This window comes from Klebsiella quasipneumoniae subsp. quasipneumoniae, from assembly GCF_020525925.1.
GTDB lineage: Bacteria > Pseudomonadota > Gammaproteobacteria > Enterobacterales > Enterobacteriaceae > Klebsiella > Klebsiella quasipneumoniae.
On the sequence record NZ_CP084876.1, the window covers coordinates 2,431,480 to 2,884,546 of the forward strand.

General features: G+C 58.5%; 440 protein-coding genes, 12 pseudogenes and 3 riboswitches (2 of these 455 running past the window's edge). Of the genes and pseudogenes, 225 read left to right on the forward strand and 227 right to left on the reverse strand.

What is annotated here, in order from left to right; translation table 11 throughout:
* The 5 genes from LGM20_RS11825 to adhP all read right to left on the reverse strand — a co-directional run.
* Positions 1 to 168 carry the start of a dipeptide ABC transporter ATP-binding protein gene (locus LGM20_RS11825; RefSeq protein ID WP_044523453.1) on the reverse strand. 1,449 nt of this gene lie to the left of the window's left edge, so the window shows 168 of its 1,617 coding nt (coding positions 1–168); the start codon lies at positions 166 to 168; its stop codon lies beyond the left edge, outside the window.
* Positions 165 to 1,013: an ABC transporter permease gene (locus LGM20_RS11830; RefSeq protein WP_023289837.1), complete on the reverse strand. Its 849-nt coding sequence runs from the start codon at positions 1,011 to 1,013 to the stop codon at positions 165 to 167. Before LGM20_RS11830 ends, LGM20_RS11825 begins: the two co-directional genes overlap by 4 nt.
* Positions 1,010 to 1,954: an ABC transporter permease gene (locus LGM20_RS11835; RefSeq protein ID WP_023289836.1), complete on the reverse strand. Its 945-nt coding sequence runs from the start codon at positions 1,952 to 1,954 to the stop codon at positions 1,010 to 1,012. The genes LGM20_RS11830 and LGM20_RS11835 overlap by 4 nt, the downstream gene beginning before the upstream one ends.
* 10 nt (positions 1,955 to 1,964) lie before the next feature.
* On the reverse strand, positions 1,965 to 3,587 hold the full coding sequence (locus tag LGM20_RS11840) for a TIGR04028 family ABC transporter substrate-binding protein (RefSeq protein ID WP_032452998.1): 1,623 nt from the start codon (positions 3,585 to 3,587) through the stop codon (positions 1,965 to 1,967).
* Between the two features lie 171 nt (positions 3,588 to 3,758).
* Entirely contained in the window at positions 3,759 to 4,769 is a 1,011-nt protein-coding gene (adhP, locus tag LGM20_RS11845; protein WP_002906221.1) for an alcohol dehydrogenase AdhP, read from the reverse strand.
* 253 nt (positions 4,770 to 5,022) lie between these two features.
* Between adhP and LGM20_RS11850 the strand changes: the two genes are divergently transcribed.
* Positions 5,023 to 5,622 (forward strand): inorganic diphosphatase, encoded by a 600-nt coding sequence (locus LGM20_RS11850; RefSeq protein WP_023289834.1) that lies wholly within the window; start codon positions 5,023 to 5,025, stop codon positions 5,620 to 5,622.
* Between the two features lie 396 nt (positions 5,623 to 6,018).
* Here LGM20_RS11850 and LGM20_RS11855 read toward each other — a convergent pair whose 3' ends face one another.
* On the reverse strand, positions 6,019 to 6,849 hold the full coding sequence (locus LGM20_RS11855; protein WP_044523450.1) for a hypothetical protein: 831 nt from the start codon (positions 6,847 to 6,849) through the stop codon (positions 6,019 to 6,021).
* A gap of 556 nt (positions 6,850 to 7,405) precedes the next feature.
* Here LGM20_RS11855 and LGM20_RS11860 point away from each other — a divergent pair.
* Positions 7,406 to 8,359: a bifunctional helix-turn-helix transcriptional regulator/GNAT family N-acetyltransferase gene (locus LGM20_RS11860; protein WP_032452996.1), complete on the forward strand. Its 954-nt coding sequence runs from the start codon at positions 7,406 to 7,408 to the stop codon at positions 8,357 to 8,359.
* A 32-nt stretch (positions 8,360 to 8,391) separates the two neighbouring features.
* Here the strand turns inward: LGM20_RS11860 and LGM20_RS11865 are convergent, their stop codons facing one another.
* Complete coding sequence (locus LGM20_RS11865; protein WP_044523449.1) at positions 8,392 to 10,104, reverse strand: ABC-F family ATP-binding cassette domain-containing protein; 1,713 nt, start codon at positions 10,102 to 10,104, stop codon at positions 8,392 to 8,394.
* A gap of 522 nt (positions 10,105 to 10,626) precedes the next feature.
* Positions 10,627 to 12,324: an NAD-dependent malic enzyme gene (locus LGM20_RS11870; protein ID WP_004202648.1), complete on the reverse strand. Its 1,698-nt coding sequence runs from the start codon at positions 12,322 to 12,324 to the stop codon at positions 10,627 to 10,629.
* A 78-nt stretch (positions 12,325 to 12,402) separates the two neighbouring features.
* Between LGM20_RS11870 and LGM20_RS11875 the strand changes: the two genes are divergently transcribed.
* A complete protein-coding gene (locus LGM20_RS11875; RefSeq protein WP_032425875.1) occupies positions 12,403 to 12,510 on the forward strand; it encodes a hypothetical protein in 108 nt (35 codons plus the stop codon).
* Here the strand turns inward: LGM20_RS11875 and sra are convergent.
* Together sra and LGM20_RS11885 are read right to left on the reverse strand one after the other, a co-directional pair.
* Complete coding sequence (gene sra / locus LGM20_RS11880; RefSeq protein WP_012541615.1) at positions 12,507 to 12,647, reverse strand: stationary-phase-induced ribosome-associated protein; 141 nt, start codon at positions 12,645 to 12,647, stop codon at positions 12,507 to 12,509. The two genes, LGM20_RS11875 and sra, sit on opposite strands and share 4 nt — an antisense overlap.
* Before the next feature lie 177 nt (positions 12,648 to 12,824).
* A complete protein-coding gene (locus LGM20_RS11885; protein ID WP_044523543.1) occupies positions 12,825 to 13,676 on the reverse strand; it encodes a Vmh family MBL fold metallo-hydrolase in 852 nt (283 codons plus the stop codon).
* A 114-nt stretch (positions 13,677 to 13,790) separates the two neighbouring features.
* Between LGM20_RS11885 and LGM20_RS11890 the strand changes: the two genes are divergently transcribed.
* Positions 13,791 to 14,684: a LysR family transcriptional regulator gene (locus LGM20_RS11890; RefSeq protein ID WP_044523447.1), complete on the forward strand. Its 894-nt coding sequence runs from the start codon at positions 13,791 to 13,793 to the stop codon at positions 14,682 to 14,684.
* A gap of 67 nt (positions 14,685 to 14,751) precedes the next feature.
* Here LGM20_RS11890 and LGM20_RS11895 read toward each other — a convergent pair whose 3' ends face one another.
* Positions 14,752 to 14,997, reverse strand: coding sequence for a YmjA family protein (locus tag LGM20_RS11895; protein WP_044523445.1), 246 nt, complete (start codon positions 14,995 to 14,997; stop codon positions 14,752 to 14,754).
* A 189-nt stretch (positions 14,998 to 15,186) separates the two neighbouring features.
* Entirely contained in the window at positions 15,187 to 16,101 is a 915-nt protein-coding gene (locus LGM20_RS11900; RefSeq protein ID WP_023289828.1) for an SDR family oxidoreductase, read from the reverse strand.
* 655 nt (positions 16,102 to 16,756) lie between these two features.
* Between LGM20_RS11900 and LGM20_RS11905 the strand changes: the two genes are divergently transcribed.
* The 5 genes from LGM20_RS11905 to LGM20_RS11925 all read left to right on the forward strand — a co-directional run bounded on the left by LGM20_RS11905 (position 16,757) and on the right by LGM20_RS11925 (position 19,889).
* Entirely contained in the window at positions 16,757 to 16,942 is a 186-nt protein-coding gene (locus tag LGM20_RS11905) for a con-10 family general stress protein (protein ID WP_008804757.1), read from the forward strand.
* A gap of 346 nt (positions 16,943 to 17,288) precedes the next feature.
* Entirely contained in the window at positions 17,289 to 17,504 is a 216-nt protein-coding gene (locus tag LGM20_RS11910) for a hypothetical protein (protein WP_004202641.1), read from the forward strand.
* Positions 17,505 to 17,527: 23 nt separating this feature from the next.
* Positions 17,528 to 18,034 (forward strand): ferritin-like domain-containing protein, encoded by a 507-nt coding sequence (locus tag LGM20_RS11915; RefSeq protein WP_023289827.1) that lies wholly within the window; start codon positions 17,528 to 17,530, stop codon positions 18,032 to 18,034.
* Positions 18,035 to 18,050: 16 nt separating this feature from the next.
* Positions 18,051 to 18,224: a hypothetical protein gene (locus tag LGM20_RS11920; protein ID WP_044523443.1), complete on the forward strand. Its 174-nt coding sequence runs from the start codon at positions 18,051 to 18,053 to the stop codon at positions 18,222 to 18,224.
* A 39-nt stretch (positions 18,225 to 18,263) separates the two neighbouring features.
* Complete coding sequence (locus LGM20_RS11925; protein WP_044523442.1) at positions 18,264 to 19,889, forward strand: alpha-amylase family protein; 1,626 nt, start codon at positions 18,264 to 18,266, stop codon at positions 19,887 to 19,889.
* Here the strand turns inward: LGM20_RS11925 and LGM20_RS11930 are convergent.
* The 3 genes from LGM20_RS11930 to LGM20_RS11940 form a co-directional block, all read right to left on the reverse strand.
* The gene (locus LGM20_RS11930) at positions 19,886 to 20,881 is read right to left on the reverse strand and encodes an SDR family oxidoreductase (protein WP_044523440.1); all 996 of its coding nucleotides are present in this window, start codon (positions 20,879 to 20,881) and stop codon (positions 19,886 to 19,888) included. The genes LGM20_RS11925 and LGM20_RS11930 overlap by 4 nt on opposite strands.
* Before the next feature lie 320 nt (positions 20,882 to 21,201).
* Entirely contained in the window at positions 21,202 to 21,648 is a 447-nt protein-coding gene (locus tag LGM20_RS11935) for a DUF421 domain-containing protein (protein ID WP_023289822.1), read from the reverse strand.
* 8 nt (positions 21,649 to 21,656) lie between these two features.
* Positions 21,657 to 22,160 carry a hypothetical protein gene (locus LGM20_RS11940; protein WP_044523438.1) on the reverse strand — a complete coding sequence of 168 codons (504 nt, stop codon included), beginning with the start codon at positions 22,158 to 22,160 and terminating at the stop codon, positions 21,657 to 21,659.
* Positions 22,161 to 22,305: 145 nt separating this feature from the next.
* Here LGM20_RS11940 and LGM20_RS11945 point away from each other — a divergent pair, with 145 nt between their 5' ends.
* The 4 genes from LGM20_RS11945 to LGM20_RS11960 all read left to right on the forward strand — a co-directional run bounded on the left by LGM20_RS11945 (position 22,306) and on the right by LGM20_RS11960 (position 24,401).
* Positions 22,306 to 22,710 (forward strand): YdeI family stress tolerance OB fold protein, encoded by a 405-nt coding sequence (locus LGM20_RS11945; protein ID WP_032452981.1) that lies wholly within the window; start codon positions 22,306 to 22,308, stop codon positions 22,708 to 22,710.
* Between the two features lie 15 nt (positions 22,711 to 22,725).
* Positions 22,726 to 22,872 carry a hypothetical protein gene (locus LGM20_RS11950; RefSeq protein ID WP_032452980.1) on the forward strand — a complete coding sequence of 49 codons (147 nt, stop codon included), beginning with the start codon at positions 22,726 to 22,728 and terminating at the stop codon, positions 22,870 to 22,872.
* A 114-nt stretch (positions 22,873 to 22,986) separates the two neighbouring features.
* Positions 22,987 to 23,418: an OsmC family protein gene (locus LGM20_RS11955; protein ID WP_044523437.1), complete on the forward strand. Its 432-nt coding sequence runs from the start codon at positions 22,987 to 22,989 to the stop codon at positions 23,416 to 23,418.
* Positions 23,419 to 23,531: 113 nt separating this feature from the next.
* On the forward strand, positions 23,532 to 24,401 hold the full coding sequence (locus LGM20_RS11960; RefSeq protein ID WP_023289819.1) for an oxygenase MpaB family protein: 870 nt from the start codon (positions 23,532 to 23,534) through the stop codon (positions 24,399 to 24,401).
* 1 nt (position 24,402) lies between these two features.
* Here LGM20_RS11960 and LGM20_RS11965 read toward each other — a convergent pair whose 3' ends face one another.
* Positions 24,403 to 25,089, reverse strand: a complete 687-nt coding sequence (locus tag LGM20_RS11965) for an ABC transporter substrate-binding protein (protein ID WP_044523435.1) — start codon at positions 25,087 to 25,089, stop codon at positions 24,403 to 24,405.
* Positions 25,090 to 25,310: 221 nt separating this feature from the next.
* On the opposite strand from LGM20_RS11965, the gene LGM20_RS11970 reads away from it, so the two are divergent.
* The 4 genes from LGM20_RS11970 (at position 25,311) to LGM20_RS11985 (ending at position 31,062) form a co-directional block, all read left to right on the forward strand.
* Positions 25,311 to 26,252, forward strand: a complete 942-nt coding sequence (locus LGM20_RS11970) for a cation diffusion facilitator family transporter (RefSeq protein ID WP_044523433.1) — start codon at positions 25,311 to 25,313, stop codon at positions 26,250 to 26,252.
* Positions 26,253 to 26,495: 243 nt separating this feature from the next.
* A complete protein-coding gene (locus tag LGM20_RS11975) occupies positions 26,496 to 27,413 on the forward strand; it encodes a bestrophin family protein (RefSeq protein ID WP_044523431.1) in 918 nt (305 codons plus the stop codon).
* Between the two features lie 321 nt (positions 27,414 to 27,734).
* Positions 27,735 to 30,035, forward strand: coding sequence for an FdhF/YdeP family oxidoreductase (locus LGM20_RS11980; RefSeq protein ID WP_044523429.1), 2,301 nt, complete (start codon positions 27,735 to 27,737; stop codon positions 30,033 to 30,035).
* Between the two features lie 145 nt (positions 30,036 to 30,180).
* On the forward strand, positions 30,181 to 31,062 hold the full coding sequence (locus tag LGM20_RS11985) for a LysR family transcriptional regulator (protein WP_044523426.1): 882 nt from the start codon (positions 30,181 to 30,183) through the stop codon (positions 31,060 to 31,062).
* An 8-nt stretch (positions 31,063 to 31,070) separates the two neighbouring features.
* Here the strand turns inward: LGM20_RS11985 and LGM20_RS11990 are convergent, their stop codons facing one another.
* Positions 31,071 to 32,477, reverse strand: a complete 1,407-nt coding sequence (locus LGM20_RS11990) for an MFS transporter (protein ID WP_044523425.1) — start codon at positions 32,475 to 32,477, stop codon at positions 31,071 to 31,073.
* A gap of 590 nt (positions 32,478 to 33,067) precedes the next feature.
* On the opposite strand from LGM20_RS11990, the gene LGM20_RS11995 reads away from it, so the two are divergent.
* Together LGM20_RS11995 and zapE are read left to right on the forward strand one after the other, a co-directional pair.
* Entirely contained in the window at positions 33,068 to 33,748 is a 681-nt protein-coding gene (locus LGM20_RS11995) for an MgtC family protein (RefSeq protein WP_032452970.1), read from the forward strand.
* Positions 33,749 to 33,844: 96 nt separating this feature from the next.
* Positions 33,845 to 34,906, forward strand: coding sequence for a cell division protein ZapE (gene zapE / locus LGM20_RS12000; protein WP_044523423.1), 1,062 nt, complete (start codon positions 33,845 to 33,847; stop codon positions 34,904 to 34,906).
* Between the two features lie 33 nt (positions 34,907 to 34,939).
* Here the strand turns inward: zapE and katG are convergent, their stop codons facing one another.
* Entirely contained in the window at positions 34,940 to 37,117 is a 2,178-nt protein-coding gene (katG, locus tag LGM20_RS12005; protein ID WP_044523422.1) for a catalase/peroxidase HPI, read from the reverse strand.
* A 342-nt stretch (positions 37,118 to 37,459) separates the two neighbouring features.
* A riboswitch (ZMP/ZTP riboswitch) is annotated at positions 37,460 to 37,539 on the forward strand.
* 17 nt (positions 37,540 to 37,556) lie between these two features.
* On the opposite strand from katG, the gene LGM20_RS12010 reads away from it, so the two are divergent.
* The 3 genes from LGM20_RS12010 (at position 37,557) to LGM20_RS12020 (ending at position 41,168) form a co-directional block, all read left to right on the forward strand.
* Complete coding sequence (locus tag LGM20_RS12010) at positions 37,557 to 38,189, forward strand: LysE family translocator (RefSeq protein WP_023289802.1); 633 nt, start codon at positions 37,557 to 37,559, stop codon at positions 38,187 to 38,189.
* Between the two features lie 221 nt (positions 38,190 to 38,410).
* On the forward strand, positions 38,411 to 40,321 hold the full coding sequence (mrdA, locus tag LGM20_RS12015; RefSeq protein ID WP_032452966.1) for a penicillin-binding protein 2: 1,911 nt from the start codon (positions 38,411 to 38,413) through the stop codon (positions 40,319 to 40,321).
* A 109-nt stretch (positions 40,322 to 40,430) separates the two neighbouring features.
* On the forward strand, positions 40,431 to 41,168 hold the full coding sequence (locus LGM20_RS12020; RefSeq protein ID WP_044523420.1) for a glutamine amidotransferase: 738 nt from the start codon (positions 40,431 to 40,433) through the stop codon (positions 41,166 to 41,168).
* On the opposite strand, the gene pqqF is transcribed toward LGM20_RS12020, so the two are convergent.
* The 7 genes from pqqF to LGM20_RS12055 form a co-directional block, all read right to left on the reverse strand.
* A complete protein-coding gene (gene pqqF, locus LGM20_RS12025; protein WP_044523418.1) occupies positions 41,165 to 43,450 on the reverse strand; it encodes a pyrroloquinoline quinone biosynthesis protein PqqF in 2,286 nt (761 codons plus the stop codon). The genes LGM20_RS12020 and pqqF overlap by 4 nt on opposite strands.
* On the reverse strand, positions 43,450 to 44,592 hold the full coding sequence (gene pqqE, locus LGM20_RS12030) for a pyrroloquinoline quinone biosynthesis protein PqqE (RefSeq protein ID WP_044523417.1): 1,143 nt from the start codon (positions 44,590 to 44,592) through the stop codon (positions 43,450 to 43,452). The genes pqqF and pqqE overlap by 1 nt, the downstream gene beginning before the upstream one ends.
* Positions 44,579 to 44,857 carry a pyrroloquinoline quinone biosynthesis peptide chaperone PqqD gene (gene pqqD, locus LGM20_RS12035; RefSeq protein ID WP_044523416.1) on the reverse strand — a complete coding sequence of 93 codons (279 nt, stop codon included), beginning with the start codon at positions 44,855 to 44,857 and terminating at the stop codon, positions 44,579 to 44,581. Before pqqD ends, pqqE begins: the two co-directional genes overlap by 14 nt.
* Before the next feature lie 2 nt (positions 44,858 to 44,859).
* Complete coding sequence (gene pqqC / locus LGM20_RS12040) at positions 44,860 to 45,615, reverse strand: pyrroloquinoline-quinone synthase PqqC (protein WP_044523414.1); 756 nt, start codon at positions 45,613 to 45,615, stop codon at positions 44,860 to 44,862.
* Complete coding sequence (gene pqqB / locus LGM20_RS12045) at positions 45,609 to 46,535, reverse strand: pyrroloquinoline quinone biosynthesis protein PqqB (RefSeq protein WP_044523413.1); 927 nt, start codon at positions 46,533 to 46,535, stop codon at positions 45,609 to 45,611. The genes pqqC and pqqB overlap by 7 nt, the downstream gene beginning before the upstream one ends.
* Before the next feature lie 54 nt (positions 46,536 to 46,589).
* Positions 46,590 to 46,661: a pyrroloquinoline quinone precursor peptide PqqA gene (pqqA, locus tag LGM20_RS12050; RefSeq protein ID WP_002905689.1), complete on the reverse strand. Its 72-nt coding sequence runs from the start codon at positions 46,659 to 46,661 to the stop codon at positions 46,590 to 46,592.
* A 136-nt stretch (positions 46,662 to 46,797) separates the two neighbouring features.
* A complete protein-coding gene (locus LGM20_RS12055; protein WP_044523410.1) occupies positions 46,798 to 47,817 on the reverse strand; it encodes a dipeptidase in 1,020 nt (339 codons plus the stop codon).
* Positions 47,818 to 48,059: 242 nt separating this feature from the next.
* On the opposite strand from LGM20_RS12055, the gene LGM20_RS12060 reads away from it, so the two are divergent.
* The 4 genes from LGM20_RS12060 (at position 48,060) to LGM20_RS12075 (ending at position 52,512) form a co-directional block, all read left to right on the forward strand.
* Positions 48,060 to 49,052, forward strand: a complete 993-nt coding sequence (locus LGM20_RS12060; protein ID WP_044523409.1) for an alpha/beta fold hydrolase — start codon at positions 48,060 to 48,062, stop codon at positions 49,050 to 49,052.
* A gap of 86 nt (positions 49,053 to 49,138) precedes the next feature.
* Positions 49,139 to 49,879: a response regulator gene (locus LGM20_RS12065; RefSeq protein WP_017900551.1), complete on the forward strand. Its 741-nt coding sequence runs from the start codon at positions 49,139 to 49,141 to the stop codon at positions 49,877 to 49,879.
* Positions 49,876 to 51,219: a HAMP domain-containing sensor histidine kinase gene (locus tag LGM20_RS12070; RefSeq protein WP_044523408.1), complete on the forward strand. Its 1,344-nt coding sequence runs from the start codon at positions 49,876 to 49,878 to the stop codon at positions 51,217 to 51,219. Before LGM20_RS12065 ends, LGM20_RS12070 begins: the two co-directional genes overlap by 4 nt.
* Positions 51,220 to 51,321: 102 nt before the next feature.
* The gene (locus LGM20_RS12075; protein WP_044523407.1) at positions 51,322 to 52,512 is read left to right on the forward strand and encodes a cytochrome c biogenesis protein DipZ; all 1,191 of its coding nucleotides are present in this window, start codon (positions 51,322 to 51,324) and stop codon (positions 52,510 to 52,512) included.
* 897 nt (positions 52,513 to 53,409) lie between these two features.
* On the opposite strand, the gene LGM20_RS12080 is transcribed toward LGM20_RS12075, so the two are convergent.
* From LGM20_RS12080 to tenA, 7 genes are all read right to left on the reverse strand, one after another.
* Complete coding sequence (locus tag LGM20_RS12080; protein ID WP_032428857.1) at positions 53,410 to 54,303, reverse strand: LysR substrate-binding domain-containing protein; 894 nt, start codon at positions 54,301 to 54,303, stop codon at positions 53,410 to 53,412.
* Positions 54,304 to 54,516: 213 nt separating this feature from the next.
* Complete coding sequence (locus LGM20_RS12085) at positions 54,517 to 55,998, reverse strand: pyridoxal phosphate-dependent decarboxylase family protein (protein ID WP_072413243.1); 1,482 nt, start codon at positions 55,996 to 55,998, stop codon at positions 54,517 to 54,519.
* 9 nt (positions 55,999 to 56,007) lie between these two features.
* The gene (locus LGM20_RS12090) at positions 56,008 to 57,393 is read right to left on the reverse strand and encodes a diaminobutyrate--2-oxoglutarate transaminase (protein WP_072096675.1); all 1,386 of its coding nucleotides are present in this window, start codon (positions 57,391 to 57,393) and stop codon (positions 56,008 to 56,010) included.
* A gap of 306 nt (positions 57,394 to 57,699) precedes the next feature.
* Complete coding sequence (locus LGM20_RS12095; RefSeq protein ID WP_044523396.1) at positions 57,700 to 58,635, reverse strand: ABC transporter substrate-binding protein; 936 nt, start codon at positions 58,633 to 58,635, stop codon at positions 57,700 to 57,702.
* Positions 58,636 to 58,659: 24 nt separating this feature from the next.
* Entirely contained in the window at positions 58,660 to 59,400 is a 741-nt protein-coding gene (locus LGM20_RS12100; RefSeq protein ID WP_032452953.1) for an ABC transporter permease, read from the reverse strand.
* Positions 59,397 to 60,125 carry an ABC transporter ATP-binding protein gene (locus LGM20_RS12105; RefSeq protein WP_044523394.1) on the reverse strand — a complete coding sequence of 243 codons (729 nt, stop codon included), beginning with the start codon at positions 60,123 to 60,125 and terminating at the stop codon, positions 59,397 to 59,399. Before LGM20_RS12105 ends, LGM20_RS12100 begins: the two co-directional genes overlap by 4 nt.
* A complete protein-coding gene (gene tenA, locus LGM20_RS12110; RefSeq protein WP_032452946.1) occupies positions 60,122 to 60,817 on the reverse strand; it encodes a thiaminase II in 696 nt (231 codons plus the stop codon). Before tenA ends, LGM20_RS12105 begins: the two co-directional genes overlap by 4 nt.
* A 68-nt stretch (positions 60,818 to 60,885) precedes the next feature.
* Positions 60,886 to 60,987, reverse strand: a riboswitch (TPP riboswitch).
* Positions 60,988 to 61,207: 220 nt separating this feature from the next.
* Between tenA and LGM20_RS12115 the strand changes: the two genes are divergently transcribed.
* From LGM20_RS12115 to LGM20_RS12125, 3 genes are all read left to right on the forward strand, one after another.
* A complete protein-coding gene (locus tag LGM20_RS12115) occupies positions 61,208 to 62,329 on the forward strand; it encodes a BamA/TamA family outer membrane protein (protein ID WP_052542035.1) in 1,122 nt (373 codons plus the stop codon).
* Between the two features lie 18 nt (positions 62,330 to 62,347).
* Positions 62,348 to 63,292 (forward strand): lipoprotein, encoded by a 945-nt coding sequence (locus LGM20_RS12120; RefSeq protein ID WP_044523392.1) that lies wholly within the window; start codon positions 62,348 to 62,350, stop codon positions 63,290 to 63,292.
* Between the two features lie 65 nt (positions 63,293 to 63,357).
* On the forward strand, positions 63,358 to 64,464 hold the full coding sequence (locus LGM20_RS12125) for a DUF4056 domain-containing protein (protein ID WP_044523391.1): 1,107 nt from the start codon (positions 63,358 to 63,360) through the stop codon (positions 64,462 to 64,464).
* A 36-nt stretch (positions 64,465 to 64,500) separates the two neighbouring features.
* Here the strand turns inward: LGM20_RS12125 and LGM20_RS12130 are convergent, their stop codons facing one another.
* The 3 genes from LGM20_RS12130 to LGM20_RS12140 all read right to left on the reverse strand — a co-directional run bounded on the left by LGM20_RS12130 (position 64,501) and on the right by LGM20_RS12140 (position 67,841).
* The gene (locus LGM20_RS12130) at positions 64,501 to 65,673 is read right to left on the reverse strand and encodes a Gfo/Idh/MocA family protein (RefSeq protein WP_044523389.1); all 1,173 of its coding nucleotides are present in this window, start codon (positions 65,671 to 65,673) and stop codon (positions 64,501 to 64,503) included.
* Between the two features lie 13 nt (positions 65,674 to 65,686).
* On the reverse strand, positions 65,687 to 66,610 hold the full coding sequence (locus LGM20_RS12135) for a TIM barrel protein (protein ID WP_044523388.1): 924 nt from the start codon (positions 66,608 to 66,610) through the stop codon (positions 65,687 to 65,689).
* A 190-nt stretch (positions 66,611 to 66,800) separates the two neighbouring features.
* A complete protein-coding gene (locus LGM20_RS12140; RefSeq protein WP_044523405.1) occupies positions 66,801 to 67,841 on the reverse strand; it encodes a LacI family DNA-binding transcriptional regulator in 1,041 nt (346 codons plus the stop codon).
* 396 nt (positions 67,842 to 68,237) lie between these two features.
* Here LGM20_RS12140 and LGM20_RS12145 point away from each other — a divergent pair, with 396 nt between their 5' ends.
* Positions 68,238 to 69,494, forward strand: a complete 1,257-nt coding sequence (locus tag LGM20_RS12145; RefSeq protein WP_044523386.1) for a sensor domain-containing diguanylate cyclase — start codon at positions 68,238 to 68,240, stop codon at positions 69,492 to 69,494.
* Between the two features lie 89 nt (positions 69,495 to 69,583).
* Positions 69,584 to 70,525, forward strand: coding sequence for a hypothetical protein (locus tag LGM20_RS12150; RefSeq protein WP_032452940.1), 942 nt, complete (start codon positions 69,584 to 69,586; stop codon positions 70,523 to 70,525).
* Positions 70,526 to 70,579: 54 nt separating this feature from the next.
* Here the strand turns inward: LGM20_RS12150 and guaD are convergent, their stop codons facing one another.
* Together guaD and LGM20_RS12160 are read right to left on the reverse strand one after the other, a co-directional pair.
* Positions 70,580 to 71,890 carry a guanine deaminase gene (guaD, locus tag LGM20_RS12155; RefSeq protein WP_023289775.1) on the reverse strand — a complete coding sequence of 437 codons (1,311 nt, stop codon included), beginning with the start codon at positions 71,888 to 71,890 and terminating at the stop codon, positions 70,580 to 70,582.
* A 101-nt stretch (positions 71,891 to 71,991) separates the two neighbouring features.
* A complete protein-coding gene (locus LGM20_RS12160; protein WP_023289774.1) occupies positions 71,992 to 73,488 on the reverse strand; it encodes an NCS1 family nucleobase:cation symporter-1 in 1,497 nt (498 codons plus the stop codon).
* 145 nt (positions 73,489 to 73,633) lie between these two features.
* Between LGM20_RS12160 and LGM20_RS12165 the strand changes: the two genes are divergently transcribed.
* From LGM20_RS12165 to puuE, 3 genes and pseudogenes are all read left to right on the forward strand, one after another.
* Entirely contained in the window at positions 73,634 to 74,350 is a 717-nt protein-coding gene (locus LGM20_RS12165; RefSeq protein ID WP_002905523.1) for a GntR family transcriptional regulator, read from the forward strand.
* Positions 74,350 to 75,215, forward strand: a pseudogene (gene hpxA, locus LGM20_RS12170) (allantoin racemase). Before LGM20_RS12165 ends, hpxA begins: the two are co-directional and overlap by 1 nt.
* Entirely contained in the window at positions 75,139 to 76,038 is a 900-nt protein-coding gene (gene puuE, locus LGM20_RS12175) for an allantoinase PuuE (protein ID WP_224222715.1), read from the forward strand. Before hpxA ends, puuE begins: the two are co-directional and overlap by 77 nt.
* Before the next feature lie 87 nt (positions 76,039 to 76,125).
* Here the strand turns inward: puuE and LGM20_RS12180 are convergent, their stop codons facing one another.
* Positions 76,126 to 76,917, reverse strand: coding sequence for a sulfite exporter TauE/SafE family protein (locus LGM20_RS12180; protein WP_032452938.1), 792 nt, complete (start codon positions 76,915 to 76,917; stop codon positions 76,126 to 76,128).
* A 109-nt stretch (positions 76,918 to 77,026) separates the two neighbouring features.
* Here LGM20_RS12180 and LGM20_RS12185 point away from each other — a divergent pair, with 109 nt between their 5' ends.
* From LGM20_RS12185 to LGM20_RS12200, 4 genes and pseudogenes are all read left to right on the forward strand, one after another.
* Complete coding sequence (locus LGM20_RS12185) at positions 77,027 to 77,794, forward strand: AraC family transcriptional regulator (protein WP_044523382.1); 768 nt, start codon at positions 77,027 to 77,029, stop codon at positions 77,792 to 77,794.
* A gap of 194 nt (positions 77,795 to 77,988) precedes the next feature.
* Positions 77,989 to 78,213: a hypothetical protein gene (locus tag LGM20_RS12190; protein WP_044523404.1), complete on the forward strand. Its 225-nt coding sequence runs from the start codon at positions 77,989 to 77,991 to the stop codon at positions 78,211 to 78,213.
* Between the two features lie 143 nt (positions 78,214 to 78,356).
* Positions 78,357 to 78,986, forward strand: a complete 630-nt coding sequence (locus tag LGM20_RS12195) for a histidine phosphatase family protein (RefSeq protein WP_072013421.1) — start codon at positions 78,357 to 78,359, stop codon at positions 78,984 to 78,986.
* A pseudogene (locus tag LGM20_RS12200) lies at positions 78,977 to 79,256 on the forward strand (LysE family translocator); the annotation flags it as partial. The gene LGM20_RS12195 and the pseudogene LGM20_RS12200, both read left to right, overlap by 10 nt.
* Positions 79,257 to 79,609: 353 nt before the next feature.
* Here LGM20_RS12200 and LGM20_RS12205 read toward each other — a convergent pair.
* Positions 79,610 to 80,335 (reverse strand): type 1 glutamine amidotransferase, encoded by a 726-nt coding sequence (locus LGM20_RS12205; RefSeq protein ID WP_044523381.1) that lies wholly within the window; start codon positions 80,333 to 80,335, stop codon positions 79,610 to 79,612.
* A 92-nt stretch (positions 80,336 to 80,427) separates the two neighbouring features.
* On the opposite strand from LGM20_RS12205, the gene LGM20_RS12210 reads away from it, so the two are divergent.
* Positions 80,428 to 81,228 (forward strand): AraC family transcriptional regulator, encoded by an 801-nt coding sequence (locus LGM20_RS12210; RefSeq protein WP_170833528.1) that lies wholly within the window; start codon positions 80,428 to 80,430, stop codon positions 81,226 to 81,228.
* Between the two features lie 461 nt (positions 81,229 to 81,689).
* Here LGM20_RS12210 and LGM20_RS12215 read toward each other — a convergent pair whose 3' ends face one another.
* From LGM20_RS12215 to LGM20_RS12225, 3 genes are all read right to left on the reverse strand, one after another.
* A complete protein-coding gene (locus LGM20_RS12215) occupies positions 81,690 to 82,589 on the reverse strand; it encodes a hypothetical protein (RefSeq protein WP_072013422.1) in 900 nt (299 codons plus the stop codon).
* Between the two features lie 203 nt (positions 82,590 to 82,792).
* A complete protein-coding gene (locus LGM20_RS12220) occupies positions 82,793 to 83,149 on the reverse strand; it encodes an ASCH domain-containing protein (RefSeq protein WP_072199053.1) in 357 nt (118 codons plus the stop codon).
* Positions 83,150 to 83,400: 251 nt separating this feature from the next.
* On the reverse strand, positions 83,401 to 84,336 hold the full coding sequence (locus LGM20_RS12225; RefSeq protein WP_044523365.1) for a LysR family transcriptional regulator: 936 nt from the start codon (positions 84,334 to 84,336) through the stop codon (positions 83,401 to 83,403).
* 99 nt (positions 84,337 to 84,435) lie between these two features.
* On the opposite strand from LGM20_RS12225, the gene LGM20_RS12230 reads away from it, so the two are divergent.
* Together LGM20_RS12230 and LGM20_RS12235 are read left to right on the forward strand one after the other, a co-directional pair.
* The gene (locus LGM20_RS12230) at positions 84,436 to 84,870 is read left to right on the forward strand and encodes a DMT family transporter (protein WP_023289765.1); all 435 of its coding nucleotides are present in this window, start codon (positions 84,436 to 84,438) and stop codon (positions 84,868 to 84,870) included.
* A 9-nt stretch (positions 84,871 to 84,879) separates the two neighbouring features.
* Positions 84,880 to 85,371, forward strand: a complete 492-nt coding sequence (locus LGM20_RS12235) for a DMT family transporter (protein WP_044523363.1) — start codon at positions 84,880 to 84,882, stop codon at positions 85,369 to 85,371.
* 260 nt (positions 85,372 to 85,631) lie between these two features.
* On the opposite strand, the gene fabF is transcribed toward LGM20_RS12235, so the two are convergent.
* From fabF to LGM20_RS12250, 3 genes and pseudogenes are all read right to left on the reverse strand, one after another.
* A complete protein-coding gene (gene fabF, locus LGM20_RS12240) occupies positions 85,632 to 86,906 on the reverse strand; it encodes a beta-ketoacyl-ACP synthase II (RefSeq protein WP_044523360.1) in 1,275 nt (424 codons plus the stop codon).
* 19 nt (positions 86,907 to 86,925) lie between these two features.
* Positions 86,926 to 87,101 (reverse strand): annotated as a pseudogene (locus tag LGM20_RS12245) (DHA2 family efflux MFS transporter permease subunit); the annotation flags it as partial.
* A gap of 41 nt (positions 87,102 to 87,142) precedes the next feature.
* On the reverse strand, positions 87,143 to 87,700 hold the full coding sequence (locus tag LGM20_RS12250) for a winged helix-turn-helix transcriptional regulator (protein WP_044523355.1): 558 nt from the start codon (positions 87,698 to 87,700) through the stop codon (positions 87,143 to 87,145).
* 323 nt (positions 87,701 to 88,023) lie between these two features.
* Between LGM20_RS12250 and asd the strand changes: the two genes are divergently transcribed.
* Positions 88,024 to 89,142 (forward strand): aspartate-semialdehyde dehydrogenase, encoded by a 1,119-nt coding sequence (gene asd / locus LGM20_RS12255; protein WP_044523352.1) that lies wholly within the window; start codon positions 88,024 to 88,026, stop codon positions 89,140 to 89,142.
* A 171-nt stretch (positions 89,143 to 89,313) separates the two neighbouring features.
* Here the strand turns inward: asd and hpxZ are convergent, their stop codons facing one another.
* The 4 genes from hpxZ to hpxW are packed head-to-tail and all read right to left on the reverse strand — an operon-like array spanning position 89,314 to position 92,873.
* Complete coding sequence (hpxZ, locus tag LGM20_RS12260; RefSeq protein ID WP_044523350.1) at positions 89,314 to 89,700, reverse strand: oxalurate catabolism protein HpxZ; 387 nt, start codon at positions 89,698 to 89,700, stop codon at positions 89,314 to 89,316.
* Positions 89,697 to 91,094, reverse strand: a complete 1,398-nt coding sequence (locus LGM20_RS12265; RefSeq protein ID WP_044523349.1) for an AtzE family amidohydrolase — start codon at positions 91,092 to 91,094, stop codon at positions 89,697 to 89,699. The genes hpxZ and LGM20_RS12265 overlap by 4 nt, the downstream gene beginning before the upstream one ends.
* Positions 91,091 to 91,276, reverse strand: a complete 186-nt coding sequence (gene hpxX / locus LGM20_RS12270) for an oxalurate catabolism protein HpxX (RefSeq protein ID WP_023289758.1) — start codon at positions 91,274 to 91,276, stop codon at positions 91,091 to 91,093. Before hpxX ends, LGM20_RS12265 begins: the two co-directional genes overlap by 4 nt.
* A 10-nt stretch (positions 91,277 to 91,286) precedes the next feature.
* A complete protein-coding gene (hpxW, locus tag LGM20_RS12275) occupies positions 91,287 to 92,873 on the reverse strand; it encodes an oxamate amidohydrolase (protein ID WP_044523345.1) in 1,587 nt (528 codons plus the stop codon).
* Between the two features lie 179 nt (positions 92,874 to 93,052).
* Between hpxW and hpxU the strand changes: the two genes are divergently transcribed.
* The 7 genes from hpxU to hpxK all read left to right on the forward strand — a co-directional run bounded on the left by hpxU (position 93,053) and on the right by hpxK (position 99,454).
* Complete coding sequence (gene hpxU, locus LGM20_RS12280) at positions 93,053 to 93,892, forward strand: MurR/RpiR family transcriptional regulator HpxU (protein ID WP_023289756.1); 840 nt, start codon at positions 93,053 to 93,055, stop codon at positions 93,890 to 93,892.
* A gap of 214 nt (positions 93,893 to 94,106) precedes the next feature.
* Entirely contained in the window at positions 94,107 to 94,892 is a 786-nt protein-coding gene (locus LGM20_RS12285) for a transporter substrate-binding domain-containing protein (protein ID WP_044523343.1), read from the forward strand.
* Between the two features lie 9 nt (positions 94,893 to 94,901).
* Positions 94,902 to 95,567 carry an amino acid ABC transporter permease gene (locus LGM20_RS12290; RefSeq protein WP_044523341.1) on the forward strand — a complete coding sequence of 222 codons (666 nt, stop codon included), beginning with the start codon at positions 94,902 to 94,904 and terminating at the stop codon, positions 95,565 to 95,567.
* Positions 95,567 to 96,223, forward strand: coding sequence for an amino acid ABC transporter permease (locus LGM20_RS12295; protein ID WP_002905295.1), 657 nt, complete (start codon positions 95,567 to 95,569; stop codon positions 96,221 to 96,223). Before LGM20_RS12290 ends, LGM20_RS12295 begins: the two co-directional genes overlap by 1 nt.
* Positions 96,204 to 96,941, forward strand: a complete 738-nt coding sequence (locus LGM20_RS12300) for an amino acid ABC transporter ATP-binding protein (protein WP_002905293.1) — start codon at positions 96,204 to 96,206, stop codon at positions 96,939 to 96,941. Before LGM20_RS12295 ends, LGM20_RS12300 begins: the two co-directional genes overlap by 20 nt.
* Positions 96,942 to 96,956: 15 nt before the next feature.
* Entirely contained in the window at positions 96,957 to 98,198 is a 1,242-nt protein-coding gene (locus LGM20_RS12305; protein WP_044523339.1) for a pyridoxal-phosphate-dependent aminotransferase family protein, read from the forward strand.
* Positions 98,195 to 99,454: an allantoate amidohydrolase gene (hpxK, locus tag LGM20_RS12310; protein ID WP_044523337.1), complete on the forward strand. Its 1,260-nt coding sequence runs from the start codon at positions 98,195 to 98,197 to the stop codon at positions 99,452 to 99,454. The genes LGM20_RS12305 and hpxK overlap by 4 nt, the downstream gene beginning before the upstream one ends.
* Before the next feature lie 32 nt (positions 99,455 to 99,486).
* Here hpxK and LGM20_RS12315 read toward each other — a convergent pair whose 3' ends face one another.
* On the reverse strand, positions 99,487 to 100,464 hold the full coding sequence (locus LGM20_RS12315) for an NAD(P)H-dependent flavin oxidoreductase (protein WP_044523334.1): 978 nt from the start codon (positions 100,462 to 100,464) through the stop codon (positions 99,487 to 99,489).
* A gap of 174 nt (positions 100,465 to 100,638) precedes the next feature.
* Between LGM20_RS12315 and LGM20_RS12320 the strand changes: the two genes are divergently transcribed.
* The gene (locus tag LGM20_RS12320) at positions 100,639 to 101,544 is read left to right on the forward strand and encodes a LysR family transcriptional regulator (RefSeq protein ID WP_162823508.1); all 906 of its coding nucleotides are present in this window, start codon (positions 100,639 to 100,641) and stop codon (positions 101,542 to 101,544) included.
* An 88-nt stretch (positions 101,545 to 101,632) separates the two neighbouring features.
* On the forward strand, positions 101,633 to 102,121 hold the full coding sequence (locus LGM20_RS12325) for a hypothetical protein (RefSeq protein ID WP_032452914.1): 489 nt from the start codon (positions 101,633 to 101,635) through the stop codon (positions 102,119 to 102,121).
* 229 nt (positions 102,122 to 102,350) lie between these two features.
* On the opposite strand, the gene LGM20_RS12330 is transcribed toward LGM20_RS12325, so the two are convergent.
* Complete coding sequence (locus LGM20_RS12330; protein ID WP_023289748.1) at positions 102,351 to 103,451, reverse strand: NADH:flavin oxidoreductase/NADH oxidase; 1,101 nt, start codon at positions 103,449 to 103,451, stop codon at positions 102,351 to 102,353.
* A 107-nt stretch (positions 103,452 to 103,558) separates the two neighbouring features.
* Positions 103,559 to 105,166 carry an FAD-NAD(P)-binding protein gene (locus tag LGM20_RS12335; RefSeq protein WP_044523328.1) on the reverse strand — a complete coding sequence of 536 codons (1,608 nt, stop codon included), beginning with the start codon at positions 105,164 to 105,166 and terminating at the stop codon, positions 103,559 to 103,561.
* A gap of 275 nt (positions 105,167 to 105,441) precedes the next feature.
* On the opposite strand from LGM20_RS12335, the gene LGM20_RS12340 reads away from it, so the two are divergent.
* Positions 105,442 to 106,674 (forward strand): MFS transporter, encoded by a 1,233-nt coding sequence (locus tag LGM20_RS12340; RefSeq protein ID WP_023289746.1) that lies wholly within the window; start codon positions 105,442 to 105,444, stop codon positions 106,672 to 106,674.
* A gap of 39 nt (positions 106,675 to 106,713) precedes the next feature.
* Here LGM20_RS12340 and LGM20_RS12345 read toward each other — a convergent pair whose 3' ends face one another.
* The gene (locus LGM20_RS12345; RefSeq protein ID WP_044523326.1) at positions 106,714 to 107,628 is read right to left on the reverse strand and encodes a DMT family transporter; all 915 of its coding nucleotides are present in this window, start codon (positions 107,626 to 107,628) and stop codon (positions 106,714 to 106,716) included.
* Between the two features lie 202 nt (positions 107,629 to 107,830).
* Between LGM20_RS12345 and LGM20_RS12350 the strand changes: the two are divergent.
* Positions 107,831 to 108,929 (forward strand): annotated as a pseudogene (locus LGM20_RS12350) (iron-containing redox enzyme family protein).
* Here LGM20_RS12350 and LGM20_RS12355 read toward each other — a convergent pair.
* Positions 108,905 to 109,483, reverse strand: coding sequence for a TetR/AcrR family transcriptional regulator (locus LGM20_RS12355; RefSeq protein ID WP_023289743.1), 579 nt, complete (start codon positions 109,481 to 109,483; stop codon positions 108,905 to 108,907). The pseudogene LGM20_RS12350 and the gene LGM20_RS12355 overlap by 25 nt on opposite strands.
* 154 nt (positions 109,484 to 109,637) lie before the next feature.
* Here LGM20_RS12355 and LGM20_RS12360 point away from each other — a divergent pair, with 154 nt between their 5' ends.
* Both LGM20_RS12360 and LGM20_RS12365 read left to right on the forward strand, forming a co-directional pair.
* On the forward strand, positions 109,638 to 110,246 hold the full coding sequence (locus LGM20_RS12360) for an HAD-IB family hydrolase (RefSeq protein WP_044523320.1): 609 nt from the start codon (positions 109,638 to 109,640) through the stop codon (positions 110,244 to 110,246).
* A 24-nt stretch (positions 110,247 to 110,270) separates the two neighbouring features.
* On the forward strand, positions 110,271 to 110,843 hold the full coding sequence (locus LGM20_RS12365) for a GNAT family N-acetyltransferase (RefSeq protein WP_072413220.1): 573 nt from the start codon (positions 110,271 to 110,273) through the stop codon (positions 110,841 to 110,843).
* Positions 110,844 to 110,880: 37 nt separating this feature from the next.
* On the opposite strand, the gene oxlT is transcribed toward LGM20_RS12365, so the two are convergent.
* The gene (gene oxlT / locus LGM20_RS12370) at positions 110,881 to 112,137 is read right to left on the reverse strand and encodes an oxalate/formate MFS antiporter (RefSeq protein ID WP_044523312.1); all 1,257 of its coding nucleotides are present in this window, start codon (positions 112,135 to 112,137) and stop codon (positions 110,881 to 110,883) included.
* A 710-nt stretch (positions 112,138 to 112,847) separates the two neighbouring features.
* Here oxlT and LGM20_RS12375 point away from each other — a divergent pair.
* The gene (locus tag LGM20_RS12375; RefSeq protein WP_044523310.1) at positions 112,848 to 113,279 is read left to right on the forward strand and encodes a DUF4354 family protein; all 432 of its coding nucleotides are present in this window, start codon (positions 112,848 to 112,850) and stop codon (positions 113,277 to 113,279) included.
* Between the two features lie 228 nt (positions 113,280 to 113,507).
* Here LGM20_RS12375 and LGM20_RS12380 read toward each other — a convergent pair whose 3' ends face one another.
* Both LGM20_RS12380 and LGM20_RS12385 read right to left on the reverse strand, forming a co-directional pair.
* The gene (locus tag LGM20_RS12380) at positions 113,508 to 113,732 is read right to left on the reverse strand and encodes a hypothetical protein (RefSeq protein WP_032428852.1); all 225 of its coding nucleotides are present in this window, start codon (positions 113,730 to 113,732) and stop codon (positions 113,508 to 113,510) included.
* Between the two features lie 45 nt (positions 113,733 to 113,777).
* On the reverse strand, positions 113,778 to 114,128 hold the full coding sequence (locus LGM20_RS12385; RefSeq protein WP_044523307.1) for a hypothetical protein: 351 nt from the start codon (positions 114,126 to 114,128) through the stop codon (positions 113,778 to 113,780).
* Between the two features lie 539 nt (positions 114,129 to 114,667).
* Positions 114,668 to 114,766: riboswitch (guanidine-I (ykkC/yxkD leader) on the forward strand.
* Between the two features lie 56 nt (positions 114,767 to 114,822).
* Here LGM20_RS12385 and LGM20_RS12390 point away from each other — a divergent pair.
* From LGM20_RS12390 to atzF, 7 genes are all read left to right on the forward strand, one after another.
* Positions 114,823 to 115,881: a putative urea ABC transporter substrate-binding protein gene (locus LGM20_RS12390; RefSeq protein ID WP_044523304.1), complete on the forward strand. Its 1,059-nt coding sequence runs from the start codon at positions 114,823 to 114,825 to the stop codon at positions 115,879 to 115,881.
* Between the two features lie 24 nt (positions 115,882 to 115,905).
* Positions 115,906 to 116,721, forward strand: a complete 816-nt coding sequence (locus LGM20_RS12395) for an ABC transporter permease (RefSeq protein ID WP_023289736.1) — start codon at positions 115,906 to 115,908, stop codon at positions 116,719 to 116,721.
* Positions 116,718 to 117,494, forward strand: a complete 777-nt coding sequence (locus LGM20_RS12400) for an ABC transporter ATP-binding protein (RefSeq protein WP_044523302.1) — start codon at positions 116,718 to 116,720, stop codon at positions 117,492 to 117,494. The genes LGM20_RS12395 and LGM20_RS12400 overlap by 4 nt, the downstream gene beginning before the upstream one ends.
* 4 nt (positions 117,495 to 117,498) lie before the next feature.
* On the forward strand, positions 117,499 to 118,227 hold the full coding sequence (locus LGM20_RS12405; protein WP_044523301.1) for an urea amidolyase associated protein UAAP1: 729 nt from the start codon (positions 117,499 to 117,501) through the stop codon (positions 118,225 to 118,227).
* Positions 118,228 to 118,237: 10 nt separating this feature from the next.
* Positions 118,238 to 118,873, forward strand: coding sequence for an urea amidolyase associated protein UAAP2 (locus LGM20_RS12410; protein WP_023289733.1), 636 nt, complete (start codon positions 118,238 to 118,240; stop codon positions 118,871 to 118,873).
* Positions 118,874 to 119,039: 166 nt separating this feature from the next.
* Positions 119,040 to 122,645: an urea carboxylase gene (uca, locus tag LGM20_RS12415; protein WP_044523299.1), complete on the forward strand. Its 3,606-nt coding sequence runs from the start codon at positions 119,040 to 119,042 to the stop codon at positions 122,643 to 122,645.
* Positions 122,642 to 124,438 carry an allophanate hydrolase gene (atzF, locus tag LGM20_RS12420; protein ID WP_044523297.1) on the forward strand — a complete coding sequence of 599 codons (1,797 nt, stop codon included), beginning with the start codon at positions 122,642 to 122,644 and terminating at the stop codon, positions 124,436 to 124,438. Before uca ends, atzF begins: the two co-directional genes overlap by 4 nt.
* Positions 124,439 to 124,527: 89 nt before the next feature.
* Here atzF and LGM20_RS12425 read toward each other — a convergent pair whose 3' ends face one another.
* Complete coding sequence (locus LGM20_RS12425) at positions 124,528 to 125,082, reverse strand: SDR family NAD(P)-dependent oxidoreductase (protein WP_232689705.1); 555 nt, start codon at positions 125,080 to 125,082, stop codon at positions 124,528 to 124,530.
* A 93-nt stretch (positions 125,083 to 125,175) separates the two neighbouring features.
* Here LGM20_RS12425 and LGM20_RS12430 point away from each other — a divergent pair, with 93 nt between their 5' ends.
* Positions 125,176 to 125,388, forward strand: coding sequence for a type 2 periplasmic-binding domain-containing protein (locus tag LGM20_RS12430; protein ID WP_238142194.1), 213 nt, complete (start codon positions 125,176 to 125,178; stop codon positions 125,386 to 125,388).
* A 36-nt stretch (positions 125,389 to 125,424) separates the two neighbouring features.
* On the opposite strand, the gene LGM20_RS12435 is transcribed toward LGM20_RS12430, so the two are convergent.
* Positions 125,425 to 126,477 carry a LacI family DNA-binding transcriptional regulator gene (locus LGM20_RS12435; RefSeq protein WP_044523402.1) on the reverse strand — a complete coding sequence of 351 codons (1,053 nt, stop codon included), beginning with the start codon at positions 126,475 to 126,477 and terminating at the stop codon, positions 125,425 to 125,427.
* 217 nt (positions 126,478 to 126,694) lie between these two features.
* Here LGM20_RS12435 and LGM20_RS12440 point away from each other — a divergent pair, with 217 nt between their 5' ends.
* The 8 genes from LGM20_RS12440 (at position 126,695) to LGM20_RS12475 (ending at position 132,328) form a co-directional block, all read left to right on the forward strand.
* Entirely contained in the window at positions 126,695 to 127,132 is a 438-nt protein-coding gene (locus LGM20_RS12440; RefSeq protein ID WP_044523291.1) for a PTS sugar transporter subunit IIA, read from the forward strand.
* An 11-nt stretch (positions 127,133 to 127,143) separates the two neighbouring features.
* Positions 127,144 to 127,410 carry a PTS sugar transporter subunit IIB gene (locus LGM20_RS12445; RefSeq protein WP_044523289.1) on the forward strand — a complete coding sequence of 89 codons (267 nt, stop codon included), beginning with the start codon at positions 127,144 to 127,146 and terminating at the stop codon, positions 127,408 to 127,410.
* A gap of 30 nt (positions 127,411 to 127,440) precedes the next feature.
* Entirely contained in the window at positions 127,441 to 128,703 is a 1,263-nt protein-coding gene (locus LGM20_RS12450) for a PTS ascorbate transporter subunit IIC (RefSeq protein ID WP_044523287.1), read from the forward strand.
* A 23-nt stretch (positions 128,704 to 128,726) separates the two neighbouring features.
* On the forward strand, positions 128,727 to 129,407 hold the full coding sequence (gene alsE, locus LGM20_RS12455) for a D-allulose 6-phosphate 3-epimerase (protein WP_044523283.1): 681 nt from the start codon (positions 128,727 to 128,729) through the stop codon (positions 129,405 to 129,407).
* 126 nt (positions 129,408 to 129,533) lie between these two features.
* Positions 129,534 to 130,004, forward strand: a complete 471-nt coding sequence (locus tag LGM20_RS12460) for a PTS sugar transporter subunit IIA (RefSeq protein WP_044523281.1) — start codon at positions 129,534 to 129,536, stop codon at positions 130,002 to 130,004.
* 55 nt (positions 130,005 to 130,059) lie between these two features.
* Entirely contained in the window at positions 130,060 to 130,371 is a 312-nt protein-coding gene (locus LGM20_RS12465) for a PTS fructose transporter subunit IIB (protein ID WP_004179922.1), read from the forward strand.
* 42 nt (positions 130,372 to 130,413) lie between these two features.
* A complete protein-coding gene (locus tag LGM20_RS12470) occupies positions 130,414 to 131,520 on the forward strand; it encodes a PTS fructose transporter subunit IIC (RefSeq protein WP_044523279.1) in 1,107 nt (368 codons plus the stop codon).
* Between the two features lie 187 nt (positions 131,521 to 131,707).
* Complete coding sequence (locus LGM20_RS12475) at positions 131,708 to 132,328, forward strand: LysE family translocator (RefSeq protein ID WP_044523277.1); 621 nt, start codon at positions 131,708 to 131,710, stop codon at positions 132,326 to 132,328.
* Positions 132,329 to 132,388: 60 nt separating this feature from the next.
* On the opposite strand, the pseudogene LGM20_RS12480 reads toward LGM20_RS12475, so the two are convergent.
* Positions 132,389 to 132,559: pseudogene (locus LGM20_RS12480) on the reverse strand (haloacid dehalogenase-like hydrolase); the annotation flags it as partial.
* 580 nt (positions 132,560 to 133,139) lie between these two features.
* Between LGM20_RS12480 and LGM20_RS12485 the strand changes: the two are divergent.
* Both LGM20_RS12485 and LGM20_RS12490 read left to right on the forward strand, forming a co-directional pair.
* Positions 133,140 to 134,765, forward strand: coding sequence for a mechanosensitive ion channel family protein (locus tag LGM20_RS12485; RefSeq protein WP_044523401.1), 1,626 nt, complete (start codon positions 133,140 to 133,142; stop codon positions 134,763 to 134,765).
* Positions 134,766 to 134,825: 60 nt separating this feature from the next.
* Positions 134,826 to 136,016 (forward strand): OmpP1/FadL family transporter, encoded by a 1,191-nt coding sequence (locus tag LGM20_RS12490; RefSeq protein ID WP_044523275.1) that lies wholly within the window; start codon positions 134,826 to 134,828, stop codon positions 136,014 to 136,016.
* Between the two features lie 252 nt (positions 136,017 to 136,268).
* Here the strand turns inward: LGM20_RS12490 and LGM20_RS12495 are convergent, their stop codons facing one another.
* The 6 genes from LGM20_RS12495 to LGM20_RS12520 form a co-directional block, all read right to left on the reverse strand.
* Positions 136,269 to 136,892: a helix-turn-helix transcriptional regulator gene (locus LGM20_RS12495; RefSeq protein ID WP_044523272.1), complete on the reverse strand. Its 624-nt coding sequence runs from the start codon at positions 136,890 to 136,892 to the stop codon at positions 136,269 to 136,271.
* 131 nt (positions 136,893 to 137,023) lie between these two features.
* A complete protein-coding gene (locus LGM20_RS12500; RefSeq protein ID WP_044523270.1) occupies positions 137,024 to 137,536 on the reverse strand; it encodes a fimbrial protein in 513 nt (170 codons plus the stop codon).
* A gap of 10 nt (positions 137,537 to 137,546) precedes the next feature.
* Positions 137,547 to 138,554 carry a fimbrial protein gene (locus tag LGM20_RS12505; RefSeq protein ID WP_044523267.1) on the reverse strand — a complete coding sequence of 336 codons (1,008 nt, stop codon included), beginning with the start codon at positions 138,552 to 138,554 and terminating at the stop codon, positions 137,547 to 137,549.
* Between the two features lie 34 nt (positions 138,555 to 138,588).
* Complete coding sequence (locus LGM20_RS12510) at positions 138,589 to 141,123, reverse strand: fimbria/pilus outer membrane usher protein (RefSeq protein ID WP_077255372.1); 2,535 nt, start codon at positions 141,121 to 141,123, stop codon at positions 138,589 to 138,591.
* 28 nt (positions 141,124 to 141,151) lie between these two features.
* The gene (locus LGM20_RS12515; protein WP_044523398.1) at positions 141,152 to 141,829 is read right to left on the reverse strand and encodes a fimbrial biogenesis chaperone; all 678 of its coding nucleotides are present in this window, start codon (positions 141,827 to 141,829) and stop codon (positions 141,152 to 141,154) included.
* A 57-nt stretch (positions 141,830 to 141,886) separates the two neighbouring features.
* Positions 141,887 to 142,417, reverse strand: coding sequence for a fimbrial protein (locus tag LGM20_RS12520; RefSeq protein ID WP_023289719.1), 531 nt, complete (start codon positions 142,415 to 142,417; stop codon positions 141,887 to 141,889).
* A gap of 438 nt (positions 142,418 to 142,855) precedes the next feature.
* On the opposite strand from LGM20_RS12520, the gene LGM20_RS12525 reads away from it, so the two are divergent.
* Together LGM20_RS12525 and LGM20_RS12530 are read left to right on the forward strand one after the other, a co-directional pair.
* Entirely contained in the window at positions 142,856 to 143,515 is a 660-nt protein-coding gene (locus LGM20_RS12525; RefSeq protein ID WP_032452874.1) for a winged helix-turn-helix transcriptional regulator, read from the forward strand.
* 66 nt (positions 143,516 to 143,581) lie between these two features.
* Complete coding sequence (locus LGM20_RS12530) at positions 143,582 to 144,211, forward strand: helix-turn-helix domain-containing protein (RefSeq protein WP_044523263.1); 630 nt, start codon at positions 143,582 to 143,584, stop codon at positions 144,209 to 144,211.
* A 100-nt stretch (positions 144,212 to 144,311) separates the two neighbouring features.
* Here LGM20_RS12530 and LGM20_RS12535 read toward each other — a convergent pair whose 3' ends face one another.
* Positions 144,312 to 145,520, reverse strand: coding sequence for an MFS transporter (locus LGM20_RS12535; RefSeq protein WP_044523261.1), 1,209 nt, complete (start codon positions 145,518 to 145,520; stop codon positions 144,312 to 144,314).
* Positions 145,521 to 145,623: 103 nt separating this feature from the next.
* On the opposite strand from LGM20_RS12535, the gene LGM20_RS12540 reads away from it, so the two are divergent.
* Positions 145,624 to 146,529: a LysR family transcriptional regulator gene (locus tag LGM20_RS12540; protein ID WP_023289715.1), complete on the forward strand. Its 906-nt coding sequence runs from the start codon at positions 145,624 to 145,626 to the stop codon at positions 146,527 to 146,529.
* 187 nt (positions 146,530 to 146,716) lie between these two features.
* On the opposite strand, the gene LGM20_RS12545 is transcribed toward LGM20_RS12540, so the two are convergent.
* The 7 genes from LGM20_RS12545 to LGM20_RS12575 all read right to left on the reverse strand — a co-directional run bounded on the left by LGM20_RS12545 (position 146,717) and on the right by LGM20_RS12575 (position 153,422).
* Positions 146,717 to 147,145, reverse strand: a complete 429-nt coding sequence (locus tag LGM20_RS12545) for a cell envelope integrity TolA C-terminal domain-containing protein (protein WP_023289714.1) — start codon at positions 147,143 to 147,145, stop codon at positions 146,717 to 146,719.
* Between the two features lie 142 nt (positions 147,146 to 147,287).
* A complete protein-coding gene (locus LGM20_RS12550) occupies positions 147,288 to 148,400 on the reverse strand; it encodes a M20 family metallopeptidase (RefSeq protein WP_044523257.1) in 1,113 nt (370 codons plus the stop codon).
* Positions 148,400 to 149,155 carry a glutamine amidotransferase gene (locus tag LGM20_RS12555; RefSeq protein ID WP_044523252.1) on the reverse strand — a complete coding sequence of 252 codons (756 nt, stop codon included), beginning with the start codon at positions 149,153 to 149,155 and terminating at the stop codon, positions 148,400 to 148,402. The genes LGM20_RS12550 and LGM20_RS12555 overlap by 1 nt, the downstream gene beginning before the upstream one ends.
* A 14-nt stretch (positions 149,156 to 149,169) precedes the next feature.
* Positions 149,170 to 150,249, reverse strand: a complete 1,080-nt coding sequence (locus LGM20_RS12560) for a phosphotriesterase family protein (RefSeq protein ID WP_044523249.1) — start codon at positions 150,247 to 150,249, stop codon at positions 149,170 to 149,172.
* A gap of 3 nt (positions 150,250 to 150,252) precedes the next feature.
* The gene (locus tag LGM20_RS12565; RefSeq protein ID WP_023289710.1) at positions 150,253 to 151,254 is read right to left on the reverse strand and encodes an ABC transporter permease; all 1,002 of its coding nucleotides are present in this window, start codon (positions 151,252 to 151,254) and stop codon (positions 150,253 to 150,255) included.
* 18 nt (positions 151,255 to 151,272) lie between these two features.
* A complete protein-coding gene (locus LGM20_RS12570) occupies positions 151,273 to 152,019 on the reverse strand; it encodes an ATP-binding cassette domain-containing protein (RefSeq protein WP_162823512.1) in 747 nt (248 codons plus the stop codon).
* A 380-nt stretch (positions 152,020 to 152,399) separates the two neighbouring features.
* The gene (locus LGM20_RS12575) at positions 152,400 to 153,422 is read right to left on the reverse strand and encodes a LacI family DNA-binding transcriptional regulator (RefSeq protein ID WP_032428845.1); all 1,023 of its coding nucleotides are present in this window, start codon (positions 153,420 to 153,422) and stop codon (positions 152,400 to 152,402) included.
* 345 nt (positions 153,423 to 153,767) lie between these two features.
* On the opposite strand from LGM20_RS12575, the gene LGM20_RS12580 reads away from it, so the two are divergent.
* Positions 153,768 to 154,721 carry an ABC transporter substrate-binding protein gene (locus LGM20_RS12580; RefSeq protein ID WP_044523245.1) on the forward strand — a complete coding sequence of 318 codons (954 nt, stop codon included), beginning with the start codon at positions 153,768 to 153,770 and terminating at the stop codon, positions 154,719 to 154,721.
* Position 154,722: 1 nt separating this feature from the next.
* Here the strand turns inward: LGM20_RS12580 and LGM20_RS12585 are convergent, their stop codons facing one another.
* Positions 154,723 to 155,595 (reverse strand): PfkB family carbohydrate kinase, encoded by an 873-nt coding sequence (locus LGM20_RS12585; protein ID WP_044523243.1) that lies wholly within the window; start codon positions 155,593 to 155,595, stop codon positions 154,723 to 154,725.
* A 26-nt stretch (positions 155,596 to 155,621) separates the two neighbouring features.
* Between LGM20_RS12585 and LGM20_RS12590 the strand changes: the two genes are divergently transcribed.
* From LGM20_RS12590 to lysM, 3 genes are all read left to right on the forward strand, one after another.
* On the forward strand, positions 155,622 to 156,467 hold the full coding sequence (locus tag LGM20_RS12590) for a BtpA/SgcQ family protein (RefSeq protein WP_044523239.1): 846 nt from the start codon (positions 155,622 to 155,624) through the stop codon (positions 156,465 to 156,467).
* On the forward strand, positions 156,467 to 157,111 hold the full coding sequence (locus tag LGM20_RS12595) for a TenA family protein (RefSeq protein WP_044523237.1): 645 nt from the start codon (positions 156,467 to 156,469) through the stop codon (positions 157,109 to 157,111). Before LGM20_RS12590 ends, LGM20_RS12595 begins: the two co-directional genes overlap by 1 nt.
* A 356-nt stretch (positions 157,112 to 157,467) precedes the next feature.
* Positions 157,468 to 157,917: a peptidoglycan-binding protein LysM gene (gene lysM / locus LGM20_RS12600; protein ID WP_023289703.1), complete on the forward strand. Its 450-nt coding sequence runs from the start codon at positions 157,468 to 157,470 to the stop codon at positions 157,915 to 157,917.
* Positions 157,918 to 158,060: 143 nt separating this feature from the next.
* Here lysM and pgtP read toward each other — a convergent pair whose 3' ends face one another.
* Positions 158,061 to 159,452 carry a phosphoglycerate transporter PgtP gene (gene pgtP / locus LGM20_RS12605; RefSeq protein ID WP_044523233.1) on the reverse strand — a complete coding sequence of 464 codons (1,392 nt, stop codon included), beginning with the start codon at positions 159,450 to 159,452 and terminating at the stop codon, positions 158,061 to 158,063.
* Positions 159,453 to 159,858: 406 nt separating this feature from the next.
* Between pgtP and pgtC the strand changes: the two genes are divergently transcribed.
* The 4 genes from pgtC to LGM20_RS12625 all read left to right on the forward strand — a co-directional run bounded on the left by pgtC (position 159,859) and on the right by LGM20_RS12625 (position 164,881).
* Positions 159,859 to 161,079, forward strand: coding sequence for a phosphoglycerate transport regulator PgtC (pgtC, locus tag LGM20_RS12610; RefSeq protein ID WP_044523231.1), 1,221 nt, complete (start codon positions 159,859 to 159,861; stop codon positions 161,077 to 161,079).
* Entirely contained in the window at positions 161,076 to 163,085 is a 2,010-nt protein-coding gene (pgtB, locus tag LGM20_RS12615; protein WP_044523229.1) for a two-component system sensor histidine kinase PgtB, read from the forward strand. The genes pgtC and pgtB overlap by 4 nt, the downstream gene beginning before the upstream one ends.
* Positions 163,075 to 164,325: a two-component system response regulator PgtA gene (gene pgtA, locus LGM20_RS12620; RefSeq protein WP_044523226.1), complete on the forward strand. Its 1,251-nt coding sequence runs from the start codon at positions 163,075 to 163,077 to the stop codon at positions 164,323 to 164,325. The genes pgtB and pgtA overlap by 11 nt, the downstream gene beginning before the upstream one ends.
* A 217-nt stretch (positions 164,326 to 164,542) precedes the next feature.
* Positions 164,543 to 164,881 carry a hypothetical protein gene (locus tag LGM20_RS12625; protein WP_044523224.1) on the forward strand — a complete coding sequence of 113 codons (339 nt, stop codon included), beginning with the start codon at positions 164,543 to 164,545 and terminating at the stop codon, positions 164,879 to 164,881.
* Between the two features lie 61 nt (positions 164,882 to 164,942).
* Here the strand turns inward: LGM20_RS12625 and LGM20_RS12630 are convergent.
* From LGM20_RS12630 to LGM20_RS12660, 7 genes and pseudogenes are all read right to left on the reverse strand, one after another.
* A pseudogene (locus tag LGM20_RS12630) lies at positions 164,943 to 165,508 on the reverse strand (transposase family protein); the annotation flags it as partial.
* A gap of 160 nt (positions 165,509 to 165,668) precedes the next feature.
* Complete coding sequence (locus LGM20_RS12635; RefSeq protein WP_004143398.1) at positions 165,669 to 166,064, reverse strand: helix-turn-helix domain-containing protein; 396 nt, start codon at positions 166,062 to 166,064, stop codon at positions 165,669 to 165,671.
* A gap of 48 nt (positions 166,065 to 166,112) precedes the next feature.
* Entirely contained in the window at positions 166,113 to 167,459 is a 1,347-nt protein-coding gene (locus tag LGM20_RS12640; protein WP_077253535.1) for an ISNCY family transposase, read from the reverse strand.
* Between the two features lie 547 nt (positions 167,460 to 168,006).
* Positions 168,007 to 168,468: a carboxymuconolactone decarboxylase family protein gene (locus LGM20_RS12645; protein ID WP_044523150.1), complete on the reverse strand. Its 462-nt coding sequence runs from the start codon at positions 168,466 to 168,468 to the stop codon at positions 168,007 to 168,009.
* A gap of 5 nt (positions 168,469 to 168,473) precedes the next feature.
* Positions 168,474 to 168,905: a cupin domain-containing protein gene (locus LGM20_RS12650; protein WP_044523148.1), complete on the reverse strand. Its 432-nt coding sequence runs from the start codon at positions 168,903 to 168,905 to the stop codon at positions 168,474 to 168,476.
* A gap of 277 nt (positions 168,906 to 169,182) precedes the next feature.
* Positions 169,183 to 169,830, reverse strand: a complete 648-nt coding sequence (locus tag LGM20_RS12655) for a hypothetical protein (RefSeq protein ID WP_044523145.1) — start codon at positions 169,828 to 169,830, stop codon at positions 169,183 to 169,185.
* Positions 169,831 to 169,842: 12 nt separating this feature from the next.
* On the reverse strand, positions 169,843 to 170,298 hold the full coding sequence (locus tag LGM20_RS12660; protein WP_044523143.1) for a carboxymuconolactone decarboxylase family protein: 456 nt from the start codon (positions 170,296 to 170,298) through the stop codon (positions 169,843 to 169,845).
* 296 nt (positions 170,299 to 170,594) lie between these two features.
* Between LGM20_RS12660 and LGM20_RS12665 the strand changes: the two genes are divergently transcribed.
* From LGM20_RS12665 to LGM20_RS12680, 4 genes are all read left to right on the forward strand, one after another.
* Entirely contained in the window at positions 170,595 to 171,914 is a 1,320-nt protein-coding gene (locus LGM20_RS12665) for an aminotransferase-like domain-containing protein (protein ID WP_231791721.1), read from the forward strand.
* 143 nt (positions 171,915 to 172,057) lie between these two features.
* Positions 172,058 to 172,972, forward strand: coding sequence for an NAD-dependent epimerase/dehydratase family protein (locus LGM20_RS12670; protein WP_044523139.1), 915 nt, complete (start codon positions 172,058 to 172,060; stop codon positions 172,970 to 172,972).
* Between the two features lie 60 nt (positions 172,973 to 173,032).
* A complete protein-coding gene (locus LGM20_RS12675) occupies positions 173,033 to 173,425 on the forward strand; it encodes a hypothetical protein (RefSeq protein ID WP_044523137.1) in 393 nt (130 codons plus the stop codon).
* Between the two features lie 154 nt (positions 173,426 to 173,579).
* Positions 173,580 to 174,056 carry a GNAT family N-acetyltransferase gene (locus tag LGM20_RS12680; protein ID WP_369816775.1) on the forward strand — a complete coding sequence of 159 codons (477 nt, stop codon included), beginning with the start codon at positions 173,580 to 173,582 and terminating at the stop codon, positions 174,054 to 174,056.
* A gap of 392 nt (positions 174,057 to 174,448) precedes the next feature.
* Here LGM20_RS12680 and LGM20_RS12685 read toward each other — a convergent pair.
* Positions 174,449 to 174,601: pseudogene (locus tag LGM20_RS12685) on the reverse strand (IS3 family transposase); the annotation flags it as partial.
* A 168-nt stretch (positions 174,602 to 174,769) separates the two neighbouring features.
* Between LGM20_RS12685 and LGM20_RS12690 the strand changes: the two are divergent.
* A complete protein-coding gene (locus tag LGM20_RS12690; RefSeq protein WP_044523135.1) occupies positions 174,770 to 175,663 on the forward strand; it encodes a GntR family transcriptional regulator in 894 nt (297 codons plus the stop codon).
* Between the two features lie 43 nt (positions 175,664 to 175,706).
* Here the strand turns inward: LGM20_RS12690 and LGM20_RS12695 are convergent, their stop codons facing one another.
* Together LGM20_RS12695 and phbB are read right to left on the reverse strand one after the other, a co-directional pair.
* Positions 175,707 to 177,044 carry a CitMHS family transporter gene (locus tag LGM20_RS12695; protein WP_044523133.1) on the reverse strand — a complete coding sequence of 446 codons (1,338 nt, stop codon included), beginning with the start codon at positions 177,042 to 177,044 and terminating at the stop codon, positions 175,707 to 175,709.
* A gap of 73 nt (positions 177,045 to 177,117) precedes the next feature.
* Positions 177,118 to 177,861: an acetoacetyl-CoA reductase gene (gene phbB / locus LGM20_RS12700; protein ID WP_044523130.1), complete on the reverse strand. Its 744-nt coding sequence runs from the start codon at positions 177,859 to 177,861 to the stop codon at positions 177,118 to 177,120.
* 309 nt (positions 177,862 to 178,170) lie between these two features.
* Between phbB and LGM20_RS12705 the strand changes: the two genes are divergently transcribed.
* Positions 178,171 to 179,262, forward strand: coding sequence for a lactonase family protein (locus LGM20_RS12705; protein WP_044523127.1), 1,092 nt, complete (start codon positions 178,171 to 178,173; stop codon positions 179,260 to 179,262).
* Between the two features lie 10 nt (positions 179,263 to 179,272).
* Here the strand turns inward: LGM20_RS12705 and LGM20_RS12710 are convergent, their stop codons facing one another.
* The 7 genes from LGM20_RS12710 to LGM20_RS12740 all read right to left on the reverse strand — a co-directional run bounded on the left by LGM20_RS12710 (position 179,273) and on the right by LGM20_RS12740 (position 187,741).
* Positions 179,273 to 180,196, reverse strand: a complete 924-nt coding sequence (locus LGM20_RS12710) for a LysR substrate-binding domain-containing protein (protein ID WP_044523186.1) — start codon at positions 180,194 to 180,196, stop codon at positions 179,273 to 179,275.
* A 14-nt stretch (positions 180,197 to 180,210) separates the two neighbouring features.
* Entirely contained in the window at positions 180,211 to 182,859 is a 2,649-nt protein-coding gene (gene acnA / locus LGM20_RS12715) for an aconitate hydratase (protein ID WP_044523124.1), read from the reverse strand.
* A gap of 123 nt (positions 182,860 to 182,982) precedes the next feature.
* Positions 182,983 to 183,660 (reverse strand): transporter substrate-binding domain-containing protein, encoded by a 678-nt coding sequence (locus tag LGM20_RS12720; RefSeq protein WP_044523116.1) that lies wholly within the window; start codon positions 183,658 to 183,660, stop codon positions 182,983 to 182,985.
* On the reverse strand, positions 183,647 to 185,026 hold the full coding sequence (locus LGM20_RS12725) for an MFS transporter (RefSeq protein ID WP_044523114.1): 1,380 nt from the start codon (positions 185,024 to 185,026) through the stop codon (positions 183,647 to 183,649). The genes LGM20_RS12720 and LGM20_RS12725 overlap by 14 nt, the downstream gene beginning before the upstream one ends.
* Positions 185,027 to 185,040: 14 nt before the next feature.
* A complete protein-coding gene (locus LGM20_RS12730; RefSeq protein WP_224222689.1) occupies positions 185,041 to 185,865 on the reverse strand; it encodes an amidohydrolase family protein in 825 nt (274 codons plus the stop codon).
* A gap of 100 nt (positions 185,866 to 185,965) precedes the next feature.
* Positions 185,966 to 186,619: a hypothetical protein gene (locus LGM20_RS12735; protein WP_023318255.1), complete on the reverse strand. Its 654-nt coding sequence runs from the start codon at positions 186,617 to 186,619 to the stop codon at positions 185,966 to 185,968.
* Positions 186,620 to 186,670: 51 nt separating this feature from the next.
* Complete coding sequence (locus tag LGM20_RS12740) at positions 186,671 to 187,741, reverse strand: isocitrate/isopropylmalate dehydrogenase family protein (RefSeq protein WP_044523096.1); 1,071 nt, start codon at positions 187,739 to 187,741, stop codon at positions 186,671 to 186,673.
* A gap of 324 nt (positions 187,742 to 188,065) precedes the next feature.
* On the opposite strand from LGM20_RS12740, the gene otnK (LGM20_RS12745) reads away from it, so the two are divergent.
* From otnK (LGM20_RS12745) to LGM20_RS12755, 3 genes are all read left to right on the forward strand, one after another.
* Positions 188,066 to 189,325, forward strand: a complete 1,260-nt coding sequence (gene otnK / locus LGM20_RS12745; protein ID WP_044523094.1) for a 3-oxo-tetronate kinase — start codon at positions 188,066 to 188,068, stop codon at positions 189,323 to 189,325.
* Entirely contained in the window at positions 189,318 to 189,956 is a 639-nt protein-coding gene (gene otnC, locus LGM20_RS12750; protein ID WP_044523092.1) for a 3-oxo-tetronate 4-phosphate decarboxylase, read from the forward strand. The genes otnK (LGM20_RS12745) and otnC (LGM20_RS12750) overlap by 8 nt, the downstream gene beginning before the upstream one ends.
* Before the next feature lie 111 nt (positions 189,957 to 190,067).
* Positions 190,068 to 191,339: an SLC13 family permease gene (locus tag LGM20_RS12755; RefSeq protein WP_240322545.1), complete on the forward strand. Its 1,272-nt coding sequence runs from the start codon at positions 190,068 to 190,070 to the stop codon at positions 191,337 to 191,339.
* 68 nt (positions 191,340 to 191,407) lie between these two features.
* On the opposite strand, the pseudogene LGM20_RS12760 reads toward LGM20_RS12755, so the two are convergent.
* Positions 191,408 to 191,651: pseudogene (locus LGM20_RS12760) on the reverse strand (IS3 family transposase); the annotation flags it as partial.
* A gap of 196 nt (positions 191,652 to 191,847) precedes the next feature.
* Positions 191,848 to 192,723, reverse strand: a complete 876-nt coding sequence (locus tag LGM20_RS12765; protein ID WP_044523087.1) for a LysR family transcriptional regulator — start codon at positions 192,721 to 192,723, stop codon at positions 191,848 to 191,850.
* 217 nt (positions 192,724 to 192,940) lie between these two features.
* On the opposite strand from LGM20_RS12765, the gene LGM20_RS12770 reads away from it, so the two are divergent.
* Together LGM20_RS12770 and LGM20_RS12775 are read left to right on the forward strand one after the other, a co-directional pair.
* On the forward strand, positions 192,941 to 194,143 hold the full coding sequence (locus LGM20_RS12770) for an amidohydrolase (RefSeq protein ID WP_072013419.1): 1,203 nt from the start codon (positions 192,941 to 192,943) through the stop codon (positions 194,141 to 194,143).
* Between the two features lie 101 nt (positions 194,144 to 194,244).
* Positions 194,245 to 195,552, forward strand: coding sequence for an MFS transporter (locus LGM20_RS12775; RefSeq protein ID WP_044523085.1), 1,308 nt, complete (start codon positions 194,245 to 194,247; stop codon positions 195,550 to 195,552).
* Between the two features lie 402 nt (positions 195,553 to 195,954).
* On the opposite strand, the gene LGM20_RS12780 is transcribed toward LGM20_RS12775, so the two are convergent.
* The 12 genes from LGM20_RS12780 to LGM20_RS12835 form a co-directional block, all read right to left on the reverse strand.
* The gene (locus LGM20_RS12780) at positions 195,955 to 196,470 is read right to left on the reverse strand and encodes a methyltransferase family protein (RefSeq protein WP_224222688.1); all 516 of its coding nucleotides are present in this window, start codon (positions 196,468 to 196,470) and stop codon (positions 195,955 to 195,957) included.
* A gap of 285 nt (positions 196,471 to 196,755) precedes the next feature.
* Entirely contained in the window at positions 196,756 to 197,139 is a 384-nt protein-coding gene (locus LGM20_RS12785) for a RidA family protein (RefSeq protein WP_032452850.1), read from the reverse strand.
* Positions 197,140 to 197,202: 63 nt separating this feature from the next.
* Complete coding sequence (locus LGM20_RS12790) at positions 197,203 to 198,123, reverse strand: LysR family transcriptional regulator (protein ID WP_044523082.1); 921 nt, start codon at positions 198,121 to 198,123, stop codon at positions 197,203 to 197,205.
* Between the two features lie 79 nt (positions 198,124 to 198,202).
* The gene (gene metC / locus LGM20_RS12795; protein ID WP_075206815.1) at positions 198,203 to 199,408 is read right to left on the reverse strand and encodes a cystathionine beta-lyase; all 1,206 of its coding nucleotides are present in this window, start codon (positions 199,406 to 199,408) and stop codon (positions 198,203 to 198,205) included.
* Between the two features lie 55 nt (positions 199,409 to 199,463).
* A complete protein-coding gene (locus LGM20_RS12800; RefSeq protein ID WP_044523079.1) occupies positions 199,464 to 200,672 on the reverse strand; it encodes an aminotransferase-like domain-containing protein in 1,209 nt (402 codons plus the stop codon).
* A 189-nt stretch (positions 200,673 to 200,861) separates the two neighbouring features.
* The gene (locus LGM20_RS12805) at positions 200,862 to 202,142 is read right to left on the reverse strand and encodes an amino acid permease (protein ID WP_044523077.1); all 1,281 of its coding nucleotides are present in this window, start codon (positions 202,140 to 202,142) and stop codon (positions 200,862 to 200,864) included.
* 364 nt (positions 202,143 to 202,506) lie between these two features.
* Positions 202,507 to 203,445 carry a LysR family transcriptional regulator gene (locus LGM20_RS12810; protein ID WP_044523072.1) on the reverse strand — a complete coding sequence of 313 codons (939 nt, stop codon included), beginning with the start codon at positions 203,443 to 203,445 and terminating at the stop codon, positions 202,507 to 202,509.
* A 455-nt stretch (positions 203,446 to 203,900) separates the two neighbouring features.
* Entirely contained in the window at positions 203,901 to 204,926 is a 1,026-nt protein-coding gene (locus LGM20_RS12815; RefSeq protein ID WP_044523066.1) for an alcohol dehydrogenase catalytic domain-containing protein, read from the reverse strand.
* A gap of 3 nt (positions 204,927 to 204,929) precedes the next feature.
* Positions 204,930 to 205,997, reverse strand: coding sequence for a flavin monoamine oxidase family protein (locus tag LGM20_RS12820; RefSeq protein ID WP_044523063.1), 1,068 nt, complete (start codon positions 205,995 to 205,997; stop codon positions 204,930 to 204,932).
* The gene (locus LGM20_RS12825) at positions 205,994 to 206,668 is read right to left on the reverse strand and encodes a cupin domain-containing protein (RefSeq protein WP_044523060.1); all 675 of its coding nucleotides are present in this window, start codon (positions 206,666 to 206,668) and stop codon (positions 205,994 to 205,996) included. The genes LGM20_RS12820 and LGM20_RS12825 overlap by 4 nt, the downstream gene beginning before the upstream one ends.
* A gap of 52 nt (positions 206,669 to 206,720) precedes the next feature.
* Entirely contained in the window at positions 206,721 to 207,059 is a 339-nt protein-coding gene (locus LGM20_RS12830; protein WP_101990377.1) for a carboxymuconolactone decarboxylase family protein, read from the reverse strand.
* Between the two features lie 29 nt (positions 207,060 to 207,088).
* A complete protein-coding gene (locus LGM20_RS12835) occupies positions 207,089 to 207,370 on the reverse strand; it encodes a hypothetical protein (RefSeq protein WP_032452841.1) in 282 nt (93 codons plus the stop codon).
* Positions 207,371 to 207,607: 237 nt separating this feature from the next.
* On the opposite strand from LGM20_RS12835, the gene gcvA reads away from it, so the two are divergent.
* Positions 207,608 to 208,570: a transcriptional regulator GcvA gene (gene gcvA / locus LGM20_RS12840; RefSeq protein WP_044523057.1), complete on the forward strand. Its 963-nt coding sequence runs from the start codon at positions 207,608 to 207,610 to the stop codon at positions 208,568 to 208,570.
* A gap of 272 nt (positions 208,571 to 208,842) precedes the next feature.
* Complete coding sequence (locus LGM20_RS12845; protein WP_044523055.1) at positions 208,843 to 210,312, forward strand: alpha/beta hydrolase; 1,470 nt, start codon at positions 208,843 to 208,845, stop codon at positions 210,310 to 210,312.
* Positions 210,313 to 210,364: 52 nt separating this feature from the next.
* Here the strand turns inward: LGM20_RS12845 and LGM20_RS12850 are convergent, their stop codons facing one another.
* Positions 210,365 to 211,240: an NAD(P)-dependent oxidoreductase gene (locus LGM20_RS12850; protein ID WP_044523052.1), complete on the reverse strand. Its 876-nt coding sequence runs from the start codon at positions 211,238 to 211,240 to the stop codon at positions 210,365 to 210,367.
* Positions 211,241 to 211,370: 130 nt separating this feature from the next.
* Complete coding sequence (locus LGM20_RS12855) at positions 211,371 to 212,255, reverse strand: LysR family transcriptional regulator (RefSeq protein WP_044523050.1); 885 nt, start codon at positions 212,253 to 212,255, stop codon at positions 211,371 to 211,373.
* 110 nt (positions 212,256 to 212,365) lie between these two features.
* Between LGM20_RS12855 and LGM20_RS12860 the strand changes: the two genes are divergently transcribed.
* A complete protein-coding gene (locus LGM20_RS12860; protein ID WP_044523184.1) occupies positions 212,366 to 213,118 on the forward strand; it encodes a sulfite exporter TauE/SafE family protein in 753 nt (250 codons plus the stop codon).
* Here the strand turns inward: LGM20_RS12860 and LGM20_RS12865 are convergent.
* Complete coding sequence (locus tag LGM20_RS12865; protein ID WP_044523048.1) at positions 213,115 to 213,813, reverse strand: GntR family transcriptional regulator; 699 nt, start codon at positions 213,811 to 213,813, stop codon at positions 213,115 to 213,117. The genes LGM20_RS12860 and LGM20_RS12865 overlap by 4 nt on opposite strands.
* A 267-nt stretch (positions 213,814 to 214,080) precedes the next feature.
* Here LGM20_RS12865 and LGM20_RS12870 point away from each other — a divergent pair, with 267 nt between their 5' ends.
* The 7 genes from LGM20_RS12870 to LGM20_RS12900 all read left to right on the forward strand — a co-directional run bounded on the left by LGM20_RS12870 (position 214,081) and on the right by LGM20_RS12900 (position 221,517).
* Positions 214,081 to 215,619, forward strand: a complete 1,539-nt coding sequence (locus tag LGM20_RS12870; RefSeq protein ID WP_044523046.1) for a PTS transporter subunit EIIC — start codon at positions 214,081 to 214,083, stop codon at positions 215,617 to 215,619.
* A gap of 11 nt (positions 215,620 to 215,630) precedes the next feature.
* Entirely contained in the window at positions 215,631 to 216,959 is a 1,329-nt protein-coding gene (locus LGM20_RS12875; RefSeq protein ID WP_044523044.1) for a 6-phospho-alpha-glucosidase, read from the forward strand.
* A gap of 723 nt (positions 216,960 to 217,682) precedes the next feature.
* Complete coding sequence (locus tag LGM20_RS12880; RefSeq protein WP_032452833.1) at positions 217,683 to 219,128, forward strand: sugar porter family MFS transporter; 1,446 nt, start codon at positions 217,683 to 217,685, stop codon at positions 219,126 to 219,128.
* Positions 219,118 to 219,561 carry a PTS sugar transporter subunit IIA gene (locus tag LGM20_RS12885; RefSeq protein WP_032452832.1) on the forward strand — a complete coding sequence of 148 codons (444 nt, stop codon included), beginning with the start codon at positions 219,118 to 219,120 and terminating at the stop codon, positions 219,559 to 219,561. The genes LGM20_RS12880 and LGM20_RS12885 overlap by 11 nt, the downstream gene beginning before the upstream one ends.
* Positions 219,562 to 219,988: 427 nt before the next feature.
* Positions 219,989 to 220,240 (forward strand): hypothetical protein, encoded by a 252-nt coding sequence (locus LGM20_RS12890; protein ID WP_023289674.1) that lies wholly within the window; start codon positions 219,989 to 219,991, stop codon positions 220,238 to 220,240.
* Positions 220,241 to 220,252: 12 nt separating this feature from the next.
* Positions 220,253 to 220,393 (forward strand): hypothetical protein, encoded by a 141-nt coding sequence (locus tag LGM20_RS12895; protein ID WP_023289673.1) that lies wholly within the window; start codon positions 220,253 to 220,255, stop codon positions 220,391 to 220,393.
* A gap of 188 nt (positions 220,394 to 220,581) precedes the next feature.
* Positions 220,582 to 221,517 carry an alpha/beta hydrolase gene (locus LGM20_RS12900; protein WP_044523037.1) on the forward strand — a complete coding sequence of 312 codons (936 nt, stop codon included), beginning with the start codon at positions 220,582 to 220,584 and terminating at the stop codon, positions 221,515 to 221,517.
* A 33-nt stretch (positions 221,518 to 221,550) separates the two neighbouring features.
* Here the strand turns inward: LGM20_RS12900 and LGM20_RS12905 are convergent, their stop codons facing one another.
* Positions 221,551 to 223,206, reverse strand: a complete 1,656-nt coding sequence (locus LGM20_RS12905) for a putative bifunctional diguanylate cyclase/phosphodiesterase (protein ID WP_044523035.1) — start codon at positions 223,204 to 223,206, stop codon at positions 221,551 to 221,553.
* 297 nt (positions 223,207 to 223,503) lie between these two features.
* On the opposite strand from LGM20_RS12905, the gene LGM20_RS12910 reads away from it, so the two are divergent.
* The 3 genes from LGM20_RS12910 to map all read left to right on the forward strand — a co-directional run bounded on the left by LGM20_RS12910 (position 223,504) and on the right by map (position 225,025).
* Positions 223,504 to 223,752, forward strand: coding sequence for a hypothetical protein (locus LGM20_RS12910; protein WP_004205912.1), 249 nt, complete (start codon positions 223,504 to 223,506; stop codon positions 223,750 to 223,752).
* Positions 223,753 to 224,043: 291 nt separating this feature from the next.
* A complete protein-coding gene (locus LGM20_RS12915) occupies positions 224,044 to 224,262 on the forward strand; it encodes a ParD-like family protein (protein WP_002904808.1) in 219 nt (72 codons plus the stop codon).
* Positions 224,243 to 225,025, forward strand: a complete 783-nt coding sequence (map, locus tag LGM20_RS12920) for a type I methionyl aminopeptidase (protein ID WP_023289670.1) — start codon at positions 224,243 to 224,245, stop codon at positions 225,023 to 225,025. The genes LGM20_RS12915 and map overlap by 20 nt, the downstream gene beginning before the upstream one ends.
* Positions 225,026 to 225,250: 225 nt before the next feature.
* Here the strand turns inward: map and LGM20_RS12925 are convergent, their stop codons facing one another.
* Positions 225,251 to 225,538: a hypothetical protein gene (locus LGM20_RS12925; RefSeq protein WP_044523033.1), complete on the reverse strand. Its 288-nt coding sequence runs from the start codon at positions 225,536 to 225,538 to the stop codon at positions 225,251 to 225,253.
* Between the two features lie 445 nt (positions 225,539 to 225,983).
* Between LGM20_RS12925 and LGM20_RS12930 the strand changes: the two genes are divergently transcribed.
* The 5 genes from LGM20_RS12930 (at position 225,984) to LGM20_RS12950 (ending at position 232,286) form a co-directional block, all read left to right on the forward strand.
* Positions 225,984 to 226,547: a fimbrial protein gene (locus LGM20_RS12930; protein ID WP_044523030.1), complete on the forward strand. Its 564-nt coding sequence runs from the start codon at positions 225,984 to 225,986 to the stop codon at positions 226,545 to 226,547.
* Positions 226,548 to 226,623: 76 nt separating this feature from the next.
* Positions 226,624 to 227,319: a fimbrial biogenesis chaperone gene (locus LGM20_RS12935; protein ID WP_044523027.1), complete on the forward strand. Its 696-nt coding sequence runs from the start codon at positions 226,624 to 226,626 to the stop codon at positions 227,317 to 227,319.
* Between the two features lie 15 nt (positions 227,320 to 227,334).
* Positions 227,335 to 229,860 (forward strand): fimbria/pilus outer membrane usher protein, encoded by a 2,526-nt coding sequence (locus tag LGM20_RS12940; RefSeq protein WP_044523020.1) that lies wholly within the window; start codon positions 227,335 to 227,337, stop codon positions 229,858 to 229,860.
* Complete coding sequence (locus tag LGM20_RS12945; protein ID WP_044523017.1) at positions 229,848 to 230,852, forward strand: fimbrial protein; 1,005 nt, start codon at positions 229,848 to 229,850, stop codon at positions 230,850 to 230,852. Before LGM20_RS12940 ends, LGM20_RS12945 begins: the two co-directional genes overlap by 13 nt.
* Before the next feature lie 141 nt (positions 230,853 to 230,993).
* The gene (locus LGM20_RS12950) at positions 230,994 to 232,286 is read left to right on the forward strand and encodes a glycoside hydrolase family 10-like protein (protein ID WP_044523014.1); all 1,293 of its coding nucleotides are present in this window, start codon (positions 230,994 to 230,996) and stop codon (positions 232,284 to 232,286) included.
* Between the two features lie 16 nt (positions 232,287 to 232,302).
* Here LGM20_RS12950 and LGM20_RS12955 read toward each other — a convergent pair whose 3' ends face one another.
* From LGM20_RS12955 to LGM20_RS12975, 5 genes are all read right to left on the reverse strand, one after another.
* Positions 232,303 to 233,625, reverse strand: coding sequence for a type II toxin-antitoxin system HipA family toxin (locus tag LGM20_RS12955; protein WP_044523012.1), 1,323 nt, complete (start codon positions 233,623 to 233,625; stop codon positions 232,303 to 232,305).
* Entirely contained in the window at positions 233,625 to 233,891 is a 267-nt protein-coding gene (hipB, locus tag LGM20_RS12960) for a type II toxin-antitoxin system antitoxin HipB (RefSeq protein ID WP_044523009.1), read from the reverse strand. The genes LGM20_RS12955 and hipB overlap by 1 nt, the downstream gene beginning before the upstream one ends.
* A 264-nt stretch (positions 233,892 to 234,155) precedes the next feature.
* A complete protein-coding gene (gene uraH, locus LGM20_RS12965) occupies positions 234,156 to 234,482 on the reverse strand; it encodes a hydroxyisourate hydrolase (RefSeq protein ID WP_044523006.1) in 327 nt (108 codons plus the stop codon).
* Complete coding sequence (gene uraD, locus LGM20_RS12970) at positions 234,479 to 234,979, reverse strand: 2-oxo-4-hydroxy-4-carboxy-5-ureidoimidazoline decarboxylase (RefSeq protein WP_044523003.1); 501 nt, start codon at positions 234,977 to 234,979, stop codon at positions 234,479 to 234,481. Before uraD ends, uraH begins: the two co-directional genes overlap by 4 nt.
* Positions 234,957 to 236,336 carry a nucleobase:cation symporter-2 family protein gene (locus LGM20_RS12975; RefSeq protein WP_044523001.1) on the reverse strand — a complete coding sequence of 460 codons (1,380 nt, stop codon included), beginning with the start codon at positions 236,334 to 236,336 and terminating at the stop codon, positions 234,957 to 234,959. Before LGM20_RS12975 ends, uraD begins: the two co-directional genes overlap by 23 nt.
* A 345-nt stretch (positions 236,337 to 236,681) precedes the next feature.
* Between LGM20_RS12975 and hpxO the strand changes: the two genes are divergently transcribed.
* Entirely contained in the window at positions 236,682 to 237,836 is a 1,155-nt protein-coding gene (gene hpxO / locus LGM20_RS12980; protein ID WP_023289663.1) for an FAD-dependent urate hydroxylase HpxO, read from the forward strand.
* On the opposite strand, the gene hpxR is transcribed toward hpxO, so the two are convergent.
* Positions 237,817 to 238,740 carry a LysR family hpxDE operon transcriptional regulator HpxR gene (gene hpxR / locus LGM20_RS12985; protein WP_044522995.1) on the reverse strand — a complete coding sequence of 308 codons (924 nt, stop codon included), beginning with the start codon at positions 238,738 to 238,740 and terminating at the stop codon, positions 237,817 to 237,819. The two genes, hpxO and hpxR, sit on opposite strands and share 20 nt — an antisense overlap.
* 125 nt (positions 238,741 to 238,865) lie before the next feature.
* Between hpxR and hpxD the strand changes: the two genes are divergently transcribed.
* Complete coding sequence (hpxD, locus tag LGM20_RS12990; RefSeq protein ID WP_044522992.1) at positions 238,866 to 239,903, forward strand: molybdenum cofactor-independent xanthine hydroxylase subunit HpxD; 1,038 nt, start codon at positions 238,866 to 238,868, stop codon at positions 239,901 to 239,903.
* A gap of 11 nt (positions 239,904 to 239,914) precedes the next feature.
* Positions 239,915 to 240,889 (forward strand): molybdenum cofactor-independent xanthine hydroxylase subunit HpxE, encoded by a 975-nt coding sequence (hpxE, locus tag LGM20_RS12995; protein ID WP_044522990.1) that lies wholly within the window; start codon positions 239,915 to 239,917, stop codon positions 240,887 to 240,889.
* On the opposite strand, the gene LGM20_RS13000 is transcribed toward hpxE, so the two are convergent.
* Entirely contained in the window at positions 240,866 to 242,104 is a 1,239-nt protein-coding gene (locus tag LGM20_RS13000) for an MFS transporter (RefSeq protein WP_044523182.1), read from the reverse strand. The genes hpxE and LGM20_RS13000 overlap by 24 nt on opposite strands.
* A 105-nt stretch (positions 242,105 to 242,209) precedes the next feature.
* Between LGM20_RS13000 and LGM20_RS13005 the strand changes: the two genes are divergently transcribed.
* Positions 242,210 to 243,154 (forward strand): AraC family transcriptional regulator, encoded by a 945-nt coding sequence (locus tag LGM20_RS13005; RefSeq protein ID WP_044522989.1) that lies wholly within the window; start codon positions 242,210 to 242,212, stop codon positions 243,152 to 243,154.
* A 9-nt stretch (positions 243,155 to 243,163) separates the two neighbouring features.
* Here LGM20_RS13005 and LGM20_RS13010 read toward each other — a convergent pair whose 3' ends face one another.
* The 3 genes from LGM20_RS13010 to LGM20_RS13020 form a co-directional block, all read right to left on the reverse strand.
* On the reverse strand, positions 243,164 to 243,919 hold the full coding sequence (locus tag LGM20_RS13010) for a VOC family protein (RefSeq protein WP_044522987.1): 756 nt from the start codon (positions 243,917 to 243,919) through the stop codon (positions 243,164 to 243,166).
* A 178-nt stretch (positions 243,920 to 244,097) separates the two neighbouring features.
* The gene (locus LGM20_RS13015) at positions 244,098 to 244,409 is read right to left on the reverse strand and encodes a cupin domain-containing protein (RefSeq protein ID WP_023289656.1); all 312 of its coding nucleotides are present in this window, start codon (positions 244,407 to 244,409) and stop codon (positions 244,098 to 244,100) included.
* Positions 244,410 to 244,430: 21 nt separating this feature from the next.
* Positions 244,431 to 244,694, reverse strand: a complete 264-nt coding sequence (locus tag LGM20_RS13020) for a VF530 family protein (RefSeq protein ID WP_004205937.1) — start codon at positions 244,692 to 244,694, stop codon at positions 244,431 to 244,433.
* A gap of 281 nt (positions 244,695 to 244,975) precedes the next feature.
* On the opposite strand from LGM20_RS13020, the gene LGM20_RS13025 reads away from it, so the two are divergent.
* The 4 genes from LGM20_RS13025 to LGM20_RS13040 are packed head-to-tail and all read left to right on the forward strand — an operon-like array spanning position 244,976 to position 248,278.
* Positions 244,976 to 246,004: an isopenicillin N synthase family dioxygenase gene (locus tag LGM20_RS13025; protein ID WP_044522983.1), complete on the forward strand. Its 1,029-nt coding sequence runs from the start codon at positions 244,976 to 244,978 to the stop codon at positions 246,002 to 246,004.
* A 23-nt stretch (positions 246,005 to 246,027) separates the two neighbouring features.
* Positions 246,028 to 246,834, forward strand: coding sequence for a MetQ/NlpA family ABC transporter substrate-binding protein (locus tag LGM20_RS13030; protein WP_032452814.1), 807 nt, complete (start codon positions 246,028 to 246,030; stop codon positions 246,832 to 246,834).
* Positions 246,831 to 247,622, forward strand: a complete 792-nt coding sequence (locus LGM20_RS13035) for a methionine ABC transporter ATP-binding protein (protein ID WP_023289653.1) — start codon at positions 246,831 to 246,833, stop codon at positions 247,620 to 247,622. Before LGM20_RS13030 ends, LGM20_RS13035 begins: the two co-directional genes overlap by 4 nt.
* Positions 247,619 to 248,278: a methionine ABC transporter permease gene (locus LGM20_RS13040; RefSeq protein ID WP_074186640.1), complete on the forward strand. Its 660-nt coding sequence runs from the start codon at positions 247,619 to 247,621 to the stop codon at positions 248,276 to 248,278. The genes LGM20_RS13035 and LGM20_RS13040 overlap by 4 nt, the downstream gene beginning before the upstream one ends.
* A gap of 10 nt (positions 248,279 to 248,288) precedes the next feature.
* Here the strand turns inward: LGM20_RS13040 and LGM20_RS13045 are convergent.
* Positions 248,289 to 249,346: pseudogene (locus LGM20_RS13045) on the reverse strand (NAD(P)H-dependent flavin oxidoreductase).
* A gap of 89 nt (positions 249,347 to 249,435) precedes the next feature.
* Here LGM20_RS13045 and LGM20_RS13050 point away from each other — a divergent pair.
* Complete coding sequence (locus tag LGM20_RS13050) at positions 249,436 to 250,281, forward strand: LysR substrate-binding domain-containing protein (protein ID WP_044522978.1); 846 nt, start codon at positions 249,436 to 249,438, stop codon at positions 250,279 to 250,281.
* A gap of 581 nt (positions 250,282 to 250,862) precedes the next feature.
* Positions 250,863 to 251,288 (forward strand): VOC family protein, encoded by a 426-nt coding sequence (locus LGM20_RS13055; RefSeq protein WP_032452805.1) that lies wholly within the window; start codon positions 250,863 to 250,865, stop codon positions 251,286 to 251,288.
* 38 nt (positions 251,289 to 251,326) lie between these two features.
* On the opposite strand, the gene LGM20_RS13060 is transcribed toward LGM20_RS13055, so the two are convergent.
* Complete coding sequence (locus tag LGM20_RS13060; RefSeq protein WP_044522975.1) at positions 251,327 to 251,773, reverse strand: VOC family protein; 447 nt, start codon at positions 251,771 to 251,773, stop codon at positions 251,327 to 251,329.
* Between the two features lie 177 nt (positions 251,774 to 251,950).
* On the opposite strand from LGM20_RS13060, the gene LGM20_RS13065 reads away from it, so the two are divergent.
* The 5 genes from LGM20_RS13065 to LGM20_RS13085 all read left to right on the forward strand — a co-directional run bounded on the left by LGM20_RS13065 (position 251,951) and on the right by LGM20_RS13085 (position 255,480).
* A complete protein-coding gene (locus LGM20_RS13065) occupies positions 251,951 to 253,138 on the forward strand; it encodes an MFS transporter (RefSeq protein WP_044522972.1) in 1,188 nt (395 codons plus the stop codon).
* A gap of 229 nt (positions 253,139 to 253,367) precedes the next feature.
* Positions 253,368 to 253,658, forward strand: coding sequence for a hypothetical protein (locus tag LGM20_RS13070; protein ID WP_008804940.1), 291 nt, complete (start codon positions 253,368 to 253,370; stop codon positions 253,656 to 253,658).
* Positions 253,659 to 253,864: 206 nt separating this feature from the next.
* A complete protein-coding gene (gene tam / locus LGM20_RS13075; protein WP_044522962.1) occupies positions 253,865 to 254,626 on the forward strand; it encodes a trans-aconitate 2-methyltransferase in 762 nt (253 codons plus the stop codon).
* Between the two features lie 162 nt (positions 254,627 to 254,788).
* Entirely contained in the window at positions 254,789 to 255,109 is a 321-nt protein-coding gene (locus LGM20_RS13080; RefSeq protein WP_044522959.1) for a carboxymuconolactone decarboxylase family protein, read from the forward strand.
* Complete coding sequence (locus tag LGM20_RS13085; RefSeq protein ID WP_023289643.1) at positions 255,100 to 255,480, forward strand: tautomerase family protein; 381 nt, start codon at positions 255,100 to 255,102, stop codon at positions 255,478 to 255,480. Before LGM20_RS13080 ends, LGM20_RS13085 begins: the two co-directional genes overlap by 10 nt.
* Positions 255,481 to 255,688: 208 nt before the next feature.
* Here LGM20_RS13085 and LGM20_RS13090 read toward each other — a convergent pair whose 3' ends face one another.
* The 7 genes from LGM20_RS13090 to sad all read right to left on the reverse strand — a co-directional run bounded on the left by LGM20_RS13090 (position 255,689) and on the right by sad (position 262,868).
* A complete protein-coding gene (locus LGM20_RS13090; RefSeq protein WP_032452801.1) occupies positions 255,689 to 256,135 on the reverse strand; it encodes a GNAT family N-acetyltransferase in 447 nt (148 codons plus the stop codon).
* 261 nt (positions 256,136 to 256,396) lie between these two features.
* Positions 256,397 to 257,848, reverse strand: a complete 1,452-nt coding sequence (locus tag LGM20_RS13095) for a tagaturonate reductase (RefSeq protein WP_044522956.1) — start codon at positions 257,846 to 257,848, stop codon at positions 256,397 to 256,399.
* Between the two features lie 113 nt (positions 257,849 to 257,961).
* Positions 257,962 to 258,492, reverse strand: coding sequence for a GNAT family N-acetyltransferase (locus LGM20_RS13100; protein WP_044522953.1), 531 nt, complete (start codon positions 258,490 to 258,492; stop codon positions 257,962 to 257,964).
* 76 nt (positions 258,493 to 258,568) lie between these two features.
* Positions 258,569 to 259,993, reverse strand: coding sequence for a GGDEF domain-containing protein (locus tag LGM20_RS13105; RefSeq protein WP_044522938.1), 1,425 nt, complete (start codon positions 259,991 to 259,993; stop codon positions 258,569 to 258,571).
* A gap of 114 nt (positions 259,994 to 260,107) precedes the next feature.
* The gene (locus LGM20_RS13110; RefSeq protein ID WP_044522935.1) at positions 260,108 to 260,476 is read right to left on the reverse strand and encodes a DUF4186 domain-containing protein; all 369 of its coding nucleotides are present in this window, start codon (positions 260,474 to 260,476) and stop codon (positions 260,108 to 260,110) included.
* A complete protein-coding gene (gene glsB, locus LGM20_RS13115) occupies positions 260,476 to 261,378 on the reverse strand; it encodes a glutaminase B (RefSeq protein WP_152842594.1) in 903 nt (300 codons plus the stop codon). Before glsB ends, LGM20_RS13110 begins: the two co-directional genes overlap by 1 nt.
* 104 nt (positions 261,379 to 261,482) lie before the next feature.
* Complete coding sequence (gene sad, locus LGM20_RS13120) at positions 261,483 to 262,868, reverse strand: succinate-semialdehyde dehydrogenase (RefSeq protein WP_044522931.1); 1,386 nt, start codon at positions 262,866 to 262,868, stop codon at positions 261,483 to 261,485.
* A 106-nt stretch (positions 262,869 to 262,974) separates the two neighbouring features.
* Here sad and ptrR point away from each other — a divergent pair, with 106 nt between their 5' ends.
* Positions 262,975 to 263,853: a putrescine utilization regulator PtrR gene (ptrR, locus tag LGM20_RS13125; protein WP_023289635.1), complete on the forward strand. Its 879-nt coding sequence runs from the start codon at positions 262,975 to 262,977 to the stop codon at positions 263,851 to 263,853.
* On the opposite strand, the gene LGM20_RS13130 is transcribed toward ptrR, so the two are convergent.
* Complete coding sequence (locus tag LGM20_RS13130; protein ID WP_044522930.1) at positions 263,807 to 264,289, reverse strand: GNAT family N-acetyltransferase; 483 nt, start codon at positions 264,287 to 264,289, stop codon at positions 263,807 to 263,809. The two genes, ptrR and LGM20_RS13130, sit on opposite strands and share 47 nt — an antisense overlap.
* 145 nt (positions 264,290 to 264,434) lie before the next feature.
* On the opposite strand from LGM20_RS13130, the gene LGM20_RS13135 reads away from it, so the two are divergent.
* Positions 264,435 to 265,379 carry an L-lactate dehydrogenase gene (locus LGM20_RS13135; protein WP_044522927.1) on the forward strand — a complete coding sequence of 315 codons (945 nt, stop codon included), beginning with the start codon at positions 264,435 to 264,437 and terminating at the stop codon, positions 265,377 to 265,379.
* 21 nt (positions 265,380 to 265,400) lie between these two features.
* Here LGM20_RS13135 and LGM20_RS13140 read toward each other — a convergent pair whose 3' ends face one another.
* From LGM20_RS13140 to dtnK, 3 genes are read right to left on the reverse strand one after another with little or no spacing between them, the layout of a single operon-like run.
* Positions 265,401 to 266,162 (reverse strand): DeoR/GlpR family DNA-binding transcription regulator, encoded by a 762-nt coding sequence (locus LGM20_RS13140; RefSeq protein WP_023289632.1) that lies wholly within the window; start codon positions 266,160 to 266,162, stop codon positions 265,401 to 265,403.
* 1 nt (position 266,163) lies between these two features.
* Entirely contained in the window at positions 266,164 to 267,150 is a 987-nt protein-coding gene (locus tag LGM20_RS13145) for a D-threonate 4-phosphate dehydrogenase (protein WP_044522925.1), read from the reverse strand.
* Positions 267,143 to 268,378 carry a D-threonate kinase gene (gene dtnK / locus LGM20_RS13150; protein ID WP_044522923.1) on the reverse strand — a complete coding sequence of 412 codons (1,236 nt, stop codon included), beginning with the start codon at positions 268,376 to 268,378 and terminating at the stop codon, positions 267,143 to 267,145. The genes LGM20_RS13145 and dtnK overlap by 8 nt, the downstream gene beginning before the upstream one ends.
* A gap of 184 nt (positions 268,379 to 268,562) precedes the next feature.
* On the opposite strand from dtnK, the gene LGM20_RS13155 reads away from it, so the two are divergent.
* The 6 genes from LGM20_RS13155 to LGM20_RS13180 all read left to right on the forward strand — a co-directional run bounded on the left by LGM20_RS13155 (position 268,563) and on the right by LGM20_RS13180 (position 274,410).
* Positions 268,563 to 269,711 (forward strand): iron-containing alcohol dehydrogenase, encoded by a 1,149-nt coding sequence (locus LGM20_RS13155; RefSeq protein WP_044522920.1) that lies wholly within the window; start codon positions 268,563 to 268,565, stop codon positions 269,709 to 269,711.
* Between the two features lie 14 nt (positions 269,712 to 269,725).
* Positions 269,726 to 270,610 (forward strand): dihydrodipicolinate synthase family protein, encoded by an 885-nt coding sequence (locus tag LGM20_RS13160; RefSeq protein ID WP_032452779.1) that lies wholly within the window; start codon positions 269,726 to 269,728, stop codon positions 270,608 to 270,610.
* Positions 270,611 to 270,686: 76 nt separating this feature from the next.
* Positions 270,687 to 272,096: a sodium:solute symporter family protein gene (locus LGM20_RS13165; protein WP_032452778.1), complete on the forward strand. Its 1,410-nt coding sequence runs from the start codon at positions 270,687 to 270,689 to the stop codon at positions 272,094 to 272,096.
* Between the two features lie 3 nt (positions 272,097 to 272,099).
* On the forward strand, positions 272,100 to 273,266 hold the full coding sequence (locus tag LGM20_RS13170) for a sialidase family protein (RefSeq protein ID WP_044522918.1): 1,167 nt from the start codon (positions 272,100 to 272,102) through the stop codon (positions 273,264 to 273,266).
* Positions 273,263 to 273,736, forward strand: a complete 474-nt coding sequence (locus LGM20_RS13175) for a NanQ anomerase/TabA/YiaL family protein (protein ID WP_044522915.1) — start codon at positions 273,263 to 273,265, stop codon at positions 273,734 to 273,736. Before LGM20_RS13170 ends, LGM20_RS13175 begins: the two co-directional genes overlap by 4 nt.
* Positions 273,733 to 274,410 carry an SDR family NAD(P)-dependent oxidoreductase gene (locus tag LGM20_RS13180; RefSeq protein ID WP_044522913.1) on the forward strand — a complete coding sequence of 226 codons (678 nt, stop codon included), beginning with the start codon at positions 273,733 to 273,735 and terminating at the stop codon, positions 274,408 to 274,410. Before LGM20_RS13175 ends, LGM20_RS13180 begins: the two co-directional genes overlap by 4 nt.
* Before the next feature lie 50 nt (positions 274,411 to 274,460).
* Here the strand turns inward: LGM20_RS13180 and LGM20_RS13185 are convergent, their stop codons facing one another.
* A complete protein-coding gene (locus LGM20_RS13185; protein WP_023289623.1) occupies positions 274,461 to 275,252 on the reverse strand; it encodes a PhzF family phenazine biosynthesis protein in 792 nt (263 codons plus the stop codon).
* 201 nt (positions 275,253 to 275,453) lie between these two features.
* Between LGM20_RS13185 and LGM20_RS13190 the strand changes: the two genes are divergently transcribed.
* A complete protein-coding gene (locus LGM20_RS13190) occupies positions 275,454 to 276,653 on the forward strand; it encodes a sugar transporter (RefSeq protein ID WP_044522910.1) in 1,200 nt (399 codons plus the stop codon).
* A 67-nt stretch (positions 276,654 to 276,720) separates the two neighbouring features.
* Here LGM20_RS13190 and LGM20_RS13195 read toward each other — a convergent pair whose 3' ends face one another.
* On the reverse strand, positions 276,721 to 277,389 hold the full coding sequence (locus LGM20_RS13195) for a MarC family NAAT transporter (protein ID WP_004205969.1): 669 nt from the start codon (positions 277,387 to 277,389) through the stop codon (positions 276,721 to 276,723).
* A gap of 261 nt (positions 277,390 to 277,650) precedes the next feature.
* Here LGM20_RS13195 and marR point away from each other — a divergent pair, with 261 nt between their 5' ends.
* From marR to marB, 3 genes are read left to right on the forward strand one after another with little or no spacing between them, the layout of a single operon-like run.
* Positions 277,651 to 278,085 (forward strand): multiple antibiotic resistance transcriptional regulator MarR, encoded by a 435-nt coding sequence (marR, locus tag LGM20_RS13200; RefSeq protein ID WP_004143563.1) that lies wholly within the window; start codon positions 277,651 to 277,653, stop codon positions 278,083 to 278,085.
* Between the two features lie 20 nt (positions 278,086 to 278,105).
* Positions 278,106 to 278,486, forward strand: coding sequence for an MDR efflux pump AcrAB transcriptional activator MarA (gene marA / locus LGM20_RS13205; protein ID WP_004205971.1), 381 nt, complete (start codon positions 278,106 to 278,108; stop codon positions 278,484 to 278,486).
* Between the two features lie 34 nt (positions 278,487 to 278,520).
* Positions 278,521 to 278,739, forward strand: coding sequence for a multiple antibiotic resistance protein MarB (marB, locus tag LGM20_RS13210; RefSeq protein ID WP_044522908.1), 219 nt, complete (start codon positions 278,521 to 278,523; stop codon positions 278,737 to 278,739).
* A 49-nt stretch (positions 278,740 to 278,788) separates the two neighbouring features.
* On the opposite strand, the gene eamA is transcribed toward marB, so the two are convergent.
* Complete coding sequence (gene eamA / locus LGM20_RS13215; RefSeq protein WP_044522905.1) at positions 278,789 to 279,688, reverse strand: O-acetylserine/cysteine exporter; 900 nt, start codon at positions 279,686 to 279,688, stop codon at positions 278,789 to 278,791.
* Between the two features lie 195 nt (positions 279,689 to 279,883).
* On the opposite strand from eamA, the gene ydeE reads away from it, so the two are divergent.
* Both ydeE and LGM20_RS13225 read left to right on the forward strand, forming a co-directional pair.
* Positions 279,884 to 281,080 (forward strand): efflux MFS transporter YdeE, encoded by a 1,197-nt coding sequence (gene ydeE, locus LGM20_RS13220; RefSeq protein ID WP_044522894.1) that lies wholly within the window; start codon positions 279,884 to 279,886, stop codon positions 281,078 to 281,080.
* A 129-nt stretch (positions 281,081 to 281,209) separates the two neighbouring features.
* Positions 281,210 to 281,692 carry a helix-turn-helix domain-containing protein gene (locus LGM20_RS13225; RefSeq protein WP_023289618.1) on the forward strand — a complete coding sequence of 161 codons (483 nt, stop codon included), beginning with the start codon at positions 281,210 to 281,212 and terminating at the stop codon, positions 281,690 to 281,692.
* A gap of 33 nt (positions 281,693 to 281,725) precedes the next feature.
* Here the strand turns inward: LGM20_RS13225 and urtE are convergent, their stop codons facing one another.
* The 7 genes from urtE to LGM20_RS13260 all read right to left on the reverse strand — a co-directional run bounded on the left by urtE (position 281,726) and on the right by LGM20_RS13260 (position 289,032).
* Positions 281,726 to 282,424 carry an urea ABC transporter ATP-binding subunit UrtE gene (gene urtE, locus LGM20_RS13230; RefSeq protein ID WP_023289617.1) on the reverse strand — a complete coding sequence of 233 codons (699 nt, stop codon included), beginning with the start codon at positions 282,422 to 282,424 and terminating at the stop codon, positions 281,726 to 281,728.
* 9 nt (positions 282,425 to 282,433) lie between these two features.
* Complete coding sequence (urtD, locus tag LGM20_RS13235; RefSeq protein WP_023289616.1) at positions 282,434 to 283,231, reverse strand: urea ABC transporter ATP-binding protein UrtD; 798 nt, start codon at positions 283,229 to 283,231, stop codon at positions 282,434 to 282,436.
* A complete protein-coding gene (gene urtC / locus LGM20_RS13240) occupies positions 283,231 to 284,304 on the reverse strand; it encodes an urea ABC transporter permease subunit UrtC (protein WP_044522890.1) in 1,074 nt (357 codons plus the stop codon). The genes urtD and urtC overlap by 1 nt, the downstream gene beginning before the upstream one ends.
* On the reverse strand, positions 284,304 to 285,878 hold the full coding sequence (gene urtB / locus LGM20_RS13245; protein WP_044522889.1) for an urea ABC transporter permease subunit UrtB: 1,575 nt from the start codon (positions 285,876 to 285,878) through the stop codon (positions 284,304 to 284,306). The genes urtC and urtB overlap by 1 nt, the downstream gene beginning before the upstream one ends.
* 61 nt (positions 285,879 to 285,939) lie before the next feature.
* A complete protein-coding gene (gene urtA, locus LGM20_RS13250; protein ID WP_004205981.1) occupies positions 285,940 to 287,211 on the reverse strand; it encodes an urea ABC transporter substrate-binding protein in 1,272 nt (423 codons plus the stop codon).
* Positions 287,212 to 287,381: 170 nt separating this feature from the next.
* Complete coding sequence (locus LGM20_RS13255; RefSeq protein ID WP_044522886.1) at positions 287,382 to 288,485, reverse strand: cobalamin-independent methionine synthase II family protein; 1,104 nt, start codon at positions 288,483 to 288,485, stop codon at positions 287,382 to 287,384.
* A 148-nt stretch (positions 288,486 to 288,633) separates the two neighbouring features.
* Positions 288,634 to 289,032: a rhodanese-like domain-containing protein gene (locus LGM20_RS13260; RefSeq protein WP_044522884.1), complete on the reverse strand. Its 399-nt coding sequence runs from the start codon at positions 289,030 to 289,032 to the stop codon at positions 288,634 to 288,636.
* A gap of 67 nt (positions 289,033 to 289,099) precedes the next feature.
* Between LGM20_RS13260 and ftrA the strand changes: the two genes are divergently transcribed.
* Together ftrA and LGM20_RS13270 are read left to right on the forward strand one after the other, a co-directional pair.
* The gene (ftrA, locus tag LGM20_RS13265; RefSeq protein WP_044522882.1) at positions 289,100 to 290,197 is read left to right on the forward strand and encodes a transcriptional regulator FtrA; all 1,098 of its coding nucleotides are present in this window, start codon (positions 289,100 to 289,102) and stop codon (positions 290,195 to 290,197) included.
* A complete protein-coding gene (locus LGM20_RS13270; protein ID WP_004205985.1) occupies positions 290,166 to 290,381 on the forward strand; it encodes a DUF4177 domain-containing protein in 216 nt (71 codons plus the stop codon). Before ftrA ends, LGM20_RS13270 begins: the two co-directional genes overlap by 32 nt.
* A gap of 53 nt (positions 290,382 to 290,434) precedes the next feature.
* Here LGM20_RS13270 and LGM20_RS13275 read toward each other — a convergent pair whose 3' ends face one another.
* Both LGM20_RS13275 and LGM20_RS13280 read right to left on the reverse strand, forming a co-directional pair.
* Positions 290,435 to 290,875: a GNAT family N-acetyltransferase gene (locus LGM20_RS13275; protein ID WP_044522881.1), complete on the reverse strand. Its 441-nt coding sequence runs from the start codon at positions 290,873 to 290,875 to the stop codon at positions 290,435 to 290,437.
* A 264-nt stretch (positions 290,876 to 291,139) separates the two neighbouring features.
* Positions 291,140 to 292,204 carry a LacI family DNA-binding transcriptional regulator gene (locus tag LGM20_RS13280; RefSeq protein ID WP_044522878.1) on the reverse strand — a complete coding sequence of 355 codons (1,065 nt, stop codon included), beginning with the start codon at positions 292,202 to 292,204 and terminating at the stop codon, positions 291,140 to 291,142.
* Between the two features lie 195 nt (positions 292,205 to 292,399).
* Here LGM20_RS13280 and LGM20_RS13285 point away from each other — a divergent pair, with 195 nt between their 5' ends.
* Both LGM20_RS13285 and LGM20_RS13290 read left to right on the forward strand, forming a co-directional pair.
* Positions 292,400 to 295,507: a beta-galactosidase gene (locus LGM20_RS13285; RefSeq protein WP_044522876.1), complete on the forward strand. Its 3,108-nt coding sequence runs from the start codon at positions 292,400 to 292,402 to the stop codon at positions 295,505 to 295,507.
* A 54-nt stretch (positions 295,508 to 295,561) separates the two neighbouring features.
* Entirely contained in the window at positions 295,562 to 296,827 is a 1,266-nt protein-coding gene (locus tag LGM20_RS13290; protein ID WP_044522874.1) for an MFS transporter, read from the forward strand.
* A gap of 29 nt (positions 296,828 to 296,856) precedes the next feature.
* Here LGM20_RS13290 and LGM20_RS13295 read toward each other — a convergent pair whose 3' ends face one another.
* From LGM20_RS13295 to LGM20_RS26475, 3 genes are all read right to left on the reverse strand, one after another.
* Complete coding sequence (locus LGM20_RS13295; RefSeq protein ID WP_044522872.1) at positions 296,857 to 297,945, reverse strand: AAA family ATPase; 1,089 nt, start codon at positions 297,943 to 297,945, stop codon at positions 296,857 to 296,859.
* Between the two features lie 84 nt (positions 297,946 to 298,029).
* Positions 298,030 to 298,290, reverse strand: a complete 261-nt coding sequence (locus tag LGM20_RS13300; protein ID WP_004205993.1) for a hypothetical protein — start codon at positions 298,288 to 298,290, stop codon at positions 298,030 to 298,032.
* Complete coding sequence (locus LGM20_RS26475) at positions 298,274 to 298,405, reverse strand: hypothetical protein (RefSeq protein ID WP_023289606.1); 132 nt, start codon at positions 298,403 to 298,405, stop codon at positions 298,274 to 298,276. Before LGM20_RS26475 ends, LGM20_RS13300 begins: the two co-directional genes overlap by 17 nt.
* 181 nt (positions 298,406 to 298,586) lie before the next feature.
* Here LGM20_RS26475 and LGM20_RS13305 point away from each other — a divergent pair, with 181 nt between their 5' ends.
* Entirely contained in the window at positions 298,587 to 299,447 is an 861-nt protein-coding gene (locus tag LGM20_RS13305; RefSeq protein WP_044522859.1) for a broad-spectrum class A beta-lactamase OKP-A-3, read from the forward strand.
* Between the two features lie 20 nt (positions 299,448 to 299,467).
* Here the strand turns inward: LGM20_RS13305 and LGM20_RS13310 are convergent, their stop codons facing one another.
* Entirely contained in the window at positions 299,468 to 300,229 is a 762-nt protein-coding gene (locus LGM20_RS13310) for a DeoR/GlpR family DNA-binding transcription regulator (RefSeq protein WP_023289604.1), read from the reverse strand.
* 261 nt (positions 300,230 to 300,490) lie between these two features.
* Between LGM20_RS13310 and ltnD the strand changes: the two genes are divergently transcribed.
* Genes ltnD through LGM20_RS13335 form a run of 5 tightly spaced genes read left to right on the forward strand, consistent with a single transcriptional unit; the run spans position 300,491 to position 305,491 of the window.
* On the forward strand, positions 300,491 to 301,393 hold the full coding sequence (ltnD, locus tag LGM20_RS13315; protein WP_023289603.1) for an L-threonate dehydrogenase: 903 nt from the start codon (positions 300,491 to 300,493) through the stop codon (positions 301,391 to 301,393).
* An 11-nt stretch (positions 301,394 to 301,404) separates the two neighbouring features.
* Positions 301,405 to 302,670: a 3-oxo-tetronate kinase gene (otnK, locus tag LGM20_RS13320; RefSeq protein ID WP_044522854.1), complete on the forward strand. Its 1,266-nt coding sequence runs from the start codon at positions 301,405 to 301,407 to the stop codon at positions 302,668 to 302,670.
* Positions 302,663 to 303,283, forward strand: a complete 621-nt coding sequence (gene otnC / locus LGM20_RS13325; RefSeq protein WP_044522852.1) for a 3-oxo-tetronate 4-phosphate decarboxylase — start codon at positions 302,663 to 302,665, stop codon at positions 303,281 to 303,283. The genes otnK (LGM20_RS13320) and otnC (LGM20_RS13325) overlap by 8 nt, the downstream gene beginning before the upstream one ends.
* 4 nt (positions 303,284 to 303,287) lie before the next feature.
* Positions 303,288 to 304,070 (forward strand): HPr family phosphocarrier protein, encoded by a 783-nt coding sequence (locus LGM20_RS13330; protein ID WP_032452753.1) that lies wholly within the window; start codon positions 303,288 to 303,290, stop codon positions 304,068 to 304,070.
* A 56-nt stretch (positions 304,071 to 304,126) separates the two neighbouring features.
* Positions 304,127 to 305,491, forward strand: a complete 1,365-nt coding sequence (locus tag LGM20_RS13335) for a GntP family transporter (RefSeq protein WP_044522851.1) — start codon at positions 304,127 to 304,129, stop codon at positions 305,489 to 305,491.
* Between the two features lie 26 nt (positions 305,492 to 305,517).
* Here the strand turns inward: LGM20_RS13335 and LGM20_RS13340 are convergent, their stop codons facing one another.
* Positions 305,518 to 306,426: a helix-turn-helix domain-containing protein gene (locus tag LGM20_RS13340; RefSeq protein ID WP_044522848.1), complete on the reverse strand. Its 909-nt coding sequence runs from the start codon at positions 306,424 to 306,426 to the stop codon at positions 305,518 to 305,520.
* Between the two features lie 310 nt (positions 306,427 to 306,736).
* Between LGM20_RS13340 and kbvR the strand changes: the two genes are divergently transcribed.
* Positions 306,737 to 307,348, forward strand: coding sequence for a LuxR family transcriptional regulator KbvR (gene kbvR, locus LGM20_RS13345; protein WP_044522846.1), 612 nt, complete (start codon positions 306,737 to 306,739; stop codon positions 307,346 to 307,348).
* A 29-nt stretch (positions 307,349 to 307,377) separates the two neighbouring features.
* On the opposite strand, the gene LGM20_RS26625 is transcribed toward kbvR, so the two are convergent.
* A complete protein-coding gene (locus LGM20_RS26625) occupies positions 307,378 to 307,497 on the reverse strand; it encodes a small membrane protein (protein ID WP_137910593.1) in 120 nt (39 codons plus the stop codon).
* A 398-nt stretch (positions 307,498 to 307,895) separates the two neighbouring features.
* Here LGM20_RS26625 and LGM20_RS13355 point away from each other — a divergent pair, with 398 nt between their 5' ends.
* Positions 307,896 to 309,113: a diguanylate phosphodiesterase gene (locus tag LGM20_RS13355; protein WP_044522842.1), complete on the forward strand. Its 1,218-nt coding sequence runs from the start codon at positions 307,896 to 307,898 to the stop codon at positions 309,111 to 309,113.
* Positions 309,114 to 309,133: 20 nt separating this feature from the next.
* Here LGM20_RS13355 and LGM20_RS13360 read toward each other — a convergent pair whose 3' ends face one another.
* From LGM20_RS13360 to LGM20_RS13370, 3 genes are all read right to left on the reverse strand, one after another.
* Positions 309,134 to 309,646, reverse strand: coding sequence for a 2-oxo-tetronate isomerase (locus tag LGM20_RS13360; RefSeq protein ID WP_023289595.1), 513 nt, complete (start codon positions 309,644 to 309,646; stop codon positions 309,134 to 309,136).
* A 168-nt stretch (positions 309,647 to 309,814) separates the two neighbouring features.
* The gene (locus LGM20_RS13365; protein WP_044522839.1) at positions 309,815 to 310,288 is read right to left on the reverse strand and encodes an Hsp20 family protein; all 474 of its coding nucleotides are present in this window, start codon (positions 310,286 to 310,288) and stop codon (positions 309,815 to 309,817) included.
* Positions 310,289 to 310,722: 434 nt separating this feature from the next.
* Positions 310,723 to 310,824, reverse strand: coding sequence for a hypothetical protein (locus tag LGM20_RS13370; RefSeq protein ID WP_224222711.1), 102 nt, complete (start codon positions 310,822 to 310,824; stop codon positions 310,723 to 310,725).
* Here LGM20_RS13370 and LGM20_RS26550 point away from each other — a divergent pair.
* Both LGM20_RS26550 and LGM20_RS13375 read left to right on the forward strand, forming a co-directional pair.
* Entirely contained in the window at positions 310,784 to 310,879 is a 96-nt protein-coding gene (locus LGM20_RS26550) for a YnaM/YnfT family protein (RefSeq protein WP_272482055.1), read from the forward strand. The genes LGM20_RS13370 and LGM20_RS26550 overlap by 41 nt on opposite strands.
* 411 nt (positions 310,880 to 311,290) lie before the next feature.
* Positions 311,291 to 311,926 (forward strand): helix-turn-helix transcriptional regulator, encoded by a 636-nt coding sequence (locus tag LGM20_RS13375; protein WP_074186108.1) that lies wholly within the window; start codon positions 311,291 to 311,293, stop codon positions 311,924 to 311,926.
* Here LGM20_RS13375 and LGM20_RS26630 read toward each other — a convergent pair.
* Positions 311,923 to 312,045 (reverse strand): small membrane protein, encoded by a 123-nt coding sequence (locus tag LGM20_RS26630; RefSeq protein ID WP_044522836.1) that lies wholly within the window; start codon positions 312,043 to 312,045, stop codon positions 311,923 to 311,925. The two genes, LGM20_RS13375 and LGM20_RS26630, sit on opposite strands and share 4 nt — an antisense overlap.
* A 347-nt stretch (positions 312,046 to 312,392) precedes the next feature.
* Here LGM20_RS26630 and LGM20_RS13385 point away from each other — a divergent pair, with 347 nt between their 5' ends.
* On the forward strand, positions 312,393 to 313,064 hold the full coding sequence (locus LGM20_RS13385; protein WP_044522833.1) for an SOS response-associated peptidase: 672 nt from the start codon (positions 312,393 to 312,395) through the stop codon (positions 313,062 to 313,064).
* 79 nt (positions 313,065 to 313,143) lie between these two features.
* On the opposite strand, the gene LGM20_RS13390 is transcribed toward LGM20_RS13385, so the two are convergent.
* A complete protein-coding gene (locus tag LGM20_RS13390) occupies positions 313,144 to 313,680 on the reverse strand; it encodes a GNAT family N-acetyltransferase (RefSeq protein ID WP_044522830.1) in 537 nt (178 codons plus the stop codon).
* Between the two features lie 206 nt (positions 313,681 to 313,886).
* Between LGM20_RS13390 and LGM20_RS13395 the strand changes: the two genes are divergently transcribed.
* A complete protein-coding gene (locus tag LGM20_RS13395; RefSeq protein ID WP_044522828.1) occupies positions 313,887 to 314,780 on the forward strand; it encodes a LysR family transcriptional regulator in 894 nt (297 codons plus the stop codon).
* On the opposite strand, the gene LGM20_RS13400 is transcribed toward LGM20_RS13395, so the two are convergent.
* Positions 314,775 to 315,377 (reverse strand): LysE family translocator, encoded by a 603-nt coding sequence (locus tag LGM20_RS13400; protein ID WP_044522826.1) that lies wholly within the window; start codon positions 315,375 to 315,377, stop codon positions 314,775 to 314,777. The genes LGM20_RS13395 and LGM20_RS13400 overlap by 6 nt on opposite strands.
* A gap of 30 nt (positions 315,378 to 315,407) precedes the next feature.
* On the opposite strand from LGM20_RS13400, the gene LGM20_RS13405 reads away from it, so the two are divergent.
* Positions 315,408 to 315,572 carry a hypothetical protein gene (locus LGM20_RS13405; RefSeq protein WP_158238024.1) on the forward strand — a complete coding sequence of 55 codons (165 nt, stop codon included), beginning with the start codon at positions 315,408 to 315,410 and terminating at the stop codon, positions 315,570 to 315,572.
* 53 nt (positions 315,573 to 315,625) lie between these two features.
* Here LGM20_RS13405 and dcp read toward each other — a convergent pair whose 3' ends face one another.
* Positions 315,626 to 317,671 carry a peptidyl-dipeptidase Dcp gene (gene dcp, locus LGM20_RS13410; protein WP_044522824.1) on the reverse strand — a complete coding sequence of 682 codons (2,046 nt, stop codon included), beginning with the start codon at positions 317,669 to 317,671 and terminating at the stop codon, positions 315,626 to 315,628.
* A 130-nt stretch (positions 317,672 to 317,801) separates the two neighbouring features.
* Between dcp and ydfG the strand changes: the two genes are divergently transcribed.
* Both ydfG and LGM20_RS13420 read left to right on the forward strand, forming a co-directional pair.
* Positions 317,802 to 318,551 carry a bifunctional NADP-dependent 3-hydroxy acid dehydrogenase/3-hydroxypropionate dehydrogenase YdfG gene (ydfG, locus tag LGM20_RS13415; RefSeq protein WP_023289559.1) on the forward strand — a complete coding sequence of 250 codons (750 nt, stop codon included), beginning with the start codon at positions 317,802 to 317,804 and terminating at the stop codon, positions 318,549 to 318,551.
* Positions 318,552 to 318,642: 91 nt separating this feature from the next.
* Entirely contained in the window at positions 318,643 to 319,329 is a 687-nt protein-coding gene (locus LGM20_RS13420; RefSeq protein WP_004206025.1) for a GntR family transcriptional regulator, read from the forward strand.
* A gap of 51 nt (positions 319,330 to 319,380) precedes the next feature.
* Here the strand turns inward: LGM20_RS13420 and LGM20_RS13425 are convergent, their stop codons facing one another.
* From LGM20_RS13425 to LGM20_RS13440, 4 genes are all read right to left on the reverse strand, one after another.
* Positions 319,381 to 319,812, reverse strand: coding sequence for a universal stress protein (locus LGM20_RS13425; protein WP_044522819.1), 432 nt, complete (start codon positions 319,810 to 319,812; stop codon positions 319,381 to 319,383).
* Between the two features lie 268 nt (positions 319,813 to 320,080).
* Positions 320,081 to 321,544 (reverse strand): mannitol dehydrogenase family protein, encoded by a 1,464-nt coding sequence (locus LGM20_RS13430; protein ID WP_044522812.1) that lies wholly within the window; start codon positions 321,542 to 321,544, stop codon positions 320,081 to 320,083.
* Between the two features lie 269 nt (positions 321,545 to 321,813).
* Complete coding sequence (locus tag LGM20_RS13435) at positions 321,814 to 323,097, reverse strand: MFS transporter (RefSeq protein ID WP_023289556.1); 1,284 nt, start codon at positions 323,095 to 323,097, stop codon at positions 321,814 to 321,816.
* A 114-nt stretch (positions 323,098 to 323,211) separates the two neighbouring features.
* Positions 323,212 to 323,574, reverse strand: a complete 363-nt coding sequence (locus LGM20_RS13440) for a YnfA family protein (protein WP_072140454.1) — start codon at positions 323,572 to 323,574, stop codon at positions 323,212 to 323,214.
* A gap of 108 nt (positions 323,575 to 323,682) precedes the next feature.
* Between LGM20_RS13440 and LGM20_RS13445 the strand changes: the two genes are divergently transcribed.
* Both LGM20_RS13445 and speG read left to right on the forward strand, forming a co-directional pair.
* A complete protein-coding gene (locus LGM20_RS13445) occupies positions 323,683 to 324,024 on the forward strand; it encodes a DUF1283 family protein (RefSeq protein WP_004206035.1) in 342 nt (113 codons plus the stop codon).
* A 66-nt stretch (positions 324,025 to 324,090) separates the two neighbouring features.
* Positions 324,091 to 324,651: a spermidine N1-acetyltransferase gene (speG, locus tag LGM20_RS13450; protein ID WP_004206037.1), complete on the forward strand. Its 561-nt coding sequence runs from the start codon at positions 324,091 to 324,093 to the stop codon at positions 324,649 to 324,651.
* Here the strand turns inward: speG and LGM20_RS13455 are convergent.
* Positions 324,645 to 325,355 (reverse strand): YnfC family lipoprotein, encoded by a 711-nt coding sequence (locus LGM20_RS13455; RefSeq protein WP_044522806.1) that lies wholly within the window; start codon positions 325,353 to 325,355, stop codon positions 324,645 to 324,647. The two genes, speG and LGM20_RS13455, sit on opposite strands and share 7 nt — an antisense overlap.
* Positions 325,356 to 325,456: 101 nt before the next feature.
* On the opposite strand from LGM20_RS13455, the gene LGM20_RS13460 reads away from it, so the two are divergent.
* The 6 genes from LGM20_RS13460 to clcB all read left to right on the forward strand — a co-directional run bounded on the left by LGM20_RS13460 (position 325,457) and on the right by clcB (position 331,875).
* Entirely contained in the window at positions 325,457 to 325,726 is a 270-nt protein-coding gene (locus LGM20_RS13460; RefSeq protein WP_044522803.1) for a DUF1161 domain-containing protein, read from the forward strand.
* A gap of 150 nt (positions 325,727 to 325,876) precedes the next feature.
* Complete coding sequence (gene ynfE / locus LGM20_RS13465) at positions 325,877 to 328,309, forward strand: selenate/tellurate reductase subunit YnfE (protein WP_044522800.1); 2,433 nt, start codon at positions 325,877 to 325,879, stop codon at positions 328,307 to 328,309.
* A gap of 10 nt (positions 328,310 to 328,319) precedes the next feature.
* Complete coding sequence (locus LGM20_RS13470; RefSeq protein WP_023289552.1) at positions 328,320 to 328,937, forward strand: DMSO/selenate family reductase complex B subunit; 618 nt, start codon at positions 328,320 to 328,322, stop codon at positions 328,935 to 328,937.
* 1 nt (position 328,938) lies between these two features.
* Positions 328,939 to 329,796, forward strand: a complete 858-nt coding sequence (locus LGM20_RS13475) for a DmsC/YnfH family molybdoenzyme membrane anchor subunit (RefSeq protein ID WP_044522798.1) — start codon at positions 328,939 to 328,941, stop codon at positions 329,794 to 329,796.
* A 41-nt stretch (positions 329,797 to 329,837) separates the two neighbouring features.
* The gene (gene dmsD / locus LGM20_RS13480) at positions 329,838 to 330,446 is read left to right on the forward strand and encodes a Tat proofreading chaperone DmsD (RefSeq protein WP_023289550.1); all 609 of its coding nucleotides are present in this window, start codon (positions 329,838 to 329,840) and stop codon (positions 330,444 to 330,446) included.
* A gap of 133 nt (positions 330,447 to 330,579) precedes the next feature.
* Positions 330,580 to 331,875, forward strand: a complete 1,296-nt coding sequence (gene clcB, locus LGM20_RS13485) for a voltage-gated ClC-type chloride channel ClcB (protein WP_044522797.1) — start codon at positions 330,580 to 330,582, stop codon at positions 331,873 to 331,875.
* Here the strand turns inward: clcB and bioD are convergent.
* The 3 genes from bioD to LGM20_RS13500 form a co-directional block, all read right to left on the reverse strand.
* Positions 331,828 to 332,523: a dethiobiotin synthase gene (bioD, locus tag LGM20_RS13490; RefSeq protein ID WP_023289548.1), complete on the reverse strand. Its 696-nt coding sequence runs from the start codon at positions 332,521 to 332,523 to the stop codon at positions 331,828 to 331,830. The two genes, clcB and bioD, sit on opposite strands and share 48 nt — an antisense overlap.
* Before the next feature lie 127 nt (positions 332,524 to 332,650).
* Positions 332,651 to 333,871, reverse strand: a complete 1,221-nt coding sequence (gene mlc / locus LGM20_RS13495) for a sugar metabolism global transcriptional regulator Mlc (RefSeq protein WP_032429145.1) — start codon at positions 333,869 to 333,871, stop codon at positions 332,651 to 332,653.
* Positions 333,872 to 333,995: 124 nt separating this feature from the next.
* A complete protein-coding gene (locus LGM20_RS13500; protein ID WP_044522794.1) occupies positions 333,996 to 334,898 on the reverse strand; it encodes a LysR family transcriptional regulator in 903 nt (300 codons plus the stop codon).
* A gap of 130 nt (positions 334,899 to 335,028) precedes the next feature.
* Between LGM20_RS13500 and LGM20_RS13505 the strand changes: the two genes are divergently transcribed.
* On the forward strand, positions 335,029 to 336,279 hold the full coding sequence (locus LGM20_RS13505; protein ID WP_044522792.1) for an MFS transporter: 1,251 nt from the start codon (positions 335,029 to 335,031) through the stop codon (positions 336,277 to 336,279).
* Between the two features lie 30 nt (positions 336,280 to 336,309).
* On the opposite strand, the gene LGM20_RS13510 is transcribed toward LGM20_RS13505, so the two are convergent.
* Entirely contained in the window at positions 336,310 to 336,402 is a 93-nt protein-coding gene (locus LGM20_RS13510) for a KPN_01571 family protein (RefSeq protein ID WP_004206050.1), read from the reverse strand.
* Positions 336,403 to 336,629: 227 nt separating this feature from the next.
* On the opposite strand from LGM20_RS13510, the gene LGM20_RS13515 reads away from it, so the two are divergent.
* From LGM20_RS13515 to LGM20_RS13525, 4 genes are all read left to right on the forward strand, one after another.
* Complete coding sequence (locus tag LGM20_RS13515; RefSeq protein WP_023289544.1) at positions 336,630 to 338,117, forward strand: carboxypeptidase M32; 1,488 nt, start codon at positions 336,630 to 336,632, stop codon at positions 338,115 to 338,117.
* Between the two features lie 165 nt (positions 338,118 to 338,282).
* A complete protein-coding gene (gene asr / locus LGM20_RS13520) occupies positions 338,283 to 338,702 on the forward strand; it encodes an acid resistance repetitive basic protein Asr (protein WP_004206052.1) in 420 nt (139 codons plus the stop codon).
* 69 nt (positions 338,703 to 338,771) lie between these two features.
* Entirely contained in the window at positions 338,772 to 338,855 is an 84-nt protein-coding gene (gene ydgU / locus LGM20_RS26700; RefSeq protein WP_049245797.1) for a small membrane protein YdgU, read from the forward strand.
* 789 nt (positions 338,856 to 339,644) lie between these two features.
* Positions 339,645 to 340,457: a trypsin-like serine peptidase gene (locus LGM20_RS13525; RefSeq protein ID WP_044522790.1), complete on the forward strand. Its 813-nt coding sequence runs from the start codon at positions 339,645 to 339,647 to the stop codon at positions 340,455 to 340,457.
* On the opposite strand, the gene LGM20_RS13530 is transcribed toward LGM20_RS13525, so the two are convergent.
* A complete protein-coding gene (locus tag LGM20_RS13530) occupies positions 340,458 to 342,614 on the reverse strand; it encodes a putative bifunctional diguanylate cyclase/phosphodiesterase (RefSeq protein WP_044522788.1) in 2,157 nt (718 codons plus the stop codon).
* Here LGM20_RS13530 and LGM20_RS26555 point away from each other — a divergent pair.
* Complete coding sequence (locus LGM20_RS26555) at positions 342,574 to 342,663, forward strand: ArsR family transcriptional regulator (protein WP_258315333.1); 90 nt, start codon at positions 342,574 to 342,576, stop codon at positions 342,661 to 342,663. The two genes, LGM20_RS13530 and LGM20_RS26555, sit on opposite strands and share 41 nt — an antisense overlap.
* 55 nt (positions 342,664 to 342,718) lie before the next feature.
* Here LGM20_RS26555 and kpnF read toward each other — a convergent pair whose 3' ends face one another.
* Complete coding sequence (kpnF, locus tag LGM20_RS13535; protein ID WP_044522786.1) at positions 342,719 to 343,048, reverse strand: multidrug efflux SMR transporter subunit KpnF; 330 nt, start codon at positions 343,046 to 343,048, stop codon at positions 342,719 to 342,721.
* Positions 343,035 to 343,397 carry a multidrug efflux SMR transporter subunit KpnE gene (kpnE, locus tag LGM20_RS13540; RefSeq protein WP_044522784.1) on the reverse strand — a complete coding sequence of 121 codons (363 nt, stop codon included), beginning with the start codon at positions 343,395 to 343,397 and terminating at the stop codon, positions 343,035 to 343,037. The genes kpnF and kpnE overlap by 14 nt, the downstream gene beginning before the upstream one ends.
* 442 nt (positions 343,398 to 343,839) lie before the next feature.
* Here kpnE and LGM20_RS13545 point away from each other — a divergent pair, with 442 nt between their 5' ends.
* The 9 genes from LGM20_RS13545 (at position 343,840) to mdcH (ending at position 352,154) form a co-directional block, all read left to right on the forward strand.
* Complete coding sequence (locus LGM20_RS13545) at positions 343,840 to 344,874, forward strand: AI-2E family transporter (RefSeq protein ID WP_023289538.1); 1,035 nt, start codon at positions 343,840 to 343,842, stop codon at positions 344,872 to 344,874.
* Between the two features lie 220 nt (positions 344,875 to 345,094).
* A complete protein-coding gene (gene mdcA / locus LGM20_RS13550; protein ID WP_044522781.1) occupies positions 345,095 to 346,750 on the forward strand; it encodes a malonate decarboxylase subunit alpha in 1,656 nt (551 codons plus the stop codon).
* A complete protein-coding gene (locus tag LGM20_RS13555; RefSeq protein ID WP_044522779.1) occupies positions 346,750 to 347,592 on the forward strand; it encodes a triphosphoribosyl-dephospho-CoA synthase in 843 nt (280 codons plus the stop codon). Before mdcA ends, LGM20_RS13555 begins: the two co-directional genes overlap by 1 nt.
* Before the next feature lie 17 nt (positions 347,593 to 347,609).
* Complete coding sequence (gene mdcC / locus LGM20_RS13560) at positions 347,610 to 347,909, forward strand: malonate decarboxylase acyl carrier protein (RefSeq protein ID WP_023289535.1); 300 nt, start codon at positions 347,610 to 347,612, stop codon at positions 347,907 to 347,909.
* On the forward strand, positions 347,902 to 348,735 hold the full coding sequence (locus tag LGM20_RS13565) for a biotin-independent malonate decarboxylase subunit beta (RefSeq protein WP_032452728.1): 834 nt from the start codon (positions 347,902 to 347,904) through the stop codon (positions 348,733 to 348,735). The genes mdcC and LGM20_RS13565 overlap by 8 nt, the downstream gene beginning before the upstream one ends.
* Entirely contained in the window at positions 348,735 to 349,535 is an 801-nt protein-coding gene (gene mdcE, locus LGM20_RS13570) for a biotin-independent malonate decarboxylase subunit gamma (RefSeq protein WP_044522776.1), read from the forward strand. Before LGM20_RS13565 ends, mdcE begins: the two co-directional genes overlap by 1 nt.
* Positions 349,536 to 349,671: 136 nt before the next feature.
* Positions 349,672 to 350,631 carry an AEC family transporter gene (locus LGM20_RS13575; protein WP_044522774.1) on the forward strand — a complete coding sequence of 320 codons (960 nt, stop codon included), beginning with the start codon at positions 349,672 to 349,674 and terminating at the stop codon, positions 350,629 to 350,631.
* Between the two features lie 3 nt (positions 350,632 to 350,634).
* A complete protein-coding gene (locus tag LGM20_RS13580) occupies positions 350,635 to 351,252 on the forward strand; it encodes a malonate decarboxylase holo-ACP synthase (protein WP_032452725.1) in 618 nt (205 codons plus the stop codon).
* Positions 351,252 to 352,154, forward strand: a complete 903-nt coding sequence (gene mdcH, locus LGM20_RS13585; RefSeq protein WP_044522772.1) for a malonate decarboxylase subunit epsilon — start codon at positions 351,252 to 351,254, stop codon at positions 352,152 to 352,154. The genes LGM20_RS13580 and mdcH overlap by 1 nt, the downstream gene beginning before the upstream one ends.
* On the opposite strand, the gene LGM20_RS13590 is transcribed toward mdcH, so the two are convergent.
* The 4 genes from LGM20_RS13590 to LGM20_RS13605 form a co-directional block, all read right to left on the reverse strand.
* Complete coding sequence (locus LGM20_RS13590; RefSeq protein ID WP_023289529.1) at positions 352,144 to 353,070, reverse strand: LysR family transcriptional regulator; 927 nt, start codon at positions 353,068 to 353,070, stop codon at positions 352,144 to 352,146. The genes mdcH and LGM20_RS13590 overlap by 11 nt on opposite strands.
* Positions 353,071 to 353,227: 157 nt before the next feature.
* The gene (mqo, locus tag LGM20_RS13595; protein WP_135734263.1) at positions 353,228 to 354,838 is read right to left on the reverse strand and encodes a malate dehydrogenase (quinone); all 1,611 of its coding nucleotides are present in this window, start codon (positions 354,836 to 354,838) and stop codon (positions 353,228 to 353,230) included.
* Positions 354,839 to 355,145: 307 nt separating this feature from the next.
* Complete coding sequence (locus LGM20_RS13600; RefSeq protein ID WP_044522765.1) at positions 355,146 to 356,066, reverse strand: N-acetylmuramic acid 6-phosphate etherase; 921 nt, start codon at positions 356,064 to 356,066, stop codon at positions 355,146 to 355,148.
* Between the two features lie 199 nt (positions 356,067 to 356,265).
* The gene (locus tag LGM20_RS13605; protein WP_044522762.1) at positions 356,266 to 356,586 is read right to left on the reverse strand and encodes a hypothetical protein; all 321 of its coding nucleotides are present in this window, start codon (positions 356,584 to 356,586) and stop codon (positions 356,266 to 356,268) included.
* A 155-nt stretch (positions 356,587 to 356,741) separates the two neighbouring features.
* Between LGM20_RS13605 and LGM20_RS13610 the strand changes: the two genes are divergently transcribed.
* The gene (locus LGM20_RS13610) at positions 356,742 to 358,358 is read left to right on the forward strand and encodes a sensor histidine kinase (protein ID WP_044522755.1); all 1,617 of its coding nucleotides are present in this window, start codon (positions 356,742 to 356,744) and stop codon (positions 358,356 to 358,358) included.
* Positions 358,355 to 359,074: a two-component system response regulator DcuR gene (gene dcuR, locus LGM20_RS13615; protein WP_044522752.1), complete on the forward strand. Its 720-nt coding sequence runs from the start codon at positions 358,355 to 358,357 to the stop codon at positions 359,072 to 359,074. Before LGM20_RS13610 ends, dcuR begins: the two co-directional genes overlap by 4 nt.
* Here the strand turns inward: dcuR and LGM20_RS13620 are convergent.
* The gene (locus LGM20_RS13620) at positions 359,055 to 360,005 is read right to left on the reverse strand and encodes an FAD:protein FMN transferase (RefSeq protein ID WP_023289523.1); all 951 of its coding nucleotides are present in this window, start codon (positions 360,003 to 360,005) and stop codon (positions 359,055 to 359,057) included. The genes dcuR and LGM20_RS13620 overlap by 20 nt on opposite strands.
* Before the next feature lie 65 nt (positions 360,006 to 360,070).
* On the reverse strand, positions 360,071 to 362,848 hold the full coding sequence (locus LGM20_RS13625) for a flavocytochrome c (RefSeq protein ID WP_044522748.1): 2,778 nt from the start codon (positions 362,846 to 362,848) through the stop codon (positions 360,071 to 360,073).
* A 642-nt stretch (positions 362,849 to 363,490) separates the two neighbouring features.
* Here LGM20_RS13625 and LGM20_RS13630 point away from each other — a divergent pair.
* Together LGM20_RS13630 and fumA (LGM20_RS13635) are read left to right on the forward strand one after the other, a co-directional pair.
* Positions 363,491 to 365,002 (forward strand): anion permease, encoded by a 1,512-nt coding sequence (locus LGM20_RS13630; RefSeq protein WP_049092623.1) that lies wholly within the window; start codon positions 363,491 to 363,493, stop codon positions 365,000 to 365,002.
* A gap of 53 nt (positions 365,003 to 365,055) precedes the next feature.
* Entirely contained in the window at positions 365,056 to 366,708 is a 1,653-nt protein-coding gene (fumA, locus tag LGM20_RS13635; protein WP_044522743.1) for a class I fumarate hydratase FumA, read from the forward strand.
* Between the two features lie 36 nt (positions 366,709 to 366,744).
* Here the strand turns inward: fumA (LGM20_RS13635) and LGM20_RS13640 are convergent, their stop codons facing one another.
* From LGM20_RS13640 to LGM20_RS13670, 7 genes are all read right to left on the reverse strand, one after another.
* On the reverse strand, positions 366,745 to 366,951 hold the full coding sequence (locus LGM20_RS13640; RefSeq protein WP_044522742.1) for a hypothetical protein: 207 nt from the start codon (positions 366,949 to 366,951) through the stop codon (positions 366,745 to 366,747).
* 70 nt (positions 366,952 to 367,021) lie between these two features.
* Entirely contained in the window at positions 367,022 to 367,411 is a 390-nt protein-coding gene (gene pcaC, locus LGM20_RS13645) for a 4-carboxymuconolactone decarboxylase (RefSeq protein ID WP_023289519.1), read from the reverse strand.
* Positions 367,401 to 368,168, reverse strand: coding sequence for a 3-oxoadipate enol-lactonase (gene pcaD, locus LGM20_RS13650; protein WP_044522740.1), 768 nt, complete (start codon positions 368,166 to 368,168; stop codon positions 367,401 to 367,403). The genes pcaC and pcaD overlap by 11 nt, the downstream gene beginning before the upstream one ends.
* A complete protein-coding gene (locus LGM20_RS13655; protein ID WP_044522738.1) occupies positions 368,158 to 369,510 on the reverse strand; it encodes a 3-carboxy-cis,cis-muconate cycloisomerase in 1,353 nt (450 codons plus the stop codon). The genes pcaD and LGM20_RS13655 overlap by 11 nt, the downstream gene beginning before the upstream one ends.
* Positions 369,511 to 369,519: 9 nt before the next feature.
* Positions 369,520 to 370,722, reverse strand: a complete 1,203-nt coding sequence (gene pcaF / locus LGM20_RS13660; RefSeq protein WP_044522735.1) for a 3-oxoadipyl-CoA thiolase — start codon at positions 370,720 to 370,722, stop codon at positions 369,520 to 369,522.
* A gap of 10 nt (positions 370,723 to 370,732) precedes the next feature.
* Positions 370,733 to 371,389: a 3-oxoacid CoA-transferase subunit B gene (locus LGM20_RS13665; protein ID WP_044522731.1), complete on the reverse strand. Its 657-nt coding sequence runs from the start codon at positions 371,387 to 371,389 to the stop codon at positions 370,733 to 370,735.
* A 10-nt stretch (positions 371,390 to 371,399) separates the two neighbouring features.
* Positions 371,400 to 372,086 carry a 3-oxoacid CoA-transferase subunit A gene (locus LGM20_RS13670; protein WP_023289514.1) on the reverse strand — a complete coding sequence of 229 codons (687 nt, stop codon included), beginning with the start codon at positions 372,084 to 372,086 and terminating at the stop codon, positions 371,400 to 371,402.
* A gap of 169 nt (positions 372,087 to 372,255) precedes the next feature.
* On the opposite strand from LGM20_RS13670, the gene LGM20_RS13675 reads away from it, so the two are divergent.
* A complete protein-coding gene (locus LGM20_RS13675; protein WP_023289513.1) occupies positions 372,256 to 373,062 on the forward strand; it encodes an IclR family transcriptional regulator domain-containing protein in 807 nt (268 codons plus the stop codon).
* Here LGM20_RS13675 and smrA read toward each other — a convergent pair.
* Entirely contained in the window at positions 373,059 to 373,622 is a 564-nt protein-coding gene (smrA, locus tag LGM20_RS13680) for a DNA endonuclease SmrA (RefSeq protein WP_032452707.1), read from the reverse strand. The two genes, LGM20_RS13675 and smrA, sit on opposite strands and share 4 nt — an antisense overlap.
* Positions 373,623 to 373,723: 101 nt before the next feature.
* Entirely contained in the window at positions 373,724 to 374,632 is a 909-nt protein-coding gene (locus LGM20_RS13685) for a LysR family transcriptional regulator (protein ID WP_044522727.1), read from the reverse strand.
* Between the two features lie 166 nt (positions 374,633 to 374,798).
* Here LGM20_RS13685 and LGM20_RS13690 point away from each other — a divergent pair, with 166 nt between their 5' ends.
* From LGM20_RS13690 to abgT, 3 genes are all read left to right on the forward strand, one after another.
* The gene (locus tag LGM20_RS13690) at positions 374,799 to 376,109 is read left to right on the forward strand and encodes a M20 family metallo-hydrolase (RefSeq protein ID WP_044522725.1); all 1,311 of its coding nucleotides are present in this window, start codon (positions 374,799 to 374,801) and stop codon (positions 376,107 to 376,109) included.
* Entirely contained in the window at positions 376,109 to 377,554 is a 1,446-nt protein-coding gene (locus LGM20_RS13695; RefSeq protein WP_044522722.1) for a M20 family metallopeptidase, read from the forward strand. Before LGM20_RS13690 ends, LGM20_RS13695 begins: the two co-directional genes overlap by 1 nt.
* 123 nt (positions 377,555 to 377,677) lie before the next feature.
* Entirely contained in the window at positions 377,678 to 379,204 is a 1,527-nt protein-coding gene (gene abgT / locus LGM20_RS13700; RefSeq protein WP_044522707.1) for a p-aminobenzoyl-glutamate transporter, read from the forward strand.
* Between the two features lie 32 nt (positions 379,205 to 379,236).
* On the opposite strand, the gene LGM20_RS13705 is transcribed toward abgT, so the two are convergent.
* Positions 379,237 to 379,395, reverse strand: coding sequence for a hypothetical protein (locus LGM20_RS13705; RefSeq protein ID WP_023289507.1), 159 nt, complete (start codon positions 379,393 to 379,395; stop codon positions 379,237 to 379,239).
* Positions 379,396 to 379,662: 267 nt separating this feature from the next.
* Between LGM20_RS13705 and ogt the strand changes: the two genes are divergently transcribed.
* The 3 genes from ogt (at position 379,663) to uspE (ending at position 382,213) form a co-directional block, all read left to right on the forward strand.
* Positions 379,663 to 380,178 (forward strand): methylated-DNA--[protein]-cysteine S-methyltransferase, encoded by a 516-nt coding sequence (ogt, locus tag LGM20_RS13710; RefSeq protein WP_023289506.1) that lies wholly within the window; start codon positions 379,663 to 379,665, stop codon positions 380,176 to 380,178.
* Between the two features lie 193 nt (positions 380,179 to 380,371).
* A complete protein-coding gene (gene fnr / locus LGM20_RS13715) occupies positions 380,372 to 381,124 on the forward strand; it encodes a fumarate/nitrate reduction transcriptional regulator Fnr (protein WP_004887031.1) in 753 nt (250 codons plus the stop codon).
* Positions 381,125 to 381,262: 138 nt separating this feature from the next.
* Positions 381,263 to 382,213, forward strand: a complete 951-nt coding sequence (gene uspE / locus LGM20_RS13720; RefSeq protein WP_004887033.1) for a universal stress protein UspE — start codon at positions 381,263 to 381,265, stop codon at positions 382,211 to 382,213.
* Positions 382,214 to 382,332: 119 nt separating this feature from the next.
* Here uspE and LGM20_RS13725 read toward each other — a convergent pair whose 3' ends face one another.
* From LGM20_RS13725 to pntA, 3 genes are all read right to left on the reverse strand, one after another.
* Complete coding sequence (locus LGM20_RS13725) at positions 382,333 to 382,521, reverse strand: YdiH family protein (RefSeq protein ID WP_004887037.1); 189 nt, start codon at positions 382,519 to 382,521, stop codon at positions 382,333 to 382,335.
* A 148-nt stretch (positions 382,522 to 382,669) separates the two neighbouring features.
* Positions 382,670 to 384,058, reverse strand: coding sequence for a Re/Si-specific NAD(P)(+) transhydrogenase subunit beta (pntB, locus tag LGM20_RS13730; protein WP_023289505.1), 1,389 nt, complete (start codon positions 384,056 to 384,058; stop codon positions 382,670 to 382,672).
* Positions 384,059 to 384,068: 10 nt separating this feature from the next.
* Entirely contained in the window at positions 384,069 to 385,598 is a 1,530-nt protein-coding gene (gene pntA / locus LGM20_RS13735) for a Re/Si-specific NAD(P)(+) transhydrogenase subunit alpha (RefSeq protein ID WP_044522703.1), read from the reverse strand.
* Positions 385,599 to 386,119: 521 nt separating this feature from the next.
* On the opposite strand from pntA, the gene ydgH reads away from it, so the two are divergent.
* From ydgH to folM, 3 genes are all read left to right on the forward strand, one after another.
* A complete protein-coding gene (gene ydgH, locus LGM20_RS13745) occupies positions 386,120 to 387,070 on the forward strand; it encodes a DUF1471 family protein YdgH (RefSeq protein WP_004887044.1) in 951 nt (316 codons plus the stop codon).
* Positions 387,071 to 387,247: 177 nt separating this feature from the next.
* Positions 387,248 to 388,630 (forward strand): amino acid permease, encoded by a 1,383-nt coding sequence (locus tag LGM20_RS13750; protein ID WP_044522700.1) that lies wholly within the window; start codon positions 387,248 to 387,250, stop codon positions 388,628 to 388,630.
* A gap of 36 nt (positions 388,631 to 388,666) precedes the next feature.
* The gene (folM, locus tag LGM20_RS13755; protein ID WP_044522697.1) at positions 388,667 to 389,389 is read left to right on the forward strand and encodes a dihydromonapterin reductase; all 723 of its coding nucleotides are present in this window, start codon (positions 388,667 to 388,669) and stop codon (positions 389,387 to 389,389) included.
* On the opposite strand, the gene LGM20_RS13760 is transcribed toward folM, so the two are convergent.
* Positions 389,386 to 389,721: a GlpM family protein gene (locus LGM20_RS13760; RefSeq protein WP_023289501.1), complete on the reverse strand. Its 336-nt coding sequence runs from the start codon at positions 389,719 to 389,721 to the stop codon at positions 389,386 to 389,388. The two genes, folM and LGM20_RS13760, sit on opposite strands and share 4 nt — an antisense overlap.
* A 128-nt stretch (positions 389,722 to 389,849) precedes the next feature.
* Between LGM20_RS13760 and rstA the strand changes: the two genes are divergently transcribed.
* From rstA to tus, 4 genes are all read left to right on the forward strand, one after another.
* Complete coding sequence (rstA, locus tag LGM20_RS13765; protein ID WP_023289500.1) at positions 389,850 to 390,566, forward strand: two-component system response regulator RstA; 717 nt, start codon at positions 389,850 to 389,852, stop codon at positions 390,564 to 390,566.
* Between the two features lie 230 nt (positions 390,567 to 390,796).
* Positions 390,797 to 391,159: a hypothetical protein gene (locus tag LGM20_RS13770; RefSeq protein WP_023289499.1), complete on the forward strand. Its 363-nt coding sequence runs from the start codon at positions 390,797 to 390,799 to the stop codon at positions 391,157 to 391,159.
* Between the two features lie 265 nt (positions 391,160 to 391,424).
* Complete coding sequence (gene rstB / locus LGM20_RS13775; RefSeq protein WP_032452694.1) at positions 391,425 to 392,726, forward strand: two-component system sensor histidine kinase RstB; 1,302 nt, start codon at positions 391,425 to 391,427, stop codon at positions 392,724 to 392,726.
* A 75-nt stretch (positions 392,727 to 392,801) separates the two neighbouring features.
* Complete coding sequence (gene tus / locus LGM20_RS13780; RefSeq protein WP_044522695.1) at positions 392,802 to 393,734, forward strand: DNA replication terminus site-binding protein; 933 nt, start codon at positions 392,802 to 392,804, stop codon at positions 393,732 to 393,734.
* Here the strand turns inward: tus and fumC are convergent.
* Both fumC and fumA (LGM20_RS13790) read right to left on the reverse strand, forming a co-directional pair.
* Positions 393,724 to 395,124, reverse strand: a complete 1,401-nt coding sequence (fumC, locus tag LGM20_RS13785; RefSeq protein WP_044522693.1) for a class II fumarate hydratase — start codon at positions 395,122 to 395,124, stop codon at positions 393,724 to 393,726. The genes tus and fumC overlap by 11 nt on opposite strands.
* A gap of 337 nt (positions 395,125 to 395,461) precedes the next feature.
* Positions 395,462 to 397,108: a class I fumarate hydratase FumA gene (fumA, locus tag LGM20_RS13790; protein ID WP_044522691.1), complete on the reverse strand. Its 1,647-nt coding sequence runs from the start codon at positions 397,106 to 397,108 to the stop codon at positions 395,462 to 395,464.
* Positions 397,109 to 397,309: 201 nt separating this feature from the next.
* On the opposite strand from fumA (LGM20_RS13790), the gene manA reads away from it, so the two are divergent.
* On the forward strand, positions 397,310 to 398,488 hold the full coding sequence (manA, locus tag LGM20_RS13795; RefSeq protein ID WP_023289494.1) for a mannose-6-phosphate isomerase: 1,179 nt from the start codon (positions 397,310 to 397,312) through the stop codon (positions 398,486 to 398,488).
* Between the two features lie 86 nt (positions 398,489 to 398,574).
* Positions 398,575 to 400,134 carry a YdgA family protein gene (locus LGM20_RS13800; protein WP_044522689.1) on the forward strand — a complete coding sequence of 520 codons (1,560 nt, stop codon included), beginning with the start codon at positions 398,575 to 398,577 and terminating at the stop codon, positions 400,132 to 400,134.
* Between the two features lie 39 nt (positions 400,135 to 400,173).
* On the opposite strand, the pseudogene LGM20_RS13805 reads toward LGM20_RS13800, so the two are convergent.
* A pseudogene (locus tag LGM20_RS13805) lies at positions 400,174 to 400,440 on the reverse strand (substrate-binding domain-containing protein); the annotation flags it as partial.
* Here LGM20_RS13805 and LGM20_RS13810 point away from each other — a divergent pair.
* Both LGM20_RS13810 and ydfZ read left to right on the forward strand, forming a co-directional pair.
* Positions 400,430 to 400,582, forward strand: a pseudogene (locus LGM20_RS13810) (transcriptional regulator); the annotation flags it as partial. The pseudogenes LGM20_RS13805 and LGM20_RS13810 overlap by 11 nt on opposite strands.
* Before the next feature lie 244 nt (positions 400,583 to 400,826).
* On the forward strand, positions 400,827 to 401,030 hold the full coding sequence (ydfZ, locus tag LGM20_RS13815; protein ID WP_004151566.1) for a putative selenium delivery protein YdfZ: 204 nt from the start codon (positions 400,827 to 400,829) through the stop codon (positions 401,028 to 401,030).
* A 70-nt stretch (positions 401,031 to 401,100) separates the two neighbouring features.
* On the opposite strand, the gene LGM20_RS13820 is transcribed toward ydfZ, so the two are convergent.
* Complete coding sequence (locus LGM20_RS13820) at positions 401,101 to 401,580, reverse strand: hypothetical protein (protein ID WP_162823501.1); 480 nt, start codon at positions 401,578 to 401,580, stop codon at positions 401,101 to 401,103.
* A gap of 239 nt (positions 401,581 to 401,819) precedes the next feature.
* Here LGM20_RS13820 and LGM20_RS13825 point away from each other — a divergent pair, with 239 nt between their 5' ends.
* The 4 genes from LGM20_RS13825 to LGM20_RS13840 all read left to right on the forward strand — a co-directional run bounded on the left by LGM20_RS13825 (position 401,820) and on the right by LGM20_RS13840 (position 404,363).
* Positions 401,820 to 402,173: a DUF1304 domain-containing protein gene (locus tag LGM20_RS13825; RefSeq protein ID WP_023289490.1), complete on the forward strand. Its 354-nt coding sequence runs from the start codon at positions 401,820 to 401,822 to the stop codon at positions 402,171 to 402,173.
* Positions 402,174 to 402,276: 103 nt separating this feature from the next.
* Positions 402,277 to 403,488: a selenium metabolism membrane protein YedE/FdhT gene (gene yedE, locus LGM20_RS13830; RefSeq protein WP_023289489.1), complete on the forward strand. Its 1,212-nt coding sequence runs from the start codon at positions 402,277 to 402,279 to the stop codon at positions 403,486 to 403,488.
* Positions 403,485 to 403,718 (forward strand): sulfurtransferase-like selenium metabolism protein YedF, encoded by a 234-nt coding sequence (gene yedF / locus LGM20_RS13835; protein ID WP_004204092.1) that lies wholly within the window; start codon positions 403,485 to 403,487, stop codon positions 403,716 to 403,718. The genes yedE and yedF overlap by 4 nt, the downstream gene beginning before the upstream one ends.
* Positions 403,719 to 403,970: 252 nt before the next feature.
* Positions 403,971 to 404,363 (forward strand): DUF1398 domain-containing protein, encoded by a 393-nt coding sequence (locus LGM20_RS13840; RefSeq protein WP_023289488.1) that lies wholly within the window; start codon positions 403,971 to 403,973, stop codon positions 404,361 to 404,363.
* Positions 404,364 to 404,402: 39 nt separating this feature from the next.
* On the opposite strand, the gene LGM20_RS13845 is transcribed toward LGM20_RS13840, so the two are convergent.
* Positions 404,403 to 404,561, reverse strand: a complete 159-nt coding sequence (locus tag LGM20_RS13845; RefSeq protein WP_002903230.1) for a YqaE/Pmp3 family membrane protein — start codon at positions 404,559 to 404,561, stop codon at positions 404,403 to 404,405.
* 281 nt (positions 404,562 to 404,842) lie between these two features.
* Between LGM20_RS13845 and gap the strand changes: the two genes are divergently transcribed.
* Entirely contained in the window at positions 404,843 to 405,841 is a 999-nt protein-coding gene (gene gap, locus LGM20_RS13850) for a type I glyceraldehyde-3-phosphate dehydrogenase (RefSeq protein WP_016160929.1), read from the forward strand.
* 48 nt (positions 405,842 to 405,889) lie between these two features.
* Here gap and aldA read toward each other — a convergent pair whose 3' ends face one another.
* The gene (gene aldA, locus LGM20_RS13855; protein ID WP_023289487.1) at positions 405,890 to 407,329 is read right to left on the reverse strand and encodes an aldehyde dehydrogenase; all 1,440 of its coding nucleotides are present in this window, start codon (positions 407,327 to 407,329) and stop codon (positions 405,890 to 405,892) included.
* Here aldA and LGM20_RS13860 point away from each other — a divergent pair.
* Positions 407,328 to 407,465, forward strand: a complete 138-nt coding sequence (locus LGM20_RS13860) for a hypothetical protein (RefSeq protein WP_044522685.1) — start codon at positions 407,328 to 407,330, stop codon at positions 407,463 to 407,465. The genes aldA and LGM20_RS13860 overlap by 2 nt on opposite strands.
* Before the next feature lie 61 nt (positions 407,466 to 407,526).
* Here the strand turns inward: LGM20_RS13860 and LGM20_RS13865 are convergent, their stop codons facing one another.
* Complete coding sequence (locus LGM20_RS13865) at positions 407,527 to 408,327, reverse strand: YdcF family protein (RefSeq protein WP_044522681.1); 801 nt, start codon at positions 408,325 to 408,327, stop codon at positions 407,527 to 407,529.
* 381 nt (positions 408,328 to 408,708) lie between these two features.
* On the opposite strand from LGM20_RS13865, the gene LGM20_RS13870 reads away from it, so the two are divergent.
* Positions 408,709 to 410,034 carry an MFS transporter gene (locus LGM20_RS13870; RefSeq protein ID WP_023289485.1) on the forward strand — a complete coding sequence of 442 codons (1,326 nt, stop codon included), beginning with the start codon at positions 408,709 to 408,711 and terminating at the stop codon, positions 410,032 to 410,034.
* A 343-nt stretch (positions 410,035 to 410,377) separates the two neighbouring features.
* On the opposite strand, the gene LGM20_RS13875 is transcribed toward LGM20_RS13870, so the two are convergent.
* From LGM20_RS13875 to LGM20_RS13900, 6 genes are read right to left on the reverse strand one after another with little or no spacing between them, the layout of a single operon-like run.
* Positions 410,378 to 411,808, reverse strand: coding sequence for an amino acid permease (locus LGM20_RS13875; protein WP_044522680.1), 1,431 nt, complete (start codon positions 411,806 to 411,808; stop codon positions 410,378 to 410,380).
* 9 nt (positions 411,809 to 411,817) lie between these two features.
* Entirely contained in the window at positions 411,818 to 412,813 is a 996-nt protein-coding gene (gene astE, locus LGM20_RS13880; protein WP_032452676.1) for a succinylglutamate desuccinylase, read from the reverse strand.
* A 10-nt stretch (positions 412,814 to 412,823) separates the two neighbouring features.
* A complete protein-coding gene (gene astB, locus LGM20_RS13885) occupies positions 412,824 to 414,164 on the reverse strand; it encodes an N-succinylarginine dihydrolase (protein ID WP_032452675.1) in 1,341 nt (446 codons plus the stop codon).
* A gap of 21 nt (positions 414,165 to 414,185) precedes the next feature.
* Positions 414,186 to 415,652: a succinylglutamate-semialdehyde dehydrogenase gene (gene astD / locus LGM20_RS13890; RefSeq protein WP_044522677.1), complete on the reverse strand. Its 1,467-nt coding sequence runs from the start codon at positions 415,650 to 415,652 to the stop codon at positions 414,186 to 414,188.
* Positions 415,643 to 416,665, reverse strand: coding sequence for an arginine N-succinyltransferase (gene astA / locus LGM20_RS13895; protein WP_077255371.1), 1,023 nt, complete (start codon positions 416,663 to 416,665; stop codon positions 415,643 to 415,645). The genes astD and astA overlap by 10 nt, the downstream gene beginning before the upstream one ends.
* An 18-nt stretch (positions 416,666 to 416,683) precedes the next feature.
* Positions 416,684 to 417,889, reverse strand: a complete 1,206-nt coding sequence (locus LGM20_RS13900; protein ID WP_023289479.1) for a bifunctional succinylornithine transaminase/acetylornithine transaminase — start codon at positions 417,887 to 417,889, stop codon at positions 416,684 to 416,686.
* A 169-nt stretch (positions 417,890 to 418,058) separates the two neighbouring features.
* Between LGM20_RS13900 and LGM20_RS13905 the strand changes: the two are divergent.
* Positions 418,059 to 418,205, forward strand: a pseudogene (locus LGM20_RS13905) (hypothetical protein).
* Positions 418,206 to 418,417: 212 nt separating this feature from the next.
* Entirely contained in the window at positions 418,418 to 419,692 is a 1,275-nt protein-coding gene (locus LGM20_RS13910) for a Glu/Leu/Phe/Val family dehydrogenase (RefSeq protein WP_023289478.1), read from the forward strand.
* Positions 419,693 to 419,755: 63 nt separating this feature from the next.
* Here LGM20_RS13910 and LGM20_RS13915 read toward each other — a convergent pair whose 3' ends face one another.
* Genes LGM20_RS13915 through LGM20_RS13945 form a run of 7 tightly spaced genes read right to left on the reverse strand, consistent with a single transcriptional unit; the run spans position 419,756 to position 427,238 of the window.
* The gene (locus LGM20_RS13915) at positions 419,756 to 420,409 is read right to left on the reverse strand and encodes an HAD family hydrolase (protein ID WP_044522671.1); all 654 of its coding nucleotides are present in this window, start codon (positions 420,407 to 420,409) and stop codon (positions 419,756 to 419,758) included.
* Positions 420,390 to 421,175: an AfsA-related hotdog domain-containing protein gene (locus LGM20_RS13920; protein WP_023289476.1), complete on the reverse strand. Its 786-nt coding sequence runs from the start codon at positions 421,173 to 421,175 to the stop codon at positions 420,390 to 420,392. Before LGM20_RS13920 ends, LGM20_RS13915 begins: the two co-directional genes overlap by 20 nt.
* Positions 421,176 to 421,188: 13 nt before the next feature.
* Positions 421,189 to 422,394: an acetyl-CoA C-acyltransferase gene (locus LGM20_RS13925; RefSeq protein ID WP_044522668.1), complete on the reverse strand. Its 1,206-nt coding sequence runs from the start codon at positions 422,392 to 422,394 to the stop codon at positions 421,189 to 421,191.
* Between the two features lie 2 nt (positions 422,395 to 422,396).
* A complete protein-coding gene (locus LGM20_RS13930) occupies positions 422,397 to 423,881 on the reverse strand; it encodes an FAD-dependent oxidoreductase (protein WP_044522665.1) in 1,485 nt (494 codons plus the stop codon).
* 60 nt (positions 423,882 to 423,941) lie between these two features.
* Positions 423,942 to 425,006, reverse strand: coding sequence for an aldo/keto reductase (locus LGM20_RS13935; RefSeq protein ID WP_023289473.1), 1,065 nt, complete (start codon positions 425,004 to 425,006; stop codon positions 423,942 to 423,944).
* Positions 425,003 to 426,190, reverse strand: a complete 1,188-nt coding sequence (locus LGM20_RS13940; protein ID WP_044522662.1) for an MFS transporter — start codon at positions 426,188 to 426,190, stop codon at positions 425,003 to 425,005. The genes LGM20_RS13935 and LGM20_RS13940 overlap by 4 nt, the downstream gene beginning before the upstream one ends.
* A 49-nt stretch (positions 426,191 to 426,239) precedes the next feature.
* Positions 426,240 to 427,238: an aldo/keto reductase gene (locus LGM20_RS13945; protein WP_044522659.1), complete on the reverse strand. Its 999-nt coding sequence runs from the start codon at positions 427,236 to 427,238 to the stop codon at positions 426,240 to 426,242.
* Positions 427,239 to 427,338: 100 nt separating this feature from the next.
* Between LGM20_RS13945 and LGM20_RS13950 the strand changes: the two genes are divergently transcribed.
* From LGM20_RS13950 to LGM20_RS13975, 6 genes are all read left to right on the forward strand, one after another.
* The gene (locus tag LGM20_RS13950; RefSeq protein ID WP_023289470.1) at positions 427,339 to 428,253 is read left to right on the forward strand and encodes a LysR family transcriptional regulator; all 915 of its coding nucleotides are present in this window, start codon (positions 427,339 to 427,341) and stop codon (positions 428,251 to 428,253) included.
* Positions 428,254 to 428,387: 134 nt separating this feature from the next.
* The gene (locus LGM20_RS13955) at positions 428,388 to 428,819 is read left to right on the forward strand and encodes a MarR family winged helix-turn-helix transcriptional regulator (RefSeq protein ID WP_023289469.1); all 432 of its coding nucleotides are present in this window, start codon (positions 428,388 to 428,390) and stop codon (positions 428,817 to 428,819) included.
* Entirely contained in the window at positions 428,819 to 430,471 is a 1,653-nt protein-coding gene (locus tag LGM20_RS13960; RefSeq protein WP_032452666.1) for an efflux MFS transporter permease, read from the forward strand. The genes LGM20_RS13955 and LGM20_RS13960 overlap by 1 nt, the downstream gene beginning before the upstream one ends.
* A gap of 28 nt (positions 430,472 to 430,499) precedes the next feature.
* The gene (locus LGM20_RS13965; protein ID WP_044522642.1) at positions 430,500 to 431,585 is read left to right on the forward strand and encodes an HlyD family secretion protein; all 1,086 of its coding nucleotides are present in this window, start codon (positions 430,500 to 430,502) and stop codon (positions 431,583 to 431,585) included.
* Positions 431,582 to 432,961 carry an efflux transporter outer membrane subunit gene (locus LGM20_RS13970; protein ID WP_044522639.1) on the forward strand — a complete coding sequence of 460 codons (1,380 nt, stop codon included), beginning with the start codon at positions 431,582 to 431,584 and terminating at the stop codon, positions 432,959 to 432,961. Before LGM20_RS13965 ends, LGM20_RS13970 begins: the two co-directional genes overlap by 4 nt.
* Positions 432,962 to 433,636: an O-methyltransferase gene (locus tag LGM20_RS13975; protein WP_072413124.1), complete on the forward strand. Its 675-nt coding sequence runs from the start codon at positions 432,962 to 432,964 to the stop codon at positions 433,634 to 433,636.
* 60 nt (positions 433,637 to 433,696) lie between these two features.
* Here the strand turns inward: LGM20_RS13975 and hrpA are convergent, their stop codons facing one another.
* Positions 433,697 to 437,542, reverse strand: a complete 3,846-nt coding sequence (gene hrpA, locus LGM20_RS13980; protein ID WP_240322551.1) for an ATP-dependent RNA helicase HrpA — start codon at positions 437,540 to 437,542, stop codon at positions 433,697 to 433,699.
* Positions 437,543 to 437,802: 260 nt separating this feature from the next.
* Here hrpA and azoR point away from each other — a divergent pair, with 260 nt between their 5' ends.
* Positions 437,803 to 438,408: an FMN-dependent NADH-azoreductase gene (gene azoR / locus LGM20_RS13985; RefSeq protein WP_002902889.1), complete on the forward strand. Its 606-nt coding sequence runs from the start codon at positions 437,803 to 437,805 to the stop codon at positions 438,406 to 438,408.
* Between the two features lie 36 nt (positions 438,409 to 438,444).
* Here the strand turns inward: azoR and LGM20_RS13990 are convergent, their stop codons facing one another.
* From LGM20_RS13990 to paaA, 14 genes are all read right to left on the reverse strand, one after another.
* Positions 438,445 to 438,852, reverse strand: a complete 408-nt coding sequence (locus LGM20_RS13990; protein WP_023289463.1) for a GFA family protein — start codon at positions 438,850 to 438,852, stop codon at positions 438,445 to 438,447.
* 11 nt (positions 438,853 to 438,863) lie between these two features.
* Entirely contained in the window at positions 438,864 to 439,460 is a 597-nt protein-coding gene (paaY, locus tag LGM20_RS13995) for a phenylacetic acid degradation protein PaaY (protein ID WP_023289462.1), read from the reverse strand.
* A 9-nt stretch (positions 439,461 to 439,469) separates the two neighbouring features.
* On the reverse strand, positions 439,470 to 440,396 hold the full coding sequence (paaX, locus tag LGM20_RS14000) for a phenylacetic acid degradation operon negative regulatory protein PaaX (RefSeq protein WP_072199087.1): 927 nt from the start codon (positions 440,394 to 440,396) through the stop codon (positions 439,470 to 439,472).
* A gap of 99 nt (positions 440,397 to 440,495) precedes the next feature.
* Positions 440,496 to 441,812: a phenylacetate--CoA ligase PaaK gene (gene paaK, locus LGM20_RS14005; RefSeq protein ID WP_044522631.1), complete on the reverse strand. Its 1,317-nt coding sequence runs from the start codon at positions 441,810 to 441,812 to the stop codon at positions 440,496 to 440,498.
* 26 nt (positions 441,813 to 441,838) lie between these two features.
* On the reverse strand, positions 441,839 to 443,044 hold the full coding sequence (gene pcaF / locus LGM20_RS14010; RefSeq protein WP_044522629.1) for a 3-oxoadipyl-CoA thiolase: 1,206 nt from the start codon (positions 443,042 to 443,044) through the stop codon (positions 441,839 to 441,841).
* Positions 443,044 to 443,466, reverse strand: coding sequence for a hydroxyphenylacetyl-CoA thioesterase PaaI (gene paaI, locus LGM20_RS14015; RefSeq protein ID WP_023289458.1), 423 nt, complete (start codon positions 443,464 to 443,466; stop codon positions 443,044 to 443,046). The genes pcaF (LGM20_RS14010) and paaI overlap by 1 nt, the downstream gene beginning before the upstream one ends.
* The gene (locus LGM20_RS14020; protein ID WP_162823496.1) at positions 443,456 to 444,880 is read right to left on the reverse strand and encodes a 3-hydroxyacyl-CoA dehydrogenase; all 1,425 of its coding nucleotides are present in this window, start codon (positions 444,878 to 444,880) and stop codon (positions 443,456 to 443,458) included. The genes paaI and LGM20_RS14020 overlap by 11 nt, the downstream gene beginning before the upstream one ends.
* Positions 444,881 to 445,669 carry a 2-(1,2-epoxy-1,2-dihydrophenyl)acetyl-CoA isomerase PaaG gene (paaG, locus tag LGM20_RS14025; protein WP_044522627.1) on the reverse strand — a complete coding sequence of 263 codons (789 nt, stop codon included), beginning with the start codon at positions 445,667 to 445,669 and terminating at the stop codon, positions 444,881 to 444,883. It lies immediately after the preceding gene.
* A 2-nt stretch (positions 445,670 to 445,671) separates the two neighbouring features.
* Positions 445,672 to 446,439: a 2,3-dehydroadipyl-CoA hydratase PaaF gene (paaF, locus tag LGM20_RS14030; protein WP_023289455.1), complete on the reverse strand. Its 768-nt coding sequence runs from the start codon at positions 446,437 to 446,439 to the stop codon at positions 445,672 to 445,674.
* Entirely contained in the window at positions 446,436 to 447,506 is a 1,071-nt protein-coding gene (gene paaE, locus LGM20_RS14035) for a 1,2-phenylacetyl-CoA epoxidase subunit PaaE (protein ID WP_044522626.1), read from the reverse strand. Before paaE ends, paaF begins: the two co-directional genes overlap by 4 nt.
* 7 nt (positions 447,507 to 447,513) lie before the next feature.
* Positions 447,514 to 448,011 carry a 1,2-phenylacetyl-CoA epoxidase subunit PaaD gene (gene paaD, locus LGM20_RS14040; RefSeq protein WP_023289453.1) on the reverse strand — a complete coding sequence of 166 codons (498 nt, stop codon included), beginning with the start codon at positions 448,009 to 448,011 and terminating at the stop codon, positions 447,514 to 447,516.
* An 11-nt stretch (positions 448,012 to 448,022) separates the two neighbouring features.
* The gene (paaC, locus tag LGM20_RS14045; protein ID WP_044522625.1) at positions 448,023 to 448,778 is read right to left on the reverse strand and encodes a 1,2-phenylacetyl-CoA epoxidase subunit PaaC; all 756 of its coding nucleotides are present in this window, start codon (positions 448,776 to 448,778) and stop codon (positions 448,023 to 448,025) included.
* 7 nt (positions 448,779 to 448,785) lie between these two features.
* The gene (gene paaB, locus LGM20_RS14050; RefSeq protein ID WP_023289451.1) at positions 448,786 to 449,073 is read right to left on the reverse strand and encodes a 1,2-phenylacetyl-CoA epoxidase subunit PaaB; all 288 of its coding nucleotides are present in this window, start codon (positions 449,071 to 449,073) and stop codon (positions 448,786 to 448,788) included.
* Between the two features lie 11 nt (positions 449,074 to 449,084).
* Positions 449,085 to 450,014, reverse strand: coding sequence for a 1,2-phenylacetyl-CoA epoxidase subunit PaaA (gene paaA, locus LGM20_RS14055; RefSeq protein WP_032452647.1), 930 nt, complete (start codon positions 450,012 to 450,014; stop codon positions 449,085 to 449,087).
* A gap of 286 nt (positions 450,015 to 450,300) precedes the next feature.
* Here paaA and paaZ point away from each other — a divergent pair, with 286 nt between their 5' ends.
* Positions 450,301 to 452,346: a phenylacetic acid degradation bifunctional protein PaaZ gene (gene paaZ / locus LGM20_RS14060; protein ID WP_044522622.1), complete on the forward strand. Its 2,046-nt coding sequence runs from the start codon at positions 450,301 to 450,303 to the stop codon at positions 452,344 to 452,346.
* Positions 452,347 to 452,697: 351 nt separating this feature from the next.
* Positions 452,698 to 453,067, forward strand: the beginning of a protein-coding gene (gene tynA / locus LGM20_RS14065; RefSeq protein WP_044522621.1) for a primary-amine oxidase. The gene runs 1,898 nt beyond the window's last position; the window shows 370 of its 2,268 coding nt (coding positions 1–370); it begins with the start codon at positions 452,698 to 452,700; its stop codon lies beyond the right edge, outside the window.

The window sequence follows — 453,067 nt, forward strand, 5'->3', positions numbered from 1 at the left end:
CAGGCCGATAATGGCCTGCGCGGTCGTGGTTTTCCCCGAGCCGGATTCACCGACGAAGGCCAGCATTTCGCCGCGCTGAATGGAAAAGCTGACGTTATGCACCACTTCGCGCCATTCGCCCCGCGACCGGTAGCTGATGCGCAGATCTTCAACAGAGAGAACGTTCATGGGCGTACTCCACTCCACTGGCGGCTAAGACGATTGGCGGCCAGGACCACCGCGACCACGGCGAGGCCGGGGAAGGTGGTCAGCCACCAGGCGGTCGACAGGTAATTACGACCTTCGGCGATCAGTAATCCCCACTCCGGGACCGGCGGCGGGGTGCCGTAGCCAAGGAAGCTGAGGGTGGCCAGCGCCAGCATCGCCTGACCAAACTGCAGCGTGGCGAAGGCGAGTACCGCGGTGAGCGAGTTGGGCAGGATATGACGCCAGAAGATGGCGAGAAAGGTGCCGCCGCTGCCCCGGGCCGCCTCGACGTAATCACTGTGGCGCACGCGCACCACCTCCGCCCGCGCCAGGCGCGCGAAGCTGGCGATGGCCGCCACGCCGACCGCCACCGCCGCATTCACCGTGCCAAAACCCAGCAGAATGATCACCGTCAGCTGCAGCAGCAGGGAAGGGATAGCCAGCAGGACATCCACCAGGCGCATGATGGTTGATTCCACGCGGCCGGCCAGCGCCCCGGCGAGGGTGCCAAGGGCGGTGCCCACCACCAGACCGATGGCGACGGCGATCAGCGCCGCCGACAGAGAATGTACCGCGCCGTAAACCACCCGCGTCCACAGGTCGCGGCCCAGCTGGTCGGTACCCAGCCAGTAGTGCGCCTGCGGCGCCAGGCGCTGAGCGCCGGGGATCCCTTCCAGCGGGTTAGCAGAGGTAAACCACTGTGGGGCAAGGGCCATTAACAGGGCGGTGATCATCACCGCCCACGCCAGCCACAGGCCTGGCTGGAGACGCACTTTGCGCCACTCCGGGCGGCGGCGAACCGCGATGGCATAGTCGACCAGGCTCATTTCGCACCTCCGGTCTGTAATTGGAGTCGGGGATCCAGCCGCGGCATGACCAGGTCGACCAGCAGGTTGATCAGGACAAAACCGAGAGCTGAGATCATCACCACCGCCTGCAGCACGGCGATATCCTGGTTATTCACCGCCTGCTGGGTCAGCTGGCCGAGGCCGCTGCGTCCGAAGACGGTCTCGGTGATCAGCGCCCCGGCAATCAGCTCGCCCAGCAGCAGCCCGGCTATATTCAGCGCCGGCAGCAGGGCGTTACCCATCACATGGCGCCAGAGGACGCCGGTCTCGCTCATTCCCTTGGCGCGGGCGACCGCGACGAAGGGCTGAACCGCCACCTGATCCATGCTGCGCATCAGGATCTGCGCCAGCGGGGCGGAGATGGGCAGCGCGACGGCGATAACCGGTAAAATCAGCCCCTCCAGCGGACCGGGGTTGATCACCGGGATCCAGCGCAGCTGAAACGAAAAGAGCTGGATCAGGGCGATACCCAGCCAGAAGGTGGGCAGCGAGATAAACAGCACCGGCAGCGACTGCAGGAGGTTGCTTAGCCAGCGCAGCCCCGGCAGACGTGAGGCGAAAGCGAGGGCAAACGCCAGGATCACGGCCAGCAGGAAGGCCGGCAGGGCGAGGCTTAAGGTATCCGGCAGGTTGCTGGCAATCAGGCTACTGACCGCCAGACCCGCCTGCAGGGAATAGCCAAAGTCGCCGTGCAGCATCGCCAGCAGCGTGTGCAGGTACTGGCGCCACAGCGGGCTGTCGGCGCCGTAGGCCAGCCGCATGTCGGCGATTTGCGCCGGGCTCAGACCGAGGTCCGGGTTCTGAAACTTGATCAGCACCGCATCCCCCGGCAGCACCTGCAGCAGGAAAAAGGTGAGGGTAAACGCCGCCCACAGGACCAGCAGCCCCTGGCCGAACCGTCGCAGAAGATAAGCGCTCATATCCGGCCTCTTAGTGTTTATCCAGCCAGGCGCCGTAGAACGACGGACGCCCGACGGCTTCGAAGCTGACGCCTTTCACCCACGGCGCGCCGGCGAACACCTGCGGCTCTTCGAAAATGGGGATCACATAGGCGTTATCGATCAGATAGCGCTGGGCATCGCCGGTTAACTGCAGGCGCTGCTGCGGCTCCACCGCCGCGGAGATGCCGGTCAGCAGGTCGTTCAGCTTATCATCGCGAAAGTGCTGCACTTTATCGCTGGAGCCGCCTTTCTGCAGCAGCGCGTCACGGTTGTTAGGAAAGAACATGCTTTTTACTACATCCGGGTCGGCGCGGCCCACTTCCGAGACGGTGAGCGGGGTTTTCTGCGGGTCGAGGTTATCGAGCGTCCGGCTGCCGGCGTCCCCGGCTTTGACCGTTAACGCTACCCCCACCTGGCGCCATTGCTGGGCGATCAGCTGCAGCACTTCTTTATTCTGCGGCTGCGGGAGCGACTCATAGACCGTCAGCGCCAGCCGCTGCCCGTCTTTGCTGCGAATGCCGTCGGCGGCGGGTTTCCAGCCGGCCTCATCCAGCAACTGCCGGGCTTTGGCCTGGTCGAAGGTGAGCTTATCGCTCAGATTGACATAGCCGGCGGCGGAGCTGGCCAGCACGGAGGTGGCTTGCGGGTAGTTAGCGGAGAACAGCGTCTCCACCACCTGCCGGGCGTTGGTGGCATGGAGCAGGGCCTGGCGCACCCGCAGGTCGGCGACCAGTGGGTTATCCGGGCGGAAGCTCAGGCTGTCGTTGACCCCGCGGGTAGGCGCGGCGTAGACCGTAAACCCCTGATCGGTCGCCTGCTTTTCATCGTAGGCCTGCACCTGGCGAATAAAGCCCGCCTGGCCCGCCAACAGCGCGCCGATGCGCACGCTGTCTTCCGGGGTGACAATATAGGTGATGCCGTCGAGGTTAGCGGGGCCCTGCTGGGCGATGTTTTTCGGCCCCCACTGATAATCCTTGCGCGCCACCAGCGTCAGCTCGCGGCCCGGTTTTTCATCCTGCACCACGAAGGGACCGGAGCCGATGATGTGCCGGGCATCGCCCAGCTCCTCGAAATTGCGCTGCAGGGTGCTGAGGGAGACCAGGCCGGAGCCGATGGTGGCGGTCCCCTGCAGGAAGCCCGGCGACGGCTTGTTGAAGTAGAATTTCACCGTCAGCGGGTCGATCACTTCGCTGCGCTGGTAGTTATTGATCACCTCCGAGACGGGCAGGCGATGGGCTTTATCCCCCAGCCCATAGGTGTCGAAGTTTTTGGCGACCGCGGCGGCGTCCAGCGGCGTGCCATCCGAGAAGGTGACCCCTTTTCGCAGGTGGAAAGTGTACTCGGTTTTATCGGCATTGCTGGTCCAGCTTTCGGCAATCCACGGCTCAATCTCCAGCGTTTTCGGGTTCTGCCAGGTCAGCTTGTCGGTGATCTGATTGAGTATGCCGCCATTGGGATAAAAGCCGCCGGCGGGTGGATAGAGATTGGTGTGCGGTTGCTGCTCCAGATAAATCAAGGTACCGCCTTTAACCGGCGTGTCGGCGGCCCAGACGGAAAAGGCGCCGGAGAGAAACAGCGCGGCCAGCGCGGGCAGGCGAAAATGACGATGCATGGTGAATTCCTTTGTTATCTATTGTGTTGCCATCATCGGGCGCGGCTAAAAACAAAGGAACCAAGGAATTGCGCTAAGCATTTGCGGAAATTGCATTTACTTTACGCGGCGGGAAGCGAGGGGAAGCGCGAAAGGAGAAGCGCCTCGCCCGGGCGGGAGAGGCGCTGGCGATTAGCTACGCAGATCGATAACCATACGGCCGCGGATCTGACCCTGTTCCATCTCTTTGAAGATGGCATTGATATCTTCCAGCGGACGCAGGGTGACTTTCGGCACCACTTTGCCTTCGGCGGCGAACTGGAACGCTTCCACCAGATCCTGACGGGTGCCGACCAGCGAGCCGACCACCTCGATACCGTCGAGTACCAGACGTGGAATATCGAGGCTCATCGCCTCTGGCGGCAGGCCTACCGCCACCACGCGGCCGCCGGCGCGAACGGCATCCACCGCCGAGTTAAAGGCCGCTTTGGCCACCGCGGTCACCACCGCAGCGTGGGCGCCGCCGGTTTTTTCCTGAATCACTTTCGCCGCATCTTCATTGCGCGAGTTGATGGTCAGGTCAGCGCCCATCGACGCCGCCAGCTCCAGCTGGCCGTCGTTGACGTCGATAGCGATCACTTTGGCGTTAAAGACATTCTTGGCATACTGCAGCGCCAGGTTGCCCAGCCCGCCGAGGCCGTAGATAGCGATCCACTGGCCCGGCTTGATGTGGGAGACCTTAACGGCTTTGTAGGTGGTGACCCCAGCGCAGGTAATGCTGCTGGCGGCGGCGGAGTCGAGGCCGTCCGGGACTTTAACCGCGTAGTTGGCGGTGACGATGCACTCTTCCGCCATGCCGCCGTCGACGGTATAGCCAGCGTTTTTCACCGAGCGGCACAGCGTCTCGTTGCCGCTGTTACAGTAATCGCAGTGGCCGCAGCCTTCGAAGAACCACGCCACGCTGGCGCGATCGCCCGGCTTCAGGGAGGTGACGCCAGGGCCGACTTTTTGTACTACCCCGATCCCTTCATGACCGAGAATAACGCCGGTTTTATCGCCAAAATCGCCGTTTTTCACGTGCAGGTCAGTATGACACACGCCGCAGCATTCCATTTTCAACAGCGCTTCGCCGTATTCCAGCGGGCGCAGCGTTTTTTCCGTAACGTTAACCTGATGGTCGTGAGTAACAACAGCTGCCTTCATGCCTGTCTCCTTGAGAGGGGATTGATTAATTTTATTAATGCAATATTACCCAATAAGGATTAGACGCTATGGAGAAAAAAACAAGGCGCTTTAGTACAGGATGTGGTTTTTTGCTACAGCGGTAGCACAAAATTCAGACAATACCTCTAATTTTGGTAGGTAATAATAGCGTCACGGAATAGTCATGTTTTCTTCATCACCCAACTCTATTGTTTTGCGCATCAATTTCTTATAACAACAGAGTGATACAACAATGCATCTGGTCAAAACGCTCCTCACCGCCGGTCTGCTTTTTTCCGCCGCCGCGCAGGCTCACAATGTGCTGGAATTCCCGCAGCCGGAAAACAATCCGGAAGAGTTTTACGCAGTCACCGAGATCCCGGCAGGCGGGATCATTAAGTATGAAACCGACGCTAAAACGGGGTTTATCGTCGCCGACCGCTTTCAGTCGATGCCGGTGGCTTACCCGGCGAACTACGGTTCATTAACCCAGTCGCTGGCCGGGGATGGCGACCCGCTGGACGTAGTGTTTTACACCCGCGCGCCGATGGCCCCGGGCACGCTGATTAAGCTGCGGCCGATCGGCGTTCTTAAGATGATAGACGGCGGTGAGAAAGACGACAAAATCATCGCCGTCCCGGCCAGTAAAATTGATCCGACCTATGACGACATTCAGACCATCACCGATCTGCCGAAAATCGAGCAGCAGCGGCTGGAGGCCTTCTTCCGGGTCTATAAAGAACTACCAGAGGGGCGGAAAAAGGTCGAGCTGGCCGGTTTTAATGATGCCGCCGCCGCGAAGCAGGAGATCAAATCGGCCTGGGAGGCCTGGAAGGCGAAGAACCCGCAATAATACTCATCGCGGGCGCAGTCCGGCGCCCGCGGCGATCCTGCTTATCATTCCCTGTCTGGCGAAGTCCTGCGGAAACGGGCGCACGGGTATTATGGCGTCCTGATGAGAGGAACCGTTTTTAATGACGAAGGCCTGTAACAAGAACTATCAACCTGATTGTACCAGGCGGGCACTGAACTCAATAAAGCGCTCATAGCAGTAAATGAGCGCAGTCCACGATGAGCGAAAAGCCGAAACTGGAACGGTTCACACCACCGATCGCAACATGACTAAAATTGGGGGAGGTTAGTCTGCAGGGAGGATGTCAATGTACCAAAGAGTTGCGCTAATATCATTTCATTATATAAACATCCCCGGTGAGTACCGGGGAAGATGAGGTGCTACCAGACACCAATGTTAGTCACCAAAACAAAATTCGATTTTCTTATCGGTTTGCTTAGTATTTGTCTCTTCGAGCCAGTCATCAATTGACTTGAACAGAAGTGAACATAGTTTTTTAGCAATATTCTTATTCAGCGCCATACGGTTAAATTTAACCTCTACTCTGCTGACCTGTACTTCTGAACTAAATTCATCTGCCGGAGCATTCTTGCCGCTACTGTGTTTCTTCTCCATTGCAACATTAGATGAATAAAAGGATGTAGTCACTTCATCATTTACACACATTGTGCTTTGAGTAAATAACACTTTCTTTTGCTTTTCATTTACCCGACTCATACAACTTTTCGCCAGTGATGTAAGCCCTGCCTTAACGGAGTTTTTATCTCCATCGCTCATGCCGGAGTAAATGTCGGCTATATTATCAATTAAAGAATCATAATTTCCTTCGGAATAGGTCACTGTGGTCGTGTCAGTTTTGGTTACAATCATTAAAGGGAATTTCATTATCTGATCAATATATTTTTTGAAATTCTCAGCATTGTCTGCACTTTCAGGTTCAAGCGGTTTCCACCCGGAGCGACTTTGCGCTATCCCCATGACTGTGGTGACAAAATTTGCAGGGCTGGAAACCAGTTTTTCCGCAAGTTCATCAATATCAGTAATAAGGCTTAATTCCTTACCAATTTCACGCTCCTGCGTTGCGGCAGAACCAGTAAGCACGGAAGAACCACCCGAAATATGCGTGTTGCCGGTGGTGTTTAGACCATCTAAGCATATACCAATTGAATTAACAGCCTGATTATCCAACCAGCGTTCTACATTACACATAATTTCATTGCTTTCCATATTAAATCTCCTTTTGGTAATTGAATGCTGTAAATCACAATATATATAGTTAACTGTGAAGAATGTGAATTAGATCACTTCATAAATACTTTGCATTAATTTCATAGGGAAAATAATATGTCATATAAATCATGAGTGGCTGCGCATTCACTGAATTAATATATAATGCTTCACGTTGCCTTCTTTATGGAAACATTGCCAATAAAGCAGAGCCGGGCAATGTAAAAAAACGATGAGATGCCTGCAGACCTTGTTATGAGTTCCCGCCATAATCTGCACGGGTGAGCATCCGTAAATTTGCATTATTTAAAAATCAGAGTAAACACGCGGTGACATATCGGTAACTGTCAAAGAGGGTTCAGACGCCAGAGGTTTCAGGGGCCTTAGCGCCGGCAGCTTGCCGCTGACAATCAGGAGGAATGTTTTTCAGTTATTCCAGCGACACCATGGAACTTAACACGGTAGCTGCAAAGATTTCCCCGGGTCAGTGAGCCTTGACGAACGATGCAGATGATGGTTGTATTATACAACTATCTACTTCACTGGACGCCTCACTATGTCTGACACGCCTTTAATCCAACAAATTCGAACGGCCTCGCGGTTAATGGTGCGCGAGCTGGGTTTTATGAACACCACGCTGGCCGCCACCCACTATTCACCCTCGGCGGTGCATACCCTGCTGGAGGTGTCGGTCAGGGGGACGATAACCGCCGCGCAGCTGGTCACATTGCTCGGGCTGGAAAAATCGAGCGTCAGCCGGATGGTCGCCCGTCTGCTGGCCGCCGGAGAGCTGGAGGAGCGCCCCTGCGCGGAGGACGCGCGATCTAAATCGCTGGCGCTGACCGCGAAAGGGCACGACACGGTGGCAACGATTAACGCCTACGGTACCCGCCGGGTGGTGGAGGCGTTAGCGCATCTCGATGAGACGCAGCAGCGGACCGTCGCCAGCGGACTGGCGGCCTATGCTCAGGCGCTGGCGCAGTGTCGGGATGCTGCGCTTGCGGAAACGACGCCGCAAATTTCGCTGGTGACCGGCTATCAGCCGGGGGCGATTGGCCGGATAGCCCAGATGCACGGGGAGTATTACGCCCGGCACCATGATTTCGGCGCTTTTTTTGAAGGCAAGGTTGCCAGCGGCGTCGCGGAATTCGCCACCCGGCTTTCCTCGCCGGTCAACCAGATCTGGCTGGCGATGCGCGAGGGGAAGATTGTCGGTTCGGTGGCGATCGATGGCGAGGATCTCGGCCAGCAGCAGGCGCATCTGCGCTGGTTCATTCTCGATGACAGCTGCCGGGGAACCGGCATTGGCAGGCGGCTGCTCAGTGAGGCGATGGCTTTCTGCGATAGTCGTCAGTTCAGCGCCGTTCAGCTGTGGACGTTTAAAGGTCTGGACGCGGCCCGCAAACTGTATGAGTCCTTTGGCTTCACGTTAACCCGCGAATGGCAGGGGGACCAGTGGGGAAAGATGATGACCGAGCAGCAGTTTACCCGGCCAGGAAACGCCGGCTAAGGGCGTTTCCTGGCCGGCGGAGAGCGCGAAGATTACGCCAGCTGGTTAAGCAGCCGGGCGATCTCCTCTCGCCACTGGGTCTGCAGCGAGGGCTTTTGATGTTTCGGCTTACGGGCCATATCGTCCGCCAACCATTGCTCCAGGGCTATCAGGCGCGTCAGCAGCGCCTCTTCATCATCAGCCGCGAGTGACGGCTCCTGGGATGAGGAGGCCGCCGTCAGGGTGGGGGTCTGCGCCTGCAGACGGGCATAGACCTCCTCCAGACTGTGCCACTCCGTTAACCCGGCGCTGTCGATCAGCCAGAAGCGGTTACAGCTTTCGCTAATAAGCTGGCGGTCATGACTGACCAGCAGCACGCCGCCGGGATAGTCGCGGAGCGTCTGCGCCAGCGCCGCTTTGCCCTCCATATCCAGATGGTTGGTGGGTTCATCCAGCAGCAGCAGGCTGTAGCGCGCCAGCGACATGCCGACGAACAGCAGCCGCGACCGCTCGCCGCCGCTGAGGGTGCAGACCTTCTGTCCATGCCTCGCCCAGCCAAACCCGGCGGCGATCAGCGCCCGTTTACGGGTGTCCGCCGACGGGGCGAACGGCGTCAGGGCGTCGAGCAGGCTGGCCTCGTCCGGCAACTGCGCCAGGGTCTGGTCGTAGTACCCAGGGTGAAGCCGGGGGTGCAGACGCAGCCCCGGAAGCGGCGATGCGTCGTTCATCTGCTGCCACAGCAGGCGCAGCAAGGACGATTTACCGCCGCCGTTGCGGCCCATGATGGCCACGCGATCGCCGCTGCGCAGTCGCGCCACGCCGGTGGTGAACAGGGCCGGTAGTCCCGGCGCGGGAGCCACCGGCAGCCTGTCCATCTCCAGCAGGCGGTCCGCCGGCAGGGCGTCCCCCTGCAACACCAGGCGCCACGGCGGGCCGATGCTGAGCTCGGTCTGCTCGTCTTTCAGGCGGGCGACCTGCTTCTCCATCTGTTTGGCTTTGCGGGCGAGATCTTCGTTGTCATACACCCGCCCCCAGGTGGCCAGCCGCCGGGCGCTGGCGCTGACCCGGTCGATCTCTTTTTGCTCCGCCTTATGACGTAACGCGGCGCTTTCATCCTGCTCCTGCAGTGCCTGACGGGCAGCGCTGCTGGGCAAGGCGAAGCTGTGCAGCGTCTGGTCGCGGAGGATCCAACTGGCATTAGTTACAGCATCCAGTAAAGCGTTGTCGTGTGACACCAGCACGAAGCTCCCCTGCCAGGTCTGCAAGAAGCTTTCCAGCCACAGCAGGGTGGGCAGATCGAGATGGTTGCCGGGCTCATCCAGCAGCAGCAGGTCAGGTTGGCGGATCAGCGCCCGGGCCAGCAGCAGGCGCGTATGCTGTCCGCCGCTCAGGGTGCTGGTTTGCTGCTCCATCACCGCCGGCGTGAAGCCCATCTGCGCCAGCAGGCGTTCGGCCAGCCAGCGCTGTGCTTCCCGCGCGTCGGCGGGTAACAGGTCCAGCACCGCCTGCAGCAGCGACTGCGAACGCAGCGCCTCCGGCAGATGCTGTTCAACGCGGGCCATCAGACACTGACCGGCGAGTGAGACGCTGCCCGAGGTGGGCGCGAGGGTGCCGTCCAGCACCTGCAGCAGGGTGCTTTTGCCGCAACCGTTATGGCCGATGAGACCGATACGGTCGCCTTTCTTCAGGGTGAAGGAGAGGGTATTAAACAGCGGCCCAAAGGCAGTCTCCACGTGGAGCGCATGGGCAGTTAGTAATGTACTCATAGTCAACTTACTCAAGAGTTACAGGCATGCGAATGCCTCGTCAAAACTCGCTGACGATAACCCGGTAAGCCGGAGAGAAGGGATTCTGTGAAGGGTCTTCGCTCAAGCCAAAGTTATCGCAGCACGATACCGATAACGCTTGAGCTGGCGCCATTGCCTAAGGCATGTGAAACAATAAACATTTCACAATACAGCATGGGGGCCTCCTTTTATATTCAGTAAGTGAATGGGTGATGGCAGTGTAGTGGGGAAAGGAAAAGCGCGCCAGTGACAAAACTGGCAGGGTGTGGAGAAGCGTCGGATATCGATTGTCCCGCCCCGCGCGGCTGCAGTTTCTGCCTGCGGAGCGTCTACGAGGAGGGAAGAGGCCATGATTTTGCGTGGCACAGGGCGCGCGGCAAATGCTATCTGGTTTCTATTTTTACGATAAATGAATATGGGCGAAAAAGGCGTTTCAGTGGCAGGGAATATTATCCGGACGCTATTAATAACCGGGCCGATCGTGCGGCCCGGTGAGCGCGATTAAATTGAGGTGCGGCGGTAATTACGATATTCCGGCAGCCAGAAATTATCGCTGATGGACTGCAGCAGCGCTTCCGCGGACGTTTTCACCGCCACGCCCTGCTCCTGAGCCACCTTACCGACCGCGAAGGCGATCGCCCGCGAGACGGTCTGGATATCCTTCAACTCCGGCAGAACCGGGCCTTCGCCGTTGTTCACCAGCGGCGAGTGTTTCGCCAGGGTTTCGCTGGCGGCCATCAGCATCTCGTCGGTGACCCGCGACGCGCCGGAGGCGATCACCCCCAGACCAATGCCCGGGAAGATATAGGAGTTGTTGCACTGGGCGATGGGATACTGTTTGCCTTTCACGGTGACCGGGGCAAACGGACTGCCGGTGGCGACCAGCGCCTCGCCGTCGGTCCAGCTCAGGATATTCTGCGGCGTGGCTTCCACTCGTGACGTTGGGTTGGAGAGCGGCATCACGATCGGCCGCGGGCAATGCTTGTGCATCTCGCGGATAATCTCTTCCGTGAACAGCCCCGGCTGACCCGAAACGCCGATCAGGATGTTCGGTTTCACGTTGCGCACCACGTCCAGCAAGGACAGGACATCGTTAGTGGTATCCCAGCCCTGCAGATGTTCACGCTTCTGCACCAGCTTGTTCTGGAACGGCAGCAGATTAGGCATGCCGTCGGTTAACAGGCCGAAGCGGTCAACCATAAATACGCGCTGGCGGGCCTCTTCTTCACTGAGTCCTTCGCGGACGATCTGGGCGATAATTTGCTCGGCGATGCCGCAGCCGGCGGAGCCCGCCCCGAGGAAGACGATTTTCTGTTCGCTCAGCTGGCTGCCGGCGCCGCGGCTGGCGGCGATCAGCGTCCCGACGGTGACCGCCGCGGTGCCCTGAATATCGTCGTTAAAGGAGCAGATCTCATTGCGGTAGCGGTTGAGCAGCGGCATGGCGTTCTTCTGCGCAAAGTCTTCAAACTGCAGCAGCACGTCCGGCCAGCGGGCTTTAATCGCCTGGATCACGTCGTCAACGAACTGATAGTACTCGTCGTCGGTAATACGCGGATGACGCCAGCCCATATACAGCGGATCGTCCAGCAGCTGCTGGTTGTTTGTCCCGACGTCCAGCACGATGGGCAGGGTGTAAGCCGGGCTGATGCCGCCGCAGGTGGTGTACAGCGACAGTTTACCGATCGGGATCCCCATCCCGCCGATCCCCTGGTCGCCGAGGCCGAGGATACGCTCGCCATCGGTCACCACAATCACTTTGACATTATGGTTCGGGACGTTTTGCAGAATGTCGTCAAGGTTATGGCGATTCTGGTAGGAGATAAAGACGCCGCGGGCGCGACGGTAAATCTCGGAGAAACGTTCGCAGGCGGCGCCCACCGTCGGGGTATAGATAACCGGCATCATCTCTTCGAGATGGTTGCCAATCAGGCGATAGAAAAGGGTCTCGTTGGTGTCCTGGATATTACGCAGGTAAATGTGTTTGTCGATTTCTGTTTTGAATCCCTGATACTGGATCCAGGCGCGTTCCGCTTGCTCTTCGATGGTTTCAACCACTTCCGGCAGCAGGCCAAGCAGGTTGAAACTGCTGCGCTCTTCCATACTGAAGGCGCTGCCCTTGTTGAGCAGAGGGAATTCAAGCAGAACGGGGCCCGCGTAGGGGATGTACAGGGAACGGTTTTTCTTATGGGTAAATTGCATCGCACTAACTCCTTGATCGTGTCCACAGTCCCGGCGCGGCGATAAGCGAAGGGCGGGTGGAAAAGCAGCGGGCAGAGTATAGAGCAGAAGGTCTTCAAGCGGGTAAACAAGCCGTCAATTGCCATAAAAAAACACCATCCTGGCAACAGGACGGTGTTGTTTATCATCACTCAGGCTGAAAATTAACCACCGCGGCGTTTGCGGCCGGTAGCATGGATATGGTTGAGGGTGGTTTCTTCATCGCCTTCCAGCACCACTTTTTTCTGCTGGGAAAGCTTGTAGTTCAGACCGAGAAGATGACGTGCCTGATGGTTCGATTTCATTCTGACTCCTTTATCCTGTTCTGGTTTCAAGGGCAAACCCGGTGATGACCGGATGAAATGTAACCCAAAGTTGGCCGCACGTTTTTTATGCGGCCTCAGGTAGGGTGGTCCATTTTCAGGGCAATAGCAACCTTAGCGCGCCAGATTAAGAACAGTCTCCCTCGCGCAGCGCCGGCATTACCACTTCATCTCGCCGGTGTTAACTTTGGCGCTAAGCTCCAGCGAGCTGGTTTCCGCCAGCCCCGGCCACTGCGTCTCCATGGCCTTGATCACCCCGGCGGAATCCTTATGTGTCTTCAGCGCCTGCTCAAACTGCTGGAGGTAGGTTTTGGTAAAGCGCACCGCGCGGTCACCCTCCGGCGGCGTGCCGAGGTAATGCCCCGGGATCACCTGCTGCGGGTGCAGGGCAATCATCTGGTCCAGCGTAGTGCGCCACTGCTGGCGACTGGCCGGCGTCTGGGTGTCGGCGGTCCAGAGATGCATGCCCCACGCCACGCCGGTGCCGCCGAGGATCGTTTTGTTCGCCCGGATCCAAACGAACGCCGCGTAGTCATGCGGCTGCATAATCGTCACTGTTTCGCCATCGATGGTAAAGCTGTTGGCTTTCAGCGCCTGCGGGACGTATACCTGCGTCGGCGCGCCGTCTTTCATCTGCGGGCCCCAGTACGCCAGCTTTGCCGCTTTGGTGGCTTCAATATGTTTAACCACTTCCGGCGTGGCGACCACTTCCGCCTGCGGGAAGGCTTTCACCAACGGCTCAAGGCCAAAGTAGAAGTCAGGATCGCCGGAGGTGATCACAATCCGCGACAGCGGTTTGCCGTTTTTCTTGATCATGTCCACCAGCTTTTCGCCGTCTTTGACGCTGAACTGGGCGTCAAACAGCACCGCTTCATGCGGGCCGGAAACGAGGGTGGAGTTGACGGCAAAAATACCTTTCTCCTGAGGGTTGTAAGTCTGCAGCGTCAGCGGCGCCGCGAAGACCGCGCCGCTGAACAGGGCGGTGGCAATAGCAAGGGCAGATAATTTCATCATTTATTCTCAGTCACAGGGGAATGCGTAGCATTGTACGGATTTCGCTATTTGATAGAATTCCTGAAATAAGAGATGCTGAGTTTCATAAATCGTGCAGATGAAGGGGGCGTGATGGACAGGGTGATTGCGGCGCAGGTATATCTGCGGATTTGCGAACTGGGAAGCCTCAGCGCCGCGGCGCGCGCGCTGGGGATGTCGCGCCCGATGGTCAGCCGCTATCTGGAACAGATGGAGAGCTGGGCCGGCGCCCGGCTGATCCATCGCTCAACCCGGCGGCTGACGCTGACCCCGGCGGGGGAGAAGGTGTTGCTCAAGACCCGCGGGTTGACGCGGATCGCCGATGAAATCGCCGGCGAGCGCCAGCGGGCCGACCCCAGCGGCACGCTGCGGGTGGCGTGCGCGCATTTTACCGCGATGCAGCTGATCTCCCCGCTGCTGCCGGACTTTCTCGCTCGCTATCCGCTGTTGCGCCTGGAGCTGGATATCAATAACCATCCGGTCAGCCTGATCGGCGAGCGCATCGACGTGGCCATTCGCATTACCGATAATCCGGAGGCCGGGGCTATCGCTCGCCGTCTCGGCGTGTGCCGGTCGCTACTCTGCGCTGCGCCGCGCTGGCTCCGCCAGCATGGTCCGCTGACAACGCTTGACGATCTGCAACAGCATAACTGCCTGTTATACAGCCATTTTGCCGGCCAGCGCTGGCAGTTCAGCGATGCGCAGGGGCAGGAGGCGTCGGTGTCGGTGAACGGTAATCTGAGCGCGGGGATCTCTTCCTTGCTGCTGGAGGCGGCGGTCGCCGGGTGCGGCATCGCGATGCTCCCCGAACTGGAGGCGCGGGGCGCGATTGCCAGCGGCGCGCTGGAGGTGGTGCTGCCTGACTGGACGCCGAAGGCGCTGAGCGTTTACGGCATCTATCTTTCCCGCGACTATCAGCCCGATGGGCTGCCGCTGTTTCTGGATGCGCTGCAGCGACGTCTGGGGGAAACGCTCGCCGATGCCTGAGTAGCGGCGTCGCCTTCAGCGGCAACACCGGCGGGCGGCGGCCCTGCCGGTGAGCTGACGATAAGACTTACTCGTTGCCCCACTGATTGAGGAAGTTAGCGATATCGTCAATACGGCGCTCGTCAACGGCCGCCTCGCGGGCCATCTCCTGCTGCGCTTCTTCGTCGATCTCTTCGTTATTGGTTAACCGTGCAATCAGCAGCTGAAAATAGCGCGCCAGCGCATCGCGTTCCTCATCCTTAACCGGGGCAGCCGCTTCGGTCTCGTATTCGTCCACGATGTCATAAAATTTCAGGGGGATGTCATTACTCATCTGTCGTCCTCAGGATTGGCGTCAGGGCCGGGGTTAGCGCACAGCGGCGGGCGAATATCATAGCATGCGGCCGGTAGGCTGCAGGAGAGGAAAAATCGCCGCGCCGGCGAGGCGAGAGGGCAGATACCAATCCCCGGGGGCGGAGGGTAAAACCGGCGCGCGATGTCGCACGCCGGTCTGCCGGGAGGCTTAGACTACCCCGTCCCCACCGTCAGAGCACCAAACCTGGCCGGAGGTATAAGAGCAGGCATCGGATGCCAGGGTGACGTACAGCGGGGCGATCTCGACCGGCTGTCCCGGACGCCCCATCGGCGTGTCTTTCCCGAACTGTTTCACTTTCTCGTCCGGCTGACCGCCGCTGGACTGCAGTACCGTCCAGTAAGGGCCTGGCGCCACGGCGTTAACGCGAATGCCGCGTTTTGCCACCTGTTTGGCCAGCGATTTAGTGAAGATCGCCAGGCAGGCTTTGGTCTGGGCGTAATCGAGCAGGATCGGACTGGGTTTATAGGCCTGCACCGAGGTGGTGTTGATGATCGCGCTCCCGGCCTGGAGATGGGGCAGCGCGGCGCGGGTGATCCAGAACGGCGCGTAGACATTGGTTTTAAAGGTGGCGTCAAAGTCTTCGGTGGTGAGCTCCTCGAGAGTCTCACAATATTGCTGACGCCCGGCGTTATTGACCAGGATGCTCAGGCCACCCAGCTGTTCCACCGCATCGGCCACCAGCGACTGACAGAAGGACTCGGAGCGAATATCCCCCGGCAGGGCCACCGCGGTGCGGCCTTCGGCTTTAATCAGGGCGATGACTTCATCGGCATCCTCTTGCTCTTCCGGCAGATAGCTTATGGCGACATCGGCCCCTTCGCGGGCAAAGGCGATCGCCACCGCGCGGCCAATGCCGGAGTCACCGCCGGTAATGAGCGCTTTCTTACCGGCCAGCCGCCCGGTGCCGGTGTAGCTGGTTTCCCCATGGTCCGGTGACGGCTCCATTTCCGCATCCAGACCCGGCGGGTTTTGTTCTTGCTCCGGGAACTCCGGACGTGGAGCCGTCTCTTCTGGCAACATGGAGGTGGGTAATTTCTTCATTGGCGGTTTTTCATCTTGCATAGTCATCTCCTTCAGACAGAACGGGCCAGCTGTAAGGATAGGTCAGGTTCCCCCATCGCCAGACCCCGGGCGACTCGCCCAGGGCCAGTGAATGCCCGGGAAAAGAGGTACTGTTATTCCTTAACCGACTGATCCCCGGCGTATTTAAGTGAATAGCGCTGCGTTAATATCGCTGGGGTGAAATTAGGATTATTCCATCAATATTTAACGTGGCTGGGCTATTTTTCTCCCCGGGAAAAATTTTTTAAAGACGGAGAGGAAGACGCGTCGTGAAAAAGGGAATATTAAGTTAACCCGCTACGCATGGCTAATAACGCCATGCCTCTTAGGTGGTATTTTTTGTAAGGGTGGCTGTCCGGGAGTGGAAGAAATATTTATTCATCACTTTATTTTCATTTGTTTACAAACGAGGATCGCTGTCCGCAGAACAGACCATAATGGGCATATAATCCAAAGCGAAGAAGGGGTTGCGGAAAGATTAATTTTTAGTGCCGCTTCGCTGTGGTTAATTTATTTATTGGTAACGCTGATTAATGGCCGGAATTAATTTGACTCCTGCGGGTATTCCTCTAGTGTTAGATATCGAGGGCGATGATTTGTAACAGGGTCATTTTCCATTTACCAACCGATATTGATCAAACCAAAGGTGAACATTATGGCAGAGCATAGAGGCGGTTCAGGTAATTTTGCAGAAGATCGTGAAAAAGCATCCGAAGCCGGGCGTAAAGGTGGACAGCACAGCGGCGGGAACTTTAAAAATGATCCTGAGCGTGCATCCGAAGCCGGTAAAAAGGGTGGTAAGAACAGTCATGGCGGCGGCCGTAAAGCCGGCGACAGCTAGCGACTGATGACCCGTGACGCCGTTTCGACGGCGTCGGGACAGAAACCTGTGGGCCTGGCGGTCCGCAGGTTTCTGTTTATTTGCGAACGCTTTCCTTCACCCATCGTCTATTGTCCGCAATGGAAGAAAAGGAGCAGGATAATTAAATTATAGCAACCTTAATTATTAAGCGCTGTTTACCGCAGCGGCAATGTGCCGGCGAAGCGGTAAGGGCGAGTAAATGGCGGCACTATTTTTATGGCTGTGGAAAGGGAAGATATTGTCAGCCAGGCATTAACCGCAGGATGCCAGGGGTGGGCAGCAACACTTCCGCTTGCTAAATATTGTTCAGATCTAAGGTAATAAAATGAAACTGACGCCGGTATTTATTAAGCGTTGTCATCTTGTGGCCGCCGTTATGTGGGTAGGTCTGGCGATACCCTCGTTAATCTGGTGGAAAGACAGCGTCCTGTGGGTCATTCTCATCAGTATTTATGCTAATATTGTTGGGCATTTATCCGGATATAGCGCAGCGCGAGCTGACCAGGCGGCGGAAGAGAATGAAGATTCCCCGTCAAAATAAAAAATTAATGATCAGAGGTGTATATGACGGATAGTGAAAATTACCATAACTGGCTTCGCGATGCCCATGCCATGGAAAAACAGGCCGAGTCACTGCTTATGGCCACCATCAGACGCCTCGATAATGAACCGCAATTACGGACCCGCCTTGAACAACATCTCTATGAAACCCGTCGGCAACTGTCGGCCCTGCAGGACCTTATCGCCCGCAACCACATTTCCCGCTCGGCGCTGAAGGATGCAATGAGCCGGGTCGCAGCCCTGGGCCAGACTATTGGCATCATGCTGCCCGGCGATGAGCTCATTAAACTGATTATCACCGCCTACGTTTTTGCCCATTTTGAGGTCGCCTGCTATACCGCTTTATTAACGGCGGCGAAGCGAGTGGGAGACCATAGCGCGATGCCTACTCTGGAAGGGATCCTTGCCGAAGAGAGAGGGATGGCTGACTGGCTGCTGCATCATCTGCCGGCGCTGACCGGGCAATATCTGATGCATAACAATCTGCCCGGCGTTGAGGCCGGACAATAAGCCGCCGGAGTCAATTATGGTTAAGCGCCACACCATCGCGCTGCTCGCCACGGAGAAAGCGGTTCCGCTGAAATTAACCGCCAGGCAGCAGGCGCTGGTGGACGCGGTGGCGAACAGGGCCCCTCCTGCAGAGCCCGATCCCGTACCGCCTGTCGGCAAAGCAGACGTCAGGAACAGGAGGGCGCGCTGAGGAAGCTGACAGTGGCGGGCAGAACGCAAGGTGATAGTGATGCAACAGGAAGAGTGGTTTCACAGAGCGGTCATCTATCAGGTGGACAGTTCTCTGTTTTACGACGCCAACGGCGATGGGTTTGGCGATCTTGCCGGTATCCGCCAAAAGCTGCACTACATTCGTAGTCTGGGGGCGACGGTGCTCTGGCTGACCCCTTTCTATCTCACCCCACTGCAGGATGATGGCTATGATATCAGCGACCATCTGCAGCCCGATCCCCGCTTCGGGACCATCGCCGACGTGATTGAGCTGATTGCCCGCGCCCGGGAGCTGGGACTGCGGGTGATCGTTGAGCTGGTTATCCAGCACACCTCCGCCCGGCACCCGTGGTTTCAGGCGGCGCGACGCGATCCCCGCTCGCCGTGGCGGCCATACTATCTTTGGGCCGATCAGCCGCCTGAGAACGACGATCCGCCCATGTTTCCCGGCGTCGAGGAGAGCGTCTGGAGCTGGGACGACCAGGCCGGACAATACTATCGTCACATGTTTTATCGGCATGAGCCCGACCTGAATCTCGCTCATCCGCCGGTGATCGCCGAAATAGAAAACATCATCACCTTCTGGCTGCAGGCCGGGGTGTCAGGATTTCGCCTCGATGCGGCGTCACATCTGGTGAAGCAGGCCGGGAAGGGCGAAGAGGCGCGGGGCTACCCGCTGCTGACGCATCTTCGCCAGGTCGTGCAGCGCCTCAACCCCGACGCGATACTGCTGGGTGAAGTGGACGTGGAGGTGGAAGCGTATCGCCATTATTTCGGCCGCGGCGATCGGCTGCAGATGGTGCTCAATTTCTGGCTTAATAAATACCTCTATGTCAGCCTGGCGCAGCAGCGCGCCACCCCGGTGGTGAAGGCGCTGCAGGCGATGGTGGCCCCGCCGGACGGATGCTGCTTCGTCAACTGGCTGCGTAACCATGATGAACTGGACCTGGAGGGGATTGGCGAACGCAACAAGCGCCAGGTTATCCGCACCTTTGCCCCGGATAAATCGATGTCGGTTTACCAGCGCGGCGTGCGCCGGCGGCTGGCGCCGATGCTGGGTGGCGATACCCGACGCATCGCGCTGGCCCATGCTATCCTGCTGGCGCTGCCTGGCGTGCCGGTGATGCGCTATGGCGACGAGATTGGTATGGGCGACGATCTGCGCTTACCGGAGCGCTACGCGGTCCGAACGCCGATGCAGTGGTCGGCGGCGCCCAACGGCGGCTTCTCCCGGGCGGCGCGGGAGGATTTGCCGGTAAAACCGGTGGCCAGCGGACGGTTTCGCTACCAGCGGATCAATGTCGAAGCGGCGCTGCGCCACCCCCGCTCGCTACTGCATCGGGTGCGCAATATGGTGCTGGCGCGCACGGAATATACTGAACCGGGATCCATCCCTTTTACCCTCCTTACGGTGAAGCCTGCCGCGGTGCTGGGCTTGTGCTATCGCAGTGAATCGCGGGAGGTGCTGATGCTGGCGAACTGCAGCCAGCAGGCGGTAGAGGTGCAGCTCCCGCCGCTGGCCGAGGGCTACTGGAGCCCGATTCTGGAAGATAAGTTCTACCAGGACGGGCTGCACGGCGGGAAAGAGGCGCGGCTGGCGCTCTCAGGGTATGGCTACCGCTGGTTCAGCCGCAGCCTGCCTTAGCGCCGTCTCCCCGGTCGACGGAACAACGCCCGCAGGGCCATCGTCGCCACCGCCACGCCGACGCCGGCAGCCACTTTTCCCGGGAGATCGGCGCTGATGGTCACTGCTTTACGCCGTGCGCCATCGTTAAAGGGGCCGTGTCCGGGATGATTGCCGCGCACCGGCGTGAACAGGTCGTCCTGGTGCTCTGCCGGCTTCGGCTGGCCGGTAAACTGTCCCTCCCACGCTTTCTTCACCATCAGCCGATCGAGCAGACGAGGGAAGAAGACCTGGCCGAGGATCGACTGGATGGTGCTTTTCCCCACCCACAGCTCGTTCACCGGCCGCTGGATCACGCTGTAGATAGCCTCGGCGGCGACCTCCGGCTGATAGACCGGCGGTACCGGCTGCATGGCCTGATCCATTTTGTTGCGTGCCCAGCCAAACTGAGCGGTGTTCATCCCCGGCAGCTGGACCATGGTCAACTGGAGGTGGCTTTTCTCATGCATCAGTTCGGTGCGCACGGCATCGGTGAAGCCGCGAATGGCCGCTTTGGCTCCGCAATAGGCCGACTGCAGGGGGATCGAGCGCCAGGCCAGCGCCGATCCAGCCTGAATAATCACCCCCCGATCCCGGGGCGTCATCACCTCCAGCGCCGCGCGGGTGCCGTTGACATACCCAAGATAGGTCACCTCCGTCACCCGGCGAAATTCGTCGTCGCTCATCTGACGAAAGGGCGCCAGCACGGTGGTCATGGCGTTGTTGATCCAGACGTCTATGGCACCGAGGGTGGCTTCCACCTCGGCGGCGGCGCGCTGCACAGCCCCGGCATCGGCAACATCGGTGCTAATCGCCAGCGTTTTGACGCCAAACCGTTCGCAGGCCTGCTGCGTCTCCTGCAGACCCGTTTCATCGCGGGCGATCAGCGCCACGTGATATCCTGCGCGGGCGAAACGCAGCGCGGTGGCTTTTCCTGCCCCGGCGGTTCCGCCGGTAATAACCATCACGGACATAGTGACCTCATTCATTTTTTCGCTATCGTAAATTTAAGCTGCACGGATCGAATAATTATTAAGCACAAATAACAACGGTGAGGTGGGAAATATCCTGGAATAAGCGCAGTGTGAATCAGGCGACATATCCTGATGACTCTGGCCTGTTTCTGCATAAGCAGGCGTTGAGGTTCTATAATCTGTAAGGTCCCTGACAACCCGCGAGGAGGAAAAATGTTGACATTAAACACGCGTAGCGTTGAAAAAGAAGAGGATGACGCCACCCGCGCCCCGGAATCGGGGGATAAACAACCGGAGCGCGATAAATAGCTATTCCGCTGTTATTCCTGTTGCGGAATAATGGATATCTGGCCGTTACGTTCGAGAATAGCGAATTTGATCGCTTTCAGTTCATAAATCCCATGGTGCTGCCTGGCCGCCAGCAGGATATCATCGACAGAAATATTGACGAGCTTGATTTTCTCATCGATGACAGCACCATTTTCCACCACGATAACCGGCGTGCCATCAAGGAAATTTTCCGCCTGGGCAAATTTTTTCTTAATATAACCAAATAAAATATCAATACTGACCAGGGTGACGATAGTCAGCATCGAACCGGTGACGGAATAATCTGTGCTGAGCATCGCCTGCTGGGTGGCTTCGCTGATAATCAGCAGCAATATCAGGTCAAAATTCGTTAACTGCATCAGGGTTCGTCTGCCGGCAATCTTGAAAATAATCAGCAATATCAGATAGATTGCTGCGGCTCTAAGGACCATTTCCATCGCGACTCCTACGGATAGACAAACTGCTGCCAGCTGACGGCAGGGCGATCGTTGACGGCCGCCTGCAGGGAGAGAGTGCCTATGGTTTTGGGGGTAATCGCTAACCACACCGAGAGCGGCGAGCGGCTGGTCGTCCGCTGATACACCAGATATAATTTCCCGTCGGCACTGTACATTTTATCCGGCTGCGGGCGGATATCGCCAAGCTGGTAGCGAGTTAATAACGTGGCGGCGAAGCTGATCGTGGTGTCATTTTCCTGGGTGGGTTTGATCTGAATATTCAGTTCGGTTTCACTCATCAGTCTGGCATAACGCTGGTAATCGACGATTAATTCACCTCCGGCGCTTTCCCGATGCGCCTCACTGAAATAACCAGAGGACCACAGGCCGCTTAACGCGGTAAGGATAATGAGGCTGAGTGCAATTATCCCATAGCGCCTGAAGCGATATTCAAAGCGGAGGGCTCGTTCATTTTCGTCGACGATGGGACAAGGCTGTTGATTCTCAATCATTATTATTTTCCCCGCGTTTCGTTTCGGCATCAGCGCAACGATAAGGACATTCTTATATTAGACGATATCAGAACAATTGACTTTGTAAAAATGGCCAGCCTCAGCCAGGCTTTATTCTGTTCATCAGCAAAAACAAGGAGGCATGATGAAAAAATTAGCCTTGGCCATGGCCTGTTTGTTTGCCGCCGCTGTCGCGCAAGCGGACGATAAGGGCGGTTTTAGCCAGGATGCCGCGCCGCCGCCGCCGCACAAACTGGATGACGGCTATCGCGGCGTCGAGGAGGGGCGGATCATGACCGTTGAGCAGGCGAAAACCATGCACGACGGCGCCACGATTTCGCTGCGTGGCAATCTGCTGACCCGGCAGGGAGATGACCGTTATCAGTTTCGCGATAAAAGCGGCACCATCACCGCCATTATTCCGGTTGCCGCGTTTAATGAACAGCATGTAGAGCCTGACGATCTGGTCAGTATTAACGGTAGCCTTGATCGCAAAATGACGCCGCCGGTAGTGCGTATCGATCGCCTGCTCAAACAGTCGCCTAAATAAGGGGAGCTTGCCGGTATGAGCACAACATCTCACCCGCATGGCGAGGAGCGCGGGAAGCACCCTGCGCGCGAGGCGCCGGGCGAACAGGGCGAAGTGCCGCGTAAACGGGACGACAGCGAGGATGACAAAACCGATCCTTACCATCCTCACGATGGCCGTTAGCGTCACCCGCAACGGGTACTTTTCGGGAACGCCGGGGTGGCGGGCCGCAGAATAGACGCAGGTTCGCCATCAGGCACTATACTTTTTGTTCGACATCATCACAGGAGGAGTCATATGGCGATTCATAAGAAAGGGCTGGCGCACTGGGAAGGCGATCTCAAGCATGGCAAAGGCACCGTGTCGACGGAGAGCGGGGCGCTGAGCCAGCAGCCCTACGGCTTTAACACCCGTTTTGAAGGGGTGAAAGGCACCAACCCCGAGGAGCTGATCGGCGCCGCGCATGCCGCCTGCTTCTCGATGGCTCTGTCGCTGATGCTCAGCGAAGAGGGCTATACCGCGATGTCCATCGACACCACCGCGGTGGTCACCCTCAATAAAACCGACGGCGGGTTTGCGATAACCGACATCGCGCTGCAAAGCCAGATTGTCCTGCCGGGCGTCGCGCCGGCGGCGTTCGATGAGATCATCCAGAAAGCGAAGGCCGGCTGCCCGGTATCGCAGGTGCTGAAAGCCAATATCACCCTCGACTACCAGCTGAATCCGTAAGCTGTCGTGCCCGCACTCTGCGGGCACCGTTCCCGCGATCTCTCTCCCCGCCACTGCCTCCGCTGCGCAATAGTGGTATCTTGGGTCCTTTCGCAAACGTAAAGGACTCCATCATGATCGGCATTCGCGGGATGATCGAGGCGCAGGTGCTCGGCCTGACCGGCATGGCGTTAAAAGAGATTGATTTTGAACAGCCCAAAGGGGAGCCGGGGCTGTTTGGTCCGCAATCAGCCATCTGGCAGGTGCATGGCGATTTTACCTCTATGTTGTGCGGCGGCATTAGCGCGCTGCTGCTGCAGATGCTGCATCCCCTGGCGCTGGCCGGCGTCTGGGACCACTCCCGTTTTCGCGAGGATATCTTTGGCCGCCTGCGCCGCACCAGTCAGTTTATCTCCGCCACCACCTTTGCCGCCACCCCTGACGCGGAGCGGCTGATCGCCAAAGTGCAGGGGATCCATCAGCGGATCGCCGGGGTAGACAAGGACGGCACGCCGTATCAGGCAAGCGACCCGGCGCTGTTGACCTGGGTGCATGTCGCCGAGTGCAGCCGCTTTATGGCCTCCCACCTGCGCTATAAGCGCACGGTGGTCAGCGTCCAGCGCCAGGAGGACTATTTTCGCGAGTCGGCGGAGATCGCTCGCCGGCTGGGGGCCGAGGATATTCCCCGGACGCCGAATGAGGTCGCGGACTATCTTGAGGCGATGCGCCCGCAGCTGCGCTGTGACGAACGTACCCGGGAGGTGGCCGAGGTGCTGCTCACCACCCGTCTGCCGGGTCGCCTGAGTCAGCCGGTTGGCCAGGTGATGATGCGGGCCGGGATCGATCTTCTGCCGCCATGGGCGCAGGAGATGCTGGGACTGTCGCTGACGCCGCTACAGCGGCGCACGACGCGTCTGATGGTGCAGGCTATCGCCCGCGTGCTGCGCGCCTCGGTACGCAACGGCGCCTGGCATTGCGCCATGCGCCGGATGGCGGAGGCGTGATTCAGCCCGCCTCGCCCAGGTGCCGGGCAATCAGCGCCTCCAGGCTACCGTCCGCTCGCCATTCGTTCAACGCGTCGTTCACCGCGCTAAAGCGGGCCACGTCTTCCCGGGCGACGCAGATGGCCTGCTGGATCTCGGTAAAATTATCCGCCAGGATCCGCACCTCCGGATGGCGGCGCGCTGTCGCCTCCAGCGGCTGACGGATGCCGGCGACCATATCCCCTTCACCGGCGAGGAAGGCGTCGATGGCCTCCTGCGAGGAGGGGAGACGATTCAGGCTGGCGTGTTGCAGATGGCGGGTTAACCACAGATCGTAGGCGGCGTTTTGCCCGACGTTAATCGTGGTTGCCGGGTGATCCATATCGGCCACGCTCTGGCAGGGCGAACCGGCTCTCACCAGCGCGGTTCCCTGGATGGTGATATAGGGAGAGGTAAAGCGCAGGGTCGCCTCCCGTGCCGGATCGATGGCCAGAAAGGCAATATCCCAACGTTCGCCGCCGGCGTCGGCCACCACTTTACCGGCGGCAGGATAGGTGACGAACTCGGCGGCGACGCCCCAGCGCTTCGCCAGTCGATGGCTGAGCTCGGGGGTAATGCCTGTCGGCACGCCCCTTTCGCCAGGATGGGCCAGTACCGCATTGCCCAGATTAATGGCAAAACGCAGCCGGGAGGGTGTGATATCTGACATCGCTGACTCCTGTGGTGGCTAAGAGAAGGCGGCCCGACCTGTCGGCGCCAGTGATAAGATAGTCCATCCGCGCGCGGTTGTACCTCTCCGGCCATACTTTCAGAATCTATTCATTAACGACCGCAGCGAATTCGTTAAACCGCAAGGCAATGGCTTTTATATTGTTAAGCATAAACTCAGCTTGTCAGTTTATTCTTCCCGCTCACTGAGGGAGAGAAATAATGACACAACATAATTTTGACAATGATAATAAATATCATCAGCGTTCGGAGCTGGCGCGAAAGAGTACCCTGGTTAGCGTGGTGGTCAATATTTTTCTCTCCACGTTGCAGATTGCGGTGGGAATATTCTCGGGTTCCCAGGGGTTAATTGCCGATGGAATGCACTCTTTTTCCGATCTGCTCGCCGATGGCGTTGTGTTGGTGGCGAATAAAAAGAGTCGCCGGCCCTCTGACCACGATCACCATTATGGCCACTGGCGCTATGAGAACGGCGCCTCTCTGATCCTCGGCGCGATCCTGGCGCTGGTCGGGGTCGGTATGCTGTGGTCTGCAGCGGGTCATCTCGCGCAACCGCAGACGATTGCGCCGGTGCACAGCGTGGCGCTGTGGATGGCGCTGACGGCGCTGGTGGTCAAAGAGGGACTGTTTCGCTATATGCTGGCGGCCGCCAGGCGGCTGAACTCCTCGCTGCTCATCGCCAACGCCTGGCATGCCCGCTCGGACGCCGCGTCATCCCTGGTGGTGGCGCTGGGGATCATCGGTAATCTGGCCGGGTTTGCCTGGTTCGATCCGCTCGCCGCGCTGGCGGTGGGGCTGGTGATTACGCGGATGGGCTATCGTTTCGCCGCCACCGCGCTGCACGATTTAATGGACCGCGCCGTCGATGAAGAGACGCAGCGGGCGATCGCCGGCACGCTGCGGGCCACGCCGGGCGTGGCGGGTCTGCACGATTTGAAAACCCGTAAGGCGGGGGATCTGGTGCTGGTGGATGTCCATCTCGAGGTGGCCGGAGAGCTGTCGGTAGCCGAAGGGCATCAGATTGCCCGGCAGGCGCGGGCGCGGGTCATAGCGCACCATCCGGTGCTCAATGTGATGGTGCATCTCGATCCCAGCGCGGCGGTTGCCGGTTCGCCGGGGAAGGCAAACTGCCTGACGTCATAAGCGGAAAACAGACTGGCTCAGCGGTTATTTAACCTCTGAGCCATTATTCCTCGCGCCACCCGCTCGCACATTGATTGCCCGAACGATAAATAAGGCTCATACTGAGCCGGCCATTGCCATCGCTAAATAATGGCGCAGATCTGCCCGTTGCAGTTAACGATAAAATAAACCAATCGGTTCATCGATACTCTCTATTTTTTATTTAGAGATAATAACCAGAGCGGTAATTCAGGAAGTCAGACAATGATCATTCGGCCAGAACAACACTGGTTTCTTCGCCTATTTGACTGGCACGGCTCCGTGCTGTCGAAAATCATCTTTCGTCTGCTGCTTAATGTGCTGATGTCCATCATCGCCATTATCAGCTATCAATGGTACGCGCAGTGGGGGATCCACTTAACGGTGGCGCCGTTCAGCCTGCTGGGGATCGCGATAGCGATTTTCCTCGGCTTTCGCAACAGCGCCAGCTACAGCCGCTTCGTCGAGGCGCGCAATCTGTGGGGGACGGTGCTTATCGCCGAACGTACGCTGGTGCGCCAGTTGCGCAATATCCTGCCGGCCGAACACGATGCCCATCGCCGCATCGTCAGCTATCTGGTGGCTTTTAGCTGGAGCCTGAAGCACCAGCTGCGCAAAACCGATCCGACGGCTGACTTGCTGAGGTTGCTGCCGGCGGACCAGGTGGCGGAGATCCTCGCCAGCTCAATGCCCACCAACCGGATCCTGCTGCTGGTCGGCAACGAAATCGGCCAGCTGCGCGAGGCGGGCAAGCTTAGCGACATCACCTATGGGCTGATGGACAACAAACTCGATGAGCTGGCGCACGTGCTGGGCGGCTGCGAAAGGCTGGCCACCACCCCGGTGCCGTTCGCCTATACCCTGATCCTACAGCGCACCGTGTATCTGTTCTGCACGCTGCTGCCGTTCGCCCTGGTCGGGGATCTGCACTACATGACGCCGTTTGTCTCGGTCTTTATCTCCTACACCTTTTTGTCGTGGGATTCACTGGCGGAAGAGCTGGAGGATCCGTTCGGCACCGCCGCCAACGACCTGCCGCTGAACGCGATGTGCAATACCATTGAGCGCAATCTGCTCGACATGACCGGTCAACATCCGCTGCCGGAGACGCTGCGTCCGGACCGGTACTTCAACCTGACCTGAGCCCCTGCGCACCGGGCAGTTTCCGCTGCCCGGTCATCACTTTCCCGCGCCCATGCGACCCGCCGCGCGGAAGGGGCGATAAAAGCAAAATTTGCAAATAAGTTAAATTTAACACCCGATAGATAACATCAATTATACAGATTTGTGGTGTATGTTATTATTCGGTTAACAAACGCAGTACCTACGCTTTCCCATCGTACTATCCTTGAGAAACAGCATTCTTATCAGGTGACGCCGCGCACACCACGCCTCGTCGCCGGGGTCGTCGCACGCTTTTTTTCCGCCGGCGGCGGCCAGAACAGAGCAGCAGGAGTAAGAAAGATGACCAATAAAAGACGCGCGGTTCCCGGTGTTCACCCTTATGACGGTCCGGCAGGCGGGTGGGGCGCGTTGAAGGCGACGGCCATCGCCGTGCGTACCCAGATGGATGCCTTTGAAGCGCCCGCCACGCTGCTGCGAACCAACCAGCCTGACGGCTTCGATTGCCCGGGCTGCGCCTGGCCGGATAAAGAGCATAAATCCACTTTTCAGTTTTGCGAAAACGGCGCCAAAGCTGTGACCTGGGAGGCGACCACCAAACGGGTGACGCCAGCGTTCCTCGCGGCTAACACCGTGACCTCCCTGCTGGCGAAAAGCGATTTTGAACTGGAGGGCTATGGCCGCTTAACCCATCCTTTGGTTTACGACCGCGCCAGCGACACGCTGCGCCCGGTGGCGTGGGAAGAGGCTTTCGCCCGTATCGGCGAGATCCTTCGCGGCCTGCAGCCGGATGAAGTTGAATTCTACACCTCCGGACGGGCCTCCAATGAAGCGGCGTGGCTGTTTCAGCTGTTTGCCCGCGAGTATGGCACCAATAACTTTCCCGACTGCTCTAACATGTGCCATGAATCCACCAGCGTGGGCCTGCCGCAGTCGATCGGCATTGGCAAAGGCACCGTTTCCCTCGACGATTTTGACCAGACCGAGCTGGTGATCTCTATCGGCCATAATCCGGGCACCAACCACCCGCGGATGATGGGCACCCTGCATGAGCTTTCCCGCCGCGGCGTGCCGATTATCGTTTTTAATCCGCTGCGTGAGCGGGCGCTGGAGCGTTTTGCCGACCCGCAGAACGTGATGGAGATGGCGACATATCGCTCGACACCGATCGCCTCGACCTACTACCAGGTGCGGGCCGGCGGCGACGCGGCGGCGCTGAAAGGGATCGCCAAAGCGCTGCTGCAGCTGGAGGAGGAGCAGGGCCAGGTACTCGACCACGCGTTTATTGCGCAACATACCCAGGGGTTCGCCGCCTTCGCCGAGGATCTGCACGCCACCCGCTGGCAGGACATTGAGCAGGAGTCCGGCTTGACGCGCGAGTCGCTGACCCAGGTCGCCGTGGCCTACGCCAAATCCAGGGCCACCATCGTCACCTACGGCATGGGGATCACTCAGCATAATAAAGGCACTTCCAACGTCCGGCTGATTGCCGACCTGCTGCTGATGCGCGGCAATATCGGCAAGCCGGGGGCCGGCATCTGTCCGCTGCGCGGCCACTCTAACGTGCAGGGAAACCGCACCGTTGGGATCAGCGAAAAACCTTCCGCGGCCTTCCTCGACAGCCTGCAGCGGGTGATGGGGATCACGCCGCCGCGGCATCATGGTCACGATGCGGTGAAGGCGCTGGAGGCCATGATCGCCGGCGACGCCAAAGCCCTGATCTGCCTGGGGGGCAACTTCGCCGTGGCGATGCCGGATCACGAACGCGCCTTCCCGGCGATGCGCGGCCTTGAGCTCAGCGTTCACGTCGGCACCAAGCTCAACCGCTCGCACCTGCTGACGGCGAAAGAGACCTTTATTCTGCCGTGCCTTGGCCGCACCGAGCTTGACCTGCAGGCCAGCGGTCGACAGTCGATCACCGTCGAGGATTCGATGTCGATGGTGCATGCCTCGTCAGGCAAGCTAAAGCCCGCCTCGCCGACGCTGCGCTCGGAGCCGGCGATTGTCGCCGGTCTGGCGAAGGCCACTCTGCCGGCCAGCAAAGTGGACTGGCTGTATCTGGTGGAAGATTACGACCGTATTCGCGATCTGATCGAACAGACCATTCCGGGGTTCGAGAAATATAACCAGCGCATTCGCCACCCCGGGGGCTTTCGCATGCCGCTGCCGCCGACCGAGCGCATCTGGCCTACCGCCACCGGCAAAGCCATGTTCTCGGTTTTCAAAGGCGTGCATGAGAACGTGGTGGTGGAGGGCGAGGAGGTGATGCGCTTAGTGACCCTGCGCAGCCACGACCAGTACAACACCACCATCTACGCCATGGATGACCGCTACCGCGGCGTCTTCGGCCGTCGCGACGTGCTGTTTATGAACGAGCAGGATATGGCCGCCCAGGGTCTGGAGCATGGCGATCGGGTCGATATCCACACTGCGCTGCCGGGCAGCTCGCTGACACTCAGAGATATCACGGTGGTGGCCTACGGCATCGCGCCCGGCACCGTCGGCGCCTATTATCCGGAAGCCAACGTGCTGGTGCCGCTGAACTATCTGGATGAAGAGAGCGGGACGCCCTCCTATAAGTCGGTCCCCGTCCGCCTGACGCTGCGCTCGAAAGAGATCCGCCCGCTGTCCGGCGTGCGCTAAAGAAGGAGCGCGTTGGGCGGCGTCGCGCCGTCCTGCGCCCGTCGCCCCTCGTCTCCTCGCTTGAATTTATCGGTTATGAAACTAACATTCTGGTAACCTGTGCGCGGCCCCGGGGGTGAACGGCGGGGTTCAAACGGGAAAAAGAATGGACATTAAGCAACTCAAGTATTTGATCGCGCTCGATCAGACGCGCCATTTTGGCCAGGCGGCGGCAGCCTGCCATATTACCCAGCCGACCCTCTCCATGCGCATTCGTAATCTGGAAGAGGAGCTGAACCTGACCCTTATCCAGCGCGGCCAGCGCTTCGAGGGTTTTACCCCGGAGGGGGAGCGGATCCTGGCCTGGGCGCGGGCGGTGCTGGCCGCCCATGACGGTCTGGCGGCGGAGGCGGCCATTTGTCGCGGACAGATGGTCGGTCAGCTGCGGGTTGGCATGGTGCCGCTGGCGAGCCTCAATCCGATGCAGCTGATTAAACCTCTCGCGGAGAAATACCCGGCGCTGCAGTTCAGCCTGCTGTCAATGACCTCGGAGCAGATTATCGATGGCGTCAGCCGCAACCAGCTGGACCTGGGGATCTGTTACCTGCAGCATCTGGATGAACGTCTGTTTAAGATCGCCCGGCTGCCGCAAACCCGTATGGGACTGTTGCACGATAAACGCCATTTCGACTTCAGCGACGGGACGCCGGGGTGGGATACGCTGGCGACGCTGCCCCTTGGCTTTCTGACCAAGGGAATGTACTACCGGGAATCCATTGAAATCAGCTTTAAGGCCAAAGGGCTAACGCCGAAGTCTGTCTTTGAAAGCGATTCGACGTTTCAGATAATCCAGGCGGTGCAGGCGGGGATCTGCTGCGCCATCATGCCGCTCAACAACGGCCTGGAGGCCCTCAGCGACAATCTTGATATCCTGCCCATCGTCGAAAGCCAGGTCGATTCGCAGCTGGCGCTGATTATGCGCCAGCAGGAGCCGGTCTCTACCCTGGCGGAAAAATGCTTCGCCGAGGCGCAGGGGATTTTTGGCTGAGGCCAGCCTCAGATATTCTCCAGTCGAATGCCCCGGGTTCTCGGGCCGAAGATCCCCACCGACAGCATCACCATCAGCATACTGACGACGATAAAGCTAATCACCCCCGGCGTGCCGGCATATTGCAGAATAATGCCGATCAGGATGCTGGTCACCGCGGTCGAGAGCCGGCTGAACGAGTAGCAGAAGCCGACGGCGCGGGCGCGAATATGGGTCGGGAAGACCTCGGCCTGGTAGGCGTGGTAGCTGATGGTCAGCCAGGCGTTGGACCAGGTGATCATAAACCCGCAGATCACCAGCAGAACCGGACTGTTCTGCAGGGCAAACAGGGTGCCGAAGATGACGGTCATCAGCGCGGAGAGGACGATCTGCCACTTGTTCTCAAAGCGATGCACGAAGCGGGTGCAGAACAGGCAGCCCAGCGGATAGGCGAGGGTGATAAAGAAGGCGTACAGCAGACTGTGGGTAATGCTGGCGCCCTGACCGGAGAGCAATGCCGGCAGCCAGTTGCCAAAGCCGAAGAAACCGATCGCCTGGAAGAAATTCATCACCATCAGCATCAGGGTGCGCTGCCGATACTGCGGCGCCCAGATTTCGCGGAAGGTGCCGCGTTTGACGACGCTCTCCGCCGCCTGCGCATGCTTCGGCGACGGCGTCAGGCCGCAGCGGGCTTCCATCGCGCACATCACCGCATGCGCCTCATCATGCCGCCCTTTGGTTTCCAGCCAGCGGGCTGACTCCGGCAGTTTTTTGCGGATAAACCAGATCGCCAGCGAGAACAGCGCGCCGAAGATGATCACCCAGCGCCAGCCGCTGAGGCCGAAGAGGGTGGTTGGCACCAATATCCAGGACATCAGCGCCACCGCCGGAACCGACAGAAACTGGATAAAGAAGGCAAAGGCGAAGGCTTTATTGCGCAGGTGGGTAGGGACCCATTCGCTGAGGTAAGTATCAATGGTCACCAGCTCAATGCCGAGGCCGATCCCTACCAGAAAGCGGAAGAAGATCACCCCTTCCGCGCTGCTCTGGGTCGCCATCAGCAGCGAGAAAAAGCCGTACCAGGCGAGCGCCACCATAAAGGTCAGCCGGCGTCCCAGCTTGTCCGCCAGCGGCGCCAGCAGGCTCGCGCCGATAAACAGCCCCATAAAGGTGGCGGAGGCAAAGGCCGCCTGATCGGCGATGCCAAAGATCCCCGCCGCGCCGGTGTGGAAAATACCCTCCGCCAGCAGGCCCGCGCTGATGTACCCGGTCTGGAACAAGTCGTAGAGCTCGAAGAAGCCGCCGAGAGAGAGCAGGGTGATAAACGACCATAACCCGAAGGAGGCGGGCAGCGCGTCAATGCGTCCGGTTAAGCTGGCGTGCGGTTGTCCTGGCGAAGCATAGGGCGTTTCGCCGAGAACCTGGGTGGTAGACATGGTGTTGTGTTCCTCAGGAAGAATGGTTTGCCTGCTAATGTTAAGTGATTGTTAATAGTTTTAAATTTTTAATCTTCAGCGTTAACGGCAATCTTTAGCGCAAGATCGCGCCGTACAGGAGGAAACTTGAGATTCATGCTGCTTTTCGCCGCACGCCAGGGGAAGAATTGAAGTAAATCACCGTGGACGGCAATGCTCCCCGCCTGGCGTTATCGCGCTGCCCAGGGTCCGGGCCAGACAGAGTAAACGAATCCTCACCGGCGGCGTTTTCCCGCTTTACCCGCTATTACGCCGGGCTATAATGTGCCCACTTTCATACAGGAGTCATGCGTTGGACAGTCATCCTTATTGTTTTTCTCCGGCAAGCTAACGCGACTGTTTTCGCTGCTTGCCGAACCGGCGGGCAGCAATCTTTGATTATCGGATTGCCTCCCTTGATGTAGTGATTCGCGACCGTACGCGAGAGGCACCGTTATGTTTCTGTTTCCCACTAGCTTATTTCCTCCACCATCACCCGCCCGCTAATTGCCCGGCGCGGCTGAGCGCGACATCAATAATTTTTGGCTTTCTGTTATCTGGAGGAAGGCGCGATGGTATTTCCTTATATGACACATTTACTGGCGGCGATGCTGCTGGGAGCGCTGATCGGCGCGGAAAGACAGTGGCGGCAACGTATGGCCGGCTTGCGGACCAATGCGCTGGTGGCCACCGGCGCGGCGGTGTTTATTCTTAGCGCGATGTCGGCGTCGCCGGACAGCCCCGGGCGCATTGCGGCGCAGATCGTCTCCGGTATCGGCTTCCTTGGGGCGGGAGTGATCATGCGCGATGGCATGAACGTTCGCGGCCTCAATACCGCCGCCACCCTGTGGTGCTCGGCCGGTATCGGTGTCCTCTGCGGCCTGGGACAGTTCTGGAACGCGACGGCGGCGACGCTGATTATTCTGTGCGCTAATATCCTGCTCCGCGAAGCGGCGCAGCGCATTCATGCCTTGCCGGGCGCTGGAGACGAAGAGAAACGCTATATCTTGCGCGTCACCTGTTTACGCGAGCATGAAAAGGCCGTGCGTCAGCTGCTGCTGAATATTGCTCAGCAGCAGAGGTTCACCCTGCAGGGGCTGCAGTCGGCGGCGGCAGATACGGCGGATCAGCTGGAGATTTGCGCGGAGCTGATTAGCCATAAGCAGCATCACAAAACGCTGGCGCAGATTATGGCGCAGGTGGCCGGCCAGCAGAACGTCACCTCGGTACACTGGCGCGTCGGAGAAGCGTAGAGACAGGCGGCGGGGCAGCAGACATGGCCGCTCGCCGCGCGATTCGCCAACCCGCGGGAAAGCGGCTAGAATGGCCTCCTGCCGGAGGTTATAAGAATGTTAAATAATGGATGTGTGTCGTCGGAATCTGCCCAGACTATGACGACGGCTGATTTTCGCTTTACCCGCGTGATGGCCGAGCAGGCGGCGCGTGCCCGTCTGACGCTGGACGACGATCAGCTGTCGCTCATCGCCCGCCTCGACGCCCTGGGTCAGCAGCTATTGTCCGCGCCCGGCACGCCGCAGGGACTGTACGTTTGGGGACGCACCGGGCGAGGGAAAAGCTTTATTCTCGACCACTTTTTTGCCAGCCTGCCGCTCGCCGCCAGGCGTCGGGTCCATTTTCATCACTTCTTCCGCGAACTGCATCAGCGGCTGAATGCCCCCGGCGCGCCCGGCCTGCAGGCGGTGATGATGCAGATGACCTCCGGCTGCCGCCTGCTGTGCTTTGACGAATTTCATCTTCACGACCCCGGCGACGCCATGCTGATAAAGGCGCTGCTGGAACACCTTTTTCAACGGGGCATCGTGCTGCTGGCAACCTCTAACTACCCGCCGGAGATGCTGCTGCCTAATCCGCTGTATCACGATCGCTTTTTACCGTCGATCGCGCTGATCCGCGCCCACCTGGCGGTCGTCGCGCTTAACGGCGAGGAAGATTATCGCGAACGGCACCTGAGCCAGGATAACGCCTTCTGCAGCGGGCGGCTATGGGTTAACCCGAGCGAACAACAGCGTCAGCTGTACGATCTGCCCTCGCTGCCTGCCGAACCGGTTCCGCTGGCGGTAGGCTATCGCACGCTGCAGGCGGCCGCGGCGTCACCCGACTTGCTCCATTTCTCTTTTGCCCAGCTCTGCCAGGCCGCCACGGCGGTGATGGACTATCTGTCGCTCAGCGAACGTTATGCCGTCTGGTTGCTGGACGAGGTGCCGCCGCTGGCCACGGTAGGGCCGGCGGCCCAGCAGCGCTTTATCAACGTGATTGATGTGCTGTATGAAAAGCAGATCCGCCTGCTGCTGGTGACCCGCTGCGACCTGGAGACGCTGGTGGCCGGGGTGGAACTGGAGGATATTCAGCGAACGCGGAGCCGCCTGCAACAGCTGCCGCGGGCGGTATAAAAAAACGCCCCGGCGGGTGCCGGGGCGAGGGGATCACAGGTCGAAACGGTCGAGGTTCATGACCTTGGTCCAGGCGGCGACAAAGTCATGCACCAGCTTCTGCTGCCCGTCGGCGCAGGCGTAGACTTCCGCCAGCGCGCGCAGGACCGAGTTGGAGCCAAACACCAGATCCACGCGGGTGGCGCTATACTTCGCTTCGCCGGTTTTACGGTCGCTGCCGGTAAACAGCTCCGCCCGATCATCGGCCGCTTTCCAGACGGTGGCCATATCCAGCAGGTTGACGAAGAAGTCATTGCTGAGCACGCCGACGCGGTCGGTAAACACCCCGTGTTTGCTGCCGTCGTAGTTGGCGCCCAGCACGCGCAGTCCACCCACCAGAACCGTCATCTCCGGAGCGGTTAAGGTCAGCTGCTGCGCTTTATCGATCAGCAGCGTTTCCGTCGACACACCGCCCTCGATGCGACGGTAGTTGCGGAAGCCATCCGCCAGCGGCTGCAGCAGGTCAAACGACTCGACGTCGGTCTGCTCAGGCAGGGCGTCGACGCGGCCTGGAGTAAACGGCACGTTGACGCTGACGCCGGCCGCCGCCGCAGCCTGCTCCACGCCGACCACGCCAGCCAGCACGATAATATCGGCCAGCGACGCTTTGCCGGAGGCGCGCTGGATCGCCTGCAGGGTCGGCAGCACCCGACTGGCGATAGCATTGACCGGCCAGTCTTTCTGCGGGGCCAGCGCCAGACGCGCGCCGTTGGCGCCGCCGCGCTTATCACCGCCGCGGAAGGTGGAGGCGGAGGCCCAGGCGACCGACACCAGCTCACTCACCGACAGGCCGGCGCCGGCGATGGCGGTTTTCAGGCTGGCGATGTCGTCCGCGCTCGGCTGATGGGTCGCCGCCGGCAGCGGATCCTGCCAAATGAGATCTTCTTTCGGCACTTCCGGCCCGAGGTAACGGGATTTCGGCCCCATATCGCGGTGGGTCAGCTTGAACCACGCCCGGGCGAACGCCTCGTTAAAGGCCTGCGGATCGTTGAGGAAGCGACGGGAGATCTTCTCAAACTCCGGGTCGAAGCGCAGGGTCAGGTCGGTGACCAGCATGGTCGGTTTGCGCTTTTTACCCGGGTTAAACGGATCCGGGATAATTTCCGGCGCGTCTTTGGCTTCGAACTGGATAGCGCCCGCCGGGCTGCGGGTTTGCACCCATTCGTATTTGAACAGGTTCTCGAAAAAGTAGTTGCTCCACTGGGTGGGCGTCTGCGTCCAGACCACTTCCAGACCGGAGGTGATGGCATCCGCGCCTGCGCCGCTGCCGTAGCTGGAGTGCCAGCCCAGACCCTGAGCTTCCAGCGGGGCGGCTTCCGGCTCGGCGCCGACGTGGCTGGTCTCGGCTGCGCCGTGGGTTTTACCCAGGGTGTGGCCGCCGGCGATCAGCGCGACAATCTCTTCATCGTCCATCGCCATATTGCCGAAGGTGGCGCGAATGGCCGCCGCGGCGGACAGCGGCTCGCCGCTGGCGTTAGGGCCTTCCGGGTTAACGTAGATCAGCCCCATTTCGGTGGCGCCGATGGCCTGTTTCGCCAGGCTTTCCGGGTGACGGTGGGCCAGCCACTCTTTCTCATCGCCCCAGTCGACGTCCAGATCCGGTTCCCAGACATCTTCACGGCCGGCGCCGAAGCCAAAGGTGCGGAAGCCGGCGTTTTCCAGCGCCACGTTACCCGCCAGCATGTAAAGATCGGCCCAGGAGATTTTCTGGCCATATTTCTGTTTCACCGGCCACAGCAGACGGCGGGCTTTATCGAGGCTGACGTTATCAGGCCAGGAGTTCAGCGGCGCAAAGCGCTGCTGTCCACGACCCGCGCCGCCGCGACCGTCAACGGTGCGGTAGGTGCCGGCGCCGTGCCAGGCCATACGAATAAACAGACCGATATAGCTGCCCCAGTCTGCCGGCCACCACTCTTGCGAATCGGTCAGCAGCGCTCTGAGGTCAGCCTTCAGCGCGGAGTAATCGAGCTTTTTAAACTCTTCCCTGTAGTTAAAATCCTCACCCAACGGGTTGGAACGACTGGAGTGCTGGTTCAGCAGATCGACACGCAGCTGGTTAGGCCACCAGTCGCGGTTGCCGGTGCCGCTGCCGGCGCTCTGCTTGGGCGTCTCGGCGTGGAAAGGGCACTTTCCGGCGGATGCGTTGTTGGATGGGTCGTTAGACGTGCTCATATCAGGCTCCGTTTGCTTTTGTGAATGCCGTTACGATATACACTGCTACCAATAAGCGATATTTGAATGAGTCTACGGATTTAATAGCTAATTCCGTTCAACGAAGGGCGAAACACCCTCTTATATGCCCTGGCGGTCCAGGGGTAAAAAATAAACCTCATCATTAACCATAGTCGTAACGAGACGGCAAAGGAAACGATCTGTATCAAACGGGCAGAAGGAATGCTAATTGTTTGAGATATGACAATTTTACTATGAGAAAAGGATGAGGGTTTTCCGCTGCGCGAGCGTAACGAATGCCCGACGCAGGGGTTGTTGGCAAACGCAGAATAAGCTAATACTTAGACACCATGTGACTGGCGCTAAAGACAGAATACTGTTGGGGAGCATGGTCAACGTCGCCGCGCGCCTGGGCATTACCGCTATCTGGAGATAAGTTATGCCTGAATTAGCTTCTTTAATGGCCTTTGCCGCGGTGGCGCTGGGGTTAGTGTTAACCCCTGGCCCCAATATGATGTATCTCACTTCGCGTTCGATTTGCCAGGGAAAACGCGCTGGCTTTATCTCCCTTGCCGGGGTAGCCGTGGGTTTTTTCTTCTATATGTTGTGTGCCGCTTTCGGCATTACCGCGTTGGTTTTCGCGGTCCCTTACGCCTACGATGCATTGCGTTTGTGCGGGGTCGCTTATTTGCTCTATCTGGCGTGGCAGGCGATTAAACCGGGAGGGCGGCCGATATTCGCGGTGCGCGACTTACCCGCCGACAGTGGGCGTAAGCTGTTTCTGATGGGATTTATCACCAGCCTGGCGAACCCCAAAGTTGCCATCCTGTATTTGTCCCTGCTGCCGCAATTTATCACCCCCGGACTCGGCAGCGTGCTCAGCCAGTCGTTAATATTAGGCTGTACCCAGGTATTAATCAGCGTGGCGGTGAACGGCCTGATTATCTTGCTGGCCGGGCAGGTGGCGCTTTTTCTTGGTCGGCGACCGGGCTGGCAACAATTTCAACGCTGGCTGATGGCGACGGTACTGGCCGGGATGGCGGTTAAGATCGCTTTTGAGGCCAGAAAATAACCGGGTTTACCGGGGAAAGTTTAGCCAGCGAGACCTGTCGCTGGCCAACCTCGCGCCCTGATGCCTTTCTTCCACAGAGAAAGGCTCTCCACGCTCTAACATGCTGAAACATTTCTGCCAGATCATTAGCAACCTTTCAGTAGGGCTAACGCCGCGATAAGGCTATGCTTCCCGGCCGTTACGCCGTTGGTTTTTCCCGTGATCCAGGTGATGTACCGCTAATGCCCCTTTTGAGAGATGAAATTCGCGACCACTCCGCGGAAGAGATGCTGTTTATCCGCCGGGCCGCAATCGCCTTTCTGCTGGTGGTGGTCTGCTTTGGCGTGCTGATTTTCAACCTCTACCATCTGCAGGTGGAGCAGCACGATTTCTACCAGACCCGCTCCAACCAAAACGATATCAAAATGCTGCCCATCGCCCCCAGCCGCGGGCTGATATTCGATCGCAACGGCATTCCGCTGGTGCAGAATATTACCCTGTATCGCCTGCAGGTGATCCCGAGCAAAATTCCCGATATGGCCGCGCTGCTGCAAAGCCTGACGCCGATTGTCGACCTGACGCCGGACGACATCGCCAGTTTCCGTGACGATATGCACCACAGCAGCCGCTATAAAGCGGTTACCCTCAAGTCCGACCTCAGCGACGTAGAGGTGGCCCGCTTCGCGGTCAACGAATTCCGTTTCCCCGGGGTGACGGTGGAGAGCTACCAGCAGCGTGAATACCCCTACGGCGCAGAGCTGGCGCACGTGGTGGGCTATGTGTCGAAAATCAACGACAGCGACCTGCAGCGGCTGGCGAAAGACGGTGAAGAGGAGAACTATGCTGCCGACCACAATATCGGCAAGCAGGGGATCGAAGGCTATTACGAAAAAGCGCTCCACGGCACCACCGGCTACCAGGAGGTGGAGGTGGATAACCACGGCCGGGTGGTACGTCTGCTGAAAGAGGTACCGCCGGTAGCCGGGAAAAACCTTTACCTGACCCTTGACCTGCACCTGCAGCAGTATATCGAGTCGGTGCTGAAGGGGCAGCGCGCGGCGGTGGTGGTGGTCGATCCCCGGGATGGCGGGGTACTGGCGATGGTCTCCAGCCCCAGCTACGATCCTAACCCGTTCGTCAAAGGCATCGGCTATCAGGCCTATAAATCGCTGCTGGATAACCCCGACCGACCGTTAATCAACCGTGTCACCCAGGGGCTGTATCCCCCGGCCTCGACGGTGAAGCCCTATATGGCGCTCTCGGCGCTCTCCGCGGGCGTGATCACGCCGAATACCACCTTCTTCGGGGCGCCGACGTGGACGCTGCCGGGCACGCAACGCCGCTATCGCGACTGGCTGAAAACCGGCCACGGGATGCTCAACGTCACCAAAGCCATTGAAGAGTCCGCAGACACCTTTTTCTACCAGGTTGCCTTCGAGATGGGTATCGACCGGATCCATGAGTGGCTGAGCAAGTTCGGCTACGGCCAGTCTACCGGCATCGATCTCAATGAGGAGTATGCCGGGGTACTGCCGAGTCGGGCGTGGAAGCAGCGGGTGCATAAAAAGCCCTGGTATCAGGGGGATACCATCTCCGTCGGCATCGGCCAGGGATACTGGATCGCCACTCCCATCCAGATGGTGAAAGCGCTCACCACGCTGCTGAACAACGGCAAGGTGCAGGATCCGCATCTGCTCTATTCGATGAAGCAGGGCAATCATGTGGAACGTTATCAGCAGCCGGCGAACCTGCCGCAGGTCGGCGATCCGAAATCCCCGTACTGGGGCATTGTGCGCAACGGCATGTATGGGATGGCGAATCTGCCCAACGGCACCGGCTATAAACTGTTCCATACCGCGCCGTATCAGATTGCGGCAAAGTCCGGGACCTCGCAGGTGTTCAGTCTGAAGCAAAACCAGACCTATAACGCCAAAATGATCCCGGTGCGTCTGCGCGACCACATTTTCTATACCCTCTTTGCCCCTTATCAGCATCCGAAGGTGGCGATGGCGCTGATCCTGGAGAACGGCGGCGGGGACGGGGTGGTGGCCGGACCGACGGCGCGCGCCATCCTGGACCATATTTTTGTCCCGCAGCAGGCGCCGGCGGCGGCCGCCGACGTGCCGCAGCGGGAGAGCGCGGACGCCCAGTAAGCGGCAGGACTTATTCCGCAGGCGCATCGTTCATAGAAATTGGTTATTTGTCCCCTTATCTTCCCGGCGGCATAGTATTTTTAAGGAACATGACGAGTGAGGAGGAAGGGTGACACATAAGCGATTATTGCTGGTTCAGACCGGGACGCCCCCGGCAGCCATCCGCGAGGAGCATGGCGATCTGCCGCGCTGGTTCCGCACGCTGCTGGCGCCGTGGCAGGCGCAGCTCACCGCGGTACGGGTGTTTGAGGACGAGCCGCTGCCGGCGCCGGATCGCCAGACGGTGGCGGTGCTGACCGGCTCCTGGGCGATGGTTTCCGACCGCCTGGCGTGGAGCGAACGGACCGCCGACTGGATCCGTCAGGCGGTGGCTATCGGCATGCCGCTGTTCGGCGTTTGCTATGGCCATCAGCTGATGGCTCATGCCCTGGGTGGCGAGGTGGCGTATCATCCAGCCGGACGGGAAAGCGGCAGCCAAACCGTTTCGCTATCGCCGTGGGGTGTCGACGACCCGCTGCTCCGGGACCTGCCGGCCGCCTTTCCCGCGCATCTGAGCCATATGCAAACCATTACCCGTCTGCCGGAGGGGGCCACGGTGCTGGCCGCGTCCGCACACGACCGCCACCAGATCGTGCGCTACGGGCCGCACGCGGTCTCCACGCAGTTTCACCCGGAGTTCACCGCACCGATTGCCCGCGCGCTGATCCGCTACCGGGAGGCGGTGCTGCAGGCAGAGGGCATCGACCCGCAGCGGTTATACGATGAGGTTCAGGAGAGCCCGCAGGCCGCGGCAATCCTCACGCGCTTCGTCAGCGCCTTTCTGCCCCCTGATGCACCCGGCCATTAATCCCCTGCAGTGAACAGCACCCGCCAGCGGCGACGCCGGCGGGACATCTCGTGGGCCAGGTCGACGACCGCTTCGACGCGCAGCGCGTCAGCCGCCTGCGCCGTCAGCTCCGGTAAAGCATACTTCTGACGCATGGCGGCCAGCGCCTGCGCCTCGGGCGGCGTCCGGGCGCGGACCTGTGCGGCCAGGCGCTGCTGTAGCGGCCTGAAGGCCGCCTCATCCAGCGGCGGCAGCTGGCGCAGAAAGGTTTTGCAACAGCGCAGCAGTTCCACGGCGCGGCGGTCCGGGGACTGGAGCGCCATCAGCAGCCCGTCGCGATCGGCGACGCGCTGATAGCGGCAGCTCACCACATAGCCAATCTGCTGCTCTACCCGCAGGCGCTGGAAGAAGAGCGGTTCGCAGCGCTGCGCCAGCACCCGAAGAGCCGCCAGCGAGGCGCCATCCGGCAGCGGAATAAAGACCAGCAGCGCCGTATCGCCCCCGGGGAAAGCCAGCCGTTCGACGCGGCGGCGGCAGGGGCCGGGGAGGCTGCCCGGCGGGTTGACCGGGACGGTAAGCAGGCTCAGCTGGCGCGCGACCCACCGCGCATCCTCCGCGCTGCCGCCGGCCAGGGCCACCAGCCAACCAGCCTGATGCTCTGATGTGGCCAACCGTTCGGGGAGCTGGGCCATGAGATGACGGATAGCAATACTCTCCGGCGGCGGGGTCAGCGGGTCGGCCGGGAGCGCGAGCTGCCGCACGATGGCCTGCAGAATAGCCTCCGGCCGCCGGCCGGCAGCTGGCAACTGCAGGAGCAGCTGCCAGCTGCCGTCGACGCGATGCCACTCGCCGTGGCCCCCGGCGTGGCGCAACGCGGCGAGCAGCGGGCGCAGCTGTTCCCCGCGCGCCAGCCCCTCGGCCTGAGTGGGCGAGCAGGAGAAGGGCGGTCGGAGCAGGAGCCTCGGCGGCTCTCCCGGTGACGGGAGGTGGAGCAGCGGCGCGGCTTTCGCCGGGCTTTCGGCCACGAGGCCGCCAGCGGCTTGCGGATAAAAAGCGAATTTCAGCGCCGGGGCAGTGACCGGGCGGCGGCGCCAGCGGCTGAGCGGCAGGCTAAAGCCCTGGGTGGCAACAGGCTCCCCTGGGGAAAGGGTCTGGCAGGCCAGGCTGACCGTAGGGGCGGCCTGCAGGGCGGCGCAAAAATCGGCGAACCCGGCGGGCGGCGCGCCGGGGGCAAAGCCGAATGCCCGCTGGCGCAGCTGATCGAGGGGCGACAGCGCCTGAAAACGGCGCCGGGAGAGCTGATAGTAGTGTTGCTGCTGGTCTGGCGTCGTCCGCTGTAGCGCCTGCAGCCAGTGGGTTATCTGCCGGTCGACCTGTTCCGGCTGGTCGCTGGCGAAGACCAGCGCCAGCCAGCCGAGGTGCCGATCCTGATACAGCCAGTTCAGCGCTACCTCTTGCGCCTGACCACGCTGGCGCAGCCCGGCCATCAGGCTGCCGGGGGCTTCATCGAGCAAAAACTCGCGCAGTAAGGTGACGTTGTCACTTAAGGCGATCAGCGGACAGCGCCACAGGGCGGGCTGGGCGTCGACCGCCAGCTGCAGTTCAGTGGTCTCGTCCAGGCGCAGCGGCGGCGCCGGCGGCGGAGCCTCGCCTGCGGCAAGCCCGGCGGCGAAACGGACCGCCAGCTCGCCGAGCGCCTCCAGCGACTGCGGCCCCTGCAGCCAGAGCTGCATCCGCCGGGCGACGTAATGGGTGTGGTGAAAATCGCGTAAGGCCGCCTGCAGTGCAGGGAGATCGCCCGCCAGCGCGTCGGCGCTGCCTACCTGAAAGCGGCGAAACGCCGCGGGCGCGCTGGCGGCGTGACGCACGGCGGCTTCCCGGCGCGACGGCTCATGCTGCTGGATAAGGCGGTACTCGGCGTCAATCACCGCCACTTCGCGCTGAATATCTTCCCTGAGCAGCCGCGGCGCCTGCAGCATCTCCTGTAGACGCGCGACACCGTCAGCCAGACCATCGGCGGCGACCTCGAAAAAGAACGCGCTATGGCGGGCCAGGGTGGTGGCATTCACGCTTCCGCCCTGGCGCTGCACCCAGCCCATCAGCCGGTCATCATCCCGGTAGCGCTCACCGCCGTAAAACAACAGGTGTTCCAGCAGGTGCGCCAGCCCGGGAAAGCGCGAGGGTTCGTGGTGGCTGCCGGCGGCGACCCGCGCCAGGGCCGCCGCGCGTTCGGCCTGCGGCTGATGGACCAGGGTGGCCTGCAGGCCGCCCGGCAGCGTGACGGTGAGGGTCGCCAGCGTCATTACAGGTCCCGGGTTTTGTAGATCAGCTGCGAGCTGGCCCGGTTGCGGAACTGCAGCTGGCTGACTTTTATCTCGCTGCAGGCCGCTTCGCGCCGGGCGTCGAGGATTTTGTGATGATGCGGGGATTTGCTGCACACCGGGTCGGCGTTATCGGCGCTGCCGGTCAGCATAAAGGCCTGGCAGCGGCAGCCGCCGAAGTCTTTCTCTTTTTCATCACAGGAGCGGCACGGCTCCGGCATCCAGTCATACCCGCGGTAACGATTGAAGCCGAACGAGTCATACCAGATCGACTCCAGACTCTGCTCCAGCACCGACGGAAACGCCACCGGCAGCTGGCGCGCGCTGTGGCACGGCAGGGCGGTGCCTTCCGGGGTGACGCTGAGGAAAATCGATCCCCAGCCGCCCATGCAGCCTTTCGGCCGCTCTTCGTAATAGTCCGGGGTGACAAACAGCAGGTTGGTGAGGTTGCCGCTGGCGGCCATTTTCCGCCGGTAGTCGGCGACCACCTGTTCGGCGCGGGCGATCTGCTCCCGGGTCGGCAGCAGCCCCTCGCGATTGAGGAACGCCCAACCGTAAAACTGGCAGGTGGCCAGCTCAACGTCATCCGCTTCCAGCTCAATGCACAGCGCGATAATTTTATCCAGCTGATCGATGTTGTGCCGGTGCAGAACGAAGTTGAGCACCATCGGATAGTCGCGCGCTTTCACCGCTCTGGCCATCGCCAGCTTCTGCTGGAAGGCTTTTTTGTTGCCGGCCAGCGCGGCGTTGAGCACTTCATCGCTGGCCTGGAAGCTAATCTGGATATGGTCCAGCCCGGCCTCGCTGAAGGCGTCGAGTTTGCTCTCCGTCAGCCCTATCCCGGAGGTGATCAGGTTGGTATAAAACCCTAGGTCGCGCGCGGCGCGGATCAGCTCCGGCAGATCTTTACGGGTCAGCGGCTCGCCGCCGGAAAAGCCCAGCTGTACGCTGCCCATCGCCCGCGCCTGGCGAAAGACCTCGATCCATTGTTCGGTCGTCAGCTCTTTTTCCTGTTGGGCGAAGTCCAGCGGATTCGAACAGTAGGGGCACTGCAACGGGCAGCGATAGGTTAGCTCCGCCAGCAGCCACAGCGGCGGATTGACGGCGGGTTTACGCTGGCTCACGGCAGGTGATCCACTTCTGTTGACAGGCTATCTGCAGGAACTCGATGACGTCGTCATCAACGCCCCCGGCTTCCGGGAAGCGGTCGTTGAGCATGGCGATAATCGCCGCGACGTCGCGCCGGCCATCCACCAGCTCGAGGATCGCCGCGGCGGTCTCATTGAGTTTGGCCATTCCCTCCGGATAGAGGATCACATGGCTCTCCTGGGCGGCTTCCCACTGCAGGCGGTAGCCGCGACGAAAGGCAACGATGGAGGTTTTTTGCATGGTTACACCAGTCGGGTCGAGTGCCAGGCCGCCTTGTCGGTGACCGTATGATAGGGCGGGCGCTGCAGGGCATAGGCCATGGTCATGGCGTCGAGCATCGACCATAAAATGTCGAGCTTAAACTGCAGGATCTCCAGCATCCGGTTCTGTTTTTCAGCGCTGTCGCAGTAGGCCTTCGCCAGCGCCAGGCCATGCTCCACGTCGCGGTTGGCCTGGCTCAGACGGCTGCGGAAGTAAAAATAGCCTTCCTCTTTGATCCACGGATAGTGCTGCGGCCAGCTGTCGAGGCGCGACTGATGGATCTGCGGGGCGAACAGCTCGGTCAGGGAGCTGCAGGCCGCCTCCTGCCAGCAGGCGCGACGGGCGAAGTTAAGATAGGCATCCACCGCGAAGCGCACGCCGGGCAGCACGTAGCGCTCGCTGAGCAGATCGTCGCGGCTCAGACCGACCGCTTCCCCCAGCCGCAGCCAGGCTTCAATACCGCCGTCCTCGCCGTGGCTGCCATCGTGGTCGAGGATCCGCTGCACCCATTTGCGCCGGGTCTGCGCGTCCGGGCAGTTGGCCATGATCGCCGCGTCTTTCAGCGGGATAGTGGTCTGGTAATAAAACCGGTTCGCCACCCAGCCCTGAATTTGCTCGCGGGTCGCGTCGCCGTTATGCATGGCGATGTGGTAAGGGTGGTGAATATGGTAGAAGGCGCCTTTAGCCCGCAGGGCCGCTTCAAAGGCCTGCGGCGACAGCGTGTCGGTGATCAGCATGCGGTTTCCTGAAGGGTGATAGCCATCCCGTCCCAGCTCACTTCAATCCCCTGCTGCGTCAGCGCCTGACGCTGGGGAGAGCGCTCATTAAGGATCGGGTTGGTGTTATTGATATGAATAAGAATTTTGCGTTTTGCCGGCAGGGAGGCCAGCAGGGCCATCATCCCGTGCTCATCGCCGAGCGCCAGGTGGCCCATATCGCGGCCGGTATTGCGCCCGACGCCAGCGGCCTGCAGTTCGTCATCCTGCCAGACGGTGCCATCGATCAGCAGACAGTCCGCTTTTTGCAGCCAGGGCAGAATGGTCTCATCCGGCTCACCGAGCCCCGGAGCGTAGAACAGCGTCTGCCCGTTGCGGCGGTTTTCGATAAACAGCGCCACGTTATGGCCCGGCAGCGGCCGGTCGCGATACGGCGAATAGGGCGGCGCGTTGCTGGCGATAGGCACCGCGGTAAACCGCAAATCAGGACAGGCGTCAACGGTAAAAGGCTGCTGCGGCGCGATGGGGTGATGCACCAGGCCGCCGTTCCAGTGGCGCAGCATGGTAAACACCGGGAAGCCGGTGGAGAGATCCTCATGGACCTCCGGGGTGCACCACACCTGGTGCGGGCAGCCTTCGCGCAGGCTGAGTAACCCGGTAGTGTGGTCGATCTGGCTGTCGGTGAGAATAATGCCGCCGATATGCGTTCCGCGCAGCACGCCGGCTTTATTTAACTCGGGCGTGTGGGCAATCTGCTGGCTGATATCCGGCGAGGCGTTGCACAGCACCCACTCTTGACCGTTATCGCTGACGATGATCGACGACTGGGTGCGGGCACTGGCCTGGATCGTGCCGTCGCGCAGACCCTGACAGTTGGCGCAGTTGCAGTTCCATTGCGGGAAACCGCCGCCGGCGGCGGAACCGAGGACTTTAATGAACATGAAGACGGACCGGGTAATGAAAAAAGAGGCCCGCGCGAACGGCGGGCGGGGCGATTAGCGGTTAGAAATGTACAGCGTCACTTCCAGACCGAGACGTAAATCGATAAAAGCAGGTTTCTTCCACATGTTTTGTTCCTCTTAAAAATGACGACAGGCCTCACGGATAATGCAGGATCTGTGACGGCCGCCGCATATTGCGCTTCACCGGGAGAGAGATCAACCCGGAATCTGTAAGGATTTAACTTTATGTTTACAATATAACCTATTGTTGCCAAACATTTTTTAATACCCGCAGCCAGTTACGCCACAGCAGCTTATCCAGCACCAATTGATCATAGTCGCTGTCACGCAAGGCATTGATAAGCCGCGGTAAGCCGGCCACATCCCCCAGCGCGTCCGGCAGGGTGACGCCGTCAAAATCCGAACCAAGGGCCACATGATCCTCACCCATGATGTTAATAAGATAGTCGATATGCCGGATGATGGTGGCGAAGGGCGTGTCGCTATCGCGCCGTCCGTCGGCGCGCAGGAAGGCGTTGCCGAAATTAACGCCCACCACGCCGCCGCTGTCGCGGATCGCCCGCAGTTGCCGATCGGTCAGGTTGCGCGGCTGTGGGCACAGGGCGTGGGCATTGGAGTGGGTGGCCACCAGCGGGGCGGTGGAGTGACGGGCGGTATCCCAAAAGGCCTGTTCATTCATGTGCGAAACATCGATCTGCATCTTCAGGGCGTTGGCCTGGGCAATGAGCGCGATACCCTCGCCGGTAAGACCCGGCCCGCTGTCCGGACTGCCGGGAAAGGCGCCGGTGACCCCGCAGCCGAAGCGATTGGCGATGTTCCAGAACGGACCTATGCTGCGCACCCCGGCGCGATAAAAGTCCTGCAGATCTTCGCCCTGGGCGTCGAACCCGCCGGCGCCTTCGATGTGCGCCACCATCGCCAGCGCATTATCCTGACGGCAGCGTTCGATATCCGCCGCGCTCAGGCACAGCCGCGCGCGGCTGGCGTCATGGGCGCAAATCGCCTTGAGGATAGCCAGCTGCTGCCAGAGGATCGTTAATGGGTCCCACGCCTGACTGGCGTACTGGGGCGCCACGCGGGCGATATACTCCTGCGGCGGTACAAAGAGGGCGAACAGGCCGCCGGCCAGACCGCCCTGGCGAATACGCGGATAATCGATGTGGCCGTTCTCTATCCCGGCAAAGAAAGCGTTCACCGGATCCTCGCGATGGTGAAGCCAGAGATTCAGCAGCAGGTCATTGTGACCATCAAAAATCGCCACAGCGGGCTCCTGGGTTATCAGGTGGTAAAAATGGCTGTCACGGTAGCGGATTTATGCCCGGGGGCAAGCAGAAATTCACAAGCCAGCAACAATTGCCAACGTTGATTATGTATCACACTGTATCCCGCGGTGGATCGCTGACATGAAGAGATAAAAACGGCCCCTGTCGGGCACACGGCGGATACAAATTTCCGCTTAACTGGTTACGTACTCTCTTGATGACGATAAAAGGTGACAAAGCGATGAACAGATTATCCCTGATCCGGTATACCAGCGCCGCGGCGCTGGGGTTATCCACCCTGTGGTCCGCCGCCGTTTGCGCCGCTGAAGACGCGGGGGCGTTCGACAAGCTCCACCAGATCCACGCCGGCGATCTGAATATTGGCTACGTGGATATCGGCCCGCGCGACGGCCAGCCGGTGATTCTGCTGCACGGCTGGCCCTACGATATTCAGAGCTATGCCCAGGTGGCGCCGGCTTTAGCGCAGAAGGGCTACCGGGTGATTGTGCCGTATCTGCGCGGCTACGGCACCACCCGTTTCCTCTCCGCCAGCACGCCGCGTAACGGTCAGCCGTCGGCGATGGCGGCCGATATTGTCCATCTGATGGATGCCCTGAACATCAGGCAGGCGGATCTGGCCGGCTTTGACTGGGGGGCGCGCACGGCGGATATCGTCGCCGCGCTGTGGCCGCAGCGGGTGAAATCCCTGGTCTCGGTGAGCGGGTATCTGATTAGCAGTCAGCAGATTGGCGAAAAACCGCTGCCGCCGCAGGCGGAGCTGTCGTGGTGGTATCAGTTCTATTTTGCCACTCCGCGCGGGGAAGCCGGTTACCGGCAGAACACCCATGACTTTGCGAAATTTATCTGGCATCAGGCGTCGCCGCAGTGGCCATTCAGCGACGCAACCTTTGCCAAAACCGCCCGGGCGCTGGATAACCCGGACCACGTGGCGATCACCATCAGCAACTACCGCTGGCGCCTGGGGCTGGAGAAGGGAGAAGCGAAGTATGCCAGCTATGAACAACGGCTGGCGGCGCTGCCGCCGATTACGGTGCCCACCATCACTCTGGAAGGGGCGAATAACGGCGCGCCGCATCCGGCTCCCGCCAGCTACCGGGCCAAATTTACCGGTAAATATGAGCACCGGGATCTGCAGGGGCCGGTGGGCCATAACCCGCCGCAGGAGGACCCGACGGCGTTTGTGCAGGCGGTGGTGGATGCCGATCGTTTGTAACCCGCGCCTTGCCGGCGGCGCGACGTTGCGCTTCCGGCAACACGGCTTATGCTTGTGAAGAGTCTAATTTGCCGCAGGAGCAGCCTTTGGAGCGTATTGACCACATCCTGGTCGTCGATGACGACCGCGACATCCGGGAACTGATTGTCGACTATCTGGAAAAATCGGGATACCGCGCCAGCGGCGCGGCGAACGGCAAAGCCATGTGGTCGGTGCTCAAAAACCATCAAATCGACCTGATTGTGCTGGATATCATGATGCCGGGGGAGGATGGCTTAACGCTCTGTCGCCAGCTGCGCGCAAACCCGCAACAGGATATCCCGGTGCTGATGCTCACCGCCCGCACCGACGACAGCGACCGGATCCTCGGCCTTGAGATGGGGGCTGACGACTATCTGGTGAAGCCCTTTGTGGCCCGCGAACTGCTGGCGCGCATCAAAGCCATTTTACGCCGCACCCGGGCGCTGCCGCCCAACCTGCAGATCACCGAGGCGGGCAGGCTGATCGCGTTTGGCGACTGGCTGCTCGATACCGCCGCCCGCCATCTGCTGGACGACAGCGGGGCGATTGTCGCCCTCAGCGGGGCGGAGTATCGACTGCTGCGGGTGTTTCTCGACCATCCCCAGCGGGTGCTGAACCGCGATCAGCTGCTCAATCTGACTCAGGGACGCGACGCCGAACTGTTTGAGCGGTCAATTGACCTGCTGGTGAGCCGGCTGCGTCAGCGCCTGCGGGAGGATGCCCGCGAGCCGGCCTACATTAAGACGGTGCGCAGCGAAGGCTATGTGCTGTCGGTCCCGGTCTCCATCCGCGAGAGGCATGAATGAGGTTCTGGCCCGCCTCGCTGCAGTCGAGGCTGATGGCGCTGCTGTTTCTGGCGCTGCTGCTGGCGAATACCTTAACCCTGTCGCTGCTGTTTTATGAGCGTATGAGCAGCGCCCGCAGCGTGATGCTGGGCAATCTGGCCTCTGATGTCGCCACCAGCGTGGCGATCCTCGACCGTCTGCCGCCCGCTGAACGCCCGCAGTGGCTGCCGAAGCTGGCGCGCGGCAACTACCGCTATCAGCTGGACGCCGGCGAGCGCGGCGACTACCCGGACAGCTGGCGCGCCCGCGACGCGGCGCGCTCCCTGCAGGAGGCGTTGAGCGCGCAGTATCCGGTGAGTATTGTGGCGATCCCCGGTCCGCGGCAGCATATCCAGGCCCATATTACCCTCCACGATGGCGCCCCCTTAACCCTCGACCTGTGGCCGAAACTACCGCCCATCGCCCGCTGGCTGCCGGTGGTGCTGATCGCTCAGTTTGTCCTCCTGCTGGCCTGCGCCTGGTACGCGGTTCGCCAGGTACTGCAGCCCATCACTCGCTTTACCCATGCGGTGAATGCGCTTGAGCCGGCCAGCGACACGGCGGGAACCATGGCCGAGCAGGGGCCGGAGGAGGTGCGCCGTGCCGCCCGCGCGTTTAACGCGATGCAGACCCGCATCCACGATCATCTGCAGGAGCGGGCGCGGATCCTCGCCGCCATCTCTCACGATCTGCAAACCCCGATCACCCGGATGAAGCTGCGAGTGGAGATGGCCGACCAGCCTGAACTGCGCGACAAACTGCTGCAGGATCTCGACAATATGACCCGCCTGGTGCGCGAAGGTATCGCCTTCGCTCGCACCTCGCAGCCGCTGGAGGAGGCGCGCCAGCGGCTGAACCTTGACGCCTTTCTCGACAGCATCGCCTGCGATTATGCCGATGTCGGCCGGCCGGTGCGGTTTTGCCCCGAGGCGCGCGCCGGAGTGGTGTGGATCCCACCGCAGGCCCTGCGCCGGGTGATGACCAACCTTATCGATAACGGGCTGAAATTCGGCGCCACGGTAACGGTCGTCCTGAACCGCGACGCCGCCGGGGATATCATCATTCATGTGCTGGATGAGGGGCCGGGGATCCCTGAGGCGTCGCTGCAGGCGGTGCTACAGCCGTTTTATCGCCTGGAGGACTCGCGCAATCGCGATACCGGCGGCACCGGCCTGGGGCTGGCGATCGCCGCGCAGCTGGTCAGCCAGATGAACGGCACGCTGCGCCTGGCCAATCGCCCGCAGGGCGGTCTGGATGCCAGCGTGCGTCTCGCCGCGCAGGGATTGTATCCTGCTGTATCACCGGCGCAGATAGAAAACTAAGCCGACAATTCTCCCGCTTTCCCGACACATCCGCCCTACATCCCCTTGCTGTAATGTCGTGGCTGCCACCTTCGGCAGCGATGGCATAATGAGGAGAAGGCGATGTCGATATTGATTGCATTTTTGGGCGGGATGTTAACCCTGCTAAGCCCCTGCACGCTGCCGGTGATCCCGCTGCTGTTCGCCAGCGTCCGGGGCCGCCGGGGGCAACTGGCGATCATGCTGGCGGGCATGGCGATGATGTTCGGCGCTGTCTCGTGGCTGGTGACGGTCGCCAGCGGTTGGGTCGTGAATCTGACGCTGGCTGGGCGCGGCCTGGCGCTGGCGTTCTTCGCCCTTGTCGGGCTGAGCCTGCTTTCGCCGCGCGTCGCGCAGCGGCTGACGTCACCCCTGGTGGCGCTGGGGAATCAGCTTAACGACGCCAGCTCACGCCAGCGCGGCTGGATCGGTTCGCTGCTGGCCGGGCTGGCGGTGGGTCTGCTGTGGGCGCCATGCGCCGGGCCGGTACTGGGGGCGATACTGAGCCTGGGCTTTGTGCAGCCGGGCCAGGCGACCACCGGCGGGTTGCTGTTGGCCTACGGCGGCGGCGGGGCGCTGATGTTATTCCTGCTCGGGTGGTGCGGCGCGGCGTTGATTGCCCGTCTGCGTCGCGGGCTGGCGTTCGGCGAACGGCTGCGCCGGCTGGCGGGGGTAGCGATGCTGGCCTCGGTGGCGCTGATCGCCAGCGGCGGCGATCGCTATTTGCAAAGCGCGGGAGGATGGAGTCAGGCGCTGGAGCAGCGGCTGGCCGCCCGTCTGCCGCAGCCAACGCAGAAAACGGTTCTGCAACCGATCGCGACGCCCGAGCCCAGCAGCGCGATGCCTTCGCTGGCGGGGGGCAGCGCATGGCTCAATAGCCCGGCGTTAACCCCGGAGAGTCTGAAAGGCAAAGTGGTGCTGGTGGACTTCTGGACCCGGGAGTGCATCAACTGTCAGCATACCCTGCCTTACGTGCGCGACTGGGCGAACAAATACCGCGCGGCCGGGCTGGTGGTGATTGGCGTTCATACCCCGGAATATCCCTGGGAGCGTTCGCTACCGCTGCTGCGCCAGGCGGTGAAGGACTGGCGGATAACCTACCCTGTGGTGGCGGATAATGAGTACGCCATCTGGAATGCCTTCGGCAATCAGTACTGGCCGGCGCATTATATTTTCGACGCACGTGGGCAACTGCGCTATACCGCCTTCGGCGAAGGGGATTATGCCCGCCAGGAACAGGTGATCCAGCAGCTGCTGCAGGAGAGCAAAGCCTGACCCGCGGACGCCGGTAACTGCCGGACGGTTCCCTTTATCCCTTATGCCCATTGCCGGGCGGCGCTGCGCTTGCCCGGCCTACAGGAGCGCGCAGGGAGAATGTAGGCCCGGTAAGGCGCAGCCGCCACCGGGCGTTGAAACGGGAAGGGTGCTGGATGCCCATTGCCGGGCGGCGCTGCACTTGCCCGGCCTACAGGAGCGCGCAGGGAGAATGTAGGCCCGGTAAGGCGCAGCCGCCACCGGGCGTCGAAACGGGAACGGCGCTGGATGCCCATTGCCGGGCGGCGCTGCGCTTGCCAGGCCTACAGGAGTGCGCAGGGAGAATGTAGGCCCGGTAAGGCGCAGCCGCCACCGGGCGTTGAAACGGGAAGGGTGCTCGATGCTCATTGCCGGGCGGCGCTACGCTTGCCCGGCCTACAGGAGCGCGCAGGGAGAATGTAGGCCCGGTAAGGCGCAGCCGCCACCGGGCGTCGAAACGGGAACGGCGCTGGATGCCCATTGCCGGGCGGCGCTACGCCTGCCCGGCCTACAGGAGCGCGCAGGGAGAATGTAGGCCCGGTAAGGCGCAGCCGCCACCGGGCATCGAAGCGGGAACGGCGCAGAATGCCCATTGCCGGGCGGCGCTACGCTTGCCCGGCCTGCGGGGTTACGGAGCCGCGTGTAGGCCCGGTAAGGCGCAGCCGCCACCGGGCGTTGAAACGGGAAGGGTGCTGAATGCCTGTTGCCGGGCGGCGCTACGCTTGCCCGGCCTGGGGGGTTACGAAGCCGCGTGTAGGCCCGGTAAGGCGGGTTACGTAGCGGGTGGAGACAGAATCTTGGCCGGGGTAACAGACGTTGCCGAACGGTTCCCTCTCCCTCCGGGAGAGGGTTAGGGTGAGGGAAACTGGCGTGACACTGTCACCGAACAACCCACTCCTGCAGGGCCTCGGACATCAGTTCGCCGAGCAGCGTGACCGCGGCGGAATGGGGTTCCTGACGCGGGGTTTGTTGCAGACTGACGGCCAGGTTGCCGGGGGATGGCAGTGATCCGCCGGCGGGGCGCAGATTGCCTGGCATGCCGATGCGGGTGCGTACCGTCAGCCCCAGGCCGGCCTGCACCGCCGCCCAGATGCCGCTCAGGCTGTGGCTGACGAACACCACCTGCCAGGGGATCCCTGCGGCATCGAGACAGGCAATAGCGCGGGAACGCATCAGGCACGGGCTGTCGAACATCACCAGCGGCAGCGGCTCGCCGGACGCCAGCCGCGCGCGAACGTCAAAGTCAGGATGCGCAATCCACGCCAGCGGGCAGCGGCCCAGCCCGGGCCCCTGATCTTCGGTTTGCCACAGCAGCGCCAGATCCAGCGTCTGCTCCGCCAGCGCCTGGCGCAGCGGGCCATTGCGATCCACCCTGGCGACGATCCGCACCTGCGGATGGTGGCGGGTAAACTGCCCAAGGATCCCCGGCATCAGCGATTCGCCAAAATCTTCCTGCATGCCAAGGTGAATTTCGCCAGTGAGCCGTTCGCCCTGCAGCGCGCGCAGGGTTTCATCATTGAGCGCCAGCAGCCGTCTGGCGTAGCTCATTAGCTTTTCGCCCTCCGCGGTCAGCGCCAGGTGCCGCCCCTGTTTAACCACCAGCGCGGCGCCGCACTGACTCTCCAGCTTTTTGAGCTGGGCGCTGACGGCGGAGGTGGAGCGCGCCAGACGCTGCGCCGCCAGGGCGAAGCTGCCGCACTCCATGCCGGTCACAAAGCTGCGCAGGGCGTCAAGATCGAGGCCGGGTAAGCGTTTCTCCATTATCATCCTTATTACCGGGACGTTGGATTCTGGCGATTGCCATTATCGGGACCTTACTGTGGCATCGCGGCGGGCAGGCGTCAACGGACCCTGCGGCGAGAAGCGTAGAAGCGCGCGCCAGTCGCGCAGGCAGGCATAAAAAAAGCCGATAAGGGAACTTATCGGCTTAGTGCAGGCAGGGCTGGCCGCTGAGCGGGGCGACAGGCGCCGCCTCGCTCAGGCAGATTATTGCGCCAGCAGCTCCTGAGCGGTGCGCTCCACCAGGCTCAGCAGGACCTTCACATCATCCAGCGTCACCACCGGGTTCAGCAGGGTCAGCTTCAGGCAGGTAACGCCGTTGTGCTCGGTCACGCCAACGTTGGCGCGGCCGGAAGCCAGCAGGGCGTCGCCGACGCGCTGGTTGAGCAGGGCGATAGCCGCCGCGTCGCTCTGCGCCATCTGCGCCGGACGGGAACGGAACAGCACGCTCGCCAGCTGCGGCTGCATCACCAGCTCCAGCGTCGGCTGCGATTTCACGTACTCCGCGACGTTTTTCGCCATGGTGACGCCGTGATCGATGATCGCCGCATACTGTTTCTGCCCCAGCGCTTCGAGGCCCATCCACAGCTTCAGGGCATCGAAGCGGCGGGTGGTCTGCAGCGATTTAGAGACCAGGTTCGGCACGCCGTGTTCTTCATCGAACTCGGAGTTCAGATAGGCCGCCTGATAACGCATCAGCTCGTAATGGCGGGCATCCTTCAGCAGGAAGGCACCGCAGCTTATGGTCTGGAAGAACTGCTTGTGGAAGTCCAGGGTAACGGAATCCACTAGCTCCAGACCGTCAAGATAGTCGCGATACTGCTCAGACAGCAGCAGCGCGCCGCCCCAGGCCGCGTCAACGTGCAGCCAGATCTGATGCTCCGCGGCGATACCGGCGATGTCGCGCAGCGGGTCGATAGCCCCCGCGTCGGTGGTCCCGGCGGTGGCGACGATCGCCATGATCTGTTCGCCGTTAGCCTGCGCCTGCGCAATCTTCGCCTTCAGGTCGGCCACGTCCATCCGCGCGAATTCGTCGGTTTTCACCAGCGTAACCGAGCGGTAGCCGAGACCCATCAGCGCCATGTTCTTCTGCACCGAGAAGTGGGCGTTTTCCGAGCACAGCACTTTGTACTGGCGGATATCCCCCGGCAGCCCATCCTGCTGGATGGAGTGTCCCTGACGGGCGAAGAAGGCGTCGCGCGCCAACATCAGGCCCATCAGGTTGCTCTGGGTGCCGCCGCTGGTGAAGACGCCGGCGTCGCCTGCCGGATAGCCGACCCGGGCGCGCAACCACTCGATCAGCTTCATCTCAATGATGGTCGCCGACGGGCTCTGATCCCAGGAGTCCATGCTCTGGTTGGTGGCGTTGATCAGCACTTCCGCCGCCTGGCTAATCACCAGGCTCGGGCAGTGCAGGTGCGCCACGCACTGTGGGTGATGCACCGACAGGCTGTCTTTCAGGAAGTACTCGATCGCACGATCAATCGCCGCCTGGTTACCCAACCCCTGTTCGTTAAATTCAAGGGAGATACGCTCACGCAGTTCGTCAACGCTTTTCCCCTGATACATCTCAGGTTGCTTCAGCCACTGCACAACGGCCTGACTGGTCTGCTCGATAACCTGCTGATAGGCCTCAACGCTCTGCGCCGAACCAGCAAGAATCGGATTCAATGTGGACATGGTGGTCACTGACTCCACTCAGACCGGTTTCACACCGGCGGCCAGCAGGGCCTGTTCAAATTTGTCGAGGAACACATTCAGTTCCGCGTCGCTGATCAGCAGGGACGGCAGCAGGCGCAGCACGCAGCCGTGACGGCCACCGCGCTCCAGAATCAGGCCCGCTTCGAAGCATTTCTTCTGCAGCAGGGCAGAGAGTTCGCCGTCAGCCGGGTAGCAGCCCATATGATCCTGCGCGTCGTTCGGCTTGACGATTTCGATACCGATCATCAGACCGAGACCGCGAACGTGGCCAATGACCGGGTAGCGCTTCTGCAGCTCCGCCAGTTTCCCTTTCAGCCACTCGCCCTGGGCGGCGACTTTGTCGGCAATGTTGTTGTCGCGCAGGTGACGCAGGGTGGTCAGGCCGGTAGCCATCGCCAGCTGGTTGCCGCGGAAGGTGCCGGTGTGGTGACCCGGTTCCCAGGCGTCGAACTGCTTTTTAATGCCCAGCACCGCCAGCGGCAGACCGCCGCCAACCGCTTTCGACATCACGATGATGTCCGGCTGAATACCGGCGTGTTCGAAGGCGAAGAATTTACCGGTACGGGCAAAGCCGGCCTGCACTTCATCGACGATCAGCAGAATACCGTGCTCTTCGGTCACTTTGCGGATGCGCTGCAGCCACTCGACCGGCGCCGGGTTCACGCCGCCTTCGCCCTGAACGGCTTCGAGGATCACGGCCGCCGGTTTACGGACGCCGCTCTCCACGTCGTTGATCAGGTTTTCGAAGTAGTAGGTCAGCGCTTTGACGCCGGCTTCGCCGCCGATGCCCAGCGGGCAGCGGTACAGGTGCGGGTAAGGCATAAACTGCACTTCCGGCATCATGCCGTTGACCGCCGCTTTCGGCGACAGGTTGCCGGTGACCGACAGCGCGCCGTGGGTCATCCCGTGATAGCCGCCGGAGAAGCTGATCACCGACGTACGACCGGTGTATTTTTTCGCCAGCTTCAGCGCCGCTTCCACGGCGTCAGCGCCGGAAGGACCGGTGAACTGCAGGCAATACTCTTTCCCTTCGCCCGGCAGGCAAGAGAGCAGGTATTCGGAGAAACGATCTTTTAACGGGGTAGTCAGATCGAGAGTATGTAACGGCAAGCCGCTGGTAATGACACTTTGGATGCTCTGCAATACATCAGGGTGGTTGTGGCCCAGAGCGAGAGTACCGGCGCCGGCGAGGCAGTCCAGGTACTGTTTGTTATCCGCATCCGTCAGCCACACGCCTTCAGCTTTAGTGATAGCCAGCGGTAACTTACGCGGGTAACTCCTGACATTCGATTCGAATTCGGCCTGACGGGCCAAAAAGGTTTCGTTGTTTGCGTCTAATAAATCGGCACGTAAAGTATCAATACGGACTTTATCCGTCATCATATCACTCCCACAACCAGCATTGCGGTTGAACGCTGGTTGAATAATTGGTGTAAGGAATTGAATTGGCATTCATAAAGCGCGCACAATATATGGCTTTTTAAATCCGCATTCAACGTTTTATTGATTGCGTTATTTTGACGTTATTCTTACCGGGGTAAAAATTAACGTAACCTGCTGAATTATAATAAAACAACCCTGAGTAACGATAACCCTTTAAAGTGTAATTATTAGTGAGAAAGTCTCTATATTTTTATTGCCGCTGCGTTAAAGCGCTGACGGAAAGCCTTCCGTCAGCGATAGCAAGAGTCAATGCAGCTCAACCGCATAATTTGTTAAAGGTGTAACTTTTTTCACCAACTTATTGTTATATAAAAACTGTTCGTAAGTGTCGTAGCGCGCTTTATCCAGCGCCGCCGGATCGGCGGCGAACAGCGGCACGGTTTGCAGCCAGGCCTGATGGTTAAGCTCGGTCTTCAGCTCCGGATGCGCGGCGGCGAACACCTCCCAGCTCTCCTGCGGATGCGCGCGCAGGTAGCTGACCCCGGCCTGCAAGGCGGTGAGGAATTTACGGATTTTCGCCTCATGAATCGCGTCGCGGTGGGCGACAATCACCAGCTCGTCATAGGCCGGTACGCCATAATCCTCAACGTTCATCACCACCGGGGCTTTGCCCTGCAGCTTCAGCTCCTGCGCTTCTATATTACGATAGCCGCCGATGACCGCGTCCACCTGGCCCGCCAGCAGAGCGCTGGTCAGCTGAAAATTGACGTTGACCAGCTTGATACTGGCTGGATCGATCCCCGCATGCTGCGCCATGGTCGACAGGGTGGCCTGCTCAATGCCGCTGACCGAGTAACCCACCTTCTTGCCTTGCAGATCCGCCGGGGTTTTGATCTGCTTATCCAGGGCGATCACCGTGTTCAGCGGCGAGCCGATCAGGGTGCCCACGCGCACCAGCGGTAACCCTTCGTCAGCGAAGAAGTGCACCTGCGGCTGGTAGGTGATGGCCAGGTCCGCCTGACGGGCGGCCACCATGCGGGGCGGCAGCGCCGGATCCGACGGGGGGACAATCTTGACGTCCAGACCCTGGGCCTTAAAGGCGCCGATCTGCTCGGCCACCATAATCGGCGCATGGTCGGGGTTAATATACCAGTCCAGCACCAGGGTGAGCGGTTCATTGGCCAGCGCGTGACCGCTGAGCAGCGCCGTCAGGGTTGCTCCGGCGAAAAGCGACGTTTTCATCTGTTTTCCTTTATTACTTCATGATTATTCCGGCGACCAGTCGATCAGCCGGTGCAGCAGGGTGTCTACCGCCAGCCACAGGAAGAGGGTCAGCAGTACTAAAATAAACAGCGCGGCGAAGCAGATATCGGTTTGCAGCCGCGCGTTGGCATTGAGCATGACGTAGCCCAGCCCCTCGGCGGAGCCGACCCATTCGCCGATAATGGCGCCGATGGGAGCCACCGCCGCCGCCATGCGCAGGCCCGAGCCCAGCGCCGGCAGGGCGGCCATCAGGCGGACATGCCGCAGCTGAGCGCCGAAGGAGGCGTTCATGCTGCGCGCCAGATCGAGATACTCGTGGTTGACCCGTCGCAAGCCGTCAAAGAAGGCGGACGTGACGGGAAAGAAAATCACCAGCACCGCCATCGCCACTTTGGCGCTCATGCCAAACCCCAGCCACAGCACCAGCAGCGGGGCGAGGGCAAAGACCGGGATCGCCTGGCTGGTGAGCACCAGCGGCATCAGCCAGCGCTGCAGGCGCGGGGAGAGGATCATGCCCAGCGCCAGCGTGACGCCGAGCGCCACCCCCAGCGCCAGGCCGCTGAGGATCTCGCTGAGGGTAATCAGCGTGTGCCAGCCGAGATAGGCGCGATTGACCCACAGCGCCTCGGCGACCGCCGCCGGGGAGGGTAAAAGAAAGTGCGGAATGCCGCTGCGGCTGGCCAGCCCCCAGAGAAGCATCAGTCCGCAGAACACCATGCCGCCGCGCCAGAGACGTCCAGTCATGAGTGGGCCCTCATCAGCTGCTGCAGCAGCGCCGCCTGGGCGTTCAACAGCTCGGGCGCATCCGGCGCGCGCGGAGGCGCGCCGGTGAGGTGATGGCTGTCGTCGATCTCCCCGTCGGCGGCCGAGAGGACCAGCAGACGGTGGCTCAGCCGGCAGGCTTCCAGCGGATCGTGGGTGATCAGCACCACCGTGCGCCCCGCCAGCAGAGTGGCCGCGAGGGTCTGAATGCGGGTGCGGGTGAGGGTGTCCAGCGCCGAGAAGGGTTCATCCATCAGCACGATGGGCCGGTCCTCATACAGGGTGCGGGCCAGCGCGGCGCGCTGACGCATCCCGCCGGAGAGCGTCGCCGGCCGGGCGTCGGCGCAGGAGGCGAGCTCCACCTGTTCAAGCAGGGTGGCGACCCGGGCGTGATCCACTTTCTCACCGCGCAGCCGTGCGCCGAGGGCGACGTTCTCCCTGACGCTCAGCCAGGGGTAAAGCAGGTCTTTCTGCCCCATCCACGCCAGGCGGCCGGGTATCGGCTTTCCGTCGCTGGCGACCACTTCCCCGCGGGTGGCGGGGGCCAGGCCGGCCATGACCCGCAGCAGGCTGGTTTTACCGGCCCCGCTGGCGCCGAGCAGCGACACCCACTGACCGCCGGGGACCGTCAGCGACAGGTTGTCGAACAGGCGGCGGTCGCCGAAATGGAGGCTCAGCTTGCGAACCTCGATACCTGGCGCCGTCACGCCCGGGACTCCGCCGCGGCGTTGAGCCCCATCTGCCAGAACTGCGCCTCCAGGCGGGTGGCGGTGGTGAAGATGTCGCTCAGCCCGGCGAGGCGGGCCTCGCTTCCGCGCTGTTGCCACACGGTCTCCAGCAGCGCCAGCGCGGCGCTGACGCCCTGCAGATAGCCTTCATCGCCATAGTTACGGATCCACGAGGCGTAAGGATTATCCTCCAGTCGGGTGGCGGGGTGATGCAGCAGGCCCAGACCGATTTCGGCGTAACCCGCCACGCAGGGCATCAGGGCGACCAGCAGATCCAGCGCGTCGCCTGAATGACCGATATCCAGCACGTAGCGGGTATAATTGATGGTTTCTGGCGCTTCGGGCTGGGCGGCCATCTCCGGTTCGCTAATGCCCCATTGGGCGCAGTAGCCGACATGCAGCGGCACTTCGTTAAGGATGGCGTTCATGGAGGCGGCCGCGGCGCGCATCTCCGGCAGCGTGCGCAGTTTACTCACCAGCAGCGCGTAGCTGCGGGCGAAATGGATCAGAAACAGATAATCCTGGGTCAGATAGCGACGGAACGCGCTTTTCGCCAGGGTGCCTTCGGCAAGCTGCTGAACGAAAGGGTGCGCCACATAGTGCTGCCAGTCAGCGGCGGCCAGCTGGCGTAAACGGCCATAAAGACCTTGGCTAAACGCGGGAACAATCACAGGACCTCCATTTATGCAGGGGAGATCCGGGCGTGCAGGGGTGTGAACAGGCAATGGCGGTAATGCTGGCAAAATTGCCGACCCGTCCCTTCGCTGGCATGACCCAGATCAGGTTCAAAGGGTTCGGCTTGCGCCATCTCAGCCCTCACGGGACACCCCTCGGTAGCGCTATGTTATACGACATTCACCTTATGAATACAATCATCGCGCCGACCGGCGGCGCGATGGCGTTTTTCTGTGACGGCCAGCTCTTTTTTGTACAAAAATACCCGAAAAACAAGCCGCTGCGCGTTGGTGAGGGTTCTCCGGTTACGTTATATTTTCATTATTCCGTTGTAATAATCCTGTTCGCCACGCGTGTCGTGCGCGCCCCAACGCCCTGGAGTGAGCATGAAATTCCCGCTGTCCGCGCTGGCGCTTCTGTTCCTGTTGTGCCCGCCTGGCGATGCCGCCGATCTCTTCGATGCGGAAGATAGCATGCTCGACATGAGTCAATATCTGGCGGAAAACCGTTACGGTTTTCTGCCGGTGCCGCTGACGATAACCGAGCCGGCGATCGGCTATGGCGGCGGACTGTTTGGCCTGTTTTTACACGGTAAAGGCAGCCGGGAGGGCGGGCAGTTTATTCCTCCGCCGCTCACCGCTTTCGGCGGGGCCGCCACGCAGAATGGCACCTGGTTTATTGGCGGCGGCCATCGTCACACCTGGCGGCATGATCGCATTCGTTACCTGGCGGTAGCCGGCTACGCTAACGTCAATCTGGATATCTATTCCGGCGACATCGGCGGCTTCAGCCATGCTAAACCGGTGCAGACGCAGACCAAAGGGGTCGCCGCGCTGCAAAAGCTGCTGTTTCGCGTGGGCGATACGCCGGTGTTCCTCGGGGCCTCCCAGGTGTATGCCCGGGCGGATGTCGCTTTCGATAATCCGCGGGTCAACCGGGTCTGGCAGCAGGTGCTCGGGCAAAACAGCACCTCTTCGGCGCTGGGGGTGGTGGCGGAATATGACACTACCGATAATATTTTCTATCCTCAGAATGGGTTAGCGCTGAAGGGAGAATATCGGTTTTTCCGTTCGCTGCTCGGGGGCGATTATCACTACAACACGTTTACTCTGGACGGGAAGGTGTTTATTCCGCTCAGCCAGACGCTGACCCTGGCGGTCGCGGGCAATTATCAGTCCTTAACCCACCATGATAAGCACCTGATGCCGATGGCGCGTCCTTACATCGCGCTGCGCGGGATTTCGCGCTACCGCTATCAGGGCGACTACGTGGCCACGGCGCAAACCCAGCTGGCCTGGGCCGTCACTCCGCGCTGGATCCTGCAGGGATTCGTTGGCGCCGGGAGCGCCGCTGACGCGGCGGAGACGCTATGGGAACAGTCAGAGGTGGCATGGGGAGCCGGTTTTCGTTACCTGATCGCGCGACAGTACGGTTTGCGTACCGGGATTGACGTGGCGTTCAGCGAGCATGAGCAGGCGGTCTATTTCAATGTCGGTTCGGGTTTATAACTACACATGAGAACAAAAATGAGAACATCCGGCGCGGTGTTAACGCTACTGTTAGCAGCCTGGGGCACGTCGGCTGCGGAGCCGGACGAGAGCGACAGCTATTTTCCGATCTGGGGCGATGAGGCTCGCGCCAGAGGATATTCCATTCCGTTACCCTACGGCGTCAACCTGAGCTATATGAATATCCGCCAGGATATCATGGTCGACAGTATTACCTTTTCCGGGCTTAAGCTCGGCAATCATCCCATTCCCAGCGATATGTTCGCCATCGATGCCGGACACACCCGCGAGAAAAGCAAAACCGAAAACCTGCGCCTGGATATGTGGGTCTTTCCGTTCCTCAACGTATACGGACTGGTGGGGCATACCCGCGGGTCGTCCGTCTCCCAGGTATCAGTGGATTCAGACCCGTCGCAGTTTCGCGGCCTGGATCGGGCCATCGCCGGCGCGGTTCACCAGCTTTATCAGAGCGGGAAGTTGCAGGATATTGATTTTACCCTTGATTTTAAAGGCACCACCTGGGGGGCCGGCTTTACGCTCGCCGGCGGCTACGGCAACTGGTTTGGGTTAGTGGATACTAACTATACCCGCACCGACTTCGATATCCTCGACGGCAGCATTTCGGCGGTCACCGTTTCGCCGCGCGTCGGCTATCGGTTCAGTTTTCAGGGGATCGACGGACCGTCCCATCTCAGCCTGTGGGTCGGCAGCATGTATCAGGACGTGCAGCAGGAGTTTAAGGGCGATCTCGCCGACCTGCACATGCCGCCAGAGCTACAGCCCCTTATTGCCGCAGTCAATAAAGACGGCGAGGGCAAATTCGACGTTAAGCAGAAGCTGACCTCGCCGTGGAATATGCTGATTGGCGCCCAGTATGAGGTCACCAAAAACTTTAACGTGCTGACTGAATTCGGTTTTAACGACCGCAACAGCTTCTTTGTCTCCGGTGAATACCGTTTTTAACTAAAACTGCAGGCGCCGTCTGCCGGTAAGATGCGCGCTCTTTTGTTGCTGTGGAGAGGCTGTTGATGCGTAAAGCCTTATGGCTGTTATTCGCGCTGGCGCTGCCGGCGCTGGCGCAGGACCCGGTGTTGCCCGCCGTGACGGCGATCCATCCTGCGCCCACCCTGGGCGAGCTGTCGCCGCCGGAATCGCTGCGGCCATGCTGCGCCTTTGGCTACGACCTGCACGTGCGGGCGGTGGGCATTCCGATCCCGGTGTATCAGATTGGTAACGTGCTGACCCTGGATACCCTGGGCAAGCACCATTACAACGACAGCGCGCTCGGCGCGGTGAAAAATCTGCTGGGGCTGAGCGAGGAGCAGAACGGGCTTATCTATACCCGTCGCGGCGGGTTTATCGATATTGCCCATGTGCGCGACACGGCGGATTACACCTTTTATCTGTTCAATCGCATTTCGCCGACGCTGGGCCAGGCGGGGCGCATATTCTACAGCGAAGAACTTGGCGTGCGCCGCGTTCAGCTCAATGCCTTTACGCCGCCGGCGGGGGTCAGGCAGCGCTATCAGCTGGCGGCCTGGCTCGCCGGGCATCTGGCCTTCGAAATCGCCCAGTGGCATGAGATCGCCCAGTGGTATGGCTTCCAGTCAGTGCCCGGGTTTTCAGAGGAGATCTCCGCGTTTTCGCCGGAGGATCTCTACTCCAACTTACTGGGCGCCAGACTGGCGATTAACGTCATCCTTAGCGGCCACGGCGGGTCAGTGGAAGCGTATAACCGGGCCATGGAGGCGGCGCTGAAAAAGGCGCTGACCCGGCTGATGGTGGCCACTCGAGGGGAGACGGAAGCGATGTTCCAGCGGATCGATGGCGACTGGTGGAACAGTCGCCGCCGGGTGCCGGATAAGTTTCTGGTGCTGAAGCGTAATTACGATCTGCAGGAAAACCGGCTGCCGACGCCGGTCCCTTTCGAAACCCTGCCGCCATATCGCCTGACCATGCCGGCGCAGGTGGGGGGATTCCGCCTGCGCGACCTCGGCGAGCTGCAGATCTATCCGGGGCACGATATGCAGGCGCTGCCGGTTCCTGAGCAATACTATGGCGCTGCCGCGTTTCAGGGGCTGGCCGATCGCGCCCGCGAGGCCGATAAAACCCAGCTGGCGCGCATTGAGAAGTAGCGAGAAAGGCTCAGGGCGAGGCCCTGAGCCGGCGAATTAGCGGAAGTTGACCCAACAGGCGCCGTTGTCGGCAGAGCGTACGCAGTTTTCCACCCAGCGGACGCCGAACGCCCCGGCGCGAGCGTCCGGATACCAGAAGTCCGCCAACAGCGCCTCGTCACGCCGGTCAGCGGCGTCCATGGCGATGGCGAAGCGGCGATAGAGATTCGACCAGGCGTCGAACAGCCCCTCCGGGTGGCCACCGCCGATGCGATCGTCCTGGCGCGCCAGCGGATCAAGATAGCCCATGCCGCGCTCCAGAACGCGCGCCGGTTCGCCCTGCACCTCGTAGCGCAGCTGGTTGGGCTGTTCATCCCACCATTCAAGACTGGCTTTTTCCCCCACGATGCGCACCTTTTGCCCGTGCATGGAGCCGCAGTTAACGGCGGAGCTCCACAGCGAGCCGACGGCGCCGTTGTCATACTCCATCAGCACATGCGCGTTATCTTCCAGCGGGGCGCGGCTTTTGACGAAGCTTTGTCTGGCGCACATCAGCCGGGCGATCTTCAACTGCGGGGCCATGGTTTCGACCAGAAACAGCGGGTGAGTGGCAAGATCCCCCAGCACATAGCTGGGGCCGACGAAGCGGGGATCGACCCGCCAGCGGGTACTGGCGTTTTCCTGCTCCACCGGCTGGGCGTGGAAGCCATGAGCAAACTGCATATTGACGATACGGATGTCGCCCAGCAGTCCTTCGGCGATCATCTGCCGGGCCTGCAGGATCATCTGATGACCGGCATAGCCGTAGGTCACGCCGATGATCTTACGCTGCCGCTGGCTGAGGGCCACCAGTTCGTCCGCCTCTTCGCTGCTGAAGCACAGCGGCTTTTCACACACCACGTGCAGCCCGGCCTCCAGCGCCGCCCGACAGATGGCATAGTGGGTGTTATTCGGCGTGGCAATCGACACGGCCTGGATACCGTCCGGGCGGGCAGCCTCACCGCGAAACAGACTCTGGTAATCGGCGTAACAGCGTGCGGGATCCACCCCCAGCTGTTGGCCGAACTGGCGCCCGCGATCGGCATCAATATCAAAGGCGCCGGCCAGCAGCGCAAAGGTGTTATCGCGCAGGGCGGCAGAGCGGTGAATATAGCCGATCTGGCTGCTGCCACCGCCGCCGACCATGCCCCAGCGCAGGGTGCGGTCGAGCGGTTTTAAACCGTTAATCATGGGGTGTCTCCTGTCAGAATCCAACGCCGCGCAGATAGCGCAGGCTCTCCGTGACCGCCTGCAGGCTGCCTGCGGCATGGCGCGGATCACGCTCTTGTTCAATGGTTATCCAGCCCTGATAGCCGCGGCGGGCAAGAAAATCGTTAATGGCCGTGTAGTCAATGGCGCCGCTGCCGAGCGGGCACATCACCCCTTCGGCGCAGGCGGTGAAAAAGTCGATGCCTTCGGCGATGGCGCGCTGGTAAACCTGCGGATCCACATCCTTGAAGTGCAGGTAGTCGAGCCGCGCGTAATAGCGATCCAGCCAGGTGAGCGGATCCATTCCGGCGTAGTAGAGATGCCCGGTATCCAGACACAACCCTGCCACGTCGTGCGGGATAGCGTTGGCCAGCCGCTCGATTTCATCGGCAAATTCGATGCAGCCCCCGGCGTGGGGATGGATAACCGCCCGCACGCCGTACTCCCGCCAGGCGAGGGTGCTGAGGGCGGTAATGTGCGCCATCATCCGCTGCCAGTCTGCGTCATTGAGGCGCGGAGCCAGCGCGCTGCGTCCGGCAAAGCGCGCCCGCTCGGGGTTGCCGAAGTCGATAATCACCAGATAGGGCGGCTGGAAAGGGTGTCCCGGGATGGGGGCGGCGGTCGGAACCTGCGACAGATTGCGGCAGATTTGATGGGTCAGCGCCTCCAGAGTGGGATAATGGTCTTCGCTCACCAGATCGTCAAAGATCGTCCCGGCGACCAGCGACAGCTGATGCTTTTCCAGCGCCGCGCACAGGCTGCTCGGGTCGGTGGGCAGGTAGCCCCACGGGCCGAGCTCGATGCTGCGATAGCCGGCCTGCGCCGCCTCCTTCAGCACGGTAGTCCAGGCGGGAAGGTCAGGGTTTTTCGGGTCATCCACGCCCCAGCTGCAGGGGGCGTTGGCGATAGGATAGGTCATGTCGGCTTCCTTTTATCACAGGGGATGCCGCTGAGTATTGAATGAAAATTTCATAGCCAACAATGTTGGAATGATAATTTTATGATGGCCGTCATGATTTGTATTGAGGTTGTTTTTGATAGTTATTTATCAAAATGAGTCCAGGCGTGGTCCAGGCGTGAGGCCGCCCCGTCGGCGACGGGGCGGGCGTTTACATATTTTCTTTGGTGATGATATCGAAAGGCTGAGGGTGCGAAATCACTTCGCTGGGCGGCCGCGAAACGGCTTCCGTCATGGCGCGCAGGGTGGCGGCGGCAAAGTCATCCAGCCGGTGGTTGAGAATGACATCGATGGTGCCATCGATCAGCGCCAGTTCACTGTCGCTTAGCGGGCCATGGCAGACCAGGGTGACGGCCTGCTGGCGGCCGCTGTCGCGCAGCGCCCCGACAATCCCTTCAATGCCGCCGCAGGGAGCATAGATCGCCTGCAGGGCCGGGTACTGGCTGAGCAGCTGTTCCGTTACGCTTCTGGCGACATCCGCCCGTTCATGGCTGCGAACCGGCTCAAGGATCTGCTGCCCTTTACCCTGCTCGCGCAGACAGGAGCGGAAGCTGATCTCACAGCTTTCCTGACAGGTAAAACGATTATCGCCAATGATAATGGCTATTTCGCCTTCGCCACGGCATAAACGGTCGATAAACCAGGCGGCGGTGCGCCCGGCTTTTTGGTTATCGAGGCCGATATAGCCGCTGCGCTGGGGAACCGACAGATCCGAAAGCAGGGTGAATACGCGAACGCCGCGGGCGGCGGCCCGGCCCACCGCATGGCGAATCAGCGGGTGATCCAGCGCCACCAGGCCGAGCACCTCTACCTCATCGCTGAGCCGGTGAATGGCCTGGGCCATCGCTTCCACCGCATCAATGGCAAAATGCAGGATCGCCGGCGTCTCGCCCGCCGGCAGCCACGGCGCGGCCTCTCTTGCGAGCGCCCTCGCCAGCGGCAGGTAGAAGGAGTGGGTCTCCTGCAGCAGAATAAAGCCCATCCTGACGGTAACCGGCGCTTTGCCGGCGGCCAGGCGATAGTGCGGCTGTTCGAGCGTAAACCCCAGCCGTCGGGCGGCCTCCAGCACGCGGTACGCGGTAGATTCCTTCACCGCCGCGCGTTTGTTGAGTACCCGGTCGACGGTGGCCACGCCGACGTTGGCTTCGCGCGCAATGTCGGCAAGCGTGATTTTGCTGGCGGATTTTTTCACTGTGATGACCATTGAAAATGAGCGTTATGATAGAAACTATCATGGTAACGCTGAGCAGAACAACGGCCATCTGCGTGCCACGGCACAAGCCTGCCCCCCTGCAGCGTAAAGTGTGACGGGTATACACAGTCTGTGATCAAAAGCGACTACCCGTTCTGGCATTGCTGCTATGCTATTGAAATAAAATTAATAATAAAGGCAGTGTCTCCTCTGTCGATTAAACCGTGCGCAAAGTCGCTCCGGGTGGGCGTCGCTGGGCCAGGAACCGACTATACTTGCCGCGCACGCGCGTAATGACGGTTACTCGATTATTTTTGCTATCACTTTATGCCAGCGTCAGAGCTGCACTGAATGATGTGCCGTTCCGCGCCGGGAGTGGGTCGGTTTGGGGCCTGTATGTTATTAAAAGAACTGGCTGTTTTTGATGTATTAAGCACCCCGATCTGGGTAGTCCATCCTTTTACAGAGTGTGTGGTCTATGCCAATCAGGCTTCCCGGACGCTGAGCGGCGATATGTCGCTGAATGAGATGCGCAACGGTATCTATTCCACCTGCCCGGAAACGCAGCTGCAGCATTATTTGCGCTATCTCGACGCCATGACTGAGATATTTGAAGTCTGGACGCTGCAGACCGCCAAAGGGTTGCAGTCGGTATATTGTAAAACCACCCTGGTGGAGACCGAGGACAGCGGCACCTTACTGTTATTCGAAGCGGTGAAGCTGCTCGCGCAAAATCAGTCGATTCATACCGGCTCTCGCCGCTACCAGCGGCGGAACAATGGCTTTTTTGCCCGCTTTTTTATGACCAATACCGCGCCGATGCTGTTGATCGATCCTCAGAAAGAGGGCCGGATTGTCGATGCCAATATTGCCGCGCTGCGCTTTTATCATTATTCCGATGAGGAAATGCGCACCAAACATACCTGGCAAATTAATACCCTGGGCCGGGATGTGATCCCCATTATGAATAATATTGCCAATATGCCCGGCGGGCATAAGCCGCTTAATTTTACTCATATTCTGGCTGACGGCTCGCTGCGCCATGTTCAAACCTATGCCGGGCCGGTGGTGCTGTATAATATCCGGCTGATGTTATGCATCATTCACGATATCACCGAAGAAGTGCATCTGAAAAAAGAGCTGGAATTTTCCGCCGCCCACGATCCCTTAACCGGACTGTTAAATCGCCGCGAATTTTACCGGCTCGTCGACGCGCCGTCGTTTATCGCCGATGGTTTTTGTCTGTTGTTAATCGATATCGATCATTTCAAGAGTATTAATGATATTCACGGTCATCAAAAAGGCGATGAAGTTCTGCTGGTGATCTCCCGCATTCTGGAAACCTCGGTGGACCGTGAAGATAAGATATATCGCTGGGGAGGCGAGGAGTTTCTGCTCTTTTTGCCCCATTCGCCGATCGCCCGCGCGCTGATGGTGGCGGAGGCGATCCGCCAGGCGGTCAGCGAATATCAGACGCTGTCGGTCACCGTCAGCATCGGCGTCGCCGAGCATCATGATGGCGAAGCGATTGATCAGCTGTTTTACCGCGTCGATAAAGCGCTGTACGCGGCGAAAAATGACGGGCGCAACCGGGTAACGCGCATGCCTTTTGACAGTGCGGAACTGTTGCGCAATAGCGGTGGCGCAGCCTGATTCGCGCTCGCCGACTATACTGAGGATGAGCCAGCCTGCTGTAACGGGTGGTAATAAGATTAGCCTGTGTTTGAGGTGGCAAACAACGTATGGTGCGTCTTCTCGTTCTGCTGTCGGTAGTCTCTCTTTCTGCGCCGACGACGCTGGCGGCGGACGGGCACGCGATTAAACAACGTGCCGATGCGGTATTGACCTTGATGAGCTATACCGTGGTTCCCGACGTGACCGCCAGCGATCTCAACATCGGTTCCGGCAGCAACGATAAACACAACCTGACCATCACCCAGTTTGGCGGCGGAGCGACCCTGAGCGAGTCGTTTCCTCTTTACCTCGAAGGCACAATGGGCTACAGCCGTTACGACCCGCGATTCGTCGTCAGTCATGGCCAACAGACGCGGAATGTGCCGACCAAATGGAACAGTCTGACCACCACCGGCGGCGTCGGCTGGGATTTTTCGCTGCATCGGGACAGCCTCGGAGGTAACCTGGTGCTGCGGCCGATCGTCAATGTGATGCTCGGCACCCTGGCCAGCGATGTACGCCTTGGCCGCTGGGTCATAGAGCGAAAAACCAACGCCGATCTGCAGTTTCTTGACGGCGGACGCTTCAACGCCTGGGGGCTGGGCGGGGCGCTGATGCTGGATTATGAACGCTTCTCCGCCACCCAGGATATTGATGCCGAACTGCGTTACTCCTATATGCGTCTGCAAAGTTTCGGCAGCAGCGCCGAGGTGGTGCAGGGTGAAGCCAGCGCGGAGAACCTCGGTCTGTATCTGCGCCGCCGCGCGCCGATCGCTGACTGGACGCTGCTGGGCAACCCGCTGCGCTACGTGCTGGAGGGCGCGCATACTGAATTTATCGGCGACCAGCGAGGGGCGCTGGGTTTTACCGGTTTGACCTCCCTGGGGGTTGGTCTCGAACTGGACAGCAGTAAATACCCGGTCTTTATCACCCGCACCCGGCTGGTGGCGCGCTATATGTTCGGCAATAACACCACGGGCTATGGCCTCGGCCTGGCGATGAGTTTTTGAATGCCGCTAACCCAGTCAGCGCCTTCTCCCTTTTGAAGAGGGCCAGGGCGAGGATCAATCCTGACACCACACCCGCTCGCCGTTTACCCACGTCTCGCTGATATTGCGCTCATCGCCCAGGGTCATCAGTACGAACAGCTGCTCATAAATATCATGGCAGCGGCCCATCCGCAGACGCTGCAGCGGAGTGACCGCCGGGTCAATGACCACAAAGTCGGCCTCTTTGCCCGGCTGAAAATTGCCAATCTTCTCTTCCAGCCGCAGGGCGCGCGCCCCGCCGAGAGTGGCGTGATAGAAGGCCTCGCTGGCGCGCAGGCGATAGCTCTGTAGTTGTCCTACCTTGTAGGCCTCACCCAGCGTTCGCAGCATGCTGAAGGTGGTCCCGGCCCCGACGTCGCTGCCTATGCCCATCCGCACCCGGTGCTGCCAGCAGGCGGGCAGGCGGAACAGCCCGCTGCCGAGGAACAGGTTCGAGGTCGGACAGAAGGCAACGGCGGACCCGGTGTCATGCAGGCACTGCCATTCGGCATCATCAAGATGGATCCCGTGAGCAAATACGCTGCGTTCGCCGGTGAGCTGGTAATGATGATAGACATCCAGATAGCGTGCATGCTCCGGCCACAGCTGTTTAACCCAGGCGATCTCCTCCCGGTTTTCACTGAGATGCGTCTGCAGCCAGGTATCGGGAAACTCGGCCCGCAGACGCTGCACCGCCTCCAGCAATGCCGGCGTCGAGGTGGGGGCAAAGCGCGGGGTAATGGCATACCCCAGCCTGCCGCGCTGATGCCAGCGGCGGATCAGCGCCCGGGTCTGCTCGTAGCTTTCCCCGGCGGTTTCGCACAGATAGTCGGGCACATGGCGATCCATCATCACCTTTCCGGCGATCAGGCGCATATTGAGGCGCAGCGCTTCGCTGAACAACGCCTCCACCGAGGCCGGATGAAGGGTACAAAACACCAGCGCGGTGGTGGTGCCATGGCTAATCAGCTGATTGACAAAAAACTGCGCTATCTCCTGGGCATACTCCGCATCGGCAAACTGGCTCTCCACCGGGAAGGTGTAAGTGGTAAGCCACTCCAGCAGCTGTTCGCCAAAGGCGCCGATCATCTCAGTCTGCGGATAGTGGACATGGGCATCGACGAACCCCGGCAACAGCAGCTTACCCCGCAGGTCAACATAGCCCTTCAGCGGATGCAGAAAGGCTTCACCCTCCTGCCATGGCAGCAGCGTAACAATTTTCCCGTCCTGCAAGAACAACAGGCCATCATTGAGATAGCGGGCCTGGGCGGCCACCTCATCCGGCGTCTCCGCCACGCCGGCGATATCAAAAAATGCACCGCGCACCGCGGTCTGGTAATCCATCATCGAACCTGCCTTCTCTTAACGCTCAGGGAATAGTGATAAACAGCAAGATTGGTGCCAGTTTGCAGCCTGCCGCGGCCAGTCGCCGCGGCAGAAGGGGAAGGTTACTCTTTTTGCGCCACCGCGCCGGAGCGGAAGGCGGCTTTCGCCGCCACTTCACGCTCGTCGCGAGCCAGCCAGCGGTAGGTGGTCGCGCCGAGGAAGACGCCGATAAACCAGCTGAAGTTCGCCACTTCGTGCAGGGCCGGAATAAAGCTGATAATCAGCCCCAGGCCCACCGACGGCAGCAGGGCGGCAATGGCTTTCGGGTTAAAGCCGTTGCGGTACCAGTATTTACCCTTCGGCGTATCGTCAAACAGGTCGTCTACCGACACCCGGCCGCGTTTGATCAAATAGAAGTCGGCGATCAGGATGCCAAACAGCGGGCCAATAAAGGCGCCCAGCACGTCGAGGGTATAGTGGATCAGTTCCGGTGAGTTAAACAGGTTCCACGGCGTCAGAAGTATCGACCCCACCGCGGCGATCATCCCGCCGGCGCGGAAGCTGATTTTCTGCGGCGCGCAGTTGGAAAAATCGAAGGCCGGCGAGACGAAGTTAGCCACGATATTGATGCCGATGGTGGCGGTGATCATGGTCAGCAGGCCGATGGCCACCGCCAGATCGTTGCCCACGCGGCTGACGGTTTCAATCGGGTCGGTGATCATTTTGCCGAACAGCGACTGGGTGCCGGAGACAATCACCACGGTGACCACCGAGAACAGCAGAAAGTTAAACGGCAGTCCCCAGCGGTTGCCGCGGCGGATCTCGCCCATGCTTTTGCCGTAGCGGGAAAAGTCGCCGAAGTTAAGCAGCGGCCCGGAGAAGTAGGAGACGACCAGGGCCGTGGCGGTGATCATCTGCCAGGTCTGCTCTCCGGCGCTCAGGGATTTGCTGGCGAGGGTAAAGGAGATCCCGTCGAGACCGGTCTTGTATACAATCCAGCCCGCCAGGGCCAGCATTACCACATAGACCGCCGGACCGGCGATGTCGATAAAACGCTTGATGGCGTTCATGCCGTGCCAGAAAACCATCGCCTGCAGCAGCCACATGGTGGCGAAGCACAGCCAGCCGAGCGTCGACAGCCCGAGGAAACTGCTGCCGGTCAGCGAGGCAAGGGAGGGCCAGAACTTGAGCAGGACCAGCATCAGGGCGTTTGCCGCCAGATAGGTCTGAATACCGTACCAGGCGAAGGCGATCAGCCCGCGGATCACCGCCGGGATATTGGCGCCGAAGACACCGAACGCCTGGCGACAGATCACCGCGTAAGGCACCCCGGCCATCTGGCTGGGCTTCGCCACCAGGTTAGCGCACAGCTGCACAATACAGATGCCCACCAGCAGGCAGAGCAGAACCTGCCAGCTGGCCAGCCCAAGCGTAAAGAAGCTTGCCGCCACCACGTAGCCGCCCATGCTGTGCACGTCCGACATCCAGAATGAAAAGATATTGTACCAGCTCCAGTTCTGGTCGCGGGTGGGCGCCAGATCGTCATTACATAGCCGCGGACTGTAGCCGGCGGCCGCCTCGTGAGTCTTCGTCTGCTGCGTGTGGGATGAATGTGGCATGAAACCTGCTCCTCTGAATGAAAACCCTTTTGATATGGATTGCTGAGGCTATTGCAGGATCCAGGCCAGAATGATGAATCTTGTATACAAAAAATAAATTTTATGTATACGATCTGCTATCGATAAGTGAAACCGGAGTGGGTTAATGAATAATGAACATCGTCTCCAGGCCGCGCCAGCGCTGCAGGATAAGGACGAAAGCATTTACCAGGCGCTGATGACGGCTATCGTCGAACATCAGCTGCCGCCGGGCAGCAAACTGCCGGAAGAGGCGCTGGCGGAAGTATTCGCCGTGAGCCGCACCGGCATCAGAAAGGTGCTGCAACGACTCGCCGCTGTGCAACTGGTCACGTTAACGCCCAAACGTGGTGCACACGTCACCAGCCCGAGCGTGGAAGAGTCCCAGGCGATCTTTCGTACCCGGGCGCTGCTTGAGGTCGCTAATCTGCCCGATGTGATCGCGCGCTGTCAGCCGCCGCATCTGGCGGCGCTGGAGAACATTATCCAGCGTGAACAGCAGGCCCATGAGGCGCACGACGGCCCGGCGGCGATCCGCCACTCCGCTGACTTTCATATTCAGCTGCAGGCTATCTCCGGCAACCCGGTGCTCACCGAGATGGTGACCCGCCTCAGCCAGCGCTCCTCGTTAGTGATTGCCGCCTGGGGCGCACCCTGGCGCCAGGGCTGCCGCTGCGACGATCACCAGCAGCTGGTCGGTTTGCTGCGGGATAAAGCCCTGCAGCCGCTTAGCGAGGCGCTGATGCACCATTTTGATCATATTGTCGCCAGCCTGTGCTTCGAGCGCGATGGCGTCAGTCTGCCCGATTTTTCCCGGCTGTTCGCCGGCCACAAGGAGTCGTGATGTCTTCCGTTTGTATACAAGTGATCAACCCCAACACCAGCCTGGCGATGACCGAAACGATAGGCGCCGCCGCGCGTGCGGTCGCCGCGCCGGGCACCGAGATCCTTGCGGTCTGTCCCCGCGCCGGCGTGCCGTCAATAGAGGGCCACTTTGACGAAGCCATCGCGGCGGTCGGCGTGCTGGAGCAGATCAGGGCCGGACGCGAGCAGGGGGTGGATGGGCATGTGATCGCCTGCTTCGGCGACCCGGGGCTGCTGGCGGCGCGCGAGCTGGCTCAGGGGCCGGTGATCGGCATTGCGGAAGCGGCGATGCATATGGCGACGATGGTCGCCACCCGGTTCTCCATTGTGACCACGCTGCCGCGCACGCTGATCATCGCCCGCCATTTGCTGCACCAGTACGGATTTCATCAACACTGCGCGGCGCTGCACGCCATTGATTTACCAGTGCTGGCGCTGGAAGACGGCAGCGGCCTGGCGCAGGAGAAAGTGCGTGAGCGCTGCATCCGCGCGTTGAACGAGGACGGTAGCGGGGCGATTGTCCTTGGCTGCGGCGGGATGGCGACGCTGGCGCAGGAGCTGACCCGCGAGCTGCGGGTGCCGGTGATCGACGGCGTCAGCGCGGCGGTGAAGATGGTCGAGTCGCTGGTCGCGCTGGGGCTGGCGACCAGCAAGCACGGGGACTTAGCGTTCCCGGAGAAAAAAGCGTTAAGCGGACAGTTTCAGTCGTTAAATCCATTTTAAAAGGGGCAGGTGATGGTTGAGAACCAGGAAAACTATCCTCGCGATCTGCGAGGTTATGCAGGGCAGCCGCCGCACGCGCGCTGGCCGGGCGGGGCGCGGATCGCGGTGCAGTTCGTCCTTAACTATGAGGAAGGCGCTGAGAACCACGTCCTGCATGGCGATGCGGGTTCGGAACAGTTCCTGTCCGATATTATCGGCGCCGCCAGCTACCCGGCGCGCCATATGTCGATGGACTCGCTCTATGAATACGGCAGTCGGGCCGGGTTCTGGCGCATCCATCGCGAATTTAGCCAGCGCGGGCTGCCGCTGACGGTCTTCGGCGTGGCGATGGCGCTGGCGCGGCATCCGGAGATTGTGGCGGCAATCAAGGCCGCGGATTACGATGTGGTCAGCCACGGCTGGCGCTGGATCCACTATCAGCACATGGATATCGCCGAGGAGCGCGAGCATCTGCACAAAGCGGTGCAGGTGCTGACCGATCTGTTCGGCAAGCCGCCCACCGGCTGGTATACCGGCCGCGACAGCCCCAACACCCGCCAGCTGGTGGTGGAGCACGGCGGCTTTGACTATGACAGCGATTATTACGGCGATGATTTACCTTTCTGGAGCGAAGTGGCCTGCAGCGACGGCAGCCGCCGACCGCAACTGATCGTGCCTTACACCCTCGACGCCAACGACATGCGCTTTGCCACCGCCCAGGGGTTCAACACCGCGGAGCAGTTTTATACCTACCTGAAAGACAGCTTTGACGTGCTGTACGCCGAGGGGGAAACCGCGCCGAAGATGATGTCCGTGGGGATGCACTGCCGGCTGCTGGGGCGTCCGGGCCGTTTCCGCGCGCTGCAGCGTTTCCTTGACTATATCCAGCAGCACGACAAGGTATGGGTCTGTACCCGGCAGCAGATCGCCGACCACTGGCGCGAGTTCCATCCGTATCGCGGGTAGCTTGCTGCCACTCACCAGGCCCTCTCCCCAGGGAGAGGGCATCGCCCGAACGCGTCTGTTGAACCGGTTCACCAGGATGTATTTTGATTATTGAATAAGCATGGCGAGGAGTACCAGGCACAACAGCAGCACATAGATGCGTGCATACCATACATCTGGTACTGCAGGGATAGCCCGGCGGCTAAACATTATCCCGGCCCAGCCGGTCAGGACGAGCAGGACCAAAATTTTCAGGCTGATAAACCCAAGAAATCCGTTCAGCGGAATGCTGTGCCAGCCAATGACGGCATAGGTCACAGCTCCGCATAGCGCCACGGGCAAAGAAAGCGGGTTGGATGCGCTAACGCACTCCTGCATCGCATACCCGTGTCGCCGTAGCAGGGGCACCGTCATGACGCTGCCACCCACGCCCAGCAATGCGGCAATCATGCCGATAACCATACCGCCGCCAGTGACCACTGGCAGGGACAGGCGACGCCGAGCGCTGCCCGTGAAAAAACCTTTGCGCAACAAACAATCGCTGATGGTTGCCAGCATATAGAGAATAAACAGCGCGCGAACGATCTTCTCGCTCAATATCCCTGCCAGACATGAGCCGACCACCGCCCCAATGGCAATAAACCATAACAACGGGAACAGCGTCTGCGCGGCAAGCTTGCCAGCCCGCCAGTTTCGATAGCTGACCCAGCCGGCGTTAAATATCATCACCGCCGTTGAGGTAGCCACCGCGACATGCATGGCGTTTCCCGTGAGTTCCGGCTGCCGAAGCATCAGTTGATAGACAAATGGCACCACCACAAAGCCGCCCCCGAAGCCGAACAGGACTGTGGTAATGCCGGTCGTAAAGCCAGCCAGCGCAATAATAACGATCTCATTCAAGAGAGTATCCCCGACCTGAAAATGAGCGAGCAGCTTATACCGGTCGCGTACGGCTTCCCATTTGCGTAGCGCTCAATTACCTTTGTAAATCGGTCAAAGGGAGGCAGGTGTGCGCAACGTAAAAATTGACGAAGTCGATCGGCTCGATCGCGAAGTGGTGGCGTTAGGTAATGACTATGCGCAAGGGTTTATCCTGCCACCGCACCAGCATCGTCGCGCACAGCTGCTGTATGGCGCGACCGGACTGATGTATGTCACCACTCAGGACGGAGAATGGGTGGTTCCTCCGCAACATGCTGTCTGGATCCCTCCTGAAACTGTGCACGCTGTCAGATTTGTGGGGGTGACCACGCGTAGCTTATATATTGAGCCAGATTATGTGGCCGCTTTCATTAAACACCGTCGTTGCGAAGTGATCAGCGTCTCGCCGCTGTTGCGCCAGCTACTGCTTGAGGCTGTGGATTTGCCACCGTTGTACGACAGCCCACGCGATCGCATGCTGATACAGTTGATGTTGCTGGAACTGGCTGCCATGCCGGTCCGCGAATTTGACATTCCGTTGCCGCAGCATCCGGCGCTGCTGGCGCTTTGTCAGGCTTTTTTGCTTAACCCCTCTATCCATGATCCTGCGGCGCGCTGGGCCAGGGCGCTGTTTATGAGTCCTAGTACCTTTCGCCGCCATTTCCTGAAGCAGCTGGGCCTGTCATTTTCCGCCTGGCGACAGCGAGCCTGTGTGGTGAGTGCCATGGCATGGTTGATAGCAGGGAAACCGGTGAACGAAGTGGCATTATCTCTTGGATACGACAATGCGTCCTCTTTCACCACCATGTTCCGCCGCGTGACCGGGCAGCCGCCATCGTTTTATCACCCAGCCTGATGCGTCGGGGAAGGGGGCTCCCGGCAGCATGGGTCGGAAATGAATGTCACTTTATATGGCGTTGCTATGCGTTAACGCAGTCATAAGACAGACACCTGGCTTGCATCTTCAGGTACCCCAACATTTAGTGGTGGCTACCTCGATGCGGTTTATCTATTCTGGCTGTAACCATGAGAAGACCGGAATCTCTCTTTGTGAACCATCTAATCTTTGAAAAAGTCATCATCATCTTCATTCTCGTCCTGTGGGTATTCGATACATTCAGAACCAGGAAAAGAAAACGTTTTGATCCCGCGATTGAAGCCGCTGATGCCAGCGAACGCCATCAATGGCGCTATCTGAGATGGGGGTTTCGGATCATACAGGTGGTAGCGGGAGTGTATATCGTCGTGCAGCTGATTCAGGTTTTACTGAGATAGCGGTCCCGGGCAGGGGCGACTGAATATAACCCTTGTCAGCGACACGTGTTCCTGTTTTTCGCCGAGAGCTAAGAACTTGCCTGCATATAAACGGGGTGTTTTTAGTTTGTAACATTTCAAACAACAGCATACGTGACCTTTCAATGATGCAAGTGATACTGGTTCGACACGCAGAAACAGAATGGAATGTAAAAGGTAGTATTCAGGGACACAATGATAGCGCATTGACGCTTCGGGGGGAGCGTCAAACAGCAGCCTTGCTGGCAGCGTTTGTAGCGAGTGATTACCGGGTAGAATGTGTTTACGCTTCTCCGCTTGGCCGGGCCTGGCAAATGGGACAGCGCCTGGCGGAGAGTTTTTATTGTTCACTGATAGCTGAACCAGCTCTGAAAGAACAGGCTTTTGGTCAGTTTGAGGGCATGACAAGCGTAGAGCTCCTGCAGAATAATCCAGACGCCGCAGAAGCATTATTCAACCTTGATGCAGAGTATTGTCCGCCAGGGGGGGAGTCTCTCTCACATGCTTCGCAGCGAATTATGCATTTTTTATCCAATCTGGAAAAAAAACATCATCATCGAACAATATGTCTTGTGTCTCACGGGATGGTCATTCAGGGCGTGCTTGCGATGCTAAAAAGCGGATCTGTGGATGATTTTCACAGGTATGCGCAACCCAACGCGAGTTACTCCGTTTTCGAGCTGGTTAATGGAAGGTGTTCCGCCCTTAGATGGGGGATCGCGACACATTTACGTCACCTGGATGGAACAGTCTGACTTACCCCAAATTCCTGCTTTTCATGTTTGCTGCTCTTCCTCAGTTTGTCGTTCCCGTCGCGGGTCCGGTCTGGTTGCAATTGCTTGTCCTGGGGAGTATCAAAAAAGCGGGCTGGAATGGTTTCCCTGGGTTCAGTCGCGATGGCATCAGGGACGTTTGGAAACAGTCCTTAACACCCGGGCGTTATCAAATGGCAGGAGGGGTGTACAGGCGTTGTCATCCGCATGATGTTTAGCGGGGCCGGCATAGTATCGACATCCGCCCGTTAAGGTATACACAACCGGTAAACCCGCTGTCCGCTTCTCGTTCAGACTGAAATGTAACTTTGGAGAATGGACCCCACTGCGGCGGTCAACACTAAATCTCATGCCTATCTCAACTTGACGGCATGTCAGATATAGTGATCGGCGGTGATTTTCAGGGTAAAACCCGCAGTTTTCCCAGCTGCGGTATTCGGAAAAATTCGGTAGTGGCGAGGTTCAATCACAAAATGTCTATTTTGATATAAAGCCAATGTCCGCTCCTCGCTCATAGCGGACCTTCAAATCAGTTAGTTCGTCCGCTCTGTACCAGGAGCGGACATGACAAGCTCAACCCGATGGCAAGCTCACCGGGCATGACATTATGCTTGAGCGGCGTTGTAACGCGCTTCCAGCTTATCCAGAAAGCCAAAAAGCACTTGATTCATTTCACTGTAATCGTGGGCCCGGAGCGCTGCAGGCGTGTCAACGAAACGGTAGTCTGCTGCACGGCTCAGCTCTTGCTCAGAATGGGCGATCAGCCGTTCTACAACGTCCAATGTGAGCTCCATATGGCACTGGAAACCAAAGACGCGGTCTGAATAGGCAACGATCTGCCGGGGACAGCCTTCGCTGTAAGCGATAATTTTGGCCTCCGGCGTCAAGCCTGGCATATCGTTATGCCAGTGACCCACTTCCAGTGTTTTCCCAAAGTGAGAGAACATCTCATCCTTTCTGCCGTCTTCGGTCAATGTGATCGGGAATTTACCAATCTCTTTTTCCGGGCTATGAGAGAAAGGCGCGCCCAGCGCTTCACCAATGAGCTGTGAACCTAGGCAGATACCGATCACCGCCTTACCGGTTTTAACCGCGGAAGCAATCAGCGCCTGTTCCGCTTTAGCATTAAAGTGCGGGCACGCTTCAAGCGTTGTGTCCGGATCTTGCGGACCGCCCATCACGATAAGAAAATCGATGCCTTCGGCGTCAGCAGGTAGCCGATCGCCTGCATAGACGTGTGAGTAAGTTACATCATGACCTTGGTTTATTGCCCAGGTTTCATATGCGCCCGGGGCTTCAAAACTTTCATGTACGATAAAGTGTACACGCATGAGGTTAAGCTCCTGTAATATCTTTGACGATCAGAATGATAAGTCACGCACCCATTGCCTAAGGCTCTACTCCGGGTGGTTCCAGTTTCGATATGATAAATGCAGGGGCTAAATCTGAAATGCCAGGTAGTATAGATAAAGCGCCAAGACATGATGAAGCCACAGGCTGGTCCAGTACTGCGATAAGCTATCAACGCGGTGAGGTAGATCCTCCCCATCATCATGTTGAGGGGCAGCTACTCTTCGCCACCAGAGGGGTGATGCTGGTGCAAACAGAGAGTGACCGTTGGGTGATCCCTCCTCAGCGGGCATTATGGCTACCGCCTCTGCATATCCATAGTTACCATCTGCTTTCACAAACCGATCTCAGGGCGATCTATTTAAGCAGTAGCCTTATCGCAGAATGTACGAGCTTTACGAAGAGTCAACAGGTGCATGTGATCACGGCTACGTCGTTAGTCAAAGAACTTATCGCAGGGCTGTTCAGTGAGGACTACGCCAGACCGATTCAACGGAAGATAGCGTTGTTGCTTCTGGAAATTCTCAGCGAGGCGCCACCTTTAACGATGGCGCTACCCATGCCGAATGATGAGCGATTATTCAGCGCGGCCAGATCGCTACTGGTCAATCAGCGCTGGGAAGCATCGCTGAGCGAGCTGGCTTTTATGTCGGCCATGTCGGAACGGACCTTTTCCCGATTGTTTATGAAGGATACAGGCTTTAGTTTTCGAACATGGAAGCAGAGAGCCAGAATTTATGCTTCGTTGGATCTTCTTGCGAACGGCGTTCCAATCAAACAGGTCGCTTACCAGCTTGGTTTCTCATGCCCGGCGGCCTTTACCGCTGCTTTTCGCTGCATTTTGGGGGCAACGCCGCGCGATTATGTGCCTTAAACCGGGAAACCCTCAAAGCGGTCTTTGAGACTGTCATGGGCATATTACCAGACGCAGAAACCCTGCGAGGGTAGGCGTATCCCGCCTTTGCTGTTGAGAAAGGTAGTTTAATTTGCACCCGACACACTCTCATTGATTAAAGCACGGAGTGGAGATTACTGCGGTCCACAGTTCTGACAAACCGTGAAAGAGAAGGCCTGCGTGAAGAAAAAAGGTGTCGCGATACGTTATGAAATTACCTTATGACAGACCTTGCGGTGATTTACGGCACCGGGTGGATTCCGGACGCTGTGAGCCGACTCATTTCTACGAAGCCTGATTCTGCTGTACCTCAGGCCATATGATAGCCTGCACAACAATCACATACCGCCCATTAATGCGTCCAGGGGAGTACACCCGGGCCCTTGACGTCCCGTGTGTGCCAAAAGCGGAAGTAGGCTGAAGATAAATTAGCATTGCTGTTAGCCGTGGGTTCTGCAGATGGGTAGAAATTGATAACTTAGGATGCAAGTTCGTCCCGCTCTTTCTGCAGTTTTCATCGAGGGGATATTCTCCGGAATAATTGTGCCCATATACAAAGATAGTTCAGAATCGGAATGAGTTAATAATCGGTACAGCAGGCGTTGCGCTCGGGCTGACAATGATCGACCACGAAAAGCAGGAAGTATTACTTTGTCAGTAATACGATATCCTCTCAGAAAAGCGATGTTTCCTTTCTGGCATATTAGCAACCCGGCGCGAACGTCGTTTTCATAGATAATATATACTTCTCTCTCAGAAATATGGTCACACAACTCTTCGTCATCAACTGCTACCAAATTGTTTGCAGACAGTTCGCGAACTGTCTGCCATGTATGCTTATAGGCATCGCCCAGAGCCTGACAACACCAGTCAAAATCTTCGTATGTCGCCACTTGCAAAGTAAGAGATTTATCATTAAATTCAGGGGGTTCAGAAAAAGAGGTGGCGTATATATACTGGTCGGGAATACCCTGTGGGAAGGACTGGCCGGGCACAAGAATGCGGACATACTGAGCTCTGAGTTGTGACCATTCCTTACTAATGAGTTCTAATGCAGTATGATTTAGGTCAGAATCCATACCTACAATATCAATAAAAGGTTTGTTAATATTTCCGCCCTGATAACGGGGGCCAGTAAGAAATTGCTTTCCATCAATTTTGAGTTTTCGTTGTAAAAAATATTCCTGACATAATCCAGTTTCTCTCCAGGGAAATCGCGCCGAGAAACTTCTGTCTGTACACCTCGACTCCTGCTCTGACAACCATTGTTTTAGCCATGAACGTAGGGTAAATTCAGGCACAGGTAGCCTGGCATATTGAGATAGCATGTAAGATAGCATAAAAAATATTTCGCCCTTGGATGTAAAAATGTTCTTTATAAACAAATCAGAATAGCTCTCCTCTCATTTTATTACCAATTATAGCTGGCACGTCCGCTCCTTGCTCAATGCGAACCTTTAGTTCGATAGCTTGTCCGCTCCGCGCCAGAAGCGAACAGTGTTATCAGTGGCGATTGATAAAACGTCAGCCCGTTAACCTTGTCTCACAGCACCTCAACCACTTCAAACTCTTCTGCGATCAACTCCATATCCTCAGAAAAATGACCTTCACGAATGAAAAAACGCTGATGCTCTTTCTGCCAGTATTCAAGGCTTAAATCGCCTTCACCCTCTTTGCGGGCGAACGCTTCAGTCACATCACAAAAACGCACCAGCTGCATCGAAACCAGTCTGATCACGCAAACTGGAACATTCTGGCCATCAAGAATAATGTTATAATCCCCAATCCTCGGGGCAGACTCTTCCTGCTGATAAGAGGCAAAAGATCCGCAAGAAGCCGTTTTGATCCCTTTTTTAATCAGCTCCGCAAGCTCGCTTGCCAGTTCCGGACTGTCACCCATTTGCCAGGCCCCTGCGCCTGGATATTTCCTTTTTATTTTCTCAACCTCAACCATGAAAATTCCTTCGTTATCGTCAATGAAAAGAAAGTTATACCTTTTTTAACCTGAGCGGTCCCAACATTATCAGCGATATCTTTCTTTAGATAGTGTGGTCCGTTCTTCGCTCAAAACGGACCTCAAGGACATTTAACTCGTTGGCTCTGTGCCAGAAACGGAAATTAACTTCAGGACGGGCAATAACATCGCCTGTCTTATTCAGACTGCCAGTAAAGCGGTGAACCAAACGCGTCCAGGTAGTAATCGATAATCGCCCGAACGTTCAGAGGAGGGTGGCGGGCATTCGGATAGATTGCTGCGATATGCTGTGGCTCCGTTTTTATGGACGTATCCAGCTCCGGCAGCAGTTCGACAAGCTCGCCGTGCTTCAGCCGGTCTCCAATCAGCCAGTCAGGAAACAGCACAATCCCCATCCCCCCGAGCGCGGCAATCAGCAGAGTTTCAGCATTATTCGATGACATCAGGGGCGAGACGGGGTAGTGCACCCATTCTTCTCCGTGCCTGCGCAGCAGCCATTGGTTTGGTCCTGACGAACCGCGATAGACCAGGCATTTATGCCGCGCCAGCTCTTCGGGTGATCCCAACATGCCGTGCCGGCGGATGTAATCCGGTGACGCGGTAAGATGATAGAACTGCTGGCCAAACACGCGCGCATGAAATGCGGAATCCGTCAGCACGCCAATGCGGAAAATTACGTCAGCCGGCTCGCGGTGCGGATCGATGTAATCATCAGTCAGGGTAAGCTCAATGCTGAGCTTCGGATATCGCGCCGTCAGGCCGGGTAACGCGGGGGCGACATGGCGCTGTCCAAAGAATACCGGTGCGTTTATGCGCACCATTCCGGAAGGCTCAAGGGTTCTCTCGTTGAGTTCCCGCCGCGCCTCCTCCATGCTGCCAGTCATGGCTCGCGCATAGCGGATAAAAAGATGGCCGCTTTCCGTCGGAATTATCGCCCGGGTATTGCGGTAAAAAAGCTGCTGCCCGAGCACATCCTCCATCTGATGGATGACGCGCGAAACCTGAGAGGCAGATATCCCTTCCCGCCGAGCTACCACAGAGAAATTCTGCGTCTCATAAACGTCTATAAAAATCAGCAGGGCGCGAATACTGATGTTCCCGAGCTCATTCATTAATGCATATCCTGCACAGGTGTTTATCTCATTATGGCATTTTTCTCATCCATGTTAAGTCGTAATCTTCTCCGCCTGAACTACGGGAGACTGATTGCTATGCAACTCATATTGATTTTTATCGTCATTGCCGGAGGCATGGGACTGTCCATAGAGGCAGGATTGCTCGGGCCACTGGGTGGGGAGGTCGGTGACCTCTGGGCTACCTTTAGCATATTCGGCGTCGGTGCGGCACTGACCTTTTTGCTGATGCTTTTTTTCAGCCCGCGCAACAGCCCGTCATTCTTTGCGCAACCAGCGTGGCAGCTGCTTGGCGGCGTGCTTGGGCCGATCTACGTCATCATCCTCACCGTGGTAACGCCGGCAATCGGCATCGCCATGACGATGATCGGCATTCTGGCAGGCCAGGTGTTCAAGAGCCTGATGATTGATCACTTCGGCCTGCTCGGTACGTCGCGCAGGAAAATTGACAGTAAACGTATCATTGCGCTGATTTTCATCATTGCAGCGCTGGTTATGGTTGCACAGGGGTAAAGTAACATTATGACTATTATCATGATTCTGCTCGCCGTCGCCGGTGGCGCCATGCTGAGTATCCAGGCGGCTATCAATGGCCAGCTGGGCAGCAAGGTCGGCGTATTCAAAAGCGCGTTCCTGACATTTTCTGTCGGCGCGCTGGTGACGGGATTGCTGATCTTCTTCTTCGAACCCAAACACACCCTGACGCTGATGGATGTGCCTAAATGGCAACTGCTGGGCGCAATGTTTGGCGTGCCGTATATCGTCATTATGGTGCTGGCCGTCCAGCGTATTGGCGCAGCAGTGGCTACGGTCGCCGTCATTTTTGGCCAGTTAACCATGAGCATGCTGATCGATAACTTCGGCTGGCTGGGCAATGCGGCGATTCCATTCTCGCTGAGCCGAATCGGCGCCATTGTCTGCCTGGGTATTGCGCTGTTCTTTATTTACACCAGCAGCAGGTCAAAAGCCGCAACGGCGATACCCCCCAGGCAGCAGGAAAACGCTAACACATAAGCTCAGGTCTTCGTCATTAACATCGGTTTTGGTCTGCAGGACGCCAAAACCCTAACGCACCCGTTTTCGCAGCAACGCGTCAGTGGCTCCCATTTTTTGACCTTAAGAGAAAGGGGCCGCTCACCCGGCTTCAGCGTTGGTAGCGAATTTTTCAGCTTCAGCAGAGAACACAGGAGCAAGGTGGACAAGTGATACCAGCGACAGCGTAGGGTGTCCGGGTGGAACTCCCCGCCAGCCAGCGCCGGCGGGGGAACTGACGATTATTCCCAGCGTTTCAGCAGCAGGCTGGCGTTAACCCCGCCAAAGCCAAAACCGTTCGACAGCGCATAGCGCATTTTCTGCGGGCGGGCCTGCAGCGCCACCAGATTGAGACCTGCCGCCTCTTCATCGGGGTGATGCAGGTTCAGCGTCGGCGGCACCACCTGATCACGCAGCGCCTGAATGGTGAAGATGGCCTCGATCCCGCCGGCTGCGCCTAACAGATGGCCGGTGGCGGATTTCGTCGAGGTAATGGCGACCGGATGGGCGCCAAACAGCGTTTTAATCGCCGCCAGCTCGCCTTTATCACCGACCTGCGTCGAGGTGGCGTGGGCGTTGATATGGTCAATCTCTTCAGCGGTCACTCCGGCCTGGCGAAGGGCGGTTTCCATGGCCCGACGAGCGCCGTTACCGTCTTCCGGGCCCGCGGTTAGGTGATAAGCATCTGCGCTGGTGCCGTAGCCCACCAGCTCGGCCAGCGGCGTGGCGCCGCGCGCCAGCGCGTGCTCCAGCGACTCGATCACGATAAGCCCGGCGCCTTCTCCCATCACAAATCCATCGCGGTCGCGGTCAAAGGGGCGGGAAGCGGCTTCCGGCTGGTCGCTGGAGGCGCTGGAGAGCGCCCTTGCCGCGGCGAACCCGGCCAGGCTAACGCGATGTATTGCCGCTTCCGCGCCGCCGCAGAGGGCGATATCCGCCTCGCCGCTGCGGATCATCCGCGCCGCATCGCCAATGGCCTGGGCGCCTGCCGCGCAGGCGGTGACCGGTGCGCCGATGGGTCCCCGGAAACCGTGGGCGATAGACACATGCCCGGCGGCCAGGTTGGCCAGAAAAGAGGGAATAGTGAACGGGGAGAGGCGACGCGGCCCGCGCTCATCGGTGGTATGTACCGCATTGGCGATCTCGCTGAACCCGCCGATCCCGGTGGCGATCACCGTGGCGGTGCGTTCCTGTTCGGCCGCAGATGCCGGCGACCAACCGGCCTGAGTCAGCGCTTCACGCGCGGCGACCAGCGCAAACTCGATAAAACGATCCATCTTTTTGCGCTCTTTCGCCGGGATGGTCGCCAGCGGGTCGAAGCCGTGCAGCGGATCGCTGTCAATGGACGGCACCTGGCCGGCCACTTTGCAGGGAATATCCGCGACCAGCTGCTCGCTGAGCCGGGTAATCCCTGATTTTCCTGCCAGCAGCGACTGCCAGACGTGCTGTACGCCGCAGCCCAGCGGGCTGACAATCCCCATCCCGGTGACGACAATGCGTTTAACGGAAACGCCCATAGTTAACTCTCCTGTAGTATCAGTGTGCCGGCGGCTTTTTCATCAAGGGAACCAGCTGCGCGGCAGGCAAAAAACCCATCATGATGAGGTAGAACGCATCGGAAAATGCCTGGGTTCGCGCCTCCCGCAGTGCCAGCGCGGCATCCGGCGAGATCCCCGCGTGGCGAAGTTTGCCGCGCTGCGCTGAACAAAATCCTGGCGTTATTCAGATGGCCGCCAGAACGACGACGCTTTTCTTACTGGCCGGATTCATTGCCGGCATCTCTGTAAGGTTCAGGCTGGAATTTTTGCCCGCTATCGCCTTCGCGTTTGCGCAGCAGATATTCATGACGATATTGCATCAGCGGCGAGGCGGCGGGGCCCGGCACCATGGCGTATTTACCCGGAATAATTTCTTCCCCGGTCGCTTTATCCACTATGATCGGCTCCACGCGGCGCTGGGTAGCGGTTTCCACCAGCTGCATCTGACGGCCTTCGGGGGCGAAGTGGCGATTACCCCATTCCGCCAGCGCCAGCAGCACCATGCGGAAATCGCGGCCGCGCGGGGTGAGGTGGTATTCGTAGCGCGGCGGGGTGCTGCTATAGCAGACCTTCTCCAGCAGCCCGTCGTCGACCAGCGCCTTCAGGCGGCGCGACAGAATATTGGGCGCGACGTTGCTGCTTTTCTGAAATTCGTCGAAGCGGGTAAAGCCCGCAAAGGCGTCGCGCAGGATCATGATGCTCCAGCTGTCGCCGATGCGGCCCAGGCTACGGGCGATGGGGCAGGGAGCGTGGCAAAGCGGTTCATTTTTCATGGGCGGTCCAGGGAGCAGGTGGCTGTTGCCAGCAAATTGACATAGTCACTATCAAAATGCAAGTTACTATTGATAACTGTCAGGGGAGCAGCCGCTGGCGTTCCGCTACGTCATTTCTTCCTTTGACTGCTGAAAGCGGGACAGTCTCCGCCGCCTGCTTATTTCTGCTTTACCGTAATAAGAGATAAAAACCGCTGATGGCAGATGAAACATTTTAATAATCATTAAAATCGATGTGGTGGGTAATGACCTTTATTGGGGGATACGATATAAGGTATGGCGAACACAAATTAATATTCTCATAACTTTTTAAGGTTAAATAAATGAAGCAGGTGGGTATTGTTGGCTGGCGGGGCATGGTTGGCTCAGTATTGTTGCAGCGAATGATCGAAGAGAATGATTTCGACGATATTTCAGCGCATTTTTTTAGTACCTCCAGTGCGGGTGCCGCGGGCCCGGTTATTAATGGTAAAAGCGACAGACTGAAAGATGCGAATTCCCTGAGCGCCCTCGCCGAAATGGATATTATCATCACCTGTCAGGGCGGGGATTATACCAAAGCCATCTATCCGGCGTTAATTCACTCTGGCTGGCAAGGGTACTGGATCGACGCCGCTTCGGCGCTGCGAATGGATGAGAACGCCTGCATTATTCTCGACCCGGTTAATCGCGATAATATCGATCGTGCGGTGAAAGCAGGAGTGAAACTGTTTGTCGGCGGCAACTGCTCCATTACGCTGAGTCTGATGGGGCTGGCCGGGCTGATCAAGGCTGATCTGATCGAATGGATGAGCGTCATGACCTATCAGTCTGCCTCCGGGGCGGGCGCTAAACAGGTGCGGGAATTGATCGCGCAAAGCGCGTATATCAGCCAGCATTTGTCCGCTGATGAACTGGCGGCATCAGGTTCCGTGCTGCCTTTAGTCAATAAAGTGAGTGAGCTGATTAATAGCGCCGGCATGCCGGTGGAGAATTTTGGCGTCCCGCTGATGGGCAGCATTATTCCATGGATCGACAGCGATTTAGGCGATGGAAATAGCCGCGAAGAATGGAAGGGGGAGGCGGAAACCAATAAAATACTTGGCCTTGCGCCCGGCACCATCCCGGTTAATGGTTTATGTATTCGGGTCGGCGTGATCCGCTGCCACAGCGCTGCCATTACCCTTAAACTTAAACGTGAGGTCAGCGAAACGGAATTCGCAGAGTTAGTGACCCATTCCCATCCGTGGGTAAACTATATCCCCAATAATAAGCCAGAGAGTGTCAGTAAACTGACCCCGGCTGCTATTAGCGGTTCGCTGCAGGTGGGTATTGGCCGCTACAAGAAAATGTCGCTAAATAATGAGCCGATCTACTCGGTGTTAACGGTGGGCGATCAGCTGTTATGGGGCGCGGCGGAACCCTTGCGCCGTATGTTAAATATCCTGCTTGGCAAAGTGTAATGACTGTTGCTGCCTGACAGGCCTGCGGAGAAATGACCTTTTCAGCGCAAGACTATCTGCTGATTCAGCAGCCCTCAATCATCCTGACCATCGCCAATAACTCCATTTTTACCGGTCCGGGAATGGCCAGGGGAGACGGTATCCACCTGGCCATAATCGGTATTGTTACCCTCAGTCCATCAGACTGACCTGGGCGGCGACAATTCGCCAGCCATAGGGAAAGCGCACCCACGTCTGCTGCTGGCGGCCAGGGCGGGCGCTGCCTTCGCGGGTGAACTCGGTGCTGCACACCGCCATGTCCGCGCCAAAGGTGGTGATGATGGTATGGCGCAGATCGCGGGCCAGACCGGCGGCGGGGCGGGCGGCGCGAAAGGCGCGGATCGCCTCGATGCCATACAGATTTTCACCGGCCCCCAGCCGCACGGTGCGCGGGTCGTGCCAGAACAGCGCATCCAGCGCCTCGATGTTATTGCTGACCAACGCCTCTTCATACTGATAAAACGCCGCCGTCACCTCGGCGAGGATCGCCGGGCGGTCTACATTATCCAGATTGATCATGCTGCACTCTCCGCCACTCGGGCATCGGTAATGCCCATCGCTTCCAGCGCCCGCGCGGCGCGAAGACAGGCTTGTTCGTTAAACGGCGCGGCAATCAGCTGCAGGCCAATCGGCTTGCCGCTGGCGGTACGCAGGGGCACGGTCGCCACCGGCAGCCCGAGGAAGGAGATCGGCTGCGTCAGCATTCCCATGCTGGCGCGCACCGGCAGCGGCTGGCCGTTAATCACCATCTCCTCGGCGCCAATCGGCGTGGCGCTGCATGGGGTGGCCGGGGCGATCAGCACATCGGCCTGACTGAACAGGGATTTCATCGCCTGACGGGCATGGCGGCGGAAGCGCTGGGCCTGCAGATACCATGCGGAGGGGATCATCGCCCCGGCCAGCAGCCGCTCGCGGGAGTGAGGCTCAAAGCGCTCGGGCGAGTGGCGAAGATCCGGCAGATACTGATTGCCGCCTTCGCTGGCGCTGATGATAAAGGCCGCCGAGCGGGCCAGGGCGGCATCCGCGAACTGCAGCTCGCTGTCGGCGCCCAGCGCGTGGGCGACCCGATCCACGGCCGCCCGGGCGTCGTCATCGCACCAGGTGGTGAAATAGCCCCCCAGCCGCGCGCAACGCAGACCCTCCAGCCCGCGCTCCAGCAGGTTGCCGGTGCGCTCGCTGGCTTTATCGGCCTGAAAGTCATCGGCCGGGTCGCGCCCCTGCAGGGCGTCATACACCGCGGCAAGGTCGGCCACCCGGCGGGCAAAGGGACCAATATGATCCAGACTGGCGACAAACGGATGGCTGCCGGAGCGGGAAAGGCGGCCGAAAGTGGGTTTCAGGCCAAAGATCCCGCACAGCGACGCGGGGACGCGGATCGAGCCGTTGGTATCGCTGCCGAGGCTGAAATGGACCAGCCCGGCCGCCACCGCCGCGGCCGAACCGCCGGAAGATCCGCCGGCGATCCGCGACAGATCGTGCGGGTTATGCGTCGCGCCATAGTGGCTGTTTTCGGTGGTGAAGCCGTAGGCGTAGGCGTCCATATTGAGCATCCCGCTGAGCAGGGCGCCGGCGCTATGCAGCTGGCGCACCGCCCAGCTGTCGCTGGCTGCCGGCGGCCGGTCGCTCAGCAGTTCCGCGCCGGCGAGGGTGGTGTGCCCGGCGACATCAAACAGATTTTTCACCGCGTAGGGAATGCCCGCCAGAGGCGGCAGGGGGCGCTTTTCCCGGCGCAGGGCGTCGATGCTGTCGGCCTCCGCCAGCATGCGCTGGGCGGTGACCTCGGTCCAGGCGTTGATCTGCGGATTCACGCGGGCGATATCGTCCAGCGTCTGGCGGGCGATCTCCCGGGCGCTCAGTTCGCCCTCGTGCAGCGCACGCTGGATCTCGGCGATGGTGAAATGGTGAAGTGTCATGCTTTATACACCCCCGCAATGTCGTCGCGCGGCCCGAGGGGATAGTCCATCAGCGGCTGCGCCATGGCGGCGATGCGGGCAAACTGGCGCTCCAGCTCCTCACGGCGCGGCGCATCCAGCTCCAGGCGCAACAGGTGGGTCATCTGCGTCAGATACTCGCTCCAGTCTGGCTGTGTGGTCATGGTCTGCTCCTTAGTATCCGGCGGCGGCGCCGTTGCTGCGTGGATCGGTAGCCCCTTCAAGCAGGCCGTTGGGATGGCGGACAATGGCCCCGGCGTGGCCCATCGCCTCGCTGAAATCGGCCAGCACTTCCACCTCGTGCCCCAGCTCGCGCAGGCGAGCGATGCAGGCGGGGGCAAAGCGTCCCTCCAGCTTCAGTGAATCCGAGGACTGGCCCCAGGTGCGGCCCAGCAGCCAGCGCGGCCGGGAGATGCTCTCCTGCAGCGGCGCCCCCTGCAGGATATAGCGGGTAAACAGCGCCGCCTGGGTCTGCGGCTGACCGTCGCCGCCCATCGAGCCATAGACCATCACCCGGCCATCGTTCAGGCGCGCCGCGGCGGGGTTGAGGGTATGGAACGGCTGTTTGCCTGGCGCCAGCGCCAGAAGATGCTGCGGATCGAGGCTGAAGGCCGCCCCGCGGTTTTGCCAGACGATCCCGGTGTCCGGGATCACCACGCCGCTGCCAAACTCGTGATAGATACTCTGAATGAATGACACCGCCAGGCCGCTGTTATCCACGACGCCCATCCAGACGGTATCGCCCGGGCCTTTGCCGCCGCCCCAGGGCGAAGCGCTGGCGTCGTCGATGCTGTCGGCCAGCGGCTGCAGCGCCTCCGGAGTCAGCAGTTGCTGAACGTCGACATCCAGATGGCGCGGATCGGTGATATGCGCATCGCGCAGGGCAAACGCCCGCTTGGTGGCTTCGACGATGCGATGCACCGTTTGCGCCTCGTCGGCGTCGGCCATGTTCAGACGGTCAGTGATGCCAAGGATCGCCAGCGACACCAGCCCCTGCGTCGGCGGGGCGAGGTTCCACAGCGTTCCCTGCTGGTGCTGGAGCGTCAGCGGCGCCGGACGCCGGGCGCGGTGGGCCTGCAGGTCGCCGAGGGTGACGGGCATCCCCAGCGCGGCCATCCCCTGGGCGAGACGTTCGGCCAGCGGGCCGCGATAGAAACTGTCGAGACCGTCGCTGGCCAGCATGCGCAGGGTACCGGCGAGGGCGGGCTGGCGAAAGCGGCTGCCGGGCTGCGGGGCCTCGCCCGATACCAGCCAGGTTTCGCTGAAGCCCGGCTGATGGCGCAGCTCTTCCAGTTTGCTGGCGGTGGCGTGGGCTTGCGAGGCGGTGACCGGAATGCCGTCTTCGGCATAACCGATAGCATCGGCCAGCAGGCGCGCCACCGGCAGCGCGCGGCCGGTTAAGTCCCGTGAAATTCGCAGCGCCTCGTCCCAGCCGCTGACGGTGCCGGCGACGGTCAGCGCAGCCTGCGGCCCCCGGTGGGGGATATGCCGCTGACCGGCATAGGCCTCGAGGGTGGCCAGCGAGCCGGCCGCACCGCTGGCGTCAATGGCGATGGGATCCCCCTCGGGAGGCACGATCAGCCAGAAACCATCCCCGCCCAGGCCGTTCATGTGCGGATAGACGACGGCGATGGCCGCGGCGGCAGCCACCATCGCTTCAATGGCGCTGCCGCCCTCGCGCAGGATGGCCAGCGCGCTCTGGCTGGCGAGGTGGTGGGGAGCGACCGCCATGCCGTGGGTCGAAACGTTGCTACTGTGCATAAATTATCCTTTCTGAACGAATCACCCGCAGAACACTGCAAAAGCTGTTCCATCTCTGAACGTTTCGTTTCATTGATAAAAACAATGACCGGAATTTTCCCGCTGGCACGCTATGTGTAAGGCATAGCAGATACAGTATGATGAGGGATGGATGATGAAACGAAAGTTACAGGGGCGCTATGCAACAACTCGATGAACGACTGAAAGGGCAATACGCCTCGCTGTCGCCGCAGGAGCAGCGGGTGGCGGATTTCATCTTTGACCACTTTGATGACCTGATAAGCTACAACAGCGCCGAGCTGGCGCAGCTGAGCGGCGTGTCGAAAGCCACCGTCAGCCGGCTGTTCAAGCGCCTGGGCTATGACAAATATAAGGACATGCGCGATGAACTGCGCACCCTGCGCCAGAGCGGAATGCCGCTGACCGACCAGCGCGACGCGGTGCAGGGTAACACGCTGCTGGCGCGTCATTATAAGCAGGAGATGGCAAACCTCACCCAATGGGTCAATGCCCTTGACGCTCACCAGTTCGCCGAGGCGCTGACGGCGATGGTGGCCGCGCGCCGCATTGTGGTGATTGGCATGCGCAATGCCTATCCGGCGGCGCTACACCTGCGCCAGCAGCTGCTGCAGGCTCGCGGTCAGGTGCTGGTGCTGCCCCAGCCGGGGCAGAGCCTCAGCGAAGAGCTGGTCGACCTGACCGCCGATGACCTGGTGGTGATGATGGCGTTTCGCCGGCGGCCGCGGATCGTACGCCCGCTGCTGCAGCAGCTGCAGCGCGACGGGGTGCCGGTTCTGTTAATGTGCGAGCCGCAGGCCCACAGCCTGTTCCCGCTCTCCCGCTGGCAGCTCTGCGCGCCGCTGGACAGCGTCTCGGCTTACGACAGCTATGCCTCGGTCAACAGTCTGATCAATCTGCTGGCCAATGCCTTTCTGCATGAAACGCTCGACAGCGGTCGTCCGCGGATCCACGATATCGCTACGCTTTATCAGCAGCTGGACGAGCTGGAACAACGCTGATGGGGCGCCAGCGTGGTGCTGTGCATCAATATGGTGCATTTGGTTCCGCGTTCTGGCGCCGTCGATTTTTACTCTTCTGCTCCTTACTCCCTGTCCGTTCTCACTTTTTGCCTTTATTCCTCGCCAACCCGCGTATCGACCGTATCTGGCACATTAGTTGCAAAAACAGATTCAAAGAATCTTTTGTTTCATGCTAACGTAACGGGTAAACATCATGAAGAAACTGTTGATCGCACTGGCCGGGGCCGCTTGTCTCCTTTCGTCTGTTTCCGCCGCTCAGGCTGACCAGCTCCAGGATATTGAAAAACGCGGCGTCATCCGCATTGCCGTACCTCAGGATTTTCCGCCATTCGGCTCGGTGGGGACCGACCTGCAGCCGCAGGGGTATGACATCGACATGGCGCGCTATCTGGCGAAGTCGATGAAGGTCAAGCTGCAGCTGGTCCCGGTAACCAGCGCCAACCGCGTGCCGTATCTGCAGACGGATAAGGTGGACCTGGTGATCTCCAGCCTCGGCAAAAACGCTGAGCGTGAGAAAGTGATCGACTTCAGCCGCGCCTACGCGCCGTTCTTCCTCGGGGTGTTTGGCCCGAAAGGGGCGGAGCTGAAGGACGCGGCCGCGCTGAGCGGTAAAAGCGTCGGCGTGACCCGCGGGGCGGTGGAAGACATGGTGCTGACCAGCGTGGCGCCGCAGGCGGCGCAGATTAAGCGCTACGAGGACAATAACACCACTCTGTCGGCCTATCTGTCAGGCCAGGTGCAGTATGTCGCCACCGGGAACCTGGTGGTGGCGGCCATCGCCCGGCAGAACGCCGACAAAGCGCCGGTGCCGAGCTTTATGCTGAAGGATTCGCCGTGCTTTATCGGGCTGAAAAAGAACGAACCAGCGCTGAAGGCGAAAGTGGATACCCTCATTGAGCAGGGCATTAAGGACGGCACCCTCAACGGTCTGTCTGAGAAGTGGCTGAAAGCGCCGCTGCCTGCCAGCCTCGGCGCGTAAGGTCTGTGGATGACGGAGCAACTTCATTTTTCTGAGCTCTGGCCGCACTGGCCGGAGCTGCTGGCCGGCCTGTGGGTGACGGTGCAGCTGACGGTGCTGGCGACGATCGGCGGACTGGCGATCGGCATCCTCGGGGCGGCGATCCGCAGCGGCCGCCCGGGCGCCCTCAGCCGGGTCTGGGGCGGATATGTGGAAATCATTCGTAACACGCCGTTCGTGGTGCAGCTCTTTTTTATCGTCTTTGGTTTACCGAACCTGGGACTGAAGATGACCGCCGGCGAAGCGGCGCTGCTGGCGATGGTGGTTAACCTTGGGGCCTACAGCACCGAGATCGTGCGCGCCGGCATTCAGGTGACGCCGAAAGGCCAGTGGGAGGCCGGACGCGTGCTCGGACTCAGCCGGACGCAAACCTTCGTTCGCGTCGTGCTGCCCCCGGCGCTGCAGCGGATTTATCCGGCGCTGGTCAGCCAGTGCATCATCGTGATGCTCGGCTCGTCGGTGGTGTCGCAGGTCTCCTATGAGGAGCTGACCTTCGCCGCCAACCTGATCCAGTCGCGAACATTTTTGAGCTTTGAGGTCTATCTGGTGACCACCGGGATCTACTTAGCGTTATCGATAGCGATGCGTCAGCTGCTGATGGCGGCGGGGCGTAAATGGCTGGGAGTGCAGGCATGATGACCACCTTTACCGACTGGGACATTATCCGCAACCTGCTGCTGGCCGGTCGCTGGACGGTGCTGCTGTCTCTGGTCGCGTTTACCGGCGGGGCGCTGGTGACCTTACCGTTGCTGCTGCTGCGCCTGACCGGCGGACGGCAGGTAAAACGACTGATCCGCGGCTACGTCGAACTGTTTCAGGGGACGCCGCTGCTGATGCAGCTGTTTCTGGCATTTTTCGGCGTGGCGCTGTTCGGCATCGACGTCTCGGCATGGACCGCGGCGTCGGTGGCCCTGACGCTCTACACCAGCGCCTTTCTGCTGGATATCTGGTTCGGCAGCATTCGCGCGCTGCCGAAAGGCCAGTGGGAAGCCTCGCGCTGTCTCGGGCTGAGCTTCGGCCAGACCCTGTACCGGGTGGTGGCGCCGCAGGCGCTGCGGATCGCCATCGCGCCGACGGTGGGGTTCGCCGTACAGGTGATCAAAGGCACGGCGCTGGCCTCGATTATTGGCTTTGTGGAGCTGACCAAGGCGGGAACCATGCTGACCAACGTCACTTACCAGCCGTTTAAAGTGTTTGCCCTGGTGGCGCTGGGCTATTTCATTCTGTGCTATCCGCTGTCCCGCTACAGCCGTTATCTGGAGAACAAATTCAATGCCTCTCATCACCATTAATCAGATGCAGAAGTACTACGGCGACAACCATGTGCTGAAGGGCGTCGATCTGGATATCGACATGGGGGAAGTGATCTCGATCATCGGCCGCAGCGGCTCGGGCAAAAGCACTCTGCTGCGCTGCATCAATGGCCTGGAGGGGTACCAGGAGGGGAGCATCAAGCTCGGGGGCATGACCATCACCGACCGCGATTCCCAGGCCCGGGAGATCAGCCGCTCCATCGGCATGGTATTCCAGAACTTCAATCTCTTTCCGCACATGACGGCGCTGGAGAACGTCATGCTGGCTCCGCGGCGGGTGCTGAAGAAGTCCCAGGCCGAATGCCGCGAGCTGGCGCAGCGGATGCTGGAGAAGGTCGGGCTCGGCGACCGTCTGGATTACTACCCGGCCAACCTCTCCGGCGGCCAGCAGCAGCGCGTGGCCATCGCCCGGGCGCTGGCCATGTCGCCAAAGGTTTTACTTTGTGACGAAATCACCTCGGCGCTCGACCCGGAACTGGTGGGCGAAGTACTGAAGGTGCTGGAGCAGCTGGCGGCGGAAGGCATGACGCTGATCCTCGTCACCCATGAAATGAATTTTGCCCGCGAAGTGGGCGACCGCGTGGTGTTTATGCATCAGGGGCGCGTCTGGGAGCAGGGTGACAGCAAAACGCTGTTCGCCAGTCCGCAGACAACCGAACTGAAACAGTTTATCTCCTCGGTGCGCGGTCTTAACTAACGTAAGGAATGGCAGATGGATATCACTCAGTTTTCGCAAATTAACCCGCCGCAGCGCCTGCTGATGGGTCCGGGGCCGATCAACGCCGACCCGCGCGTGCTGCGCGCCATGGCGAGCCAGCTGGTGGGGCAGTACGATCCGGCGATGACCCACTATATGAATGAAGTGATGGCGCTCTACCGCGGCGTGTTTCGCACCGAAAACCGCTGGACGATGCTGGTGGACGGTACCTCCCGCGCCGGTATCGAAGCGATCCTGGTGTCGGCGATCCGTCCGGGCGACAAGGTGCTGGTGCCAGTGTTCGGCCGGTTTGGCCACCTGCTGTGCGAGATTGCGCGCCGTTGCCGGGCAGAGGTACACACCATCGAGGTGCCGTGGGGGGAAGTCTTTAGCCCGGACCAGGTTGAGGACGCGATCAAGCGCGTGCGCCCGCGCCTGCTGCTTACCGTGCAGGGCGATACCTCGACCACCATGCTGCAGCCGCTGGCGGAGCTGGGGGAGATTTGTCGTCGCCACGACGTGCTGTTCTATACTGACGCCACCGCGTCGCTCGGCGGCAACCCGCTGGAAACCGACGCCTGGCAGCTGGACGCGGTGTCCGCCGGGATGCAGAAGTGCCTGGGCGGCCCCTCCGGCACCTCGCCCATTACCCTCAGCCCGCGGATGGAAGAGGCGATCCGCCGCCGCCGCTGCATTGAGCAGGGGATCCGCACCGACGCCCACCACGATGGCGTCGACGAGATGATCTACTCCAACTATTTCGATCTCGGCATGGTGATGGATTACTGGGGGCCGGAGCGCCTTAACCACCACACCGAAGCGACCTCGGCGCTGTTCGCCGCCCGGGAGTGCGCGCGCCTGATCCTTCAGGAGGGACTCGACAACGGCATCGCCCGCCACAAGCTGCACGGCGATGCGCTGCTGAAAGGGATCCAGGCGATGGGTCTCGAGACCTTTGGCGACCTGCGGCACAAAATGAATAACGTGCTGGGGGTGGTGATCCCCAACGGGGTCAACGGCGACCAGGTGCGTAAGCTGATGCTGGAAGATTTCGGCATTGAGATTGGCACCTCGTTCGGCCCGCTGCACGGTAAAGTCTGGCGCATTGGCACCATGGGCTATAACGCGCGTAAAGACTGCGTGATGCAGACCCTCAGTGCGCTGGAGGCGGTGCTGAACTACCTCAAGTTCACCACCACCCAGGGCGCGGCGATGCAGGCGGCCTGGGATCACTACCGCACCGAGGGCAACCTATGAGTGATACCGTCCGCCAGCAGGCGGAGAGAGAGGCGGCCGCCAGCCGGGTAATGGCACGCGCCGACCAGTTGGCCGCCCTCAGCGAAACCGCCGACGCCCTGACCCGGGTCTATCTGTCGCCGGAGCATCTGCAGGCCAACCAGCTGGTGGGTCAGTGGATGCAGGCCGCCGGTATGATGGTGTGGCAGGACAGCGTCGGCAACATCTGCGGTCGCTATGAAGGCGTGCAGGAGGGCGCGCCGGCGGTGCTGCTGGGCTCTCATCTTGACACCGTACGCAACGCCGGGCGCTACGACGGCATGCTCGGCGTGCTGACGGCGATTGAGGTGGTGCAGCGTCTGCACCAGCAGGGGCGACGGCTGGCAAAGGCTATCGAGATCGTCGGTTTTGGCGATGAAGAGGGCACCCGCTTCGGTATCACCCTGCTTGGCAGCCGCGGCGTCACCGGCACCTGGCCTGAAAGCTGGCTGTCGCAGCGCGATGCCGACGGGGTGAGCGTCGCCCAGGCGCTGGTGAATGCCGGGCTCGATCCGGCGCGGATCGCCCATTCCGCCCGCCGCCCGCAGGATATCGCCGCCTATCTGGAACTGCATATCGAGCAGGGGCCGTGCCTGGAGCAGGCGGGTCTGGCGCTCGGCGTAGTGGAGGCGATTAACGGCGCCCGCCGCCTGAACTGCCGCTTTACCGGCGAAGCCGGCCATGCCGGCACGGTGCCGATGCTCCATCGTAAGGACGCGCTCGCCGCGGCGGCGGAATGGATGGTGCAGGTGGAAAGCCTGACCCGGCAGCGCGGCGGCAATCTGGTGGCGACGGTCGGCACCCTGCGCTGTGCGCCGGGCGCGGTGAACGTGATACCGGGCGAGGTGCAGCTGACGCTGGATATTCGCGGCCCGCAGGATGCGCCGCTGGCGGCGCTGCTGGAGGAGCTGCTGGCGGAGGCGCAGGCCATTGCCGGGCGCCGCCAGCTGAGCTTCAGCGCCGAGGAGTATTATCGCATCGCCGCCACCGCCTGCGACAGCCAGCTGCAGGCGGTGCTGAGCGAGGCGGTGGTGGCAGTGCAGGGGCGGTCGCTGACGCTGCCGAGCGGCGCAGGGCATGACGCCATCGCCATCGCCGAGCGCTGGCCATCGGCCATGCTGTTTGTGCGCTGCCTGGGGGGCGTCAGCCATCACCCGGCGGAATCGGTCACCACCGCTGACGTCGGGCTGGCCATCGACGCGTTCTCCCGGGCGGTAGAGCAGGTGGCCGACGCCTGATCGCGCCGGTTGCCGTACCCCGGCTGGCGGCGTTACACCGCCAGCCGGTTGACCACCTCGGCGACGGAGGTGATGGCATGGATATTGCCGATCCCCGCCCCCACCGAGATATACCCCTCATCAGTATTCCCCTCCAGCATGCCCAGCCGCATTCCTCGCAGACCGCCCATCGCCTGGGCCAGCTCGGCCTTTGAGGCGCCGGCCCGGTCCATGGCCACCAGTGTGTCGCTCAGTTTGCCGGGCAGAGCGCGGTAGTAGTCCGGCAGGGTACGGAACAGCCGCAGATCGAGGCCGTTGGCGGCGACAATTTTCGCTTTCACCGAGTCGGGAACCCGGCTTTCGACGGTGCTGATGAATACCGAACCGGCGAAGACGCCTTCCGCGCCGAGGGCGTGAGCGGCACGCGCCCCTCGAGCATCGGTTATCCCCCCCGCGGCCATTACCGGAACCCGCTGTACCGCGTCAACAATCAGCGGGACGATGGTGAAGGTCCCCAGCGCGGTGCCCGGCAACGTGCCGCCTTCGTCAAAGCCGGTGGCGACGATAATGTCCGCTCCGGCCTGCTCCGCCCGGCGGCTGTTCTCAGGCGTCGGGTTAATATCGCGATAGATAATGGTGATCCCGGCGGCTTTCAGTTCGTCAAATAGCGCCGGTTTTAACGAACCGTCGCCGTAGCCGGTGTAGACCACCACCTTAACGCCTTCCGCTTTGATCACCGGCAGGATCGCCGGCGTCCAGATGTCGTTTTCCGCCGTCGGGATCAGATTGACGCCAAAGGGTTTCTCGGTCAGCTGTTTGGTTTTGCGGATCTCTTCGCGCATTTTCTCAGCCGTCGCTTCCGGCGTGGAGACAGCGGTTGCCGCCGTCAGCCCGGCGTTCGGACCCAGTACCCCGAGACCACCGGCGTTGCCGACGGCCGCCACCAGACGCGCATCGGTCAGCCAGGAAAGCGGCCCCTGGACCACCGGTTTTTCAATACCCAGAATGCGGGCAACGCGGTTAGATTGCATGAGATTTTTCCTTTTATGTTAACAAGTTATCTTTTTTTTCGCCCCAACGATGCGGCAATGAGAGCAGTGTAGGCGCCTTTATTGTTTTAAAAAATGAGCGAAAACTTTCAGCACTATTATTAATTTAGTAATAATTACGGCAGACGATGAGATAGGGGACGGGACGTTATGCAGATGAATCTGTTTGAAAATATTAAAATCTTTATTGAAATCGTCGACGCCGGCAGCTTTTCCCAGGCGGCGGAAAATTTGCAGATCCACCGGCCGGCGGTGACCAAAGCGCTGCAGCAGCTGGAGCGGGAGAGCGGGGTCAGGCTGCTGCAGCGTACCACCCGGCGCCTGTATCTCACGCCGGAGGGAGAAGAGTTTTATCGCCGCAGTAAACCGCTGCTCTCCCAGGCCGACGATCTGCTGGAGTCGTTCGCGCCGGACCGGCCGATACGCGGCCAGCTACGCGTCGATATGCCGATCGCTTTTGCACGGCTGCTGGTGATCCCGCATCTGGCGGATTTTTATCAGGCCCATCCGGAGGTGGAAATTGTCCTCAGCAGCTCCGATGTGCGCCGGGATATGCTGCGCGATGGCCTGGATTGCCTGCTGCGGGTGGGTGAACTGGAGGATGGCGACTATGTGGCGCGCTCGCTGGGGGAGGTGGCGTTAACCACCTGCGCCAGTCCGGAATATCTGGCGCGCTATGGGGCGCCCGCCACGCTGGAGGACCTGCAGTCGCACCTGGCGGTGAACTGGGTGAACAGCAGCAGCCGGCAGATTATGCCCTGGCGATTCCAGACCCCGGCGGGCGTCCGGCAGGTCGCCATTCCCGGCAAGCTGGTGCTGGACAACTCGGAAGTCTTTACCGCCGCCGGGCTGGCGGGGCTGGGGATGCTGCAGGGGATGCGCTTCTTTTTACAGCCCTACATCGACAGCGGCCAGCTGGTGGAAATTTTACCGGACTTTCCGGCGCCGCGTCGGCCGCTGTCGCTGCTCTATCCGCACCGGCATCTTTCGCACAAGGTGCGGGTCTTTGCCGACTGGCTGCAGGGGCTGGTGGCGACCCTGGAGCGGACGCCGCCGGCTTGACTCTGCTGGCTGAGCGTTTATATATAAAATGTGAATGCTATTAAAGCAATAAATCACAAGGCTGGATAATGACTCAACCTGTAAGGGAATGCTGATGAAACTCTGGAATAAAACACTGCTCGCTTCCGCACTGTGCCTGACCCTGTTTGGCTGCGACGATGCGTCGAAAGTAGATAACAAACTGGATAAGGCGAAAGATAATGCGGAGCAGATGAAGGATGCCGCGGCGGACAAAGCCCAGGCGATTAAGCAGGATGCGGATAAGCAAATTGATACGCTGAAAAGCCAGGCCGACGCCGAGGCCGATCGCCTGAAGGATCAGGCCAGCGCCATCAAGGCGGAGGCGGACAAGAAAGCGGATGCCATCGCCGAGCAGGCGAAAGCCCAGGCCGATGCGGTGAAGCAGAACGCAAAGCAGGAAAGCGACCGCATCGTCAAAGAGGCGGGTCAGATCAAAGACAACGCCATCGGCGATGCCAATCAGCTTTCGGCGGAAGCGGCGAGCAAAACCAAAGCCATTCAGGACAGTATCGCGAAGGATAAACAGAACGCTACGCCACCGGCCGCCCAGCAGTAACTCGCGGTGTTTGCCTGGCCAGCCGCCGTCCGTAAAAACAGAGCGTGGAGCCTGATATCGCGCCCGACGGCGCTGCGCTTGCGCGCGCCTGCAAGCGGGGCGAGTTGGCTGCGCAATGATCGGGTATTGTAGGCCGGGCAAGGCGTTGCCGCCGCCCGGCACATAGAACGGCATTAACATCCTGCTCAGGGGTATCTTACGATACCCCTTTTTGATGCCCGTTCCGGGTTCAGCGGTTTGGAAGCAGGGTGCCTTTCAGGCCGTGCGGCTCGGAGCGCAGATATTGCGAAGGTACGCGAACCTGGGCGCCAAGGCTGGCCGCGGCGTGCCATGGCCAGTGCGGATCGTAGAGCACCGCGCGGGCGAGGGCGATCAGGTCGGCATCGCCATTCTCCAGCGCCGCTTCCGCCTGCTGCGGGTCGGTGATCAGTCCCACGCCAATCACCGGGATGGCTACCTGCTCGCGAATGTCGCGGGCGAAAGGCAACTGATACCCCGGCCCGACGGTGATTGCCTGCTGCGGCGACAATCCGCCGCTGGAAACATGGATATAGTCGCTGCCCAGCGCTTCCAGCTGCTGACTGAACTGAATGGACTGCTCGCCGTCCCAGCCGCCTTCGACCCAGTCGGTAGCCGACAACCTGACGCCCACCGCCATGGCGTTGCCCACCGCCTCGCGGATTGCCTTAAACACTTCCAGCGGATAGCGCATGCGGTTTTCCAGCGAACCGCCATACTCGTCCCGGCGCTGATTGCTGAGCGGCGAGAGAAACTGGTGCAGCAGATAGCCGTGGGCAGCGTGCAGCTCAATCAGCTCAAAGCCCAGGCGTTGGGCGCGCAATGCGCTGGCGACAAAGGCCGCTTTGATGCGCGCCAGATCGGCATGGCTCAGCTCGGCCGGGGCGCGATCGCCGTCGTGAAACGCCACCGCGGAGGGGGCGACGGTCTGCCAGCCGCCCTGGTTGAGCGCCAGCTGATGGCCACCCTGCCAGGGGGCCGCGCAGGAGGCCTTGCGCCCGGCATGCCCCAGCTGGATCCCCAGAGGGATCGGTGACCAGGCCCGAATATCCTCCACCACGGCGCGCAGGGCGTTTTCGGTTTCATCATCCCACAGCCCCAGATCCCCCGGCGAGATACGTCCCGCCGGCTCTACCGCCGTGGCTTCCAGAATTAACAGGCCGGCGCCGGAGAACGCCAGCTGCCCGAGATGGATCCGGTGCCAGGACGTCGCCTTCCCCTCATCGGCAGAGTACTGACACATGGGGGCGATAACGATACGGTTATCCAGCGTCAACTGACCAATACGCGTCGCGCTAAAAAGATGACTCATGAGTACCTCGTAAATGTTAGACGTGGTCTTGCTCGGGGACGAACAGCCACTGTTTATAGCACGCCTGCCAGCCCCCCTTTATTCGGATATTGCGTTTAAACGTCCCGCTAGTCGATAAACCAGAGACGGCGCCGCCGGCCGGTTGCCTGCTGTGACACCGCGCGGGCCATTGCGCTGCCAATCTCGGCGCTGGCCGTCAGCCCCTGGACAAAGGGGCGATCGTGCATCAGCCAGGGAAGGGCGCCGAAGGCGACCCGGCCGCGCACTGCCTCCGGCGCCTGCAACGTGTAGTCATCGCCAACGTCCGGAATAGCGTCGCCGCAGGCCAGCAGCTGTTGGCGCAGTGAAGGAAAGGGCAGATCCCGGGTTTTGAGCGCTTTCTGTCCGCGGGCATCGATAAAGACATCGAATTCACAGCGCTGCTGATGATGGACAATCAGCGTCCGGTCAGACTCGCGCTGCAGATCGTAATCCTCACCCAGCGCCACAATGCGCAGAATGCCCGCCCGGTGCAGGGCCAGCAGGCGGCGAATGGACTCCGGCGGGATCGCGGCGTAGTTATCGATAAACACGCGGGCGAGCCCCTGGCGGAAGCGACGGCTGTCCTCGTCGTTGAGCTGCGGCACCACGGTTTCAATCGCCTCGTGCAGGCGGAGAATGGCATAGCGCCAGGGCACCGTGTGGCGCTCGCGCTTATTGCGCTCCACCTCCTGCAGATTGCGCTGCGCCCACTGGAAGGGGTCATGGGTAAGACGGTCGGCAAACCAGGCGTCGGCGATGCTGTCAGGCGTCAGCTGGCGCAGCCCCTTCGCCTGACACCAGGCCGGGGCGGCATATTCCAGCTCCTGGACGATCAGCTGGAACACCCGCTCCAGCAGACCGTCGCTGCCCTGAGCGACGGCCGCCTCGAGGGCGGCAGGGGTGGCGATCTCCAGCGGCTCCCACGGGATCGGGCAGTAGAAATCGGCCTCTGGCAGCACGCCGTTGCGTGACATCAGCGTGATCTCCAGCGCTTCGCTGCCGGGATGCAGGGAAAAATGGGTCGTTTTGTCGTGTTCAGTGTGGAAAACGCCGTGGCGGGCTACAACCGCCACGGCGGCATCAATCGCGCTTAAGGAGGTCCCGAGGATCCCCACCCGACAGGGGGCGATGCGGGCCTCCATCAGGCCGGTCCACGGGCTGGGGAAGTATTGCCGGCTGGCGCGTTCTTCTTCAGGCCACAAATGGCCGGTGGCTATCACCACCAGATCGACGATAACCGGCTGCGCCGCGCTGTCGGTGTGGATGGCGATCCCGACGGGCTGCACCGCAATATCCGTGACCTCACAGGACTCGCAAACGTTCACCACGAAGCCGGCGTCTCTGGCCCGTTGGACAAGATACAGAAAGCGGTCGCGGTAGTACTCGCCGAGGATCACCCGCGGCAGAAACTGGCGCTCATGCAGCGCGTGCCGTTCAAGACCGCGCGCCGCCAGCCAGTCATCGCTCTGCTGCTGCAGCCATTGCAGATAGGTCAGGTCGATAGGGGGGATCTCAATGCTGGCGATGTTGGCCAGCATCTGCGCCGCGGTATTATCATCGCTGTAGGGCATACCGACCCCGGCCTGCGCCTCTTTTTCAAACAGCGCGATCGATAGCGGCTCACCGCGCTTCACCAGTTCATACAAGGTGTAAATCCCCGTCGGCCCGGCGCCGACGATGGCGATTCTCTTCATGATTCTCTCCCTTCCTGTGGGTGGATACGGCATCGGGGCAGTGCACTGAAACCAGCCTGTCCTTAATTCTGGTCGAAAATTAGCGAACCGGTGGGCCGTCGAACGCAATTTGAAACAAATTAGCGTGCTAATAAACTTGCCGACGGCCGGAAAAGGGGTGTAATTAACAAAAGAGCAACTTTATATACAAACAATTTACACAAGCGGTGGCACCTGCCTGCTCTGCCGGACGCCGCGCAAGCTCCCGGCAACGCCGTCGGGATAGGGATGACAAGATGCACGGCTGGACTTCACGACAGCGCAATGCGGCGATCGCCAGTTTTTTAAGCTGGACGCTCGATGCTTTCGACTTTTTCCTGTTGGTTTTTTTACTGAGCGATATCGCCCACTCCTTTCACGTCGACCTCGAAGAGGTCACCCTGGCGATTCTGCTGACCCTGGCCGTGCGGCCCGTCGGCGCATTGATCTTCGGCAGGGCGGCGGAAAAGTTTGGCCGCAAACCGATCCTGATGCTCAATATCGTTTTCTTCTCCGCCTTTGAGCTGCTCTCCGCCGCGGCGCCGTCGTTGATGCTGTTTTTTCTGCTGCGGGTGCTGTACGGCGTGGCGATGGGCGGGATCTGGGGCGTGGCTTCGTCGCTGGCGATGGAGACGATCCCCGACCGCTCGCGCGGCCTGATGTCCGGTCTGTTCCAGGCGGGGTATCCCTTCGGCTATCTGCTGGCGGCCGTGGCCTACGGGCTGCTGTTTGCACAGCTCGGCTGGCGCGGGATGTTTGTCATTGGCGCCGCCCCGGTGCTGCTGTTGCCGTTTATCTATTTCTGCGTCGAGGAGTCCCCGGTCTGGCTGGCGGCCCGGCAGAGTAAAGCGAGCACGGCTCTGCTGCCGGTGCTGCGTAGCCACTGGAAGCTGTGCCTGTACCTGGTGGTGCTGATGGCGGCCTTTAACTTCTTCTCCCATGGGACGCAGGATCTCTACCCGGTATTTTTGAAAGTCCAGCACGGGTTTGCGCCGGAAACGGTCAGCATTATCGCGGTGTGCTACAACATCGCCTCAATCATCGGCGGGGTGTTCTTCGGCTCACTGTCGGAGAAGATTGGCCGGCGCAAAGCGATTATGATCGCCGCTCTGCTGGCGCTGCCGGTGATCCCGCTGTGGGCTTTCGCCAGCGGCTCGCTGGCGCTGGGGGCCGGGGCGTTTCTGATGCAGTTTATGGTGCAGGGCGCCTGGGGGGTGATCCCGACCTGGCTCAACGAACTGGTCCCGGCCAACACCCGGGCGGTGCTGCCCGGTTTCGTCTATCAGCTGGGGAATCTGCTGGCCTCGGTGAATGCCACCCTGCAGGCCTCCATTGCGCAGCACCACGGGCATAACTACGGCCTGGCGATGGCCCTGGTGGCCGGGACGGTGGCGATCGTCATTACCATTCTCACCTTCTTTGGCCGCGAGGGCCGGGTGGCGCAACCTGCCGGAGCGGCGCGTCACCAGCCGCTCTCCACCAGCCGTTAAGGGCTGACGCCGGGCGTAATCAGGCGCCCGGCAGACACGCTAACCGCGCAGGCGAACCGTCGCCGCCTGGCGTTTTTCCAGCGAGCAGATGCCAATCCCCAGCATAATGAACAGCGCGCTGAACAGGTGCCAGGCATGGGGCTGGGTATGCAGGAAGAGGATGCTTAACACGCCACCCGAGAGGGGGATGATGTGGGTGTAAATCTCCCCCCGCGTGGCGCCGATGGTGGCGATCCCTTTATTCCAGAACAGATAGGCCAGCCATGACGGAAAAATCACCAGATAAGCCAGCCCGCTGAGGAAAAACGGCTCGCGCCAGGCATCCCAGTCCTGCGCCGGGTGGCGCATCAGCCAGAAGGCGACGATCGGCAGCAGGAGCAGGGCGCCGAGCAGCGAGCTGACGGCGACAAAGCCATTCGCCGGGATCCGGCGGTCCTTCAGACGTAACAGCGAACAATAGAGCGCCCAGCTCAGCGCCGACCCCATCGCCCACAGATCGCCGACGGAAAAGGTATGCAGCGAGCCGGCATGCAGCGGGTTGCCCTGGAATAAGAGGATCATCACGCCGAGGGTGCTGAAGACCACCCCCAGCCAGTTGCGGGCCGATACCGGGTCGCGAAAAATCAGCCGGTTAATCAGCAGCACCATGCTCGGCGTGGCGGACATATAGATGGCGGCGTTGAGGGCGGAGGTGGTTTGCAGACCGATATAGAGCGTGAGCGGGAAACTGACCTGACCGCAGAGGGTGAGCACCAGCACCGCCGGGGCGTTTTCCCGCAGCAGATGACGACTGCCGGCAATCTGCCGACGGTAGAGCAGGCCCAGCAGCAGCGCCGTTAACGCCCACCGCGCTTCGGTCATCAGGATCGGATCCACGCCCTGAACCAGCACGTGACCGACAACGTAATTCCCACCCCAGAACAGGGCGGCCAGCGTCAGTAACAGATAGGGCATCGTGATTCCTTGTGTCGTTTGTCACTGTACTGAATGGTAACGTTATTATTTTTATAATATCAACACTATTTTAGTGGCTTTTGTTATGTTTATTTAAAGTCGTTAATAAACAGCATATTAACAATGTGGTTGAAATTTCCGTTGCCGCATTGTGAGCGGTACTATACCGTATAGTCGCCATGCATTTCACAGGGACAAATTCATGCGTAATACCGACAATGGGGTCATTGGTAGTGACCAAACCGCGGTGATGGCCAGGCTGGCGCTGGATGAGTTAATTGACCAGCTTCTGCACAGCAACGCGCTGTCGCTGAAGCTGACGGCCAATCCGCTGGTCGCTGACAGAGCCTGGCATCTGACGGAGAATACCTGCATCCGCGCCTTCTCCGCTGACGATCCGCAGGCCAAAAAGCGCGCGCACCATGCGCTGTTCATCCTTTATCAGTCCTGGCTTGCCGACCCGCTCTCGCCGGCGGCTGCCAATCAGTTTCATCCGCTGCTCTCCGGGATCCGAAATTACATTGAGTCTGAATGGCTGCGGGCGGAAAGCAAACGTTTCCACCGCCAGAGGCCGGTGCTCAATGCCGGCAATATCGTCGACGAACTGCGCGCCTTATGCCAGCAGCACCCGGCGTCTCATCATCCGCTGTTCGATTTTCTTGCCAGCGAGGCCTCCGCGGCGCAAATCGACTATTTCTTCAAAAGCGACAGCGCGCTGAATCTGCTTTTCTTCGATCTGGTGGCGATGGGGCTGGTGGGCTCGTTGCCGGAAACCCGCGCCGAGATTGCGCAAAATCTGTGGGATGAGATAGGCCAGGGCAGCACTGAGATCACCCACGTTAATCTGTATAAGGATTTACTGAAGCGGCGGAATATCGCTTTACCGGACAATCATTTTGCCCATCTTTATGAGTGGCAGGGGCTGGCCGGGTATAACGCCTTTATGCTTGGCGGCATAAATCGTCAGCATTACTACAAATCGCTCGGGGTGATGGCGATGACCGAACTGCTCGACCCGCCGCAGTATGAAAAACTGGTGGCGGGCTGTCGGCGGATTGGGCTTAGCGATCGCGACGTGCATTACTATGCCGAACACATCACGGTCGATATCGGCCATGCGGACGGTTGGCTGAACAATGTGATTGTGCCGATTGGCAAAAAACATCCGGCGGCGATGGAGGAGGTCTACTTTGGCGCCGCGCTGCGCCTGCAAACCTGCAACGATTACTATGACGGTCTGCTGGCGGCGCTGCAGTCGCTGGACGGCAGCATGCGCTCACAGCGTACCGCCTTCTGAGTAGATCAGCGCTTTGGCCGCGCTCCAGGCGGTCGTCCCCGGCGGGATCTCCCGGCATTCGGCGGACTCGGCCTGCTGGGCGGCGATGGCGCCATCGATGAGCATCACCATCATCATGGCGACCCGTTCGGCAGGCTCTGGTTTTAATACCCGAGTCAGAATATCGCGGAAGAACTGCCACAGGCGCGATTTGAACCGGGAGCACTGCTCCCGGATCGCCGGCGATGACGCGCCATATTCAAACAGCGCGCGGGTAAACATGCAGCCGTGGAACGTTTCGCAGGTCAACCAGCACTGATAGTAGTCGAACACGGCGAACAGCTTCTCCCGCGCGGTGGCTTTATCCGCGGTGATCTGCGTCAGATCCTGCATAAACTCGCTCTCTTTCTGCCGGAGGATAGCCAGAATGAGCGCCTCTTTATCGGCATAGTAGCGGTAGAAGGTCATTTTGGAGATGCCGGCATGCTCAGCAATCCGCTCGATGCTGGGCGACTGATATCCTTCGCGATTAAACAGCGCGCTGGCGTGGCGGAGAATGTCCGCTTGTTTTGGCTTCATGCGTTTTCCTGTCGAATGGTTCGCTGTCATGACTGCCGGTGACCCGGTCGTCCTGCGACAGCGGTGCATTATGCCGGATCTTGCCGCCAGGCGGGCAAAAAGTAAATCAGCCGCGCCACGCGCGGCGCCGGTATTGGTGTATAAGGTGACAAGGATGAAGAAGAACATTGCCTTTTTTGACTTCGATGGCACGATAACCCACGAAGATACGTTTACCCCTTTCATTTATCAGTCCCTCGATGCGAAAGCCATTCGTCGGGGCAAACTGCGGCTGTTGCCCTATATTCTCGCCTGGAAAATGGGCTGGCTTTCAGCCTCTGCCATCCGGCAAAAAGTGTTTCATTATGCTTTTGCCGGGAAATCGCAACCTGAGATCCTGCAGCGTGGGAACGATCATAGCCAGGCGTTTATTCCCCGCACGCTGCGGGAGAACGCGATGCAGCGTATAGCCTGGCATCAGGCGCGAGGGGACACCGTGGTGGTGGTCTCAGCCTCGCTGGATGTCTACCTTCGACCGTGGTGCCAGCAGCATAATCTTGAGCTGCTGTGCAGCGAAGTGGAATTTCAAAACGGGGCAGCGACCGGAAAGTATCAGGGTGGAGACTGCAGCGGCCTGGCCAAAAAGGCGCGTATCCTGGCGAACTACGCCCTGACCGATTACGAAGCGATCTTCGCTTACGGCGATACGCCGGAAGATTTCGCCATGCTGGCGCTGGCCACCACTCAAATCTATCGCTGGGAGGAGGCACCGCCATGCAGCTAGCGGCGTCAGGCTGCGCAGGTTAAGATGGCGCGCTATTGCCCCACTCACCAGGAAGAAGAGATGTTGCTACCCCTGACCACGCCCCGGCTGCTGCTGCGCCGGTTAAGAACGGAAGATCTGCCGTCTTTCAGCCGCTATCGCAACCTGCCGGAAGTGGCCCGCTTTCAGAGCTGGAGCCATTACGGTATGGCAGAGGCGACTGCCTTCTATGAACAACAGCGCTCCCTGGCCTTTGCTGAGGATGAGAGTTGGTTCCAGCTTGCCGTAGAGATCCAGGCCAACGGTGCGCTGGCGGGAGATGTGGGGATCCACTTTTTCGATCAGGGCAGACAGGCCGAGCTGGGGATGACCTTTTCCCCGGCGTATCAGCATCAGGGGTATGCCCGGGAAGCCATACAGGCGGTGATAGCCTTACTCTTTGAACCGTTGGCCCATCACCGGCTGATCGCGGTGGTAGACACCCGCAATACCGCCGCGATCAAACTCCTGGAAGGACTGGGCTTTCGTCGCGAGGCGCATTACCGGCAGAATATCTTTTTTAAAGGCCAGTGGGGCGATGAGTATCTGTATGCGCTGCTGCGCAGCGAATATCAGTGAAGTGACGGCCTGGCCGTCACTTCTGCCAGGGTTGTCGTTAGCTATGCTGGCGGATAAAGCGCGCGCGCCACGGTTTTAGCACCCACAGCGCGAGGGCAGCGGTGACAAAATCCAGGCCAATGGCGCAGCTGAAAACCACATGCCAGCCGTGGGTGTACTGATAGAGCAACGCCGCCAGCGGGCCGCCGAAGATTGACCCGAGGCCCTGAGAAATATACAGCCAGCCATAGTTGCTGGCGGCATGTTCGCTGCCGAAGGTATCGGTGAGCGTCGACGGGAAGAGGGAGAAGATTTCCCCCCAGCCAAAGAACACCACCCCGGAAAGCAGGACAAACAGCAGCGGATCTTCCCGGCACGCCAGCCAGAGCGTCATCGCCACCCCCTCCAGCGCAAAGGCGATAAACATGGTTTGCTCGCGGCCGAAGCGGTCGGAAATAAAACCAAACAGCGGCCGGGTTAAACCGTTGGTGAAGCGGTCTATCGTTAACGCCAGCGGCAGGGCCGCCATGCCAAACACCACCGCCTGGCTAATGCCGAAGTCCTCGGCGAACACCGCCATCTGCGAAGTGACCATCAGCCCGGAAGTCGACATCATCGCCATCATGGCAAACATCAGCCAGAACAGCGGTTGACGCAGCATTTCCCGGGAGGTAAACGATCTGCTGCTCTGCGCCACCGTCTGGCTGACGGGCAAAGAGACAGCAGGCGGCGGCAGCTTCAGTCCCTGACTGGCGAGGAAGCCGACGAGCGCGAAGAGAACCCCGAAGGTCGTCATCGTGTGTTCAAGGCCGTTGGTGGTCAGCGACAGGGAGATGGGGAAGGTGGTTAGGATGGCCCCCATCCCGTAGCCCGCCGCCACCGCGCCGGCGGCGAACCCCCGCTGCTGCGGAAACCATTTGACCATCAGGCCGACAACGCCGATGTAGACGATCCCGGTTCCAAGGCCGCCCATGCAGCCATAAACCAGCCACAGCGTCGCCAGGCCATTCACCTGTGCGGAAAGCACCCAGCTCATTCCCGCCATCACCGTGCCGATAGCGATTAACCGCCGTGGGCCAAATTTCTCCACTAACCGCCCCTGAAAGGGCGAAAAGAAGGTCTGGAGGATGATCAGCAGCGAGAAGGTGACCTGCAGCTCGGGCAGACCGACGCCCAGCTTTGCGGCCAGGGGTTTCGTCAGCAGCGTCCAGACATATTGCGGACTGGAGATGGCGGCCATACAGATCAGGCCCAGCACCAGCTGGCGCCATTTGCCATATTTCGGGGTAACCAACGGTTCGCTGAGTGTCGTCATGTTGTTCTCCGTTTTCAGTTAACAGGTTTCCGTGAAACGCATCCGCCCTGGAGGCTTCACGGAGAGAAGAAGGCGTTGGCGTCGCGACCGCAGGTGGCTATGGGTTGTCGCCTCCTGGCCTGAGATCTTGTCAACATCGCTGTATACAACCGCAGAGCATTAAACGTGCCAGTTAAAATAGTTCTTTATATACAAACAGTTAACATGGAGGTGTGGGAGGGGATGGGATTCAGTATGGTGAACAGGCGGCACTGAGTCGGTGCAAATGGGTCATCGCTGTGCGCTTCACTTATTGACTGGCTCAAGGCCGATGGTAGGTCTAATGGAAAAAGAGGCATGGCATTCAGGCGGGGGACAGGCACCCTCCTGCTTATCCGCTTCCTGATCGCTGATTATATTCACGCTATGGATACAGGAGGCGCTAACCTGGTCGGTGCGAACGGCTTTAAATCGCATGCTGATGAAGTTGAAGATAAACCCTGCTTAAACATGACGCAGAAATAAGTGAAAAATAAGTTACAGTTAACAATTTATTAAATTCACATTAGAATTATTTTAATGGTTATTTTTACAACGCACTGATTTATAAGTTTAAATATAATGACAGACTGGATTTTCATCAAATAGTGATGACGGCGAATATCATTGATAATACCAATATCATGATCTATGGTAGCGTTCACTTAATAGTAAATTGAATGAGGTAGGAAATGCATAATTATATTGCCAAAGGTATTGCGCTGGCTGTAGCCATCGCTGCCTCAGGAACGGTGCAGGCTATTGAAAAAAAGAATCCAGATCCTTATTTTTCAGGGGTCAAGATTTTTGCCCTAAAGGAGGCCGCCGGAAGTGAATGGGATAGCGTGACCGGCGAGGCGAAGTATCTGGTGACCTATAAAGTTACGCTTGATAACTTCTCTGATAAAAGCATTGAACCTGGCAAAGATAACAAAATGTGCTTCTTTTTGTATGATAAAAATGGCAAGTCATTTATGAGCACGGGTATTGAAATGGAGATGCTGAAAAAATACAAACCCATTGAAAGCCGAACAGGTAACGTGTTCTTCAGCAGCGCCGATCCTGAAATACTGAATATACCTTTTGTCCGTCTCGCTTTCGGTAAAGACTGCTTAACAAAATAACTACCATCCCGAGCGTGGATGATCTGCCTTATATGACGTTAGCGTAACACCAGGCGTTCGTCAGGTGTTACGAGATGAACATAACATCTGGATGATGAGGGGGCATGCGCGGCAGACATCAACCGTGTCAAGCACCACGCTCATCTGAAGTAGGTCACTCGTATTTCATTTTACGGGGGAGGTGCGTCTGCCGGGAGGGGGATACACTGGCCAGTTATTGGACAATCTTTACGCGTCTTTTTTTGCGTCGCTATCCGTGACGCTCCTGATGATTTTTCTCAGTTGGCAAATGCCAAAACTCATCGCTAATTTATTATGGTGCTTCGCTTTGCTTACGGTGCCTGTAAAAAGAGAGTGCCCGACAAAATGGCTATCCTGATAAAAAACAGTATCAGCGTGTAACTCGCCAGAAATCACCAGCACTGCTATTAGCAAAAGGAGAGAAGTTTTCATCATTCGTTTCTTGTCAGCTTAACTCTGTCTCTGGTTATCCGGGCATTATGTACACCGTTCAGCAATGGTAGTGACCGACCGATGTATATCCGGGGCATGCGGCGCATAATAAAATTCTACCGAAGTCTGCCTGCCGTTGAAGTTACTGATTTCCACCCACGCGACAGTCGTGTTTTCAGTATTCATCAGGTTGTACTTATCGATGTTTTCAGGAAGGGTGTCATCATATTCCAGCGATAAATTCGCTTTAGAAGCGGCATAATGAAGGCAATCAATCACCTGATTTTTTCCCTGATTAACGTAATAGGTTTCTTCTTCCGGGTGTATGCCCACATCCCCCAGATCCACGCAACCACTTAACAGAAAAAGGGGGGGCAACATCAGCAATATTTTCATGGAATCTCTCTGTATTAAATAACATTGGCGTGATTTTAACTTGTATTTAACAGGCCAAGCATTCTGAGTTAACGAATGGTGAATTTATTCCACCCCTCTACTTAACGTGGCGCAATATTATCACCGTGCGTTAAAACGCACAACCCTGCGATTTAGCGTTAGTATGTATTCAACATTTAAATGCTTTACCGTCAGGCGGGTAAAACAGGCGGTAAAAATCTGATGCCCCTGGCGACGGGACAGGGAAGAAGCGCCTGCGACATCCCCCCATGTCGAAGCGGCGTAATGGCAAACATTTACCCCGCGCCATGATAATCAGCTACAGGATTCATCCCCCATGACCCACGGCCGGTTGTTGGCCAGGACGCGGTGGACTTTCCTTTTGCACCAAAGCTATGCAATGCCCCACTTTTACTCCCCATTTTTGGGAGGCGATGCGCCGATTGGCGGTAAATCACTGAAAGCACGGCTGTCTGGCTCCTGGCATGGCGCTTGCAATACCATCAGCAGAAAGCAGCGCAACAGACAATTTAGATCACACAATAGCTGGCTAGGGTTCCGGTTCACCGCGGTGAACGTCTGGTCCGAGAGCTGGCGACCTCGGCGAGGTTACACGGCGGGATAAAAGCCCGGGAGACAGCAGCACCATTGGGTGTCGCGCTGCTCCGTTTCTCGTGCTAACCAGAGGTCCACCATGAAAACATCGCCGCTCCTCCGCTCACTTGTCCTGTCACTGACGCTATTGACCAGCGTCCCGTCCTTTGCCGCCGTCAAGAAAGAGTTCAACGTCTGCTGGACCATCTACGCCGGCTGGATGCCCTGGGGCGCCATCAGCAATGAAAAGATCATCGATAAATGGGCCAGCAAGTACGGCATCAAAATCAATATTGTTCAGCTCAACGATTACATCGAATCCATCAATCAGTACACCGCCGGGCAGTTTGACGGCTGCACGATGACGAATATGGACGCCCTGACCATTCCGGCGGCCGGCGGCGTCGACAGCACGGCGCTGATCACCGGCAGCTACTCCGATGGTAACGACGGGGTGGTTCTGAAAGGGGCGGATAAAAAGCTCAGCGACCTGAAAGGGATGTCGGTGTATCTCCCGGAGCTGTCGGTCTCCCACTATCTGCTGGTGCGCGGCCTGGAAAAAGCCGGGCTGCAGGAAAAAGACGTCAAGGTGGTGAATACCTCCGATGCCGATATCGTCTCGGCCTTTGGCACCAGCGGCGTGCGGGCGGCGGTGGTCTGGAATCCACAGCTGTCGGTTATCAAAAAGACCCCGCAAACCAGCGAAGTGTTTAGCTCCTCGCAGGTGCCGGGCGAGCTCATCGACATGATGGTGGTCAATACCCAGACCCTGAAAGATAACCCGGCGCTGGGCAAAGCGCTGACCGGCGCGTGGTTTGAAATGATGGCCAAAATGAAGGCCGGCGATACCCAGGCGCTGAGCGCTATGGCCGCCGACTCCGGTACCGATCTCGCCGGCTACCAGGCGCAGCTCAAAACCACTCATCTTTTCTGGACGCCTGCCGACACCCTGGAGTTTATCGCCTCGCCGGATCTGGCGAAAACCATGCAGCGTGTGGCGCAGTTCTCCTTCGATAAAGGTCTGCTGGGCGAGGGGGCGCAGAGCGCGGACTTTATCGGCATGACCTTCCCGGGCAATGTCACGCTCGGCGATGCCGCCAACCGCAAACTGCGCTTTGACGACAGCTACCTGAAGCTGGCCGCCGCGGGCCAGCTGTAATGATTGCCGCCGGGAGACCACGCCATGCGCCACATTAACCGATATCCCCAAAAGGGGATGCGCCTGACGCTGATGCTGCTGCCGTTTGTGCTGCTGATCGCCGCCTGGTTTATGGGATCGGCGGTGCGGCTGGAAGCCAATCCGCAGGACAAGTTGCTGCCAGGCCTGTCGCAGATGGCGGCGGCCATTGACCGGATGGCGTTCACCCCGGACAAACGCAGCGGCGAGTATCTGCTGTGGGCCGACACGCTGATCAGCCTGAGCCGTCTGCTGACGGGCCTGGCCGTCTCGTCGCTGATCGGTCTCGGCATCGGTATCGCCGCCGGCGTCTTCCCGATGTACCGCGCGGCGCTGTCGCCGCTGATGACGGTGGTGTCAATGATCCCGCCGCTGGCGATCCTGCCGGTGCTGTTTATCGTCTTTGGCCTGGATGAGCTGTCGAAAGTGATGCTGATCGTCATCGGCATTACGCCGATGCTGGCGCGCGACCTGGAGCAGCGGGCGCGGGAAATCCCGGCGGAGCTGTTTATAAAGGCGCAGACCCTGGGGGCCAATAGCTGGACGGTGGTGCTGCGGGTGGTGCTTCCTCAGCTGCTGTCGCGGCTGATCGCTTCACTGCGCCTGCTGTTGGGCTCGGCATGGCTGTTCCTGATCTCCGCCGAGGCCATCTCCGCCACCGCCGGGCTGGGGTATCGCATCTTCCTGGTGCGGCGCTATATGGCGATGGACGTGATTATTCCGTATGTCATCTGGATCACGCTGCTGGCATGGCTGATGGATCTGGCGCTGCGTCAGCTGCACAAAGCCTGTTTCCCGTGGGCGGAAGGAGGCCGGGGATGAGTTTTATCGACATCAAAAACATCTGGCAGGAGTACGGCGACCACGTGGTGCTGGAGCGCATTAATCTGCAGGTGAAAGAGGGCGAGTTTTGCTCAATGGTCGGCGCGTCCGGCTGCGGTAAATCGACCTTTCTGCGTCTGCTGCTCGGTCAGGAGCAACCGACCCGCGGCGCCATCCTGCTCGACGGCCAGCCGCTGGCGGCGGAGCCGGACCGCAGTCGCGGCGTGGTTTTCCAGCGCTATTCGGTGTTTCCGCATCTCAACGTGCTGGATAACGTCGCCATCGGCCTGGAGCTGCCGGCGTCCCCGCTGCTGGGGCGCCTGTTTGGCGGCAGAAAGCGCGAGGCCCGGCAACAGGCCCAGCGAATGCTGGAGAAAGTGGGCCTGGGACACGCCCTGGATAAATACCCGGCGCAGCTCTCGGGCGGGATGCAGCAGCGGCTGGCCATTGCCCAGGCGTTCGTGATGCAGCCGCGGGTGCTGCTGCTGGACGAGCCCTTCGGCGCGCTGGATCCCGGCATTCGCAAGGATATGCATGCGCTGCTGCTCCAGCTGTGGAGCGAAACGCGCATGACGGTGTTTATGGTCACCCACGACCTGGCCGAAGGCTTCAACCTGGGCACGAGGCTGCTGGTGTTCGACAAAGTGCGCATCGACCCGCAGGCGCCCAACGCCTGGGGAGCGCGTATTACCTACGACATCCCGCTCAATGAAGCGCGGATGGCGCAACTGGCCGCCGGTAGCGACACCAACGTTTACGCATTAAGGAGATAAATTGATGACTGAACTGTTTCACTCCACCCCCAGCCTGCGCGAAGAGCGGCTTCCCGGCGGGGCGCACACCTCGCTGATTTTGCGCAAAGGGCAGATCCTGCGCCTGACCGATCTCGACGGCGGGGCAAACGTCAGCATGATGATGCTCAATCCCCATGAGAAAAGTGAGCGGCTCAACCTGCCGGATACCCTCAAAGGACAGCATACCGCGCGCCTGACCGCCGGGCACTGTTTCTACTCCGATATGGGCCGGGTGCTGGCCGGGATCGTCGCCGACAGCTGCGGCTGGCACGATCCGTTCGGCGGGGTCCTCAACGCCGGGGAGACGCACGACAAATATGGCGACGGACGCTACCAGGAATTACGCAATGGCTTCTACCGCAACGGCGTCGATAACCTGCTGGTGGAGATGGGGAAATGGGATCTCGGTCTGGAAGATCTGCTGATGGTGGTCAACTTCTTCAGCAAAGTGACCGTCGATGACGAGGGGCGCTTTCACTTTGTCTCCGGCAACAGCCGCGCCGGGGACTATGTGGAACTGTATGCCCCGATGGACGTCCTGCTGGTCCTCACCGCGCTACCGCATCCTCAGGATCCGGCCACAGAGTATGCCCCCCGTCCGGTACAGCTGAGCTGGTATCAGGCCGACGATGAAGACGCGGCCACTCAGGCGCTCCTGACCCGCGATGAGAACCTGCGCGCGTTCCGCAATACCCAACTTTTTGCCCTGTAAGGAGGCGTTTATGACCCTTATCACCAGTCACCGACGTCCGGAAGAGGCCGTCTATCGCCATGTGATCCCCGCCGGGGAGCCGTGGCTGTTCGAGGTTAAACAAGGGCAAACCCTGCGTCTGCTCGATCTCGAAGGCAACCAGGCGATTGATACCCTGTTTTACAACGCCGACAACCCGCGCGAGCGCTACGATGCGCAGCGCACGCTGCGCCGCCAGGGTAACGCCTACCTCACCGCCGGCAGCGTGCTCTATTCCAACCTTGGCCGTCCGCTGATGACCATCGTGGCCGATACCTGCGGGCGGCACGATACCCTCGGCGGCGCCTGCGCCCAGGAGAGCAACACCGTCCGCTACGCCCTCGACAAGCGCTACATGCACAGCTGCCGGGATAATTTCCTCTGCGCCTGTCTGCATGATGGCCGTCTGCATAAGCGCGATATCGGCGCCAACATTAACTTCTTTATGAACGTGCCGGTGACGCCGGAGGGCGGTCTGACCTTTGCGGATGGCATCTCGGCGGCGGGAAAATACGTGGAACTGCGCGCGGAGTGCAACGCCATGGTGTTGATCTCCAACTGCCCGCAGCTCAACAATCCCTGCAATGGCTGGAACCCGACCCCCGCCGAGGTGCTGGTATGGAACTGACCCGCTGGCAGCGCTGGCGTTTGCTGGCCTTTCGGCTGTTCGCCGTTCGCGCCGACCGCCTGAACCACACGCCGACGCGCCATCTTTAAGCGCCGGTTCTCCCGGGGACGACCTCAGGGGAAGACGAATTGTTGCGGGACGACCCGCTTCGCTGTGAGTTCCGCTTATGTTTGATACCTTACTGATTGCCAACCGCGGTGCGATTGCCTGCCGCATTCTGCGCACCCTGCGCGCCATGCAGGTGAAGGGCGTCGCCGTTTACGCCGAAGCCGACCTGAGCAGTCTGCACGTCCGCGAAGCGGATGAGGCGCTGAGCCTTGGCGAGGGGCCGGCAGCGCAAACCTATTTAGTCGTAGAGAAGATCATTGCCGCCGCGCGGCAGAGCGGCGCCCGCGCCATCCACCCCGGCTACGGCTTTCTGTCGGAAAACGCCGCCTTCGCCGAGGCCTGTGAGGCGGCGGGACTGGCGTTTGTTGGCCCGACCCCGCAACAGCTGCGAACCTTCGGCCTGAAGCATACCGCCCGCGCGCTGGCCAAAGCGGAGGGCGTTCCGCTGCTGGAAGGCAGTGACCTGCTGGCCGACAGCGAAGAAGCCTGCCGGGCGGCAGAGGCGGTGGGCTACCCGGTGATGCTCAAGAGCACGGCGGGCGGCGGGGGGATTGGCATGCGCGTCTGCCGCGACGCCCGCGAACTGAGCGAGGCGTTTGCCACGGTGCAGCGGCTGGGGCAAAACAACTTCAGCGACGCCGGGGTGTTTCTCGAAAAATATATTGAACGCGCCCGCCATCTCGAGGTGCAGATCTTCGGCGACGGGAAGGGGGCGGTTATCGCCCTCGGCGTGCGCGACTGCTCGCTGCAGCGGCGTAACCAGAAAGTGATTGAGGAGACGCCGGCGCCAAATCTGCCGGACGGGATGGCGCAGGCGCTGTGTAGCGCGGCCATTGCCCTCGGTAAAGCGGTGAACTACCGCAGCGCCGGGACGGTGGAGTTTGTCTACGACAGCGCGGCGCAGCGCTTTTATTTCCTCGAGGTCAATACCCGGCTGCAGGTGGAGCACGGCGTCACGGAGCAGGTGTGGGGCGTGGACCTGGTGCGCTGGATGATCGCCCTGGCGGCAGGGGATTTACCGCCGCTGAGCGAGCTGTCCGCCGGGCTACAGCCCCGGGGGCATGCCATTCAGGCGCGAATTTACGCCGAAGATCCTGGCCGCCAGTTTCAGCCTTCGCCCGGACTGTTAACCGACGTCTGGTTTCCGCCGGCGGACGGCGCTACCCTGCGCATCGACCGCTGGGTGGAGGCCGGCTGTGAAGTACCGCCGTTTTTTGACCCGCTGCTGGCGAAAGCTATCGTCTGGCGCCCCAGCCGCGATGAGGCGATCGACGGCCTGGCGCAGGCCCTGGCGGAGACCCGCCTGTACGGCGTCGAAACCAACCGCCAGTACCTGCAGCAGATCCTTGGCTTTGCGCCGTTCACCGCCGGGGAACCCTGGACCCGCTGTCTGGAGCAACTGCGCTACCGGGCCGATACCGTGGAGGTACTCAGCGCCGGCACCCAGACCAGCGTCCAGGACTACCCGGGACGTCTGGGGTACTGGGCGGTGGGCGTACCGCCCTCAGGCCCGATGGATGACCGGGCGCTGCGCCTGGGCAATCGTCTGCTGGGCAATGCCGAGGGCGACGCCGCGCTGGAGATCACCCTTAGCGGACCCACGCTGAAATTTAATACCGCGGTGCAGGCGGTGGTCTGCGGCGCGCCGCTGCCCGTAACGCTCGACGGCATTGACCAGGAGATGGACGGCGTCTTCTCTGTTCCGGCGGGGGCGACCCTCAGGCTGGGGGCGATAAGCGGGCCAGGCGTCAGAAGCTATCTCTGCCTGCGCGGCGGCATTCAGGTGCCGGACTACCTGGGCAGTAAAAGCACCTTTACCCTCGGTCAGTTTGGCGGCCACGGCGGACGGGCGCTGCGCGCCGGCGACGTGCTGCATCTTGCGCCTCCGGCTGAGACCATGGAAGGCGCGGCGCTTCCCGCAGGGTTGCGCCCTGAGCTTTTGGAAGTACGAACGCTGCGGGTGATTTATGGCCCCCACGGCGCGCCGGAGTTCTTTACCCCGGCGTATATGGCGACCTTTTTTGCCACCGACTGGGAAGTGCATTTTAACTCCAGCCGCACCGGCGTGCGCCTGATCGGGCCCAAGCCGGTCTGGGCCCGCGACAGCGGCGGCGAAGCCGGGCTCCATCCGTCGAATATTCACGACAACCCCTACGCGGTGGGGGCGGTGGATTTTACCGGCGATATGCCGGTGATCCTCGGGCCGGACGGCCCAAGCCTCGGGGGCTTTGTCTGCCCGGTCACGGTGATCGAAGCCGATCTCTGGCAGCTGGGCCAGCTTAAGGCGGGGGATAAGGTGCGCTTTGTGGCGGTTGACGTCCCCACCGCCCGGCGGCTGGCGGCAGGCCGTCGCGCAGAGCTGGCGACCCTGCAGGCGCAGGACGTTGCCTGGCAGCCTGTGCCGCTCACCTCGCCGGTGGTGATGACCTGCGGCGACGCTGACAAACGCCTGGTGGCGCGCCTCTCCGGCGATACCCATCTGCTGCTGGAGGCCGGTGAGGCGGAGCTGGATCTGGTGCTGCGCTTTCGCATCCATGCCCTGATGCAGGCCCTTGAGGGGCAATCCCGGGACGGGATCATCGATATCACGCCGGGGATCCGCTCTCTGCAGCTCCATTTCCAGCCGGAAACGCTGGCGCTGGAGACACTGCTGGCGTGGGTCCGCGAGGAGTGGGCCACGGTCTGCATGAGCGACGATCTGCAGGTTCCGACACGGGTGGTGCATCTCCCGCTCTCCTGGGACGATCCGGCCTGCCGCAAGGCGATCGACAAATATATGACCACCGTCCGCCCGGACGCCCCCTGGTGCCCAAGCAACCTCGAGTTTATTCGCCGGATAAACGATCTCCCGGATGAGCAGGCGGTGTGGCAAACGGTGTTTGACGCCAGCTATCTGGTGATGGGTCTCGGCGATGTCTATCTCGGCGCGCCGGTGGCCACGCCCCTTGATCCGCGCCATCGGCTGGTCACCACCAAATACAACCCGGCGCGAACCTGGACGGCGGAAAACTCGGTGGGCATCGGCGGAGCGTATCTGTGCGTTTACGGCATGGAAGGCCCGGGCGGCTATCAGTTTGTCGGCCGCACCCTGCAGATGTGGAATCGCTATCACGAGGTGGCCGATTTTGCCGGCAAGCCCTGGCTGCTGCGCTTTTTCGACCAGCTGCGTTTCTATCCGGTCTCGGCGGAAGAACTGCTGGCTATTCGCCGCGATTTCCCGCTCGGACGCTACCCGCTGCGCATCGAGCACAGCACGCTGCGGCTGGCGGAGTACCAGCAGTTTCTCTCTCGCGAGGCGCAGAGCATTAGCGCATTTCGCGACCATCAGCAGCGGGCGTTTAACGACGAGCGCGAGCGCTGGATCGCCAGCGGCCAGGCCCATTTCGACAGTCAGGAGAGCGCGACAGAAGAGGCGGGCGATGCGCCGCTGCAGCCGGGGGAGCAGGGCGTGGAAAGCCCGGTATCCGGTAATCTGTGGCAGGTACAGACCGCGGCCGGCAGCCAGGTACGCGCCGGCGATGTGCTGGTGGTGCTTGAGTCGATGAAAATGGAGATCCCGCTGCTGGCGCCGTGCGATGGCAGGGTTCAGCAGGTCAATGTGCAGCCAGGCAGCGCGGTGCGTGCCGGGCAGCGGGTGGCAGTGATTATTGAGGAGAAGGCATGATGCAGCAGACGTTTGATTTACGCCTGGCGACTCTGGCGGCGAACTATCGTAACGGCCACACCACCCCGCGCGCGCTGCTGGCGGAGATCCGCCAGCGGGCGCAAGCGCTGGATCCCGAGTTTAATCTGTTTATCCATCTCCTGAGCGAAGCGGAGCAGGCGCCGTTTCTGGCGGCGCTGGAAGGCCATTCGCCAGACACGCTCCCGCTGTACGGGGTGCCGTTCGCCATCAAAGATAATATTGATCTTGCGGAGATCGTCACCACTGCCGCCTGTCCGGCGTTTGCTTACCGGCCGACGCAAAGCGCGACCATTGTCGCACAGCTGATTGCCCTGGGGGCGGTGCCGGTGGGCAAAACCAATCTCGATCAGTTTGCCACCGGCCTGAACGGGACCCGTTCGCCGTATGGTCGCTGCCGCAACGCGTACCATCCCGCTTATCCCTCCGGCGGCTCCAGCGCCGGCTCGGCGCTGGCGGTAGCCCTGGGCGTCGCCAGCTTCGCGCTGGGGACCGACACCGCCGGTAGCGGTCGCGTCCCGGCCGGGCTGAATAACCTGGTGGGCCTGAAAGCGACGAAAGGGGTGATCTCCACCGCCGGGGTGGTACCGGCCTGCCGCACGCTGGACTGCGTGACCTTTTTCAGCGCCACCGCCGACGAGGCCAGCCAGCTGCTGGCGCTGGTTGCCCGGGCCGATCCGCAGGATAGCTACAGCCGCCGCAATCCCCAGTGGAACAGTCGTCAGGCCTTCGGCAGGCCGTCCGCCGGGTTTCGCTTTGGCGTCCCGCGGGAGCTTAACTTCCTCGGCTGCCGCGCCAGCGAAGCGCTGTTCGCCCAGGCCGTGCAGCGGCTGACGGCGCTCGGCGGGGAAGCCGTGGCGATCGATTTCGCGCCTTTTCTCGCCGCCGCCCGCTTGCTGTATGACGGGCCATGGGTCGCTGAACGCTATGCGGTGGCTGGCCCGTTGATTGAGCAGCAGCCGGACGCCGTGCTGCCGGTTATTCGCGACGTGCTGGCGAAAGCGCCTGATATCGACGCGACGGCGACCTTTAAGGCGATGTATCAGCTGCAGGAGTATAAAGCGCAGTGCGATGCTATCCTCGAGACGCTGGACTGCGTGCTCACGCCAACCGTTCCGCGGCCGGTAACGCTGGACGAGCTGGCGGCGGAGCCCATCGCCCGCAACGCCGACCTGGGCTACTACACCAACTTTATGAACCTGCTGGACTATGCGGCGGTGAGCGTGCCGTGCGGGTTTATGCCCGACGGACTGCCCTCCGGCGTCACGCTGTTCGGCCGGGCTTTTACCGATCAGTATTTGCTGAGCCTGGCCGACGCCTTCCAGCGCGCGGAGCGGCTGCCGCTGGCAGGCGGCGCGCGGCTGGAGAGCCCGCCGCCTGCGCGCCCCGCGGGCCATGATCGGATGGCCCTGGCGGTATGCGGCGCCCACCTGACCGGCCAGCCGCTGAACGGCCAATTGCTGGCGCGGGGCGGCCGGCTGCTGCAGGCGACCCACAGCGCGCCGCGCTATCGGTTGTATGCCCTCCCGGATGGCAAGCGCCCGGCGATGGTGCGTGACGAGCCAGAGGGGGCTGCGATAGCGGTGGAAGTCTGGGAGATCCCCAGCGCTGAGGTGGGGTCGCTGCTGGCCGCCATCCCCGCGCCGCTGGGGCTGGGACAGATTGAGCTGGCGGACGGCCGCTGGGTGACAGGCTTTATCTGCGAAGCCGGGGGGCTGGGCGCGGCCACCGAGATCACCGCCTGGGGCGGCTGGCGTCAGTGGCTGGCCAGGTAAACGGAACACCCTCTGCGATAGCGCCGCAGAGGGAACTTCCGCACCATCCGGGCGATGCCTCCCTGACGCCGAGCGACGGTCGGGGAAGGTTACTGATTGTGTGGGGCGGGATAAAACACTTCGGCTGTCCATTGCGCTGATGGCTGGCGGTATTGCTGCCAGAACAGTTCGGCAATCTCCCGGACTTCGACGGAACCCGGCTTGACGTACGCCCCCACCGTCACGATGGAAAGATGAATATTCTGCGCTTTTAAGAGCGGAAAAAGGGCATGCGTCAGGTTAAGCAGCCCGGCTTTACCGACGCTCAGCGTCAGATACTCCGGATGAGGCTGAGTGGCAAACATCCCGCCAGTCAGCAGGATCGCGCCTGCTCCACGCGCGGCCATCAGCGGAGTGACCGCTTTGATGGCGGCATATACCGCGCCAACATTGGTGGTGAGATCCTGGATGAAGCCTGCCACCGACTGGGTCTCCAGATTACCGTCATGCATGGCCGCGGCGTTGAAGTGCAGCACATCCACGCCGCCGGTCTCCACCTCTACCTCGCGAATGAGTTCCACGATACTGGTGATATCGCTGGCGTCCGCCACGCGACCTTCCGCGGCTAATCCAGCCGCTCTCAGTTGGTCGGCCTGCGCCGCCACATAGTTTTTATTGCGTGAGGACAGGACAATCCGGAATCCCTCACCACCAATATCAGTGAAGCGCTGCTGACGGCGGTTATTCGGGCAACCGGGATCGCACTGCTGCCGGGGTGGATGGTTTGCAAGGCGGTGCAGCGCGGGGAACTGGTCCGCGTGCTGCCCGACTGGCGTAGCGCGGCGAAGGTCAGCGTTTATGCCCTGATGCCGCCCGGCACGCTGGTTCCCGCCAAGACCCGGGTATTTATCGACACGCTATGCCATCAGCTGGCGTCATCTCCGCTGTGGCAGGACGAATTGAAGCGATAAGCAGGGGGGACCGCTAGAGTAAGCCATGGATGGCGGTTATACCGCGGTACTGGCCCGGACTTTGAGTACTGACGGAATTTCTATGAACTTTTCACAAGGCTTATCGTTAAGCAGCTCGAGAAGCGCTTTTCCCGCCTTCACCCCAATGTCATGCCAGGGAAATTCAACGGTTGTCAGGGCAGGGGAACAGACTGTCGATAAAACCCCGCCGCCTAAACTCGCAATGGCTACGGTATTGGGCACTTTGATCCCGGCGCTGTGGCAGGCCATCATGCATCCGCACGCCATTTCATCCGAAGTGCAAATTAGCGCATCCAGATCGCCCCAGGTAATCATCATATCCTTGAAAATATTCACGCCTGTGGCGATGGTTGAAGGCAAATGCGTGGTCACCACCCGATGTGGCGAACGGTTCAGGGCCAACATCGCCGTATTCCAGCCACTCAGAAGCTGGCGAAACATCGTATTGTTGGCTGGGGTACACAACAACGCGATGTTTTTTAATGAGGCATCCGCGAGGTGGGTTACGATCTGTTTCACTGCCTTACCGTAATCCACGCCGATGCACATGCCAACAGGCTGGGTATTTAACGCGCCAATTTCCAGGATAGGCACATCTACATTGGCCAGCAGCTGGGTGCAGCTCTCAATGGTGTCGATATTGAACTGAATAATCGCTGCCGGGTTATAGGCGAGCATTTTTTCAAACGTTTTTTGTTCGTTTTGACCGTCATGACCAGATTCCATAAACATCATGGTATAGCCACGTTCAGTCAGCATTTTTTGTAATGCTTCCGACACCGGCAAAAAACCTGGCGAAGAGAAGGTGGGGACGACGGCCAAAATGAGATCGGAATGGACCGACGCCAGATTACGCGCCTGGAGATTGGGGACATAGCCGAGTTGACTGACTGCCGCATCAATACGATCGCGAAGGTCAGGGTTGACTTTTTCAGGCATTCTCAGCGCACGGGAGACGGTCATGGCGCTCACGCCGACAAACTCAGCCACTTCGGTCAGGGTTATCTTCCCAGTTCCCTTACGACGTTTTTCTTTCGGGCTATTGTCTGCGTCTAGACTCTTCACCAGGATCACCAACCGTTTGAAAAATAATAAGTAACAAAAGTAAATCGTTGATACGCATTATAACTTACCACAGCGTAGGGGAAAGCACATTATAACACATGTTAGCGGTAACTCTGTTTTTAACATTTTTGCTTGTTAGCGCTAACTTTGAGAGATGTATCACAGTTGCATTTTATTTAGCTGTTTATAGTTCAGCACATGGAATCCCTCGGGAGTGCATATGATTAGAGACTGGTTAACCCCGGATAAAATTAATGTCATTAACGCAATAGATAACTGGAAAAATGCCATTCGACTCTCAGCAGAACCTTTGCTGGCGCAGGGGTATATGGCAGAGCACTATATTGAGGCGATTTTTAAAAGCCATGAAGAATTTGGGCCTTATTATCTATTAGCCCCAGGATTAGCGATGCCTCATGCCCGCCCCGAGCAAGGTGCATTGAGGAATGGATTATCACTCCTTCATATTAAAGAGGGCATCTCATTTGGCTCGACTGAGAACGACCCGGTATACGTGGTTATTATGCTATGCGCTTGTTCCGGGAATGAACATATCACGATGATCGGTGAACTGGCAGAACTCTTTAGCGATCGGCAAAAGCTAGAACGATTGTTAAAAGCCGATGATATTAAGGCAATTCAGGCCGTTATTGACTGAAGGAAAAGAGAATGAAAAAAGTACTCATCGTCTGTGGCAATGGTTTAGGCAGCAGCTTTATCGTTGAAATGAATGTCAAAAAAATCCTTGCTGAAATGAATAAAGAGGCTGAAGTCGCACATACCGACCTGACGTCAGCGAAAAGCGAAACTGCGGACCTTATTCTGAGCGCCAACGATATTGCCGAACATTTAACTGGTCATTCCGCGAAGGTTGTTGGATTAAGTAATTTACTCGACAACAATAAAATCAAAGAGATTTTAGCAGAACACATTTAAGCAACGGCTTTCTGAACCGTGGAGTTTAATATGCTTCATTTCCTTATTTACGATGTGTTAGGGACACCGGCGATTCTGGTTGGATTGTTTTCTCTAATCGGTCTGCTGTTGCAAAAAAAAGGAATTTCAGACGTTATCTCAGGCACCCTGAAAACCATCATGGGTTTTGTTATTTTAACGGCTGGCGCCGGTATCATTGCCTATACATTAACCATTTTTAGCCAACTATTTGAACATTCATTTCATATTCAGGGGGTGGTGCCTAACACCGACGCGATGGCCGCGCTGGCGCAGAAGAATTATGGCACGGAAACCGCCACAATCATGGTGCTGGGCATGTTGATCAATATCGCCCTGGCGCGTCTGACGCCATTAAAGTACATCTTTTTAACGGGCCACCATACGCTCTATATGGCCGCGATGCTGGCGGTGATCTTGTCAGTAGGTGGCTTGTCGGGTGGTTGGGTGGTGGCCATCGGGGCGGTGATTCTCGGCGCGATGATGGTGATCTCTCCGGCGATCTTGCAGCCGTTTACCCGAAAAATTACCAATACCGACGATCTGGCTCTCGGCCATTTTGGCTCTATTGGTTATCTGCTCTCCGCGCTGGTGGGAAAAGTCGTAGGGAAAGGTAGCCCCTCGATTGAAGAAATTAAAGTGCCTAAGTCACTCAATTTCCTTCGTGACTCGTCGGTGGCCATCTCTCTCACCATGATGATTCTGTTCCTGGTGCTGGTGGTCGTCGCGGGCAAAACCTTTGTCGAGGAGACCCTGAGTGCCGGTCAAAATTTTATTATCTTCGCCATTATTCAGTCCCTCACTTTTGCTGCGGGGGTTTATATCATCCTCGCCGGTGTGCGGATGGTGATTGCTGAGATTGTGCCAGCGTTTAAAGGTATTGCAGACAAACTCGTGAAAGACGCGAAACCCGCGCTGGACTGCCCGACGGTGTTTCCCTTTGCTCCCAATGCCGTTATCGTCGGGTTTCTCGCAAGCTTTGTTGCAGGCCTGCTCAGCATGTTTCTCTGCCCGCTGTTCGGTTTGAGCGTCATCGTCCCGGGACTGGTGCCTCATTTCTTCTGCGGGGCAACGGCTGGCGTTTACGGCAACATCACCGGCGGACGTCGTGGGGCAGTGGTGGGGGCATTTGCCCATGGTCTGCTCATTTCGTTCCTGCCGGCAATCCTTTTGCCAATGATGGGAGATATGGGCCTGGGTTCTACAACCTTTGGCGATGCAGACTTTGGCGTTGTCGGCATCGTTTTAGGTCATATCATCGCAATGTTTAACTAACTATTTATTATCGGAGCTGGTTTATGGGCGCAAAATTTTCACCCTCACTGATGTGTATGGATTTGACACAGTTCAAAGAACAGATCACAGCCATGAATAACAAAGCGGATCTTTATCACGTAGATATAATGGATGGCAATTACGTCCGCAATATCACTCTGTCTCCCTTTTTTATTGAGAATCTGAAAAAAATCACTACCGTCCCCATCGATGTCCATCTGATGGTGAACCACCCGGAAGATATTATCCCAATGTGTCTCGACGCAGGAGCCGATATCATTAGCTTCCATCCCGAGACTGCGAATAACAAAATATTCCGCCTGCTGAATCAGATCAAGGATGCGGGAAAACAATGCGGGGTGGTGCTGAACCCGACGACACCGGCTGAAAGCATTGCTGAATATGCGCACCTGCTGGATAAAGTGACGGTCATGTCAGTTGACCCTGGCTATGCCGGGCAAAAGTTTATTCCTGAGTCGCTGAACAAAATAAGAAAGCTCATCAGTATGCGCAAAAATAATGGCTATCATTATCTCACGGAAATTGATGGTTCTTGCAATGAAAAAACCTTTGGTCTGATTGCTGAATCTGGGGTGGATGTATTTATCGTTGGTACATCTGGCCTGTTTTCTCTTCATGAAGATGTCAGCCTGGCGTGGGATAGAATGATCGATATTTTCCAGCGTGAAACCGTCGCTGCCTGATTCATTTTTTGCGTATTATTTATTTCGAACCACAGTGTATATTCAAGTGAATTTAAAAAAACTGCATCACGCCAGCGATGCCTGTTCTGTTATTCAACGACCACTCTATATGAATGCGGGTGAATTATGGATATTGCTACAGTACTTAATGTAAAGAACATCAAGCTAAAAATGACTGCCAGAACGAAAGAAGAGGTGATAGAAGAACTCACCGAGTTACTGGTACAGGATGGTGCGGTGACCAATAAGGAGGACTTTATTCGCGATGTTTGGTTACGTGAAGAGCAAGGCTCAACCGGTTTTGAAAATCATATTGCGATCCCGCATGGTAAATCTTCCGGTGTGGCCCGAACCGCATTAGCTATCGGTCGTACCCAACATGAAATCCCCTGGGAGACAATGGATGGTAGCGATGTCCGCTGTATTATTTTATTTGCTGTCTGCCTGGTGGATCAAAATGCCACTCATATTCGCCTGTTAGCGCAAGTATCCGGATCGCTGGCAGACGAAGACATTATTGCTAAGTTACTGGTTGAATCTGATCCACATAAAATCATTGCGCTTTTCAATTCGGAAACTGAAAGCGCCGATGCGTAATACATAGTTGTTAACATCCTTTTGTACCTTATTAAATAAATTACGGAGAATCGAGATGAATATCGTCGGAGTTACCGCCTGTACGGTGGGAATTGCACACACCTATATTGCTCAAAAGAAAATTGAAACAGCCGCCAAAAAAGCCGGTCATAACGTTAAAATAGAGACACAAGGGACCATAGGCATTGAGAATCAATTAACCGCTGATGAGATTGCCATGGCAGATATTGTGCTGCTTGCCGCTGATGTTAAAGTGACGGGAGAAGAGCGATTTGCGGGTAAGAAAGTGGTCAAAGTCGCCACAGAAACGGCAGTGAAATCTCCCAATAAGCTGATTGAAAAACTCAGCGAAATAGTCAATTCATAATTTTATTTCGGCCTGCTGACTCTATACTTAAGGGCGTAACTTATGTCTCTAAAACAAATATGGCAAGCAGCAAATCCTAAAGGACATCTGCTGACCGCTATCTCGTTTCTGATCCCCATTGTCTGTGGCGCAGGGTTTATTATTGCTATCGGCATGGGGCTTGGTGGAACAGTGCAGGACACGTTAACTCCGGGGCAATTTGATTTATGGCAGGCGATGGCCACTCTGGGCGCTAAGGCGCTTGGGCTGCTGCCGGTGGTCATTGCGGTGGGGATTTCCGGCTCGATTGCTGGCAAGCCGGGCATCGCACCGGGATTTGTCGTCGGGCTGGCGGCAAACACCATCAGCGCTGGCTTTATCGGCGGGATGATCGGGGGCTACATTGCCGGCTATATCGCGCTGGCGATCATTAAAAAGGTGAAGGTCCCGGACTGGGCCCGCGGGTTGATGCCGACGTTGATCGTGCCCTTTTTTGCTTCCATAATCAGCTGCCTGATTATGGTCTATATCATCGGTACGCCTATTGGTATCTTTACGGAAGCGCTTACGTCTTTCCTGAGAAGTATGGGTACGTCATCGAATTTAGTGTTGGGCGCAGTGATAGGCGCGCTGTGTATCGTTGATTTTGGCGGCCCGCTCAATAAGACATGCTTTGCCTTCGTTCTGACGCTGCAGGCGCAGGGAATAAATGAGCCGATTACCGCGCTTCAGTTAGTTAACACCGCAACGCCTATTGGTTTCGGCCTGGCTTTTTTCATTGCCAAGCTTCTGCGTAAGAACATCTATAACAGTGAAGAAGTGGAAACCTTAAAATCGGCGGTTCCGATGGGGATTGTTAATATCGTTGAAGGCTCTATCCCGATCGTCATGAACGATATCGTCCGCGGTATCGCCGCCGCGGCCATCGGCGGCGCGTGCGGTGGGGCAGTGACCATGGTATATGGTGCGGACGCCACGGTGCCTTTTGGTGGGGTATTGATGATCCCCACCATGTCACATCCCATGGCCGGCATTATGGCGCTGCTGGTGAATATCGTGGTCACCGCTACAGTCTACGCTGTCATCAAAAAAGATATACCGCGCGATGTCATTGTTAATAACGATCACGAAGAAGAGGATATCGACCTCGATGATATTAAAGTGAGCTAACTTACCTCTATATTATTTTATCAATCGCATTGTGCTATTCCTGCACACCCGCCCATAGCCGACTGTTTCCTGGTTATGGGCTGTGTTTTGCGTCTGGCAGAAGCCCAGGTGAAGGTGGAGCAGGGTGATCATTCTTGTTGCAAAAATGTGAACGCTTCAGTAGCCTTGTCTCTTTCGGAGACAGGAAATGCTCGTCACTGATTCACTTCTGGCTTACACCCTCGCTGCCACTCTGCTTACCCTGACGCCAGGTTTGGATACCGCGCTTATACTGCGCACGACGACCGCTGAAGGCGGGCGCAAAGCCTTGCATGCCGCGTTAGGTATCGATCTCGGGTGCTTTATCTGGGGCGCGCTGGTGGCCTTTGGTTTGGGCGCGCTGCTGGCGGTTTCTGAGCTGGCATATACCTTGTTGAAATGGTGCGGCGCGGGCTACCTTTGTTGGCTGGGCATCCAGCTGCTTCTGCGTCCGCGCCAGCAATTTGACAGCAATCCGGCAGCGGCAACCGCCACGAGCAACTGGTTTCTGCGTGGGATGCTGGGAAATGTGCTTAATCCCAAAATGGGCGTCTTCTACGTTTCGTTTTTACCTCAGTTTATCCCGGCGGGGCATTCCCCCATCACATGGACCTTTCTCCTGGTTACTATCCATGTACTGATTGGTACGCTGTGGTCGTTAACGCTGATTACCGTCACTCGTTATGCCGCCGGTATTCTGAAAAAAACGGCGGTAGTGAAATGGATGGATCGAACGACCGGCTGCCTGTTTCTGCTTTTTGCGGCGAAGCTGGCGATGAGCCGCCGGTAATAAAACAGGGGCCTTTGCCCCTGTTTTTGCGCTTTGCTCAGCTATCTTGAGGTACACGCTCTACGATCCCGGCCAGGTCACACACTGTGCCGGATCAAACACCGTTTTCCAGTCTTGCTTCATATCAACGACGGTCCAGCCATGCGCTTTTGCCTGCGTTAATCCATCAACCAGCTTGTCATAGGCATATTCACACACGGGAGCCGTATGATGAACCAGAAGGCGAAAGGAGACGGGTAAAAAAGCTTATATTAATTTTAGTAATAAAATTAATAGGCTTGACGAAAAATCACGTATCGTCAATGAAATATTACTAGCGGTTATAGTGAATTCTCTGTCACAGATCGGAATACCAGATTAATTCAAAAACGAGACTATATAAAAGGAAATGTTGTTTATTAATAAATTAGCGGCGCTACGGCATCCCGTGTCAGTTACGAAGCATCACTTCCATCGTTGCGTCAAATAAATGGAAGGAAAATCCGAATATCCCTTTAACTTATTATCATGCAAAAGTTTAGTGTATTCATGCTGAATCGATTAAATAATCGTATTATTTTATAGGCTACGTATTATGCATTACTGGTGAAAAATGTTATCCTTTGGGCAATGTTGATGTGAACTCACTTTTAACTTCGAAATAGTCGGTTGTATCCGTTAGTCGGCGGGGGGAGAGATATAAGACAGGCGAACAATATCTTCTGGTGCGTATTGCAGAAGCGAACGGCTAGTCTATGCTCAATTATTAAAGAGAAATAGTTCAAAACTTTTCAGAACAATAACAACAATGTTTCGTGGGTTGAGGGTGGAAATGAAGCAAATTCTGTTCATTTGTCTGGCGAGCTTGTTCACGATAACAAGTTTCATTTCGCATGCCGCAGAGCCACGACAGGAGGCGACGCCGCAAGAGCGTGCGCGTACGGTATATATCTTTCATCAGCCGATAGTCATGCTGCAGGCTAAATTTGGACTTACCACGCCGGAAGAGCGGGTATTGCGAATTAGAAATACGCTGCGGAATTTCACTGAGGAGGATGTTCGCCAACCTCTCAAACTGGTGTCTGTTACCCGTTATAACCAGCCTGGAAAACTCATCGTGATGAACGGTAAGCCAGTTATGCTGCTTACCGAAGGTGATCTTGACGAAGGGGATGATCTCACGCTCGATCAGGCCGCGCAGCGGGTTATGGCGCGTATGGAGGCACAGAGAACCGCTCTGCGCGACCAGTATAACCGCAGCTGGCTGGTGCTTTCCGCCATAAAAGCCGTTGGAGGACTGCTTGGGCTAGCTGCGCTTTGGTACGGTGCATACCGCTCATGGCGCAGGGTAAAACATCTATTTCGGCGACGTATCATCGAGAATCGTAGCTGGATCCCCCAAAGCTGGCGACGCTTTATCGGTGCTATCGAAGCGCGACTTTATGCCACATTGATGATCTTGCTGGGCGTCATAGCACTGTATGTCTGGCTGAGCTGGGTATTAAGCCTGTTCCCATGGACACGCGTATGGGGAGCCTCACTGGGCGATTGGTCTGTGCGCGCTTTTCAGGGCATAGCGCTTGCTGTGGTATCTGCCTTGCCGGGCCTGATGATTGTGCTGATTATTTTTATGCTAACCGCTGTGATTTTGAAACTGCTTAAAGTGGTTCTCAATCAGGTGGCAGCAGGGCGTTTGCAACTTCCTGGCATTCATCCGGAAACGGTCGGGGCGACTCGTAAACTGATCGTTGTGGTGGTATGGCTGTTTGCGCTGTCAGCAGCGTACCCTTTTCTGCCAGGCGCTAACTCACTCGCGTTTAAAGGGATCAGCGTCTTCTTTGGTCTGATGTTGACGTTAGGTTCCGCCGGGGTGATGAACCACGCCATGAGCGGTCTTGTACTGATTTATTCCCGTGCGCTGCGCAAAGGCGATGTGATACGCGTGGCCGATAACGAAGGGCTGGTGAGTGAAATTGGTATGTTGGCCACCAAGATCATTACCCGAGAAAATTACGTGGTCACGGTGCCTAATGCGGTGGTTGTGAGTGGAAAAATCACCAATTTGAGCGCACATGCTCACGGTGGTGGTATCAACCTGACCATCAGCGTGACGATTGGTTATGACACACCCTGGCGACAGGTTCATGCCATGCTAGAGCTCGCCGCCAAACGGGCAAGCTCAGTCGATCCGGCTCAACCACCGCTGGTACGCCAGCTCAGTTTGATGGACTGGTATATCGCCTATGAATTACAGGTACAACTGAAAGCAGGGCAATCCTTAGCCGCAGCACGCAATGAACTTTATAGCCATATTCAGGATGTATTTAACGAATTCAACGTACAGATTATGTCCCCGAATTATGTTATGCAACCCGAGGGTTCAGTCACTGTTGCCAAAGAAAACTGGTATTCAGCCCCGGCGGTTCCTCCTGATGGCAGTAAAAATGTGAGTGCGTAACTTATTTCCGTCCTTCCTGACAGAGAGGGACATTTTGTAATATAAATTGGCAGATAGCGCATGAAAAAAAAATTGATACTGGTATGTTTTGGGCTCCTTATTTCGCAGACCACGCAGGCGAGCGCACTCTACTTCTACGAAATTGGCACAGAAGATACGGCACTGGCAGGCGCAGGGCAAGCTGCTCGCGCTCAGGATGCATCAACGATTGTCACCAACCCGGCCGGGATGACTCGTTTGCCTGACCATATGTTTACGGGGGGAGTTCAGGCGATGGACGGTGATGTATCTTATTCACTTAACGATGACGCCGGACGTAAGAGCCCTGGGGATATTATGCGCTTCTTCCCTAATGCCAGCGCATTCTATGCGCAAAAAATCAATGATGATCTCTATGCTGGCCTCGGCATTTACGGCAACTACGGCCTGGGGATTGACTTTGGTCAGTGGGCTGGGGACAGATTAATCAAGAAAAGCACCATGGTGGCGATGACACTCAGCCCTTCCATAGCTTACAAATTAAGCGATAGAGTGTCTGTGGGCGGCTCTGTAAACATCAACTATGGCTTCCTGTCATTAACACGTAACGTCGATAATACTGATGAAACGCAGAAGGATCACGACTGGGCGTTAGGGTATCGTCTTGGCTTGCTGATGCAGCTGACGGACCAGACCCGGCTTGGTATAGCATGGACGAGTAAGACAGAATACGATTTTGATATTGATGGTAAGGCGCGCTTGCCGAATTTAGCCAACGTTGAGTACGAGCTTCCTGTCTCAGCGCAGGTACGCGCGCCTCAGCAAATTATGCTGAGCCTGGTGCATGATATCAATAAACGATGGTCGGTGATGGGCGATCTCGGTTGGCAGGACTGGAGCCAGTTTGGCGCCCCACAAATTGCCGTGGCGGGGCAGGAACTGGATAAAAATAGCCGTCTGAAGGATTCCTGGCATACGGCATTAGGCGTGCAGTACCGTCCTACCGAACAATGGCGTCTCAACGCTGGTGTTGCCTTTGACAGCACGGTATACGATTCGCAGAGTAACGTAGCGCTGACCTTACCGACGGGTGATGAATGGCGTTTTGCCACAGGCGCCCAGTACCAGATTACACCGCAGAGTAATATTGGCGTCGCCGTCTCCTACTTGCATATGCAATCGTCTCACGTTCAGTCGCCTGCTATCTATAGCGGTAGCTACAACCACCCATATTTATGGTTTGCTAATGTAAACTATAGTTATCAATTCTAATGGGCTGATGTCTTTGCCGTGCAATGCGCGGGGAGGGATGCACAGATGATTTTTTGTGCCCTCGTAAAGGGACATCACCGCCTTTGTACGGTGGGTGTGGCGTTTATCCTGATTCAGTTTGATTAATTCGCCTGTATATCCTGAGCGCTGGTTATCCACGATCCCTCGGGTCTTTCTTTGAGACCCGGGGGCGATGGTAAGTGGCGCAGGGAAGACGCCCGGCGGTCTGTTTCTGTGATTTGCCAGCTATCATTAATTTACATTTATAAAGCCCTTGGGCCAGTCGTTATTTATTGTCAGTTTATTGAGCAGGAGCATTAACTCATAATCGCTATGTAAGTTAAATTTCCTCATCACCATATATTTATGCGTATAGACCGTTTTCTCACTCACCATCAGTTCTTCGGCAATTTGCATGACTGACATCCCCTCATTTAAATAGCTCATGATGCGGATTTGCTGTGGCGACAGTTTGGTAAGCTGGCAATCACAACATGACCCGGTTGAGTGCCGATAATTTGTCTGCTGCAGCCGGTGCCAGGCGGTATGCATTGCTGTACGTAACTGCGTCACGGAATGTCGGCGAGAGAGAAAGATAATATCCTGAAAGCAAGAGGGTAGCGCTGAGACACGCATGTCATCATCAACAATACCAATCACAATGCTTTTTTTTCGACTCCGCAGCTCAGGGCGGCAAATAAAACATTCTCCTGGGCATAATGCCAGCACAATAACGTCCGCTACCTTCACGCTTTCGGAGGTAAAGTTAAAGCTGAAATTAACTTTAGTGTTGTGCTGAGAAAAGAAATCATTAAAAAAAAAGGTCAGTCCACGCCTAAAGAGGGTATCCCACTCTTTTATTACAATGTTAACCATTTACTATACCGAAACATAATTATTAAGCGCAGCTGCATTGGGGGAATAATAGACGCAGCTTTTTTACCCTGTTAGCTTCCTGAAGGGGAAGACGACTCAGGCGCCTATGACCCGCTATAGCCAGCGACCCGTCAGTTGTATTGCATTGTCAAAACGACAACGGCATGAATGGAACCTGGTGTTGGCCTTCCCGCCACTGAGGTCACCATGGCGCTCATCGGAATCGTCGCCGTTCTGTCTGCGGCAATATTTTGCGTGATGCTGGATCCGCTGCCCATCAACAAACCTGTAGTAGCATCAGACATCGCAATGGCCACACGGGTTGCAGTGCCACTGTTTTGGTAATAATTCATGCCCGCTTCCGGGTCAGGCGTTCCGCTAAAACGGGTTGTCACGCTTAGCGTACCCGGCGGACAGCGGGAAAACAGGAGATTAAAGGTAACCGGATCGGAAGATGACCCGGGGGTGAACATGTTTGTTGCCTGAATATTACCAAGATCAACATTCATATTTTCACTCCCCCCGTTAAAGACGCAGGGCGCTGCGATAATACGACCTGTGACTTTGATATCGACGTTGTCTGCCGACAACGCAGGCAATACTATTGCGCATGCCATCAGCAACACGAGTTTATTCATTTTCATTTAACAGTCCTTATTGATAGGTAAGACTCAGCGTTGCGGAGGCATTGGCGATGCCGGTGGTTACCGTTGTATTGGTCTGATAGTAGCGTGCGGTTAACGGAAACATCTCCTGGCCGCCATTGGTTCTCTTCAGAACAAGATTATTGCCAAGGATGAGAGGAGTATTGTTATAAACCAGCTGCACGCCAACCCCCTGTGCGACGCCTGCGCTTCCCTGACCGGTTAACGCCAGCACGGTATTATCGCTGACGTCTGGATTTTGTGCCCCGGAGAGCATGACGTTAATATTGGCTCCGGCATCACAGTCCAGAATGAGATTCTGCGTTTTCTGCGCATTAGCGGGGGTTGATCCCACCGCAGAACCAAACTCGCTGACCAAAACGTCCCCCAGTTCAAATACCATATTCGACGTTGTCACCGCGCATGCCACCTGGGTAATAGATCCGGCCCCCGCATTGACGGGGATCTCAGGAGCTTGTTCTCCGCCGAGATATTGCATCGTAAAGGCGACAAACGATGCCAGTTGCCCCGTTACTGAGCCAGATGTAATATCACCAATCTTCCAGAATTGTATAACCGGCTGATAATCATGAATAACCAGCTCGCCTGGGTTTGAAGACCAACTGGACATTGAAGCGTTACCGCGGTCAATATAATCGGTGCCGCTAAATGTCGACGCGCCTGCTTTGGAGTTCATGTAAAAGCCAAAAGAAATACCCACCCCAGGCACATTGGTTTGATAAACGCGCCGCGCGCCGTACGTCGCGACATAGGGTAAAATAGCGCTTTTCATTCCTGAGCTAGACCCTTCATTGCCGGTTGTGACGCAGGTATAAGCATGTGCTAAGGAGCCATATATCTCATTGCTTATCGCCTGGCCAACGGGAACATCGCGCTGAACGATAATATTGCCATAATCCACGGTATAGGGAGAGCCGATGTAAGTATAATCACAACAGAAGCCACTCAATGGAAACAACACAGCCAGCATTAATAATGCAGATCGGAAAAGTCGCATACCTATGCACCTGATATAAAAATTCATTTCAACGTTATCGGCAAACAGCATTATCGATAATCACATCGTTATTCAGCTTCGTCATGTTTATCGAGTAATGAACCCTGCAGGTGTTCACGGATTGATTTCCCCATTTCACGGTCAGGTTTACCTCGGGATCGAGACCCGTCAAATAGACCTGTCCGCTATCACCCACGATAAAACTGTTATGATCTGTTCCATCAACGCTGGCCATTGCGCCAAACGGCACTAACTGGCCGTTTCGCTGGCTCAAGGTCATCAACATGCGAACGCCTACGCTTGCCCGATAGTTCGCCCTGACAATCGCGCCACGCGTAGGAACCACGGTTTTGACCGTTTGCTCTAAATCAACATTAGCCGGTAATGTTTCAGTGATTAATGACACATCATTTTTGCGATAAGGCATTAAGTTAGAGGCAACCGTATATCCGCGATAATCGGTTGTCGCTCCGGTCATATTCTGGATGCCTACGCCGGCAGCCCCGGGGGCGGCAATCAGCACGTTGGTTTCACCCAGGGGCTGAGAAAACGTCACGCCATTGGCATGCGCAACCACGCCCCCCTGAATCCCATAATTCAGACGATCGGTATTTTTGTCATAGCTGTACCCGGCTGTGATTTCGCCATAGGTGCCGCGATAATCACCATTCATATTGCCGGTGTAGGCCGCATCGTGAGTGCCGAAACCCTGTTGAATATTCCAGTTGAGCGCATTATTCGGCAAAGCAACGCCATTTAACCCAGCGCTGTGTGTCGTACCGTTATTCTTGCTGGTATTCATGCCATAGTTTGCCCATGTCTGCGGCAACAGTTTTTCCAGGGGAATGCTGATATTCAGCGCCAGCATCTGGTTTTTATCGTCGCTCTGGGGTGAGCTGTACGATCCCGCGCTCCCATTCTTACTCAGCGTCCAGGTCAGGCCATAACTGATACTGTGCCAGTAGTTGTTATACCCAACGCTCCATGATTCCATCGCCTTACCCGAATTCCAGTAATCTTCACGCGCGGCGTTCAGCATCAACGATCCCAGATGGTCTCCCAACCCCTGGCTCAACGTCAGCTCAGCACGGTTGCGGCGTCGGTCCTGAAGCGCCTGACTGTCACCGTAAGAATCCAGGACCTCTTGCATGCCATAGTAGCCGCTGGTCGAATAGCGGTAGCCGGCAATCGCGAAGTTGGTGCCCGTTGCGGCAAAATTTTTACTGTATCGAGCCCGCCATGATTGCCCCCTGGATTTCGGCATATTTTGCGGCGTGGACCAGCCCTGGGTGATATCGCTGGAGATTGCGCCAAAGTCACCCATGTTTTTACCGACGCCCGCGGCGAGGGACTGGTACTTACTCGACTCCTGTAATCCGCCGTAAAACGTAAAGCCATAGGGCAAGCCGAGAATAACGCTCATCTGAGCAAAGGGCGTTTTGTCCACGCTGCCGTTGTAAGAACGATATTGGCCGCCCGTTAACGCATATTTTATTCGGCCTTCACGCTGTAATACGGGAAGGGAGGCAAATGGCACGCTAAAGTGCTGCTCACTGCCATCAGCCTCTTTAATAGTGACATCAAGATCGCCGGCGCCGCCGGTAGGATACATGTCCGTGATTTCAAAAGCCCCCGGCGCCACAAAGCTCTGGTATATCTGATAGCCATTCTGGCGAATTATCACCTGGGCATTGGTCCGGGCGATACCACGCACCACTGGGGCATAGCCCTTGAGGGAGTCGGGCAGCATGTCATCATCGGAGGCAAGTTGTCCTCCCCGAAAAGGCATGCTGTCGAAGACATCTGCCGGGGCAGAGCTATCACCCAGCGTGAGCTGCGACTGTAACGGGATTATCGTACGCTGAGCATAGGTATAAACCGTCTTCCAGGCATCGTGACCCTGTGAATCGCGCGACCAGGTGGTGTAATTTCTTAACCGCCAGGGGCCAATATTCACGCCAGGACGCAGGTTGGCATACTGATTATCGCTGGTGCTGCTGTTGCTATTTTTTGCCCAGTTATTGGCCCCACTCAGACTGTAGTTGAGCAGGGCGGCGTTAATCCCTTGATCCCAGCGATCCGGCGACACCGCTCCGCGCGCTTGCGCTGATAGTGCCGCTTGCGGAATGCTCAATACCAGACGCTGCATGGCAAACTGGAAATCCGTACTGGCCTGAGGGATCGCGGACAGGTTCGCACAGGATGTTTCGCCTTTTAACGCGGGAAAAAGTCCAGTCTTCACTCCCCAGCTTTCTAATTGCTCAATGGATAAACAGGGGATTAATTTGTCATCACCGCCAGGCTCTTTCAGCAACACAAACCTGATATCGCGGGTATCAACTAACCGATCGTCCAGGACGATATCAACATGATAATCCCCGGGAGCTTGTGCGCCCGATTCAAAACCAGAAAGATCGACTTTTTCTGTCCCCGGATTATCCAGTTCAACCAGTTCTGGATTAAAAAAATCGCGACTATAGCTATTTTGCGTATTACTGAAGAGCGCGATGGTTATCAATAATGCCAACCGTGGAGAACGTGCTTTTATATAATCCATTGCCATCATCATAAATCCCACTCAGTGTCTTTTCGCCGGTCTACAGACTGGCTTTGTGTTCTGCCCCGGGACTGCCATAATCATTGATAATTTTGAATGTCACTGGCCCGCCCGTTACGCCGGAGGGTAAATCAAACGTCGCTGTGCTACCGGGTAATACATAACTGACATCGGGTAATTTTTTACCTGATAGTGAAATTTCGTTAAAATTCATGACATGCCGAGTCGGATTGTTTACCTGTATCTTATTACCGATGCGTTGCCAGCGTAATTTTTCGACCTGCTCTTCAGGGGATGCGCCTTTCATCGCCGCCGGACGGTAGATGAGCTTGATTCTGGTTTTAATGGCAATTTGCAACGTATTGTCAACTTTAGCTGCAGAGGGTATGGCTTTTATATTAAGCCAAAATAAGCTCTCTTTATCCTGAGGTAATGCTCCGGTGGCAACAATGCGCTCGACGTTTTGTTGGCCATTATTCAGTCGATATAACGGTGGCGTAATGATGAAAGGCGCCTTTTCGGCACCGCCATCCGGCGTTTCGATCCAGGACTGGATCAGGTAGGGGGTTTTATCAGGATTATTTATGCCAATTGAGGCTTCTTTTTTATTACCATCAAAAATGACCCGCGTACCACCAATAACGACACCGGCCTGAGCAGCGGATAAGCCAATACTCAATATCGTGGTGGTAAGCAAGATACTGCGAAGAACATTCATTTTAGACCTCTGAAACATGGGGCCGTATCGACCCCATCAGCTTTTCTGGACAGAAAATCAGTTATATACAATGGAGAAGTTAGCAACAGAGTTGGCCGTACCCGGCGTTACTGATGCCGTGGTGGAGATATATTGCGCGTAGAATTTCAGCGTATTGTCCTGGGTGCTGCTAAGGGTGTAGTTATAGCTGTTCTCACCGTGCAAAGGCAGGTCGACTTTATCGGCGGTCATCAGGTTAATCGCCACCCCTGATGCCGCACTGGAGGTTGAGGTATCAATAGCCAGCAGGTTAGGGTTGGTCAGATCGGGGGTGCCATCAAAGCGTACTTTTGTCGAAGTCACTGTAGTTGGGCAGTTTTTAAGCACGATATTAAAATCCTTTGCAGCCGCTTTTGCGCCACTGTTCGGAAATTCAGTTTTATAAAAGTTACCGAGATTAACCTGCTGGTTTTGCGATGCCACATCGACTTCACAGGCAGTATCAAGAATATTGCCGACGAAATTCACGGTGCCAGCGGCAGCAAAAGCGTGAGACATAGACAGCGCTGCAGTTGCGGTCAAGGCAACTAAAACAAGACTTTTTTTCATTACGTTGTTTCCTTATTAACTTGGTTTGCCACTTATATTCAGGCAATAGGGTGCCGATGAGCGTTACACTCTTTTTGTACCAGCGCCTTATTTATTACTGTGCAGCATGGCAGCCATAATTAATTACGGTAAGATCATGAACTGTTCTGCTGGCTGGCTAAAATTTATCTAATCACTTTCTTAAACTCAAATGATTTGTGGGTCTATAAGTAGACTCTCACTTAACGAATAAGTAACATTCCTTTTTTATTGTGTTTATTAAGGTCCGGTCTATTTTTAGACTCAAAGGTCATGAGGCACAAAATCAATTACTTAGAGTACATCTTTAGCACGGTCTACTTTTGGACCCTAAACCAATATTTCGCGGTTTCTTCATTTTTAAGATAATTCGTCGGGTCGATCAATAAAGCGATCACCGTAGAGGAATTGAGGCAGCATATGAACACGCGCTTAACCACCCCGGAAAACCAGGACAAATCAATTGCCCTGGAATTAAAACCATTTCGGCACATCGAGACTCTGATAAATCATGTGTTGCCAGCAGCAGAAAGAGTAGTGATCGGCAGAGGTGAGGTCGTGCATTATTATAAAGATGATATCCGGCAATGTTTTTTACTATTGCAAGGTAGCGTCGCGCTGCACCGTCGCGGCGATGGCATTGTTTTAAATTCTGAATCATCACCCTTTATTCTGGGCGTCAGTAGTCAGTTTTCCTCAGAGCATCTCTATGTGAGAGCGCTGGAGACGTCAGAGATCGCCCGGGTGTCACTGGATTGTTTTAATCACATCGTGGCGCAACTGGATCTATGGGAACATTTTTCGAAACTCCTGATTTACACGGCCTCCCGGGTGTATGAGCATTGCGCACAAATCTCGCAGATGTCGGCTTATGACATCATCCGCTTTCAGCTTGTTGAACTGATGCAAGAGCCGGATGCGATACGGCAACAAATTACGGCTGCAGCCTATATTAAGAGCCGAACCTATCTTTCACGGAGCGGGATTATGCGAATTCTGGCAGAGCTGCGAACCGGGAACTACATCACCATGGAACGGGGTATACTTCTTGATATCAACCATTTGCCTCGAAAATACTGACGATGAGGATACCCGCAACAGGAAGCCAGGCTATAATCAGACAGGTCAATCTAAAGGTTATCGGTTATGTCCTCTTCAGCAAAACCTCACAGAGGTTCACCCTACGCGCAAGAGTTGATAATGCATTTACAGCCGTATTGCACGCCACGTAAAACTGAAAGGGGGGAGCAACTGGATTTCAAGGTGAATGGCCAGGGGATGTGTTACCTTATCCTTGAGGGAACCGTAGCGGTTTATCGCCGAAACGATAATATGATGCTGTCCACTGCGCGCAGTCCCGCCGTGTTTGGTCTTGCCAATCTGACGGATATTTACTTCGATGATTACATTAAAACTCTCAACTCCTGCGTGATTGGCGAGATCTCCACCGCTCGTGTTCATGACATTATTAAAGAAAAGTCGTTATGGGGGCTGCTCTCAAAGCAACTGATGTTTGTGTATGGCCGACTTTACAACAATGTGATGCCGCAGGGCGCACCGACGGCGTACGAGATGATCCGCCAGCAGTTGCTCAATTTAATCGAAGAAGATGAGAGTTATCGCGCCGCAGTCACAGCGGAACTCTACATCCGTGAGAAAACCCATCTTTCTCGCAGCGGCGTCATGCGCATTCTTGCAGATTTAAAAACGGGTGGTTTTATCGAAATGGAAGAGGGAAGACTCATTAAAATCCATAAGCTTCCCGCCAGGTACTAAATTCAGACACCGTCAGACAAATAAACGCCCTCATCTCCATTTAGCGACCACACCAGGGTCAATGATAATTTTTAATGCCCAGGGCAGGGCGCGCCATGTTCTACCCAGTGGTGCAACGATCGGGCGGGATCGTCCGCTTAGCCAGTTTTTTTTGCAAAATGATGATAATAATTGGGGATCCTGATGCGGAAATTGCACATAGCGTCAGCAACGTGTCCATATTCTGGAGCGCCATGCGATGGTCAGGTAACAGAAAAGCGGACAGGAAAAATGCGGCAGTCGTCATCAGATACATCATGGACGTCTGTAATGAAGAGAATCCCGCTCGTTGGTTGTTATCAGGAAACTGAATCGTAACCGCCGAAGATGAAACCAGACGACTGTAAGCTGCCCCGAGAAATAACGTCATAAACAGCGCCGGATGCGGATAGCCCAGGAGGGGTATCAGCAAGCTCAGAATAAAAACGAGGGTTGACCCGGTCGCCAAACTCAAGGCAGAAAAACGAGAGGTTAATGCCCCTGTCATTCTTGTTGACAGATACCCCGCCAGTCCCCCGTCGAAGAACAGCCAGGGCAGCAGGCCTTCAGAAGCCCCCAACAGCTGCGTCATTAATGGCGCCAGAACAGGAATGATCAGCATTGGACTAAACTGTACCAGCGCATTACCGGAAGCAAACAGTAAAGTATCAACATCGAGGGGCAGCGCGTGAGACGTGTCGAAAGCGACGGGGTCCTGAGGAATGACAGTGACGATCAATGGCAATGCCAACAAACAGAGCGTGCTGATTAACCACAACGCGACATGCCAACCGTAATGAGTACACAAAAATAATATAGCGGGCATCCCCACAACGCTTACCAGCGAAAATGACGCAATCACCGTCGCCAACATTTTTCCGCTCAAGTCAGCCGGCGTGTGGTTTATCAAAATACCGATCCCCACCCCCATTGTCGTCCCTCCAACCAGCCCTGCGAAGAGTCGCAAGGTAAGAAGAAGAGGAAAACTGGTTATGAATGTCGTCAACAGTGTCGCTATGGCTAGCAGCACCATATTAGCGATAAGAAAACGCTTCTTATTGCAACGGTCAACCCAGTAAAAGGCGATAATTCCCGACAGGACGGCTCCAGAGGTGTACATACCGGATACATAGCCTGAGAAGGAGACGGGAACAGCGAAATCCGCGGCCATAAATGTAAAAACAGGACTGAACATCATATATTCCAGCGCATTAGTAAACTGCACAAAAGCGATGACCAGCGCTATCCGTATCAGCGCCTTTTGATTAAATGTAGTGGTGACCCGTGGCATAGCAAGCGACCTGTTGATGAAAGATAACCTAGCTTAACTGCTATCAAACTTATCGATTAGATGGTAAAAATGGCACTCATTATTATCATATGTGGGATAGTTGATGCGGCCAGTTCTTGATTTTAATGCGCTGAAAGTCTTCATCGCTGTGGTTGAAAGAGACAGTTTTGTGGGGGCATCGAAAGCCCTTGAAATGCCGGCATCAAATGTCAGCCGTTGCATTGCTCAGCTAGAAGACAAACTGAATCTTCAGCTTATTGAACGCAGTACCCGACATATGAAACTCACTCAGGCGGGGCATCTACTCTATACCCGGGCGAAGCCATTACTGGAAGCGCTTGAGCAAACTGAAACCGAATTAACGTTGCGGCAAATGCAATTCAAAGGGCCATTACGTATCTGTATTCCCAATGAAATCGGTCCTGCACTGCTGGGCGCTGTTGTTGCCGATTTCGCCTGTCAGCATCCGGACCTGGAGATAAGTTGCGTCACCAATTTGTCTGGTTATGAATCCCTGCGCGATGATCTGGATCTCGCTGTCATTGTGAGTCGTGGTCAGATGGATGACAGTGACTACATAGCCCGTCATCTGGTGACCATCCCTTGCACCATCGTTGCGGCTCCCTCCGTTATCCAGCGTTATGGCACGCCTTCTCGTATACAGCAATTTGAAGAATTGCCCTGTATTACAACGGTAAATGCGCTTAAAGGCGCTCCCTGGCAGTTTGTGAATAAAAAGGGCGGATTCGAGACGATTAAAGTGAACGGTCGTTATCGGGTCAACAGCGGGGAGATGGCAGGGCGAGCGGCCATCTCAGGCGTCGGTTATGCCATCCTGTCGAAACAAGCCTGCCAGCCCTATATTGACGATGGCCGGTTAATCGAAATTGAATTTGAACAATCGGCAGCCCCCTTGCAATTGTTCGCCCTGTATTCCGATCGGCGTTATTTGCCGGCAAAAACAAGAGCGCTTATTGATTTCATGCATCAGAGATTGAGTCATGAATAAGAGGCCATCATCAGCGCACCTGGATGCGCTGTCCCGTTCAGCCGGCGCTCTTGCCGCTCATCACCTCGACTCAAGCACCATTGAATCACTCCTCGCTGATCGCCAAAAAGCGTCTGTTAAGCAGGCTGTCAGATTATCTTTTTAGCCATTGCCCTGGCGATGACCGGGGCGCTTTCTACGGACAAGCTCAGGCCTTCAAGTCCAGAACGACATGGCTAAATGTTTGATAGGTTTTTTCATCTGGCGCAGGCGGAATTTTGGCGGCTTTCAGCGCGGACATCACCTGCGCGCAGAATGGCCGATCGCCGTTCTCGACCGCCGGATCCTGCACCGTCCCGTCACGCTGCAGGGTAAAGCGCACCGAGCATTTTTGCCCTTGCCAGGAGTCCGGCTGGTCTATGTTAGCGAAGATAGCCGCCTGGATCCGCGCCAGATAGCGTGAGGCATTGGCCTGCGGTGACGTATCGGCACCCGTTTGATAATCGCGAAGTATCTTATCCACTTCTGCCGATATTTGAGCGTCTTCGGCGCTGTCCGGCGCAGAAGCATGACCCGAACAGGCGGAAAGGAGGAAAGAGAGGGTGCAAACGAGCACGGCGTTAATTTTCACGGACATGGTAAGCCTCCTTGCTGGTGGTGAAACATTTCGTGTACGAGGCGGTTATCCTCTGTTATTCCGCGAGATTATTCAAACGCTGAATGCATCATGTTCGTTTTAAGTGACACTGTCACACATTTTTGGCTTTCATCGCGGACGGTTAGGCCATCCAGTCGCGAATCAGGTCACCGTATAGCCGTTCTGCCTCCGCCAGCCGGCTGAGCAGGCAGTACTCGTCGGTTTGATGAGCCATCGACGGCTCCCCGGGGCCGAGAATAATACAGGGCGGGTCGCCCAGGGCAGGCAGCAGCAGCGAGGCGTCGGTAAAGTAGGGCACCACGCGCGGCGTAATCGGCTCAGCGTGCAGCGGCTGACAGCGTTGGTAAACCTGCTTAATCCATGCGTGATCCTCCCGGCTCAGGACCGCAGGCAGGTCGACCAGCGTGGTGACCGTAACGCTTTCGCCCAGCAGCGTCGTCAAGCGCTCCCGGATAGCGGCGTGCTGTAAATTGGGCGCGCTGCGGATATCGACATCAAAACGCGTGCGGTCCGGTACGGAATTAATATTGAGTCCGCCCTCTATGCGTCCGACGTTGAGGGTGGGTTGCTTCATCAGCGGATGCGGCGCGCCCGGCGAAAAATGCTGGATCTTACCCAGCGCATCCGCCGCAAGATAGATAGCATTGATCCCCAGCTCCGGCATCGCGCCGTGGGCGGTTTTTCCCCGCGTTTCGCAGCGTAGCCAGAGGGCGCCTTTATGGCCGATAACCGGGTAGTTGGCGGTGGGCTCACCGACGATCAGCGCGCCCACCTCTGGCAACGTCTCGGAGGCGATCAGCGCCCGCGCGCCGTCGCAGCCGGTCTCTTCTCCGCCGGTGATCAGCAATAGTGCGCCGCGCCCGGCGCGAATCGTTTGCCGCTGATGAACGCAGGCGACGGCAAATGCCGCTATCGCCGCTTTCATATCGCTCGACCCGCGTCCATAAAGACGCCCGTCTTCCATCTGCGCACCGAAAGGATCGTACTGCCAGCGGGCATTTCCCAGCGGGACGGTATCCAGATGTCCGGTAAAAGCCAGCGGTTTACCGCTCTTCGACCCGGGCAGCCTGGCGATAAGATTGCTGCGTCCCTCGCCGAATGACGACAGCGACACCTCAAAACCGCTATCGGCAAGCCAGTCGGCGAAGAACCGCATGCAGTCGGCTTCGCTGCCCGGCGGGTTGATGGTGTTAAAGCCCAGCAGTTGCCGGGCGAGCTCAAGGGTAGCGGTCATCAGCGGCGTTCCGTCAGCCAGTCGAGGCAGTTAATCCACAGCTGGCGATAGCCGGGCCATTTGGCAAACTCTTCCGGCAGCCAGTGTGCCGACATGTCGCTGGTCCACACCAGCGAGCGCCCCCGCTGATATTCGCGAATGGCCAGCAGAGGATGATCGGTACCGGCCACGGTCGCCAGCAGTTTACCTTCCGGATGCATTTCAACCTCGTTATAGCCCAGCAACCACGGCCATTCGTCCGGAATATCGTTAAACAGGGGGTGAGATCCCGCCACTTCAGCAAAGCAGCCTTCCGGGGTTTCAATGCGATCGTCCCAGGCCAGGCAGCGAACCGGCAGCACTTTCTCCACCGCGGTATTACGGTAGCGTGCGCCGCCGTTGATCCCCTGGAAGCTGTAATAGCCGCCGATCATCATCAGCGCCCCCCCGCCGGCCACGTAATCATGCAGGAGCGTTAGACGGTTGGCGGTGCGGCGGCTCTTCAGCCAGGTGTCCGGATGCAGCAGCAGCGTATTGGCGCCGATATCCGAAAGGATGATCGCATCCCAGTGTTCCAGCGCTTCCAGCGTCAGCGGAAAGTCTGTCGCCGCCGCGTGGGCGGGCATATAGGTAATGGCATAGGGACTGTCGGCGAGCGCGGCCAGAAAATCCGTTGCGCCGGTGTGCCAGGTGGCGGTGGCAAACTGGTCGAAGCCTTTAACGTGCGTTGAGGTGCTGGTCCAGGACTCACCGACCAGTAAGATTTTTTTCTGCATGATGACGTTTCCTTTTATCCGCCAAAGACCCGCTGGGGGTTTCCAATCATTAAGGTTTCAAGCTGTTCGCCGCTGACGCCGTGGCGCCGCAGACGCGGAACAAAATGCTTGAGTATGTAGCCGTAACCGTGGCCGCCGTAGCGGGTGAGCATGGTTTTCAGGAAGACATCCTGCGACAACAGAATGTGCTGGATATAGCCGTCGTCAATTAACTCGCGGATCGCGCGGGCGTTCTCCTCGTCGGAGGGCGACTGCGCTGACTCGTCGGCGTAGTAATAGCTCATGCCAATCATGTCGTATTCGAGGAATGCTCCGCGCTGCGCCAGTTCGCGCTGGTAGCGCTTATCGGCAAAGCTGGGGTTCATATGGCACAGCACGGTATGGCGTAAATCGGCGCCTTCCTGCTCGAGAATATCCAGCACCCGATGACCCAGCCGCTCCCAGCCCGGCAGATGGACCTCGATCGGCACGCCGGTCGCGGCGCTGGCCCGACCCGCAGCGCGCAGGGATTTCTCCTCATCCGGCGTAAAACGGCTGGAGATACCGATTTCGCCGATAAGCCCGGCGAGTACCTCCGGTTTCTCCTCCGCGCCGCCAAGATCGTAAATCAGCCGTTCGGTCAGCTGTTCAACACTGCTGGTCCTTACCCACTCGGGGTGCGAAGGCTCCAGATAGAGGCCGGTACCCATAATAATGTTCAGACCGGTCAGACGCGCGATGCGCGCCAGCGCTTTCGGATCGCGGCCAATACCGATATTGGTCGGATCGACCACGGTTTCGCCGCCAAGGGCGCGATATTTAGTGAGTTCCTCAATCGCAACGTCGACATCAAACAGCTGACAGTTATCGCGGCTCATCAACGGATTCAGCGACAGTTCGCCAAGGTTTTCCATTTTCACCGGCATTTCGGCAAGATGGCGATCGCTACAGCAGCAGGGCGGCACCCATTTGCCGGAGGCATCCAGCAGAATATGCTCATGCATCAGGGTGACGCCCATTTCGTTAATCGGCAGCGGGCCAAGCACTGTCATCACGTAACCGCTGCTGACGCCAACCGGCAGCGGTGAGGGATGACGAAAAATTGATCCGTTCATCAGCTATCCTTTTGCCGCGGAGCGCGTGGGGTTGAGAATGCGGGTGTTCAGCCAGATAGCCAGCAGGATAATGGTGCCGGTAGCTATCTGGGTGTAAAACGGCGAAATATGCGACAGGATCAGCCCGTTCTGAATGACCGCAATCGACAGCGCGCCCAGCAGCGTGCCGATAATGGTACCGAAGCCGCCAAACAGGCTGGTACTGCCGAGCACCACGGCGGCAATAACCTGCAGTTCAAAGCCTTCACCCTGGTTGGAGGAGCCGCTGCCGAGGCGAGCGGTAATGATCATTCCCGCCAGCGCGGCGGCCATGCCGCTGAGGATATAGACCTTCATCGTGACGGCTTTGGTGTTAATCCCGCTGCGTCGCGCGCCTTCAGCGTTGGCGCCGATAGCGGTCACGTAGCGACCAAAACGCATGTGATTAAGAACGATATGCCCGATCAGCAGAATCAGAATGCCGAGCAGCGCGGGCATGGGGATACCGACAACCCACGCGCGTCCGATAAAGGTAAACAGGCTGTCAGCCGGAACCGGAATCGAATAACCCTGAGTGATCAGCAGCGCGATGCCGCGAACCACTGCCAGAGTGGCGAGGGTGACGATAAACGCCGGAATCCCTTCATAGGCAATAAAGAAGCCGTTGATGGCGCCAACGACGCCGCCGAGCAGCAGGCCGCCGAGCAGTACCACCGGCCACGGCAGCCCCCAGCTATTCAGGGCGATAGCGGAGAGTGCGCCGACCAGCGCCAGGGTAGAGCCCACCGACAGATCGATACCGCCGGTGGTAATCACCAGGGTCATCGCCGTCGCGACGATCAGCAGCGGGGCGCTCTGACGGATGATATTCAGCCAGTTGGTGCCGGTGAGAAAGTTGCTGGTGATCAGCGAAAACACCACGCAGCAGAAGACGAAAAAGAGCGCGATGCTGACTACGCCCGAGTGGTTATGCAGCAGGCGGCGCGGCAGCGAATGCTGGATCATGCGGGAGCTGCTTAAGTTCATGATACTCATCCTGTTACCTCAATGTGCAGCCGCAGAGCGGGCGGTGAATTTTTCGCCCACAATCAGGTTAACGATATCGTTCAGGCTGGTGTCGGACACCCGTCTGTCAGCGACATTGGTACCTTCATACATCACCATGATCCGGTCACACACCAGGAACAGGTCCTGCAGGCGGTGGGTAATCAGAATCACGCTCACCCCGCGAGCGGAAACGCGGCGAATGAGTTCCAGCACCGCTTCGACCTCCGCGACGGCCAGCGCGGCGGTGGGTTCGTCCATAATCAGCACTTTCGGGTCAAAGGCCGCCGCGCGGGCGATGGCAATAGCCTGGCGCTGGCCGCCGGAGAGATTTCGCACCAGCAGGCGGGTATCCGGAATAGAGATCCCCAGCCCTTTAAGCATCTCTCTGGCATCGGCGTGCATTTTGGCCTCGTCGAGAAAGGGAATACCGAGGACCGATTTCATCGGCTCACGGCCCATAAACAGATTGCCCGCGACGTCGACCGTGTCGCAGAGCGACAGATCCTGATAGACCATCTCGATATGGCAGCGGCGCGAATCGGCCGGATTGGTAAACTGATGCTGTTCACCGTCGATACGAATCGTGCCGCTGGAGGGGATCACCGCGCCAGAGAGCACTTTGGTGAGGGTGGATTTCCCCGCGCCGTTATCGCCCACTAAACCCAGCACTTCGCCCGGGGCCAACTCGAGGTTAACGCCGCGCAATGAACGTATCGACCCGTAGGTCTTGGTGATATTGATCATCTCCACCCTTGGCGGGGTAGTTTGTGGCTGCTGCATCTGATAACTCCCATCGCTATTGCCGGGAAAATGTTCGCCATCCTGCGGGAGAGACTCTATCCGACACGGTTTACAATCTAGTAAACCGGTTTACCTGTGGAACAGAGCCCTCGCCAGTACAGTCAGGACAAACGCTATGTAAGATATTTGTTCGCCAGTAAGAACACTGCAGCATCCGTGCCAGGGCAGGAACAACACAGCAGCCCTGTAACTTAACCTTATGTATTCAATAGATTTTATTGATTACAATCCGGTAAACCGGTTTACTGATTATAGTGAATAAATTGTTAATTGATCGTTTTTTGCGCCAAAAACGGGCGCTTTTGCGTCATTATGGGACATGCTTAACAGATCTTGATCGAGTCGCGACCAATCCATTCAACCGGCAGGCGGGTTTCCGCAGGGATATCCGGATCGTCGTTTAGCAGGCGCATCATGATGTGCACCGCGGTGCGCCCCAGTTCCCGGGCGGGCTGGCGGATAGTGGAGATCCGCGGCTGGGTAAAATCGGCGTAATTGGCGTCATCGAAGCCGACTAGCGAAAGCGCCTCCGGCGCCTGGAGCCCGCTGGCGCGTAGACCGTCAAGCAGACCGAGCACCAGATAGTCGCTGGCCGCGAAGACGGCGGTAGGGCGAACCGGTTGGCTGAAGAGGTGCCGCAGCGCCTGCTGGCCAAACTCGCGCTGATAGTCGCCGTACATCACCCATTCGGGCGGCCAGCTCAGGCCGGCTTGCTCCATCGCGGTGCAAAAACCCTGATAGCGCTCACGGACGCTCATCAGTTTGTCCGGGCCGCCGACGAAAGCGATATGACGATGCCCGGCGGCGATCAGTTTTTCGGTGGCGATGCGCCCGCCCTGAACGTTATCAGCAAACACTTTTGGAACCTGACTCCCGGGAATATCTTCATCCAGCAGGACAATGCGTTCGTGACGCTGGATCTCCTTGCGCAGCAGGCCGTTATCGGGGCGGTTGGTGGTGAACAGCAGACCGTCTACCTGGCAGGTATCCAGCCAGCGGATGAACTGGCACTCTTTTTCCGGGTTGTTGCGGGTGATACACAACACCAGGCTGTAGCCGCTGGCAGAAGCGGCCTCTTCGGCAGCGTCGGCCAGCTCGGCAAAGAAGGGGTTGGTAATGTCGGGGAGCACCAGGCCAAGCGTCTCGCTGCCGCCTTTGCTCAGACGGCGCGCCAGGCTATTGCCGCGATAGTCCAGTTCGCGAATGGCGGTTTCGATACGGTCGATGGTGTCCTGCGGCAGCACAATACTGTTGTTCATATAGCGCGACAGGGTCGCTTTCGACAGTCCCGCCAGCTTTGCCACATCAGATAACAATACGCGTTTTATACTCATTTCCTGCGCCATCTCTGCCAGAATCGGCTATCTGTAACATAGTTAAGCGCGGTGGATACAGCAATTTCTCTGTGCGTAATAACCGAAAATAAATGCTTGACAAATTTTAATCAGCAGAGAATTGTATAGACAGTTTACCGCATCATCCGGGAAGTCATTCCCAAACCCGTTTAAGTCATTCCAGTCGCGCACCGACACGGACCGGTTGCCGGGATGACATTAAGCAGGTATCCGCCGAACGATCGATGATTGTTCTGGCCATATAGACGATATTTGCCCGCCCAAAAAACAATCCTTCTGCGTTCGCATGCGGCGCGGAACTCTGCTGGCTATCAACTATTCCCGACGAGGATACTGATGATGTTATTTCACACCGGAAAACTGCGTTTACTTGCTGTCGCCACGACCATGCTGGCATCGATGAGTTTTATTTCTGCCGCCAGCGCTGCCGGTCCGACTTATGCGCTGGTGCAAATCAATCAGCAGGCGCTGTTCTTTAATTTGATGAATAAAGGCGCGCAGGATGCGGCTAAGGCCAGCGGCAAGGATTTAGTTATTTTCAACTCAAACGATAATCCCGTGGCGCAAAACGACGCGATAGAAAACTATATTCAGCAAGGCGTTAAAGGCATTCTGGTCGCCGCTATCGACGTTAACGGAATTATGCCAGCGGTAAAAGAAGCCGCCGCCGCTAACATTCCGGTGATTGCGATTGATGCCGTATTACCGGCCGGACCACAGGCGGCCCAGGTCGGCGTGGACAATATTGAAGGCGGCAGAATTATTGGTAAATATTTTGTGGACTACGTGCAGAAAGAGATGGGTGGCAAGGCGAGGGTGGGGATTGTCGGCGCGCTGAATTCGGCCATCCAGAACCAGCGGCAGAAAGGGTTCGAAGAGACGCTGAAAAGCAATCCGAACATTACCATCGCTAACGTGGTCGACGGGCAGAACGTGCAGGATAAAGCGATGACCGCGGCGGAAAACCTGATCACCGGCAACCCGGATCTGACAGCAATCTATGCCACTGGCGAACCCGCGCTGCTCGGCGCTATCGCCGCCGTAGAAAACCAGGGGCGGCAGAAGGATATTACAGTGTTTGGCTGGGATCTGACGGCGAAGGCGATTTCCGGTATTGACGGCGGCTACGTAACCGCCGTCCTGCAGCAGGATCCGGAAAAGATGGGCGCCGAAGCCCTGAATGCGCTGAACAGCATCACGTCGGGAAAAACCGTGCCGAAAACCATTCTGGTTCCGGCGACGGTGGTGACCAAAGCGAACGTCGATGCTTACCGTCCGCTGTTTAAGTAGGTCAACGCGCGCCGTCCTGGGTTAACAGGGCGGCGAGCTCATGGCTGCCGGGAAACGCGCTGAGCGTTCCCCGGCGGCTAACGGTTATGGCGGCAGCGCGGCTGGCGTGCGCCAGCGCCAGGTCATCCGGCGCGACGCCGCGCAGCAGGGCGGAGGCCAGCATGACGGCGAGGAACGTATCGCCTGCGCCGGTCGTATCAATTGCTTCGGCGGGCACGGCGGGACAAAACTGGCGCTGTTCCGCCTGAACCAGCCAGGCGCCAGCGGCGCCCTGGGTTATCACTAAGGTTTTCACCCCATAGGGCTGAAGCAGCTCGGCCTCGGATTCATTGACTACCGCGATGTCGACGAGCGGCCACAGATGGCAAAAGTCAGGATTGACGGGCGAGGGGTTGAACACCGTGGTCATGCCGAGAGTTTTGGCGTACCGGAACAGCGCCCGCGTTTTATCGAGGGAGAAATTGCCCTGCTGCAGCAGAATATCGCCGGCGGCGGCATCCGCCATATGCGGAATAATATCCTCAAGGCTGAAGGCGTCGGCAGCCGCCGTCGTGGTAATGATGGCATTGTCGCCATCAGCGCTATTTAAAATAATCGAGGTGTCGCTATGTTGATTGAAAGGGTCGTCGGGAAGTAAGGTCAGTGGTTCATTTTTTATCTGCTGGCGGATCCAGGCGCCGTTGCTGTCATTTCCCGTGGCGGCAATTAAACGCGTCTCTATTCCACAGCGGGATAATATAATCGCCTGATTCGCGCCTTTACCGCCGATATCCTGCGAAACTTTAACGCCGTGAATGGAAGTGCCTTTTTTCGGTATATCCGGAATAGACCAGGTTTCATCGACGGCAATATTACCGGTAACGTAAACACGCATAGTGTTCCCTTAACAGGATGGATAAGATGGTTGCTATCTCAGCAGAAAAAACCAATGCAATACAAGCTATTTTTTCACGAAGCAAAGCCGTTATTGGCGTTATTCATTGCGATCCTTTTCCTGGTGCACCTAAATATCGAGGAAAATCAGTCTCCGATATTGTTGAGCGTGCGCTTCGCGATGCTGAAAATTATATTTCAGGCGGTGTTCATGGTCTGATTATTGAAAACCATGGCGATATTCCGTTTTCCAAACCTGAGGACATCGGCCATGAAACCTCCGCGCTGATGGCGGTCATTACCGAGAAAGTTCGTGAGCGGTTTGCGGTCCCGCTGGGTATTAACGTCCTGGCTAACGCGGCGATCCCGGCGATGGCCATCGCGCTGGCGGGCGGCGCCGATTTCGTCCGCGTCAACCAGTGGGCCAACGCCTATATCGCCAACGAAGGATTTATCGAAGGGGCGGCCGCAAAGGCGTTGCGCTACCGCAGTATGCTGCGCGCTGAGCATATTCGCGTTTTTGCCGATAGCCATGTCAAGCACGGTAGCCATGCCATCGTCGCCGATCGTTCGATACAGGAGCTGACGCGCGATGTCGATTTCTTCGAGGCCGACGCGGTGATCGCCACCGGCCAGCGCACGGGCGATAGCGCCACGATGGCGGAAATTGACGAGATCCGCGCGGCGACGGCGCTACCGCTCCTGGTGGGCTCCGGGGTAACGCCGGCTAACGTGAGGCAGATCCTCGGGCGGACCCAGGGGGTCATTGTGGCCAGTACGATGAAGGTCGATGGCGTCTGGTGGAACGATGTTGAGCTGGCCCGGGTGAAGCATTTTATGTCGGTCGCTCAGGCCGCGCTGGAGGAAGCCTAATGGAAGCGTTTAGCGAACGCCTGCTGCGCGAACATCAACCGGCGTGGCAGGCGATGCAGCAGCACCCGTTTGTCACTGATATTGAACAGGATCGACTGCCGACAGCGGTCTTCAACCGCTATCTGGTGTTTGAGGGCAACTTTGTCGCGACGGCCATCGCGATTGTTGCCCTCGGGGTCAGCAAAGCGCCGGGTATTCATCAGCAGCGCTGGCTGATTGGCGTGCTGAATGCCCTGGTTGATACGCAGATCGCGTGGTTTGAGCAGGTGCTGTCAGCGCGACAGATCGATCCCGCTGGGTACCCGGATGATTTGCCCGGGGTACGGCGCTTTCGCGACGGTATGCTGCGAACCGCCCGCGAGGGCAGCTATGAGCAGATCGTGACCCTGATGTTCGGTGCGGAGTGGATGTACTATCGCTGGTGCCGACGGGCGAGCGAACATCGACAGAGCGATGCTGATTTACGACGCTGGGTGGAAATGCACGCGGAGGACGAATTCTACCAGCAGGCGCTCTGGTTAAAGAACGAACTCGACCGTTGCGCCATGGCGCTGAGTGAAAAGGAAAAGCAAGCGCTGTCGGCGCTTTACGGTGAAGTACTGCAGTGGGAAATTGATTTCCATCACGCTGCATACGAGGAATAGCCGCGAGGTGACTCACAGGAGGCGCCGGAAGCGGCGTCTCCTGAAATCTTGCTCAGGTAGTCCGCGTCTTATCCGGGCATTGCCTCTCCAGCCATTGTACGACGAGGGGCCATCATTTCTCTGCATGGCTGGGGGCTATGTCCGCTTCCATTTCGTGTCGCCTTGCCGGAATACAGACTTTCCTGCCGTAGTGGGGCAAATATCCTGCACTTTGACGCTTATTGATTATACTTTGATGGTGGCTTGTGCTGCTTCAGGCAGTTGACGCGAGGGCGGGTAGCAAACCAGCCCCCTGACATTGGGTCAACAGGTCCGATGATGATGTGATCATGTAACAGTCGAGGAGGTATGGAAAGATGGGATTATTAAGTTTTGTGAAAGAAGCGGGCGAGAAAATATGGGACGCCGTCTCCGGCGACAGTAAAGAAGAGCGGGCCGATAAACTGAAAAAACATATCGATGGTCTTAATCTGCCTGGCGCCGAAAAGGTCAATATTGATGTTGCGGACGATGGCACCGCCACGGTCACTGGCGATGTTGCTTCGCAGGAGGATAAGGAAAAAATTCTGGTAGCGGTCGGGAATGTCACTGGCGTAGGTCAGGTCAGTGACGGCGTTAAGGTGACGCAAAGCGGGGCGGAAAGTCGTTTTTACACGGTCAAATCCGGTGACACCCTGAGCGCTATCTCCAAAGCGATGTATGGCTCTGCCAATGATTATCAACGTATTTTTGAAGCCAATAAACCGATGCTGACGCATCCCGATAAAATCTATCCGGGTCAAGTGCTGATTATCCCGGCGAAGTAGGCCGTTCATTCCACTCAGTAGTAACATCAGTGATGGCAGGGATACTTGCTTTATACCGTCGTCGGGAGCAGCTGCGGACATCAATTCCTCTCTCAACGGCAAAAGAGCCAGCAAGCTGGCTCTTGTTTTCCCGGTTCAGGCGCTTACTGTGCGTCAGCCAGCGCCAGCCTGGCCTCTTCCTGCTCGCTGTTTTTACGCTGTTGCTCAAGCTCCAGCGCGCCGCGATGGGAGAGGTAGCAGAACAGGATGCAGCAGACGATCCCGCCCATCAGCAGATAGAACCCGCCGTGCCAGCCCATTTTATCCACCATCACGCCGAACAGGCTGGTGCCTAACGAGGCGCCAAAGATATAGCTCATAAATCCGCGCAGGCCCACGGCGGAGCCAACGGCAAAGCTGGGGACGATCTCCATGGTCTGGACCGAGGCCAGAAACTGCGGGACGTAAATCAGGCAGCCCACAATGGCCGCAAATACCGTGACCATCAGCAGTGATTCGCTTTTCCAGTAGCCGATCAGACAGATGAAGATCAGCGCCATGCAGATCATGGCTAACGGCATCCGGCGGCCTTTGAACAGCTTATCGGAAAGCCAGCCGGCCAGCAGGGTTGACGGAATCGCCGCCCATTCAAAAAACAGGAAGGCGACGCTCATCTGCTCTTTAGAAAAATGTTTCACCGTCAGCAGGTAGATTGGCAGCCAGCTGATCATGCCGAAACGCACCATATAGACAAACACATCCACAAGGGAGACATACCAGGCGTTTTTGTTACGCAGGACGTAGGTGCAGAAGATCTGGAATGCGCTCATGTTCTCCGGCGCTTTCTGGGCGTGTTTGGTCTTCAGCACCACTTTCTCTTCCGGCATCATCTCTTCCAGCGAAGGCAGGCCCTCCTCGCGCGGCGAACCTTTACCCAGCACCAGTACGCTGATGGCGAATACCACCGCCACGCAGGCCGGCACAATGTAGCTGGCGCTCTGCCAGTGCTCGGTACCGAGAATCGCAAACGCGGCGCCGACGATCGGGGCGACAATTCCGCCGCCGACGTTATGGGAAATATTCCAGAAAGCTCCTACGCGGCCACGCTCCCGGCGCGGAAACCAGTTCGCGATGGTAATGAAAGAGGGGCCGACCCCCATCCCCTGAAACAGGCCGTTCAGGACAACCAGCGCAGCAAAAACCCAGAATGCGGTGCTGAATCCTAACCCGACGTTGACGATGGCGCACAGTACGAGACCGCAGGCCATAAACACTTTCGGGCTGGCTTTATCCGCGAGGCTGCTCATCACGCCTTTACTGATCCCGTACGCGATGAGCATACAGCTGCTGAGCAAACCGATCTGCGTGGCGCTAAGATCTAACTGTTCTTTCAGATAGGGCGTGGATAAGGTGAAGTTATTGCGCACGATATAGTACGCCAGATATCCCAGAAATACGCTTAGCAGCGCCTGCATACGGTATCGACCATACGTTGCCTGAATTTTCTCAGCAGGAACTGTATTCGCCGACGGCCCTTTTTTTAATAATGATAACATGTCGTCACCTGTATTTTATATTGATGTGAACATCAGGAGCATTCGGCCTGAAGTGTGAAATAAGCGGCCGTAAAATACAAATCGTCGAAATGAGTCAAAACTGACTCAAACTAATGAATTGATGGGTTGATTTTGACTCATATTGAATGAGCGAGAGCCTGCGGAATTAATGTTGCGCTGATTTTATGTCCGGCTTGTGCGGACTCTAACAAATTACCCAATCATTATCTGGTAATCTTTAGCGATATTCCCGGGCGCCCGTTTGGCTATTTTTCCGCTCGCGGTGATTAATTCGCCAGCTGTCATAAACGGGTAAGTTTTGTCTCAACGTAATTTTTTTGGTATTTCAATATTTATGAACGGGATCACAAACATGTCTCTTCGTCGGGGCGGGATAGTGAGCAAAATGCTCGCGATGCTGCTGCTGACCGCCTGGCTGAGACCCTGTGCGGCGCAAAGCAATGAGCTGGTGATGGCGACGACATTTTCTCCCAGCGCCACCGTGTGGATTATCGATCGCTGGCAGAAAGAGCCGGGGTCAGTGACGATCAGGACGCTCAACCGCACCAGCGCCTCGCTGGAACAGCTGCTAGACACGGCAAATGCCGAAAATGTCGATCTGATCCTGACCTCGTCGCCGATGCTGCTGCAGCATCTTCAGGAGCATAAAAAGCTGGCACCGTTCAGCGGTGCGCCGGCAGTCAGCCAACAACTGGTGCCGGAATCCATTCGCTCCACCTCCGTGGCCGTAGCGATTTCCGGGTTCGGTTTGCTGATTAATCGCCCGGCGCTGATGACACGGCACCTGCCTGCGCCAGCGGACTGGGATGATCTGACCGATCCTCGCTATCAGGGGGCGCTGCTGATGAGCAGTCCGTCGCGTTCGGATACCAACCATCTGATGGTGGAGTCGCTGCTGCAACAAAAAGGCTGGATTAAGGGATGGGCAACGCTGTTGATGAGTGCGGGAAATCTCGTGACCATCTCATCCCGCAGTTTTGGGGTGGCGGATAAGATTAAAAGCGGCCTGGGCGTGGCCGGTCCGGTGATTGATAACTACGCCAATCTGCTGATGAACGATCCGCACCTGGCTTTTACCTATTTCCCGCAGTCGGCGGTTTCGCCGACCTATGTCGCGGTGCTTAAAAACAGCCAGCACGCCAGCGAGGCGCGGCGGTTTATTCGCTATCTGTTAAGCCCGGAGGGCCAGACGATCCTCGCCGATGCCAATACCGGGAAATACCCGGTAACGCCCCTGGCGGCGGGCAATCCGCGGGCGGCGCAGCAGGCGGTGCTGATGAATCAACCGCCATTGAACTATCGGCTGATCCTCAAACGCCAGCGCCTGGTGCAACGGATGTTCGATACGGCGATCAGCTTTCGTCTTGCTCAGCTAAAAGATGCCTGGCGAGCGCTGCATAGCGCGGAGGCCCGTCTCAAGCGTCCGCTGCCCGAGATTCGCGCGTTGCTGACCCGTGTGCCGGTCGATCCGGCGAGCAGCGAGGATGAAGCCTGGCTGGCTCAGTTCGACAATAAGAGCTTCGCGGAACAGCAGATGATGGAGTGGCAGCTCTGGTTTCTCAACAATCAGCGGCAGGCGATTAATAAACTGGAAGAACTGAAATGATGGGCAGGTCCATGCTGCAACGTCTGCGGCAAATCAGTATCAGTAGCAGCCTACGCGGGGCTTTTCTGATGGGGGCGCTGCTGACGCTGATTGTCAGCAGCGTCAGCCTCTATTCATGGCATGAGCAAAGTTCGCAGATCCGCTATTCGCTGGATGAGTATTTTCCGCGCATCCATTCGGCTTTTCTGATTGAAGGTAATCTCAACCTGGTGGTCGATCAGCTCAATGAATTTCTGCTGGCGCCGAATACCACGGTACGCCTGCAGCTGCGCAACCAGATTATCCAGCATCTGGATAAGATAGAGCGGCTGAGCCAGGGGTTGTCGCCGGCAGAACGGCAGCAGCTGGCGGTGATATTGCAGGACAGCCGCGCGCTGCTGGCGGAACTGGATCGCGTGCTCTACAACATGTTTCTGGTTCGTGAAAAGGTGGGAGAGCTTTCGGCGCGGATCGACTGGCTGCACGATGATTTCACCACTGAGCTGAATTCGCTGGTGCAGGATTTTACCTGGCAACAGGGAACGCTGCTCGATCAGATTGAAGCCCGACAGGGGGATGCGGCGCAGTACCTGAAACGCTCCCGGGAAGTGCAGAATGAACAACAGCAGGTCTATACGCTGGCGCGTATTGAAAATCAGATCGTTGACGACCTGCGCGACAGGCTCAATGAACTGAAATCCGGGAATGATGACGGCATGCTGGTGGAGACGCATATCCGCTATCTGGAAAACCTGAAGAAAACGTCGGATGAAAATATTCGTGCGCTGGATGACTGGCCGAGCACCATTACCCTGCGACAAACGATCGATGAGCTGCTGGAAATTGGCATGGTGAAAAATAAGATGCCGGACACCATGCGCGACTACGTTACCGCGCAAAAAGCGCTCGTGGAAGCCAGCCGGGCCAGAGAAGCGACGCTGGGACGCTTCAGAACGCTGCTGGAAGCCCAGCTTGGCAGCAGTCACCAGCAGATGCAGATGTTTAATCAACGTATGGGGCAGATTGTCCGGGTCAGCGGTGGGTTAATCCTGGTGGCGACGCTGCTGGCGCTGCTGCTGGCGTGGGGGCTGAACCATTATTTTATTCGCTCGCGGCTGGTGAAACGCTTTACCGCGCTGAATCAGGCGGTGGTACAGATTGGTCTGGGCCAGACCAAAGCGACCATTCCGGTTTACGGGCGCGACGAGCTGGGACGTATTGCCGGTTTGCTTCGCCATACCCTCGGTCAGCTTAATGCGCAAAAACAGCAGCTTGAACAGGAGATAGGCGAGCGGAAAGCGATTGAGGCCGATCTGCGTGCCACTCAGGACGAGCTGATCCAGACCGCTAAACTGGCGGTGGTGGGGCAGACGATGACCACCCTGGCGCATGAGATCAATCAGCCGTTGAATGCGCTGTCGATGTATCTTTTTACCGCAGAAAGGGCAATCGAGCAGGGACAGACGGAGCAGGCGCGGACGACGTTAAGCAAAGCGGAAGGGCTGATCAACCGCATTGACGCGATTATCCGTTCCCTGCGCCAGTTTACCCGCCGCGCAGAACTGGAAACGCCGCTGCACCCGGTCGATTTGCGCCAGACCTTTACCGTGGCGTGGGAACTGCTGGCGATGCGCCATAAACCTCAGCAGGGGACGCTGCTGATACCGGATGACGCCGTCTGGATCCTGGGAGACGAAGTGCGTGTTCATCAGGTGCTGGTGAACGTGCTGTCAAATGCCCTTGATGCTTGCCCGCACGCAGCGCAAATCACCGTGAGCTGGCACATCCAGGGCGAAAGGCTGTGCGTGTTGATTGCCGATAACGGCCCCGGCTGGCCTGCGGCCTTACTCCCTTCGCTGTTAAAACCGTTCACTACCAGCAAAGCCGTGGGGCTGGGAATAGGGCTTTCGATAAGTGTTTCGCTGATGACGCAAATGGAAGGGGCGTTGCGCCTGGCGTCGACGTTTACGCGCAGTGCCTGCGTGGTGCTGGAATTCAATTTGACGGATGTAAAAGATGTTGAGTAATCACTGTTCGATTCTGCTGATTGATGATGATGCCGATGTGCTGGATGCCTATACGCAGCTGCTTGAGCAAGCGGGGTATCAGGTCAGTGCCTGTAATAATCCTTTTGATGCGCGGGAGCAGGTGCCGAAGGACTGGCCCGGCATTGTTTTAAGCGATGTCTGCATGCCCGGCTGCTCCGGAATCGATTTAATGACGTTGTTTCATCAGGATGACGATCTGCTGCCGATTCTGCTTATCACCGGTCACGGCGATGTGCCGATGGCGGTGGAGGCGGTGAAAAAAGGGGCCTGGGATTTCCTGCAAAAACCGATCGATCCAGGCAAGCTGCTCACGCTGGTGGATGCCGCGCTGCGTCAGAGGCAATCGGTGATCGCCCGTCGCCAGTATTGTCAGCAAAAATTACAGGTTGAGCTTATTGGCCGCAGCCAATGGACGGATCGGTATCGCCAGCGCCTTCAGCAGCTGGCAGAGACGGATATTGCGGTATGGCTTTACGGCGAGCCGGGAACCGGCCGGATGACCGGCGCGCGTTACCTGCACCAGTTAGGGCGTCACGCCGAAGGTCCGTTTATCTCCTGCGAACTCAACACGGCTAACGCCCACACGCTGAATGAACTGATCGCGCAAGCCCAGGGCGGGACGCTGGTCTTAAGCCACCTGGAGCATCTGTCTCACGGGCAACAGCATCATCTGGTACAGCTGCAGAGTCATGAGAAACGGCCTTTTCGCCTGATTGGTATCGGTAATGCTTCGCTGGTGGCGCTGGCAGCCAGCAGCCAGATAGTGGCGGAACTCTATTACTGCTTCGCGATGACGCAAATTGGCTGCCAGCCTCTGTCAAAGCGACCTGATGATATTGAGCCGCTGTTTCATCACTATTTGCAAAAAACCTGTCAACGGCTGAATCATCCCGTCCCGGAGGTGGATGCCGGTCTGTTGAAGGGGATGATGCGGCGGGTGTGGCCAAATAACGTTCGCGAACTGGCGAACGCCGCCGAGCTGTTTGCGGTGGGGGTATTACCGCTCGCGGAAACGGTGAATCCGCAGATGCTTGTCGGCGAACCGACGCCGCTGGATCGGCGGGTTGAGGAGGTCGAGCGGCAGATCATCACCGAAGCGCTGAATATCCACCAGGGACGTATCAATGAGGTGGCGGAGTATCTGCTGATACCGCGTAAAAAACTCTATCTCAGAATGAAGAAGTATGGCCTGAGTAAAGAGCACTACAAAGGGGTTTAGGCATGGCGCCAGACGATGGTTAATAATATCCTGAATGGTTCCTGCGCCGGAAATAACGATGTTTTTACGCTAAATGGGCTGGGAAGGGTGAACCCTTATGAATACCTGAAAAAAGAGGACACCATTTTTTAAATGGATTTTTTATATAGATTTGCAAAGGTGAAGAGGTAAAAACTTAAGCGCCTGTTATTTTTTTATTTTATAGAAGGAATTCTGAGTGAAGCGCATTAACGAACGTGCCTGGGAAGTGTTTGGTATCTATGGAAGGGTTTGTGAAAGCTGCTCCGGGGCGATCGCATTAAGCCTGTTGCAGGCGCTGGCGATGTTTGGTTGCCTTGAGAAAAGAGAGGCTGGCGGGTTAACGCTGTATTGCATTCTGACTTTCATCGCCGTTGTGGCGACGATCGGTTTTTTTGCCTCTCTGATAAGTATAGGAAGAACAATTCATATACAAAGTGAAGGTCATAAGGTAGCTGAATTCCTGATTTCCAGCGTTTTTTATCCGGTCGTTATCGGTATCCTGCTTTCGGCACTTGCGACGCTTCAATCAATATAAGGTGACATCAGGCGTAAGGACCACAGAGCGATCTCCACGCCATCATTTGAAAGTGGCATGAATAGGTGAAGGTCGATTCCGATTTAACGAAACGAAGCTGCATCAGGCGGCTCGTCGCATCGTCGACGTAGACCAGTGAGGTACACGCGGGCGCACGGTTCTCGAACCAGTGGTGGTCGCAACCATCAATCTGGATCAGTTCGCCGCAGCAGGCCCGAAGATAACGTGACTGCTGAATTTTCGGCGCACGTTGTTTGCGGGGGATCCAGAGACCGGCTTTAACCATGAGTGAACGGACAGTCTCTTTGGACAGATGAACATCATGCAGTTCTGCGAGTTTCTCACACGCCAGCGTAGACCCAAAGTCGGTATAGCGCTCGCGGATAATATTGAGCGCGTACTGTGCAAGGTCATCTGGCAGCTGGTTATTGCTGAGATTTCAGGTTAGCGATATCTGGCGAGCCTGATTCACGGCAGTGCAACAGAAGGCGTCGGTACTGGCGATCAGATATACTCAGGCGCTGTGTGGCCATCAAGTGTGGTCAGACTCCGGTCGACAACGTCCTGAATGATTTTGAGTCGGTTAACTTCGTCCAAAGTGAAAACGTCCGCTGCATGAGCCGTTATCAGAATCCCTCGATGGTGAATCTACGTGTCACTTATCCAGGAGCAGGCCTTACAACTCAGCCACCATAATCTATGTCTAGCCAATGTTGAAATGTCGTGCTGAAAACAAAGCTGACCTGACGTCAGTGGAGAGTCTGGACAATGCCTTTTTAAGGTTGAGTCAGGCTTTGGAGGAAGAACGTGGTTGCCAGGTTTTCTCGGCTATCATCAGTTTACGTACGGTCTCTTTTGAAATCCGGACACCGTATTCTGTGGTCAGAATTCGCCAGATGGCTGACGGATTCATACCCCGGCCGCGTGAGCGAATAAGCTGCAGTGCCTGATCTCTGATGGTGGTGTTTAACTGATGATTGCCGGGCTTTCCACGGCGCCGGCTGACCAGACCGGCTGGCCCCAGCTCGCGATAGCGCTTAATCAGGCGGGAGCACTGACGACGGGTGAGCTCCATGGACTCTGCCACTTCTGCCAGCGTGATTTCCCGCGCCATATAGGCTTCAATCAAATCCAGGCGTAGCGCTTCGTGAAGTGTCAGGAGCACTGGTTTGTTGTCGTCCATTTTTCTCTCATCTGTCGGCCATATCAGATCCACAGGTGAGGGAAGGGCTCATCGCTTCAGGCTGGGGATAAAATCCTGCGGACTGGCCAGCACCGGGTTGATCGCCCTGAGCTCTTCCAGTGCACGCTCCTGAGCGCGCCTGCGGGGCATTTTTGTACTGCGCATTCGCTTTCCTTCAGCCTCCAGCTCGTCCTGTTTCTGCTGTGCCAGCCTCAGAACGGCACCCAGTCGTTTGTTATCAACAACCGCCCCCTGATCAACGCAGGTCAGTTTATCGAAAATCTTATAACCCAGTGGCCGGTGCTGATGCCGGAAAGTAATGCTTCCGTCAGGGTAATCATAAACGGTAATTTTTTCACCTGCTATGCGCGTATTTTGTTCGGTGGGTTCAATGATATACATGACTTTATCATACTGAAAAGTCAGTGCTTTCGATAAGGTCCGTAGCTCCTGCCAGGCGAAGATATCATTCAGCTCCAGTGGACTCTGTGTGACCGCACGGTGCAGATCTTTAGGGTATTTTGCCGGCCGGGAGAAACGACGGTTAAAATCAGACATGAAATGTTCAATCCACTGATTGGCTTCAGCAACCGAGCTGATGTTCTGCAGGCGCATCTCTTTAATCAGTCGATCCTGGAGCGTTTTATTTACCCGTTCCACGCGACCTTTTGCCTGGCTGCTGTTGGCACAAATCAATTCGATCGCCAGTTCCCGGAGAGCCCGTCCGAACTGGGTTGTGCCGGTACGTCGGCTCTCGGGTCCGCTGACCCTGAACACCGCATGCTTGTCGCTGTAAAATGCGACAGGTTTACCATGTTTATCAATGTATTGCCGGGTAGCCATCATGTAGTCAAACGCGTTTTCTGAATCACAGAATCGCAGGTGCATCAGGCGACCTGTGGCGTCATCCATGAAGACCAGAAGACAGCATTTTGGGGCTCTTCCTTCGAACCAGTCATGGTGAGAGCCATCGATCTGAACCAGTTCGCCGAAACAGTCGCGACGATAGCGCGGCTGGTAAACCCGGGTTCGCCGGCGGGAATGAGGACGCCAGAGACCGTCGGCTGTCATCCAGTTACGGATGGTTTCAACGGAGAGATATATATGATGGCGTTCAGCCAGTTTTTCGGTTGCGAGCGTTGGGCCAAAATCTGAATAGTGGCACCGGATCAAATCCAGGGCTTTACAGCGTGTTTCTTCATCGATCCGGTTGTTTGCAGGACGTCCACGGCGGGAAGATGCAAATGCGGTTGCGCCATCTGTCCGGTACAGACGCACAAGACGCTGCACCTGACGAACACTGAGCTTAAGTATGTCTGCTGCGTCGCGCTGAAGCAAAGCCCGGTCAAATACTCGCTGAATGATGCCAAGCCGGTAAAGTTCTTTGTCTGTCATAGTCACCAACATAAGATCGCGGTCCTGTGCTGAGCAAAATGAAGGCTTAGCGTACACGACGCGTGTGAATTGTGCTGAGACGACAATAACGCTTTGTGCTGACAATCTAAGTGCGCATAATGTATATTATGTTAAATCATGTTGACTGTTAACTTACTCCGGGTTTTGCAGGCGTGCACTGTTACGTAAATACAGAGATAACTGAGCCATCTTGGAGTCAGTTCACTGGCGAGTTCTGGTGCCATTTCACGTAATTTTTGCCCAACATAAGTTAAATCACCTACTGTGGTAAATAAGTTCATAAGACACTTCCACTAACTGATAAATCAATACGTTAGGATTTCTGATCTCCCTCTCGCTTCATGCATTACGTAAAGTGTGCATTTAGTTCATAACCGCCCACAGATTACGATTAATCATATACTTACCTATCCACCAACTTCTTCATGCAATACGTTATGTTTGCTGGTCACTTCGTTCATGTTCATATTTTTTTCATGAGGTCATTCTGTAATCCGCCCGGCAGATAGACTGACCCACTCTGAAATCATACTTTATGCTCAGCGGCGGACTGAGGAACATTACGGAAGCTAATGGCCAGACGGTTCCACGCGTTCATCAGGCTTATCGCCAGCGTAAGATCAAACAGCTCTTTTTCAGTGAACAACGATGCATTTCCGGGATGAGAGCCGCGCCTGGCAGCTGGCCCGGCGATGAGGGTGACATGTTCGGCCCATGCCAGGGCGGCTTTTTCTGTTGCTGAAAAAAGCTGACCGGAATGAGCCCAGACCTGAACCAGCGCAAGCTTCTCAGGCCCGATACCAGCTTTAGTCAGCATACGCGTGTGCAGATCCGTACAGAAGGCACACCCGTTAAGCTGGCTGACCCGCAGGTAAACCAGATCCAGAAGGTGTTCATCCAGGCCGCAGTGGCTGAGGTAGTGTTCAACCTCACTGTAGGCCAGGACGCCCGCAGTGGACGTCCTGGCATAGTCAATCCGGTAGCCCATCGCTACTACTTCTTGCTGTCAGGCGTGGTTAATTTCGTGTCACCGGTGTCAGCAACGAACACGGCCAGCAGTTTTGCCGGTGCTGTTTTACTGGCGTTCCGGCTGACCACATGATGCGCCCCGGGGTCCTCATACCAGCTCTCTCCGGCGCGGTAGGTCCGTTCCGGTTGCCCGGCGATCTGGCTGATGATTTCACCCTCAACGACATAGGCATAAATAAATGAGGAAGAGGCATGAGTATGGGACGGAGAAGCTGCTCCTGCCGGATAGATGACCTCAACCGCCGTAAGCGTTTTACCCGGAACATTAGGCAAAGCATGCGTGAAGTTCGGCTTAACGATTTCCTGTGTGCCATGATCTTCCGTGCCGTGTGCCAGAACGGTACCCGAAAAGGTAAACGCCAGAGCGACAGCGGCAAGAATATATTTATTTTTCATACTGTATCTCCTGAAAGAGAGAATAATTTTAATGGGTGATATTGCCTGTTGCACCAGGAGTAAAAGGAACGGTGCGGGTGTCAGATATTTTCCTGTGCAGACATATCCCGTCTGAAACGGTCATATTGTTCATCTGCCCACCGGGAAATTTTAAACTCTACGAGCGGCAGGGTACCGATGATCCGGGTGCCATGTTTCACCCGCAGGAGCCGCCTGACGGCCAGAGACGACATGCGGGCAGTCCACCAGTATACGCCCCCGGTCACTTCCGTCCTGTTCACTGAGACAGAATACTGCGGACTCGGACGATAAATGCGCCTGTCCGCTGAGGCCTGATGCCAGAACGTTCTGTCATAAAGAAAGCGGGTGGCGTATTCGGCGGCAGAGGGCCCCAGTCCGAACCGGTCATTCCAGATGGCCTCGATCTGCTCTGGGTTGCCTGCCTGATGCCATCGCCCGCCGGGACCGGGGTATGGACGTAAACCACCCCGGGACTTAACGTTCTGCCTGAGTCATTTACACCGGCCGCAAGCATAAAGGGCTTGCTGCATGAATCGCTGATTTCCACTATGTAGTACCGCTTCCCGAGCAGCATGCAGCGTCTTGTGGTGAATGCCGGATTTATTCCGCCAGCACAGGCCAGGTCACCAAACAGCATCTCATCACCCCTGTCGTCGTCCCCTTCGCACCCGATAAAAAGGTATCGCGCACCGGGAAAGACGGCGTTGGCAAGCGACAGCAGCGCATAAACCCTGTAAGCGGTACCGGATGCGGACGCCGGAAGAACTTCCCAGTTCGCGCCCGTGCGCCCTGCCCTGAGATAAGCTGTCATCAGGTTGTCCTGAAACAGCGGGGCGTCATTCGTGTCCGGACCAGCGTTCATTGGATAGCTGGCAGGCATAATGCCATAGCCACCGGGCAGCATTTCATGGATACCTCAGACGCCCGTCGCTTCCTGAGGCACATTGCGGAAACTGATGGCCAGACGGTTGTAGGCATTGATCAGGCCAATAGCCATCGTCAGGTCCGCCAGCTCCTTGTCCTCAAAGACGGCAGAAGCGGCTTCGAACGCCTCATCCGGGACGTGGGTTTCAGACACTCTGGTTACCGTTTCGGCCCAGGAAAGCGCTGCTTTTTCGCGCTCGCTGAACACGTCGCCAGCTTCGTCCCATACCTGAACCAGCGCCAGTTTAACGGGGCTGAGACCCTTCTTGAGAAGATCGCGGGTGTGCATATCCAGACAGTATGCGCAGCCATTTATCTGGCTTACACGCAGGTTAACCAGCTCCACAAGCGTATTCTCAAGGCCGCACTGCGCGACGTAGGCATACACGCTGCCCAGCGCTTTCACACCGGCAGGAGAAGTTTTAGTATAATCAATGCGTTGGCTCATTTTCATTTCCTTTTTGGTTCAAAGTAAGTCAAGCTTATCAGCTGGATTTACACTGAAAAGAACCAAAAACAGAAGATTTTAATGTACCAGGAATGCCTCCGGCTCCGGATTGCATCCGGTGGAGGACGTAAAAAAGCAGATAAGCCAGTCCTTTGCCCCGCGCATGACAGTATGTTGCGGGCGGGGGCAGGAAAGCGGAGAGGTTAATGAGCAGACAGCCCCTTGCAGTGACGATAGACCGAAAGGCACGAATATCCATATCCGAACAGATCCGGATAGCTATCACGGAAGCTATCATGAGCGGCGTGCTGGCACCAGGCGCAAGACTGCCTTCCTGGATAGATCTCGCCACCCAGCTGGGTATCTCACGCGGAACCGTAAAAACGGCCTATGAACGTTTATCCGATGAACAGCTGATTGTCATGTCACGCGCCAGCGGTACCTGCGTCGCCGACAGCTTTCCTGTCAGAAAGGAGACCCGTTCCCAGCCGGAGCCCGTACCGGACTCTGAACTCTACCAGGATTATCTGTTTCCCTCCGGGGATTTTCAGATGGGGATCCCTGCCAGCGATGTATTTCCAGTCCCCCTGCTTTCCCGGCTTTTCTCTTCCGCCGCCCGTCAGGTCATGTCGGCAAGACAGTGCTACGGTGACCCGAGGGGGGAAAGTGAGCTGCGCCGTGAAATAGCCGGGCAGCTGCTCCTTTCAAGGGGCATCAGATGTCATCCTTCCCAGATTTTCATCACCACCGGCTTTACGGGCGGGCTGGGGCTTATCCTGCATGCGCTGTCCCTGCACGGACGTCAGGCCTGGGTTGAAAATCCCGGGTTTCCTCCCGCGAGGAAAGCCCTGTCTCTTGCCGGGCTGACAACCGTGCCGGTAAGGGTGGATGCCGAGGGGATGGACGTTGAGTACGGTATCCGTCAGGCACCGGATGCAGCTGTCGCCCTGGTCACCCCGGGTCAGCAGGCTCCTCTGGGAATGACGCTGCCGCCGGAACGACGTAAGCTTCTTCTGGACTGGGCGGATCAGAACGGAGGGTGGATCCTGGAAGATGATTACCTGGGCGAACTTCAGCTCAGCCGCAGGGCTGCGCCGTCCCTTCTGTCTCAGGATACCTGCGGCAGGGTGATCCATATTGGCTCCTTCAGCAAAACCATCAGCCCGGCCCTGAGACTGGGTTTCGTGGTTGTGCCAGCCCCACTGGTCGCAACGGTTTCAGACGTGGCGGCCTGCCTCTCCCCTGCGCCCGACCCGGCGATTCAGTTGGCTGTCCGTTCATTTTTAAGCGAGGGACACTTCCTGCGTCATCTGCGGAAAATGAAACGGATCTATCACGCCAGAAGTACGGCACTGGTGGACATCATGAAGGGCTACGGTTACACGGCCGGTATACACGGGTTATCGGTTCTGATAGATCTCCCTGAAGGGGCACAGGACCGCACTATTGCACACTATGCCTACGGTTTCGGACTCGCCCCTTCGCCTCTGTCCGGGTGGTTCCAGCCGGGCTCCCCGTCACGGGCAGGGCTGTTGCTTGGCGTGTCCGGAAAAGAAGGTGAGTCACTGTCACTGGCCTGCGAACGGCTGCATCGTCTTATCCGGAAGCTGGCGTAGGGCAGCCGGTTAAATCTGGTACAGCATAAATAAACGTTTTTGGTTCTTTTTAATGGACCAGCGCTTCCCTATCCTGATCCTGTTATCAACAAATGCCGGAACGGATCACCACCCGGCAGACTGAACGGGAACGGGAGAAAAGTATGAAGGTTTTACTGGCAGGTGCGACAGGTGCAATTGGGTTACCGTTGACAAGGGTTCTGATGAGCCTCGGTCATGAAGTATGGGGAATGACACGCCAGGGGAATGGTGTAGACCGCCTGCGTGAAACCGGCGCGAAGGCCCTGTGCGTTGACGCGATGGATCGGGATGCCGTGTTCGCGGCCGTCAGGGACATTTCCCCGGATGTGTTTATCGATCAGCTGACACTGTTACCCGCCGATCCGGCAGACATTATCCGTTCTATTCCGGCAGACACCGAGCTGCATAAAACGGGGGGAACAAATTTACTGGAGGCTGCCGCAGCCTGTGGCGTCAGCCGGTACCTTCTTCAGTCCCGCGGGTTCTATCTTGATACTCCCGCCGGCGGGCTGGCCGGTGAGGATACGTCGCTGCGCGTTCGCGCGCCGGGCGTGATCGGGGAGAGCTGCCAGGTGCTGTCTGATTACGAAAAAGCCGTAACGACGCAGCCCGGTATCAGCGGCAGCGTGCTGCGTTACGGTTTCTTCTACGGCCCGGGAACCTGGTATCGTCCTGGTGGCGCGGTTGCTGAACAGGCGTTAAGGGGCGAATCAGCCATCTTCGGAGAAGGAAATGCGGTCTGGTCCTTTGTTCACATTGACGATGCCGTTGCCGCGACGGTGGCAGCGCTGAAAGCCGAACCGGGTATATACAATGTTGTGGATGATGATCCCCTGCCGGTGGCGGTGTGGTTACCCGCGTTTGCACGCTGGGTAGGCGCGCCTGATCCCGCCCGGTTATCTAGGGAAGACGCCCTGGCCCTTGCCGGGGAAGAAGGCCTGTATTATCACACTGCGCTGACCGGCGCATCAAATCAGAAAGCGAAAGAAAAACTCGGTTTCTCTCCGCGTCCGCTCCTCTGGAAAGAGCACGCCTGATCCTTTTTACGGTGCGGTCTGCCGCACCGTATCGCCACGATATAATGAGCGTTACTGACGATGAAAAAACGGGAAAATCGGCAGGTTTTCGAATTTATTCTCCGTGATGGCCGGTACCTGCGGGCCACACTGACCCTGAATGATGACGGTAGTTTTTCTCCGGGGCTTTCTGAAATTCAGGGAGCCAGCGATTCGGCTCTCCGGACCCTTCTTTCCCCGGTCCCCTGTGAACCGGGAAGTGGTCACTATGAGGCGTTTATTCAGCTGCTTGGCGTCGTCCTGTGGAAGGCCACGCGGACGGACACCTTGCTGCAGGAGATCCACATAAAAAGTGGCGTGGACAGGGACTGTGAAAATACCCTCATGAGGATTATCGGGCATTTCGCGCCGGGAGTTAAACTCGTGCGCCAGGGGGCAGCCGCCCAGGCGCTGTCTACGGGCTGCGAATCCTGATGATATCTGCCCGACAGTCGGGCAGGTTCATACTGACTGTACCAACAGGCATTACACTGCGGGCGGCTCAGTGACGGTTATGCTAATGAGGGCTATATAGCGGACAGCATGCAGGGACGAATTGCCGGAATTTGTTAAACATGAGGAGACCACCGTGGTGGACGTAGCTGAACGTGCTGATGAAAATAAAGATATCGTAATCGGGATTGTGAATGACACTGAATTTGAAGCATGGCTTTGTCTGTGGCAGCAGTATATTAGTTTCTATGAAGCTGATGTTCCTGAGCATATAACCCGAAAAACGTGGCAACGGTTTTCTGAACCGGAAGAGCCGGTGTTCTGCGCCGTGGCCAGACAGGGGGACCAGATTGTCGGTCTCGTACACTACCTCTTCCACCGTTCCACCTGGTCGGAAAGCTATTACTGTTACCTTGAAGATCTTTTTGTCCGTCCGGATATGCGTGGTAAACACATCGGTAAGAGGCTTATAGATTTTGTGCGGTTGCAAGCCTGCATATACCCCGCTTCACGACTGTACTGGCATACGCATGAAATGAATCTCCGTGGTCAGCGTCTCTATGACCAGGTGGCAGTCAAAAGCGGAATGATTGAATACAGGATGAGTTCGTAATAATACCCGTGGTTGTGAGATCTCACCGGAACGGCCATCCGGTGTTTTCCTGATGCAATTTAGTTTACCTGTCCCTGTAGAGAAGTGGGAGAGAAGATAACCCTTACTTATGACCTTCAGACATGGCAGCATCCTATGATGTCAGTTCGGGACAATGTGATCAGTAACTAAATGCCACCTCTGCTGTACTTATTGACTTTTTGAAGGTGGAGGAAACGTTGTTCCACTATCAGTTCATGAACTAATAGTGGAAAGGCTAAAGACAAAATCCAAAAAAAACCTTACAAATCAGTAAGTGACATCATACTTAATCTTTAAACCAAAGTTACACTCAACATAAGTTAAATGACCTCCATATAAACATAGAATCAGCATGTGGTGAATTATGAGAGACCTCCCCTTAGTAACTGAGTATGAATACGCGGGCAACCGTAGCGGATCCGGGTTTCTGCTATTTCCCTGATGCGCAGGGTTATCGCCCGAGCATCCTGCCGACTCTGCCAGTGGTAAACGATTCTGCTCTGCATCAGCAGTCCGCATCCCCGTCAGTTTCAGGGAGAAGATCAATGAAAACATTAACTTGCTCTTTCCGCGCCGCCTTTCACTTTAAATGTGATGTCTATCTGATAATTAGCCATCGATGACATTGCTTTTAATTAAACTAAAATGCAATAATAATTCAAAAATTTGCATTTACTACTCAGGGCGCTTACATGAAAATCAGTGCACTCTCCGAACGAATATCACAAAAAATCATGGGGTTAGTCGATAATGGCGAAATTGCTCCAGGCTCACATTTAAGTGTACCGAAGCTGGCCGATATCTTCGATGTCTCTCGCTCCCCTGTTCGCGAAGCACTCGTTTACCTTGAACAAAAAGGGGTGCTACTCCAGAAGCAAAACCGCGGTTTTTTTGTTAAAGATGACTACACCCCGCAAGCCGATACCAAACAAGAACTGTCAGAAGAACTCGACTTACCCGAATATTATCAATTGGCTGAGGACTGGCTGCAGGATGAAATCGAATCTGAAGTAACCGAACTTTTCCTGATGAAACGCTACAATCTCACCAAGAGCCAGTTGTCTACAGTGCTCGCCAGGGGCATCAGTGAGGGATGGGTTGAACGTAAGCAAGGTTACGGATGGCGCTTTCTACCCGTGGCAAAAACCAAGACCGCGCTGGAGCAGATTTTCAGCTTCCGGATGGTCATAGAACCTATGGCCATTCTGGAACCGACGTTCAATGCCCCCCAGGAGAAGATTAACGAGATCCGACGCGAGCTGGAAATGCTGCTGGAGAGCGGAATCGAACGCCTCTCCCCTACCCAACTGCAGCTGGCAGGCTACCGCTTCCACGAAACGATTATCGCTTTTTCCAACAATCCCTTTTTTGAAATCTCGCTGCGCAATGTTAACCGAATGCGTCGGCTGATGGACTATCGAATCATGGATGACCGCAACCGTTACTACGCTGAGGTCAAAGATCATATGCGCATACTCGCTATGATCGAAGCCGGGCAGCGCATCGAGGCGTCCTACACTATGAAACAGCACCTGTCTGTTGCCCTTGATAATAAAAAAATGCGCCGAATCAGCGAAGAAAGTTAACCCCTGCCAAAAAAATCGGCCCACACAGTGAGCCGATTGTCTGTTAACTGGCGACCGAATAGAGGGGATAAAGCCCCAGCAATAATCCCGATGCCAGGAATATCATGCACAGCAGGAACGCCCACTTGAAGGTGTATTTTTGATGGTCGCTGAACTCGACCCCTGCCAATCCCACCAGCAGATAGGTCGATGCCACCAGCGGGCTTAACAGATGCACTGGCTGCCCCACCAGCGACGCGCGCCCAATCTCAACCGGATCAATGCCATAAGCTTTTGCCGCCTCAGCCAGTACCGGCAGCACGCCGTAATAGAAGGCGTCATTTGACATAAAGAAGGTACCAGGTAGGCTGATCAGCGCGGTAATAGGTGCCAGATAAGGCCCCCAGGACTGCGGCAGGATGTCCAGAAGCGTATTGGACATTGCATTCACCATTCCCGTCCCCGACAGAATCCCCGCGAAGATCCCGGCCGCGAGGAAAATAGACGTCTGATTTAGCGCGGCGGGCGCATGAGACGCGATACGCTGGCGCTGGGCATCCAGATGCGGGTAGTTAATCAGCAGCGCGATGGCAAACGCCACCATAAACAGCACCGACAGCGGGAGAAGCTCCATCACCAGCGAAGCCATCAGCGCAAGCGTCAGCGCGGCATTGAGCCAAAACATTTTTGGCCTACGCAGCTCGTCATTTACTTCATTGATAGCTGGCAGATAGCTTTCGGCATCTTCTTCGATAACCGACCCATGCGCATTTGTCTGGATGCTAAGCTTGCCCAACCGACGGCGTTCGCGAATGCCGATATACCAGGAGAGCACCAGTACCCCCACCAGCCCGCAGATCATTGAGGGGATCAGCGGTATAAACAGTTCACTCGATTCCACCTTTAACGACGCCGAGACGCGCGCCAACGGGCCGCCCCACGGCAGCAGGTTGGTTACACTCCCGGAGAGGAAGACCACACAGGTCAGTGCAAGCGGGTCAAGACGAATACGTTTAAACAGCGGAAGCATCGCCGTAACGCAAATCATGTAAGTGGTGGAACCGTCCCCGTCGAGGGAGACCATGGCCGCCAGCAACGCTGTACACATCACCGCTTTTACCGGATCGCCATCAATAATACGTAAGAAGAAACGTATTATCGGATCGAATAATCCTGTGTCGAACATAGTACAAAAATAAAGAATGGCGAAAATTACCATTATCGCGGTGGGAGCGACCTTCTTTAATCCCTCGATCATCATTTCGCCCATCTCGCCACCGAAACCAGCAATCAGCGCAAACAAGATGGGAATAATTGTCAGGGCGGTCAACGCCGATAATTTTTTGGTCATGATGAGGATCATAAAGACCACGATCATGCCGTAACCCAGGAATGAGAGCATAAGAGTCTCCGACGCAGATATTGCTAACTGCGTAATGAAAGAATGTACGTTATTAAATTATTAGGGAGAGCGATTAACTCATGTGCATACCGCCGTTGACGGAGAAGTTCGCCCCGGTGGCATAACCCGCTTCATCGGAAGCCAGCCAGGCACAAATGGACGCAATTTCTTTTGGTGATCCCAGACGCCTGACGGGAATTTCCTGAACAATCTTGTCGATTACCTGAACGGGAGTGACGGTTTTTAATTTGCTGGTAGCAAGATAACCGGGAGAAACGGTATTAACCGTCACGCCACGTGCCGAAACCTCACGCGCCAGGGCGCGAGTAAAGCCGCGCACGGCATATTTTGCAGTTGAATAGTTAACCTGACCGACGGTCCCAATCTGCGCATTCAGGGAAGAAATATTAATAATACGTCCCCAGCCCCGCGCCATCATGCTATCCACTACCTGACGCGTCACGTTAAACAAGGAGTTCATATTGGTATCAATAACCGCCTGCCACTCCTGGGGCTGCATATCGCGGAATAGGACATTGCGCGCGGTCCCGGAATTATTAATTAGCACATCCACCTCTCCTACCTCTGCGCGGATCTTCTGGAAGGCTTTTACCGTTGAATCCCAGTCTGCAACGTTGCCTTCAGAGGCGATAAAATCAAACCCTAACTTCCTGTTATCTTCCAGCCAGACGTCTTTTCTTTTTGAATTTGGTCCGCAACCGGCAACAACAATGAAGCCGTCCTGCGCTAACCGACGACAAATAGCCGTACCGAGACTACCCATTCCAGATGTGACATACGCGATACGTTGGGTCATAGCCCTCTCCCGTTGCAGTTTATTAACATTAACTCACTTCTTATTAACATTAAGCGGGGGGCTAAGGGATTCCGCAACAAGACCTTGTTGGAAATGTGAGCAGGATCGTTCAATTTCTGCATTTAATGACACTCAAATGCAATTCAAGAGATAAACAAAAAACTGCACTCATGCTCTGCACATCGATTAACAACGACAAATTCCCCTAAAAACATGGATGAAAGGGAAGTTACACAGAGAAGTGAGATAAATATCACAGCGCATAATATGCATTTATAATATAAAAAATGCACACAAACAGGAGTTATGATGACAACCTATGCTTATATTGGCTGCCGCACTTCAGCATGGCGCGGTGCGCGTGGTAAGGGAATCAGCGTCTACCGGATTTCCGATTCCGGAACGTGGGAGCTGTTACAATCCATTGCTTCCGTACAGGACAACCCCTCATGGCTGACGCTCGATCTGCCGCGTAACCGGCTCTACGTTTTGCACGGCGATGGCGACCGCGTTGCGGTATTTAACCGCGATCCTGACTCCGGCCTGCTGAGTCTCTTTAGCGATCAAACCACCGGTCCCCGACACAGCAACCCGGATCTCGATCCCGCCCGCAGAAACAATCCGGTTGGCGCCTCGCTGACGCCTGACGGGAACACCCTGCTGATCGCCAATCATGAGGGAGGTAACATTGCTGCCCTGCCCGTAAGCGTCGAGGGTCTGGAGCCACCAGTACATCTTGCCACTATCGAAGGTCATACCGCCGCGCAGGCCACGCTATCGCGCCCGCATGAAATCGTTTTTGCTCCAGGCAGCGCGCTGTTTGCCGTGCCGGTTCAGGGCCGAAAGGCTGGCAATGGCATCGATATGATCCGTCTGTACCACTGGGAGCAGACCCGCTCCTGCCTGGCCGATGAGGTTCATCTCCCGGAAGGCAGCTGGCCACGTCACGTCGATTTTCATCCCAACGGGAAATGGATGTATGCCATCAGCGAGTTGAGCAGCACGGTCACGGTTTATCATGTCAACCAGGAAAAAGGTACTATCTCACTCAAACAAACCCTTAGCGCGTTGCCTGATGGCTACGAGAGCCGGAGCGATGCCAGCGAGATAGAGGTGCACCCATCCGGGCGCTTTGTCTATGCCGCTAATCGGGGCCATGATTCCATCGCCGTGTTCAGCATCAATCAACAGGATGGTTCGCTGATGCCTACTGGATGGGTACCCTGCGGCGGGAAAACGCCCCGCTTCACCACCCTTTCGCCCGATGGCTCACGCTTCTTCAGCGCGAATGAAGACTCCGACACCATTCAGGTGTTCGACGTCGACAGTGAAACCGGCATGCTTTCCGCGACAAAAATCGTCATTGCAACGGCCAGCCCAACCTGCATCTGCTTTGCCTGATCCCGCAGGCTCAGCGTCGCTCTGCCTCTCCTTCGGGTTGCGCAGCCTGCTCTGCCGGAAGCAGGCTGCCGATTAAGGTTTTCACCGACGGCGAAGCCTGCCCGTAATCCCGCACGCCGACAAGCAGCTCCCGTCTCGCCCAGGGCTCCGCTAACGGAATGACGCGGACGCCGCTGTGCAGGGTTGAGGATGCCACCTCATTCACCGGCAGCACCGCAATCCCCAGTTGCTGCGCCACCAGCTCTGCCATAGCAATAAAGCTGCTCACGCGCAGCCCCACGTTAAGGGTCTTACCCAGGGCGCGCGCCTGGCGTTCAAGGATATAGCTCACGGCACTGTTGCGGTGCGAGCCGATCAGTTTTTCATTCACGATATCGGCAAAGCTTAACGCGCTGCGCACCGTCAGGGGGTGAGAGGGCCACACCAGTACAGAGAGGAGATCGTGCTGCCAGGGCCAGTACTCAATCCCTGCCGACGGGGTCCAGCTGGAGAAGAAGCCAACATCGGCCTCGCCAGCCAGTAATCCCTGCACAACGCTCATCCCGGTCTGTTCTTCAATTTCAATGTCAGTCTGCGGGTAGTGCGAAAGATAGCCGCTCACCACCCGCGGCAGGTGATTCATCAGCGCCGCGGAGATGGTGTAAATACGGATATGTCCCCGGATGCCCGCGGCATAATCGCTGAGCTCCTCTTCCATCTTTTCCAGATTGCGGAACACCTGGCGGGCATGGTAGAGCAGAGAATGACCCGCTGGGGTCAGGGTTATGCCCCTCGGCATACGCAGCATCAGCTGCGTCCCCACCTGCTGCTCCAGCTCGGCGATACGTTTGCTGACCGCAGATACCGCGGTGTGTTTTCGGCGGGCTGCATGGGTAAGATTTTGCGTCTCCGCGACCGCCACAAAGAGAGATAAAGAGACCAAATCAAAACGCATCGTTTTATCCATAGTTAATGCTTCAGTGTTTGCTGAATGACGTAAGGCAGAATGCCGCCGTGCCGGAGATAGCGCAGCTCCTGCTGCGAATCGAGGGTCAGCGTAAGCATGAATTCGCCCAGCAGCGTTGTGCCGCGTCGGATCTGCATCTTCAGGGCCGTGCAGCCCGTCTGTAACTGATCCAGACCGTCTACGTTAATCTCCTCGCGCCCGTCCATCTCCGGTAAACGCGCCGCCTCGTCAGGCGTGATATGTAACGGCAAAATCCCCATCCCGATAAGGTTGGTGCGGTGGATACGTTCAAAACTGTGCGCCACTACCGCCTTAACCCCCAGCAGCGCCTGCGCTTTGGCGGCCCAGTCCCGGCTGGAGCCTGCGCCATACCGTTCACCGGCAAAGATCACCAGCGGGGTTTCACGCCGGAGCCAGCTTTGCGCCGCTTCATACGCTGGCAGGATCTGCTGATGTTGCGCATCCCAGGCCCTGCCGCCACCGCTGCGCTGCGCCTGCGGAAGCAAGCGGTTGACCAGCGCGGTATTGGTGAACGCGCCGCGAACCATGACTTCGTGGTTACTGCGCCGCGTGGAATAGAGGTTCAGGTCTTGCGGATCCTCATGGTGCTCAACCAGCCATTGTCCCGCCAGACTCGCAAGCGGGATCGCCCCGGCCGGCGAGATGTGATCGGTAGTGACATCATCGCCTAACCACAGGAAAGGATGCGCGCCAGAGAGGGTCAGCGGCGCGGTGGGATCGCGGGGCAGGCGTTCAAGATACCCCGGCCGGCGCAGATAGGTGGAGGTCGCCTCCCAGGGATAATGCACGCTTCCGGGGGCCATAATCTGCTGCCAGTGCGGGGTCCCCTGCCAGATAATGTCCCGGCGTTTGACGTAGTGCTCCGGTTTCATGATCCGTCCGCGCCACATTTCCACCTCTTCCCGGGACGGCATTAAATCGCGCATGGTGAGTGGCTGCCCTGCCTCGTCAACGCCCAGCGGGTCGTTAACCATGTCATGAGAGATATGTCCGGCTATCGCCCAGGCAATCACCAGCGCCGGAGAGGTGAGATAGCCGTGCCCGAGCGAGGGGTTCACGCGACGGGGGAAATTACGGTTTCCGGACAGAACGCATACCGCCTGTAGCCCGTCGCTGACCAGCTCCTCCATTGTCGGTTGCAGAGCACCCGAGCTACCAATGCAGGTCATGCAACCGTAGCCCGTGACGTCAAAGCCCACTTTTTCCAGTTCGATCAGCAAACCCGATGCGCTGAGGTAGTCGGTGACCGCTCTGGAACCCGGCGAAAACGAGGTTTTAACCCACGGCTTGGGCCGCAGCCCATGTCTGGCGGCATTGCGGGCAAAGAGGGCTGCCTGAATGACAAGCCAGGGATTCGCCGTGGTCGTACAGCTGGTAATAGCAGCAATAGCTACCGCGCCCTGGCGGATCGGTTCAGGGTATTCAGACCGCGACCAGTGGCGATCCCGCATTTTCGCACTGAGCGTGTCGGTGAAGCTGCTGGCCGCCTGGCCCAGCGGGATCTGTTGATGGGGATTAACCGGCCCAGCCATGCATGGCTCAATGGTCGAGAGGTCGAGCGCAATAAGCTGGCTGAATTCAGGCTGCGGTGCATCCGCCGTCCGCCATAGATGCTGCGCCTGCATGTAGGTGCTGATGAGGTACTGCTTCTCTTCGCTACGCCCGGTTAACGCCACGTATTCAGCGCTGCGTTCGTCAAAGGGAAAGAACACCACCGTTGCGCCGTACTCCGGAGCCATGTTGGCGATGGTGGCCCGTGATTCAACGGACATGCTGGCTAACGCAGGCCCGGTAAATTCGACAAACTTACCGACAACGCCGGTTTCGCGCAGCAGGCGGGTGATATGCAGTGTCAGGTCACTGTCGCTGACATCGGGTGACAGCGCGCCTGATACCGAAATGCCAATCACCTCGGGGAAGCTCAGGGTGACGGGTTCCCCCACCAGCGCGGCCTGCCCTTCGAGCCCGCCCACGCCCCACCCCAGAATGCCCAGGGCGTTGATCATCGGGGTATGGCTGTCAGTGGCGATCATGCAATCCGCATGCAGGAGCGGCACCGGCGCGCTGTTATCCACCGTCACCACCTCGGCAATGGTTTCAAGGTTCATCAGATGAATAATTCCGGTGCCCGGCGGGATCACGCGAAAGTTATCCAGGCTCTTTTCGGCCCAGCGGATAAAGCGGTAACGCTCAGCGTTACGGCGAAAATCAAACTGCAGGTTATCTTCCAGCGCAGAGGCGGAGGCATAGCTTTCGACAATCACCGAATGATCGATAGTCAGTACTGCCGGAATGCGCGGATTGATCGCCGTGGCATCGCCGCCCAGCTCGGTTGTTAAATCACGCATCGCCGCAAAATCCGCCAGCGCAGGCAGACAGGTGGTGTCGTGAAACATCAGCCGATCGGGATAGAACTCCACCTCGCCTTTGTCAGCCGCCCCGGCCAGCATCTGCAAAAATTGTGGCAGAGACTCCGGAGAGCGCAGCGCGACGTTTTCCAGCAGCACGCGCAGGCTGAAAGGGAGCGTCTGCAACTGCGCCAGGGGTAACAGCTGGGTGAGATCCACAAAATGATAACGCTGATGATGAATCACCAGGTCAGAGCGTTCGAGAGCCAGGGTTGATGTCATAGGGTCTTCCGTCACAGCAGTAATGTTATGTTCGTCAGGGGATAACGTGCCATGTCCGGGGCTGGGCGAAAATTGAACTTTTGATAAGATAGCGTTCTCGAAAAGAGAACGCTAAGAGGGAGATCACGCTGCGGCTAATTCTCTGTCGATAATCTGCTGTATGCTGCCTTCCGCCTGCCAGAGGGTCAGAAGTGCGACAAGATCCTGGTAGTGCTGTTCGTTACCCCGAGGAACGCAGATAGCCTGGTTTATCTGACCAAAGTTATCGGGCAGGACCCGATATCCCGTGTTCTGTGCGGCTGTCCGCTCCAGCGGCTGACGGATCCCCGCCGCCATATCCCCTTCGCCGTTCAGAAACGCATCGATAGCAGCCTGAGAGGAGCTAAGCCGGTTCAGGCTGGCGTTCTTTAGCTGACGCGTAAGATAGAGATCGTAGGCCGCCCCTTTCCCGACGTTGATCACCACCCCGGTTTTATCCATTTGCGCCACGCTTTGCCACGGGCTGCTTTCGTTAACCAGAACCGTTCCCTGGATCTGGATATAGGGCTGGGTAAAGTGCAGCACCTCTTCGCGCTGAGGGTCGACCGCCAGAAATGCGATATCCCAGAGTCCCTTCTGCGCGTCGTCCACCACCTTTCCGGCGGTCGGATAGGTTTTGAATTGCGCCGTTATGCCCCACTCCGCGGCGATTCTATGCGCCAGTTCCACCGTGATCCCGCCCGGACTGCCGTCCGGCAGTTCCTTTGCAAGCACGGCATTACCCAGATTAATGGCAAAACGCAGGGGTTCAATGGCTGACATGGGGCTCCTCCGGAAGACCGTTACGGTCATTATGTTCGGTATCAAAACTCAGGCGCTGGATTTTGCCGGCGACAAATAAATAACAGCACAAATTCAGGAAAGCGCAGACGCCAACGAAGATCAGCGCGCCGTTAAATGATCCGGTGTCTTTAATAATGTAGGCAATGATAATCGGCGTGAAGATCCCCGAAATATTACCGATCATATTAAACAGCCCGCCGCTCAGGCCGACCGCCTCTTTCGGCGAGAAGTCGGAGACCACACACCACCCCATCGCCCCAAATCCTTTTCCGAAGAAGGCCAGGGACATGATCGCCACGACAATCCAGGCAGAGTCCACGTAGTTACAGATCACCATGCTGACGGCCAGCAGCATACCGACAACAATCGGCGTTTTACGGGCCGCAGAGAGGCTAAAGCCACGAGAGAGCATGTAATCCGACAATACGCCCCCCAGCAGCGCCCCGGCGCAGCCGCACAGCGCGGGTAAAGAGGCGACGAACCCGGCTTTCAGAATAGTCATTCCGCGATCGTGAACCAGATAAACGGGGAACCAGGTCAGAAAGAAGTACGAAAGTACGGTAAAGAAGAACTGCCCCATGTAGACGCCGAGCGCCAGCCGGTTGGTCAGCAGTTTGCGGGTATAGCCCTTGCCCGCGGTGTCGCCCTTTTTGGTGGCCTTCAGGTTGGTCAGCCCCCCGCCCGACTGGATGTAATCCAGCTCTTCGCTGTTAACCAGCGGATGGACCTTCGGGGTGTCGGCAAGGACCCGGTGCATAACAAGTGCAACCAGGATCCCCAGCCCGCCCATAAACCAGAACACCGACTCCCAGCCGAAGCGATAAGAGAACCAGCCCATCAGGGGTAAAAAGACCACCAGCGCGAAGTACTGCGCCGCCGTGGTAAACCCGGACGCCTTACCGCGTTCGCGCGCCGGGAACCAGGCAGCAAGAAAGCGCGAGTTGGCAGGCAGGGTCGGCGCTTCGATTAGCCCCATCATAAAAATAAAGCCGAAGATCATGATGCGGGTGACCCAGACGTTGTCAAATGAGGTGCTGAACCCCACCAGGAAAACAAACAGTGACCAGGTAAAGACCCCGGTGACCAGCACCCGTTTGGAGCCAAAACGGTCGAGTAACCAGCCGCCCGGATACTGCCCAAGCACGTACGCCCAGGTAAAGGTGGAGATCAGATAACCCAGCGCCACAATATCCAGGCCAGCGGCTTTGACCATATCAGGTCCGGCAATGGAGAAGGTGGCACGATCGCCATGGTTTAACGCGATACTTAAGAACACCATCAGCAAAATCATATAACGATAGTGCGTGGGTCTCTTTTTTGATGAAGCAGAGTCGGGAGTTGTCATTCTTTTCGGCCTTATCAGGAAGACGAAGAGTTAAATCCGTAAAGTTCAGCCGGGTTATCGACAAATAACTTATGCCGAACCCGCTCATTACTTGCCCAGTGAAAAATATTTGAAAGAATTAACGCGTCATCTGGCATCTTCTTATTTGCGCTAATGAGATTCGGGTGCGGCCAGTCGCTTCCCCAGACCACGCGCTCGGTGGCTTCATGCAAAAAACCTGTGATCACGCCCGCCATGTCCGATACATCCTCCCGCTGCGACTGATGGTAAAGCGCCGACAGTTTTACCCAGCAGCGGCCGGTACCGATGAGATCCCAGGCGAGCTTCCATGCCGGATGGGACATCGGTTCGGGCTGCGGCAACCGGAAGAAATGGTCGATCACCAGCCGGCCCGGAAGCTGGATTAGCAAGGCGCGCAGCGTCCAGAGCTGGTCGGCGGTGGCATGGATCTGCACATGCCAGCCGCGTTCGGCTACCCGGGCGGCCAGCGGCATCAGCATTTCTGGCGTGGTGATACTGCCCGCGCCAAAATTGAAGCGGATGCCAGTCACCCCGGCGGCGGCAAGGCAGTCCAGCTCCGTGTCGCTGACGGCATCCGTGACCACCGCTTCGCCGCGCGCTACCGGGCCAAAGGACTTCAGCGCATAGAGTAAACAGCGGTTATCTGCACCGTAAGAGGACGGTTGAACCAGGACGTGGCGCGTAAAACCCAGCCAGTGTTTAAACGCGCGATAATCGCTGACGGTGGCAGCGGGTAAATTGCGTTTATCATCGGGCGCATAAGGGTAACGCCTGTCAAAAATATGATGATGGCAGTCACAGCTATTCGCAGGTAACACGATTCCGGGCAGAGACGTAATATGGCTGTATTTAATCTCTGCCTCTGTTTTCTCATTGTTCACGACGGGGCCTTACTCTTTATGCCATGCGTGCAGCACGTTAATTCATCAAACGCTTTAATTTATTTACGGCAGACTGCGGGCTACTTAATACTGCACAGGAGACGGCGGAACTGACCTGCAGGTAAGCGATTTCCATAGAAAAATGCGCCAGAAGAATAGCGTCGGCCTCCTGGTGTTGCAGGGCCGCCTCGACAATCAGCTGGTTATGCAGGCTGGCATTGCCGGCGTTCAGGGCATCGCGGGCACCTGGCACTATATAGCTGCTCAGGGTGGCCTCTGAGTGGCATGCGGTCGCCAGCTCCCTGAATTCGTCTTCCATCCCTTTTACCGCAGGCTCGAAGGTAGCCAGCATGACGATATTCCGCCCTTTCTTCAGCGCATCCTCGAACATCGCCTCGTTAGGCTTAAGCACGGGTAGCGATTTATCCTGTGCGCTGGCTTCGATGGCGGTGCCAAAGGCCGAACAGGTAAACAGCACCGCCGCGGCATCAATGCTGATGGCGTACTCCACTAACGCATTGATACGGCTATTCAGGCTCGGGGTAAGTGTGGACGCTTTCGCGCGATCCACGCTCAGGGCATCGTCAAGCAGGTTACTGACTTCAGCGTCAGGCCACAGCTGCTTAAAGGTGTCATTGATTGGTGCCACGGCCAGAGGGGTGGCATGGATCAGGACAATACGTTGGCTCATGGCTCTCTCCAGATAACAAGCTGCCCGGGTTTGGGCAGCCACAACTCATGCTCAGGAGCGAATAGCCGCTGCCACTTTTTCAGCAAAGGCTTTGGTGCCGCATGTGCCACCCAGATCCGGAGTACGGGTCTCCGGGTTCTCCAGCACTTCGTCCACCGCACGGTTGATCTCATCCGCCGCTTTCAGGAATTTCGGCTGGTTATGCTTCTCGGCATACCAGGCCAGCATCATTGCCGCGGACAGGATCATCGAAACCGGGTTGGCTTTATCCTGGTTCTGAATATCCGGCGCGGAACCGTGCTGCGCCTGCGCACAGCAATGGGTATCGCTGGCCATAATGGAGCCCGCTAAGCCCAGGCTTCCGGAGAGTTCGCTTGCCAGATCGCTGATGATGTCGCCGTAGAAGTTGGTAGCAACCAGCACGTCAAAGCGTTCCGGATTACGCACAAGGTGCGCGGTGGACGCATCCACCAGTAGGTCATCCAACTGCACTTCCGGGAACTCTTTCGCCACGGTGCGCACCGCTTCCAGGAACAGACCATCCGTCATATGGAAGCTGTTGGCTTTGTGGATAGCCGTCACTTTTTTCTTACGCTGCATCGCCAGCTCAAAAGCTTTACGCGCAATACGCTCAGAGCAGTGACGGGTGATTTTGCGGGTAGACAGCGCCATATCCGGGCTTGGCATTACCTCACCCCAGCCGCGCGTCATATTACGATCCGGGTAAAAACCTTCTGTGGCTTCACGCATGATCACGAGATCCATGGTTTTGCCTTCTTTCATGTTCGACGCCAGGAATGGACGCGTGCGGGCCGGGCGAACGTTTGCATACAGGTCCAGACCGATACGAAAGCCCGCTGAGACGTTGCGGCCACCCTTTTCAGGGGCTGGATAGTCCGCGTGGGACTGGGTACCGAGAATAATGCCATCGTAGGTTTTCGCTTTATCTAACGACTCCTGACGAAGCGTGGTGCCATATTTTTCCAGACTCTTGAAACCCACATCTTCGTAGTCAAATTCAAAATCCAGGCCGAAGGCTTTATCCAGTGAATTCAACACTGTTACTGCAGCTGAGGTGATTTCAGGACCGATACCGTCACATGGCAGAACCAGAATGCGCATAAAAACTCCAATAGGTTGTTTGCTTTCGATTGCATTTTTATACCAACAAATGCACACGCTGCAAGGTGATGGCGATCACAATAATCTGATAAAGCTTTTACAATTTAGCATTTTGTTTACATTTAAAGCATTTGCGAAAAGCCGATTTTACGTACACAACAGCCTTCCAGAGTTGCATCGTAGTGTTTATGGTTGATATACCCATGAGGCGGCCGGATCGCCAATAAAAGTGTGATCTTAACCACGCTTTAACAATTATCTAATTTGCATTTATAAATACATAAAAGCAATATAGCCATATCAACGGGTTTCTGAGGAATGAACATGATTAAGTTAGGCGTCATCGCCGACGACTTTACCGGGGCCACAGATATCGCCAGTTTTATGGTCAACGCAGGCTGGAAGGTGGTGCTTTTTAATGGCGTGCCCACAAGCGCTTTCGACGCGCAGGATACGGATGCCATCGTGATTGCCCTGAAGAGCCGCTCGATCCCGGTCAACGAGGCGGTAGAGCAGTCTTTATCGGCCTCAGCCTGGCTAAAGGCGCAGGGATGCCAGCGACAGCTATTTAAATATTGCTCCACCTTTGACTCGACCGCTCAGGGCAATATCGGCCCGGTGACTGATGCACTGATGAAGTTCTTAAATACGCCCGCCACCCTCCTCTGCCCGGCGGTACCGGATAATGGCCGCACGATAGTTCACGGCCATTTGTTCGTTAAGGGTGAGCTACTTAATGAAAGCGGTATGGAACATCATCCCGTCACGCCGATGAAACATTCCTCCCTGAAAAAACTGATGGAGGCGCAGTCCATGGGGCTGTGCGGGATGATTAATCTGGATAAGGTGAAAAATCACCCGCATGACATAGCATCTGAGATGGAAAAACAGCTGGCGAACAAAGCCCGTTATTTCATCTTCGACGTTCTTGATAATCAGGATCTGCTGACTGTCGCCCGGGCTACCGCGAACTTCCCGCTAGTGACCGGCGCCGCCGGGCTGGGTTATGCCATCGCCACCCTGGATGAGCAGAACACATTGTCCGGAAAACAGGCCATGCACATTGATGCCAGCGGATCCAGCGTGGTGCTTTCTGGCAGTTGTTCCGCCATGACCAATCAACAGGTGGATTTCTATCAGCAGCGCGCCTCCTCTCTGGCGCTGGATGTGGAAAAAATCATTCACGATCCCGCCTATCTGGAGTTCGTGGCGCAATGGGCAATCGCCCATGCCAGTGAGCCTATGGCACCGATGGTCTACGCCACCCAGCCGCCGCAGATCATTGAGCTGATCCAGAAGAACTACGGGGCTGAGTACGTCAGCGACCGGATTGAAACCTTCTTCTCTTCGCTGGCCCAGGCGCTGACCCGAGCTGGTTTTAACAAGTTTATCGTCGCGGGAGGCGAAACTTCGGGCGCAGTAACCCAGGGATTGAACATTGAGGGGATGATTATTGGTGAATCGGTCGCGCCGGGCGTGCCCTGGACCCAGGTCCTCAACAAACAGCAGTGGGTGATACTCAAATCCGGGAACTTTGGTAGCCAGGATTTCTTCCAGAAAGCACAGGAACATTATCATGAGTGAAAAACAGTTAAGAGAGGATATGGTTCGCTATGCACGTTCCATGTTTGAGCGCGGATACAGCAGCGGTGGCGCGGGCAATATCAGCCTAAAACTTCCGGATGGTAATATTCTTGCAACACCCACTAACTCCAGCTTTGGCGATCTCGATGCAGACGAGTTGAGCAAAGTGAGCATGCAGGGAGAGCTGTTGTCCGGCCAGAAAGCTTCTAAAGAGGTGCTGATGCATCTTGCGATGTATCGCCAACGCCCGCATTGTGGCGGCATCGTTCATCTGCACTCTCCCTGGCTCACCGCCCTGTCGTGCCTGCCAGGCATCGATCCTGAAAATGCCCTGCCGCCCATTACCCCTTATTACGTAATGCGGGTGGGTAAACTGCCGGTGGTGCCTTACATTCGCCCGGGCTCACCGATAATTGCAGAGCACGTTGAAAAGCTGGCGGCGGAACATAATGCCATTCTTTTAGCGAATCACGGCCCTATTATTTCTGGAAAAACTATCCGCGAGGCGGTATTTAATGCCGAAGAGTTAGAGGAGACGGCAAAACTTTATTTCATGCTCAAACCATTTGGCATGAATACCCTGACACAGGAAAATGTTGAAGAGCTCAACGCCACATTTAACATGAAGTAAGTCATAGCAATAACGCCCTGCGTTAATTTATTACGCAGGGTTTGCCCTGCCCGTGTAACCAAAATTATAATAAGGTCGCCTATGTCTCTTATGCTTATCACCGGGATAGTTATGTTTATTATATTAACCTGGTGTCTTCTGAAAAACATCTTCCCTCCCAGTATTTTATTTATACTTCTGCCTACCGCAGCCGCATTAGTGTGTGGCTTCGGTTTTAAAGAGTTAGGCGAATATGTCGCTCAAGGGTTGAAATCTGTCGTGGGAACGGCAACGCTCGTTGCCTTCAGCGCCATGTTCTTCACCCTGATGAAAGAAGCGGGTGTGTTCGACGTGATCGTTCGCTTTATTCTGCGGTTCATTACCCCCTCCACATTTTCAGTCTTACTCGCGACGCTGGTGATTGCCTCCATTTGCAGTCTTGACGGGAATGCCTATGCCACCCTGCTGGTCACTGTGCCCGCTCTGCTGCCGATCTATGAAAAGATGAACATCAGTAAAAAGACGCTGTTACTGCTGATCACCGTGGGTGTGGGCGTAACCGGGATCACCCCTTGGGGCGGCTCGCTCAACAGAGCGATCGCGGTGACGCATCTGGATATTCTGGACGTCTACTATCGGCTGATCCCGTTGCAGGCGATTCTATTTGTGCTGGGGGTTATTCTTTGCTGGTTTATGGCGAGGATCGAAAACAGAAGCGGCTCGGGTATGTCGCCGGATGAATTCCATCTTATGCGAGCCGATATGCTCACGTGTAAAACAAATCATAATTTCTGGCTGTTGAAACTGAATTTTGTCTTAGTCATCGCCACCATTGTTATTCTGGTCTCAGGTCTGATTGCCGGCAATTATCTATTTATGATCGCCTTCTCTCTGGCGATCATTATTAATTACCCGAACGTGAAGACTGCGCAACAAAAAATAAAAGAATATGCCCTGACGATATTTCCGGTGATCGTTATATTTTTAACTATCGGCGTATTTGTCGGTATTCTGCAAAACACAGGCATTATACAAGTGTTGGTGAACAACATTGCCGACATGTTCCCCGCCAGTCTTGGGCCGTATCTGTACCTTCTTCTTGCGGCCTTCAGTGTGCCAATTGTGATTCTGATTGGTTCTGATGCGTTCTACTTTGCGCTGTTACCCCTCGCGGTCGGCCTGGGCCAGAGCTTCGGCGTATCTCCTTTGTACGTCACCATCGCCATGCTCATCACCGAGCAGATTGGCCTGCTGCTAAGCCCGGTGATACCTGCCACGCATCTCGGCCTGAGCCTACTTAATTTACGGCTTGATGAACATATACGGCATTCTATGACGAAGGTCTGGATTATGAGCGTCTGCGCCCTCGTTGCAGCACTGGGAATCGGAACGATACCTGTATGAGAATGAGATATTTTTGGTCTTGGACAGACCCCACGCCTGTTGACAAATTCTGTCCTCACGACGAGGCCTTCCGGACTGACGCCGCCGAGGTGACTGTGGCGCCGTGCCCGGTTGTAAAACACTTCAATGTCATCGAAGATATCCGCCCGGGCCAGATCCCGGGTTTTGTATATTCTCTTCCTGATGCGTTCTTTTTTCAGTGAACTGAAGAACGATACGGCCACCGCATTATCCTGCCCGGCTCATGCTCGGTGCCAGGTTATCGGCCCGGCAGAAGCGCTGCCAGTCGTCACTGCCGTACTGACTACCCTGGACGCCCTTCTAAGAGTCAAGCCGTTATCAGGATGTTGTTGACCTGCCTGTTTTGATTTAGGAGACTACGCGTCCGCATAGAGGTCTCCTCCCTTATCGCCAGTCGAAAGCATAAGCTCATGCCATTAGTCCCGTTTGACCGCATGCGCTCAAAAAGCAGCACTCCTGTAATCAGCTGTTAGCGCGCGTTATATGCTCAAATCAGATTTATTAAACTTTTTAAAACTTCAGAGCATCTGTCTTTGCGCCATACTAATTCCCATTCCTGTACCAGGTTTAAATCTTCTAATGCCACAAACGACACGTTTGGCGGAGCAAGGTGTCTAATCCCTTCTGCAACGATGGTACATCCCATGCCGGCGCTAACTAACGTAAGCATGGATACTGCATCCACGCCGTGCATAACGGAACGCGGCGTAAAACCCGCATCGTAAAAGCAATGAATAAGTCGATCATGCCACGCCGGTGCGGCGGTACGAGGAAGCCATATAAAGTCAAGATTTTGCAAATCTCTTAAGTAACGAGGTTCCTTATTATCAGGCCACTTCCATTCAGCCGGATAAGCTAATAACATTTTTTCTTTGAAAACGGGGATTCCTGCAAAAAGAGGATCATTAAGTGGTCTGAACAATAAAAAACCAGCATCAAGATCTCCCTCAGCGATCTTTGAAAGTTGCACTTCAGATATGAGGTGGTGAAGCGTAATGCCGACGAGCGGTGACGTTTTCTTGAATTTTTTTAATAATGCCGTGATCGGCGGCGCTGCATTTTGTATTACAGGAAGTGCTAGAGAGATATTACCACATTCTCCACGGGAGGCCCGAATAGCACGTTCCTTTATGACCGTAACATTGTCGATTAATATTTCTGCGTCAATGAGGAACTGACTTCCTGCATCAGTAAGTTGCACTCCTCGCCCCGTTCGTTTGAAGAGCATGACTCGAAGATCCTCTTCCAGTTTTTGGATCTGCCGAGTTAGAGCAGGTTGAGCAATATGGAGTTCTAAGGCTGCTTGACTAATGCTGCCTAGCTTCGCTACTGAGATGAAGTAGCGGCATTGACGCAATTCCATAGATATACCTCGATGGTATGAGTTAGATGTTGAAAAGGTATTTTACGACATAGCTAGCATTCTCTATCATCCATGTAGAATGAATTCAAGCAAGTATTTTTCGGGCAGGAATTCACTAAGGTAGTTTGAGAAGATTGATTTTATGTGAATTAGATCAATAAAGATAAAATATTTGTTACCTTTTCGGGGGTTAACACTAACTAAAAAGAGATTTCTCATGTCAGATAACAATATAACAACTCTTAATGTGAAGAGGCTCACAGAATTTAGGCATGATTTACATATGCATCCAGAATTAAAATTTATGGAGCAACGGACATCCGATAAAATCGCAGATTTTCTTGCGGATCTGGATATCCCCTACACGCGAGGGCTAGCTTCTACGGGTATTGTTGGCAGTATATACGGTAAAAATCGTAGCGCTAATGATCCTGGACCAGCATTAGGTATAAGAGCAGATATTGATGCCCTGCCATTAGAAGAAGCGAATAAATTCATGCATGCTAGTAAGCGTAAAGGATGTATGCATGGATGCGGACATGACGGGCACACCGCTATGTTACTTGGCGCAGCCGAACTGCTTTCAGCTAATCGAGATTTTGATGGGACCATTCATCTGATTTTTCAGCCAGGGGAAGAAGGCGGCGCCGGGGCACGCGTTATGATGAACGAAGGGCTGTTTAAGCTCTTTCCTTGTCAGGCCGTATTTGCTTTGCATAACTGGCCTCACCTTCCGCAAGGACAGATGGGGACAAAAATTGGCCCAATAATGGCATCGGGAGTCACCTTTGAGATCACCGTTTTTGGAAAAGGTGGACACGCGGCTCTCCCCCAGTCAACTATTGATCCTGTGCCGATCGCCTGCTTTATTGTAACACATCTACAGACTTTAATATCACGTCGGATGAATCCTCTGGACGCCGCCGTGTTGACTATTGGAAAAATTGAGGCAGGCAGTTCTCCGAATATAATCCCTTCTGAAGCAAAAATTATGGGTACATGCCGTACCTTAACAAACGAAGCGCAATCATTAATTTTGGATAATATGCAGCACATTGCCATCAGCATAGCAGAAGCACATGGCGCACATGCTGAGGTAATTATAAAAGAAGGTGGTTATCCAAATACAAACAATCATCCCAAAGAAGCTCGATTTATGGCTAAAATGATGCGGGAAATTGTTGGTGAAAATAATACGCATGATAATGTTCTTCCAGCGATGACCGCCGAAGATTTTGGTTTTATGCTCCAGGAAGTACCTGGCGCATATGGATGGATTGGGAATGGTAATGATGCACTTTCTCAAGGGGATCTTCATAGTACATCATATGACTTCAATGATAAAAACCTCGAATTAGGTGCTCTCTTTTGGGAAAAACTGGCACGTCAATGGTTTATTACAGAGGTTACACATAGTTAGCTGTCATTTCGCCCGTAAAGTCCTAACAGGTAAAATCTGCTCTCTCCAAATATCAGGAAAATCATAATTTATCGCCCTATAATAATCATAAGGATTAATAAATGAAAAATGATACTGATTTGCCCCAAAGTGTCACAATTTTAGAGCATGTACAAAAACCTACCCGACAGCGTTTTTTTGTGTTAGGGATTTTATTCATTAGCTTATCGATTATATATCTTGACCGTGTCAATATTTCTATTATTGCAGCGAATACACATTTTTTAAACGAAATGCATCTTAATGACAAACCAATATTAGTTGGCTTGTTGATGTCTTTATTCTTAGCGAGTTACGGGATTGCTAATGTTTTTTTAAGCCCTATAGGAGATTATATTGGCCCTCGAAGAGTCATGCTTATCGCTTATGTGGTGATAAGCCTGTCACTTTTGGTTGGGGGGATGTCAAGTTTCTTTGCTATATTATTAGGAACCAGAATTTTGCTAGGTATTGGTGAAGGTCTTTACTACCCGATGCAAAATACAATCATAAAAAATTGGTTCCCTGCTGGAGAACGAGGTCGAGCAAATACGGCATGGATCTTAGGGCAGTCCCTCGCTCCTGCACTAGCCATGCCTCTTTATACCTGGATCATAGCTGAGCATTCCTGGCGTCATACTTTTTATTTTTCATTTTCGTTAACCTTGTTACCCATTGTTCTAATCTATTTTTTTACATCAAACTTCCCACAGGAGAATAAATATGTAAACGATCTTGAACTCAAAACAATCAATAAAAGCACCACGGAGGAAGTTTTACATAAAAATAGCAGTGAAAAAATTTCAGTTATTGAACGTGCCAAAGTATATCTGTGCAATTTTAATTTTTGGATTTTATTGGCTGTTTTTTCATCTAACTCCATGCTGTCATGGGGTGTCGTAACTTGGCTTCCAACATATTTAAATACCGAGCGCGGTTTTTCATGGGCAAATGTCGGTTGGATGTCAGCGCTTCCTTTTATATTTGGACTTTTGTTCAAAGTGCTCGCTGGGTTCATTGTCGACAAAACTGACAGGAAAGGCATGGTAATGTTTGCCTCCGCCATGTTGTGTGCTGCAAGCATCCTGATTGGAGTGAATATAACTAATAATGTTTTCGCTGCCATCGTGATCTCTTTCGGTATCGGTGCCTCCTCAATGCAGCTGCCCTGTGTGTTTACCCTTTTGCAATCAATGGTTCCTGCAGAAGCGATGTCTGCAGCTGCGGGGGCTTTAAATGGCATGGCCGTTGGTTTTGGTGCATTATCACCTGTATTAATTGGTTTTATTCTGAGTGTTACTCATAACTTCTACGTTGTTATGTATCTCCTGGTTGGGATAGTGATACTTGGCGGTTTGTTTTCATTATTATTTAGCCGCCGCAGAAATTAATTTTTAAAGTAAGCGCTATTCATTGTTTTGATATTAACAATGGCGACACTCACGTGTCGCCATTGTTCTGCGAGAAAGCATAGTAATATAACGCGAGATTAAATATAGCCATATCTGGTTTTAGATTTACGCGCCATAACATTTTCTTTCATAAATTTAATGTGTGCATATAGCTCGTCTTTCATCTTTAAACGTATTCAGAGATAAAATCACCGGGTGCCAGGTCATGATAGAAGACTGTCTCCCTTCGTTGGACTGATAAAGTTGCAATCTCAGGCCACGGGAACGATACTCCATATCGCGATTGACTGGCAAACATTATGTAATGAAAGGATTATACGTGATATGTGTGAAATGAAGACCATTCACAAATTACAGAATGATGAATAAAACGGTTTGCGATCACTTGGCGCGCCCCCTAATAACTGCATATAATGCTGCCAGAGAGAACCAGCGAGGGGTATTATTACAATATTCTTCCCATTGTCGGCCAAACAGTTCTTGCATGCCAGCCTCTTCAACCTGTATATGCAAGTTGCTCAGCAGTAAAATGAGAAGCGGGGTAATCATTAAACCAGCTACACTACTTAACAATAGGGCCAAAGCGATATGTATCCCTATAAATCCAAGGTACACGGGGTTACGGGAAAAACGAAAACATCCTCTGGTCACCAGCGTACTGGTTCGTTCCGGATGTAATGCATTGAGGGTTGTGTGATTGCTCATCAACGTTACCAGTCCCGTCAGAGACAGGCCAAGACTAATGCCTCCAGTGACCAGGGCGGTGCATACTCTCCATGATACGGTGAATATCTCATCAATATGCATAAGTACAGGCCAACGCGCCCACATATTGACCAGTAAACATAGTAGTAAAAGCACCGGCGGTGCCAGCCCCTTTCTTGCAATATCTTTCATTCTAAACATGTTATCCCTGCTGCTGTGGATTCAGGAGCGAGTCAAAATTAACACTGATTTTCTCACTCATTGACGCGTGCCCGCCCCTGGTCCTTGCCTACGCAGTTATGCCCTCATCATTCAACTTCTTCAGTTAACAGGATTAAAACAAATATTATTTCTGTCTTCTTATTTTACATGTAGTAAATAAATTCAATATCGTCAATCCAGGAAAGAAACACGGAGGCCAAAGCAAAAATAGTGCACCTGTTTTTACAGCGTCTATCCACTTTGCCTCCTGTTGTATTACCTAATATACGCGATAGCCTCGATTTCAACTAAGGCTTCTTTTGGTAATTTGCCGGCCTGAATGCATGAACGTGCTGGCGCTCCTGAGTCGCCAAAAAATTCGGTGTATACTTCATTAAATACTGCAAAATCCTCCATCTTTGCGAGAAAACAAGTGGTTTTAAGCACAGTATCCAGCGAGGCGCCTGATTGCTCCAAAACGGCTTTTACATTCAATAATGATTGACGAGTCTGTTCCCTTACTCCTCCTTCGGGAAATTTCATTGTTGATGGATCCAGAGGTAGCTGGCCTGAAGTCATCACCAAATTACCAAATGACACCCCTTGAGAATAAGGTCCAATGGCTGCTGGAGCTGCTTTGGTATTAATAATTTTTTTCATCTTTATCTCCTGAAAATAAAAAATGCCGTCTTCTCGCGCAAAAAAATCTGATTTACATCATTATTACGTTGTTTGGATTTCAGTTAGCAAGCGTAAGCAGTGCTGTCGGGTAAAGTTAATAAAGTCAGTGATATAGTCCTTATTGATGTTTTCTGTAAGTGTAGCAAGCCAAATTTCTGAAATTAGTTTATTTTCTGTAATTGACTTTGCTGTGACGTATTTTTTATCAAGATATTCTGATACTGCCCAGATAGGCAATGCGGCAATACCCCGCTGGCAGGCAACCTGTTGAATGATAGCCATGGTGAGCTCTGTTGTTTTCCTCCTTATTGGAATGCCGGCAGGTTTAAGGACTTTTCGACAAAGATCGATACGTTCATCCGGTACTGCGTAGGTGATGAGCGATTCACCACGGAAGTCCTCCGCTTCAAGCCAGGGCTTTCGCGTTAAAGGATGTTCATTTGCCAAAATAGCAACCATTTCATATTTAAATAAGGAGCTATAACTCACCAGGTCTGTCTGCTCGGTTTCATCCACGATGGCAACATCAGCTCTGTTTTGCAACAAAAGACCCACTGGATCTGGCTGAAAACCAGGCAAAATATCAATTTCAACCTCAGACCATTTCTTACGAAACTCATCCATCACCGGTAGTAACCAGCCATAACAGGTGTGACACTCTAGGGTTATCCGGAGCGCGCCCTGTTTTCCGAGCGCTAACTTATAAAGATCCCTGTTGGTTTCCTCCATTGCATCAAGCACGGTTTCAGCAAGCTGTAACAGACGCTCACCCGCCAGGGTAAACTTTACGGGCGATGTTTTTCGCATAAACAGAGAAACGCTATAGTGCTCTTCGAGCTGTTTGATCTGGTGCGATAATGCCGATTGAGTCAGTTGCATAGCTGCTGCCGCGCGCGTCAGGCTTCCTGTTTTACGCAATGCTAAAAGAGTTTGTAAGTGCTTAAGGTCTATCGGAATATCCATTACTGCTTCCGTTAATCACAACGTTTTGTCATAGCGCTAGTATAACAAGCGCCAGCCTGACTGGCGCTTTTCCTGGTTCTTACGCCTTTAGATGACGTAGCGCCCGATCCAGGTCTTTTACTAAATCTACGGGATCTTCTAAGCCGATCTGTAAACGGAAGGAGTGCCCTTCGTACGGCCAGTGATATTCCGGACGATCTTTACGCGGGTTAAACGGAATAGCCAGGCTTTCAAAACCGCCCCACGAAAAACCGATGCCGAAATACTCCAGGCTATCAATAAACTTCTCCACGGACTCTTTTGAATAGTGAGGTTTAAGCACCACGCTAAACAAACCGCTGGAACCGGTGAAGTCACGTTTCCAAATTTCGTGACCCGGACAGGAAGGTAATGCCGGATGTAGCACCTGCTCCACTTCTTCACGTTCCTCAAACCATTTAGCAATTTTAAGCGCTGAATCCTGATGGCGTCCAAGACGCAAAGACATAGTACGCAATCCGCGCTGTGCGAGATAAACATCATCCGGCGCAGCATGCAGACCAAAGAGATAGATAAAGCGACGAATGGCAAGCCAGGTTTCTTTATTTGTGGTGATCAACCCCATCTGCGCGTCAGAATGTCCAACGATATATTTAGTGGCAGCATGCACGGAGACATCCACACCGTGCTCAAATGGCTTGAAAAACAGCGGTGTCGCCCAGGTATTATCAATAATAACTTTAGCGTTGTGGGCATGCGCCACGCGAGTTATTGCCGGAATATCCTGGATATCGAAAGTTTGGGAGCCAGGAGATTCTGTAAACACTACGGTCGTGTTTTCCTGGAACAGTTCAGCAATGCGATCGCCAATAGTCGGATCGAAAAAGGTTGCCGAAACGCCCATTTTGGCCAGCACATTATTGACGAATCCACGCGTCGGGCCGTAAACGCTACTACTGACCAGGATATGATCGCCATTTTTAACCAGAGCCAGTAACGCACTTGTGCAGGCTGCAAGTCCAGTAGGCACCAGTAAAGATCGGTACCCCCCCTCCAGTTCGGCCAGGGCTTTCTGCACGGCGAAGGTGATAGGCGTTCCAAATCGACCATAATACATCACTTCATCTTCCGCATCTTCAAACAGCGCCTGGTGGCGCTCGTTGAGCTCTTTGCAGTTTTTGAAGATGACCGTTGAGGCGTGATATACAGGCGGGTTAACCACACCACCAAATACTTCGGGATCGAACGGACCATGACATAGATACGTTTCTGGTGATATCTGGTTATCAAAACTATGATTAGACATTATTACTATTCCTCTGATTACAACTCTTACTGTCTTATTTATGGCCTATTACCTCTCACGGGATAACTGGAGAGGACAACTCATTAAGCGCGGTTTTTAGGCGTTTTACCGCTTCTTTAAGGCTTTCTTCTGTGGCGCTGACATACGACATTCGTAGGGTGGAATGATCCGGTTCTTCGCAGTAGAAAAATTCACCAGGCACGTACACCACGCCGTTGCGCAATGTTTTCTGAAGCCACTGCGTGGTATTCATCTCATATTTAAACTTTGCCCATAAAAACATACCGCCCATCGGCTGATGGAACGTGATGTGGTCACCTAGTTCGTTCAACAAATGGTGGCTTAGAACTCGACATTTGCGCTCATAAGCCTTTCGGATGAGTGCGATCTGTCCCGGCAAGCGGCCACTGCTTAAATAGTGGTAGGTAAGTGACTGCGAGAGAGAACTTGTATGTAAATCTGTGGTTTGCTTGATGTTGACAACCCCTCTTTTGAGCCAATCCGGTAGCACCAGCCACCCTACCCGAGCGCCTGGCGCGAGGATCTTCGAAAAGGTTGATGTGTAAACAACGTTATCACTGTTACCCCTTTCCGCAGACCATGCTCTGAGCGGAATGAATGACGTATCCGTAAAATTGATTTCGCCGTAAGGGTCGTCTTCGATGATGATAAAATCGTAGCGTAGCGAGAGTTCCACCAGCTGTTTACGCCGTTGCTCCGCGAGGGTAACGCCGCCGGGATTACCAAACGTGGGTACGATATACACTGCTTTTATCCGAGTCGTTAGAAGCAGCGTTTCCAGCTCATCGACAATCATGCCCTGAGCATCAGTTCCTACCGACATCAGGTTCGCTTCAGCAAGCTGAAATACCTGCAGTGCCGCCAGGTAAGTAGGCCGTTCTAACACCACTACATCGCCAGGATTAATCAGTGCCCGAGCAAGAATATCCAGAGATTGCTGCGAGCCAGAGGTCACAACGACATCCTCTACGCTGCAGTGAATTCCCCGGTCACGCATGATCTGGCAGATGGCTGCCCGCAGTTCAGAATGACCCTCACTCAATCCATACTGAAACGCGTCTTTCCAACCATGGGTCAGGATATTATCCATAGCAATCTGTAAGCCTTCCCGATCAAACAAGTTTGGATCTGGTATTCCGCCGCCCAGGGAAATAACACCGTCCATTTTGCTGTGTTTCAGTAGTTCTCTAATTGCAGATGATTGAAGGTTTTGTAACTTTTTTGCGATTTTATTGCGCGACATCTCCGCTCCTCACCTTTTTTATATAACGCTTTTAATATCACAGGTACGCAGCGATGATAATTATTTTTTCGCTGGCACTTTTATTTGTGGGTCAACATGAATTGAATTAATGATGACCCACAACAGGACTAATGATTACGCAATGCAAATATCAAGGTTGCAGTAAGGTGCAAGTTGTATAGGTAATACTTATTGCGAAAATAACATGACAAAAGGACCGATGCACATGAGCATGCCGATTAAAATCACATAGTAAACCGAGACGCCACGCAGGTCAGAAAACTTGTCATTTTTAAGAATAATAAAACCGGGAATGATGCAGCTTATAAGACCGTAAGTCACGCCACCAAACACGAACACCTTCAGAATGGGAAAGTTCGTTAGCACGATCAACCACAGCACCAGTACAACCATGACAAAAGCGGTAACTGAAATCGCCTTGCTGTTGTTTGCCTGAGGCTTAACCATTTTTTCAACAGTGACTTTGATCAGACCTACGAAAGATTCATGTACGGCCAGATAGAGCGCCAGGAACGCCGTCACGATGGAAAACACATTGAGAACAACGCTCATATACTTGACCGCGGCACCAGGAATGACCTTAGCGGCCAGAGCCAGGGCCGAGATATTGTCCTGATAGGCTCGTAGCGCATCGGCTTCACTGATAGAGAGTACGATGGACATGACAAACAACAGCACGGTAGCGACCAGAACTAAATAAGCCACTTTATGTACGCGTAAAATTTTATACTTTGCCACGTCCTTATCTTCTTCACGTTTTTTGTAGGCGATGTTCATCGGATTTAGTATCCCAACAAACATAATGGAGAAGATAGCGAACGGAAGCGTCGGGAACGTACCTACGACAAGGTGGCTAACGGTTGGGAATGCACCAATATTGCTCAGATCCCAGAAGGGGATCACCACGAAACCAATCGCTACGATGATCACCAGCTTTACGGCGATCATGCTGCCTGAGACTTTGAAGAGCAGCTTTTCTCCTTTCGACGCGACCAGCGAGAGCCCGGCGATTAACAGCAGAGACCACCACCAGTGTTCGGACAGCGTCTGGTTAGTAAGCCCAAAGGTTTTCAGATACGAGGCGCTGTCGTTGGTAATGGCAAGAGCATACTCCACCATCGACTTCAGCATGGTGAAGGAGTAAAGCGCGCCAAGCAGCACGCCCCAGCGACTGCCAACGTAGCTGGTGATGATACTCAGATAGGAATCTTGCTCATCGCTGCGCGCCATCGTTTCGATGAATAGCTTCTGCATGTAATAAACTGCCGGATAGCCCAGGATAACGGCCAGGGCAAAGACCCACACCCCTTTCAATCCAACCTGTAACGGGAAAAAGACGATTCCGGAACCTATGGCAGCTCCGATGCAAAGCACCACCCACCCTAAATCATACATGGTAAAGGGAATATTCTTATTATTAATTGCTTCAGTATTAATTCCTACGGTCATAGGAGTCCCCAATAGACTTAACAAAAACACAAAGTTTTGCATGTTTTAATTACATACTGGAATGACTTGTCTACATTTAATCCAGCAACCTACAAGTCCCTGACGATATTTCAATCAAATACCTGATAGATATCTTTGATTGAATGCATGAAGCTTTACACAGCATACAAAGGGTGGCTAATGAATATTAGAGAAAACAGTTTATACTTTTATTCACATCAAATTTATTTCAGCACAATATGATATGCACCACAAAATATAACTCCTTTTATCTTAAAGTGTGATCGATGTTATAGCTTTTTCTTATATTTATAATTTCGCCACGGCTAATTATTGTGATCTGACGCACGTTGATTTTTACCTATTAGAGCAAATTATCTATCGCTTTTTCCCAGTGATTCCATGGCTGGTTTTCTTCCACCAAAAAATCAATAAAGGATCTTACTTTTGGATTACGAAACTTGCTGGGGAAATAGAGTGCATAGAGGCTATGCGTCGGGTAAGCGTATTTACCATCAAGCTTTAAAGGAACAAGCTCCCCTGCATCGATGTGCTGGCTGATGAGATAAGAGGGAAGCCAGGCAATACCCTGCCCTGAAAGAGCCGCCTTCAAGAGCAACAGGCTGCTGTTGGCTTGAACCGGCGTTCGGGGTTTTATCGCGCACTGCGGATGCGGGGATACGATATCGTTATAGCGCAAGGGCGGCGTTAATCCTGGATAGATCAGGCACTCATGGCTTGCAAGCTCGGCACGTTTAGTCGGGGAGCCCATCCGTGCAAGATAATCAGGGGAAGCGCAGTATAGCCAGCTGATTTTTGAAAGTTTTCTGGCGGCATAGTTCTGCGGGGGCGTGGCGGTAACCCTCAATGCGATATCAACATTGTTTTCGTTCAGGTTCGTCAGGTGATCGTCAAGTTCCAGTATAAGTTCGACATTATGATTTTTCTTACGATATTCTTCGAAAATATCAATCAAATGTGCGTAGCCAAACGCCACAGAACTGGTGACCTTCAAGGCCCCGTGTGGCTGGTTGAAATAGCCACAGGTCGTGTTAATGATATCGTCGAACTCTTTGAGCAGTTCCGAAGCTCTGGAAACGAAGTACTCCCCGGCTTCAGTCAACTGAAATGAACGGGTTGTTCTTTGGATCAGCGGAACGCCCAGGTTTTCTTCCATTACCGCCAGCCCCTTACTCACGGCGGAGGGCGATAAATTAAGCAAGCGCGCCGCTTCTGACAGCCCCTTCCCTTCACTTATTTTTACCAGCATTTCAATTTGTTTGATCGTCAATGGAATGGTCATCGTTCTTTTCAACCGTCATGCCTGTGGCGTTTGATAATCTCACTATGAAGCAGTATGAAATGGAAACCGAGGTCATACCAAGCAGATAAACTTCCTGGCTAATATAGTTTTTCTTTTAACAAAGCCATCCAGGCAGCAGGCCCGGATAGCATTCGTACGGTTATGCTTTCAGACCCGCTGCAGATCTCAAGGCCCGGGAAGACGTCACAGCGCCAGTAGGTGTAGGGATAACCACCAGGATACCGGCCAGCATGAACGACGGTCCCGATAGATAGTGGAAAGAGAGAGGATGGTGACGCTAGATATCCAGCGCCACCAGAAAACGCGAAACCACCTTGTAAGCAGCCACGGTCTCAACTGTTTTGGCTTCACCGAAGAGACTTTTCAGTGACGCAATGACTGCGGCGTCGACATTAACGTTTATGGAGGATAGATCGGTCAACACAGGTAGGTATTCAACGATGTCCCATGGTGAGAACCATGCGAAAAGACGCCTTTCCGCTACGCATTTTTTCATACGCCTCTTGTGCTTGTGCCAGAGAACGCGTTTCAATCTGCGCGCGCACAGCTGCCAGCAGGCTGAAATGAAGCGTTTTTTCTAATTCAATTGCCGTCCCGGTCATGGCGCCGTTTATCTGTAACTCCCGCCCGACCATGAGACCCGGGGCAAAGCTCAGTGGCGCTTTACCCACACCAACGACCATCAGCCTTCCCTGGGGAAGCAGCGCGGGTAGCAGAGTGGAAACGGCGTGGCTGTCAGTGATGGTCGACAAAATAATTTTGGCGCCGCCCAACGCCTTAATGGCTTCAACAGCCTCTTCGATGTTGGTATCGACGTAGTGATGGGCTCCGAGCGCAATGACTTCTCGTGCAATATCATCGCCCCTGCCAACGGCGATAACGCGAAAACCCATTTTGCGTGCATATTGCAAAGCTAAATGTCCTAACCCCCCGATCCCCTGAACAACAACCGTATCGCCAGCCTGCGCTTGAGATTTTTTTAAGGCATTAAAGGTCGCTACTCCCGCACAAAGTAATGGTGCGGCGTCGACGGAGGACAAGTCATCCGGTATAGCGACCAGTCCCGTCTCACGCGCCAGCATGTATTCTGCATACCCCCCGTCTCTTGTGCTGCCAGTAACCGGTTGATTTTGACAGAGATTAAAGTGACCAAGACGGCATTGCTCGCAAGCGTTGCAATGACCACCTAGTCGCCCAACGCCGACACGTTGACCAGGTTTGAGCCAGGCAGGGAGCGGCCCCGATGTTTTGCAGATCGTACCGACCACTTCATGACCCGGTACGCGAGGATACTCAACACGCTTTTCCAGACCTTCAACGACGCCAGAATCCGCTCCGCAAATTCCACAGGCTTCCACTTTTATCAGCACTTCGCCTGGGCCGGGATCCGGGAGTTCTTTTTCCACGTATTCCAGTTGACCAGGACGAGAAACCTGCATTGCTTTATAAGTTTGCTTCATCTTTTATTTCTCGATTATGTGTTGTACGCCTGCCGCAGCGGCATCAATCGCCCCTGCCAGATAGCCAGGAAAGACGGTGGACCATTCGCTCGCGATACCGGTAAGACAGTTACGCCACGGACCGTGATTTGCGCTGGCGGGTGGTACAGAATGACCTGCGGGTAGGGTTAGATCGCGCGAGGTGGAGGTAAAGGGATCTGCCGCCCAGTCTTTAAGAAATTCAGCATGGGGATAGGCGGCTTCCTCGCCAAACAGTCTTATCAACTGGTTTCTGCATAAATCTCTCAGGACCGCGTCACCTATCTTATGACGCTCGTGAAAAGGCACGCCAATAAACCCGAATAACGCAAACATCCTGTCAGGTTCTGAAACATCGTGAATTTCAACCATAGGCCCAATGTTGCTTCTTACCTCCCCGGATAGTCCCTTCCTTTTCCAGAAATTATCGGGATACACAGCGACATACTTTGCATGGGGCGCCATCCAGGTTCCGGTGTTACGCCATGCGTGCAATAACGTTGTGGGTAGCGCGGGGAAAAAATTGATCCCTGCAGCCAACATAGGGGGCAATGCCAACAGTACATGTTGCGCCTGCCGGCTAAACGGGCGTCCATCGGCATAAGTTCCGCAAACGTTCAGGGTGCCATTTTGCTGTTCGATGTGTTTAACCTGCAGTCCGGTCTGAATGCGCCCAGGCTTTAACTCCGCCAGTAATACATTGGGCAGTCGTGACATCCCACCACTTACACGGGCGGCTGCAGGCGAAGAGACAAATCCAGGATGGCGAGAAGGGGCATCTTTGGGACGCTCAAAAAGCATGTCCCCCCTCTCCTGGTGACTGAATGACTCAATGTTCAGTTCTCTGAATAACTGCTTCAATGCAGGTTGTATCGTTGGCCAGAACCAGGTCGCGCCTAAATCTGCCTCAGCGGCATTCGCCTGTAAGATACGCCCCCCCATACGCTCACGACCTTCGAGAAGTGCGTAGTCAATACCCGCTTTTTCCAGCAATCTGGCCGCGTATAACCCGCTGAGCCCCCCTCCCACAATGATGACCTCAGCATTCATCATGGTACTGTTACCTGCTTAACGTCGAGATGGCCTTTTTTGAGATACACCAGGGTGTTGTCGATCCCGGCAGTAAACGCCATTCCCTGCCCGGACGGGATGCGTATCCAGCTCCCCTTCGCATGAATGCGGTTGCCTTCTATCATGCTTCCTTCCACGATGAACAACTCTGCCCCTCCCTTCAGTGCAGGGTCCACCAGTAGCGCACCAGCATGATTACGCAGCAGACAAACACGTTCTTGTGCACTCTCAAATAACGGACAAACAGACATTCCGCCGTCCGCAAGCCAATTTTCAGGCGCACGGGTATCGATACGTAACGGAACAGTTTCCTGGGTTGTCATCTGGCCAAGCTTAACGAACAACAGCGTGCCGTTTTTGCTGTGAGGTTGATGGGAAGAACCCGGTGGGTTACGCAAATACCAGCCGGTGGGATAATCGCGGTTACCTTCTGAGAATTGACCCTGCAGAACCAGGATCTCTTCTCCACCGGGATGTTGATGTTGCGGGAATACTGTAAGAGGCAAATAACGAACCACGCTGGTGGCGCGGGCCTGCTCACCACCGATACGATCCAACATAACCCGATCAATCCCTGTCTGAGGGGAGTGAACCCAGTGGTAATCATCACAGGAAACGGTAACGCGCTGGGTGAAATCGTGGTTTATTAACATGCATTTTCCAGGGTATGTGTAAGGCGGCCCCACACGGAAGCCGCGACTATTTTTACTTAGGCAGGTTGTCGAAGGCGTCAAGTGCTCGGCTGGAATAGACCAGCGCGGCGCCCGTGTTTAGTGTGATTGCCACACCAAGCGCCTCAGCGATCTCTTCGCGCGTTGCCCCCTGTTTTGCAGCAGCTTCAGCATGGACGGACAGACATCCATCACACCGGGTCGTGACCGCCACGGCAAGCGCGATCAGCTCATGAGTTTTCGCGTCCAGGTGGCCTGTTGCGACAGCCGCATTTTGCATCTTATCGATGCCTTGCATCACATCGGGTTGCAAACCTGCGAATTCTCCGATCGCTGCCCGTAGTTCTTTGCGCATTTCAGTCCAGTGAACCATCACTGCTACCTCCGTTTTATAATGCGTTATCAGGCAAGGTCGTAGATACGCACGTCAGGCGCGCGGTTCAAATAGGGTTTGAGTGCCTCAACCACATCCGCGGTAAATAACTGAGATCCGAGATACGCTTCAGCCTGTTTAACCGTGTGGAAACCATGCAGAACTTGCACATCTTCGGCACGTACCAACAGTTCTTTTGAAACAGCGCCGTCGATCGTTGAGAGGAATGGTGCTTTGTATTTTTGATATACCGCTGCAGCTGCTGCTCTGTTCTTTTCGCTGATATCCAGGTTGATCTGCAAATAAGCCATTGAAAACTCCTTAATTCATTTATTCGCGGAAGTCATAAAGATAGCCTCAGGCCATACTTCGTTACGGTGACACTCGCTTGCCCATTGCAAAGAAAAGCTTTGCGCATAAAGTCGCCACTAAGTGTTGGGGGTACAATAATTTATTTTGTAACCCTCACCGTTTCTGCATTATGTTAAGCAATACCCTCATGAACAAATGAGATAATCTTGGTTTTGTAAGAAGGTTTTCTATCAGGTATGAAAACACCCGTTCATCTCAATGCATTACGTGCCTTTGAAGCCAGTGCGCGCCACCAGAGCTTTTCTCTTGCAGCCGAGGAGTTAAATGTCACCCCGGCAGCCGTCGGACAGCTGGTACGTTCACTTGAAGAAGTGGTCGGTTTTCCGCTGTTTCATCGTAGCAATAATCGTCGTGCCGCCCTCGTTTTAACAGAGCCTGCGCTGCGTGCGCTCCCCGATATACGCATGGGTTTTCAAAGCCTGAACCTGGGGATGACGCTCCTGCGGGAGGGCGCGACAAACGGTATTCTGAACGTAACCGTCAGCCCTGCCTTTGCGGCTAAGTGGTTATTACCACGTATTGAAGATTTCCAGCATAAATGGCCTGATATTGACGTGCGCCTGGAAACCAGCCTGAAGTTAATGGATTTTACCGCACAGGGTATAGACGTAGGTATTCGCTATGGTCTGGGGCAATGGGAAGGATTAGAGGCAGAACGCTTAATGTCTGAGGAGGTTTTCCCAGTATGCGCCCCCTCTCTTATGGCAGTGAATCCAGCGATTAACTGTCTGACGGGGGTCACTGAGCAGACGCTTATTCACGATCTGTCGATGGAGCAACACCAGGATTTTATCACCTGGGATCGCTGGTTACGGCGCTTTAACGTCCAGTCGATAGCCCGTAAACCCGGCCTGCGAATAAATAACTCCGCCGCGGTACTTCAGGCAGCTATTGATGGTCACGGCATCGCGCTGGCGAGGAGCATAATGGTTGATGATGACATCAAAAGCGGGCGCCTTCTTCGCTTATGTCCGGACGTTTCTCTGACAAGCCCGCTGTCTTATTATCTGGTCTACAGGCCAGGGTGTGAAAGCCTGCCGAAAATTGCCAATTTTCGTAAGTGGATAATTGAGCAAGCTCACGCGTTTAATAACACCGTAAATCCCGGAAACCTCCCCAGCAAGAGCGATTCAGCGTAAGTTCTGCTCGCTCCCGCTACGGCCTTGAATACTGGGTATCAGTCGCGCTCAAGGGGGCCAATATTGAATGCAGCCATGGGAGGAAGCATCCTTTACCATTAATACAAATCTTCGTCGCGCTTTGAATACCATGTCTGCTGCATGGAACATGCAAATCATGCTACGAACTCACAGAGTTTGTTTTCATCTTCACGCTTACGTAAAAAGTAAACCTTCCCTGACCATGATTATTTATACTCAGAAAACAGGTCATTAAGAAAGGAAGCCACGCGTTGAAATGGGTAACCTGGTTAAAACGTATCGTGTTGTCCCTGCTGCTGTTGATTGTTGGCGCTCTGGGACTACGCGTTTATGACATACAGCGCGGGCCCGATCTGCAGCTCTGGCATACCTGGGTTCCGCATGAGATGGGCGCGGATGAAATCGACGATGCTGACTGGAACGATTACCTCAACAAAGAGAATGCGCTCTTCGGTGAGGTAAAACGCCAGGTTTCCGATAAGCTGAACGCTGAACAGCAAACCGAACTGAATCGTTACTACAGTCACAGCCCCATCTATCCGGACTCGTTTCCCACCAACTGGAATCGGTCATACATTATGATGCCGGATGGCAAACCGAAAGGCGCTGTGGTGTTGCTGCATGGTCTGACGGATACACCCTACAGTCTGCGGCATATCGCCGAAAATTACCGGCAACAGGGTTATGTCGCCATCGGTATCAGGTTACCGGGCCACGGGACGGTACCCGCCGGGCTGACCGACGTGGACTGGCAGGACTGGCTGGCCGCCACGCGCCTGGCGGTGAGAGAAGCGAAACGACTGACGAGTCATGATGCGCCCCTGCATATCGTCGGATTTTCCAACGGCGGCGCGCTGGCAATGAAGTATTCGCTGGACGCGCTGGATAATGCCGGACTGGCAAAACCCCAGCGGGTGATCCTGATTTCTCCGATGATCGGTATTACCCGCTTCGCGCGCTTTTCCGGCCTCGCGGGCTGGCCCGCGTTTCTTCCCGCCTTCTCGAAAGCCGCATGGTTAAACATCATGCCTGAGTTTAATCCGTTTAAATATAACTCCTTCCCGACGAATGCCGCGCGTCAGTCGTTTCTGCTGACCAAAGCGCTGCAAAAGCAGATAGTGACGGATTCGAGAAATCATAGGCTTAACAGCTTACCGCCGGTATTGACCTTTCAGTCCGTTGTGGATTCAACGGTCAGTACGCGGGCGATCGTGACGGCGCTGTATAACCGCTTGCCGGATAATGGCAGTGAAATTGTCCTCTTCGATTTAAATCATGCGGTCAGGTTTAATTCATTATTACGCCGGACGTCTTACACCGCGCTGGCGCGGTTGCTGCCCGCGGCGCCGCGGGCTTATCAAACCACGATCATCACTAACGCCAATTCCGCCAGTACAGAGATGGAAATTCGCACCACCCGCGCCGGGAAAACAGACACCATGGTGGAAAAGCTGCAGGGAATGCACTATTTACCGGACGTCTACTCTCTTTCTCATGTCGCGCTCCCCTTCCCCTTGAGCGATTCGCTGTACGGGCGCTATCCCCATCCGCTGAATCAATACGGGATCAGCCTCGGCACGTTTGCAGCTCGCGGTGAGCGTTCTGTGCTGGTTGTGGGTCTGGACTCGCTGATGCGCCAGTCTTCCAATCCGTTCTTTCCCTATATGATCAAGCGCATTGACGAAGGGATCGACACTCGCCCGGCGCTCTCCGGAAAATAACTCCCCTCTGGATAAGTGGCCGCCGAGGCCACTTTTTCCTGAGGGTGCTACACTATGCTTTCGCCGACGTCGACAGCCACTGATATATCGAGGACAGGTCCTGCCCGGCAAATCCCGCATCCGCCGCCTGCTGCCACAGTTCGGCGATGTTATCCAGTCCCGGCATGGTGTGCGGCTCGGACAGGGACAAGGCCAGCCGGGCATCTTTCAGCGCATGCGCCAGCTGCATCTGCGGCGCGAATTGCTCATTGGCGATGGCGTCCAGTTTGACTTTGACATAGGGCGCCGCCAGCGGGCCGCCCTCCAGGGCGCTCCACAGCTGGTCGGGGGTAAAGCCCAGCGTCTTCGCCAGCTGTGCGCTTTCCGCGATGCCCTGCATCATCGCAATCAGCCAGGCATTGAGGACCAGCTTCATTTTCTGGCTGTTGCCCGCCTCGCCAAACCACTGCGTCCCACGTGAGATAGCGGCAAATACCTGTTCCGCCGGGCCACACTTTTCACGATCTCCGCTGGCGAGCACCAGGATCTGCGCCTTCTCCGCCGGGGCTTTGGTCCCTGAAACCGGGGCATCGACGAAGGTCATCGCCGGCTGACGCTCCCGCAACAAGGCAATAGCCTCCTGGGTCTCCGCCAGGCCGATGGTGCCCATCTGGCAATAGATCGCCTGCGGCTGACAGGCAGGCGCTATTTGCGCCAGTACCTGCAGGGTAGCCTGACCATCGGCGAGCATACTGATGATCACCTCGGCATCGGCCACCGCCTGCTGCGGCGTGGCGTGCAGGGATAATCCCTGCGCCTGTAAATCCTCGCCGCGCGCTGGCGAACGGTTCCAGCCCGCGACGGTAAAGCCCTTCTTCAGCAGATTGCTGGCAAAAGCGTGTCCCATGGCGCCGAGTCCCAGCACCGCGACTTTTGGTAATGTACTCATCTTGTCTGTCCTGATTCGCGTGTTAATAAATGGCGGACGTCTACTATCGCATCTCTGGCACGGATGTCAGTAGCAATAACCGCCATATAAAGTGACACTGTCACTATATGATAGCCACATTTATCACGGCTCAGGGCTGGCGGAGCCACTCCAGCAAGCGGCGCATCGCTGGCGACAGGCGTTCGTCATCCTGATAGCACAGGCACAGCCGACGCAGCGCCCAGCGATCCTGCAATGTGATAACGGCGAACCGGTAGCGTGGCAGGTAGCGTTCGGCAATAACGCGCGGCAGGATCGCCCCGCCGGCGCCGTGAGCCACCATCTCGCAAAGCCCTTCAAAATGGCTCATCCTGATGCGGACGTTCAGCGCCTGGCCGACTCCGGCGGCCTGCTCTTCGATATGCTGCTGCAGCGCGCTGGTCTGATAGAGCGCGACCAGCGGCTCATGGATGATCGTTGCGAAAGCCACCTCGGCGGCGTCACTCAAGGCATGGGCCGGCGGCACGATCAGCACCAGGGGATCCTCAGCGACGGGCTCCAGGCGCAACGGCCCGGGGTCGACCGCATCGGACACCACCCCGGCCTGCGCCACGCCAGCCAGAATGCTGCTGACAATATCCGCGCTGGTGCGCTCTTCGGTGTCGATCTGTATCCCGGGATGCGCGGCCATCCACGCGGCGAGCTTGCCCGGCAGAAAAGCCGACATCGCCGAGGTATTGGCAAACAGGCGCAGCGTGCCCTGCTGACCGCGGACGAAGGCGTGCATCGCCTGGCGCAGACGCCGCTGCTGCTCTAACAACGGACGGGCATGGCGCGCCAGCACCTCCCCGGCCTCGGTCGTTGTCACCCCCCGGGCATGACGGTGCAGCAGCGGCACACCGACCTCCGCTTCCATTTTGCGCAGCCTTTCGCTGGCGGAGGCCAGCGCCAGATGGGCCGCCGCCGCCCCGCCGGTAATGCTGCCGCTATCCACGATGGCGATAAACAGTCGCAGATCGGCGAGATCCAGTCGCATAAGCCCTCCTTTCCCTTCGGTTTTACCGTAGCCTGTGGGCAACATACCGCATTGTCCACCCGGCGACCAGCTGTTTCAATGCCCTTCTCTGAGCCGATAAGTGAGCCATGATGTTTGATCTTCACACTCTCTGTTTACTGCTGATCTTTATCGCCGCCGGGCTGGTCAAAGGGGTGACCGGCATGGGACTGCCCACCGTGGCGATGGGCCTGCTTGGCCTGCTGATGCCGCCACCGGCCGCGGCGGCCCTGCTGGTGCTCCCCTCGCTGTTAACCAATCTCTGGCAACTGCTGGCAGGCCCCGCGCTAGCGCAGATTGTGCGTCGCCTCTGGTTAATGATGACCGGGATGATTATCGGCACGCTGGCGGGATCGTCACTGCTCATCCACCTGAACCCGCGGTGGTCGTCGCTGGCGCTGGGCGTCGTGCTGATAGCTTATGCCGGATACGCGCTCCGTGGTCCGGCGGTGCAGGTTTCCGCCCGCGTGGAAAAGCGCCTGTCGCCGCTGATGGGCGGACTGACCGGACTGATCACCGGGGCGACCGGGGTATTCGTTATTCCGGCGGTGCCCTGGCTGCAGGCGCTGGGCTTTCGTCGCGACGAGCTGGTCCAGGCCCTGGGACTGTCGTTCACCCTCTCCACTCTGGCGATGGCGGCCGGCCTCTCCCTGCACGCTGGCTGGCGCGCAGAGTCGCTGCTGCTGTCGACGCTGGCGCTGTTGCCCGCGCTGCTCGGCATGTGGCTGGGACAGCGGATCCGCTCGCGTCTCAGCCCGCAGCGCTTTCGTCAGGGCTTTCTGTTGTTCCTGCTGGCGCTGGGGCTGGAACTTGTCCTCCGGGGGCTGCTGGGGGGATCGGCCTAGCGGCGGGTAATGTGCTTCACATTGTATTTACTGGTGTTCTGGTAGATTTCTGAGAAATCAACGATCGTCCGGTTCTGGGCGTAGCTGACAGACTGCACCCGTAGCAGGAGGCTGTTAGGCGCCACCTGCAGCAGCTCCGCCTGCTCGCGGGTCGCCAGCACCGGCGTATAGCTGCGGTGGCTCTCGATAATGGTGATATGGCACTCTTTTTTGAAATAGTTGAACTTAGACTGCTCAAGGTTACCCACGCTGAGCCACGGAAAAGCGGCGTACGGAATGTAGCTGTTCTCCACCAGGATCGGGACCTCATCAATCAGGCGCAGCCGCCTGACGTAGTAGACTTTCTCTCCCGGCTGGATCTTTAACTGCTGGGCAATGGCCGGCGGGGCGTCAAGCAAGGTGAACTCAATGACCTTATTACGGTAGTTGGTGACCCCCACCACCTGCATCTGGTAGTTAAACCCCTCCAGCTCGCCGCCATGATAGTTACTCTTACGCATAATGCAGGTTCCGCTGCCGTGCCGCCGGGCGATCAGCTTTTCCTCCTCCAGTAGCGCCAGCGCTTTGCGCAGCGTCATCACCGAGACCTGCAGCTCCGCAGCCAGCGCTTTTTCGCTGGGCAGCATATCCCCGACGGCGTAGTCGTCGCTGTTGATACGGGCCTTCAGTTCGCTGGCAATCTTTTTATAAATCACTTTTAGATGTCTCGTTGAGATGGAGGGTGTGGAAAAGAACGACAAATAACGCATTGTATTTACAGATAATAGTTAACTTTTACGCAAGAGATTAGACGTTAACTCATCTATAAAAATGGCTATATTTATATATCTCTCCTGCAACAATATATATGACTTTCGTCACAGATGGCCTTTTTCCTGCTCGGGATCCCGGTGGTCTGCTCCTAGTCTGATAAGCCTATTGATCAGGTGATGACAGCGGGCTATGAAGACGAGAGGACAACCATGATTGGCGTGAAAAAGCTTCAGGACTTTTCCAAGGCGATGATCGGGCCGGTGCTGTATCTGCCGGCTATCGGCCTGTTGATCGCCCTGTTCAGCATGACCACCAACCGGCTGTGGGTGGAGGAAAGCAGCGGGATCTATTTGTTAGGGAAATTCGTCTCCAGCATGCTCTGGGCGCTGATGAACAATCTCGGGTTTCTGTTCTGCCTCGGGCTGGCAAGTGGTCTGGCGAAAACCCGCAAAGCCGAAGCCGCTTTCGTGGCGGCCATGACCTGGCTGGTCTACCTGGCGGCGAACAACAGCTGGCTGACCCTGACCCATCGCCTGGCGACCGGGGCCACCAACGCGCAACTGTATGGCAGCGGACAAACCTACATCTTCGGTTTTCAGGTTATCGATATGGGCGTGTTCCTCGGTATTATCCTTGGCTGCGCTGTCGCCTTTGTTCACAATCGCGTGGTCGGCATCGAATTTCGCGGCGCGCTGTCGATCTACGGCAACAGCAAGCTGGTGCTGATCGTGATGCTGCCGCTGGTGGGCCTGTTTGCTATCGCCACCGTCTATCTCTGGCCGGTGGTGGAGTTGGGCATCTCGGCGCTGACCGGCTTTATGAAATCATTTGGCGCCATCGGGGTCTTCCTGTACGGCTTTCTCAACCGCTTCCTGATCCCCACCGGGCTGCATCATCTGATCTGGTCGCCGTTCGTCTTTACCTCTATCGGCGGTCAGCTGCTGATTGATGGCCAGACCGTCATTGGCGCCAAGCCCATTTTCCTCGCCGAAATCGCCCGTCATCCCGTTGACGCGCTCAGTGATTCCGCCCGCTTTTTAACCTATGGGATGGTGAAGATTTTTGGCACCGCTGGTATGGCGCTCGCCTTCTACCGCACGGCGAAACCGGAGAATAAACAGCGACTCAAAGTCACGCTGATCCCCTTAATTGTCACCTCAGTGCTGGTGGGGATCACCGAACCGTTTGAGTTTCTCTTTATCTTCACCGCCCCGCTGCTGTGGCTTATCTACTCACTGCTGGACGGTTTCTTCCAGATGCTGGCCTGGCTGCTTCACGTGCGGGTCTGCGCCACAAACGGTCTTATCGATTTTGTCGTCTATAACCTGCCCGCCGGCGCCAGCGTGACGCGCTGGCCGGTATTTGTCCTGCTCGGCCTGCTGGAAACCGCCACCATGTACCTGGTCGGCACCTTCTGCATTACCCGCCTGCAAATGCTTACCCCGGGGCGCGAAGCCGCTGCCGATGCGGCGTCTTCCCCACAGACGGATCAGGCGCATGGCGATTCAGACAAAGGCGCGCTGGTGATTGCGGGGCTGGGCGGTAAAGAGAATGTTTGTACGGTGGAAAACTGTTTTACCCGTCTGCGGGTCGATGTGCGCGACCCTGCTCTCATCAAGCAGACGCTGTTGAAAGAGAGCGGCGGGAGCAGCGTGCTGATTAAAGGCAATCATGTCCAGGTGATCTATGGCCTGGGGGTTAACAAAATTCGAACGGCGGTCAACGCCAGTCTGGGTGTAACTGAATAACGAGGTGGTAAATGAAAGATAACTTTGTGGTCACGATTGCCGGCGGCGGGAGTACCTACACGCCAGGGATTGTCATGATGCTGCTGGAAAATATGGCGCGCTTTCCCCTGCGGGAGATCCGTCTGTACGATAACCATCAGGAGCGTCAGAAGACCATCGGCGACGCCTGCGCCATTCTGGTGGCTGAACGCTTCCCGCAGGTGAAGTTCAGCTATACCACCGATCCGCAGGCGGCCTTCACCGACGTTGATTTTGTGATGGCGCATATTCGCGTTGGCCTGTATGAGATGCGGGAAAAGGATGAAAAGATCCCGCTGAAATATGGCGTGCCGGGCCAGGAAACCTGTGGGCCGGGGGGGATCGCCTACGGTATGCGCTCGATTGCCGGCGTACTGGAGCTGGTCGATTATATGCAGCAGTACGCCCCGGGGGCGTGGATGCTCAACTACTCCAACCCGGCGGCCATCGTCGCGGAAGCGACCCGTCGCCTGCGTCCCGACGCGCGCATTATCAACATCTGCGATATGCCGGTGGCCATCGAGGGGCTGTTTGCCGACATCCTCGGTCTGCCGTCCCGCAAGGCACTGAACGTCCGCTACTACGGCCTGAATCATTTTGGCTGGTGGACCAGCATCACCGATAAAGCCGGTAACGACCTGATGCCGGCGCTGAAGCGTCACGTGGCGGAGCAGGGTTACAGTAGCCCAAAAGAGGATTTTCAGCATAAGGCGCCGAGCTGGATCGAGACCTTTAAAAAGGTGAAGGATGTGTTTGCCCTTGATCCCCTGACCCTGCCTAACACTTACCTGAAATACTACCTCTACCCTGACTACGAGGTGGCGCACTCTGACCCGGACTTTACGCGGGCCAACGAGGTGATGGCCGGACGTGAAAAAGAGGTCTTCGATATGGCCCGGGAGATCACCCGTCGCGGCACCGCGGAAGGCGCGCATTTCCACGCCGGGGCCCATGCCACTTTCATCGTCGACCTCGCCTGCGCCATCGCCTTTAACACCCAGGAGCGGATGCTGTTGATCGTGGAGAACAACGGGGCAATCGCCAACTTTGACGAAACGGCGATGGTGGAAGTCCCCTGCCTGGTGGGTGTCAACGGCCCGGAACCGCTGGCGATGGGAAAAATCCCTTCGTTCCAGAAAGGGTTGATGGAGCAGCAGGTGGCGGTGGAGAAGCTGGTGGTTGACGCCTGGATCGAGGGCAGCTACCAGAAACTGTGGCAGGCCATCACCCTGTCGAAAACGGTGCCCAGCGCCGCGGTGGCGAAAGCGATCCTCGATGAGCTGATCGTCGCCAACGAAGGTTACTGGCCCGCGCTGCACTGATTTTTTGCCGCAACCCTGCCGGGAGACCTTCTCTCCGCAGGGTTATCAGCGGCATCCGTCCCGCGATGCCTGCCCCATAACCTCCCTCCGCACAGACGCGTCAATGGCCTGCGCTACCCCCTCCAGACCGACGCCCCAGAGTCGCCAGCCACGCTTTTCCCTGATCGGAGTAATGAAATATAAATTCTATTCTTCGATATTATGGCGTAAAGATGTGATCTGCGTTGTATTCTTTGAGTTACATTAACCCACTGAAAACAACATCATTATTACTCACTCGCAAAATTAACCCCCTTTTCATGGGGGTATCGCGCTGCATGCCATTGTGATTGGCTTCATGTATTTACCTTCCTGCAACACTGATTTGAAATTAAATTTTCATAATGTGATCTTGTAGCATGCTCGTTCCATTTCTTTGTGCCATATTCTTATCACAGTAAATCGCCGGAACGACAGCAACATGCCACACCAGGGCGCTGTCCTGCCGACGCACTGAAGACCGCTAACCCCGAAAAGGAGAACGGATATCGACAACATCCATATCACCACCAAGCCGTAAACCTCTTTGACCGCCATTGCTTAGCGTACCCTGCCATGTGCTGAGCAATTACACAAAGAAGAAAATCATTGAATTCAGTTAGATACGACAACACAGGCGTGATAAATCCTGACTGGGGAGATGTATTTTTATCTTGTGTCGTTCAACAAAATAAAGGGACTACCATGTCATTTATAACAAACCTGAACCAGCAACAGAGAAAACGACTTCATCAGATCACCTTAGTGGCCACCTTCGGCGGCCTGCTTTTCGGTTACGACACTGGCGTTATCAACGGCGCCTTTTCCTCACTGAAGCAGTACATGGCGCTGACCCCGACCACCGAAGGGCTGGTGATGAGCGTCCTGCTGGTCGGCGCCGCGCTGGGCAGCGTGTTTGGCGGCAAGTTTGCCGACTACTTCGGCCGGCGCAAATACTTACTCTTCCTCTCCTTTATCTTTCTCATCGGCGCCCTGCTTTCCGCCGCAGCTCCCGATATCACCACCCTGCTGATTGCCCGCGCCCTCCTGGGCTACGCCGTCGGCGGCGCCTCGGTTACCGCTCCGACCTTTATTTCTGAAGTGGCGCCCACCGAGATGCGCGGCAAGCTGACCGGCCTGAATGAAGTCGCCATCGTTATCGGCCAGCTGGCGGCGTTTGCCATTAACGCGATCATTGGCATCATCTGGGGCCATCTGCCGGACGTCTGGCGCTATATGCTGTTGGTGCAGGCGATCCCCGCTATCTGCCTGTTTGTTGGTATGTGGCGCGCGCCGGAAAGTCCGCGCTGGCTGATCAGCAAAAACCGCCACGAAGAAGCGCTGCATATTCTCAAACAGATCCGCCCGGCGGAACGCGCACAGAAAGAGTATGACGACATCTCCACCCTGATCAAAATTGAAGCCGGCAATAAGTACAGCACTCAGAACACCTTCACCACTATCCTCACAACGCCATGGATCCTCAAAATTTTGCTGGTGGGCATTACCTGGGCCGCACTGCAGCAAACCACCGGGGTGAACGTCATTATGTATTACGGTACGGAAATCCTGAGTGCCGCCGGCTTCTCAGAGCGTACCTCGCTGATCTGTAACGTGCTGAACGGTGTCTTCTCCGTCGGCGGTATGCTGATTGGCGTGCTGTTCCTTGTCGACCGCTTCAAACGTAAGACGATCATCATCTACGGCTTCGCCATTATGGCTACGCTGCATCTGATTATCGCCGCGGTCGACTACACCCTGGTGGGCGATCTGAAAGCCACCGCTATCTGGCTGCTGGGCGCGCTGTTCGTCGGCGTGATGCAGGGCTCGATGGGCTTTATCACCTGGGTGGTATTAGCTGAGCTGTTCCCGCTGAAATTCCGCGGACTGTCGATGGGGATCTCGGTATTTTTCATGTGGATCATGAACGCGGTAGTCAGCTACCTGTTCCCGCTGCTGCAGGCGAAACTGGGCCTGGGGCCGGTCTTCTTCATCTTCGCGGCCATCAACTATTTGGCGATTCTGTTCGTGGTGTTCGCCCTGCCGGAGACCTCCAATAAATCGCTGGAGCAGTTAGAAGCAGAGCTGTCAGCGAATCATGAGGATAAAAAATCCACTCGTCTCACCAGGGAGGTTGGCTATGATCGATAACATCACGCTGGATAATCTGCACATCGGCTGCAAGGCCAGTAATAAAGCGGAAGTCATCGCCATGATTGGCGCGGAGTGTAAAGCCAAAGGCTATGTCAATCAGGAGTGCGTTCACTTTCTGCTGGAGCGTGAACATCAGGTTTCCACTTTTTTGGGCAATGGCATCACCCTGCCGCATCTGCCGAAATCAGCGACGGATATCATCCTCAAAACCGGGATTGAGATCTTTCAGTTTCCTGATGGCGTTATCTGGGATCGCGGCAACGTGATGTTTATTGCCATTGGCGTGATTGCGAAAGAGAAAGAGCATATTGACGTGCTCAAAGAAATTGCCTCGATATTCAGCGATGAGCTGATCGCGAATGCGCTGTCATTAATCTCTGACAAAAATGACTTCCTGAAGATCCTCCAGCATAACGCACTGCCCCATTAAGTGCGCCACCGGCCGGGGCGCAGCCCCCGGCCCCTCCATTTATTGGTCTTGCAGCAAACAGACATTGCGAAAAATCTAATTTTCCCCGTTATCACGTCAATCACAATAATAACCGGGGAAATTAACGCATATTAAATTGCTATCATATCTATTTATTATGCGCCCCCTTATCTGATTCACTAAAATCACCAATAAAAACATAATCTTAAGCATCAAAATAGTGTTTTAACCTCTGTTTTGTCAATCAGGCTGCGAGTGCCTCGCGCCAGTAATTCCTGCGCTATCCCATTAGTTTTGATTTAAATCAATACCTCTTCCGTGGTTAAAATGCATTTTACAGCGCGATTATTTTGGCAAGGTGTATACGACATTGGTTTTACGATTTGGATATTTATTTAGCCGGCCCGCAAGCCTGTGGGGATGGCTGATGTGTAACGCGCTTAACGGTATCGCTATCGTCCTTTGCTTTCGCGGGATAAGCGTCGTGACAGGCTATCGTCAAGCGGTCTGGCAGGTCATCATCACGCTGGCTATTATTATATCGACCTGGTATAGCGCTAATTATTTCGCCGCCCTGGAAGCGCGGCGCGACAGACGACGCTTTCTGCTGCTGGCCTGGGTGGTCATGACCATTCTGTTGAATTTCATTCACCTGAGCGGTGGTGAATACCGTTATTAAAGGAGCATGCCCATGACGCTGGCGATGCTGTGGGTGCTTATCACTCACCATAAAGGGCTCGCGCTCTTGCTGGTCGTGATAATTGCACTGCTGTTTATTGCGCTTACCCCGCTGGTCAAAAAACTGCTGAGCACCCTTCACGATCGTTCCTGACCTTTCTCCCATAGCCGCCAACAGGCGGCTATGTCTTCTCCTGTTGGTCTGATTCCGCCACCATCCTCAGCGGCATGCCACCTGCTACTGCGCGCATAAAAAGAAATGAGAACCATTATCAATGAAGCTATGCTAACGTGTCAGCCCAGGCAAAACGCCAGATGACAGAGAACAGGGGGACAGACGAGGTGAAGCAGGATTCAGGGATCATCACAGCGCGGCAGACGCACGGATTGCTGACGCTGGCGATAGGCGCGCTCTTCTACAGCAGCGGCAGTTTCGCCCGGCCGGATCTGCAGCCGCTGGGACCGAATATTGCGGATAAAGGGTCAGCTTTCTATCATTTTACCCAGCGCCAGTACGACTCTGCCGATGGCGAACGCCATTACCGGGTGTGGACCGCGGTGCCGGATAAAGCGCCGCCGGCCGCCGGTTACCCGGTGCTGTATATGCTGGACGGCAACGCGGTGATGGATAAACTCAACGACGCGTTTCTGCAACAGCTCTCCGTCGCTTCCCCGCCGGTCATCGTCGCTATTGGTTACCAGACGGCGCTGCCCTTCGATACCGCCGCCCGGGCCTGGGATTACACTCCGCCGCTGAAGACGCATGAACCTCGCGCCGGGAAAACCGCGCTGCCGCCGCGAAAAACCGGGGGCAACTATCTGTTTCGTCAGCTGCTGAGCGAAACGATGGTTCCGCAAACAGAAGCTAACCTGAAAATCGATCCCCGCCAGCGCGCTATCTGGGGCCACTCTTACGGCGGACTGTTTGTACTCGACGCGTGGCGAAACCACTCCCTTTTCAGGATCTACTATTCTGCCAGCCCGTCGCTTGGCCAGGCGCAGACGTCTCCCCTGAAGGACACCCAGACCCTTGATGCCACCGCGTTTACCGGGACGTCCCTGTATCTGCTGGAAGGCGACGGAAAAGCCTCTGGCGAGCCCTCCGGGCATGAAGCCTCCCTGGGCGTACTGCGTCAGACCCAGCAGCAGCTGGCCAGCAACGGTCTGACGGTGCAATTCTGGCGCTACCCTGGCCTGACGCACGGTCAGATGTTCGAGGTCTCCCTGCGCGCGGCGCTGCTGCACCTTTCCGGGCAGCCTACGTTAGCGCATCAGTAACGATCCCGCGCCCACCAGCCAACGGCGGGTGCGTTAATTCTGCCGTGGCAGATGTTTAACATCGACCGGCTCGCCGAACAGAAAGCCCTGCATTTCGTCGCATCCCTCTTCTTCGAGGATTTGCCGTTGCCCTTCGGTTTCTACCCCTTCGGCGATAAGCGGGGTATTGATTGAGTTGCCCAGCGAGATAATCGCCCGCACGAACGAGCGAACCTGAGGATTGCTCTCCACATCCTGCATAAAGCTACGGTCGAGCTTGATGACGTCGAAATGAAAATCGCGCAGCATGCTCAGGGAAGAGTAACCGGTGCCGAAGTCATCCAGCGCAATACTGATGCCCATCTTTTGCAGATGATGCAGCACGCTGAACGCCAGCTGTTTATTGATGATAAACGCCGTCTCCGTCACTTCAAATTCCAGCAGGCTAACCGGATAAGCGGTTCGCATCAGGATCTCGCGGACTTTTTCGATAAAGCTGCGGTGACGCAACTGTACCGGTGAGATATTGACTGAGATTTTTTTATTCAGCCGATTATCCAGTGATTCGCTGCATACCTGCTCCAGTACCCAGTAGCCTAATGGCACAATACCGCCACTCTCTTCGGCGATGGGAATAAACACCTCCGGCGGGATAGCCCCCAGCTGCGGATGCTGCCAGCGCAACAGCGCTTCATAACCGGTGATGCGACGATCTTTAATGTTGCGGATCGCCTGATAGTGAAGCGAAAACTCCCCCGCCTGAATACCGCGGCGGATGTCGGCGGCCATCATATTCCGCTGCCGCGTCTTGTCGTCCATCTCACGTTCGTACCAGCAAATCTTGTGGTCGAGACTGCTCTTTGCCCGATACATGGCCAGATCGGAATTGCTCAGTACCGTATTAATATCCGTCCCGTCCTCCGGGTAGACGGAGATACCTATGCTGGCGGAGAGGATCACTTCCGTCGCGGCAAACGTCTGCTTACCGCTGAAGCAGTGCCAGAGACGGGTGGCAAAGGCGTCCACTTCGCTTTCATCGGCAAAAGGTTTGACGGCCACAAACTCATCGCCGCCGAAGCGGGCGACCATCTCCTCCTTCTGCAGCGTTTTCAGCACGGCGCCTGCCACGCGCTGCAGCAGCTGATCGCCAATAAGATGGCCCTGCAGATCGTTAATCTCTTTAAACTTATCTAAATCGATGGTGAAAACGGCAAAGCGGCGGGCGTCATTACCGGTGATCAGCTTTTCCACCCGCTCAAAGAACTCCACCCGATTGGGTAAACCGGTCAGCGCATCGTAGCGCGCCATCCACGCGATGCGGTCATTGATCGCCTTCTGTTCGCTGATGTCGCGGGTAATTTTGGCAAAGCCCAGCAGGTTATGTTGTTCATCGCGGATGGCATCGATCATGACATGCGCCCAGAACCGGGAGCCATCTTTACGATACCGCCAGCCTTCGCCTTCAAACTGGCTGCTACGCAGGGCAATTTGCAGATTTTTTGCCGGCACCCCGGAGAGCTGTTCGGCTTCGCTATAGAAGAGACCGAAGTAGCGACCGACGATCTCGTCGCTCAGGTACCCTTTTGCCCGGCGGGCGCCCTCGTTCCAGCTGATGACCGTCCCATCGGCGCTCAACATATAGATGGCATAATCTTTAACACTTTCAATAAAGTGGCGATAGGCAATGTCCGTCAGGTGATCGTTACTCATGGTACAGCGCTCTCTGTGGCTCGGTCGTGGCAAAACGCATTAGATATAACAGAATCACGCCCATAATGAATACAAGGTTAAGGTGTTTTATGGTCGCCTTTCCGGCCCGGGCATGCGCCGACCGCGCGGTGCATACGCCTGTTAAGCGTAGTGGACCTGGCCATCTTCCGGAGTGACAAACTCGGCGATTTTCGCACTTAGGTCGCCCACTAATAGTTACTTTTATTGATTAAAAAGTTTGATTGAAAGAATAAATAAAAGGAGTAATGTTAATAATACTTTCTATGGAGGTTAAATATGTTGCGTGATTATTTAAAAGTGGAAAAAGAAGATCGCCTGGTTGAACAACAGAGTCGTCATGACAATAGTCAGCATTATTCTTCGGTGACCGAATGGGTTATTTTAAGTAAAGATGGCCAGCGTAAAGGTCGGGTATCCCTGTTTGACCGCTTCACCACCCGCCGCTCCTGGAGCGACAGCTTCCGCATTACGCAGTTCGATAATGCGGGTAAAGTGGTGGTGGATAAACTCACTGACGCGCTGTAAATCTCCCGGATTCCCGGCCTGACGGGAGAATATTCATACGCAAAATTAACACCTGCATAAAATATATTGATGCGTCGCCATCATGTTATTTTCATTCCGCATACTGATAACCTAATGGGTAATTTTCGCCATGGTAAACAGCGCGAATTTTTAACCCGCACACATGCTGAAAAATAAGCCCGCCGGTCGGGCTTTTTTGCATGGTGTTCGCCGCCCAGTCCACAAAATGCCAGGGACATCCCGCGCTGGATGGTATACGATACATATACGAATCATATATGGATTGTTGCTATGGGAATCGTCAAAATCTCCGATCTGCTGCACGATGACATTCGTGATGCCAGCAAAGCCATGTCCCGCTCCGTCAATGCGCAGGCGGAATACTGGATCCGTCTGGGCATGATGAGCGAACTCTACCCCGAGCTTAACCACCAGCAGATCAAACTGCTGATGCTGAAATCCGGCTCTGACCGTCTGCTGGAGGTGATCAATGCCATCAATAATCATTAAAACCGCCGATGAGCTCGCGCGCCAGCGTCATGCCGGCCAGCTTCTGGCATCGGTGTTTGCCATGCTGGATACCTTTATCGTTCCCGGCGTGACGACGATGGAAATCAACGATCGAGTGGAAGATTTTATCGTCAACCAGCTGCACGCCCGACCGGCCAGCAAGGGGCAATACGACTTTCCCTATGTGTTGAACACCTCGATTAACGACGTGGTCTGCCATGGGATCCCCAAGGCGACCGAGCATCTGCGCTCCGGGATGATCGTTAACGTCGATATTACCCTCGAGAAAGCGGGCATGATCGCTGACTCCAGTAAGATGTACCTGATAGGCGACGTTTCCCCGCTGGCCCGCCGGCTGGTAAAGACCACCTATGAAGCGATGTGGAAAGGCATTGAGGTGGTAAAACCTGGCGCGACGCTGGGCGACATCGGCCATGCCATTCAGCGCTGGGTCGAGGACCATGGCTACAGCGTGGTCAGAGAATACTGCGGTCACGGCGTCGGTCAGGAAATGCATGAAGAGCCGCAGGTGCTGCACTACGGCAGGCCCGGGGAAGGCGCCGTGCTGCGGGAAGGCATGGTATTCACTATTGAACCGATGGTGAACCAGGGCGACAGTCGTATCAAGACCAAAAAGGATGGCTGGACGGTGGTCACCCGCGATAAAAAACTCTCCGCGCAGTGGGAGCACACCGTGGCGGTGACCGCCAACGGTTTTGAGGTATTGACGCTGCGCGACGACGAGCAGTCGCGGATCCGCTGAGCATCTTCCCTTTCTGTATGACGGTGGGCCGCTTTCTGATCCCGGTGCTCGCCTGGGAGCCAGACGATACCTGGTTCTGCCGCCGGATGGCGGCAATAATTATTTCCATGAATGGTTTTCTGCACGCGCGTCTCCCGGATGTGACGGCTGACGCGCGGATACACTGCACAACGGTTTACCTTTTACCTTCAGCATCCGCTTACCCTTCATCACGTCTATCCCGCCTTAGCGATAGCGAATAATAACATCTGCTTCACTATGCTGCGCATTTCGCCAGTGAATACTGACCTCACCGCGATTGTCCGGCATGGCATAGCCAGGGCGGTTGTCTGTCGTGGCGATCTGTTCCGGTGAATGGTACTGACACGAAACATCGATACGATCGCGCTGCGGAGCGATAAGACAGGCTGGATTGATGACCCGCCCTGAAAAATGAACCTGACCGGAAAGCGCAGCAGAGGACGCCTGCGGCGCCAGACACAGACATAACAGAGCGAGACGGAGCGGAGACATAGCAATCTTCCTTGATAGCGGGTGGCACTGCGCGGCACAGCATCGTTTCTGTGCCATACAATCTGCGGCTTCCTGCCGTCACTCCACGCTACTGCAAAATAGCGGCGCCGTAAATGGTTATTACGGGCCACCCGGTCATCTGCCGGGAATAACAGCTACTTTTCGCAAAAGTTTGCCGGAATAGTTACCACTCCCGGAAATAATTCATTATATGCATGGGCCTCTTTTTAATATTTGGTAAGATTATACTTACACTAAAAAATAAATAATGTTACAGCTTAACACATCTTATCAATGGGCCTTTACGATGTTCTCCGTATAATCCCGCCCCCGACGGTAATATACATTAGCGATGCTTACCGTTTTTTGTGAACAGAAATAATAAACATGCTTTAAAAATGTTAAGCGCTTTTATTAACTTGTGATTATTTAATAAGGTTTGAGTATGAAAGAAAAAGGCACCCTGCTGGTTGTTGGTTCACTGCTGGCCTTAAGTCTGGCTACTGTGACCACTGCCCACGCGGCGGGCACACTGAATTTCACTGGTAAAATTATTAACGAGTCCTGCCAGATCGCTAATAACGGTGGCGATGTTAATGTCGATTTTGGCAACGTCGATATTTCAGCGCTGAAATCACATGAAGCGAAAACCGCAGAAACACCGTTTACCATCAACCTGACCGGCTGCCCGCTGGCACAGAACATCAGTATCAGCCTGGAGGGTACCCCGGACACCAACGCTAACGGCACCAGCGCCGCCGTGCTGGCGCTCTCCGACGCTGCAGATACCGCCAAAGGTGTGGGCATTGAAGTCTTCTCTTCCCCTGACGGCTCGACGGAAGGTACTCAGCTGACCTTTGACAAGCAGAGCAAAACAGCGGTTTCGCAAGCCGACGAAAACGGTGATATTGCATTTAACTTTATTGCCGATCTGAAAAGCGATTCCTCACAGGATGTAACTGCCGGCAATATTAATGCTACGGCCAATATTGATATTGTATATGAATAGAATGTTCTGATTGCCGCTTTACCAAGGGCAGCTTCCCCTGCCCTTATTCTCATCCCTCATGACCGGATCTTCAATTATGCAGTGTTATAAAGTGGCTTTTATCCTGAGCCTTCTCTTTTGCCCGTTCCTGGCGTCTGCCGCCGGGGTTGCCATTGCCGGCACACGTGTCATTTATAATGAACAAAGTCATGAGGCAGACATCGCGGTAGAAAACACCAACTCTCACGATCCCGTGCTTATTCAGAGCTGGGTAGACGACCTGGCTGATAATAATAAATCACCATTTATCGTCACCCCGCCATTGTTCCGTCTGGATGCCGGAGACAGCAACGATCTGCGCATACTATTAACCTCGCCGCAAATGCCCCATGACCGGGAGAGTTTGTTCACCCTAAACATCAAAGTGATCCCTGCCAATACCGCGCCGGCTGGCGAGAACATTCTGCAATTTGCTATTAAGAATCAACTGAAGCTAATTTATCGCCCGGCAGGGCTCCCTGGTTCGGCGCTTCAAGCGGCGCAGCACCTGCGCTGGCGCGTCAGCGGCAACCACCTGCAGGCGGATAATGCCTCCCCCTATTATGTGACTATTACCACGCTCACCTGCGCGGGCCAGAACCAGAAAACGCCGCTTGAGCACAGCGTGATTGCTCCTCACAGCCGTGAAGAGTATACCCTTCCAGGCGAGGCCTGCGCCCACGAGGTGAGCTGGCGCATTCTGGATGACTTTGGCGCCGTGCAGTCGTTTAGCGCCCCCGTTTCGGCGCACTAGGCGTCTGATGTCGCCATGCGCCACGGCCCGGCTCATACCGTTACCGTCGTCAGCCTCTCCATCCTGTTGGGCGGACAGAGCGCGCTCTTGCACGCCCAGGCGACCTTTAATATGGATCTGCTGGAAAAAAACGACCATCTGCCAGCGGTGGATCTGCAGCGTTTCAATCAACAGACGGGCCAGCCGCCAGGCAAGTATCCGGTGAGCTGGCAGGTCAACGGCGTCACGCTGGATGCTCGTAAGACCGTCATGTTTCGCCAGAACGATCGCGGGCAGCTAACGCCCTGCCTAAAGCCTGAAGACCTGGTGCAGGCTGGGGTTAGTCCGGCCGTGCTGGTACAGGCGCCCGGCGCAACGTCCCGCTCATGTCCCGAACTCGCCACGCTGCTGCCGGGCAGTGTGGTCAATTTTGATTTCTCCCATCAGCAGCTGGTAATGACCATTCCTCAGGCGCTGATGACGCACCGGGCGAGGGATAATGTTCCCTCTGCGCTGTGGGACGAAGGTATTAGCGCCTTTCAGAGTAACTATCGCTATTCAGGCGCCAGCCAGCGTACCCGCATGGGCAGCACCGAGCGCGATAACTATCTGATGTTGAAAAGCGGCGTGAACGCCGGCGCATGGCGCTTGCGCGCCAGCAACGGCCTGACCGCCAACAGCGACGATAAGCCCCACTGGACCACCAGCGGCGCCTGGCTTGAGCGCGACCTGACGAGCTGGCAAAGTGAACTGACCCTCGGGGATACCTTCACTTCAGGCGATGTGTTTGACGCGGTACAGTTTCAGGGAATTGCCCTCGCCTCCAGCGACGCGATGCTCCCGGACTCGCAGAAAGGTTTTGCCCCGACCATTCGCGGGATAGCAAGAACCAACGCCCAGGTCACGGTTCGGCAAAATGGCTACGTGCTGTATCAAACCTACGTCACCCCTGGCGCGTTCGTGATTGACGATCTTTACCCCACCGCCAGTAGCGGCAATCTTGAGGTTGCCGTCAAAGAGTCTGATGGCGAAATCCGCCGCTTCACCCAGCCGTATGCATCGGTGACCAGCATGCAGCGCGAAGGCAACCTGAAATACAACCTGGTCGCCGGGCGCTATCATAGCGACGATGCCAGCCAGCGGCCGTTAATGATGCAGCTATCGCTGATGCGCGGGTTCGCCCATAACCTGACGCTGTTGGGCGGACTGCAAAGCGCGGCGCAATACCACAACCTCTCGCTCGGCGCGGGACAGGGGCTGGGAGAAGCCGGGGCGATCTCGCTACAGCTGTTAATCGCCCACGACCGGCACCAGCAGGATCCGATCGATGGCCGGGCCTGGCAGCTCCAGTACAGCAAAGGTTTTGATCGTCTCGGCACGCAGTTCACCTTCACCGGCTGGCGTTATTCGCATCAGCGCTATGCCACGCTGAGCGAGGCGTATTCCAGCCCAGACGCCGACGCCGACGCCGACGCCGACGCCGACGCCGACTCGCAGGATAAAGACAACAAAAAAACGACCCTGCAAATCACCGCCAGCCAGAACCTGCCGTACGATATCACCCTCTATCTGAGTCTCGATCAGGACAGCTACTGGTCTGGAGGCGACCCGCAGCGTACCGCCAATATGGGGATCAGCGGCCAGGTTCACGGTATCGCGTGGTCGCTCAGCTACAGCGACTCCCACAGTAGCGATGGTGACGAAGTGGATGACGAGCCGCATTCCGACAAAGTGGTGACGTTGTCACTTTCGGTGCCGCTAAGCCACCTGCTCCCGGGGAGCTACGCCAGCTATACCCAGAACACCTCCCGCCACAGTGCCACCAGTCAGATGGTCAGTCTCAACGGTACTTTGCTGGACAATCATGCGCTTAGCTACGCCGTCAGCCAAACCCTCGATCAACAAAACGGGCACAGCGGAAGCCTGACGGCCGGGTACAGCAGTGGTAGGGGCGATCTGAATCTCGGCTACAGCCGCGATTCGCAGGCCACTCGTCTGAACTACGGCGCCAGCGGAGGTATCCTGATTCACCGCCACGGGTTGGTATTTACGCCGGAAATGAATGGTTCTGTCGTCCTGATTGACGCCGGTGGCGCCAGCGGTGTGACCCTGGCCAACCAGAAAACCATCGCCACCAATCGTGACGGGTACGCCGTGCTGCCCTTCGCCACCGCCTATCACCGCAACGACGTCTCTCTCGACAGCCATTCACTGCCGGGGAATGTGGATCTGGCCAACAGCACCGTGACGCTGGTCCCCACCAAAGACGCAGTGGTTCTGGCACGCTTTCACACCCACGTTGGTTATAAAGCGCTGTTTACGCTGCAGTCTCGGGGACAACCGCTGCCATTTGGCAGCGAAGTTCGCGCCAAGGACACCAGCAGCATTGTTGCCAGCGAGGGTCAGGTGTACCTGGCCGGCCTGGCGCCAAAAGGCACCCTGTATGCGCAATGGGGGCCTGGCCCTCAGCAGCGCTGTAGCGCCCGCTACGATCTCACCCCGACGCTGGCGCAGACACCCCATCCACTCATCCTACAGCAGGCGTTATCATGTTCTTTTTAACTCTCCTGCGTCGGGTCGTTCTGACGCTGTTACTCGTCTTGTTACCGACCGCCAGCGGATGGGCCTGCTCTCCGGTGTTTGTCCGCGGCCAGGCCTCCACCCTTCGGCTGAACGTGGGGCAACTTACGGTGTCGCCTGACGCCAGACCGGGCACCCCGCTGTATCACAAAAGTTTCGCCTGGAACCGCCTTAGCGACGGCGGCGAACAGTGGATCCGTTGCGCGGACGACCCGCATGGGCTGTCGCCGCTGCTGCTGGACAGTCTGCTGTCCGGGGGGGCGACGCGACCGACGGTTTATCAAACTAATCTCGCTGGCATTGGCGTTCGCGTTGCGCTGCGCGCTATCGGCGGATATGGCGGCTTTCCTGACCGACCAACGCCGTCGCCATTTAGCCTGCGAGTGGACAATCCCGCCGCTTTACCCGATGCGGTGTGGAAACTGGGCTATTTCCGCCTGACGATTGAGCTCATTAAAACCGGCTCTAAGACGACACCGGGCGAGCTTGAGTATCACAGCGAGCGCATTTTAATGGCGGAACATACCCCGCTGGCAGCCTTAGACTTAACCGGCAGGGTCAACACCGCAGGGTGTTCTGTGAATGACGCCACGCCAGCGCTGATTAAGCTACCTGCAGCGATGCTTGATCGCTTCGGCGGCGTCGGCAAAACCACCGGCGATACCCCTTTCGCGCTACAACTGGATTGCAACAGCGCGGTCACGGTTTCTCTGCGTGTTGACGGCACGGAGCCCCTTACCGCCCGGGGGCATGGCGTTTTGCGCAATGACGCCACCGACGATCGGGCACAGGGTATCGGCGTGCAGTTGCTTTACCATCGTCAGCCGGTCGCGCTGAATCATGAGATGATGCTGGGCACCGCGAGCGCGGGTCAGTTTACTCTGCCGCTCACTGCCCGCTACTACCAAACACGTTCCCGGATCACCGCCGGGCAGGTGTCGGCCGTCGCGACCTATACCTTACATTATGACTAGGCGATGACGAACCGACGGATGAAGAGGATCAAGGAATTGCTCTGACCGGCGAATCGTAAGAGAATAGCGCCTACACGCGACGATCTGATTACACGGGAGTTCATCATCAGCCATTCTCGTCGATTCCCCTTAGCCAGCAAAGTGGCGCTGGCAGGCGCGGCGCTCATCGCCGCCGGCATGCTGTTCAGCTGCACCAGTAAGGCCCCGAAATCCCTCGTCACGCCGCCGAAGAGCGCGGCCGTTAAAGCCGGTCAGACGCACCGGGAGCCGGTACGCGGCGTCTGGCTCACCACCGTCTCGCGCCTTGACTGGCCGCCGGTCGGGTCGATTATCGCCAGTACGCCGGAAAGCCGCATCACGCAGCAGAAGCTGGCGCTGATCGCCAAACTCGATAATCTGCAGCGCCTGGGGATCAACACCGTCTTTTTCCAGGTGAAACCGGACGGTACGGCGCTCTGGCGGTCGGATATTCTACCGTGGTCCGATATGCTGACCGGCAAAATCGGCGAATATCCCGGCTACGATCCGCTGCAGTTTATGCTGGATGAAGCGCACAAGCGCGGCATGAAGGTCCACGCGTGGTTTAACCCTTACCGCGTCTCGGTCAACACCAAACCGTCGACCATTGCCGAGCTGAATAACACCCTCACTCAGGTACCGGCCAGCGTGTTTGTCCTGCACCGTAACTGGATCCGCACCGCCAGCGACCGCTTTGTTCTCGACCCGGGTATTCCCGAAGCGCGTGACTGGATCACCAGCATCGTCGCTGAAGTGGTGCAGAACTACCCGATTGACGGCGTGCAGTTCGATGACTATTTCTACACCGAAACCGCCGCTTCCCCGCTTAACGACAACGAGACCTTCCGCCGTTACGGGCAGGGCTATGCCTCGAAGGGCGACTGGCGGCGGCATAACACTCAACAGCTTATTGCCCAGGTCTCCGCGACCATTAAAAAACTCAATCCGAACGTCGAGTTTGGCGTAAGCCCGGCCGGGGTGTGGCGCAACCGCTCCCACGATCCAGCGGGGTCTGATACCCGTGGCGCGGCCGCCTATGATGAATCCTATGCCGATACCCGCAGCTGGGTGCAGCAGGGACTGCTCGACTACATCGCCCCGCAGATCTACTGGCCATTTGCCCGCGATGCGGCGCGTTATGATGTGCTGGCCAACTGGTGGGCCGAGGTGGTTAAGCCCACGCATACCCGGCTGTATATTGGCGTGGCGCTGTACAAGGTGGGTGAACCGTCCAAAAATGAGCCTGACTGGACGGTGGATGGCGGCGTGCCGGAGCTGAAAAAGCAGCTCGATCTCAATGAGTCCCTGCCGCAGATCCAGGGCACCATCCTGTTCCGCGAAAACAACCTCAATCAGCCGCAGACCCGCCAGGCGGTTAACTACCTGCGCAGCCGCTGGGGGCAGCCGCAGAGCTAACCGCCACTCGGCTTCGCTATCGCGCCTGCAGCCCTTGCTGCAGGCGGGCGTGCAGTTTCAGCATGTTCTCCGTGATCGCCCGCCAGACGTGGGCGGAAAAGTCCGCCGGCAGCGTCCGGCGGGCGCTTTCGATGGCCTGCGGCACGCGGTCGGCAAACTCGTCAAGGATCGCCAGCATCTGATCCCGGGGAAAGTTAACCGCTTTGGCGGTCGCCAGAAAATGACGCGGATAGATGGCGTTAATCTCCGTTTTCCGCCCTCGGGTGGCGTTGAGCCCCATCGACAGCTTCAGGTCGCGCAGATGCAGTCCCGTCCCTCCCAGCACCGGAAATGCCGAAATAATGTCGTAGAACGGCGTGAGCCGATAGCTGCCGCCGGGCAGCAGAAAGAGCGAGAAATTCTTCGCATGCCCGTCCGTTGCCCCGGTTAGCCACTGGAACACCATGAACTTCATAAAGTCATAGCGATCTTTCAGGGCTTCACTGGAGCCCAGCAGAAAGGTCATGATCGCGGCGATACCCGGCCCGCCGTCAGACTCGTATTTCATCGACGACGGGATGCCGAATGCCTGACACAGATCCTCTTGTGGCAGCCGCAGCAGCACGCGCCCCTCCTGCGCCCAGCGCCGGTCGAAGCGGGTCACCGCCAGCGCACGGATCCGCGGGGTGGTGATAATCTCCGCCTCCGGCACCGCCAGGCCCAACGCCCTGGCCAGCGCCAGGCACAGATATTCGTTATCCACGCTTTCACGCAGATCCAGCGTCGCATTGGGCTGTTTTATCTCGCCAATGGGCAGTTTAATGATATGGGTGGTCGGGGTGGTGCCCTGCGGAATACACCAGTGCTCGCCCATTCGCAGCAGCGCGGTTTTCTCCTGGGCGCCGGCCACCGAGATACGAAAATCGTCCTGGCCGGTCACCATCCCGAGCGGAATATCCGACTGGTAGGCGGTCAGCAACGCGGTCAGTTGCGCCTCATCCAGCGTCTGCCAGCGCAACGCTGCAAGATGCGCCTCTTCTCCCGGCGGCAGCAGAGTCACCGCCCCTACGCTATCCCGGCCGACCTCGGCCAGCAGATCGAACGGCTGTTTCGAGCGCGCCTGATAGCGCCTGACGATCCGGTCGCGGACCTGTGGGCTGTCGGGCAACAGGTTATCAAAATAGTGATACACCGCGTCGGCGGTGATATTGCCATACTGCAGCGGCAGCGAGAGGGAGAGCGGCCTGGCGCGCGGGCTGCGCAACCACTCGTCATCATAGCGGAAACTGTGCGCCCCGTTGGCCTGGCGGGTTAAGGTTCCCACGCGCACATTGTTCATCCAGGTGGTGAGCGTCGCCATTACCAGTCCAGATCTGTGGTGTTATCGGGGGCCGTCGCCGTCTCGGCCGGTTTGGCGTTCAGGGTCATCACCACCCCCAGCGACTGGAGGATCTTGAACAGGGTGGTCAAGGTGGTTTTGTCCGGGTGATTTTCAAAATTGGACAGCGTCGCCTGTTTAATGCCGATCCGGCTGGCCAGCGCCTCCTGAGTCCAGTGATTTTGCTGGCGCAGCAGTTTCAGGTAATTGGCCAGCTGAACGGGACTGTATATCTGCGGGGGATGCATCGCTTGTTCCTCACCATTGTTTATCCCCCTATCGGGATAAATCTGCTTTTATACCCTACAGGGGATAATGTCAAGGTTATCCCCTAGTGGGGATAGGAGTATAATTATCCTTGTGTGGGGATAAAACAGGAAGAATGGTGGCCGGAGACACCTTTACATGCCCGGTGGCGGCTGCGCCTTACCGGGTCTACGGGCTGTCTCTCCCCGCTCCGTAACGATCCAGGCCGGGCAAGCGCAGCGCCGCCCGGCAATGGGCAGCCGGATTTAGCTGCCGCGGTAGGTCGACCACCCGCCCGGGGCTATCAGAAACGGCAGATGGAAATGGTCATCTGTCGCCTCGCCAATGACAAAATCAATCTGCGCCCGGGTAAAAACGCTCTCGCGCCCGATGCGGGCAAACCACGCCCCCGTTTCCGCGGTTAAGCAGTAGCGCCCCGCCGGCAGCGGCGCGGCGCTGAAGGTGGCGATACGCCCCTGGGCGTTAGTTACCAGGTTCGCCAGCGTCTCGCCCTCCCGGCTCAGGCTGACCGTCACGCCTTCCGCCGGCGTGCCGGTGGAAATATCCAGAATATGGGTGCTCAGGGTACTCATTCGCCAATCGCTCCTTCCAGTCTTAACATCGTAATTTCCCGCAGCTGGGCAAGCGCCTCAGCCCCTTCTTCGTCGGCGGTATGCTGCAGCCGGCGCGTCAGCGCCTGCAGCATCTCTTCGCCGCTGCGCCCTTTGGCGCGGATTAAAAACACCCGGCCAAAACGAGCCTCGTAGCGGGCATTCCCCTCCCGCAGGGCCTGCGCCAGCTTTTCATTATCGCTGTCCACCGCCGACTGCTCCTGGCGCGACATCGTCGCATGCGCCTGGCTGCCGGTCGGTTTTTCGCCGATCCGCGGATGGGCGCTGAGCGCAGCGTTCAGATCGTTCTCCCCCCAGTCGGCCATCGCTTCCCGGGCGACCTGCAGCAGCGCTTCACGGCAGGCGAAGGGTCGCAAGCTCACCAGCGTATCGCTCCAGGCCGGGATCGCCACGCAGGGGGCCAGCAGCGCCACTGCCTCATCATGACTCAGACGGTTAAACTGTCTCAGCGCGATCATCCTGACTCCTTATCGTTTTCGTCGCCGCCTGCTCCTGCGGCAGAACAAGGTTCAGCGCTATCGCCACCAGCCCACCGCTGGTGGCCGCCGAACCGAACAGATCGCCGACCATCGGCGGAAAATGGCTGAGAAACGCCGGCACCGACTCCACGCCAAGGCCCGCGCCAAACGCCAGACCAACGATCAGCACATCGCGTCGGGTGAGCGGGTTCTGGGTAATGATCCGGATCCCGGCCGCCACCACACAGCCAAACATCACCATCGTGGCGCCCCCCAGCACCGGCGCCGGGATCTGCCGCAGCAGTTCGCCCACCGGCGGGAACAGCCCAAGCAGGATCAGAATCACGCCAATGTAGCGCCCGACATAGCGGCTGGCCACCCCGGTCATCTGGATCACGCCGTTGTTCTGCGCGAAAGTCGTGTTCGGAAAGGCGCTGAGCATCGCGGCCACCATGCAGCTGACGCCGTCCGCCAGGATACCGCCCTTCAACCGGTTGCGGAAAGCGCGATCGTCAACAGACTGTTGCGAAATCAGCGAGTTGGCCGTCAGATCGCCCACCGCCTCCAGAATACAGACCAGCGACACCAGCGCCACCGGCAGAAAAATCGCGCTGTTAAACTGAAAACCGAACGGAAACAGCGTCGGCAGGCGAAACAGGGTGTCGCCCAGGCTGTGAAGGTGGAACTGACCGCTCAGCCCTGCCGCCACACAGCCCACGGCAATGCCCACCACCACCGAGGAGAGCCGCAGCCAGCGGTTTTTGGCGCAGCTCAGCAGAACGATAACGCCAAGGGTACCCGCCCCGAGCGCGATATTGCTCATGCTGGCGAAATCCTGCGCCTTTTCTCCACCGCACCAGTTAATGACGCTGACCTTGATCAGGCTGATGCCGATCAGCGCAATCACGCTGCCGGTAATGATGGGGGTAAAGATTTTCTTCAGCGGTTCAATAAAGCGGCTGACAATCACCGGCACCAGGGCGGCGACAAAGTTAACGCCAAACAGCATCGCCATAATATCCTGTGGCCCGCCGCCCTGCGCTTTCACCCACATCCCTCCGGCTACCGCCACGCCAAGAAAGGCGAAGCTGGTGCCCTGCATGCAGATCATCCCGGCGCCAATGCCCCAGACCCGGTTGGACTGCAAAAAGGTACCGATACCCGAGGCCAGCAGCGACATACTGATGAGATACGGCAGCCAGTCGCCAAGTCCGAGGGTGGCGCCGATAATCAGCGGCGGCGTGATGATCCCCACCAGACCCGCCAGCACATGCTGGAGGGCGCTAAAAAAGGCCGCAAACGGTGGGATCCGCTGTTCAAGGCCGTAAAGCAGGCCGCTGTGATGTTCGTCAGACATGGTGTTATCCCGTAGCAAAGAGAAGTGCAAGAGCTTCTGCACAAAGCAGGCCAGAGACGACCAACGCGAACGAATAAATTTATTAATACTTTAAAATCATTTAGTTAAATCACTCCAGTCATGCCTCGCTCCCCACCGCTGCGGAACCAGAGTACTGAAACGATAGATTCTTAATGCAACATAAAGAAACTTTTGATTCATAAAAAGGCAACCAATGCGTCACATTGCACCGATGTGGTGCGTAACGACCTATCGCTGTGCCTCAGGCCGGCGGTTTTCCTCCCTCCGGCGAACTGGTACGCAAATTGCTGTAGTCAGTCACAACATCGGGAGAAGGAGAAAAAAATGAAAGCAATCGTGATTGGCGCCGGCATCGGCGGCTTAAGTGCGGCAGTGGCGCTCAAACAGTCGGGGATCGACTGCGAAGTCTATGAAGCGGTGAAAGAGATCAAACCGGTCGGCGCGGCGATTTCCGTGTGGCCCAACGGCGTGAAGTGCATGGCCCACCTCGGTATGGGCGATATCATGGAAACCTTCGGCGGACCGCTGCGCCGTATGGCGTATCGCGATTTCCGCAGCGGCGAGAACATGACCCAGTTCAGCCTCGCGCCCCTGATCGAACGTACCGGCAGCCGCCCCTGCCCGGTCTCCCGCGCAGAGCTGCAGAGGGAAATGCTGGATTACTGGGGACGGGAAAGCGTGCAGTTCGGCAAACGCGTCACCCGCTGTGAAGAAAACGCCGACGGCGTGACGGTGTGGTTTACCGACGGCAGCAGCGCCAGCGGCGATCTGCTGATTGCCGCCGACGGCAGCCATTCCGCGCTGCGTCCGTGGGTGCTCGGCTTTACCCCGCAGCGCCGCTACGCCGGCTACGTCAACTGGAACGGTCTGGTGGAAATAGATGAAGCGCTGGCGCCCGGCGATCAGTGGACCACCTTTGTCGGCGAAGGCAAGCGCGTCTCGCTGATGCCGGTCTCCGCCGGCCGGTTCTACTTTTTCTTTGATGTGCCGCTGCCGGCGGGTCTGGCGGAGGATCGTGACACCCTGCGCGCTGACCTCAGTCGCTACTTTGCCGGCTGGGCGCCGCCGGTGCAGAAGCTGATCGCCGCCCTTGACCCGCAGACCACCAACCGTATTGAAATCCACGATATCGAACCATTCAGCCGCCTGGTGCGCGGTCGCGTCGCGCTGCTGGGCGACGCCGGACACAGCACCACCCCGGATATTGGCCAGGGGGGATGCGCGGCGATGGAAGATGCGGTGGTGCTGGGCGCCGTTTTCCGCCAGACCCGCGATATTGCGACCGCCCTGCGCGAGTATGAAGCCCAGCGCTGCGACCGGGTCCGCGATCTGGTACTGAAGGCGCGCAAGCGCTGCGATATCACCCACGGAAAGGATATGCAGCTCACCGAAGCCTGGTACCAGGAGCTGCGGGAGGAGACCGGCGAGCGGATTATCAACGGCATGTGCGATACCATCCTCAGCGGGCCGCTGGGCTGACGGTCGCCATGGATTCAATCACCGCGCTCAGCGTCTGAATGGCCATCTGCGCAGGACGCGATAGCTGACGAGAAGGCGCAGTGCACAGCGCCAGGGTCAGCGGCCGCAGCAGTGTACTGCGCAGCGGGATAAAGGCCAGCTGGCCGCGCTGAACCTCGTCCAGCACGTCGAGCAGGCTGAGGAGCGTCACGCCGCTGCCGCGCAGCACCAGCGACTTAATGAGCCGGATATCATTGCAGCTGATGGTATTCTCCGGCGCAAAGTCATGGTGGCGATAGAGAAGCGCCACCCGCTCATGAACGATCAGCGGCGCGCCGGGCACGATGTGCCGCTCAAGGCTGAGCTCGCCCAAAGACAGAGCCCTCGCCCCCGCCAGGGGGTGGTCCGGGCGCATCACAATCCCCACCTCCAGTTCGGCAAAGGCCAGCACGCTGAGTCCGGCCTGCCCCTGCGGATCGAGGATCAGACCGACGTCCAGATCCGCCTGACGCACTTTCTGGCTGACGGTGTGGCTGTCGGCCACCTGCAGATCCAGCTCCAGCCACGGCCAGCTGGCGATAATCTCCGCCAGCGCGGCGGCGAAGCCACCTTCCGCCAGCGCCTGCACCATACCGACGCTGACGCTCCCGCGCTTCATCCCCTGCAGCTCATCAAATTTCTGCCGGGTCTGGCGAAACTCCTTCTGCCAGCGCAGCAGATTGTCATACAGCAGTTCGCCCGCGGTGGTCATCCGCAGTCCCTCCGGCAGCCGCTCGAACAGCGGTGTCCCGAAGGCCTCCTCGGCCTGCAGGATCTGGCGGTTAATCGCCGAGGCGGAGATATGCAGCTGCTCGGCGGCCCGGCGCAGACTGCCGCAGCGGGCCACGGCGATGAAATAGTGGGCGAAACGGGAAAATGGACTCATGGCGACCCTGTACTCTTTTTTGCAACAGCAGAGTGAATTAATGGTGATGGATGTGAACACCCTAATATGACAACAATAATCTCACAACAATAAAACAATCACCGATGTGAGCAGGAAGAGAAACCATGAAGACAACCATCCCGACGCCCCCCGCCCATTGCACCTTTGATCCAGAGGACTGGCTGCGGCTGGCCCGCTGCTGGCACCCGGTGGCCCGCGCCTGCGATATTGGCGGCGCCCCGGTGAAGGCCACCCTGCTGGACGAACAGCTGGTTATCTATCGCATTAAAGGTCAGGTGGTGGTCGCCCGCGACGTCTGCCCGCACCGCGGCGTCCCGCTGACCCTGGGGTTTCATGAAGAAGAAGGCATCGTCTGCCCCTATCATGGCCTGCGCTTTGGCGAGGATGGCCGCTGCAACCGCATCCCCTCCAGTCCGGGGCAACCCATTCCAGCCAAACTGCATCTCACCAGCTTCGCCGTGGAGGAGCGCTACGGGCTGATCTGGACCTGTCTGGCCTGCGATCCGGACAATCCGCCGCCGTTACCGACCATGCCGCACTGGGACGACGCCGGCTTTCAGCAAATCAACTGCCCGGCCTTCGAGGTGAAGGGCTTTGCCGGCCGCCAGGTCGAAGGCTTTCTCGATGTCGCCCACTTTGCGTGGATCCACACTGATACCTTTGCCGACCCGGACAATCAGCAGGTGCCGGACTACACCCCGCAGGAGACACCGTTCGGTTTTGTTGCCGACTACTGGAGCTCGGTGGGCAATTACCCGGCCAGCTCCGATTTCCGCGCGCCGGAAGGGTTCCAGTGGCTGCGTCACTTTGAAATGCATCTGCCCTTCACCGCCACGCTGACCATCCATTTCCCTGCCGATGCGAAGCTGGTGATCATGAACGCCGCCTCGCCGGTGTCGTCGCGCGTGACGCGGATGTTCGCCCCTATCGCCCGCAATTTTGACCTGCATGTGCCGGTGGAAGAGGTTCATGCGTTCAACCTGCGGGTGTTTGAGGAGGATCGCCTGATGGTTGAGACCCAGCGCCCGGAGCGGCTGCCGCTGGATCTGACCCTGGAGGCGCATATTCCGGCAGACCGCAGCTCTATCGCCTACCGGCGCGGGCTGAAGAAGATGGGCTTTGGCGATTTCTTTCTGGTATGAGTGGAGGTCTTATGCGCGACATACTCCCGGTGGTGGTCGATGGCCTGTGGCGCCAGGGCGCGAAAAATCTGGCCGTTCGTCTGGTGAGCGCCGATGGGCAACCGCTGCCGGCATGGACGCCCGGCGCCCATATCGACCTCCATCTCCCCTGCGGGCTTATCCGTCAGTATTCGCTGACCGGCAGCCCGGCCGGGCGGGATCACTATCTGCTCTGCGTCGCCCGCGAGGCGCAGTCGCGAGGCGGCTCCCGTTATATTCATGACACCCTGCGTCCGGGGCAGCCCTTGCTGATCTCTGCCCCGCGCAACCACTTTCCCCTGCGCGGGGGCGGCCACGTGGTGCTCCTCGCCGCCGGGATCGGTATTACGCCGCTGCTGGCGATGGCCCACGCCCGGGCGGCGTCCGGCGCCAGCTTTACGCTGCACTACTACGTCAGCCGCGCGCAGGAGGCCGCCTTCGCCACCGAGATCGTCAGCCAGCTCACCGGCGGAACTTGCCTGATCCGCTGCTCTGCCGACGGACAGAGTCCGCGCCTGCGGCTGGCGCAGGATCTGGGCGCGCCGGACGCCGACACCCGGGTCTATTTCTGCGGGCCGGCAGGGTTTATGAACCAGGTGCGCGACACCGCGCTGGCGGCCGGCTGGGCGGAGGCGCAACTGCACAGCGAAGCGTTCCAGCCGCCCGCCCCGACGGCGGCCTCGGCGGCGGACGGAACCTTCACCATCACCCTCGCCTCCACCGGGGAGCGCTGGCCGGTACCGGGGGACAAAACCATCGCCCGGGTGCTGCAGGAGCATGGCGTCGACGTGCCGCTCTCCTGCGAGATGGGGATCTGCGGCGCCTGCCTGACGCCGGTGCGGGAGGGAACAGTCGACCACCGGGATACCGTGCAGTCGGAGGCGGAAAAACAGGCAGCGGAGCAGCATATTGCGCTGTGCTGCTCCCGCAGCCTGTCGGCCAATTTAGTTATCGATCTCGCGGGATAAGCGACCGGTCTCCGGCTGTTCGGCGCGGGCAACCGGTTTCACCCGCACGGCGGTGAAGACCACGACCATCGCGGTCAACAGCAGCACACCACTGCCGGTGAAGACTCCGCTGGCGCCGTGCAGATCGAACACCGCCCCGCCGCCGGCGGCGCCGGCGCTGATGGCCAGCTGAATAGAGGCCACCAGCAGACCGCCCGCGCTTTCCGCCTCATCCGGCACGGTGGTGGCCAGCCAGGTGGACCAGGCCACCGGCACCAGACCGAAGGCAAACCCCCAGAGGGCGACCAGCAGCCCGTCGAGCACGCTCAGATGGCCAAACGTCACCATCAGCAGCGCCAGGACGCTCATCATCAGCGGCACCAGCGCCAGGGTCAGACGCAGGCTGCGGCTCAGCAGATAGCTCGCTACCGAGGTGCCGATAAAGTTAGCGATACCGAAGCCGAGCAAAATCAGTGAAACGCCTTCAACGCTGGCCTGCGCGACGGTCTCAAGGAACGGACGCAGGTAGGTGAAGAAGGCGAAATGGCCGCTGAAAATGAGGATCGATGCCAGCATGCCGCCCAGCATACCGGGACGGCGCAGCACCCTGAACAGCGTGGAGAAGGTGCCAACGCTTTCCGGGCGCATGGAGGGCAGCGCCCACAGCTGCCAGAGCAGCGCCAGCAGGCTGGGTATCGCGCAGAGAATAAACACGTTGCGCCAGCCGATCAGCTCCCCGAGGTAGCTGCCGAGCGGCGCGGCCACCACTGTGGCGACAGACACCGCGGAAAAGATGATCGCCAGCGCCTTCGGCACATGGGCCGCCGGCACCAGACGCATCGCCGTGGCGGTGGACATCGCCCAGAAACCGCCGATGGCGATCCCCAGCAGCAGACGACCGAGCAGGAGAAACGCCAGCGAACCGGCAAAAGCGACCATCAGGCTGGAGACAATCTGCAGCACGGAAAAAAACATCAGCACCCAGCGGCGGTCGATATTGCGGGTGGCGGTGGCGATCAGCAGGCCGGTGACTAACGCCACCAGCGCCGTGGCGGTCACCGCCTGCCCGGCCATCCCTTCGCTGACGCCGAGGCTGCTGGCCATCGGCGTTAACAGGCTGGCGGGCAGAAACTCGGCCACGATCAGGCCGAACACCCCGAGGGCCAGGGCATAGACGGCACGCCAGGCAGGCCTGACGGGTGTCAGGCTTGCGTCAGCAGCTATGCAGGAAGTCATATACATCTCTCCAGGTTTATTAACATCCTGGTCATCTTAGGGGCTTACCCGTGGACGATATATGATGCATACTCTTCAGTTATTGATTATTCGTCCGGAATTACCATGAGCCAGCCTACAATCGACCTGACCAGTGAACTGCTGCGCGGTATGCGCCTCTCCGGCGTGAATTACCGGCGCATCGAAACCTCCCGCCCGTTTGGCGTCGGCTTTAGCGCCGTGGCGGGCAAAGCCCAGTTCCATTTCATCAGCCGCGGACCGGTGCTGCTGCGCATGGCCAGCGGAGAACAGTTCACCCTGGAGAGCGGCGACGCGCTGTTTATTCCTAACGGCGACGGACACGCCCTGCTCTCCGATCCGCAGGCCGCGGTGGTGAATGTGGCGCAGCTGAACAGCGAAACGGTGTGCAGCACGGTAAGTTGCATCAACGCTGGCGGCCAGCCTGACTGCCCGGAGCGCGCCGTGATTTTCAGCGGTTGCATGGACTTTGAGCTCGGCGGCATGCAGCCGCTGGTGAAGGCCATGCCCGAGGTGATGCGGGTGAGTTGCCTGCTCCACACCTGGCCGGAGATCCAGCCGCTGCTGGCCGCAATGGAGCGGGAATCGCTCACCCGCCAGGCGGGCTATGCCGGGATCCTCGCCCGGCTGGCGGACGTGGTGGCTGCGCTGATTGTCCGCGGCTGGGTGGCATGCGGGTGCGGTAACGCCACCGGCTGGGTGCAGGTCCTGCGCGATCCCCGGCTGGCGAAAGCGATCTACGCCATGCATCAGCGTCCGGGCGTGAACTGGAAAGTGGAAGATCTGGCGCGGGAGGCGGGGCTGTCGCGCTCTCTCTTCGCCGAGCGTTTTCTTGCCGCCACCGGCACCACCCCCGCCCGCTATCTGACCGAGCTGCGTATGCGGCTGGCGGTGCAGTACATCACCCACGAAGGCCAGGCGCTGGAAAAGGTGGCCTTCCGCCTCGGGTATCAGTCGCTGGCGGCCTTCAGCCGGGCTTTCAAACGCATCACCGGCCAGCCGCCGGGGGCCCTGCGCGCCACGGCACGCTAGAGTCAGCCTTTATATAAAGCGATACACGCCGTTGCCAACGCGAAAGCGTTGCCCCTTAAGCGCCGGGTTGGCGACGCGAAACACCAGTTCGGTCAGCTGGTTGGCGGCTCCTTCGCGGAAAGTAAACCACTGGCCGCCCACGTCCAGCCCCTGCTCCCCCTGTGGCGGGAAGCCCAGCAGCACCTGCCAGCGATCGCGCACCGCCTGCGGATTGTCCACCTCGAACACCGCCTGCTCGAGCACAATGTCGCCCAGCGGGTGAGGCACGTCCAGCCCCTGGGCGCGCAGCCGCGCCAGCCGGGTCTCGTCGTCTTCTCCCCACTGCAGCACAAAAGGATAGACCAGCCCGTCGGTGTCGCCATCGATGGTGAAGATCCGCCAGCGGATGACATTGCCCTGCGGATCGTGGCGCTGGCCATCGACGATCGGTGACACCGCCAGCCCCTTGCGCCGCAAGTGGTCATGGGTGGCGTCGATGTCGTCGCTGCGCAGCGCGACGCGAAACAGCGCTTCGTTCTCCGGCAGCAACCGCGCGGCATCCCGTGAGAGCAAAAACCTGTCCGTCGCGGCGCGCAGTTCGTCCGGGTCGGAAATGGCGAGGAATTCGATATAGGTCAGGCCAAAATAGCTCAGCGCATTGCGGGTTCCCCACCCCGGATGGCGCCCGCCGGCCACCGCCCGCAGCTGCTGTCCGGCAAAGGTTTCAATCGCCGCTTCCGGCTGATTCACAAACTGTACTGCGTGGTCCCACTGCAAGGTTGCCATGATCTCTCCCGCGGTTGTGCCTGTTCAGGCGTCTGCGGCAAAAGATAGTGCCGGGGTGAAGGGAATGGCAAACAAGAATTAAGTATATCGAAAGCTGGATACGTGATTTATATCAACGCGGTATATGGAGTCTGACAGGCGATGAAACGGCGGACTAACGAATGGCCCGCCGGCGGGATCAGACCGACCCTTCTTTCTCAATCACCAGAATACGCGCCGCCCCCTGGGGATGAGCGACATGCTCGCATCCCACCTCGGCGTAGAAGATATCGCCGGCGTTCAGCACGATCACCTGCTCCTCGCCGTTGACTTTTACATGCATCGCCACCTGACCATCCATGACGGCAAACACCTCCTGACCGTCGTTGATGTGCCAGATATAGGGTTGGTCGGTCCAGTGCAGGCGCACGGTGGTGCCGGAAAAATTGGCGATATCCAGCGCGCCCCACGCGCGGTCGGCGGTGAAATCTTTACTGCTCCAGCTCTGCATAATGATGTCCTGTGGTAAGGGTTATTTTTTCTGCCAGTTTGCCCATGGATCCGCTTTCTCTGCCGGCGCATCGTCGTCGAGCGAAGCCAGATACATCGCCTCCACCTCTTTACGCGCCCACGGCGTCCGGCGGAGAAATTTCAGGCTGGACTTGATGCTGGGATCGCTTTTAAAGCAGTTAATGTTGACCTGGCGGGCCATTTCCGCCCAGCCGTAGCGCGCGACCAGGGCATTGAGCAGCGCTTCCAGCGTCACGCCGTGCAGGGGATCTTTTGAACTGTGCATGAGGATACATCCGTTCCGCATTAAAAAAGTGAGCCCACCTTACTGACTCTCGATGACGGGCGCAACGGCTTCAGTTCGCCCTTACGCCTTTATCTATTTAACGCAAAAGCACTGAACCCCGCGCGAACATAAATTAGAAAATAACGTTATTGGTTGATTATCTGGCCCTGAGGCAAGCTGTGCTCAGCCCCGAACAGAGGAAATCACCATGCGCTGCTGTTGTGCCCGAACCCTGAACCTGAATCGACCCATAACATATTATCCCGTTTTCGGAGAACACCATGAACGCGACAACCCTGCCGATTCTCGATCTGGCCCGCTACGCGGACCCCGCGGATAAAGCGGCCTTCCTGGCCGACCTGCGCCACGCCGCCCGCGACATCGGCTTCTTTTATCTGATCAACCACGGTGTCGACGACGCGCTTCAATATGAAGTTCAGCGCCAGTCCCAACGCTTTTTTGCCCTCGATGAGGCGCAAAAACAGCAGGTGGCGATGATCCACTCCCCCCATTTTCGCGGCTATAACCGCGCGGCCTCTGAGCTGACGCGCGGCCAGCCTGACTGGCGAGAGCAGTTTGATATCGGCGCCGAACGTCCGGCGCTGACCCTCAGCGATGACGCCCCGCGCTGGCAGCGCCTGCAGGGTCCGAATCTGTGGCCTGCCGCCCTGCCGTCGCTTAAACCGGTATTACTTCACTGGCAACAGCAGATGACCCAGGTGGGGATCCGCCTGCTGCGCGCCTTTGCCGAAGCGCTGCAGCTCCCGGAGAATGCCTTTGACCAACTCTATGGCGACAAACCCAACGAGCATATCAAACTGATCCGCTATCCCGGCCAGAAGGAGGCGCAAAGCAGCCAGGGCGTCGGCGCCCATAAAGATTCCGGTTTTCTCAGCTTCCTGCTGCAGGACGAACAGAAAGGGCTGCAGGTTGAGGTGGCGCCCGGGCAGTGGATCGACGCTGTGCCGCTGGCCGGCAGCTTTGTGGTCAATATTGGCGAACTGCTGGAGCTGGCCACCAACGGCTATCTGCGCGCTACCGTTCACCGGGTGGTGTCGCCGCCGGCGCAACAGCAGCGCCTCTCCATCGCTTTCTTCCTTGGCGCCCAGCTTGACGCGGTGGTGCCGGTTTATACCCTGCCGCCCGAGCTGGCGCGTGAGGCGCGCGGTCCGGACAGCGACCCGCACAATCCGCTGCTGCGCGATGTCGGCTGGAATTATCTCAAGGGCCGTCTGCGTTCCCATCCGGACGTGGCGGAACGCTACTATCAGGACGTGTTTCGCGAACGCGCCGAGCAATTGATCGTTTAACCATAACTAAAAAGGAACACACCATGAAATATGCCGCTTTTAAACTGGCAGGGGTCGCACTGTCTCTTTCTCTGGCATGGACGTCTGCCCAGGCCGCCGCGCTGCGCGTCGCCGCGGACCCGGTTCCCCACGCGGAGATCCTCAACTACATCAAAAAAATCGATCCCAGCCTCGATCTGAAGGTGGTGGAGCTGACCAGCGGGGTCAACGCCAATGAACTGCTGGCCAGTGGCGACGTGGATGCCAACTACTTCCAGCATGTTCCCTACCTGAAGGATCAGGAAAAAGCGCTGGGTAAAACCTTTGCCGTCGCGGCCACCGTGCACATTGAGCCGCTGGGGATCTACTCGCACAAACATAAAAATTTCTCGTCGCTGCCGGACAACGCCACGGTGGCGGTGCCGAATAACACCACCAACCTGAGCCGTGCGCTGTTCCTGCTGCAGGCGCAGAAGCTTATCAAGCTGGACCCTAAATTTACCGACCCGGCCACCACTCTGGCGACGCCGAAGGATATTGTCGAGAACCCGAAACACCTGAAGATCCTGGAGATTGAATCGCCGCAGATCCCGCGCTCCCTCGACGATGTCGACCTGGCGGTGATTAACGGTAACTACGCCCTCGAAGCCGGGCTGGTGCCGGCGAAAGACGCTCTGGGGCTGGAAAGCGCCGAGCATAACCCCTACGCCAATATCCTGGTGACCACCCCAGCCCTGGCCAATGACCCGCGCATTAAGGCGCTGGCGAAAGACCTGACGTCGCCGCAGGTGGCGGAGTTTATCCGTAAAAACTACAACGGCTCGGTGATCCCGGTGGCCCCTCAGTCATGATAACCATCGAAGGGCTGAGCAAAACCTACGCCGGAACCGGCCGACCGGCGCTGAACGATATCGCGTTACAGATCCCGAAAGGGGCGATATACGGCATTCTCGGGCGCAGCGGCGCCGGCAAAAGTACGCTCATCCGCTGTCTCAATTTGCTGGAGCGGCCCACCTCGGGCCGCATTCTGGTGAACGGACAGGATATTACACAGCTGAACAAGGCGGCGCTGCGGGATTATCGCCTGCGTACCGGGATGATTTTCCAGCACTTCAATCTGCTGCATGCCCGCACCGTCGCCGACAACATCGCGGTGCCGCTGGAGATAGCCGGGGTGCCGCGGGCCGCTCGCGAAGCGCGGGTGCGCGAACTGCTGGAGCTGGTGGATCTCAGCGACAAGGCCGCCGCCTTCCCGTCTCAGCTTTCCGGCGGGCAAAAACAGCGCGTCGGCATCGCCCGGGCGCTGGCCGCCCGACCGGAGGTGCTGCTGTGCGATGAGGCGACCAGCGCGCTGGATCCCGAGACCACCGCCTCGGTGCTGGCTCTGCTGGCGGATATTAACCAGCGGCTCAATCTGACCATTGTGCTGATAACGCACCAGCTGGAGGTGGTGAAAACCATTTGTGACCACGCGGCGCTGCTGGAACAGGGCGAAATTGTCGAAAGCGGCAAACTCGCCGACCTGCTGGTGACCCCGTGGTCGCGGCTGCGTCAGTCGCTGCTGCACGACCCGCAGGCTGAACAGGATTTTCTTACCCGTCACGGCGTTCAGGGGAGGCCATTATGCGGAGTAGCATGAGCTGGGAAGATTTGTGGCCGTTATTACTCGACGGCACGCTGGATACGCTCTATATGGTGGGCCTGGCGGCCCTGTTTACCGTGCTGATCGGGCTGCCCACCGGTGTGTTGTTATTTATTTCCCGCGCCAACGGCCTCGCGCCGATGCCGAAACTGAACGCGCTGCTGGGGGCGGCGATCAACATCGGCAGATCGTTACCGTTTATCGTGCTGCTGATCGCGCTGATCCCTTTTACCCGCCTGATCGTCGGCACCACGCTGGGCAGCACCGCCGCTATCGTGCCGGTGACCATCGGCGCCTTTCCGTTCTTTGCCCGTCTGACGGAAAACGCGCTCGACGAGGTGGATTACGGGAGAATCGAAGCCATTCTGTCGATGGGCGGCAACGTCTGGCACGTGATTTTTAAATCTCTGCTGCCGGAAGCCCTGCCGACGCTGCTGGCCGGGATTACGCTGACCATCGTGATGCTGATTGGCTTTTCGTCGATGGCCGGGGTGATCGGCGGCGGCGGACTCGGCGACCTCGCCATCCGCTACGGCTATCAGCGGTTCAATAATGAGGTGATGTTTGGCACGGTGCTGATCCTGGTGGCGATGGTTCAGGGCGTACAAATGGCCGGCGATCGGCTGGTGCGCTGCCTGGCACACCGCCGCTAACCGTCAGATATTAATTCCAGCCGCACTCAGCCGCCAGCTGGCGGACCAGACTGGCGGCGTCACACTCGCGGATCAACCCCACACCCTGCCCGGCCCAGTGCGCGCCATACTCATGGACGCCCTGGGCTTTCGCGGCGGCGGCCAGCGCTTTGCCGATATCATATGCCAGCGGATAATCCGGCACAGCGCTCGCCGGACAGGCTTCCCCCACTGCGCAGAAGGTATTCGCCAGACAACGTGCCGGACGCCCGGATATCGCTGAGGTCAGTACCGTACGCCCGTCAATGCTGTTAGCGATCGCCGCGCGGTAGCCGGCGTCGGCGGCCGATTCCGGACAGAGTAAAAACGCCGTGCCGAGCTGAGCGCCCTGCGCCCCCACCTGCATCACGCTGGCGATCCCCGCGCCGTCCATGATGCCCCCGGCGGCGACCACCGGGATGGTCAGCCGACGCCGCAGATGTTGCACCAGAGTAAAGGTGCTCATCTGCGCATCTGGCTCCTGCGGGTCGAAGATCCCCCGGTGCCCGCCCGCCTCAAAGCCCTGAGCGACCACCACGTCAATCCCCTGCTGCTCAATGACCTGCGCCTCCTTAAGCGACGTCGCCGTGGCCAGAGTGACGATCCCCTGCTGTCGCAGGCGCTGGATCGCCTCGCGCTCAGGAAGGCCGAAATGGAAGCTCACCACCGCGGGTGAGAGATCGAGAAGCAGCTCCAGCATGGCGGTGTGGCCGATAAACGTCTGGTATATCTCCCTAAGCGACGCCGGAGGGATACTGCCAAAGCGGGTAAAATGGGGGCGCAGCGTCTCAGCCCAGTCCGCCTCCCGTCGGGCGTCGCGCCGGGGCGGCGCATGGCAAAACAGATTGACATTGAACGGCCGGTCCGTCAGCTGGCGGGTGGCGACGATCATCGCTTCCGCCTGGGCAACGGTTGAAGCGCCCAGCCCCAGCGAACCCAGCGCCCCGGCATGACTCACCGCGGCAGCCAGCGCGGGGGTGGAGACGCCCGCCATCGGGGCCTGGATCAGGGGTAGTCAATATCAAGAAGCGAAAGCAGTGAATTTTGCATGGGTTCCTCGTTCATGAGCGATGCCGGAGGCTTACCATCTCTTTTAAAGATGATAAGATCAACATCATTATCATATTGAGAATAAAAATATGAACCACAGCACACTGCAGATTTTTCTCCAGGTGGCCGACACGCAAAGCGTCACTCTGGCAGCAAAACGGCTTGGCCGCGCCCAGTCCAATATCACCACCCGTATTCAGCAACTGGAGGAGGAGCTTGCGGTGGAACTCTTCGTCCGCGGCAACAAAAAAATGGTGCTGTCGCCGGCAGGCGTTCAGTTTCTCAGCTATGCCCGGCGGATCCTGATCCTGGCGGAAGAGGCAAAGCAGAGCCTGCATCCAACCACGCCCGGCGGCAGCCTGCGGCTGGGCGCGATGGAGGCGACCGCCGCCAGCCGTCTGCCGCCGCTGCTCACCCGCTTCCAACAGCGGTGCCCGCAGGTGGATGTCACGCTCAGCACCCGGCCGACCCGCCAGTTAACCGAGGGGGTATTAACCGCCGCCCTTGATGCCGCGCTGGTCTGCCTGCCGCCAGGGACGGATGGTCAACCGGCATGCCCGCCAGGCCTGGGATCTGTCCCGGTGTTTCAGGAAACCCTGATGCTGGTCCGTCCGCAGAGCGCTGGCCCGCTGCGGTTCGCGGCATTTGCCAGCGGCTGCAGCTATCGGACGCTGGGAGAGCGCTGGCTGGCGGAACAACAGGCGGCCGTGGAGGTGCATGAGGTGAGCTCCTATCACAGCATGCTGGCCTGCGTGGCCTCCGGGCGCTACGCCTGCCTGTTGCCGCAGAGCGTGCTGGCGCTGATGACGCTTCCCGAAAACAGCTTAAGCGAACCGCTGTGCGAGGCGACCACCCAGCTTATCTGGCGCCAGGGGTTCAGCACCTCCGCCCTCAGCGAGTGGCGCATCCTGTTGCAAAGCGCCGCGAACGGCTAAGCTAAAAGAGGAAACCGCGACGCACTCGCCGGAGGCGAACCTGAGCTCTTACCGACAAACGCAGAGGCGTTTTGCCGCTACAGTATCCACCCGAGCGACAAAATCGTATTCGCCAGGTCGCGGCCATGATGCCGCTTTTTTGCCGGGTGGCGGCTGCGCCTGACCCGGCCTACATGGCGGGGCTTAGCCGGCTATAGGGTTCCTCCGCTCCGTAGGCCCGCGCAAGCGCAGCGCCGCCGGGCACCAGGTCGCGGCCATGATGTCGCTTTTTGCCGGGTGGCGGCTGCGCCTGACCCGGTCTACATGGCGGCGCTTAGCCGGCTATAGGGATCCTCCGCTTCGTAGGCCCGCGCAAGCGCAGCGCCGCCGGGCGACGGGTCGCGGCCATGATGCCGCTTTTTTGCCGGGTGGCGGCTGCGCCTGACCCGGCCTACTGGCGGCGCTTAGCCGGCTAAAGGGATCCTCCGCTCCGTAGGCCCGCGCAAGCGCAGCGCCGCCGGGCGACGGGTCGCGGCCATGATGCCGCTTTTTTGCCGGGTGGCGGCTGCGCCTGACCCGGCCTACGCCTTTTGGGAGTCATTATGTCGTTCTGCCACATGCGCATCGCCAGACCGGTCAGCGAACTGGAGAGCACCGCCAGCATGTATTGCGCCGGGCTGGGGCTGCAGCAACTTGGAAGCTTTACCGATCATGAAGGATTCAGCGGGATGATGATCGGTTCGCCGGATGCCAGCTGGCATCTGGAATTCACCCACTGCCGCCACCATCCCGTTACCCCCTCGCCAGGAGATGAAGATCTGCTGGTGCTGTACTATCCGCAGCCTGAGGCCTGGAAGGCACAATGCAGCGCCATGGACGCCGCCGGGTTTCTGCGCGTCACGGCATTCAACCCCTACTGGGAGGTCAACGGCGTCACTTTCGTCGACCGCGACGGCTATCGCACCGTGCTGCAAAACCGCGCCTGGGGGGAAGTGCGAAACGTTTCACATCACGAGGAGCCTCAATAACCTCCCTGAGGTGACCCGCACCGCGCCCGGCGGGGGCGTTAAGCCTGTTCCGCCCGCAGCCACGGCGTCACGGTAAGCCCGGCCAGCAGACCTTCCGGACTGAGCAGACGGGTGACGGTCTGCCCCCACGGCTCGTCGCGCGCGGCAACAAGGAGGTGGTACCCCTGCTGCTGCAGCTGCGCCGTCGCCGCGGCAAGGTCGCGGACCTCAAATTCAATCCACGCCTGCGGCACCGGCTCCGTCTCCGGCCACTGCTCCTGACCAAAACAGGACTGCGCCGCCTGCGCCAGCGGCCACAGCGCAAAATGCTTCACCCCGCCAATGGCATCCTGCTCGCTGAGCAGATACGCCTCGTTACCCGGCATCGGCTTCAGCGGCAATCCCAATGCCTGACAATAGAAATCACGGCTTTGCGAGGTGCTTTGGGTAATAGGGCCGAAGCCCGCAATGAACATAACGTCAATATCGGCGAATTCCTGGGACATATACTCTCCTCAAGGCGGCGGCAAGATACCGTCATCATGCCCCGAAGCCGGCGTCCGCGGCAACACCGTTAATGACGGCGGCGAGGCCATCGATCACGGATAAAACGCCCTCGCCACTCGCCAGCCTCTTCGCGGCGCGTTATGCTAAACATCCCTATGTATTAACCCTTTATCCCTATGAGCACTTCCGTCAGCACCACGCAACTTAATCTGCGCATCATTTCGATCGTTGTTTTTACCTGTATCTGTTATCTCTCTATTGGTCTGCCGCTGGCCGTTCTGCCGGGTTATATTCACTATCAGCTGGGCTACAGCACCTTTGTCGCCGGGATCGTGATCAGCCTGCAGTACATCTCGACGCTGATAAGCCGGCCGCACGCCGGGCGCTACACCGATATCTGGGGCCCGAAAAAAGTGGTTAGCCTCGGGATCGTCTGCTGTCTGCTCAGCGGCGCCTTCACGCTGCTGGCGGTAATGTTGCAGGCGATGCCGATGCTGGCGATTGCCGCGCTGTTGGCGGGCCGGGTGTTTCTTGGCGTCGGCGAAAGCTTTACCGCCACCGGCGCCACGCTCTGGGGGATCAAAACCGTCGGCGCGATCCATACGTCGCGGGTGATCTCCTGGAACGGCGTGGCAACCTATGTGGCGATGGCGGTCGGCGCGCCGTTGGGGGTCACCCTTAACCAGTATTTCGGCATCAGCGGCTTTGCCACGGTGGTGGTGCTGGTCGCCGCCATCGGACTGCTGTTCGCCCGCACGCGGCAGGACGTCAGCGTGACCGCCGGCGTCAGAGCGCCCTTTCACGCGGTGGTGCGCAAAATCTGGCCTTATGGGCTGGGGCTGGCCTTTGGCACCGTCGGTTTCGGCGTTATTGCCACCTTTATCACCCTCTACTTTGCCGTGCACAGCTGGCAGGGCGCCGCGTTTACCCTCTCGCTGTTCAGCGTCGGCTTTATCTGTGTTCGCCTGGTGCTGGGGAACACCATCACTCGCTATGGCGGGGTCCCGGTATCCCTGGCCTGCTTCGTCATCGAATGTCTCGGCCTGCTGCTTATCTGGCTGGCGCCGTCGGCCTGGGTGGCGGGGATCGGCGCCTTTCTCACCGGCTCGGGTTTTTCGCTGGTCTTCCCGGCGTTGGGGGTTGAGGCGGTAAAACAGGTGGAAGAGCAAAACCAGGGGACCGCCCTTGGCACCTACTCGGCGTTCCTTGATCTCGCGCTGGGGCTGACCGGGCCGCTGGCCGGCTGGGTCGCCGGTTACTACGATCTCGCCACCCTGTATCTGCTGGCGGCAATCGTCGTAGTGTTCGCTTTCATGCTGATTTTACGCGTATATCTGCAACAGCGGGCCGCGGTCAGGACGTAGCCAGGCCCGGCTCGCGGAACGCCGCGGGCCGCCGACACCGGCAAAAAACGAATCGGCAATTGACGACGATTCGGCTTCCGTGCCAACATCCCCTTCAGCGTCTGGCGACAGATGCAAGGACGGTGGCGGAAAACAACAGAGATCGCGCAACGATCCGGCCCGCCGCCGTAGTCCAATCCGAATCACTGACCCACACGGTGAATTCCTGATTCTGGCGGGAAACACAGACATGCACCAAAGTTTTAATCAGCGCGTTCATTTCTATTACTGCGTCCTGGTCGCGCTGAAGATGCACGGAAAGTCGAAAAAGTCGGGCGGTATCAGAGGAAAGAACAACTTTCTGCTGAAATGGCTGCGCCGGGCGCAGGATAACAACATTTTCCCTCCCGATATCACCAGTGAAATCGAATGGCTGCGCGGGAAGATTATTCAGGCCGGCTACGATACCGATCTCGAGCCGATGCTGGATTTTGTTTACGCCACCGCCAGCCGCGCCGAAGCGCTCAAGAACGCCGAATAAGCCACTGCGCCCGCTGCGGGCGCAGATGCTGCCCAATCCGCTTACTCCCTGACAATGTGTCCATCACGCACGGGATAGCCTGCTGAGGTTATTTTATCGGTGACACTGTCACGCAAGGCAGATGCTGCAGTGGATCATTTCCCCCTGACAGGCGGCCCCGGGCGTTCTATGCTTTGCCCTGTCTCCCTTACACAGGACAACGCCCGATGGCCGACTGGAACCCTTCGCTGTATCTGCAGTTTGACGCTGAGCGCACCCGCCCGGCGGCTGACCTGCTTTCCCGTATCGCTCACCTGCAGGTCGAGAGCGTCGTTGACCTTGGCTGCGGGCCGGGCAACAGTACCCGCCTGCTGCGTGCCGCCTGGCCGCTGGCGGCGATCGTCGGTATCGATAACTCCCCGGCCATGCTGGACCAGGCGACGCAGGCCTTACCTGACTGTGAGTTTATCGAGGCCGATATCGCCAGCTGGCGGCCTGCGCAACCGCCGGACGTGATCTATGCCAACGCCTCGCTGCAGTGGCTGGCGGATCATGAGACGCTGTTTCCGCATCTGGTTAACCAGCTGGCGGAGAACGGTACGCTGGCGGTGCAGATGCCGGATAACTGGCAGGAGCCCTCCCATACTCTGATGCGTCAGGTCGCCAGCGAGCTGGGATTACCGGACCGTGGTCGCCAGCCCTTGCTTCCGCCGGACGCCTGGTACGATCTGCTCACCCGTCAGGGCTGTGAAGTTGATATCTGGCGCACCACCTATTTTCATCCGCTCGCTTCCCATCAGGCGATCGTCGACTGGCTGCAGGGCACCGGACTGCGACCTTATCTGACGGGCCTCGATGAACCGGCCAGGAGCGCCTTTCTGACCCGCTATTTGGCATTGCTGGCCGACCACTATCCGTTACAGTGTAACGGAATGGTGCTTCTGCGCTTCCCGCGTCTGTTTATCGTGGCGCGAAAAAGAGCCGCCTGACGGTTGGCCTGAGTAAGTCGTAAAACATAACCAACACAAAAATAAGAGCGGGCCAGCTGACCATCCTGATTTTCAGGATTAACTATCCTGAAGATTGCGATATTCAACACATTCCTCAGCGTGCGACAGTGACGACCACTTCAACCTGTAACGGGAGTCACTATGCATACCCCCTCTGTCGATCGCCACACGCTGGCCGCCATTGCGCCAAAACTGGCCGAACTGACCGAAACGGTGCTGTTTGGCGATATCTGGGCGCGCAGCGAGCTGTCGCTCCGCGAACGCAGCTTAATCACCCTCTCCGCCCTGACGGCGCTGGGCAAAACGGAACAACTGCCCTGGCATATCGCCTACGGCTATCAAAATGGCCTGAGCCAGGAGGAGATGGTCGAATTGTTTACCCACCTGGCGTTTTACGCCGGCTGGCCGGCGGCGGCCAGCGCCCTGACCTGCCTGAACGCGCAGGAGGCGCCATGCCTCTGACGCGTATTTCGCTTGGCGCGGCCTGGCGTCCCGCGGAGTTTGCTCAACTGTCGGCGCTATTCCATGAATGCCTGGTGGCGGAGTTTGACGTGCCGCCCGCGGACAAATTTCAGTTTATCGAGCAGACCGCCGACGGACAGCGCATTTACGACCCGCATTATCTCAGCGGCGGGCGCAGCGCCCGCTTCGTGCTGTTTCATATTTTCGCCGGGAAGCCGCGCCGCCGGGCGCAGAAACAGGGGCTCTACCGTCGGCTGTGCGCGCGGTTAGCCGATGAGATGGCGGTCAGCCCGCAGGACGTGATGGTGGTGATCCAGTTTAACCAGCTGGAGGACTGGAGTTTCAGCGCCGGCATAATGGCGGGTGAATAAGACAGGCGGCGCCTGCAGGGCGCCGCGATTCAGGCTATTTTGTTGCTACCAGGCGAGATGATGCACCAGTGACAGATCCCAGGCCGTCGCCAAGAGCGAAAGAAACATTATCAGATTGACCACTGTTTCGAGACGTTTTTCCATCGTTGCTTCTCCTGAGCCTGTTTCCCCTGTTATAGCGGGAAAAGCTTAACAACATCTTATCGCTTCAGGAGTCGAGGGTGATCCTGTAGCGCACATAATCGTCAGCCGGGGTGAATTCATCATACAGGTGGCGGGCGGGATTATCACGGCGAGTATGCCAGTACAGACGTGACCAGCCTTTCTCAGCCCCTTCGGTTTGCAGCGACTTAATCAGCGTTCTGGCAATGCCTTGTCCGCGGAAGGCAGGATCGACGAACAGATCCTCCAGATAGCAGATCGGCGTGGTGACCCAGGTGCCTTCGTGCAGAATGCAGATAGCGAACCCCACCACGGTATCATCCACCACCGCGACTCTGCCCAGCACCGGTGAGTTCACCTCCAGCATCCGCTGCCAGGTGCATTCGGTCACCTCTTCCGGTTGCGGGCTGCCGTAGAAGCGGGTATAGCCTTCCCAGAGCTGAAGCCATTCGGCTTTGTCATGCGGCCGAACTTCCCGGATATCGATGACCATGCGAGTTTCCTTACAGATGAATGAATTAGCCTGCGAACATTGGCAGGAAATATGTGATATGTGTTAAGGCCATTATTTTCCTGCGCAGGTATTTGTTCAAGCGGCTTAACCACAATTCTCCCCCTGCGCAGGGCGATTTGGCACTAAAAAGCCTTTTGCAGCGGGGCTGCCGACCGGCTAAATCTGGTTAATAAAAAAGTATGTTGTAACTAATTCGATTGCGATTAAACCCGGCCGCAGCCGGGTGAATAGACTCCGCTATCAGCAGAGCGGCCTGACGGCGTCGCGCATACCGCGGGTCAGGATAGCGTCAAGGTCAGCGGCGACCTGCTCCACCAGGCCGGGGATCTGGCTGAGATCCTGCTCCCAGTGGGACTCCACGCTGAGCACAGCGGAAACCAGCTCGCGGGTGCATATCTGGCCGTCACGATGGCGGGCCCAAAGCGTCTGGTAGCGCGTCAGCCATTCCGCATCATCCTGTACCGGATAGCTTGTCCCCTCCCGCTCTCCCCGGTAGAAGGCGATCAGCGCCGCCAGGGCGAAGGTCAGGCGCGGCGGCAGCGCGCCATGCGCCTTCTGCCCTGCCAGCAGCTGCGGCAGAATGCGGGTGCGGTATTTGGTCATGCCGTTGAGAGCGATCGAGAGCAGCTGATGTTTGATATAGGGATTACGGAAGCGCCCGGTCACGGCGCTGGCGAATGACACCAGCTCATCGCGCGGCAGATCCAGCACCGGAATAATCTCGTCATAAATCGCCTTTTCGACAAACGCGCAAATTTCCGCATCGTTCATCGCATCGCCGACGGTGTCGATCCCGGCCTGGAAGGCCACCGGCACCAGGGCGGTGTGCGCCCCGTTGAGGATCGCCACTTTGCGCTCTTTATAGGGCTTGATATCGTCCACGATGCGCACATTGAGCGGCAGCTTATCGAGTCGCAGCTCGCTGGCTAATGAGGCGGGCCCCTGAATAACGAACAGATAAAAGTGCTCGGCAGTATCGAGGAAAGCGTCCTGATAGCCGGTTTGCGCCTGCAGAGCCGCCACTTCATCGCGCGGGTAGCCGGTCACTATGCGATCCACCAGCGTGGAACAGAAGGTATTTGCCGACGTCAGCCAGTTGATAAAGGCCTGCGGCAGCTGCCACTCGGAGGCATAGCGCAGCACCAGCGTCTGCAACGCCTCGCCGTTATAATCGATCAGTTCGCAGGGGATGATCACCCATCCCTTATCGGCTGCGCCGGCAAAATGCTGGTAGCGTTCAAACAGCAGGCGGGTCAGTTTTGCCGGATAGCTTACCGGCGGCGCGTCATCAAACCGATCCCCGGCATGGTAGCTGATGCCCGCCTCAGTGGTATTGGAAAAGACAAACCGTATCTGGGGGTTATGCGCCAGACGTAAAAAAGCGTCGTAGTCAGCGTAAGCGCTGATTTCCCGATTGACCGAGCGGATCAGCCGCGCGTCGCTCACCGCTTCGCCCTGCTCGTTGAGACCGCGAATGATGGTGGTATAGAGGCCGTCCTGGGTATTCAGGGAGGGGGGGAAATCGGTGGCGATAGGACGAACGACCACGATGCCAGCATTCAGGTCGGTATGCGTGTTGAGCAGGTCAATCTGCCAGTCAACGAATGCGCGCAGGAAGTTACCTTCTCCAAACTGGATGATACGGTCAGGGTACTGCGCGCCGGGGAAATCACGACGGTTTAACGTTTTCACAATGGGTTCCCTCTAAGAGTAGTCATACAACCTGAGTAATTGGTCCAATAACTTATCAGGTTTTACTACCAGTGAAACCCTGTTTTGATCAAAGGATTCTGTAATAACCGCCGTCAGGGAAGAAACTTATAGAACAGTGAAGTGGCGGTCATCGCACCGTCAGGCATCAGCGCATAGCGCGGAATTTCGCCCACTTTTTCCCAGCCACAGCGGACATAGAACTGTTCCGCCCCGCTGCCGGTCGCCGTGTCCAGCACCAGCACCGTCTTACCTACCCGCCGGGCGGTTTGCTCCAGCTCCGCCATCAGCGCGTTGGCAATCCCCAGGCGACGGGCATTTTGGTGAACCAAAAGTTTGGCCACGTCCGCACGATGGGGCTGGTTTTCCGGTTGGCTGGTGATAAGTTGCACGGTGCCGACGGCACGTTCCTCAGCGTCAAGGGCGGCCAGCACGATGCGCTCCCCGGCCGCCACGCTGTTGGCGACATGTTGCCAGAAGGTCGTCGCCGTCTGCTGACTGAAAGGCAGCATAAAGCTCACCGAGGCGCCGCCGTTCACGCAGCTCGCCAGGATATCGCTTAATGCCGGAAGGTGATGAAGAATATCGTCGCGCGATAACGTGCGCAGTGAAAATGATGTGATCATAATAGCTCCTTGTTTTTGACCACATCACTATATTTTAACCAAGCATTAACACAAGCATAACACTTATAGGATTTTCTTATGGTGCGCTTTCCGTCAGCGTCGGCATACAGATGCGGTTACGGCCTGTCTGTTTGGCTTTGACCATTTCATCGTCCGCCGCCAGCAGCAGCTGGTTAAACAGCTCGGTAATACGGGCCTGGCCCACCTCGCGTGTCTCCAGTCCCATACTGATGGTCAGGTGGATCGGGTTATGTCCCCAACCGAAAGCTTGCGACTCTACGCCGTGGCGGATCTTCTCCGCCAGTAGATAACCCTGCTGGGTGCTGTCGACCACGGCGGCGACCGCAAACTCCTCGCCGCCGATACGGGCGACCATACCCTGCTCGCCCACCAGTTGCCTGACCTGCTGGGCAAACTGAGTCAGTACGCAATCTCCGCCCTCATGGCCCAGGGCATCGTTCACCCTTTTGAAGCCATCGATGTCCAGCACCATCACCGTCAGCAGTTTACCGGCCGGCAAGGCCTGACGTTTCAGCGCCTCGCTCAGCCCGGAACGGGAATAGACCCGGGTCTGGAAATCAAAATCAGCGCGCAGGGCCAGCTGTTTCACCAGCATGTTGATCGCCTCGACGCTGGAGGCGACGATCACCGGGCTTATCAGCATCGCCGCGATCCCCAGGCGAGTGGAGAACAGCTGCCACGGCTGCATTCGCGTATCCGGCGAAAAGTGAATTAACGAGTTGGCCACCAGCAGTATCTCGCCGATGCCGGTGAGAAAGGTCAACAGGCAGGTCAGCGGCAGCGGATAGCGCACGGCGCACCAGATCAGGGCCGGTAACGGGAAGGTAATACTGCCGGCGCCGCCCACCGCCACGCCGAGGGCAATCGACAGCACCAGCGCCAGCGCGGGCAGCAGCTGGCGAAAGCGAAAACCGCTTAACGCGGAGGGCAGCGTCAGGGTCAGAATAAACGGCAGAATAAGCACCGCCGTCGAGAACTGCTCGCTAAACCAGTCCGCCAGCTGGGGAATAAAGGTGGCGCGCTCGACGTCCACCGACCCCAACGCGCCGACCGCTGCGCACAGCAGCGCGGCTAACAGACAGAAACAGAATAAATTAAGCGCGTTAATCGGGCCGGGCATCGAGTCGGCGCGTCGTTTATCCCACAGCACCAGCTGCGCCAGGGTCACAATAAAGACAATATTGGAGAAGTTAATCAGCAATGAGGCAAAGCCCATTCCCCAGCGCGAGGTTAATCCGTCATAGACCAGCATTGCCGCAAAGCAGACGGCATAAAAATAGCTGCGATTAAGCCATACGTAGCGCGCAAAGATCCCGGCCATCACTGCGTTGAGCGGCCAGAAGAAAGAGAGCTCCTGCACCAGACGCAACATCGCGCCCAGAAAATGCAGCAATAGCGTTAACGTAAATAAGACCAGTGCATCGCGCACGGGTTGTTCTTCACGAAACAGCGTAAATGACCGAATCGACAGTGAAGACATTCAGTAATTATCCGTCTAATTGTTTCAGGCAATTATTATGTTAATAGTTAGTTAGCGGATTATCATAACATGAGAATATTTATCAGGCATACTCCGGCGCCGATCAAATGCAAATTAGCGCACAGACGGGCCGTTCATCTGCAGCACCAGCCAGCGGTGGATCACCTGCACAATATAGCGCTGCTCCTGCTCGCTCAGCGCGCGGCCGTAGGGAATGGCGTGCCATTTTTCCAGGCAGCCGCGACAGCAGGTGGCGGTCGCGTGCTGGGCGATAAACACCGGGTGACCGCGCATCGGCGTCTGCTTGCCATCATTGGCCGGCGCGGCGGACGCCAGCCGCTGACGGATAAAATCGGCGGCATGCTGGTCGATGACCTCCGGCCCTTTATCGAGGCAATATTGCCGCTCTTTCATTCCCAGCCGGAAGCGTGAACGAAACGTCGAACGCGCCAGGCGAGCAAACAAGCGATCCTGATCGACCATCAGAACACCGACCTCCCCAGCCGCTGAGTCAGTTTCTCCAGCAGCGCCACGCCGGCCAGGGAGTTCCCCGCCTCGTCAAGCTCCGGGCTCCAGACCGCGATCGCCATCTCCTGGGGCACAATCGCCACAATTCCGCCGCCGACGCCCGATTTCGCCGGCAGACCGACGCGCCAGGCAAACTCGCCGGCGTTCTGGTACATGCCGCTGGTCATCATCAGGGCATTCACCTGGCGGGACTGTATCGGCGCGATAACCGGCGTTTCGAGATGCGGGGCGATGCCGCGGTCGGCGAGAAACAGAAAGGTTCGCGCCAGCTCGACGCAGCTCATCTCCAGCGAACAGTAGTGGAAATAGTTCTGCAGCACGGTGGCGACATCATTATGGAAGTTGCCGAAGGATTTCATCAGCCAGGCGATGGCGGCGTTGCGCGCCGAATGCTCAAACTCAGAGCGGGCCACCAGCGGATCGTAGGCGATATCGGCCACGCCGCTCAGGCGGCGGACAATCTCCAGCATTCGCTGGCGCGGCGCGCTGAGCCGGCTCTGCAGCATGTCGCAGACAACCAGCGCCCCGGCGTTGATAAACGGGTTGCGCGGTTTGCCCTGCTCGATCTCGAGCTGCAGAAGCGAGTTAAAGGGCTGACCGGAGGGATCTTTCCCCACCCGCTGCCAGATCTCCTCTTCCTGATAGTGGTTCATGGCCACCACCAGACTCAATACCTTGGAGATCGACTGGATGGAGAATCGTTCATGGGCATCGCCGGCGGCAAAATGTTGCCCGTCCACCGTACAGATAGCGATGCCAAGCTTATCGCCGCTGACGCTGGCCAGCGCCGGAATATAATCCGCCACTTTACCGCGGCCAATCAGCGGCCTGATTTCTGCCAGAATGGCTTCCAGCATTGCGTTATTGATCACCGTCGCCACACGCGGCTCCTTGCCCACCGTCGAATTTTGGTGGGCGAGTATAGCAGACGAGAACGACGGTCGTCAGGGGCAAACGCAGATTAGCGACGGTCTTTCCAGACGGTCTGCGCATTGCAGAACTCATGCAGGCCAAAATGCGACAGTTCGCGACCAAAACCGCTCTTCTTCACGCCGCCGAAAGCCACCCGGGCGTCGCTGGCGCAGTAGCCGTTAAGGAAGACACCGCCGCACTCCAGCTCGCGGGCAAAGCGCTGGGCCTGCGCCTCGTCGGTGGTGTAGACCGTTGCCGACAGGCCAAATTCGCTGTCGTTAGCGAGGGCCAGCGCATGGTCTGCGTCACGGGCGGTGGTCAGGGTCGCGACCGGACCAAACAGCTCCTGGCGGAAGCCGGTCATGCCGGCGGTGACGTTGCCCAGGACCGTTGGCGCATAGTAATTGCCCGCCCCTTCGATTTTTTCCGCCCCCAGCAGCAGGGTTGCGCCTTCATCGAGGGTCGCCGTTACCTGCTGGTGCAGTTCATCGCGCAGATCGAATCGCGCCATCGGCCCGACGTAATTCTGCTCGTCGCGCGGATCGCCCATCTTCAGCGCCGCGACGGCGTCGACAAATTTGCGGGTGAAGGCCTCGGCAATGCCGGCTTCGAGGATAAAGCGCTTCGATGCGGCGCACACCTGGCCGCTGTTCTGATAGCGGCCGGTGACGGCGGCCTTCACCGCTTCATCCAGATCGGCATCGTTCAAAACGATAAAGGGATCGGATCCCCCCAGCTCGAGCACGCATTTCTTCAACGCTGCGCCCGCCTGAGCGCCAATCGCTTTCCCGGCGCGGACGCTGCCGGTGACGGTCACCGCCGCGATGCGGTCGTCATTGATAATCTGCGAAACGCCGTCATTGGTGGCGTTGACCCAGCCAAACACGCCCTCCGGCAGGCCGGCGGCGGCAAAAATCTCGCCCAGCAGGCGGGCGCTGCCCATCACGTTCGGGGCGTGCTTCAGCAGGTAGCTGTTGCCGGCCAGCAGGATCGGCACCGCGCCGCGCAGCACCTGCCAGACCGGGAAGTTCCACGGCATCACCGCCAGAATGGCCCCCAGCGGACGATATTCGATCACCGCCTGGTTATTTTCCACCAGGGTGGCTTCGGTCGCCAGCATCGCCGGGCCATGTTCGGCATACCAGTCGCAGAGATTGGCGGATTTCGCCACCTCGCCGCGAGCCTGAGCAATCGGTTTGCCCATCTCGAGAGTGATCGTCTGGGCCACCTCTTCACCGCGGGCGCGCAGCTCGGCCCCGATGCGGCGCAGCGCGTCGGCGCGTGCGGCGAGCGGCGTCTGACGCCACTGGCGATAGCCCGCCGCGGCGAGAGCGATAGCCGCGTCGACCTCGCTTTCGTTGGCCCACGGCAGCGAGGAGACCACCTCGCCGGTAGTCGGGTTGACGGAGACGGCGTGCGTTGCAGATAAATTCATCGTTATTCTCTCTCTCGTTGCTTGCGAAGTGAACGTATTCTGGCTTACCTTTCCATTCATTGAAAATGAATAATATTAAGCAACGCATTCACAAAAGAAGAATAGTATGGACCTGACTCAGCTAGAGATGTTTAACGCCGTCGCCAGCACCGGCAGCATTACCCAGGCAGCGCAGAAAGTGCATCGCGTGCCGTCCAACCTCACCACCCGCATCCGCCAGCTGGAGGCGGATCTTGGCGTTGAGCTGTTTATCCGCGAGAACCAGCGGCTGCGCCTCTCGCCCGCGGGCCACAGCTTCTTACGCTACAGCCAGCAGATCCTCGCCCTGGTGGACGAGGCGCGAATGGTAGTGGCGGGCGACGAACCCCAGGGACTCTTCTCTCTCGGTTCTCTGGAGAGCACCGCGGCGGTGCGGATCCCCACCACCCTGGCCCACTTTAATCAGCGCTACCCGAAAATACATCTCGCCCTCTCCACCGGCCCCTCCGGGACGATGATCGACGGCGTGCTGGAGGGAGCCCTGAGCGCCGCGTTCGTTGACGGACCGCTGGTGCACCCGGGCCTGGAGGGGCTGCCGGTGTTCCCTGAAGAGATGATGATCGTCGCCCCCTACGGCCACGCGCCCATCGCCCGCGCCAGCGAAGTGAACGGGGCTAATGTCTACGCTTTTCGCGCCAACTGTTCCTACCGCCGGCATTTTGAGAGCTGGTTCCATGCCGACAGAGCCACTCCGGGCCGGATCCATGAGATGGAGTCTTATCACGGGATGCTGGCCTGCGTGATCGCCGGCGCCGGGCTGGCGCTGATCCCGCGCAGTATGCTGGAGAGTATGCCGGGTCATCAGCAGGTTTCCGCCTGGCCGCTGGCGGAAGAGTGGCGCTGGCTCACCACCTGGCTGGTGTGGCGTCGGGGCGCCAAAACCCGCCAGCTGGAAGCGTTTATAGCGCTGCTGAACGAAGATCGGCAAACAGCGGTTTCTCCATAAAGACGCTGAGCGGATCGGGCTGGTAGGGAGCAAACGCGCAGCGGGTCTGATAGCCGTTGCGCGTATAGAGGGTGATGGCCGCATGCTGATGGATGCCGGTCTCCAGGCGCAGAGTATGGCAGTCGCGCTGGCGCGCTTTCGCCTCCAGGGCCGCCAGCAGTTTTTCTCCCAGCTGTTGCCCACGATGCTGTGGATCAATATAGACCCGCTTCATCTCGCCAAAACCTTCATCGCTGAGGACGATAGCCCCGCAGCCAACGGCTTCGCCCTGCGGACTGCGGATCGCCAGGGCGATCACTGTCTCCGGCGGCTGTTGACCGAGGTCCAGCAGATGGTTGCTCTCCGCCGGGTAGAGTGTCTCCTGCCAGGCGTCGAGGGCGGCAATCAGGGCGGTAAATTCGGCGTCGGTGGGGGCGATGTCGGTGATGGTATACATAGGTGAGCTCCTTTTTTTACGCCACTGTAGCGCGCCCCGGAACGTTTTCCGCCATAGCATTAACTTATATTGCCGCCCGCCACTTGCGCTAACTAACTGAAACGAAGTAACTTTATCCCCTGCCGTCCGTTTTTGAGACCTGAATATGCGCACCAAAGCCCGTAAAGTGATGATTATTGGCGCCGGTAACGTCGGCGCGTCAGCGGCCTACGCCCTGCTCAACCAGAGCATTTGCGAGGAGCTGATCCTCGTCGACCTTAACCAGCCGCGCGCCGAGGCCCACGCTCAGGACCTCAGCGACGCCGCGGCCTATCTGCCGGGGATGATGACCATCTCCACCCGCGAGGCCAGCGACTGCGCCGATGTCGACATCGCGGTGATCACCGTCTCCGGCGGCGCGCTGCGCCCCGGCCAGAGCCGTCTCGATGAACTGACCACTACCGCGAAAATCGTCAAGAGCATTGTGCCGACCATGATGGCCAACGGGTTTAACGGCATCTTCCTGGTGGCCACCAACCCGTGTGACATCATCACCTGGCAGGTATGGCAGCTCTCCGGTCTGCCGCGCAGCCAGGTGCTGGGCACCGGCGTCTGGCTGGATACCACCCGCCTGCGTCGTCTGCTGGCGCAGGAGCTGAACATTGGCGCCCAGAGCATCGACGCTTTTATCCTCGGCGAGCACGGCGATACCCAGTTTCCGGTATGGTCGCACTCCTCGGTATATGGCACGCCGATCGCCGACCTCTACCAGCAACGCACCGGCCGGCCGCTCGACCGGGAGGCGATGGCCGACAAAGTGCGCAAGCTGGGGTTTGAGATCTACGCCGGCAAAGGCTGTACGGAATATGGCGTGGCAGGCACCATCGCCGAGATCTGCCGCAATATTTTTACCGGCAGCCACCGCGCGCTGGCGGTCTCCTGCATTCTTGACGGTGAGTACGGGGTCAGCGGCGCGGCGGCTGGGGTGCCGGCGGTGCTGGCCCAGGGGGGCGTGGAGCAGATTATCGAACTGCGGCTGGCCGGCGAAGAACAGGCGAAGTTCAGCCAGTCGGTTGCGGTGATCAAAGCCAATATCGCGCGTCTGCCCTGACGGCAGACGGCGGCGTCTGGATCAGTCGGCAATGATCAGCTGAGGGGAAAGGGTCACCAGCGCCTCGCGGGTCGCTTCCGGCAGGTGGCCGTCGGTGACGATATCGGTCAACGACTCCAGCGGGGCAATGTTGAAGAGTGACCAGGCGCCGTATTTGGAGCTGTCCGCCAGCAGAATGCGCCGGCGGGCATTGGCCATCAGATCGCGTTTCAGGGCGGCCTTCTCCTCCGTCGGGGCGGTGATCCCTTTCTCAAGGTCCCAGCCGTTGCAGCTGACGAAGGCGAGATCGGGCCAGATGGTCTGCAGCAGGCGGCGGCCGTGATCGCCGATGCACGACTGGCTGCTGTCATCGATGCGCCCGCCGATAATCGTCACTTCAATCTGCTTAAATTCCGACAAAAACAGGGCGATATGTAAATCGCTGGTGATCACCCGCAGCGGCAGATGGGTGATCTGCCGCGCCAGTTCAATCATGGTGGTGCCGGCATCAAGCACAATGGCGTCGCCGGCTTTCACCAGCGCTGCCGCCGCGCTGGCGATCGCCTGCTTTTCCAGCGGGCTGCGCTGGGCTTTCTCCAGCGTCGTCGGCTGGGCAGGAATAAACCGGTTCAACGTCACCCCGCCATGCGTGCGGCTGATCACCCCTTCCTGATCGAGTTTGATCAGGTCGCGGCGAATGGTGGCTGGCGAGGCGTTGGTCGCCGCCACCAGCTGGTCGACTGTCACCAGATTATGGCTTTTCAGGAAGTCCATAATCTGCTCTAACCGGTTATATCCCTTCATGTTATTCCTGCGCGATCTGCATGGCGAGCTCAATGGAGGTTGCCATGCTCTCAGACTTCGCTTTACCTGTCCAGGCAATATCAAACGCGGTGCCATGATCCGCAGAGGTGCGGATAAACGGCAGCCCGGCGGTGATATTGACCCCATCATAGAATCCCAGCAGCTTCAGCGGAATATGCCCCTGGTCGTGATACATCGCCACGACCATGTCGTACATCCCCTCATGACACTGCATAAACACCGTGTCCGGCGGACAGGGGCCGGTTACCTCCACTCCCTGCTCCCGCATGGCGGCAACCGCGGGGGCGACGATGCGGATCTCTTCATCACCAAACAGGCCGTTCTCCCCGGCGTGCGGGTTCACGCCGGCGACCGCAATGCGCGGACGCTGATAGCCGACGCGGCGCAGAAAGCGATCCGCCACGCCAATCACTGTCTCAATCCGCGGCTGGTTGAGGGTGTCAAGGAACTGGCGCAGGGCGATATGGGTGGTGATATGGATTACCTTAAGCTTTTCGGTATACAGCACCATGGCGTAATCGGTGGTTTGCGTCAGGTGGGCCAACAGTTCCGTATGGCCGGGAAAAGCATGCCCCGCCAGATGCAGCGCCTCTTTATTCAACGGCGCGGTGGCGATGGCCGCGACGGCGCCCTCCAGCGCGAGGCGGGTCGCCCGCTTAATGCAGCGAAACGCCAGATCCCCGGCCTGGGCCTGCACTTCGCCAGGACGCAGCCCCTGCGGGTCGCTGAGCGGCTCATCGATGACGTTAATCGTCGCCGGGGCAAAGCTTGCCTCGGCGGGATGGTCAATGATGCGCAGCTCCGCCCGCGGGGTGATGTTCAACGCCAGGATACGCCGCAGCGTCTGCGCGCAGCCCACCACCACCACCGGCGCGCCGCTCAGCGCCCCTTCGGCGAGGGATTTGATAATAATCTCCGGACCAATCCCTGCCGGGTCGCCCATTGTGACTGCAATGATGTTAGACACTCAGTTTCTCCTCAATAAAATTCACAACATGTAATAGCGTGGTGTCGGTGCCGAATCCTCCGGCTTTAGTCATCACCGGCCGCGACCAGCGGCCGCCGAGGAAGTATCCGTATGGGACGCACTCCGCGACCCGGCCGCGGATCTGAAAACCGCTGGCGCCGAGCGCCTGAGCCACGGCGATGGCCACATCGCCACCGGAGAGATACAGCGCACCAGGGGGGCACAGCGCCACCGCCTGTGCCGTAACGTCGGCAAGCCAGGCGCAGATGTGCTCCCCGTAGGCCGCACGGCTGAGACCGCGTTCGCGGCACTGGGCTTCAATCCCGTGCCGGACGGCGTTATTCGGGTGGGTGGTCACCACGCAGTGATCCCCCTCACGCAGCACCTCGGCGATCCGCGAGGCTACCTCCTTCGGCGATCCGCTAAAGGCCTGTTCGACATCAATTTCGATCTTTCTCACTCGGGAATGAGCCTGCAGCGCAGCGACCTGGCGCTGCGCCATCTCGCTCATCGAGCCGACCACCGCCAGCAGCGGCCCCTGCTCGCTGCGGCGCAGGCGGCGCGCCAGCGCCTCGCAAAGGCCTGCCGAGCCGACCAGCAGGGTCTCCTGCGCATGAGGAGCGACGGCGTCAATAACCTGATCCAGATGACGCTCTTCCCAGGCGTCGATAATCAGTACCTGCCTCGCTTCGCCTGCCGTCGCTAACGCTCCCGGAAGCTGGGCGGCGCTCAGCGACCGGCTCGGCAGCCGGCTCTGCATGGCGAGAATGCCGGCAATATCCGCCCGGCTAACCGGCGTCTTCGGATCGCTGGCAAATTCGGTGTGATCGAGGGGTATCCCGTGTACATAGCAGCGTCCATCCCGGGTATGCCGCCCGGCCGCCGGGTAAGCCGGCGCCACAACCGCCACCCGGCAGCCCTGCGCCGTCATCATCGCTTCCAGTTCGGCGCCGGGGTTGCCGCGCAGCGTGGAGTCGATCTTCTTTATCTGCCAGCGCGGGGCGAATCGCGCCGCGCCGCGCAGCAGAGCGGTGACCTTGTCGGCGGCCGCGCCGGCGGTCATCGCCCGGCTGTCGCTGTTGAGTATTAACGCCCGGGCGGATGACGCCTGCCCGGCGGAGAATGCCACTTCTACCGACATGCCCGCCTCCGCCAGGCTGACCCCGGCGTCATTGGCTCCGGTAAAGTCATCTGCCAGCACCAGCACGCTGTTATTGCCGTCTTTCATTGTCCTGCCTTCTGGTCGTTGTAAACGTTGCAAACCTGAAATTGATTATATTCAATCATATTTGATTAAATGTGAGCAAGCTCAAGTTATTAAACCGCCGTATAAATTATAACTTTTCCCCACCAGACGAGTAGAACGACTCGTGAATGATTGAATTCAATCAACCACTACCAAGGAGAAACGCGTGGCGACGATACACAGCACGATCATCAGCGGGGCTGGCGCCTCATCGGCCCTGCTCCCGCTGCTGGCAGATAAAACCCGTATCCTGCTGGTGACCGACCAGAACGTCGGGGCGCTGGAGGCGACCCGGGCGATCCATCGCCTGCTGGCGGCTGACGGGCGCCAGGTTGAGGTCATTAACAGTGTGCCTGCCGAGCCCAGTCATCAGGATGTGGCGGAGATCGTCAGCCAGCTGGGCGCTTCTCAACCGCAGATGGTCGTCGGCATTGGCGGTGGGAGCGTACTGGACGTGGCGAAACTGCTGTCGGTGCTGCTGCATCCGCAAGCCCCCACTCTGACGGCCCTGCTGGCGGGTGAACAGCCGCAACGACGGCTATGCTCCCTGCTGATCCCTGCCACCGCCGGGACCGGCTCCGAAGCAACGCCGAACGCTATTCTGGCGATCCCCGAGCAGCAGACCAAAGTGGGGATCATCTCCCCGGTGCTGCTCCCGGACTACGTCGCCCTGCTGCCGGAGCTGACCACCAGCATGCCGGCCAGCATCGCAGCCTCGACCGGGATCGATGCTCTGTGCCATCTGCTGGAGTGTTTCACCTCCACCGTGGCCAACCCGGTAAGCGATAACGCGGCGTTAATCGGTTTACACAAGCTGGTGCGTCATATCGAACGCTCGGTGGATCAGCCGCAGGATCTGACGGCGAAGCTGGAGATGCTCTGGGCCTCGTGGTACGGCGGCGCGGCGATCAACTATGCCGGCACCCATCTGGTGCATGCGCTCTCCTATCCGCTCGGCGGCACCTGGCACCTGCCGCACGGGGTGGCCAACGCCATTCTGCTGGCGCCCTGCATGCGGGTGGTCCGCCCCCACGCGGTGGCGAAGTTCGCTCAGGTCTGGGATCTGATCCCCGACGCGGACCTCACCCTCAGCGAGGAAGAGAAATCCCATGCGCTGGTGGCATGGCTGGCGGCGCTGGTCAAACGCTTACCGCTGCCCGATAACCTCGCCGCGCTCGGCGTTCCCGCAGACAGTATCCCCGCCCTCAGCGCGGCGGCGCAGAACGTGAAGCGCCTGATGAATAACGCCCCCTGCAGCGTCAGCCGTGAAGAGATCGCGGCTATCTACCAGACGCTGTTTCCGGAACATGCCTAACAGGAGAAAGTCAAATGAGGAGAGCCATTAGCGGCGTACTCACCGCCATCGTTACCCCCTTTACCACTGAGGGAGCCCTTAACCTGCCAGCGCTGCAGCAGCAGGTGCAGCGCCAGATCGCCGCGGGCAACGGCATATTCTGCGGCGGCACCAACGGCGAGTTTTTTGTCCTCAATGAGGAAGAGAAGATCGCCGTCGCCAGAACCTGCGTGGAGGCGGCCGCCGGTCGCGCGCCGGTGGTAGCCCACATCGGGGAGGTTTCCACGCGGGAGACCCGCCGGCTTGGCCAGCAGATCGCCCGCCTCGGGGTTGACGCGGTATCGGCCATTACCCCGTGGTTCGTGCCCCTGAAGCAGGAAGAGCTGATAAACCACTATACGGCAATCGCCGACGCCCTGAGCGTCCCGCTCTTTCTTTACAACATTCCCGCCCGCACCGGTAACACCCTTGCGCCGGAGACAGCGCGTAAGCTGGCGCAGCACGACAATATCATTGGCATCAAGGATAGCGCCGGCAGCTACGACAGTCTGAAAGGCTTTCTTGACGCGGTACGCGACATTGACGGTTTCGACGTTCTCAACGGCCCGGACTCGCTTATCCATCAGGGGTTTGTCGACGGCTGCTCAGCCTGCATCTCGGGGCTTGCCAACGTCGCGCCTGCCGAGATCAACGCTATCTGGTCGCTGTTCCATGCTGGAGATATCGCCGGATCGCGCCAGGCGCAGGAGCGGGTAACGGGCCTGCGCACCGACCTTTACAAGGTAGCGTTCTCACCCGCGGCGGTGAAAAAAGCGCTGCAGCTGATGGGCCATGAGGTGGGCGACAGCCGCTACGCGGTGCAGTTTAGTGACCAGCAGCTGCAAGAAATACGCGGCATCATTGCCCGTTATTTAGCGTAATACCCGCTGCGTTTCGTAAATAAAACAGACCGGGTACTGCCGTACCCAGGATTCGTACGCCCAGAGAGAGGCTAAGATGAATCATTTTACCGCTGAAGATACCTTTATTATTGTCGGCATTGTCATTGCCTATATTCTGTTTACCACCTGGCTGACATTCCGTATTCGTAGTAAGAATTCCGGGGATTTTATGGAAGGCTCGCGCGCCATGCCGGCCTTTATTGTCGGTATATTACTGATGTCGGAATATATTGGCGCCAAATCAACCATCGGTACCGCTCAGGCCGCCTTTGAGAGCGGAATTGCCGCCTCATGGTCCGTGCTGGGGGCGGCCATCGGCTTCCCGCTGTTCGGTTTGATTCTGGTAAAGCGCATCTATAACACCGGGAAAATCACCATATCCGGGGCTATCGCTGAGAAATATGGCACCAGTACCAAAAATATTATCTCCCTGATCATGATTTATGCGCTGTTGCTGGTTAACGTAGGCAACTACGTCAGCGGCGCTGCGGCTATTTCCACCGTCTTAAAAGTCAACTTACCCGTGGCCGCCTTTATTACCGCCATCGTCAGTACCTTCTATTTCGCCTTCGGCGGCATGAAAGGCGTCGCCTGGGTCACCATGTTACACAGCGCGTTAAAATACGCTGGTCTGCTGATCATTCTGGGTTTTGCTCTGTCCAAAACCGGCGGCTTCACGCCGATGATTGAGAAGATGCCGGATTACTACTGGACGTGGGATGGCAACATTGGCGCTGGCACTATCTTCGCCTGGCTTATCGGCACTATCGGCTCCATCTTCTGCACCCAGTTTGTTATCCAGGCGATCAGCTCCACCAAAGACGTCCGGTCAGCAAAGCGCTCCACGTGGATCGCCTTCTTTTTCTGCCTGCCCATCGCCCTTGCCATCGCCATCATCGGCGTGGCGGCGAAGTATCTGCATCCAGAAATCAACAGCCTGTACGCCCTGCCGGTATTTCTGCAGGACATGAATCCCTGGCTGGCGGGACTCGTGACAACGTCACTTGTGGCCTCGATATTCGTCAGCGTAAGTACCGTTGCTCTGGCCATTGCCTCGCTGGTGGTGAAAGATTTCTACGTACCATGGCGTAACCCAACTCCGGACCAGGAGTTCAGAGCCACGCGCTGGGCATCGTTAATTATCGGCTTCCTGCCGCTGATCTTTGTGCTGCTGGTGCCGGAAGTGCTGAAACTCTCCTTCTTCACCCGCGCCATCCGCCTGTCCATTACCGTAGTAGCGGTCATCGCCTTCTATGCCCCCTTCTTCAGGAGCACCCGCGGCGCCAATGCCGGTCTGATCGGCGCCTGCGTGGTGACCTCCGTCTGGTATTTACTTGGCGATCCGTTCGGCATCAATAACATGTATATCGCCCTGGCGACCCCGGCGATCATTATGGTCATCGATCGCCTGATCCCGAATAAATCACAATCATCCCCTGCCCCTGTTGAGCAACGTGGAGTCTAAAACATGTCCGCAATTCCTTCTTTCGACGGCGTCATTCGCCAGCACCAGCAAGATGAACATATCGCATGGGCGATGCTCCCCAACGCCTGCCCGCAAAATCATGCCGCCAACCTGCTTCAGCTGGAAGATGGCTGCCTGATGTGCGTCTGGTTCGGCGGCTCCCAGGAGGGGAAAGCCGACATTTCGATCTGGGGTTCGCGGTTAGCCCCCGGCAGCGATCGCTGGAGCGAAGCGGTTAAGCTCTCCGACGATCCTGACCGCTCGGAACAAAATCCGGTGCTGTTTCAGGCGCCGGACCAGGTAGTGTGGCTGTTATGGACGGCGCAATTCGCCGGCAACCAGGATACCGCCATTGTGCGCTACCGCCAGTCACACGACGGCGGGCAAAGCTGGGGACCCATCGATACCCTGTTGGATCAGCCCGGTACCTTTATTCGCCAGCCGATTAGCGTCATGCCTGACGGCAGCTGGCTGCTGCCGGTGTTTTACTGCCGCACTGCACCCGGCGAGAAATGGGTGGGTAACAATGACGTCAGCGCGGTGAAGATCTCCTCCGACGGCGGCAGAAGCTGGCGCGACGTGGCGGTCCCGGAGAGTCTTGGCTGCGTCCATATGAGCATCACCGCGCATCCCGACGGCGGACTGGCGGCCTTCTTTCGCAGTCGCTGGGCGGATCACATCTGGTTCAGCCGCTCCAGCGACCAGGGTGAAAGCTGGTCTGCGCCGGTGCCAACGACGCTGCCGAACAACAACTCGTCCATTCAGGCGACGACTCTCGACAATGGCGAACTGGCGCTGGTGTTTAATAATATGAGCGCCGCCGGGGCCACCGAACGCCGAGCCTCACTGTACGATGAAATTGCGGATGACGATGGCCGTAAGGAGCCGGAAACAACCGGAAAAAGCGCCTTCTGGGGCGCGCCCCGCGCGCCGATGACGGTGGCGATCTCGCCTGACGGCGGCAAAAGCTGGCCGTGGCTGCGTAATCTTGACGAGGGTGACGGCTACTGCATGACCAATAATTCGGAGCAGAAGCTGAACCGGGAGTTCTCCTACCCCAGCATCAAACAGGGAGCAGACGGTAATTTGCATATCGCCTACACCTGGTACCGCCAGGCGATCAAGTATGTTCGCGTTTCGCCACAGTGGGTGAAAGGAGAAAGCGCATGATTATCGGTACCCTGCAGGCGCTGCACCAGGCTGGTCTGCCGCCAGCGTTAAAGCAGATTTTGAGCAGCGAGGACTGTTCGCTGGCCGCCCTGAGCGCCAGAGAGGATGGCCGCTTCCAGCCCGACGGCGCGCCGTGGTTCTGCACCCTCGGCGTGGCGCAAACCCAGCCTGCGGCCGAGCGGCATACGGAATATCATCGCCAGTGGGCGGATATTCAGGTCATCCTGGCCGGCGAGGAGCGGATCCAGGCGGGCATGGCTGCCGTGATGCGCCCGCAGGATAATGAGCTTAAGCCTGACCTCTATCTCTGTCAGCCGGCCCCGGAGAGTGTCTCTATTCTGCTGCGTCCCGGCGACTTCGCGGTCTTTTACCCCGGCGAACCGCACCAGGCGCTGTGTGCGGTTTCGACGCCAGCGCCGGTCAGAAAGGCGGTATTCAAGATACCGGCAGCGATGCTGGAGGCGCAATGAAGCGGGCCATAGTCACCGGGGCCAGTTCCGGGATCGGCGCCGCGGTGGTGAGGCGATTGCTGGAGGACGGCTGGCAGGTGGTCGGCATGAGCCGTTCGCTGCCGCCCTTCTCACAGCCGAACTTTCGCCATCTGGAGGTCGATGTCAGCCAACGCAGCGCGCTGCTGGCGGCGCTGGAACAGATTGAGCCTCCTCAGGCCATCATCCACGCCGCGGGTTCGATGACCGCCGCGCCCCTGGGCAATCTTGATCCACTGCGCGGCGAGTCGCTGTGGCGTTTACATGTCGACGCGGCCCAAACGCTGGTCAATCACTTCGCCCCGGCCATGGAGCCGGGCGGTAGGGTTGTTCTGCTGGGAAGCCGAACATCACGAGGCGCAGCGGGTCGTTCCCAGTATACGGCCACCAAAGCCGCGCTGGTCGCCCTTGCCAGAAGCTGGGCGGCAGAGCTGGCGCCCGCAGGGGTGACGGTCAACGTGGTGGCGCCCGGGGCAACCGATACGCCGATGCTCCATCAGCCTGGCAGGGAAAGCTCTCCGCCGCGGCTGCCGCCGCTGGGGCGGCTCATTACCCCGCAGGAGGTGGTCTCGCTGATAAGCTGGTTATTGAGTGAGGGCGCATCGGCGATGACCGGACAGGAGCTGGTGATGTGCGGTGGCGCCTCCCTTGCCTGATGACGCACGCCGCGCCGTCCCCGGACAACGGAACGACGCGGCGGTGAGGATTAACGTAAATAGACAGTCCCGCGCAGATAGGTGGTGGCCTGGCCGCCGATCAGCACCCGGTCGCCCTGCCACTGGCAGCGCAGATCCCCGCCGCGGGCGGAGACCTGGCGCGCCATCATGGTGGTTTTCCCCAGCTTGTCGCCCCACCAGGGGATCAGCATGCTGTGGGCGGAGCCGGTCACCGGATCCTCCGGCACCCCTTCTCCCGGGCAGAAGAAGCGGCTGACAAAGTCATATTCCTCATCCGGCGCGCTCACGCAGATCATTTTGCCGAGCGTCTGCAGGCGCGCCATGTCCGGTTGCACCGCTTCAACCTGCCGGCGATCCGCCAGCAGCACCAGATAATCGCGCCCTTCCCGTACCTCGACGGCCGCCTCGAGGCCCAGCCCGGCCAGCAGGTCCGCCGGCGGATTGGCCACCGGGGTGGTCGTCCACGCCGGGAAGTCGAGCGTCAGCCAGTCGCCGCTGCGGGTCACCCGCAGGTCGCCGACAAAACGGGTGCTAAAGGTAATCGTCGCCGAGGGATGGTCGAGATATTCAAAAATAACGTGCGCCGTCGCCAGGGTGGCGTGGCCGCAGAGGTTGATCTCGCCAAGGGTGGTAAACCAGCGCAGCTCATAACCTTCGTCGGTGCGGACGAAGAACGCCGTTTCGGACTGGTTATGCTGTTGGGCCATTTTCAGCAGCACATCGTCGGCTAACCACTCGCTGAGGGGGCAAACGGCCGCGGCATTGCCGCCGAAGTTTTTATCGCTGAAGGCATCGACCAGATAAAATTGTATTTCCTGCATACACTGTCCTTATTTTTTTTACTTTCCTTCAACATGACATAAAAGCGCCCCCCTGACACTATCCATAGCAAAATTAATTGCTTAACCGCACCTGGGCGTTTGCAGTGAAATGAGATACAGATCACAAAATGATTGTCTTTTCGCCAGCAAACGTTTTAAGATCAGCGTCACATCTTCCCCTGAATCACCAGTCCAGAGCTTATGACTACGAATACGGTCTCACGCAAGGTAGCGTGGCTACGTGTCGTGACGTTGGCCATCGCCGCGTTTATTTTTAACACCACAGAATTTGCCCCGGTCGGTCTGCTGTCGGATATTGCCGACAGCTTCGGCATGGAAACCGCCCAAGTGGGCATGATGCTGACCATCTACGCATGGGTGGTGGCGTTAATGTCGCTGCCGTTTATGCTGCTGACCAGCAAAGTGGAGCGTCGGCGGTTGCTCATCGGCCTGTTTATTCTGTTTATCGCCAGCCATGTGCTGTCGTTCTTTGCATGGAATTTTGACGTGCTGGTCATCAGCCGCATCGGCATCGCCTTCGCCCATGCGGTGTTCTGGTCGATAACGTCGGCGCTGGCCATCCGCATGGCGCCCCCGGGCAAACGGGCGCAGGCGCTGAGCCTGATCGCTACCGGTACCGCGCTGGCGATGGTGTTTGGCATTCCGATCGGCCGCATCATCGGCCAGTATTTTGGCTGGCGGATGACCTTCCTGGCGATCGGCCTCGGCGCCTTAGCCACTCTGGCCTGCCTGGTGAAACTGCTGCCGACGCTGCCGAGCGAACACTCAGGCTCGCTGAAAAGCCTGCCGGTGCTGTTCCGTCGCCCGGCGCTAGTCAGCGTGTACATTCTGACCGTGGTGGTGGTAACCGCCCATTATACCGCCTACAGCTATATCGAACCCTTCGTCCAGACGGTGGCGGGTCTGAGCGGCAATTTTGCCACCGTACTGCTGCTGATCCTCGGCGGGGCCGGGATTATCGGCAGCATTCTGTTCGGCAAGCTCGGTAACCAGCACGCTTCGGGGCTGATAAGCCTCGCCATCGGCCTGCTGCTGGCCTGTCTGCTGCTGCTTTTGCCGGCCTCGCATAACCCGCACCACCTGATGCTGCTCAGCATCTTCTGGGGGGTGGCGATCATGATTATCGGTCTCGGCATGCAGGTGAAAGTGCTGGCCTCCGCCCCGGACGCCACCGACGTCGCCATGTCGCTGTTCTCGGGCATCTTTAACATCGGCATTGGCGCCGGCGCGCTGGTGGGCAGCCAGGTGAGTCTGCACCTCTCTATGGCCTCCATCGGCTACATCGGCGCCGTCCCGGCGCTGGCAGGCCTGATCTGGGCCCTGCTGATCTTCCGTCGCTGGCCGGTATCGCTGGAAGAGCACCAGCCGCACCACTCTTGATTGAGCCGCAAAAAAAGCCCGTCGGTATCGCGCCGGCGGGCTTTTGTCTCTCTGCGCATCACCGCGGTCAGGGATGCCAGGTCGAAATGATCTCCAGCACGCCGTTAATAATGAACTGCACGCCCATGCAGACCAGCAGGAAGCCCATCAGCCGCGAAATGGCCTCAATGCCGCCTTTGCCTACCAGACGCATAATCGCCCCCGAACTGCGCAGGCAACCCCAGAGAATGATCGCCAACAGGGCAAAGATAATCGGCGGCGCCGCCAGCACCACCCACTCCGGGAAGTCCACGCCGTGCTTCACGGTTGAGGCGGAACTGATGATCATCGCGATGGTGCCCGGACCGGCGGTGCTTGGCATCGCCAGCGGCACAAAGGCGATATTGGCGGTTGGCTCATCCTGAAGCTCTTCCGATTTGATCTTCGCTTCCATCGAATCGTGGGCTTTTTGCTGGGGGAACAGCATGCGGAAACCGATAAAGGCCACAATCAACCCCCCGGCGATACGCAGCCCAGGTATTGATATGCCGAATGTATTCATCACCACCTGGCCGGCATACCACGACACCATCAGGATGGCGAAGACATACACCGAAGCCATCAACGCCTGTTTGTTCCGCTCGGCGTTGTTCATATTGCCCGCCAGGCCAAGGAACAGCGCCACGGTAGTCAGCGGATTCGCCAGCGGTAGCAGCACCGCCAGGCCGAGCCCTATCGCTTTAAACAAATCAAACATAGTTAAAAAAAGCCCCGTAAATATTCATTTTTTAAGGATGGTTTCACGCCGTGAGTATACCGGCTTCAACAATTCCAACGCCAGCCTGCTGATCAATCACCTTCGCCAAAAATTAACAAGCGTTAGAAAATTCACAAACAGTGACCCGTGTCGAATTTTCTTGTTTTAGCAAATCGTGGCATCGGCCAATTCATAATGTTGACTTATGATTGCCTGGGCAATAGTATCACTCGCAACTAAATCATTGCCTGGGCAACCATCATGAAAAGTACCAGCGACCTGTTCAACGAGATGATCCCGCTGGGCCGCTTGATCCAGATGGTTAACCAGAAAAAAGATCGCCTGCTCAACGACTACCTCTCACCCATGGATATTACCGCGACCCAGTTCCGGGTGCTCTGTTCCATTCGTTGCGAGGTATGTATTACCCCCGTTGAGCTGAAAACCGTGCTTTCCGTCGACCCGGGCGCGATGACGCGTATGCTCGACCGCCTGGCGTGTAAAGGCTGGATTGAACGGTTACCCAACCCCGCTGACAAGCGCGGCGTGCTGGTGCAGTTGACGCCAGACGGCGCAGCCCTTTGCGAGCAGTGTCATCAGGTTGTGGGTCAGAAGTTACACCAGGAGTTAACAAAAAATCTGTCGGCGGACGAAGTCGCCATGCTTGAGCAACTCCTCAAGAAGGTCCTGCCGTAAAAATAAGAAGAGGTAAGATGATGTCCAGACGTAATAATGACGCCATCACTATCCATAGTATTTTGTCGTGGATCGAGGATAACCTGGAATCGCCCCTGTCGCTGGAAAAAGTGTCTGAGCGCTCAGGTTACTCCAAGTGGCACCTGCAACGTATGTTTAAGAAAGAGACCGGCCATTCCCTCGGCCAGTACATCCGCAGCCGTAAGCTGACGGAGATTGCGCAAAAGCTCAAGCAGAGCAATGAGCCAATCCTGTACCTGGCGGAACGCTACGGTTTCGAATCGCAGCAGACCCTGACGCGAACGTTTAAAAACTATTTCGATGTTCCGCCCCATAAATATCGCATAACGAATGTACCTGGCGAATCCCGCTATCTGCATCCGCTAAATAACTGTTGTTAATCGCCTGCATTATTAAAGACGTATTGAGGAAATCATGAAACTATTCGCTGCCGCAGCCATCGTCGTTCTGTCGCTGGCATCCAGCTTCAGCTATGCGGAGCAAACCACCACGCCGGTGCGGCAAAACCAGCGTGACACAATGATTCTCCCTTCGGAACATAACGACTCGCCGTTTGATTTCAATCATATGGCGGCCGGCAATGATAAATCTGACGAACTTGGCGTGCCGTACTACCAGCAGCACGACCTGTGATGCCATTACACGCATACTTGTGTATAGCCCCGTCTCCGGGGCTTTTTTTTTACCCGCGCGCCATGCCCGGCCGCACCAGACGCAGTCCGAAAACGTTGATATAGAGCCCGGCCATGATCAGCGCCGCCCCGGCGAGCTGCAGCCCGCTCAGCGTCTCTCCCAGCAGCAGCGCGGCGCTGGCCATCCCCACCACCGGCACCAGCAGCGACAGCGGCGCCACCCGCCAGGTTTCATACCGCCCCAGCAGCGAGCCCCAGATACCGTAGCCGACAATAGTGGCGATAAACGCCAGGTAAAGCAGTGAGAGAACCGTCAGCACATCGATCTGGCGCAGACTCGTCAGCATCAGCTGCGGGCCATCGATCAGCCACGAGGCGAGCATAAACGGCAGCACCGGGATCAATGCGCTCCACACCACCAGCGACATGATCGGCGGCCGGGTCGCCTGGGACATGATTTTTTTGTTAAAAATATTGCCGCAGGCCCAGCTGAGCGCCGCCGCCAGGGTCAGCATAAAGCCCACCAGCGGGACATGTTCCCCTCCGAGGCTCCCCTCCACCAGCACCAGCACGCCGAAGATCGCCAGAGCGATCCCCGCCAGCTGCTTGCCCTGCAGGCGTTCGCCAAAGACGAAGGCGCCGAGGATGATGGTAAAGAAGGCTTGCGCCTGCAGAACCAGCGACGCCAGCCCCGCCGGCATGCCCAGGCCGATAGCGCAGAACAGAAAAGCAAACTGGCCAAAGCTAATGGTCAGGCCATAGCCCAACAGCAGGCGCAGCGGAATGGCTGGCCGGGCGACAAACAGCAGCGCCGGAAAGGCCACCAGCATAAAGCGCAGGCCCGCCAGCATCAGCGGCGGCATATTGTGCAATCCCAGCTTAATCACCACGAAGTTAAGCCCCCACACTACCACTACCAGCAGCGCCAGCAGTCCATCTTTCCTCGTCATACCCCTGCCTCTGTCGTTATTAGAATTTTTGTGAACAAAATCAAAGTAGCGAAAAAGCGGCCGCCAGGATAGATCATTATTTTTGGCAGGTTCAGAAGTGCCGATCGCGACCGGGGCGACCTGTACAAGGCGTGATGACCGTGTTATTTGTGATCGAACACATAAAATTATAACAACATGACAGGCAAGGAAATCATGATCACCACACTCCGGCGCTCCACCATCGCGCTGCTGGCATCGTCGTTACTGTTGACTATCGGCCGCGGGGCCACACTGCCGTTTATGACCATCTACCTCACCCGACGCTATCAGCTGGAGGTGGATGTGATCGGCTACGCCCTGTCGCTGGCCCTGGTGGTCGGCGTGCTGTTCAGCATGGGCTTTGGCATCCTCGCGGACAAGTTCGACAAAAAGCGCTATATGGTGTGGTCAGTGCTGGTATTTATCCTCGGTTTCAGCGCGATACCGCTGGTCCATAACGCGACCCTGGTGGTGATCTTCTTTGCGCTGATCAACTGCGCCTATTCGGTCTTTTCCACCGTGCTGAAAGCCTGGTTCGCCGACCGGCTGACGGCGGAGAAAAAAGCGCGCATCTTCTCGCTGAACTACACCATCCTCAACATCGGCTGGACCGTCGGGCCGCCTATCGGCACGCTGCTGGTGATGCACAGCATTAATCTGCCCTTCTGGCTGGCGGCGGCCTGCGCCGCCTTCCCGCTGGTGTTTATTCAGCTGTTTCTCCAGCGGGATGGGGCCGCCGCCGCCCAGCCGGGAGCTGCCGCCTGGACGCCTTCGGTGCTGCTGCGCGACCGCGCGCTGCTGTGGTTTACCTGTTCCGGGCTGCTGGCCTCCTTCGTCGGCGGCGCGTTTGCCTCCTGTATCTCGCAGTACGTGCTGGTGGTCGCCAGCAGCGACTTCGCCGAGAAAGTCGTGGCCGTGGTGCTGCCGGTTAACGCCGCGGTGGTCGTCGCCCTGCAGTACGCCGTTGGCCGGCGGCTGAGCGCGAGAAATATCCGCCCGCTGATGACCTTCGGTACCGTCTGCTTTGTGATCGGCCTCGTGGGCTTTATGTTCTCCGGCGCCAGCCTGTGGGCGTGGGGGATCTCGGCGGCGATCTTCACCCTTGGCGAGGTGATTTATGCCCCCGGCGAGTATATGCTGATTGACCATATCGCCCCGCCGGGAATGAAGGCCAGCTACTTCTCCGCTCAGTCGCTGGGATGGCTGGGGGCGGCCTTCAACCTGATGTTCACCGGGTTGATCCTCACCCATCTGCCGCACTGGTCGCTGTTTGTCATTCTTATCGCGGCTATTGTCGCCGCCTGGCTGATGATTTTCCGGGGGATCAATGCCCGTCCCTGGCAGCCGGATTCTCCGCTGGCCAGGGCGTGACGCCAGCTGACATGCGGCTGTCAGGTTGCTGTCGGGCCGTTGTCGGGTCGCTGTCGTGGTGGCTGGCGGCCCGCTTTTCCATACTCCATCACAGGTTTACATCCGCAGAACGTCATGGAGCATATGAATATGAACAGCATCAATCAGGTCAAACAATTACGGCTGCAGCGCGCCTGGTCCCAGGAACAGCTGGCCGAAATGGCGGGACTCAGCGTCCGCACGATCCAGCGCATTGAGAATGGCGAACGCCCGGGGCTGGAGACCCTCAGCGCCCTCGCCGCGGTCTTTGAGGTGACGGTGGCCGAGATCGGCGGCGAAGCCTCGCGGGAGGGCGCGCCGGGTCCGCAAGCTTCGCTGGATCTGCGTATTGAGGAAGCGAAAGCGCGGGTGCAGCAGGAAAGCCGCTTTTTTCGTTCGCTGTCGGTGGCGCTGGTGGTCTGCGTGCTGCTGGCGGTGCTCAACCGGTACACGAACCCGCAGTACTACTGGTCCGGCTGGGTCGCCCTGATCTGGGGCGCTCTGCTGGTGGTGAGAGGATTACGTCTGTTCGTCTTTGGCGAATGGATCAAAAACTGGCGCCAGGCGCGCCTGCAGCGGCTGCTGCGTAAATAGCATGGAAACCGGCGGCGCGCGCCGCCGGCCCGATCAGATAGTCACCAGGGCGCGCACGCCGTCGGTTTCCATATCTCCGCCCTTTCCCTGCTGGACGATGGCGCCGCGCGACATCACCAGGTAGTGGTCCGCCAGCCCGGCGGCAAAGTCATAGAATTGCTCCACCAGCAGAATGGCCATATCCCCGCGGCTCGCCAGCTGACGGATCACCTCGCCAATCTCTTTGATGACCGAGGGCTGGATCCCCTCGGTGGGCTCATCGAGGATCAGCAGCTGCGGACGGCTGGCCAGCGCGCGGCCGATCGCCAGCTGCTGCTGCTGACCGCCGGATAAGTCACCGCCCCGCCGCTGCTTCATGGTCTTGAGCACCGGGAAAAGCTGGTAAATCTCCTCCGGCACCTGCTGCGCCTCGCGGGCGGGAAAGCGCGACAGCCCCATCAGCAGATTTTCTTCCACCGTCAGGCGGGGAAAAATCTCGCGTCCCTGGGGGACGTAGGCCACCCCGGCCTGCACCCGCTGGTGCGGTTTACGGTGGGTGATGTTCTGATCCTGCCAGCGCACCTCGCCGCTGCGTGCCGGAATAAGCCCCATCAGACATTTCAGCAACGTGGTCTTACCGACGCCGTTGCGCCCCAGCAGGCAGGTAACCTCGCCCTGACGGGCGGTAAAATCCACCCCGCGCAAGATGTGGCTCCCGCCGTAGTACTGATGTAACTGACTCACCTGTAACATTGGCGCTCCTTAACGTCCCAGATAAACTTCAATGACCTGCTCATTGGCCTGCACCTCCCGCAGCGACCCCTCCGCCAGCACCTGGCCCTGATGCAGGACCGTCACCCGGTCGGCGATGGTCTCGACAAACCCCATGTCGTGCTCCACCACCATCAGGGAGTGCTGTCCGGCCAGCGTGCGAAACAGCTCCGCGGTATATTCGGTTTCCGCATCGGTCATGCCGGCCGCTGGCTCATCAAGCAGCAGCAGATGCGGCTCCTGCACCAGCAGCATGCCGATCTCAAGAAACTGTTTCTGGCCATGGGACAGCAGACCCGCCTGGCGGTAGCGTTCGCCGTCGAGGCGCAGCAGGCGCAGCACCTCATTCAGCCGATCGTCCTGTTCGCTGCTCAGCCGGGCGCGCAGGCTGGCCCACACCGATTTATCCCCCTTCATCGCCAGGGCGAGATTTTCCGCCACCGTCAGCGCTTCGAAGACCGTCGGCTTTTGAAACTTGCGCCCGATACCCTGGCGGGCGATGGCTACCGGGTCGAGAGTGGTCAGATCCACCGACTGGTCATAGATCGCTTTGCCGCTCTGCGGCCGGGTTTTGCCGGTGATCACGTCCATCAGGGTGGTCTTGCCCGCGCCGTTGGGGCCGATCACGCAGCGCAGCTCGCCGACGCCTATCGCCAGCGACAGATCCGTCAGCGCCCGGAAACCGTCAAAGCTGACGTTAATGTTCTCCAGCTGCAGTACCGGGTCGGTCTGCGCACGGAAGCGATCTCCGGGCAGCTGGCGGGTAAACAGTCCTTCATCCGGTTGCATTAGCGGTCTCCTCGACGCAGCAGCCCCATCACCCCGCGGGGTAAAAACAGGGTCACGATGATGAACATGAGGCCAAGAAACAGCTGCCAGTACTCCGGCATCGCCACGGTGAAAATGCTTTTCGCGCCATTGACCAGCCCGGCGCCAAGCACCGGGCCGATCAGGGTGCCGCGCCCGCCGAGCGCCACCCAGATGGCGGCCTCGATGGAGTTGGTCGGCGACATTTCGCTGGGGTTGATGATCCCCACCTGCGGGACGTATAACGCCCCCGCCAGGCCGCAGAGCACCGCCGACAGCGTCCACACCAGCAGCTTGAAGCCGCGCGGGTCGTACCCGCAGAACATCAGGCGGTTCTCGGCATCCCGCACCGCGGTGAGGATGCGGCCAAACTTACTCTGCGCCAGCGCCGAGCCCAGCCACAGGGTCAGCAACAGCAGCAGGACCGTGGCCATAAACAGCGCCGCCCGGGTGCCGGTGGCGGTGACCGGAAAGCCCAGCAGCGTGGTAAATCCGGTGAAGCCGTTGTTACCGCCAAACCCGGTCTCGTTGCGAAAGAACAGCAGCATACCGGCATAGGTCAAGGCCTGGGTCATGATCGAGAAATAGACCCCTTTGATCTTCGAGCGGAAGGCGAACCAGCCGAAAACCAGCGCCAGCAGGCCGGGAACCAGCACCACCAGCGCCATCGCCCAGGCGAAATGCTGCGTGCCCCACCAGAACCAGGGCAGCTCGTTCCAGGAGAGAAAAGACATAAACGCCGGCAGACCGTCGCCCGCCGCCTGGCGCATCAGGTACATGCCCATGGCGTACCCGCCGAGGGCAAAGAAAATCCCGTGGCCAAGGGATAGCATACCCGCGTAGCCCCAGACCAGATCCAGCGCCACCGCCACGATGGCGTAGCAGAGGATTTTACCGCTCAGGGTCAGCAGCCAGCTCGGCACCGCCAGCGGATGGGAGGCCGGCAGCAGCGCCAGGAATGGCATACTCAGCAGCCCCAGCACCAGCAGGATCCCCAGCCAGCGCAGAGGCCGCGGCGCGCGCTGCGCCAGCGTTAAGGTAATGGGTTGGCTCATCAGTCAATCACCCTCCCTTTCAGCGCGAACAGGCCCTGCGGGCGTTTCTGAATAAACAGAATAATCATCACCAGGATCAGGATCTTGCCCAGCACCGCGCCCATCTGCGGTTCAAGAATTTTGTTGAAAATGCCCAGCCCAAAGGCTGCCGCCACGCTGCCGGCCATCTGGCCGACGCCACCCAGGACCACCACCAGGAACGAGTCGATGATATAGCCCTGACCCAGCTCCGGGCCGACGTTGCCAAGCTGGGACAGCGCCACGCCGCCCAGCCCGGCAATACCGGAGCCGAGACCAAAGGCCAGCATATCCACCCGCCCGGTAGGCACGCCGCAGCAGGCGGCCATCGCCCGGTTCTGCGTCACGGCGCGGACGTTCATTCCGAGGCGGGTGCGGTTCAGGATGAGCCAGGTGAAGCACAGCACCAGCAGGACGAACGCCAGCACCGCCAGCCGGTTCCACGGCAGGATCAGGTTCGGCAGGACCTGCACGCCGCCGGAGAGCCAGGCGGGGTTCGCCACCTCCACGTTCTGCGCGCCGAACAGCATCCGCACCAGCTGAATAAGCATCAGGCTGATCCCCCAGGTGGCGAGCAGCGTTTCCAGCGGCCGACCATACAGATGACGAATAATGGTGCGCTCGAGCGCCATGCCGATCCCGGCGGTGACCAGGAAGGCCACTGGCAGCGCGACCAGCGGATAAAAGGCCAGCCACTGCGGCGCGAGCTGCGCCAGGACCTGCTGTACCAGCCAGCAGCTGTAGGCGCCGATCATCAGCATCTCGCCATGGGCCATGTTAATCACCCCCAGCAGGCCGTAGGTGATCGCCAGCCCCAGCGCGGCCAGCAGCAGCACCGAGCCCAGCGACAGCCCCATAAAGGCCTGGCCCAGCAGATCGCCGAGCAGCAGACGATGTTTGATCTTTTGCAGGCTATCGCTGGCCGCCTCGCGCACCGCCGCATCCGGCTCATGCTGGGCATCGGTAAAGGGGATCAGCAGCGCCTGGGTTTCCGGGTCCGCGGAATGGCCGAGCAGCGTCACCGCGGCCAGCCGCGCGCTGGCCTCAGGCTGAGTCAACTGCAGGCGCGCCAGCGCCACCTCCAGCAGGCCCCGCACATTATCATCGGTTTCCGCCTTCAGCCGCTGCTGCAGCAGAGCGGTCATGGCCGGGGTCGCTTCCCGCTGCAGGGTGCGCGCCGCGGACGCTCGCTCTGTGACGTTGTCACTTAAAATAAGGTGGCTGGCCAGCGCGCCGGCAGCCAGATTGCGCAGGCGGTTGGTCAGACGGACCGGCCGGGTGTCGCCCTGCGGCGCGGCGGCGGCGCCCAGCGGTTGTAAGCCGCCCTGTCGGGTGCGGAAAGCATGTTTTCCGTCGTCCATCACCAGGCTCTCGCTGGTCAACGCCCGCAGCAACGGCAGGCGATCCGCCTGCGGCGCTGCCGCCCACTGGGTCAACAGCTGCGCCTGCTGGCTGCGACTGGCGGCAACGAAGTCGTCCGCCTCCGCGGCCTGCGCCCGCCATGGCAGCAAGCTCAGCAGCAGCGCCAACACACTCATGAGACGCAATGCGTTCATGTCGTTCTCCTCTGGTCAGCGGCCGACGGGCGCGACGCTCCCGCCCCGTCGGCCCTGGCGCTTACTGGCTGACGGTTTTCACCGGATGGTCAGGTTTCTTATCATTACCGGGGATCCACGGGCTCCACGGCTGCGCGCGGACGGGCTCATCGGTCTGCCAGACCACATTGAACTGGCCGTTGCCTTCGATTTCACCGATCATTACCGGCTTATGCAGATGGTGGTTGGTGGCATCCATCGTCAGGGTAAAACCGGACGGCGCTTTAAAGGTTTGCCCGGCCATGGCGTCGCGCACTTTGTCCACGTCGGTGGTGCCGGCTTTGGTCACCGCCTGCGCCCACATATGCAGACCCACCCAGGTCGCCTCCATCGGGTCGTTGGTCACCACCGTATCGGCATTCGGCAGCTTGTGCGCTTTGGCGTAAGCGCGATAGTCGGCGACAAAGGCTTTATTGGTCGGGTTATCCACCGACTCAAAGTAGTTCCATGCCGCGAGGTTGCCGACCAGCGGTTTGGTATCGATGCCGCGCAGCTCCTCTTCCCCCACCGAGAAGGCCACCACCGGCACGTCGGTCGCTTTCAGACCCTGGTTAGCCAGCTCTTTGTAGAAAGGCACGTTGGAATCGCCGTTGATGGTGGAGACCACCGCCGTTTTGCCGCCGGCGGAGAATTTTTTGATATTGGCGACGATGGTCTGGTAATCGCTATAGCCGAACGGGGTGTAGACTTCTTCGATATCTTTGTCCTGGATCCCTTTGGCATGCAGGAAGGCGCGAAGGATCTTGTTGGTGGTGCGCGGATAGACGTAGTCGGTTCCCAGCAGGAAGAAGCGTTTGGCGCCGCCGCCGTCCTCGCTCAGCAGGTATTCCACCGCCGGGATGGCCTGCTGGTTAGGCGCCGCGCCGGTATAGAAGACATTGGGGGACATCTCTTCCCCTTCGTACTGTACCGGGTAGAACAGCAGGCCGTTCAGCTCCTCAAACACCGGTAGCACCGATTTACGCGAGACCGAGGTCCAGCAGCCGAACACCACCGCCACCTTGTCCTGGGCCAGCAGCTGGCGCGCCTTCTCGGCGAACAGCGGCCAGTTGGAGGCCGGGTCGACCACTACCGGCTCCAGCTTCTTGCCCAGCACCCCGCCTTTGGCGTTGATGTCGTCGATGGCCATCAGGGCGACGTCCTTCAGCGGCGTTTCGGAAATCGCCATCGTCCCGGAGAGCGAATGCATAATCCCGACTTTAATGGTGTCGGCGGCATAGGCCTGGAATGAGAGACCCATAGCCATTACAGAGGCGGAGAGTGCAAAAGCTTTTAATAACGTTCTTCGTTGCATGATTCACTCCTGAGTAGCGCAAAAATAAAGAATTAACAGCTAACAAGAGGTGATAAGGCAAAAACGGTGCCAGGTTGTGAGAACAGCGGGACGCGGCGCAGGCGGAGGGCGGAGACGAAGGAGATGGCAGCGTTGCCTCATCACGGTGCAACGCTGCGCTAAGAAAGGCATTACCAGACGTCGGCGGCGATGGCGGTCACCAGACGAACTTTTTGCCACTGCTGGTCTTCGCTGAGGGCGTTACCCTCTTCCGTGGAGGCGAAACCGCACTGCGGACTCAGGCAGATCTGCTCAAGCGGAACATACTGCGCCGCCTCGGCGAGACGCGCTTTGACCCCCTGAGGGTTCTCCAGCTCGCCGTTTTTGGTGGTGATCAACCCGAGGACCACCTGCTGATGGCCGGGACGAATAAAGCGCAGCGGCGCGAAATCCCCGGAGCGGTCGTTGTCATATTCGAGGAAGAAGGCATCGACATTGACGCCGCCAAACAGCACCTCGGCCACCGGCTCGTAACCGCCCTCCGAGATCCAGGTTGAGCGGAAATTACCCCGGCAGACGTGGAGGCCCACCGTCAGATCGGCCGGTTTGCCCTCCAGTGCCTGGTTCAGCACCCGGGCATAAATGCGCGCCAGCGCATCCGGATCGTCGCCGCGCTCGCGCACCTGCTGACGCTGGGCATCGGAGCACAGATAGGCCCAGACGGTATCGTCCAGCTGCAGATAGCGACAGCCGGCGTCATAAAAGGCGCGGATCGCGTCGCGCCAGGTGGTGGCCAGGTCGTCGAAGTAGTCGCTGAGATCCGGGTAAACGGCGGCATCAATATCTTTCCGACCGCCGCGGAAGTGCAGCACGCTCGGGCTGGGAATGGTCATCTTCGGCTGCGCGTCGCCGCTGATGCTTTTCAGATAGCGGAAATCCTCCAGCATCGGGTGGTCGCCGAACGCCAGCTTGCCGGTAACGCGCACGCCGTGGGCTTTGGTCTGCACGCCGTTGAACTGGATCCCCTGCTCGGCATCGTAACGCTCAACGCCCTGCAGGCCGTCGAAGAAATCGAAATGCCACCATGCGCGACGAAACTCACCGTCGGTGACCACGTGCAGGCCGCAGTCGCACTGCTGCTGGACCAGATGACGGATAGCGTTATTCTCAATTTCGCGCAGCTGACCGGCGTCGATCAGCCCCTCCGCCAGCTGCTGACGCGCCTGTTTGATACTGTCCGGACGCAAAAAACTGCCGACGATGTCTGCGCGGAACGGGGCCTGTTGACGTTGCATGCTGTCTCCTTAGCGGTGGGCGCGTTAGTTGCCCACCGTGATAGTTCATTATTTGAATTTTTAGACTTCTGGATGGCTATATGTCCAGATACTGGCATGCAGGTCGACGGGCCGCAAACGAGAATATTTCATGGTACATGAAATATATTCACTTACCGGCGACAAACGCATAACCCTCATCTTCCCAGCCGGTGATCCCGCCAAGCATCATTTTCACCGGCCGCCCCAGTTCGGCCAGCTTCAGCGCGGCAACGTCGGCACCGTTGCAGTGCGGCCCGGCGCAATAGACCACAAACAGGGTCTCCGCCGGCCAGGCCGCCATTCTCTCGGCGCTGATCTGGCTGTGCGGAAGATGCAGCGCGCCGGGCAGGTGACGCCTGTCGAAGGCCTCCTCGCTGCCGACCACATGCAGCAGGACAAAGTCGACCTCGCCGGCACGCTGGGCGCTGTGCACATCGGCGCAGTCGGTCTCGAGATGCAGCTTATGGCGGAACCAGCGGATAGCCTCGGCGGAGGTGGCGGGGGTAAATTGGCTTACTACACTCATGGCGTCTTCTCCTTGTCTGTGATAACACTACTTTACTGACGCCCATCACCCTTATCTGCCGGCAACCATGACAGAAAACGCTAACATCCTGACAACCCCTTCGGTGACACTGTCACCTCACCGCGTGGTGGCCCTTGCCTACGATGGCCTCTGCACGTTTGAGTTTGGCGTGGCCGTCGAGATCTTCGGCCTCCCGCGCCCGGAAATGGGCGAGCGCTGGTACCAGTTCGCCGTCGCCGCCGTCGATGAAGGGCCTTTGAGAGCCACCGGCGGGGTCCGCCTGATGACCGACGGCGGCCCTGAGCTTCTCGCCCAGGCGCAGACCATCGTGGTCCCGGGCTGGCGCGGCATCGACGCCCCGGTCCCCGAAGCGCTGTGCGCCGCCCTGGCCGCCGCTCACGCCCGCGGATGCCGAATAATCTCCATCTGTTCCGGAGTGTTCGTTCTCGCCGCCGCCGGGCTGCTCAATGGCCGCCAGGCGACAACCCACTGGCGCTACACCGCGGCGCTGCAGTCCCGTTTTCCGCAGATCCAGGTGGTGGAGGATGTCCTTTACGTGGGCGATGATTTGCTGATGACGTCCGCCGGCAGCGCGGCGGGGATCGACCTCTGTCTGCATCTGGTGCGCGAGGATTTCGGCAGCGAGGCAGCGAATGTGGTCGCTCGCCGCCTGGTGGTCTCTCCCCATCGCGATGGCGGTCAGGCGCAGCAGGTCCTGCGTCCGGTGGCCCGCAGCCGGGAGAGCCTGCGCCTTGGCCAGCTGTTTGATTATCTGCACCAGCATCTCGCCGCCAGCCACACCGTCTCCTCCCTCGCGCAGCGCGCCGGCATGGGGACGCGCACCTTTTTGCGCCGCTTTGAAGAGGCCACTGGTAAAACCCCCGCCCGCTGGCTGCTGGAGGAGCGTCTGCTGCGCGCCCGTCAGCACCTGACGGAGAGCACGATGGGCATCGACCAGATCGCTGAGCGCTGCGGATTTGCCAGCGCTGGCACCCTGCGCCACCATTTTCGCCTGCGCTTCGCGCTAAGCCCGCTGCAGTACCGTAAACAGTTTGCTACTTCTCCGATTGCAAAATCCTCGCAGCCACGGACAATAGACAACCACAGTAAACCGGTCGCCAGGATGGTCGATGATGAAGAAAGAGTGTCGGGTAGTGATCTATAAAGAGGGCCTGCTGGGCAGCCTGTTTTTTGGCGAAGCCAAAGCCGACCCTGACAAAATGAGCCAGTTTCTCAGCAGCTATACCCGCGAGGGCTGGGAGGTAAAAACCATGTCGGTGGAGCGCCGCCGTACAGCCCTGTTCTGGTCGCGGGAAGCGTATCTGTTTGTGCTTGAAAGGCCCCTCTGACGGAGCCTGCGCCTGGTTTGCAGCTTAAGCCAGGCGTTGCCCGGCATCCGCGCTCAGGGCTGGCGGATATAGCCCTGCTCGTGCATTTTGCGCATGCCCTCCTCGCCAGCGCAGACCATCCCGGTGGTCAGCATGGCAAAACCAAAACGCTGATAGAACGCGATTTTATCGGCCACCGCATAGATAAAAATTTTGCCAAAGGGCAGCAGCTGCTCCCGGACCGCCTGCATCAGCTGTTGTCCGTAACCCAGCCCCTGTCGGTCGGGGACGATCGCCACATCCGATAAGTAGCTGCTCCAGGTGCAGTCGCTGATGGCGCGCGCCACGGCAATCAGCTGACCGTTCTCATAGCCGAACCAGCAGAAGGTGCTCTGGCGAAACGCCTGCTCCAGCTGCTGAACATCACGTTCATTCAGCCCGGCCTCGGCGACGATGGTCCGCACCCGCCGCCAGTCTACCCGCGCAATCGCCTCTTTGCCCTCAATCACCATCATGACCTTGTCTCCCGCCGTGTTCGGCATCTATCCCGGAAGAAAGATGTAGCATGCCGCCGCCGGGGATGCCAGGCGAAAAAACCAACGAAAGAACGCGGAAAATGGGAGTGAGGCAAAAAAAAACCGCCATGTGACTGGCGGTAAATCAATGCTTGCATGGATAGATTGTATTTTGCATTTTTCGCAGGCAGAGGATCCTGACCTCTCTACGTTTGATCCCGAGGTTAGCATGGTCAACCTCAATAAATCCTCAACGGCATGCGGCTAAAGCCTCTCCACCAACGCTTTCAGCTGCGCCAGGGTCTGCTGCCGGTCCTCCGCGGCGGCGAGCGGCCACGCCGACTGGCGCACGATGAGCCGGGTCGGCAGCAGCTCGCGGATCCGCATCTGCGGGGCCGCCATCAGAGCAATCAGCCGCTCCACGGCCCGTTTGCCCAGCAGATCGAAGTCCTGCGCCACCGTGGTGAGCGGCGGCTGAAAGTAGAGACTGTCAGCGGTGTCGTCATAGCCGGTCACCGACACCGCCTGGCTGCCGCTGCGATTGAGCTGGGCCAGCGCGCTGAGTACCCCGAGCGCCATCTGATCGTTGGCTACCACAATGGCGCTGATCCGCGGCTGGAGGTGCAGCAGTTCGAAGGTTTTCTGCCAGCCGCTGGCGGCGCTCCAGTCACCGAACACCGTGGTTGAACGGGCAATGTTCAGACTGTGCAGCGCCTCGCGCCAGCTGGCGAGACGCAGTCGGGCGGAAACCGAACTTTCCGGCCCCGCCAGCAGGCCGAATTCGCGATGCCCGAGCTCCCACAGATGGCGCACGCAGGCTCCGCAGCCGTCGCGATGGTCGAAGCGCACGCAGCAGACATCGGCCTCCGGGGAGACGTCAAGAAACAGGCAGGCCATATCCGGGTTCTCTTTAACCAGCCGCTCGGCGGTGGCGCTCTCCAGCGGCAGGCTGACGATCACCCCGCGAATATGCTGGGCGCGCAGTTCGTCCAGCCGGGCCTGCAGCGCGGCGAAGTCGGCCTGCGCTGGCATCGCTATCGCCACCTCCAGCTGGTGCAGGCTGGCATGGCTCTTTACCGCGGCGGCGATCTGCGAGGGGGCATGCAGGGTCAGCGAGGCGGTAATCAGCCCAATGGAGGGCGCCGCTTTGCCGGCGAGCAGCTGCGCCGAGCGGTTAGGCACGTAGTGCAGCGTCTGCATCGCGCGGATCACCTGCTCGCGGGTGCGGGCTGACACCACTTCCGGACGGTTCAGGACCCGGGAGACCGTCTGTTGGGAGACGCCCGCCGCGCGGGCGACATCCTCCAGGGTTGCGGTACGACGCGGCATAGTTTCTCATCATCAACAAAATGTCGTGCGCTAACATTTTATGTTTAACGCACGACAAAAAACAGCGTATTACCCCCGCTTTCGTGATCGTCTGTTAATTTCATTTCCGCCGTCGTTGCTGGAAAAAACAAATTACCCGATAACGTTCTTCATCCTGTTTAGCGATCGACATTTTCTGACTTACCGGGGATTACTATGCCAATAAGCGATACCAGTCGCCGCCACGCGCCTGACTTCCACGCCGTCCTCGCCCGCGAAGACTGGCAGAACCAGACCATTACCCATCTCAACCGCCTGCCGGCCCATCCCGCGTTCGCCAGCTGGCGCGATGAGCTTGCCGCCCGCGATAATCATCCTTCGCCCCATCGTCGTCAGCTGGACGGCGAGTGGCAATTTGCTTACGCCCGCAGCCCGTTTGCCGTCGATGCGCAGTGGCTGACGCAGGACCTGCCGGGCAGCCGCGGTACGCCGGTGCCCTCCAACTGGCAGATGGAGGGCTATGACGCGCCGATCTACACCAACGTCCGCTACCCCATCGACACCACCCCGCCGCGGGTGCCGGAGGATAACCCAACCGGCTGTTACTCCCTGCACGTTGCGATCGATGACGCCTGGCGCGCGGACGGGCAGACGCAGATTATTTTCGACGGCGTTAACTCGGCCTTTCATCTCTGGTGCAACGGCGCCTGGGTCGGTTACTCCCAGGACAGCCGCCTGCCGGCGGCGTTCGATCTCAGCCCCTTTCTGCGTCCGGGCGACAACCGTCTGTGCGTGATGGTCATGCGCTGGAGCGCCGGCAGCTGGCTGGAAGACCAGGATATGTGGCGGATGAGCGGTATTTTCCGCTCGGTGTGGCTACTGAATAAGCCGCACCAGCGGCTGAGCGACGTCCAGCTGACGCCGACCCTTGACGCCCTCTGCCGCGACGGCGCTCTGCAGGTCCAGGCGACCGTCGAGGCGACAGAAGCGGCGCTTGCCGGGCTCAGCGTCGGGGTTAGCTTGTGGCGCGGCGAGCAGCCTGTCGTTGCCCACCGTCAGCCGTTAGGCACCCCGACGGTGGATGAGCGCGGCCGCTACGCCGAACGGGTCGATTTCTCCCTGGCGGTGGCGGCGCCGGCGCACTGGAGCGCGGAAACCCCGGATTGCTACCGGGCGGTGGTCACCCTGTGGCGCGGCGAGGCATTGCTGGAGGCCGAGGCGTGGGATATCGGTTTTCGCCGCATCGAGATCGCCGACGGCCTGCTGCGCCTTAACGGCAAACCGCTGCTGATCCGCGGCGTTAACCGCCATGAACACCACCATTTACGCGGTCAGGTGGTCAGCGAGGCGGATATGGTGCAGGACATTCTGTTGATGAAGCAGAACAACTTTAACGCCGTCCGCTGCTCGCACTACCCCAACGCCCCGCGCTGGTATGAGCTGTGCAACCGCTACGGTCTGTACGTGGTCGATGAAGCCAATATTGAAACCCACGGCATGGTGCCGATGAATCGGCTGTCCGACGATCCGGCGTGGCTGCCAGCCTTCAGCGCCCGCGTCACCCGGATGGTACAGAGCAACCGCAACCATCCGTGCATTATCATCTGGTCGCTGGGCAACGAATCCGGCGGCGGCGGCAACCACGAAGCGCTGTACCACTGGCTGAAGCGTAACGACCCGACCCGTCCGGTGCAGTACGAGGGCGGCGGCGCGGATACCACCGCCACCGATATTATCTGTCCGATGTACGCCCGCGTCGAACGCGACCAGCCGATCCCGGCGGTACCGAAGTGGGGGATCAAAAAATGGATCAGCCTGCCCGGCGAGCAGCGGCCGCTGATCCTCTGCGAGTACGCCCACGCGATGGGCAACAGCCTCGGCAACTTCGCCGATTACTGGCAGGCCTTCCGCGAGTATCCGCGGCTGCAGGGCGGGTTTATCTGGGACTGGGCCGACCAGGCGATCCGCAAAATCTTTGACGACGGCAGCGTCGGCTGGGCCTACGGCGGCGACTTTGGCGATAAGCCGAACGATCGCCAGTTCTGTATGAACGGCCTGGTGTTCCCCGATCGCACGCCGCATCCGTCGCTGGTCGAGGCGAAGCACACCCAGCAGTATTTCCAGTTCGCCCTGCTGTCGACTTCGCCGCTGCGGGTGCGCATCGCCAGCGAATACCTGTTCCGCCAGACCGATAACGAAGCGCTGCGCTGGCAGGTGCAGGCGGCCGGTGAAACCTTGTACCACGGCAACCTGACGCTGGCGCTCCCGCCTGAGGGCAGCGACGAGATAACGCTGCTCGACAGTCTGAACCTGCCGCCAGGCGCCCGCGCCGTGTGGCTGACGCTGGAGGTGGTCCAGCCCCAGGCGACAGCCTGGTCCCCGGCGGATCATCGCGTCGCCTGGCAGCAATATCCCCTGCCGGCGCCGCTGGCGCTGCCTGCGCCCACGGTGCCAGCCGGCGCCCCGGATCTTATCGTCAGCGATGAGGCCTGGCAGATCCGCGCCGGCACGCAGTGCTGGACCGTCGATCGCCGGACCGGTTTGCTGAGTGGCTGGTCGGTTGGCGGTCAGGAGCAGCTGCTGACCCCCCTGCGGGATCAGTTTATCCGTGCGCCGCTCGACAACGACATCGGGGTCAGCGAAGTGGAGCGCATCGACCCCAACGCCTGGGTGGAGCGCTGGAAAAGCGCCGGCCTGTTCGACCTTGAGGCGCGCTGCGTGCAGTGCGACGCCCAGCGTCTGGCGAATGAGACCCTTGTCGACAGCCGCTGGCACTACCTGCGCGGCGACGAGGTGGTGATTGTCAGCCACTGGCGCCTGCGCTTTACCGCGGACGGAACGGTACGGCTGGCGGTGGACGGCGAGCGCGCGGAAACGCTGCCGCCGCTGCCGCGGGTCGGGCTGCACTTCCAGGTGGCGGTTCAGCAGGCGCCGGTGAGCTGGCTGGGGCTGGGGCCGCATGAGAACTACCCCGACCGGCGGAGCAGCGCCTGCTTCGCCCGCTGGGAGCAGCCGCTGGCGGCGATGACCACCCCCTACATCTTCCCGACGGAAAACGGCCTGCGCTGTGATACTCAGGCGCTGGACTGGGGACGCTGGCACGTCAGCGGTCATTTCCACTTCTCCGTTCAGCCGTGGAGCACCCGTCAGCTGATGGAGACCGACCACTGGCACAAGATGCAGGCCGAAGACGGCGTGTGGATCACCCTTGACGGCCTGCATATGGGGGTGGGAGGCGATGACTCCTGGACCCCAAGCGTGCTGCCGCAGTGGCTCCTGACCCAAACGCGCTGGCAGTACGAGGTCTCATTGCGTTGCCTTTAATCCGTGGGGGCGGCAGCCCCCACCCTACAAACAGAATAACAAGGGATCATGGTGATGAAATTCTCTGAACTGGCGCCGCGAGAACGGCATAATTTTGTCTATTTCCTGCTGTTCTTTTTCTTTTACTATTTCATTATGTCGGCCTATTTTCCGTTTTTCCCGGTGTGGCTGGCGGACGTTAACCATTTAACCAAAACGGAAACCGGGATCGTCTTCTCCTCCATCTCGTTGTTCGCGATTATTTTTCAGCCGGTATTTGGTTTAATGTCGGATAAGCTCGGACTACGCAAACATCTGCTGTGGACTATTACGGTGCTGTTAATTCTGTTCGCGCCGTTCTTTATTTTCGTTTTCTCCCCGCTGCTGCAGATGAATATTATCGCCGGTTCGCTGGTGGGCGGGATCTACCTGGGGATTGTTTTCTCCAGCGGCTCCGGGGCGGTGGAAGCCTATATCGAGCGCGTCAGCCGGGCAAACCGCTTTGAATATGGCAAAGTGCGGGTCGCTGGCTGTGTCGGCTGGGCGCTGTGCGCCTCGATAACCGGCGTGCTGTTCGGCATCGACCCCAATATTACCTTCTGGATCGCCTCCGGCTTTGCGCTGGTGCTGGGTCTTCTGCTCTGGCTGTCGCGCCCGGAAAGCAGCAACAGCGCCCAGGTTATCGAGGCGCTCGGGGCCAATCGCCAGGCCTTTTCGCTGCGTACGGCGGCAGAGCTGCTGCGTATGCCGCGCTTCTGGGGCTTTATCGTCTATGTGGTGGGGGTCGCCAGCGTCTACGACGTGTTTGACCAGCAATTTGCTAACTTTTTCAAAAGCTTCTTCGCCAGTCCGCAGCGCGGTACCGAAGTGTTTGGCTTCGTCACCACCGGTGGCGAGCTGCTCAATGCCGTGATCATGTTCTGCGCCCCGTCCATCGTTAACCGTATCGGGGCCAAAAACGCCCTGCTGACCGCGGGGATGATCATGTCGGTGCGTATTCTCGGGTCGTCTTTTGCCTCATCGGCGGTGGAAGTGGTGATCCTCAAGATGCTGCATATGTTTGAGATCCCCTTCCTGCTGGTCGGGACCTTTAAATATATCTCCTCCGCCTTTAACCCGCGGCTCTCAGCCACCCTGTTTCTGATCGGCTTTAACCTGTCGAAACAGTTGTCCGGGGTGGTACTTTCCGCCTGGGTGGGCCGGATGTACGACACCGTCGGCTTCCATCAGGCCTATCTGATCCTCGGCTGCATCACCCTGAGCTTTACCCTGCTCTCGTTCATCACCTTGCGCGGCGGCAAAAGCCTGCTGCCGACAGCGGAGACGCAGACCCCCGCCTGACCGGGCGCGCCCGTCAGGGATGACGGGGTTCACTCCACAATGCACGTCTCTCCGCCGCTATTCTCCAGCGCATAGCGCTGGCAGGCAGCCCCGGCGGCGATAAGATCCGCCAGCTCTGCCGAGTGGCTGGTCAGCCAGATCTGGCTGTAGCGGGAGGCCTCGACGATCAGCCTGGCCAGCGCCGGGAGCATGTCGCGATGCAGGCTGTTCTCCGGTTCATTGATCGCCAGAAAGGCCGGCGGGCGCGGGCTGAGCAGCGCGACGGCGAGGCAGAGAAAACGCAGCGTGCCGTCGGACATCTCCGCCGCCAGCAGCGGGCGGCGGATCCCCTCCCGGCGCATTTTCAGCGCGAAACGCGAGTGCTCGTTTTCACAGTAAAACTGGCAGCCGGGAAAGGCGTCGGCGAGGATCTCGTGCAAAATCTCCTCCGCGCCGATCTCGACAATGGTCTGAAAGGCGGCCGCCAGATTATGGCCGTCGCTGTCGAGCACCGGCGAACGGTAGCCGACGGCCGGCTGGCGCAGCGGTGAGTGGCGGCCGATAGCGAATTCATGGTAAAACCGCCAGCGGCGCAGGGTCTCGCGCACCCGCGAGACCTCAGGAAAGCGGTGTGGCTCGCCAAGCTGACCGAACACCGACTCGTTTTCATAAATACTCTCGGTGAAGGTGCTTTTCTCCCCGGCGACATCGACGAGGAACGCCGCCTGATTCTTACGCTGCAGTACGCGAGAGGAAGGCCGACGGGAATAGCCCGCCAGCCAGATGTTCTCTTCTTTAACGATGGGATCGAGCATGAACTGCGTCGGATAGGGCAATTTTTCCGGGAAACCAACCTGCAGTTCATAATCAAAGCTCTCCGTCCGACAGGCGATTTGCAGCCGGCGGGGATGGCGATCGAGGGGGGAACGATCTCCGGACCACATCATATTTTCAAGGCCCCCCTCTTCGCTGATAAATCCCGACAGCCTGCCGTCGGCAGCCGCGGTCAACAGATGGATAGCGTTGTAAATATTGGATTTGCCGCAGCCGTTAGGGCCGAAGACAATGTTCAGCGGCCCCAGCTCCAGCGCGATATCCCTGACTGAGCGAAAGTTTTGAATACGGATGTACTGAATCATGATGCGTCCTGGCCCGGAGAGAGAAGGCTGCCACAGTAGCAAAGCCGCGGCAGGGATACTATCGCCCCCTCTCTTCGACCGGGTTTAACAGAACATTTTTTTCATTCCGCGGGTCAGCGCCACCCGCGTCAGCTTGTCGCTATCCTGATGGGCGTCACTGAAAACGCCAAAGAAATAGCGTTCATCGTCAATGGTTTGACTCACGATACGATAGCTGAGCGGCTGGCCGGACGGCGCACCGTATTGCGCAGGGGTCACTGAGACCTCGGTCGCATCGTCGGCGACGCTGACCAGCAGTCCATCCGCCTTACCGCCCACCAGCATGACCTTAATTATCGGGTGCACCAGTTCCTCCCGGGATGGCATAGATCATTGGCAAACCGCGCAGCGCGGCGGGCGTATCGTCAGCAAACAGCGGCGCCAGCCAGAGTGCGGTCTTAAGTACTTTCTTATAGTTCATTGCGGCCTTGAGTCAAAAAATAGCGTGCTTAGGCTGAGCTAAATATTGATTATTCGAAATAAAAGATGACAAATGATGAAGGAAAAAAGAGGAATTGTGAATCAGCAAAACGCCAGGTTATTCTATTTTATCACTCCTCTCCTCGCCTTTAATGGCCCTGATTCAAGGAAGTATTGCGGTTATGCGTTATGTTCGCCTGTGCCTTATCTCCCTGATTGCCGCCCTGCCACTGGCGGTATTCGCCAGCCCTCCGCCGCTTGAGCAAATTACACGCAGCGAAAGTCAGCTGGCGGGCCGCGTGGGCTATGTTGAAATGGATCTGGCGAGCGGCCGCACGCTGGCCGCCTGGCGCGCCAGTGAGCGCTTTCCGCTGATGAGCACCTTTAAAGTGCTGCTCTGCGGCGCGGTGCTGGCCCGGGTGGATGCCGGAGACGAACAGCTGGATCGGCGGATCCGCTACCGCCAGCAGGATCTGGTGGACTACTCCCCGGTCAGCGAAAAACACCTTGCCGACGGGATGACCGTTGGCGAACTCTGCGCCGCCGCCATCACCATGAGCGACAACAGCGCCGGCAATCTGCTGTTGAAGAGCGTTGGCGGCCCCGCGGGATTGACCGCTTTTCTGCGCCAGATCGGTGACAACGTCACCCGCCTTGACCGCTGGGAAACGGAGCTCAATGAAGCGCTTCCCGGCGACGTGCGCGACACCACCACCCCAGCCAGCATGGCCGCCACCCTGCGCAAGCTGCTAACCAGCCACGCGCTGAGCGACCGTTCGCAGCAGCAGCTGCTGCAGTGGATGGTGGACGACCAGGTGGCCGGTCCGCTGATCCGCGCCGTGCTGCCGGCGGGCTGGTTTATCGCCGATAAAACCGGGGCCGGCGAGCGGGGCTCACGCGGCATTGTCGCCCTGCTCGGCCCGAACGGCAAAGCGGAGCGCATCGTGGTGATCTATCTGCGGGATACGCCGGCGACCATGGCCGAGCGTAACCAGCAGATCGCCAAAATAGGCGCGGCGCTGATCGAGCACTGGCAGCGCTAGCCCGGCGAAGGCCGCGCGCCTTACCCGGCGCGCAGCACCTCGCAAGCGTGCCGGGCGATATGTGTGGCGGCAGCATCGGAGAGATGCCGGTCGGTAATGATGGTGGTAAAGCGGGTCAAGGGTAACGCCATAAACGTTGCCACCTGATTGTATTTCGAACTGTCGCACAGCAGGATGCTTCTGGCGCTGACCTGGCTGACGGTCTCCTTGACGGTGACCTTGTTCTCATCAGGGGTGAAAATCCCGCGGCTGTCCCAGCCGCTGGCGGAGATAAAGGCCGTATCGATAGCCAGGTGGCGCAAGGTCCGCGCCGCCGACTCGCCGACGCAGGAGCGGTTCTCCCGGCACAGGGTGCCGCCGGTGTGGATCACGCCGCACTGGCTGGCATCGATCAGCAGTTGGGTTATCTCAAAATCGTTGGTGACCACCTGCAGGTCGTCCCGGTCGAGGATCGCCCGCGCCAGCGCCAGAGTGGTGGTGCCGGCATCGAGATAGATGCAGCTGTTTTTGGCGATGTGACTGGCCGCCAGCGCGCCGATGGCCTGTTTCTCTTCACTCTGTAGAGTGCTTTTCACCAGATGACTGGGCTCTGCGGCCAGCCGGCTGACGGCGCGCACGCCGCCCGAGACGCTGACCAGCAGCCCCTGTTCTTCCAGCTTACTGACGTCGCGACGGATAGTCATATGGGACACGCCGAGGATCTCCGTCAGCTCATTAATGCTCACCGCCCCGCGCTGCTCCACCAGGGCTAAAATACGCTGATGACGTTCTATTGGAATCACCGCTCTCCCCTTACCATTTTTTCACACCAGAGCTTACCACTCACGCCGGGAACCTGAAGATCCCCTGTGCTGTTATCGCTGCTTGACCGCTGTTTTTACGCTATTTTAGGGCAAGAATCGCCGTCGCGCAGCCACTTTCCGTCTGTGAATTTTTTATATTCATGTGGGCTATTCGTGATAGCTCTCACATAATTTCACATAACAACGCTTTATTCTATCATTAAATCACATTAATTAACGAATATTCACAAGGAGACCGTCATGACTGCACACACTAACGTCTGCGTGATTGGACTGGGTTCGATGGGCATGGGCGCCGCCCGCGCCTGCCTGCAGGCGGGCCTGAACACCTGGGGGGTGGACATCAATCCCGACAACTGCCGCGCGCTGCTGGAGGCGGGCGCCAAAGGCGCAGGCCCCAGCGCGGTGCCTTTCGCCGCTGAGCTGGATGCGGTCGTGCTGCTGGTGGTCAATGCCGCCCAGGTTCGGGGGATCCTGTTCGGCGAGAGCGGCCTCGCCGCCCATCTGAAGCCGGGTACCGCGGTGATGGTGTCGTCAACCATCGCCTCCGCCGATGCCCAGGCGATTGCCGCGGCGCTGGCGGAATACCAGCTATTGATGCTTGACGCGCCGGTATCGGGCGGCGCGGTGAAAGCGGCCGCCGGCGACATGACGGTGATGGCCTCCGGGAGCGATGCCGTCTTCGCCCGCCTCGCGCCAGTGCTGGACGCGGTGGCCGGCAAAGTCTATCGCATCGGGAGCGACATTGGCCTCGGTTCGACGGTAAAAATCATCCATCAGCTGCTGGCCGGGGTGCATATCGCCGTCGCCGCCGAAGCGATGGCCCTCGCCGCCCGCGCCGGCATCCCGCTGGAGACGATGTACGACGTGGTGACCCACGCGGCGGGTAATTCGTGGATGTTTGAGAATCGTATGCAGCACGTCCTGGATGGCGATTACTCGCCAAAATCCGCCGTCGATATTTTTGTCAAAGATCTCGGCCTGGTGAATGACACCGCCCGGGCGCTGACCTTCCCGCTGCCGCTCGCCACCACCGCGCTGAATATGTTCACCTCCGCCAGCAACGCCGGATTCGGCCGGGAAGATGACAGCGCGGTGATCAAGATCTTCAACGGCATTACGCTGCCGGGCCATAAACAGTGAGGAGAGACAAGATGCAGCTTGGTGTCATTGCCGATGACTTTACCGGCGCCACGGATATTGCCAGCTTCCTCGTACGCAATGGCATGCCGACGGTGCAGCTAAACGGCGTACCGCCCCACGAACTGCCGCTGACCAGCGAAGCGGTGGTGATCAGCCTGAAAACGCGCTCCTGCCCGGTGGAAACCGCCGTCAGCCAGTCGCTGGCGGCCCTGCGCTGGCTGCAGGCCCGGGGCTGTCAGCAATTTTATTTTAAGTATTGTTCCACTTTCGACAGCACCGCGCAGGGCAACATTGGCCCGGTACTGGATGCTCTACTGGCAGAGCTGGGCGAGACCCGGACGGTGATTTCCCCGGCGCTGCCGGTAAACGGCCGCACGGTCTATCAGGGGTATCTGTTTGTCGGCCAGCAGTTACTCAATGAGTCCGGGATGCGCCACCATCCGGTGACGCCGATGGAGGATGCCCACCTCGGCCGCTTAATCGAGCGCCAGGGTGGCGGAAAAGCGGTGCTGATCGCCTGGCCGATTATCGATCAGGGGCCGGAGGCGGTCGCTGCATCGCTGGACGCAATCAGCGACCCGGCGGTGCGCTATGTGGTGCTCGACGCCCTCAGTGAACAGCATTTGCTGACCCAGGGGGCGGCGCTGCGGGAGATGAAGCTGGTCTCCGGCGGCTCTGGTCTCGCCATCGGCCTCGCCCGCGACTGGGCGCAGCGCCACGGAACCCAGGGTGAAGGATCCCAGGCGGGCATGCCGCTGCCCGGCCCGGCGGTAGTGCTCTCGGGCTCCTGTTCGCTGATGACCAACAGCCAGGTGGCGGCCTATCGTGAACAGGCTCCCGCCCGCGCCGTCGACTTAAGCGCCTGCTTTACCGATCTGGAGGGCTATGCCGGGACGCTGGCGGCCTGGGTGGACGCAAACCGCGATTCGCCGCTGGCGCCGATGGTCTATGCCACGACTGAGCCGCAAACGCTGCAGCGGATCCAGGCGCAGTATGGCGACAAGGCCAGCAGCGAACGGGTGGAACAGCTGTTCGCCGCCCTCGCCGCCGCGCTGAAGGAGAAAGGATTCACCCGGTTTATTGTGGCCGGAGGGGAAACGTCGAGCATCGTGGCGCAGACGCTGGGGGTCGAGGCGTTCCATATCGGGCCGACGATCTCCCCTGGGGTTCCCTGGGTGCGTGACACCCGCCAGCCGCTCTCCCTGGCGCTGAAGTCAGGTAATTTCGGCGATATCCAGTTCTTTGCCCGTGCCCAGCAGGAGTTTTGTCATGACTGAGCAACAGCTGCGAGATGAGATGGTGCAGATTGGCGCCTCGTTGTTTAACCGCGGTTATGCCACCGGCTCCGCCGGCAATCTGTCGCTCCTGCTGCCGGACGGCAACCTGCTGGCGACGCCGACCGGCTCCTGCTTGGGCGAGCTGCAGGCCCAGCGGTTGTCGGTGGTCACCCTGCAAGGCGAATGGGTCGCCGGCGACAAACCGTCGAAAGAGATCGCTTTTCACCGGGCGGTCTATTTGCATAACCCGGCCTGCAAGGCGATCGTCCACTTGCATAGCCACTATCTGACCGCGCTCTCCTGCCTGCAGGGGCTCGATCCGCAGAATTGTATTCGCCCCTTTACTCCCTACGTGGTGATGCGGGTCGGCGACGTCCCGGTGGTTCCCTACTACCGACCGGGCGACGACCGCATTGCCGAGGCGCTGGCCGGCCTGGCGCCGCGCCATAACGCCTTTTTACTGGCCAACCATGGTCCGGTGGTCACCGGCTCATCGCTGCGCGAAGCCACCAATAATACCGAAGAGCTGGAAGAGACCGCGCGGCTGATGTTTACCCTCGGCAATCGCGAGATCCGTTACCTGACCGCTGACGAAGTGGATGAACTGAGATAAAACCATGCCAAAATTCGCTGCAAATTTATCCATGCTGTTTACCGAACTGCCGTTCCTGGACCGCTTTGCCGCCGCCGCCCGCGCCGGTTTCGAAGCCGTGGAGTTTCTGTTCCCCTATGAGTATGCCGCCGGGGAAATTAAACAGCGCCTGCAGGAAAACCAGCTGCAGCTGGTGCTGTTCAATACCCCGCCCGGCGACGTTAACGCCGGGGAATGGGGCCTCGCCGCCCTACCGGGCAGGAGCGCCGAGGCCCGGCGTGATATCGAGCTGGCGCTGGAGTACGCCTGCCAGCTCGATTGTCCGCAGGTGCATATTATGGCCGGCGTGGTGCAGCCGGGGATGGATCGCGCGGCCTGCGAGGCGGAGCTTTTCGATAACCTGCGCTACGCCGCCGAGCGCTTTGCCCGCCACGGCAAGCGGGCGCTTATTGAAGCCCTGAATCCGCAGACCAAACCGGGCTATTTCTATCACAGTCAATATCAGACGCTGGAGATAGCGCAGCGGGTCGACCGGCCAAACATCGCCGTGCAGTTAGATCTGTTTCATGCGCAGAAAGTGGACGGCAATTTAAGCCATCTTATTACCGAGTATGCCGGTCAGTACCGCCATATTCAGATAGCCTCCCTGCCCGACCGCCATGAACCGGACGAGGGCGAGATTAATTATTCATGGATCTATGCGTTGCTGGATAACGTCGGCTATGACGGTTGGATCGGCTGCGAATATATCCCCAGGGCGGATACCCTTTCCGGACTGGAATGGTTCTCGCCCTACCGGAAAAAATAAAGCGCGGTTCTAAAAATATAACTCTCTGTACACCTGTTAATACCCGAGGCAAAACTATGTCGACATCGGCGCTGTTACTTATTGCGTTAGCCAGCGTAGTGCTGTTGCTCCTGCTGGTGATCAAAGCGAAAGCGCATCCTTTTGTGGCGCTCCTGATCGTCAGCCTGCTGGTGGCGTTCGCCACCGGCATTCCGGCGGATAAAATCATTACCACCATTGAAAAAGGCATGGGCGGCCTGCTCGGCCACATCGCCAGCATAATTATTTTGGGATCAATGCTGGGGGTGCTTATTGAAATATCCGGCGGCGCCGAATCGCTGGCGAAAACGCTGACCAGCGTGCTGGGTTCTAAACGGACTATTGCCGCCTTAACCATCGTGGCTTTTATTCTCGGCACGCCAGTCTTCTTTGAAGTCGGCTTTATTATCATCATTCCGTTAATTTACGGCTTCAGTAAAGTCGCCCATCTGTCGCCGCTGAAATTTGGCCTACCGATGGCCGGAGTGATGTTAACCGTCCATGTGGCATTGCCAACCCACCCTGGCGCAGCGGCGGCGGCAGGTATTCTGCATAGCGATGTCGGCTGGTTGATGCTGGCGGGAATTGGAGTGTCGATCGTCGTGGGTATCGTGGGCTATTTTGTCGCCCGGTCTATCAATCAGCGCCATTATCATCTGTCGATTAACGTGCTGGAACAGCAGCAAACGGCCGAGGTGCCCGACCTCTCCGTCAACGCCCAGCAGACCCGACTGGCGCCGCCGAATGCGCTGGTTATCGGCGGGCTGATCGTGGTGCCCATCGTGCTGATTGTTTCCGGAACGCTGTGTCAGGCCCTGCTGCTGCCGGATAACGCGATTCGCCAGCTGATGACCGTCATTGGCACCCCGCCCGTCGCCCTGCTGATCTCCCTGGGGCTGGCCAGCTGGACGCTGGGCATCCGGCGGGGGATGAACCTGAAAAAGTTGGGAGAAGTCACCGGCAGCGCGATCCCCTCCTCGGCGGACGTGATCCTCGTCGCCGGCGCCGGCGGCGCCTTTGGCGGGGTGCTGGTCGCCTCCGGCATCGGCAATGCCTTAGCCGAGGCGCTGGAGACGATTCATCTGCCGCTGATGCCCGCCGCTTTCCTGCTGTCGCTGGTGCTTCGGGCCTCGCAGGGCTCGGCCACCGTGGCGATCCTTACCACCTCCGGCCTGTTGTCACAGGCGGTCGTCGGGCTGGAGCCGCTGCAGCTGGTGCTGGTGACGCTGGCGACCTGTTTCGGCTCGCTCGGGTTATCGCACGTTAACGACGCCGGGTTCTGGGTGGTCACGCGCTATCTCGGGCTCTCGGTGCCGGACGGACTCAAAACCTGGACCGTACTGACCACCATCATGGGGGTGACGGGCTTCCTGATCACCTGGCTGTTGTGGTTTGTACTGTAATATTTACCTGGGTGGCTCCGGCCACCTTATCGTGTCCCCTTCGCGGGGACTAACTCATTATCGCTGCCCGGCAGCTGGCCTCCCGCTGACAGCGTCACCGGTATAAAATAGCGTACGTGATAGCGCTTCTCCTCTGCCTCTCCTCCTTCCGCATGACGGGTCATGAAGCATTCAATGTCATGCCCATCCCGACGGCTTACCCCCAGCGTTGGCAACTGTTCCAGATAGAGATCGCTGGACAAACGGGCATAGCGTGACCAGCTGCCGTAGAATTCAACCCCCACATACAGCCCCGACCGGGTGGTCAACGCGGACGACGGCTTTCGCGCCTCGTGACAACCGACAAAGGCGTTAACCTCGACGTTAAGCTCATTTTGACTCGCTGCCGCGTAATCGGAGAGTATGGAAAGCGAACCGCCTCCAGCGGCGAAAAAACGGTCAACCTTTTGTCTGATAGCCGTCTTGGCGGTACTTTGCAACACCATATCCGACAGGCGCAGTTCATACTTCATCGGGTAGCCATAATAGACCCGCTCCGGCAGGGAACAGATCCGAGCCAAAGGCAGGCTCTCATCATCCGTGGGGAATTTTTTTAACAGTTTTGCCGTGTCCCAGTGCGCCGCGCAGCGGTACTCCCGTGGCGAAAGCGAGAAACGTTTCTTAAACTCCCGGGAGAAGGTCTGCGGCGAATCGTAACTTAACTGCCAGGCTATGGCGGCGATCGGTTGCCGCGTTAAACGCAGACTGACCGCTGCGATGGTCAGCCGCCGCAGGCGAATATACTGCCCGATGGGTAACCGGCCATATTGATAAAACACCTCGTACACAAACCGACGCGAATAGCCCATATACTGCGCCAGGTCATCGATCGCCGGGTTACAGTAGATATTATCCTCCAGCCACGCCAGCATTTTTAAATAGAGCATTTGCTTCATAAGCACCGCATACTTCCTGTAATCTTGTCCTCCGCTAATTTTAGCAACAGATACTGGCTACCACTAAGCTTTTTATGCATCGCAAAAATAAAAAATTATTAAAGTGCTTAAAACGCCATCTAATATAGGCTTATCATTTTGTTTATTAGGAACTTTCGCATACCAACACACCGTTATCTCACTTTTCCTGGCAGATATTGCATTAACGAAAAACATCCCTTAGATTACCCCAGCTAAAAAAGACCTGCGCATCACCATTATATTCTTTAATTTATTCTGACACCTTTTTCATACCCCACTGGGAAGTTATATGACGAATTTTTTGATCAATATAAAAAATCACTATTTGCGAGTCGCTATTGCGGAGCTGGTGGATGAAGCGATGAAGACCTACGGGGGATCAGCATATCAGTTTTCTGAACAATGGGACCTGGAGTCGATAGCGCAATCTCAGGTGTTCTTCACGGAAATGGTGGCGGGAGAATGGTACCTGTGTCATGACCTGTTTCAGCATGCCCCAGAGCAATACACGCTTTTTATTTTCCAGGACAATGAACAAGCTACCGTCGAAGAGGGCTTACCCAACTGTCTGCGGCAGGCGGTGTTTATACCTCCCCATGCTCCCGTTCAGCGTCTTAAAGATGAGATACTCAGCGCGATTCAGCGCCCCTTATCTCCTCAGCATGACCCGGCCTTCAATCGGCTGCGGCGTTGTATCAATTGCGCCTGCAAGTCGGTCAGCGATGCGCAAACCAAAGTCATTTACGCGTTCAGTATTGGTCTGAGTCCGCATGAAGTTGCCGCGGCGCTAAAAATTAGCCACAAAACCATTCACTCGCATAAAAAGAATATTATGAACAAGTTCAATTTGCACAGCCGCCAGCAATTTAACAACCTCGTAAAACTACTCGCCAGACGTTAATACAATCGTCATTATATTACCTCTGCAGATTATCTTCTGGAACGGAAGACGTAGCGTCTTTTGCGTCTTTCCTGAATATAAGAAAGACCACTCCACAAAGAAATGACGGGACAAAAAATCAAACACAAAATAATAAATAAGTCGCTCATATCAGACCTGAAAAAAGGAATTTAACTTACGTTGATAATATGCATTTGCTTTTAATCAGGCAAGACCAGCATCTCTTTTTGAGAGCGGGCAATATAATGGCAGGATAATTCCTGGTGGCGAATGTTAACCGATAATTTAAGGCGGTAGACCAATACCGCAGGAGGAATGAGCGGCCTGTTTGCCCTTTTTTGCATTGGGAATGAGAAAATGATAGCTAAACCTCAGATTCCCTGTAGAGTGAAGGTAATCACAAAGTGAAGCTCCCGTTCCGCGTAGCGGACATCACGGTTGGTTAAATGTCATAAAAAACAGCCTCCCTTCTCCGAGGGTCTGGCCATACCTCCCTAAATACGCGCTGTGCGGACCATTACGCGCTGCCGCAGCGACCGGAATGATTATGCTAACCACCCTGATATACCGCAGCCAGGTTAATCCTGCCCGCCCGCCCACCGATCTCGACGCTTTAATTCATCGCGCCAGCGGGAAAAACATGCCTCTTGGCATCACCGGTATTCTGCTGTTTAACGGCCTGCAGTTCTTCCAGGTGCTGGAGGGAAGCGAGGAAGATCTTGAGTCGTTATTCCACGAGATACAGAGCGATCCGCGCCATCGCGACGTGGTGGAACTGATGCGCGACTATTCGGCCTACCGTCGTTTTCACGACACCGGGATGCGCCTGCTGGATCTTCGTCTTTTCGAAGCCGACAGCGCGCTGGAGGAGCTCCTGCGCTTTAGCTCGTTTGGGGTCACCGAGCCGGTCAACGACCGGATGTTCCGCCTGATTAGCGCCTTTATCGCCGACGGTGGGCGCTATTGTCTACCCGAGCCGCTGCAGCCTTCTCGCTGGACGATGATGCCTGCCCCGGCCACTGCTACGGCGCGCCACCTGCCCGATCAACCTTGCCAGTTTGCCCTGCAGGCCATCGTCGAGCCGGCCACAAAGCGGGTCTCTTCCTTTGAAGCGCTGATCCGCAGCCCCACCGGCGGATCTCCTGTAGAGATGTTTGCCGCCATCCCGGCGGAGGATCGCTACCGTTTCGACCTTGAGAGCAAAGCGTATGCCTTCTCTCTCGCCGGTCAGTTACCGCTTGGTAAACACCAGCTGGCCATTAACCTGCTGCCCGGTTCGCTGTATAACCACCCTGACGCCGTAGGCTGGCTGATGAACAGCCTGCTGGCGGCCGGCCTCAGACCTGACCAGGTGCTGATAGAGGTTACCGAAACGGAGGTGATCACCTGCTTTGACCAGTTCCGCAAGGTGCTCAAAGCGCTGCGCGTCGCGGGCATGAAGCTGGCCATCGACGACTTTGGCGCGGGTTACTCCGGCCTGTCGTTACTGACCCGCTTTCAGCCCGATAAAATCAAAGTGGATGCAGAGCTGGTGCGCAATATTCATATCAGCGGCGCCAAGCAGGCGATTGTCGCCTCGGTCGTGCGCTGCTGCGAGGATTTGGGCATCACGGTGGTGGCGGAAGGCGTCGAAACCCTGGAAGAGTGGTGCTGGCTGCAGTCGGTGGGCATTCGCCTGTTTCAGGGGTTCCTTTTCTCCCGACCGTGCCTGAACGGCATCGGGGAAATTTGCTGGCCGATAGCGCGTCAGGCCACGGATCTGTAAGGCCGCGGTAGGCGGCAGCGTCACTGCCAGTGGGGGAGCTTTTCGCCCAGCGCCGCCAGGGCGAAGCGCACCGCTTTCGCCACCACTGTCTCGCAGTCACCGGTAAAGCGCAGCCGTTGGGTTTCGATCTGGCCGCGAAAGTTCCAGGCAAACCATACCGTGCCGGCGGGGGTACCATCCTCTCCCCCCTCCGGTCCCGCATAGCCGCTGATGGCGATGGCGATGTCGGCCCCGGCTATCGCCAGCATACCGCTGGACATCTCCTTCACGCACGCTTCGCTGACAGCGCTGTGTTCCGCCAGGGTTTCCGCGCGCACCTGCAGCACATTGCGCTTGGCTTCATCGCTGAAGGTAACCACGCCGGTATCATAAAAGGCCGCGGTATCAGCCTGAGCGCAGAGCGCTGCCGCCAGATTGCCGCCGGTGCAGGATTCCGCAGTGGTGAGCCGCCAGCCGCGCGCGATAAGCGCGCGGGCCACCTCGGCGGTCAGTTGATGAGTATGTTGTGCGTCTTTATCGATCTCGTCAGCCATTCTGACTCCTCGCCGAATTTGAAAAGTATCACCGCCTCACTGCCCTGTTAACAGGATAGCATAGTGATTTCTCTCGTCGCCTGGAGGCCGTTTACGCCACCTTGAGTGGATAAAATAAAGGCCCGCAGCGCGGGCCTTGAAAGGAACTCCCTCGGCACAGAAGCGGAATCACACTTTGTGTTCGATCACCCGCCCCTGGTTCTCAATGGCAATTTTGCGCGGTTTTTCGCTCTCGGGGATCTCCTGATGGATAGCGATTTTTAAGATCCCGCTCTCCAGCTGCGCCTGATTAATCTGGGCGTGTTCGGGAAGCGAAAAACTAAGCTGGAAATCAGCCCGGCGAATGCCTTTATAAATCCAGCCCTGGCTGTTTCCGGAATGATTGTCGGTTTGCGCGCGTTTACCGGTAATATGCAGATTACCGCCTACGGTCTCTATTTCCAGTTCATCATCTTTCCAGCCAGGCACGCTGACGCTGAGCAGGAAATTACTGTCATCCACTTTCTGTAAATCGTAGGCTGGTAAGGTCCCCACCGGCGTATCGCCCGTTAACTGGCTGAAAAGACGGTCGATACGGTTAAAGCGATCGGCAAAAAGGGAATCAGCAAATACCGGGAGTGCTGACAAGGTTTTGAGTGCCATAATTAACCTCCTGAATATCCATTCAAAAGCTCAACATGAAGGCAAGCATTGCTTGTCCGCTTTATAAAATAATAGCTAAAGCGCGTTTTTCAAGACCTGAAATAAAAAATTTCTTCGTCAGTCACAGAAAGAAATAACCAGGTCAGGTGGCAAAGTGACCCCCGCCAGACGGCGGGGGCTGGGGTGCTTCTGAGTCCCATAACTGATGCTGTTTAACATTCAATAAACAGAAGCGTCATGTATATATTACTTGTTCAAGGGGATGTCAACGCCCGAATCGCGCCCCCTCCCCCGTCGCCCTGCAATAGCGCCACGAGAAACGCGGTTCCCCTGCGGTCGTTTCGCCAACTGCGGCAGCCTCGACATCACTTTGGCCTCGCTGGCGCCAGCCGGAAGACCCTGGCGAAAATTTACGCCGCCAGGGAAGGAACCTTTCACCTCCCTCCGTGCCTAATAACCTGCATACGCACTTTCTGAGGCATCACTATGACCGGCATTTTTATCTCCACCACCCTGTTCGCCCTCTTCGCGTCGATGTTGATCGGTCTGGGGATGGTATGGAAAGGCATCTCCAACAACCCGGATAACTAATCCTTTTTGGACGCCGTTGCCAGTCACCTGAGGCAGCGGCGTGATAGCGCCCTCTACCGACATCCGGTCAGGACCACTTCTGCTTCCGCTCAGGCATTATTGACAAGAGTATGCCCTTGCCGAACCGTTTTTGAACAAATGATTCATGCAATAAATACATCACTTGAATTAATACATTCCAATCCAGAATTAATGTTTGTTATATGTACAATTTAAGCAGTTTGTGCCAAATCACCGGCTACATCAGGGCAAAGCCCAAAATCAACACATTGATTTATATGCTTTTTAAAGTCTTTTCCAGATAAAGTCTCAAAAATGGATTTATTGATTTTATTAGCTATTAGAAATATCCTAATCCCATATACTGTAAATGCTCTCCCCCTTAAAAATATTAATATTTTGACAATCGGCATTACTATGACTAATATTTTTATTAATACTGAAAACATATTTCTTAATCGAGGTGTTTGTGAACTTCTTATCGAGATCGCAAAGGAAGAAAACATCTGTACACCTTTTTCCATTTTGCAATACTCACCAGATACTCTCGGTCAGATAGATATGCTGTTTACGGAAATGACGACCGGTGAACATTACCTATGCCACCCGGTTTTCAAAAAAATCCCCGAACAAACGTCTATTTTTATTTTCGTTCCCACCGATAGTGCTGTGCAAGTTGATCGGATACCGTATTGTCTACGTGATGCTACTTTTATTAGTATCAACACCGGATTGCACCGTATAAAAAATCAGATTGCGAAACATCTCATGGAGTCAACAGCGTCAATTGATGGTCGCCAGGTAAAAGACAGCAGACGCTGTGTAAAATGCCCTCGATTAACATTGACCAAATCACAACTTTATATTATCGATGCGATCAGAACGGGAATGAATAATCAGCAGATAGCGCAAGAACTGGGTATCAGCCATAAAACGGTCTTTTCCCATAAAATCAATATCATGAAAAAATTCCAAATAGCCACCAAACAAGAGTTAACGAAATTCTCATCCGTTGCTCTTGCGCTGTCCTCAGGAAGGATCGGTTAACGTCGAGTTTTGTTAAATCGCATCTTCATTTTTCTTCGATCTTTAACATAGGAGAGACCAAAAATTAATGATGTCAATAATAATACTACCGCCAGGGATAATAATAGCCAGTTACTCATAAACAACCTTGTCAAAGTAAAAGATGATTTTTAAATAATAAGGGGTAAAAGTTTTCGAACACAACTAAACGCCAACCATTTCAGACAAAGGTAAAGCCACATACGATAATTCTGAAAAGCAATAAAAGAGAAGAAGCCTTCTCTCTAGCCCCGGTTATTAGGGTAATAAAGATTACTCGTAAAGAGAAAAAGCCAGGTACCACACCGAACGGTTATTGCAGAGACGTCTGGCAATATGATGGCCTGAAATTATAGCCTCTTCCAGTGGAATGATTGTGGTTTTTGGTAAGGCGTCCCTTTTTTCTGCTGTTCTATACTTCTAGTCAGACATCTGGCTGGAGGTGGCGATGTGCGGACGTTTTGCGCAAGCACAGACGCGGGAAGCATACCTGGCGTTTCTCGCAGAAGAGGCCGAACGCAATATCCCCTGGGACCCGGAGCCCATTGGGCGGTATAACGTCGCGCCCGGGACAAAAGTGTTACTCCTGAGTGAAAGGAATGAGCAACTCCACCTCGATCCCGTTCACTGGGGCTATGCGCCGGGATGGCGGGATAAATCACCGCTGATTAATGCCCGGGTTGAAACCGCTGCCACCAGCAGGATGTTCAAACCGCTGTGGCAGCACGGGCGGGCGATCTGCTTCGCCGATGGCTGGTTTGAATGGAAAAAGGTCGGAGACAAAAAGCAGCCCTACTTCATCCAGCGGAAGGATGGCCAGCCGATATTTATGGCCGCTATTGGCAGCACCCCCTTCGAACGCGGGGACGGCGCCGAAGGATTTTTGCTGGTGACCGCTGCCGCCGATCGCGGTCTTGTCGATATACATGACCGCCGGCCGCTGGTCCTGACGCCGGAAGCCGCCCGGGAATGGATGAGGCAGGATCTCACCGCCGCAGAAGCGGCGGAGATTGCCAGGGACGGAAGCGTCTCCGCCGACGATTTCACCTGGCACGCGGTATCGCGGGCGGTCGGCAATGTGAACAATCAGGGGCCAGCGTTAATTGAGCCAGTGGAGTGAGCGCATAACTCTGTGGCCGATCCCCCGCCTGATGCGCCGGCTGCGGTGCGATCCAGCCTTGCCAATAAGCCCCCGCGAGTTACCCCGACTGGCTTAACCACTCGCTTAAGGTCAACGAATAAAGCAGACTCGGCGGCGCATTTTCTATATCGGCAATCTCGTTGATGAACCTCAAGCCTGCTTTCTCGAGCACTTTTCGCGAAGCCAGGTGATTCGCCCTCACCACCGCTGAAATCTCCGTGAGTTTGATCGCCTCGAAGCCATATCTTACCGCCGAGGTCGCGAGGTCGGTGGCCAGCCCTTTTCCCCATGCCTCTGTTGCGAATCGATAGCCAAGATTGTTGAGGATGACATCGTTATAGCGGCGAATACTTAAGCCGCCAAAGCCAATAATTTTTTCCGGGGCATCACGCGCCGATATGGCCCAGTTGCCAAACCCGCGATCGTGCCAGTGGGCAAGCCAGCGCTGGAGAACCGTACTGGCATAGTCAATATCCGGGTAGGGTCCTGCGGGGTTAAAGGTATTGGTCGCCGGATCGCCATAAATTCGGTAGAGATCGGCGACATCTTCAGCCATGACAGGGCGAAGACGCAGGCGATGAGTCTCAATATGCAAACGTATCTCCTTGACGAGTGAGGTGGCCCGCGACGCTTCGCGAACCCTCCCTGCCGTTGTGAATGCCTGGTACTCGTTCAAGCGGAACTGAGAAGCGCGATTAAACAGATACTTCCGGCAATAAAAATAGGATATGGTAATCCGGAAACGGGATCCCTTTTTATCGGCGCCACGCATATCGTTACCGCGTGAACACAGGACTGTAAATGATCGATGACATCCGCTACCTGATAGTCTTTGCCAAAATTGTCGAGAGCGGTTCTGTTTCAGGCGGCGCCGCGGCGTTAGGGTTGTCGACCGCAACAGCAAGCGCACATTTATCCAGGCTTGAGAAAAACCTTAACAGCGCTTTGCTCTACAGAAATACCCGAAAGCTTTCTCTAACACAAGATGGCGAAAGTGTGCTGGAGACCGCCAGATCGATGCTCGAGCTCTATGAAAAAGGCGTCATTGAGTTTAAGCAACGTTCGGTATCCACAGCCGGTAAGCTGCGTATCTCCATACCTGCCGTTTTTTTAAACAGCCCATTCACTCACCATCTTGCAAATTTCATTAAAGAGAACCCGGATATTGCTCTGAGCATTTCTTATAGTGACCTGCGCGAGGACATTATTGCCGACAGTATTGATGTCGCCTTTCGCATTGGCGAGCTCCCCGATAGCGCTCTCAAGGCCCGGCACCTGTTTGTTCTGCCGCGAAAGCTGGTGGCAGCAAAGGGCTTTCTCCTGCGCTATCCTCCCGTTGATCATCCCGCTATGCTTGAATCAATGCCGTGGATTGGGCTGACGATGAGGGAGAATGTGCGCGAGTTCAGACATCGCAACGGCGAACGGGCGATAATAAAGTATACACCCGGCGTGTATGTCGATAGTGTTGAGGCCGCCTATGCCCTTGCCAGACAACAAATTGGCCTGGCCGCTCCGCCGCGTTTTCTCTGCGAAGAGGATATCCGCCGCGGCGACATGCAGGAACTACTTCCTGACTGGTCATTAGCCCCGCTAAAAGTGTATGCCCTATGGCCTGGCAATATTTCAGTTAGCGGCGCGGCCTATAAACTGATTAATTATATCTATAATGCCGTTGAACATCAGCCGCTATGAATAGGTAATAGACTGCGAATACAGTATGTAACCCGCAGTCATGCACAATAATCCGCCCATCACCAGATTAAACAGGCGGATCTGTGCTCTGCTTTTGAGAATCGCTGACATTTTATCACCGAATATCGCCCAGGCCGCCAGGGACAGATAGCAGACAAAAAAGTAGATGATAATAAATAGCGATATACTCAGGCGCGACGAGGGTTCAGAAAACAAGGCGACGCCAGAGGCACAGGCAGCCCAGGCTTTAGGATTGAGCCATTGCATTAAAAAACCCTGCGCAAACCCCGGCGCCTGTGCTTTTTTCAGTGACCATTCCGGATGTGAAGTGGCAATTTTATAGCCCTGAAACAATATAAATAACGAACCAACGATATTCAGATAGCTAAAAAACCAAGGGTGCGTTGCGATGGCCGCGTAGAGTCCAAAACTAATAAAAACCAGTAACAATGTAAAACCAATAGTGGCGCCCGAGACGAAAGAAAATGTTTTTCTGAATCCATGCGCAGCGCCGGAAGAGATAATAACCATATTAACCGGACCTGGCGAAAATGACAGGGCCAGCGCAAACATAAGCATAGTAACGATCAAAACCATTTATTTATCCGTTTTCCAGGGAGAGATATCGTGGCAGGTGGTTTTATTACCACCTGCATGACGTTATTGAAAGACTACCTCGATATCGCAACGGGATTAAGTGGCTTTTATCTAAATGTGTATTTGATTATTTTCGCGCTATTTCTTCTGACCGGCGCCTGGCGCAATCCCCTGCGATCAAAGCATGGCCAGTGAAAAGCGCCTGATAAGGAAAACACCCAATCGATCGCTTCTCACCGCCCGATGGCCTATGCGCTCAACCCGCGATTTTTCAGCATCGGCTCAATCTTTGGATCGTGTCCGCGCCACTGGCGATACAGTTCAGCTAAATCAGCGCTATTGCCGCGAGATAAAATCGCCTCGCGGAAGCGCTGACCGTTCTCACGGGTCAAACCGCCCTGCTCCACGAACCACTGATAGCCGTCGTCGGCCAGCATCTGGGTCCACAGATAGGCGTAATAGCCTGCCGCATAGCCGCCGCCGAAGATATGGGAGAAGTAGCTGCTGCGATAGCGCGGGGGAACGGCCGCCAGATCGAGGTGTTCTTCCCGGAGTACCCTCTGCTCAAATGCGTCCACCTCGTCCGGAAATGCGGTGGTCGACAGCGTGTGCCAGCGCATATCGAGCAGCGCAGCAGCCAGCAACTCGCTCATGTCGTACCCTTTATTGAAGGTTGCCGCACGCAACATATTGTCGCGCAGCGCCTCCGGCATCGGCTCTCCGGAGCGATAGTGCTTCGCATAGTGGGCGAATACCTGCGGATGGCTGGCCCAGTGTTCGAAGATTTGCGACGGAAACTCGACAAAATCCCGCGGGGTATTGGTACCGGAGAGGCTGGCATAGCGCTGGCTGGCGAACAGTCCGTGCAGGGCGTGGCCAAACTCATGGAACAGGGTGATCACCTCATCCCATGACAACAGCGCGCTCTGTCCGCTCTGCGGCCGGCTATAATTGCAGACGTTATAGATAACCGGGCGCTGCTCCCGCAGGGTCGACTGTTCGACAAACACGTCCATCCAGGCGCCGCCGCTCTTTGAATCGCGCGCGAAATAATCACCGTAAAACAGCGCCATCCCTTCGCCATTGTGGTCGAAGATCTCCCAAACCCGCACATCCGGGTGGTACACCGGGATGTCAAAGCGTTCCACGAAGCGGAGCCCAAAGAGCTGCGATGCCGTCCAGAAGACGCCGTCCTGCAGCACGCGCTCGAGGGCAAAATAGGGTTTGAGCTGCGCGTCATCAATGGCATAGGCAGCCCGCCGCACCTGCTCGCTGTAGTAGAGCCAGTCCCATGCTTGCGCGCGAAACTCCCCGCCTTCGTTGTCGATCACCTGCTGGATGTCCGCCAGCTCACGTTCCGCCCTCGCCCGCGCCGCCGGCGCAATCTGGCGCATAAAGCCCAATGCCTCCGCCGGAGAAGCCGCCATTTGATCGGTCAGCGCCCAGCTGGCGTAGTTTGCCGCCCCCAGCAGTTCCGCTTGCTGCGCGCGGATCGCCGCCAGCCGCAGCACCAGACTACGGGTATCATGCTCATCGCCCTGTTGATTGCGCGTCCAGCCGGCGGCGAAGAGATTCTCCCGCGTTTGCCGATCGCGCAGCGCAAGCAGCTGCGGCTGCTGGGTGGTGTTGGTCAGCGTCAGCAGCCAGCGATCGCCGAGCCCTTTTTCGCGCGCCGCGTCGGCCGCAGCCGCTATCTCCTCATCGGTCAGGCCATCCAGTTGATGCCGGTCATCGACCACCAGGCCACCGCTTTTCGCCGCCCCCAGCAGCCGCTGCTGGAACTGACTTTGCAAAGTGGCCGCTTCGGTGTTCAGGGCGCGCAGCACCGCCTTCTGCGCCGGGGCCAGCGTTGCCCCGGCGTGAACAAAGCGTTGCCATGTCAGGGTCAGAAGACGCCGGGATTCGCCGTCAAGCGAGAGCGTCTCGCGCTGCTCGTAGACGCTGTTCACCCGCTGGAATAAAGCCTCGTTGAGCCAGATGTCATTCCCCAGCCCGGCGAGCTCGGCGGAAAATTGTTCATCCAGTGATTGCAGATAAGGGTTGGTATGGGCGCTGGCCATGGCGAAAAAGACCCGCGTCACCCGCGCCAGCAGCTGTCCGCTCTGCTCCAGCGCCTCGAGCGTGTTGGCGAAACTGGCCGGCTGCGGATTGTCGATAATGGCGCGGATCTCCTCGTGCTGCTGCCGGACGCCCTCATCAAACGCCGGCCGATAGTGACTGTCTTCAATCAGATCAAACCGCGGCGCCTGGTAAGGCAACAGACTGACGCTAAAAAAGGGGTTTTGTTCGGACATCTTTCTCTCCTGTACAGGCTTATCCTGTAAGATTAGGCTTCTCCTTAAGGGGTCGCAATGATTTCCGTTACCGGTCGCCGCCTGTGCGTGCTATGGTATGAAAACACAAAAAGCGTTGAGGAACAGTAAGATGATTATCATGGTCACCGGCGCCACTGCCGGTTTTGGTGAAAGTATTACTCGCCGTTTTGTCGCTAACGGTCATAAAGTGATTGCGACCGGACGTCGCGAAGAGCGCCTGAAGACGCTGAAAGACGAGCTGGGCGATAATCTTTATATCGCGCAACTGGACGTTCGCAACCGCGCCGCTATTGAGACGCTGATTGCCGACCTGCCCGCCGAGTGGCAGGCAATCGATGTGCTGGTGAACAACGCGGGTCTGGCGCTCGGTCTGGAGCCGGCGCACCGCGCCAGCGTGGAAGACTGGGAAGATATGATCGACACCAATAATAAAGGGCTGGTGTACATGACCCGCGCCGTCCTGCCGGGCATGGTGGCGCGCAATCGCGGCCACATCATCAACATCGGCTCCACGGCAGGCTGCTGGCCTTACGCCGGCGGTAACGTCTATGGGGCGACCAAAGCCTTCGTCCGTCAGTTCAGCCTCAATCTTCGCACCGACCTGCACGGCACCGCGGTGCGCGTCACCGACATCGAGCCGGGTCTGGTGGGCGGCACCGAGTTCTCGAACGTCCGCTTTAAAGGCGATGACGCCAAAGCCGGTAAAACCTACGAGAACACCGAAGCCCTGACGCCGGAAGATGTGACCGAGGCGGTCTGGTGGGTGGCCACCCTGCCGAAACACGTCAACATCAACACCCTGGAGATGATGCCGGTGAGCCAGAGCTTTGCCGGACTCAGCGTTCACCGCCAGGGCTAACCGTCAGCCACCCGGCCTGCTGGCCGGGTATGGGCGGAACCGCAAAAAACGCGTAAAATAGTGCGCATAACCCCATAAAAAGTAACCATCAATGGCCGCAGAATCGCAACTGAATCCGACGCAACCCGTCAATCAGCAAATTTATCGCATCCTCCGCCGGGATATCGTTCACTGCCTGATCCCGCCTGGCACGCCGCTGTCGGAGAAAGAAGTCTCCGTGCGTTTTGCGGTATCTCGTCAGCCGGTGCGCGAGGCCTTTATTAAGCTGGCGGAGAATGGACTTATCCAGATCCGTCCCCAGCGCGGCAGCTACGTCAACAAAATTTCACTGTCTCAGGTGCGCAATGGTTGCTTTGTCCGCCAGGCGATTGAATGCGCGGTGGTCCGCCGTGCCGCTGGTATGATTAACGATGAGCAAGTCTATCAGCTGGAGCAGAATCTTCATCAGCAGCGTATTGCCGTCGACCGTCAGCAGTTAAACGACTTTTTCCTGCTTGATGATGAATTTCACCAGAAGTTGTCAGTTATTGCCGATTGTCAGCTGGCCTGGGATACGGTGGAAAACATCAAAGCCGCTATTGACCGCGTGCGCTACATGAGCCTCGACCATGTCTCCTCCCCGGAGATGCTGCTGCGCCAGCATCATGAAATTTTCACCGCGCTGGAAAAACGCGACGCCGAGGCGGTCGAGAAAGCCATGAGTATTCATTTGCATGAAATCAGCGAATCCGTGCTGTTGATCCGCCAGGAGAATCGCGACTGGTTTAGCGAAGAGTAAGGATCAGACGGCTGCGAAATAAGGCAGACGCAGCCGTCGTAATGGAAAGGATTATCTGACCACCAGCACCGGCGTTTTGGCGTAGCGCAAAATGGATTCGGCGTTGGAGCCCAGCAGATGGGTGGAGATCCCCGGTTTGCGGGAGCCAATCACTATCACATCGAACGCTTCGTTGTTACTGATAGCCAGAATTTCATCGCGCACGTTACCAAAGACGACCCGGGTATGGATCCGCGACATCGGCATGTCGAACAGTCGCGCCACTTCGCGCATCTTTTTCTCCGACTCTTCCTGCATATAGGCTTCGAATTTACGAATATCCGCCGTAAACCCGCGTAATAACGAACGACTGCTGTTCGGCAGAACGTTGAGCAAGGTGATTTCGCCATTTTCCGCCGACGCGAGAAATGCCGCGTGACGCACTGCCTTATCGCTTAAATCCATTTCAAAAACATCAACAGGCAATAAAATCTTTTTATACATGGCCCGCACTCCTTTTCCAGAGAAAGTGATATTTCAATAACTTAACTATGCCATTTTTGCGGTGAATGACCAGCCTTTATTCGGAAAAATAACAGCTAATTATCTTTAGTAAATCAGGGAAATATAGAGTTATGTAAGGACATTGCGTTCGATCATATTTTTAGTCTGCTAAAAGCGAACGACAGCAAAAAAAGAAATATCGGCGGAACCGTGCGGAAACAGCAGAAGAGCCGGTGTCGACCTCATGACCGACACCGGAAATAAACGATTATTGCGCCTCAGCCCATGCGGCAACGGTGGCTTTGGCCCCCTGACGCTGCAGCGCAACATAGGCGCGGGTCACCGCCGAAACGAACCGCGCTTCCTGCGGCAGCTCACGGCCGAAGATGGCCTCAATGCCCAACAGCGCTTTGACGCGCGCTTCGCCATCGGCGCTGGCGGCTACCGCCTCCTTGATCACCGGCAGCAGCGGATCGCAAATTTCGATCGCCTGGCCGGCGTCGTCAACACCGCCGACATAGCGCATCCAGCCCGCCACGCCCAGCGCTAGCAGCGTGAAGTCATGCTGGTGCGCCAGGTGCCAGCGTACCGAGTCCAGCATGCGCTGCGGCAGCTTCTGGCTACCGTCCATGGCAATCTGCCAGGTACGGTGTTTGAGCGCCGGATTGCAGTAGCGGTCAATCAGCAGACTGGCATAGTGTGACAGATCCACCCCCTGCACTTTTAAGGTCGGAGCCTGCTCGTCCAGCATCAGCGCCAGCGCCGCGCGGCGGTAGTTGTCATCCTGCATACAGTCGTTGATATGCTGATAACCGGCCAGATAGCCGAGATAGGCGAGGAACGAATGGCTGCCGTTGAGCATCCTCAGCTTCATCTCTCCGAAAGGCACCACATCGGCGACCAGCTCCGCCCCCGCGTTCTCCCACTGTGGACGTCCGGCGACAAAGTTATCCTCAATCACCCACTGGCGGAAAGGCTCACAGGCCACGCCAGCCGGGTCGCGCACGCCGGTCAGCTGTTCAATTTTATCGAGGGTTTCCGCCGTCACCGCCGGGACAATACGGTCCACCATGGTCGACGGAAAGGTGACATTCTGTTCTATCCATGCGGCGAGGTCCGCGTCCAGCGCCCGGGCGTAGGCGCAGACGACGTTGCGCATCACATGACCGTTTTCCGGCATGTTATCGCAGGACATCACGGTAAAGGCCGACAGCCCTGCCGCCCGGCGACGCGCTAAGGCCGCCACCACCACGCCCACTGCCGATTTCGGCTGGCGCGGGTTAGCGAGATCGGCGACGATCAGCGGGTGATCGAGCTGCAGTTCGCCACTGGCTGGCGAATGGCAATAGCCTTTCTCGGTAATGGTCAGGGAGACAATGGCCACCTGTGGCTCACACATCGCCGAAAGCACGGCCTCGAGACCATCGACCTGGGCGTGCAGCGCCTGCTTCACCACCCCGACCACGCGCGCGGTCCACGCGTCGGCGGACATTTCTGCCACGGTGTACAGCAGATCCTGCTGCCGGAGATCGGCGATCTGCTGCTCGCCGCCAATCAGGTTGACTTCAGTGTAGCCCCAGTCGCTGCCGTGCTCGCTGGCCAGTATATCGGCGTAGACCGCCTGATGGGCGCGGTGGAACGCGCCAAAACCCAGATGGACGATACGGGGGACCAGCGCGCGGCGATCGTAGTCCGGCTGTATGGCGTTAGCGGTTAAGAGGGTGTTTTCCATGATGACTCTCGTTGTTATGTGGCTCATCAACCATTCTCTGGGAGAACTCTCGAGGAGAATGCCTTTGTGCCTCAACCATCTCACGCAATTGGTATAACATCTTTGATTTCTGTCAACTACCATACAAGAAGCTTTTAGCGGGTTGTGGTCGCTGGCGAGGGATCACAAAATCTCTGGGATGGCAGGAGAAAATCCGCCGCGAAGCGGTAAGAGAAGATGGAGCATGGCACAGGCCGCGCCTCCCTGCGGGCCTGTTGCTTCCTGGTCGGTTAATCGATGCGGGTTTTGACGATAAAGAAGTAGCACAGCGCCCCGGCGAAGGTCACCCCGGCGGCGATCACCAACGCCAGATTGAAAGAATGGGTGGTATCCACGACCCAGCCGGTGACTATCGGCGCGAAGGAGGCAAACACAAAGCTGCCAAAGTTCTGGATCGCCGCCACCGACGCCACTTTATGCTCTGCCACCAGCACCTGTACCAATCCCCAGGCCGAGGTGCCAGCGAAATGGACGCAGAACAGCGCCATGGAGATAAACGCCACCGCCTGGGTCGGCGTGGACGATTGCACCACCAGCAGCGTTCCCAGCGCCGACAGCACCAGACCGGCAACGATCGCCGTTTTGCGGGTTTTCGCCAGATCGTAGCCTCTGCGCGCCAGGGCGTCGACCACCAGACCATTGACCCACATCCCCACCGCCGCGGCGAGGAACGGGATCGCCGCCACCCAGCCGGTGCGGGCCAGGCTTAACCCCTGCTGAGCCTGCAAATAGCCGGGCAGCCAGGCGATATACAGCCAGCCGGTATAGTTCACCCCGGAGAAGCCGAGGATCATCCCCCAGGTGGTACGCCGTTTAAACAGCGCCAGCCATTCGCTCAGTTTCAGCGCCGGCCGGGCCGCCTCCTCGCTGGCCAGATAGCGTTGCTCCTCCTCCTGGAGGGTAAATTGCCGCCGGTTACGGTATCCCACATACCAGCACAGGCCGACCAGAATACCGGCCAAACCAATCACCACAAACATTGTCCGCCAGCCCCAGGCCAGCTGCATGATGACCAGGGCCGGAGGGGCAATGGCTTGCCCCAGCACCGTCGAGGAGTTAAATATCCCCACCGCCGTGCCGCGCTCTCTTTGCGCATACCAGTCGTTGATCGATTTCACGCCGGCGGGCATAAACGGCGCTTCACCGATCCCGAGGCCAATGCGCAGCAGAATAAAATGCGAGAATGAATTGACCATCCCGGTCAGGGCCTGCATCGCAGACCAGAATATCAGCCCGGCGCCCAGCACAACCCGCGGTCCGAGGCGATCCAGCAAAATGCCCGAGGGCAGTTGCGCGAAGCCATAGGAGAGCGAAAAAGCGGAGAGCAGCACCCCGAACTCGGTGGCGCTCAGACCCAGATCGGCGCGTATCGCCTCCCCGGCGACGCTCAGGGAAGAGCGGTCAAGAAAGTTAACGATCCCGGCGATAAACAGCAGCGTCAGGGTGATCTTCTGCACCCGACGGATGCGCAGCGGCGTCGCGCCCGCCTGTGGGGCAAATGTCTCAATAGCCATCGTGATTCCTTACAGAGTCATAACCCAATATGATGTCTGATAAGTAAGGCAACAGGTCGACTACCATACAAGAATTAGGGTTTAAAAAAGTGGCAGGGATCACACAAGACGGGTTTACGCTCGTCCCCAGCCCGCCACGATGATCAGCATGCCGCACAGGGCGATGGCCGCGCCCGCCCAGTCATAATGGGTTAATTTGACCCCATCAACGACCCGCAGCCAGAGCAATGCGGTACAAACGTAGACGCCACCGTAGGCGGCATATACCCGCCCGCTGGCGGTCGGATGGAGCGTCAGGAGCCAGACAAACAGCCCCAGAGCCAGGCCGGCGGGGATCAGCAGCAGCGGCGTGGCCCCGCGCTTTAACCATAGCCACGGCAGATAGCAGCCGACGATTTCACACAGGGCGGTGGCAAAGAACAGCAGCGTTGTTTTGAGCATTAAAAGATTCGTAAAAGAGACAAAGCGTTGAACTATTCTACGCGATAATAGCCCTTTCCCTACGCTGTTTTGTCGGCTATGCCCGGCAAAATAGCTGTAGTAAACTTAACCTGAGGGTTAACCCATCACTTAAAGGAAATCGTGATGAACATGACACTGAACAAACGCTGGTGCCTGACCGCCATTCTGGCGTTAAGCGCCGTCGTCTATACCTCCAGCTCGTTCGCGGCCACCGACCGGCTGGTGATTGAGTCCGGCGACAGCGCGCAAAGCCGTCAGCAGGCGTCGATGGAAAAAGAGCAATGGAACGACACCCGCAGCCTGCGCCAGAAGGTGAACAAACGGGCGGAAAAAGAGTGGGACAAAACCGATGTCGCCTTTGACGCGCAGGATAACTGCCAGAAGAGCGCCAACGTCAATGCCTACTGGGAACCAAACACCCTGCGCTGCCTTGACCGCCGCACCGGCCGGGCGATCAATCCCTGAGCACGCTGGCGCCTGCGGGCGCCGCCTTTCAGTCCCCTCTTTTCCGCTTTGACCACAGGAATTCCCATGACCGACGCGCTACACGTCAGACTCCGCCCCCTTGAGCGCGAAGATTTGCGCTTTGTTCACCAGCTCGACAACAACGCCAGCGTGATGCGCTACTGGTTTGAAGAGCCCTATGAAGCCTTCGTTGAGCTTTCCGATCTGTACGATAAGCATATTCACGATCAAAGCGAGCGTCGCTTTGTGATCGAATGCAATGGCGATAAAGCCGGACTGGTGGAGCTGGTGGAAATCAACCATGTGCACCGCCGGGCCGAATTTCAGATCATCATCTCACCCGACTTCCAGGGAAAAGGCCTCGCCACCCGCGCCGCGCGGCTGGCGATGGACTATGGCTTTACCGTGCTCAATCTGTATAAGCTGTATCTGATTGTGGATAAAGAGAATGAAAAAGCGATCCATATTTACCGCAAGCTCGGCTTTATGGTCGAGGGTGAACTGATCCATGAGTTTTTCATTAACGGCGAGTACCGCAACACCATCCGCATGTGTCTGTTCCAGCATCAGTATCTGGCGGAACACAAAACGCCGGGCCCGTCTCTGCTGAAGCCGACGGCTCAGTAATAATCAATGCGGTTTTTAATCGTGTAGTGACGGGTCAGCGGCGGCTGGACGCTTTCATCGATCACCTGCAGCTCACAGCTCAGCGGATTGTCATGGCGATCGTAGTCGCAGGTCTGGCGCACCGTGCCCAGCGTGCGGTCGTTGAAGGTGCTGATGGCGGTATAGTCCATTTTCTTGCGCGGATCCTTCGACGGCGTGGAGGCGACGGTAAATCGCTCCTCTTTGGCGGTGGTGGTTTTCCCCAGCGGATAGCCATCGCTGTCGTAACGGTAGGTGGCGGTAGTCTCTTTGCCGCGGGCGCTGATAATAAAGCCGTTATCATCCGTTTCCCAGCTCACGCCGGTGGCGGGCATCTCCGCCAGCTGACATTTCCCCTGCAGACGCAGCCGCTTTTCATGGGTGCGGCCATCGACGTAATAGTTGGCGTCCAGCAGCAGCGTGGCGCCGGTGTTATTCTCCACATCCTCCAGCGTCAGCAGATCGAAACATCCCTCTTTTGACAGCTGCGCGCTCACCTTCTTGACCACCACATCGTGTTCGTCCAGTAACGTCTGGCTAAAATCCTTCACCGGACCGCGCAGCGGATCGAACTCAAACTCATTGGAAAAACTCGCCATCTCCGGGGTGAAGGCTTCCGGGGCGCTTTCGCGGTCGCACGCCGTCAGCAGCAGCGCTGCCGGGATCAGCCAATACAGTCTTTTCACAGATGATTCCTTTTGTGTACATCCAATCATATTAGCAAATACAATTGTTTACACCAGTTCTGCTATGCTTAAATCTGGATACCATCGATAAGGAGCGTAAGATGAAACTATCTCTCTGGACAGGCGCCGCGCTGCTGCTGTGCTCCTCGACCGTGCTGGCGGCCCCCGACTCCTGTGAACGGGTCAAAAATGATATTCAACAGAAGATCATTAACAATGGCGTACCGGAAACGGCCTTCAGTCTAGCCATCGTGCCAAACGACCAGGCGGACCAGCCCGGCGCTCAGGTGGTGGGTCATTGCGCCAACGACACCTTCAAAATCACCTACACCCGTAACAGCGACACTCCCGCCGAAAACGACGCTCAGTAAACCCGCCTCGCTTTCAAACGAAAGATCTTATCCCTGCATTGACCAGGGATAAGATCTGCCGGCTACCCATAACGTATTATCGCTCACCCCGGCGTCTGTTAATGACGCGGCGGCCCTTCTCCGCCCAGCATAACTATCATGGAGTGAGCAATGTCGAATCAGGAATCTTCCGGCGGCGTCACCCGACGCGCGCTACTTAAATCCACAGCCCTCGGTTCTCTGGCGCTGGCCGCCGGCGGGCTTCCCCTGCCCTTTACGCTGCGCAGCGCCGCGGCGGCGGTCCAGCAGGCTGCCGGCGACAACACCCGGATTGTCTGGGGCGCCTGTTCGGTCAACTGCGGCAGCCGCTGCGCCCTGCGGCTGCACGTGCGTGATGATGAAGTGGTCTACGTGGAAACGGATAACACCGGCGACGACCGCTACGGCGATCATCAGGTCCGCGCCTGCCTGCGCGGGCGTTCGATTCGCCGACGCATCAACCACCCGGATCGCCTTAACTATCCTATGAAGCGCGTCGGCAAACGCGGAGAAGGCAAATTTGAGCGTATCAGCTGGCAGGAAGCGCTGGATACCCTTGCTGACCGTCTGAAACGCGTCGTCGCGCAATATGGCAACGAAGCCGTGTACATTAACTACTCATCAGGAATCGTCGGCGGGAACATGACCCGCTCCTCGCCTTCCGCTTCGCCGGTGGCGCGGCTGATGAACTGCTACGGCGGCTCGCTTAACCAGTACGGTACCTACAGCACCGCGCAGATCGCCTGCGCCATGCCCTACACCTACGGCAGTAACGACGGCAACAGCACCTCGGATATTGAAAACAGTAAGCTGGTGGTGATGTTCGGCAACAACCCGGCGGAAACCCGCATGAGCGGCGGCGGCATTACCTGGTATCTGGAACAGGCCCGCGAGCGCTCCAACGCGCGGATGATCGTTATCGATCCGCGCTACACCGATACCGCCGCCGGTCGCGAAGATGAGTGGATCCCCATTCGCCCCGGCACAGACGCCGCGCTGGTCGCCGGTATCGCCTGGGTGTTGATTAACGAAAATCTGGTGGATCAGCCGTTCCTTGATAAATACTGCGTCGGCTACGATGAGAAGACGCTGCCGGCCGGGGCGCCTGAGAATGGCCACTATAAAGCCTATATCCTCGGCGAGGGCGACGACGGCGTCGCCAAAACGCCGCAGTGGGCTTCGCGTATCACCGGCATCCCCGCCGATCGCATCATTAAGCTGGCGCGCGACATCGGCATGAGCAAACCGGCCTACATCTGCCAGGGCTGGGGGCCGCAGCGCCAGGCCAACGGCGAACTCTCCGCCCGGGCGATCGCCATGCTGCCGATCTTAACCGGCAACGTCGGCATCAACGGCGGCAACAGCGGCGCCCGAGAATCGACCTACACCATCACCATCGAGCGTCTGCCGGTGCTGGAAAACCCGGTGAAAACCGCCATCTCCTGCTTCACCTGGACCGACGCCATCGCTCGAGGCCCGGAGATGACCGCCACCCGCGACGGCGTGCGCGGCAAAGAGAAGCTGGATGTGCCGATCAAGTTCCTGTGGAACTACGCGGGCAATACCCTCATCAACCAGCACTCCGACATCAATAAGACCCACGAGATCCTGCAGGACGAAAGCAAGTGCGAAACCATCGTGGTCATAGACAACTTTATGACCTCGTCGGCGAAATACGCCGACCTGCTGCTGCCCGACCTGATGACCGTTGAGCAGGAAGATATTATTCCCAACGATTACGCCGGCAATATGGGCTATCTGATTTTCATCCAGCCCGCCACCTCGGCGAAGTTTGAACGCAAACCGATTTACTGGATAAGCGAAGTGGCGAAACGGCTCGGCGACGATGTCTACCAGCGTTTTACCGAGGGACGCACTCAGGCGCAGTGGCTGCAGCATCTGTACGCCAAAATGGTGGCGAAAGATCCGGCGCTGCCGGCCTACGATGAGCTGAAGCGAATGGGCATCTACAAGCGCAAGGACCCGAACGGCCACTTCGTCGCCTATCGCGACTTCCGCCGCGATCCTGAAGCGCATCCGCTCAAAACCCCGTCCGGCAAAATTGAGATCTACTCCAGCCGGCTCGCCGAAATTGCCGCCCGCTGGCAGCTGGAGAAGGACGAAGTCATCAGCCCGCTGCCGGTCTATGCCTCCACATTTGAAGGCTGGGACGATCCGCTGCGCAGCCAGTATCCGCTGCAGCTGTTTGGATTTCACTATAAGGCGCGCACCCATTCCAGCTACGGCAACGTGGACGTGCTGCAGGCCGCCTGCCGTCAGGAAGTGTGGATCAACCCGCTGGACGCGGAAAAACGCGGGATTAAAAACGGCGATCTGGTGCGGGTGTTCAACCAGCGCGGCGAAGTCCGGCTGCCGGCGAAGGTGACGCCACGCATCATGCCGGGCGTGTCGGCGATGGGCCAGGGCGCGTGGCACGACGCCAATATGGCCGGGGACCGGGTTGACCATGGCGCCTGCATGAATACCCTGACCACCCATCGCCCGTCGCCGCTGGCGAAAGGGAATCCGCAGCATACCAACCTGGTCGACATCGAGAAGGTTTAAGGAGTAAACCATGAGCACGCAATATGGATTCTTTATCGACTCCGCTCGCTGTACCGGGTGCAAAACCTGCGAGCTGGCCTGTAAGGACTATAAGAACCTGACTCCGGAGGTCAGCTTCCGTCGCATCTATGAGTACGCCGGCGGCGACTGGCAGGAGGACAACGGCATCTGGCAGCAGAACGTGTTCGCCTATTACCTCTCCATCGCCTGTAACCACTGCGCCGATCCGGCCTGCACCAAGGTCTGCCCGAGCGGAGCGATGCACAAGCGCGAAGACGGTTTTGTGGTGGTGGATGAAGAGGTGTGCATCGGCTGCCGCTACTGTCATATGGCCTGCCCGTACGGCGCGCCGCAATACAACGCCGACAAAGGCCATATGACCAAGTGCGACGGCTGTTATCAGCGCGTCGCCGAGGGGAAAAAGCCGATCTGCGTCGAGTCCTGCCCGCTGCGGGCGCTCGATTTCGGCCCCATTGCCGAACTGCGCGCTAAGCACGGCCAGCTGGCGGCGGTGGCCCCGCTGCCCTCCGCGCACTTCACTCAGCCGAGCATCGCGATCAAACCTAACCGCAACGCCCGGCCGTGTGGCGATACCACCGGTTATCTGGCAAATCCGAAGGAGGTGTGAGATGGGAAGCGGATGGCAGGAATGGCCGCTGGTGCTGTTTACGGTACTGGGGCAATGCGTGGTCGGCGCGACCCTCGTCAGCGGTCTGGTCTGGCTGGCGCTGGCGGACCAGCGCGAAGCGCGGCAGCGGCTGGTGCGCAGCATGTTTTTTATCTGGCTGCTGATGGGGATCGGTTTTCTCGCCTCAGTGATGCATCTCGGTTCGCCGCTGCGGGCGTTTAATTCGCTGAACCGCGTCGGCGCCTCGGCGCTGAGCAACGAAATCGCCAGCGGCGCCTTGTTTTTCGTCGTGGGCGGATTCTGGTGGCTGCTGGCCGTGCTGGAAAAAATGCCGGCGGCGCTGGGGAAAGTCTGGCTGGCGATCGCCCTGCTGTTGGGGCTGGTGTTTGTGCTGGCGATGACCCGGGTTTATCAAATCGATACCGTGCCGACATGGTACACTGGCTACACCACCAGCGCCTTCTTCCTGACGGTACTCCTCAGCGGGCCGCTGTTCGCCGCCCTGCTGCTGCGAATGGCGAAAGTCGACGTTAACGTCTGGTTTATTGCCGGGCTGAGCGTGGCCGCGCTGGTCATCAGCGCCGCGATTATCGTGATGCAAAGCGCCGGGCTCGGCGCCATTCACAGCGCCGTTCAGCAGGCGGCCACCCTGCTGCCGGATTACGGCAGACTGCAGGCCTTACGTCTGATCCTGCTGGCGCTGGGACTTGGCTGCTGGCTGTGTCCGCTGATCCGCCGTCAGCCGCCGCGCGCTGCGGGGCTGTTGGCCGGTCTGTTGCTGGTCCTGATCGCGGAATGTATTGGCCGCGGCCTGTTTTATGGGCTCCATATGACCGTCGGTATGGCGGTTGCCCGTTAATGAGACGGCGCGCCGGCGCGCGCCGCAGAAAGGAATAAGTGATGATGCCGTTCCCTCACCGCGACGCTGTCGCCTTAAGCGCCCGTACCCTGGGCGCGTTGTTCTCTTATGCGCCGAATAGCCCGCAAATCGCGCCGCTGGTGGCCGCCTTCCAGGACGGCAGCTGGCAGCAACAGTGGCCCTTCCCGGTTGCCGCCCCGCTGGCATCGGGGTTTGCCGCGTCGGTTGAAGAGTCGTTGCCGGAAGCCTGGCAGCGCCTGTTTATCGGACCGTGGGCCCTGCCGGCGCCGCCATGGGGATCCGTCTGGCTGGATAAAGAGTCGGTGCTGTTCGGCGAATCCACACTGGCCCTGCGCGAATGGATGCGCGCGAACGGCATCGCACTGGACGCCGAACGCAACGAGCCGGAAGACCATTTCGGCACCCTGCTGCTGCTGGCGGCGTGGCTGTGCGAAACGGAACAGGAGGCGCTGTTTGCCCAGCTGCTGGCCTGGCATCTGCTGCCGTGGTCCGGGCGCTTCCTGAGCGTCTTTGTCGAACATGCCGCCCACCCCTTCTACCAGGCGCTGGGCCAGCTGGCGCAGGCGACCCTGGCGCAGTGGCAGGCAGGTCTGCCCCTCGCGGTGGCGGAAAAGCCGCTCTATCGCTAATCCCTTTGCCGCGCCGGGAGTCGGCGCGGTTTCCTTGCTGGCTCCCCTCTCCGTAACCCGCACTTATCGCTTTTGCATATAAGTTTATTCCCTATCACAATAAGGCCATGTTTTCCCAATCTCGCTGTGACCGATGCATCGTCTTCATCCCTATCCTGATGTGCAGGTGATGTTTCGTCGCCTGCTGATCGCCACGCTGATTGGCCTTCTCGCCGCCCTGGCGGTGGCCCTGTTTCGCCATGCCATGGTGGTGCTGGAAACGCTGTTTCTCGGTAACGACAGCGGGAGCCTGGTCAACGCCGCGCAGTCGCTGCCGGCGTGGCGACGGCTGATTACCCCGGCGCTGGGGGGACTGGCGGCAGGGGCACTTCTCTGGCTGTGGCAACGACGCCGCGTTGCCCGTCCGCACGCCGCCACCGATTATATGGAAGCCCTGGAGACCGGAGACGGTTGCTTCGATACGCCGGCAAGCCTGGTGAAGTCGCTGGCCTCGCTGCTGGTGGTGGTCACCGGCAGCGCGATTGGCCGGGAAGGCGCCATGATCCTGCTGGCCGCGCTGGCGGCCTCGCTGTTCGCCCGCCGCTTCACGCCGCAGGCCGAATGGAAACTGTGGGTCGCCTGCGGCGCCGCCGCCGGGATGGCCAGCGCCTATCATGCTCCACTGGCCGGCAGCCTGTTTATCGCTGAAATTCTGTTTGGCACGCTGATGCTGGCCTCGCTTGGGCCGGTAGTGATCTCGGCAGTGATCGCCCTGCTGCTGACCCAGTTTCTCAACGGCGGCGCCGCGCCGTTGTACCATGTCGTTCTGCAGCAGGATCTCAGCGCGCTGCACTATGGCCTGATGCTCGCCACCGGACTGCTGGCCGGACTGTGCGGGCCGCTGTTTATCTGGCTGATGGAATACAGCCACCGCGGGTTCGTCAGGCTGAAACTGGCGCCGCCGTGGCAGCTGGCGCTGGGCGGTCTGATCGTCGGCGGCTTATCGCTCATCACGCCGGCGGTGTGGGGCAACGGCTACAGCGTGGTGCAAAGCTATCTGCTGCTGCCGCCGCCCGGCGCGCTGCTGGTGGCGGTATTCCTGTGCAAACTGCTGGCAGTGCTGGCCAGCAGTGGCTCCGGCGCGCCGGGCGGGGTGTTTACCCCCACGCTGTTTGTCGGCCTGGCGATGGGCATGCTATTGGCCCGCTTTGGCGGGCTGTGGCTACCGGGGGAGCAGGAGATGGCTATGATGATGGGACTGACCGGCATGGCGGCCTTTCTTGCCGCCACTACCCATGCGCCAATCATGTCGACTCTGATGATTTGTGAGATGACCGGGCAGTATGTGCTGCTGCCCGGCCTGCTGATCACCTGCGTGGTGGCGTCGGTGCTGTCGCGGACGTTACGCCGGGATTCGATCTATCGCCATCACGTTGCCGAGCATGTCTAAGTCGACGTAGCGGCTTAGCTCACGCTGTTCGGCGCGCGGCAGATACGGCAGCTCGCCAATGAGCGGCGCCGGCAGCTTTTTGCTGAGCACATCGATGATTTCGGCGTAGTGCGCCAGACCGGGGTTGATGCGGTTGGCCACCCAGCCGATCAGCGGCAGCCCGTCATTGGCGATCGCCTGGGCCGTCAGCAGCGCATGGTTGATGCACCCTTCCTGGATCCCCACCACCATCAGCACCGGGAGCTGCTCCTGTACCACCCATTCGGAGAGCGGTCGCAGGTCGTTCATCAGGCTGCGCCAGCCGCCGGTGCCTTCAACCACCACGTGTTCAACCTGCCCGGCCAGCCGCTGCAAACCATCCGACAGCAAACCGTAGTTGATCGGGCAGCTGTGCGCCACGCTGCTTTCGTCTTCGCTTAAGGCGATGGGATTGACAGCCTCATAGGGTAACGCCAGCGTGGAGACGCTCTGCAGCACCAGCGCGTCTTTATTACGCAAACCGTCCGGCGTCTCTTTGCTGCCCTTCGCCACAGGCTTGTACCCGGCCACGCTTTTGCCTCTGGCAGCAAGTGCCTGCAACAGCGCACGGGAAACCACTGTCTTCCCGACAGAGGTGTCTGTACCTGTAATAAAGAAACGCTTAAACATCACTAACCCCACAGTTTTGTCGATGAAATATACGGGAGAGAAATAATCAACAGTGGGCAAAGTCTACGTGAAGCCGCTGGGGGTCAGCTTGAGATAGCGCAATTTTTGGTGTGACTATGAAAAAATGTTAACCCTGTAACAGTCGTATGAGTAAGGATCCGTTATAGAGCGCATCCTTGACCAGCGCCGCGCCAGCCATCGTTCCGCGGTTGGAGAACTGGGTGCTTTCAACCGCGATATGCTGGCTGTAGGCCGGGAGTGATTGTTGCCGAATGCAGCTGGAAATTGCCGGAAAAAGAATGTCTGCCGCCAGGTTAAACGGCGAGCCGATCAGGATTTTCTGCGGGTTAAACAGATTGACCATGATCGCCAGAATGCGACCGACGTGATGACCGACGCCGCTAATAATGTCCCGGGCCAGCAGGTCGCCCTGCAGCGCCGCCTGGCACAGCCACTCCACGCTCAGCGGACGCTGATGCAGCAGCGAGCTCATCGACTGCGCCATCCGCATCTGCGCCAGCTCCAGCACGCTCTCCACGCTGGCGATCGTTTCCAGACAGCCATGGTTGCCGCAGTAGCAGCGTTTGCCATAGGGGTCGACCTGGGTATGACCGATCTCCACGAGGCTGCTGCTGCCGGCGTGCAGCAGACGTCCGTCGGTGATAACCCCGGCGCCGACGTTATGATCGATCACCACCTGAATGACGTCCCGGGCGCCGCGCGAGGCGCCAAACAGCGATTCCGCCATGGTCCAGGCGCTAATGTCATGCTGAATATAAACCGGCACCCCGGTATGGTTGGCCAGCGTTTCGCCCAACGGGACGTCTTTGACCTCTTCATAAAACGGCATGCGATGAATAATGCCGTTTTCGGTATCAATGATACCCGGCATCGTTATGGCGATGGAGGTGAGGCGTTCCAGCTTCTTCTGGTGGCGAATAAAGAAGCGATCGATATGGTCGATAATCCGCGTCAGAAACGGCGAGCTGTCGGTAAGCGCCAGCTCCAGCTGCTCCTCCACCACCAGCTGGCTGCTTAAATCGCGCAGCGAAAGGTGGATCTCGCCGCGGCTGATGCGCACCGCCAGATAGTGCCAGGCCTCGGTTTCCACCATCAGACCCACCGCCGGGCGCCCGCGGCTGCCGGGCTCCTGAATCTCGGTCTCCTGCACCAGATGCGCTTCCAGCATCTCGCGGACAATTTTGGTGATGCTGGCGGGCGCCAGTTGCGCAAATCGGGAGAGGTCGATACGCGATACCGGGCCGAGCTGATCAATCAGGCGATAGACGGCGCCCGCATTGGTCTGCTTAATTTGATCGATATGGCCTGGTTGACTATCCGCTACCACCATTGACTCCCTTTATTTTCGCGCTTCGAAATAAACTTTCGGCTATGGTGAAGCACTTCGATGGTGAACGTCAAATTTTTGCTTAGCCTTGTGATTTACCGCACATTTCCAGCCCCTTTTTGCCTCAATTGCGCTCGTTTTTCCAGGCCAGCAGCGTGTCACGAAAGCGTTTTGCCAGCGCCCCCTGCTCATGGTGTTTCGACCACACCAGCCACATCTCCGACACCGCATCCTGTTCGTCAATCGGCAGCCAGCGCATTTCGCTGAGCTGCACGCGCTGAAAGGAGGCCGGCAGGATCGACACCCCCAGCCCGGCGGCCACCAGGCCAATAATGGTCATCGCCTCCCCCACCTCCTGGGCAATCACCGGCGTATGGCCGTAGCGGCGCAGCAGGCCAAGGATATCGTCATACAGGCCGGTACCGACGTGCGGGTCGAAAAAGACGAACGGCTCCCGCGCCAGCGCCGCCAGGCTGACCGAGGGCTGGCGGGCCAGCGAATGGTCCGCCGGGACCATCGCCAGCAGCGGCTCGCGCAGCACTCGCTGCCACGCCAGGGTGTCCGGCAGTTGGGTATTGCGCAACAGGCCGAGGTCGAGGGCTCCCTCGCTCAGCGGGACAATCTGTTCGCGGGTATTGGTCTCGCGGGTGAGAATATGCACATCCGGGTAGCGCTGACGAAACAGGGACAGCGTATCGGATACCGCCTTGATAAAAGGGGCCGAGGAGGTAAAGCCGATACGCAGCTCGCCCGTTTCCCCATGGTGCAGACGGGCGGCGCGGGCGGCCGCGTCCTCCACCTGGGCGAGAATTTGTCGGCTGTCGGCGAGAAACTGTTTCCCCGCCGCCGTCAGGCTGACGCTGCGGTTGGTGCGGGCGAACAGGCGGGCGCCGGTCTGCTGCTCGAGGATCTGAATTTGCTGGCTTAACGGCGGTTGAGAGATGTTCAGTCGCGCCGCGGCGCGGCCAAAATGCAGCTCCTCGGCGACGGCGACAAAGTAGCGCAAATGACGCAACTCGATATTCATATTTAAAACGTCTTATTTGAGATTATTAATATATTAGACAGAATATTTACATTTTCATACCCTAAAAATGTGAGCTGAATGGTCACAACACTCTGTTGGTAAGCAGCAACGTCTACCCAAGGAATTCTCTGTGAGTCGTACAACAACCGTTGACACCGAGCCGGCGGGCGAGGTCAGCGTCGCTGGTGCATCCCGCCCGGATCCGTTTATTAAGCGCGGCACCCCGCAGTTTATGCGCGTCACGCTCGCGCTGTTCTCCGCCGGTCTGGCCACCTTCGCCCTGCTCTACTGCGTACAGCCGATCCTGCCGGTGCTGTCGAACGAGTTCGGCGTATCGCCGGCCAGCAGCAGTATCTCTCTCTCCATTTCCACGGCGATGCTGGCGGTGGGCCTGCTGTTTACCGGCCCGCTGTCGGACGCCATAGGCCGCAAGCCGGTGATGGTCACCGCGCTGCTGCTGGCCGCCTGCTGCTCGCTGTTGTCGACCATGATGACCAGCTGGCACGGCATCCTGATTATGCGCGCCCTGATTGGCCTGTCGCTGAGCGGCGTGGCGGCGGTCGGTATGACCTACCTGAGCGAGGAGATCCACCCCAGCTTTGTGGCCTTCTCTATGGGACTTTATATCAGCGGCAACTCCATCGGCGGCATGAGCGGCCGCTTGCTCACCGGGGTCTTTACCGATTTTTTCGGCTGGCGCGTGGCGCTAGCGGTGATCAGCGGCTTCGCCCTGGCCGCGGCGATTATGTTCTGGCGAATCCTGCCCGAGTCGCGCCATTTCCGCCCGACCTCGCTGCGGCCAAAAACGCTGCTGATTAATTTCCGCCTGCACTGGCGCGATCGCGGCCTGCCGCTGCTGTTCGTCGAGGGTTTCCTGCTGATGGGGGCCTTTGTCACCCTGTTTAACTATATTGGCTACCGTCTGATGATGTCGCCGTGGTCGTTAAGCCAGGCGGTGGTGGGTCTGCTGTCGGTGGCGTATCTCACCGGGACCTGGAGCTCGCCGAAAGCGGGCGCCATGACCGTACGCTATGGCCGCGGTCCGGTGATGCTCGGCTTTACCGGCGTGATGCTCTGCGGCCTGCTGATGACGCTCTTTTCTTCCCTGTGGCTTATTTTCCTCGGCATGCTGCTGTTCTCCGCCGGCTTCTTCGCCGCGCACTCCGTCGCCAGCAGCTGGATTGGCCCGCGCGCGCGCCGCGCCCGCGGTCAGGCGTCATCGCTGTATCTGTTCAGCTATTATCTTGGCTCAAGCCTGGCGGGGACATTAGGCGGGGTGTTCTGGCATCGCTACGGCTGGAACGGCGTCGGCGGATTTATCGCGCTGCTGCTCCTTGCCGCGCTGTTGACCGGCACTTGCCTGTATCGGCGACTCAAATAATCGCGCGTGACGTGGCCTGCGGGCCACGTTTCACCACATGCCCATGATAGATGACAAGCCCATCAGCTCTCTGACGGCATCAACGGACAGTAAGGCAATAAACAGCCAGGTGAACGGATTCATAAACCACCCCCGAACCTCCAGACTTGCGTTATCGATCACAGTTTAGTCACGATAGGTTACCAATTTCTGCAATACTGCTCACAGAGCCACGCTTTTTTTCCTGCTATCACGCGGCTAATGCTTTACCCCGCCCTCTGCGCGCCACGCTCGACCCGCCAGGCGTATCAGGATAGTGTAGAGGCATACCGATAATCTGTTCATTCACCTGTCACGGACCGAACGCTACTATGACTGAAAATACGCCTTATCAGCAGCTTACCCGCACCTTTCAGCGCCTGTCGCGCTTTTCGCATCTCTCCGCCATCGCCGGCTGGGATATGTTCGCCATGATGCCTCCGGGCGGTAGCGCCGCCCGCGGCGAAGCGCTGGCGGAACTCGGCGTGCTACAGCATCAGATCCTGACCGATAAAAAAGTGGGTCAATGGCTGCAGGCGGCCCGCCAGCAGGATCTCAACGACCTCGAACAGGCCAACCTGCGGGAAATGCAGCGCCAGTACGATCAGGCGGCGCTGCTGCCGGAGAGCCTGGTGGAGGCCAAATCGCTGGCCGGTAGCCGTTGCGAACATGCCTGGCGCAGTCAGCGGCCGGCTAATGACTGGGCTGGCTTTGCCGATAATTTGCGCGAGGTGGTCAGGCTGAGCCGCGAGGAAGCGCAGATCCGCGCCGACGCCCGGGGCGGCTCACGCTATGACGCGCTGCTGGATATTTTCGAACCGGATATGACCAGCGCCCGGCTGGACAGCCTGTTTGCCGATCTCAAGTCCTGGCTGCCTTCCCTGCTGCGACAAGCGGTCGATAAGCAGGCGACGCGAACCTTGATCGCCCCGCAGGGGCCGTTCCCGATCCCTGAGCAGCGCGAACTGGGTCTGCAGGCGATGCGCATCCTCGGCTTTGACTTTGACGGCGGGCGTCTGGACATCAGCGCCCACCCGTTTTGCGGCGGCGTCCCTCAGGATGTGCGCATCACCACCCGCTACAACGAAAACGACCTGCTCAGCGCTCTGTTCGGCGTGATCCACGAGACCGGCCACGCCCGCTATGAGCAGAATCTGCCTCGCCCGTGGGTCGACCAGCCGGTAGGACTGGCCCGCTCTACTGCTATCCATGAGTCGCAGAGCCTGTTCTTCGAAATGCAGCTGGGACGCAGCGAGCGCTTCCTTAAACGCCTGCTGCCGGCGGTGCGCGAACGCTTTGGCGATCGGCCGGCCTTTAGCGAGGAGAATTTCATCGCCTGGAACCAGCGGGTGAAACCAGGCTTTATTCGCGTTGATGCCGATGAGGTCAGCTATCCGGCGCATGTGATCCTGCGCTATGAAATTGAACGCGCGCTGATCGACGGCGAGATAGAGGTGGAAGATATTCCGTCGCTGTGGGATGAGAAAATGCAGCACTGGCTGGGACTGTCGACCACCGGCAACTACCGGGACGGCTGTATGCAGGATATTCACTGGACCGACGGCGGCTTCGGCTACTTCCCTTCCTACACGCTGGGGGCGATGTATGCCGCGCAGCTGATGGCCGCCGCCCGTCGCGCGCTGCCGACGTTAGACCGCGATATCGCGGAAGGGGATTTCAGCGCCCTGTTTGACTGGCTGCGGCAGAATATCTGGCAGCATGGCAGCCGCTTCACCACCTCGCAGCTGATCCAGCAGGCCACCGGCGAGGATCTTAACAGCCGCTACTTCCGCGACCACCTTACCGCCCGCTATCTGTGATCGTCCGCGCCGGGCTGCCCGGCGCATCCTTCCACTCCCCGCCTTGTACATTCGGTTACACGCCGATACCAAACACTCACGGAAAGCCCGAAAAGACAAGCATATAGTGATTTCACCGGCCCCGCAGTGGGGTTGAAATTAAGAAAACTTTTCGAGGATATCAGAATGAAAAAAGTATTAGCTCTGGTCGTTGCCGCTGCTATGGGTCTCTCTTCCGCCGCTTTCGCTGCTGACGCAGTAAGCACCACTCAGGCGCCAGCTGCTACCCACAGCACTGCTGCCAAGACCACCCATCACAAAAAACACCATAAAGCCGCGGCCAAACCAGCTGCAGAGCAGAAAGCTCAGGCTGCCAAAAAACACAAGAAAGCAGAAGCTAAACCAGCCGCTGCCCAGAAAGCCCAGGCCGCTAAAAAACACAAAAAAGCAGAAGCCAAACCCGCCGCTCCGCAGAAAGCCCAGGCCGCGAAAAAGCACCACAAAGCTGCCGCTAAACCGGTAGCCCAGAAAGCTCAGGCAGCGAAAAAACACCACAAAACCACCAAACACCAGGCCGCTAAACCTGCTGCACAGCCGGCAGCCTAATTCCTCCCGGTGAACCAACCTTCTTAAATAATCGGCGCTGCTTCAGCGCCGTTTTTTCTGGAGAGCACTATGCTGCGGCGTTATCGTTTTGAGCTCATCCTGATCCTGTTAATCATTTGCGCAGTGGTTGCGACCCGCTTTTTCCTCTATTAATCATTTCGTCTTTCTCTCCCGTTTTGCCGCCTGGCTCAGACTTCACGGAAGGTGAATGTCGCGCAAATATTGTTGCCCACCCTTATCACTCTCTTTTACCCTGCCGCTGCCAGCGGCGCAAATCATGCCCGGCGCCCGAAGACGCCAGACACGTTAGCAATAAACCATCGCGCGCCTGGCCCCCACGCGGCGGCCAGACTCATCACAACGCACGTACCGCTTCCATCACCAGATAGCCGGTTGCGCCCCAGATGGCCACCGAGACCAGGGAAACATAGACCAGTGCGCGAATACCTTTTTTAGACATATACCCTCCGAACGCCGGGGAAATAGAATTCAGGCTATCATCGCCGGTATTACCTCTCTATTTACTCAACGGCCGGGTGACGGTAACAACGTTTTCGGTGAGAAAATGTTTCGCATTGAAAATAATTACGTGAGGCGTAAAGAAGTGCGAATTCTGGTGAAGTTCTGGCGGGTAAAAGTATTATTTTTGCGCATTATGCTGCCAAACCAAGAATAACCTCAAAGAGGTATTGCTGCATTATTCGCCAATTTCAGTACGTTCTGATACACGAATGTGCTTGCGCCAGACCGTGCTTTCTGCGGAAATAGCAGCAGAAGGTTAATGGTATTAACCGATTGAAATCAGAAGGTTTTACCCGCGCCAGAGCCTGTCGCGCGCAGATGAGACATGCCGTTTGGCCTGATTAGAATTATTGTTTACTTTCAAAAACTTAAATCTCCTGCTACTGTCAATAGACATCATAGCCTCCCCCAGAGAGTGATATGCGTAGAGACGTTCTGTTATTACTGTGTTCATTTTATCTGTTACCTCTGGGCGCACATGCCGAAGATAGCGGACTGAGCGCCAAAGATATTAAGACGTTGTTTTTCGGCCACGATGAGCGTAAAGCGGTGAGCCGCCCGGAGGAGAGTCCGTGGGACGCGATTGGCCAGCTGGAGACCGCCAGCGGCAATCTGTGCACGGCGACGCTCATCTCCCCCAATCTGGCGCTGACCGCAGGCCACTGCCTGTTAACGCCCCCGCGCGGCAAGCCGGACAAAGCGGTCGCTCTGCGCTTTATTTCCCGCAAGGGCAACTGGGTGTATGAGATCCACGGCATTGACGGACGCGTGGATCCCGGGTTAGGCAAGCGTCTGAAAGCCGACGGTGACGGCTGGATCGTTCCCTCCGCCGCGGCGCCCTCGGATTTTGGCCTGATCGTGCTGCGCTATGCTCCCTCGGGCATCACGCCGATCCCGCTCTTCCCCGGCAGTAAGGCCGATTTAACCGCCGCGCTGAAGGCGGCGGACCGGAAAGTGACCCAGTCAGGTTATCCTGAAGATCATCTGGACAATCTTTACAGCCATCAGGATTGCATCGTCACCGGCTGGGCGCAAAACAGCGTCCTGTCGCACCAGTGTGACACCCTGCCCGGCGACAGCGGCTCGCCGCTGCTGCTGAAAACCGCGGACGGCTGGCAAGTGATCGCCGTGCAAAGTTCGGCTCCCGGCCCGCAGGATCGCTGGCGGGCGGACAACCGCGCCATCGCGGTGACCGGCTTTCGCGATAAGCTGGAGGCGCTGGCCGGAGAGTAATTACCCCTGCTGCCGACGCCGCTGCAGCAGGTCGGCGATCGGCATCGGTTTACTGAAGTAAAAGCCCTGTAGCCGGTCGCAGCCGGCCCGCCGCAGCAGCGCCAGCTGTTGCGGATCTTCAACCCCCTCCGCCACGACCGTCATCCCCAGCGCGCGGGCGATGCGCACCGTGCCGCGCACCATCTCCGCCGCCTGCGCATCGCAATCCACTCGCCCGGCGAGGGATTTGTCAATCTTCAGGCTGTCAAAGCGAAAGCGGCGTAAATAGCCGATGCTGGAGTAACCGGTGCCAAAATCGTCCAGCGCCACGGCGATGCCCTGGGCCTTCAGATTCTCCACCACCGCCTGCGAACGTTCCGGATTTTCCAGCACATAACTCTCCGTCACCTCCACCTGCAGGCGCGACGGCGGAAAGCGGCAGACAGCGACCGTTTCCATCACCCGGCTTTCAAACGCCGGATCGCGAAATTGCGCCGGCGAGATGTTCACCGACAGCAGCAGATCGCCCACCGGCTGCAGGTCGCTGCAGGCGCGTTGCAGGACGAACTGGCCGAGGGCGTCAATCAGGCCGCTACTCTCGGCAATGGCGATAAACGCATCCGGCGCCAGCGCACCCTGCGGGCGACGCGGCCAGCGCAGCAGCGCTTCAACGCCGGTCATCGCCAGCGTATCGGCATCGACCACCGGCTGATACCAGACCTCAAATTCATCCTGCTCCAGCCCCTGACGGATGCCATTCTCAATCATCAGCTGATGACGTCGCACGGCATCCAGCGCATCGTCATACCAGGCCGTCCGCCCCTTGCCGCTCTTCTTGGCGTGGTACATGGCGATATCCGCCCGGCGAAACAGTTCGGTACTGGAGCATTCAGCCGGAGTACCGCTGGCGATGCCGATGCTGGCGCCGATATAAATTGTGCGTTTGCTCAGCGCCACCGGCGCTTTAAGCAGCTCCAGCGCCGCCCAGGCGAACGCCGCGGCCCGGTCGATCGCCTGTTCGCCGCTCACCGCCATGGCGAACTCATCCCCGCCCATTCTTGCCAGCATGGCCCCCGCCGGCACCCGTTTTTGCAGCGCGCTGGCGATATGGCGGATCAGAGTGTCGCCCACATCGTGGCCATAGTTATCATTCACATCCTTAAAACCGTCCAGATCGATAAACACCACGCACTGCATATCGTGCTTACTCGTGTCGCACACCTGGCTGAGCCGCAGCAGCAGCGCACGCCGGTTGGGCAGGCGGCTAAGCCAGTCAATCAGGGCGATCTCCCGCGCCTGACGTTCGCCGCGGGCCAGCTTATACATGCCGAGGCTGCTGAACAGAATAAACAGCAGGATCAGGCTGGCGGCCACCCCGGCGATCAACCGCATACTGCCTGACGAGGCCAGGGCCGCTTCGGCGCCGGGCAGGCGCGGCTGCCACGCCAGATAGCCCAGAATCTCGCCTCCCTGCGTGCGCAACGGGATCCGGTGTTCGCCTGGGCCGTCGCTGAGATGCAGATGGCTTATCTGGAAGGTGTCGCCTAAACGCTCCAGCAGCTGAGGGCTGATGTGCCGGGTAATGACCAGATAGCGTCGGGTCTCGTCAGCCACCTGCAGCCGGCCGCTCGTCGGCCGTATCAGGCCGATGCCGACGAAAGCGATCCCGGCCTCGGTACGTGTGATGCCGGCGAAGGCGTTTCTCCCCTCACGCAGAGCCTGTGCATGATAGCGGATCAGGCTGGTCAGCCCGGCGCCGAGAAATGAGAGGTCTGCCCGGGGCATGACCTGACTCTGAAAGGCGCCCCACAGGATGTGATAATGTTCATCAAGGACAAAGGTGCCGTCATACAGGTTATTGATTTTGAAGCCGGATCCCCAGGAGTCGTACAGCCATTTTTGATCCAGGCTGGGAGCGTAAGTCTGGGTCACCGCATCGTCCCAGATAGCATTGTCCAGCACCAGCGACAGCACCCGGTTGACCGAGGTCTGCACCGCCCCTTCCACTGACAGGACCGAGCGCTGCTGGTCAATTTCATTGGATTTGCTGGCAATGAGGTGTTGCGAGAGGTAAAGCAGGGAGATCACCGACGCGGTGAGGCCGAGCCCGGCGAGAAAAATCATTATTGACAACGTCCTGGCGGAAGGAATTTTCCGCCAGCCGAAAGCTGTGAGCATGCGCAGTCCTCATCGTCACCGGGCACAATACCTGCGGGGCCGGTCTTGAGTAAGCATACTACAGCGAACCCGTTTTGCCGCCTGGCTTTGCAGGCGGCGCGACGTCAGGCGAGTTTAATTAACACCATGCCGGCAACCAGCAGGATGACTCCCGCCCAGCCTTTGTTATTCAGGCGCTGGCCAAACAGCACCCAGCCGGCGGCGATGGTCGCCGCGATACCGAAGCCGCCCCACAGCGCATAGGCGACCGACAGATCGATGCCTTTCACCGCCTGCGACAGGGCGCTGAACGCGCCCAGCACCGCCGCCAGCGACAGAATGCCATAGACCTTGCGGCGGAAACCGTCGGAAAACTTCAAAAAGACGTTGGCAATAATTTCCAGAACAATGGCGAAGGCCAGCCAGGCGGCGTGGATCCACTCAAACTGCTGCATGAGCCACCTCCTGCTTCGACGACGCTTTTTTCTGGGTGCCGAACTTAATTAAGACGATCCCCACTACCAGGGTAGTCAGACCGGCTATTTTCAGCAGCGACAGGCTTTCATCAAACAACAGTACGCTGAACAGGGTGATCAGCAGAATACCAATCCCTTCCCATAACGCGTAGGCCACGCCGAGGGCAATTTTTTTAACCGCAAAGGCGAGAAAAATATATGACAGGGCAATCATGGCCAGCATTAAAATAAAGCCGGTATGCCCACCGCTAATGCTTGCCCATTTCATCGACAAGGTGCCGGTAATTTCAGCAATAATCGCTAAAGCTAATAAAATCCAATAAAACATGATCCCTTCTCCTGCTTGAGGATATAATCCATTACCGTTTACGCGACGCGTAAACAGGAAAATTTCTGACGTAGATTTCGCTGTGCGCTTGGCGCCAGCTCAGGCAGAAAGAAGGTGACTATAGCGCCGAATGCCAGTGCTGTTCGCCGGCAAAACGGGAAAAAGTGAGGGATACTGCGGGGTGATTTAAAATATACATCCTGAACTGATTGTCCATAAAATTACAATTATCCGCGGTGTTGCTTCTCGTCCGGTGCGGATGAAAATTGTCCTCAGTAGTTAAACACAGGTAGATTTGTAGCATAGTGCTACATTTTATTCAAAGACTTTGCAATTCTTTACGCCGCGGTTTTGCTGCAATGCGTTTTTTCTGAAAAAAAACGTCATTATGCTAATGTAACGCAACCTGTTAACAGGCAAGGAAGATTGAGGACGGGATCCTATGGCTAAACCTATTATTACACTTAACGGATTAAAGATGGTCATCATGCTGGGCATGCTGGTGATCATCCTGACCGGCATTCGCTTTGCGGCAGACATTATTGTCCCGTTTATACTCGCGCTTTTTCTGGCGGTGATTATTAATCCGCTGGTCCAGCTGCTGGTCCGCTGCCGGGTGCCACGCGTGCTGGCGATCTCATTGCTGATCGGCCTTATCGTCATGTTAGCCGTTGTGCTGCTGGCCTCGCTGGGGACCTCGCTTAACGAGCTGGCGCGCACCCTGCCGCAGTACCGCAACTATCTCTACGAACCGATGCAAACCATCGCTCCCTGGCTGCAGCGCCTGGGCTTTACCGTCTCGGTGGTGGAGCTTAACAAATACATCGACCCCAACGCCGTGATGACCCTGGTCACCGGTCTGCTCACTCAGCTGTCGAACGCCATGTCCTCGATTTTTCTGCTGCTGCTGACGGTGGTGTTTATGCTGCTGGAGGTTCCGCAACTGCCCGCCAAACTGCAGCAGCTGATGTCCCGCCCGGTAGAAGGCATGGGGGCCATTCAGCGCGCCATCGACAGCGTGTCGCATTATCTGGTGCTGAAGACCGCGATTAGCCTGGTCACCGGGCTGGTGGTCTGGGGCATGCTGGTTCTGCTGGACGTGCGTTTCGCCTTTATGTGGGGGCTGCTGGCCTTCGCGCTGAACTATATTCCCAATATTGGCTCCGTGCTGGCGGCCATCCCGCCGATCCTGCAGGTCCTGGTATTCGGCGGTCTGTACGAGGCGCTGGTGGTGCTGGCCGGCTATCTGATCGTTAACCTGGTGTTCGGCAATATTCTCGAACCGCGGATCATGGGGCGCGGCCTGGGACTCTCCACCCTGGTGGTATTCCTGTCGTTGATCTTCTGGGGCTGGCTGCTGGGTCCGGTCGGTATGCTCCTGTCGGTGCCGTTGACGATCATCGTCAAAATCGCCCTCGAGCAGACCAGCGGCGGCCAGAGCATCGCATTCTTATTAAGTGATGTGAGCAAAGAGTAACCCTTCCCCGGGCCGGCGACTGGCCGGCCCCCTCTCCCTGACACCTGTGGTAGACCACTACGCCTTTCGTATTATTGATCCTCATCACAAAGAGCCAATCACAATTGTTACTCTCAGGCTAACGATTGGCCGCCGTGCTTAATTGATGCTCCGCGCCTCGCATCGCACACTACCCTCCACCAGGACAAACAAAACGATTTGTCGAATCAGGAGGTTAATAATGAATGCCGAACAAACGACGGGGCGGGTCTGGAACCGTCGCCGGACGGAAAAGCAGCGGCGGCTGGCCGAGGCCAACATCCCGGGCAAAGTCATCCCCACTGACCAGCTGGTCAGCGTACTGGAAAACCTGCTCGCCCCCGGCGACCGGGTGGTGCTGGAAGGCAACAACCAGAAGCAGGCCGATTTCCTCTCCCGCATGCTGGCGGAAGTCAATCCGCAGAAAATCCACGATCTGCATATGATCATGCCGAGCGTCGGGCGCAGCGAGCATCTGGACCTGTTTGAAAAAGGTATCGCCCGCAAACTCGATTTCTCCTTCTCCGGTCCCCAAAGCCTGCGCATTTCGCAGCTGCTGGAAGATGGCCTGCTGGAAATCGGCGCCATTCATACCTATATCGAACTCTACTCCCGCCTGTACGTCGATCTGTCGCCCAACGTCGCGCTGATCGCCGGCTACAAAGCCGACCGTAAAGGTAACCTGTATACCGGGCCGAGTACCGAAGATACCCCGGCGCTGGTGGAAGCCGCCGCCTTCCACGACGGTATTGTTATCGCCCAGGTCAACGAACTGGTGGACGACGAGTGCGATCTGCCCCGCGTCGATATTCCCGGCTCGTGGATTGATTACGTGGTGGTCGCCGACAAGCCGTTCTTTATTGAACCGCTGTTCACCCGCGACCCGCGCCTGATTAAGCAAGAACACATTCTGATGGCGATGATGGCGATCAAGGGCATCTACGCCGAGCATCAGGTGCAGTCCCTCAACCACGGGATCGGCTTCAACACCGCCGCCATCGAACTGCTGCTGCCGACTTACGGCGAACAACTCGGTCTGAAAGGCAAAATCTGTAAACACTGGACCCTGAACCCGCATCCGACGCTGATCCCGGCGATCGAGAGCGGCTGGGTGGAGAGCGTGCACTGCTTCGGCGGCGAGCTGGGGATGGAAGAGTACATCCGCGCCCGTCCGGATATCTTCTTTACCGGCCCGGACGGCTCCATGCGCTCTAACCGCGCCTTCTGCCAGCTGGCGGGGCAGTACGCGGTGGATATGTTTATCGGTTCGACCCTGCAGGTTGATGGTCTGGCTAACTCCTCGACCGTCACCCGCGGCCGCCTTTCCGGCTTCGGCGGCGCGCCGAACATGGGCCACGATCCGCACGGCCGCCGCCACGCCACCCCTGCCTGGCTCAATATGATCACCGAGCCAGACCCCATGCAGCGCGGTAAAAAACTGGTGGTGCAGATGGTCGAAACCTTTCAGGCCGGGGTGAAGCCGACCTTTGTTGAGACCCTCGACGCGGTCGACGTCGCCAAAACCTCCGGCATGCCGCTGGCGCCGGTGATGATTTACGGCGATGACGTCACCCACGTGCTGACCGAAGAGGGTATCGCCTACCTGTATCGTGCGGAAAGCCTGGAAGAGCGCCGGGCGATGGTCGCCGCCGTGGCCGGGATCACCGACATCGGCCTCGGAGTGGACGCGAAACGCGTGGCTGCCCTGCGTCAGAGCGGCAAAGTGGTCTACCCGGAAGATCTCGGCATTCGCCGCAGCGAGGCCACCCGTTCGCTGCTGGCCGCCGGCAGCGTCGCCGACCTGGTGGAATGGTCCGACGGACTGTACAACCCACCGGCAAAATTCCGGAGCTGGTAATGAAAATTCTCTCCCCCCTGCACGCAGAAAGCCGCGTCAGCTGGCTGGCGGATACCGCCAGCGCCTGTCTGATTGACGAAGCCCGTCTGAGCCCGAAACCGGGTCTGGTTGACAGCCGCGGCAGCGGCGCGCATCAGGACCTCACGCTGGCGCTGATGGAACGCTCCGCCCGCAGCCTGCAGCCGACCTTCCACGCGCTGGCCCAGCAAAGCTGGCGCCGCCCGGCGGATATCGCGCTGCGCGAAACCGTCGGCCGCCTCGGCCGGGAAGGCGAAGCGCAGATGATGCAGGCCACCGGCGGGGTCAATACCCACCGCGGCGCCATCTGGGCGCTGGGGCTGCTGGTCAGCGCGGTAGCGATGTTGGGGGGAGCGGGTCATTCACAGGCGATCGCCGACACCGCCGCCGCCCTCGCCCGCCTGCCCGACGGCCTGGCGCCGAAAAGCTTCAGTAAAGGGCTACGCGCCAGCCGCCGCTGGCAGGTGCCGGGCGCGCGCGAAGAGGCGCAGCGCGGTTTCCCGCATATCACCGCCCTGGCGCTGCCGCAGTTACAGCAAAGCCGCGCCCGGGGCGCCAGCGAGCCGCAGGCGCAACTTGACGCGCTGATGGCCATCATGACCTCGTTGAGCGATACCTGCGTGCTGTCGCGCGCCGGCATGACCGGCCTGCAGACCATGCAGCAGGGCGCCCGCGCGGTGCTGGCGGCCGGCGGTTGCGCCAGCGTCGAAGGACGCGCCGCCCTGGCGCGGCTTGACGCGCAGATGCTGGCGCACAACGCCTCGCCGGGCGGCGCCGCCGATCTCCTTGCCGCCACCCTGTTTCTCGACCGGGTTGCCGGCTAACGCATTCAGAGGATGTTATGGAACAGATTACATTGTCATTTCCTGCCAGCCGCGCCCTCCGCGGCCGAGCGCTGGCAGGGGTTGTAGGTTCAGGCGATATGGAAGTGCTCTATACCGCCGCCGGGAGCGATACGCTCAGCGTGCAAATTACCACCTCGGTGGATAACAGCCAGGCGCGCTGGCAGGCGCTGTTCGACCGGCTGAGCCTGATCAACGGCCTGCCCGCCGGGCAGTTGGTTATTCACGACTTCGGCGCCACGCCGGGCGTCGCCCGTATTCGTATTGAACAAGTCTTTGAGGAGGCCGCTCATGCGTAACGATCGCAGCTTTATCGAACTGCGCGCTCGCGAACGCGCCCACGCTCTGCTGGACGACGGCAGCTACCGTGAACTGCTGGATCCGTTTGACGGCATTATGTCGCCGTGGCTCGGCGCGCAGGGCATTGTCCCGCAGTCCGACGACGGTATGGTGGTCGCCAAAGGCACTATCAACGGCCAGCCGGCGGTGGTGATTGCTATCGAAGGCACCTTCCAGGGCGGCAGTATGGGCGAGGTCTCCGGCGCCAAAATGGCCGCCGCGCTGGAGCTGGCGGCGGAGGATAACCGCAACGGTATTCCGACGCAGGCGGTCCTGTGCCTCGAAACCGGTGGCGTACGTCTGCAGGAGGCCAACCTTGGCCTGGCCGCCATCGCCGATATCCACGCCGCGATTGTCGATCTGCGCCGCTACACCCCGGTAGTCGGCATCATCGCTGGCACCGTCGGCTGCTTCGGCGGCATGTCCATCGCCGCCGCGCTGTGCAGCTATCTCATCGTCACCCGAGAAGCCCGTCTCGGCCTCAACGGCCCGCAGGTTATCGAGCAGGAAGCCGGCATTGAAGAGTACGACTCGCGTAACCGGCCGTTTATCTGGAGCATGACCGGCGGCGAAATTCGCGCCGCCAGCGGCCTGGTCGACGCGCTGGTTAACGATGGCGTCAAGGCCGTCAAAACCGCGATGAACGAAGCGATCGCCAAAGGCGTACCGGCGCAGCACCGCAGCGACAATTATGACGACTATCTGCGCCGTTTAAGCCAGTTCGACACCCGCCAGCAGGCGGATACCGCGCAGATTAAACAGCTTTTTGCCCGGGAGGAAAAATAATGAGTCAGTTCCCAAACCGCGCCGCGCTATGGCTGAACAAACTGGCGCCCGAGGCGCCGCTGATGAGCGGCCTGTGCCCTTCCGTGCAGGTGGCAGACGGCCAGCTTAATGGCGAAAAGGTGCGTTTTATCGCCGTAGTGCCTGACGCCAATAACCACTACCCGCGCGCCGCCGGCGGTGAAGTCGGCCTGCTGGAAGGCTGGACGCTGGCGAAAGTGGTCAATGAAACCATCGCCGCCGACGCCGACCAGGCCCGCAAACGGCCGATCGTCGCCGTGATCGATGTGCCGAGCCAGGCCTATGGCCGTCGCGAAGAAGCCTTTGGTATTCACCAGGCGCTGGCCGGAGCGGCAGGCGCCTACGCCAAAGCCCGTCTGGCCGGCCACCCGGTGATTGGCCTGATCGTCGGCAAAGCGATGTCCGGCGCGTTTCTGGCCCACGGCTACCAGGCCAACCGTCTGATCGCCTTTAACGACAGCGGCGTGCTGGTTCACGCGATGGGTAAAGCGTCGGCCGCGCGCATTACCCTGCGCAGCGTGGAGGCGCTGGAGAAACTGGCGGCGACCATCCCGCCGATGGCCTATGACGTCAGCAACTACGCCACGCTCGGCCTGCTCTCCGCTCTGCTTGACATCAGCCATCCGGACGCCCCTGACGACCACGATCTGGCGCTGGTCAGCCACACCCTGCGCGACGCCATCGCTGACGCGCGCCAGGATCCCTCGCTGAAGTGCCGCCTGGGTGCGGAAAACCGCCGCAGCTCGCAGCGGGTCCGCGACCTGATGCGCGCCAGCTGGTAGCACGTTCGTACGTAAGTAGTAGAAGAAAACCTGCCGGAAGCCGTCCCCCGGAGCGCGTCATAACCGCGCCGGGTAGGGACGGCTTTTAGAAAAAATAACAATCGCGCCAGTACTCTATTTTATTTACAGGTGATTTATGACTTATGTGATTATTCATGCTCTTGCCCCGATTTTCGTCATTATGCTGCTGGGCTTCTGGGCCGGTAAGGCCGGGATGGTAGATAACAAAAATGTCTCCCTGCTCAATATCTTTGTAATGGACTTTGCCTTACCCGCTACGCTGTTCAGCGCCACGGTACAAACGCCGTGGGCCGGTATCGTCGCCCAGTCGCCGCTGGTGCTGGTGCTCACCGGCGCGATGTGGATCACCTACGCCGGGATTTACTTCCTCGCCACCAGCGTCTTCAAACGCACCCCGCAGGATGCCGCGGTGCTGACCCTCACCGTCGCGCTGCCGAACTACGCCGCGCTGGGCCTGCCGATCCTTGGCAGCGTGCTGGGTGAAGGCGCATCGACCTCGCTGTCGGTGGCGGTCTCTATCGCCTGCGGTTCGGTACTGATGACCCCCTTCTGCCTGCTGATTCTGGAACGTGAAAAAGCCCGCGCCGCGGGGGAAACCACCGGTTCTACGCTGGCGATGCTGCCGGTGCTGATGTGGCGTTCGGTGAAAAAGCCGATCGTCTGGGGCCCGCTGCTCGGGGTGGTGCTTTCCGCTATCGGCATTAAAATGCCGGACCTGCTGCTGGCCGCCATCAAACCGCTGGGCCTGGCCGCCACCGCCGCGGCGCTGTTCCTCACCGGGGTGATCCTCTCGGCGCGTAAACTGCAGCTCAATGCGCTGATCGCCACCTCCACCATCGTGAAACTGCTGGTGCAGCCGTTTATCGCCTGGGGACTGGTGATGCTGCTGGGTCTGCACGGCGCCATCGCCATCACCGCGATCCTGATGATTGCCCTGGCCGCCGGCTTCTTCGGCGTGGTCTTCGGCAACCGCTTCGGCGTGCAGTCCCCGGATGCTGAAGCCGTGCTGCTGTTGAGCTCGGTTCTGTGTATCCTGTCGCTACCGCTATTTATCTCTTTGACTTCAGGACTGTAAACCATGTCATCAACACCGCGTCCCCACGATTTAGTGTGGTTAAACCACGCCAGCGCCCTGGAAGATGTTGTCGAGCCGTGGGTGGCTCAGCAGTGGCGAGCCGCGCTGCCGGTGGTGGTGAGGCGCGATGTTGACGGTCAGGCCCGCATCCCGGTTGGGGTGCGGGGCATGAAACGCGAACAGCGCGCCGCCGGCTGGGTACAGGCGCACAATATCGTGCGCAGCGTCACCCCGGAGATGCTGGTGGAGCGCGAGCGCCTGCTGGGCTCCCCTTTTGTTTCGCAGCCGCCGGTCCAGGCGGCCATCGCCCTGACGCTGGGCGACTGGCCCTGGCGCTGGGGCGTCACCGGCAGCACCGGCTACGCGCTGGCGACCGAAATCCCGGTACTCCATGCGGCAAGCGATCTGGATCTCCTGATCCGCGCCCCGCAGCCGCTGGCCCGCGAGGCGCTGCTGGAATGGCAGTCCCGGGTGGCCCAGCTCCCGTGCCGCGCCGATACCCAGGTCGAAACGCCATACGGCGCCTTCGCCCTCAATGAGTGGCTCCGCGATGGGCGAGCGCTGCTGAAAACGTCCCGCGGCGCGCGCTTAACCGCTGCGCCGTGGCGCAGGGAGGAATGATGAAGATTTTGTTTACTTTTCCCGGACAGGGTGCCCAGCGTCCCGGCATGCTGGCGGCTATCCCCGACCGCGAAGCGATCCTCAGCCAGGCGCGCGCCGTGCTGGGGAATGAAGTCGAGGCCCTCGATAGCGCCGGATCGCTAAAACATACCCGTGCGGTCCAGCTCTGCCTGCTGATCGCCGGGGTAGCCTGGGCGCGCGAGCTACAGCGCCAGGGCGTCAATCCGCAGATGGTCAGCGGCCTGTCCATCGGCGCCTTTCCCGCAGCGGTGATTGCCGGCGCGCTCGATTTCGCCAGCGCGCTGCGCCTGGTGGCCCTGCGCGGCGATCTTATGGAGCAGGCCTATCCCGAAGGTTACGGACTGACGGCGATCATGGGCCTGACCCGCCCGCGGGTTGAGGCGCTGATGCAGGGCCACGAGGTCTATCTTGCCAACCTGAACGCCGAAACGCAGATCGTGATCGCCGGACGCGATGAAGCCATGGCCGAGGTGGCGCAGCTGGCGCTGCAGGCGGGCGCCAGTAAGGCGCAGCGGCTGGCGGTCAGCGTCCCGTCGCACTGCGCGCTGCTGGATAAACCCGCCGCCGCGCTGGCAACAGCCTTTGCCGACGTGACCTTAACGCGCCCGCAGTGCGCCTATTTAAGCGGCTCGACGGCGCGCGTGCTGTGGGATCCGCAGCGGATCGCCGACGATCTGGCGATGAACATGGCGCGCACCGTCCACTGGCAGGAGGCGATGATCGCCGCCGATGAGCGCGACGCGCGCTTAGCCATTGAGATGCCCCCCGGCGGGGTATTGACCTGCCTGACCCGCCAGGCGGGCTGGCGCGGAGAGACCCTTTCGCTGGAACGCAGCGGCGTGGACGTCGCCCGCCATCTGGCGCAGCGGCTTAGCGATTAAGGCTCCGGGCGTACATTCTCCCTTCCGCCGCCAGCGCCAGCAGGTCGGCATCGCGTTCGCGATGGTGTGAATAGACAATCGAGATCAGCTGGCGCATCTGGTACGGTTCCGCCAGCTTTAACAGCTGTACATCTTTTTCATAGACTTTTTTCATCCGCCCCGGCAGCAGCGCAAACCCGACGCCCGCCTGCACCAGGCTAATCATCGAAAAGATGTCATTCACCCGGGTGACGATCGTCGGCTCGAAGCCAGCGATATGAAACGCTTCCCGGAACCCGGCATAGGTGGCGAACCCCTCCGCCAGCGAGACGAATTTCCGGTCGGCGTAATCGCGCAGGTCAGCAAGCTGTGTGCTATCCAGCTGCGCTGTCGCCGGGGCGGCGAGAAAGATATCGTCCTCAAACAGCGGCACCACGTCGAAAGCGGTATTGTTGAACTCCCCTTCATTGGTGGCGATCAGGATAGCGTCGAGAGCGTCATCTTCCAGCATATCCAGCAGCATCTGGTTAGAGCCCATGGTGAGATCCAGCTCCAGCTCCGGGCGACGCAGCTTCATACCCATGATAATGCGCGGGACGGTTTCCAGGGTCAGGGAATAGAGGGTGCCGATGCGCAGCCGCCCCTGGCCGACGCCGGCGACTTTGCGCGTCGCCTCAAGGCCGCGGCTCATCAGACTCATCACATCCTGACAATATTCCAGCAGCGTCCACGCCGCCTGCAGCGGCAGCAGATTGCGCCCTTTATGGACAAACAGCGGGCAGCCCACCCCCTCTTCCAGGGTATGCAACGCGCGGTGAACGCTGACGCTGCTAAGCTTCATCGCTTCGGCGGTTCTGGCGATATTGCCCTTCGCCATAAACATCATAAAGACCGACAGCTTGCGGAAGGTGATCTCCTGGTTGATATCGTCTTGCATAGCCCTTCCACACTCCTGATTTGCTTTTCTTTTTTCAATTCAAATCAGTATATCGTTTATGACGGCAAAGTTGCAGGCAGAGAGCGGCTTAGGCCGGCAAGGAACGCAAAAAAGGGAAGACCGTGGTCTTCCCTTTTGTTCTCTATCGAGTTTGATTTTACAGCGCCATATCGTGCTGCGGCGAGGCGTCGCGCTGCGGCTCCGCCGGCTTCGCGGTCGCGGTGGGCGCAGCCGCTGGCATCTGGATCACCGGCGGTTTCGTCAGCTGCAGGGTCGCGGCGGTATCATCCCAAACCTGCTGGGTCAGCGCCACGTTACCGTTCAGCTTCTGACCGTAACTCGGCACGATCTGGTGGATACGGGTCTGCCACTCCGGCGAGTTAAACTGCGTCGGGAACATCTGCTTGAGCACATTGAGGGTGATCGGCGCGGCGGTGGAAGCCCCCGGCGACGCGCCGAGCAGCGCGGAAATGGTTTTCTGCTGATCGACCACCACTTCGGTGCCCAGTTTCAGCACGCCGCCCTTCTCTGCGTCTTTCTTAATGATCTGCACGCGCTGGCCGGCCTGGATCAACTTCCAGTCCTCTTTACGCGCGTCCGGGTAGTACTCTTTCAGCGCGGCGAAGCGGTCATCATCGCTGAGCATCACCTGGCTGACGAGATATTTCACCAGGTCGAAGTTATCGAGTCCGACGTGGGTCATCGGCAGCACGTTGTCAGTGGTGGTGGTGCTCAACAGGTCGAAGAAGGAACCGTTTTTCAGGAACTTGGTCGAGAAGGTGGCGAACGGCCCAAACAGCACCACGCGCTTGCCATCCAGGTAGCGGGCGTCAAGGTGCGGTACCGACATCGGCGGCGCGCCGACCGAAGCCTGGCCATACACTTTCTCGAGGTGCTGCGCGGTGACCGCCGGGTTCTCGGTCATCAGGAACGAACCGCCCACCGGGAAGCCAGCATAGTTGTCCGCTTCCGGAATACCGGTTTTCTGCAGCAGCTTCAGCGCGCCGCCGCCGGCGCCGATAAAGACGTATTTCGCGTCAATAGTCTGCGCTTCCCCGCTCTGCACGTTCTTAATGGTCACGTGCCAGGAGTTATCGGCATTGCGTTTGAAATCGGTGACCTCAGAGGAGGTTTGCAGGGTGAAATGGCTGTTTTTCTTCAGGCTGCCGATCAGCTGCCGGGTGATTTCGCCATAGTTAACGTCGGTACCTACCGGCGTCCAGGTGGCAGCGACTTTCTGCTGCGGATCGCGGCCTTCCATCACCAGCGGCGCCCACTGTTTAATTTGCGCGTGGTCGGTGGAGAATTTCATCCCCTGGAATAAGGTGGTCTGCTGCAGCGCGGTATAACGCTTCTGTAGATAGTCGACATTATCGCCCCAGACGAAACTCATATGCGGCGTGGAATTAATAAAGGAATGCGGATCGTGCAAAATACCGCGCTTCACCTGTGCCGACCAGAACTGACGGGAGATCATAAACTGTTCGTTAATATCCAGCGCTTTGCTGACGTCAATCGATCCGTCGGCCCGCTCCGGCGTATAGTTCAGCTCCATATTCGCCGAGTGACCGGTACCGGCGTTATTCCAGCCGTTGGAAGATTCCAGGGCCACGCCGTCCAGTTTCTCCACCATCGTCAGGTCCCAGTCCGGCTGCAGCGCCTGCAGCCAGGTGCCAAGCGAGGCGCTCATGATCCCGCCGCCAATCAGCAGGAAGTCAGTTTTTTTAGAGGTATCCGCTTCAGCATGCGTCGCCGCGCTGACGAACATCGCTAATGCGGTAAAGGAAATAATCGTTTTTTTCATTGCAGGCATAATAGAATTATCACGTAGCACACGGTAATAAGAGGCAGCATATTAACGCACTTTTACTTTATTTTAAAATATCATTTACACTCTCGCATTTTTAATCAAATAATTATTTAACTTAAAAAATCAGAACGACGCAAAAAATAAAAGTCGCCGTAAAATTATCGCTGAAAATTCAGCGCGATTGCCGGGGAAAATAGAAAAGAGGGATTTCTTTAGTTAATAAAGTCCAGACGCGCACACCGTTGGTGCGCGACTGGCGACAGGCTTAATGGGCGGGAGTGACAGCGCTGCGCTGGGCTTCGCGCAGGGCAAGACGCAGATGATCGTGATGTTTGGTCAGCAGCTCCCGCGCGTGCCAGGCGTCCAGCCCGCTGAGCAGCATCAGGATCGCGGTGCGGCAATGGTGGTGGCAGCGGGTCAGCGCGGCTTTTGCTTCGCTGCGCGTGCAGTCGGTGGCCGCCATGACAATCGCCACCTGCCGCTCCGCCCAGTGCGGAGTGTCAGCCTGCAGATCCACCCGCAGGTTGCTGTACACCCGGCCGTCACGGATAGCGAGGCCCGTCGACACCATGTTAAGGATCTGCCGCTGGGCCAGCCGGGCCTTCGGATTGGTCAAACCCGCCACCGCTTCCGGCCCGGTCTGCGGAGCAATAACAATATCCGCCAGCTGCGCCGCCTCGCTGGCCGCCTGCTGGGTCACCACCGCGATCGGGGCCCCCAGCGACCAGGCGTGGCGCATCGCCCCCCAGACCCACGGGGTCTTGCCGCTAACGGTCAGCGCCAGCAGCATATCGTGGCTGGAAAAGTCCAGCGACTGCAGCTCGAAGGCGCCAAGATCGTAATTATTCGCCGCCGTCTCCCGCTCGGCCATCGCCGCCGTCTGGCCACCGGCAATCAGCCCCACCAGCGCGTGTTTGCCTTCCGGAGAGTAGTCGCTGACCGCCTGGACTGCCGTGCGGCCTGATTCCCCGGCGCCGATAATGACCAGACGCCCTCCCCGGCTCATTGTCGCGGTGGCGATATCAATCAACCGGGCGATATCCGGCAGACAGGCGCCGACCGCCTCCGATATCTGCTTATCATCCTGATGCAGCATCGCCAGCATGTCGGCGGTGGCGAGGCGATCGATGTGGGTGGTATCCGGGTGACGACGTGCCTGCATTGACGCGGTTAGCGAACTGCTCATAACAACCTCCATTTACGACAGAAAAAGCGCATCTCGGCGAAATCAGCGGCCTGATGCATATCCTTATATTCATCAGGACTATTTAACCTCTGTCGCCACTATAAGGGGAATCTTCCGCGCTTTACCGCCGTCGGGGTCACAGTTTACCGTCCCGATCGCCCGTTCACGGGCAATTGCCGATTATCTGAGCAATCCTGTCTCAGGTCTTATCTTCGCCTTCCGCCTGCATGGCCAGCCAGAAGGATTGCTGACAGAGGTTATAAAATTGTTTGCGCATTGGCTTCACCTTCAGGCCGGCGCTATCGATAACCTGCCAGTCGATCCAGCACTCCGGGCAGGAGGCGGCATCCTGTTGCGGAAGCTCGAGCTCGTAGCGGTGCTGGATCACCACCCCGCTGCGATGCCGCCAGCGCGCGATCTCCCACTCTGCTTCCGCTTCACGGTCCTGTTCACGATGCTGCGTCAGTCGTTCAACGTGCTGTTGCCGGAGGATATCCCGGACCAGAGATGCCAGTTCCATCATGTCTGCCTTAAGCCTGTGGCGAAAAGCGACAGTTTATCGTGGACGGGCCGAGGCTACCGTAGCAAAAGCGGCCTTTTGCTTTGATTACACGGCTTTATGAATGCCGCGCTATCAGCGATAATAATCGTTCACTGAATCTATCCTGGATCGTCATGAAGGCATCAGAGCACCCGCCTCGCGTTCGTCAACGCGCCTTACCGCTAAAGCTGAGCACCGCCGTCTCCTTGATGATTGGCAGCGTGATCGGCGCCGTGCTGCTGCTGGTCTATGCCCTGTGGTATATGCAGATCAGCAATGCCACCCGCGACGGCCTGAAAGAGACCGCGCTGGCGGTGGCGCGTACCATGGCTGATATGCCGCAGGTGAAGCGCGGACTGGCGGCGCCGCCGCAGCAGCAGATTATTCAGCCGCTGGCGCAGGCCATCACCCGGCGCAACGACCTGCTGTACGCTATCGTCACCGATATGCACGGTATTCGCTATTCGCATCCGGACAGCTCAATTATTGGCAAACCCTTCATCGGCCACGATATCCAGCCGACGCTGCAGGGAAAAGAGAACGTGGCCATTAACCACGGGGTGCTGGCCCCGGCGCTGCGGGTGTTTACCCCGGTGTTCAACGACCAGCATCAGCAGATTGGCGTGGTGGTGGTCGGCATTTCGCTGAGTAAAGTGGACGAGCAGATCGCCAACAGCCGCTGGGACGTGCTGCTGACCATCCTGTTCAGCGCGCTGGTCTGCGCCATCGGCACCTGGAGCCTGGTGCGCGGCCTGAAGCGCGTCCTGCTGGGGCTGGAGCCGCACGAAATCTCCACTCAGTTTCAGCAGCGTCAGGCCATGCTTCACGCCCTCAAGGAGGGGGTGGTGGCGGTCGATGTCCATGGTGAGGTTAACCTGATCAACCCGGCGGCGCGCGAGATTCTCTTTTCCGGGCCGGACAAGACCCTCGCGCATACCCCGCTGCTCGCCGACCTGCAGACGGTTTTGCACAGCGGCGAGCCGATGTACGACCGCGAGCTGGGGTGCAATGGCCTGTTGCTCATCAGCAACACGGTGCCTATCCGCAGCCAGGAGGCGGTGGTCGGCGCCATCTGTACCTTCCGCGATAAGACCGAAGTCAGCCAGCTGCTGCAGCGGCTGGACGGCATGATGAGCTATGTGGATGCCCTGCGCACCACCTCACATGAGTTTATGAACAAACTGCACGTGATCCTCGGCCTGCTGAATATGAAAAGCTATGGCAAACTCGAGGAGTACGTGCTGCAGACCGCCCACCGCTACCAGGCGGACATCGGCGATATTCAGCACCGCATTAAATCCCCGGTGGTGGCCGGCTTTCTGATAAGTAAAATGCAGCGCGCCACCGAGTGCGGCTTTACCCTTAAGCTGGCGGAAGAGAGCCTGGTGCCGGATTGCCCGAATGAGAAGCAGGTCACCGTGCTGGTGACGGTGCTGGGCAACCTTATCGAGAACGCGCTGGACGCCATGAGCGGTCAGGCGGAGGGCGAAATCGGCCTGCTGCTGCACTATCAGGACGGCTGGCTAAGCGGTGAAGTGAGCGACGACGGGCCGGGGATCCCGGAAAACAACATCGACGCTATCTTTAACAAAGGCTTCTCCACCAAAGGCGAGAATCGCGGCGTCGGGCTGTTTCTCGCCAACCAGCAATTACGCGAGCTGGGCGGCACCCTCGCCGTCGAGTCGGAACCCGGCGTATTTACCCAATTTTTTGTTCATCTCCCCTGGGATAGTAAAAGGAAACGTGCGTGATAAATGTGTTGATTGTTGACGATGATGCCATGGTGGCCGAACTGAATCGCCTGTACGTGGCAAGGGTTCCCGGCTTTCGTTGCAGCGGGAGCGCCTCGACGCTCAGTCAAGCCCGGGAGATGATTAACGATCCGCAGCTGGAGATCGATCTGGTGCTGCTGGATGTCTATATGCAGCAGGACAGCGGGCTCGATCTGCTGCCGACTATCCGTAAATCGGGGCGCGCCATCGATGTCATCATGATCACCTCGGCGGCGGATGCCGCCACGGTGCAGACCGCCATGCATTACGGAGTGGTCGATTACCTGATTAAACCTTTCCAGTTTCCCCGTTTTGAAGAGGCGCTCACCACCTGGCGGGAGAAGCGCAAGCTGATAACCGGTCAACCCTATTACGAGCAGGCCGACGTTGACCGCCTGCTGCACGGCGGCGCGCCGGAGGCCAGCGACGCGCGCAAGCTGCCCAAGGGGCTCACCGCGCAAACCCTGCGCACCCTGTGCCAGTGGATTGACGCTCACCCGAACGTTGAATTCTCTACCGATGAGCTGGCGGCGGCGGTGAATATCTCCCGTGTTTCCTGCCGCAAGTATCTGATCTGGCTGGCGCAGATCAATATTCTCTATACCACTATCCACTACGGCGCCACCGGGCGGCCGGTCTATCGCTACCGCCTGGTGGCCGAACAGTACAGTTTGCTTAAGCAGTACAGTCAGTAACGCGGTAGCCGCTGTCCAGCGACGCAAAGCGCAAGCGCTGCGGCGATGACAGTATAATGTCGCGATTTTTGGTGACGAAAATCGCGTCGATATCCTGCCGCTGACGCAACGCTGCGCAGCCTTTCTCGACGCCGAGGCCGAACAGCAGCGTGGTCCAGATATCGCCGTCTAAAGAATCGCTGGAAATCACCGTGACGCTGTCGAGTTCGTTGTCCAGCGGGTAACCGCTGCGCGGGTCGAGAATATGGTGCCAGCGCTTGCCGTCCTGCTCGAAATAACGTTCGTAGGTGCCCGAGGTGACTACCGACTGTCCGTTGACCGTCAGGGAGCCGATCAGCGCCTGCGCATCGGCAAACGGTTTTTTCAGGCCAATAGCCCATTCGCCGAGGGTATGCACATTGCCGCCGAGGTTGATCAGCGCCCTTTCCACCTGCTGCTGACGCAGATAATCACGCACCCGGTCAGCGATATAGCCTTTGGCGATCGCCCCAAGATCCAGCTCCATCCCCGGCTGCTGAAGAAACACGCTGCAGGTTGCCTCATCAAGGATCACCTCCTGCGGGCGGGTCAGCGCCAGCCGGGCCCTGATTTCGCCGGCGTCAGGCACGCTGTGTCCCTGAAAGCCAATCCGCCACAGCTTCACCAGCGGCCCAATCGCGAGGTTAAAGGCGCTGTCGCGCACCATGCTGGCGGCTTTGGCGCACTGAATGAGCTGAAAGACCGGGCGGCTGACGGTCACCGGGTGACGTCCGGCGGCGTGGTTGATATCCATCACCTGGGACTCGGCGCGGTTAACGGTAAGCAGATCTTCGTAGCGCTTGATTAACTGAAATACGCGGGAGGCCAGCGCCTCATCATGGGAGCAGAGTTTGAGCAGGATGGGAGAACCCATCAGAACGGCGGAGTAGCTATAGACGCGGTTATCAGACATCGGGCTCTCCTTAGTAGGGGTAAGCCGGGCGGCGACAGCGCCGGCCCGGCATCAACAATGGCGTGTTATCCTCTGGCGCGTTTCGCCGCCTGGTGGCCCGCGAGGGTGCCGAAGATGATGATATCCGCCACCGCGTTACCCCCGATACGGTTGCCGCCGTGGATCCCGCCAACCACCTCACCGGCGGCGTAGGCGCCGCGGATCGGCTGCCGGGCAACGTTCAGCACTTCGCCATCGGTGTTAATGGTCACGCCGCCCATGGTGTGGTGCACCCCCGGGGCGATACGAATGGCGTGGAACGGACCTTCGTTAATCGGCGCGCGCAGCGCGGTGGTACGGCCAAACTGTTCATCATGCTGTTTTTCCACCGCCCCGTTGTAGCACTCGAGGGTGGCGAGGAAGGCATGGTAATCCATCCCCAGTTTCTCCGCCAGTTCACGCGGCGAGCTGGCGCTGGTGACGAAGCCTTTGGCGATGTACTCATCGGCGGCTTTGTTTTTCGCCCGTACATGTTCGTCAAAGACGATGTACGCATAGTGTTCCGGCAGGGCGATAATCGCCGCGGAGACTTTATCGCGGGTCTCCATTTCGTTGAAGAAGCGGTTACCCTGCTGGTTGACGAGGATCGCCCCACCGCCGCGAATCGACTCGGAAATCAGATAGGAGGTCTGCTGTTCAACGGTCGGGTGAATTTGAATTTCGCCCATATCCACCGTGTCGGCGCCGATACGCTCCAGCAGCGCGATACCGCTCCCGGTGGCCCCTTTGTGGTTGGTGGTGACGAACCCTTCGAGGTCAGGACGATACTTCACCACCATCGCGCTGTTGGCGCTGAAGCCGCCGGTGGCCACCACAATGCTTTTGCTCTGGACTTCAATGATCTCGTTTTCGTCGTTGATCAGACGCACGCCGCTGACTTCATCGCCGCTCATCAGGATCTCTTCCACCGAGGTATCCAGCAGGACGTCGATGCCGCGTTTGGTGATGTTGCGCACCAGGCCGCTAATCAGATAGCCGCCGACCGCTGACCCGTCGCGCGGACGGTGGGTGCGGTCAATGCTCATCCCGCCGGTGGTGGTGATATCGTTGAGCATAATGCCGCGGTCAGCCAGCCATTCAATGGCTTGCGGGGCATTCTCCACGAAGCGGCGCAGCAGCTGCGGGTTGTTTTTATTGTGCCCACCTTTCAGGGTTTCCTGATAGAACAGCTCTTTGCTGTCCTGAATGCCTTTCACGCGCTGGAAGCGGGTCTCCGCGGCGTTCATCCCGGCGGAAGCCTTGATGGTGTTCCCGCCAATGGTCGGCATTTTCTCGACGATCAGCACGCTGGCGCCTTCGTCGTGAGCCTGAATGGCGGCCGCCAGACCGGCGCCGCCGCTGCCGACCACCACCACATCATAGCTTTTCGGCGCGGCGTCATTGCCGCCCTCTTCCGCCGCCAGCGCTTTGCTCGATTTCAGCATCGCTTTGGCGACCGCTTTTTTCACCGCCTCGCTCTGGCTGGTGGCCCCGGAAATAGCGTCCACGTGCGGGGTATTGGCGGTCAGAATACGTTCGCGGATCTCTTCGAAGCTGGTGGTGAACTCCACGGTCTGCACCGGGCTCGCCGCCAGTTCGATATCGGCGATATGGTCATTTTCGAGGCTGACGTTGATCACCAGCTCATTGGCGTCATCCTGAACGGTTTCAACAAACATCCCCGGCTTAAATTTGGCGTCGCCCATGCTCATGTCGCGGATCATCGCTTCCACCAGCGAGAAGCGCCACAGCGGTTCCGGAATGTGCAGCGCCTCGCGCTGGGTGCTGTCGATAAACAGCTCCAGCTCTTCACCCGCGGCGATACGAGCCGCCCAGTCCGGATAGGCGATGCAGGCGCGGCCCACGGCGATCAGGTCATAGCCGTGATCGAGGCCCAGCTCGGCATCGGCGACGTTAACCACCCCGCCGACTCCCATCACCGGCACCTGAGCCAGAGTGTCAGAGCGCATGGCGCAGTATTTCTCAATCAGCGGCGTTGGGTCGCAGGTATCAACGATAGAGGGACGCAGAGTCGCGCCCACCGAGAAGTGCAGATAATCGACGCCGCGAGCGGCCAGTTTTTCCAGCAGATACATGGTGTCGTCGAAGCGGATCCCCGGGACCTCCATCTCTTCCGGCGAGAAGCGGTAACCGATGATAAAGGCATCGTCAGCGTACTGGCGGGCCATTTTATGGGTGATGTCGAGCACCGCCAGCGGGAAACGAGCGCGATTGTCGCGGCTACCGCCCCACTCGTCGTCGCGCTGGTTGGAGTTCGGCGAATAGAACTGCTGAATGAGATAGGTGTTAGCCCCGTGAATTTCGACCCCGTCGAAACCGGCGAGGATAGCGCGACGGACCCCATCGCCAAACTTGGCGATCATGCCTTCCACTTCGTCTCCGCTCAGCGCCCGCGGCATCGCGGCGCCCTCACGCGGGGCGGCGATAGCGCTCGGCGCCACCGGCTGGCGACCGCCGATCAGCTGCGGGTCGACCATGCGGCCGCCGTGATAGATCTGCAGAATCGCTTTCGAACCTTCCGCTTTAATCGCTTCGGCGATTTTCGCCAGGCCGGCGATTTTTTCATCGTTATCGATACCGATAGCACCCGGGAAGGCCAGGCCGTAGTCATCAATAAAGCAGCACTCGACAATAATGGTGCCGATGCTGCCGGCGCGAGCGCGATAGTACTCCACCAGCTCGCTGGTGACAGTCCCATCGAAATAACCGGTGCAGGTGGTCATCGGCGCCATGAGCAAACGGTTTTTCAGCTCCGTACCATTTGGTAAAGTAAATGGCTGCAGAATTCGTTCGTTACTGGTCATAAGTTACGCTCCAGATTTTAAAATATTAAAAATTCAGAATGGGGTGACGGAATTATTAATGGTTGTGGTTTTTTTGATTCCTGTTGTCATGCCAATAATATAATGGGTTTTTTAGTTACTAAATCAATTACGTTAGTTATAAAACTATTTAACCCCAGCAATAACATCGCTACCTCTATTGTATTATTAAAATAATAAATAGCATTTACATAATACAAATGAACGATAACATTTCAGATACTTACGTTAACATTCACAACGACCAAACTCGCGCAAATTACAGTTATTATTCATCAACTTACGAAACACATGGAAAAAATTAGCATTAATTGCTTATTTTTATTTTAACATTTACCGATATTTTAGCCAAAATAACACCTCATCACATAGGGTTATACTGATAATAAAAAAATAGTGAAATCACCTGCTTTTCTTGATCTTGATCAATTGCAACGGCCATTGAAAGCGCAATATATAAATAACCAATAAATTTAATTTAACGCCCATCAAATCGCGTTAAATAATCGCCCCAACGATACTCAGAAACGCAAAATAAAAACTAAAGAAACTTTTGTAATTAAAGAAACCACTGAGCGCATCGCTGGCGTAAACGTTATTTTCAACAACTTACAGATACTCATTATGAAAGAGAAAAAGACAACCATACCGCCTGCCGGTGCAGTCAATCCAACGACTGCGAATAAAAAACGTCTCCTGATGATGGCGCTGCCGATTATCGTTGCCGTGCTGTTACTCTTCGTCCCGGTCCCGGACGGCCTGCCGCCGTACGCCTGGCACTACTTCGCTATCTTCGTCGGGGTGATCGTCGGGTTGATTTTTGAACCACTGCCTGGCGCCGTTATCGGCATCACCGGCGTGGTGGTCATCGCCCTGTGCAGTCAGTGGCTGCTGTTCAGCCCGGAACAGATGGCCGCACCTGGCTTCAAAATGGCCGGCGCCTCCTTTAAGTGGGCGGTGAGCGGCTTCGGCAACTCCACCGTGTGGCTTATCTTCGGCGCCTTTATGTTCGCCGCCGGCTACGATAAAACCCAGTTCGGCCGCCGCCTGGCGCTGATTCTGGTGAAATATCTCGGCCGTCGCAGCCTGACGCTGGGCTACGCCATCACCTTCGCGGATCTGCTGCTGGCGCCGTTTACGCCGTCGAATACCGCGCGCAGCGGGGGCACCATCTACCCGATTATCGCCAACCTGCCGCCGCTGTACGGTTCAAAACCGAACGATCCGAGCGCGCGTAAAATCGGTTCCTATCTGATGTGGGTAGCGATCACTGCCGCCTGTATCACCAGCTCGATGTTCCTGTCGGCACTGGCGCCGAACCTGCTGGCGCTGGCGCTGGTAAAAAGCATTGTCGGTATCAACATTTCCTGGGGCACCTGGTTCATCGCCTTCCTGCCGCTTGGCGTACTGCTGATCCTGACCATGCCGCTGCTGGCCTACTGGTTCTACCCGCCGGAAGTGAAAGTCAATAACGAAGTGCCGCTGTGGGCCGCTCGTGAACTGGAAAAACTGGGCAAACTGTCGCGCAATGAGATCCTGCTGCTGGTGTTCGTCTGCTTCGCGCTGATGATGTGGATCTTCGCCGCCGACTGGATTGAACCGGCTCTGGCCGCCCTGCTGGTTATCGTGCTGATGCTGTGGACCGGCGTGCTCTCCTGGAGCGATATCACCAACAACAAAGCGGCGTGGAACACCTTTGTCTGGTTCGCCACCCTGGTGGCGCTGGCCGACGGCCTCTCCTCTACCGGCTTTATCGCCTGGCTGGGTAAAGAGGGCGGCGCGCTGATGAGCGGTATCTCCCCGGGGATGGCGACCATTGTCCTGCTGCTGGCGTTCTACCTGCTGCACTATCTGTTTGCCAGCACCACCGCGCACACTACCGCGCTGCTGCCGGCCATGCTGACCATCGCCGCCACCATCCCGGGGATGAATATGGAAGTGTTCGTTCTGCTGATGGTGACCTCGCTGGGCGTGATGGGGATCATCACCCCGTACGGTACCGGCCCAAGCCCGATCTACTACGGCAGCGGCTATCTGCCGACCAAAGATTACTGGCGCCTCGGCACCATCTTTGGCGCCATCTTCCTGGCCGCCCTGCTGCTGATTGGCTATCCGTGGATGTCCATGATGTTCTGATTCATAACCGCCGGGACCACCCCGGCGGTTTTATCTTTATGGAGTAAGTGATTATGTCGACTAAACCGTTTGTTTATCAGGATCCGTTCCCGCTGGCGCACGACGATACCGAATACTATCTGCTCAGCAAAGCGCACGTCTCCGTCGCCGAATTTGACGGCCAGGAAGTGCTGAAAGTGGAACCGCAGGCGCTGACCCTGCTGGCGCAGCAGGCCTTCCACGACGCCGCCTTTATGCTGCGCGTCTCCCATCAGCAGCAGGTCGCGTCAATTCTGCTCGACCCGGAGGCCAGCGATAACGATAAATATGTCGCCCTGCAGTTCCTGCGCAACTCGGAAATCGCCGCCAAAGGCGTCCTGCCCACCTGTCAGGACACCGGCACCGCCATCATCATGGGTAAAAAAGGCCAGCGCGTCTGGACCGGCGGCGGCGACGAAGCCGCCCTGGCGCAGGGCGTGTACAACACCTATACCGAAGATAACCTGCGTTACTCGCAGAACGCCCCGCTGGATATGTATAAAGAGGTCAACACCGGCACCAACCTGCCGGCGCAGATCGATCTCTACAGCGTCGACGGCGACGAATATAAATTCCTGTGCATGGCGAAAGGCGGCGGTTCCGCCAATAAAACCTATCTCTATCAGGAAACCAAAGCGCTGATCACCCCGGCGAAGCTGAAAAACTATCTGGTGGAGAAGATGCGTACCCTCGGTACCGCGGCCTGCCCGCCGTACCATATCGCCTTTGTCATCGGCGGTACCTCGGCGGAAGCGACGCTGAAAACCGTCAAGCTGGCCTCCACCCGCTACTACGACGGTCTGCCAACCGAAGGCAACGAGCACGGTCAGGCGTTCCGCGATGTGCAGCTTGAGCAGGAACTGCTGCAGGAAGCGCAAAACCTCGGCCTCGGCGCGCAGTTCGGCGGCAAATACTTCGCCCACGATATCCGGGTGATCCGCCTGCCGCGCCACGGCGCCTCCTGTCCGATCGGCATGGGCGTCTCCTGCTCCGCCGACCGCAACATCAAAGCCAAAATCAACCGCGACGGTATCTGGATTGAGAAACTGGAGAGCAATCCAGGAAAATATATCCCTGAACATCTGCGTCAGCAGGGCGAAGGCAAGGTGGTCAGCATCAACCTGAATCAGCCGATGAGCGAGATCCTGGCGCAACTGTCCGCCCATCCGGTTTCCACCCGCCTGAGTCTCAACGGCACTATTATCGTCGCCCGCGATATCGCCCACGCCAAGCTGAAAGAGCTTATCGATAATGGCGAGGAACTGCCGCAGTACGTGAAAGATCACCCGATCTACTACGCCGGCCCGGCCAAAACGCCTGCCGGTTACGCCTCCGGATCCCTCGGCCCGACCACCGCAGGCCGCATGGACTCTTACGTCGATCTGCTGCAGTCCCATGGCGCGAGCATGGTGATGCTGGCGAAAGGCAACCGCAGCCAGCAGGTCACCGACGCCTGCCACAAACACGGCGGCTTCTACCTCGGCAGCATAGGCGGCCCGGCGGCGGTGCTGGCGCAACAGAGCATCAAGAGCCTTGAGTGCGTGGCGTATCCGGAACTGGGGATGGAGGCGATCTGGAAAATCGAAGTGCAAGATTTCCCGGCGTTTATTCTCGTCGATGATAAAGGCAACGATTTCTTCCAGCAGATCCAGACGTCGCAGTGCGCCGGCTGTAAACAGCACGGCTAACGCCCCCCTCTGGCGCTAACAGCAGGCCGTCGCCGTTCAGGTGACGGCTTTTTTTATGCCCGCGCCGCGCCAGCTTGAATTCACTTCCTGCCCGGCTATGCTCAACGACAAGTCGTCCCTTGAATGCTGAAAAATAACAATAATTCCCTTTCCCGGGTTGATGCTGACCCTCGGGTCGACCGGGACGATGCCCCAGCCGTCGCGCCGCAGGAGGGTGAGAAATAAGGGATAACGTAGCGGCATTTCCGCCGGGTGGCGGCTGCGTCTTACCCGGCCTACAACGACTGCCGGGCAATCCGACCTGGACGACGACTCAACCCTGCGCGGCGTCAATGTCGTCAAACACCTGCTGCGCCAGATGCATCGTGGCATTGGCCGCCGGCAGTCCGCAGTACAGCGCAGAGTGCATGATCAACTCTTTCAGCTCATCGCGGGTCACCCCGTTGTTAAACGACGCGCGCAGATGCATCTTCAGCTCCGCCTCGCGATTGAGAGCAATCAGCATGGCAATGGTGATCATACTGCGGGTGTGGTGGTCGAGCCCCGGACGGGTCCAGGTCTCACCCCAGGCGTAGCGGGTGATAAAGTCCTGAAACTCTTCGTTCAACGGCGTCAGATGCTGCAGCGTACGGTCGACGTGGGCGTCGCCCAGTACTTTGCGCCGCACCGCCAACCCGTCCTGATAGCGCTGTTTATCCTCCATGGCGTTCTCCCTGGAAAAAGCTCAGCAGCGCTGAAGTAAAGCTTTTCGCCGCCTCAATGTTTGACAGATGCGATGCCGGCAGAACTACCACCTGGGAGGCGGGGATCTGCTGCTGCAGGAAATTAGCGTCACCGACCGTGGTGACAGGGTCACTTTCCCCGGCGATGATTAACGTCGGCAGCGGGATCTGCCCTACTTCGCCCCGCAGGTCGGCGGCGGCCAGCGCCTCACAGCAGGCGGCATAGCCTTCGGCGTCGGTATGGGTCAGCTGGTGACACAGGGCCTCCACCACCTCCGGCGCCTGCTGGCGAAACGCGTGGGTGAACCAGCGATCCGCCGCCCCGGCGGCCACCACCGCCATTCCCTCCTGGCGTACCGCCCGCGCCCGCGACAGCCAGCTGGCCTGATCGCCGATGCGCGCCGCGGTGTTCGCGACAGCCAGACCATAAAAACGCTCTGGCGCAAAGCGGCCCAGCCACAGACCGGTCAGACCGCCCATCGAGATCCCGCAGAACCAGGCGCGGTCGATATTCAGATGATCGAGCAGCGCAATCACATCTTCCCCCAGCTGGGCGAGGGTCACTTTGCCATTTTTCGTCGTTTTACCGTGGCCGTGGGTGTCGTAGCGCAGCACCCGGAAATGGGCGGTTAACGCCTCTGTCTGCGGCTGCCACATCGCCCGGGTGGTACCCAGCGAGTTGGAGAGAACGATAACCGGCGCACCTTCCGGTCCATCGAGTTGATAATCAAGATTCATCATGTTGCTCCTGATAACGCGCCAGCACCTGGCGCACAAAGCGTTCGGCGCTGCCGGTCGCCGTTGCCGGGTCCAGCAGCGTGGTTAAGCGTTCGCGGGAGAGATACTGACTAACCTGCGGGTCTGCCGCGAGCAGATCGACAAGCGGGCAGTGGCGGTCCAGCGCCTGACGGCACAGCGCCTCAATATGATGGTGCGCCTCAGCTTTGCCGATGCATTCCGCCAGCGCCAGGGTCACCGCCTCAGCCATGATCAGCCCGTGGGTGATATCGAGGTCGGCGCGCATCTTTTGCGGGAAGACCTGCATGTCGCGCACCAGCGCCTCGCTTTGCGCCAGCGCCCCGCCCACCAGGGTAATCAGCTCCGGCAGGGTCTCCCACTCCGCCTGCCAGCCGCCCAGCGCCCGCTCGTGCTGCTGAATCTGGCAGGCGTAGAGGGTGGCCATCAGACCCGGGGTGCGCTGGGCGGCGGTCAGGATCGCCGCGCAGGCCACCGGATTGCGCTTATGCGGCATCGTCGACGAGCCGCCGCGCCCTTCCGCTACCGGCTCGCCCACCTCAGCCACTTCGGTCTGCATCAGCAGGGAGAAGTCGTTAGCGAATTTCCCCAGGGTGCCGCAGACGCCAGCGAACCAGGCGCCTGCCTCCAGCAGCCGATCGCGCTGGCTGTGCCACGGGGTATCCGGCAGCGACATACCGAGGTTCTGCGCCAGCGCCTGGCTAACCGCCGGTCCTTGCGCTTTCAGCGCGTCCAGGGTCCCCGCGGCGCCGCCGAACTGCAGCACCAGTAGACGCGGACGCATCTCCCGCAGCCGCTGCTGCCAGCGCAGCAGCGCGTCGAGAGTGCCCGCCAGCTTCAGACCAAAGGTCACCGGCAGCGCATGCTGCATCCAGGTCCGGCCCGGCATCACGCTGTGGCAATGACGGTCGGCCTGCCCGGCGAGGGCCGCCAACAGTCGCTCAAGCAGTTGCTCGGCGGTATCCAGCGCCCCGCGCAGCTGGAGCACCAGCCCGGTGTCGATAGCATCCTGACTGGTGGCACCCCAGTGAACGTAGCGCGCGGCGTTTGGATCCCGCGCTTTTACCTGGGCCGTCAGCTGTTTCACCAGCGGGATCGCCAGATTACCCGCCCCCACAGCCGCCTCGCCCAGGGCGGTAAAATCGATCGCCTCGTGGCGGCAGGCCGCGACAATCGGCCCGACCGCCGCCGCCGGCACCATCCCGCAGGCGGCCTGCGCCTGGGCCAGCGCCGCTTCAAAATCCAGCATGCCCTGCACCCGCTGCGCGTCGCTGAACCAGTCGGTGAGCGGACTGCTGCGCAGCATCGGGGTCAACAAACTCATTCTGGCTCCTTAAACACGTTCAATAATCAGGGCGATCCCCTGCCCGACGCCGATGCACATGGTGCACAGCGCGTAGCGGCCGCCGGTCCGTTTCAGCTGGTAAGCTGCGGTCATCGCCAGGCGGCCGCCGGAGGCGCCGAGCGGATGCCCCAGGGCGATCGCCCCGCCGTTGGGGTTCACATGGGCGGCATCGTCCGGTAAGCCCAAATCACGGGTCACCGCCAGCGCCTGGGCGGCGAAGGCTTCATTCAGCTCGATCACGTCCATCTGGGCTAACGTCAGACCGGTCTGCGCCAGCACCTTCCGCACCGCCGGCGCCGGGCCAAAGCCCATAATGCGCGGCGCCACCCCCGCCGTCGCCACGCCGACCACCCGGGCCAGCGGCTGAAGATCGTTGGCCGCCAGCGCGGTTTCGCTGGCCAGCAGCAGCGCGCAGGCGCCATCGTTAACGCCTGAGGCGTTGCCGGCGGTGACGCTGCCGTCGGCGCGCACCACGCCGCGCAGTTTCGCCAGCGCCTCCAGCGAGGTGCTGCGCGGGTGTTCATCGCGGCTAAACCGCAGCGGCTCGCCTTTACGCTGCGGCACCTGGACGGCGATCAGCTCATCGGCAAAACGCCCAGCCTCCTGGGCCGCGGCGGTGCGCAGTTGACTGCGTAAGGCGAACGCATCCTGATCGGCGCGGGAAATGGCAAACTCATCGGCGACATTTTCCGCCGTCTCCGGCATGGAATGCACGCCGTACAGGGCTTTCATCTGCGGGTTAATAAAGCGCCAGCCGATGGTGGTATCCTCCATCTGCATGCTGCGGCTAAAGGCGCTCTCCGCTTTACCCATCACAAACGGCGCTCGGGACATGCTCTCCACGCCGCCGGCGATCATCAGCTGCGTCTCCCCGCTTTTAATCGCCCGCGCCGCGACGCCGATCGCATCGAGGCTGGAGCCGCACAGGCGGTTGATGGTGCTGCCGGGCACGCTCTCCGGCAACCCGGCCAGCAGCAGCGCCATCCGCGCCACGTTGCGGTTGTCTTCCCCGGCCTGGTTGGCACAGCCAAAGATCACATCGTCAATGCGCGAAGGATCCAGTCCCGGGTTACGCTCCAGCAGCGCTTTCAGCGGCAGCGCCGCCAGGTCGTCAGAGCGCATCGTCGCCAGGGTACCACCAAAACGGCCAAAGGGTGTACGCACCGCATCACAGATAAATGCCTGATTCATCATAGGTTCCTTACGCGCTTTCCGCCAGTTGTTCAAAGGTCAGCGTCACCGGAGTGATGCGCTGCAGCTCTTCAAAAGAGAGACCGTTAAAGATTTCCCGCACCACCGGGCCGCGGTCGGTAATGTCGATCACCGCCAGGTCGGTATAGATCCGGCTCACGCAGCCGACGCCGGTCAGCGGGTAGCTGCACTGTTTCACCAGCTTGCACTCGCCGTCGCGGGTTAGATGGTCCATCATCACAAACACCTGGCGAGCGCCGATGGCCAGATCCATCGCCCCGCCGACCGCCGGGATGGCGTCCGGCGCGCCGGTGCTCCAGTTGGCGAGATCGCCGCTGGCGGAGACCTGATAGGCCCCCAGCACGCAGATATCGAGATGGCCGCCGCGCATCATGGCGAAGGAGTCGCCATGGTGGAAATAGCAGCCGCCCTGCAGGAGGGTAACGTACTCTTTACCGGCATTGATCAGCTCGGGATCTTCTTCTCCGGGCTGCGGCTTCGGCCCCATGCCCAGCAGGCCGTTCTCGCTGTGCAGGAACACCTCTTTGTCGGCAGGCAGGTAGTTGGCAATCCGGGTCGGCAGGCCAATGCCGAGGTTAACGTAAGCGCCTTCGGGGATATCGCGGGCCACGCGCTGGGCCATTTCGTCACGGGTCAGTTTTTGCATCTCGGGTTCCTCAGGCGCGTTGTGCGGCAGTCAGGTTTTCCAGCGAGAACACGCGCTGGACGAAAATGCCGGGGGTGATGATGTGTTCCGGGTCGAGGTCGCCCAGCGACACCAGCTGCGAGACTTCAACGATGGTGGTTTTCGCCGCCGTCGCCATAATCGGGCCAAAGTTGCGCGCTGCTTTGCGATACACCAGGTTGCCCCAGCGGTCGCCCTGGTGGGCTTTAATCAGCGCGAAATCGGCTTTGATCGGATACTCCAGCACATAGTGGCGGCCGTCGATTTCCCGTGTCTCCTTGCCTTCCGCCAGCGGCGTGCCGTAGCCGGTGGGGGTAAACACCGCCCCCAGCCCGGCGCCGGCGGCCTGGATCCGCGCCGCGAGGTTGCCCTGCGGCACCAGCTCCAGCTCCACTTTGCCGCGGCGATAGAGGTCATCGAAAATCTGGGAATCGACCTGGCGCGGGAAGGAGCAGATCATTTTGCGCACCCGGCCAGCCTTGAGCAGCGCCGCGAGCCCCACTTCGCCGTTGCCGGCGTTGTTGTTAATGATGGTCAGGTCGCGGGCGCCCTGGTCAATCAGGGCGTCAATCAGAAAGGTCGGCTGGCCGGCGGGACCAAAGCCGCCGATCATAATAGTCGCCCCGTCGTGGATCCCGGCGATGGCCTCGCTCAGCGTCGATACGCTTTTATCAATCATCAGGTCGCTCCATTGATGTGCGGTAATCGCACTTTTATTCGTTGTTCGCACAAAATGTGACCCGCTTAACGATGTCGGTCAAGGGCGATAATCGAAATATGGTGCGATAATCGAACATCGGTTATCTTTAGCGAAAGAATGTGATCGATGGCAAATATGGGGAACAGAAATGGACAAGCATCCAGACGATTTACTGACCGGCGACGGCGATCCGTTTAAGGGCGATCCTAACTTCATGGCCTCGCTGGCGCGCGGCCTGGAGGTGATTCAGGCATTCACGCCGCAGCGGCCCCTGCTGTCTATCTCACAGATCAGTCAAAAGACCGGCATTCCGCGCGCAGCGGTGCGCCGCTGCCTGTATACCCTGAGCAAGCTGGGGTTCGTTTATGCCGAAGACGGTAAGCATTTTCAGCTGCGGCCGCGGATCCTGGCCCTGGGGCACGCCTGGCTGGCCTCGACGCCGCTGGCGCGTTCGGCGCAGCCGGTGCTGCGGCATCTGAGCGAAATGCTCAATGAGTCCTGCTCCATCGCCACCCTCGACGGGGACGATATCCTGTATATCGCCCGCGCTTCCAGTTCGCGGATCATGACCATCGACCTCGATATCGGCAGCCGCCTTCCGGCGTGGGCGACCTCGATGGGTCGGGTGCTGCTCAGCCATCAGCCGGAGGAGAAGCTCAACGACATGCTGGCCCGGGTAACCATGATCCGCTATACCCCGCAGACGGTGGATTCGGTGGCGAAGCTGCGCGCCGAGCTGAAACGGGTGCATCAGCAGGGGTATGCCCTCAACGATCAGGAGCTGGAGATGGGCCTGCGCTCCCTCGCGGTACCGCTGTTTAACGCCCAGGGGCAGGCGCAGGCGGCGCTGAACGTCGGGGTGCATGCGGGCCAGATGTCGGCCCGCGAGATGATCGACCGCGTGCTGCCGGAGCTGCAAAAAGCCGCCCGCGAGCTGACGCTGCTGCTGCGCTAACGGCTGCGCTTGGCGTGCCGCTCCCAGGTCTCCTGCTTCGCTTCGGCCGATTTACGCAGCGCGACATAGCAGGCGCCGCTACCGCCATGATGTGGTAGCGCAGCGCAGAAGGCCTGCACCTCCGGCAGCTCTTCCAGCCAGCGCGCCAGATAGCTGCGGATGATATTGGCATGGGACTGGTCGTCGCGGCCTTTGCCGTGAACGATCAGCACATTGCGTAACCCCTCTTTCTGCGCCTGCACCATAAAGGCGAAGAGCATCTGCCGGCACTGTTCCACCGGCTGGCGCAGCAGGGAGAGGCTCGCCTGCTGGCTGTATTTCCCCCGCCGTAGCTTATCCAGCACACCGCTCTGCAGCCCTTCGCGCTTAAACTCCAGCGGCGTGGCGAGCGGTACGATATCGAGATAGCCGGTAGTGAGAAAATTATCCAGTTGCAGGGTGTCGACGCGCTGCGGGGCGCGACTGTTGCGCCCGGGATGCCAGTGCACGTCATTGTTACGTTTCAGGGGCTGGACATCTTCCATGGCGTCAAGAAACAGGGATTTGTCATCAAGGTTCATGGGCTCTCCTCCAGCGGCTGTCGCCAGCTACTATAGCCGCCTCGCGCTCCCCCCTCAACGCGTTTAGCCCCGTCTGCTGGCAAAGTGAGCGCGACGGGCGGTTAAGGAAACAATTGTCGACTCTGGCGGCGAAACAGGGTGATTAATGACGCCGTTAGCGGCGTCTGCCGGGTGTCGCGCCGCTGGATCAGAAAATAGGCCGCCGTCGGCAACGCTTCGCGGACGGGGATCATCATCAGCTTGTCCGCCATCATCGGATCGTTGCCGAGCTCCACCGGCAGGATACTGAGAAAATCGCTTTTCACCACCAGGCTGATGCACGACGAGAAGGTCTCGCACACAATATCCACCTTTGGCGCCAGCCCGGCCTGATTAAACCGGTCCTGCAGCTGTTTAAAGTAGCTGCCGCGCGGCGTCGGCATGGTCCAGTGGTGATCCATCAGCTCCACCAGCGAGGTGGCCTGCGCCGCCGGATGCCCCGCGCGGGCGAAGACCGCGAACGGTTTCTCAAACAGTTTTTCAAAGCTGAACTCATGGTCGTACGGCCCGGGATAGTAGGTGTTGATGGTGAAATCCAGCTCCCCCTGGCGCAGCTCATTGATCATCGCCAGCAGCTGGCCCTCCATGATCCGCACCTTCACCTGCGGATGCTGCTGATGAAAGCGGCAGATCACCGACGGCATCAGCGACCGGGCGACGCTGGCGCCAAGGCCAATATTGATCTGCCCGGCCTGCTCTCCCTGGCGCTGCAGCAGTTCATCCTGCGCCGCCCGCAGCTCCTCGAGAATCAGGCTCGCATGTTGATAAAAACTTTCGCCATCGTCAGTCAGCGCCACCCCCTGGCGGCGGCGGACGAACAGCTGAGCGGAAAGCCCCTCCTCCAGCTCTTTAATCGCTTTGGTCAGGGCCGGCTGCGAGACCGCCAGCGAGCGGCTGGCGCCGCGAATACTCCCTTCCCGGGCCACCTCGACGAAGGCGCGAATTTGATGAAATTTAATCTGAAATGCCATGCTTTTGGTGATAACCGTTGTTTATCAGACGGAAGAAAATGACATCTACTGTAATCCATCAGGCTGTGGCAGGTTAAGAGCGTTAAGGCCTGTAGCGCGTCAGTGATAAACAAAAGCTATCACATCGTGAACGCCGTCACATTTTTTACTTATGACAGGATAAGCTATGCCGCAACTTGATGAATACCTGCGCCAGCTGGCGCCAGCCATGACCCAATGGCGCCGCGATTTTCACCTGCACGCTGAATCCGGCTGGCTGGAGTTTCGCACCGCCAGCAAGGTGGCGGAGATCCTCGACGGACTCGGCTACCAGCTGGCGCTGGGGCGTGACGTCATCGATGCCGACAGCCGGATGGGGCTGCCGGATGAGGAGACCCTGACCCAGGCTTTCGAGCGCGCCCGCGAGCAAGGGGCGCCGGAACGCTGGTTGCCGGCGTTTGAAGGCGGGTTCGCCGGCGTGGTGGCGACGCTCGACACCGGACGTCCCGGCCCAACCCTGGCCTTTCGCGTCGACATGGACGCCCTCGACCTCAATGAGCAGCACGATGACAGCCACCGCCCCCATCGCGACCATTTCGCCTCCTGCAACGCCGGCATGATGCACGCCTGCGGCCACGATGGGCATACCGCCATCGGGCTGGGTCTGGCGCATGTGCTCAAGCAGTATGCCGCCCAGCTCAACGGGGTCATTAAACTGATTTTCCAGCCTGCTGAAGAGGGTACCCGCGGCGCCCGCGCGATGGTGGCCGCCGGCGTGGTGGACGAGGTGGACTATTTCACCGCCATCCATATCGGCACCGGCGTTCCGGTCGGCACCGTGGTGTGCGGGGGGGACAACTTTATGGCCACCACCAAATTCGATGTGCAGTTTAGCGGCGTGGCCGCCCATGCCGGCGGTAAGCCTGAAGATGGGCGCAACGCGCTGCTCGCCGCCGCCCAGGCCGCCCTTGCTCTGCACGCCATCCCACCGCACAGCGCCGGCGCGTCGCGGGTCAACGTTGGGGTGATGCAGGCCGGCACCGGACGCAACGTGGTGCCCTCTTCGGCCCTGTTAAAAGTGGAAACCCGCGGCGAAAGCGAAGCCATCAATCAGTATGTTTTTGACCGGGCGCAGCACGTCATCGCCGGGGCCGCGGCGATGCATCAAGCCGGGTACGAGTTACGCATGATGGGCGCGGCCACCGCCAGCGCCCCGTCGCCGGCGTGGGTGGCGTACCTGCGCGAACAGGCCGCCCTTGTGCCCGGCGTGCAGCAGGCGGTGGATCGCATCGCCGCCCCGGCGGGATCGGAAGACGCCACCCTGATGATGGCCCGGGTCCAGGCGCGCGGCGGCCTCGCCTCGTACATGATATTCGGCACCGAACTGAGCGCCGGTCACCACAACGAGAAGTTTGACTTCGACGAGAGCGTAATGACGGTCGCGGTCGACACCCTGGCGCGCGTCGCGCTTAACTTTCCCTGGCAGCGGGGGGTGTGATGGAACCCATCTTTCAGTTTGTGGACGAGGTGATTGAGGCAAGCCGCGAGACGTATTGCGCTATCGCCGATGACATCTGGGATCACCCGGAGACGCGCTTTGAGGAGTTCTGGTCCGCCCGCCGGCTGGCGGACGCCCTGGAAGCGGAAGGTTTTCAGCTTACCCGGGATGCCGGCGGGATCCCCAATGCTTTTATCGCCAGCGTCGGCGAGGGCCAACCGGTTATTGCCCTGCTGGGCGAGTTTGACGCCCTGGCGGGTCTTAGCCAGCAGGCCCACTGCGCGGAGCCGACATCGTCGACGCCGGGGGGCAACGGTCACGGCTGCGGGCACAATCTGCTCGGGACGGCGGCTTTCGCCGCGGCGGTGGCCGCTAAAAAATGGCTGCAGCAGCACGGCGGCGCAGGCACCCTGCGCTTCTACGGTTGCCCGGGGGAAGAAGGCGGCTCGGGCAAAACCTTTATGGTGCGCGAAGGGCTGTTTGATGACGTCGATGCGGCCCTCACCTGGCATCCGGAGGCCTGGGCCGGGATGTTCAGCACCCGCACCCTCGCCAACATTCAGGCGGCGTGGCGCTTTACCGGCACCGCCGCCCACGCCGCCAATTCGCCGCACCTGGGGCGAAGCGCCCTGGACGCGGTCACCCTGATGACCACCGGCAGCAACTTCCTGAATGAACATATTATCGAGAAGGCGCGGGTTCATTACGCCATTACCGATACCGGCGGCGTCTCGCCCAACGTCGTCCAGGCCCAGGCGGAAGTGCTGTATCTGATCCGCGCGCCGGAGATGGCCGACGTGGAACAGATTTTCGCCCGCATTGAGAAGATTGCCCAGGGGGCCGCACTGATGACCGAGACCCACGTCAGCTGCCGCTTTGAAAAAGCCTGCTCGGGCTATCTGCCCAACCGCACGCTCGAAGCGGCGATGTACCAGGCGGTATGCCATTACGGCACGCCGGCATGGAGCGACGACGAGCGCGCCTTTGCCGCGGCGATCCGCGCCTCGCTCAGCGACAACGATATCAACAACAGCCTGAACAATATCGCCGGCACCGGCGGCGAGGCGGGGAAAACCTTCGCTCGTCGCCACCGCGACACGCTGCTGATTGATGAGGTGGCGCCGTGGGCGGCCACGGATACGCTCCTCGCCGGCTCCACCGACGTCGGCGACGTCAGCTGGAAAGCGCCGGTGGCCCAGTGCTTCAGCCCCTGCTTCGCGGTGGGTACCCCGCTGCACAGCTGGCAGCTGGTGAGCCAGGGACGCACCGCCATCGCTCATAAAGGGATGCTGCTGGCGGGGAAAGTCCTCGCGGCGACGGCGATCCGCTTATTCAGCGACCGCGCGCTGCTGGAGGCCAGCCAGCGAGAGCTCAGGCAAGCGCTGGCCGAACATCCCTACCGCTGCCCGATCCCGGCGGAGGTGAGTCCGTCGGTTTTACGCTAACCATACAGACCAGACCGCTCCTGACAGACGCTGACCGGCATCGCGGCACGCACCGACCATAATAACCGCCGGCAGTACGGGAGCAGGCCTGCCTAACACAACAACGACAACAGAGGAACGCCCATGAGTATGTCATCCATACCGTCGCCTTCCCCCGCCGGAAAGCGCTATGGCTGGGTAGAGAAGATCGGTAATAAGGTCCCGCACCCGTTTTTGCTGTTTATCTATCTTATCGTGGCGCTGATCGCCGCCACGGCGATACTCTCCGCCTTCAACGTCGGGGTCCAAAATCCTGCGGACGGGTCGCGGGTGGTGGTCAAAAACCTGCTCAGCGTGGAAGGGTTGCACTGGTTTCTACCGAACGTGATTAAAAACTTCAGCGGATTCGCGCCGCTGGGGGCGATCCTCGCCCTGGTGCTGGGCGCCGGCTTTGCCGAGCGGGTGGGCCTGTTGCCCGCGCTGATGGTGAAGATGGCCTCCCACGTTAGCGCCCGTTATGCCAGCTATATGGTGCTGTTTATCGCCTTTTTCAGCCATATCTCCTCCGACGCCGCGCTGGTGATCATGCCGCCGCTGGGGGCGCTGATGTTTCTCGCCGTCGGTCGGCATCCGGTCGCCGGCCTGCTGGCGGCCATTGCCGGGGTGGGCTGCGGCTTTACCGCCAATTTACTGATCGTCACCACCGACGTGCTGCTCTCCGGGATCAGCACCGAGGCGGCCAAATCCATCGATGCCTCTCTGCACGTCAGCGTGATCGACAACTGGTACTTTATGGCGACCTCGGTGATCCTCCTGACCCTCGTCGGCGGTTTGATCACTGACAAGCTGGTGGAGCCGCGGCTGGGCCAATGGCAAGGCAGTCGTGATGACAAGCTGCAGACGCTGACCGCCGAGGAGCGTTTCGGCCTGCGCATCGCCGGCGTGGCGACGCTGGCGTTCGTGGCGGTCATCGCCCTGATGGTGGTCCCCGAAAACGGCATTCTTCGCGACCCGGTTCAACACACGGTCATGCCCTCGCCGTTTATCAAAGGCATCGTGCCGCTGATCATCTTTTTCTTCTTTGTCGTGTCGCTGGCTTACGGCATCGCCACCGGCAAAATTCGCCGCCAGGCCGATCTGCCGCAGCTGATGATTGAGCCGATGAAAGAGATGGCCGGATTTATCGTGATGGTCTTCCCGCTGGCGCAGTTCGTGGCGATGTTCAACTGGAGCAATATGGGTAAGTTTATGGCCGTTGGCCTGACGGACCTGCTGGAGAGCGCCGGCATGAACGGCGTCCCGGCGTTTGTCGGTCTGGCGCTGCTGTCGGCTTTTCTGTGTATGTTTATCGCCAGCGGCTCGGCCATCTGGTCGATTCTGGCGCCGATCTTCGTGCCGATGTTTATGCTGCTGGGCTTCCACCCGGCGTTTGCGCAGATCCTGTTTCGCATCGCCGATTCATCGGTGCTGCCGCTGGCGCCGGTTTCACCGTTTGTGCCGCTGTTTCTCGGTTTTTTACAGCGCTACCGACCGGACGCCCGCCTCGGGACATACTATTCGCTGGTGCTCCCTTACCCGCTGATTTTCCTCGCCGTCTGGCTGCTGTTGCTGGTGGGCTGGTATCTGGCAGGACTGCCCATCGGCCCTGGCATCTATCCGCGGCTTCCTTAAGCCGTTGAAGCGCCAGGGACGGCGGCTTACGCTTAACGCGGCACCTTCACTTTGACCTTGCGGGGGAGATCCGCGGCTCCGGCGAAGATGCCGAAAAGCGCGCGATACCCGCGTTCGAGCAACAGCGTGAGGCCATGGATAACCAGGCCGCTGAAGATCAATACGATTACGCCAGTCAGTATATATTGCATAGCCCCACCTCTGAGTTATTAACCGCGCCGCGCTGACGCGGCGGCACCTTCCCAGGCGCGCAAAGCTGCGCGGAGGACCGGCGTCGTCAGCTTAAAAGTAGCAAAAACCATGCCCGATAACCCGTCAGGATCGATCCAAAAATAAATCAACGTAACGGCCGGTGGCTGCCGGTCGATGATGCGGGTTTATCTTTTGGGAGTATAGTTGACCGCCGCCGGCGCGTGGTATCGTGTGGCCCTCGTGTACGATGGTGGATGACCGAAACGATGTTGACCTTGCTGCAGGATAAAATGGATACCCCGCTGGGGGCGCTGTGGGTGCTCTGCGACGAACAGTTTAATTTGCGCGCCGTCGAGTGGGACGAGCACCGCGATCGGATGGAGACCCTGCTCGATGTACACTATCGCCGGGAAGGCTATCAGCGCGTCGACTGCCGCAATCCAGGCGGTCTCAGCAGTAAGCTGAACGACTATTTTGCCGGCGATCTGGCCGTTATCGAGACCCTGCCTACCGCCACCGCCGGCACCCCTTTCCAGCGCCAGGTCTGGCGGGCGTTACGCGAAATCCCCTGCGGCCAGGTGATGCACTATGGTCAGCTGGCCGAGGCGCTCGGTCGTCCCGGCGCGGCGCGCGCCGTGGGGGCCGCCAATGGCGCCAACCCGGTGAGTATTGTGGTGCCCTGCCATCGGGTCATCGGGCGTAACGGCACGATGACCGGCTATGCCGGCGGCGTGCAGCGTAAAGAGTGGCTTCTGCGCCACGAGGGCTATCTGTTGCTTTGACTGAAAATGCGTTTTCGGAATTTTCAGGTAATTTTACAATCCAATGTGGCTGAATAATCTATTTTTAATCAAGCAGATATCAGCCTGTGTTGATTTACCCTGCTGATATTACGTGTTTCAGAGCCTGAAGACTTACCTGCTCATCAAAAAGATGTTAAAATTGACCAATATCAATTAAGGCCTGAGCAGACATATGATCCCTGAGAAGCGAATTATTCGACGCATTCAGTCTGGCGGTTGTGCTATCCATTGTCAGGATTGCAGTATCAGCCAGCTCTGCATCCCCTTTACTCTGAACGAGCATGAGCTTGATCAGCTGGATAATATTATCGAGCGGAAAAAGCCCATCCAGAAAGGTCAAACCTTGTTCAAAGCGGGTGATGAGCTGAAATCGTTGTACGCCATTCGCTCCGGGACTATCAAAAGCTACACCATCACCGAGCAAGGCGATGAGCAGATTACCGGCTTCCATCTGGCGGGCGATCTGGTGGGCTTCGACGCCATCGGCACCGGCCTGCACCCGAGCTTCGCCCAGGCGCTGGAAACCTCGATGGTGTGCGAGATCCCCTTTGAAACCCTCGACGATCTTTCCGGAAAAATGCCGAATCTGCGTCAGCAGATGATGCGCCTGATGAGCGGTGAGATCAAAGGCGACCAGGATATGATCCTGCTGCTTTCCAAAAAGAACGCTGAAGAGCGCCTGGCCGCGTTTATCTATAACCTGTCACGCCGTTTCGCGCAGCGCGGTTTCTCTCCCCGCGAGTTCCGACTGACCATGACCCGCGGCGACATTGGCAACTATCTCGGCCTCACCGTCGAAACCATCAGCCGTCTGCTGGGGCGTTTCCAGAAGAGCGGCATGCTGGCGGTGAAAGGCAAATACATCACCATTGAAAACGGCGACCTGCTGGCCCAGCTGGCCGGTCAGGCGCGCAACGTCGCTTAATCTCCGCGCAACACCTGGTCAGGATCGGCATTTTTTTCAGATTTGTTGATCTGACCAGGCTCCTCCCCTGTTTCAATTCATCCATATAGGTTATCTTTTTAATAACTGACGGTAGCTGCAGTTGTAAGGAGACCCTGTATGGCGAAGTATCAGAGCATGCTGGTAGTAATCGATCCTAACCAGGACGACCAGCCGGCGCTAAGGCGAGCGGTGTACCTGCACCAACGGATTGGTGGACGCATCAAAGCCTTTTTGCCGATCTATGATTTTTCTTATGAAATGACCACCCTGCTGTCGCCGGACGAACGGACGGCGATGCGTCAGGGCGTCATTGCCCAACGAACGGCCTGGATCCGCGAGCAGGCGAAATTCTATCTTGAATCCGGTGTGCCGATTGACGTGAAAGTGGTGTGGCACAACCGCCCCTTCGAAGCCATTATTCAGGAAGTGATCAGTGAGAAACACGACCTGCTGCTGAAGATGGCCCACCAGCACGACAAGCTGGAAGCGGTGATCTTCACCCCGACCGACTGGCATCTGCTGCGTAAGTGCCCCTGCCCGGTCTGGATGGTGAAAGATCAGCCGTGGCCGGAAGGCGGTAAAGCGCTGGTCGCCGTCAATCTGGCCAGTGAAGAGAATTATCACAACACCCTCAACGAGAAGCTGGTTCGCGAGACGCTGTCGCTGGCGGAAGAAGTCAACCACACTGAAGTGCACCTTATCGGCGCCTATCCGGTCACCCCGATCAATATCGCGATTGAGCTGCCGGATTTCGATCCCAGCGTCTACAACGACGCCATTCGCGGTCAGCATCTGCTGGCGATGAAAGCGCTGCGGCAGAAGTTTGGCATTGACGAGAAATTCACCCATGTGGAAAAAGGGTTGCCTGAGGAGGTGATCCCAGATCTCGCCGAGCATCTGCAGGCGGGGATCGTGGTGCTGGGTACGGTCGGACGCACCGGCCTCTCTGCGGCGTTCCTTGGCAATACCGCGGAGCAGGTCGTCGACCACCTGCGCTGCGATCTGCTGGTGCTTAAACCTGAGGCCTATCAGACGCCGGTGGAACTGGACGACGACGACGACGATTAACCTTCCCTCCCAGAACGTTCACCTTCCCCCGCCTCGCGGGGGATTTTTTTGCCCGCTTTCCCTCAGGCACATAAAAGGGCCGCTTGCGGCCCCGTCATTGCATGGCGATCATGAACGACTCAGTGGATACCCAGACGCCAGGCCAGATCGATCTCTTCTTTCAGCTCCAGCGAGGAGAGCGCCATCAGGTCAGCAAACTCCAGCTCCAGCAGTTTAAGTTTTTTCAGATACTGCGCTGGGGTCATGACGGTGGTGTCGCGGCGTAAGAATTCGATGGCCATCTGCGTTGGGGTTAACTCGGTATCCATAATATCCTCTGTCTGATGTAAGAACCGGAACATTATATCACCTCTTGCCGCTTATTTTATGAACAATTCCTGGCATCCTTCTGCATATAAAAAAGCCGTCTCACAGGAGACGGCTTATAAACAAACGTTGTAAAACAATAATGTTACATTACAGCGCTTTCAGGATCGCATCGACGCTGGCTTTGGCATCGCCAAACAGCATATGGGTGTTCTCTTTAAAGAACAGCGGGTTCTGTACGCCGGCGTAACCGGTGTTCATCGAACGCTTAAAGACCACCACGTTCTGCGCTTTCCACACCTCAAGCACCGGCATACCAGCAATCGGGCTCTTCGGATCGTCCTGCGCCGCCGGGTTGACGGTATCGTTAGCGCCAATGACCAGCACGGTGTCGGTGTCGCTGAAATCATCGTTGATCTCATCCATCTCCAGCACGATGTCGTAAGGCACCTTGGCCTCCGCCAGCAGGACGTTCATATGCCCCGGCAGACGGCCGGCGACCGGGTGAATGCCAAAGCGCACCTTAATGCCGCGCGCCCGCAGCTTCTCGGTGATCTCGGCCACCGGATACTGCGCCTGGGCCACCGCCATACCATAGCCCGGGGTGATGATGACCGAGTGCGAATTTTTCAGCATCTCCGCCGTCTCTTCGGCGCTAATTTCGCGGTGCTCGCCCACTTCTTCATCGCCGCCGCTGGAGGAACCATCGGTGCCGAAGCCGCCGGCGATCACGCTGATAAAGGAGCGATTCATCGCCTTACACATAATGTAAGAGAGGATGGCGCCGGAAGAGCCCACCAGCGCGCCGGTGACGATCAGCAGGTCATTGCTCAGCATAAAGCCCGCCGCCGCCGCCGCCCAGCCCGAGTAGGAGTTGAGCATAGAGACCACCACCGGCATGTCCGCACCGCCGATAGAGGCCACCAGGTGCCAGCCGAAGGCCAGCGCGATCGCGGTCATCACCAGCAGGCACAGGACCTGGGTGCCGGTGCTGTCGGAGCGCACGAAAATCACCATCAGTACGAAGGAGACCACCAGCGCCGCCAGGTTCAGCTTATGGCGATTAGGCAGCATCAGCGGTTTGGAGGAGATCTTGCCGCGCAGTTTACCAAACGCCACCACCGAACCGGTGAAGGTCACCGCGCCGATGAAGATGCCGAGGAACACTTCGGTCAAATGGATATTGACCAGAATCTGCTCCATACCGGTTTCATGCTGCAGGTAGCTGTTAAACCCTACCAGCACCGCCGCCAGGCCCACGAAGCTGTGCAGGATGGCCACCAGCTCCGGCATCTCGGTCATTTCGACCTTCTTCGCCAGACGAATACCGATGGCCCCGCCGATCACCATCGCGAGGATAATCCAGCCGACGTTGCCGGCGTCCGGCCCCAGAATGGTGGCGATCAGAGCGATGGCCATCCCGGCGATGCCGAAATAGTTGCCCTGCTGCGAGGTTTCGTGTTTCGACAGACCCGCCAGGCTGAAAATAAACAGGATTGCAGCAACAATGTATGCAGCTGTAACTAATCCACCAGACATGTGCTACCCCTTATCCTTTGCGAAACATTTTCAGCATGCGCTGAGTCACGGTAAAACCACCGAAAATATTAATGCTGGCGATCAGTACCGCGATAAAGCTCAGGAAGCTGACCCAGCCGCCGTGGCCAATCTGCAACAATGCGCCAACCACGATAATGCCCGAAATGGCGTTCGTCACCGACATCAGCGGCGTATGCAGGGCATGGGAGACATTCCATACCACGTAGTAACCCACCACGCAGGCCAGCGCGAAGACGGTGAAATGGCCGAGGAACTCTTTTGGCGCCACGTTGGCCAGCCAGCCGAAGAGGATAATCGCCAGCGCAATCAGCGCATATTTGCGCCACGGCGACGCCGGTTTGACCTCTTCTTTCGGCACTTCCACTTTTTTCGCCGCGGCCTGCGGCTGAGCGGAGACCTGAATCGGCGGCGCCGGCCAGGTGATTTCGCCTTCGCGCACCACGGTCACGCCGCGCACCACCACGTCATCGAAATCGATAACGATATTGCCGTCTTTCTCTTTGCACAGCAGCTTCAGCAGGTTCACCAGGTTAGTGCCGTAGAGCTGGGAGGACTGGGTCGGCAGACGGCCTGGGAGGTCGGTATAACCGATAATTTTCACGCCGTTGGCGGTGGTCACCACTTCGCCCGGCACGGTGTACTCGCAGTTGCCGCCGTTTTGCGAGGCGAGATCGACCACCACGCTGCCCGACTTCATTGAGTCAACCATTTCCCGGGTGATCAGCTTCGGCGCCGGTTTGCCCGGTATTAACGCCGTGGTGACGATAATATCGACCTCTTTCGCCTGGGCGGCGAACAGCGCCATTTCGGCTTTGATAAAGGCTTCGGACATCACCTTGGCATAGCCGTCGCCGCTGCCCGCTTCCTCTTTAAAATCCAGCTCGAGGAACTCGGCGCCCATACTCTGCACCTGCTCCTTCACTTCCGGGCGGGTATCGAAGGCGCGGACGATCGCGCCCAGGCTGTTGGCGGCGCCAATCGCCGCCAGTCCAGCTACCCCGGCGCCGATAACCATCACCTTGGCGGGCGGAACTTTGCCTGCCGCCGTGATCTGCCCGGTAAAGAAACGACCGAATTCATGGGCCGCTTCAACGATAGCGCGGTACCCGGCGATATTGGCCATTGAGCTGAGCGCATCCAGCGACTGGGCGCGTGAGATACGCGGCACCGAATCCATCGCCATCACGTTGATATTACGGGCCGCCAGTTTTTCCATCAGCTGCGGGTTTTGCGCCGGCCAGATAAAGCTAATCAGCGTGGTTCCTGGGTTTAACAGGGCAATTTCATCGTCATTCGGGGCATTGACCTTGAGGATGACATCAGACTGCCACACCTCGTCGCCGGTCACGATTTCAGCCCCTGCCTGGGCAAAGGCCTCATCGTCAAAGCTGGCCAGCTTCCCGGCGCCGCTTTCTACCGCGACGCTAAAGCCGAGTTTGAGCAACTGCTCAACGGTCTTCGGCGTGGCGGCGGCCCGGGTCTCCTGGGCTAGCCTTTCTTGTGGTACACCAATACGCATAGTTTTCCCTTCCATCGGTTTTTGATGATGGTTTACTTTTCTGACCAACAGCGACAGGACGGCAAAATCATCCTCGCCATCTTTCGCTGTCTGCAAAATGAAACAGTAACAAACTTTTTATAACCTACTGAAAATAGCGATTGTGATCTACAGCGATAAAACAGAAATTTTGATTTTATTGCTTATTGTCAGCACAGATGGTTCCGGGCAGCAATATTTACCTGAATTTGCCTCTCAGGCCTGATAATCCGCTTATCCAGTGGTATAAAACGCCATTTATCGCCATTGAGATCATTGTATTAACATTACATTAACTAATAAAAGTGGTATCGATTATCGTTTTTGCTGGTCAAGCGGCTGTTTTTTCAACATATCGAAAAATGTTATCTTTCCGTAGTATACGATTCGGGCGGCACGCAAAAAATGACGCAGACAGTCACGGCGATTAAATGCAATAATCAAACGTTTTCAGTCAACAACAACACCAGTATATGGTTTGCGCAAGGCAAAGGATTATTTTTATGAAGCTTAAAAACACCCTCCTGGCGTCTGCTCTCCTGACAACCGCCACGTTGTCTGCCCACGCAGCGACCGAGTTGACCCCGGAGCAGGCGGCTGCGCTGAAGCCCTACGATCGCGTTGTCGTCACCGGCCGCTTTAATGCCATTGGCGACGCGGTGCAAGCGGTATCGCGCAAAGCTGACAAAGACGGCGCGGCCTCATTCTATGTTGTCGACACGTCGGATTACGGCAATGGCGGCAACTGGCGCGTCACGGCTGACCTCTATAAAGACGACGCGCCGAAAGCGGATGCGCCGAAAAATCGCATCATCAATGGCGTGATGGAGCTGCCGAAAGATCAGGCCGTTGAGCTGATGCCTTACGACACCGTCACCGTCCAGGGCTTCTATCGCAGCCAGCCGGAAGTGAACGACGCCATCACCAAAGCGGCGAAAGCGAAAGGCGCCTATGCGTTCTTCATCGTCCGCCAGGTCGACGCCAACCAGGGCGGCAATCAGCGCATTACCGCCTATATCTACAAAAAAGATGCGGAAAAACGCGTTCTGCAGAGCCCGGACGCTATCCCGGCTGATTCTGAAGCCGGCCGCGCGGCGCTGGCCAAAGGCGGCGAAGCGGCGAAAAACGTCGAAATCCCGGGCGTCGCCACCACCGCGGCGGTTGGCTCCGGCACCGGCGTAGGTCGTTTCTTCGAGACCCAGTCGTCAAAAGGCGGACGTTACACTGTCACGCTGCCGGACGGCACCAAAGTTGAAGAAGTGAACAAAGTGACTGCGGCGCAAATGGTGCCGTTCGATAACATCAAGTTCACCGGCAACTACGGCAACATGACCGAGATCTCCTATCAGACGGCAAAACGCGCGGCGAAGAAAGGGGCGAAGTACTATCACATTACCCGCCAGTGGCAGGAACGCGGCGGCAACATCACCATCAGCGCCGATTTGTACAAATAATCGCTGCTGACTGGCTAAAAAGGCGGCGCATTGCCGCCTTTTCATTTTTTTTCATCCCGCGCCATTGCATGGCCCCCGGACACTCCGTAAAATCCCGCGCCTTAGCGCAATCCTCCATTTTTATGCGATTTCGCAAAATAAATATTCTGGAACAGCCATTTTCACCTCGGGAATGCAATGGAAAAGAAACTGGGCCTGAGCGCCCTGACCGCCCTGGTCCTCAGCTCAATGCTCGGCGCTGGCGTATTCAGTTTGCCGCAAAATATGGCGGCCGTGGCCAGCCCTTCCGCTCTGCTCATCGGCTGGGCGATTACCGGCGTCGGGATCCTGTTCCTCGCCTTCGCGATGCTGCTGTTGACCCGTATTCGTCCCGACCTCGACGGCGGGATCTTCACCTACGCCCGCGAAGGGTTCGGCGAGCTGATCGGCTTCTGTTCCGCCTGGGGCTACTGGCTGTGCGCGGTGATCGCCAATGTCTCCTATCTGGTGATCGTCTTTTCGGCGCTCAGTTTCTTCACCGATACCCCTGAGCTGCGCCTGTTTGGCGATGGCAACACCTGGCAGTCTATCGTTGGCGCTTCAGTTCTGCTGTGGGTGGTCCACTTCCTGGTCCTGCGTGGCGTGCAGACGGCGGCGGGGATTAACCTGGTCGCCACCCTCGCCAAGCTGTTGCCGCTTGGGGCGTTTGTCGCCCTCGCCGCCCTGGCCTTTCAGCTGGATACGTTCCGCCTCGATTTCAGCGGCCTGGCGCTGGGCGTACCGGTGTGGGAGCAGGTTAAAAACACGATGCTGATCACTCTGTGGGTGTTTATCGGCGTCGAGGGCGCGGTGGTGGTCTCCGCCCGCGCGCGACACAAGCGGGACGTTGGCCGCGCGACGCTGCTGGCGGTGCTTTCGGCCCTCGCGGTGTATCTGCTGGTCACCCTGCTGTCGCTGGGCGTGGTGCCGCGTAGCGAACTGGCCGAAATGCGCAACCCGTCGATGGCGGGACTGATGGTCAGACTGATGGGCTCGTGGGGTGAAATTGTGATTGCCGCCGGGCTTATCGTGTCGGTGTGTGGCGCCTATCTCAGCTGGACGATCATGGCTGCCGAAGTGCCTTACCTCGCCGCCACTCACAAAGCCTTCCCGCGCCTGTTCGCCCGCCAGAACCGCAACAACGCCCCCTCCGCTTCGCTGTGGCTGACCAATATCAGCGTTCAGGCGTCGCTGGTCCTCATCTGGCTGACCGGTTCGGACTACGGCACCCTGCTGACCATCGCCTCAGAGATGATCCTCGTGCCCTATCTGCTGGTCGGCGCCTTTTTGCTCAAAATCGCCACCCGTCCGCTGCATAAAGCGGTGGGTATCGGCGCCTGCATTTATGGCTTATGGTTATTATACGCGTCGGGACCTGTGCATTTGCTGTTGTCGGTGGTACTTTACGCTCCGGGTCTTCTGGTCTTTTTGTACGCCCGACGTACGCACCAGCACGATCGTTCGCTCAAACGCCGCGAATTGGCGCTAATTGGTTTATTGCTGGTTGCCGCTGTGCCGGCAACGTGGATGCTGGTGGGGTAAGCGGTCGCCCTGCCGCAGAAATCAAAGGAGATACCCATGGCTGAACAACAGCCCCGCCCGGTTCTGATCACAGGAGGAGGCCGCCGCATCGGCCTCGCGCTAGCGCACCATTTTCTGCAGCAACACCAGCCGGTGATCGTCAGCTATCGCACGCCCTATCCGGCGATCGAAGACCTGCGCGAAGCGGGCGCCCTCTGTCTGCAGGCCGACTTCAGCAGCGATGACGGCATTCTGACCTTTGCCGAAGCGGTTAAATCGCATACCAGCGGCCTGCGGGCCATCATCCACAACGCCAGTGACTGGATGGCGGAGAAGCCGGGCGTACCGCTCAGCACGGTGATCAACCGCATGATGCAGATCCACGTCCATGCCCCCTATCTGCTCAACCACGCGCTGGAGGAGCTCCTGCGCGGCCGCGGCCACGCCGCCAGCGACGTTATCCATATCACCGATTACGTGGTGGAGCGCGGGAGCGATAAACATATCGCCTACGCCGCCAGCAAGGCCGCGCTGGACAACATGACCCGCTCCTTTGCCCGCAAGCTGGCCCCAGAGATCAAAGTCAACGCCATTGCGCCGTCGCTGATCATGTTCAATGAAGGTGACGACGAGGCTTATCGTCAGCAGGCGCTGGATAAGTCGCTGATGAAAATCGCCCCGGGCGAGAAAGAGATCAGCGACCTTATCGACTATCTGTTTACCAGCCGCTACGTGACCGGCCGGTCATTCGCCGTCGACGGCGGTCGCCCTCTGCGTTAGTGGAAGCGGCTCCAGCCAACAATCAACAGCCACGCACACAGCCCCCAGCACCCCACTGCGCCTGCCAGCGCCAACGGCAGGCGCATGATCCCGGTGAAGTACCACAGCGACAGCAGATAGATAAAATAGGGAACGATCGACCACATACCGAACACGATAGTGGTGCGCAGGGCTTCAATACCGCGCTCGCTGGCGACAATATAGTGGGCGATGAGCGCAAAGGTGGGAAACAGCGGAACAAGTCCGGCGATGGCGTAGTTTTTGGTTTTCGCCAGCACGCCAATCAGCACCACCACCAGCGCGCCCAGCAGCCCTTTGATTAACAGCCCCATGTCCTTATGCCTTAACAATGAATCAACAAGTTAGCGCAGCATAGCGGAATTAGCGCTGTTTATAAAAGAGGGATGGCGGGTAAAATAGGCACGGTGTATGTTACTTCTTTTACTGATGTGCAATAGACATGAATAAAATCGTTTTTGTTGAGGATGACCCTGAGGTAGGGGCGCTGATCGCCGCCTATCTCGGCAAGCATGATATGGATGTGGTGGTCGAGCCTCGCGGCGACCGCGCAGAGGAAGTGATCGCGCGGGAGAAACCGGACCTCGTGCTCCTGGACATTATGCTGCCCGGCAAGGACGGAATGACGCTCTGTCGCGATCTGCGTGGGCAATGGCAAGGGCCGATTGTCCTGCTGACCTCGCTCGACAGCGATATGAACCATATCCTCTCCCTGGAGATGGGCGCCAGCGATTATATCCTGAAAACCACCCCGCCGGCGGTGCTGCTGGCGCGACTGCGTCTGCATTTGCGCCAGCATATCGCCCCGGCGGGAGCAGGCGCGCCTGCGACGCTCACCCCGCACAAGACCATCTCCTTTGGCTCACTGACCATTGACCCGGTCAACCGCCAGGTGCTGCTCGGCGGAGAAAGCGTCGCCCTGTCTACCGCCGATTTCGACCTGCTGTGGGAGCTGGCTACCCACGCCGGGCAGATTATGGACCGCGACGCCCTGCTGAAAAATTTACGCGGCGTCACCTACGACGGGATGGATCGCAGCGTCGACGTCGCCATCTCGCGCCTGCGCAAAAAACTGCTCGATAACGCCACAGAACCCTACCGGATTAAGACGGTACGCAATAAAGGCTACCTCTTCGCCCCCCACGCCTGGGACAACTGAGCGGTCCTTCTGCGGCCCTGAAAGGGGCCCGTTTCACCGCCTGACCCCGGCGGCATGCGCATCGCGTTTTTCGCCGCCTTCGCGCTGGCGGGTCGCCGCCAGTTTGTCATATTGAGTAAATCAATACGTTTCGCCGTACAGAAGCCCATCACATAACCCCTCAATATGATTGTGCTCAAGGACTTACCGTTTTCAGAGTGGCATAAAGCCTGAAAACACAGGACTTTTGCATGATGAAATACGTTGTACTTTTGGCACTTACCCTCTTCACGTCACTCTCTGGCTGGGCTTTTTCCCTCGACAACGCCGATATCCGGCTCCTCTGTCCACAGCGCGGGCAAATTAAGGTGCTCCTCCACCGCTATCAACATACCCAGCAATCCTGGGGAGATCACCATTTCGAAACCGGCGGCGGATACGTGCGCCAGGGGCCGCTGCTGGTGATCCCGTTTGCTAACCTTGATCAGATGATTTACCACCAGACCACCGGCGAATTTGCTTACTGGTATGCCGAAGCAAAACAGCTGGTGCGCTGTCGACTGCTGAGCCTGGCCACCCTCTATCCGGTGGATATCCCCTACTATCGCGAGTAGCGCCCAGCGGCGCGCAGATGACACTGGACATAATCCTTGCCTAATGCAGAGGTAAGCTCGCAATAAGTGACACTGTCACATTTTTAACGGCGCAGCTCCCCCCCGGCTGGCTATTGTCAGGGGACATAAACCCTGCTTTGATAGCGTATCGGTTACTCCCGCGCGGGCCTCGGCTCGCCCCGGTAAACCCGAGACGTTTCCGCCTCGCCGGGCAGATGGTCCCGAGGCGCCGGCAGGTTTCTCTTTTTGACTATGCGGTAATGTAATGAAAAAGCTGTTCGTGCAGTTCTACCTTCTGCTCTTCGTCTGCTTTCTGGTGATGACCATGCTGGTGGGCCTGGTCTATAAATTTACCGCTGAACGCGCCGGCCGGCAGTCGCTTGACGATCTGATGAAAAGCTCACTGTATCTGATGCGCAGCGAGCTGCGGGAAATTCCGCCTCGCGACTGGAGCAAGACGCTGAAAGAACTGGATCTTAATCTGTCGTTCGACCTGCACATCGAGCCGATGAGCAAATTCAAATTGTCGGAAAGCTCGATGCAACACCTGCGCGCCGGGGATATCGTCGCGCTCGACGACCAGTACACCTTTATCCAGCGCATCCCCCGCAGCCACTATGTGTTATCCGTGGGCCCGGTGCCCTATCTCTATTTTCTGCATGAAATGCGTCTCCTGGACGTAGCGCTGATGGCGTTTATCGCTATCTCGCTGGCCTTCCCGGTGTTTATCTGGATGCGTCCGCACTGGCAGGACATGCTGCGCATTGAGACCGCCGCCCAGCGCTTTGGCGAAGGCCACCTCAGCGAGCGTATTCATTTTGACAGCATGTCCAGCTTTGAGCGGCTCGGGGTGGCCTTCAACCAGATGGCCGACAACATTAACGCCCTCATTGCCAGTAAAAAGCAGCTGATTGACGGCATCGCCCATGAGCTCAGGACGCCGCTGGTGCGCCTGCGCTACCGTCTGGAGATGAGCGAAAACCTCACCGAGGCGGAATCGCAGGCGCTGAACCGCGATATCGGCCAGCTGGAGGCGCTCATAGAAGAGCTCCTGACCTACGCCCGTCTCGACCGCCCGCAGACGGAGCTCAGCCTGACCACCCCCGATTTCCCCGCCTGGATCAGCGACCACGTCGAGGATATCCAGATGGTCAACCCACAGCGCGAAGTCGGCCTGGCGACGCTGACCCGCGGCAACTATGGCGCGCTGGATATGCGGTTGATGGAGCGGGTGCTGGATAATCTGGTGAACAACGCCCTGCGCTACAGCGGTCAGCGGGTGGCGGTCAGCCTGACCCTGCAGGGTTCCCGCGCGTCGTTGCAGGTCGACGATGACGGCCCGGGCATTGCCCCCGAGGAGCGCGAGCGGGTGTTCGAACCTTTTGTTCGTCTTGACCCCAGCCGCGATCGGGCGACCGGAGGCTGCGGCCTCGGCCTGGCCATCGTCCACAGTATCGCCCAGGCGATGGGGGGCGACGTTCGCTGCGAGGCCAGTCCACTCGGCGGCGCCCGCTTCTGCTTTAGCTGGCCGGTCTATCATCAGTTGCCCGATTTTACCTCTGCCTGAATAAAACTTGCGCAGAGGCCGCGGGCTGGCTATGCTGGAAAAATCGAATAGTATGTTGTAACTAAGGTGAAGGCGATGGCCAGCTACGACCTCGTTGAACGTCTGAATGATACCTTTCGCCAGATCGAGCTGGAGCTGCAGGCGCTACGCCAGGCGTTAGCGACCTGCCGGCTGCTGGCGGGCCGGGTGTTTGAGCTGCCGGCGATCAGTAAGGATGCCGAGCACGACCCGCTGGCGAACATTACGGTCGTCCAGCACACCGGCGAGGCGGCGCTGGATCTCGCCCTGCGCCACTACGGCCATCTGTTTATCCAGCAGCAGTCGGAAACCCGCAGCAGCAAAGCCGCCGTCCGCCTGCCGGGCGCTATCTGTCTCCAGGTCTCCGCCGCGGAACAGCAGGCGCTGCTGGCGCGCATTCAGCAGATTAACGCCCTGAAGGCCACCTTCGAGAAAATCGTCACTGTCGACGCTGGCCTGCCCCCCACCGCCCGCTTTGAGTGGGTGCATCGCCATCTGCCTGGGTTAATCACCCTCAGCGCCTATCGCACGCTAACGCCCCTCCTCGACCCGAGCACTATCCGCTTCGGCTGGGCCAATAAGCACGTGATCAAAAATCTGACCCGCGACCAGGTGTTGATGATGCTGGAAAAAAGCCTGCAATCGCCGCGGGCGGTGCCGCCCTGGACCCGCGAGCAGTGGCAGAGCAAACTGGAAAGGGAGTATCAGGATATCGCCGCCCTGCCGCAGCGGGCGCGGCTAAAAATCAAACGGCCGGTGAAAGTGCAGCCGATTGCCCGTGTCTGGTATGCCAGCGAGCAGAAACAGGTGCAGTACGCCTGCCCCAGCCCGCTGATCGCCCTGATGTCCGGCAGCCAGGGGGTTAGCGTGCCGGATATTGGGGAATTGCTCAACTACGACGCCGACAATGTGCAATACCGCTACAAACCGGAGGCGCAGGCGCTGAGATTACTGATCCCTCGTCTGCACCTCTGGCTGGCTAGCGAGTAGCCAGGCTGCCGACCATCTGTTCCGGGCGCACCCAGCTATCGAATTCGGCTTCCGTCAGGTAGCCCAGCGCCAGCGCCGAAGCCTTCAGGGTCAGCCCCTCATGGTGCGCTTTTTTGGCGATCTCCGCCGCTTTATCATAGCCGATATGGGTATTCAGCGCGGTCACCAGCATCAGCGACTCGTTGAGCAGCTGGGTGATCCGCTCACGATTCGGCTCAATCCCCATCGCACAGTGCTCGTTAAAGCTCGTCATGCCGTCCGCCAGCAGACGCACCGACTGCAGGAAGTTGTGAATGACCATCGGCCGATAGACGTTGAGCTCAAAGTTGCCCGAGGCGCCGCCGATATTCACCGCCACGTCGTTACCCATCACCTGGCAGCAGACCATGGTCAGGGCCTCGCACTGCGTCGGGTTGACCTTACCGGGCATAATCGATGACCCAGGCTCGTTTTCCGGGATGGCGATTTCGCCAATCCCGCAGCGCGGCCCGGAGGCCAGCCAGCGGACATCGTTAGCGATTTTCATCAGCGAGGCCGCCAGACCTTTCAGCGCGCCGTGGGCATGGACCAGGGCATCGACAGTGGCCAGCGCTTCGAATTTATTCGGCGCGGTGACAAACGGCTGTCCGCTGAGCGAGGCCAGCTCGGCCGCCACCCGGACGGCATATTCCGGATGCGTATTCAGCCCGGTCCCCACCGCCGTCCCGCCCAGCGCCAGCTCGGCAAGGTGCGGCTGGCTGGCTTCAAGATGCTTCAGGCTATGGTCCAGCATCGCCACCCAGCCGGAGATTTCCTGGCCTAAGGTGAGCGGCGTGGCGTCCTGCAGATGGGTGCGACCGATCTTCACGATATCCTTGAAGGCCACCGCTTTTTCGTTGAGCGTGGCCCGCAGCGCCTGCAGCGACGGGAGCAATTTTTCCCGCAGGGCGACCAGCGCCGCGACGTGCATGGCGGTGGGGAACACATCATTCGAGCTCTGGCTTTTATTGACATCGTCATTGGGGTGGATTTTTCGCGCCATCCCCCGCTCACCGCCGAGCAGTTCACTGGCGCGGTTAGCCAGCACCTCGTTCATATTCATATTGCTCTGGGTGCCGGAACCGGTCTGCCAGATAGCCAGCGGGAACTCCTGGGGGTGTTTTCCGGCCAGCACTTCGTCAGCGGCGGCGACGATCGCCCCGGCTTTCTCCGCCGTCAGCAGGGCAAGATCCTGATTGACCTTCGCCGCCGCCCGCTTGGTCAGCGCGAGGGCATATATCAGTTCCCCGGGCATTTTTTCGGTCGAGATGCGGAAATGCTCCAGCGAACGCTGGGTCTGGGCGCCCCAGAGTTTATCGGCCGGGACGTCGATGGCGCCCATCGAGTCTTTTTCACTGCGATGCGTTGTCATTACTTTCTCCTTGGATGAAAAGTGCGTCATAGCGACAAAGCTCACCTGCTTAAAAGAGTAAGTATTGGCCAGATTGATAAGTTGTTTTGGTGGTTCGTGCCGCAAAGCGGCATAAAAAAGCCGCCCCGAAGGGCGGCCCGGACGGCTGACAACATGCCATCTTCAGCGATTGCCCGGCGGCGCTGCGCTGGCGCGGGCCGACAGGGAATGGCATACCCGGTTGATATTGCTGTTTTCGTAGGCCGGGTAAGGCGAAAGCCGCCACCCGGCAGAAGGCGCGCACGATAACGAAAACAAGTTTGTCATCGGCCAGAGCCGCCCCGAAGGGCGGCCAGGTTTATTTCACGCAGCGGGCGCACTGCGACGTCTGGATCTGCTGGAAGAAGTCGTTGCCTTTATCATCGACGAGGATAAACGCCGGGAAGTCTTCCACTTCGATTTTCCAGATCGCCTCCATCCCCAGCTCCGGATACGCCACGCACTCCAGGCTGCGGATGCTCTGCTGAGCCAGTACCGCCGCCGGGCCGCCGATGCTGCCGAGGTAGAAACCGCCGTGCTTATGGCAGGCGTCGGTGACCTGCTGGCTGCGGTTGCCTTTCGCCAGCATGATCTTACTCGCGCCGTGAGACTGCAGCAGATCGACGTAAGAGTCCATGCGGCCTGCGGTAGTCGGGCCGAGGGAGCCGGAGGCGTAACCGTCCGGCGTCTTGGCCGGGCCGGCGTAGTAGATCGGGTGATCTTTCACGTACTGCGGCAGTTCCTCGCCATTATCGATAAGCTCTTTCAGCTTGGCGTGGGCGATGTCGCGGGCGACGATAATGGTGCCGCTCAGCGACAGACGGGTGGAGACCGGGTACTGCGACAGCAGCGCCAGGATCTCGCTCATCGGCTGGTTAAGGTTCACCTTCACCGCTTCGCCTTCGCCGGCCTGGCGCAGATGCTCAGGGATATATTTCCCCGGATTGCTCTCCAGCTTCTCGATCCAGATGCCGTCGCGGTTGATTTTGGCTTTGATGTTGCGGTCGGCGGAACAGGAAACCCCCATCCCTACCGGACAGGAGGCGCCGTGGCGCGGCAGGCGGATCACCCGGATATCGTGGGCGAAGTATTTGCCGCCGAACTGCGCGCCGAGGCCGAGATTTTGCGCCTCCACCAGCAGCTCCTGCTCCAGCTGAATGTCGCGGAACGCCTGGCCATGCTCATTACCTTCGGTCGGCAGACCGTCGTAGTATTTGGTGGACGCCAGCTTGACGGTCTTCAGCGTCGCTTCCGCCGAGGTACCGCCGATGACAAAGGCGATGTGGTACGGCGGGCAGGCAGCGGTACCAAGGGTACGCATCTTCTCCACCAGATAGTTTTTCAGCTTCGCCGGGGTGATCAGCGCTTTGGTTTCCTGGTAGAGATAGGTTTTGTTCGCCGAGCCGCCGCCTTTGGCGATACAGAGGAATTTGTACTCATCGCCATCGGTAGCATAGAGGTCGATCTGCGCCGGCAGGTTGGTGCCGGTGTTGACCTCTTTATACATATCCAGCGGGGCGTTCTGCGAATAGCGCAGGTTGTCCTGGATGTAGGTGTTGTATACCCCCTGCGCCAGCGCGGCTTCGTCGCCGCCGCCGGTCCAGACGCGCTGGCCTTTTTTACCCATGATGATGGCGGTGCCGGTGTCCTGGCAGGTGGGCAGAATGCCTTTGGCGGCGATATCGGAGTTGCGCAGGAACTGCAGGGCGACGTATTTGTCGTTTTCGCTGGCTTCCGGGTCGTTAAGGATATCCGCTACCTGCTGCTGATGGGCCGGGCGAAGCATAAAGGAGGCGTCGTGGAAGGCATGTTGCGCCAGAAGGGTCAGCGCCTGAGGGTCAACTTTTAGCACTTCCTGGCCGGCAAATTCGGCGACGGAGACGTAATCACTGCTGAAGAGATAATACTCGGTGTCATCCTTTTTGAGGGGAAAAGGATCCTGGTAAACAAACGGTTTATTCGACATTGTACTCTCACTTACTGCTTTGGCTGATTATGTTTCAGGCAGGGACTCCATGTGCCTGTAGAAAAGCGAGTCGATCAATTTTACACAAATTTTTAACAAAAACTGAGACAGGGACGACTTTTTCTTTCAGCAGTTGCTTCTCCAGCGTTTGCTGGTTTAATAGGGCGATAAATTTTACTTTGATTGAAACAGGGATTGAGAATGCAAAAGCTGATTAACGCCGTGCAGAACTATGCATGGGGAAGCCACACCGCCTTAACTGAACTGTATGGCATCGCCAACCCGGACAACCTGCCGATGGCAGAGCTGTGGATGGGGGCGCATCCGAAGAGCAGCTCGCAGATCCTGGCGGCAGACGGCCAGCCGCGTTCGCTGCGCGAAGTGATTGATGCGGACAAAGCCGCCCTGCTCGGCGACAAAGTGGCGCAGCGCTTCGGTGAACTGCCGTTCCTGTTTAAAGTGCTGTGCGCCGCGCAGCCTCTCTCCATTCAGGTCCATCCTAACAAGCAGGCCTCCGAAGAGGGTTTCGCCCGCGAGAACGCCGCCGGCATCCCCCTCTCCGCCGCCGAACGTAACTACAAAGATCCGAACCACAAGCCGGAGCTGGTCTTCGCCCTGACCCCGTTCCTGGCGATGAACGCGTTTCGCGAGTTCAGCGAGATTGTCAGCCTGCTGCAGCCGGTGGCTAACGCGCACCCGGCGATCGGCGCCTTCCTGCAGCAGCCGGACGCGGCTCGCCTGAGCCAGCTGTTTGCCAGCCTGCTGAATATGCAGGGCGAGGAAAAAGCGCAGGCGCTGCAGGCGCTGCGCGAGGTGCTGGACCGCGAACAGGGCGAACCGTGGCAGACCATCCGCCTGATCGCCGAATTTTATCCCGACGACAGCGGCCTTTTCTCCCCGCTGCTGCTGAACGTGGTGAAGCTGAATCCGGGCGAAGCGATGTTCCTGTTTGCCGAAACGCCGCACGCGTATCTGCAGGGGGTGGCGCTGGAGGTGATGGCCAACTCGGATAACGTGCTGCGCGCCGGCCTGACGCCGAAGTACATTGATATCCCTGAGCTGGTGGCCAACGTCAAGTTCGAGGCCAAACCGGCGGGTGAGCTGCTGACCCAGCCGCAGCGGCACGGCGCGGAGCTGGACTTCCCGATCCCGGTGGAAGATTTTGCCTTCTCGCTGCACGATCTCTCCGCCGAGGCCAGCGATCTGGCCCAGGCGAGCGCGGCGATCGTTTTCTGCGTCGACGGCGAAGCCCTGCTGCGCAAAGGCGACCAGAGCCTGACCCTCAAGCCGGGCGAATCGGCCTTTGTGGCCGCCAATGAATCGCCGGTGCAGGTCAGCGGCCATGGCCGCGTGGCGCGCGTGTTCAATAAGCTCCAGTAAACGACAGACCTTTCAGGTCGCGCTTACTGATTATGACAACTCAGCCAGGCGGTCTCTCCGCCTGGCTTCATTTATGGACAAATGCTATGAAAAAATCGCTGGTCGCAGCAGGAATCATCGTGGCGCTGGGCGTGGTATGGACAGGCGGCGCCTGGTACACCGGCAAACAGCTGGAAGGCCGGATTGCCGATATGGTGCAGCAGGCTAACGCGCAGTTACGCAGCAGCGCGCCGGAGTCAGGTCTGGAGCTGAGCTATCAGGACTACCAGCGCGGGCTGTTCAGCAGCCATCTGCAGCTGGTGGTGAAGCCGATCGCCGGTCAGGCTAACGGCTGGCTGGCCGCCGGGCAGAGCGTGGTGCTTGACGAGGTGGTCGATCACGGCCCCTTCCCGCTGGCCTCGTTAAAAACCTTTAATCTGGCCCCGGCGATGGCCTCGGTCCACACCACGCTGGTGAAAAACGACGCCAGCCAGGCGCTGTTCGAAATAGCCAAAGGCAATACCCCCTTTACCGTCGATACGCGCATCGCCTACAGCGGCGACAGCCAGTCGGCGATCGTCCTCAATGCCCTCGACTACGCCAAAGGGGATGAGAAAGTCACCTTCAGCGGCGGCGAGTTCCAGCTCGACGCCGACCGCGACGGCAAAAACATCAGCCTGAAGGGCCAGGCCGGCAGCGGCCAGATCGATGCTCTCAACGAATATAATCAGAAGGTGCAGCTGCGCTTCGTCAACCTGACCACCGACGGCGCCACCGAGCTGGCCAGCTTCAACGAGCGTATCGGCCAGCAAAAAATGACCCTCGATAAACTGGCCATCAGTGTCGAAGGCAAAGAGCTGGCGCTGGTTGACGGCATGGCGCTGGACGGCGGCTCCACGCTGACCAAGGACGGCAAAGGCGTGAACAGCCAGGTGAACTACACCGTCAACAGCCTGAAGCTGCAGGGTCAGGATATGGGTAGCGGCAAACTGACGCTGAAAGTGGATAACGTCGACGGTCAGGCGTGGCACCAGTTCAGCCAGCAGTACAGCGCGCAGTCTCAGGCGCTGCTGGCGAAACCAGAGCTGGCGCAGAACCCGGAGCTGTACCAGCAGGCGCTTACCGAAACCCTGTTCAATGCGCTGCCGATCCTGCTTAAGGGCAATCCGTCGGTGACTATCTCACCGCTGAGCTGGCGCAATGCCAAAGGCGAAAGCAGCCTCAACCTCTCGGTGCTGCTGAAAGATCCGGCCCTGGTGACCGCCCCGCCGCAGACCCTGGCGGACAGCCTGGATCGCGTGGTGCAGTCCCTTGACGGCAAAGTGGTGATCCCGGTGGATATGGCGACGGAGTTTATGACTAAGATCGCCGGTCTGGAAGGCTACCAGCCAGCCGACGCCGCCAAACTCGCCGATCAGCAGGTCAAAGGCCTGGCGGCGATGGGCCAGATGTTCCGCATCACCACCATGGAAGATAACGCCATCAGCAGCAGCCTGCAGTACGCGAACGGTCAGGTGACGCTGAACGGCCAGAAAATGCCGCTGGAGGATTTTGCCGCGATGTTTGGTCTCGAAGCGCCTTCGTTACCGGACAGCGCGCCGCAGGAGGGCCAGCCGCAGCAGGATGACGCCGCGCCTCAGCAGGACGACGCCGCCCCGCAGCCGTAATTTATCGGCTCAGGAGACGGCCACCGCGCGCCGTCTCCGTCATTTTCTCGTCACCAGCCGCGGGGGCATGATCTGATTTCGCGTCTCGCCCGCGCCCTCCTCCAGCCGCCGCAGCATCGACTCCGCCAGCGTTTTTCCCATCTCGCGCGCCGGGGTGGTGACCCAGGTGAGCGGCAGGTCGTCAAGCGCGGCCTCAGGCACATCGGCGAACGCCGCCAGCGCCACCCGCTGCTCGAAGTAGCTGTCGACGCCATCCTCCCCGCTCTGCCTTCCGGCGCGCAGCAGACCGAACCACGCGCTGATCGCCGGGCAGAAGGTGGCGATTATGCCGGGGTATACCTATGGTCCCGAAGGCAATGGCTTTCTGCGCCTCAATGTCGGCTGTCCACGCGAGAAGCTGGAGCGCGGTGTCGCAGGGCTAATAGCCGCCCTGCGCAGCCTTATCTGATGCGCCGGCAAAGTGAATTATCTGGTTGTCAAACCCTATCCTGCCTGCCAGATGGCTGGCAGGATGATCGAGGCTTTCCCCCTGGCGCAGGCAAACCCTGTAGCGGCCATGAATGACTCTCGCGCCCGGCTGATGTCGGCATTATTAAAATAATTTTGATATTCCTCAAAACTTTTTTAGGAAGGAAGCGGTATTAATTTGGCCGCTTAATCATTGCTTACACTGGTTTATTGAGGAGGAGAGCATGAAAACCTATGACCGTAATCGTAACGCTATTGCCACCGGCAGTATGGTCATGATCGCCGGTAACGGTACGACGGGCGTGATTAAAGCGATCCATGGCGAGGGGAAAACCGCCGAGCAGCTGCGTCGGGCGGACTGCGTGGAAATCGACGGCTGCGAGGGCCGCTTCTGTCCGTTAGATCTGATCCGTCTCGGTTTCCATTAATCCCTGCCGCCAGGGCAACATGAGCAGGCCACCCAGGGTGGCCTCTCCTTTACCGGCCTGATACAGGCGCTTAGCGAAAGCTCCACTGAATACTCATCACAAAGATCGCCGGGAGAATAATCCCGCCCTCGACGCCGAAATAATCGGTAAAGTTATACTGCAGACCATGATAGATATAGGGCGAAAAACCGACGCCGGTGATTTTTTTGGCGGTGCGGTAGGTGCCTGAGTCGCCGCAGTGGCTGAAAGCGTCAAAGAAAAATTCTCCGGTATAGGCATACACCCCTTTCAGCAGCCAGCCGGTGTCGTTTTTCAGCCAGTCGCGGCGCACGCCGAGGGTCAGACAGCGATCGTCGAAGCTGTTTTTCATGGTGCCGACCAGCGCGCTGTATTTTGAATCCGCTGAAAACTTGCGCTCCACCGAGAAAAAGTTGTTGTTGAAATGCTCGTTATATTGTCCGTGGTTGCCGGTCATGTGATAAACATAGGAACCGGTATTCATCGAATAGAGATTTAATTCCCCGGCCTGCGCCGACGGCATGGCAACCAACAGCAGCCCGGATAACACAACCCATAATTTATTCAACATTCAGTAACCTACGCCACACCCGTAAAAAAAGAACCCGGCATACTATCACCGCTAAGCTAAACCAAAGGGCAATCAGATAAACCGGCGCTCGTCGCGGCAGGCAAACATGACGCTATATGCACTATAGCAGTCGCCCTCTCGCCTGGTGAGCGCCAGCGGCTATACTGCAGACACATTCATCTCATCGATTAAGGACTGCTGTGTTAGCCACTCTCCTCGTTGCGCTGGTCGCTATTATTCATCTCGCCATCCTGGTGCTGGAGATGTTTTTCTGGGAAGCGCCCGCCGGGCGCCGGGCCTTTAACCTCAGCGCCGATTTCGCCCGGGAAACCCGGGTGCTGGCGGCCAACCAGGGGTTGTATAACGGTTTCCTGGCCGCCGGCCTGGCGTGGGGGCTATGGCTGAGGGAGTCCGGCGAGCCGGTGGTGATCTTTTTCCTCGCCTGCGTGCTGGCCGCCGGGGTATTCGGCGCGCTGACCGCCAGCCGCAAAATTCTCTATATTCAGGCGCTGCCCGCGCTGCTGGCGCTGCTGGCGGTGCTGACGCAGGGGTAGGGCCTTGATCTAAAACAGAGAAAGCTGGCGGTAAGGCGGATACTATGTGCCCACTTCGGTCGGTCATCGACCTTTAATACCTTCTGAGTTCAGAGGCATTTTTATGACATGGCAATCCTTCAAACAGGCCTGGCTTATCCGGTTCTGGTCCCCCGTCCCGGCGGTCATCGCCGCGGGCATTCTCTCAACCTACTATTTTGGCATCACCGGCACCTTCTGGGCGGTGACCGGCGAATTTACCCGCTGGGGTGGCCAGCTGCTGCAGCTGCTGGGGGTCCACAGCGAACAGTGGGGCTATTATCAGCTGATCCATCTCGACGGGACGCCGCTGACCCGCATCGACGGCAGGATGATCATCGGCATGTTCGGCGGCTGCCTGGCCGCGGCGCTGTGGGCCAATAACGTCAAATTGCGCTTGCCACGCAGCCGGATCCGCATTGTGCAAGCCGTAGCCGGGGGTATCATCGCCGGGTTCGGCGCGCGGCTGGCGATGGGCTGCAATCTGGCGGCCTTTTTCACCGGCATTCCGCAGTTCTCCCTGCACGCCTGGCTGTTTGCCATCGCCACCGCCATCGGCTCCTGGTTTGGCGCTCGCTTCACCCTGCTGCCTCTTTTTCGCATACCGGTAAAAATGCAAAAGGTATCCGCTGCTTCGCCGTTAACCCAAAAACCGCAGCAGGCGCGCCGCCGTTTCCGCCTGGGCATGGTGATCTTTTTCGCCATGATCGGCTGGGGCCTGCTCACCGCCGCAGACCACCCTGCGCTCGGCCTGGCGATGCTGTTCGGCATCGGCTTCGGTCTGCTTATCGAGCGCGCGCAGATCTGCTTCACCTCCGCCTTTCGCGATATGTGGATCACCGGCCGGACGGTGATGGCGAAGGCGATAATCTTCGGCATGGCGGCGAGCGCCATCGGCATCTTCAGCTATGTGCAACTGGGGATGGCGCCGAAAATCATGTGGGCCGGTCCCAACGCGGCGATTGGCGGGTTGCTGTTTGGCTTTGGCATCGTGCTGGCCGGCGGCTGTGAAACCGGCTGGATGTACCGGGCGGTGGAAGGCCAGGTTCACTACTGGTGGGTGGGGCTGGGCAACGTTATCGGCTCCACGCTGCTCGCCTGGTGCTGGGACGATATCGCCGCCCCGCTCGCCACCCACTGGCAAAAGGTCAACCTGCTGAACGCTTTTGGTCCCTTCGGCGGACTGCTGGCGACCTATCTGCTGCTGCTGATCGCCCTGCTGCTGGTGATCGCCTGGGAGAGACATTTTTTCCGCCGCCAGTCGGCAGCGGTCCGGACCGCGAAGGAGAGCGCATGAAGAACATCATCCCTGATTATCGCCTGGACATGGTCGGCGAGCCCTGCCCCTATCCGGCGGTCGCCACCCTGGAGGCGATGCCCTCCCTGCAAAAAGGCGAGATCCTCGAAGTGATTAGCGACTGTCCGCAGTCGATCAATAACATTCCGCTTGATGCCAGGAACCATGGCTATACGGTGCTGGATATTCAGCAGGATGGCCCGACTATTCGCTATTTGATCCAGAAGTAACCCCGTTGCCCCGCCGGCGACCTTCATCGCCGGCATGGGTTTCCCCGTCTCCCGTCACGCCATTTCCTCACCACCAGAGGGGCCGTGCAGGCAAACGATTGCAATACATTGTAACACTTGAAACGATGTTCCAGTTATCCAATAACCCTTAATATAACGCGCCTATATTATTAAAATACGAATAAGTGACTTCGTGAATGGTTTCTGCCGCTACCGGCCAAAGCCGCGCACCGCAACACAATAAGGATCGAAATGGAACTGCTGGCCAGGCTGGGTCATTTTTTTGAGCAAGTGCGTTCAGATGCCGATTTTGCCACCTTCGCCAGTGAACTGCGTCGGCATCAGGTCTCGTGTTATATCTACTTTGTCTCTACCGGCAATATGAATTTCGTGATGGCCAACGACGAGGTGATCACGATAAAAAGCGCCCGCGGCCTGCTGCGCGTGCGCAGCGCCCCCAGCCATCGGCTGACCTCGGCCGCGGTCATCCGCCATTTTGCCGGCGCCATCAACTTTGAACAGTACTGCAGGGATCTCGCCAGCGCCGGGGTGTTTAAGTGGAGCGTCGACCTGGACGAGGAGACTCGCCACTACTGGTCGAAGGAAAACAGGCTGCTGTATAAAGAGAGCCTGATTCCCCCCTGAGCGGGTCCCAGGGGGAAGCCTGGCCTGAGGGGCCAGCCCTTAATCGCGGGTCTGCACCCAGAAGGCGTGGATCAGGCCTGGAATATAGCCCAGCAGGGTCAGAATAATGTTGAGAATAAACGCCCAGCCGAAACCTTTCCCCAGCAGTACTCCCAGCGGCGGCAGAATGATAGTAAAAACGATTCTCCAGAATCCCATAAGCTCTCCCTTCATCTAACGGCAATATTTTACTAAGTTATTCAATAGTTAAGCATAGACGCTTTTCACCGCTTCGCCAGCAGGCGGCCCATCATCTCCGGTAACAAAAATTATTCCCTGCCGTCACGGATAAAAAAGTCCGCCAAAACATCCACTTTTCTGGCTCATGCTGCGGGCCCGGCAGCGAACCGCACAGATTGTCAGTTGACCTGGCTGCGAGTCAGGACTAAGCCTGGAGGAGTTTTATCACATCGAGTCGTTTTACCAACCGGAGAATATCCATGAGTAAACTTGGGATTAATGGTTTTGGTCGTATCGGACGTCTGGTGTTACGCCGTTTATTAGAAGTCGACAGCAGCCTCGAGGTGGTGGCTATCAACGACCTCACCTCGCCAAAAGTACTGGCCTACCTGCTAAAGCATGATTCAAACTACGGCCCCTTCCCGTGGAGCGTCGACTTCACGGAAGATGCGCTGATCGTCAACGGTAAGACCATCACCGTGTATGCCGAAAAAGAGGCGCAGCATATTCCGTGGCAGGCGGCGGGCGCGGAAGTGATTGTGGAGTGTACCGGGTTCTACACCTCGGCAGAGAAATCGCAGGCCCATCTCCAGGCCGGCGCGCGCAAGGTGCTGATTTCCGCCCCCGCCGGCGAGATGAAAACTATCGTCTATAACGTCAACGATGACACCCTGACGCCGGATGACACCATTATCTCCGTCGCCTCCTGCACCACCAACTGCCTGGCGCCGATGGCCAAAGTCCTGCAGGATGCCTTCGGCATCACCGTAGGCACCATGACCACTATCCACGCCTATACCGGCACCCAGTCGCTGGTGGACGGGCCGCGCGGTAAAGATCTGCGCGCCTCCAGGGCGGCGGCGGAAAACGTCATCCCGCACACTACCGGCGCGGCCAAGGCTATCGGCCTGGTGATCCCCGCCCTGAGCGGGAAGCTGAAAGGCCATGCCCAGCGCGTACCGACCAAAACCGGCTCAGTGACGGAGCTGGTGTCGGTGCTGGAGAAAAAAGTGACTGCGGATGAGGTCAATCAGGCGATGAAGCAGGCGGCAGAGGGCAATGAATCCTTTGGCTACACCGAAGAAGAGATTGTCTCTTCCGATATCATCGGCAGCCATTTCGGTTCAATCTACGATGCCACCCAGCTGGAGATTGTGGAGGCCGGCGGCGTACAGCTGGTGAAAACCGTCGCCTGGTACGATAACGAATACGGCTTTGTCACCCAGCTGATCCGCGTGCTGGAGAAATTTGCCCGCTAAGTGAACGGCGGACAGCCTGCGCTGCCCGCCGATTCTGCATTGAGCGCCTCAGGCCTGCAGATAGACCACCTGAGTCTGCAGGTACTCATTCAGGCCATGGCGGCCATCTGCGCCGCCGATCCCCGATTTACGCCAGCCGGCGTGGAATCCCTGCATCGCCTCAAAGTTCTCGCGGTTGATATAGGTTTCGCCGAATTTCAGCCCCTTAATCGCCTTCATCGCCACATTAAGATCGCGGGTGTAGATCGAAGAGGTCAGGCCATAATCGCTGTCATTGGCCATCGCCAGCGCTTCATCGAGCGTCGAAAACGCCACCACCGGCAGCACCGGCCCGAAGGTTTCCTCATGGATAATATCCATCTCCTGACGCACATCCAGCAGCAGGGTCGGCGGATAAAAATAGCCTTTCCCCTCCTGCGGCTGACCGCCCAGCGCGACCCGCGCCCCCTGCGCCACCGCCTTTGCCACTTTGCGCGCCACCTGATCCCGCGCGGCGGCGTTAATCAGCGGCCCCATGGCGATGTCATCGCGCGCCGCCGGGTCGCCAAACTGCACAGCCTTCATCGCCTCGCCGAGGCGGTTGACGAAGCGATCGTAAATCCCCTGCTGAACATAGACCCGCTCGACGCAGTTGCACACCTGCCCGGTATTGATCACCCGCGAGTCCACCACCGCCTTCACCGCCAGCTCCAGATCCGCATCGTCCATGACGATGGCCGGCGCTTTGCCGCCGAGCTCGAGGCACACTTTGGTGATATTTTTCGCCGCGGCGGCCATGATTTTCTCCCCCGCCGCTACGCTGCCGGTCATGCTGACCATCGCCACCTTCGGATTGCCGGCCAGCTCCTGGCCGACGGTTTCCCCACGGCCGAGCACCAGGTTAAAGACCCCTTTCGGCAGCCCAACCTGGTGGACGATCTCGGCGAAAGCGATGGCGTTGTTGGGCGTGAATTCGCTGGGCTTAATGACGATAGTGTTGCCGGTGATCAGCGCCGGCGCCAGCTTGCGGGCGATAAGAAAGAACGGGAAGTTCCACGGCAGGATCCCGGTGGTCACCCCCAGCGCGCGTTTGAAGACGAGGATATTCTCCCCGGGACGGTCGCTCTGCACGATCTCCCCTTCATACCGCCGCGCCCATTCGGCCATGTAGTCGAGATAGTCGGCGGTAAACGCAACCTCCACCGCCGCCAGCTGCTGGATCTTGCCCCCTTCAGCGACGATCAGCCCGGCGATGTCGTCGGCACGCTGACGAATGCCGGCGGCAATTTTGCGCAGCCAGCCCGCGCGCTCAATGGCCGGCAGCGCCTCCCAGGCCGGCTGGGCGCGCTCTGCGGCGTCAATCGCCAGTCGCGCCTCTTCCGCGGTCCCGTCCGGGATCCGCGACAGCAGCGCTTCGGTCGCCGGGTTAAGCACGTCGATCCAGCCGTCGCCGCGACCGGTAACGAACTGGCCATCAATATACATTGGGTGTTGAACGGGTGCTGTCATGGCTGCTCCTGTGGTGCATTTGTATTTAACAAGTGATTTTTTTGTTAAATATCGGGCGGATAAGCCGTGGCTTCGCAGCACGTTGGCGCATTTCTGTGAGCTGATTCATAAAACCGGGCCAAAAATGCCCGGTTGAGGTTACATTTCAATAACACAAATTGCCCGTTTGCGATAAATCTGCCGCAAACGGGCATATTTCAGCCGAGGAGTCGGGCCTGCAGCGCCCCGGCAAGCCGGTCATCCTCCCGCAGCTGTCGCCAGGCGTCGAGGATCGCCGGCGGGAAGGTCACGTGGCTGATAAAGTCTTTCCCCCGCGGACCGTACCCTTCAGGGGAATCCTGCAGGCGCGGCAGCTCGCCCAGCAGCAGCGCGAGGTAGCGGGTCACCGGCCACAGCCCCGCCCCGCCGCCCGCGAACCCCAGCTGGCCGTCGGTCTGCTCCAGCACCGGCGAGCAGCCGGGAAAGCTCAGCCACTGCGGCGGCGTCGTCGCCCCCTGCCAGACGCGGGCGAAGGTGGCCATCGTCCGCCGCTGCATGGTGGGGTCCTGAATGACGATCCCGCGACGATGGGGGATCCCCCGGCTCTCCAGCATTGTGCGGGTAAAGCGCGCGTTTTCCCCGCAGTTGGTCGACCGATCCTCCACCACCAGCCGCGGGCGAGGAATGTGCCAGAAGTCATGCGCAATATCCGCCAGAATATGCGCTTCCGGGCGGCCCTCCACCGCGAGCGAACGGTAGCGGGGATCCTCGCGCACCGCCTCATACAGAAAACCGGTGGAGTGTCCTATGCCGCCGCTGATCAGCAGCGGAACCTCCTGCTCCTTCGCCAGCCGGCAGGCGGCGTCGATGGTGGGGATCACGGCATTGCCAGCCAGCACCACCACATCCACTGCCGGCGGCGCGGTCAGCGTCGCCAGATCGTTCTGCGCCAGCCAGCCGCCAGTCAGGTTAGCCGCCGCCAGCGTCGTCGCCGACAGCGGGGGAAATTGTTCTGCCATTCTGATCTCCTTAATCACCTCTCAACCGCGCAGAGAGGATAGTCCGGCCATCATAAACGCCGCCTGCCGGGGCGCAAAGCGACGTCGATTTGTAACCATTTTGAAATAACAAGAAACATCTAAAAACACGCGGGTTGCACCTGAATAACTGACCATGAAAATAACAAAAAACAGCAAAAACAGGTGGAAAATAAAAATTTACCTCGCGGTTACACCAGACAAAAGCGCGTTTTCTCGCCCGCGTTGCCGAGGGATAACTTGCCAATTGTAACCATCAACTCTAAGTTTCTTAACAATTACACAACCTTTTTCACATCAGGTTGCACCCTGCACGCACAGAGTGACACCTGACCTTTTACCGTGGCGGGAGAACGTTTCGTAATGAGCAATCCAGAAAGCAACACTGCATCCATTCTGCAGAAAAACAAGAAGGTCCTGATCGCGAGCCTGACCGGCAGCGCCATCGAATGGTTTGATTATTTTCTCTATGGCACCGCCGCCGCGCTGGTGTTTAACAAAATCTTCTTTCCGATGGTCGACCCGGTCATCGGCCTGATCCTCTCCTGGCTCTCCTTTTCGCTCACCTTTTTTATCCGCCCCATCGGCGGGGTCATTTTCGCCCACATCGGCGATCGCATCGGTCGCAAGAAGACGCTGGTGCTGACCCTGTCGCTGATGGGCAGCGCCACGGTGGCCATTGGCCTGCTGCCCACCTACGAAATGGTGGGCCTGTGGGCGCCCGCCCTGCTGATTACCCTGCGCATTATTCAGGGCATGGGTATCGGCGGCGAATGGGGCGGCGCGCTGCTGCTGGCCTACGAATACGCCCCGGAAAAGCGGAAAGGCTTTTTCGGCAGTATTCCTCAGGCCGGCGTGACCATCGGCATGCTGATGGCGACCTTTATCGTCTCGCTGATGACCCTGTTCGATGAGGCGCAGTTTCTTGCCTGGGGCTGGCGCATTCCGTTCCTGCTCAGCTCCGTCCTCGTTTTCCTCGGCCTGTGGATCCGCAAAGATATCGACGAAACGCCCGCCTTTAAGCAGGTGAAACAGTCTGGCCAGGTGGCGAAGGCTCCGCTGCGCGTGACGCTCAAACACCACTGGCGGGAGGTGCTGATCGCCGCGGGTCTGAAAGTGGTGGAGACCGCCCCCTTCTATATCTTCTCTACCTTTGTGGTCAGCTACGCCACTACCACCCTGAGCTATCAGAAGTCGCAGGCGCTGGAATCCGTCACCCTGGGCGCGCTGGTGGCCACCGTGATGATCCCGCTGATGGGGCTGCTGTCCGACAAGGTGGGCCGGCAAAAGATGTACACCCTGAGCGTGGTGCTGCTGGGGCTGTTTATCGTTCCGTGGTTCCTGCTGCTCGACACCGGCACCAGCTGGGGCATTATGCTGGCGACGATCGTTGCCTTCGGCATCCTGTGGGCGCCGGTGACCGCGGTGCTGGGTACCCTGTGCTCAGAGATTTTCAGCGCCAATGTGCGCTACACCGGGATCACCCTGGGTTACCAGCTGGGCGCCGCGTTGGCCGGGGGCACCGCGCCGCTTATCGCCACCGGTCTGCTGGCGAAATACGATGGTGACTGGCGACCGGTGGCCATCTACCTGGGCGTTACGGTGGCGATTTCGCTGCTGGCGATATTCTGCGCCAGCCGGATGAAATCCGTCCCAGGCGCGGCGCGCCCCCGGGCGGAAAGCGCCTAACCGCAGCCGGTCCGGGTCGACCATCCTGCCCGGCGGCGCTGCGCTTGCGCGGGCCTACAGGGAGATCGCGCCACGTGGGAAACCGCTCATCCCAGGCTCAGTAAGACAGTAGGCCCGGTAAGGCGCCAGCCGCCACCGGGCAGTAAAGCTGCTGCGAAGCCGACTATCCCGCCCGGCGGCGCTGCGCTTGCGCGGGCCTACAGGGGGGATCACGCCGCGGGGGAAACCGCTCATCCCAGGCTCAGTAAGACAGTAGGCCCGGTAAGGCGCCAGCCGCCACCGGGCAGACAAACGAGAACAACGGCTAAGACGAGTTGTAGCCGGCCGCCAGGGCCGGCGGGTGTCAGGCGCTCTGATTGTCCAGCTGAAGCTGCCCCTCGCGCCGCTGCTTCAGCTTCCAGAAGGCCCACAGCGCGATAAACCACAGCGGAGAAGCCAGCAGCGCCAGCAGCGTGTCCGGGTCAAAGATCATGATGAAGATGGCGAACGCGAAGAACAGCAGGCTCACCCAGCTCATCGCCACGCCAAAGGGCATCTTAAAGATCGAACCGGCGTGCAGGTCCGGACGCTGACGGCGATAAACCAGATAGGCCACGAGGGTCATCCCCCAGCTGAACACCACCATAATCGCCGCCAAGGTCGAGACGATGGTAAACAGGGTCATCACATTCGGCACCAGGAACAGCAGCAGCGTACCGATCAGCATACAGAAGCAGGAAAACAGCAGGCTGCGCACCGGGATGCGGGTGCTGCGCGACAGAATACGGAACTGCCAATGCGCATGCTTCTCCACCGACAGGCCGTACAGCATGCGGGTGCTGGAGAAGACCCCGCTGTTGGCCGAGGACATCGCCGAGGTCAGCGCCACGAAGTTAATCACCGCCGCCGCCGCGGGCAGCCCGGCTTTGGCAAACAGGGTCACGAAGGGGCTGGTCTCCGCCGACACTCCCGGCCAGGAGGCGACAGCGATGATCACCACCATCGACAGCAGATAGAAGATGATAATCCGCAGCGGCAGGGCATTGATCGCCTTGGGCAAAATGCGCTGTGGATCGCGGGTCTCCGCCGTCATCGTCCCCAGCAGTTCGATGCCGGTAAAGGAGAAGATCGCTATCTGGAAGCCGGCGAAAAAGCCGGTGATACCGTGAGGCATAAAGGCCGTCGGGTCGGTGAGATGGCTCAGAGAAGCCGTCACGCCGTCCGGAGAGGTCCAGCCGGTGGCAATCATCCAGCCGCCGGTGGCAATCAGGGCGATAATGGTGATCACCTTGATCAGGGCGAACCAGAACTCCGCCTCGCCAAACATTTTCACCGACAGCAGGTTGAGCAGAAACAGGATAGCCAGCATGCTGAGGGCCGGCATCCACGCCGACAGCTCGGGGAACCAGTACTGCATATAGCTCCCGCACACCACCACGTCGGCGATACAGGTCACCACCCAGCTCAGCCAGTAGGTCCAGCCGAGATAAAAGCTGGCCTGCGGTCCGAGATACTCGCCGACAAAGTCGGCAAACGAGCGGTAGTCATGGCGGGTGAGCAGCAGCTCCCCCATCGCCCGCATCACCATATAGGTAAAGAACCCGACCAGCACATAGATAACCAGAATCGAGGTGCCGGCGACGGCGATGTTGCGCCCAGCCCCCATAAACAGCCCGGTGCCGATGGCGCCGCCGAGGGCGATCATCTGGATATGGCGGGCGCCAAGCCCGCGCTTAAGCTGTGACGCGCCTTCACCTCCGGCGGCAGATGGCGCCTGATGTTGATGTTCAGTCATGGTGTTTCCTCAGGCTGGTTGCGGGAGGCGAAGCGCCGCGGCGCGGAGCAGCAGCCCGGCGCGCTGGCCGGTGGCGACCCCGGCATTGGGAAAGAGGATATAGGGGGCCCGGGCCTGCACCACCCACCGTTTCTCTGCCTGGCGGGCGATCTCATACCCTGCCGGGAGCGCGGTGAAGTTCTCGACGTTGGCCGCCAGATTGAGCGTAAATTCCCCTTCGCGCTTGATGATGCTCTCCTCGACCAGGAAGTAATCCACCGGCGCTTTGTCGCGCGGGGGCAGCGGCGCGTCAGAAATCCAGGCCCGGATCGCCGCGTCGGCGGCGGCGAACAGGCTGAGATCGTTGGCGCCGAACGGCATCACTTTTCCCAGCTCAAGGGTGGCGCTTTGCGCGGCGAACTTTTCGCAGGTGAAATGAGTGAAGGTGCCGCCCGCTTCGGTATGGCGCACGATGGCGTCCATCCCGCTGGCCTGCAGCAGCTGGTAGAAGCCGGGCGAAAAATCCTCCGCGTGAGCCGGGAGCAGCGCAAACTGGCGATACAGCGACCCGCGAATGGCGGTATGCATATCGAGATGACTGCGGCTGACCGGCCCCGCCGCGTCGGCGGCGCGATAGAAGGCCTGCACCGCCTGCTCGAGGGCAAAAGCCCGCCGCGACTCATTGCCCGGGGAGACCGCCAGATGGCGGCCGCCGAACAGGCGATTGAGGTCGTTGTGCAGATAGCGACGCGCGGCGCGGATCGCCGGCAGGTTACCAAAGACGATCAGCAGCGCCTGGGTGAGCGGCTGCCGCCCCTGGCTCAGATCGTGGGTCAGCTGCAGCAGCAGCTCGGTCGGCGCGGTCTCATTGCCATGAACGCCAGCGGAGAGGATCGTCGCCTGACGCCACGGCGTGGACGGCAGCAGCTGCAGGATGCCCTCGCCCAGCCAGCGGGCCTCGATGTCCGCCGGAAAGGTCCACTCCTGCAGGCGGCAGTGCAGTAAATCGTTAACCAGATGCTCCATCTGCCGCTCCTTAACGCTGAAAATCATAGACAGGGCCCAGTCGCAGGATCTGCGTCAGCTCATCCAGCGCCTGATAAACCTCGCGCAGCAGCTGCGGGTCCGCCAGATCGCGGGCGTGCAGCCGGTCACGGTAGTGTTTTTCCACCCACGCCGTCAGCTGCTGGTAACGCTCGTCGTTCATCAGACTGTGGGCGTTGACCGCGTCGCGCTCCGCCTCGTTGAGCACCACCCGCAGCCGCAGGCAGGCCGGGCCGCCGCCGTTGCGCATGCTTTCTCGCAGGTCAAAAACCGCCACTTCATCGATCGGCGAGGCGCTGTCGGCCGCCAGATCGCCCAGGTAGCGCCAGACGTTTTCCCGCTGCCGGCACTCCTCTGGCACCACGATCAGCATCTTGCCGTCGGGTTTGCTCAGCAGTTGGCTGTTGAACAGATATGAGGCCACGGCGTCATCGAGCGACACCCGCTCGTCCGGCACTTCCACGCTGGTAAACGGGATATCGAGACGGTCGCTTTTTGCCCGCAGCGTCGCCAATACTGTCGACTGATCGACAAACGCCTGCTGATGGTGGAACAGCACATGGCGATTGCTGACCGCGATAACGTCGTTATGAAACACGCCGCGATCGATAGCCTGCGGCGCCTGCTGGGCAAACACCGTATAGCGCGGATCCAGCTGGTGCAGACGGGCTACCGCTTCGCTGGCCTCCAGGGTCTGCCGCGCCGGATACTTCACCGGGGCGATGCCGCCGCTGGCGCGTCGACCGTAGACAAACAGCTGCACGCCCTGACGATCGTACTCCCGGCAGAAGCGGTTATGGTTGGCTGCCCCTTCGTCGCCGAGGTCGCCATGCTGCGGCAGCGCCGCGTGGTGGGCGAAGAAGCGCGGATCGGCGAAGGTGGCGCGCAGGATCGCCGAGGTGGTGGGCGCCTCCTGCATGCGGTGCAGCTTATTGTTCAGGTTGGCGACAGTGAAATGGACTTTGCCATCGGCGCTGTCCGCCGACGGCGAAACGGTCGCCGCGTTGGCGGTCCACATCGACGAAGCGGAGCTGAAGGCGGAGAGCAGCTGCGGCGCCGCCTGGGCCGCCTGGCGGATGACCTGCTCATCGCTGCCCTCGAATCCCAGGTCGCGCAGCAGGCGCAGGTTCGGCCGCGGCTGCGGCGGCAGGATCCCCTGCACGAATCCGCGATCGGCCAGGGCTTTCATTTTATACAGCCCCTGCAGCGCGGCCTTTTTCGGGTTAGAGAGACCATCGCGGTTATTTTGCGAGGCTTCATTGCCGACGGAGAGTCCGGCGTAGTGGTGCGTCGGGCCGACCAGGCCATCAAAGTTAGCTTCAAAACCAGACATATGTCCTCACAGGCTCCGTTATCAGAATGGCAGGCCCGGCGATACGTTCGCCGGAAGCGTCAGCGTGTCGCTGACCAGAGAGGCCATCGGCCAGGCACAGTAATCGGCGGCGTACCACGCTGCCGCCCGGTGGTTGCCGGAGGCGCCCACCCCGCCAAACGGCGCTTTACTGGAAGCGCCGGTCAGCGGCTTGTTCCAGTTGACGATCCCGGCTCGCGCCTCGTCCGCCAGCTGGTCAAACTGCGCCGCATTGCGGGAGATCAGCCCCACGGCCAGGCCATAGCGAGTCTGGTTGGCGAGGCGAATCGCCTCCGGGAAGTCGTCGTAACGGATAACCGTCAGCAGCGGACCAAAGTACTCTTCATCCGGCACCTCGATACCGGTGACATCGACGATCCCCGGGGTCAGCACCGTGGAGTGCAGGTCAGGCTGGCGCATACGCAGCAGCACCTTGCCGCCGAGCACCTCCAGTTTCTGCTGCGCCGCCAGCATGTTCTGCGCCGCCTCAAGGGAAATCACCCCGCCCATAAACGGCGCCGGCTGGTCATCCCATTTCCCGGCGCGGATCTGCGCGCTGGCCTCCACCAGTCGCCGCAGCAGCGCATCCCCCTGCTCGCCGCGCTGAACGATCAGCCGGCGCGCGCAGGTGCAGCGCTGTCCGGCGGAGATAAACGCCGACTGGATAATCACATGCAGCGCCGCATCGACATCGGCCACGTCGGCCACGATCAGCGCGTTGTTGCCGCCCATCTCGAGGGCCAGCATCTTCTCCGGCTGACCGCCGAAGTAGCGATGGAAGTGGAAACCCGCCGCCGCGCTGCCGGTGAACAGTACGCCGTCGATATCGCGGTTTTCCAGCAGCGCCTGGCCGGTGGCTTTCCCGCCCTGCAGCAGGTTAATCACCCCGTCGGGGACGCCCGCCTGCTGCCACAGCTGGACCGTCAGTTCCGCAGTGGCCGGCGTCAGCTCGCTGGGTTTAAACACCACGGTGTTACCGGCGATCAGCGCCGGAATGATATGCCCGTTGGGCAGATGGCCCGGGAAGTTGTAGGGACCGAAGACCGCCATCACGCCGTGCGGCTTGTGGCGCAGCTGCGCTTTACCGTCCGGCAGGGTCGACTCGTGAAAGCCTGTCCGCTGGTGATAGGCCTCGACGGAGATGGCGGCTTTGCCGATCATCGCCTGCACTTCGGTGCGGGTCTCCCACAGCGGCTTGCTGGTCTCCCGGGAAATCAGGGTCGCCAGCGCCTCTTTGTGCGTCTCCAGCAGCGCGGCGAAACGTTGGACGACGTCAATACGCTCGGCCAGCGGGCGGTGCGACCAGGGATAAAACGCCGCCCGCGCCGCGGCGCAGGCCGCCTGGACGTCGTCGGCCCCCGCGCTGGCCGCCTGCCACAGCAGAGATTGATCCTCCGGGGCCAGTTTACTCATCGTAGCGCCGCTGCCCGGCTGCCACTGCCCGGCTATGAACTGTGCTTTTACCGCCATGATCTGTTTTCCTCTGGGTTCAGGGTTACCGTGTAAACGCGGTCGGTTTCAGTGACCTGCAGCGCATCCAGCGCGGCGGCGTCCAGTGAGACCAGCTCTTCGTGGGCCACCAGCAGCGCCCGAAAATTGTCGAACTGACCGTTGGCGACCAGCGTCGGCGCCGACAGCGTGCCCGTCAGCTGCTGAGCCGGCAGGCACTGGCAGTCGCGCACGGCGCGGATCTGATCGGTCTCCGCCTCCAGCACCGGACCGGCATCGAAAATATCCACCGAGCCGCGCCAGCTGAACCCCTCTTTCTCGAGGATCGCCCGCGCCGGGGCGGTGTTGGGATGCACCTGACCGATGACCTGACGGGCATTCTCCGGCAGCAGCGAGATATAGATCGGGTACGCCGGCATCAGCTCGGCAATAAAGGTTTTCATGCCGGTGCCGGTCAGCCGGTCGGCATCGGCGAACGGGATCTCGAAGAAGTGATGGCCCAGCGCATCCCAGAACGGCGATTGCCCTTGCTCATCGCTGCAGCCGCGCAGTTCGGCAAACAGGTGCGGCGAAAACCACTCGCGGAAGGCGGCGATAAACAAAAACCGCGCCTTGGAGAGCAGCAGACCGTTGCGGTTGCGCTGATACCCGGGGTCGAGAAACAGCGTACACAGCTCGCTGTGACCGGTGTGGTCATAGCTCAGATTGAGCAGCTCCTGAGGCTTATAGACTCCCAGCGCTTTCGAGGCGCGATCCGTTTTCTGAATGCGAAAATTGTAAAACGGCTCGTCCAGGCCCACCGCCACCTCAATGGCGCTGACCCCCACCACCCGCTCCAGCGCGGTGTCTTCCAGCACAAACAGAAAGCCTTGCTGGCCGCGCGGCAGCGCGCCGGCGAAGGTGTCAATGCTGCGGCGTATCCGGGCGGCCAGGCGCCCGGCATCATGGGGTAAAGAGGTCATGCCGACCCCCGCCCGCGCGGCAAGGCGGACGATGTCGTCAAGATCGTTTTCCCTTACGGGACGAAATAGCATCACAGGCCGTCCTCCCGGTTAGCGGGTTAAGCGGGCAACGGCGCGATCAAGGCGCACGAAGGCTTGCGCAATATCCGCCAGCGGGATATTGAGCGCCGGCGCGAAGCGCAGCACGTCCGGACCGGCAATCAGGGCGATCACCCCCTCTTCCGCCGCCAGGTTGGTCAGGGTTTTGGCCTTCCCGCGCAGCGGTCCGGCCAGCTCGGCGCCGATCAGCAGACCGGCGCCGCGCACGGCGCTGAACGCATCGTAGCGGGCAGAGAGGGCATTCAGCTGGTCGACGATCAGCGCATGGCGCTCGCCGACCCCCGCCAGCAGCGGCGCATCCAGATGGGCCAGCACGGCGTTGGCGACGGTCGCCGCCAGCGGGTTACCGCCGAAGGTGGTGCCATGGGTGCCTGGCTGGAAGACCTGCGCCCAGGCCTCTTTCGCCAGCATCGCGCCGATCGGGAAGCCGCCCCCCAGCCCTTTGGCGCTGGTGAGGATGTCCGGGACGACGTTGTAATGCTGGTAGGCGTAGAGATGGCCGGTACGCCCGGCGCCGGTCTGCACCTCATCGAATATCAGGGTGGCGTGATGGCGATCGCAGAGGGCGCGCAGCGCCTGGAGGAACGCCGGGTCCGCCGGGATCACCCCGCCTTCGCCGATAATCGGCTCGACGATCACCGCGCAGGTACGTGAGGAGATCGCCGCGGTGACCGCCTCGATATCGTTATAGGGCAGATGGGTAATGCCCTGCGGCAGCGGCGCATAATCGCTGGAATATTTCGGCTGGCCGCCGACGGAGACGGTGAACAGCGTGCGGCCATGGAAGGCGTGGTTGAAGGCGATGATTTCGCTTTTTTCACCGCCGAACTTATCGTGGGCATATTTCCGCGCCAGCTTAAGGGCCGCCTCGTTCGCTTCAGCGCCGGAGTTGCAGAAGAACACCTTGTCGGCAAAGGTGGACTGCACCAGGGTTTTCGCCAGCTGCAGCACCGGTTCGTTGGTATAGCCATTGCCGATATGCCACAGTTTCGCCAGCTGCCCCTGCAGGGCCTCAGCCAGCGCCGGGTGGGCATGGCCGAGGGCGTTCACTGCGATGCCGCCGGCCATATCGATATACTCTTTCCCCTGCTGGTCCCAGACGCGGGAGCCCGCCGCCCTCACCGGAATAAACGGCGCGGGGGCAAAACAGGGAACCAGGTAAGCGTCAAAATCTTCGCGAGTCATACTGCCTGACATCATTCATCTCCGGAACGTAAGACGACGGAAAACGCTCCCGCCGCGTTGGACAATCGACATTAACCCTGACCCTCGGCTTATTTTGGGCACGAGCGCGCCCGCTGCGATGGTAAAAATATTCACCACAGAAAACTTAAGCCCTATTCTTTTTACGGGTATTTGTTAATTCATGGTTAACGCCATGTTGTTGTGTGGGCTAATGCTGGCCTGTGAACAATAAGATTGTCAATATGGGGAAACGCAATTTATTCACTTTTTGAAGATCATCAAGATAATGAAAAACATAGAAAAAATATTTTCTTATGCACTTAAGTGAATAAAAAGTGAATTAAAATGCACAGCTTGCGGGTGGTTCTCGTGCGTAGTTATTCACTTAAAAAATAAAATTTCTAACAAAAATTTAAAAATCGGAATTGCCGTCAAATACCGCTTTATAAAATTGGTGATACCATTCATTGCACAGAGTTTACTGCTGTAGCTATTCCACGGTTTTACACGACATAAATAACACTGAGAAACAGGACTCTTATGGAAAAGTTATCTTACGCATCTGAAAGTAGTACATCTCCATGGACCACCTACCTGCGCCAGATCGACCGTGTCGCGCCTTATCTCGGCGATCTTGCCTACTGGGTGGAAACCCTGCGCCATCCGAAGCGTGCGCTGATCGTCGACATCCCTGTGCAGATGGACGACGGCACCATTCGCCACTTCGAGGGCTATCGCGTTCAGCACAATCTTTCGCGTGGGCCGGGTAAAGGTGGTGTTCGCTACCATCCGGATGTTGATCTTAACGAAGTCATGGCACTTTCTGCCTGGATGACCATTAAGTGCGCCGCGGTCAATATTCCTTACGGCGGGGCCAAAGGCGGCATCCGCGTCGACCCCTTCTCGCTGTCGGAAGGTGAACTGGAACGCCTGACTCGCCGCTATACCAGCGAAATCGGCATTATCATCGGGCCGCAGAAAGATATTCCGGCGCCGGACGTTGGCACCAACGGCAAAGTGATGGCGTGGATGATGGACACCTACTCCATGAACCATGGCACCACCATCACCGGCGTGGTCACCGGCAAGCCGATCCACCTCGGCGGCTCCCTCGGTCGTGAAAAAGCCACCGGACGCGGCGTGTTCGTCACCGGCCGGGAAGTGGCCCGTCGCGCCGGCATCGAAATTGAAGGCGCTAAAGTGGCGCTGCAGGGCTTTGGTAACGTCGGTAGCGAAGCGGCGCGCCTGTTCGCCGGCGTCGGCGCCCGCGTAGTGGTCATTCAGGATCACACCGCCACCCTGTACAACGAAGGCGGGATTGATATGGCCGCCCTCACCGCCTGGCAGGCGGAGAAAAAGCAGATCGCCGGTTTCCCGGGCGCTCAGGAGATCGATAAAGAGGCATTCTGGACCACCCCGATGGACATCCTGATCCCGGCGGCGCTGGAAGGGCAAATCACCCGCGAGCGCGCTGAGAAACTGAGCTGCAAACTGGTGCTGGAAGGGGCTAACGGCCCAACCTATCCGGAAGCGGACGATGTGCTGGCCGAGCGCGGGGTGATCGTGGTGCCGGACGTTATCTGCAACGCCGGCGGGGTGACCGTCAGCTACTTTGAGTGGGTGCAGGACATGGCCAGCTTCTTCTGGAGCGAAGAGGAGATCAACGCCAAGATGGACCGCATCATGACCGACGCCATTATTCACGTCTGCGATAAAGCGGCCGAGAAAGAATGTACCCTGCGTACCGCCGCCTATATCGTGGCCTGCGAGCGCATCCTGATGGCGCGTAAAGACCGCGGCATCTACCCGGGCTGATCCCCGTCAGGAAGTGAATCAGGGGTGGCATTGCGCCGCCCCTTTTTTTTTGCCGTCGCGCCGTCAGCCGCCGGTGGACCACAGCACTGGCCATCCCCGACGCTGCGCCTCCGCCAGCAGCCCCGGAGAGGGATTCACCGCGCAGGGGTGGCCGACCGCGGCGAGCAGCGGCAGATCCGAGATATGATCGCCGAAGGCGTAGCATGCCGCCAGCGGCTGACCCTTTTCCTGCGCATAGCATTGGGCATGCGCCGCCTTGTGTTCGCCGATGGCGGTCCGCCAGAGCTCACCGGTATAGCGGTCATCCACCACGACCGGCTCTGAGCACAGGGCATGCTCCACCCCCAGCGCCGCCATCGCCGGCCAGAGAATGGCGGTCATCGACCCGGAGACAAACACCACGTCATCCCCCCGAGCCTGATGCTGCCTGAGGCGCGCCGCCACCTCGCGGTGAAAACCATATCCGCCTTCGCGATACAGGCGCTCGGCGACCGCCCGCACCCGGGGGCGCGACTCGTGGCGAAACAGCGAGTAATAGTAGCGGTTGATCGCCTCCCGCGGCTGACCCGCTTCGCTGAGCGCCTGCAGCTGCCGGACAATCGCCGCGGCCGTCAAACCGCACTGCAGCGGATATTCCGCGGCATAGCGGTGCAGAAACAGGAACATACTTTTGCCGGTAATCAGCGTTTCATCCACATCAAAAAAGGCGATGCTCATCCCCGTCCCCCTGCTCAATACTGACCAGATAATGTTGATGGCACTGCGCCGCCTGCTCGCACTCTTTGCGAGTGATGTAGTTAAGGTCATAGACGCTGAAGCTAAAGCCAACTTCCGCTTTGCGGGTGCCGGTCTGGTCAAACCCCACCGAGCATTCACAGGTGAAGCGGCCATGGGCTGAACTTTTGCGCGACACCACGTTGAGGACGATGGTCACCGGCAGCGGAAAAACAAAGCAGGAAAAGGCCACCTGCAGCGAGCTCAGGGTAAAGTACTTCTCCGCCATCGCCACGCCGGCCTCCGCCAGCAGGAATTTTTCCGTGGTGGCGATGATGGTCTGCCGCGCCGCCTCGATCAGCACCATCCCCTGAATATGTTGCCCGGTCTGGTGGTCGCAGAGCAGCTCCGAGGCATCCTGCAGGATCAGGCGCGCGCAATAGCTATCCTCATCGCGTTTTTCCGGCGAGGTGATGAGGATATTCGCTTTTTTACGTTTATGTACCAGCCGCTGATGATCGCGATTGTTTTGATAATAGAGATCCTGCAGATTGACGATCTGGCGCATTGTGTCCGGATAGTGCTGACGAATAATGCAGATGGTGCGGGAGATGTCGTCGAGCTGTACCCCCTGACCGATAACGATTTTATCGACCCCGGCCAGCTCGCCGCTCCAGACAAACCGCTCAAACTCATTCACCGTCAGCACATTCTCATGCCGCCGGGCAAAATCGGTAAATTTCTCACCCACTACAATTAATTTTTCCATGGCGCTTGTCTCCTCAGATCGTTTTCACCAGTAACGCAATCCCCATCCCGCCGCCGATGCACAGCGACGCCAGGCCGGTCGGTTGATTCTCCCGGCGCAGCGCGTGCACCAGGCTGACCACAATCCGCGTCCCGGAACTGCCCAGCGGATGGCCGAGGGCGATCGCGCCGCCGTGGACGTTCAGCCGGGAAGCAATCTCCTCCTCCGTCATCTGATGCGCTCTGGCCAGTCCCTTGACTACCCCCAGCACCTGCGCGGCAAAGGCTTCGTTAATCTCCAGCCGGGCCATATCGCTGAGCTGAAAACGCCCGCGGCGCAGGGCGCACGCTATGGCCGGCAGCGGGCCAAGCCCCATCATGGACGGGTCGACGCCGCCCTCGCCAAAGGAGACAATCTCCGCCAGCGGCTGCAGGCCATAGCGGGCAACGGCGCGCGCCGACGCGAGGATCACCGACGCGGCGCCATCGTTCAGCCCGGAGGCATTGCCCGCCGTGACGCTGCCGTCGGCGCGAAAGGCCGGTTTCAGCGCCGCCAGCTGCTCGGCGCTAAGATCATGGCGGATCGGCTCATCCTCGCGGACCGTGCTGACGCCCCGCTTCGCGCTGACCGTCACCGGCACCATCTCATCGGCAAAATAGCCGGCGCGGCTGGCGGCGGAGGCTTTGTGATGGCTCTCCAGGGCATACTGGTCCTGCGCCGCGCGCGAGATCTGCTCCTGCGCGGCGATGGTCTCCGCCGTTTCCCCCATCGGGATCTGCAGCAGCGGATCGGTTAATCCGTCGCGCTGGATCACATCCTCACTGCTGAACGCGCCGAATTTCATCCCGCCCCTTATCTCTCCCCGCAGCAAAAACGGCGCCTGACTCATATTTTCCATTCCGCCGGCAACCACCAGGTCGGCATAACCGCTCTGGATATGGATCGCCCCTTCGGTCAGGCTTTTCATGCCGCTACCGCAGATCATATTCTGGGTGTAAGCCGGCTTTTGCACCGGGATCCCCGCCCGCAGCGCAACCTGACGCGCCGGTCCCATCCCCTGCCCGGCGGCAAGGACGCAGCCGCAGATCACCTCATCGATCCACGCCGGGTCAATGCCGGCCTGCTGCAGGTTGTGCCTGACGGTGAGCGCGGCCAGCTCCACCGCGGAGACCGTTTTCAGGGCGCCAAGAAAGCGCCCCACCGGCGTACGGCAGGCCGCGACGATATAGACTTTGTTCATGATTATTCCATTACGTAGAGCGAGGAAAGATACTGCCGTGTCCCGGCTTCGCTGCCGGTAAAGCCCACATAGCCATCGGGATTGACCACCGCATAGTCATCGGGGCCGATCTGTAGCGCTTCGAGAAACGCCTCGTCCGCCGGTTCGAGGGGGCAGAATATAAACCAGCCGGCCTGCTTCAGGCGGGACATAGGAGGACAAGCGGCGCGGGCGGAAAAGATCACCACCTTACCGCTGGCGAAGACGTCATAGCTGTTGCGAAACATCGCCTGCGGCGAGGCAAAAACGTACCAGGGAACATGGTGCCCTGCCAGGCCGTCCGGGCGCTGCGCCTGCGTCGCGGTGAAACCGGCGTACTGCAGCGGCAGCTGGTGACGATAGTAGTGACGGTTGCAAAACTCCGGAAAGTAGACCCCGTCGATATGATTTCTCGGCACCAGACCGGCAATCAGGCCGGTATCGCGATCGGTGAAGCGCAGTACACCGCTCACCGCCGCGAAGCGCTCGGCGCGATAAGACGCCGGCAGTCGGTCAGTGGCCACGCCGTGCAGATAGAAAGCCAGCTTCCAGGCGAGGTTCACCGCATCCTGGACGCCGGTGTTCATCCCCTGCCCGCCAATGGGACTGAACAGGTGGAAGGCATCTCCCGCCAGCATAATATGATGCTGCAGATTGTCATCGGCGATGCGGTTATAGAAATTGGCGCTGGAAGACCAGGTGAGCGTTTGCGCCGGCGGCACCTGAGGGCAGTAGCGCGCCAGCGCGGCGTTAATCTCCTGCAGGTCCGGCACCGGACGCGGCGTCGGCAGGCGCCCGGCTTTTTTAATCACGATCCTGACCTGATTGTCCGGCATGGGCAGGAAAATCAAAAAGCCCTGCTCATCAATATGGTAGGAGGTTCCCGGGAGCGCCGCCGCGCGGTCGAATTGCACGTCCGCCATCACAAAATGCAGCGGATAGTCATGACCGCTAAAGCCGATCCCGGCCAGCTCGCGGACGGTGCTGGCCGCGCCGTCGGCGCCGATAATATAGTCATAAGCGGCGGAACAGGCCCGGCGGGCATCGTCGAGCAGGGAGACGTGATAGCGTTCCCCCTCCCGGCGCCAGGAGATCAGCTGGTGCCCACGTTTGACCTCCCGCCCGGCGTCGGCCAACGCCGTTTCGAGGATCTTCTCCGTCCGCGGCTGCGGGATACTGACATGGAAGGGGTAACAGGTGGCGAGTCGGCGGTTATCGATATGCAGGAATTTGCGGTTTTTATAGTAAGCGTAGACTGACTGAACCTGCTTTCCCTGGGCGATCAGTTCCCCGGCAAGGCCTAAGCCGTGGAAGGCTTTAATGGTCGCCGGACTGACGCTCAGCGCTTTGGACCAGGCGGTGCTGTGGGTATTTTTATCAATGATATCAAAATCAATTCCATACTTATTCAGATAGCAGCCAATGATTAACCCTACCGGGCCGGCGCCAACAATGAGTACTTTTTTCACGATCGAGCCTCTCTGTATGCCCCGTGCGGGGCATACGCGTGTTGCCTGGGTGTAGGGTGATTAGGGATAGATATCATCGGCCAGACGACGATCGCCGGCGACATTGCAGATATGCCAGTAGGGGTATGGTTTCTCTTTCTCGCTCACGCTGTTGAGGATCGCCGTCTCCTCGTCGCTCAGCGTCCAGTTCAGCGCCGCCAGGTTATCCTCCAGCTGGGCCAGTTTGGTCGCGCCGATCACCAGCGAAGCAATCCCCGGACGGGTACGCAGCCAGTTGAGCGCCACCTGCGCGACGCTGGCGTTGCGCTGGCGGGCAATCTCCTGCATCACCTCCAGGGTCTGCCAGGCCTGCTCGCGGTTGGCGATCGGCGCGGATTCGAACGGCGTGGCGTTCGCCAGGCGACTGCCCTCGGGAAACGCCTGATTGCGTGGGTATTTACCGGTGAGAAAGCCCCCGGCCAGCGGGCTCCAGACGGTGATGCCGACGTTCTGATCGACGCTGAGCGGGATAATCTCATGCTCCAGTTCACGCGCGGCGATATTGTAATAGCCCTGATAGACGCAGAATTTCTCCAGCCCAAGGCGCTCCGAGATCCCCAGCGCCTTCGCCAGCTGCCAGGCCGCGTAGTTGGAGACCCCGATATAGCGAATTTTCCCGGCGCGGATCAGCGTATCCAGCGTGCGCAGGGTATCCTCCAGCGCGGTGCGCGGATCGAACCCGTGAAGGTGATAGATATCGATATAATCGGTCTTCAGCCGCTGCAGGCTGGCCTCGACGGCATTGATGATATGGTAGCGCGAAGCCCCCAGCGCGTTCGGGTTGGGGTCGGTTTGCCAGCGTCCTTTGGTGCCGATAATCACCTGCTGGCGTTTTCCCTTCAGCGCGTTGCCGAGCAGCTCTTCGCCCTGGCCGTTCTTATAACAGTCCGCGGTATCAAAAAAGTTAATCCCGGCGTCCAGCGCTTTGTACACCAGGTCGTAGGCCGTCTGCTCAGGCACCACGCCGAATTCCGACCAGTTGCGCCCCGGCGCGCCGAGAAAGGCCCCTTTCTCGCCAAACGTCATGGCGCCAAAACAGAGCTCCGAAACCGACAGCCCGGTGGAACCTAAATATCGATACTTCATGCTTGACTTCCTTTTAAAGGTGACAACGTCACACTAGCGATAACCCATCCGCTGGCGGTCAGGCAAGCGCCGGCCAGGGGAATGTGAGAGAGAGAGACGCCGGAGGCGAGCAGCAGCCCGCCAAACCAGGCGCCGCCGGCATTGCCGAGGTTAAAGGCGGCGATATTGCACGAAGAGACCATGCTTTTGCCGCTCTCACTGCTGTCCAGGGCCTGCATCTGCAGCGGCGGAATGGTGGAGAACATCGCCGCCCCCAGCAGAAACACCGCCGCGCAGGCGCCGGGCAGCGTCTGAATCGCCCACGGGAAAAGACACAGGACGACGCTCAGCAAGGCGAGAGTTAGCAGCAGCGCCCGGCGGACGCCGCCGTCGGTCAGTCGGCCGCCAAGATGATTCCCGGCGACCATCCCGACGCCGAACAGCATCAGCACCGGCGGAATAAGGTGGTCGCTCATCCCGGTGACGGTTTTCAGCATCGGCGCGATGTAGGTGAAGGCGGCGAAGACGCCGGAGAACCCGAGGGCGGTGATCAGCAGGCTGCGCAGCACCGCGGGATGACGGAGCACCTTCAGCTCATCGCGGATCCGGCTCCGGGCCGACGGCTGCGCCTGACGGCCAGGCACCAGGGCGATCACCGCCAGGGCGGAGAGAATGCCGATCAGCGTGACCATATAGAAGGTATAGCGCCAGCCAAGGTACTGCCCCACCCAGGCGCCGAGCGGCACGCCCAGAATATTGGCCAGGGTGGCGCCGAGAAACACGGCGGAGACCGCCGAAGCCCGTTTATCCACCGGCGCCAGCTCCGCGGCATAGACCGAGCTTATTCCGAAGAACGAGGCGTGAGCGAACGCAGTTATTACCCGGGCAATAATTAGCATGGTCATATTACCGGCGATCGCACAGCCTAAATTTCCAATGGAAAATAAGATCATTAAAAATAACAGCGCAGGTTTTTTGCGATAACGGCTTAATAGCGGCGTAAGCAGCGGCGCGCCAATCACCACCCCACAGGCATAAGCGGTAATAGACCAGGCGGCGAGCGTAATGGATATATGAAAGTCATGGGCCACATCGAGTAATAAACCCATAATCACAAATTCGGTGGTGCCAATACCAAATGAACCCACGGAAAGCGCATACACCGCCGCAGGCAATCCCGCCGGACGGGAAACAGCAATAGTCATAAGTTACCTTATCTCCCGCCAGACCGGCGGGAGGAGCGTATTCAGGAGATTATTTATCGATTAAATTAAAGTCGCCCTGGTTATAGCGTAATCCGGCGACGTTTTCGGGAGCGAAAATATGATCGATGGCGAGAATATCCTCAGGGGAGAGCATAATATCGGCCGCAGCGGCATTATCGCGCAGATGGTTCATTTTTCGCGCCCCGGGGATCGGCACGATATCTTCCCCTTTGCTCATCACCCAGGCGAGGGCCATCTGCGCCAGGGTGGCCTCGTAGCGGCTGGCGACCTGCTGCAGACGGTCGAGCAGTTGCTGGTTTTTGCGCATGGTTTCGGCCTGGAAGCGCGGCAGATTGCGACGAAAATCATCGGCTGCGAAGACGCCGGGGTCGGTGATCTGGCCCGTCAGGAAGCCGCGGCCCAGCGGACTGTAAGGGACAAAGCCCACGCCCAGCTCGCGGCAGGCCTTGAGGATGCCGCCCTCCGGCTCACGGGTCCATAGCGAGTATTCCGTCTGCACCGCGGCGATCGGATGCACCTTGCAGGCCCGGCGCAACGTCTGGTCTGACACTTCCGACAGCCCGATATGGCGAATTTTACCCTCTTTGACCAGGTCGGCCATGGTGCCCACCACCTCTTCCACCGGCACCGCAGGATCGACGCGGTGCTGATAGAGCAGATCGATGGTCTCAATATTCAGCCGCTTCAGCGACCCTTCCACCGCCTCGCGAATATGTTCCGGACGGCTGTCGACGCCGGCCATCCGCTCCAGCCCCTGGCCGGTCGGCAGAATACGAAAGCCAAATTTGGTGGCAATCTGCACCTTATCGCGGATGCCTTTAATCGCTTTCCCAACAAGGACTTCATTGTCAAAAGGCCCATACACTTCGGCGGAATCCAGGAAGGTCACCCCCATGTCCACTGCGGCATGGATGGTATTAATCGCCTGCGACTCCTCAGCGCCGCCATAGGCGAAACTCATTCCCATACACCCGAGACCCAATGCGGAAACCTGGAACTTCTCTTTTCCGAGATAACGTGTTTTCACCTTATTTTCCTTACGTGCTGAATGTTATTAAATATATACTTCCCTTTTACATTGATAACAATTAATCTATTCCGAACGCGGTGTTAGCTGGAAATTAACAATGAAAACGTTGCCTGATTTGCAACAAATTGAAATATTAATACTCATAGTGAAACATGGCAGTTTTCGGCAAGCTGCCAGAGCATTAAATCTTTCACCGCCGGCCCTCACCAGCGCTATTAATCATCTGGAAGAAAAATTAGGCGTGCGCCTGCTCAATCGCTCGACGCGCAGTTTGTCTTTAACCGCGGTGGGTGAGGAATTTCTTAATAATATGACGCCGGTGGTGAATGATTATCGCCGGGTGGTCGACAGTCTGAATTATCACCGTCTGACCCCGGAAGGGGTGGTGAAAGTCAATTTACCGCGCATTGTTCTCGACCTTTTCTTTCAGCGCTATTTTATTGCTTTTAAAACCGCCTATCCTGACGTGACGCTGGAGCTGTTTACCACCGATCGGAAAGTGAATATTATCGAGTCCGGTTTTGACGCTGGCATTCGCTATTCCCGGGACGTGCCCAAAGATATGATTGCCATCCCCTTTGGCGAGAAGCTGTCGCTGATCCCGGTGGCCAGCCCGGACTATCTCCACGAGGCCGGAGCGCCCGACACCCCGCAGTCGCTGGTCAATTTCCGCTGCATCAACCGCTGTTTTCCCAGCGGCGAAAAGTACCGGTGGGAATTTATCAGCCCCGACGGCGAGCCAGGCGAAGTCGCCGTCAAGGGCGATCTGGTCGTCGATTCCGATACGGCGATGATCCAGGCGGCGGAGAGCGGACTGGGGATCGCCTTTGTCTATCAGTCGCTGGTGTCCGCGCAACTGAACGCCGGCAGCCTGGTCCGCTTATTACCCAGCTACCGCTACCCGGCGGATCATTTCTGCGTCTACTATCCGAGTCGCAAACATATTCCCGCGCCCCTGCGCGCTTTTATCACCTGGGTGATGGCGCAGAATAAGAGCATCCTCCATGAGTAAATGGCCTGAGGGGGTATCCTCCTGTCGCCACAATAAACGCACACACCGTTAACCATTTTTTATCCTTTCCCTTGAATTCCGCCGGTTGTCAGACATAAACTCGTTAGAGCTCTAACGATTTTGGCAGACGACCTATGGACCATCGACAGCTTAACTTCTCCCATCTTTTATATCTGACCGCCCATCACTGGCGGCTGGCGGTTAATCGTCGGCTGAAAAACCTCGGTCTCAGCCAGGCCAGCTGGGTGGCGGTCGCCGCCATCGCCCGCCACCACCAGCCGCTGTCGCAAAGCGAACTGGCGCAGGAGCTGGGAGTGGAGAGCCCGACCATTGTGCCGCTGATCAACCGCCTGGTGGCCCTCGGCCTGGTGGAGCGCGTCACCACCGACCGCGATAAACGCAAGCGGCTGCTGGTGGTCACCGACCAGGGGCAGGCCCTCTTCGAGCAGGTCAAAACGGTGGCGGACGATCTGCGTGAAGAGATCCTGACGGCGATCACGCCGCAGGAGCGGGAACAAACTCAGCGGGTGCTGGAAAAGCTGTTGCGCGAAGTGGAGAAGAAATAATGCCCCGTCGCCAGAGTAACCCCTACGTCCCTCATGACTGGGCGCCGCATGAAAAACCGGCCCTGCTCGGCTCGCCATCGACGCCGCTGCACAGCCCGGCGAAGCGCCTGGCCTACGGGGTGGTCGGGCTGCTGGTGTGCCTCACCGGCGCGCTGGGCAACGCGGTGGTCACCGCCAATCTGCAGCTGCTGCAGGGCACCTTCGCCGCCTGGTCGACGGAGATCGCCTGGCTACCGGCGGTGTATGTCATGACCAACGTCTCCATTAACCTGCTGCTGGTGAAATTTCGTCAGCAGTTCGGGCTGCGCGCCTTTACCGAAGGCTTTCTGGTGCTCTATGTGCTGGTCACCTTCTTCCACCTGTTCGTCAACGATCTCAGCTCGGCGATGATGGTCCGCGCCGCCCACGGCATGGTGGCCGCGGCGCTCAGCTCGCTGGGGATCTACTATCAGGTGCAGGCCTGGCCCGCACGCCACCGCCTGAAAGGGCTGACTATCGGTATCACCGGCTCGTCGCTGGCCATTCCGCTGGCGCGCCTCTTTTCCACCGAGCTGCTGCAGATCGATGAATGGCGCGGGCTCTACTTCTTTGAGCTGGGGCTGGCGCTGGTGTCGCTGGCCTGCGTCATCGCCCTGAAGCTGCCGCCGAGCGATCGTAAAAAGGTGTTCGAGAAGAAGGATTTTATTACCTTCTTCCTGCTGGCCCCCGGCATGGCGCTGGTCTGCGCGGTGCTCTCACTGGGGCGGCTCGAGTGGTGGTTCGAAGCGCCGTGGATCGGCTGGTCGCTGGCCGCGGCGGTGGTGCTGATCGTCGCCGCCATCGCCTTTGAGCATAACCGCAGCAATCCCCTGCTCAATACCAAATGGCTCTCCAGCGGCAGTATCCTGCGCCTGGGTCTGATTATGCTGCTGATCCGCATCGTGCTGGCGGAGCAGAATACCGGGGTGATCGGCTGGCTGCAGTACGTTGGCCTGCAAAACGAACAGATGACCAACCTCGCGTGGTCAATTTTCGCCGGCATTCTGTGCGGGATCATCGCCAGCTGCCTGACGCTTAACCCGCAGAAGCTCTACTGGCCGACCGCTACCGCCCTGGCGCTGATCATGGTGGCCTCGCTGCTCGACAGCCAGTCCAACGCCCTCACCCGTCCGGAACAGCTGATGTTCAGCCAGTTTTTGCTTGGCTTCGGCAGCGCCTTCTTTCTGGCGCCGGCGATGCTCGCCGGCATTGGCGGGGTGTTCGCCGATCCGCGCAACCTGGTCAGCTTCTCGGTGCTGTTCGGCATGAGCCAGAACATCGGCGGTCTGCTGGGGTCGGCGATACTCGGCACCTTTCAGACCTGGCGGGAGAAATTTCACTCCAGCCAGCTGGCGGACCAGATAACCACGCTCAACCCACTGATCGTCGAGCGGCTGCAGCAGTACAGCCAGATGTACCAGAGCCAGATCGGCGACAGCACGCTGCTTAACGTCCAGGCCACCACCCTGCTGCAAAACGCCGCGACGCTGCAGGCCAATATTCTCGCCTGGAATGACACCTATCTGCTGACGGCGGCGATCTCCGCCGGGACGTTAGTGTGGGTTTTCTGGCGCTTAATTCGCTTACGACTGACCGCCCGTATCGCCTTAAAACGCGCCACCGGCAGCAAATAATTATCATCATTTCATCTCTGGAGTCGTTATGAGTCAGCAGGATGCGGCCAAACAACAGGCCAACACCCGGAACAACATTCGCGTGGTTTCCATTTTTACCGCCGCGGCGATAGGCCTCGTCGGCGTACTGGTGATCCTCTATGCCTGGCAACTGCCGCCGTTCACCCGTCATAGCCAGTTTACCGACAACGCCTACGTGCGCGGGCAGACCACCTTTATCAGTCCGCAGGTCAACGGCTACATCACTGCCGTCAACGTCAAGGATTTCGCCATCGTTCAGCCGGGCGAGGTGCTGTTCCAGATAGACGATCGCATCTATAAGCAGCGAGTGCACCAGGCCCAGGCCACCCTGGCGATGAAGGAGGCGGCGCTGCGCAACAACCTGCAGCAGCGCAAAAGCGCCGAGGCGACGATCGCCAAAAATGAAGCCGCGCTGCAGAACGCCCGCGCGCAGAATCTGAAAATCCAGGCTGATTTAAAACGGGTGCAGGAGCTGACCGCCGATGGATCGCTGTCGATCCGCGAGCGGGATTCCGCCCGCGCCAGCGCCGCCCAGGGGGCAGCGGATATTGAACAGGCGAAAGCGGCGCTGGAGATGTCGCGCCAGGACCGCGAATCGACCATCGTCAATCGCGATTCACTGGAGGCCGACGTGGCCAGCGCCAAAACCGCCCTCGAGCTGGCGCAGATTGACCTGCAGAATACGCAGATCATCGCCCCCACCGGCGGCCAGCTGGGGCAGATTTCGGTGCGTCTTGGCGCTTACGTCAGCGCCGGAACCCATCTGACTTCGCTGGTGCCGCCGCAGCACTGGGTGATCGCCAACCTGAAAGAGACCCAGCTGGCCGATGTGCGTATCGGCCAGCCGGTTACCTTCACCGTTGACGCGCTCAACGGCGAGACCTTCCACGGCAAGGTGCAGAGTATCTCCCCGGCGACCGGGGTGGAGTTCAGCGCCATTTCGCCGGACAACGCCACCGGCAACTTCGTCAAGATCGCCCAGCGCATCCCGGTGCGCATCACGGTTAACGAGGGGCAACGCAACAGCGAGCGCCTGCGCCCCGGCATGTCGGTGCAGGTGACCATTGATACCCGCGCGGAGAAGCAGCCATGATCCGCCCGGTCACCCTTGCCATCGTCCTGGCGCTGGTCGGCTGTCAGTCCGCCGATGTGCAGCGCGCCCAGCCGACGCTCGCCATCCCTGCCGCCTGGCGGGCCGACGTTGGCCCTGCCAGCCCGGTGGAAGGCGTATGGTGGCGCAATTTTCATGACAGCGCGCTGAATCAGTATGTCGACCGGGCGCTGCGCTATAACAGCGATGTGCTGATCGCCCGCGAGCGGGTGAATGAGTATCAGGCGCGGGCGTATGCCGCCGACAGCAGTCTTTTCCCCTCGCTGGATGCCAGCCTGACCGGCACCCGCGCCCGCGCGCAGTCCGCCGCCACCGGCCTGCCGATCCACAGCACGCTGTACAAAGGCGGCCTGACCGCCAGCTATGATGTCGATATCTGGGGCGCGAACCGCAGCGCGGCCAGCGCCGCCGGGGCCAGCCTCGAGGCGCAGAAAGCCGCTGCCGACGCGGCCAATTTGAGCGTCGCCGCCTCGGTGGCCGTGGGCTACGTGACGCTGCTGTCGCTGGATGAGCAACTGCGGGTCACGCAGAAGACGCTCCAGGCGCGGGAAGACGCCTGGCGCCTGGCCAAACGTCAGTATGAAACCGGGTATACCTCGCGCCTTGAGCTGATGCAGGCGGATTCGGAGCTGCGCTCCACGCGGGCGCAGCTCCCGCCGCTGCAGCACCAGATTGCGCAGCAGGAAAACGCCCTCAGCGTGCTGCTGGGGGATAACCCCGGCGCGATAAAACGCGGCGAATTCGCCGGGCTCACCCCGCTGCGTCTGCCCTCGCAGCTGCCGTCCACCTTGCTCAACCGCCGCCCGGATATCGTACAGGCCCAGCGTCAGCTGGTCGCCGCCGATGCCACCCTGGCCTCGTCCCAGGCGCAGCTGCTGCCGTCTATCAACCTGACCGCCACCGGCAGCCTGCAGGACCGGACGCTGCCGGATCTGCTGGACAACCCGCTGCGACTCTGGAGCATTGGCGGTAGCATCCTGGCGCCGCTGCTTAACCGCCAGGCGTTAAATGCCCAGGTGGATGTCTCAATGGCCCAGCGCAACCAGGCGCTGTACAGCTATGAGAAAACGGTGCGCGGCGCGTTTAAAGAGGTCAATGACAGCCTGGACGCCATTAGCCGCTACGGCGAACAGCTGACCGAACTGCAGGGGCAGGAGGCGGTGGCGGAAGAAACATTGCGCATTGCGCAGAACCGCTACCGTAACGGCTACTCTTCGTATCTGGATGTGCTTGATGCCCAGCGAACGCTGTTCTCCACCCAGCTTAGCGTGGTACAGGTGAAGAATAACCTGCTGCTGGCGCAGATCGATCTATACCGGGCGCTGGGAGGCGGCTGGTCTGACTCATCAGGGAGCTAAATGGGGAAGCGTCATATGCAACAACAGTGGTCTGCAGTAGACAATTATTTGATTGAGGCCTTAATTCCCAGCGATCCTGTGCTCGATCGGGTACTGGAAAACAACCATCGTGCCGGGCTCCCGGCACACGATGTCGCCGCCAATCAGGGTCAGTTTCTCGCCCTGCTGGTACGGCTTACCCAGGCTAAGCGGATCCTGGAGATCGGCACCCTCGGCGGCTATAGCACCATCTGGATGGCGCGCGAGCTTCCTGCCGACGGCCAACTCCTCACCCTGGAGGCCGACGCGCATCATGCCCGCGTGGCGCGGGAGAATCTGCAGCTGGCGGGTGTTGACCAGCGGGTCACGCTGCGGGAGGGGCCCGCGCTACAGTCCCTGGAGGCGCTTGGCGAATGTCCCGCTTTCGACCTGATCTTCATCGATGCCGATAAGCCGAATAACCCCCATTATCTGCGCTGGGCGCTGCGTTATTCCCGCCCGGGAACCTTAATTATTGGCGATAACGTGGTACGCGACGGCGAAGTGGTCAACCCACAGAGCGCCGACGAGCGCGTTCAGGGCGTGCGTCAGTTCATTGAGATGATGGGCGCCGAGCCACGGTTGACGGCAACGGCGCTGCAAACCGTGGGCACGAAAGGCTGGGACGGCTTTACCCTGGCGTGGGTCAACGCTTAAGCGTGGACGCCTGGCCCGTCGCCCCGGTAAGCGCAGCGCCACCGGGGACAACCGGCCAGGTTACGGCGTAATCTGCTCCATCGCCTGCAGCACGCGTTTGTCCGAGATAGGGTACGGGGTCCCCAGCTGCTGGGCGAAGAAGCTCACCCGCAGCTCCTCGATCATCCAGCGGATCTCCCGGACATCGTCGTCCTCACGGCGGTTCGGCGGCAGCTTATTCAGCCACTGCTGCCACGCCTGCTGCACGCTCTCGATTTTCAGCATCTGCGCGCGGTCGCGGTGCGGATCGATAGCCATCTTCTCCAGACGCTTTTCAATCGCCTGCAGATAGCGCAGCGTATCGCCAAGACGACGGAAGCCGTTGCCGGTGACAAAGCCGCGGTAAACCAGCCCCGCCATCTGCGCTTTGATGTCCGACAGCCCCAGCGCCATGGTCATATCCACCCGGCCTTTCAGCCGTTTGTTGATATTGAACACCGCGGTGAGGATCTGTTCGACCTGTTTGGCGATCTCCACGACCGTCTCGTTGAGCTCGGCGCGAACTTTATCATGCAGCTGGCTAAAGCCCTCTTCCGTCCACACCGGCCCGCCCGCCTCGTCGATAAGCTTATCAACGCCGCAGGAGATGCAGTCGTCAATCAGATCCAGCACTTTGCCGTACGGGTTAAAATAGAGCCCGAGCTTGGCTTTGTTCGGCAGCTTCTCGTGCAGATACTTAATCGGCGACGGAATGTTAAGCAGCAGCAGGCGACGCAGACCGCGCCACATGGCCTGCTGCTGTTCCTGTGGATTATCAAACAGCTTGATGGCCACGCTGTCGCGCTCGTCCACCAGCGCCGGCCAGGCTTTTACCTTATAGTTGCCGCGCTTCTGTTCGTAACTCTCCGCCAGGGTGCCAAAGCTCCAGATATGCAGCCCGCTCTGCTCGATGCCGTCATCAGCGACCGCCGACAGCGTCTCCTGAACTTTGCCCTTCAGCGCCTCTTTCAGCGCCTGCAGCGAGCGCCCTTCCTGTAGCTTCTTGTTTTTATCATCCACCACCCGGAAAGTGATTTTCAGGTGATCGGGCACCTGATCCCACTGCCAGGCTTCGCGGTCGATGGTCACGCCGGTCATCCGCCGCAGTTCGCGCTCAAGGGAGTCGAGCAGCGGCAGCTCCAGCGGCGTCGCCCGGCCAAGAAACGCTTCCGCATAGTTGGGCGCCGGGACGAAATTGCGCCGCACCGGCTTCGGCAGCGATTTTATCAGGGCGATAATCAGCTCCCGGCGCAGACCGGGGATCTGCCATTCAAACCCGGCCTCCTCCACCTGATTAAGCAGCGGCAGCGGAATATGCACCGTCACGCCGTCGGCGTCGGCGCCCGGCTCGAACTGATAGGTCAGACGCAGCTTCAGATTGCCCTGGTGCCAGAAGTTCGGATAGTCCAGTTTGCTGACCTGCTCCGCCCCTTCCTTAATCAGCATGCTCTTCTCAAAGTTGAGCAGATCCGGTGTGTCGCGGCTGGCCTGCTTCCACCAGGCGTCAAAATGCCGGGCGGAGATGACGTCGTGGCTGATGCGCTGGTCGTAGAATTCGAACAGGGTCTCGTCATCCACCAGAATGTCGCGGCGGCGCGACTTATGCTCCAGCTCTTCGATTTCCGCCCGCAGCTTCAGGTTCTCCCGGAAGAAGGCGTGGCGCGTTTGCCAGTCACCCTCCACCAGCGCGTGGCGGATAAACAGCTCGCGGCACAGCGCCGGATCGATCTGGCTGTAGTTGACCTTACGCGCGCCAACGATCGGCAGGCCATAGACGGTGACCTTTTCCGTCGCCATCACCGCGCCCTGCGCCCGTTCCCAGTGCGGCTCACTGTATGAGCGTTTGATCAGGTGCTGCGCGACCGGCTCCACCCACTCCGGCTCAATGCGGGCGGCAATGCGGCCCCACAGCCGGCTGGTTTCCACCAGTTCCGCCACCATCGTCCACTTCGGCGGCTTTTTAAACAGACCGGACCCCGGGAAGATGGAGAAGCGGGCGTTACGCGCGCCGGTAAACTCCTGTTTATCGGCATCCTTCATGCCGATGTGCGACAGCAGACCGGTCAGCAGCGCAGTATGGATCTCGCGGTATTCCGCCGGTTCGCTGTTGATCGGCAGGCCAAGCTCTTTCACCACCTGACGCAGCTGGGTGTAGATATCCTGCCACTCGCGCACGCGCAGATAGTTCAGAAAATCGACCCGGCACTGGCGGCGGAACTGATTCGACGACAGCGCCTTCTGCTGCTCGCCGAGGTAGTTCCACAGATTGACGAAGGCGAGGAAATCAGACTCTTTATCGTGAAAGCGGCGGTGCTTCTCGTCGGAGGCCTGCTGCTTATCCATCGGCCGCTCGCGCGGATCCTGAATCGACAGCGCGGAGGTGATGATCATCGCTTCCCGCACGCAGCCGTGCTTCTGCGCCTCCAGCACCATCCGCGCCAGGCGCGGGTCCACCGGCAGCTGGCTGAGCTGGCGGCCCATCGGCGTTAGCTTATAGGCGGTGGCCTGCTCATCGGTGGTGATCGCGCCCAGCTCTTCCAGCAGGCGCACGCCGTCCTGAATGTTGCGCTTATCCGGCGCTTCAACGAACGGGAAGGCGGCGATATCGCCTAAGCCCAGGGCGGTCATCTGCAGGATGACCGACGCCAGGTTGGTGCGCAGAATTTCCGGGTCGGTAAATTCCGGGCGCGACAGGAAATCGTCTTCGGAATAAAGACGAATACAGATCCCTTCCGAGACGCGGCCGCAGCGGCCTTTACGCTGGTTGGCAGAGGCCTGGGAAACCGGCTCGATCGGCAGGCGCTGCACCTTGGTGCGGTAGCTGTAGCGGCTGATACGCGCGGTACCGGGATCGATAACGTACTTGATGCCCGGCACGGTCAGCGAGGTTTCCGCCACGTTGGTCGCCAGCACGATGCGCCGTCCGCTGTGCGGCTGGAAGACGCGGTTCTGCTCGCTGTTGGACAAGCGAGCGTACAGCGGCAGCACTTCGGTATGGCGCAGATTCAGCTTATTCAGCGCATCGGCGGTATCGCGAATCTCCCGCTCGCCGCTCATAAAGATCAGAATATCCCCAGGCCCTTCGCGCCCCAGCTCGTCGACGGCATCAAAGATCGCCTGCAGCTGATCGCGCTCGGTATCGTCCGCCTCTTCCACTATCGGCCGGTAGCGCACTTCCACCGGGTAAGTCCGCCCGGAGACTTCGATAATCGGCGCATTATTGAAATGCTTTGAGAAACGTTCCGGGTCGATGGTCGCCGAGGTGATGATGATTTTCAGGTCAGGACGGCGCGGCAGCAGCTCTTTCAGATAGCCGAGCAGGAAGTCGATGTTCAGGCTGCGCTCGTGCGCTTCATCGATAATGATGGTGTCATACTGCATCAGCAGGCGATCCTGCTGGATCTCCGCCAGCAGAATACCGTCGGTCATCAGCTTGACCATGGTGTTGTCGCTGACGTGATCGCTAAAGCGGACCTTATAGCCGATACAACCGCCCGGCTCCGTTTGCAGCTCCTCGGCGATACGGTTGGCGACGGTTCGCGCGGCCAGACGACGCGGCTGGGTATGGCCGATCAGCCCTTTCAGCCCGCGGCCCAGCTCCATGCAGATTTTTGGCAGCTGGGTGGTTTTACCCGAACCGGTCTCCCCGGCGACAATCACCACCTGGTGATCGCGTACCGCCTCGAGAATTTCTTGTTTTTTCTGGCTAACCGGCAGGTTTTCCGGATAGGTGATGGCCGGTCGCGCCGCTTCGCGCAGCAGGACTTTACCGGCTGCCTGGCTTATCTCCTGCGCCATCTCCTGGAGGATGGCCTGTTGCGATTCAGGATTTTTAACCTTCTTCACGCCGTGCAGACGGCGGGCAAAGCGCGTTTTGTCGCGCAGCATCAGGCCGTCGAGCTGTTGATAAAGCTGGGGGAAGGTGATTTTTTGTTGTTCTGTCATAGCGTTATCGGGCAGAGCTCTGCCGGGAAAATCTCTTTTGAAGTATTGCCTTAGAGTACCACATCTGTGCCATCCGTGCCTTGTTCAAAAAATCTGAACATAGGATTCGATATATTGCGCTATCTCTGTGGCGCGATTGTGAATACAGTGTCATCAAGCACCAGGGCACTGACCCGTCAATCACATTAAAAAAGGAAACACCCATGAGCAAAGTATTAGTTCTGAAATCCAGTATTCTGGCAGGGTACTCACAATCTGGTCAGCTTTCCGACTATTTTGTTGAACAATGGCAGGAAAAACACCCGGGCGACGAGATCACCGTACGTGACCTGGCCGCTAATCCGATCCCGGTTCTGGATGGTGAACTGGTTGGCGCCCTGCGTCCGAGCGACGCGCCGCTGACGCCGCGTCAGCAGGAAGCGCTGGCCCTTTCCGACGAGCTGATCGCCGAACTGAAAGGCAATGATGTGATTGTTATCGCTGCGCCGATGTACAACTTCAACATTCCGACGCAGTTGAAAAACTATTTTGACCTGGTGGCTCGCGCCGGCGTGACCTTCCGCTACACCGAGAAAGGGCCGGAAGGTCTGGTGACCGGTAAACGCGCGGTCGTCGTGACCAGCCGCGGCGGTATCCATAAAGATACCCCGACCGACCTGGTCACCCCGTACCTGTCCACCTTCCTCGGCTTTATCGGCATCACCGACGTGAACTTCGTGTTCGCCGAAGGTATCGCTTACGGCCCGGAAGTCGCGGCCAAAGCGCAGTCTGACGCAAAAGCGGCCATCGACAGCGTGGTTGCAGCCTAATATTTCACTCCTCTCGCTTCCTGCGGGAGGAGTGTTTTACTTTTTCTCGTAGCGCAAATACCCCACCACGCCTCCGCCGCCATCGTTTGGATGATTCACCCCGTCGTTGACCTCCACGCAGGAAAAATCGAAAGGCGACACGCCGTCAATGCAGGCCACATTCACCCCATACTCCTGTGGGTTTGAACGCCGTTGATGAAAGGTGTAGATCCCGCATACCGAGCAGAAAAAGTGCACGGCTTCACCTGTATTAAAGCGATACTCGGTGAGCTTATCCCTTCCGCGTACCACCTCTATGCCTGAACGCGGCGAAGAGACCGCGACCGCCCCGCGCATTCGACAATATGAGCAGTTACAGCGCCGAGCGGTATTGAAGCCGTCGCTGAGTTCAACGGTAAACGCCACCGCACCGCAGTGACAGTGAGCGGATAATTTCTCTGCCATATATTTCCCCCTCAGGTTGAGGATTTTGGCCGCAGGTTTTCATCAAATTCCAGCCGCTTACGCCCCTCTTCCACTTCCCGTAACGGCTCGACCTGATGCAGCGTCTGCTTACAGCGTTCCACCAGCACCTGGTATTCACGGGTGCCATGTTTTTTCCACGCCAGCTCCTGTTCGCTCAGGACGCGAATCGCTTTTGCCGGGCTGCCGATGATCAGATGGTTGGCGGGCATCTCAGCGTTGGCTTTGACAAAGGCCGAGGCGCCGACAATGCTGTTTTCGCCGATGGTCGCCCCGTCGATAATCACCGCGCTCATCCCCACCAGCGCGTTGCGGCCAATCACGCAGCCGTGCAGAATAGCGCCGTGGCCGATATGTCCGTCCTCTTCCACCACCGTATCCTGGCCGGGGAAGCCGTGCATCACGCAGTTGTCCTGAATATTGGCCCCGTCTTTGACCACGATGCGGCCAAAATCGCCGCGCAGGCTGGCGTTGGGCCCAACATAGACCCCTTTGCCGAGGATCACGTCGCCAATCAACACCGCGGTCGGGTGGACGTAACTCTCCTCCGGCACCACCGGGGTCAGTCCATCAATCTGATAAATCGGCATGCAACCTCCTTATGCGCCCGGCAAACCGCCAAAGCGCTGATAATAGAGCGGGCCCGGCGCGGGAAGCTCGCCGACCGAGCTTTCACCTTTCTCGCTGACGAACGCCAGCGCGCCGGGACTCACCCGTTGGTAAATATTGATACACAGCTGGCGGGCGGTTTGCCCCGCCCAGTGCGCCGGCAGCAGCTCTTCCGGCAGCAGCGGATCTTTGAGCACCACCCGGCGATAGAAATGAATCAGCAGGAGCTGGATCTGAAAGCTGCGTTCCGGCGTTAACTCCGCGGGGTCGCAATCGCGCAGCAGCGGCAGTAACGGCCGGAATAACGAGATAAAGGCCTCATACATCTCGTTTTGTTCGGTGAGATGCCAGCACTCCTCCACCCGGCTGCGCAGCGCCGCCCGGGAGAGCGCCAGCGGCGAGTGGGCTTCAAAACAGATGACGTTTTCGGCGACCCCCGCTTCATGGAGCAGCGACTGGACATCCGCCAGCTTTTGCGACGGCGAGGCTAACAGGCTCGGCGCCAGCGCGCCAAACCCCTGCCACAGCAGCTGCTTTTTGACGTCGGCCAGCACATTTTTCTCCAGGCCTTCCGAAAGCAGCAGCAGCCAGGTGCCGTCCCATTCCGGAGCGTTCGCGCGATAAATTTTATGTTCCGCGCGTCGGGTCAGGCGCAGCCCTTTGTCGCTCAGACGATAGAAGCTGCGGCGGCCGATACGGACGACATCGAGCCACTCCTCTTTATTGAGGCGAAACAGCGCGGTGCGGACGAAACGCTCGCCGAAGCCTAATCCTTCCAGCAGCGCCGCGACGCTGCCCAGCCACACTTCCCCACCGCGTTGTAATAAGGCGTCGCCATACAGCGAGGCGATTAATGATGTGCCGCTGATCGGCGTCGCCGTCACCGCTTGTTGAATAAAGGCGTCGAGTTTACTCATCTGATTCATTCTGTTGTTATATTTTTCCTTTATGAATCATAGCACAGGAAATTCCCGGCCTACGGCGTAAAGGCCTCAGCCGGGTTATCGGGGAGAGAATTAACCGCTGACCACCGCTTTACGCAGGTCGAATACGCGACAGGCTTTGCCTTCAGAGCGCGGAATGCTGCCGCAGTTGACGATGGTGATATCGGTGGAGATCCCGACCATCGACTTAATGCGGTGGCGCAGCTGGTGACAAATCTGGCAGCGCTGCTCGTGACTCAGCGCCAGCCCGCTCTCTTTCAGCTCCACGCGCACTGCCAGCGAATCGAGATGGCCGCGGCGATTCACCTCCAGCTGGTAGTGCGGCGCCAGGTGTTCAAACTTAAGGATCTCTTCTTCCAGCTGCGACGGGAAGACGTTAACCCCGCGGATGATCAGCATATCGTCGCTGCGTCCGCTGATGCGGTCCATACGGCGCATGGTGCGCGCAGTGCCCGGCAGCAGGCGCGTCAGATCGCGGGTACGGTAGCGGATCACCGGCAGCGCCTCTTTGGTCAGCGTGGTGAACAGCAGTTCGCCGTGTTCGCCATCGGCCAGCGGCGTGCCGTCGTCCGGGTTAACGATTTCCGGGAAGAAGTGGTCTTCCCAGATGGTCGGGCCGTCAACGGTTTCCAGACACTCCATCGCCACCCCCGGGCCCATCACCTCTGACAGACCGTAAATATCCAGGGCGGTGATCCCCAGCCGGCGCTCGATCTCCGCGCGCATCGCCAGGGTCCACGGCTCGGCGCCAAAGACGCCGACGCGTAATGAACAGCCGCGGGCATCGCCGGCCATCTGGCGCTCCAGCTCTTCAATCAGATTCAGACAGTATGAGGGCGTCACCATGATCATATCCGGCTGGAAATCGCGGATCAGCTGCGCCTGTTTTTCGGTCTGTCCGCCGGACATCGGGATCACCGTCGCACCTAAGCGTTCCGCGCCGTAGTGCGCGCCAAGGCCGCCGGTAAACAGGCCGTAGCCGTAGGCGACGTGAATTTTATCTTTCGCCGTGCCGCCGGCGGCGCGCAGCGAACGGGCGACGATACTGGCCCAGTTATCAATATCGTTTTGCGTATAACCCACCACCGTCGGTTTGCCGGTGGTGCCGGATGAGGCATGAATGCGCACCACCTGCTCCATCGGCACCGCGAAGGTATCGAAGGGATAGTTGTCGCGCAGATCCTGTTTGGTGGTGCACGGGAATTTGGTCAGGTCGCTCAGTTCGCGGAAGTCGTCAGGGTGCACGCCTGCGGCGTCGAATTTACGACGATACATTGGCACATTGTTATACGCATGATTCAGCGTCCACTTCAGACGCTGGGTTTGCAGGGCCTGCAGCTCATCACGCGAGGCGGTTTCAATCGGATCTAATTTTGTAGTAGTTATCATTGTAGGGTACTCGCAGGTAAATTAGCTCACACTCGCTCGAGGATCATGGCGATGCCCTGACCCACGCCAATACACATCGTACACAACGCATAGCGCCCGCCGCGGCGCTGCAGCTCAAGGCTGGCGCTCAGCGCCAGACGCGCGCCGCTCATGCCCAGCGGATGGCCTAAAGCGATGGCGCCACCGTTGGGATTCACATGCGCCGCATCGTCCGGCACGCCGAGCTGTCTGAGCACCCCCAGCGCCTGGGCGGCGAAGGCCTCATTCAGCTCAATCAGATCCATATCGTTAATATTGAGCCCCGCCCGCTCCAGCACTTTACGCACCGCCGGTACCGGCCCCAGCCCCATCAGGCGCGGCTCGACGCCCGCCGTCGCCATCGCCACGATCCGCGCCCGCGGCGTGAGCCCCTGGCTAGCGGCCTGCTGTTCGCTGGCGATGATCAGCGCCGCGGCGCCGTCGTTGACGCCGGAAGCATTGCCCGCGGTAATGACGCCGCCTTGACGGAACGGCGCTTTCAGTTGCGCCAGCTGCTCAAGCGTGGTTTCCGGTCGCGGATGCTCGTCCTCGCGCACGTCGCTAAGCGCCCCTTTCCGGCCGACAACCTGCACCGGCACGATCTCCTGCGCCAGAATGCCGTCGCGCTGGGCCTGCGCCGTGCGCTGCTGGCTGCGCCAGGCGAAAGCATCCTGATCGGCGCGGCTGATATTTAACAATTCGGCTACATTCTCGGCGGTTTCCGGCATGCTGTCAGTTCCGAAGTGTTGCGCCATGAGCGGGTTCACAAAACGCCAGCCAATGGTGGTGTCGAACAGCTCCGCCTGACGCTGATACGGCGCGCTGGCCTTCCCCATCACAAACGGCGCGCGCGACATCGACTCCACGCCGCCGGCGATCAGCAGATCGGCATCGCCGGCTTTGATCGCCCGGGCGGCAAAACCGACGGCGTCCAGCCCGGAGCCGCACAGGCGGTTGAGGGTGGTACCCGGCACGGTGTGCGGGTAGCCGGCCAGCAGCGTCGCCATATGCGCCACATTACGGTTATCTTCGCCCGCCTGATTCGCGCAGCCGTAAATCACATCATCGATCGCGGTCGGGTCAAGCCTGGGGTTGCGGCTCAGCAGCGCACGCAGCGGGATCGCCGCCAGGTCGTCGGCGCGCACGCTGGCCAGCGCGCCGCCGTAGCGGCCAATCGGCGTGCGGATCCCGTCACAAATAAAGGCCTCGCGCATTACACTTCTCCTGTGATTGTGCCGCCGATGCGGTGCGATTTGCCGCGAAACAGGGCCACAATTTTTTGCTGTTGATTAACAATTTCAATGTCGTAGACCCCGGTCAGCTTGCCCTGCTGTTTGACTCTGGCGGTGGCGACCAGCCGGTCGCCGGCAAACGCCGGGCGGAGAAAATCAATGCTGGCCGCCGAAGCCACCGCCGCCAGCCCCTGGCTGTTACAGGCGTAGGCGAAAGCGGTATCGGCAAGGGTAAATAGCTGACCGCCGTGGCAGGTTTGATGGCCGTTAAGCATGTCCGGCGAGACGGTCATGGTCATCTGCGCAAAACCGTCGTCCATCTCGATGAGTTCGATCCCCATCGTTCTGGCGCAGGTATCTTTTTCATACATCGCGCGCGCGTTGCGCCAGGCGTCATTGCTCATGGTGCTTCTCCATCAGCGCCTTCTGGCGCAACAGGGAGCCGGGGCGATAGCGCTCCTCGCCATAATGGTGGTGTAGGTTCTCCAGCAGGCGCAGCACGCGGCGCCAGCCGAGGCTGTCCCCCCACGCCAGCGGGCCCTGCGGGTAATTGACGCCCAGACGCATGGCGGTATCGATATCCTGTGCGCTGGCCACCCCTTTCTGTAGTGCATCCAGCGCTTCGTTAATCAGCATCGCCACCGTGCGCCACACCAGCAGGCCGGGATAATCGGCGATACGCAGCACGTTCTTGCCCTGCTGCTGGAAGTAGTGCACCGCTTTGTCCGTCGCCGCCGGCGCGTTGGTCGCCGCTGCGGCCAGCACCACCGTATCGCTGGCGCACAGGTCATACACCACCACCGGACGGCGATGCTTAACGCTCAGCGCCAGGGCAGTCTCGCCTTCGGTCTCCAGCAACAGCAGCTCGTCCAGCTCGGTGACACTGTCACTTATAGTGATGACGGATTGGGCGCCATGGGCAACCGGCGGCAGCGTCACCGCCGTCCTGACTTCCGCAGGCCAGCGATAGACGCCATGGCCGCTCTTTTTGCCCAGCCGCCCGGCCAGAGCCAGCTCTTGCTGGAGTAGCGATGGCAGGTAGCGGCGGTCCTGCCAGAAAGCGTTAAATACCGAGCAGGTCACGGCGAAGTTGACGTCCTGGCCAATCAGGTCCGTCAGCGCCAGGGGCCCCATCGGGAAACCGCCGCCGTCACGCAAAGCGGCATCGATAACCTCCGGGGCGGCCACCTGCTCCTCCAGCGCCCGCCAGGCTTCGGCGTAGAATGGACGCGCCACGCGGTTAACGATAAAGCCGGGCGTCGAGCGGCAGCGTACCGGCCGTTTCCCCCAGCCGCTCACGCACTGGCACAGCTGCTCCACCACTTCCGCAGACGTCGCCAGGCCGCTGACGACCTCCACCAGCTTCATGACCGGCGCCGGATTAAAGAAGTGCAGCCCGGCGACGCGTTCGGGATGCTTTACCCCGGCGGCGATGGCGGTAATCGAAATCGACGAGGTGTTGCTGGTGAGCAACGTTGACGGCGCGCAGATCGTCGCCAGCTGCGCGAACAGCGCCGTTTTTACCTCCAGGCGTTCAGAGGCCGCTTCGATCACTAAATCTGCGTCGGCCAGCGCGGCTAAATCGTGGGCTGGATGCAGGCGTGCCAGCAGCGCGTCGGCCTGCTCTGACGCCAGTTTGCCGCGCTCGACCCGTGAGGCGAGCCGCCTGGCAATACCCTCTATCGCCCGGGCGATGGCCTGATGATCGATGTCGTAAATCAGCACCGGATGCCCGGCGGCAGCCGCCACTTCGGCGATGCCGGCCCCCATGGTGCCGCTGCCGATCACCGCCACGTTGGCTATGGATGTCGTCATCATCTATTTCCCGCTGAACTGTGGTGGCCGTTTGGCCAGAAATGCGCTGACCCCTTCGCGGTAATCATCGCTGCGCCCGGCGAGGCGTTGATAATCGCGCTCCAGGTCCAGCTGCGCGTCGAGACCGTTGGTTTCCGCCGCCAGCAGCGCCTTTTTAATCAACCCAAGACCCAACGTCGGCTGAGCCGCCAGATGGCGCGCCAGCTGCAGACTGGTGTCCGCCAGTTCGGCATCATCCACCAGCTGCCAGATCATCCCCCACTGCGCGGCCTGTTCCGCGCTGAGGCTATCGCCCAGCAGCGCCAGCCCCATGGCGCGCGCGCGGCCGGCCACCCGCGGCAGGAACCAGCTGCCGCCGCAGTCCGGCACCAGCCCGAGCTTGCTGAAGGCCATCACAAACTTGGCCGAACGCGCGGCCAGCACGATATCGCAGCCCAGCGCCAGGGTGGCCCCTGCGCCAGCGGCTACGCCGTTGACCGCGCAAATCACCGGTTTCGGCAGCGCCGCCAGACGACGCACTAACGGGTTGTAAAAGCGTTCCACCGACAGGCCGAGATCCGGCGGCGGGCCGCTGGGGTCGACGTTGCGGTCGTTCAAATCCTGGCCGGCGCAAAAGCCGCGGCCGGCGCCGGTGATCAGCAGGCAACGCACGCCGTCGTCGCGCTCGGCCTGCTTCAGGCATTCCGCCAGCTGTTGATGCATCAGGTCGTTAAAACTGTTGAGGCGGTCCGGGCGATTGAGGGTAATGGTCATGACGCCCTGTTCCACTGCGCTGAAAATGAAAGCTTCCACGATTAGCGTCCTTTAAAGTCCGGGGTACGTTTTTGTAAGAAGGCGTCGATGCCTTCGCGGCGGTCTTCGGTGGCGCTCAGCAGGGTGAACAGCTGGCGCTCCTGCTGGAGACCGGCCTGCAGGCTCACCTCCTGCGACAGGCGCAGCGACTGTTTCGCCGCCCGGAGCGCCAGCGGTGCGTGGCGGGCGATGGTGGTCGCCAGTTGCAGGGCATATTCATCGGTTAACGCCGCCGGATGGATATCGCTCACCAGCCCGGCCTGCTGCGCCTGACGGGCGTCAATACTCTCGCCGCTCAGCACCATCCGGCTGGCCAGCGCCTTGCCAACGCTGCGGATCAGCCGCTGGGTGCCGCCAGCGCCCGGCATGATGCCGAGGGTAATTTCCGGCAGGCCAAAGCGGGCGTTGTCCCCGGCGACAATCAGGTCGCACAGCAGGGCCAGCTCGCAGCCCGCGCCGAGGGCGTAACCGTTGACCGAGGCGATCAGCGGTTTGGGGAAGGCATCGATACGCGCCCACAGCCGCGGGCGGATATCATCCAGGGTCGCCGGGAGATCTTTCTCCGCCATCTCGTTCAGGTCGGCTCCGGCGGCAAAGAAGCGCGGATTGCCGCTGATGACGCAGACGCTGACGTTGTCATCAGCGGCCGCGGCCTCCAGCGCCTCGGCAATCCGGGTTAATAAGGCATTGTTCAGCGCGTTGCGGGCCTGCGGACGGTTGAGCGTCAGCTGCAGCACCCGGCCATGGCGGTGGATCATCAGCTCGCTCATGCCATCCCCCGCGCGTCAAAGTCGACCACCACGTCGCCGCTGGTGGGCAGCGCCTGGCAGCTCAGCACGTAACCCGCCGCCAGCTCATCCGCTTCGAGGCTATAGTTGGCGGCCATCGCCACTTCGCCGCGCAGCACTTTGCATTTACAGGTGGCGCACACCCCGCCCTTGCAGGCAAACGGCAGGTCTGCCCCCTGGCGCAATGCGGCATCCAGAATGCTGTCGTCTTCGGCGCTGAGGGCGATCAGCCGATCGCGCCCGTCCTGGCGGATGGTTACCGTGCGCCCTTCCGCCTGCACCCCGGCGGCGCGCTTAACGCTGCCGCCCGGCGTATTGAAGCGTTCGAGATGAATGGCGTGCTCCGGCACGCCGAGCTCGCGCAGGGTCGTTTCCGCCTCATCCATCATTGTCGCCGGGCCGCAGATAAAGGCCTCGTCGAAACGGCTGAAATCCAGCAGATGGTCCGCGAGCTGGCGCAGTTTGTCGCCATCGATGCGCCCCTGCAGCAGATCGCTGTCCATCGACTCCTGGCTGAACAGATGCACCACCTGCAGGCGCTGCGGATAGCGGTCTTTTAAATCGGCCAGCGCCTGGCGGAACATCATGCTGTGGCTGCTGCGGTTGCCGTAGATCAGCGTGAAGCGGCTGTGCGGCTCGGTGGCCAGGGTGGCGCTAACGATCGCCATCATCGGCGTGATCCCGGAGCCGGCGGCGATCGCCAGATAGTCGCCCTGCCGTCCGGCCTGCGGCTGATAGCCGAAATGCCCTTGCGGCACCATTACCTCCAGCTCCATCCCCTGCTGGATAGCGTGCTGGGCGAAGCGCGAGAAGCGCCCGCCGTCGATGGCTTTGACCGCGACGCTGATCTCTCCCGGCGTAGGGCTGCGGCAGATGGAGTAACAGCGGCGCAGCTCTTCACCGCCCAGTCGGGCTTTCAGCGTCAGATGCTGGCCCGGACGAAAGCAGTACTCCGCCTGCAGGGCTTGCGGAATCGCAAACGTAATGGTCACCGCATCGCGGGTTTCCGGCTCGACTCTCGCGACCTTAAGCGCATGGAACGTCGTCATGGCAACCTCAAATACATTTAAAGTAATCAAAGGGTTCCCGGCAGCTGTCGCAGCGATAGAGCGCTTTGCAGGCCGTGGAACCGAATTCGCTAATCAGCGAGGTGCGGGTGCTGCCGCAGCGCGGACAGCTCACCTCGGCGGGCATTTCCGCGTGGCAGGCGTGCCCCTGCGGCGGGCTGATGCCGTACTGGCGCAGGCGCTCGCGGGCCTCCTGGCTCATCCAGTCGGTGGTCCACGGCGGGTCCAGCTGCAGGACGATGTGGACCGGCAGATAACCATGCTCGCTCATCACCGCGCGGATCTCGCTCAGCAGATGCTCCGTCGCCGGGCACCCTGAATAAGTCGGGGTAAAGCCAATCACCCACCCGTCGCCGTGCCGCGCGACGCTACGCACCATGCCGAGATCGGTGATGGTGAGTACCGGCACTTCCGGATCCGGGATCGCGCTTAACACTCCCCAGATGGCGCGCACCTCGGCGGGAGCGATGTCATCTAAACGTTGCATCGTCCCCTCCCTTACCACTGCAGGCCGGGATGGGAACGCTGCAGATATTGCATCTCCGCCAGCAGCGGGCCGAGATGTTCACTGTGCAGCCCCTGTTTGCCGCCGCTGCGAAAGGCCGCTTCCTGCGGGACCGATAAGCCTGAGTCAAGCAGCGCGGTATGTACGGTGCTTTGCCATTCGGCCTGAAGCTCGCGCGGATCAACCGCAATGCCCTCCCCGGCCAGGCTGAGCTCCAGGTCATCGGCAAGGAACAGTTCGCCGGTAAAGCGCCACAGATTGTCGACCGCCTGCTGCATTTTGCGATTTGAAACCTCGGTGCCGTGACCAAGACGCTCCAGCCAGCCGCGGCTGAAGCGCTGGTGGTAGCGCACCTCTTTCAGCCCTTTGGCGGCAATGGCCGCCAGCTGCGCGTCGCGGCTGTTCACCAGCCGGCTGTACAGGGCGACGTGCCAGACGTCGATAAAGAACTGGCGGGCGATGGTGTCGGCAAAATTGCCGTTCGGCTGCTCCACCAGCAGCAGGTTGCTGAACTGGCGCTCATCGCGGCCAAAGGCCAGGGTATCTTCATCGCCGCAGCCGTTAAGCTCGGCGGCATAGCTCAAAAAGTTGCGCGCCTGGCCAAGCAGATCGAGGCCGATATTGGCCAATGCGAGATCGATCTCCAGCTCCGGGGCATGGCCGCACCAGGCGCCTAAGCGCTGGGCCAGCACCAGGCCGTTGTCGCCAAGACGCAGAGCGTAGGTGGCTACAGGATTGGGGTTATTCATCGCCGCCTCACATGTGTTCCATGCCGTCCGGCACGGTATAGAAGGTCGGATGACGGTAGACTTTGCTTTCCGCCGGGTCGAAGAATTCGCCGCGCGCTTCCGGCTGCGAGGCGACGATTTCGCTGGCCTTCACCACCCAAATGGAGCAGCCTTCGCTGCGGCGGGTGTAGGCGTCGCGGGCGTTCTCCAGCGCCATTTGATCGTCGGCGGCATGCAGGCTGCCGACGTGACGATGGGAAAGCCCCTGTTTGCTGCGAACGAACACTTCATATAACGGCCAGTAAACTTTGCTCATGTTGTCTCTCCTTATGCCGCGCTGCGGGCCTGCTGTTTTTGCGCATGGGCCAGCGCGGCTTCGCGAACCCACTCGCCCTCTTCCCAGGCCTTACGCTTGGCGGCCAGCCGCTCGTGGTTGCACACGCCACGGCCGCTAATCACCTCGTTAAACTCCTGCCAGTCGATCTCGCCGAAGCGGTAGTGGCCGCTGGCTTCATCAAAGTGCAACTCCGGGTCCGGGACGGTCATGCCGAGGATCTCCACCTGCGGCACGGTGTTGTCGACGAAGCGTTGACGCAGCTCGTCGTTGGAGTGCAGTTTGATTTTCCACGCCATGCTGCGGGCGCTGTTCGGCGAGTTGTCGTCGTTGGGGCCAAACATCATCAGCGCCGGCCACCAGAAGCGGTTAATGGCGTCCTGCAGCATCTGCCGCTGGGCGTCATTACCCTGCGCCAGCGCCATGCAGGCTTCGAATCCCTGGCGCTGGTGAAAGCTCTCTTCTTTGCAGATTTTGACCATCGCCCGGGCATAGGGGCCGTAGGACGTCCGGCACAGCGCCACCTGGTTGACGATGGCCGCGCCATCGACCAGCCAGCCGATCACGCCGATATCGGCCCAGCTCAGCGTCGGGTAGTTAAAAATGGAGGAGTATTTCATCTGCCCGTCGAGCATCTTCTGATACAGATCTTCCCGCGCGCAGCCGAGGGTTTCCGCGGCGCTATAGAGATACAGCCCGTGGCCGGCCTCATCCTGCACTTTAGCCAGCAGGATCGCTTTGCGGCGCAGAGTGGGCGCCCGGGTGATCCAGTTGCCTTCCGGCAGCATGCCGACGATTTCCGAGTGCGCATGCTGACCAATCTGACGGATCAGGGTTTTACGATAGGCATCCGGCATCCAGTCCTGCGGTTCGATGGCCGTTTCCTGCGCGATGCGCTGGTCAAAGCGTTGTTCTTCTGTCACGTCATCACCTTTATGATTCCGATATTCACATCATAACCGTTTATGTGAATCACTTTGTTTATTGAAGGTTACATATTGGTTAAAGAAAACCACAAATTTTGTTTACTCTTTTTGTGATAGCCTCCGCAAAACCTTTTGTAAACCTCAACAAATACAGTTAATTAGGCCGAAAACATAACGTCATCGCGATCACAATGTTAATAATTTATTAAATACGAGCTTGCATTTTATGATTCATAAAAGAACTATTTATAGACATTCCACGTAACATATTTGGAGATTCGCGATGCAGCAGTTAGCCAGCTACTTATCCGGCGCCTGGCAGACCGGCCGGGGCCGCGCCCGTACTATCCATCACGCCATCACCGGCGCGGCGCTGTGGGAGGTGACCAGCGAAGGCCTGGATATGGCGCAGGCGCGCCGCTTCGCAATTGAGCGCGGCGGTCAGGCTCTGCAAGCCATGACCTTTATTGAACGCAGCACGATGTTAAAAGCGGTAGCGAAACATCTGCTGGAGCAGAAAGACCAGTTCTACGCGATTTCCGCGCAAACCGGCGCCACCCGCGCCGACAGCTGGGTGGATATCGAAGGCGGCATCGGCACCCTTTTCACCTATGCCGGGCTCGGTAGTCGCGAACTGCCGGACGATATCCTGTGGCCGGAAGACGAGCTGATCCCGCTCTCTAAACAGGGCGGTTTTGCCGCGCGTCACGTGCTGACCTCAAAATCAGGCGTCGCTGTGCATATCAACGCCTTCAACTTCCCCTGCTGGGGAATGCTGGAAAAACTGGCCCCCACCTGGCTGGCCGGCATGCCGGCGATCGTTAAACCGGCCACCGCCACCGCCCAGCTCACCCAGGCCATGGTGAAGGCGATTGTCGACAGCGGCCTGGTGCCGGAAGGCGCCATCAGCCTGATTTGCGGCGGCGCGGGCGATCTTCTCGACCATCTCGACAGCCAGGACGTGGTGACCTTTACCGGCTCAGCCGCCACCGGCCAGCTGCTGCGGTCGCACCCCAACCTGGTGGCCAAATCGATTCCCTTTACCATGGAAGCGGATTCGCTCAACTGCTGTGTGTTAGGCGAAGACGTCAAGCCGGAGCAGCCGGAGTTCGCGCTGTTTATCCGGGAAGTGGTCCGCGAGATGACGGCGAAAGCCGGGCAAAAATGTACCGCTATCCGCCGCATCATCGTCCCGTTGGCGCAGATCAATGCGGTTAGCGATGCGCTGATCGCCCGCCTGCATAAAGTGACCGTCGGCGACCCGGCGCAGGAAGGGATTAAGATGGGGGCGCTGGTTAATCACGAGCAGCGTCAGGACGTTCAGGAGAGCGTCAATAAACTGATTGCCGCCGGCTGCGAAGCGCTGCTTGGCGGACAGGCGGACCTCAGCGCGGCCGGGGCCTTTTTCCCGCCGACGCTGCTCTACTGCGCGCAGCCGGATGAAACCCCGGCGGTTCACGCCATTGAAGCCTTTGGTCCGGTGGCGACCCTGATGCCCTACCAGGATCGCCAGCATGCCCTGGCGCTGGCTCGTGCCGGCGGCGGTAGCCTGGCGGGAACGCTGGTCACCGCCAGCGGCGAACTGGCGCGCGAGTTTATCCTCGGCGCCGCCCGCGCCCATGGCCGTATTCAGATACTGAACGAGGCGTCCTCGGTCGAGTCAACCGGCCACGGTTCGCCGCTGCCGCAGCTGGTGCACGGCGGCCCCGGCCGCGCCGGCGGCGGCGAAGAGCTCGGCGGACTGCGTTCGGTGAAACACTATATGCAGCGCACCGCCGTCCAGGGCAGCCCGACGATGCTGGCGACCATTGGCCAGCAGTGGGTGCGCGGCGCCCAGGTGAGCGAAGACCGCATTCACCCGTTCCGCAAATATTTCGAAGAGATCCAGCCCGGCGACAGTTTGCTGACCCCGCGGCGGACCCTGACCGAAGCGGATATCGTTAACTTCGCCTGTCTGAGCGGCGACCATTTCTACGCCCACATGGACAAAATCGCCGCCGCCGACTCGATTTTCGGCGAGCGCGTGGTCCACGGTTATTTCCTGATCTCCGCGGCGGCCGGTCTGTTTGTCGATGCCGGCGTCGGGCCGGTTATCGCCAATTACGGCATGGAAAACCTGCGCTTTATTGAACCGGTCAAGCCGGGAGACACCATCCAGGTGCGTCTGACCTGTAAGCGGAAAACCGTTAAACGTCAGCGTAGCGCCGAGGAGAAAGCTACCGGCGTGGTGGAATGGGCGGTGGAGATTTTCAACCAGCACCAGCAGGCGGTGGCGCTGTATTCCATTCTGACCCTGGTGGCGCGCCAGCAGGGGGATTTCCCGGCGTAATGGCGGAATCTGTTGGCCGAACCTTGAGCCATTGAGACTGCAAGCGGTGTGCAACGGTTTCGCCGCGGGAAGTCCTTTATGTTATTTGTGGCTTCAGCGTAGTTTGCGCGGGCCTACTGGCAGTCAGACCCGGACAGGTATGCCGGGTAAGGCGCAGCCGCCACCCGGCAATAAAATCGGCGCACGTGCTCCATGCCTCTGCGGAGGCATTTTTTACGTCCGTCTGGCAAACCTGACAAATAACCTGGCAAGAGCAAACAAACGCCCCGGCGCCGCGGGCTGGTAGCTTAAGGGTGACAAAGCCGACATTCGCAGCGGCAAAAGACAACACAACAATAAGATGAGGTCATCATGGCAAACGGCTTGAAATTTTCCCCTCGTAAAACCGCGCTGGCGCTGGCCGTGGCGGTGGTTTGCGCCTGGCAATCCCCGGTCTTCGCTCACGGCAGCGAGGCGCACATGGTGCCACTGGATAAAACGCTGGAGGCGTTTGGCGCTGACGTGCAGTGGGACGACTATGCGCAAATGTTTACCCTGATAAAAGACGGCGCTTACGTCAAAGTGAAGCCCGGCGCTAAAACCGCGATCGTCAACGGCAAAACCCTTGATCTGCCGGTGCCGGTGGTGATGAAGGACGGTAAAGCCTGGGTCTCCGATACCTTTATCAACGACGTGTTCCAGTCCGGTCTCGACCAGACCTTCCAGGTGGAAAAGCGCCCTC

Coding starts and splice junctions, on each gene's coding strand:
- LGM20_RS13010 (WP_044522987.1), bottom strand. CDS start 243,919: ATGGCAACCTTGCAGTGGGACCACGCAGTACAGTTTGTGAATCAGCCG.
- LGM20_RS12445 (WP_044523289.1), top strand. CDS start 127,144: ATGAAAAAAGTACTCATCGTCTGTGGCAATGGTTTAGGCAGCAGCTTT.
- LGM20_RS13340 (WP_044522848.1), bottom strand. CDS start 306,426: ATGAAGCAAATGCTCTATTTAAAAATGCTGGCGTGGCTGGAGGATAAT.
- LGM20_RS13065 (WP_044522972.1), top strand. CDS start 251,951: ATGAGCACTTCCGTCAGCACCACGCAACTTAATCTGCGCATCATTTCG.
- kbvR (WP_044522846.1), top strand. CDS start 306,737: ATGACGAATTTTTTGATCAATATAAAAAATCACTATTTGCGAGTCGCT.
- hrpA (WP_240322551.1), bottom strand. CDS start 437,542: ATGCTGCGCGACAAAACGCGCTTTGCCCGCCGTCTGCACGGCGTGAAG.
- LGM20_RS12135 (WP_044523388.1), bottom strand. CDS start 66,610: ATGACCTATCCTATCGCCAACGCCCCCTGCAGCTGGGGCGTGGATGAC.
- ltnD (WP_023289603.1), top strand. CDS start 300,491: ATGACTGCACACACTAACGTCTGCGTGATTGGACTGGGTTCGATGGGC.
- LGM20_RS13365 (WP_044522839.1), bottom strand. CDS start 310,288: ATGGCACTCAAAACCTTGTCAGCACTCCCGGTATTTGCTGATTCCCTT.
- ydeE (WP_044522894.1), top strand. CDS start 279,884: ATGATCACCACACTCCGGCGCTCCACCATCGCGCTGCTGGCATCGTCG.
- LGM20_RS13620 (WP_023289523.1), bottom strand. CDS start 360,005: ATGTCTGATAACCGCGTCTATAGCTACTCCGCCGTTCTGATGGGTTCT.
- LGM20_RS12560 (WP_044523249.1), bottom strand. CDS start 150,249: ATGAACGGATCAATTTTTCGTCATCCCTCACCGCTGCCGGTTGGCGTC.
- LGM20_RS13130 (WP_044522930.1), bottom strand. CDS start 264,289: ATGTATACCATCACCGACATCGCCCCCACCGACGCCGAATTTACCGCC.
- LGM20_RS12565 (WP_023289710.1), bottom strand. CDS start 151,254: ATGAACTTAAGCAGCTCCCGCATGATCCAGCATTCGCTGCCGCGCCGC.
- ydfZ (WP_004151566.1), top strand. CDS start 400,827: ATGAAAACCTATGACCGTAATCGTAACGCTATTGCCACCGGCAGTATG.
- LGM20_RS12930 (WP_044523030.1), top strand. CDS start 225,984: ATGAAAGAAAAAGGCACCCTGCTGGTTGTTGGTTCACTGCTGGCCTTA.
- LGM20_RS12755 (WP_240322545.1), top strand. CDS start 190,068: ATGTTTATTATATTAACCTGGTGTCTTCTGAAAAACATCTTCCCTCCC.
- LGM20_RS12115 (WP_052542035.1), top strand. CDS start 61,208: ATGAAATTCCCGCTGTCCGCGCTGGCGCTTCTGTTCCTGTTGTGCCCG.
- LGM20_RS12485 (WP_044523401.1), top strand. CDS start 133,140: ATGAAGCAAATTCTGTTCATTTGTCTGGCGAGCTTGTTCACGATAACA.
- kpnF (WP_044522786.1), bottom strand. CDS start 343,048: ATGCAGCAGTTTGAGTGGATCCACGCCGCCTGGCTGGCCTTCGCCATT.
- LGM20_RS13605 (WP_044522762.1), bottom strand. CDS start 356,586: ATGGAACTGGCATCTCTGGTCCGGGATATCCTCCGGCAACAGCACGTT.
- pqqC (WP_044523414.1), bottom strand. CDS start 45,615: ATGCTGATCACCGACACGCTGTCGCCGCAGGCCTTTGAAGCGGCCCTG.
- astA (WP_077255371.1), bottom strand. CDS start 416,665: ATGCTATTTCGTCCCGTAAGGGAAAACGATCTTGACGACATCGTCCGC.
- pcaC (WP_023289519.1), bottom strand. CDS start 367,411: ATGGAGGATAAACAGCGCTATCAGGACGGGTTGGCGGTGCGGCGCAAA.
- LGM20_RS12635 (WP_004143398.1), bottom strand. CDS start 166,064: ATGGACGACAACAAACCAGTGCTCCTGACACTTCACGAAGCGCTACGC.
- tam (WP_044522962.1), top strand. CDS start 253,865: ATGGCCGACTGGAACCCTTCGCTGTATCTGCAGTTTGACGCTGAGCGC.
- LGM20_RS12100 (WP_032452953.1), bottom strand. CDS start 59,400: ATGACTGGACGTCTCTGGCGCGGCGGCATGGTGTTCTGCGGACTGATG.
- LGM20_RS13165 (WP_032452778.1), top strand. CDS start 270,687: ATGAATCATTTTACCGCTGAAGATACCTTTATTATTGTCGGCATTGTC.
- LGM20_RS12765 (WP_044523087.1), bottom strand. CDS start 192,723: ATGGAATTGCGTCAATGCCGCTACTTCATCTCAGTAGCGAAGCTAGGC.
- LGM20_RS14020 (WP_162823496.1), bottom strand. CDS start 444,880: ATGATGACGACATCCATAGCCAACGTGGCGGTGATCGGCAGCGGCACC.
- LGM20_RS12535 (WP_044523261.1), bottom strand. CDS start 145,520: ATGCCACGGGTCACCACTACATTTAATCAAAAGGCGCTGATACGGATA.
- LGM20_RS12335 (WP_044523328.1), bottom strand. CDS start 105,166: ATGAAGAGAATCGCCATCGTCGGCGCCGGGCCGACGGGGATTTACACC.
- dcp (WP_044522824.1), bottom strand. CDS start 317,671: ATGTCCGAACAAAACCCCTTTTTTAGCGTCAGTCTGTTGCCTTACCAG.
- rstB (WP_032452694.1), top strand. CDS start 391,425: ATGAAAAAGCTGTTCGTGCAGTTCTACCTTCTGCTCTTCGTCTGCTTT.
- LGM20_RS13435 (WP_023289556.1), bottom strand. CDS start 323,097: ATGGCTATTGAGACATTTGCCCCACAGGCGGGCGCGACGCCGCTGCGC.
- LGM20_RS13875 (WP_044522680.1), bottom strand. CDS start 411,808: ATGACTGAACATCAACATCAGGCGCCATCTGCCGCCGGAGGTGAAGGC.
- LGM20_RS12380 (WP_032428852.1), bottom strand. CDS start 113,732: ATGAAAACTTCTCTCCTTTTGCTAATAGCAGTGCTGGTGATTTCTGGC.
- LGM20_RS12290 (WP_044523341.1), top strand. CDS start 94,902: ATGACGGAGCAACTTCATTTTTCTGAGCTCTGGCCGCACTGGCCGGAG.
- urtB (WP_044522889.1), bottom strand. CDS start 285,878: ATGAACGCATTGCGTCTCATGAGTGTGTTGGCGCTGCTGCTGAGCTTG.
- LGM20_RS11945 (WP_032452981.1), top strand. CDS start 22,306: ATGAAAAAATTAGCCTTGGCCATGGCCTGTTTGTTTGCCGCCGCTGTC.
- uca (WP_044523299.1), top strand. CDS start 119,040: ATGTTTGATACCTTACTGATTGCCAACCGCGGTGCGATTGCCTGCCGC.
- LGM20_RS11850 (WP_023289834.1), top strand. CDS start 5,023: ATGCATCTGGTCAAAACGCTCCTCACCGCCGGTCTGCTTTTTTCCGCC.
- bioD (WP_023289548.1), bottom strand. CDS start 332,523: ATGTTTAAGCGTTTCTTTATTACAGGTACAGACACCTCTGTCGGGAAG.
- LGM20_RS12510 (WP_077255372.1), bottom strand. CDS start 141,123: ATGATGATGGCAATGGATTATATAAAAGCACGTTCTCCACGGTTGGCA.
- LGM20_RS12690 (WP_044523135.1), top strand. CDS start 174,770: ATGAAAATCAGTGCACTCTCCGAACGAATATCACAAAAAATCATGGGG.
- LGM20_RS12915 (WP_002904808.1), top strand. CDS start 224,044: ATGGGAATCGTCAAAATCTCCGATCTGCTGCACGATGACATTCGTGAT.
- LGM20_RS13090 (WP_032452801.1), bottom strand. CDS start 256,135: ATGGTCATCGATATCCGGGAAGTTCGGCCGCATGACAAAGCCGAATGG.
- paaI (WP_023289458.1), bottom strand. CDS start 443,466: ATGAGCAATGACGCCTGGCGCAACGCGCGCGCGATGTATGAAAAAGAT.
- LGM20_RS13270 (WP_004205985.1), top strand. CDS start 290,166: ATGAAGAAAGAGTGTCGGGTAGTGATCTATAAAGAGGGCCTGCTGGGC.
- astE (WP_032452676.1), bottom strand. CDS start 412,813: ATGGAGCATCTGGTTAACGATTTACTGCACTGCCGCCTGCAGGAGTGG.
- paaE (WP_044522626.1), bottom strand. CDS start 447,506: ATGACGACGTTCCATGCGCTTAAGGTCGCGAGAGTCGAGCCGGAAACC.
- LGM20_RS13940 (WP_044522662.1), bottom strand. CDS start 426,190: ATGACTATTGCTGTTTCCCGTCCGGCGGGATTGCCTGCGGCGGTGTAT.
- LGM20_RS13600 (WP_044522765.1), bottom strand. CDS start 356,066: ATGAGCAGTTCGCTAACCGCGTCAATGCAGGCACGTCGTCACCCGGAT.
- LGM20_RS13105 (WP_044522938.1), bottom strand. CDS start 259,993: ATGTCTTCACTGTCGATTCGGTCATTTACGCTGTTTCGTGAAGAACAA.
- ydfG (WP_023289559.1), top strand. CDS start 317,802: ATGATTATCATGGTCACCGGCGCCACTGCCGGTTTTGGTGAAAGTATT.
- LGM20_RS11985 (WP_044523426.1), top strand. CDS start 30,181: ATGGACATTAAGCAACTCAAGTATTTGATCGCGCTCGATCAGACGCGC.
- LGM20_RS13185 (WP_023289623.1), bottom strand. CDS start 275,252: ATGCAGGAAATACAATTTTATCTGGTCGATGCCTTCAGCGATAAAAAC.
- LGM20_RS12220 (WP_072199053.1), bottom strand. CDS start 83,149: ATGGGTGACAGTCCGGAACTGGCAAGCGAGCTTGCGGAGCTGATTAAA.
- LGM20_RS12305 (WP_044523339.1), top strand. CDS start 96,957: ATGGATATCACTCAGTTTTCGCAAATTAACCCGCCGCAGCGCCTGCTG.
- otnC (WP_044522852.1), top strand. CDS start 302,663: ATGACTGAGCAACAGCTGCGAGATGAGATGGTGCAGATTGGCGCCTCG.
- LGM20_RS12945 (WP_044523017.1), top strand. CDS start 229,848: ATGTTCTTTTTAACTCTCCTGCGTCGGGTCGTTCTGACGCTGTTACTC.
- LGM20_RS13335 (WP_044522851.1), top strand. CDS start 304,127: ATGTCGACATCGGCGCTGTTACTTATTGCGTTAGCCAGCGTAGTGCTG.
- LGM20_RS13580 (WP_032452725.1), top strand. CDS start 350,635: ATGTCATCAACACCGCGTCCCCACGATTTAGTGTGGTTAAACCACGCC.
- LGM20_RS11975 (WP_044523431.1), top strand. CDS start 26,496: ATGATCATTCGGCCAGAACAACACTGGTTTCTTCGCCTATTTGACTGG.
- LGM20_RS12265 (WP_044523349.1), bottom strand. CDS start 91,094: ATGACACTTCACCATTTCACCATCGCCGAGATCCAGCGTGCGCTGCAC.
- LGM20_RS13035 (WP_023289653.1), top strand. CDS start 246,831: ATGATAACCATCGAAGGGCTGAGCAAAACCTACGCCGGAACCGGCCGA.
- LGM20_RS12705 (WP_044523127.1), top strand. CDS start 178,171: ATGACAACCTATGCTTATATTGGCTGCCGCACTTCAGCATGGCGCGGT.
- LGM20_RS13555 (WP_044522779.1), top strand. CDS start 346,750: ATGAAAATTCTCTCCCCCCTGCACGCAGAAAGCCGCGTCAGCTGGCTG.
- LGM20_RS12465 (WP_004179922.1), top strand. CDS start 130,060: ATGAATATCGTCGGAGTTACCGCCTGTACGGTGGGAATTGCACACACC.
- fabF (WP_044523360.1), bottom strand. CDS start 86,906: ATGGGCGTTTCCGTTAAACGCATTGTCGTCACCGGGATGGGGATTGTC.
- mdcA (WP_044522781.1), top strand. CDS start 345,095: ATGAATGCCGAACAAACGACGGGGCGGGTCTGGAACCGTCGCCGGACG.
- LGM20_RS13515 (WP_023289544.1), top strand. CDS start 336,630: ATGACTGAAAATACGCCTTATCAGCAGCTTACCCGCACCTTTCAGCGC.
- LGM20_RS13630 (WP_049092623.1), top strand. CDS start 363,491: ATGAAAGAGAAAAAGACAACCATACCGCCTGCCGGTGCAGTCAATCCA.
- LGM20_RS13920 (WP_023289476.1), bottom strand. CDS start 421,175: ATGGAAAAATTAATTGTAGTGGGTGAGAAATTTACCGATTTTGCCCGG.
- LGM20_RS12160 (WP_023289774.1), bottom strand. CDS start 73,488: ATGCCACATTCATCCCACACGCAGCAGACGAAGACTCACGAGGCGGCC.
- LGM20_RS12340 (WP_023289746.1), top strand. CDS start 105,442: ATGCACGGCTGGACTTCACGACAGCGCAATGCGGCGATCGCCAGTTTT.
- LGM20_RS13135 (WP_044522927.1), top strand. CDS start 264,435: ATGCGCACCAAAGCCCGTAAAGTGATGATTATTGGCGCCGGTAACGTC.
- LGM20_RS13360 (WP_023289595.1), bottom strand. CDS start 309,646: ATGGCTGACGAGATCGATAAAGACGCACAACATACTCATCAACTGACC.
- LGM20_RS13960 (WP_032452666.1), top strand. CDS start 428,819: ATGCCCCGTCGCCAGAGTAACCCCTACGTCCCTCATGACTGGGCGCCG.
- LGM20_RS12740 (WP_044523096.1), bottom strand. CDS start 187,741: ATGCGCATTCTGGTTCTGCCATGTGACGGTATCGGTCCTGAAATCACC.
- LGM20_RS12495 (WP_044523272.1), bottom strand. CDS start 136,892: ATGGTTAACATTGTAATAAAAGAGTGGGATACCCTCTTTAGGCGTGGA.
- smrA (WP_032452707.1), bottom strand. CDS start 373,622: ATGAACCTTGATGACAAATCCCTGTTTCTTGACGCCATGGAAGATGTC.
- mdcE (WP_044522776.1), top strand. CDS start 348,735: ATGAGTCAGTTCCCAAACCGCGCCGCGCTATGGCTGAACAAACTGGCG.
- LGM20_RS13170 (WP_044522918.1), top strand. CDS start 272,100: ATGTCCGCAATTCCTTCTTTCGACGGCGTCATTCGCCAGCACCAGCAA.
- LGM20_RS13665 (WP_044522731.1), bottom strand. CDS start 371,389: ATGCAAAAACTGACCCGTGACGAAATGGCCCAGCGCGTGGCCCGCGAT.
- LGM20_RS12365 (WP_072413220.1), top strand. CDS start 110,271: ATGGCGCGCTATTGCCCCACTCACCAGGAAGAAGAGATGTTGCTACCC.
- katG (WP_044523422.1), bottom strand. CDS start 37,117: ATGAGCACGTCTAACGACCCATCCAACAACGCATCCGCCGGAAAGTGC.
- LGM20_RS12515 (WP_044523398.1), bottom strand. CDS start 141,829: ATGAATGTTCTTCGCAGTATCTTGCTTACCACCACGATATTGAGTATT.
- LGM20_RS12860 (WP_044523184.1), top strand. CDS start 212,366: ATGTTTGATCTTCACACTCTCTGTTTACTGCTGATCTTTATCGCCGCC.
- LGM20_RS13420 (WP_004206025.1), top strand. CDS start 318,643: ATGGCCGCAGAATCGCAACTGAATCCGACGCAACCCGTCAATCAGCAA.
- LGM20_RS13525 (WP_044522790.1), top strand. CDS start 339,645: ATGCGTAGAGACGTTCTGTTATTACTGTGTTCATTTTATCTGTTACCT.
- LGM20_RS13900 (WP_023289479.1), bottom strand. CDS start 417,889: ATGTCAGGCAGTATGACTCGCGAAGATTTTGACGCTTACCTGGTTCCC.
- LGM20_RS13175 (WP_044522915.1), top strand. CDS start 273,263: ATGATTATCGGTACCCTGCAGGCGCTGCACCAGGCTGGTCTGCCGCCA.
- uspE (WP_004887033.1), top strand. CDS start 381,263: ATGGCGAAGTATCAGAGCATGCTGGTAGTAATCGATCCTAACCAGGAC.
- LGM20_RS13355 (WP_044522842.1), top strand. CDS start 307,896: ATGCTAACCACCCTGATATACCGCAGCCAGGTTAATCCTGCCCGCCCG.
- LGM20_RS12235 (WP_044523363.1), top strand. CDS start 84,880: ATGACTATTATCATGATTCTGCTCGCCGTCGCCGGTGGCGCCATGCTG.
- LGM20_RS12905 (WP_044523035.1), bottom strand. CDS start 223,206: ATGAGTAACGATCACCTGACGGACATTGCCTATCGCCACTTTATTGAA.
- LGM20_RS26475 (WP_023289606.1), bottom strand. CDS start 298,405: ATGAACTATAAGAAAGTACTTAAGACCGCACTCTGGCTGGCGCCGCTG.
- urtA (WP_004205981.1), bottom strand. CDS start 287,211: ATGCAACGAAGAACGTTATTAAAAGCTTTTGCACTCTCCGCCTCTGTA.
- urtE (WP_023289617.1), bottom strand. CDS start 282,424: ATGTTACAGGTGAGTCAGTTACATCAGTACTACGGCGGGAGCCACATC.
- atzF (WP_044523297.1), top strand. CDS start 122,642: ATGATGCAGCAGACGTTTGATTTACGCCTGGCGACTCTGGCGGCGAAC.
- LGM20_RS11930 (WP_044523440.1), bottom strand. CDS start 20,881: ATGTCCGTGATGGTTATTACCGGCGGAACCGCCGGGGCAGGAAAAGCC.
- oxlT (WP_044523312.1), bottom strand. CDS start 112,137: ATGACGACACTCAGCGAACCGTTGGTTACCCCGAAATATGGCAAATGG.
- LGM20_RS12590 (WP_044523239.1), top strand. CDS start 155,622: ATGGTTGCTATCTCAGCAGAAAAAACCAATGCAATACAAGCTATTTTT.
- LGM20_RS12595 (WP_044523237.1), top strand. CDS start 156,467: ATGGAAGCGTTTAGCGAACGCCTGCTGCGCGAACATCAACCGGCGTGG.
- LGM20_RS12360 (WP_044523320.1), top strand. CDS start 109,638: ATGAAGAAGAACATTGCCTTTTTTGACTTCGATGGCACGATAACCCAC.
- LGM20_RS12090 (WP_072096675.1), bottom strand. CDS start 57,393: ATGATGACGGATAAAGTCCGTATTGATACTTTACGTGCCGATTTATTA.
- LGM20_RS13260 (WP_044522884.1), bottom strand. CDS start 289,032: ATGAGTGTAGTAAGCCAATTTACCCCCGCCACCTCCGCCGAGGCTATC.
- LGM20_RS12670 (WP_044523139.1), top strand. CDS start 172,058: ATGAAGGTTTTACTGGCAGGTGCGACAGGTGCAATTGGGTTACCGTTG.
- fumA (WP_044522691.1), bottom strand. CDS start 397,108: ATGTCGAATAAACCGTTTGTTTACCAGGATCCTTTTCCCCTCAAAAAG.
- LGM20_RS12975 (WP_044523001.1), bottom strand. CDS start 236,336: ATGTCTGACGAACATCACAGCGGCCTGCTTTACGGCCTTGAACAGCGG.
- LGM20_RS11915 (WP_023289827.1), top strand. CDS start 17,528: ATGACGGATAGTGAAAATTACCATAACTGGCTTCGCGATGCCCATGCC.
- LGM20_RS12010 (WP_023289802.1), top strand. CDS start 37,557: ATGCCTGAATTAGCTTCTTTAATGGCCTTTGCCGCGGTGGCGCTGGGG.
- ptrR (WP_023289635.1), top strand. CDS start 262,975: ATGGACCTGACTCAGCTAGAGATGTTTAACGCCGTCGCCAGCACCGGC.
- LGM20_RS12735 (WP_023318255.1), bottom strand. CDS start 186,619: ATGAGCCAACGTATTGTCCTGATCCATGCCACCCCTCTGGCCGTGGCA.
- LGM20_RS13670 (WP_023289514.1), bottom strand. CDS start 372,086: ATGATTGATAAAAGCGTATCGACGCTGAGCGAGGCCATCGCCGGGATC.
- LGM20_RS12410 (WP_023289733.1), top strand. CDS start 118,238: ATGACCCTTATCACCAGTCACCGACGTCCGGAAGAGGCCGTCTATCGC.
- LGM20_RS12530 (WP_044523263.1), top strand. CDS start 143,582: ATGTCCTCTTCAGCAAAACCTCACAGAGGTTCACCCTACGCGCAAGAG.
- hpxE (WP_044522990.1), top strand. CDS start 239,915: ATGCGCGACATACTCCCGGTGGTGGTCGATGGCCTGTGGCGCCAGGGC.
- zapE (WP_044523423.1), top strand. CDS start 33,845: ATGTTAAATAATGGATGTGTGTCGTCGGAATCTGCCCAGACTATGACG.
- LGM20_RS13020 (WP_004205937.1), bottom strand. CDS start 244,694: ATGCACAGTTCAAAAGATCCCCTGCACGGCGTGACGCTGGAAGCGCTG.
- LGM20_RS12295 (WP_002905295.1), top strand. CDS start 95,567: ATGACCACCTTTACCGACTGGGACATTATCCGCAACCTGCTGCTGGCC.
- LGM20_RS12925 (WP_044523033.1), bottom strand. CDS start 225,538: ATGTCTCCGCTCCGTCTCGCTCTGTTATGTCTGTGTCTGGCGCCGCAG.
- LGM20_RS12725 (WP_044523114.1), bottom strand. CDS start 185,026: ATGACAACTCCCGACTCTGCTTCATCAAAAAAGAGACCCACGCACTAT.
- pgtC (WP_044523231.1), top strand. CDS start 159,859: ATGCTCGCGATGCTGCTGCTGACCGCCTGGCTGAGACCCTGTGCGGCG.
- LGM20_RS11950 (WP_032452980.1), top strand. CDS start 22,726: ATGAGCACAACATCTCACCCGCATGGCGAGGAGCGCGGGAAGCACCCT.
- LGM20_RS26625 (WP_137910593.1), bottom strand. CDS start 307,497: ATGAGCGACTTATTTATTATTTTGTGTTTGATTTTTTGTCCCGTCATT.
- ydgH (WP_004887044.1), top strand. CDS start 386,120: ATGAAGCTTAAAAACACCCTCCTGGCGTCTGCTCTCCTGACAACCGCC.
- LGM20_RS12405 (WP_044523301.1), top strand. CDS start 117,499: ATGACTGAACTGTTTCACTCCACCCCCAGCCTGCGCGAAGAGCGGCTT.
- asd (WP_044523352.1), top strand. CDS start 88,024: ATGAAGCAGGTGGGTATTGTTGGCTGGCGGGGCATGGTTGGCTCAGTA.
- dmsD (WP_023289550.1), top strand. CDS start 329,838: ATGATGCCGTTCCCTCACCGCGACGCTGTCGCCTTAAGCGCCCGTACC.
- sra (WP_012541615.1), bottom strand. CDS start 12,647: ATGAAATCGAACCATCAGGCACGTCATCTTCTCGGTCTGAACTACAAG.
- LGM20_RS11890 (WP_044523447.1), top strand. CDS start 13,791: ATGGACAGGGTGATTGCGGCGCAGGTATATCTGCGGATTTGCGAACTG.
- pcaF (WP_044522735.1), bottom strand. CDS start 370,722: ATGAATCAGGCATTTATCTGTGATGCGGTGCGTACACCCTTTGGCCGT.
- LGM20_RS13610 (WP_044522755.1), top strand. CDS start 356,742: ATGAAGGCATCAGAGCACCCGCCTCGCGTTCGTCAACGCGCCTTACCG.
- mdcH (WP_044522772.1), top strand. CDS start 351,252: ATGAAGATTTTGTTTACTTTTCCCGGACAGGGTGCCCAGCGTCCCGGC.
- LGM20_RS12825 (WP_044523060.1), bottom strand. CDS start 206,668: ATGTTAATAAACCACGATTTCACCCAGCGCGTTACCGTTTCCTGTGAT.
- hpxO (WP_023289663.1), top strand. CDS start 236,682: ATGAAAGCAATCGTGATTGGCGCCGGCATCGGCGGCTTAAGTGCGGCA.
- LGM20_RS12910 (WP_004205912.1), top strand. CDS start 223,504: ATGTTGCGTGATTATTTAAAAGTGGAAAAAGAAGATCGCCTGGTTGAA.
- LGM20_RS12145 (WP_044523386.1), top strand. CDS start 68,238: ATGTTATTAAAAGAACTGGCTGTTTTTGATGTATTAAGCACCCCGATC.
- LGM20_RS13000 (WP_044523182.1), bottom strand. CDS start 242,104: ATGACTTCCTGCATAGCTGCTGACGCAAGCCTGACACCCGTCAGGCCT.
- hpxX (WP_023289758.1), bottom strand. CDS start 91,276: ATGACCACACAGCCAGACTGGAGCGAGTATCTGACGCAGATGACCCAC.
- LGM20_RS13050 (WP_044522978.1), top strand. CDS start 249,436: ATGAACCACAGCACACTGCAGATTTTTCTCCAGGTGGCCGACACGCAA.
- LGM20_RS13040 (WP_074186640.1), top strand. CDS start 247,619: ATGAGCTGGGAAGATTTGTGGCCGTTATTACTCGACGGCACGCTGGAT.
- lysM (WP_023289703.1), top strand. CDS start 157,468: ATGGGATTATTAAGTTTTGTGAAAGAAGCGGGCGAGAAAATATGGGAC.
- pntA (WP_044522703.1), bottom strand. CDS start 385,598: ATGCGTATTGGTGTACCACAAGAAAGGCTAGCCCAGGAGACCCGGGCC.
- kpnE (WP_044522784.1), bottom strand. CDS start 343,397: ATGTTTTATTGGATTTTATTAGCTTTAGCGATTATTGCTGAAATTACC.
- LGM20_RS13640 (WP_044522742.1), bottom strand. CDS start 366,951: ATGCCGCTACGTTATCCCTTATTTCTCACCCTCCTGCGGCGCGACGGC.
- LGM20_RS12450 (WP_044523287.1), top strand. CDS start 127,441: ATGCTTCATTTCCTTATTTACGATGTGTTAGGGACACCGGCGATTCTG.
- LGM20_RS12325 (WP_032452914.1), top strand. CDS start 101,633: ATGCTGATGAAACTCTGGAATAAAACACTGCTCGCTTCCGCACTGTGC.
- LGM20_RS11900 (WP_023289828.1), bottom strand. CDS start 16,101: ATGCAAGATGAAAAACCGCCAATGAAGAAATTACCCACCTCCATGTTG.
- LGM20_RS11925 (WP_044523442.1), top strand. CDS start 18,264: ATGCAACAGGAAGAGTGGTTTCACAGAGCGGTCATCTATCAGGTGGAC.
- LGM20_RS13430 (WP_044522812.1), bottom strand. CDS start 321,544: ATGGAAAACACCCTCTTAACCGCTAACGCCATACAGCCGGACTACGAT.
- LGM20_RS12870 (WP_044523046.1), top strand. CDS start 214,081: ATGATTGGCGTGAAAAAGCTTCAGGACTTTTCCAAGGCGATGATCGGG.
- LGM20_RS12125 (WP_044523391.1), top strand. CDS start 63,358: ATGCGTAAAGCCTTATGGCTGTTATTCGCGCTGGCGCTGCCGGCGCTG.
- LGM20_RS12385 (WP_044523307.1), bottom strand. CDS start 114,128: ATGAAAATATTGCTGATGTTGCCCCCCCTTTTTCTGTTAAGTGGTTGC.
- paaK (WP_044522631.1), bottom strand. CDS start 441,812: ATGATAACTACTACAAAATTAGATCCGATTGAAACCGCCTCGCGTGAT.
- acnA (WP_044523124.1), bottom strand. CDS start 182,859: ATGACATCAACCCTGGCTCTCGAACGCTCTGACCTGGTGATTCATCAT.
- LGM20_RS13110 (WP_044522935.1), bottom strand. CDS start 260,476: ATGGTCGATCAGGATCGCTTGTTTGCTCGCCTGGCGCGTTCGACGTTT.
- LGM20_RS13190 (WP_044522910.1), top strand. CDS start 275,454: ATGACTACGAATACGGTCTCACGCAAGGTAGCGTGGCTACGTGTCGTG.
- LGM20_RS13915 (WP_044522671.1), bottom strand. CDS start 420,409: ATGAGCATCGCCTTTTTTGATGTGGATGAAACGCTGATTACCGGCAAA.
- LGM20_RS12390 (WP_044523304.1), top strand. CDS start 114,823: ATGAAAACATCGCCGCTCCTCCGCTCACTTGTCCTGTCACTGACGCTA.
- LGM20_RS11855 (WP_044523450.1), bottom strand. CDS start 6,849: ATGGAAAGCAATGAAATTATGTGTAATGTAGAACGCTGGTTGGATAAT.
- fnr (WP_004887031.1), top strand. CDS start 380,372: ATGATCCCTGAGAAGCGAATTATTCGACGCATTCAGTCTGGCGGTTGT.
- LGM20_RS13840 (WP_023289488.1), top strand. CDS start 403,971: ATGGAACTGCTGGCCAGGCTGGGTCATTTTTTTGAGCAAGTGCGTTCA.
- alsE (WP_044523283.1), top strand. CDS start 128,727: ATGGGCGCAAAATTTTCACCCTCACTGATGTGTATGGATTTGACACAG.
- pcaF (WP_044522629.1), bottom strand. CDS start 443,044: ATGCGCGAGGCCTTTATTTGTGACGGGATCCGCACGCCGATTGGCCGC.
- LGM20_RS13860 (WP_044522685.1), top strand. CDS start 407,328: ATGGCTGCTCCTGTGGTGCATTTGTATTTAACAAGTGATTTTTTTGTT.
- guaD (WP_023289775.1), bottom strand. CDS start 71,890: ATGATGGATTACCAGACCGCGGTGCGCGGTGCATTTTTTGATATCGCC.
- LGM20_RS12955 (WP_044523012.1), bottom strand. CDS start 233,625: ATGGCGACGCTCACCACCTGGATGAACAATGTGCGCGTGGGAACCTTA.
- LGM20_RS13845 (WP_002903230.1), bottom strand. CDS start 404,561: ATGGGATTCTGGAGAATCGTTTTTACTATCATTCTGCCGCCGCTGGGA.
- LGM20_RS11885 (WP_044523543.1), bottom strand. CDS start 13,676: ATGAAATTATCTGCCCTTGCTATTGCCACCGCCCTGTTCAGCGGCGCG.
- LGM20_RS13760 (WP_023289501.1), bottom strand. CDS start 389,721: ATGGGGCTGTTAATCAAAGGGCTGCTGGGCGCGCTGGTGGTGGTGCTG.
- marB (WP_044522908.1), top strand. CDS start 278,521: ATGAAACTATTCGCTGCCGCAGCCATCGTCGTTCTGTCGCTGGCATCC.
- LGM20_RS12300 (WP_002905293.1), top strand. CDS start 96,204: ATGCCTCTCATCACCATTAATCAGATGCAGAAGTACTACGGCGACAAC.
- LGM20_RS12475 (WP_044523277.1), top strand. CDS start 131,708: ATGCTCGTCACTGATTCACTTCTGGCTTACACCCTCGCTGCCACTCTG.
- LGM20_RS13865 (WP_044522681.1), bottom strand. CDS start 408,327: ATGGCAGAACAATTTCCCCCGCTGTCGGCGACGACGCTGGCGGCGGCT.
- LGM20_RS13285 (WP_044522876.1), top strand. CDS start 292,400: ATGCCAATAAGCGATACCAGTCGCCGCCACGCGCCTGACTTCCACGCC.
- LGM20_RS12805 (WP_044523077.1), bottom strand. CDS start 202,142: ATGACCGTAGGAATTAATACTGAAGCAATTAATAATAAGAATATTCCC.
- LGM20_RS13085 (WP_023289643.1), top strand. CDS start 255,100: ATGCCTCTGACGCGTATTTCGCTTGGCGCGGCCTGGCGTCCCGCGGAG.
- LGM20_RS13975 (WP_072413124.1), top strand. CDS start 432,962: ATGGGGAAGCGTCATATGCAACAACAGTGGTCTGCAGTAGACAATTAT.
- LGM20_RS12165 (WP_002905523.1), top strand. CDS start 73,634: ATGAATAATGAACATCGTCTCCAGGCCGCGCCAGCGCTGCAGGATAAG.
- LGM20_RS12500 (WP_044523270.1), bottom strand. CDS start 137,536: ATGAAAATGAATAAACTCGTGTTGCTGATGGCATGCGCAATAGTATTG.
- paaC (WP_044522625.1), bottom strand. CDS start 448,778: ATGAATAACCCCAATCCTGTAGCCACCTACGCTCTGCGTCTTGGCGAC.
- pgtB (WP_044523229.1), top strand. CDS start 161,076: ATGATGGGCAGGTCCATGCTGCAACGTCTGCGGCAAATCAGTATCAGT.
- LGM20_RS12810 (WP_044523072.1), bottom strand. CDS start 203,445: ATGACCATTCCATTGACGATCAAACAAATTGAAATGCTGGTAAAAATA.
- LGM20_RS13675 (WP_023289513.1), top strand. CDS start 372,256: ATGGACAAGCATCCAGACGATTTACTGACCGGCGACGGCGATCCGTTT.
- LGM20_RS12150 (WP_032452940.1), top strand. CDS start 69,584: ATGGTGCGTCTTCTCGTTCTGCTGTCGGTAGTCTCTCTTTCTGCGCCG.
- LGM20_RS12330 (WP_023289748.1), bottom strand. CDS start 103,451: ATGAGTCATCTTTTTAGCGCGACGCGTATTGGTCAGTTGACGCTGGAT.
- LGM20_RS13750 (WP_044522700.1), top strand. CDS start 387,248: ATGGAAAAGAAACTGGGCCTGAGCGCCCTGACCGCCCTGGTCCTCAGC.
- fumA (WP_044522743.1), top strand. CDS start 365,056: ATGTCGACTAAACCGTTTGTTTATCAGGATCCGTTCCCGCTGGCGCAC.
- LGM20_RS13070 (WP_008804940.1), top strand. CDS start 253,368: ATGCACCAAAGTTTTAATCAGCGCGTTCATTTCTATTACTGCGTCCTG.
- hpxR (WP_044522995.1), bottom strand. CDS start 238,740: ATGAGTCCATTTTCCCGTTTCGCCCACTATTTCATCGCCGTGGCCCGC.
- LGM20_RS13955 (WP_023289469.1), top strand. CDS start 428,388: ATGGACCATCGACAGCTTAACTTCTCCCATCTTTTATATCTGACCGCC.
- LGM20_RS12075 (WP_044523407.1), top strand. CDS start 51,322: ATGTCGATATTGATTGCATTTTTGGGCGGGATGTTAACCCTGCTAAGC.
- LGM20_RS12555 (WP_044523252.1), bottom strand. CDS start 149,155: ATGCAGAAAAAAATCTTACTGGTCGGTGAGTCCTGGACCAGCACCTCA.
- rstA (WP_023289500.1), top strand. CDS start 389,850: ATGAATAAAATCGTTTTTGTTGAGGATGACCCTGAGGTAGGGGCGCTG.
- LGM20_RS12710 (WP_044523186.1), bottom strand. CDS start 180,196: ATGCGTTTTGATTTGGTCTCTTTATCTCTCTTTGTGGCGGTCGCGGAG.
- paaD (WP_023289453.1), bottom strand. CDS start 448,011: ATGCAACGTTTAGATGACATCGCTCCCGCCGAGGTGCGCGCCATCTGG.
- LGM20_RS11965 (WP_044523435.1), bottom strand. CDS start 25,089: ATGTCAGATATCACACCCTCCCGGCTGCGTTTTGCCATTAATCTGGGC.
- LGM20_RS13565 (WP_032452728.1), top strand. CDS start 347,902: ATGCGTAACGATCGCAGCTTTATCGAACTGCGCGCTCGCGAACGCGCC.
- LGM20_RS11955 (WP_044523437.1), top strand. CDS start 22,987: ATGGCGATTCATAAGAAAGGGCTGGCGCACTGGGAAGGCGATCTCAAG.
- LGM20_RS12935 (WP_044523027.1), top strand. CDS start 226,624: ATGCAGTGTTATAAAGTGGCTTTTATCCTGAGCCTTCTCTTTTGCCCG.
- glsB (WP_152842594.1), bottom strand. CDS start 261,378: ATGCTGGAAGCCATTCTGGCAGAAATCAGGCCGCTGATTGGCCGCGGT.
- LGM20_RS11940 (WP_044523438.1), bottom strand. CDS start 22,160: ATGATTGAGAATCAACAGCCTTGTCCCATCGTCGACGAAAATGAACGA.
- urtD (WP_023289616.1), bottom strand. CDS start 283,231: ATGCAACCGGATGAAGGACTGTTTACCCGCCAGCTGCCCGGAGATCGC.
- ynfE (WP_044522800.1), top strand. CDS start 325,877: ATGTCGAATCAGGAATCTTCCGGCGGCGTCACCCGACGCGCGCTACTT.
- azoR (WP_002902889.1), top strand. CDS start 437,803: ATGAGCAAAGTATTAGTTCTGAAATCCAGTATTCTGGCAGGGTACTCA.
- LGM20_RS12525 (WP_032452874.1), top strand. CDS start 142,856: ATGAACACGCGCTTAACCACCCCGGAAAACCAGGACAAATCAATTGCC.
- LGM20_RS13180 (WP_044522913.1), top strand. CDS start 273,733: ATGAAGCGGGCCATAGTCACCGGGGCCAGTTCCGGGATCGGCGCCGCG.
- LGM20_RS11840 (WP_032452998.1), bottom strand. CDS start 3,587: ATGCATCGTCATTTTCGCCTGCCCGCGCTGGCCGCGCTGTTTCTCTCC.
- LGM20_RS12720 (WP_044523116.1), bottom strand. CDS start 183,660: ATGTCAGCCATTGAACCCCTGCGTTTTGCCATTAATCTGGGTAATGCC.
- folM (WP_044522697.1), top strand. CDS start 388,667: ATGGCTGAACAACAGCCCCGCCCGGTTCTGATCACAGGAGGAGGCCGC.
- abgT (WP_044522707.1), top strand. CDS start 377,678: ATGAGTATGTCATCCATACCGTCGCCTTCCCCCGCCGGAAAGCGCTAT.
- LGM20_RS13470 (WP_023289552.1), top strand. CDS start 328,320: ATGAGCACGCAATATGGATTCTTTATCGACTCCGCTCGCTGTACCGGG.
- LGM20_RS13255 (WP_044522886.1), bottom strand. CDS start 288,485: ATGCAACGTCAACAGGCCCCGTTCCGCGCAGACATCGTCGGCAGTTTT.
- LGM20_RS13160 (WP_032452779.1), top strand. CDS start 269,726: ATGAGGAGAGCCATTAGCGGCGTACTCACCGCCATCGTTACCCCCTTT.
- LGM20_RS11835 (WP_023289836.1), bottom strand. CDS start 1,954: ATGAGCGCTTATCTTCTGCGACGGTTCGGCCAGGGGCTGCTGGTCCTG.
- LGM20_RS12540 (WP_023289715.1), top strand. CDS start 145,624: ATGCGGCCAGTTCTTGATTTTAATGCGCTGAAAGTCTTCATCGCTGTG.
- LGM20_RS13870 (WP_023289485.1), top strand. CDS start 408,709: ATGAGCAATCCAGAAAGCAACACTGCATCCATTCTGCAGAAAAACAAG.
- ftrA (WP_044522882.1), top strand. CDS start 289,100: ATGACAGAAAACGCTAACATCCTGACAACCCCTTCGGTGACACTGTCA.
- LGM20_RS13725 (WP_004887037.1), bottom strand. CDS start 382,521: ATGGATACCGAGTTAACCCCAACGCAGATGGCCATCGAATTCTTACGC.
- LGM20_RS13935 (WP_023289473.1), bottom strand. CDS start 425,006: ATGAAGTATCGATATTTAGGTTCCACCGGGCTGTCGGTTTCGGAGCTC.
- LGM20_RS11935 (WP_023289822.1), bottom strand. CDS start 21,648: ATGGAAATGGTCCTTAGAGCCGCAGCAATCTATCTGATATTGCTGATT.
- pcaD (WP_044522740.1), bottom strand. CDS start 368,168: ATGAATCTTGATTATCAACTCGATGGACCGGAAGGTGCGCCGGTTATC.
- aldA (WP_023289487.1), bottom strand. CDS start 407,329: ATGACAGCACCCGTTCAACACCCAATGTATATTGATGGCCAGTTCGTT.
- LGM20_RS13970 (WP_044522639.1), top strand. CDS start 431,582: ATGATCCGCCCGGTCACCCTTGCCATCGTCCTGGCGCTGGTCGGCTGT.
- LGM20_RS13925 (WP_044522668.1), bottom strand. CDS start 422,394: ATGAACAAAGTCTATATCGTCGCGGCCTGCCGTACGCCGGTGGGGCGC.
- LGM20_RS13500 (WP_044522794.1), bottom strand. CDS start 334,898: ATGAATATCGAGTTGCGTCATTTGCGCTACTTTGTCGCCGTCGCCGAG.
- LGM20_RS12250 (WP_044523355.1), bottom strand. CDS start 87,700: ATGAAAAATGAACCGCTTTGCCACGCTCCCTGCCCCATCGCCCGTAGC.
- LGM20_RS12400 (WP_044523302.1), top strand. CDS start 116,718: ATGAGTTTTATCGACATCAAAAACATCTGGCAGGAGTACGGCGACCAC.
- LGM20_RS13425 (WP_044522819.1), bottom strand. CDS start 319,812: ATGTATAAAAAGATTTTATTGCCTGTTGATGTTTTTGAAATGGATTTA.
- LGM20_RS12570 (WP_162823512.1), bottom strand. CDS start 152,019: ATGATCAATATCACCAAGACCTACGGGTCGATACGTTCATTGCGCGGC.
- ydgU (WP_049245797.1), top strand. CDS start 338,772: ATGCTGCGGCGTTATCGTTTTGAGCTCATCCTGATCCTGTTAATCATT.
- metC (WP_075206815.1), bottom strand. CDS start 199,408: ATGTCTAATCATAGTTTTGATAACCAGATATCACCAGAAACGTATCTA.
- sad (WP_044522931.1), bottom strand. CDS start 262,868: ATGAATTTATCTGCAACGCACGCCGTCTCCGTCAACCCGACTACCGGC.
- LGM20_RS12130 (WP_044523389.1), bottom strand. CDS start 65,673: ATGATTAACGGTTTAAAACCGCTCGACCGCACCCTGCGCTGGGGCATG.
- eamA (WP_044522905.1), bottom strand. CDS start 279,688: ATGACGAGGAAAGATGGACTGCTGGCGCTGCTGGTAGTGGTAGTGTGG.
- LGM20_RS13395 (WP_044522828.1), top strand. CDS start 313,887: ATGATCGATGACATCCGCTACCTGATAGTCTTTGCCAAAATTGTCGAG.
- LGM20_RS13445 (WP_004206035.1), top strand. CDS start 323,683: ATGAACATGACACTGAACAAACGCTGGTGCCTGACCGCCATTCTGGCG.
- LGM20_RS12855 (WP_044523050.1), bottom strand. CDS start 212,255: ATGCGACTGGATCTCGCCGATCTGCGACTGTTTATCGCCATCGTGGAT.
- LGM20_RS11960 (WP_023289819.1), top strand. CDS start 23,532: ATGATCGGCATTCGCGGGATGATCGAGGCGCAGGTGCTCGGCCTGACC.
- LGM20_RS12800 (WP_044523079.1), bottom strand. CDS start 200,672: ATGTCGCGCAATAAAATCGCAAAAAAGTTACAAAACCTTCAATCATCT.
- LGM20_RS13305 (WP_044522859.1), top strand. CDS start 298,587: ATGCGTTATGTTCGCCTGTGCCTTATCTCCCTGATTGCCGCCCTGCCA.
- LGM20_RS11860 (WP_032452996.1), top strand. CDS start 7,406: ATGTCTGACACGCCTTTAATCCAACAAATTCGAACGGCCTCGCGGTTA.
- LGM20_RS12875 (WP_044523044.1), top strand. CDS start 215,631: ATGAAAGATAACTTTGTGGTCACGATTGCCGGCGGCGGGAGTACCTAC.
- LGM20_RS13910 (WP_023289478.1), top strand. CDS start 418,418: ATGGAAAAGTTATCTTACGCATCTGAAAGTAGTACATCTCCATGGACC.
- LGM20_RS12230 (WP_023289765.1), top strand. CDS start 84,436: ATGCAACTCATATTGATTTTTATCGTCATTGCCGGAGGCATGGGACTG.
- LGM20_RS13005 (WP_044522989.1), top strand. CDS start 242,210: ATGAGCCAGCCTACAATCGACCTGACCAGTGAACTGCTGCGCGGTATG.
- LGM20_RS13290 (WP_044522874.1), top strand. CDS start 295,562: ATGAAATTCTCTGAACTGGCGCCGCGAGAACGGCATAATTTTGTCTAT.
- LGM20_RS12440 (WP_044523291.1), top strand. CDS start 126,695: ATGATTAGAGACTGGTTAACCCCGGATAAAATTAATGTCATTAACGCA.
- LGM20_RS12850 (WP_044523052.1), bottom strand. CDS start 211,240: ATGAGTACATTACCAAAAGTCGCGGTGCTGGGACTCGGCGCCATGGGA.
- LGM20_RS12470 (WP_044523279.1), top strand. CDS start 130,414: ATGTCTCTAAAACAAATATGGCAAGCAGCAAATCCTAAAGGACATCTG.
- LGM20_RS11895 (WP_044523445.1), bottom strand. CDS start 14,997: ATGAGTAATGACATCCCCCTGAAATTTTATGACATCGTGGACGAATAC.
- LGM20_RS26630 (WP_044522836.1), bottom strand. CDS start 312,045: ATGAGTAACTGGCTATTATTATCCCTGGCGGTAGTATTATTATTGACA.
- LGM20_RS13055 (WP_032452805.1), top strand. CDS start 250,863: ATGTCGTTCTGCCACATGCGCATCGCCAGACCGGTCAGCGAACTGGAG.
- LGM20_RS12580 (WP_044523245.1), top strand. CDS start 153,768: ATGATGTTATTTCACACCGGAAAACTGCGTTTACTTGCTGTCGCCACG.
- mdcC (WP_023289535.1), top strand. CDS start 347,610: ATGGAACAGATTACATTGTCATTTCCTGCCAGCCGCGCCCTCCGCGGC.
- LGM20_RS13225 (WP_023289618.1), top strand. CDS start 281,210: ATGAACAGCATCAATCAGGTCAAACAATTACGGCTGCAGCGCGCCTGG.
- LGM20_RS12545 (WP_023289714.1), bottom strand. CDS start 147,145: ATGTCCGTGAAAATTAACGCCGTGCTCGTTTGCACCCTCTCTTTCCTC.
- LGM20_RS12575 (WP_032428845.1), bottom strand. CDS start 153,422: ATGGCGCAGGAAATGAGTATAAAACGCGTATTGTTATCTGATGTGGCA.
- LGM20_RS12070 (WP_044523408.1), top strand. CDS start 49,876: ATGAGGTTCTGGCCCGCCTCGCTGCAGTCGAGGCTGATGGCGCTGCTG.
- paaB (WP_023289451.1), bottom strand. CDS start 449,073: ATGAGCAAAGTTTACTGGCCGTTATATGAAGTGTTCGTTCGCAGCAAA.
- LGM20_RS12490 (WP_044523275.1), top strand. CDS start 134,826: ATGAAAAAAAAATTGATACTGGTATGTTTTGGGCTCCTTATTTCGCAG.
- LGM20_RS13590 (WP_023289529.1), bottom strand. CDS start 353,070: ATGCAAGACGATATCAACCAGGAGATCACCTTCCGCAAGCTGTCGGTC.
- hpxK (WP_044523337.1), top strand. CDS start 98,195: ATGAGTGATACCGTCCGCCAGCAGGCGGAGAGAGAGGCGGCCGCCAGC.
- otnC (WP_044523092.1), top strand. CDS start 189,318: ATGAGTGAAAAACAGTTAAGAGAGGATATGGTTCGCTATGCACGTTCC.
- LGM20_RS12890 (WP_023289674.1), top strand. CDS start 219,989: ATGTGTAACGCGCTTAACGGTATCGCTATCGTCCTTTGCTTTCGCGGG.
- dtnK (WP_044522923.1), bottom strand. CDS start 268,378: ATGAAAGACGGCAATAACAGCGTGCTGGTGCTGGCAGATGACTTTACC.
- LGM20_RS11905 (WP_008804757.1), top strand. CDS start 16,757: ATGGCAGAGCATAGAGGCGGTTCAGGTAATTTTGCAGAAGATCGTGAA.
- mrdA (WP_032452966.1), top strand. CDS start 38,411: ATGCCCCTTTTGAGAGATGAAATTCGCGACCACTCCGCGGAAGAGATG.
- LGM20_RS12640 (WP_077253535.1), bottom strand. CDS start 167,459: ATGACAGACAAAGAACTTTACCGGCTTGGCATCATTCAGCGAGTATTT.
- LGM20_RS12695 (WP_044523133.1), bottom strand. CDS start 177,044: ATGCTCTCATTCCTGGGTTACGGCATGATCGTGGTCTTTATGATCCTC.
- phbB (WP_044523130.1), bottom strand. CDS start 177,861: ATGACCCAACGTATCGCGTATGTCACATCTGGAATGGGTAGTCTCGGT.
- LGM20_RS12395 (WP_023289736.1), top strand. CDS start 115,906: ATGCGCCACATTAACCGATATCCCCAAAAGGGGATGCGCCTGACGCTG.
- LGM20_RS12895 (WP_023289673.1), top strand. CDS start 220,253: ATGACGCTGGCGATGCTGTGGGTGCTTATCACTCACCATAAAGGGCTC.
- fumC (WP_044522693.1), bottom strand. CDS start 395,124: ATGACAACGCATCGCAGTGAAAAAGACTCGATGGGCGCCATCGACGTC.
- LGM20_RS12205 (WP_044523381.1), bottom strand. CDS start 80,335: ATGCGTGTACACTTTATCGTACATGAAAGTTTTGAAGCCCCGGGCGCA.
- LGM20_RS12820 (WP_044523063.1), bottom strand. CDS start 205,997: ATGATGAATGCTGAGGTCATCATTGTGGGAGGGGGGCTCAGCGGGTTA.
- LGM20_RS12550 (WP_044523257.1), bottom strand. CDS start 148,400: ATGACCGCTACCCTTGAGCTCGCCCGGCAACTGCTGGGCTTTAACACC.
- LGM20_RS12585 (WP_044523243.1), bottom strand. CDS start 155,595: ATGCGTGTTTACGTTACCGGTAATATTGCCGTCGATGAAACCTGGTCT.
- LGM20_RS11995 (WP_032452970.1), top strand. CDS start 33,068: ATGGTATTTCCTTATATGACACATTTACTGGCGGCGATGCTGCTGGGA.
- LGM20_RS11990 (WP_044523425.1), bottom strand. CDS start 32,477: ATGTCTACCACCCAGGTTCTCGGCGAAACGCCCTATGCTTCGCCAGGA.
- LGM20_RS12675 (WP_044523137.1), top strand. CDS start 173,033: ATGAAAAAACGGGAAAATCGGCAGGTTTTCGAATTTATTCTCCGTGAT.
- LGM20_RS13950 (WP_023289470.1), top strand. CDS start 427,339: ATGAAAACGTTGCCTGATTTGCAACAAATTGAAATATTAATACTCATA.
- LGM20_RS13100 (WP_044522953.1), bottom strand. CDS start 258,492: ATGATCACATCATTTTCACTGCGCACGTTATCGCGCGACGATATTCTT.
- LGM20_RS12665 (WP_231791721.1), top strand. CDS start 170,595: ATGAGCGGCGTGCTGGCACCAGGCGCAAGACTGCCTTCCTGGATAGAT.
- paaY (WP_023289462.1), bottom strand. CDS start 439,460: ATGCCGATTTATCAGATTGATGGACTGACCCCGGTGGTGCCGGAGGAG.
- yedE (WP_023289489.1), top strand. CDS start 402,277: ATGACATGGCAATCCTTCAAACAGGCCTGGCTTATCCGGTTCTGGTCC.
- LGM20_RS12345 (WP_044523326.1), bottom strand. CDS start 107,628: ATGCCCTATCTGTTACTGACGCTGGCCGCCCTGTTCTGGGGTGGGAAT.
- paaF (WP_023289455.1), bottom strand. CDS start 446,439: ATGAGCGAGCTGATGATCCACCGCCATGGCCGGGTGCTGCAGCTGACG.
- LGM20_RS13275 (WP_044522881.1), bottom strand. CDS start 290,875: ATGATGGTGATTGAGGGCAAAGAGGCGATTGCGCGGGTAGACTGGCGG.
- LGM20_RS12645 (WP_044523150.1), bottom strand. CDS start 168,468: ATGGGCTACCGGATTGACTATGCCAGGACGTCCACTGCGGGCGTCCTG.
- LGM20_RS13800 (WP_044522689.1), top strand. CDS start 398,575: ATGAAAAAATCGCTGGTCGCAGCAGGAATCATCGTGGCGCTGGGCGTG.
- LGM20_RS13990 (WP_023289463.1), bottom strand. CDS start 438,852: ATGGCAGAGAAATTATCCGCTCACTGTCACTGCGGTGCGGTGGCGTTT.
- LGM20_RS11970 (WP_044523433.1), top strand. CDS start 25,311: ATGACACAACATAATTTTGACAATGATAATAAATATCATCAGCGTTCG.
- marA (WP_004205971.1), top strand. CDS start 278,106: ATGTCCAGACGTAATAATGACGCCATCACTATCCATAGTATTTTGTCG.
- LGM20_RS12320 (WP_162823508.1), top strand. CDS start 100,639: ATGAATCTGTTTGAAAATATTAAAATCTTTATTGAAATCGTCGACGCC.
- LGM20_RS12210 (WP_170833528.1), top strand. CDS start 80,428: ATGATAAATGCAGGGGCTAAATCTGAAATGCCAGGTAGTATAGATAAA.
- LGM20_RS13060 (WP_044522975.1), bottom strand. CDS start 251,773: ATGTCCCAGGAATTCGCCGATATTGACGTTATGTTCATTGCGGGCTTC.
- LGM20_RS11910 (WP_004202641.1), top strand. CDS start 17,289: ATGAAACTGACGCCGGTATTTATTAAGCGTTGTCATCTTGTGGCCGCC.
- LGM20_RS12285 (WP_044523343.1), top strand. CDS start 94,107: ATGAAGAAACTGTTGATCGCACTGGCCGGGGCCGCTTGTCTCCTTTCG.
- LGM20_RS11865 (WP_044523449.1), bottom strand. CDS start 10,104: ATGAGTACATTACTAACTGCCCATGCGCTCCACGTGGAGACTGCCTTT.
- LGM20_RS12215 (WP_072013422.1), bottom strand. CDS start 82,589: ATGCTATCTTACATGCTATCTCAATATGCCAGGCTACCTGTGCCTGAA.
- LGM20_RS13965 (WP_044522642.1), top strand. CDS start 430,500: ATGAGTCAGCAGGATGCGGCCAAACAACAGGCCAACACCCGGAACAAC.
- LGM20_RS13385 (WP_044522833.1), top strand. CDS start 312,393: ATGTGCGGACGTTTTGCGCAAGCACAGACGCGGGAAGCATACCTGGCG.
- LGM20_RS12770 (WP_072013419.1), top strand. CDS start 192,941: ATGTCAGATAACAATATAACAACTCTTAATGTGAAGAGGCTCACAGAA.
- LGM20_RS13140 (WP_023289632.1), bottom strand. CDS start 266,162: ATGAAGGGATATAACCGGTTAGAGCAGATTATGGACTTCCTGAAAAGC.
- tus (WP_044522695.1), top strand. CDS start 392,802: ATGGCCAGCTACGACCTCGTTGAACGTCTGAATGATACCTTTCGCCAG.
- uraD (WP_044523003.1), bottom strand. CDS start 234,979: ATGATCGCGCTGAGACAGTTTAACCGTCTGAGTCATGATGAGGCAGTG.
- LGM20_RS13575 (WP_044522774.1), top strand. CDS start 349,672: ATGACTTATGTGATTATTCATGCTCTTGCCCCGATTTTCGTCATTATG.
- LGM20_RS13695 (WP_044522722.1), top strand. CDS start 376,109: ATGGAACCCATCTTTCAGTTTGTGGACGAGGTGATTGAGGCAAGCCGC.
- LGM20_RS12780 (WP_224222688.1), bottom strand. CDS start 196,470: ATGAAAGATATTGCAAGAAAGGGGCTGGCACCGCCGGTGCTTTTACTA.
- LGM20_RS12655 (WP_044523145.1), bottom strand. CDS start 169,830: ATGCTGCCCGGTGGCTATGGCATTATGCCTGCCAGCTATCCAATGAAC.
- astB (WP_032452675.1), bottom strand. CDS start 414,164: ATGTCTGGTTTTGAAGCTAACTTTGATGGCCTGGTCGGCCCGACGCAC.
- LGM20_RS12060 (WP_044523409.1), top strand. CDS start 48,060: ATGAACAGATTATCCCTGATCCGGTATACCAGCGCCGCGGCGCTGGGG.
- LGM20_RS12460 (WP_044523281.1), top strand. CDS start 129,534: ATGGATATTGCTACAGTACTTAATGTAAAGAACATCAAGCTAAAAATG.
- LGM20_RS12835 (WP_032452841.1), bottom strand. CDS start 207,370: ATGGCTTATTTGCAGATCAACCTGGATATCAGCGAAAAGAACAGAGCA.
- clcB (WP_044522797.1), top strand. CDS start 330,580: ATGCATCGTCTTCATCCCTATCCTGATGTGCAGGTGATGTTTCGTCGC.
- pgtA (WP_044523226.1), top strand. CDS start 163,075: ATGTTGAGTAATCACTGTTCGATTCTGCTGATTGATGATGATGCCGAT.
- hpxD (WP_044522992.1), top strand. CDS start 238,866: ATGAAGACAACCATCCCGACGCCCCCCGCCCATTGCACCTTTGATCCA.
- LGM20_RS13330 (WP_032452753.1), top strand. CDS start 303,288: ATGCCAAAATTCGCTGCAAATTTATCCATGCTGTTTACCGAACTGCCG.
- ogt (WP_023289506.1), top strand. CDS start 379,663: ATGTTGACCTTGCTGCAGGATAAAATGGATACCCCGCTGGGGGCGCTG.
- asr (WP_004206052.1), top strand. CDS start 338,283: ATGAAAAAAGTATTAGCTCTGGTCGTTGCCGCTGCTATGGGTCTCTCT.
- LGM20_RS13195 (WP_004205969.1), bottom strand. CDS start 277,389: ATGTTTGATTTGTTTAAAGCGATAGGGCTCGGCCTGGCGGTGCTGCTA.
- LGM20_RS13510 (WP_004206050.1), bottom strand. CDS start 336,402: ATGAATCCGTTCACCTGGCTGTTTATTGCCTTACTGTCCGTTGATGCC.
- LGM20_RS13400 (WP_044522826.1), bottom strand. CDS start 315,377: ATGGTTTTGATCGTTACTATGCTTATGTTTGCGCTGGCCCTGTCATTT.
- LGM20_RS13025 (WP_044522983.1), top strand. CDS start 244,976: ATGAACGCGACAACCCTGCCGATTCTCGATCTGGCCCGCTACGCGGAC.
- LGM20_RS11830 (WP_023289837.1), bottom strand. CDS start 1,013: ATGAGCCTGGTCGACTATGCCATCGCGGTTCGCCGCCGCCCGGAGTGG.
- LGM20_RS12505 (WP_044523267.1), bottom strand. CDS start 138,554: ATGCGACTTTTCCGATCTGCATTATTAATGCTGGCTGTGTTGTTTCCA.
- uraH (WP_044523006.1), bottom strand. CDS start 234,482: ATGAGTACCCTGAGCACCCATATTCTGGATATTTCCACCGGCACGCCG.
- pqqD (WP_044523416.1), bottom strand. CDS start 44,857: ATGCAAAAAACCTCCATCGTTGCCTTTCGTCGCGGCTACCGCCTGCAG.
- mqo (WP_135734263.1), bottom strand. CDS start 354,838: ATGTTCGTCAGCGCGGCGACGCATGCTGAAGCGGATACCTCTAAAAAA.
- hipB (WP_044523009.1), bottom strand. CDS start 233,891: ATGCATCCCCCGCAGATATACAGTCCCGTTCAGCTGGCCAATTACCTG.
- LGM20_RS11920 (WP_044523443.1), top strand. CDS start 18,051: ATGGTTAAGCGCCACACCATCGCGCTGCTCGCCACGGAGAAAGCGGTT.
- paaX (WP_072199087.1), bottom strand. CDS start 440,396: ATGAGTAAACTCGACGCCTTTATTCAACAAGCGGTGACGGCGACGCCG.
- LGM20_RS12660 (WP_044523143.1), bottom strand. CDS start 170,298: ATGAGCCAACGCATTGATTATACTAAAACTTCTCCTGCCGGTGTGAAA.
- LGM20_RS12775 (WP_044523085.1), top strand. CDS start 194,245: ATGAAAAATGATACTGATTTGCCCCAAAGTGTCACAATTTTAGAGCAT.
- LGM20_RS11980 (WP_044523429.1), top strand. CDS start 27,735: ATGACCAATAAAAGACGCGCGGTTCCCGGTGTTCACCCTTATGACGGT.
- pqqB (WP_044523413.1), bottom strand. CDS start 46,535: ATGTTCATTAAAGTCCTCGGTTCCGCCGCCGGCGGCGGTTTCCCGCAA.
- LGM20_RS13530 (WP_044522788.1), bottom strand. CDS start 342,614: ATGCTCACAGCTTTCGGCTGGCGGAAAATTCCTTCCGCCAGGACGTTG.
- LGM20_RS13690 (WP_044522725.1), top strand. CDS start 374,799: ATGCCGCAACTTGATGAATACCTGCGCCAGCTGGCGCCAGCCATGACC.
- yedF (WP_004204092.1), top strand. CDS start 403,485: ATGAAGAACATCATCCCTGATTATCGCCTGGACATGGTCGGCGAGCCC.
- map (WP_023289670.1), top strand. CDS start 224,243: ATGCCATCAATAATCATTAAAACCGCCGATGAGCTCGCGCGCCAGCGT.
- otnK (WP_044522854.1), top strand. CDS start 301,405: ATGCAGCTTGGTGTCATTGCCGATGACTTTACCGGCGCCACGGATATT.
- LGM20_RS12815 (WP_044523066.1), bottom strand. CDS start 204,926: ATGAAGCAAACTTATAAAGCAATGCAGGTTTCTCGTCCTGGTCAACTG.
- LGM20_RS13625 (WP_044522748.1), bottom strand. CDS start 362,848: ATGACCAGTAACGAACGAATTCTGCAGCCATTTACTTTACCAAATGGT.
- gcvA (WP_044523057.1), top strand. CDS start 207,608: ATGAAAACACCCGTTCATCTCAATGCATTACGTGCCTTTGAAGCCAGT.
- LGM20_RS13770 (WP_023289499.1), top strand. CDS start 390,797: ATGATGAAATACGTTGTACTTTTGGCACTTACCCTCTTCACGTCACTC.
- LGM20_RS13460 (WP_044522803.1), top strand. CDS start 325,457: ATGAAACTATCTCTCTGGACAGGCGCCGCGCTGCTGCTGTGCTCCTCG.
- LGM20_RS13655 (WP_044522738.1), bottom strand. CDS start 369,510: ATGAGTTTGTTGACCCCGATGCTGCGCAGCAGTCCGCTCACCGACTGG.
- speG (WP_004206037.1), top strand. CDS start 324,091: ATGACCGACGCGCTACACGTCAGACTCCGCCCCCTTGAGCGCGAAGAT.
- pntB (WP_023289505.1), bottom strand. CDS start 384,058: ATGTCTGGTGGATTAGTTACAGCTGCATACATTGTTGCTGCAATCCTG.
- LGM20_RS12195 (WP_072013421.1), top strand. CDS start 78,357: ATGATGCAAGTGATACTGGTTCGACACGCAGAAACAGAATGGAATGTA.
- manA (WP_023289494.1), top strand. CDS start 397,310: ATGCAAAAGCTGATTAACGCCGTGCAGAACTATGCATGGGGAAGCCAC.
- LGM20_RS12790 (WP_044523082.1), bottom strand. CDS start 198,123: ATGGATATTCCGATAGACCTTAAGCACTTACAAACTCTTTTAGCATTG.
- LGM20_RS12940 (WP_044523020.1), top strand. CDS start 227,335: ATGCGCCACGGCCCGGCTCATACCGTTACCGTCGTCAGCCTCTCCATC.
- LGM20_RS13685 (WP_044522727.1), bottom strand. CDS start 374,632: ATGGCATTTCAGATTAAATTTCATCAAATTCGCGCCTTCGTCGAGGTG.
- LGM20_RS13280 (WP_044522878.1), bottom strand. CDS start 292,204: ATGCCGCGTCGTACCGCAACCCTGGAGGATGTCGCCCGCGCGGCGGGC.
- urtC (WP_044522890.1), bottom strand. CDS start 284,304: ATGAGCCAACCCATTACCTTAACGCTGGCGCAGCGCGCGCCGCGGCCT.
- LGM20_RS12650 (WP_044523148.1), bottom strand. CDS start 168,905: ATGAAAAATAAATATATTCTTGCCGCTGTCGCTCTGGCGTTTACCTTT.
- LGM20_RS13475 (WP_044522798.1), top strand. CDS start 328,939: ATGGGAAGCGGATGGCAGGAATGGCCGCTGGTGCTGTTTACGGTACTG.
- LGM20_RS12885 (WP_032452832.1), top strand. CDS start 219,118: ATGATCGATAACATCACGCTGGATAATCTGCACATCGGCTGCAAGGCC.
- LGM20_RS12830 (WP_101990377.1), bottom strand. CDS start 207,059: ATGGTTCACTGGACTGAAATGCGCAAAGAACTACGGGCAGCGATCGGA.
- LGM20_RS12095 (WP_044523396.1), bottom strand. CDS start 58,635: ATGAAAACGTCGCTTTTCGCCGGAGCAACCCTGACGGCGCTGCTCAGC.
- LGM20_RS13080 (WP_044522959.1), top strand. CDS start 254,789: ATGCATACCCCCTCTGTCGATCGCCACACGCTGGCCGCCATTGCGCCA.
- marR (WP_004143563.1), top strand. CDS start 277,651: ATGAAAAGTACCAGCGACCTGTTCAACGAGATGATCCCGCTGGGCCGC.
- LGM20_RS13705 (WP_023289507.1), bottom strand. CDS start 379,395: ATGCAATATATACTGACTGGCGTAATCGTATTGATCTTCAGCGGCCTG.
- LGM20_RS13015 (WP_023289656.1), bottom strand. CDS start 244,409: ATGCAGAGCTGGAGCAGTAAAGATTTCACCGCCGACCGCGCGTGGGGC.
- paaZ (WP_044522622.1), top strand. CDS start 450,301: ATGCAGCAGTTAGCCAGCTACTTATCCGGCGCCTGGCAGACCGGCCGG.
- LGM20_RS12520 (WP_023289719.1), bottom strand. CDS start 142,417: ATGAAAAAAAGTCTTGTTTTAGTTGCCTTGACCGCAACTGCAGCGCTG.
- LGM20_RS12120 (WP_044523392.1), top strand. CDS start 62,348: ATGAGAACATCCGGCGCGGTGTTAACGCTACTGTTAGCAGCCTGGGGC.
- LGM20_RS12375 (WP_044523310.1), top strand. CDS start 112,848: ATGCATAATTATATTGCCAAAGGTATTGCGCTGGCTGTAGCCATCGCT.
- LGM20_RS12355 (WP_023289743.1), bottom strand. CDS start 109,483: ATGAAGCCAAAACAAGCGGACATTCTCCGCCACGCCAGCGCGCTGTTT.
- hpxZ (WP_044523350.1), bottom strand. CDS start 89,700: ATGATCAATCTGGATAATGTAGACCGCCCGGCGATCCTCGCCGAGGTG.
- hpxU (WP_023289756.1), top strand. CDS start 93,053: ATGCAACAACTCGATGAACGACTGAAAGGGCAATACGCCTCGCTGTCG.
- adhP (WP_002906221.1), bottom strand. CDS start 4,769: ATGAAGGCAGCTGTTGTTACTCACGACCATCAGGTTAACGTTACGGAA.
- LGM20_RS13545 (WP_023289538.1), top strand. CDS start 343,840: ATGGCTAAACCTATTATTACACTTAACGGATTAAAGATGGTCATCATG.
- LGM20_RS12785 (WP_032452850.1), bottom strand. CDS start 197,139: ATGAAAAAAATTATTAATACCAAAGCAGCTCCAGCAGCCATTGGACCT.
- LGM20_RS11870 (WP_004202648.1), bottom strand. CDS start 12,324: ATGCAATTTACCCATAAGAAAAACCGTTCCCTGTACATCCCCTACGCG.
- astD (WP_044522677.1), bottom strand. CDS start 415,652: ATGGCGGTAAAAGCACAGTTCATAGCCGGGCAGTGGCAGCCGGGCAGC.
- LGM20_RS13295 (WP_044522872.1), bottom strand. CDS start 297,945: ATGATTCAGTACATCCGTATTCAAAACTTTCGCTCAGTCAGGGATATC.
- pqqF (WP_044523418.1), bottom strand. CDS start 43,450: ATGACGCTGGCGACCCTCACCGTCACGCTGCCGGGCGGCCTGCAGGCC.
- pgtP (WP_044523233.1), bottom strand. CDS start 159,452: ATGTTATCATTATTAAAAAAAGGGCCGTCGGCGAATACAGTTCCTGCT.
- LGM20_RS12880 (WP_032452833.1), top strand. CDS start 217,683: ATGTCATTTATAACAAACCTGAACCAGCAACAGAGAAAACGACTTCAT.
- LGM20_RS12225 (WP_044523365.1), bottom strand. CDS start 84,336: ATGAATGAGCTCGGGAACATCAGTATTCGCGCCCTGCTGATTTTTATA.
- hpxW (WP_044523345.1), bottom strand. CDS start 92,873: ATGCACAGTAGCAACGTTTCGACCCACGGCATGGCGGTCGCTCCCCAC.
- LGM20_RS13030 (WP_032452814.1), top strand. CDS start 246,028: ATGAAATATGCCGCTTTTAAACTGGCAGGGGTCGCACTGTCTCTTTCT.
- LGM20_RS12315 (WP_044523334.1), bottom strand. CDS start 100,464: ATGCAATCTAACCGCGTTGCCCGCATTCTGGGTATTGAAAAACCGGTG.
- gap (WP_016160929.1), top strand. CDS start 404,843: ATGAGTAAACTTGGGATTAATGGTTTTGGTCGTATCGGACGTCTGGTG.
- otnK (WP_044523094.1), top strand. CDS start 188,066: ATGATTAAGTTAGGCGTCATCGCCGACGACTTTACCGGGGCCACAGAT.